At 65.3% G+C, this 447090-nt stretch carries 436 protein-coding genes, 4 tRNA genes, 2 other RNA genes, 8 pseudogenes and 3 riboswitches (2 of these 453 only partly in view); of the genes and pseudogenes, 244 read left to right on the forward strand and 206 right to left on the reverse strand.

The genetic code is table 11. From position 1 onward, the window contains the following. From ABUE31_RS02615 to ABUE31_RS02635, 5 genes and pseudogenes are all read right to left on the reverse strand, one after another. Positions 1-249 (reverse strand): annotated as a pseudogene (locus ABUE31_RS02615) (transposase); its annotated part reaches 60 nt to the left of the window's first position; the annotation flags it as partial. Between the two features lie 6 nt (positions 250-255). Beyond that, complete coding sequence (locus ABUE31_RS02620; RefSeq protein ID WP_367721937.1) at positions 256-666, reverse strand: hypothetical protein; 411 nt, start codon at positions 664-666, stop codon at positions 256-258. An 88-nt stretch (positions 667-754) separates the two neighbouring features. Next, on the reverse strand, positions 755-1501 hold the full coding sequence (locus tag ABUE31_RS02625; RefSeq protein WP_367721938.1) for an alpha/beta fold hydrolase: 747 nt from the start codon (positions 1499-1501) through the stop codon (positions 755-757). Between the two features lie 103 nt (positions 1502-1604). Further along, positions 1605-1865, reverse strand: a complete 261-nt coding sequence (locus ABUE31_RS02630) for an acyl carrier protein (RefSeq protein WP_367721939.1) — start codon at positions 1863-1865, stop codon at positions 1605-1607. Then, the gene (locus ABUE31_RS02635; RefSeq protein ID WP_367721940.1) at positions 1858-2889 is read right to left on the reverse strand and encodes a hypothetical protein; all 1032 of its coding nucleotides are present in this window, start codon (positions 2887-2889) and stop codon (positions 1858-1860) included. Before ABUE31_RS02635 ends, ABUE31_RS02630 begins: the two co-directional genes overlap by 8 nt. Before the next feature lie 147 nt (positions 2890-3036). On the opposite strand from ABUE31_RS02635, the gene ABUE31_RS02640 reads away from it, so the two are divergent. Continuing rightward, positions 3037-3651, forward strand: coding sequence for an MOSC domain-containing protein (locus ABUE31_RS02640; RefSeq protein WP_367721941.1), 615 nt, complete (start codon positions 3037-3039; stop codon positions 3649-3651). 10 nt (positions 3652-3661) lie between these two features. Here the strand turns inward: ABUE31_RS02640 and ABUE31_RS02645 are convergent, their stop codons facing one another. Both ABUE31_RS02645 and tsaA read right to left on the reverse strand, forming a co-directional pair. Then, positions 3662-3976, reverse strand: a complete 315-nt coding sequence (locus ABUE31_RS02645; RefSeq protein ID WP_367721942.1) for a DUF2293 domain-containing protein — start codon at positions 3974-3976, stop codon at positions 3662-3664. After that, entirely contained in the window at positions 3973-4482 is a 510-nt protein-coding gene (tsaA, locus tag ABUE31_RS02650; protein WP_367721943.1) for a tRNA (N6-threonylcarbamoyladenosine(37)-N6)-methyltransferase TrmO, read from the reverse strand. Before tsaA ends, ABUE31_RS02645 begins: the two co-directional genes overlap by 4 nt. Before the next feature lie 133 nt (positions 4483-4615). On the opposite strand from tsaA, the gene ABUE31_RS02655 reads away from it, so the two are divergent. Both ABUE31_RS02655 and metF read left to right on the forward strand, forming a co-directional pair. Next, positions 4616-5617 (forward strand): ArsR/SmtB family transcription factor, encoded by a 1002-nt coding sequence (locus ABUE31_RS02655; RefSeq protein ID WP_367721944.1) that lies wholly within the window; start codon positions 4616-4618, stop codon positions 5615-5617. Continuing rightward, the gene (metF, locus tag ABUE31_RS02660; protein ID WP_367721945.1) at positions 5617-6531 is read left to right on the forward strand and encodes a methylenetetrahydrofolate reductase [NAD(P)H]; all 915 of its coding nucleotides are present in this window, start codon (positions 5617-5619) and stop codon (positions 6529-6531) included. The genes ABUE31_RS02655 and metF overlap by 1 nt, the downstream gene beginning before the upstream one ends. Before the next feature lie 389 nt (positions 6532-6920). Here the strand turns inward: metF and ABUE31_RS02665 are convergent, their stop codons facing one another. Continuing rightward, positions 6921-7802: a DMT family transporter gene (locus ABUE31_RS02665; RefSeq protein ID WP_367722512.1), complete on the reverse strand. Its 882-nt coding sequence runs from the start codon at positions 7800-7802 to the stop codon at positions 6921-6923. A 222-nt stretch (positions 7803-8024) separates the two neighbouring features. On the opposite strand from ABUE31_RS02665, the gene ABUE31_RS02670 reads away from it, so the two are divergent. Beyond that, positions 8025-9245 (forward strand): alanine racemase, encoded by a 1221-nt coding sequence (locus tag ABUE31_RS02670; protein WP_367721946.1) that lies wholly within the window; start codon positions 8025-8027, stop codon positions 9243-9245. A gap of 931 nt (positions 9246-10176) precedes the next feature. Here ABUE31_RS02670 and ABUE31_RS02675 read toward each other — a convergent pair. The 3 genes from ABUE31_RS02675 to ABUE31_RS02685 form a co-directional block, all read right to left on the reverse strand. Next, positions 10177-11040, reverse strand: a complete 864-nt coding sequence (locus ABUE31_RS02675; RefSeq protein WP_437344060.1) for a glycoside hydrolase family 25 protein — start codon at positions 11038-11040, stop codon at positions 10177-10179. Positions 11041-11202: 162 nt separating this feature from the next. Continuing rightward, positions 11203-11853 (reverse strand): class I SAM-dependent methyltransferase, encoded by a 651-nt coding sequence (locus tag ABUE31_RS02680; protein ID WP_367721947.1) that lies wholly within the window; start codon positions 11851-11853, stop codon positions 11203-11205. Beyond that, entirely contained in the window at positions 11853-13097 is a 1245-nt protein-coding gene (locus tag ABUE31_RS02685) for a BtaA family protein (protein WP_367721948.1), read from the reverse strand. The genes ABUE31_RS02680 and ABUE31_RS02685 overlap by 1 nt, the downstream gene beginning before the upstream one ends. Before the next feature lie 183 nt (positions 13098-13280). On the opposite strand from ABUE31_RS02685, the gene ABUE31_RS02690 reads away from it, so the two are divergent. Beyond that, complete coding sequence (locus ABUE31_RS02690) at positions 13281-14846, forward strand: peroxidase family protein (RefSeq protein ID WP_367721949.1); 1566 nt, start codon at positions 13281-13283, stop codon at positions 14844-14846. 163 nt (positions 14847-15009) lie between these two features. Further along, a complete protein-coding gene (locus ABUE31_RS02695) occupies positions 15010-15399 on the forward strand; it encodes a cupin domain-containing protein (protein ID WP_367721950.1) in 390 nt (129 codons plus the stop codon). Between the two features lie 11 nt (positions 15400-15410). Here the strand turns inward: ABUE31_RS02695 and ABUE31_RS02700 are convergent, their stop codons facing one another. Further along, positions 15411-19163 (reverse strand): hydantoinase B/oxoprolinase family protein, encoded by a 3753-nt coding sequence (locus ABUE31_RS02700; RefSeq protein ID WP_367721951.1) that lies wholly within the window; start codon positions 19161-19163, stop codon positions 15411-15413. A 167-nt stretch (positions 19164-19330) separates the two neighbouring features. Between ABUE31_RS02700 and ABUE31_RS02705 the strand changes: the two genes are divergently transcribed. From ABUE31_RS02705 to ABUE31_RS02730, 6 genes are all read left to right on the forward strand, one after another. Continuing rightward, on the forward strand, positions 19331-19606 hold the full coding sequence (locus ABUE31_RS02705; protein WP_367721952.1) for a hypothetical protein: 276 nt from the start codon (positions 19331-19333) through the stop codon (positions 19604-19606). 98 nt (positions 19607-19704) lie between these two features. Continuing rightward, on the forward strand, positions 19705-20412 hold the full coding sequence (locus tag ABUE31_RS02710; protein ID WP_367721953.1) for a TerB family tellurite resistance protein: 708 nt from the start codon (positions 19705-19707) through the stop codon (positions 20410-20412). Then, positions 20409-21179, forward strand: coding sequence for an N-acetylmuramoyl-L-alanine amidase (locus ABUE31_RS02715; protein ID WP_367721954.1), 771 nt, complete (start codon positions 20409-20411; stop codon positions 21177-21179). The genes ABUE31_RS02710 and ABUE31_RS02715 overlap by 4 nt, the downstream gene beginning before the upstream one ends. 192 nt (positions 21180-21371) lie before the next feature. Then, complete coding sequence (locus ABUE31_RS02720; protein ID WP_367721955.1) at positions 21372-22109, forward strand: lytic transglycosylase domain-containing protein; 738 nt, start codon at positions 21372-21374, stop codon at positions 22107-22109. Positions 22110-22156: 47 nt separating this feature from the next. After that, positions 22157-22554: RNase P RNA component class A (gene rnpB, locus ABUE31_RS02725), an RNA gene on the forward strand. 122 nt (positions 22555-22676) lie between these two features. Beyond that, entirely contained in the window at positions 22677-22850 is a 174-nt protein-coding gene (locus ABUE31_RS02730; protein ID WP_367721956.1) for a hypothetical protein, read from the forward strand. Between the two features lie 9 nt (positions 22851-22859). On the opposite strand, the gene ABUE31_RS02735 is transcribed toward ABUE31_RS02730, so the two are convergent. Further along, positions 22860-23963: a cystathionine gamma-lyase gene (locus ABUE31_RS02735; protein ID WP_367721957.1), complete on the reverse strand. Its 1104-nt coding sequence runs from the start codon at positions 23961-23963 to the stop codon at positions 22860-22862. Positions 23964-24364: 401 nt separating this feature from the next. On the opposite strand from ABUE31_RS02735, the gene mraZ reads away from it, so the two are divergent. The 22 genes from mraZ (at position 24365) to ABUE31_RS02845 (ending at position 50932) form a co-directional block, all read left to right on the forward strand. After that, positions 24365-24823, forward strand: coding sequence for a division/cell wall cluster transcriptional repressor MraZ (gene mraZ, locus ABUE31_RS02740; RefSeq protein WP_367721958.1), 459 nt, complete (start codon positions 24365-24367; stop codon positions 24821-24823). Beyond that, positions 24820-25836: a 16S rRNA (cytosine(1402)-N(4))-methyltransferase RsmH gene (gene rsmH, locus ABUE31_RS02745; protein WP_367721959.1), complete on the forward strand. Its 1017-nt coding sequence runs from the start codon at positions 24820-24822 to the stop codon at positions 25834-25836. Before mraZ ends, rsmH begins: the two co-directional genes overlap by 4 nt. Positions 25837-25842: 6 nt before the next feature. Continuing rightward, complete coding sequence (ftsL, locus tag ABUE31_RS02750; protein WP_367721960.1) at positions 25843-26226, forward strand: cell division protein FtsL; 384 nt, start codon at positions 25843-25845, stop codon at positions 26224-26226. Next, positions 26223-27932 (forward strand): peptidoglycan D,D-transpeptidase FtsI family protein, encoded by a 1710-nt coding sequence (locus ABUE31_RS02755; protein WP_367721961.1) that lies wholly within the window; start codon positions 26223-26225, stop codon positions 27930-27932. Before ftsL ends, ABUE31_RS02755 begins: the two co-directional genes overlap by 4 nt. Before the next feature lie 50 nt (positions 27933-27982). Further along, complete coding sequence (locus ABUE31_RS02760; RefSeq protein WP_367721962.1) at positions 27983-29434, forward strand: UDP-N-acetylmuramoyl-L-alanyl-D-glutamate--2,6-diaminopimelate ligase; 1452 nt, start codon at positions 27983-27985, stop codon at positions 29432-29434. Next, entirely contained in the window at positions 29431-30864 is a 1434-nt protein-coding gene (locus ABUE31_RS02765; RefSeq protein WP_367721963.1) for a UDP-N-acetylmuramoylalanyl-D-glutamyl-2,6-diaminopimelate--D-alanyl-D-alanine ligase, read from the forward strand. The genes ABUE31_RS02760 and ABUE31_RS02765 overlap by 4 nt, the downstream gene beginning before the upstream one ends. Before the next feature lie 23 nt (positions 30865-30887). Continuing rightward, entirely contained in the window at positions 30888-31970 is a 1083-nt protein-coding gene (gene mraY / locus ABUE31_RS02770; RefSeq protein WP_367721964.1) for a phospho-N-acetylmuramoyl-pentapeptide-transferase, read from the forward strand. Between the two features lie 3 nt (positions 31971-31973). Further along, on the forward strand, positions 31974-33377 hold the full coding sequence (gene murD / locus ABUE31_RS02775; RefSeq protein ID WP_367721965.1) for a UDP-N-acetylmuramoyl-L-alanine--D-glutamate ligase: 1404 nt from the start codon (positions 31974-31976) through the stop codon (positions 33375-33377). 46 nt (positions 33378-33423) lie between these two features. Further along, on the forward strand, positions 33424-34578 hold the full coding sequence (ftsW, locus tag ABUE31_RS02780; protein ID WP_367721966.1) for a putative lipid II flippase FtsW: 1155 nt from the start codon (positions 33424-33426) through the stop codon (positions 34576-34578). A gap of 15 nt (positions 34579-34593) precedes the next feature. Further along, positions 34594-35721, forward strand: a complete 1128-nt coding sequence (murG, locus tag ABUE31_RS02785) for an undecaprenyldiphospho-muramoylpentapeptide beta-N-acetylglucosaminyltransferase (protein WP_367721967.1) — start codon at positions 34594-34596, stop codon at positions 35719-35721. Then, entirely contained in the window at positions 35718-37145 is a 1428-nt protein-coding gene (murC, locus tag ABUE31_RS02790) for a UDP-N-acetylmuramate--L-alanine ligase (protein ID WP_367721968.1), read from the forward strand. The genes murG and murC overlap by 4 nt, the downstream gene beginning before the upstream one ends. Beyond that, positions 37142-38107, forward strand: coding sequence for a UDP-N-acetylmuramate dehydrogenase (gene murB / locus ABUE31_RS02795; protein ID WP_367721969.1), 966 nt, complete (start codon positions 37142-37144; stop codon positions 38105-38107). Before murC ends, murB begins: the two co-directional genes overlap by 4 nt. A gap of 389 nt (positions 38108-38496) precedes the next feature. Further along, the gene (locus tag ABUE31_RS02800; RefSeq protein WP_367721970.1) at positions 38497-39423 is read left to right on the forward strand and encodes a D-alanine--D-alanine ligase; all 927 of its coding nucleotides are present in this window, start codon (positions 38497-38499) and stop codon (positions 39421-39423) included. Continuing rightward, positions 39411-40355: a cell division protein FtsQ/DivIB gene (locus tag ABUE31_RS02805; RefSeq protein WP_367721971.1), complete on the forward strand. Its 945-nt coding sequence runs from the start codon at positions 39411-39413 to the stop codon at positions 40353-40355. The genes ABUE31_RS02800 and ABUE31_RS02805 overlap by 13 nt, the downstream gene beginning before the upstream one ends. Next, a complete protein-coding gene (gene ftsA / locus ABUE31_RS02810) occupies positions 40352-41662 on the forward strand; it encodes a cell division protein FtsA (protein WP_367721972.1) in 1311 nt (436 codons plus the stop codon). Before ABUE31_RS02805 ends, ftsA begins: the two co-directional genes overlap by 4 nt. A 72-nt stretch (positions 41663-41734) precedes the next feature. Further along, on the forward strand, positions 41735-43417 hold the full coding sequence (ftsZ, locus tag ABUE31_RS02815; RefSeq protein WP_367721973.1) for a cell division protein FtsZ: 1683 nt from the start codon (positions 41735-41737) through the stop codon (positions 43415-43417). A gap of 291 nt (positions 43418-43708) precedes the next feature. Then, complete coding sequence (gene lpxC / locus ABUE31_RS02820) at positions 43709-44659, forward strand: UDP-3-O-acyl-N-acetylglucosamine deacetylase (protein ID WP_367721974.1); 951 nt, start codon at positions 43709-43711, stop codon at positions 44657-44659. 250 nt (positions 44660-44909) lie between these two features. Further along, complete coding sequence (locus ABUE31_RS02825; protein ID WP_367721975.1) at positions 44910-45779, forward strand: outer membrane protein assembly factor BamD; 870 nt, start codon at positions 44910-44912, stop codon at positions 45777-45779. Positions 45780-45850: 71 nt separating this feature from the next. Continuing rightward, complete coding sequence (gene recN / locus ABUE31_RS02830; protein WP_367721976.1) at positions 45851-47521, forward strand: DNA repair protein RecN; 1671 nt, start codon at positions 45851-45853, stop codon at positions 47519-47521. A gap of 105 nt (positions 47522-47626) precedes the next feature. Next, positions 47627-49810, forward strand: a complete 2184-nt coding sequence (ligA, locus tag ABUE31_RS02835; RefSeq protein ID WP_367721977.1) for an NAD-dependent DNA ligase LigA — start codon at positions 47627-47629, stop codon at positions 49808-49810. Between the two features lie 118 nt (positions 49811-49928). Continuing rightward, positions 49929-50642: an AzlC family ABC transporter permease gene (locus tag ABUE31_RS02840; protein ID WP_437344075.1), complete on the forward strand. Its 714-nt coding sequence runs from the start codon at positions 49929-49931 to the stop codon at positions 50640-50642. Then, positions 50639-50932, forward strand: coding sequence for an AzlD family protein (locus tag ABUE31_RS02845; protein WP_367721979.1), 294 nt, complete (start codon positions 50639-50641; stop codon positions 50930-50932). Before ABUE31_RS02840 ends, ABUE31_RS02845 begins: the two co-directional genes overlap by 4 nt. Positions 50933-50947: 15 nt before the next feature. Here ABUE31_RS02845 and ABUE31_RS02850 read toward each other — a convergent pair whose 3' ends face one another. Next, positions 50948-52792 carry an aminopeptidase P family protein gene (locus ABUE31_RS02850; RefSeq protein ID WP_367721980.1) on the reverse strand — a complete coding sequence of 615 codons (1845 nt, stop codon included), beginning with the start codon at positions 52790-52792 and terminating at the stop codon, positions 50948-50950. Between the two features lie 200 nt (positions 52793-52992). On the opposite strand from ABUE31_RS02850, the gene ABUE31_RS02855 reads away from it, so the two are divergent. Beyond that, positions 52993-53184, forward strand: a complete 192-nt coding sequence (locus ABUE31_RS02855; protein ID WP_367721981.1) for a hypothetical protein — start codon at positions 52993-52995, stop codon at positions 53182-53184. On the opposite strand, the gene ABUE31_RS02860 is transcribed toward ABUE31_RS02855, so the two are convergent. From ABUE31_RS02860 to ABUE31_RS02870, 3 genes are read right to left on the reverse strand one after another with little or no spacing between them, the layout of a single operon-like run. Then, positions 53185-54057, reverse strand: coding sequence for a 50S ribosomal protein L11 methyltransferase (locus tag ABUE31_RS02860; protein ID WP_367721982.1), 873 nt, complete (start codon positions 54055-54057; stop codon positions 53185-53187). Positions 54058-54062: 5 nt separating this feature from the next. Beyond that, positions 54063-54641, reverse strand: a complete 579-nt coding sequence (locus ABUE31_RS02865) for an SCO family protein (protein WP_367721983.1) — start codon at positions 54639-54641, stop codon at positions 54063-54065. A gap of 34 nt (positions 54642-54675) precedes the next feature. Continuing rightward, positions 54676-54879 (reverse strand): hypothetical protein, encoded by a 204-nt coding sequence (locus ABUE31_RS02870; RefSeq protein WP_367721984.1) that lies wholly within the window; start codon positions 54877-54879, stop codon positions 54676-54678. An 88-nt stretch (positions 54880-54967) separates the two neighbouring features. Here ABUE31_RS02870 and ABUE31_RS02875 point away from each other — a divergent pair, with 88 nt between their 5' ends. Further along, positions 54968-55453: a CreA family protein gene (locus ABUE31_RS02875; protein ID WP_367721985.1), complete on the forward strand. Its 486-nt coding sequence runs from the start codon at positions 54968-54970 to the stop codon at positions 55451-55453. A gap of 42 nt (positions 55454-55495) precedes the next feature. Next, entirely contained in the window at positions 55496-56137 is a 642-nt protein-coding gene (locus ABUE31_RS02880) for a DapH/DapD/GlmU-related protein (protein ID WP_367721986.1), read from the forward strand. Here ABUE31_RS02880 and ABUE31_RS02885 read toward each other — a convergent pair. Then, entirely contained in the window at positions 56134-56994 is an 861-nt protein-coding gene (locus ABUE31_RS02885; RefSeq protein WP_367721987.1) for an SDR family NAD(P)-dependent oxidoreductase, read from the reverse strand. The genes ABUE31_RS02880 and ABUE31_RS02885 overlap by 4 nt on opposite strands. 120 nt (positions 56995-57114) lie before the next feature. On the opposite strand from ABUE31_RS02885, the gene ABUE31_RS02890 reads away from it, so the two are divergent. Then, positions 57115-57396 (forward strand): hypothetical protein, encoded by a 282-nt coding sequence (locus ABUE31_RS02890; protein ID WP_367721988.1) that lies wholly within the window; start codon positions 57115-57117, stop codon positions 57394-57396. 10 nt (positions 57397-57406) lie between these two features. On the opposite strand, the gene ABUE31_RS02895 is transcribed toward ABUE31_RS02890, so the two are convergent. The 5 genes from ABUE31_RS02895 to ABUE31_RS02915 form a co-directional block, all read right to left on the reverse strand. Beyond that, positions 57407-58738 carry a tlde1 domain-containing protein gene (locus ABUE31_RS02895; protein WP_367721989.1) on the reverse strand — a complete coding sequence of 444 codons (1332 nt, stop codon included), beginning with the start codon at positions 58736-58738 and terminating at the stop codon, positions 57407-57409. 302 nt (positions 58739-59040) lie between these two features. Beyond that, positions 59041-61734 (reverse strand): ATP-dependent helicase, encoded by a 2694-nt coding sequence (locus ABUE31_RS02900; protein ID WP_367721990.1) that lies wholly within the window; start codon positions 61732-61734, stop codon positions 59041-59043. Positions 61735-61833: 99 nt separating this feature from the next. Continuing rightward, positions 61834-62898 carry a serine/threonine protein kinase gene (locus tag ABUE31_RS02905; protein ID WP_367721991.1) on the reverse strand — a complete coding sequence of 355 codons (1065 nt, stop codon included), beginning with the start codon at positions 62896-62898 and terminating at the stop codon, positions 61834-61836. A 165-nt stretch (positions 62899-63063) separates the two neighbouring features. Continuing rightward, complete coding sequence (locus tag ABUE31_RS02910; RefSeq protein ID WP_367721992.1) at positions 63064-63612, reverse strand: OmpA family protein; 549 nt, start codon at positions 63610-63612, stop codon at positions 63064-63066. Positions 63613-63622: 10 nt separating this feature from the next. Beyond that, the gene (locus ABUE31_RS02915; protein ID WP_367721993.1) at positions 63623-64282 is read right to left on the reverse strand and encodes a L,D-transpeptidase; all 660 of its coding nucleotides are present in this window, start codon (positions 64280-64282) and stop codon (positions 63623-63625) included. Between the two features lie 185 nt (positions 64283-64467). On the opposite strand from ABUE31_RS02915, the gene ABUE31_RS02920 reads away from it, so the two are divergent. After that, a complete protein-coding gene (locus ABUE31_RS02920; RefSeq protein ID WP_367721994.1) occupies positions 64468-65340 on the forward strand; it encodes a dienelactone hydrolase family protein in 873 nt (290 codons plus the stop codon). Positions 65341-65368: 28 nt separating this feature from the next. Here ABUE31_RS02920 and ABUE31_RS02925 read toward each other — a convergent pair whose 3' ends face one another. The 3 genes from ABUE31_RS02925 to ABUE31_RS02935 form a co-directional block, all read right to left on the reverse strand. Further along, positions 65369-65566 carry a hypothetical protein gene (locus ABUE31_RS02925; RefSeq protein WP_367721995.1) on the reverse strand — a complete coding sequence of 66 codons (198 nt, stop codon included), beginning with the start codon at positions 65564-65566 and terminating at the stop codon, positions 65369-65371. A 174-nt stretch (positions 65567-65740) separates the two neighbouring features. Beyond that, the gene (locus ABUE31_RS02930) at positions 65741-67108 is read right to left on the reverse strand and encodes a cytochrome P450 (RefSeq protein WP_367721996.1); all 1368 of its coding nucleotides are present in this window, start codon (positions 67106-67108) and stop codon (positions 65741-65743) included. A gap of 88 nt (positions 67109-67196) precedes the next feature. Continuing rightward, the gene (locus tag ABUE31_RS02935) at positions 67197-67679 is read right to left on the reverse strand and encodes a thioesterase family protein (RefSeq protein WP_367721997.1); all 483 of its coding nucleotides are present in this window, start codon (positions 67677-67679) and stop codon (positions 67197-67199) included. 109 nt (positions 67680-67788) lie between these two features. Here ABUE31_RS02935 and ABUE31_RS02940 point away from each other — a divergent pair, with 109 nt between their 5' ends. Next, complete coding sequence (locus ABUE31_RS02940; RefSeq protein WP_367721998.1) at positions 67789-69210, forward strand: FAD-binding oxidoreductase; 1422 nt, start codon at positions 67789-67791, stop codon at positions 69208-69210. Between the two features lie 85 nt (positions 69211-69295). Beyond that, on the forward strand, positions 69296-73360 hold the full coding sequence (locus tag ABUE31_RS02945) for an AsmA family protein (protein WP_367721999.1): 4065 nt from the start codon (positions 69296-69298) through the stop codon (positions 73358-73360). 35 nt (positions 73361-73395) lie between these two features. Here the strand turns inward: ABUE31_RS02945 and ABUE31_RS02950 are convergent, their stop codons facing one another. The 4 genes from ABUE31_RS02950 to ABUE31_RS22835 all read right to left on the reverse strand — a co-directional run bounded on the left by ABUE31_RS02950 (position 73396) and on the right by ABUE31_RS22835 (position 75157). Further along, positions 73396-73644: a ribbon-helix-helix domain-containing protein gene (locus ABUE31_RS02950; protein ID WP_367722000.1), complete on the reverse strand. Its 249-nt coding sequence runs from the start codon at positions 73642-73644 to the stop codon at positions 73396-73398. A gap of 16 nt (positions 73645-73660) precedes the next feature. After that, positions 73661-73858: a DUF4169 family protein gene (locus ABUE31_RS02955; RefSeq protein ID WP_367722001.1), complete on the reverse strand. Its 198-nt coding sequence runs from the start codon at positions 73856-73858 to the stop codon at positions 73661-73663. A 12-nt stretch (positions 73859-73870) separates the two neighbouring features. Next, on the reverse strand, positions 73871-74422 hold the full coding sequence (locus ABUE31_RS02960; RefSeq protein ID WP_367722002.1) for an SspB family protein: 552 nt from the start codon (positions 74420-74422) through the stop codon (positions 73871-73873). Positions 74423-74485: 63 nt separating this feature from the next. Next, positions 74486-75157 carry a DUF8692 domain-containing protein gene (locus ABUE31_RS22835; protein ID WP_496400972.1) on the reverse strand — a complete coding sequence of 224 codons (672 nt, stop codon included), beginning with the start codon at positions 75155-75157 and terminating at the stop codon, positions 74486-74488. Positions 75158-75961: 804 nt separating this feature from the next. On the opposite strand from ABUE31_RS22835, the gene ABUE31_RS02965 reads away from it, so the two are divergent. Then, a complete protein-coding gene (locus ABUE31_RS02965; protein ID WP_367722003.1) occupies positions 75962-77170 on the forward strand; it encodes a multidrug effflux MFS transporter in 1209 nt (402 codons plus the stop codon). Between the two features lie 40 nt (positions 77171-77210). Here the strand turns inward: ABUE31_RS02965 and ABUE31_RS02970 are convergent, their stop codons facing one another. Together ABUE31_RS02970 and ssrA are read right to left on the reverse strand one after the other, a co-directional pair. Further along, entirely contained in the window at positions 77211-77768 is a 558-nt protein-coding gene (locus ABUE31_RS02970) for an AAA family ATPase (protein WP_367722004.1), read from the reverse strand. Positions 77769-77886: 118 nt separating this feature from the next. After that, positions 77887-78247, reverse strand: a transfer-messenger RNA (tmRNA) gene (gene ssrA, locus ABUE31_RS02975). Between the two features lie 108 nt (positions 78248-78355). Between ssrA and ABUE31_RS02980 the strand changes: the two genes are divergently transcribed. From ABUE31_RS02980 to ABUE31_RS03005, 6 genes are all read left to right on the forward strand, one after another. Beyond that, a complete protein-coding gene (locus tag ABUE31_RS02980; RefSeq protein WP_367722005.1) occupies positions 78356-79153 on the forward strand; it encodes a thymidylate synthase in 798 nt (265 codons plus the stop codon). An 18-nt stretch (positions 79154-79171) separates the two neighbouring features. After that, positions 79172-79693, forward strand: a complete 522-nt coding sequence (locus ABUE31_RS02985; protein WP_367722006.1) for a dihydrofolate reductase — start codon at positions 79172-79174, stop codon at positions 79691-79693. Positions 79694-79808: 115 nt separating this feature from the next. After that, the gene (gene hflK / locus ABUE31_RS02990; RefSeq protein WP_367722007.1) at positions 79809-80903 is read left to right on the forward strand and encodes an FtsH protease activity modulator HflK; all 1095 of its coding nucleotides are present in this window, start codon (positions 79809-79811) and stop codon (positions 80901-80903) included. Beyond that, positions 80903-81880, forward strand: coding sequence for a protease modulator HflC (gene hflC / locus ABUE31_RS02995; RefSeq protein WP_367722008.1), 978 nt, complete (start codon positions 80903-80905; stop codon positions 81878-81880). Before hflK ends, hflC begins: the two co-directional genes overlap by 1 nt. A 12-nt stretch (positions 81881-81892) precedes the next feature. Then, positions 81893-82078 (forward strand): DUF2065 domain-containing protein, encoded by a 186-nt coding sequence (locus ABUE31_RS03000; protein WP_367722009.1) that lies wholly within the window; start codon positions 81893-81895, stop codon positions 82076-82078. A 116-nt stretch (positions 82079-82194) separates the two neighbouring features. Continuing rightward, positions 82195-83706 carry a DegQ family serine endoprotease gene (locus tag ABUE31_RS03005; RefSeq protein WP_437344076.1) on the forward strand — a complete coding sequence of 504 codons (1512 nt, stop codon included), beginning with the start codon at positions 82195-82197 and terminating at the stop codon, positions 83704-83706. 42 nt (positions 83707-83748) lie between these two features. On the opposite strand, the gene ABUE31_RS03010 is transcribed toward ABUE31_RS03005, so the two are convergent. Both ABUE31_RS03010 and serB read right to left on the reverse strand, forming a co-directional pair. Next, positions 83749-84312, reverse strand: a complete 564-nt coding sequence (locus tag ABUE31_RS03010) for a GNAT family N-acetyltransferase (protein WP_367722011.1) — start codon at positions 84310-84312, stop codon at positions 83749-83751. After that, positions 84309-85196 (reverse strand): phosphoserine phosphatase SerB, encoded by an 888-nt coding sequence (gene serB, locus ABUE31_RS03015; protein ID WP_367722012.1) that lies wholly within the window; start codon positions 85194-85196, stop codon positions 84309-84311. The genes ABUE31_RS03010 and serB overlap by 4 nt, the downstream gene beginning before the upstream one ends. A 4-nt stretch (positions 85197-85200) precedes the next feature. Here serB and miaA point away from each other — a divergent pair, with 4 nt between their 5' ends. Beyond that, positions 85201-86118 (forward strand): tRNA (adenosine(37)-N6)-dimethylallyltransferase MiaA, encoded by a 918-nt coding sequence (gene miaA, locus ABUE31_RS03020; protein WP_367722514.1) that lies wholly within the window; start codon positions 85201-85203, stop codon positions 86116-86118. 55 nt (positions 86119-86173) lie between these two features. Next, positions 86174-86965 carry a GGDEF domain-containing protein gene (locus ABUE31_RS03025; protein ID WP_367722013.1) on the forward strand — a complete coding sequence of 264 codons (792 nt, stop codon included), beginning with the start codon at positions 86174-86176 and terminating at the stop codon, positions 86963-86965. Between the two features lie 4 nt (positions 86966-86969). Here ABUE31_RS03025 and ABUE31_RS03030 read toward each other — a convergent pair whose 3' ends face one another. Further along, positions 86970-88796, reverse strand: a complete 1827-nt coding sequence (locus tag ABUE31_RS03030) for an ATP-binding protein (RefSeq protein ID WP_367722014.1) — start codon at positions 88794-88796, stop codon at positions 86970-86972. Between the two features lie 628 nt (positions 88797-89424). Between ABUE31_RS03030 and ABUE31_RS03035 the strand changes: the two genes are divergently transcribed. The 11 genes from ABUE31_RS03035 to ABUE31_RS03085 all read left to right on the forward strand — a co-directional run bounded on the left by ABUE31_RS03035 (position 89425) and on the right by ABUE31_RS03085 (position 95931). Further along, the gene (locus ABUE31_RS03035; RefSeq protein WP_367722015.1) at positions 89425-91206 is read left to right on the forward strand and encodes an acetolactate synthase 3 large subunit; all 1782 of its coding nucleotides are present in this window, start codon (positions 89425-89427) and stop codon (positions 91204-91206) included. Positions 91207-91265: 59 nt separating this feature from the next. Then, positions 91266-91541: an AbrB/MazE/SpoVT family DNA-binding domain-containing protein gene (locus ABUE31_RS03040; protein ID WP_367722016.1), complete on the forward strand. Its 276-nt coding sequence runs from the start codon at positions 91266-91268 to the stop codon at positions 91539-91541. After that, positions 91525-91920, forward strand: coding sequence for a type II toxin-antitoxin system VapC family toxin (locus ABUE31_RS03045; RefSeq protein WP_367722017.1), 396 nt, complete (start codon positions 91525-91527; stop codon positions 91918-91920). The genes ABUE31_RS03040 and ABUE31_RS03045 overlap by 17 nt, the downstream gene beginning before the upstream one ends. A gap of 34 nt (positions 91921-91954) precedes the next feature. Continuing rightward, complete coding sequence (gene ilvN, locus ABUE31_RS03050; protein WP_367722018.1) at positions 91955-92527, forward strand: acetolactate synthase small subunit; 573 nt, start codon at positions 91955-91957, stop codon at positions 92525-92527. Between the two features lie 109 nt (positions 92528-92636). Next, positions 92637-93233, forward strand: coding sequence for a LysE family translocator (locus tag ABUE31_RS03055; RefSeq protein WP_367722019.1), 597 nt, complete (start codon positions 92637-92639; stop codon positions 93231-93233). A gap of 88 nt (positions 93234-93321) precedes the next feature. Next, on the forward strand, positions 93322-93504 hold the full coding sequence (locus ABUE31_RS03060) for a hypothetical protein (protein WP_367722020.1): 183 nt from the start codon (positions 93322-93324) through the stop codon (positions 93502-93504). A gap of 103 nt (positions 93505-93607) precedes the next feature. Next, complete coding sequence (nthA, locus tag ABUE31_RS03065) at positions 93608-94225, forward strand: nitrile hydratase subunit alpha (RefSeq protein ID WP_367722022.1); 618 nt, start codon at positions 93608-93610, stop codon at positions 94223-94225. Then, positions 94222-94881: a nitrile hydratase subunit beta gene (gene nthB, locus ABUE31_RS03070; protein WP_367722023.1), complete on the forward strand. Its 660-nt coding sequence runs from the start codon at positions 94222-94224 to the stop codon at positions 94879-94881. The genes nthA and nthB overlap by 4 nt, the downstream gene beginning before the upstream one ends. Further along, a complete protein-coding gene (locus ABUE31_RS03075; RefSeq protein WP_367722024.1) occupies positions 94868-95209 on the forward strand; it encodes a nitrile hydratase accessory protein in 342 nt (113 codons plus the stop codon). The genes nthB and ABUE31_RS03075 overlap by 14 nt, the downstream gene beginning before the upstream one ends. Positions 95210-95289: 80 nt before the next feature. Beyond that, the gene (locus tag ABUE31_RS03080) at positions 95290-95535 is read left to right on the forward strand and encodes a type II toxin-antitoxin system VapB family antitoxin (protein ID WP_367722025.1); all 246 of its coding nucleotides are present in this window, start codon (positions 95290-95292) and stop codon (positions 95533-95535) included. Between the two features lie 3 nt (positions 95536-95538). After that, positions 95539-95931 carry a type II toxin-antitoxin system VapC family toxin gene (locus ABUE31_RS03085; RefSeq protein WP_367722026.1) on the forward strand — a complete coding sequence of 131 codons (393 nt, stop codon included), beginning with the start codon at positions 95539-95541 and terminating at the stop codon, positions 95929-95931. Between the two features lie 18 nt (positions 95932-95949). On the opposite strand, the gene ABUE31_RS03090 is transcribed toward ABUE31_RS03085, so the two are convergent. Further along, positions 95950-96663 carry a gamma-glutamylcyclotransferase gene (locus tag ABUE31_RS03090; RefSeq protein ID WP_367722027.1) on the reverse strand — a complete coding sequence of 238 codons (714 nt, stop codon included), beginning with the start codon at positions 96661-96663 and terminating at the stop codon, positions 95950-95952. 152 nt (positions 96664-96815) lie between these two features. On the opposite strand from ABUE31_RS03090, the gene ABUE31_RS03095 reads away from it, so the two are divergent. Next, on the forward strand, positions 96816-97943 hold the full coding sequence (locus tag ABUE31_RS03095; protein WP_367722028.1) for an ATP-dependent DNA helicase: 1128 nt from the start codon (positions 96816-96818) through the stop codon (positions 97941-97943). Here ABUE31_RS03095 and ABUE31_RS03100 read toward each other — a convergent pair. Together ABUE31_RS03100 and ABUE31_RS03105 are read right to left on the reverse strand one after the other, a co-directional pair. Next, positions 97906-98766 (reverse strand): glycosyltransferase family 25 protein, encoded by an 861-nt coding sequence (locus ABUE31_RS03100; RefSeq protein ID WP_367722029.1) that lies wholly within the window; start codon positions 98764-98766, stop codon positions 97906-97908. The genes ABUE31_RS03095 and ABUE31_RS03100 overlap by 38 nt on opposite strands. 40 nt (positions 98767-98806) lie before the next feature. After that, entirely contained in the window at positions 98807-99838 is a 1032-nt protein-coding gene (locus ABUE31_RS03105; protein WP_367722515.1) for a glycosyltransferase family 25 protein, read from the reverse strand. Between ABUE31_RS03105 and ABUE31_RS03110 the strand changes: the two genes are divergently transcribed. The 4 genes from ABUE31_RS03110 (at position 99798) to ilvC (ending at position 104374) form a co-directional block, all read left to right on the forward strand. Continuing rightward, on the forward strand, positions 99798-100541 hold the full coding sequence (locus ABUE31_RS03110) for a pyridoxine 5'-phosphate synthase (protein WP_367722030.1): 744 nt from the start codon (positions 99798-99800) through the stop codon (positions 100539-100541). The genes ABUE31_RS03105 and ABUE31_RS03110 overlap by 41 nt on opposite strands. Before the next feature lie 194 nt (positions 100542-100735). Then, positions 100736-102568 carry a potassium transporter Kup gene (locus ABUE31_RS03115; RefSeq protein ID WP_437344077.1) on the forward strand — a complete coding sequence of 611 codons (1833 nt, stop codon included), beginning with the start codon at positions 100736-100738 and terminating at the stop codon, positions 102566-102568. 110 nt (positions 102569-102678) lie between these two features. Beyond that, positions 102679-103329, forward strand: a complete 651-nt coding sequence (locus ABUE31_RS03120; RefSeq protein ID WP_437344078.1) for a TetR/AcrR family transcriptional regulator — start codon at positions 102679-102681, stop codon at positions 103327-103329. After that, the gene (gene ilvC, locus ABUE31_RS03125) at positions 103265-104374 is read left to right on the forward strand and encodes a ketol-acid reductoisomerase (protein WP_367722032.1); all 1110 of its coding nucleotides are present in this window, start codon (positions 103265-103267) and stop codon (positions 104372-104374) included. The genes ABUE31_RS03120 and ilvC overlap by 65 nt, the downstream gene beginning before the upstream one ends. Positions 104375-104462: 88 nt before the next feature. Here ilvC and ABUE31_RS03130 read toward each other — a convergent pair whose 3' ends face one another. Continuing rightward, positions 104463-104786: a PilZ domain-containing protein gene (locus ABUE31_RS03130; protein ID WP_367722033.1), complete on the reverse strand. Its 324-nt coding sequence runs from the start codon at positions 104784-104786 to the stop codon at positions 104463-104465. A gap of 106 nt (positions 104787-104892) precedes the next feature. Continuing rightward, positions 104893-105354, reverse strand: a complete 462-nt coding sequence (locus ABUE31_RS03135; protein ID WP_367722034.1) for a BA14K family protein — start codon at positions 105352-105354, stop codon at positions 104893-104895. Between the two features lie 140 nt (positions 105355-105494). On the opposite strand from ABUE31_RS03135, the gene ABUE31_RS03140 reads away from it, so the two are divergent. The 5 genes from ABUE31_RS03140 (at position 105495) to ABUE31_RS03160 (ending at position 109106) form a co-directional block, all read left to right on the forward strand. Continuing rightward, positions 105495-106607: an endonuclease/exonuclease/phosphatase family protein gene (locus tag ABUE31_RS03140; RefSeq protein ID WP_367722517.1), complete on the forward strand. Its 1113-nt coding sequence runs from the start codon at positions 105495-105497 to the stop codon at positions 106605-106607. Between the two features lie 10 nt (positions 106608-106617). Then, positions 106618-107337, forward strand: coding sequence for a hypothetical protein (locus ABUE31_RS03145; protein WP_367722035.1), 720 nt, complete (start codon positions 106618-106620; stop codon positions 107335-107337). A gap of 111 nt (positions 107338-107448) precedes the next feature. Beyond that, positions 107449-108360 (forward strand): PhzF family phenazine biosynthesis protein, encoded by a 912-nt coding sequence (locus ABUE31_RS03150; RefSeq protein ID WP_367722036.1) that lies wholly within the window; start codon positions 107449-107451, stop codon positions 108358-108360. 215 nt (positions 108361-108575) lie between these two features. Then, positions 108576-108875 (forward strand): hypothetical protein, encoded by a 300-nt coding sequence (locus ABUE31_RS03155; RefSeq protein ID WP_367722037.1) that lies wholly within the window; start codon positions 108576-108578, stop codon positions 108873-108875. A 155-nt stretch (positions 108876-109030) separates the two neighbouring features. Next, positions 109031-109106 (forward strand) — tRNA-Lys (locus ABUE31_RS03160). A 124-nt stretch (positions 109107-109230) separates the two neighbouring features. Here ABUE31_RS03160 and ABUE31_RS03165 read toward each other — a convergent pair. The 3 genes from ABUE31_RS03165 to ABUE31_RS03175 form a co-directional block, all read right to left on the reverse strand. Continuing rightward, positions 109231-110244 carry a site-specific integrase gene (locus ABUE31_RS03165; RefSeq protein WP_367722038.1) on the reverse strand — a complete coding sequence of 338 codons (1014 nt, stop codon included), beginning with the start codon at positions 110242-110244 and terminating at the stop codon, positions 109231-109233. A gap of 27 nt (positions 110245-110271) precedes the next feature. Then, a complete protein-coding gene (locus ABUE31_RS03170) occupies positions 110272-112017 on the reverse strand; it encodes a tyrosine-type recombinase/integrase (protein ID WP_367722039.1) in 1746 nt (581 codons plus the stop codon). A 216-nt stretch (positions 112018-112233) separates the two neighbouring features. Continuing rightward, positions 112234-112518 (reverse strand): helix-turn-helix transcriptional regulator, encoded by a 285-nt coding sequence (locus tag ABUE31_RS03175; RefSeq protein WP_367722040.1) that lies wholly within the window; start codon positions 112516-112518, stop codon positions 112234-112236. A gap of 303 nt (positions 112519-112821) precedes the next feature. On the opposite strand from ABUE31_RS03175, the pseudogene ABUE31_RS03180 reads away from it, so the two are divergent. After that, positions 112822-113238: pseudogene (locus tag ABUE31_RS03180) on the forward strand (integrase core domain-containing protein); the annotation flags it as partial. 175 nt (positions 113239-113413) lie between these two features. Here the strand turns inward: ABUE31_RS03180 and ABUE31_RS03185 are convergent. Continuing rightward, a complete protein-coding gene (locus ABUE31_RS03185) occupies positions 113414-113791 on the reverse strand; it encodes an MAPEG family protein (protein WP_367722041.1) in 378 nt (125 codons plus the stop codon). 281 nt (positions 113792-114072) lie between these two features. Next, on the reverse strand, positions 114073-114543 hold the full coding sequence (locus ABUE31_RS03190) for a fasciclin domain-containing protein (protein WP_367722042.1): 471 nt from the start codon (positions 114541-114543) through the stop codon (positions 114073-114075). Between the two features lie 792 nt (positions 114544-115335). On the opposite strand from ABUE31_RS03190, the gene ABUE31_RS03195 reads away from it, so the two are divergent. Both ABUE31_RS03195 and ABUE31_RS03200 read left to right on the forward strand, forming a co-directional pair. After that, the gene (locus tag ABUE31_RS03195; RefSeq protein ID WP_367722518.1) at positions 115336-116109 is read left to right on the forward strand and encodes a MipA/OmpV family protein; all 774 of its coding nucleotides are present in this window, start codon (positions 115336-115338) and stop codon (positions 116107-116109) included. Positions 116110-116205: 96 nt separating this feature from the next. Beyond that, complete coding sequence (locus ABUE31_RS03200; protein ID WP_367722043.1) at positions 116206-116793, forward strand: lipocalin family protein; 588 nt, start codon at positions 116206-116208, stop codon at positions 116791-116793. 933 nt (positions 116794-117726) lie between these two features. Here ABUE31_RS03200 and ABUE31_RS03205 read toward each other — a convergent pair. From ABUE31_RS03205 to ABUE31_RS03215, 3 genes and pseudogenes are all read right to left on the reverse strand, one after another. Next, positions 117727-118237: pseudogene (locus tag ABUE31_RS03205) on the reverse strand (Hsp20/alpha crystallin family protein). A 100-nt stretch (positions 118238-118337) separates the two neighbouring features. After that, a complete protein-coding gene (locus ABUE31_RS03210; RefSeq protein WP_367722044.1) occupies positions 118338-118808 on the reverse strand; it encodes an Hsp20 family protein in 471 nt (156 codons plus the stop codon). Positions 118809-119222: 414 nt separating this feature from the next. After that, complete coding sequence (locus tag ABUE31_RS03215) at positions 119223-119492, reverse strand: usg protein (RefSeq protein WP_367722045.1); 270 nt, start codon at positions 119490-119492, stop codon at positions 119223-119225. 460 nt (positions 119493-119952) lie between these two features. Between ABUE31_RS03215 and ABUE31_RS03220 the strand changes: the two genes are divergently transcribed. From ABUE31_RS03220 to ABUE31_RS03230, 3 genes are all read left to right on the forward strand, one after another. Continuing rightward, positions 119953-120267 carry a co-chaperone GroES gene (locus ABUE31_RS03220; RefSeq protein WP_367722046.1) on the forward strand — a complete coding sequence of 105 codons (315 nt, stop codon included), beginning with the start codon at positions 119953-119955 and terminating at the stop codon, positions 120265-120267. A gap of 59 nt (positions 120268-120326) precedes the next feature. Beyond that, entirely contained in the window at positions 120327-121955 is a 1629-nt protein-coding gene (gene groL, locus ABUE31_RS03225; RefSeq protein ID WP_367722047.1) for a chaperonin GroEL, read from the forward strand. Between the two features lie 340 nt (positions 121956-122295). Next, positions 122296-122577: a DUF982 domain-containing protein gene (locus tag ABUE31_RS03230; protein WP_367722048.1), complete on the forward strand. Its 282-nt coding sequence runs from the start codon at positions 122296-122298 to the stop codon at positions 122575-122577. 272 nt (positions 122578-122849) lie between these two features. Here the strand turns inward: ABUE31_RS03230 and ABUE31_RS22810 are convergent. Further along, positions 122850-123712 (reverse strand): annotated as a pseudogene (locus tag ABUE31_RS22810) (LacI family DNA-binding transcriptional regulator). A gap of 20 nt (positions 123713-123732) precedes the next feature. Between ABUE31_RS22810 and ABUE31_RS03245 the strand changes: the two are divergent. Further along, a pseudogene (locus tag ABUE31_RS03245) lies at positions 123733-124092 on the forward strand (3-methyl-2-oxobutanoate hydroxymethyltransferase); the annotation flags it as partial. Positions 124093-124426: 334 nt separating this feature from the next. Beyond that, a complete protein-coding gene (locus ABUE31_RS03250) occupies positions 124427-124705 on the forward strand; it encodes an SDR family oxidoreductase (protein WP_367722050.1) in 279 nt (92 codons plus the stop codon). Here ABUE31_RS03250 and ABUE31_RS03255 read toward each other — a convergent pair. The 4 genes from ABUE31_RS03255 to ABUE31_RS03270 all read right to left on the reverse strand — a co-directional run bounded on the left by ABUE31_RS03255 (position 124608) and on the right by ABUE31_RS03270 (position 128538). Next, positions 124608-125414: an ABC transporter permease gene (locus ABUE31_RS03255; RefSeq protein ID WP_367722051.1), complete on the reverse strand. Its 807-nt coding sequence runs from the start codon at positions 125412-125414 to the stop codon at positions 124608-124610. The two genes, ABUE31_RS03250 and ABUE31_RS03255, sit on opposite strands and share 98 nt — an antisense overlap. Before the next feature lie 2 nt (positions 125415-125416). Then, on the reverse strand, positions 125417-126280 hold the full coding sequence (locus tag ABUE31_RS03260) for an ABC transporter permease (protein ID WP_367722052.1): 864 nt from the start codon (positions 126278-126280) through the stop codon (positions 125417-125419). A 61-nt stretch (positions 126281-126341) separates the two neighbouring features. Beyond that, entirely contained in the window at positions 126342-127493 is a 1152-nt protein-coding gene (locus ABUE31_RS03265) for an ABC transporter substrate-binding protein (protein ID WP_367722053.1), read from the reverse strand. Positions 127494-127518: 25 nt separating this feature from the next. Next, positions 127519-128538 (reverse strand): ABC transporter ATP-binding protein, encoded by a 1020-nt coding sequence (locus ABUE31_RS03270; RefSeq protein WP_367722054.1) that lies wholly within the window; start codon positions 128536-128538, stop codon positions 127519-127521. A gap of 102 nt (positions 128539-128640) precedes the next feature. Between ABUE31_RS03270 and ABUE31_RS03275 the strand changes: the two genes are divergently transcribed. From ABUE31_RS03275 to ABUE31_RS03285, 3 genes are all read left to right on the forward strand, one after another. Next, positions 128641-128823, forward strand: a complete 183-nt coding sequence (locus ABUE31_RS03275; RefSeq protein WP_367722055.1) for a hypothetical protein — start codon at positions 128641-128643, stop codon at positions 128821-128823. A 510-nt stretch (positions 128824-129333) separates the two neighbouring features. Beyond that, a complete protein-coding gene (locus ABUE31_RS03280; RefSeq protein WP_367722056.1) occupies positions 129334-130686 on the forward strand; it encodes an FAD-binding oxidoreductase in 1353 nt (450 codons plus the stop codon). Positions 130687-130834: 148 nt separating this feature from the next. Continuing rightward, complete coding sequence (locus ABUE31_RS03285) at positions 130835-131908, forward strand: cytochrome P450 (RefSeq protein WP_367722057.1); 1074 nt, start codon at positions 130835-130837, stop codon at positions 131906-131908. Between the two features lie 407 nt (positions 131909-132315). Here the strand turns inward: ABUE31_RS03285 and ABUE31_RS03290 are convergent, their stop codons facing one another. The 5 genes from ABUE31_RS03290 to ABUE31_RS03310 all read right to left on the reverse strand — a co-directional run bounded on the left by ABUE31_RS03290 (position 132316) and on the right by ABUE31_RS03310 (position 138420). After that, positions 132316-133809, reverse strand: coding sequence for a flavin-containing monooxygenase (locus tag ABUE31_RS03290; RefSeq protein ID WP_367722058.1), 1494 nt, complete (start codon positions 133807-133809; stop codon positions 132316-132318). Positions 133810-134022: 213 nt separating this feature from the next. After that, positions 134023-134970 carry an ABC transporter permease gene (locus ABUE31_RS03295; protein ID WP_367722059.1) on the reverse strand — a complete coding sequence of 316 codons (948 nt, stop codon included), beginning with the start codon at positions 134968-134970 and terminating at the stop codon, positions 134023-134025. Continuing rightward, positions 134967-135908: an ABC transporter permease gene (locus ABUE31_RS03300; protein ID WP_367722060.1), complete on the reverse strand. Its 942-nt coding sequence runs from the start codon at positions 135906-135908 to the stop codon at positions 134967-134969. The genes ABUE31_RS03295 and ABUE31_RS03300 overlap by 4 nt, the downstream gene beginning before the upstream one ends. After that, entirely contained in the window at positions 135908-137374 is a 1467-nt protein-coding gene (locus ABUE31_RS03305) for a sugar ABC transporter ATP-binding protein (protein WP_367722061.1), read from the reverse strand. The genes ABUE31_RS03300 and ABUE31_RS03305 overlap by 1 nt, the downstream gene beginning before the upstream one ends. A gap of 41 nt (positions 137375-137415) precedes the next feature. Next, on the reverse strand, positions 137416-138420 hold the full coding sequence (locus tag ABUE31_RS03310; protein ID WP_367722519.1) for an ABC transporter substrate-binding protein: 1005 nt from the start codon (positions 138418-138420) through the stop codon (positions 137416-137418). A gap of 235 nt (positions 138421-138655) precedes the next feature. On the opposite strand from ABUE31_RS03310, the gene ABUE31_RS03315 reads away from it, so the two are divergent. Beyond that, complete coding sequence (locus ABUE31_RS03315) at positions 138656-139291, forward strand: GntR family transcriptional regulator (protein WP_367722062.1); 636 nt, start codon at positions 138656-138658, stop codon at positions 139289-139291. 84 nt (positions 139292-139375) lie between these two features. Here ABUE31_RS03315 and ABUE31_RS03320 read toward each other — a convergent pair whose 3' ends face one another. The 4 genes from ABUE31_RS03320 to ABUE31_RS03335 form a co-directional block, all read right to left on the reverse strand. Further along, positions 139376-140425, reverse strand: a complete 1050-nt coding sequence (locus tag ABUE31_RS03320) for an alcohol dehydrogenase family protein (RefSeq protein ID WP_367722063.1) — start codon at positions 140423-140425, stop codon at positions 139376-139378. Between the two features lie 183 nt (positions 140426-140608). Beyond that, positions 140609-141838, reverse strand: coding sequence for a class I SAM-dependent methyltransferase (locus tag ABUE31_RS03325; RefSeq protein ID WP_367722064.1), 1230 nt, complete (start codon positions 141836-141838; stop codon positions 140609-140611). Beyond that, complete coding sequence (locus ABUE31_RS03330) at positions 141835-142605, reverse strand: DUF1365 domain-containing protein (RefSeq protein WP_367722065.1); 771 nt, start codon at positions 142603-142605, stop codon at positions 141835-141837. The genes ABUE31_RS03325 and ABUE31_RS03330 overlap by 4 nt, the downstream gene beginning before the upstream one ends. Then, on the reverse strand, positions 142602-143960 hold the full coding sequence (locus ABUE31_RS03335; RefSeq protein WP_367722066.1) for an NAD(P)/FAD-dependent oxidoreductase: 1359 nt from the start codon (positions 143958-143960) through the stop codon (positions 142602-142604). Before ABUE31_RS03335 ends, ABUE31_RS03330 begins: the two co-directional genes overlap by 4 nt. 187 nt (positions 143961-144147) lie before the next feature. On the opposite strand from ABUE31_RS03335, the gene ABUE31_RS03340 reads away from it, so the two are divergent. Genes ABUE31_RS03340 through ABUE31_RS03355 form a run of 4 tightly spaced genes read left to right on the forward strand, consistent with a single transcriptional unit; the run spans position 144148 to position 147184 of the window. After that, positions 144148-144699: a sigma-70 family RNA polymerase sigma factor gene (locus ABUE31_RS03340; RefSeq protein WP_367783754.1), complete on the forward strand. Its 552-nt coding sequence runs from the start codon at positions 144148-144150 to the stop codon at positions 144697-144699. Continuing rightward, positions 144696-145319, forward strand: coding sequence for a ChrR family anti-sigma-E factor (locus ABUE31_RS03345; RefSeq protein ID WP_367722068.1), 624 nt, complete (start codon positions 144696-144698; stop codon positions 145317-145319). The genes ABUE31_RS03340 and ABUE31_RS03345 overlap by 4 nt, the downstream gene beginning before the upstream one ends. 10 nt (positions 145320-145329) lie before the next feature. After that, on the forward strand, positions 145330-146142 hold the full coding sequence (locus ABUE31_RS03350; RefSeq protein WP_367722069.1) for a DUF1295 domain-containing protein: 813 nt from the start codon (positions 145330-145332) through the stop codon (positions 146140-146142). Between the two features lie 4 nt (positions 146143-146146). Next, on the forward strand, positions 146147-147184 hold the full coding sequence (locus ABUE31_RS03355; protein WP_367722070.1) for an SAM-dependent methyltransferase: 1038 nt from the start codon (positions 146147-146149) through the stop codon (positions 147182-147184). A gap of 10 nt (positions 147185-147194) precedes the next feature. Here ABUE31_RS03355 and ABUE31_RS03360 read toward each other — a convergent pair whose 3' ends face one another. The 4 genes from ABUE31_RS03360 to ABUE31_RS03375 all read right to left on the reverse strand — a co-directional run bounded on the left by ABUE31_RS03360 (position 147195) and on the right by ABUE31_RS03375 (position 151272). Next, positions 147195-147596: a DUF2177 family protein gene (locus ABUE31_RS03360; RefSeq protein ID WP_367722071.1), complete on the reverse strand. Its 402-nt coding sequence runs from the start codon at positions 147594-147596 to the stop codon at positions 147195-147197. Positions 147597-147719: 123 nt separating this feature from the next. Then, on the reverse strand, positions 147720-148709 hold the full coding sequence (locus ABUE31_RS03365; protein WP_367722072.1) for an ABC transporter permease: 990 nt from the start codon (positions 148707-148709) through the stop codon (positions 147720-147722). Positions 148710-148720: 11 nt separating this feature from the next. Beyond that, a complete protein-coding gene (locus ABUE31_RS03370) occupies positions 148721-150226 on the reverse strand; it encodes a sugar ABC transporter ATP-binding protein (protein ID WP_367722073.1) in 1506 nt (501 codons plus the stop codon). Between the two features lie 98 nt (positions 150227-150324). Continuing rightward, entirely contained in the window at positions 150325-151272 is a 948-nt protein-coding gene (locus ABUE31_RS03375; protein WP_367722074.1) for a sugar-binding protein, read from the reverse strand. Between the two features lie 211 nt (positions 151273-151483). On the opposite strand from ABUE31_RS03375, the gene ABUE31_RS03380 reads away from it, so the two are divergent. From ABUE31_RS03380 to ABUE31_RS03390, 3 genes are all read left to right on the forward strand, one after another. Next, positions 151484-152542 carry a LacI family DNA-binding transcriptional regulator gene (locus ABUE31_RS03380; RefSeq protein WP_367722075.1) on the forward strand — a complete coding sequence of 353 codons (1059 nt, stop codon included), beginning with the start codon at positions 151484-151486 and terminating at the stop codon, positions 152540-152542. 57 nt (positions 152543-152599) lie between these two features. Continuing rightward, positions 152600-153580, forward strand: coding sequence for an NAD-dependent epimerase/dehydratase family protein (locus ABUE31_RS03385; protein WP_367722076.1), 981 nt, complete (start codon positions 152600-152602; stop codon positions 153578-153580). Positions 153581-153856: 276 nt separating this feature from the next. Next, positions 153857-155653, forward strand: a complete 1797-nt coding sequence (locus ABUE31_RS03390; RefSeq protein WP_367722077.1) for an adenylate/guanylate cyclase domain-containing protein — start codon at positions 153857-153859, stop codon at positions 155651-155653. Between the two features lie 105 nt (positions 155654-155758). Here ABUE31_RS03390 and ABUE31_RS03395 read toward each other — a convergent pair whose 3' ends face one another. From ABUE31_RS03395 to ABUE31_RS03420, 6 genes are all read right to left on the reverse strand, one after another. Next, positions 155759-156403, reverse strand: coding sequence for a hypothetical protein (locus ABUE31_RS03395; RefSeq protein ID WP_367722078.1), 645 nt, complete (start codon positions 156401-156403; stop codon positions 155759-155761). Positions 156404-156448: 45 nt separating this feature from the next. After that, a complete protein-coding gene (locus tag ABUE31_RS03400; RefSeq protein ID WP_367722079.1) occupies positions 156449-157666 on the reverse strand; it encodes a site-specific integrase in 1218 nt (405 codons plus the stop codon). Positions 157667-158004: 338 nt separating this feature from the next. Then, positions 158005-158451 (reverse strand): MaoC family dehydratase, encoded by a 447-nt coding sequence (locus tag ABUE31_RS03405; protein ID WP_367722080.1) that lies wholly within the window; start codon positions 158449-158451, stop codon positions 158005-158007. Then, positions 158448-159704: an NAD(P)/FAD-dependent oxidoreductase gene (locus ABUE31_RS03410; protein WP_367722081.1), complete on the reverse strand. Its 1257-nt coding sequence runs from the start codon at positions 159702-159704 to the stop codon at positions 158448-158450. The genes ABUE31_RS03405 and ABUE31_RS03410 overlap by 4 nt, the downstream gene beginning before the upstream one ends. Positions 159705-159716: 12 nt before the next feature. After that, positions 159717-160943, reverse strand: a complete 1227-nt coding sequence (locus tag ABUE31_RS03415) for an NAD(P)-binding domain-containing protein (protein ID WP_367722082.1) — start codon at positions 160941-160943, stop codon at positions 159717-159719. A gap of 28 nt (positions 160944-160971) precedes the next feature. Beyond that, a complete protein-coding gene (locus tag ABUE31_RS03420; RefSeq protein WP_367722083.1) occupies positions 160972-161538 on the reverse strand; it encodes an OsmC family protein in 567 nt (188 codons plus the stop codon). Positions 161539-161609: 71 nt separating this feature from the next. On the opposite strand from ABUE31_RS03420, the gene ABUE31_RS03425 reads away from it, so the two are divergent. Beyond that, positions 161610-161810: a hypothetical protein gene (locus ABUE31_RS03425; protein ID WP_367722084.1), complete on the forward strand. Its 201-nt coding sequence runs from the start codon at positions 161610-161612 to the stop codon at positions 161808-161810. A gap of 552 nt (positions 161811-162362) precedes the next feature. Here the strand turns inward: ABUE31_RS03425 and ABUE31_RS03430 are convergent. From ABUE31_RS03430 to ABUE31_RS03445, 4 genes are all read right to left on the reverse strand, one after another. Continuing rightward, positions 162363-163547, reverse strand: a complete 1185-nt coding sequence (locus ABUE31_RS03430; RefSeq protein ID WP_367722085.1) for a hypothetical protein — start codon at positions 163545-163547, stop codon at positions 162363-162365. Between the two features lie 128 nt (positions 163548-163675). Beyond that, a complete protein-coding gene (locus ABUE31_RS03435) occupies positions 163676-164029 on the reverse strand; it encodes an SH3 domain-containing protein (RefSeq protein WP_367722086.1) in 354 nt (117 codons plus the stop codon). A gap of 294 nt (positions 164030-164323) precedes the next feature. After that, positions 164324-164791 (reverse strand): SRPBCC family protein, encoded by a 468-nt coding sequence (locus ABUE31_RS03440; RefSeq protein WP_367722087.1) that lies wholly within the window; start codon positions 164789-164791, stop codon positions 164324-164326. Positions 164792-164863: 72 nt separating this feature from the next. Next, complete coding sequence (locus ABUE31_RS03445; protein ID WP_367722088.1) at positions 164864-166318, reverse strand: aldehyde dehydrogenase family protein; 1455 nt, start codon at positions 166316-166318, stop codon at positions 164864-164866. Between the two features lie 164 nt (positions 166319-166482). Between ABUE31_RS03445 and ABUE31_RS03450 the strand changes: the two genes are divergently transcribed. From ABUE31_RS03450 to ABUE31_RS03465, 4 genes are all read left to right on the forward strand, one after another. Beyond that, a complete protein-coding gene (locus ABUE31_RS03450; RefSeq protein WP_367722089.1) occupies positions 166483-167238 on the forward strand; it encodes an SDR family oxidoreductase in 756 nt (251 codons plus the stop codon). Further along, positions 167228-168883 carry a thiamine pyrophosphate-binding protein gene (locus ABUE31_RS03455; RefSeq protein ID WP_367722090.1) on the forward strand — a complete coding sequence of 552 codons (1656 nt, stop codon included), beginning with the start codon at positions 167228-167230 and terminating at the stop codon, positions 168881-168883. Before ABUE31_RS03450 ends, ABUE31_RS03455 begins: the two co-directional genes overlap by 11 nt. Before the next feature lie 20 nt (positions 168884-168903). Continuing rightward, positions 168904-169236, forward strand: coding sequence for a cupin domain-containing protein (locus ABUE31_RS03460; RefSeq protein WP_367722091.1), 333 nt, complete (start codon positions 168904-168906; stop codon positions 169234-169236). A gap of 84 nt (positions 169237-169320) precedes the next feature. Further along, positions 169321-170004, forward strand: coding sequence for a GntR family transcriptional regulator (locus ABUE31_RS03465; RefSeq protein ID WP_367722092.1), 684 nt, complete (start codon positions 169321-169323; stop codon positions 170002-170004). Positions 170005-170129: 125 nt separating this feature from the next. Here the strand turns inward: ABUE31_RS03465 and ABUE31_RS03470 are convergent, their stop codons facing one another. Genes ABUE31_RS03470 through ABUE31_RS03480 form a run of 3 tightly spaced genes read right to left on the reverse strand, consistent with a single transcriptional unit; the run spans position 170130 to position 173834 of the window. Then, complete coding sequence (locus tag ABUE31_RS03470) at positions 170130-172478, reverse strand: xanthine dehydrogenase family protein molybdopterin-binding subunit (RefSeq protein WP_367722093.1); 2349 nt, start codon at positions 172476-172478, stop codon at positions 170130-170132. A 1-nt stretch (position 172479) separates the two neighbouring features. Beyond that, positions 172480-172968 carry a (2Fe-2S)-binding protein gene (locus tag ABUE31_RS03475; RefSeq protein WP_367722094.1) on the reverse strand — a complete coding sequence of 163 codons (489 nt, stop codon included), beginning with the start codon at positions 172966-172968 and terminating at the stop codon, positions 172480-172482. Continuing rightward, positions 172965-173834 carry an FAD binding domain-containing protein gene (locus tag ABUE31_RS03480; RefSeq protein WP_367722095.1) on the reverse strand — a complete coding sequence of 290 codons (870 nt, stop codon included), beginning with the start codon at positions 173832-173834 and terminating at the stop codon, positions 172965-172967. The genes ABUE31_RS03475 and ABUE31_RS03480 overlap by 4 nt, the downstream gene beginning before the upstream one ends. A gap of 232 nt (positions 173835-174066) precedes the next feature. On the opposite strand from ABUE31_RS03480, the gene ABUE31_RS03485 reads away from it, so the two are divergent. The 4 genes from ABUE31_RS03485 to ABUE31_RS03500 all read left to right on the forward strand — a co-directional run bounded on the left by ABUE31_RS03485 (position 174067) and on the right by ABUE31_RS03500 (position 178392). Beyond that, positions 174067-175062, forward strand: a complete 996-nt coding sequence (locus ABUE31_RS03485; RefSeq protein ID WP_367722096.1) for a TRAP transporter substrate-binding protein — start codon at positions 174067-174069, stop codon at positions 175060-175062. Positions 175063-175158: 96 nt separating this feature from the next. After that, a complete protein-coding gene (locus ABUE31_RS03490) occupies positions 175159-175758 on the forward strand; it encodes a TRAP transporter small permease (RefSeq protein ID WP_367722097.1) in 600 nt (199 codons plus the stop codon). Between the two features lie 5 nt (positions 175759-175763). Then, positions 175764-177077, forward strand: a complete 1314-nt coding sequence (locus ABUE31_RS03495; protein WP_367722098.1) for a TRAP transporter large permease — start codon at positions 175764-175766, stop codon at positions 177075-177077. Positions 177078-177123: 46 nt separating this feature from the next. After that, complete coding sequence (locus tag ABUE31_RS03500) at positions 177124-178392, forward strand: ArgE/DapE family deacylase (protein ID WP_367722099.1); 1269 nt, start codon at positions 177124-177126, stop codon at positions 178390-178392. A 92-nt stretch (positions 178393-178484) separates the two neighbouring features. On the opposite strand, the gene ABUE31_RS03505 is transcribed toward ABUE31_RS03500, so the two are convergent. Then, a complete protein-coding gene (locus ABUE31_RS03505; RefSeq protein ID WP_367722100.1) occupies positions 178485-179453 on the reverse strand; it encodes a LysR family transcriptional regulator in 969 nt (322 codons plus the stop codon). Positions 179454-179731: 278 nt separating this feature from the next. Here ABUE31_RS03505 and ABUE31_RS03510 point away from each other — a divergent pair, with 278 nt between their 5' ends. From ABUE31_RS03510 to ABUE31_RS03530, 5 genes are all read left to right on the forward strand, one after another. Further along, the gene (locus ABUE31_RS03510; protein WP_367722101.1) at positions 179732-180709 is read left to right on the forward strand and encodes a TRAP transporter substrate-binding protein; all 978 of its coding nucleotides are present in this window, start codon (positions 179732-179734) and stop codon (positions 180707-180709) included. Between the two features lie 41 nt (positions 180710-180750). Further along, positions 180751-181524 carry a maleate cis-trans isomerase family protein gene (locus ABUE31_RS03515; protein WP_367722102.1) on the forward strand — a complete coding sequence of 258 codons (774 nt, stop codon included), beginning with the start codon at positions 180751-180753 and terminating at the stop codon, positions 181522-181524. Beyond that, entirely contained in the window at positions 181511-182008 is a 498-nt protein-coding gene (locus tag ABUE31_RS03520; RefSeq protein WP_367722103.1) for a TRAP transporter small permease, read from the forward strand. Before ABUE31_RS03515 ends, ABUE31_RS03520 begins: the two co-directional genes overlap by 14 nt. 10 nt (positions 182009-182018) lie before the next feature. Next, the gene (locus ABUE31_RS03525; protein ID WP_367722104.1) at positions 182019-183302 is read left to right on the forward strand and encodes a TRAP transporter large permease; all 1284 of its coding nucleotides are present in this window, start codon (positions 182019-182021) and stop codon (positions 183300-183302) included. 69 nt (positions 183303-183371) lie between these two features. Further along, positions 183372-184400 carry a 2-hydroxyacid dehydrogenase gene (locus tag ABUE31_RS03530; RefSeq protein ID WP_367722105.1) on the forward strand — a complete coding sequence of 343 codons (1029 nt, stop codon included), beginning with the start codon at positions 183372-183374 and terminating at the stop codon, positions 184398-184400. A gap of 83 nt (positions 184401-184483) precedes the next feature. Here ABUE31_RS03530 and ABUE31_RS03535 read toward each other — a convergent pair whose 3' ends face one another. Further along, positions 184484-184579: a putative RiPP precursor gene (locus ABUE31_RS03535; RefSeq protein ID WP_367722106.1), complete on the reverse strand. Its 96-nt coding sequence runs from the start codon at positions 184577-184579 to the stop codon at positions 184484-184486. Between the two features lie 238 nt (positions 184580-184817). On the opposite strand from ABUE31_RS03535, the gene ABUE31_RS03540 reads away from it, so the two are divergent. Next, positions 184818-185141, forward strand: a complete 324-nt coding sequence (locus tag ABUE31_RS03540; protein ID WP_437344061.1) for a YkvA family protein — start codon at positions 184818-184820, stop codon at positions 185139-185141. Positions 185142-185295: 154 nt separating this feature from the next. Further along, positions 185296-186132: an alpha/beta fold hydrolase gene (locus ABUE31_RS03545; RefSeq protein ID WP_367722107.1), complete on the forward strand. Its 837-nt coding sequence runs from the start codon at positions 185296-185298 to the stop codon at positions 186130-186132. A 60-nt stretch (positions 186133-186192) separates the two neighbouring features. On the opposite strand, the gene ABUE31_RS03550 is transcribed toward ABUE31_RS03545, so the two are convergent. Then, a complete protein-coding gene (locus ABUE31_RS03550) occupies positions 186193-187128 on the reverse strand; it encodes a dihydrodipicolinate synthase family protein (RefSeq protein WP_367722108.1) in 936 nt (311 codons plus the stop codon). A gap of 173 nt (positions 187129-187301) precedes the next feature. Here ABUE31_RS03550 and ABUE31_RS03555 point away from each other — a divergent pair, with 173 nt between their 5' ends. Further along, complete coding sequence (locus tag ABUE31_RS03555; protein WP_367722109.1) at positions 187302-188102, forward strand: FecR family protein; 801 nt, start codon at positions 187302-187304, stop codon at positions 188100-188102. Between the two features lie 102 nt (positions 188103-188204). Here the strand turns inward: ABUE31_RS03555 and cobT are convergent, their stop codons facing one another. From cobT to cobA, 4 genes are read right to left on the reverse strand one after another with little or no spacing between them, the layout of a single operon-like run. Continuing rightward, a complete protein-coding gene (gene cobT / locus ABUE31_RS03560) occupies positions 188205-189215 on the reverse strand; it encodes a nicotinate-nucleotide--dimethylbenzimidazole phosphoribosyltransferase (protein WP_367722110.1) in 1011 nt (336 codons plus the stop codon). Positions 189216-189260: 45 nt separating this feature from the next. Beyond that, positions 189261-190016: an adenosylcobinamide-GDP ribazoletransferase gene (gene cobS / locus ABUE31_RS03565; RefSeq protein WP_367722111.1), complete on the reverse strand. Its 756-nt coding sequence runs from the start codon at positions 190014-190016 to the stop codon at positions 189261-189263. Continuing rightward, the gene (locus ABUE31_RS03570; protein WP_367722112.1) at positions 190013-191347 is read right to left on the reverse strand and encodes a cobyrinic acid a,c-diamide synthase CobB; all 1335 of its coding nucleotides are present in this window, start codon (positions 191345-191347) and stop codon (positions 190013-190015) included. Before ABUE31_RS03570 ends, cobS begins: the two co-directional genes overlap by 4 nt. Next, positions 191344-192141: a uroporphyrinogen-III C-methyltransferase gene (gene cobA / locus ABUE31_RS03575; RefSeq protein ID WP_367722113.1), complete on the reverse strand. Its 798-nt coding sequence runs from the start codon at positions 192139-192141 to the stop codon at positions 191344-191346. Before cobA ends, ABUE31_RS03570 begins: the two co-directional genes overlap by 4 nt. Positions 192142-192188: 47 nt before the next feature. Between cobA and ABUE31_RS03580 the strand changes: the two genes are divergently transcribed. Beyond that, positions 192189-193286, forward strand: coding sequence for a cobalt-precorrin-5B (C(1))-methyltransferase (locus ABUE31_RS03580; RefSeq protein ID WP_367722114.1), 1098 nt, complete (start codon positions 192189-192191; stop codon positions 193284-193286). Positions 193287-193627: 341 nt separating this feature from the next. Here ABUE31_RS03580 and cobM read toward each other — a convergent pair whose 3' ends face one another. The 3 genes from cobM to cbiE are packed head-to-tail and all read right to left on the reverse strand — an operon-like array spanning position 193628 to position 196091. Further along, the gene (cobM, locus tag ABUE31_RS03585) at positions 193628-194392 is read right to left on the reverse strand and encodes a precorrin-4 C(11)-methyltransferase (protein WP_367722115.1); all 765 of its coding nucleotides are present in this window, start codon (positions 194390-194392) and stop codon (positions 193628-193630) included. After that, complete coding sequence (locus tag ABUE31_RS03590; protein ID WP_437344062.1) at positions 194389-194877, reverse strand: cobalamin biosynthesis protein; 489 nt, start codon at positions 194875-194877, stop codon at positions 194389-194391. The genes cobM and ABUE31_RS03590 overlap by 4 nt, the downstream gene beginning before the upstream one ends. After that, positions 194874-196091: a precorrin-6y C5,15-methyltransferase (decarboxylating) subunit CbiE gene (gene cbiE, locus ABUE31_RS03595; protein ID WP_367722116.1), complete on the reverse strand. Its 1218-nt coding sequence runs from the start codon at positions 196089-196091 to the stop codon at positions 194874-194876. The genes ABUE31_RS03590 and cbiE overlap by 4 nt, the downstream gene beginning before the upstream one ends. 263 nt (positions 196092-196354) lie before the next feature. Here cbiE and ABUE31_RS03600 point away from each other — a divergent pair, with 263 nt between their 5' ends. Further along, positions 196355-197110 carry a cobalt-precorrin-6A reductase gene (locus tag ABUE31_RS03600; RefSeq protein WP_367722117.1) on the forward strand — a complete coding sequence of 252 codons (756 nt, stop codon included), beginning with the start codon at positions 196355-196357 and terminating at the stop codon, positions 197108-197110. Here the strand turns inward: ABUE31_RS03600 and ABUE31_RS03605 are convergent. The 8 genes from ABUE31_RS03605 to ABUE31_RS03640 all read right to left on the reverse strand — a co-directional run bounded on the left by ABUE31_RS03605 (position 197077) and on the right by ABUE31_RS03640 (position 207365). Further along, positions 197077-197844 (reverse strand): precorrin-3B C(17)-methyltransferase, encoded by a 768-nt coding sequence (locus tag ABUE31_RS03605; protein ID WP_367722118.1) that lies wholly within the window; start codon positions 197842-197844, stop codon positions 197077-197079. The two genes, ABUE31_RS03600 and ABUE31_RS03605, sit on opposite strands and share 34 nt — an antisense overlap. Continuing rightward, entirely contained in the window at positions 197841-198575 is a 735-nt protein-coding gene (locus ABUE31_RS03610) for a precorrin-2 C(20)-methyltransferase (RefSeq protein WP_437344063.1), read from the reverse strand. The genes ABUE31_RS03605 and ABUE31_RS03610 overlap by 4 nt, the downstream gene beginning before the upstream one ends. 2 nt (positions 198576-198577) lie before the next feature. Beyond that, the gene (locus ABUE31_RS03615; protein ID WP_367722120.1) at positions 198578-199210 is read right to left on the reverse strand and encodes a precorrin-8X methylmutase; all 633 of its coding nucleotides are present in this window, start codon (positions 199208-199210) and stop codon (positions 198578-198580) included. Next, positions 199207-200730 carry a precorrin-3B synthase gene (gene cobG / locus ABUE31_RS03620; protein ID WP_367722121.1) on the reverse strand — a complete coding sequence of 508 codons (1524 nt, stop codon included), beginning with the start codon at positions 200728-200730 and terminating at the stop codon, positions 199207-199209. Before cobG ends, ABUE31_RS03615 begins: the two co-directional genes overlap by 4 nt. Continuing rightward, a complete protein-coding gene (locus tag ABUE31_RS03625) occupies positions 200727-204413 on the reverse strand; it encodes a cobaltochelatase subunit CobN (protein WP_367722122.1) in 3687 nt (1228 codons plus the stop codon). Before ABUE31_RS03625 ends, cobG begins: the two co-directional genes overlap by 4 nt. A 13-nt stretch (positions 204414-204426) precedes the next feature. Then, positions 204427-205458 carry a cobalamin biosynthesis protein CobW gene (gene cobW, locus ABUE31_RS03630; RefSeq protein ID WP_367722123.1) on the reverse strand — a complete coding sequence of 344 codons (1032 nt, stop codon included), beginning with the start codon at positions 205456-205458 and terminating at the stop codon, positions 204427-204429. Further along, on the reverse strand, positions 205455-205877 hold the full coding sequence (locus ABUE31_RS03635; protein ID WP_367722124.1) for a DUF1636 family protein: 423 nt from the start codon (positions 205875-205877) through the stop codon (positions 205455-205457). The genes cobW and ABUE31_RS03635 overlap by 4 nt, the downstream gene beginning before the upstream one ends. Positions 205878-205912: 35 nt before the next feature. Then, positions 205913-206113, reverse strand: a riboswitch (cobalamin riboswitch). Positions 206114-206141: 28 nt separating this feature from the next. Continuing rightward, entirely contained in the window at positions 206142-207365 is a 1224-nt protein-coding gene (locus ABUE31_RS03640; protein ID WP_367722125.1) for a winged helix-turn-helix domain-containing protein, read from the reverse strand. Positions 207366-207688: 323 nt separating this feature from the next. Here ABUE31_RS03640 and ABUE31_RS03645 point away from each other — a divergent pair, with 323 nt between their 5' ends. From ABUE31_RS03645 to ABUE31_RS03765, 25 genes are all read left to right on the forward strand, one after another. After that, the gene (locus ABUE31_RS03645; protein WP_367722126.1) at positions 207689-208054 is read left to right on the forward strand and encodes an NADH-quinone oxidoreductase subunit A; all 366 of its coding nucleotides are present in this window, start codon (positions 207689-207691) and stop codon (positions 208052-208054) included. After that, positions 208024-208632, forward strand: a complete 609-nt coding sequence (locus tag ABUE31_RS03650; RefSeq protein WP_437344064.1) for a NuoB/complex I 20 kDa subunit family protein — start codon at positions 208024-208026, stop codon at positions 208630-208632. The genes ABUE31_RS03645 and ABUE31_RS03650 overlap by 31 nt, the downstream gene beginning before the upstream one ends. 3 nt (positions 208633-208635) lie before the next feature. After that, positions 208636-209238, forward strand: a complete 603-nt coding sequence (locus ABUE31_RS03655) for an NADH-quinone oxidoreductase subunit C (protein WP_367722128.1) — start codon at positions 208636-208638, stop codon at positions 209236-209238. After that, entirely contained in the window at positions 209239-210429 is a 1191-nt protein-coding gene (locus tag ABUE31_RS03660) for an NADH-quinone oxidoreductase subunit D (RefSeq protein ID WP_367722129.1), read from the forward strand. Next, positions 210426-211391 carry an FkbM family methyltransferase gene (locus ABUE31_RS03665; RefSeq protein WP_367722130.1) on the forward strand — a complete coding sequence of 322 codons (966 nt, stop codon included), beginning with the start codon at positions 210426-210428 and terminating at the stop codon, positions 211389-211391. Before ABUE31_RS03660 ends, ABUE31_RS03665 begins: the two co-directional genes overlap by 4 nt. An 18-nt stretch (positions 211392-211409) precedes the next feature. Continuing rightward, positions 211410-212510 carry an NADH-quinone oxidoreductase subunit E gene (locus tag ABUE31_RS03670; protein ID WP_367722131.1) on the forward strand — a complete coding sequence of 367 codons (1101 nt, stop codon included), beginning with the start codon at positions 211410-211412 and terminating at the stop codon, positions 212508-212510. A gap of 11 nt (positions 212511-212521) precedes the next feature. Next, positions 212522-213826: an NADH-quinone oxidoreductase subunit NuoF gene (nuoF, locus tag ABUE31_RS03675; protein ID WP_367722132.1), complete on the forward strand. Its 1305-nt coding sequence runs from the start codon at positions 212522-212524 to the stop codon at positions 213824-213826. Between the two features lie 84 nt (positions 213827-213910). After that, positions 213911-214600: a helix-hairpin-helix domain-containing protein gene (locus ABUE31_RS03680; protein WP_367722133.1), complete on the forward strand. Its 690-nt coding sequence runs from the start codon at positions 213911-213913 to the stop codon at positions 214598-214600. Between the two features lie 57 nt (positions 214601-214657). Then, entirely contained in the window at positions 214658-216739 is a 2082-nt protein-coding gene (gene nuoG, locus ABUE31_RS03685) for an NADH-quinone oxidoreductase subunit NuoG (RefSeq protein WP_367722134.1), read from the forward strand. A gap of 3 nt (positions 216740-216742) precedes the next feature. Beyond that, the gene (gene nuoH / locus ABUE31_RS03690; protein ID WP_367722135.1) at positions 216743-217786 is read left to right on the forward strand and encodes an NADH-quinone oxidoreductase subunit NuoH; all 1044 of its coding nucleotides are present in this window, start codon (positions 216743-216745) and stop codon (positions 217784-217786) included. Next, positions 217786-217977: a hypothetical protein gene (locus ABUE31_RS03695; RefSeq protein ID WP_367722136.1), complete on the forward strand. Its 192-nt coding sequence runs from the start codon at positions 217786-217788 to the stop codon at positions 217975-217977. The genes nuoH and ABUE31_RS03695 overlap by 1 nt, the downstream gene beginning before the upstream one ends. A 2-nt stretch (positions 217978-217979) precedes the next feature. Then, positions 217980-218471, forward strand: a complete 492-nt coding sequence (gene nuoI / locus ABUE31_RS03700) for an NADH-quinone oxidoreductase subunit NuoI (protein ID WP_367722137.1) — start codon at positions 217980-217982, stop codon at positions 218469-218471. 180 nt (positions 218472-218651) lie between these two features. Next, positions 218652-219272: an NADH-quinone oxidoreductase subunit J gene (locus tag ABUE31_RS03705; protein WP_367722138.1), complete on the forward strand. Its 621-nt coding sequence runs from the start codon at positions 218652-218654 to the stop codon at positions 219270-219272. A 1-nt stretch (position 219273) separates the two neighbouring features. After that, positions 219274-219582, forward strand: coding sequence for an NADH-quinone oxidoreductase subunit NuoK (gene nuoK, locus ABUE31_RS03710; RefSeq protein WP_367722139.1), 309 nt, complete (start codon positions 219274-219276; stop codon positions 219580-219582). A gap of 10 nt (positions 219583-219592) precedes the next feature. Next, entirely contained in the window at positions 219593-221605 is a 2013-nt protein-coding gene (nuoL, locus tag ABUE31_RS03715) for an NADH-quinone oxidoreductase subunit L (protein ID WP_367722140.1), read from the forward strand. Then, on the forward strand, positions 221605-223110 hold the full coding sequence (locus ABUE31_RS03720; RefSeq protein ID WP_367722141.1) for an NADH-quinone oxidoreductase subunit M: 1506 nt from the start codon (positions 221605-221607) through the stop codon (positions 223108-223110). The genes nuoL and ABUE31_RS03720 overlap by 1 nt, the downstream gene beginning before the upstream one ends. 11 nt (positions 223111-223121) lie before the next feature. Beyond that, positions 223122-224558: an NADH-quinone oxidoreductase subunit NuoN gene (gene nuoN / locus ABUE31_RS03725; RefSeq protein ID WP_367722142.1), complete on the forward strand. Its 1437-nt coding sequence runs from the start codon at positions 223122-223124 to the stop codon at positions 224556-224558. Between the two features lie 3 nt (positions 224559-224561). Then, on the forward strand, positions 224562-225380 hold the full coding sequence (locus tag ABUE31_RS03730) for a biotin--[acetyl-CoA-carboxylase] ligase (RefSeq protein WP_367722143.1): 819 nt from the start codon (positions 224562-224564) through the stop codon (positions 225378-225380). An 18-nt stretch (positions 225381-225398) separates the two neighbouring features. Continuing rightward, a complete protein-coding gene (locus tag ABUE31_RS03735; protein WP_367722144.1) occupies positions 225399-227069 on the forward strand; it encodes a ribonuclease J in 1671 nt (556 codons plus the stop codon). Positions 227070-227078: 9 nt separating this feature from the next. Next, complete coding sequence (gene mce / locus ABUE31_RS03740; protein WP_367722145.1) at positions 227079-227483, forward strand: methylmalonyl-CoA epimerase; 405 nt, start codon at positions 227079-227081, stop codon at positions 227481-227483. Then, positions 227480-227776, forward strand: coding sequence for a DUF1467 family protein (locus ABUE31_RS03745; RefSeq protein ID WP_367722146.1), 297 nt, complete (start codon positions 227480-227482; stop codon positions 227774-227776). Before mce ends, ABUE31_RS03745 begins: the two co-directional genes overlap by 4 nt. Before the next feature lie 426 nt (positions 227777-228202). Continuing rightward, entirely contained in the window at positions 228203-229528 is a 1326-nt protein-coding gene (proS, locus tag ABUE31_RS03750; RefSeq protein ID WP_367722147.1) for a proline--tRNA ligase, read from the forward strand. Further along, on the forward strand, positions 229525-230811 hold the full coding sequence (locus ABUE31_RS03755; protein WP_367722148.1) for a lipoprotein-releasing ABC transporter permease subunit: 1287 nt from the start codon (positions 229525-229527) through the stop codon (positions 230809-230811). The genes proS and ABUE31_RS03755 overlap by 4 nt, the downstream gene beginning before the upstream one ends. Next, positions 230763-231488: an ABC transporter ATP-binding protein gene (locus tag ABUE31_RS03760; RefSeq protein ID WP_367722149.1), complete on the forward strand. Its 726-nt coding sequence runs from the start codon at positions 230763-230765 to the stop codon at positions 231486-231488. The genes ABUE31_RS03755 and ABUE31_RS03760 overlap by 49 nt, the downstream gene beginning before the upstream one ends. A gap of 416 nt (positions 231489-231904) precedes the next feature. Continuing rightward, complete coding sequence (locus ABUE31_RS03765) at positions 231905-233230, forward strand: site-2 protease family protein (protein ID WP_367722522.1); 1326 nt, start codon at positions 231905-231907, stop codon at positions 233228-233230. 4 nt (positions 233231-233234) lie between these two features. Here ABUE31_RS03765 and ggt read toward each other — a convergent pair whose 3' ends face one another. The 3 genes from ggt to ABUE31_RS03785 all read right to left on the reverse strand — a co-directional run bounded on the left by ggt (position 233235) and on the right by ABUE31_RS03785 (position 237250). Beyond that, positions 233235-234989: a gamma-glutamyltransferase gene (gene ggt, locus ABUE31_RS03770; protein ID WP_367722150.1), complete on the reverse strand. Its 1755-nt coding sequence runs from the start codon at positions 234987-234989 to the stop codon at positions 233235-233237. Then, positions 234989-235729 (reverse strand): lipoyl(octanoyl) transferase LipB, encoded by a 741-nt coding sequence (gene lipB, locus ABUE31_RS03775; RefSeq protein WP_367722151.1) that lies wholly within the window; start codon positions 235727-235729, stop codon positions 234989-234991. The genes ggt and lipB overlap by 1 nt, the downstream gene beginning before the upstream one ends. A gap of 723 nt (positions 235730-236452) precedes the next feature. Beyond that, entirely contained in the window at positions 236453-237250 is a 798-nt protein-coding gene (locus ABUE31_RS03785; RefSeq protein WP_367722153.1) for a bestrophin-like domain, read from the reverse strand. Here ABUE31_RS03785 and ABUE31_RS03790 point away from each other — a divergent pair. The 3 genes from ABUE31_RS03790 (at position 237249) to ABUE31_RS03800 (ending at position 239756) form a co-directional block, all read left to right on the forward strand. Then, complete coding sequence (locus ABUE31_RS03790; protein WP_367722154.1) at positions 237249-237512, forward strand: hypothetical protein; 264 nt, start codon at positions 237249-237251, stop codon at positions 237510-237512. The two genes, ABUE31_RS03785 and ABUE31_RS03790, sit on opposite strands and share 2 nt — an antisense overlap. A 207-nt stretch (positions 237513-237719) precedes the next feature. After that, positions 237720-238178 (forward strand): DUF2441 domain-containing protein, encoded by a 459-nt coding sequence (locus tag ABUE31_RS03795; RefSeq protein WP_367722155.1) that lies wholly within the window; start codon positions 237720-237722, stop codon positions 238176-238178. A 12-nt stretch (positions 238179-238190) separates the two neighbouring features. After that, positions 238191-239756: an AbiV family abortive infection protein gene (locus ABUE31_RS03800; RefSeq protein ID WP_367722156.1), complete on the forward strand. Its 1566-nt coding sequence runs from the start codon at positions 238191-238193 to the stop codon at positions 239754-239756. A gap of 72 nt (positions 239757-239828) precedes the next feature. Here ABUE31_RS03800 and ABUE31_RS03805 read toward each other — a convergent pair. After that, positions 239829-239913 (reverse strand) — tRNA-Leu (locus ABUE31_RS03805). A 212-nt stretch (positions 239914-240125) separates the two neighbouring features. Between ABUE31_RS03805 and mgtE the strand changes: the two genes are divergently transcribed. Together mgtE and ABUE31_RS03815 are read left to right on the forward strand one after the other, a co-directional pair. Further along, positions 240126-241541 (forward strand): magnesium transporter, encoded by a 1416-nt coding sequence (mgtE, locus tag ABUE31_RS03810; RefSeq protein ID WP_367722157.1) that lies wholly within the window; start codon positions 240126-240128, stop codon positions 241539-241541. A gap of 80 nt (positions 241542-241621) precedes the next feature. Further along, positions 241622-242008 carry a MerR family transcriptional regulator gene (locus ABUE31_RS03815; protein ID WP_367722158.1) on the forward strand — a complete coding sequence of 129 codons (387 nt, stop codon included), beginning with the start codon at positions 241622-241624 and terminating at the stop codon, positions 242006-242008. Positions 242009-242071: 63 nt separating this feature from the next. Here the strand turns inward: ABUE31_RS03815 and ABUE31_RS03820 are convergent, their stop codons facing one another. From ABUE31_RS03820 to ABUE31_RS03830, 3 genes are all read right to left on the reverse strand, one after another. Continuing rightward, positions 242072-242608 carry a methyltransferase family protein gene (locus tag ABUE31_RS03820; RefSeq protein ID WP_367722159.1) on the reverse strand — a complete coding sequence of 179 codons (537 nt, stop codon included), beginning with the start codon at positions 242606-242608 and terminating at the stop codon, positions 242072-242074. Then, positions 242601-243599: an acetyltransferase domain-containing protein gene (locus ABUE31_RS03825; RefSeq protein WP_367722160.1), complete on the reverse strand. Its 999-nt coding sequence runs from the start codon at positions 243597-243599 to the stop codon at positions 242601-242603. The genes ABUE31_RS03820 and ABUE31_RS03825 overlap by 8 nt, the downstream gene beginning before the upstream one ends. 93 nt (positions 243600-243692) lie before the next feature. Further along, entirely contained in the window at positions 243693-244880 is a 1188-nt protein-coding gene (locus ABUE31_RS03830; protein WP_367722161.1) for an aromatic ring-hydroxylating oxygenase subunit alpha, read from the reverse strand. A gap of 136 nt (positions 244881-245016) precedes the next feature. Beyond that, a riboswitch (cobalamin riboswitch) is annotated at positions 245017-245209 on the forward strand. A 35-nt stretch (positions 245210-245244) separates the two neighbouring features. Here ABUE31_RS03830 and ABUE31_RS03835 point away from each other — a divergent pair. From ABUE31_RS03835 to cobO, 4 genes are read left to right on the forward strand one after another with little or no spacing between them, the layout of a single operon-like run. Next, complete coding sequence (locus tag ABUE31_RS03835) at positions 245245-245421, forward strand: CbtB domain-containing protein (protein ID WP_367722163.1); 177 nt, start codon at positions 245245-245247, stop codon at positions 245419-245421. An 11-nt stretch (positions 245422-245432) separates the two neighbouring features. Continuing rightward, positions 245433-246164 carry a CbtA family protein gene (locus ABUE31_RS03840; RefSeq protein ID WP_367722164.1) on the forward strand — a complete coding sequence of 244 codons (732 nt, stop codon included), beginning with the start codon at positions 245433-245435 and terminating at the stop codon, positions 246162-246164. Next, positions 246157-246678 carry a bifunctional adenosylcobinamide kinase/adenosylcobinamide-phosphate guanylyltransferase gene (cobU, locus tag ABUE31_RS03845; RefSeq protein WP_367722165.1) on the forward strand — a complete coding sequence of 174 codons (522 nt, stop codon included), beginning with the start codon at positions 246157-246159 and terminating at the stop codon, positions 246676-246678. The genes ABUE31_RS03840 and cobU overlap by 8 nt, the downstream gene beginning before the upstream one ends. Beyond that, positions 246678-247295: a cob(I)yrinic acid a,c-diamide adenosyltransferase gene (gene cobO, locus ABUE31_RS03850; protein ID WP_367722166.1), complete on the forward strand. Its 618-nt coding sequence runs from the start codon at positions 246678-246680 to the stop codon at positions 247293-247295. The genes cobU and cobO overlap by 1 nt, the downstream gene beginning before the upstream one ends. Before the next feature lie 9 nt (positions 247296-247304). On the opposite strand, the gene cbiB is transcribed toward cobO, so the two are convergent. Next, positions 247305-248270 carry an adenosylcobinamide-phosphate synthase CbiB gene (cbiB, locus tag ABUE31_RS03855; protein ID WP_367722167.1) on the reverse strand — a complete coding sequence of 322 codons (966 nt, stop codon included), beginning with the start codon at positions 248268-248270 and terminating at the stop codon, positions 247305-247307. On the opposite strand from cbiB, the gene cobD reads away from it, so the two are divergent. Together cobD and ABUE31_RS03865 are read left to right on the forward strand one after the other, a co-directional pair. Beyond that, entirely contained in the window at positions 248269-249342 is a 1074-nt protein-coding gene (cobD, locus tag ABUE31_RS03860; protein WP_367722168.1) for a threonine-phosphate decarboxylase CobD, read from the forward strand. The genes cbiB and cobD overlap by 2 nt on opposite strands. After that, positions 249339-249845: a tyrosine phosphatase family protein gene (locus ABUE31_RS03865; RefSeq protein WP_367722169.1), complete on the forward strand. Its 507-nt coding sequence runs from the start codon at positions 249339-249341 to the stop codon at positions 249843-249845. The genes cobD and ABUE31_RS03865 overlap by 4 nt, the downstream gene beginning before the upstream one ends. Before the next feature lie 22 nt (positions 249846-249867). Here the strand turns inward: ABUE31_RS03865 and ABUE31_RS03870 are convergent, their stop codons facing one another. Together ABUE31_RS03870 and ABUE31_RS03875 are read right to left on the reverse strand one after the other, a co-directional pair. Then, a complete protein-coding gene (locus ABUE31_RS03870) occupies positions 249868-250665 on the reverse strand; it encodes a creatininase family protein (RefSeq protein ID WP_367722170.1) in 798 nt (265 codons plus the stop codon). Positions 250666-250721: 56 nt separating this feature from the next. Beyond that, positions 250722-251105: a RidA family protein gene (locus ABUE31_RS03875; RefSeq protein WP_367722171.1), complete on the reverse strand. Its 384-nt coding sequence runs from the start codon at positions 251103-251105 to the stop codon at positions 250722-250724. Between the two features lie 240 nt (positions 251106-251345). Between ABUE31_RS03875 and ABUE31_RS03880 the strand changes: the two genes are divergently transcribed. From ABUE31_RS03880 to ABUE31_RS03910, 7 genes are all read left to right on the forward strand, one after another. Beyond that, entirely contained in the window at positions 251346-252338 is a 993-nt protein-coding gene (locus ABUE31_RS03880; RefSeq protein WP_367722172.1) for an ABC transporter substrate-binding protein, read from the forward strand. A gap of 20 nt (positions 252339-252358) precedes the next feature. After that, complete coding sequence (locus ABUE31_RS03885; protein WP_367722523.1) at positions 252359-253183, forward strand: ABC transporter ATP-binding protein; 825 nt, start codon at positions 252359-252361, stop codon at positions 253181-253183. After that, positions 253170-254027 (forward strand): ABC transporter permease, encoded by an 858-nt coding sequence (locus ABUE31_RS03890; RefSeq protein WP_367722173.1) that lies wholly within the window; start codon positions 253170-253172, stop codon positions 254025-254027. Before ABUE31_RS03885 ends, ABUE31_RS03890 begins: the two co-directional genes overlap by 14 nt. Before the next feature lie 6 nt (positions 254028-254033). Next, positions 254034-255335 (forward strand): cytosine deaminase, encoded by a 1302-nt coding sequence (locus ABUE31_RS03895; protein WP_367722174.1) that lies wholly within the window; start codon positions 254034-254036, stop codon positions 255333-255335. After that, on the forward strand, positions 255335-256738 hold the full coding sequence (locus ABUE31_RS03900; protein WP_367722175.1) for an FAD-binding oxidoreductase: 1404 nt from the start codon (positions 255335-255337) through the stop codon (positions 256736-256738). The genes ABUE31_RS03895 and ABUE31_RS03900 overlap by 1 nt, the downstream gene beginning before the upstream one ends. A gap of 196 nt (positions 256739-256934) precedes the next feature. Next, positions 256935-257516, forward strand: coding sequence for an NAD(P)H-dependent oxidoreductase (locus ABUE31_RS03905; protein WP_367722176.1), 582 nt, complete (start codon positions 256935-256937; stop codon positions 257514-257516). Continuing rightward, entirely contained in the window at positions 257516-258103 is a 588-nt protein-coding gene (locus ABUE31_RS03910) for an NAD(P)H-dependent oxidoreductase (protein ID WP_367722177.1), read from the forward strand. The genes ABUE31_RS03905 and ABUE31_RS03910 overlap by 1 nt, the downstream gene beginning before the upstream one ends. 4 nt (positions 258104-258107) lie before the next feature. Here the strand turns inward: ABUE31_RS03910 and ABUE31_RS03915 are convergent, their stop codons facing one another. Genes ABUE31_RS03915 through ABUE31_RS03930 form a run of 4 tightly spaced genes read right to left on the reverse strand, consistent with a single transcriptional unit; the run spans position 258108 to position 264822 of the window. Beyond that, entirely contained in the window at positions 258108-260552 is a 2445-nt protein-coding gene (locus ABUE31_RS03915) for a GcvT family protein (RefSeq protein WP_367722178.1), read from the reverse strand. Positions 260553-260591: 39 nt separating this feature from the next. Next, on the reverse strand, positions 260592-261773 hold the full coding sequence (locus ABUE31_RS03920) for a pyridoxal phosphate-dependent aminotransferase (RefSeq protein ID WP_367722179.1): 1182 nt from the start codon (positions 261771-261773) through the stop codon (positions 260592-260594). A 1-nt stretch (position 261774) separates the two neighbouring features. Further along, on the reverse strand, positions 261775-264225 hold the full coding sequence (locus ABUE31_RS03925; protein ID WP_367722180.1) for a GcvT family protein: 2451 nt from the start codon (positions 264223-264225) through the stop codon (positions 261775-261777). Positions 264226-264264: 39 nt separating this feature from the next. After that, on the reverse strand, positions 264265-264822 hold the full coding sequence (locus ABUE31_RS03930) for a helix-turn-helix domain-containing protein (RefSeq protein WP_367722181.1): 558 nt from the start codon (positions 264820-264822) through the stop codon (positions 264265-264267). Between the two features lie 218 nt (positions 264823-265040). Between ABUE31_RS03930 and ABUE31_RS03935 the strand changes: the two genes are divergently transcribed. Then, positions 265041-265748, forward strand: a complete 708-nt coding sequence (locus tag ABUE31_RS03935) for a nitroreductase (RefSeq protein ID WP_367722182.1) — start codon at positions 265041-265043, stop codon at positions 265746-265748. A 25-nt stretch (positions 265749-265773) separates the two neighbouring features. On the opposite strand, the gene ABUE31_RS03940 is transcribed toward ABUE31_RS03935, so the two are convergent. Further along, positions 265774-266193: a MarR family winged helix-turn-helix transcriptional regulator gene (locus tag ABUE31_RS03940; protein WP_367722183.1), complete on the reverse strand. Its 420-nt coding sequence runs from the start codon at positions 266191-266193 to the stop codon at positions 265774-265776. Positions 266194-266310: 117 nt separating this feature from the next. On the opposite strand from ABUE31_RS03940, the gene ABUE31_RS03945 reads away from it, so the two are divergent. Together ABUE31_RS03945 and ABUE31_RS03950 are read left to right on the forward strand one after the other, a co-directional pair. Then, positions 266311-267390 (forward strand): WD40/YVTN/BNR-like repeat-containing protein, encoded by a 1080-nt coding sequence (locus tag ABUE31_RS03945; protein ID WP_367722184.1) that lies wholly within the window; start codon positions 266311-266313, stop codon positions 267388-267390. Continuing rightward, a complete protein-coding gene (locus ABUE31_RS03950; RefSeq protein ID WP_367722185.1) occupies positions 267390-267686 on the forward strand; it encodes a MoaD/ThiS family protein in 297 nt (98 codons plus the stop codon). Before ABUE31_RS03945 ends, ABUE31_RS03950 begins: the two co-directional genes overlap by 1 nt. A gap of 4 nt (positions 267687-267690) precedes the next feature. On the opposite strand, the gene soxG is transcribed toward ABUE31_RS03950, so the two are convergent. From soxG to ABUE31_RS03970, 4 genes are read right to left on the reverse strand one after another with little or no spacing between them, the layout of a single operon-like run. After that, complete coding sequence (gene soxG, locus ABUE31_RS03955; RefSeq protein ID WP_367722186.1) at positions 267691-268275, reverse strand: sarcosine oxidase subunit gamma family protein; 585 nt, start codon at positions 268273-268275, stop codon at positions 267691-267693. Beyond that, positions 268268-271243 carry a sarcosine oxidase subunit alpha family protein gene (locus tag ABUE31_RS03960; RefSeq protein ID WP_367722187.1) on the reverse strand — a complete coding sequence of 992 codons (2976 nt, stop codon included), beginning with the start codon at positions 271241-271243 and terminating at the stop codon, positions 268268-268270. Before ABUE31_RS03960 ends, soxG begins: the two co-directional genes overlap by 8 nt. Further along, positions 271240-271536, reverse strand: coding sequence for a sarcosine oxidase subunit delta (locus ABUE31_RS03965; protein ID WP_367722188.1), 297 nt, complete (start codon positions 271534-271536; stop codon positions 271240-271242). Before ABUE31_RS03965 ends, ABUE31_RS03960 begins: the two co-directional genes overlap by 4 nt. 11 nt (positions 271537-271547) lie before the next feature. Continuing rightward, the gene (locus tag ABUE31_RS03970) at positions 271548-272807 is read right to left on the reverse strand and encodes a sarcosine oxidase subunit beta family protein (protein ID WP_367722189.1); all 1260 of its coding nucleotides are present in this window, start codon (positions 272805-272807) and stop codon (positions 271548-271550) included. A 193-nt stretch (positions 272808-273000) separates the two neighbouring features. On the opposite strand from ABUE31_RS03970, the gene ABUE31_RS03975 reads away from it, so the two are divergent. The 4 genes from ABUE31_RS03975 (at position 273001) to ABUE31_RS03990 (ending at position 279466) form a co-directional block, all read left to right on the forward strand. Further along, positions 273001-275448, forward strand: coding sequence for a mechanosensitive ion channel family protein (locus ABUE31_RS03975; RefSeq protein ID WP_367722190.1), 2448 nt, complete (start codon positions 273001-273003; stop codon positions 275446-275448). 120 nt (positions 275449-275568) lie between these two features. Next, positions 275569-275832: a hypothetical protein gene (locus ABUE31_RS03980; RefSeq protein WP_367722191.1), complete on the forward strand. Its 264-nt coding sequence runs from the start codon at positions 275569-275571 to the stop codon at positions 275830-275832. 157 nt (positions 275833-275989) lie between these two features. Then, positions 275990-278551 (forward strand): GcvT family protein, encoded by a 2562-nt coding sequence (locus ABUE31_RS03985; RefSeq protein ID WP_367722192.1) that lies wholly within the window; start codon positions 275990-275992, stop codon positions 278549-278551. 84 nt (positions 278552-278635) lie between these two features. After that, positions 278636-279466, forward strand: coding sequence for a DUF1194 domain-containing protein (locus tag ABUE31_RS03990; RefSeq protein WP_367722193.1), 831 nt, complete (start codon positions 278636-278638; stop codon positions 279464-279466). A 10-nt stretch (positions 279467-279476) separates the two neighbouring features. Here the strand turns inward: ABUE31_RS03990 and ABUE31_RS03995 are convergent, their stop codons facing one another. From ABUE31_RS03995 to ABUE31_RS04005, 3 genes are all read right to left on the reverse strand, one after another. Continuing rightward, on the reverse strand, positions 279477-280415 hold the full coding sequence (locus ABUE31_RS03995) for a GlxA family transcriptional regulator (protein WP_367722524.1): 939 nt from the start codon (positions 280413-280415) through the stop codon (positions 279477-279479). Positions 280416-280733: 318 nt separating this feature from the next. Further along, positions 280734-280871: a hypothetical protein gene (locus ABUE31_RS04000; protein WP_367722194.1), complete on the reverse strand. Its 138-nt coding sequence runs from the start codon at positions 280869-280871 to the stop codon at positions 280734-280736. A 341-nt stretch (positions 280872-281212) separates the two neighbouring features. Next, positions 281213-281398, reverse strand: a complete 186-nt coding sequence (locus ABUE31_RS04005; RefSeq protein WP_367722195.1) for a hypothetical protein — start codon at positions 281396-281398, stop codon at positions 281213-281215. A gap of 224 nt (positions 281399-281622) precedes the next feature. On the opposite strand from ABUE31_RS04005, the gene ABUE31_RS04010 reads away from it, so the two are divergent. Further along, positions 281623-282522, forward strand: coding sequence for a LysR substrate-binding domain-containing protein (locus ABUE31_RS04010; RefSeq protein ID WP_367722196.1), 900 nt, complete (start codon positions 281623-281625; stop codon positions 282520-282522). Positions 282523-282525: 3 nt separating this feature from the next. Here ABUE31_RS04010 and ABUE31_RS04015 read toward each other — a convergent pair whose 3' ends face one another. The 8 genes from ABUE31_RS04015 to ABUE31_RS04050 form a co-directional block, all read right to left on the reverse strand. Beyond that, positions 282526-284556 (reverse strand): ASKHA domain-containing protein, encoded by a 2031-nt coding sequence (locus ABUE31_RS04015; RefSeq protein ID WP_367722525.1) that lies wholly within the window; start codon positions 284554-284556, stop codon positions 282526-282528. A 52-nt stretch (positions 284557-284608) separates the two neighbouring features. Beyond that, positions 284609-285580, reverse strand: a complete 972-nt coding sequence (locus ABUE31_RS04020; RefSeq protein WP_367722197.1) for a methyltetrahydrofolate cobalamin methyltransferase — start codon at positions 285578-285580, stop codon at positions 284609-284611. Between the two features lie 79 nt (positions 285581-285659). Continuing rightward, complete coding sequence (locus ABUE31_RS04025; RefSeq protein ID WP_367722198.1) at positions 285660-286760, reverse strand: methylenetetrahydrofolate reductase; 1101 nt, start codon at positions 286758-286760, stop codon at positions 285660-285662. Further along, positions 286757-287350, reverse strand: coding sequence for a methylenetetrahydrofolate reductase C-terminal domain-containing protein (locus tag ABUE31_RS04030; RefSeq protein WP_367722527.1), 594 nt, complete (start codon positions 287348-287350; stop codon positions 286757-286759). The genes ABUE31_RS04025 and ABUE31_RS04030 overlap by 4 nt, the downstream gene beginning before the upstream one ends. 52 nt (positions 287351-287402) lie before the next feature. Next, positions 287403-287705: a virulence factor gene (locus ABUE31_RS04035; protein WP_367722199.1), complete on the reverse strand. Its 303-nt coding sequence runs from the start codon at positions 287703-287705 to the stop codon at positions 287403-287405. A gap of 229 nt (positions 287706-287934) precedes the next feature. Beyond that, entirely contained in the window at positions 287935-288708 is a 774-nt protein-coding gene (locus ABUE31_RS04040; protein WP_367722200.1) for a formyl transferase, read from the reverse strand. Position 288709: 1 nt separating this feature from the next. Continuing rightward, on the reverse strand, positions 288710-289369 hold the full coding sequence (locus ABUE31_RS04045; protein ID WP_367722201.1) for an exopolysaccharide biosynthesis protein: 660 nt from the start codon (positions 289367-289369) through the stop codon (positions 288710-288712). A 125-nt stretch (positions 289370-289494) separates the two neighbouring features. Next, positions 289495-290127 carry a DUF1638 domain-containing protein gene (locus ABUE31_RS04050; protein WP_367722202.1) on the reverse strand — a complete coding sequence of 211 codons (633 nt, stop codon included), beginning with the start codon at positions 290125-290127 and terminating at the stop codon, positions 289495-289497. 72 nt (positions 290128-290199) lie between these two features. Here ABUE31_RS04050 and ABUE31_RS04055 point away from each other — a divergent pair, with 72 nt between their 5' ends. Further along, on the forward strand, positions 290200-290328 hold the full coding sequence (locus ABUE31_RS04055) for an EncA/B family entericidin (protein WP_121582210.1): 129 nt from the start codon (positions 290200-290202) through the stop codon (positions 290326-290328). Positions 290329-290414: 86 nt separating this feature from the next. Here ABUE31_RS04055 and ABUE31_RS04060 read toward each other — a convergent pair whose 3' ends face one another. Then, a complete protein-coding gene (locus ABUE31_RS04060) occupies positions 290415-291113 on the reverse strand; it encodes a corrinoid protein (protein ID WP_367722203.1) in 699 nt (232 codons plus the stop codon). A gap of 426 nt (positions 291114-291539) precedes the next feature. Here ABUE31_RS04060 and ABUE31_RS04065 point away from each other — a divergent pair, with 426 nt between their 5' ends. Continuing rightward, on the forward strand, positions 291540-293114 hold the full coding sequence (locus ABUE31_RS04065; RefSeq protein WP_367722204.1) for a trimethylamine methyltransferase family protein: 1575 nt from the start codon (positions 291540-291542) through the stop codon (positions 293112-293114). Positions 293115-293208: 94 nt separating this feature from the next. Here ABUE31_RS04065 and ABUE31_RS04070 read toward each other — a convergent pair whose 3' ends face one another. Next, a complete protein-coding gene (locus ABUE31_RS04070; protein WP_367722205.1) occupies positions 293209-293403 on the reverse strand; it encodes a hypothetical protein in 195 nt (64 codons plus the stop codon). 294 nt (positions 293404-293697) lie between these two features. Between ABUE31_RS04070 and ABUE31_RS04075 the strand changes: the two genes are divergently transcribed. The 3 genes from ABUE31_RS04075 to ABUE31_RS04085 all read left to right on the forward strand — a co-directional run bounded on the left by ABUE31_RS04075 (position 293698) and on the right by ABUE31_RS04085 (position 295697). Next, a complete protein-coding gene (locus ABUE31_RS04075) occupies positions 293698-294198 on the forward strand; it encodes a cytochrome b (RefSeq protein ID WP_367722206.1) in 501 nt (166 codons plus the stop codon). Between the two features lie 78 nt (positions 294199-294276). Then, positions 294277-295014 carry a dienelactone hydrolase family protein gene (locus tag ABUE31_RS04080; protein WP_367722207.1) on the forward strand — a complete coding sequence of 246 codons (738 nt, stop codon included), beginning with the start codon at positions 294277-294279 and terminating at the stop codon, positions 295012-295014. Between the two features lie 35 nt (positions 295015-295049). Continuing rightward, entirely contained in the window at positions 295050-295697 is a 648-nt protein-coding gene (locus tag ABUE31_RS04085; RefSeq protein ID WP_367722528.1) for a hypothetical protein, read from the forward strand. A 9-nt stretch (positions 295698-295706) separates the two neighbouring features. Here the strand turns inward: ABUE31_RS04085 and ABUE31_RS04090 are convergent, their stop codons facing one another. The 5 genes from ABUE31_RS04090 to aztA form a co-directional block, all read right to left on the reverse strand. Further along, on the reverse strand, positions 295707-296045 hold the full coding sequence (locus ABUE31_RS04090) for a protein tyrosine phosphatase family protein (protein ID WP_367722208.1): 339 nt from the start codon (positions 296043-296045) through the stop codon (positions 295707-295709). Positions 296046-296224: 179 nt separating this feature from the next. Then, positions 296225-297415 carry a zinc metallochaperone AztD gene (gene aztD, locus ABUE31_RS04095; RefSeq protein WP_367722209.1) on the reverse strand — a complete coding sequence of 397 codons (1191 nt, stop codon included), beginning with the start codon at positions 297413-297415 and terminating at the stop codon, positions 296225-296227. Between the two features lie 103 nt (positions 297416-297518). Then, a complete protein-coding gene (gene aztC / locus ABUE31_RS04100) occupies positions 297519-298448 on the reverse strand; it encodes a zinc ABC transporter substrate-binding protein AztC (RefSeq protein ID WP_367722210.1) in 930 nt (309 codons plus the stop codon). 23 nt (positions 298449-298471) lie between these two features. Beyond that, positions 298472-299344, reverse strand: a complete 873-nt coding sequence (gene aztB / locus ABUE31_RS04105) for a zinc ABC transporter permease AztB (protein ID WP_367722211.1) — start codon at positions 299342-299344, stop codon at positions 298472-298474. After that, entirely contained in the window at positions 299341-300198 is an 858-nt protein-coding gene (gene aztA / locus ABUE31_RS04110) for a zinc ABC transporter ATP-binding protein AztA (protein ID WP_367722212.1), read from the reverse strand. Before aztA ends, aztB begins: the two co-directional genes overlap by 4 nt. Before the next feature lie 398 nt (positions 300199-300596). Here aztA and ABUE31_RS04115 point away from each other — a divergent pair, with 398 nt between their 5' ends. Further along, positions 300597-301004: a hypothetical protein gene (locus ABUE31_RS04115; RefSeq protein ID WP_367722213.1), complete on the forward strand. Its 408-nt coding sequence runs from the start codon at positions 300597-300599 to the stop codon at positions 301002-301004. Here ABUE31_RS04115 and ABUE31_RS04120 read toward each other — a convergent pair. Then, the gene (locus tag ABUE31_RS04120) at positions 300999-301895 is read right to left on the reverse strand and encodes a hypothetical protein (protein ID WP_367722214.1); all 897 of its coding nucleotides are present in this window, start codon (positions 301893-301895) and stop codon (positions 300999-301001) included. The two genes, ABUE31_RS04115 and ABUE31_RS04120, sit on opposite strands and share 6 nt — an antisense overlap. Positions 301896-302110: 215 nt before the next feature. Between ABUE31_RS04120 and ABUE31_RS04125 the strand changes: the two genes are divergently transcribed. After that, complete coding sequence (locus ABUE31_RS04125; protein WP_367722215.1) at positions 302111-302455, forward strand: RidA family protein; 345 nt, start codon at positions 302111-302113, stop codon at positions 302453-302455. An 11-nt stretch (positions 302456-302466) separates the two neighbouring features. Here the strand turns inward: ABUE31_RS04125 and ABUE31_RS04130 are convergent, their stop codons facing one another. Then, positions 302467-303891, reverse strand: a complete 1425-nt coding sequence (locus tag ABUE31_RS04130) for a T6SS phospholipase effector Tle1-like catalytic domain-containing protein (protein ID WP_367722216.1) — start codon at positions 303889-303891, stop codon at positions 302467-302469. Between the two features lie 153 nt (positions 303892-304044). Between ABUE31_RS04130 and ABUE31_RS04135 the strand changes: the two genes are divergently transcribed. From ABUE31_RS04135 to ABUE31_RS04145, 3 genes are all read left to right on the forward strand, one after another. Further along, positions 304045-304608 (forward strand): RNA polymerase sigma factor, encoded by a 564-nt coding sequence (locus ABUE31_RS04135; protein WP_367722217.1) that lies wholly within the window; start codon positions 304045-304047, stop codon positions 304606-304608. Positions 304609-304610: 2 nt separating this feature from the next. Further along, positions 304611-306662: a vWA domain-containing protein gene (locus ABUE31_RS04140; RefSeq protein ID WP_367722218.1), complete on the forward strand. Its 2052-nt coding sequence runs from the start codon at positions 304611-304613 to the stop codon at positions 306660-306662. A gap of 183 nt (positions 306663-306845) precedes the next feature. After that, positions 306846-307298, forward strand: a complete 453-nt coding sequence (locus ABUE31_RS04145) for a hypothetical protein (RefSeq protein ID WP_367722219.1) — start codon at positions 306846-306848, stop codon at positions 307296-307298. Between the two features lie 16 nt (positions 307299-307314). Here ABUE31_RS04145 and bmt read toward each other — a convergent pair whose 3' ends face one another. Together bmt and ABUE31_RS04155 are read right to left on the reverse strand one after the other, a co-directional pair. After that, complete coding sequence (gene bmt / locus ABUE31_RS04150) at positions 307315-308337, reverse strand: betaine--homocysteine S-methyltransferase (protein WP_367722220.1); 1023 nt, start codon at positions 308335-308337, stop codon at positions 307315-307317. Between the two features lie 55 nt (positions 308338-308392). Further along, positions 308393-309265, reverse strand: a complete 873-nt coding sequence (locus ABUE31_RS04155) for a helix-turn-helix domain-containing protein (protein ID WP_367722221.1) — start codon at positions 309263-309265, stop codon at positions 308393-308395. A 237-nt stretch (positions 309266-309502) separates the two neighbouring features. On the opposite strand from ABUE31_RS04155, the gene ABUE31_RS04160 reads away from it, so the two are divergent. Together ABUE31_RS04160 and ABUE31_RS04165 are read left to right on the forward strand one after the other, a co-directional pair. Further along, the gene (locus ABUE31_RS04160) at positions 309503-310492 is read left to right on the forward strand and encodes a fatty acid desaturase (protein WP_367722222.1); all 990 of its coding nucleotides are present in this window, start codon (positions 309503-309505) and stop codon (positions 310490-310492) included. A gap of 49 nt (positions 310493-310541) precedes the next feature. Continuing rightward, on the forward strand, positions 310542-311327 hold the full coding sequence (locus tag ABUE31_RS04165) for a phosphate/phosphite/phosphonate ABC transporter substrate-binding protein (RefSeq protein ID WP_367722223.1): 786 nt from the start codon (positions 310542-310544) through the stop codon (positions 311325-311327). 232 nt (positions 311328-311559) lie between these two features. Here the strand turns inward: ABUE31_RS04165 and ABUE31_RS04170 are convergent, their stop codons facing one another. The 6 genes from ABUE31_RS04170 to ABUE31_RS04195 form a co-directional block, all read right to left on the reverse strand. After that, positions 311560-312918, reverse strand: a complete 1359-nt coding sequence (locus ABUE31_RS04170) for a M24 family metallopeptidase (protein ID WP_367722224.1) — start codon at positions 312916-312918, stop codon at positions 311560-311562. A gap of 22 nt (positions 312919-312940) precedes the next feature. Beyond that, positions 312941-313699, reverse strand: a complete 759-nt coding sequence (locus tag ABUE31_RS04175; RefSeq protein WP_367722225.1) for an NYN domain-containing protein — start codon at positions 313697-313699, stop codon at positions 312941-312943. 24 nt (positions 313700-313723) lie between these two features. Continuing rightward, complete coding sequence (locus ABUE31_RS04180; RefSeq protein ID WP_367722226.1) at positions 313724-314503, reverse strand: SDR family NAD(P)-dependent oxidoreductase; 780 nt, start codon at positions 314501-314503, stop codon at positions 313724-313726. Between the two features lie 55 nt (positions 314504-314558). Beyond that, complete coding sequence (locus tag ABUE31_RS04185) at positions 314559-317132, reverse strand: GcvT family protein (RefSeq protein ID WP_367722227.1); 2574 nt, start codon at positions 317130-317132, stop codon at positions 314559-314561. A gap of 145 nt (positions 317133-317277) precedes the next feature. Beyond that, the gene (locus tag ABUE31_RS04190) at positions 317278-318855 is read right to left on the reverse strand and encodes a trimethylamine methyltransferase family protein (protein WP_367722228.1); all 1578 of its coding nucleotides are present in this window, start codon (positions 318853-318855) and stop codon (positions 317278-317280) included. A gap of 134 nt (positions 318856-318989) precedes the next feature. Next, positions 318990-319202 carry a hypothetical protein gene (locus ABUE31_RS04195; protein WP_367722229.1) on the reverse strand — a complete coding sequence of 71 codons (213 nt, stop codon included), beginning with the start codon at positions 319200-319202 and terminating at the stop codon, positions 318990-318992. A gap of 418 nt (positions 319203-319620) precedes the next feature. Here ABUE31_RS04195 and ABUE31_RS04200 point away from each other — a divergent pair, with 418 nt between their 5' ends. Beyond that, the gene (locus tag ABUE31_RS04200) at positions 319621-321000 is read left to right on the forward strand and encodes an aspartate aminotransferase family protein (protein WP_367722230.1); all 1380 of its coding nucleotides are present in this window, start codon (positions 319621-319623) and stop codon (positions 320998-321000) included. A gap of 77 nt (positions 321001-321077) precedes the next feature. Here ABUE31_RS04200 and ABUE31_RS04205 read toward each other — a convergent pair whose 3' ends face one another. The 5 genes from ABUE31_RS04205 to ABUE31_RS04225 all read right to left on the reverse strand — a co-directional run bounded on the left by ABUE31_RS04205 (position 321078) and on the right by ABUE31_RS04225 (position 325802). Further along, the gene (locus ABUE31_RS04205; protein ID WP_367722231.1) at positions 321078-321803 is read right to left on the reverse strand and encodes an outer membrane protein; all 726 of its coding nucleotides are present in this window, start codon (positions 321801-321803) and stop codon (positions 321078-321080) included. A 69-nt stretch (positions 321804-321872) separates the two neighbouring features. Further along, on the reverse strand, positions 321873-322298 hold the full coding sequence (locus tag ABUE31_RS04210) for a hypothetical protein (RefSeq protein ID WP_367722232.1): 426 nt from the start codon (positions 322296-322298) through the stop codon (positions 321873-321875). Between the two features lie 114 nt (positions 322299-322412). Beyond that, on the reverse strand, positions 322413-323219 hold the full coding sequence (dapB, locus tag ABUE31_RS04215) for a 4-hydroxy-tetrahydrodipicolinate reductase (protein ID WP_367722233.1): 807 nt from the start codon (positions 323217-323219) through the stop codon (positions 322413-322415). Between the two features lie 394 nt (positions 323220-323613). Further along, positions 323614-324498, reverse strand: a complete 885-nt coding sequence (gene mmsB / locus ABUE31_RS04220) for a 3-hydroxyisobutyrate dehydrogenase (RefSeq protein ID WP_367722234.1) — start codon at positions 324496-324498, stop codon at positions 323614-323616. Positions 324499-324632: 134 nt separating this feature from the next. Next, positions 324633-325802 (reverse strand): acyl-CoA dehydrogenase family protein, encoded by a 1170-nt coding sequence (locus tag ABUE31_RS04225; protein WP_367722235.1) that lies wholly within the window; start codon positions 325800-325802, stop codon positions 324633-324635. 112 nt (positions 325803-325914) lie between these two features. Here ABUE31_RS04225 and ABUE31_RS04230 point away from each other — a divergent pair, with 112 nt between their 5' ends. The 4 genes from ABUE31_RS04230 (at position 325915) to ABUE31_RS04245 (ending at position 329302) form a co-directional block, all read left to right on the forward strand. Further along, on the forward strand, positions 325915-326529 hold the full coding sequence (locus ABUE31_RS04230) for a dimethylsulfonioproprionate lyase family protein (protein ID WP_367722236.1): 615 nt from the start codon (positions 325915-325917) through the stop codon (positions 326527-326529). Between the two features lie 2 nt (positions 326530-326531). Beyond that, a complete protein-coding gene (locus ABUE31_RS04235) occupies positions 326532-328001 on the forward strand; it encodes a cobyric acid synthase (protein WP_367722237.1) in 1470 nt (489 codons plus the stop codon). Between the two features lie 95 nt (positions 328002-328096). Continuing rightward, positions 328097-328570 carry a nuclear transport factor 2 family protein gene (locus ABUE31_RS04240; protein WP_367722238.1) on the forward strand — a complete coding sequence of 158 codons (474 nt, stop codon included), beginning with the start codon at positions 328097-328099 and terminating at the stop codon, positions 328568-328570. 63 nt (positions 328571-328633) lie between these two features. Continuing rightward, positions 328634-329302 (forward strand): DUF2161 domain-containing phosphodiesterase, encoded by a 669-nt coding sequence (locus tag ABUE31_RS04245; protein WP_367722239.1) that lies wholly within the window; start codon positions 328634-328636, stop codon positions 329300-329302. Here ABUE31_RS04245 and ABUE31_RS04250 read toward each other — a convergent pair. Both ABUE31_RS04250 and ABUE31_RS04255 read right to left on the reverse strand, forming a co-directional pair. After that, positions 329299-329739 (reverse strand): cupin domain-containing protein, encoded by a 441-nt coding sequence (locus tag ABUE31_RS04250; RefSeq protein ID WP_367722240.1) that lies wholly within the window; start codon positions 329737-329739, stop codon positions 329299-329301. The genes ABUE31_RS04245 and ABUE31_RS04250 overlap by 4 nt on opposite strands. A gap of 157 nt (positions 329740-329896) precedes the next feature. Next, entirely contained in the window at positions 329897-330682 is a 786-nt protein-coding gene (locus ABUE31_RS04255) for a TSUP family transporter (RefSeq protein ID WP_367722241.1), read from the reverse strand. A gap of 151 nt (positions 330683-330833) precedes the next feature. Between ABUE31_RS04255 and ABUE31_RS04260 the strand changes: the two genes are divergently transcribed. Then, positions 330834-331268, forward strand: a complete 435-nt coding sequence (locus ABUE31_RS04260) for a tellurite resistance TerB family protein (protein WP_367722242.1) — start codon at positions 330834-330836, stop codon at positions 331266-331268. 45 nt (positions 331269-331313) lie between these two features. Here the strand turns inward: ABUE31_RS04260 and xth are convergent, their stop codons facing one another. Beyond that, complete coding sequence (gene xth / locus ABUE31_RS04265; RefSeq protein WP_367722243.1) at positions 331314-332108, reverse strand: exodeoxyribonuclease III; 795 nt, start codon at positions 332106-332108, stop codon at positions 331314-331316. Positions 332109-332308: 200 nt separating this feature from the next. Between xth and serS the strand changes: the two genes are divergently transcribed. From serS to ABUE31_RS04285, 4 genes are all read left to right on the forward strand, one after another. Next, positions 332309-333616 carry a serine--tRNA ligase gene (gene serS / locus ABUE31_RS04270; RefSeq protein WP_367722244.1) on the forward strand — a complete coding sequence of 436 codons (1308 nt, stop codon included), beginning with the start codon at positions 332309-332311 and terminating at the stop codon, positions 333614-333616. Between the two features lie 2 nt (positions 333617-333618). Further along, complete coding sequence (gene surE, locus ABUE31_RS04275; RefSeq protein ID WP_367722245.1) at positions 333619-334377, forward strand: 5'/3'-nucleotidase SurE; 759 nt, start codon at positions 333619-333621, stop codon at positions 334375-334377. After that, positions 334374-335027, forward strand: a complete 654-nt coding sequence (locus ABUE31_RS04280; RefSeq protein WP_367722246.1) for a protein-L-isoaspartate(D-aspartate) O-methyltransferase — start codon at positions 334374-334376, stop codon at positions 335025-335027. The genes surE and ABUE31_RS04280 overlap by 4 nt, the downstream gene beginning before the upstream one ends. Before the next feature lie 109 nt (positions 335028-335136). Further along, positions 335137-336636 (forward strand): peptidoglycan DD-metalloendopeptidase family protein, encoded by a 1500-nt coding sequence (locus ABUE31_RS04285; RefSeq protein ID WP_367722247.1) that lies wholly within the window; start codon positions 335137-335139, stop codon positions 336634-336636. Positions 336637-336763: 127 nt separating this feature from the next. On the opposite strand, the gene ABUE31_RS04290 is transcribed toward ABUE31_RS04285, so the two are convergent. From ABUE31_RS04290 to ABUE31_RS04310, 5 genes are all read right to left on the reverse strand, one after another. Further along, positions 336764-338404, reverse strand: a complete 1641-nt coding sequence (locus ABUE31_RS04290) for an ABC transporter ATP-binding protein (protein ID WP_367722248.1) — start codon at positions 338402-338404, stop codon at positions 336764-336766. Beyond that, entirely contained in the window at positions 338401-339258 is an 858-nt protein-coding gene (locus ABUE31_RS04295) for an ABC transporter permease (protein ID WP_367722249.1), read from the reverse strand. Before ABUE31_RS04295 ends, ABUE31_RS04290 begins: the two co-directional genes overlap by 4 nt. After that, positions 339255-340202, reverse strand: a complete 948-nt coding sequence (locus ABUE31_RS04300) for an ABC transporter permease (protein WP_367722250.1) — start codon at positions 340200-340202, stop codon at positions 339255-339257. The genes ABUE31_RS04295 and ABUE31_RS04300 overlap by 4 nt, the downstream gene beginning before the upstream one ends. A 49-nt stretch (positions 340203-340251) precedes the next feature. After that, entirely contained in the window at positions 340252-341730 is a 1479-nt protein-coding gene (locus ABUE31_RS04305; RefSeq protein WP_367722251.1) for an ABC transporter substrate-binding protein, read from the reverse strand. A 116-nt stretch (positions 341731-341846) separates the two neighbouring features. Next, positions 341847-343121 carry an acetylornithine deacetylase/succinyl-diaminopimelate desuccinylase family protein gene (locus ABUE31_RS04310; RefSeq protein WP_367722252.1) on the reverse strand — a complete coding sequence of 425 codons (1275 nt, stop codon included), beginning with the start codon at positions 343119-343121 and terminating at the stop codon, positions 341847-341849. Positions 343122-343305: 184 nt separating this feature from the next. On the opposite strand from ABUE31_RS04310, the gene ABUE31_RS04315 reads away from it, so the two are divergent. Beyond that, positions 343306-343737 carry a L,D-transpeptidase gene (locus ABUE31_RS04315; RefSeq protein ID WP_367722253.1) on the forward strand — a complete coding sequence of 144 codons (432 nt, stop codon included), beginning with the start codon at positions 343306-343308 and terminating at the stop codon, positions 343735-343737. Between the two features lie 18 nt (positions 343738-343755). Here ABUE31_RS04315 and ABUE31_RS04320 read toward each other — a convergent pair whose 3' ends face one another. The 6 genes from ABUE31_RS04320 to ABUE31_RS04345 form a co-directional block, all read right to left on the reverse strand. Beyond that, positions 343756-344742 (reverse strand): lipid A biosynthesis lauroyl acyltransferase, encoded by a 987-nt coding sequence (locus ABUE31_RS04320; protein ID WP_367722529.1) that lies wholly within the window; start codon positions 344740-344742, stop codon positions 343756-343758. A gap of 25 nt (positions 344743-344767) precedes the next feature. Next, a complete protein-coding gene (locus ABUE31_RS04325) occupies positions 344768-345796 on the reverse strand; it encodes a zinc-binding dehydrogenase (RefSeq protein WP_367722254.1) in 1029 nt (342 codons plus the stop codon). Positions 345797-345841: 45 nt separating this feature from the next. Further along, positions 345842-347113, reverse strand: a complete 1272-nt coding sequence (locus tag ABUE31_RS04330; protein ID WP_367722255.1) for a beta-ketoacyl-ACP synthase — start codon at positions 347111-347113, stop codon at positions 345842-345844. A 17-nt stretch (positions 347114-347130) separates the two neighbouring features. After that, positions 347131-348324, reverse strand: a complete 1194-nt coding sequence (locus ABUE31_RS04335) for a beta-ketoacyl-ACP synthase (RefSeq protein ID WP_367722256.1) — start codon at positions 348322-348324, stop codon at positions 347131-347133. A gap of 34 nt (positions 348325-348358) precedes the next feature. Next, positions 348359-348640 carry an acyl carrier protein gene (locus ABUE31_RS04340; protein ID WP_367722257.1) on the reverse strand — a complete coding sequence of 94 codons (282 nt, stop codon included), beginning with the start codon at positions 348638-348640 and terminating at the stop codon, positions 348359-348361. 131 nt (positions 348641-348771) lie between these two features. After that, positions 348772-349320 (reverse strand): histidine phosphatase family protein, encoded by a 549-nt coding sequence (locus ABUE31_RS04345; protein ID WP_367722258.1) that lies wholly within the window; start codon positions 349318-349320, stop codon positions 348772-348774. Positions 349321-349469: 149 nt separating this feature from the next. Between ABUE31_RS04345 and ABUE31_RS04350 the strand changes: the two genes are divergently transcribed. The 3 genes from ABUE31_RS04350 to ABUE31_RS04360 all read left to right on the forward strand — a co-directional run bounded on the left by ABUE31_RS04350 (position 349470) and on the right by ABUE31_RS04360 (position 353107). Continuing rightward, on the forward strand, positions 349470-350417 hold the full coding sequence (locus ABUE31_RS04350; protein ID WP_367722259.1) for an AEC family transporter: 948 nt from the start codon (positions 349470-349472) through the stop codon (positions 350415-350417). Positions 350418-350565: 148 nt separating this feature from the next. Further along, positions 350566-352023, forward strand: a complete 1458-nt coding sequence (locus tag ABUE31_RS04355; protein ID WP_367722260.1) for an NAD-dependent succinate-semialdehyde dehydrogenase — start codon at positions 350566-350568, stop codon at positions 352021-352023. Between the two features lie 64 nt (positions 352024-352087). Next, positions 352088-353107, forward strand: coding sequence for an aldose epimerase family protein (locus ABUE31_RS04360; RefSeq protein WP_367722261.1), 1020 nt, complete (start codon positions 352088-352090; stop codon positions 353105-353107). Here the strand turns inward: ABUE31_RS04360 and ABUE31_RS04365 are convergent. Further along, positions 353100-354029, reverse strand: a complete 930-nt coding sequence (locus ABUE31_RS04365) for a sugar kinase (protein WP_367722262.1) — start codon at positions 354027-354029, stop codon at positions 353100-353102. The genes ABUE31_RS04360 and ABUE31_RS04365 overlap by 8 nt on opposite strands. Positions 354030-354145: 116 nt before the next feature. On the opposite strand from ABUE31_RS04365, the gene ABUE31_RS04370 reads away from it, so the two are divergent. Together ABUE31_RS04370 and ABUE31_RS04375 are read left to right on the forward strand one after the other, a co-directional pair. Next, on the forward strand, positions 354146-354592 hold the full coding sequence (locus ABUE31_RS04370; RefSeq protein ID WP_367722263.1) for a FixH family protein: 447 nt from the start codon (positions 354146-354148) through the stop codon (positions 354590-354592). A 3-nt stretch (positions 354593-354595) separates the two neighbouring features. Next, positions 354596-355807, forward strand: coding sequence for a cytochrome-c peroxidase (locus ABUE31_RS04375; protein WP_367722264.1), 1212 nt, complete (start codon positions 354596-354598; stop codon positions 355805-355807). A 13-nt stretch (positions 355808-355820) separates the two neighbouring features. Here ABUE31_RS04375 and ABUE31_RS04380 read toward each other — a convergent pair whose 3' ends face one another. Beyond that, positions 355821-356270 carry an Lrp/AsnC ligand binding domain-containing protein gene (locus ABUE31_RS04380; protein ID WP_367722265.1) on the reverse strand — a complete coding sequence of 150 codons (450 nt, stop codon included), beginning with the start codon at positions 356268-356270 and terminating at the stop codon, positions 355821-355823. Positions 356271-356411: 141 nt separating this feature from the next. On the opposite strand from ABUE31_RS04380, the gene putA reads away from it, so the two are divergent. Then, a complete protein-coding gene (putA, locus tag ABUE31_RS04385; RefSeq protein ID WP_367722266.1) occupies positions 356412-360026 on the forward strand; it encodes a bifunctional proline dehydrogenase/L-glutamate gamma-semialdehyde dehydrogenase PutA in 3615 nt (1204 codons plus the stop codon). 3 nt (positions 360027-360029) lie between these two features. Here putA and hmuQ read toward each other — a convergent pair whose 3' ends face one another. From hmuQ to ABUE31_RS04405, 4 genes are all read right to left on the reverse strand, one after another. Then, positions 360030-360344, reverse strand: a complete 315-nt coding sequence (gene hmuQ / locus ABUE31_RS04390; RefSeq protein ID WP_367722267.1) for a heme-degrading protein HmuQ — start codon at positions 360342-360344, stop codon at positions 360030-360032. Between the two features lie 68 nt (positions 360345-360412). Continuing rightward, a complete protein-coding gene (locus tag ABUE31_RS04395) occupies positions 360413-361774 on the reverse strand; it encodes a TonB family protein (protein ID WP_367722268.1) in 1362 nt (453 codons plus the stop codon). Between the two features lie 3 nt (positions 361775-361777). Continuing rightward, positions 361778-362215 (reverse strand): hypothetical protein, encoded by a 438-nt coding sequence (locus ABUE31_RS04400; RefSeq protein WP_367722269.1) that lies wholly within the window; start codon positions 362213-362215, stop codon positions 361778-361780. A 2-nt stretch (positions 362216-362217) separates the two neighbouring features. Then, positions 362218-364335, reverse strand: a complete 2118-nt coding sequence (locus ABUE31_RS04405; RefSeq protein ID WP_367722270.1) for a TonB-dependent hemoglobin/transferrin/lactoferrin family receptor — start codon at positions 364333-364335, stop codon at positions 362218-362220. A 250-nt stretch (positions 364336-364585) separates the two neighbouring features. On the opposite strand from ABUE31_RS04405, the gene hemP reads away from it, so the two are divergent. From hemP to ABUE31_RS04430, 5 genes are read left to right on the forward strand one after another with little or no spacing between them, the layout of a single operon-like run. Further along, the gene (hemP, locus tag ABUE31_RS04410) at positions 364586-364795 is read left to right on the forward strand and encodes a hemin uptake protein HemP (RefSeq protein ID WP_367722271.1); all 210 of its coding nucleotides are present in this window, start codon (positions 364586-364588) and stop codon (positions 364793-364795) included. Positions 364796-364818: 23 nt separating this feature from the next. Then, positions 364819-365874 carry a hemin-degrading factor gene (locus ABUE31_RS04415; RefSeq protein ID WP_367722272.1) on the forward strand — a complete coding sequence of 352 codons (1056 nt, stop codon included), beginning with the start codon at positions 364819-364821 and terminating at the stop codon, positions 365872-365874. A gap of 11 nt (positions 365875-365885) precedes the next feature. After that, the gene (locus tag ABUE31_RS04420) at positions 365886-366773 is read left to right on the forward strand and encodes a heme/hemin ABC transporter substrate-binding protein (RefSeq protein WP_367722273.1); all 888 of its coding nucleotides are present in this window, start codon (positions 365886-365888) and stop codon (positions 366771-366773) included. A 9-nt stretch (positions 366774-366782) separates the two neighbouring features. Beyond that, on the forward strand, positions 366783-367883 hold the full coding sequence (locus tag ABUE31_RS04425) for a FecCD family ABC transporter permease (RefSeq protein ID WP_367722530.1): 1101 nt from the start codon (positions 366783-366785) through the stop codon (positions 367881-367883). A 7-nt stretch (positions 367884-367890) separates the two neighbouring features. Further along, entirely contained in the window at positions 367891-368679 is a 789-nt protein-coding gene (locus ABUE31_RS04430) for a heme ABC transporter ATP-binding protein (protein ID WP_367722274.1), read from the forward strand. 20 nt (positions 368680-368699) lie between these two features. On the opposite strand, the gene rirA is transcribed toward ABUE31_RS04430, so the two are convergent. Then, positions 368700-369164: an iron-responsive transcriptional regulator RirA gene (rirA, locus tag ABUE31_RS04435; protein ID WP_367722275.1), complete on the reverse strand. Its 465-nt coding sequence runs from the start codon at positions 369162-369164 to the stop codon at positions 368700-368702. 198 nt (positions 369165-369362) lie between these two features. On the opposite strand from rirA, the gene ABUE31_RS04440 reads away from it, so the two are divergent. Next, entirely contained in the window at positions 369363-369845 is a 483-nt protein-coding gene (locus tag ABUE31_RS04440; RefSeq protein WP_367722277.1) for a MaoC family dehydratase, read from the forward strand. Here ABUE31_RS04440 and ABUE31_RS04445 read toward each other — a convergent pair. Then, positions 369842-370882: a zinc-dependent alcohol dehydrogenase family protein gene (locus ABUE31_RS04445; RefSeq protein WP_367722278.1), complete on the reverse strand. Its 1041-nt coding sequence runs from the start codon at positions 370880-370882 to the stop codon at positions 369842-369844. The genes ABUE31_RS04440 and ABUE31_RS04445 overlap by 4 nt on opposite strands. Before the next feature lie 191 nt (positions 370883-371073). Between ABUE31_RS04445 and ABUE31_RS04450 the strand changes: the two genes are divergently transcribed. The 4 genes from ABUE31_RS04450 to ABUE31_RS04465 all read left to right on the forward strand — a co-directional run bounded on the left by ABUE31_RS04450 (position 371074) and on the right by ABUE31_RS04465 (position 376587). Next, on the forward strand, positions 371074-372573 hold the full coding sequence (locus tag ABUE31_RS04450) for a helicase HerA domain-containing protein (protein ID WP_367722279.1): 1500 nt from the start codon (positions 371074-371076) through the stop codon (positions 372571-372573). 130 nt (positions 372574-372703) lie between these two features. Beyond that, the gene (locus ABUE31_RS04455) at positions 372704-373195 is read left to right on the forward strand and encodes a (2Fe-2S)-binding protein (RefSeq protein ID WP_367722280.1); all 492 of its coding nucleotides are present in this window, start codon (positions 372704-372706) and stop codon (positions 373193-373195) included. Positions 373196-373335: 140 nt separating this feature from the next. Continuing rightward, positions 373336-375678: a xanthine dehydrogenase family protein molybdopterin-binding subunit gene (locus tag ABUE31_RS04460; protein WP_367722281.1), complete on the forward strand. Its 2343-nt coding sequence runs from the start codon at positions 373336-373338 to the stop codon at positions 375676-375678. A gap of 114 nt (positions 375679-375792) precedes the next feature. Then, positions 375793-376587: an FAD binding domain-containing protein gene (locus ABUE31_RS04465; RefSeq protein ID WP_367722282.1), complete on the forward strand. Its 795-nt coding sequence runs from the start codon at positions 375793-375795 to the stop codon at positions 376585-376587. 134 nt (positions 376588-376721) lie between these two features. On the opposite strand, the gene ABUE31_RS04470 is transcribed toward ABUE31_RS04465, so the two are convergent. Both ABUE31_RS04470 and ABUE31_RS04475 read right to left on the reverse strand, forming a co-directional pair. Next, positions 376722-377039 carry a c-type cytochrome gene (locus ABUE31_RS04470; RefSeq protein ID WP_367722283.1) on the reverse strand — a complete coding sequence of 106 codons (318 nt, stop codon included), beginning with the start codon at positions 377037-377039 and terminating at the stop codon, positions 376722-376724. A 172-nt stretch (positions 377040-377211) separates the two neighbouring features. Beyond that, positions 377212-378195: an RgsD C-terminal domain-containing protein gene (locus ABUE31_RS04475; RefSeq protein WP_367722284.1), complete on the reverse strand. Its 984-nt coding sequence runs from the start codon at positions 378193-378195 to the stop codon at positions 377212-377214. 111 nt (positions 378196-378306) lie between these two features. On the opposite strand from ABUE31_RS04475, the gene ABUE31_RS04480 reads away from it, so the two are divergent. Next, entirely contained in the window at positions 378307-378897 is a 591-nt protein-coding gene (locus ABUE31_RS04480) for a nitroreductase family protein (protein WP_367722285.1), read from the forward strand. On the opposite strand, the gene ABUE31_RS04485 is transcribed toward ABUE31_RS04480, so the two are convergent. Continuing rightward, on the reverse strand, positions 378894-379760 hold the full coding sequence (locus ABUE31_RS04485) for an HpcH/HpaI aldolase/citrate lyase family protein (protein WP_367722286.1): 867 nt from the start codon (positions 379758-379760) through the stop codon (positions 378894-378896). The two genes, ABUE31_RS04480 and ABUE31_RS04485, sit on opposite strands and share 4 nt — an antisense overlap. Next, entirely contained in the window at positions 379760-380212 is a 453-nt protein-coding gene (locus ABUE31_RS04490) for a MaoC family dehydratase (protein WP_367722287.1), read from the reverse strand. The genes ABUE31_RS04485 and ABUE31_RS04490 overlap by 1 nt, the downstream gene beginning before the upstream one ends. Positions 380213-380391: 179 nt before the next feature. Here ABUE31_RS04490 and ABUE31_RS04495 point away from each other — a divergent pair, with 179 nt between their 5' ends. Next, positions 380392-381513, forward strand: coding sequence for a DUF2336 domain-containing protein (locus ABUE31_RS04495; protein ID WP_367722288.1), 1122 nt, complete (start codon positions 380392-380394; stop codon positions 381511-381513). 42 nt (positions 381514-381555) lie between these two features. On the opposite strand, the gene parE is transcribed toward ABUE31_RS04495, so the two are convergent. Continuing rightward, positions 381556-383616 (reverse strand): DNA topoisomerase IV subunit B, encoded by a 2061-nt coding sequence (gene parE / locus ABUE31_RS04500; protein ID WP_367722289.1) that lies wholly within the window; start codon positions 383614-383616, stop codon positions 381556-381558. Positions 383617-383839: 223 nt separating this feature from the next. Between parE and cpaB the strand changes: the two genes are divergently transcribed. From cpaB to ABUE31_RS04545, 9 genes are all read left to right on the forward strand, one after another. After that, positions 383840-384763, forward strand: a complete 924-nt coding sequence (gene cpaB / locus ABUE31_RS04505; protein ID WP_367722290.1) for a Flp pilus assembly protein CpaB — start codon at positions 383840-383842, stop codon at positions 384761-384763. 49 nt (positions 384764-384812) lie between these two features. Further along, positions 384813-386237 carry a type II and III secretion system protein family protein gene (locus ABUE31_RS04510; protein ID WP_437344065.1) on the forward strand — a complete coding sequence of 475 codons (1425 nt, stop codon included), beginning with the start codon at positions 384813-384815 and terminating at the stop codon, positions 386235-386237. Between the two features lie 4 nt (positions 386238-386241). Beyond that, entirely contained in the window at positions 386242-386511 is a 270-nt protein-coding gene (locus ABUE31_RS04515; protein ID WP_367722291.1) for a hypothetical protein, read from the forward strand. 16 nt (positions 386512-386527) lie between these two features. Continuing rightward, positions 386528-387733, forward strand: coding sequence for a CpaE/TadZ family protein (locus ABUE31_RS04520; protein ID WP_367722292.1), 1206 nt, complete (start codon positions 386528-386530; stop codon positions 387731-387733). After that, a complete protein-coding gene (locus ABUE31_RS04525; protein ID WP_367722293.1) occupies positions 387730-389145 on the forward strand; it encodes a TadA family conjugal transfer-associated ATPase in 1416 nt (471 codons plus the stop codon). Before ABUE31_RS04520 ends, ABUE31_RS04525 begins: the two co-directional genes overlap by 4 nt. Positions 389146-389147: 2 nt before the next feature. Continuing rightward, the gene (locus ABUE31_RS04530) at positions 389148-390101 is read left to right on the forward strand and encodes a type II secretion system F family protein (RefSeq protein WP_367722294.1); all 954 of its coding nucleotides are present in this window, start codon (positions 389148-389150) and stop codon (positions 390099-390101) included. Between the two features lies 1 nt (position 390102). Further along, positions 390103-391065, forward strand: coding sequence for a type II secretion system F family protein (locus ABUE31_RS04535; RefSeq protein ID WP_367722295.1), 963 nt, complete (start codon positions 390103-390105; stop codon positions 391063-391065). A 146-nt stretch (positions 391066-391211) separates the two neighbouring features. Beyond that, on the forward strand, positions 391212-391682 hold the full coding sequence (locus ABUE31_RS04540) for a tetratricopeptide repeat protein (RefSeq protein WP_367722296.1): 471 nt from the start codon (positions 391212-391214) through the stop codon (positions 391680-391682). 394 nt (positions 391683-392076) lie between these two features. Continuing rightward, positions 392077-393207 (forward strand): GGDEF domain-containing protein, encoded by a 1131-nt coding sequence (locus ABUE31_RS04545; protein WP_367722297.1) that lies wholly within the window; start codon positions 392077-392079, stop codon positions 393205-393207. Between the two features lie 71 nt (positions 393208-393278). On the opposite strand, the gene gcvP is transcribed toward ABUE31_RS04545, so the two are convergent. Genes gcvP through gcvT form a run of 3 tightly spaced genes read right to left on the reverse strand, consistent with a single transcriptional unit; the run spans position 393279 to position 397576 of the window. Then, positions 393279-396089, reverse strand: coding sequence for an aminomethyl-transferring glycine dehydrogenase (gene gcvP / locus ABUE31_RS04550; protein ID WP_367722298.1), 2811 nt, complete (start codon positions 396087-396089; stop codon positions 393279-393281). Between the two features lie 11 nt (positions 396090-396100). Then, positions 396101-396469, reverse strand: coding sequence for a glycine cleavage system protein GcvH (gcvH, locus tag ABUE31_RS04555; protein WP_367722299.1), 369 nt, complete (start codon positions 396467-396469; stop codon positions 396101-396103). A gap of 6 nt (positions 396470-396475) precedes the next feature. Continuing rightward, positions 396476-397576, reverse strand: coding sequence for a glycine cleavage system aminomethyltransferase GcvT (gcvT, locus tag ABUE31_RS04560; RefSeq protein WP_367722300.1), 1101 nt, complete (start codon positions 397574-397576; stop codon positions 396476-396478). Positions 397577-397722: 146 nt separating this feature from the next. Further along, positions 397723-397809, reverse strand: a riboswitch (glycine riboswitch). 178 nt (positions 397810-397987) lie between these two features. Between gcvT and ABUE31_RS04565 the strand changes: the two genes are divergently transcribed. Then, entirely contained in the window at positions 397988-398989 is a 1002-nt protein-coding gene (locus ABUE31_RS04565) for a hypothetical protein (protein ID WP_367722301.1), read from the forward strand. 76 nt (positions 398990-399065) lie between these two features. On the opposite strand, the gene ABUE31_RS04570 is transcribed toward ABUE31_RS04565, so the two are convergent. The 4 genes from ABUE31_RS04570 to ABUE31_RS04585 form a co-directional block, all read right to left on the reverse strand. Next, complete coding sequence (locus ABUE31_RS04570; RefSeq protein WP_367722302.1) at positions 399066-399512, reverse strand: helix-turn-helix domain-containing protein; 447 nt, start codon at positions 399510-399512, stop codon at positions 399066-399068. Between the two features lie 96 nt (positions 399513-399608). Further along, positions 399609-400082 carry a YaiI/YqxD family protein gene (locus ABUE31_RS04575; protein WP_367722303.1) on the reverse strand — a complete coding sequence of 158 codons (474 nt, stop codon included), beginning with the start codon at positions 400080-400082 and terminating at the stop codon, positions 399609-399611. Then, positions 400079-400882, reverse strand: a complete 804-nt coding sequence (locus ABUE31_RS04580; RefSeq protein ID WP_367722304.1) for a hypothetical protein — start codon at positions 400880-400882, stop codon at positions 400079-400081. The genes ABUE31_RS04575 and ABUE31_RS04580 overlap by 4 nt, the downstream gene beginning before the upstream one ends. An 84-nt stretch (positions 400883-400966) precedes the next feature. Continuing rightward, positions 400967-402094 (reverse strand): S-(hydroxymethyl)glutathione dehydrogenase/class III alcohol dehydrogenase, encoded by a 1128-nt coding sequence (locus ABUE31_RS04585; protein WP_367722305.1) that lies wholly within the window; start codon positions 402092-402094, stop codon positions 400967-400969. A gap of 123 nt (positions 402095-402217) precedes the next feature. Here ABUE31_RS04585 and ABUE31_RS04590 point away from each other — a divergent pair, with 123 nt between their 5' ends. After that, on the forward strand, positions 402218-403234 hold the full coding sequence (locus tag ABUE31_RS04590) for a LysR substrate-binding domain-containing protein (RefSeq protein ID WP_367722306.1): 1017 nt from the start codon (positions 402218-402220) through the stop codon (positions 403232-403234). Here the strand turns inward: ABUE31_RS04590 and ABUE31_RS04595 are convergent. The 3 genes from ABUE31_RS04595 to ABUE31_RS04605 form a co-directional block, all read right to left on the reverse strand. Further along, complete coding sequence (locus ABUE31_RS04595; RefSeq protein ID WP_437344066.1) at positions 403227-404390, reverse strand: ABC transporter substrate-binding protein; 1164 nt, start codon at positions 404388-404390, stop codon at positions 403227-403229. The two genes, ABUE31_RS04590 and ABUE31_RS04595, sit on opposite strands and share 8 nt — an antisense overlap. Before the next feature lie 50 nt (positions 404391-404440). After that, on the reverse strand, positions 404441-405421 hold the full coding sequence (locus ABUE31_RS04600; RefSeq protein ID WP_367722307.1) for a PDR/VanB family oxidoreductase: 981 nt from the start codon (positions 405419-405421) through the stop codon (positions 404441-404443). Between the two features lie 140 nt (positions 405422-405561). After that, positions 405562-406257 carry a hypothetical protein gene (locus ABUE31_RS04605; RefSeq protein WP_367722309.1) on the reverse strand — a complete coding sequence of 232 codons (696 nt, stop codon included), beginning with the start codon at positions 406255-406257 and terminating at the stop codon, positions 405562-405564. Positions 406258-406572: 315 nt separating this feature from the next. Between ABUE31_RS04605 and ABUE31_RS04610 the strand changes: the two are divergent. The 4 genes and pseudogenes from ABUE31_RS04610 to ABUE31_RS04625 form a co-directional block, all read left to right on the forward strand. Continuing rightward, positions 406573-407148, forward strand: a pseudogene (locus ABUE31_RS04610) (biotin carboxylase N-terminal domain-containing protein); the annotation flags it as partial. A gap of 129 nt (positions 407149-407277) precedes the next feature. After that, on the forward strand, positions 407278-407709 hold the full coding sequence (locus ABUE31_RS04615) for a potassium channel family protein (RefSeq protein ID WP_367722310.1): 432 nt from the start codon (positions 407278-407280) through the stop codon (positions 407707-407709). 73 nt (positions 407710-407782) lie between these two features. After that, positions 407783-409789: an acetyl-CoA carboxylase biotin carboxylase subunit gene (locus ABUE31_RS04620; protein ID WP_367722311.1), complete on the forward strand. Its 2007-nt coding sequence runs from the start codon at positions 407783-407785 to the stop codon at positions 409787-409789. Beyond that, entirely contained in the window at positions 409789-410454 is a 666-nt protein-coding gene (locus ABUE31_RS04625; RefSeq protein ID WP_367722312.1) for an HAD hydrolase-like protein, read from the forward strand. Before ABUE31_RS04620 ends, ABUE31_RS04625 begins: the two co-directional genes overlap by 1 nt. Here the strand turns inward: ABUE31_RS04625 and ABUE31_RS04630 are convergent. Then, on the reverse strand, positions 410444-411322 hold the full coding sequence (locus tag ABUE31_RS04630) for an ATP-binding protein (RefSeq protein WP_367722313.1): 879 nt from the start codon (positions 411320-411322) through the stop codon (positions 410444-410446). The genes ABUE31_RS04625 and ABUE31_RS04630 overlap by 11 nt on opposite strands. Before the next feature lie 173 nt (positions 411323-411495). Here ABUE31_RS04630 and yajC point away from each other — a divergent pair, with 173 nt between their 5' ends. The 4 genes from yajC to ABUE31_RS04650 all read left to right on the forward strand — a co-directional run bounded on the left by yajC (position 411496) and on the right by ABUE31_RS04650 (position 415697). Continuing rightward, entirely contained in the window at positions 411496-411831 is a 336-nt protein-coding gene (gene yajC, locus ABUE31_RS04635; protein ID WP_367722314.1) for a preprotein translocase subunit YajC, read from the forward strand. A gap of 86 nt (positions 411832-411917) precedes the next feature. Beyond that, positions 411918-414470, forward strand: a complete 2553-nt coding sequence (gene secDF / locus ABUE31_RS04640; protein ID WP_367722315.1) for a protein translocase subunit SecDF — start codon at positions 411918-411920, stop codon at positions 414468-414470. Between the two features lie 5 nt (positions 414471-414475). After that, entirely contained in the window at positions 414476-414865 is a 390-nt protein-coding gene (locus tag ABUE31_RS04645) for an Mth938-like domain-containing protein (protein WP_367722316.1), read from the forward strand. A gap of 16 nt (positions 414866-414881) precedes the next feature. Continuing rightward, a complete protein-coding gene (locus ABUE31_RS04650) occupies positions 414882-415697 on the forward strand; it encodes a phytoene/squalene synthase family protein (protein ID WP_367722317.1) in 816 nt (271 codons plus the stop codon). Between the two features lie 54 nt (positions 415698-415751). On the opposite strand, the gene trmFO is transcribed toward ABUE31_RS04650, so the two are convergent. Further along, positions 415752-417188: a methylenetetrahydrofolate--tRNA-(uracil(54)-C(5))-methyltransferase (FADH(2)-oxidizing) TrmFO gene (gene trmFO / locus ABUE31_RS04655; RefSeq protein WP_367722318.1), complete on the reverse strand. Its 1437-nt coding sequence runs from the start codon at positions 417186-417188 to the stop codon at positions 415752-415754. An 85-nt stretch (positions 417189-417273) separates the two neighbouring features. On the opposite strand from trmFO, the gene ABUE31_RS04660 reads away from it, so the two are divergent. Next, positions 417274-417885, forward strand: a complete 612-nt coding sequence (locus ABUE31_RS04660; RefSeq protein WP_367722319.1) for a hypothetical protein — start codon at positions 417274-417276, stop codon at positions 417883-417885. 338 nt (positions 417886-418223) lie between these two features. Here ABUE31_RS04660 and ABUE31_RS04665 read toward each other — a convergent pair whose 3' ends face one another. Next, on the reverse strand, positions 418224-418364 hold the full coding sequence (locus ABUE31_RS04665) for a DUF1127 domain-containing protein (RefSeq protein ID WP_367722320.1): 141 nt from the start codon (positions 418362-418364) through the stop codon (positions 418224-418226). Between the two features lie 229 nt (positions 418365-418593). Here ABUE31_RS04665 and ABUE31_RS04670 point away from each other — a divergent pair, with 229 nt between their 5' ends. Together ABUE31_RS04670 and ABUE31_RS04675 are read left to right on the forward strand one after the other, a co-directional pair. Continuing rightward, the gene (locus ABUE31_RS04670; RefSeq protein ID WP_367722321.1) at positions 418594-419709 is read left to right on the forward strand and encodes a DUF2157 domain-containing protein; all 1116 of its coding nucleotides are present in this window, start codon (positions 418594-418596) and stop codon (positions 419707-419709) included. After that, positions 419706-420284, forward strand: a complete 579-nt coding sequence (locus tag ABUE31_RS04675; protein ID WP_367722322.1) for a GDYXXLXY domain-containing protein — start codon at positions 419706-419708, stop codon at positions 420282-420284. Before ABUE31_RS04670 ends, ABUE31_RS04675 begins: the two co-directional genes overlap by 4 nt. Positions 420285-420593: 309 nt before the next feature. Here ABUE31_RS04675 and ABUE31_RS04680 read toward each other — a convergent pair whose 3' ends face one another. Both ABUE31_RS04680 and ABUE31_RS04685 read right to left on the reverse strand, forming a co-directional pair. Beyond that, the gene (locus ABUE31_RS04680; RefSeq protein ID WP_367722323.1) at positions 420594-421343 is read right to left on the reverse strand and encodes a class I SAM-dependent methyltransferase; all 750 of its coding nucleotides are present in this window, start codon (positions 421341-421343) and stop codon (positions 420594-420596) included. Then, positions 421340-421924, reverse strand: coding sequence for an NUDIX domain-containing protein (locus ABUE31_RS04685; RefSeq protein ID WP_367722324.1), 585 nt, complete (start codon positions 421922-421924; stop codon positions 421340-421342). Before ABUE31_RS04685 ends, ABUE31_RS04680 begins: the two co-directional genes overlap by 4 nt. Positions 421925-422013: 89 nt before the next feature. On the opposite strand from ABUE31_RS04685, the gene ABUE31_RS04690 reads away from it, so the two are divergent. The 4 genes and pseudogenes from ABUE31_RS04690 to ABUE31_RS04705 all read left to right on the forward strand — a co-directional run bounded on the left by ABUE31_RS04690 (position 422014) and on the right by ABUE31_RS04705 (position 424206). Next, a complete protein-coding gene (locus ABUE31_RS04690; RefSeq protein WP_437344067.1) occupies positions 422014-422274 on the forward strand; it encodes a DUF982 domain-containing protein in 261 nt (86 codons plus the stop codon). Between the two features lie 119 nt (positions 422275-422393). Continuing rightward, positions 422394-423221, forward strand: a complete 828-nt coding sequence (gene map, locus ABUE31_RS04695; protein WP_367722326.1) for a type I methionyl aminopeptidase — start codon at positions 422394-422396, stop codon at positions 423219-423221. Positions 423222-423271: 50 nt separating this feature from the next. Then, positions 423272-423733: pseudogene (locus ABUE31_RS04700) on the forward strand (JAB domain-containing protein); the annotation flags it as partial. Positions 423734-423801: 68 nt separating this feature from the next. Beyond that, complete coding sequence (locus ABUE31_RS04705) at positions 423802-424206, forward strand: hypothetical protein (protein ID WP_367722327.1); 405 nt, start codon at positions 423802-423804, stop codon at positions 424204-424206. A 27-nt stretch (positions 424207-424233) separates the two neighbouring features. Here the strand turns inward: ABUE31_RS04705 and ABUE31_RS04710 are convergent, their stop codons facing one another. From ABUE31_RS04710 to ABUE31_RS04720, 3 genes are all read right to left on the reverse strand, one after another. Then, positions 424234-424512, reverse strand: a complete 279-nt coding sequence (locus ABUE31_RS04710) for a hypothetical protein (protein ID WP_367722328.1) — start codon at positions 424510-424512, stop codon at positions 424234-424236. Next, positions 424512-424700 (reverse strand): hypothetical protein, encoded by a 189-nt coding sequence (locus ABUE31_RS04715; RefSeq protein ID WP_367722329.1) that lies wholly within the window; start codon positions 424698-424700, stop codon positions 424512-424514. The genes ABUE31_RS04710 and ABUE31_RS04715 overlap by 1 nt, the downstream gene beginning before the upstream one ends. A 302-nt stretch (positions 424701-425002) precedes the next feature. Then, positions 425003-425965: an IS1595 family transposase gene (locus tag ABUE31_RS04720; protein ID WP_367722330.1), complete on the reverse strand. Its 963-nt coding sequence runs from the start codon at positions 425963-425965 to the stop codon at positions 425003-425005. Between the two features lie 104 nt (positions 425966-426069). On the opposite strand from ABUE31_RS04720, the gene ABUE31_RS04725 reads away from it, so the two are divergent. Next, positions 426070-426294 carry a DUF6471 domain-containing protein gene (locus ABUE31_RS04725; protein ID WP_367722331.1) on the forward strand — a complete coding sequence of 75 codons (225 nt, stop codon included), beginning with the start codon at positions 426070-426072 and terminating at the stop codon, positions 426292-426294. Here ABUE31_RS04725 and ABUE31_RS04730 read toward each other — a convergent pair. Beyond that, positions 426291-427139: a hypothetical protein gene (locus ABUE31_RS04730; protein WP_367722332.1), complete on the reverse strand. Its 849-nt coding sequence runs from the start codon at positions 427137-427139 to the stop codon at positions 426291-426293. The genes ABUE31_RS04725 and ABUE31_RS04730 overlap by 4 nt on opposite strands. Before the next feature lie 64 nt (positions 427140-427203). Between ABUE31_RS04730 and ABUE31_RS04735 the strand changes: the two are divergent. After that, positions 427204-427515, forward strand: a pseudogene (locus ABUE31_RS04735) (JAB domain-containing protein); the annotation flags it as partial. A 111-nt stretch (positions 427516-427626) separates the two neighbouring features. On the opposite strand, the gene tig reads toward ABUE31_RS04735, so the two are convergent. Then, positions 427627-429102 (reverse strand): trigger factor, encoded by a 1476-nt coding sequence (tig, locus tag ABUE31_RS04740; RefSeq protein ID WP_367722333.1) that lies wholly within the window; start codon positions 429100-429102, stop codon positions 427627-427629. Between the two features lie 347 nt (positions 429103-429449). Between tig and ABUE31_RS04745 the strand changes: the two genes are divergently transcribed. Both ABUE31_RS04745 and ABUE31_RS04750 read left to right on the forward strand, forming a co-directional pair. Continuing rightward, positions 429450-429534 (forward strand) — tRNA-Leu (locus ABUE31_RS04745). A gap of 261 nt (positions 429535-429795) precedes the next feature. Continuing rightward, positions 429796-430047 (forward strand): hypothetical protein, encoded by a 252-nt coding sequence (locus ABUE31_RS04750; protein WP_367722334.1) that lies wholly within the window; start codon positions 429796-429798, stop codon positions 430045-430047. 81 nt (positions 430048-430128) lie between these two features. Here ABUE31_RS04750 and ABUE31_RS04755 read toward each other — a convergent pair. Next, positions 430129-430207 (reverse strand) — tRNA-Glu (locus ABUE31_RS04755). 132 nt (positions 430208-430339) lie between these two features. Between ABUE31_RS04755 and ABUE31_RS04760 the strand changes: the two genes are divergently transcribed. From ABUE31_RS04760 to ABUE31_RS04785, 6 genes are all read left to right on the forward strand, one after another. Then, a complete protein-coding gene (locus ABUE31_RS04760; protein ID WP_367722336.1) occupies positions 430340-431770 on the forward strand; it encodes a tyrosine-type recombinase/integrase in 1431 nt (476 codons plus the stop codon). Positions 431771-431866: 96 nt separating this feature from the next. Continuing rightward, positions 431867-432640 (forward strand): hypothetical protein, encoded by a 774-nt coding sequence (locus ABUE31_RS04765; RefSeq protein ID WP_367722337.1) that lies wholly within the window; start codon positions 431867-431869, stop codon positions 432638-432640. Positions 432641-432764: 124 nt separating this feature from the next. Next, a complete protein-coding gene (locus ABUE31_RS04770) occupies positions 432765-432941 on the forward strand; it encodes a helix-turn-helix transcriptional regulator (protein WP_367722338.1) in 177 nt (58 codons plus the stop codon). A gap of 11 nt (positions 432942-432952) precedes the next feature. Further along, the gene (locus ABUE31_RS04775; RefSeq protein WP_367722339.1) at positions 432953-433156 is read left to right on the forward strand and encodes a hypothetical protein; all 204 of its coding nucleotides are present in this window, start codon (positions 432953-432955) and stop codon (positions 433154-433156) included. Further along, positions 433153-433671 (forward strand): hypothetical protein, encoded by a 519-nt coding sequence (locus ABUE31_RS04780; RefSeq protein ID WP_367722340.1) that lies wholly within the window; start codon positions 433153-433155, stop codon positions 433669-433671. The genes ABUE31_RS04775 and ABUE31_RS04780 overlap by 4 nt, the downstream gene beginning before the upstream one ends. A 326-nt stretch (positions 433672-433997) precedes the next feature. After that, positions 433998-434408 (forward strand): GFA family protein, encoded by a 411-nt coding sequence (locus tag ABUE31_RS04785; RefSeq protein ID WP_367722341.1) that lies wholly within the window; start codon positions 433998-434000, stop codon positions 434406-434408. Position 434409: 1 nt separating this feature from the next. Here ABUE31_RS04785 and ABUE31_RS04790 read toward each other — a convergent pair whose 3' ends face one another. Next, positions 434410-434886 (reverse strand): hypothetical protein, encoded by a 477-nt coding sequence (locus ABUE31_RS04790; RefSeq protein ID WP_367722342.1) that lies wholly within the window; start codon positions 434884-434886, stop codon positions 434410-434412. A gap of 360 nt (positions 434887-435246) precedes the next feature. On the opposite strand from ABUE31_RS04790, the gene ABUE31_RS04795 reads away from it, so the two are divergent. The 5 genes from ABUE31_RS04795 to ABUE31_RS04815 all read left to right on the forward strand — a co-directional run bounded on the left by ABUE31_RS04795 (position 435247) and on the right by ABUE31_RS04815 (position 436882). Then, positions 435247-435402, forward strand: a complete 156-nt coding sequence (locus ABUE31_RS04795; RefSeq protein WP_367722343.1) for a hypothetical protein — start codon at positions 435247-435249, stop codon at positions 435400-435402. A gap of 137 nt (positions 435403-435539) precedes the next feature. Continuing rightward, the gene (locus ABUE31_RS04800; protein WP_367722344.1) at positions 435540-435989 is read left to right on the forward strand and encodes a DUF5681 domain-containing protein; all 450 of its coding nucleotides are present in this window, start codon (positions 435540-435542) and stop codon (positions 435987-435989) included. Beyond that, on the forward strand, positions 435986-436204 hold the full coding sequence (locus ABUE31_RS04805) for a hypothetical protein (protein WP_367722345.1): 219 nt from the start codon (positions 435986-435988) through the stop codon (positions 436202-436204). Before ABUE31_RS04800 ends, ABUE31_RS04805 begins: the two co-directional genes overlap by 4 nt. Further along, positions 436201-436440 carry a hypothetical protein gene (locus tag ABUE31_RS04810; protein WP_367722346.1) on the forward strand — a complete coding sequence of 80 codons (240 nt, stop codon included), beginning with the start codon at positions 436201-436203 and terminating at the stop codon, positions 436438-436440. Before ABUE31_RS04805 ends, ABUE31_RS04810 begins: the two co-directional genes overlap by 4 nt. A gap of 193 nt (positions 436441-436633) precedes the next feature. Further along, a complete protein-coding gene (locus ABUE31_RS04815; RefSeq protein WP_367722347.1) occupies positions 436634-436882 on the forward strand; it encodes a hypothetical protein in 249 nt (82 codons plus the stop codon). Positions 436883-436932: 50 nt separating this feature from the next. Here the strand turns inward: ABUE31_RS04815 and ABUE31_RS04820 are convergent, their stop codons facing one another. From ABUE31_RS04820 to ABUE31_RS04835, 4 genes are all read right to left on the reverse strand, one after another. After that, positions 436933-438831 carry a class I SAM-dependent methyltransferase gene (locus ABUE31_RS04820; protein ID WP_367722348.1) on the reverse strand — a complete coding sequence of 633 codons (1899 nt, stop codon included), beginning with the start codon at positions 438829-438831 and terminating at the stop codon, positions 436933-436935. A 29-nt stretch (positions 438832-438860) separates the two neighbouring features. Further along, complete coding sequence (locus ABUE31_RS04825; RefSeq protein ID WP_367722349.1) at positions 438861-439811, reverse strand: hypothetical protein; 951 nt, start codon at positions 439809-439811, stop codon at positions 438861-438863. A gap of 101 nt (positions 439812-439912) precedes the next feature. Next, positions 439913-440560, reverse strand: coding sequence for a class I SAM-dependent methyltransferase (locus tag ABUE31_RS04830; RefSeq protein ID WP_367722350.1), 648 nt, complete (start codon positions 440558-440560; stop codon positions 439913-439915). A gap of 224 nt (positions 440561-440784) precedes the next feature. Beyond that, positions 440785-441132: an excalibur calcium-binding domain-containing protein gene (locus ABUE31_RS04835; protein ID WP_367722351.1), complete on the reverse strand. Its 348-nt coding sequence runs from the start codon at positions 441130-441132 to the stop codon at positions 440785-440787. Between the two features lie 798 nt (positions 441133-441930). Between ABUE31_RS04835 and ABUE31_RS04840 the strand changes: the two genes are divergently transcribed. Further along, positions 441931-442143 carry a DUF982 domain-containing protein gene (locus ABUE31_RS04840; RefSeq protein ID WP_367722533.1) on the forward strand — a complete coding sequence of 71 codons (213 nt, stop codon included), beginning with the start codon at positions 441931-441933 and terminating at the stop codon, positions 442141-442143. Here ABUE31_RS04840 and ABUE31_RS04845 read toward each other — a convergent pair. Next, a complete protein-coding gene (locus ABUE31_RS04845) occupies positions 442097-443512 on the reverse strand; it encodes an MATE family efflux transporter (RefSeq protein ID WP_367722352.1) in 1416 nt (471 codons plus the stop codon). The genes ABUE31_RS04840 and ABUE31_RS04845 overlap by 47 nt on opposite strands. A 494-nt stretch (positions 443513-444006) precedes the next feature. Between ABUE31_RS04845 and ABUE31_RS04850 the strand changes: the two genes are divergently transcribed. Next, positions 444007-444855 (forward strand): FecR family protein, encoded by an 849-nt coding sequence (locus ABUE31_RS04850; protein WP_367722353.1) that lies wholly within the window; start codon positions 444007-444009, stop codon positions 444853-444855. Positions 444856-445088: 233 nt separating this feature from the next. Here the strand turns inward: ABUE31_RS04850 and ABUE31_RS04855 are convergent, their stop codons facing one another. The 3 genes from ABUE31_RS04855 to ABUE31_RS04865 form a co-directional block, all read right to left on the reverse strand. Then, positions 445089-445529, reverse strand: coding sequence for a Ros/MucR family transcriptional regulator (locus ABUE31_RS04855; RefSeq protein ID WP_367722354.1), 441 nt, complete (start codon positions 445527-445529; stop codon positions 445089-445091). A gap of 61 nt (positions 445530-445590) precedes the next feature. Continuing rightward, positions 445591-446481, reverse strand: a complete 891-nt coding sequence (locus ABUE31_RS04860) for a FecR family protein (RefSeq protein WP_367722355.1) — start codon at positions 446479-446481, stop codon at positions 445591-445593. A gap of 319 nt (positions 446482-446800) precedes the next feature. After that, a protein-coding gene (locus tag ABUE31_RS04865; protein ID WP_367722356.1) for a DUF1194 domain-containing protein crosses the window boundary here: on the reverse strand, positions 446801-447090 show its 3' end. 541 nt of this gene lie beyond the right edge of the window; 290 of the gene's 831 nt are visible here — the last part of the coding sequence; its start codon lies off the right edge, out of view; the stop codon is at positions 446801-446803.

Consider the following 447090-nt stretch of genomic DNA (forward strand, 5'->3'; position numbering starts at 1 on the left):
GAGAAGGTCATCGGCGCGCTCGGCGTCGGAAACCTTGAGCGCGGCGCGGCGATTGTAGCGGAAATCGAACTCGGCGAGGTAGCGATGCAGGTGGGCCTCGCCGCAATGCTGGTAGACGCCAACCATGCCGCGCTTGAACGCCGAGAACACGCCTTCGATGGTGTAGTGCACAACCACATCGCCCTCGCGGTGGGCGTATTCGCCAGCGGCATGATTGGTGGTCTTATGGGTGGCGGTTGTCGCCGAAACAGCCCTTCACGGCACCCGGCAACAGAACGGGAAGAACGGGCCTGACAAGCCCGGCGCTGATGTCGGGGTGAAGGTGAAGTCGCGCACGGCGTCGCTTTCGTCGGTGCAGCCGCCGGGGGTGGCGGCGATCGAGCCCTTGACCGGGTGGCTGGTCTCGAAGGTCCAGGGGTCGTGCGACGAGAAGGCGACCGTGCCCGGCGTCGTCTGGATGTCGGCGCCGGAGAAGGCGTCGATGAAGCTGGCGCTCATGCTTGCCCCGTCGCAGGTGAACTCGATCGCCCAGTTGGGCTCGAAGCCCGAGCAGATCAGCCGCTGGCCGGCCGGCACGAGGCCCTCGCAGGAATAGTCGGCGCCGAAGGCGGCCGGCGCGGCGGCGACCGTGGCGGCAAGCACTGTCAGTCTGAGGATGGCAGGCATGGCGATGCTCCTTCTCGCGACGCTCCCAGCCGCCGCCAGCCTACGCGCCCTGGCCTTTGGGGTAAAGCGGGGGCGGGCCGCGTGGACCCTACAATCCGATGTAGAAGGTGCGGCGCGGATCGAGCTTCGAACGCTTCGTGAGCGACCGCCTCAAGACCGCCGGATCGGGCTTGCGGCGCAGGTCGAAAATCTCGCGGTGATACTCGTCCAGCCGCCGCGCCTTCTGAATCTCGTAGACGAAGTTGTGGTCGAGGCAGGGCAGCGGAAGCAGTCGGCTGTCCGGTCGGATCGCTGCAAGCCGTTCCGCGCTCTCGACGTCGCCGTCGTGACCTTCGCTGAAGATTGCGTAGATCTCCGTCTTGCCGGGCTTGCGGCATCGGCAAAGGAGGTCAAAGGCGCCGACATGCTTTTCCCCGCGCAGCAACCTGCCGATGTTCCACGCAAAACGGCCACCGGCGGCGACCGCGCGGTCGGCTCCCATCAGCAGGCCGACCCGAAGGGCCGGCAGGCCGCCCATGCTGGTCCCATAGGTGACCACGCCGCTGTAGCCGCGTGCCGCAACGACATCGGAAAGCCGGCCGGCGAGTTCCACGAGGGAATTCGCGTAACCCTCGACGCCGCTGTCGAAATGAAGTTCCGCCGGATCGACGACGGTCATCAGGTCGAAGCGCGTGTGGTCCAGCGTCTGCAGGATCATTCCGACAGAAAGAAACAGGCGGTGGTCGCGGCCGCAGAAACCGACGACGAGCGACTTCGGGGAGCGGTCCGCCGAGTAGAGGGCGATGCCGTCAGCCAGGATCTCGCGCCGATACGGCCGCACCTGCCATGGCAGCACCAGCGGCCGGTGCCCGATAACACTGCGCCACAGGCCAGCGTCCCGGTACAATTCTACCGGGGTGAGGTGCCCGACCTCGACGGCCCGCGGCCCGCGGCGGAATTCAAACGCCACGGACGGCAGCAACCAGCGCCGCGAGTTCACCCAGGGTGCGGCAGCGGTTCACGGCTTCCTCGTTCAACTCGATGCTGAAACGGTCCTCGACGGCCATGATGAACTCCATCGTATCGAGACTGTCGATCTCGAAGGTATCGATCGGCGCCGCGAGCATGTCCTCGGCGGTCATCGACACGCGCGGAGTGTTGTCCAGGCCGGTCGTCCGGCGGAACAAGCGGACGCACTCCAGCGTCGTCTCGTCAGTCATGCAGGGTGATCCTGGCCGTTTCGGGATAGGTGAAGGCGTAGTCGCCGGTTCTCAGATGCAGTTCGCCCGGCATGAAGCGCAGGGGGAGCGCTGTGACCGCCTTGCCGAGGGCGCGCCAGATCGCCAGCGTCATCGGCTTGCCGATGCAGACGTGGCGGCCCTTGCCGAAGAACAGGTCGGCCTCCTCGCCGGTGACCTCGAAGGCGGTGGCGTCGATCATCAGGCGGACCTTCTGGTCCCTGGCGACCTTCATGCCCCTTATCTCCACGTCGCGGCTGGCGATGCGCTCGATGAAGGGAACGCCGGTCGCCGGCAGGTGCTGCGGAAACGCGATGTCGCAGAGCCGGGCGCCGGGATGAAGCTGCAGGACGTGCCAGAGCGACAGGACCAGCGAACCGGTCAGCGCGTCGTTGCCGAGAACGTTCATGGCGACCGCGACTTCCGGCGTCGTGGCGATGGCGTCGCGCCGTTCGGCAAGGGCGTCGGCGAGCTCCTGCAGGGCGCGGTTGACCTTCTTGCGGCGATTGAGGCTCATCGCGCCGTCGAAGACCTGAGAGATGTTCGATTCCTTCAGGAACGGCCGTTCGTCGATCTTCAGCCAGCGCGAGAAGAGTTCGAAGAAGATGGGCCGGCCGATGTCGTGCATCAGCTCGACCTCGCGGCCGGCGACGAACAGCGCGCCGACGAGGTCGCCGATGAAGCGCTCCATGCCGGCGGCATGGCCGCGCGCGTCGCCCGACACGACCGCCGACATGGCGGCGCGCAGGCAGCGGTGCTCCTCGCCCTCCTTGGAGAAGGGGACATGATCGAGCGCGTCGATGGAGGCCCGGAAGTCGATGCCGGTGCGCCCGGCGATGGTGCGGTAGTGTTCGGCGAAGGGGTTGGTGCGAAAATCCTCGGACCGGAAGATGGCCGCGATCAGGTCCGCGTCGTAGACGCAGAGCACGTTCAGCGCCTCGTTGAAGGCGAACGGCCGCAGCGCCGCGTAGCGCTCGCGCTTGTCCGGTTGATGATGCGTCTGCATTGCTACCGGACTACCAACATGCATGATTAGCCGCAACAGGTGCTCGGGCGACGCAGGGTCATCACCACGATTGATGAACCGATCGGCCCTTTTGGCTGGACGCGGGGGCGGAGCGCCGCCATTTTCGCGCGACGCGAAGGAGTGCCCATGACCGACACCGAACTGCCGCCCGGCGGCGGCGACATCGTCCCCGCCCGCAAACTCGCCGCCAGGGTGGAGGGCGCCTATGCGGCGCTGCGGGGACGCTTCCAGACCGAGCCGGTGGCCGGGCTGACGCTGGGCTTCGACGGCGTCGCGGGCGATTTCCATGCCGGCCCCACGCGCCGCTCGGGCGGGCGCGAGCCGTGGTATGCGCGCGGCACCGAAATGCGCAACGAGCGGCAGCTTTCGCTGGTCGCAGCCGACGAACTGGCCGCGGTCGCCAGCAGCATGGGCATCGCCGAACTCCGGCCGGAATGGATCGGCGCGAACCTGGTGATCGCGGGCCTGCCGGCCTTCTCGATGCTTCCGGCCGGCACGATGCTGTTTTTCGAGGGCGGCGCGACCGTCAAGATCGACGGCCAGAACAAGCCATGCCGCCATGCCGGGCGGTCGGTCGCGGAAAATGCCGGCATGGCCGACATCGAGGCCGGCGCGCTGCTGTTCCCGAAATCGGCCAAACGCCTGCGCGGGCTGGTCGGCTGGGTCGAGAAGCCGGGCCGGGTGGCGGTGGGAGAGGGCATTTCGGTGCGCGTTCCCGAGCAGTGGATCTACGCGGCATGAGCCGCGCGGGTCAGGCGTCGCCGTCGTCGGGGTCGAGCAGGCGCGTCGCGCGCCAGGACGTGAGCACCTCGTTGGTCCTGTCGATCACGAAGAAGCGCGCGGCGTCGCGGTCGTAGCCTTCGGCAAGCAGGCCGTCATAGTCGGTGTGGCCGTGGCGCACATGGGCGACGGTGGCCAGCCAGACGGCGATCGACGGCGGCAGGTCGCGCATGTGCCTGGATCCGGCGTCGGCGCGGATCGCCTCGATGTCGGAATAGGGCGCGCCGGGCAGGAGCAGCGTCAGCGCTTCGGCGATGGCCTTGCGGCGCCTTGTCGGCGTGGTCAAGGCGCGTCCCCGTGGCGCGGCGGCTGGGCGTCGGGAAAACTGTCGATCGAGGCGAAATAGGGTTTCAGGTCGATCACCGGCGTTCCGTCGAGCACGTCGATGGCGTCGAGCGTCAGCAGTCCGGCGGCCGCGTCGAGCGCGACCAGGCCGGCCACGTGCAGCCCGACCGGGTTGGGGCGGGCCGGCGACCGCAGGGCGAAGACGCCCTTCGGCTCAGCGGCATGGCGGGGCTTCTGGATGATCAGGTTGCGCGCTGCGCGGCCGAGCCAGGACAGGACGACGACGTGGCTGGTTCCCCCGAGGCCGCCGAGCCCGGCGCGGTAGGGTGGCGCGATCTCGATCGTCGCCTGGCGGCCGGCGGCGCGGGCCGCGGCCATGTTCCTAGGGCAGTCGGCCCGCGTGGTCCATGGCGAGCGGATGCGGCCGATGAACACGACGCCGGCGTCGGGCGCCATCGCGGCCGGGTCCTTGTCGAGGGCGATCTCGCCTTCACGCGCTTCGAACATCAAATCCCCTGGCCTTGGCCGTGCGCGGCATTTTCTTGTCCGCACGCGACATTGGCTGTTGCCATGTTCGCGCGATCGACATAAAGATATGTTTATATCTAGATTGATCGTATCGCAACCTGACGGCAGCGCCATGACGATAACACTCGACGATCTTGTCGACACGCTGAAAGCGTCGGCCGAAACCAGCCGGCTGCGCATCCTTGCGCTGCTGTCGCGCGGCGACCTGACCGTCTCCGACCTCACCGAAATCCTCAACCAGTCGCAGCCGCGCGTTTCGCGCCACCTGAAGCTGCTGCTCGAAGCCGGGCTGATCGATCGCTACCAGGAGGGGTCCTGGGCCTTCTTCCGCATCGCCGACGACGACAGGGCGCGTGACTTCGTGCACGGCATCGTCGGCCGCATCGACGCGGGGGACCCGCAGCTCGAGCGCGACCTGGAGCGCCTCGCGGCGGTCAAGCGTCGGCGGCAGGCGAGGGCGGCCGAGTATTTTTCGGCCAACGCCGCGAGCTGGGACGAAATCCGCTCGCTGCACGCCTCCGACCGCGCCGTCGAGTCGGCGCTGCTCAGGCTGGTCGGCCGGCGGCCGTTCCAGTCGATGCTCGACCTCGGCACCGGCACCGGCCGGCTGCTCGAAATCTTCGCGCCGCTCTACCGCCGCGGCGTCGGCATCGACATGTCGCGCGAGATGCTGGCGGTGGCCCGCGCCAATCTCGACGCGGCCGGGGTGGCGCATGCCCAGGTGCGTCAGGGCGACATCTACGCGCCGCCCTTCGAGCGCGACAGCTTCGACCTCGTGACTATCCACCAGGTGCTGCACTATCTCGACGATCCGGCGCTGGCGATCCGCGAGGCGGCGCGCCTGCTGCGCCCGTCGGGCCGGCTGATCATCGTCGATTTCGCGAGCCACGCGCTGGAGTTCCTGCGCGAGGACCATGCCCATCTCAGGCTCGGCTTCGCCGATCGCCAGATCACCGAATGGCTGGCCGATGCCGGGCTCGACCTCGAAGCCTCGGAAGAATTTCCGCCGCGCGGCAGCGGCGAGGCCCGCCTGACGGTCAAGCTCTGGCTTGCCCGCGACCGCCGCATGCTGATTGCCGATCCGGCCGGAGCCGGTGAAAGGGAGACCGCCTGATGAACAAGCCCCGTTTTTCGCGGCGTTCCGACATCGGCGACAAGGTCCGGGTTTCGTTCGAGTTCTTCCCGCCGAAGACCGACGAGATGGAAGCCCGGCTCTGGGACACGGTCGAGCGGCTGGAGCCGCTGGCGCCCGCCTTCGTGTCGGTCACCTACGGCGCGGGCGGCTCGACGCGCGAGCGCACGGCGCGCACGATCGGACGCATCCTGGCCGATTCGAAGCTGACGGCGGCCGCCCACCTGACCTGCGTCGACGCCACCCGCGACGAGATCGACCGGGTGATCGCCGAGTTCGCCGAAATGGGCGTCACGCGCTTCGTCGCGCTGCGCGGCGATCCGGCGACCGGCGTCGGCGAGCGCTACCACCCGCACCCTGGCGGCTACGCCAACGGTGCGGAACTCGTCGCGGCGCTGAAGAAGCACGGCGACTTCGACATCTCGGTCTCGGCCTATCCGGAAAAGCATCCGGAAAGCCCGGATTTCGCGACCGACATCGACATGCTGAAGCGCAAGGCCGACAACGGCGCCACGCGGGCGATCACCCAGTTCTTCTTCGACAACGATCTCTATGAGCGCTACGTCGAGCGGGTGCGTCGCGCCGGCATCTACATCCCGATCGTGCCGGGCATCCTGCCGATCCACAACTTCACGCAGGTCGCCAACTTTTCCAGCCGCTGCGGCGCGCATGTGCCGGCATGGCTTGCCGAGCGATTCGACGGGCTGCAGTCGGACCCGCAGACCCACGCGCTCGTCGCCGCGGCGGTCGCGGCCGAGCAGGTCATGGACCTCGTCGAACGCGGCGTTTCGGACTTCCATTTCTATACGATGAACCGCGCCGACCTGGTCTTCGCCATATGCCACATGATCGGCATCCGCGCGCCGCATGCCGCCGGATCGTCGGCGGCCGCCTGACAGCATCTCCAAAAGCAGAAAGGCCGGGCTTTCGCCCGGCCTTTCGAAACCATGTTCCCGCCTCTTGCGGCTGGACCCCGTAGCGTCTGCCTACGGGAGAACTCCCATAATGAGGGCGCCTATAAAAGCAAACGCAGCGCAAATCACGAGTGCATTGATCGGCCGTGTCAGTCCCATGCTCTAGCCTCCTCATCGAGAACTATGGCTAGAGTCTAGGGCTCGCGCGCAAACTGGCAAGCGCAAAATTTGCTGCATTGCGGCGGGATCGGGGAATAATTTCGCCAGCCGCTTGCTTAAGTCTACGAAATTTATAGGCAATCGAGCGCCGGCCCGTTGTGGAAAAAATGTGACCCCCGTGTGACGGTCGAAACCCGGCGCGCAAAGCTTCCCTAGCGTCGCCGCAGGATGCGGCCGTCGATGGTCAGGAGGCCGAGGCCGATGAGCAGCATGCCGGCGACCTCGAACGGTTCCAGCCGTTCGGCGAGGAAGACGAATCCCAGAAGGACCGCGCTGACCGGCACCACCAGCGTCACCAGCGATGCGTTGGTGGCGCCGGCCGATCCGATCAGCCCGAAATAGAGGATGTAGGCGAAGGCGGTGGAGATCAGCGCAAGCGCGACGATCGCCGCCCAGACGGGCGCGCTGGCCTCGAACAGGCCTGTGGGTCCGTTCCAGAAGAGCACCAGCGGAATCATGATGACGGTCGCCGCTGTCAGCTGGCCGGTGGCGACGACCGCCGGCGGTATCGCCTTGAAGCGGCGCGCGAAGACCAGCGCGACCGCGTAGGACAGCGACGCGCCGACCATGGCGAACTTCGCCCAGACCGGGCCGCCGAGGCTGGCGACGATGCCCGGCCCGACCATCACGGCTACCCCGGCGATGCCGAGGGCGACGCCGGCCACCTTGTTCCAGGTGACCTTTTCGTCAGCCGTGAAGGCGTTGGCGACGATGATCGTCCAGAACGGCGTCGTCGCGTTGAGGACGGAAGCCAGACCGGCGCCCATCTGCGTCTGGCCGGCGAAGATCAGCGAGAAGGGCAGCACGTTGTTGATGAGGCCGAGCAGGAGCAGGCTGCCGGCGACCGGCAGCGCCAGCCGGAAGGAGGGGCCGCGCACGGCAAGGTAAAGGTGCAGCGCCGCAGCCGCGATCGCCACCCTAAACAGCACCAGCGTCAGCGGGTGGACCTCGAAGACGGCGATCCTGGCGAAGAAGAACGATCCGCCCCAGATCGCGCCGAGCAGCAGCAGGCGCGCCCAGTCGAACGCCGACATCGGCCGTTGGGGGACTGCCTGCGGGGTGGCCTCGCTCACGATCTTCTCCATGGTTGCGTGCCGGACTAGCGACCGGATGAAAGGGCGGCCACCCGATTTCCGCAACGGCCGCTACGGTTTTCCGGCTGGTCCAGCCGGCTTGCGACATCGCCCTGTCATGGAAGGCGATTTCAAAGCACGGCAGCATCGACTAGATTCGAAGCGTCAGTCGAGGAGGCGCCATTGCAGCGATTCGAGAATGCCCGAGAGGCGGCCCGTACGCTTCGTCCCGACGAACCGGTCTATTGCTTCCGCCCCGAGGTGCTGAAGGCCGACGCCCGCCAGTTCATGGAGATGTTTCCGGGCAAGACGGCCTATGCGGTGAAGACCAACGGCGAGCAGATCGTGCTGAAGACCCTGGTCGAGGCCGGCGTTTCCGCCTTCGACGTCGCGTCGCCCGGCGAATTTGCAGCCGTGCGCGCCGTCTCCGAGACCGCCGAGATGCTCTACATGCACCCGGTCAAGGCGCAGTCCGACATCAGGCTCGCCCTGGAAACCTACGGCATCCGCGTCATCGCGATCGACCACGAGGACGAGATCGCCAAGCTGACGCGCGTGGTGCGCGCGCTCGACATCGATCCGGGCTCGCTGACCGTTTTCGTCCGGGTCCAGACGAAGGGCCACGCGGCGTACGAACTGTCGAAGAAGTTCGGGGCGGGACCGGCGAGCGCCGTGGAACTGGCCGAAAGGCTGAACCGCACCGGCTACAAGGTCGGGCTCTGCTTCCATGTCGGCAGCCAGATCGAGGATCCCGACACCTACGAGCGGGCGCTCGCGTCCGCCGACTGGGTGCGCAACCGGCTTTCCTTCGACCTTGCCGGGCTCGACGTCGGCGGCGGCTTTCCGGCCGAGTACGGCAGCGACCCGAACCGCAAGCGCGTCGAGATGCCTTCGCTCGGGCAGATCATGTCGCGCCTGTCGGGCGACATCGTCGAGTACGGCTTCGACCGCATGCCGCTCGTCGCCGAACCCGGCCGCGTCATCGTCGCGCGCTGCCTGTCGCTGATCGTGCGCGTGCTGCTCAGAAAGGGCAGGCGGCTCTACATCAACGACGGCATCTGGGCATCGCTGTCGGACTCATGGACCGGCAAGATCACCCTTCCGGCCCGCTTCATTCCCGATCCGGCGATCCGCTCGCGCAACGGCCAAGAGAAGAACATCGTGCCGTTCAAGGTATGCGGCGCGACATGCGATTCGGTCGACATCCTGTCGCGGCCCTTCTGGCTGCCGGAAACGGTCGATACCGGCGACTGGATCGAGATCGGCCATATCGGCGCCTACTCGCTGTCGCTCAGGACCCGATTTAACGGCTTCTATCCCGACACCTTCGTCGAGATCACCACGCCGTTCGACGAGGGCGACGCGCCGCAGGGGTTTGCGAGCCTGGAGACGATGGCGGATTAGGGGAATAGGGGAATAGGGGAATAGGGGAATAGGGGAATAGGGGAATAGGGGAATAGGGGAATAGGGGAATAGGGGAATAGGGGAATAGGGGAATAGGGGAATAGGGGAATAGGGGAATAGGGGAATAGGGGAATAGGGGAATAGGGGAATAGGGGAATAGGGGAATAGGGGAATAGGGGAATAGGGGAATAGGGGAATAGGGGAATAGGGGAATAGGGGAATAGGGGAATAGGGGAATAGGGGAATAGGGGAATAGGGGAATAGGGGAATAGGGGAATAGGGGAATAGGGGAATAGGGGAATAGGGGAATAGGGGAATAGGGGAATAGGGGAATAGGGGAATAGGGGAATAGGGGAATAGGGGAATAGGGGAATAGGGGAATAGGGGAATAGGGGAATAGGGGAATAGGGGAATAGGGGAATAGGGGAATAGGGGAATAGGGGAATAGGGGAATAGGGGAATAGGGGAATAGGGGAATAGGGGAATAGGGGAATAGGGGAATAGGGGAATAGGGGAATAGGGGAATAGGGGAATAGGGGAATAGGGGAATAGGGGAATAGGGGAATAGGGGAATAGGGGAATAGGGGAATAGGGGAATAGGGGAATAGGGGAATAGGGGAATAGGGGAATAGGGGAATAGGGGAATAGGGGAATAGGGGAATAGGGGAATAGGGGAATAGGGGAATAGGGGAATAGGGGAATAGGGGAATAGGGGAATAGGGGAATAGGGGAATAGGGGAATAGGGGAATAGGGGAATAGGGGAATAGGGGAATAGGGGAATAGGGGAATAGGGGAATAGGGGAATAGGGGAATAGGGGAATAGGGGAATAGGGGAATAGGGGAATAGGGGAATAGGGGAATAGGGGAATAGGGGAATAGGGGAATAGGATGGAGTTCCCTTACTCCCCTATCTCCCTTACTCCCCTACGATCACGTCGTGTTCTGCTTCAGCCACTTGCGCCACTTGGCCATATCGCCGTTGAAGACGTTGATGTCGGCGTTGCCCGTGATGCCGGGGACGACGCCGGTGCCGGTGTACTGCCAGAAGGTGAACGGGTGGTCGCCGTACTTGTCGGTCGGGTGCCCGGCGACGGAGCGCAGCCAGTAGGGATAGCCGCGGAAGGTCGAAAGGCCGTTGTCGTCGAAGAAGTCGATCGAGGTGTAGATGATCGGTTTCTTGCCGTAGTGCCTCTCGACGATCGACAGGAAGGTCTTCATCTCGCTGCGCACGGTCGCCGCGTCTGGACGCGTCTTGCAGGTCGGCGAATCCGGGTTCCACTCCATGTCGAGGACGGGCGGCAGCGACGCGCGCTCCTTCGGCACGTTCTCGATGAACCAGCGCGCCTGCTCGGAAGCCGGGCGGCAGAAATAGAAGAAGTGATAGGCGGCGCGCGGCACGCCGGCGGCCTTGGTGTTGCGCCAGTGCTCGTCGAAATAGTCGTCGATGCGGTCGCCGCCCTCGGTCGCCTTGATGAAGGCGAAGGAAACGCCGCTTGCCTTGGCCTTGTTCCAGTCGACCGAGCGCTGGTATTTCGAGACGTCGGTGCCGTGCACGGCATAGTGCCACGGCGCGCCGCCCTCCCACTCATGCGGGTCGGTGTCGGAGAAGCGCGGATGGCTGACCGAGACCTTGGTCGATGTCGTCGCCGGGGTGGTCGACGGCATGATGTCGTCCATCGACGAACAGCCGGCGACCGCAAGCACGAGGCCCGAGGCGAGGCAGCGCGGGCCGAGCAGCCGGATCGCCCGACTGCCTGCCGAAAGCAATGCGCCCCAGTGCGACCTCTCCAGCATTCGTCCCCGACCCCCGGCGGTGCGTCCTGCCCGCGCTCGACCGGCGAAGTCCTGAACCGTCATGGTTGATTTTCGGTTGACGGGACGACGACCGGTTGGGCGAATCCTGCCTGTTCAAACACGGCAAATCAATGGCGAGACGGTGTCGGGGAGGCTCGACCGCTAGCGTTTCGTCGCCACGGCATGCACGGCATAGCCGCGGAAAAGGGAATCGAAACAAAGCGTTGCATCGACGCGCCGGCATTCCGATTCAAGCACTTCACGCAGGGAATCACGCGGCGTGACGTGGAATTTCGCCAGCCATGCACGCAGCGCCGTCCTGAACCAGGCCGGCAGGCCTTCCTGCCGGCCGAAGTCGACGATATGCAGCGAGCCGCCCTCGTCGAGGGCAGCCAGCGCCGCGCGGATCGTCCGCTGCCAGTCGGGAATCATCGACAGGGAGTAGGAGACGAACACGCGGTCGAAGCCGGCGCGACCGAACAACGCCGCCGGGTCGAAGGCGGTGGCGTCGCCGCGCGCCAGGGCGACGCGCCCGGAAAGGCCGCGCCGGCCGACGGTCGCGGACGCCGTCGCCAGCATCTCGGCGGAAATATCGAGCCCGTGGAAGCCGGCCTGCGGGAAGGCGGCCGCCGCCTGCACGAGATTGCGGCCGGTGCCGCATCCGAGCTCGAGCGCCGCGCCGCCGTGCTGCAGGTCGAGGCCGGCGATGAGCCGGTCGCGGCCGAGCAGGTAGTATTTCCGGGTCAGGTCGTAGACATGGCGCTGGTGGCGGTAGACGCCGTCCATCAGGTCGGCATGCGGCAGCGCGCTCATCAGGCCGCGCGCCTGTAGAGGTGGAAGCCGCCGTAGATCGCCGAGCGGTCTCGCGACAGGTATTCCAGCGATTCCTTCTCGGCGTATTGCCACTGCGACAGAAGGGCGTCGGAGACGCGGCCGGGCAGGACGCTTTCGGCGGCGGCGGTGCGGAAGATCACGCGGGCGCCCGGCGCGGCGGTGCGGGTGATCTCGGCCCACAGCGCGTTGAGCTGCGCATCGCTCATCCAGTCCTGCGCGTCGAGCAGCACGAAGCGGTCGACCGACGCCGCCGGCTTCTTCGCCAGCAGTTCGGTGAAGTTGACGTGGTGCACGGCCACGCGGCCGGCGTTCTGCCTGACCGTGGCGTAGTTCGCCCGGTCGAGATAGGCGGGCAGCGCGCCCTCGCCGGGCGAGGGATAGCGCCGCGCGAACGCCTGCCACGCGAAGTAGTTGTCCCTGAGCGGGAAGTCGCAGGCGAGCTTTTCCAGCCGGGCCTTCAGCACGCCGGCCATCGAGCCGTCGCCGGTGCCGATCAGCGCGTCGTATTGCGCCGGCGGGATGCCGAGGCCGAACAGCGAGGACTTGCGGGAGAGCACGAGCCGCAGCAGCTTCTTGTCGAAGATCGGGGCGAGGCGCTCCTCGAAGAAGCGGCGCTGGCTGTCGATGTCCCCGGCGTCGAGCATGTCGCGCGGGTCGATGCCGAACATCCTCGCCGTGCGGTGGCCGGCGGCGATGAACAGGCCGAGCAGCCCGGTCGCGTAGAAATTGGCGTCGAAGGTGGCGATGCGGCGGCGACCGCGCCAGCTGCGCTTCTCCCAGTAGCGGCGTGTCGCGGCGTCGAGATGCGGCGCCAGGAAACGATCGTAGGCGGCCGAGTTCGTCGCGTTTCCGGCTTCGCCGAAGAAGCGGAAGAGGTCGGCCTGCGCCGGAAGGTGCATGACGGCCGCGAGCTTCAGGCGGTTCAGCGCGATGTGCGCGGTGTTCAGGTCCACAGCGTCGATGTGGGCGGGCGAACGCGTGAGGTAGGCGAGCACGTTGCAGCCGCCCGACGCGATGGTGACGATGCGATGGCCCTCGAGCAGGTCCATGGCCTGCATGTCGACCTCGGGATCCTCCCAGATCTGCGGGTAGACGAGGCCGCTGAAGAGCAGCGCGAACAGGCGCTCCGAAAAGCCTGCCCGCGATAGCGCCCGGTTCTGGTAGACGGCCTTGCCGAGCTGGCGGTTCCGGCGAAAGCCAAGCTCGCTGGAAAGGTCGGTCATGACGGGCGAATCTCCCATTTGCCTATCCGCAAGCGGGTATCGTGACGCCGTGACAGCTGCGTGACGGTCCGGAAATCGCGTACAGCCTTGGATTGTTGCTTTCGTTCTTTACAATCTATAGATGTATATCTACGTAAGGTTGCAGGGACTTGCAACCTGCGCCGTTCACGGTCGGAGGGTGTCGTGGCTACTTCCAAACATGGTTCCGCCGTGCGCGGAATGGACAACGTCCCGCATTCGAGCATCCGGGACCAGCGCTTCGGGCGCATGTTTCGCTATCTGCCGGCCGCCGACTATCCCGAGTCGGCGCTTGTGGAACTCGGCGAGACGGTTGCCCATGGCGAGTTCGCCGAGCGGATCGCGGCCGGCGTCGAAGTGGACACTGCGCTGAATGAAACGGACGAGAACGAGAACACGGCGATCCCCTCGGGCTACACCTATCTCGGCCAGTTCATCGACCACGACATCACCTTCGATCCGATGTCGTCGCTGGACCGCTTCAACGACCCCGACGCGCTCCAGGACTTCCGCACACCGCGCCTCGACCTCGATTCCGTCTACGGGTCCGGCCCAGACGACCAGCCGTTCCTCTACGACAGCGACGGCAAGCACCTGCTGCTCGGCGATGACAAGGATTTCGACAAGAGCAGGAACAGCGGTCCCGACCTGCCGCGCAACACGGCGAACCCGCGCCGCGCGCTGATCGGTGACAAGCGCAACGACGAGAACCTGATCGTCTCGCAACTGCACGCCACGTTCCTGCGCTTTCACAACAAGGTTTTCGGGACCGAGGCCGGCGGCGACTTCGACCTCGCCCAGCAGATCGTGCGCTGGCACTACCAGTGGATCGTGCTGCACGACTTCATTCCGCGCATCGTCGGCCCGCAGACCTATCAGGAGGTGATCGGCGGTCCCGGTGGCATGCCGGTGCACCGGTTCTATGACGCCAAGGGGCGCTACGCGTTCATCCCGGTCGAATTTTCCGTCGCCGCCTATCGCTTCGGTCATTCGCAGGTCCGGCCGAGCTACGCGCTGAACCGCATCGTCAGGGGCCCCAACCCGACCGAGCAGCCGTTCGGCGGCGCCAAGGCCAGGTTCCACCGGATTCCCATATTCTCGCTGATGGACGTCGCCAAGAACCCGCTCGCCAACCTGAACGGGTTCAGGGAACTGCCCGACTTCTGGGCGATGGACTGGGCCTTCTTCTTCGATGGCGTGGCGCCGCATGGCGGAGCGCCGGACGGCGCGATATTGCCCCAGCCGTCCTACCGGATCGACACCACGCTCGTTGACCCGCTGACCAGCCTACCCGACAGACAGAACGAGATGAACCGGGCGCGCCGCTCGCTGGCGACGCTGAACCTGCTGCGGGGCTGGCGCATGGGCCTGCCTTCCGGCCAGTCGGTGGCTCGCAAGATGGGGCTCGATCCGCTCGGCGACGACGTCCTGTTCGACCATCCCGATCCCGCTCGCGCCGCGGCGCGCAAGGCACTGCTCGACCATTCGAAGAACCGCATGGCGGGCAGTTGCCCGCTCTGGTTCTATCTCCTGCGGGAAGCGGAGGTGCTGGCGGGCGGGGCACATCTCGGGCCGGTGGGCGGCGTCATCGTGGCGGAAGTCCTTTCAGGCCTGATCCTCGAGGATCGCTTCTCCTTCCTCGCGCAATGGCCCAACTGGCGACCGACGCTACCCGGCGCCACGCCCGGCCAATTCACCATGGCAGACCTCATCAACTTCACCAACGCCTGAGGCCCGTTGACTGGCATGGCGGCAATCGTCGGCATGTCAGTTGGCATGCACGGTCGCCGCGCCTATCTTCCGCCCTCCGCATGGGCGAGGGCGCCCGCGCTTCCACCCCAGGATCGCGCCGCGCCTCCCTTGCCTGCCTCTTTGTCTGGCCCGGAGGTCAAAATTGTCCCGAAAAGACTTCGATCCCACGACGGTCGCTCCCGACGGTCGGGAGCCGTCAAAGGCGCGGCTCTTCGACGGCACGGCCGATGGTCCGCATCGCGGCTCCGTCGACGGCGAGGTCCTGGGCACGCGTGTCACGGTGCTGACCTACGGCAACGACGAGCCGGGAGTCGGCCCGCCGCTGCATGTGCATCCCTATGACGAGGTGTTCGTGGTTCAGCAGGGCCGCGCCCGCTTCTTCGTCGGCGACAAGGTGATCGACGCCGAGGCCGGCGACACCGTGCTGGGTCCCGCCGGGCTGCCGCACCGCTTCGTCAACCTCGGTCCGGGGCGCCTGCAGACCCTCGACATCCATCTGTCGCCACGCTGGATCCAGACCAATCTGGAGTAGCGGGCCGCGCCTCAGGAGGCTCCGAAACCGCCCGCCGTCGGCGTGGTGACGATGACAGCCTCGCCCGGGTGCAGCACGGTCTGGTCGCAGGCCTTCAGCGTCTCGACGCGGCCATCGAGGCGGCGCACCTCCGTCCGGCCGACCTCGCCGCTGCCGCCGCCTTCCAGCCCTTCCGGCGGCCGGCTGCGATGCGAGGACAGGATCGCGCACTCCATCTTCTCGAGGAAGCGGACGGTGCGCCTGGTTCCGTCGCCCGCATGCCATCTGCCCTTGCCGCCAGATCCTTCGCGGATGCGGAAGTCCTCGAGCAGGACCGGGAAGCGCAACTCCAGCACCTCCGGATCGGTCAGCCGCGAGTTGGTCATGTGGGTATGGACGCCGGAGGTGCCGTCGAAGCCGCGCCCGTCGTTCATGCGTCCGGCCGGCGACCCCGAGCATATCGTCTCGTAGTACTGGTATTGCGCGTTGCCGTAGGTGAGGTTGTTCATCGTGCCCTGCGCGTTCGCGAGCGCGCCCATCGCGCCGAAGATCGCATTGGTGACGTGCTGCGAGGTCTCGACGTTGCCGGCGACCACGGCTGCCGGGTAGGCGGGCCTGAGCATGCAGCCCTCGGGGATGACGATGTTGATCGGCCTGAGGCAGCCGGCGTTCATCGGGATGTTGTCCTCGACCATCACGCGGAATGCGTAGAGGACGGCCGCGCGCGCCACCGGCTCCGGCGCGTTGAAGTTGTTCTTCATCACCGGCGACGTGCCGGTGAAGTCGACGGTGGCCCCCCGGCTTTCGCGGTCGACGGTGATCCTCACCCTGATCGTCTGGCCGGTGTCGGTCGCGTATTCGTAGGCCGAGGCATCGGGCAGCCGCTCGATGACGCGCCGCACGCTCTCGGCGGCGTTGTCCTGCACATGGCCCATATAGGCCTCGACCACGTCGAGCCCGAAATGCCGGGTCATCTTGCGGAGTTCGGCGACGCCCTTCTCGTTGGCGGCGATCTGCGCCTTGAGGTCGGCGATGTTCTGCGCGGGGTTGCGGGCCGGGTAGGGATGTTCGGTCAGCAGGGCGTGCAGTTCCTTCTCCAGGAAGACGCCGCGATCGACGATGCGGAAATTGTCGATCAGCACGCCTTCTTCGTCGACCGTCGTCGCAAGCGGCGTCATCGATCCCGGCGCGGTGCCGCCGACATCGGCGTGATGACCGCGCGAGGCGGTGTAGAACAGGATCTCTGCGCCGGTCCCGTCGAAGACCGGCGTCACCACGGTGATGTCGGGCAGGTGGGTGCCGCCGTTGTAGGGCGCGTTGAGCGCGAAGACGTCGCCTGGACGGATGTCTCCCTGGTTCAGCCGGATGACCGTCTCGACCGAACGGTCCATCGAGCCGAGATGGACGGGCATGTGCGGGGCATTGGCGACCAGCGCGCCGTTGCGGTCGAACACCGCGCATGAGAAGTCGAGCCGCTCCTTGATGTTCACCGAGGACGCCGTGTTCTGCAGCGTCACGCCCATCTGCTCGGCGATCGACATGAACAGGTTGTTGAAGACTTCCAGCATCACCGGGTCGGCTTCCGTGCCGAGCGCTGCGCTGCGCACCTTCTTGGTCGTGCGCGTCAGGAGCACGTGGTCCTTGGCGGTGATCGCGGCGCTCCAGCCGGGTTCGACGACGATCGTCTGATGGCTCTCGATGATGAGGGCAGGCCCGCCGATGACATTGCCCGGCCGCAGCGCCTCGCGCCGAAACACCGGCGCATCGCGCCATTCGCCGCCGCAGAAGAGCTTTCGTGTCTCCCGGGCCTTCGCTTCCGTTTCGACAAGCGCCCGGTCGGTTTCGTCGCGGCCGGACCTGCGGCCGTCCTCGCCCTGCATCTCCACGGTTTCGACGACCAGCCCGCGGTCGGGGTAGGTGAAGCCGAACTGCGCCTTGTGTGCCGCCTCGAATGCGGCTCGCGCCGCTGCGATCGAGCCGTTTTCGTGGCTGACGGGCAGGGCTGTGTCGGTGCCGTCGTAGCGGACATGCAGGATGGGCCGCAGGGATATCGCGGCTTCCGGGACGCCCTGGGCGACGAGTTCGTCGAGGACGGGTCCGCGCAGGGCCGCGAGCGCCGCCAGAATGTCGGCGGCGTCTTCCTCGGCGAGCGGCCGCACCAGCCCCTGCTGGCGCGAGGCGAAGACGCTGGACATGCCGATGCCGTAGGCCGACAGCAGGCCGGAGAAGGGGTGGATCAGCACCGACTGCATGCCGAGCGCATCGGCGACCAGGCAGGCGTGCTGGCCGCCAGCGCCGCCGAAGCAGTTGAGCAGGTAGCCGGTAACGTCGTGGCCGCGCTGCACCGAGATTTTCTTGATGGCGTTGGCCATGTTCTCGACGGCGATGGTGACGAAGCCTTCGGCGACCGCCTCCGGCGTGCGGCCGTCGCCGATCTCCGCCGCGAGCGCCGCGAATTTTTCGCGGACCATATCGGTGTCCAGCGGCTGGTCCTGGCCGGGGCCGAAGATCGCCGGGAAGAAGTCGGGCTGCAGCTTGCCGAGCATGACGTTGGCGTCGGTGACGGCGAGCGGGCCGCCGCGCCGGTAGCAGGCGGGGCCGGGACTGGCGCCTGCGGAATCCGGGCCGACGCGAAAGCGCCCGGCCTCGAAATGCAGGATCGAACCGCCGCCGGCGGCAACGGTGTGGATGCGCATCATCGGCGCACGCACGCGCACGCCGGCGACCTCGGTGTCGAAGGCGCGCTCATACTCGCCGTCATAGTGCGCGACGTCGGTCGAGGTGCCGCCCATGTCGAAGCCGATGACCTTGTCGAAGCCGGCGAGCCGCGCCGTCTCCACCATGCCGACGACGCCACCCGCCGGCCCCGACAGCAGCGCGTCCTTGCCCTGGAACATGCTGGCTGCGGTGAGCCCGCCGGAGGACATCATGAACATCAGTCTTGGTGAGGTTGTGGATACACCCCCCTCTGGCCTGCCGGCCATCTCCCCCTCAAGGGGGGAGACTACGCCTTCATTTCCGTCGTCGCTCGATACCGCAGGATTGTCGCCGCCATCCGAGATCCCGATCTCCCCCGCAAGGGGGCCGGCGCCCAATTCCTGGCTTACCCGACTGACATACCGCCGCAGGATCGGCGACAGGTAGGCGTCGACGACGGTCGTGTCGCCGCGGCCGACGAGCTTCACCAGCGGCGAGACCTCGTGGCTGACGGAAACCTGCGAGAAGCCGGCCTTGCGGCAGACCTGCGCGACCGCCTGCTCGTGCTCAGGGAATTTCCAGGCGTGCATGAAGACGATGGCGACGGCATCGATGCCGTCCTTCCTCGCCTGCTCGATCGCCGGCTTCACCGCCTCGATGTCGAGCAGCCGCTCGACCGTTCCATCAGCGCGCACGCGCTCGTCGACCTCGACCACGCGCTCGTAGAGCTGTTCGGGAAGAACGATCTCCTTGGCGAAGATGTCGGGCCTCGCCTGGTAGGCAATGCGCAGGGCGTCGCGAAAACCCCGGGTGACGAGCAGGAGGACGCGGTCGCCCTTGCGCTCCAGAAGCGCGTTGGTGGCGACCGTCGTGCCCATCTTGATCTCGCCGATCCGACCGGGATCGATGGCTTCGCCCGTTGCGATGCCGAGCAGGTCGCGGATGCCCTGGATCGCGGCGTCGCGATAGGCCTCGGGGTTTTCCGAAAGCAGTTTCGCCGCATGCAGCCCGCCATCCGAGTCGCGGCCGATGATGTCGGTGAAGGTGCCGCCGCGGTCGATCCAGAAGTCCCAGCCGTCCGACGCCATCAGAGTCTCCGAGATTCGCGTTGCCCGGCCGCCGCCGGATCGGGCGGGCAGCGGCCGCCTGACGAATTGTTAAAGCCGGTCAGGTGATGTGACGCAACCACCGACCGCGACGCGCATTTTCCCAGCGACCGCCTGACCTGGTGCGGCGGAGTTTGAGGAGATATGCCATGAAGAAACTCGTTCTCGCTTCCGTTTCGGCCATTGCCCTCCTGGGCGCTGCGGCCTGCAGCGACCAGACCGATACGACGACCACGCAGGGCGTGCCGGAAACCACCACGACCGAGCCCGCGGCCCCGATGCCGGCCGACCCGGCCGCGCCTCCGGCCACCGACAACACGACGACGCAGGGCATCGCGCCGTCTCCCGACGCCGGCGGCGACATGCAGGACGACCAGCTGACACCCTCCGAGCCGGCTCCGATGGAGCCCGCGCCGGCGCAGTAGGTTCGCTGCGCTCCAGCAAGGAAGGCCGGTTCCAACCGGCCTTTTTTGCGTCAATTGGTTCCCTCGCCAAGCGAAGCGTTTCCCCTTAAGGAAGCGCTATGTCCATCTGGCAATTCGTCAAGCGCATCACCGAAACGGCGGCCTCAGGCGTCGGCGGCATGGTCGAGGCCGTGCGCACCCTGTTCGTCGGCGATCCGGAACTGCGCCGTCGCGTTGCGTTTTCCGTGGCCATGATCGCGCTGTCGGCGAAGATGGCGAAGGCCGACGGCGTCGTCACGCAGGACGAGGTTCGCGCCTTCCAGCAGATATTCGACATTCCGGCCGCCGAACGGCGCAACGTGGCGCGCCTCTACGACCTGGCCAAGCAGGACGTGGCCGGCTTCGAGGCCTATGCGCAGCGCATGGCGGGACTGTGCGGTTCCGGCCACGCCAACTGCGCGCTCCTGGAGGACATTCTCGACGGGCTGTTCCATATCGCGAAGGCAGACGGCCTGCTGCACGAGCGCGAGGGACATTTCCTGCACCGCGTGTCGCAGATCTTCCGCATCGAGGAGAGCCACTACCAGAGCATCCTCGCGCGGCACGCGCATCTCGGCGCCGGCGACCCCTGGCTGGTCCTCGGCATCGAGCGCGGCAGCCCCTTCGAGGAGGTCAAGAAGCGATACCGCAAGCTCGTCGCCGCCAACCATCCCGACAAGCTGCTGGCGCGCGGGCTGCCGGAAGAGTTCATCAAGATCGCGACGACCAGGATCGCGGCGATCAATGCAGCCTACGAGATGATCGAGCGTGGGCTGAAGGTGATATGAGCGGCTTTTCGCCCGACCACGATGGCGCCGAGGTCCGGGTCTCTCCCAATTTCGGCCCGCGCGCTGGCGCCTCCAGACCCGACATGGTCCTCCTGCACTACACGGGGATGCGGACGGGCGAGGGCGCCGAAGCCTGGCTCTGCACCGCGGAATCGCAGGTCTCGTCGCACTACATCGTCCACGAGGACGGCCGCGTCGTGCAGATGGTGCGCGAGAGCGACCGCGCCTGGCATGCCGGCAAGAGCGTCTGGCGCGGCGCGAGCGACATCAATTCGCTGTCGGTCGGCATCGAGATCGTCAATCCCGGGCACGAGTTCGGCTACCGCGCCTTTCCCTCGCGGCAGATCGCGGCGGTAATCGGGCTTTGCCGGGGCATCGTCGCGCGGCACGGCATCCGCGCCGAGCGCGTGCTCGGCCATTCCGACGTCGCGCCGGGGCGCAAGGTCGACCCCGGCGAGCGGTTTCCGTGGCGGAAGCTCGCGGAGGCCGGCGTCGGTCATTTTGTCGCGCCGGCGCGCGCCGGCGGAAAGCCGGCGCTCGGCCCCGGCGATCGCGGCGACGCCGTCGAGCAGTTGCAGTCGATGCTCTCGCTCTACGGCTACGGGATCGACATCACGGGCGCGTTCGACCCGCCGACCGGCGTGGTTGTCGCTGCTTTTCAACGACATTTCCGGCCGCGGCGCATCGACGGGATCGCCGATCGCTCGACCGTCGACACGCTGAGGCGGCTGCTCGAGGCGCTGCCGAACGACCGCATGCTGGACTGAACGGGCGGCGTTTGCCGCCGAAAGCGGTTGTTACAGCCTGTAATCCTTTGTGACTTGTCGCGCCTTGATTGGCCCCAAGTTGGACCGCACCTCCCGTCCCACGTGCTGCCGGCAACCGGATATCCGCGGTTCCGGCGTCTTCTAGGCTGCCTTGCGTGTCTCCCGCGCAGGGCCGGATAAAACAAGGGACTCATGAACAATACGACCGTTTTGGCGGCAGCTCTCGCTGCCGGGCTGATGACGTTTGCCGCAAATGCCCAGGAGGAGGGAGCGACGCGGGTAGCGATGATCCCGTCCAGGCTGGAGATCGGCAAGCTGGACCGCAAGGCGAAGGACGACCATGTCGACGCGGCCAAGGACACGAGTTCGGAGCCGCGCGAGCGGGGCCTGACCAGCGAAGAGGTGTTTCACGCGGTGAAGGCCGCGGAACGGGACGGCGCGGCCGTGGCCGCGAAGAAGGCCCCGGCGCAGAAGGACGACGTCGCGGCGGCTGCTCCGAAGCCCGAGGATCGCTACCGCCGGATCGTGCAGAAATACGCGCTGGAGAACGGCGTCGCCATCGAACTGGCGCATGCCGTCATCACCGTGGAGAGCAACTACAAGGTCTATTCGCTGGGCAATGCCGGCGAAGTCGGCCTGATGCAGATCAAGCCCGCCACCGCAAGGCAGATGGGCTATGACGGGACCAAGACCGGGCTCTTCGATCCCGAGACCAACATCAAGTACGGGATGAAGTATCTGGGCAAGGCGCAGAAGCTGGGCGACGGGACGACCTGCGGGACGATCCTGAAATACAACGCCGGCCATGGCGCCAAGCGCATGAACCCGGTGTCGCGCGCCTATTGCAAGAAGGTGAAGCGGCAGCTCGCTTCCAACAAGACCGCCTCGCTCGAGGTGAAGACGGCGCGCAGCTCCGATCCCGGCGCGTGACGCTTTTGCTGTTGCGTTTCGGCCGGCGAACGCCTTTATACGCGTTGCCAGCCGGCCGGGCGGCCGCACCAGCAGGAGCCGAAAGGCTGCGGGTGAGGAAAGTCCGGGCTCCATGGAGACACGGTGCCGGCTAACGGCCGGCGGGGGCGACCCCAGGGAAAGTGCCACAGAAAGCAAACCGCCACGGCTGCCGTGGCAAGGGTGAAAGGGTGGGGTAAGAGCCCACCGCGCGACCGGCAACGGAAGCGGCACGGCAAACCCCACCGGGAGCAAGACCGAATAGGGGCGGTTGAGGGGAAACCCTCAGGGCTGTTTCCGGCCCACCGCCCGGGTAGGTTGCATGAGGCCGTCGGCAACGCCGGCCCAAGACGAATGGCCGCCACGTTCTTCGCGCCGCAAGGGGCGAAGGGCCATACAGAACCCGGCTTACAGGCCGGCTGGCACTTTCTCCACGATGCGCGAAGCGCGTCTTGCCGCACCCGACGCGGCGTCACCCGGCACTGTCATGCAACTGAAACAACGGCCCGCTAGGGCGCGGCTTCAGGAATGGCAGTGAAGGATCGGGACATGGCAGCCGAGCGCCGCGCACCGCTGACAGCGCATCGCAACAGCGACGACAACAAATGGTACTACCGCATTAACCGGTCCGACGAAGCCGGGCCGGCGATCGGGCCGTTCCATTCGGTCGAGGAAGCCATCGAGGCCAGCCGGCGCTACCTGCCGGCCGACGAGATCGCCTGACCCGGGCGCCTATCCCAGCGCCTGCTCGATCGCCGACCAGAGTTCTTCCACCGGCTCGCAGCCGACCGACAGCCTGACGAAGCCCGGCGCGACAGCGTCGCCCCAGCGGGCGCGCCGCTCGGCCGAGGTGTGGACGCCGCCGAAGGATGTCGCCGGCTGGATGAGCGCGCAGCGGTCGATGAAGCCTTCCGCCGCCTCCTGCGAGGCGAGCGTGACGCCGATCAGGAAGCCGAAGCGGTCCATCTGGGCGAGGGCGAGGGCATGCGACGGGTCGTCCTCCAGCCCGGGAAAGCGGATCGCCTCAATCTTCGGGTGCTCGCGCAACCGGCGCGCGATGGTCTCGGCCGACGAGCACATGCGGTCGAACCGCACCTCCAGCGTCTCCAGCCCGCGATGCACCAGCCAGGCTTCGAACGGGCCGGGGATGGCGCCGGACAGCTTGCGCCAGTCCCTGGCCGCCGCGATGACGGCGTCGTCGCGGCTCGCGACATGGCCGAAAAGCACGTCCGAATGGCCGCCCGGCGCCTTGGTGTCGGCGGCGACGACGATGTCGGCGCCGAGATCGAGTGGCCGCTGGCCGTAGGCGGTCATCGTCGTGTTGTCGGCGACGACGGTCGCCCCGGCGGCATGGGCGGCGGCCGCCACCGCCGCGATGTCGCAGAGGTCGAGGCCGGGATTGGCGGGGGTCTCGACGAAGACGAGCCGATAGCCATCGAAGCCGCCGTCGAGATAGGCGGCGGTCGCCCTGAGGTCGAAGGTTACGCCGAGCGGTTTCAGGAACCGTTCGGCCAGCACGCGGGTCGTGTAGTAGCCGTCCGACGGGAGCAGGACGCGGTCGCCGCCCTTCAGGAGGCTGAAGAAGGTCGCCGAGATCGCCGCCATCCCGGATGGGAAGGCAACCGCCGGCGCGGCCTCGAGATGTCCGAGTATCTCCTCGACGGCGTCCCAGGTCGGGTTGTTGAAGCGGCCGTACTGCGCGAAGCCGGCCGGGTCGCCCGGCAGATTGTACATCGCCGCGAGCGTCAGCGGCAGCGGGACCGGGTCGCCCTTCTTCAAGCCGCGCCGGCGCAGGTGGACGAGATTGGCCGCGCGTGCGGAGGGCGAGTCGGTCATCGGGATTTTCCCTGAGAAGGTCCGGAAATCGGCCGGACGCTATGCCGCCCGGCGCGCCGCCGCAAGGGCTGACGCGGGGGCGGCCCAGAGGTCAATAACCCTTCGTTAGGCTTAATGGAGCATAAAGGCGTGGATGCCCCGCAGTCCGTCTTTGCAGGAGGAACCCGGGCGTGTGTAGAAGCCGTTCCCATTGACCCCCATAGTGCCCCATGTTATCCCATTCAGCCAATCAAGTCCTAGTTCCGGTTTCGGGTCAATCGAGCGCGAAGCGGGCGGCCGTCGGGCCGCGCGACGTGCTTTCGCATGGTCCGGAGCGGCACAGGCTTTGCGGCAGGGGCCGCGCTGCGGAGGCGCGGACGCGATGACAACAGGGGCTCCGGCGGAAACGGCTGTAGCGTGTGATGAACCGGTTTCTGTCCAGCGCGGTGAACAAGATCGATGCGAAGGGGCGGGTGTCCGTTCCGGCGCATTTTCGCGCGGTCGTGCAGAGCCGGGGCTATTCGGAACTCTACGCGATCCGGCAGCTGGACGTGCCCGCGCTGGATGTCGGCGGACTCGACCTGCTCGACCGCTACGAAGCCCGGATCGACCTGGAAGATCCGTTCATGCAGACGGCGGACGACATGTCCTTCTTCGTGCACGGGGATGGCGCCTTCCTGAAGCTGGACCAGGACGGTCGCATCACGATGACGGATTTCATCCGCGAGCATACGGGCATCACGACGGAGGCGGCCTTCGTCGGCCGTGGCAATTTCTTCCAGATCTGGGAGCCCGGAAAACTGGCGGCCCATGGCGCGCAGGTGCGGGCGAGACTTTTGCAGCTTCGGCAGGGGACGAAGCCAGGGGAGCAACCGGAATGATGGCGGGCCACGGCGGAGGGGACTTCGCGGTTGGCGGACCGGCTCGCCACATTCCGGTGCTTCTCGCCGAGGTGGTTTCCGCGCTCGAACCGCGCGAGGGCCGCACCATCATCGACGGCACCTTCGGGGCAGGCGGCTACACCAGGGCGATCCTGGACGCCGGCGCGACCGTGGTGGCGATCGACCGCGATCCCGACGCCATCGAGGCCGGCCGCGTCCTGGAACGCGAAGCCGGCGGTCGGCTCAGGCTCGTCCACAGCCCCTTTTCGCATCTCGACGAGGCGGTCGAAACCGCCGACGGCGTTGTGCTCGACATCGGCGTGTCGTCGATGCAGATCGACGAAGCGGCGCGCGGCTTCTCCTTCCGCGCAGACGGCCCCCTCGACATGCGCATGGCGCAGGCCGGTCCGAGCGCCGCCGACATCGTGAACCGCTTCAAGGCGGGCGACCTCGCCCGCATCTTCGGGCTGCTCGGCGAGGAACGCCACGCCGGCCGCATCGCCCGCATGATCGAGAAGCGGCGCGAGAAGCGGCCGTTCGAGCGGACGCTCGACCTTGCCGACGCCATCGAGACGCATGTCGGGCGCAAGCCCGGCGACAGGATCCACCCGGCCACCCGGGTGTTCCAGGCGCTGCGCATCTTCGTCAATGACGAACTGGGCGAGCTCGCCGCGGCGCTGTTTGCGGCCGAGCGCGTGCTGACGCCCGGAGGCCGCCTCGTCGTCGTCACCTTCCATTCGCTCGAGGACCGCGTCGTGAAGCGCTTCATCGCCGACCGCTCGGGCAGCCCGGCGGGTTCGCGCTACCTGCCCGAGACGCAGGCGAAGGCCCCGACCTTCGAGAAGCACGGCCGAGCGCTTTCGCCGACGGAGGCCGAGATCGAGGCCAATCCGCGGGCACGCTCGGCAAGGCTGCGGGCGGCGACACGCACGGCGGCGCCCGCGCGTGGCGAGGACATTTCGATCTTCGGCCTTCCGAAACTGCCCGATTTCCGGCTTGCGGCTGAGAGGTAGCGCAACGTGTTTCGTACCAGTGACATCGTGCTCATCGCCGCCATGGTTGCGGCCGCGGCCTTCACCTACAAGACCAAGCACGAGGCCGAGGACCGGCAGACGGCGCTGCGCAAGATCGAGCAGCAGATCCGCTTCGAGGAAGACACGATCGACCTGCTGAAGGCCGACTGGAGCCTGCTCACCCAGCCCTCCCGGCTGCAGAAGCTGTCGGAGACCTTCCAGGCCGAACTGAACCTGCAGCCGCTCGAGGCGCGGCAGATCGTTGGGCTCGACGAACTGCCGGCCCGGCCGCTGACAATCGAGGATCTGTCGAGCCAGCCCCTCGGCGGCATGGCCGACAGCGGCGGCGCCGAGACGGACAGCGTCGTCACCGGGGGCGTCGTGCAATGATCTCGCTGTGGCGGCGGCGCGGCAAACGCGCGGAGAGCGAAGGTTCGATCGTCGTCGAGGGCGCGCGCAAGGCGACCGGCGGCCGGCAGAAGAACCGCGTCGTCCTGACGATGGCCGTGTTCTTCGGCATCTATGGCGCGATCGCCGGGAGGCTGATCTATCTCGGCCTGCAGGACCCCGAGAGCGGCGGCGGACCGGAGAGCCGCGTGACCGCCTCGCGCCCGGATATCGTCGACCGCAACGGCGAGGTGCTCGCCACCGACATCAAGACGGCGTCGCTGTTCGCCGAGCCGCGCCGCATCGTCGATGCCGACGAGGTGATCGAGAAGCTGTCGACCGTGCTGCCCGACATCGACGTCGAGCAGACCTATCACAAGCTCAAGAGCGGCGCCGGCTTCGTATGGCTGAAACGGCAGCTGACGCCGAGGCAGCAGGCGGAGATCTTCCAACTCGGCCTGCCCGGCATCGGCTTCCGCACGGAAAAGCGGCGCTTCTATCCGGCCGGCGCGACCGCCGCGCACATCGTCGGCCTGACCAACATCGACAACAAGGGCATCGCCGGCCTCGAAAAGTATATCGACGACCAGGGCCTGGCCGACCTGCAGGCATCGGGCCTGGCGGTGGCCGAGGACCTCAAGCCGGTCAAGCTCTCGATCGACCTGCGGGTCCAGCACATCGTCCACGACGAACTCGCGCAGGGCATGGAGCGCTACCATGCGATCGCCGCCGGCGCGGTCGTGCTGAACGCCAAGACGGGCGAGGTCGTGGCGATGGCGTCGCTTCCCGACTACGACCCCAACAACCCCTACAACGCGCATGAAAAGGACCGGCTGAACCGCATGTCGGCCGGCGTCTACGAGATGGGCTCGACCATCAAGAGCTTCACGACGGCGATGGCGCTGGATTCCGGCCTGGCCAACCTGGAGAGCCGCTTCGACGCGTCCAGGCCGCTGCGCATCGGCCGCTTCACCATCAAGGACTTTCACGGCAAGGGACGCGTGCTGACGCTGCCGGAAGTGTTCATCTATTCCTCCAACATCGGCTCGGCCAAGGAAGCCGACATGGTCGGCATCGAGGGGCACCGCGAGTTCCTGAAGCGGCTCGGCCTGCTCGACCGGATGAAGACGGAACTGCCCGAGGTGGCGTCGCCGACGGAACCCAAGGAATGGAAGAAGGTGCACTCGATCACCATCTCCTTCGGCCACGGCATGTCGACGACGCCGCTGCAGACGGCGGTCGGCGCGGCGGCGCTGATGAACGGGGGCAAGCTGATCGAGCCGACCTTCCTGCCGCGCACGCAGGCCGAGGCCGACATGGTCGCCGAGCAGGTGCTGAAGCCGAGCACCGTCGACCAGATGCGCTATCTCTACAGGCTGAACGCCGAGAAGGGTTCCGGCCGGCGCGCCGAGGTGCCGGGCTTCCGCGTCGGCGGCAAGACCGGAACGGCCGAGAAAGTGGTCAACGGCCGCTATTCCAGCGACAAGCGCTTCAACGCCTTCCTGGCGGCGTTCCCGATGGACGACCCGCAATATGTGGTGCTGACGATCATCGACGAACCCAAGCCCGAGAAGCCCGGCGTCGGGGCGACAGCCGGTCTCAATGCGGCGCCGATGCTTGCAAACATCATTCGCAGGTCCGCGGTCCTGCTTGGCGTGAAGCCGGAATTCGGCCATGAAAGCGGAGCAACGGTCGTCTCCTACCAATGATTCCACGGGGCCGGCCGGGATGGCGGTTCCAAACCAGCGACTGGATGCAGATGAAGCTAAACGACCTTGCCGGCCTGCTCGGCGCCGACGGTGACGTCGCCGCCGCCGAGGTCACCGGCGTGACGTCCGATTCCCGCAAGATCACGCCGGGCGGCGTGTTCGTCGCCGTCGCCGGCAGCAAGGCGGACGGCGCATCCTATGCCGCCGATGCCGCGGCGAAGGGCGCCGTCGCGATCGTCGCCGCGAAGGGCGCGTCGGTCAGCGCCGCGAATGTTCCGGTGTTCCTGGTCGACGATCCGAGGCTCGCCCTGGCGAAGCTGGCGGCCAGCCTCTACCCGCGCCAGCCGGCGACGATGGTCGCGGTCACCGGCACTGCCGGCAAGACCTCGGTCGCCGCCTTCACGCGCCAGGTCTGGGAACAGGCGGGCCACGCCGCCGCCAGCATCGGCACCACCGGCGTCGTCGCGCCGGGCCGCAACGAATACGGCTCGCTGACCACGCCCGATCCGGTCGCGCTCCACCGGCTGCTGACCGAACTGGCCGACAGCGGCGTGACGCACGCGTCGATGGAGGCCTCGAGCCACGGGCTCGACCAGCGCCGGCTCGACGGCGTCAGGCTCGCCGCCGGCGGCTTCACCAATCTCGGTCGCGACCACCTCGACTACCATCCGACGATGGAGGACTACCTGCGCGCCAAGTTGCGGCTGTTCGACACGCTGCTGCCGAAGGGCGCGCCGGCCGTGATCTTCGCCGACGACCAGTGGTCGGAGCCGGTGATCGAGGCCGCCCGGGCCGCCAGGCTGGACGTCCGCACCGTCGGCCGGCGCGGCGACTTCCTGACGCTGAAGCGGGTCGAGCACGAGCGCCACAGGCAGCGCGCCGAGATCGTCGCCGGCGGCGAACTGCACGAGGTGGACCTGCCGCTTGCCGGCGATTTCCAGATATCCAACGCACTGGTGGCCGCCGGGCTGGCGGCCGCGACCGGCACGCCGCTGGCCGCCGCTCTGGCCGCGCTGGAGCATCTCAAGGGCGCCCCCGGCCGGCTCGACCTGGTCGGCGCCACCGCAGCCGGCGCGCCAGTCTATGTCGACTACGCGCACAAGCCCGACGCGCTGGAGAACGTGCTGGCGTCGGTGCGCCCGTTCACCACCGGGCGCGTCGTCGTGGTGTTCGGCTGCGGCGGCGACCGCGACCGGGGCAAGCGGCCGATCATGGGCGAGATCGCGACCCGCCTCGCCGACGTCGTCTACGTCACCGACGACAATCCGCGCTCGGAAATTCCGGCCGCGATCCGCAAGGAAATCATGGCCGCCGCGCCCGGTGCGCTGGAGATCGGCGACCGCCGCGAGGCGATCCGCGAGGCGGTGGCGGCCCTGCGTGCCGGCGACACGCTGGTCGTCGCGGGCAAGGGGCACGAGGAAGGCCAGACGGTCGGCGCCGAGACGCTGCACTTCTCCGACCACGAGGAAGTCCTGATCGCGCTCAGGGAGCGTGCCGCATGACGTCGCTCTGGCTCGCCGACGAACTCATCGAGGCGACGGGCGGCAGGCCGTTCGGCACGATGCCGGCGGCCGTGACCGGGATATCGATCGACACCCGCAGCCTGACGCCCGGCGATGCGTTCTTCGCCATCCGGGGCGACAGCATGGACGGGCACGACTTCGCGACGGCCGCCGTCAAGGCCGGCGCAAGCCTGCTCGTCGTCGCCGAGTCGAAGCTGCCGGCGCTCGGCCGGCTGACCGCGCCGATGATCGTCGTGCCCGACGTCCTGGCGGCGCTCGAGAAGGCAGGGGCCGCGGCGCGCGCGCGCTCGGCCGCCAAGATCGTCGCCGTCACCGGCTCGGCCGGCAAGACCAGCACCAAGGAAGCGCTGCGCCACGCGCTCTCGGCGGTCGGCAAGGTGCATGCCTCGGCGGCATCGTTCAACAACCACTGGGGCGTGCCGCTGACGCTCGCGCGCATGCCGGCCGACTGCGAATACGCCGTCTTCGAGATCGGCATGAACCACGAGGGCGAGATCCGCCCGCTGGTCGGCATGGTGAAGCCGCATGTCGCCATCGTGACCCTGGTCGGGGCCGCCCATCTCGGCCATTTCTCGTCGCTCGACGACATTGCGCGGGCCAAGGCGGAAATCTTCGAGGGGGTGGCGCCGGGCGGCGCCGCGCTGATCAATCGCGACGACGAACGCTGGCCGCTGCTTTCCGGCCTCGCCCGGGAGGCAGGCATCGGCAAGGTGTTCGGCTTCGGCGAGAACGAGAACGCGGTCTACCGGCTGACCAACGTGTCGCTCCATCCCGACCATTCGCTGATCTCGGCGACGATCGCCGGGCGCGAAGTCGTGGCGCGCGTCGGCGCGCCCGGCCGCCATGTCGTGCAGAACGCGCTGGCCGTGCTCGGCGCGGCCGACCTCATGGGGGCGGATGTCGGCAAGGTCGCCGAGGCGCTCGCCAGCCTTGCGGCGGAGCCGGGGCGCGGCAAGCGGCACGTGCTCGGGCACCCGGGGGGGCCGATCACGCTGATCGACGAGAGCTACAACGCCAACCCGACATCCATGAAGGCGGCGATCGACCTTTTGGCGGCGACGCCGGTAACCGGCGAGGGGCGGCGCATCGCCGTGCTGGGCGACATGCTGGAACTCGGCGCGCATTCGGCCAAGCTGCACGCCGCGCTTGCGGGCCTGCTCGGCAGCACCACGGTCGACGTGATCCTGCTGGCCGGCCCCGAGATGAAGGCGCTGGCCGACGCGCTTCCCGAAGGCGCCGACTTCGCGTATCGCAGCGGCGCCGGCGACCTGAAGCCCGTGCTGATCGAAACCGTTCGGCCGGGCGATGTGGTCATGGTCAAGTCATCGAAGAGCATCGGCTTCTCCAAGCTGGTCGATGCGCTCATCCTGCAGTTTCCGGCCGACGCCGGCAGCGCCAAGCCGTCCTGAATCCGTCCGGGGGGACCGAAAGCATGCTGACTCTTCTCGTTGAATTCGCCGATGAGGTCTCGGTGTTCAACGTATTCCGCTACATCACCTTCCGCACCGGCGGCGCGCTGATTACCTCGGCGCTGATCGTCTTCATCTTCGGGCCCGCCATCATCGCATCGCTGCGCGTGCGCCAGGGGCGCGGCCAGCCGATCCGCGCCGACGGCCCGCAGACGCATTTCAAGAAGGCGGGCACGCCGACGATGGGCGGCCTGATGATCCTCTCCGGCATCGTCGGCTCGAGCCTGCTGTGGGCCAACGTCCACAGCGTCTATGTCTGGGTGGTGCTGCTGGTGGCGCTCGGCTTCGGCGCGATCGGCTTCTACGACGACTATCTCAAGGTCACCAAGCAGTCGCATCTCGGCTTTTCCGGCAAGGCGCGCCTCGCGGTCGAGTTCCTGATCGCCGCCATCGCCGCCTACTTCATCATGCGCAACGGCCAGGAGCCGTTCTCCTCGTCGCTGACCTTCCCGTTCATCAAGGACCTGATCATCAACCTCGGCTGGTTCTTCATCCCGTTCGCCTGCTTCGTCATCGTCGGCGCGGGCAACGCGGTGAACCTGACCGACGGCCTGGACGGGCTCGCCATCGTGCCGATCATGATCGCGGCCGCATCGTTCGGCGTGATCGCCTATCTCAGCGGCAACGCGGTCTTCGCCGAATACCTGCAGATCCACTTCGTGCCGGGCACGGGCGAACTCGCCGTCATCCTCGGCGCGGTGATCGGCGCGGGCCTCGGCTTCCTCTGGTTCAACGCGCCGCCGGCGGCGATCTTCATGGGCGACACCGGCTCGCTGGCGATGGGCGGGCTGATCGGCGCGATCGCGGTCGCGACCAAGCACGAGATCGTGCTCGCGATCATCGGCGGCCTGTTCGTCATGGAGGCGCTGTCGGTGATCATCCAGGTCGGCTTCTTCAAGATGACCGGCCGCCGGGTGTTCCTGATGGCGCCCATCCACCACCATTTCGAAAAGCTCGGCTGGACGGAAAGCCAGGTGGTGATCCGCTTCTGGATCATCGCCGTCATCTTGGCGCTGATCGGCCTGTCGAGCCTGAAGCTGAGGTAGCGAATGATCGCGACGCATTCCTTCAAGGGCAGGCGGGTTGCGCTCTTCGGCCTCGGCGGGTCGGGAATTGCGACGGCGCTCGCGCTGAAGGAGGGCGGCGCCGACGTGCTGGCCTGGGACGACAATCCCGACAGCGTGGCGAAGGCGGACGGCGAGGGCATTCCGACCGGCGACCTGCGGGCGGCCGACTGGGACCGGTTCGCGTCGTTCGTGCTGTCGCCCGGCGTGCCGCTGACGCATCCGAAGCCGCACTGGACGGTTGAACTGGCGCGCGGCGCCGGCGTCGAGATCATCGGCGACGTGGAACTGTTCTGCCGAGAGCGGACGCTGCGGGCGCCGGACGCCCCGTTCATCGCCATCACCGGAACCAACGGCAAGTCGACCACGACGGCGCTGACCGCGCATATCCTGAAGTCGGCCGGCCGCGACGCGCAGATGGGCGGCAACATCGGCCGCGCCGTCATGACGCTCGATGAGCCGCGGCGCGACCGCTACTACGTGGTCGAGTGCTCGTCCTACCAGATCGACCTCGCGCCCTCGATCGATCCGACCGCCGGGGTGCTCCTCAACCTGACGCCCGACCACCTCGACCGGCACGGCACGATGCAGCACTACGCCTCGATCAAGGAGCGGCTGGTCGCCGGCAGCGACACCGCGATCATCGGCGTGGACGACAGCTACTGCCTGCAGATCGCCGACCGCCTCGAACGCGCCGGCCGCCACGTCATCCGCATCTCGAAGCGCCTGTCGCTCACCGACGGCTACTTCGCCGACGGCACCAACCTGATGGAAGCCGAGCACGGGCGCTACAGCCGGGTCGGATTCCTCGAGGGCATCGGCTCGCTGCGCGGCCAGCACAATGCGCAGAACGCGCTCGCCGCCGTCGCCGCCTGCCTGAAGGTGGGACTGGACCTCGGCGAGATCCAGGCGGGCCTCGAGAGCTTCCCGGGGCTGGTGCATCGCATGGAGCAGGTCGGCCGCAAGGACCATGTGCTGTTCGTCAACGATTCCAAGGCGACCAACGCGGATGCGGCGGCGCCCGCGCTGTCGTCGTTCCCGCGCATATACTGGATCGCCGGCGGGCTGCCCAAGGAAGGCGGCATCGAATCGCTGCGCGGAAACTTCTCGCGCATCGCCAGGGCCTACCTGATCGGCGAGGCGGCGCCGGCCTTCTCCGCGACGCTGGGCGAGGCCGTGCCCTACGAGATTTCCGGCACGCTGGCCGCGGCGGTGGAGCATGCAGCGCGCGACGCCGCGCTCGACACGGGCGGCGAGGCCGTCGTGCTGCTTTCGCCGGCCTGCGCGAGCTTCGACCAGTACAAGAACTTCGAGGTCAGGGGCGAAGCCTTCCGGCAAGCCGTGCATGCCATCGAAGGGGTGACGCCCATCGGAGGGAAGGGGCCATGACGGCGCTTCCCAAAATCACGTTTCAACGCGAATGGAGCATGGGACCATGCTGAGCCGCCTTGATCGCAGCCCCGTCGCCAACTGGTGGTGGACCGTCGACCGCTGGTTCCTCGCCGCATTCCTGTCGCTGATGGGTCTCGGCATCGTGCTGTCCTTCGCGGCCAGTCCGGCGGTCGCCGAACGCATCGGGCTCGACAGCTTCCACTTCGCGACGCGGCAGATCGTCTACATGATCCCGGCGCTGGTCGCGCTAATCGCCGTGTCGTTCCTCGACGCGCGCCAAATCCGGCGGTTCTCGCTGGTCGTGCTCGGCGTGATGCTCCTGATGATGGTCGCGGTGCTGTTCGTCGGCGTCCAGGTCAAGGGCGCGCATCGCTGGCTTTCGTTCTTCGGCGTCTCCGTGCAGCCGTCCGAGTTCCTGAAGCCCGCCTTCGTCATCATCTGCGCCTGGCTGTTCGCCGAGCACAAGCGCCAGCCCGACATCCCCGGCAACCTGTTCGCCGTCATCCTGCTCGGCGTTGTGGTGGCGCTTCTGGTGGCGCAGCCCGACCTTGGCCAGACCATCCTCATCCTCGGCACCTGGGGCGTGATGTTCTTCATGGCCGGCATGCCGTGGCTGTGGATCATCGCGATCGGCGGCCTTGGCGTGGCCGGCGCGATCGGCGCCTATACGGTGTTCCCGCACGTCGCCGGGCGTATCGACCGCTTCCTGACCGGCGAGGGCGACACGTTCCAGGTCGACATGGGCCGCGACGCGGTCATCCAGGGCGGCTGGTTCGGCGTCGGGCCGGGCGAGGGCACCATCAAGCGCATGATCCCGGACAGCCACGCCGACTTCGTCTTCTCGGTCGCCGGCGAGGAGTTCGGCATCGTGCTGTGCCTGCTCATCATGTCCATCTTCGCCTTCATCGTGCTGCGCGGGCTGCTGATCGCACTCAGGGAAGAGGACGACTTCACCCGCTTCGCGGTCGCCGGGCTGGTCGTGGTGTTCGGCTTCCAGTCGGTCATCAACATGGGCGTGAACCTGCAACTGATGCCGGCGAAGGGCATGACGCTGCCGTTCATCTCCTATGGCGGCTCCTCGCTGATCGCGATCGCCATCTCGATGGGCATGGTTCTGGCGCTGACGCGCAGGCGCCCGGAGAAGCGCAAGACCGTCGCCATGGAGCGCACCCAGGGCCACATGCTGGCGGCGGAATAGGCGGATCTCCTGACGATGCCGAAGGGCACCATTCTTCTTGCGGCCGGCGGTACCGGCGGCCACCTGTTCCCGGCCGAGGCGCTGGCGCATGAAATGCTCGAGCGCGGCTGGAAGGTCCACCTGGCGACCGACGACCGCGCCGAGCGCTTTGCCGGCCATTTTCCGGCCGCCGAGACCCATCCGATCGCCTCGGCGACGTTCGGCTCGAAGAACCCGATCGCGCTGGCGCGCTCCTTCTGGACGATCTGGCGCGGCGTTCGCCAGGCGTCGGCGGTGATCGCCCGCATCAAGCCGGACGTGGTGGTCGGCTTCGGCGGCTACCCGACGGTGCCGCCACTCTACGCTGCGAGCCGGCGCGGTGTGCCCTTTGTCGTGCACGAACAGAACGCCGTGATGGGGCGGGCCAATCGCGCGCTTGCAGCCAGGGCCGCGGCGATCGCCGGCGGCTTCCTGCCGGAAGGACAGGGCCAGTTCGGGGCGAAGACGGTGGTCACCGGCAACCCGGTCCGGCCCGCGGTGCTTCGCGCCGCCGAGACGCCCTATGCCGCCGCGAAGCCCGGCCAGCCGTTCCGCCTGCTGGTGTTCGGCGGCAGCCAGGGCGCGCAGTTCTTTTCCGACGCCGTGCCCGCCGCCATCGCGGCGCTGCCGCCCGAGCAGCGGGCGCAGCTGCTGGTCACGCAGCAGGCGCGCGCCGACGACGTCGGGCGGGTCAAGGCCGCCTATGCCGAGCTCGGCATGGTGCCGGAAGTTTTGCCCTTCTTCTCCGACATGGCCGCGCGCATGGCTGCGTCGCAGCTGGTCATCTCGCGTTCGGGCGCCTCGACGGTCTCCGAGATCGCCGTGATCGGCCGACCGGCCATTCTGGTTCCCTACCCGCATGCGCTCGACCACGACCAGGCGGCCAACGCCGCCGCGCTCGCGGCGGCCGGCGGCGCGGAGGTGCACCCGCAATCCTCCCTGTCCACCGAGCGGCTGGCTGCTCTGATCGGCGAGGCCATCGCCGGACCGGACCGCCTCGAAGCCATGGCTTCGGCGGCGCGGAGCGCTGGAAAACCGGACGCCGCGCGGTTGCTCGCCGATCTGGCAGAGGCTATTGCCTCCGGTGGATCAGTGCAGGAATTCAAAAAGGGAGCGCGGCCATGAAGATGCCGCAGAGCATCGGCCTGGTGCATTTCATCGGCATCGGCGGGATCGGAATGAGCGGCATCGCCGAGGTGCTGCACAATCTCGGCTATCGCGTGCAGGGCTCGGACCAGGCCGAAAGCGCCAACCTGCAGCGCCTGCGCGACAGGGGCATCGCTTGCTTCGTGGGCCACGGGCCTGAAAACCTGGGCGACGCGGAAGTGGTGGTCGTCTCGACCGCCATCAAGAAGTCGAATCCCGAACTCAAGGCGGCGCGCGAAAAGCTGCTGCCCATCGTGCGCCGCGCCGAGATGCTGGCCGAGCTGATGCGCTTCCGCCAGGCGGTGGCGATAGGCGGCACGCACGGCAAGACGACGACGACGTCGATGGTCGCCGCGCTGCTGGACGCCGGCGGGCTCGATCCGACCGTCATCAACGGCGGCATCATCAATGCCTACGGCACCAATGCGCGCATGGGCGCCGGCGAGTGGATGGTGGTCGAGGCCGACGAGAGCGACGGCACGTTCCTCAAGCTGCCGGCCGACGTGGCAGTCGTCACCAATATCGACCCGGAACACCTCGACCACTACGGCACCTTCGACAAGGTGCGCGAGGCGTTTCGCCAGTTCGTCGAGAACGTGCCGTTCTACGGCTTCGGCGTGATGTGCACCGACCATCCGGAGGTGCAGGCGATGGTCGCCCGCATCGAGGACCGCCGCGTCATCACCTACGGCGCCAACGCGCAGGCCGACGTGCGTTTCTCCAACCACCGCATGCAGGGCGCGAACTCACACTTCGACGTGTCGATCCGCAACCGCAAGACCGGCGCCGACACGCTGATCGCCGACATCGTCCTGCCGATGCCGGGCCGCCACAACGTCTCCAACGCGACAGCGGCGATCGCCGTGGCGCACGAACTCGGCATCTCCGCCGATGGCATCCGGCAGGGCCTGTCCTCCTTCGGCGGCGTCAAGCGGCGCTTCACCCACACGGGTTCGTGGAACGGCGTCGAGATCTTCGACGACTACGGGCACCATCCGGTCGAGATCAAGGCGGTGCTGAAGGCGGCGCGCGACGCCTCGTCCGGCCGCGTCGTGGCGATCGCCCAGCCGCACCGCTTCACCCGCCTGCGCGACCTGTTCGACGAGTTCTCCTCCTGCTTCAACGACGCCGACGTCGTCGCCGTCGCGCCGGTCTACGCGGCCGGCGAGGATCCGATCGACGGCGTCAGCTCGGAAAAGCTCGTCCACCGCATCCGCTCCGGCGGCCATCGCGACGCCCGCCACATCGCCGATCCCGCGGCGATTGCGCCGATGATCCGCGAGATCGCCAAGCCCGGCGACTTCGTGGTCTTCCTCGGCGCCGGCAACATCACGCAATGGGCCTATGCGCTGCCCAGGGAACTGGCGGCGGGCGACGGTCCCGCCGATGGGGCCGATGCATGATCAGGGGCGAAGCGCTTCTCGCCAGTCTCGGGGATCGGCTCAAGGACATCCGGGGCCGCATCACGCCGAACGCCGAGATGGACAAGATCACCTGGTTCCGCGCCGGCGGCCCCGCCGAGGCGCTCTACCAGCCGGCCGACGAGGAGGACCTCGCCGCGTTCCTGAGGGCGGTGCCGCAGGACATCCCGGTCACCACCGTCGGCATCGGCTCCAACCTCTTGGTGCGCGAGGGCGGCATACCGGGCTTCGTCGTGCGCCTGTCGGCGAAGGGGTTCGGCGAGGCCGAGCTGATTTCACCGACCCGCATCAGGGCCGGCGCCGCGACGCCGGACAAGCGCGTTGCGGCCGTCGCCTACGAGGCGGGGCTGGGCGGCTTCCATTTCTACCACGGCATTCCCGGCGGCATCGGCGGGGCGCTCAGGATGAACGCGGGCGCCAACGGCGTCGAGACGCGCGAGCGCGTCGTCGAGGTGCGCGCGCTGGACCGCAAGGGCGAGGCGCATGTGCTTGCCAACGCCGACATGGGCTACTCCTACCGCCACAGCACCGCGCCGTCCGACCTGATCTTCGTCTCGGCCGTGTTCGAGGGCTACCCCGAGGAGAAGGACGCCATCAAGGCGGCGATGGACGCGGTGCAGCTGCATCGCGAGACAGTGCAGCCGATCCGCGAGAAGACCGGCGGCTCGACCTTCAAGAATCCCGAGGGCACGTCGGCCTGGAAAGAGATCGACAATGCCGGCTGCCGCGGGCTGATGATCGGCGGCGCGCAGATGTCTCCGATGCACTGCAACTTCATGATCAACACCGGCAACGCCACCGGCTACGACCTCGAATATCTCGGCGAAACGGTGCGCGCGCGCGTGCTCGAGTCCTCGGGCATCCGGCTGCAGTGGGAGATCAAGCGCATCGGCCTGTTCAAGCCGGGACGCGAGGTCCAGGAGTTCCTTGGGCAGATGCTCTGACCTTCTGAATCATCGACTTCGCCAGTTGATTCATCTTCGCCCGCTAAGAATCTGGTTCTGAATCGAAATCCGGGCTGGGCGCTCCGGCGCGTCGCCTTTCGCGGCTCGGAACGGGCCGGGATTCATGATGCGGGCGACCCCTTAGGGGTCGCCCGCATCTATGGCGCTCACGGCCCGGCGCGCCATTTCTGAGTCAAAAATACCATAGCCGAATCGAGAAAACGGCGCCCTGGCAATTCGACCCTTGCCAGCGAGTCAACTCTCTGATTCTTTCGGTCAACAGCGTTTCCTGATTTGAGTCGGCCGCGTCGTTTCGTCCGGGCAGTTCCGCCGGAGGACTCGGACTCTGCCCGGAGCCGGGGCTGCGCTGCGAGGGGAATTGCAGTCGTATGAAAAACAAGCACGTAGCGGTGTTGATGGGAGGGTTTTCGTCGGAGCGGCCGGTGTCGCTGTCGTCGGGAAATTCCTGCGCCGACGCCCTCGAGGCGGAGGGCTATCGGGTCACCCGCATCGACGTGGATCGCAACGTCGCCTCCGTGCTTGCCGAACTGAAGCCGGACGTCGCCTTCAACGCGCTGCACGGCCCGTTCGGCGAAGACGGCACGATCCAGGGCGTGCTCGAATATCTCGCCATTCCCTACACCCATTCCGGCGTGCTCGCTTCCGCGCTGGCCATGCACAAGGGGCAGGCCAAGAAGGTCGCGAAGGCGGCCGGAATCCCGGTCGCCGAGTCGAGGATCGTCGACCGCTTTTCGATCGGCGACAAGCATCCGATGCCGGCGCCCTATGTCGTGAAGCCGGTGTGCGAGGGGTCGAGCTTCGGCGTCGTCATCGTCAAGGAAGATCGCTCGCATCCGCCGCAGGTTCTCGCTTCGTCCGAGTGGCGCTACGGCGATGAGGTCATGGTCGAGCGCTTCGTGCACGGGCGCGAACTGACCTGCGCGGTGATGGGCGACGTGGCGCTCGGCGTCTGCGAGATCATCCCGACCGGCCATGCCTTCTACGACTACGATTCGAAATATGTGCCGGGCGGCTCAAAGCACGAGGTGCCGGCTAAAATTTCACTAAATATTTACCAAAAAGTACAGACACTGGCGCTCAAGGCACATCAAGCAATCGGCTGCCGGGGCGTGTCCCGGTCAGACTTCCGTTACGACGATCGCCATTCGGAAAATGGCGAGCTCATCTGGCTCGAAGTCAACACCCAGCCTGGCATGACGCCGACGTCGCTTGTGCCCGAGATCGCCGCGCATGCGGGGCATTCGTTCGGCGAGCTGTTGAGTTGGATGGTGGAGGACGCTTCGTGTTTGCGTTGAGGTCCGGGCAAGTCTGGAAGACCGGCGCACTGCGGCCGGCCTTCCTGGATTCGTCTCTTTCCCTCTTGTCCGGTCGTTTCGTGCTGCCGCGCGTCCTGCGCCGGCCGGTGCGTTTCGTCGGCCGGCTGATGGATGGCGAGTATCAGCCGCCGCGCCATTTCGGCGCGGCTGCGACCGCGATCTTCCTGTCGGCGAGCGTGCTCTACGGAGCGTGGCTCGGCGGGCAGATTCCGGCGGCCGCGCAGTCGGTGACCGCGCGCCTCGGTTTCGCCGTCGACCAGATCCGCGTGTCCGGCAACAAGGAGACGTCGGAGATCGACGTGCTCGACCGCCTCGAACTCGACGGCTGGACCTCGCTGATCGGCTTCGACGCCGAGGATGCGCGCGAGCGCGTGGCGGCGCTTCCCTGGGTCAGGTCGGCTTCGGTCCGCAAAGTCTATCCGGCCGAACTGGAGGTGAGGATCGAGGAGCGGCAGCCGTTCGCCATCTGGCAGCACGGCAGCCAGCTGTCGATCATCGAGCGGAGCGGCAATGTGATCGCGCCCTTCGACGGCGGGCGCCACGCGGCGCTGCCGCTGGTCATCGGCTACGGCGCGGCGCAGGGTTTTGCGTTCGTCGAGAAGGTCGGCCGCTATCCGGGGCTCGCCGCGCGGGTCAAGGGGTACATCCGCGTCGCCGAGCGCCGCTGGGACCTGCGCCTCGAAAACGGCATCACCATCCGCCTGCCGGAAAACGGCGAGGATGCGGCCATCGCCGAAGTGCTCCGGCTCGACCGCGAGGAGGGGCTGCTGTCGCGCGATATCGCCGCAGTCGACCTTCGCCTGGAGGATCGCATGGTCATCCGGCTGACGCCGGAGGCGATGGAGCGCCGCACGACGCTGCTCGCCGAACAGGCCAAGGCCGCAAAGAAGAAGCCGGGGAAAAGCATATGAGCTGGCTCGGCGGTCAGAAGAATTCCGCGCAGCGCCGTTCCGGCATCGTCACGGTGCTCGACGTCGGCTCAAGCAAGGTCTGCTGCGTGATCGGGCGGCTCAGCCCGCGCGGCGAAAGCCCGGTGCTGCGCGGCCGCACGCACGAGATCAGGGTGATCGGCATCGGCCACCAGAAGTCGCACGGCGTGAAGTCGGGCGTCGTCGTCGATCTCAACCGTGCCGAGCATGCGATCCGCCTGGCGGTCGACGCGGCCGAGCGCATGGCCGGGCTGACCGTGGATTCGCTGATCGTCAACCTGACGGCGGGCCGGCTGAAGAGCGCGACCTATTCGGCGACCATCAATCTCGGCGGACACCAGGTCGAGGCGGCCGACATCAAGCGCGTCCTGGCGGCCGGCGCCAAGCAGGCGCTGAAGGCCGAGCGCGAGGTCGTCCATTCGCTTCCGGTCAGCTTCTCGCTCGACGGCGAGCGCGGCGTGCGCGATCCGCTGGGCATGGTGGGCGACGCGCTCGGCGTCGACATGCACGTGCTGGCCGGTGACGCGGCCCCGCTGCGCAACCTGGAACTCTGCATCAACCGCGCGCACCTGTCGGTCGAGCGCATGGTGGCCACGCCCTATGCGAGCGGCCTCGCCGCGCTCGTCGACGACGAACTGGAAATGGGCGCCGCCTGCATCGACATGGGCGGCGGCACCACGACGATCTCCGTCTTCGCCGACGGCAAGTTCGTCCATGGCGATGCGATCCCGGTCGGCGGCAACCACGTCACCATGGACATGGCCAAGGGCCTGTCGGCGCGCCTCGACCATGCCGAGCGGCTGAAGGTGATGCACGGCTCGGCGCTGCCCGGCAGCGCCGACGACCGCGAGACGATCACCATCCAGCCGATGGGCCACGACGACGGCGAGGTGCCGCTGCAGGTTCCACGCGCCGTCATGACGCGCATCATCCGCGCCCGCGTCGAGGAGACGCTGGAGATCATCCGCGACCGGCTGGGCAAGTCGGGATACGGCAGCGCGGTGGGCAAGCGCGTCGTGCTGACCGGCGGCGCGTCCCAGCTGCAGGGACTGCCGGAGGCGGCGCGCCGGATTCTCGGGCGCAACGTGCGCATCGGCAGGCCGCTCGGCGTCGCCGGATTGCCGGAGGCGGCCAAGGGGCCGGCCTTCGCCACGGCGGTGGGCCTGATGATCTATCCGCAGGTCGCGGGTTTCGAAAATCGCGAGGGTAAGGCCGCGTCGAGGTTCCGGGCGACCGGTACCGGGGGTCGGTTCGATCGCATGAGTCAGTGGATAAGAGACAGTTTTTAATCGACGGGGACAGCCCCATTGGCGGCCGTGGCGGCGACGCGGCAGGAAAGGCAAAGGACGAGGACCAGGACCATGACCATCAATCTCAAGAAGCCGGACATCACCGAATTGAAGCCCCGCATCACCGTCTTCGGCGTTGGCGGCGGCGGCGGCAACGCCGTCAGCAACATGATCACGGCCGGGCTTCGCGGCGTCGAGTTCGTGGTCGCCAACACCGACGCGCAGGCGCTCACCATGTCGAAGGCCGAGCGCCTGATCCAGCTCGGCGCGCACGTGACCGAGGGCCTGGGAGCGGGTTCGCAGCCGGAAGTCGGCCGCGCCGCCGCTGAGGAATGCATCGACGAGATCGTCGACCACCTGTCCAACACGCACATGTGCTTCGTCACCGCCGGCATGGGCGGCGGCACCGGCACGGGTGCTGCCCCGGTCGTTGCCCGCGCGGCGCGCGAAAAGGGCATCCTGACCGTCGGTGTCGTCACCAAGCCGTTCCACTTCGAGGGCCAGCGCCGCATGAGGACGGCGGACGCCGGCATCGAAGAGCTGCAGAAGTGCGTCGACACGCTGATCGTCATCCCGAACCAGAACCTGTTCCGCCTCGCCAACGACAAGACGACCTTTGCCGACGCCTTCGCCATGGCCGACCAGGTGCTCTACTCGGGCGTCGCCTGCATCACCGACCTGATGGTCAAGGAAGGCCTGATCAACCTCGACTTCGCCGACGTCCGCTCGGTGATGCGCGAGATGGGCAAGGCGATGATGGGCACCGGCGAGGCCAGCGGCGAGGGCAGGGCAATGGCCGCTGCCGAGGCGGCGATCGCCAACCCGCTGCTCGACGAATCGTCGATGAAGGGGGCCAAGGGCCTGCTGATCTCGATCACCGGCGGCCGCGACCTCACCCTGTTCGAGGTGGACGAGGCGGCAACCCGCATCCGCGAGGAAGTCGACCAGGACGCCAACATCATCCTGGGCGCGACGTTCGACGAGGAACTGGAAGGCGTCATCCGCGTCTCGGTGGTCGCCACCGGCATCGACAAGTCGGCGGCCGACATTGCATCGCCGCCAATCCAGATCCGCCAGCAGCCTGCGAAGCCGGCGGCCCAGCCGCAGCCACAGCCGCAGCCGCGCCCGGCTGCCGTCGCCGAAACCCGTCCGGCCGCCCCGATCGAGGCGCCGCGCGCCGCCGATCCGGTCGCCGACGCCATCCGTCAGGCCGAGATCAACGCGGCCGTCGTGGCTTCGCGTCCGGCGCCGCAGCCGATCGACGAGTTCCAGCCGGTGAGCAAGCTGTTCCAGCAGCCGCAGCCGGTCGCGCAGCAGCCGCGGCCGCAGCCGGCCGCCGTGGCGCCCGCGCCGCAGCCGATGCCGCTGCGCGAAGTGGCTCCCCAGGAGCCGGTCGCCGCGCCGCGCATGCCCAAGGTCGAGGACTTCCCGCCGGTCGTGCGGGCCGAGGTCGAGGCGCGCCGCAACGCGGCCGATCACGAGAACAACGGACCGATGGGCCTGCTGAAGCGCCTGACCACGGGCCTCAGCCGACGCGACGACGAGCCGGCGCGCCTGCAGCCCGCGCAGCCGCGCGAGCCGAAGCTCAGGCAGCCCGCTCCGGAGGCCCGCCGCGCGCCCAGCCAGGACGCTCAGCTCTATGCGCCGCGTCGCGGCCAGCTGGACGAGCACGGTCGCCTGTCGCCGCAGCCGCGCGGCGTCCAGGAGGACGAGCAGCTGGAGATTCCGGCGTTCCTTCGCCGGCAAGCGAACTGAGCCTGAAAGGGCGCTTCACGAATTGCCGGCAGGCGGAAACATTGCCCGCCTGCCGGCTTGAAAAATCCCGCAAATTCAGCTGGTTATGATTCGCAGAGCGTGCGTGTGCAGTAACACAGAGTAAAAAAGCGTGATTTGTTGTCTCTCCGCCGCCCGACTATCTTCCGGCCATGGAAAGGTCGGCGTGTGGGCGGATTCGGGGATGAGATCCTGCCCATCGCACACAGCAAGATCCATGCAGCGGGAGCCGGCCAGCCGGCAGCCGCGCAAACGGAGAGGCTGACGGGCGGTATGGGGATCAAGTTGCACGACTATCAGACGACTATCAAAGCGCGCGCGACGCTGGAAGGCTTTGGCGTCCACAGCGGCCGCCCGGTTTCGGTGAGCTTCCTCCCGGCCGATCCCGATACCGGCATCGTCTTCCACCACACCGATCGCGCCGGCACCGTGCGCGAAATCCGCGCGCTTGTCTCGGAGATCGGCAGCACCGACCTGTGCACCGCTCTCGGTGACGCGGCAGGCGCTCATGTCGGCACCGTCGAGCACGTCATGGCCGCGCTGTTCGGCCTCGGCATCGACAATCTGGCGATCGAGATCGACGGCGACGAGATGCCGATCCTCGACGGCAGCGCGAGCGCCTTTGTCGAGGCCATCGACCAGGCCGGCATCGAGACGCTCGACGTCAAGCGCCGCTACATCCGCGTGCTGAAGCCGGTGCGCATCGACAGCGGCGCCTCCTTCGCCGAATTCCGCCCCTATGACGGTACGCGCTTCGAGGTCGAGATCGACTTCGAGAGCCCGGCCATCGGTCGGCAGTCCTATGCGTCCGACATCGACGCCGCGTCCTTCCGCCGCGATATCGCGCGCGCCCGCACCTTCGGCTTCATGAAGGATGTCGAGCGGCTCTGGGCCGCCGGCTACGCGCTCGGCTCCTCGCTGGAGAATTCCGTGGTGATCGGCGACGACAGCCGCGTCATCAACATGGAAGGCCTGCGCTACAAGAACGAGTTCGTGCGCCACAAGCTGCTCGACGCGATGGGCGACCTCGCGCTCGCCGGCGCGCGCTTCATCGGCTGCTACCATTCCTATCGCGGCGGCCACAGGCTGAACGCTTCGGCGCTGCGCCATCTGCTGTCCGATCGCTCGGCTTTCGAGATCGTCGAGACGACGCGCCGCGAGCGCGGGCGTTCGGCCGAGATGACGGCCGTCAGCGCCGCTGTCTACGCTCCCTGGGTCCTCTGACGGGCCAATTCTTCGCAACCGGAACGGCTCGCATCCCGGCCGGTCGCCCGTTTCGGCGACGGCTTGCCGGGTGCAGTAAATCGTTAGCGAAAGCCGTGCCATAAAAATGCGCGAATGCCGCGCGATGGCGTTGCCGGTGAAAAGCGTTTATGATTAATCGCGGCAGGGGTGAAGAGCCGGCGCGGGTTCAGAGGAACCGGGATGCGCCGGGAGTGGGAACTGGCGCCGCCGAGAAGGGCTGACATCCGACATGCATTTCGTGAATATGGCTCACGCAGGGAGGGCGGCGCGCACGGCGTTTACCGTTGTCGTGATCGCTTCCGCGCCGGCGCTCGTCGCCGGCTGCATGAAGGAGCAGGACCTCAACCTCGCGACCTATGTCGAGCAGACCGACCCGGCCGACCAGCTCTACAACCAGGGCCTTGCCAACCTCAATGCCGGCCGCCTGAAGGAAGCCAGCCGCAAGTTCGACGCCGTCGACCGCCAGCACCCGTATTCGGAGTATGCGCGCAAGTCGATGGTGATGAGCGCCTTCACCAACTACCGGCAGGGCAACTACGAAGACGCCATCAACGCCGGCAAGCGCTACGTGGCGCTCTATCCGTCCTCCGAGGATGCGGCCTACGCGCAGTACATCGTCGGCCTCTCGTATTTCCGCCAGATCCGCGACGTCACGCAGGACCAGAAGGAATCGCGCCGCGCCATCGAGGCAATGGACGAGGTGGTCCAGCGCTGGCCCGAATCACCCTATGTCGAGGACGCCCGCAGCAAGGTGCGCTTCGCGCGCGACCAGCTCGCCGGCAAGGAGATGCAGATCGGGCGCTACTATCTCGAGCGCCGCGAGTTCATCGCCGCCGCCAAGCGCTTCCGCTACGTGGTGGAGAACTACGGCAACACCCGGCATGTCGAGGAAGCGCTGGCGCGCCTGGTCGAGACCTACTACGCGATGGGCCTGACCTCCGAAGCGCAGACCGCCGCCGCGGTGCTCGGCCACAACTATCCGGAAAGCCAATGGTACAAGGATTCCTACAAGCTGCTGCAGACCGGCGGCCTGCAGCCGCGCGAGAATGCCGGCTCGTGGATTTCCAGGGCCGGCAAGCTTTTCGGCAGCGACGCCTGAGGCACTGGAGCATTCCCGCGAAAGGTGGTAGCCGGTCTTCGGAGAAGATCATGCCCGAAACGCTCGCCTGAATGCTCGTCCGCCTGTCGATCCGCGATATCGTCCTGATCGAGCGGCTGGACATCGATTTCTCGGCCGGCCTGTCCGTCCTCACCGGGGAGACGGGCGCCGGCAAATCCATCATGCTCGACGCACTTTCGCTGGCGCTCGGCGGGCGCGGCGCGGCCTCGCTGGTCCGCAACGGGGCGACCCAGGGGCAGGTCTCGGCGGTATTCGACGTGCCCAAGAACCATCCGGCGCGCGCCATCCTGGCCGAGAACGCGCTCGAGGACGACGGCGACATCATCCTGCGCAGGGTGCAGACGGCCGACGGCCGCACGCGCGTCTTCGTCAACGACCAGCCGTCCTCGGTCACGCTGATGCGCGACATCGGCCGCGCGCTGGTCGAGATCCACGGCCAGCACGACGACCGCGCGCTGGTCGAGCCGTCGGCCCACCGCGACCTGCTCGACGCCTTCGGCGGCCATGTCGGCGAGGCCGACGCATGCGCGGCTGCCTGGCGGCTCTGGCGCGAGCGCGAGCAGCAGCTCGTGCAGCACCGGGCGCGGGTGCAGGCGGCGTCGCGCGAGGCGGACTATCTGCGCGCCTCGGTGGCCGAACTTTCGCAACTCGATCCGCAACCCGGCGAGGAGATCGAACTCGCCGATGTGCGCACCGCGATGATGCGCGCCGAGAAGGTCGCCGCCGAGGTCAAGGACGCGCAGGACGTGCTATCCGGCCAGAATTCGCCGCTGCCGCAGCTCGCCAGCCTGCTGCGCCGGCTGCAGCGCAAGAGCGCCGAGGCGCCCGGCCTGCTCGACGAGGTGACGCGGTCGCTCGACGAGGCGCTGATCCATCTCGACGCCGCCCAGTCCGGCGTCGAGGCGGCGATGCGCGCCACGGAATTCGACCCGCAGAAGCTGGAGCGCTCGGAGGAGCGCCTGTTCGCGCTGCGCGCCGCCGGGCGCAAGTTTTCGGTCCCTGTCGACGACCTTGCAAGGACGCGAGACAGCATGGCGGCCGACCTCGCCGATCTCGATGCAGGAGAGGAGAAACTCGCCGGGCTCGAGACGCAGGCGACGGCTGCCCGCGAGGCCTATGACCGGGCGGCGGCCCGGCTGAGCGAACTGCGGGCGGCGGCCGCCGCTGCCCTGAAGAAGGCGGTGATGGCCGAACTGCCGGCGCTGAAGCTCGATCGCGCCGAGTTCATCGTCGAGATCGCGACCGAGCCCGACAACCGCACGGAAGCCGGCATCGACCAGATCGAGTTCTGGGTGCGCACCAACCCCGGCACGCGGCCGGGGCCGATGATGAAGGTGGCATCAGGCGGCGAACTGTCGCGTTTCCTGCTGGCGCTGAAGGTGGCGTTGGCCGATCGCGGCTCTGCCCCGACGCTTGTCTTCGACGAGATCGACACCGGCGTCGGCGGCGCGGTGGCGGACGCCATCGGGCAGCGGCTGGCGCGGCTGTCGTCGCGCGTCCAGGTGCTTTCCGTTACCCACGCCCCGCAGGTCGCGGCGCGGGCGGCGACGCATTTCCTGATCTCCAAGTCCGGCGGGAAGGAAAGCGTTTCGACCGGCATCGCCGAGATGGATCGCGCGGCGCGGCAGGAGGAACTTGCCCGCATGCTCGCCGGCGCCACCATCACCGAGGAAGCGCGCGCGGCCGCCGGCCGGCTGCTTGCGGAAAACGCAGGCGCGTAGCCCGGGCGCAACAGCTGTCGTCACCGTCTGGCAGCAGTGCCACCAACCGACCCTTGAACCTTTCGCGCCGCTGCGCTTGATAGTCCGGCAAATACGGAACAGGACATGACCAAGCCGGCCACCCCAGTCGAATCCCTGACCCAGGACGAAGCCGCCGCCGAACTTGCGCGGCTCGCAGGCGAAATCGCCGTCCACGACCGCCGCTATCACGGCGAGGATGCGCCGACGATCTCGGACGCCGCGTACGACGCGCTGAAGCTGCGCAACGCGGCGATCGAGGCACGTTTTCCGGAACTGATCCGCGCCGACTCGCCATCGCACCGCGTCGGCGCCGCGCCCTCGACGGCGTTCGCGCAGGTGCGCCACTCGGTGCCGATGCTGTCGCTGGACAACGTCTTCTCCGACGAGGACGTGGCCGATTTCGTGGCCAGCGTACGGCGCTTCCTCAGCCTGTCTTCGGATGCCGGGCTGGTGTTCACCGCCGAGCCCAAGATCGACGGCCTGTCGATGTCGCTGCGCTACGAGAAGGGCAGGCTGGTGACGGCAGCCACGCGCGGCGACGGCGAGACCGGCGAGAACGTGACAGCCAACATCCTGACCATCGCGGAGATCCCGCAACGTCTGCCCGCGGACGCGCCCGACGTCGTCGAGGTGCGCGGCGAAGTCTACATGCGTCGCGACGACTTTCTCGACCTGCAGAAGCGCATGGCCGACACCGGCCAGACCTTTGCCAATCCGCGCAATTCCGCCGCCGGCAGCCTGCGGCAGAAGAACCCGGAGGTGACGAAGTCGCGCCCGCTGAAATTCTTCGCCTACGCCTGGGGCGAGACGTCCGAACCGCTCGGCACGTCGCAATACGACGTCGTCCAGCGTTTCGGGACATGGGGATTTCCGGTCAACGACCGGATGGTGCGCTGCGCCTCGCTGGAGGACATGCTCAGGCAATACTGCGCCATCGAGGCGGACCGCGCGGAGCTGCCCTACGACATCGACGGCGTCGTCTACAAGGTCGACCGGCTCGACCTGCAGGAACGGCTCGGCTTCCGCTCGCGCAGCCCGCGCTGGGCGACCGCGCACAAGTTTCCGGCGGAGAAGGCGACGACGGTCCTGACGGCGATCGACATCCAGGTCGGGCGCACCGGCGCGCTGACGCCGGTGGCGCGGCTGGAGCCGGTGACGGTGGGCGGCGTCGTCGTCGTCAACGCCACGCTGCACAACGAGGACTACATCCGGGGCATCGGCAACAGCGGCCAGCCGATCCGCGAGGGCCGCGACATAAGGGTCGGCGACACCGTCATCGTCCAGCGCGCAGGCGACGTCATTCCGCAGATCATCGACATCCTGCCGGAGAAGCGGCCGGCGGATTCGGTTGCCTACGTCTTCCCCGATCGTTGCCCCGCCTGCGGCAGCCACGCGGTGCGCGAGGAGGGCGAGGCGGTCAGGCGCTGCACCGGCGGGCTGGTCTGCCCGGCGCAGGCCGTCGAGCGCATCCGCCATTTCGTCTCGCGCAACGCCTTCGACATCGAGGGCCTCGGCGAGAAGCAGATCGAGTTCTTCTTCCAGACCGACAAGGCGGCGCTGAAGGTGTCTTCGCCCGCCGACATCTTCACCTTGAAGCGGCGGCAGGAGATGCTGCCGGCGACGCTGGAAGGCTCACTGGAGAAGCTGGAGAACATCGAGGGGTTCGGCGCTGTCTCCGTGAAGAAGCTGTTCGACGCCATCGACGCGCGCCGCGAGGTGGCCTTCTCGCGCTTCCTGTTCGCGCTCGGCATCCGCCATATCGGCGAAACCAACGCCAAGCGGCTGGCGCGGCATTTCCTGTCGTTCGAGGCGCTGCGCAGGACGGCCGAGGCTGCACGGATCCCCGAAGGCAAGGGCGATCCCGGCAATGCCGAATGGCAGGAGATCGTCGGCGTCAACGGCATCGGCGGCATCGTCGCGGAGGCGCTGGTCGACTTCTTCGCCGAAGAGCACAACCGAGAGGCGGTAGAAGCACTGCTCGACGCCGGCGTGACGCCCCTCGACGAGGCGCCGGTGGCCGCGGTTTCGTCGCCCGTCGCCGGCAGGACCGTGGTCTTCACCGGGTCGCTGGAGAAGATGTCGCGCGACGAGGCCAAGGCGATGGCCGAGCGGCTCGGCGCCAAGGTCGCCGGCTCGGTGTCGAAGAAGACCGACCTGGTGGTCGCCGGGCCGGGCGCCGGCTCGAAGCTCAAGCAGGCGACCGACCTCGGCATCGAGGTGATCGACGAGGACCAGTGGTTCGAGCGGGTGGGCCGGCAGAGCGACTGATCACAACCGTTGATCGATAGTCTCAAGGAAATTCACCTGACTTGTCGGCCGGGCCGCCCTATAGCTCGCTGCCTACCCGGAAACCGCGATGTCCGCCGACGCATTCCATGACCGCAGCATGACCATCTCGACGGCCCGATCCTTCGTTGAGGGCATGAAGTCGGCGATCCCCGTGGTCGTCGCCGCCGCGCCATTCGGCCTGCTGTTCGGCGCGCTGGCGGTCGAGAACGGCCTGAGCGTCGCAGACGCCACGCTGATGAGCGCCGCGATCTACGGCGGCGCCAGCCAGATGGTGGGCATCGAACTGTTCGGCCAGCACATCGCACCCTGGCTGGTCGTGCTGTCGATCGTCGCGGTGAATTTTCGCCACGTGCTGTATTCGGCGGCGATCGGCCCGAGAATCGACCATTGGCCGGCGTACCAGCAAGCGCTCGGTTTCTTCCTGCTGACCGATCCGCAATATGCCGAGACCGAGCGCCGCGCGGAGAGCGGGCGCCGCGTCAGCTTTGCCTGGTACATGGGCATGGGAATCGCGATCTACGTGCCGTGGCTCGCCGAAAGCGCCATCGGCGCCATGTTCGGCAAGCTGGTCCCCGACCCAAGGGCGCTCGGCATCGACTTCCTGCTGCCGATCTACTTCCTCGGCATGGTGATGGGATTCCGCAAGCGGCCCTACTGGCTGCCGATCGTGGCGACCAGCGCCGTCGCTTCGATAGCCGCACACTACACGATCGGCTCGCCCTGGCATGTCTCGGTCGGGGCAGTCGCCGGGATCGCGCTGGCCGCCATCCTGCCGGTCAAGGCGGCTGAGGACAGCGCGGACGCGCCATGACCTCGACGCTGTGGATCATCTTCTGGGGCGCGATCCTGACCTACCTCACGCGGGTCGGCGGCCACCTCGTGCTGTCGCGCTTCGATCGCGTGCATCCGGTCGAGGCCGGCCTGAACGCCGTGCCGGCGGCCGTCCTGACCACGCTGGTGGCGCCGGCCGCCGTGCAGGCGGGTCCGGCCGAACTGGTGGCGCTGGCGGTGGCCGCGATCGTCTCCCTGCGGGCCGGGTTGCTGACCATGTTCCTGGTCGGCGCCGTGGTGCTTGTCGTGGGACGTCAGTTCGTCGCCTGAGCGTCCTTCGCGGTTCTAGTCCTTGTCGTCGCGCGGCAGCGGCGCCGTCGCGGCTTCCAGCCAGGCCAGAACCTCGCCGCCGACCATCGGCCCGACCTCGCGGAGCACGCGGGCGTGGTACTCGTCCAGCCAGTGCAGCTCGTCGCGGGTGAGCAGGCTCGTCCGCAGCAGGCGCTTGTCGAACGGAGCCAGCGTCAGCGTCTCGAACGCATGCATGGCGATGTCGCCACCTGGCAGGTCTTCCGCGGGCGTGACCAGGATCAGGTTTTCCAGCCGGATGCCGTAGCTGCCCGGCTTGTAGTAGCCCGGCTCGTTGGAGAGGATCATGCCGGCGAGGAGCTTTTCGACACCGGTCTTGGCGATCCGTTGCGGACCCTCGTGGACCGACAGGTAGGACCCGACGCCGTGGCCGGTGCCGTGCGCATAGTCGAGCCCGGCCTTCCAGAGCGCGAGCCGCGCCACCGCGTCGATGTCCGCCCCGCGCACGCCTGCCGGAAAACGCAGCATCGAAATCTCGATCACGCCCTTCAGGACGAGGGTGTAGCGGGTGCGCATCTCGTCGGTCGGCGGGCCGATGGGAACGGTGCGCGTGATGTCGGTCGTGCCGTCCTGGTACTGGCCGCCCGAATCGAGCAGGAACAATTCGCCGTCGCCGAGCCTGCGGTTGGTCTCGCTGGAGACACGGTAGTGGATGATGGCGCCGTTCGGGCCGGCGCCGGCGATGGTCGCGAAGGATACCTCGCGAAGCGGCATCTGCGTCTCGTCGCCGGTGACGCGACGCATCTCCTCGAGCTGTCGCACGACCGCGATCTCGTCGAGCGAGCCAGGTTGCTTCCGGTCGAGCCAGCAGAGCAGCTTTGCGACCGCCGCGCCGTCGCGCCGGTGGGCGGCGCGCGCGCCGGCGATCTCGGCGCCGTTCTTGGTGGCGCGGGGGATGCGCGCCGGGTCGGCCGCCTTGACGACGTCGCCGCCATTCCCGGTGACCAGCATGCGCAGCCGTTCGGCGGCAAGGGAGGGGTCGAGCGCGATCTTTGCGCCGCTCCGGGCGAGCGACGCAACCTCGTCCTCGAGCGCCGACGGCGGACGCAACTCGGCAAGCTGCGTCAGGTAGGCCTTCGTCTTGATGGGGAGCTTGCGCTTGTCGATGAACAGTCGGTGCGATCCGTCGGCGGCGAGGATCGCGAAGCCGAGCGCCAGCGGCGTGTGCGGCACGTCGGCGCCGCGGATGTTGAAGGCCCAGGCGAGCGAGGACGGGTCGGTCAGCACCGCGTGGGTGGCGCCGTCGCCGCTGATCGCCTCCGCGAGCCTGGCCAGCTTGTCCCGCGCCAATTCGCCGGCGAATTCGATGGGATGGATCTCGACCGGCTCGAGAGGCGGGTTCGGCCGGCTGTCCCACAGCGCATCGATCGGATTGGCCTCGACCGGCGCAAGCACGGCGCCGACCTTGCCGGCCGCTTCGGTCAGCGCCTCGACCTCGGCGATGGTGTGCAGCCAGGGATCGAAAGCGAGCCGGGCGCCCTTGCCGAGATTGGCCTTGATCCATTTCGGCGGTGGGTTCTCGATCAGGCTCTCGAAGGTGAAGACGTCCGGGTCGGACTGGTCGCGGACCTGCAGGGTGTAGCGGCCGTCGACGAAGATGACGGCGCGGTTCGCCAGCACGATGGCGACGCCGGCGGACCCGGAGAACCCGGTCAGCCACTTCAACCGCTCCGAGCAAGCCGGCACGTATTCGCCCTGATGCTCGTCGGAACGCGGCACGACGAACCCGTCGAGCTGATTGCCGGCCAGCCATTCGCGCAGCCGCGCAACGCGTTCGCGACCCTTCGATGGGTCGTTAACCTCGTCGAAATCCTGGAACATGACGCCTGCTTTCCGCATCGATAGACGGTGGGAATCTAGCCGCCCGGCGGTGCCGTTGCAACGCAGGCGGTTGGGCCACGCGCCATCATGCGAATGCCGAATGGCAGCCATGCAATGTCGGCTCTGTTCGCGCGGGCGCGAAGCGCCTACATCGAAAGCCGTGGAGGAGTTGCAATCCCGTTCCATGAAGGAGAACGACGATGACTGCGACCGCCAACAAGCCAGGACTTTTCCGCAACGCCCTCAAGGCCCTGATGGAAGCGCGCCAGCTCGAAGCCGAGCGCTACGTCAACGGCGTGCTGCTGGCGCTCGACGACGATACGCTGAAGAGCCACGGCTACAGCCGCGCCGAACTGATGCGCCGCGGATCTTCCAACCGCTACTGGATGTAGTCAGCGCTTCAGGTGGAGCGTGACCCATTCGCCGCGCCACAGCGTGCGGATGTGCCTGAACCCCTGTCCGACATAGGCGGCGATGACCGCGTCGCGCTGGCGCTCCAGGATGCCTGACAGGATCAGGGAGCGTCCGCCGCCAAGAAAGCGCGCCATGTCCGGCGCCATCTTCATCAACGGCCGGGCCAGGATGTTGGCGACGATCAGGTCGAAGGGCGCGCGCTGCCCGAAGATGGCGGCCTGGAACCCCACCGCGGTGCGCGCATCGACATAGCGGCTCACGCCGTTCAGCCGCGCGTTGTCGGCGGCGACGCGGGTTGCGATCGGGTCGATGTCGGTCGCCAGCACCGGGATGTGCGCCAGCCTGGCCAGCGCGATGGCGAGCACGGCGCTTCCGGTACCGAGGTCGAGCGCATTGCGCGGCTTCTCGCGGCGCACGACCGTCTCGATCATTTCGAGGCAGCCGGCCGTCGTGCCGTGGTGGCCGGTGCCGAAGGCGAGGCCGGCCTCGATCTCGATCGCCAGGTCGCCCGGCCTGCGCCGGTGGCGGTCGTGCGAGCCATGCACCAGGAAGCGGCCGGCATGGACCGGCTGCAATCCCTCCAGCGACTTTGCGACCCAGTCGATGTCCGGCAGGACCTCGCGCTCCACGGCCGCGGTGAGGCCGATGCCCTGCATGACCGCGCGCATCCTGCGCTCGATGTCGTCGACGCCGTCGTCGGCGTAGAGCGAAACCTCCTTCACCCCGTTCGCCTCGTCGAGGTCGAAGACCGAAATCGGCAGCCCGTCGTCCTCGAACGCGGCTTCCAGAGCCATGAAGAGCCGATCCGACCCGGCGGCGTCGGTCGTGACGTGGAGGCGGGTCTGGCCCATGATGGTCAGCCCTTGGCCGCCAGCCGCTTCAGCTTGGCGAGCGCTGTCTCGGGGTTTTCCTCGTAGGCGATCGTGCCGGCGAAGGCGCCGTCCGAGTCGAGCAGGATGACCGATGCGGTATGGTCCATCGTGTAGTCGCCGTCGTCGAGATCGACCTTGCGCCAGTAGATGCCGAAGGCCTTGGCCATCGCGTGGACCTTGTCCGGCTCGCCGGTTATGCCGGTGATGCGGTCGGATACGTTGCTGACATAGGTGTTCAGGATCTCGGCCGTATCGCGCTCGGGGTCGACCGTCACGAAATAGGCGCGCAGGTTCTTGCCGTCGTCGCCGAGTTCCTTCAGCCAGCCGTCGAGCTCGAACAGCGTCGTCGGGCAGACTTCCGGGCAATGCGTGAAGCCGAAGAAGACCGCGCTCGGCTGGCCGCGGAACGCGACCTCGGTGATCGGCGCGCCGGCCTGGTCGGTCAGGGTGAAGGGCGCGCCGTAGGCTTCGCCGGCGCTCCTCTGGCTGTACCATTGAAAGGTCAGGAAACCGATGCCGGCCGCCATGAGCACGAGGATGCCGACGAGAATGCTGCGCATCATGATGGCTGGTTCCGCCCGTTGCCGCTTCGCGTGATCAGAAGCACCAGGCCAGGCCGGACTCGACCGTGGCCATGAAGATGGCCGCGCCCTTGTCGATCCAGGACGCAAACGCCACGCCCGTCGCCGCCGCGACCAGCGCAACACCGAGCGCGATCCTGGCGACCGTCGCCGAGGACGGGTGCGAAAGCTGCTTCATGCGCATGATATAGACCGCCATGCCCCGCCGAAAAAGGGCCATGATGCCGCGCCGGAGCAGGCGATGCTCCATTGAAACGCCGGAAAAGCCGCCCCACTTCATGGCGGGTTCTGGAGATCAGGAGAATGTGATGCGGCAGATCGGCTTGACGGGACTTCTCGGCGCACTGCTTCTGGCGACGCCGGCCGTCGCCCAGCAGGTGGGCGAGGTGGGCGTCGACTGGCTCGGCAACGACATCATCGTGGAGGCGATCAAGGATCCCGAGGTCGACGGCGTCACCTGCCACGTCTCCTATTTCGACCGCGGCGTGATCGACCGGCTGCAGAAGGGCAACTGGTTCGAGAACCCCTCGGACACCGCGATCTCCTGCCGGCAGACCGGGCCCATCCGGATCGGCGACATCGCGCTCGGGGAAGGCGGCGAGGAGATCTTCAGGCAGGGCATCAGCCTGATCTGGAAGGAGCAGGTGGTGAACCGCATCTACGACAAGGAAAACGACACGCTGATCTACCTCGCGCATTCGCGCCAGGTGCAGGACGGGTCGGCCAAGATGTCGATGACGACCGTTCCGCTGTTCGGCCAGGACGTCGTCTGGGAGCAGGGCAAGCCGAAATAGCCCTGCTTGCCGGGGAAGGCCTGGCAGCGTAAAGCCGCGAGCATGGAACGACCGGACGAACTGCGCTTCAAGGACCCCGAGCCGCGCATCCACCCGACGGCCGAGCTGAAGTCGTGCCGGCTCGGGCGCTACGCGGCGATCGGCGAACGCGTGGTCCTGCGCGAGGTGACGGTCGGCGACTTCACCTATTTCGAACGCAACGTCGAGGCGATCTACGCCAGGATCGGCAAGTTCTGCTCGATCGCCGCGAACACGCGCATCAACGCGCTGGAACATCCGATAGAACGCATCACCCAGCACAAGGTGAGCTACCGCCCGAACGAATATTTCCGGTGGCTGGGCGTCGACCGCGCCTTCAAGGAGCGTCGCCAGGCAAGAAGCGTGCGGATCGGCCACGACGTCTGGATCGGCCATGGCGCGGTCGTCCTGCCCGGCGTGTCGATCGGCAACGGGGCGGTGATCGGCGCCAATGCCGTGGTGACGCGGGACGTCGACGCCTATGAGATCGTCGCGGGATCGCCGGCGCGGCGACTGAGGCCCCGCTTCGCGCCGGAGATCGCGGCGCGCATCGAGGCGCTCGCCTGGTGGGACTGGCCGGTCGCCAGACTCGCCGACGCGATCCCCGACATGCAGACGCTGGCGATCGAAGAGTTTCTCGATCGCTGGTCGGGCGCTGACGGCTAGCCCTTCAGGAACTCCGCGAAGGCGCCGCCGTAGTCGGGGTGCCAGCGCGACAGCGCCGGGCGGTTCTCGATGATGTCGCCGACCGCCCAGGCCATGCGCCGCTCGTCGGTGCGGCGGTCGGTCTCGTTGTCCGGGCACAGGATATAGAAATCGCCCCGCGCCAGCGACTGCAGCATGAAGTCGACGACCTGCTCGCCGGTCCAGGCGCCCGGCGCCTTCGTCGTCGTGCCGCCGCTCATGCCGGTGAAGGTGAAGCCGGGGATGAGGAGATGCGCCGAGACGGCCGCGCCCGGCTCGTTGCGCAGCGCGTGCGCCAGCCCTTCCGTGTAGGTCTTCAACGCAGACTTCGAGACATTGTAGGCGAGGTTGCCGGGCGGCGTGGTGATGCCCTGCTTGGAACCGGTGTTGACGATTATCGCCGGCATTGCCTGTGCCAGCATGCGCTCGGCAAAGGCCTGCACGCCGTGCACCACGCCCCAGAGATTGACGTCGATGAGCGCCTTCCAGGCATCGAGATTCTGCCAGGGCTTGCCGGGATTGGCGCCGACACCGGCATTGTTCATCAGGAACGAGACGTCGCCGAACCTGGCATAGGCGGCGTCGGCCAGTGCGACGAGGTCGCCAGGCCTGGCGACGTCGCAGGCGACGGCGAGGACCCGGTCTGCGCCGCCGGCCGCCTGCGAGACGGCCGTCGCGGCCGCGTCAAGCGCCGTGCCCTCGAGATCCGCGATCACGACATTCATGCCCGCGGCGCAGAAGCGCCTGGCGGCGGCGAGCCCGATGCCGCTCGCGCCCCCGGTGATGACTGCGGTGCGTCCCGGGGCAAGGGCTGCGATCTCGGTGATTTCGGCGTTCATGTCGCTTTTCCTCGGTCTGCTCGGTTCCGGCCTGGCGGCCGCGGTTTTCGCACGCGCTTTGCCCAATCGGCGCTCCGGGGGTATGTGTCGGTCTGAACGGACGCGAATACGGAGAACTGCGTGGCGGACTGGCTGAAGATACTGGACGACGAAATCCGCGCCGGCAACAAGATGCTCAAGCTGGTGCCCAAGGTGCTTGGCAATCCGGAGATCTCGCTGGAGCAGGTCACTGCGCTGTTTTCCGAGCTCGAGAAGCAGGCCGAATTCGTCGAGAAGCTGAAGACCGTGCTCGAGGGCATGGGGCACGACTTCCCGGTGCTGGACAAGGCGCGCGCGCTGGAATCCCGCTACGCCGACCTCGCCGCGACCGCGGCGGAAAAGGTCAAGGAGATGCGGGGGTAGGGGCCGGCCCCTAGCCTCCCCGCCCGCTGGACGACGCCAACTGCACCTTTGCCTTTGAGAGACTGGGCACCACGACCAGATGGGTGACCTTGCCCTGTTTGAAGGCCTTCAGGAACTTCGGATAGTTTGCGAAGGCGACGCAGCCGTGCGATTCCTCGCGCCCGCCGCGAAGCAGGTAGGAATGCGCCAGCATGCCGTCGCGGCCGTGCATGGTCTGCTCGCCGATCGGCGTCATGCGGATCGCCTCGACGCCGTGGAAGAGCTTTTCCCGCATCGACAGCTTGTAGGTGTTGGGCGGCGTCGGTCCCCGCATCTTCACATGCACATAGCGCGGGTTGTCGGCCATCTTGCCGATGCCGGAATGGGCTTCCAGCCTGGTGCCGTCGGGCATGTGCACCACGGCGGCGGAGATATCATAGACGGCGACCTTGTCGCCGGCGTTCGGCGTCTTGAAGAGTTTGCCGAAAGCGCGGCCCCCGGGATTGTCCGGCCGGGCGTAGGCGAGCGCCTGGGGCTCGGCCCGTTCGTTCGAGGCAGGCTTGTTCGACCGCGCGTCCTGCGGCTTGCGCCCAGAGGCAGCCGGCCCACGATCGGGACGGGCAGTCGGCAGCGCCGCGAGTTCGGGCATAGCGCCGTCGGCGGCAATGCCGTCGTCGCCCTCAAAGATGTTGTCGGGGAATTCGTCGCCAAGCGACGCCAGCGCGAGCTCGACCGGATCGGCCGGGCTCTCATCGACGGCGGCATAGGCGAGTTCGACGCTCAGGCCGGTCGGGCCGACCAGCGGGTGGGCAAGCGCGCCGGCGTCCAGGTCCTGCACGCTTTCGGCTTCGCGATGAAAGCGCGCCGCGACGGGCGCGATCGACGCCACCTGGACCGCCTGAGGGGCTTCGTCCGGTTCGTCGGCTGTGACCGTCATGCCGGCGCTGGCGAAGGCGGCGACCAGCTTCTGGCGCGACAGCTTTGCCTCGGCGACGATCCTGGCGAAGGGATCGACCGGCGGCTGCATGGCGGGTTTTCCGGCAGCCTGCGGCTGCGCCGGAGCGGTGCGAAGCGGCTGGTCGAGCCGCGCGGCGACCGGCTGGCCGAGGGGACGCACGACGGGCGTCGTTGCCGGCCGCACCAGTTGCACCTGCGCCGGCAGGCCGGCTACGAGGAAGCTTTCGGCCTGGATACGGGCGGCCGCCGAATGCAGACCCGCCAGCGTCGCGACCGACCAGGAGGCGACGAAGACCACGGCGCAGGGAACAGCCGCCCAGCGAACCGCGCTCAGGATTTCCCGTGAAAGACTGCCGGAACCGGCCCTGGAATCGTTGTCCCCGATCCCCCTGTCATGAAACGCCATTCACACTCACTCTCAACCGATCCTGCGGGCGGCGGGAATGCGCCGCGCCGTTGCGACATGGTCTGGCGCGCCACGCCGGCGCCCCGGTTCCTGTTGCCGATTGATAAAAGGATGGACAAAGATGGTTAACCAACCTTTGCCCCGGTCCCCGAATTGCGGGCGATTGCCCGTCCCGTTGCTTTTTTCGCGATCGAAATCGCGCCCGAACCCGCCGGGAGCAGTCTCAACAAAACAAGGAAATATTGCGGCCAAGCGGCTGATATGGCCGGCGAAAAAGGATTACCTAACGTAAGGCATCCGGATCAGGCCGGCCGGACGAACCCGTCCAGAACCTTTTTCTGGCCGGCCTTGTCGAAGTCGATGGTGAGCTTGTTGCCTTCGACGGCGGCGACGTTGCCGTTGCCGAACTTCTGGTGGAAGACGCGGTCGCCGACCTGGAATGGGGAGGGCGTGTCGGAGACCGACTTGGCGACCAGTTCGCCCTCGATGGTGCGGCCCTTCACCGAAGTGCGGCCGGCGCCATAGCCGGAATCGGTCTCGCCATAGCCGATGCGCTCGACCTGGTGGCCGGAGCGCGTGCCCCAGTTGCGGTCGGTCGCCTCTGTCCGGTTTTGCTGGGCGCGCGCCCAGCCGGGCGTGGAGTAGGTGTTGGAGAAGGCGCCGCTGCCTTCGCCGACGTTGTCGAAGCGCGAGGCGCCGTATGGATTGCGCCGTCCCTGTCCGCCACGGCCCGAGGCGAAGGAGCCGCCGCCATAGGGGTTGCCGTAGCCGCCGTAGGAATTGTTGGATTCAGGGGTTTCAATATGCGCGTCCGGCAGTTCTTCGAGGAAGCGCGAAGGGAGCGTTCCTTGCCAAAGCCCATGGATGCGTCTGTTGGACACGAACCAAACATGCAGATGTTTTTTCGCGCGTGTCAGTCCGACGTAGGCCAGTCGGCGCTCCTCCTCCAGACCGGAGCGGCCGCCCTCGTCGAGCGCGCGCTGGTGGGGAAAGAGACCTTCCTCCCAGCCGGGCAGGAACACGGTGTCGAACTCCAGCCCCTTGGCCGAGTGCAGTGTCATGATGGTGACTGCGTCTTGGCCGGCGTTCTGTTCTGCTTCCATGACGAGCGCGACATGCTCCAGGAAGGAGCGCATCGACTCGTATTCCTCCATGGAGCGGATGAGCTCCTTGAGGTTTTCCAGCCGGCCGGGGGCTTCGGCCGAGCGGTCCTTCTTCCACATGTCGGTGTAGCCGGACTCCTCTAAAATGGTCTCGGCGAGCTCGGTGTGCGGCGTGTTTTCAAGAGCCGCCTGCCATCTAGCAAAATTGGCGACCACCTCGCGAAGCGATGATCGCGTCGTTTTGGACCTCAACTCGTCACTTTCAGCGAGAATTCCAGCTGCCTCCAACTTGGGCTTGCCAAGTCTGCGCGCCGCTTCGCTGATCTCGCGAGTTGCACTATCACCCAGCCCGCGCTTTGGAACATTGACGATGCGGTCGAAAGCAAGGTCGTCCGCACCCTGCGCCACGACGCGAAAATACGCCAATGCATCGCGGATTTCCTGGCGTTCGTAGAAGCGCGGGCCGCCGATGACGCGGTAGTTCAGGCCGATCTCGATGAAGCGGTCCTCGAAGGAGCGCATTTGGAACGAAGCGCGCACGAGGATCGCGATGTCGTTCAGGCTGTGGCCGCGGCGCTGCGCCTGCTCGATCTCCTCGCCGACGGCGCGGGCCTCCTCGTCGGAATCCCACGAGTTGTGCACCAATACCTTGCCGTCCTCGGGATCGTTGCGTTCGGTGAACAGCGTCTTGCCGAAGCGGCCCTCGTTGTGCGCGATCAGGTGCGAGGCGGCGCCGAGGATGTGCGCCGTCGAGCGGTAGTTGCGCTCCAGCCGGATGATGGTGGCGCCCGGAAAATCCTTGTCGAAGCGCAGGATGTTGTCGACCTCCGCCCCGCGCCAGCCATAGATCGACTGGTCGTCGTCGCCGACGCAGCAAATGTTAATTTGCTGCTGATTGTTTTCGCTCACGGGCCGCACCGCCGCCTCCGGCGGCTGGCCCTCCGCGGGGGCGGCCTGGCCGGCCGGCGTCCGGTCGGACTTGCGGCCTTCGGCCGGAACGTTGTCGGCTTTCGACATGGGTCGTTGCGCGAGCAGCCGCAGCCAGAGGTACTGCGCCGTGTTGGTGTCCTGGTATTCGTCGACCAGGATGTAGCGGAACTTCCGGTGGTACTCCTTCAGGATGTCGGGGTTTTCGCGGAAGATGCTGATCGGGTGGCACAGGAGGTCGCCGAAGTCGCAGGCGTTCAGCGTCCTCAGCCGTTCCTGGTAGGCGCGGAAGAGCTCGCGGCCCTTGCCGTTGGCGAAGCTGCGCGCGTCGCCTTCCGGGATCCTGTCGGGACCGAGGCCCTTGTTCTTCCAGCCGTCGATCATCATGGCGAACTGGCGCGGCGGCCAGCGCTTGTCGTCGAGGCCTTCCGCCTGGATCAGCTGCTTGAGCAGGCGGATGACGTCGTCGGTGTCGAGGATGGTGAAGTCGGAGCGCAGGCCAGCCAGCTCGGCATGGCGGCGCAGGAGCTTGACGCCGATCGAGTGGAAGGTGCCGAGCCACGGCATGCCCTCGACATTCTCGTCGCCGATCAGCATGCCGATGCGCTGCTTCATCTCGCGCGCGGCCTTGTTGGTGAAGGTGACGGCGAGGATCTGCGAGGGGTAGGCGCGGCCGGTGGCCAGGATGTGGGCGATGCGGGTGGTGAGCACGCGGGTCTTGCCGGTGCCGGCGCCGGCTAGAACCAGAACGGGGCCCTCGGTGGTCTCCACGGCCAGGCGCTGCTCCGGATTGAGACCCTTCAGATAGTCGGGCGGCTGGTTGTGGCCGGCGCGCGCGGCCATGGCGCGGGCGGCGATGCCGCCTGCAGGGCGGGGCGCGGGTGCTGCTTCGTCGCGCCGCGGAACGCCTGCGCGGGGCATCGGCTCCTCGTCGAAGAAGGGCATGTCGTCGGGAAAGTCCACCATTTGTTCCGAATGTAGTGATTCGCCGCCGAAAGGCCAGCATGACGCAGGGTCCGCGGCGAGCGCGACCGGTCTGCAATTGCGTCCGTAATGGTCGGAAGCCTAGCGCGGCGGAGCCGGCCTCTTCGGCTTGAAGCGTCGGTCGGAGAAGTTGAGGCGACCCTCGACGATCGGCTGCACCGTCGCGGCAAGGCCGGCGTCGTCGCCGACAAGCGCCTTCAGCGCCGTGACCTGATTGAGGCCGATCAGGTTCAGAATGTCGAGCCTCGGCTCGCCGTCCCTGGCGCGGGGCAGGGCGGCAACCGGCTGGATGAGATCGGCGCATGCCGAGCCGAGCTTCTTCTGCGCCGCCTGCAGGGCGGCGGGCGCGTCGGCGCGGTCGGTCTCGACGAAGGCGTAGATGCCGACACCCTTGGTCTTCTTGGGTAGCGGATAGGTGGTCAGCGCCACGTCGCGCGTGCCCGGCACGGCGAGCAGGGCCTTGCGGATGGCCGATCCCTGGTGATGCAGCCTGTCGCCGGTGCCTTCGCCGTCGGACCAGCGGAAGACGCCGCGCGTGACCAGATTGTAGATCGGCTTGACGGTGGCCATCCAGATGCGGCTCGGCAGCGAGCGCCGCTTCAGCAGGCGCTTCGCGGTCGGCGTCATCAGGTGCGGCGCGAAGGACCGCATCTGCTTCAAGAGGTGGCGGAAATCCTCGTAGGCCATCAGCCGGTAGACGAGGCCCCGCCGCCGGTGGCGCGACGCCAGCTGGAAGTCGATCACGGCCGCGCGCCCGTCCGGGGTCATCAGCCAGTTCTGCGGCTTGGCGAGGTCGTTGTGGGTGATGCCGGCGCGGCGCAGGGCGCGCAGCAGGCGGAACGCATCGGCGAACCAGCGCGGGTCGTCCGGCCTCGCCAGGTGCAGCGGCGCGCCGTCCGTCCATGTCCGCAACAGTCCGTCGTCGTCGACGGAGATGAGATGGGGGGTGCCCTCGATGTCGGCGACGGCACGCAGCGCCCTGATCTCGCGGTTGGCCAGCAGCCATGCCAGCGGCCGCGACCACAGCGGCGCGGCAGTGACCACGCGGCGCGCGGCCGCCTGGTCCGGCGCCCCGGCCAGATGCCCCTTGTGCGTCTCCGAAAAGAGATCGCGCTTGAGCACGGTCTGTGAAACGAAGTCTGTCATGCCTTGCCCGAACGTTGCCGGCGTTCCTAGAGAAGCATGGCGCGGCAGGCAAGCCCCCGCGCCGCCGCGGCAGGCGGCCGGACTGCCTGATCCGCCGCAAGTTGGAGTTGTCGCAAAAAAAACGCGCCGCAAGGGCGCGTTTCCTGGCGTGACTGCCTGGTCGCGCTAGTCGGTTTCGCGCTGCAGGCGAAGGTTGGTGATGACGCGGCGGTTCTGCACCTTGCAGGCCCGGTCGGTGCATTCGCGCACGACGCGCTCCTTGCCGTAGCCCTTGGCCCAGAGGCGGCCGGGTTCGATGCCGCCCGATATCATGTAGTTCATCACCGCGTCGGCGCGCTGCTGCGAAAGCTGGACCATCTTGGCGTTGCCGCCCGGATCGTCGGCAAAGCCCTGCAGCTTGGCGAACCACTTCGGGTATTTGCGCAGGAACGCGATCTGGTTGTCGATGGTCGCCTTCGCAGTCTCGTCGAGGGCGGCCGATCCCTGGGTGAAGTAGATGCGGCGGCCCGCCGACAGGATGAAATCCTGCTCGGAGCCAGGCTGCACGTTCTCGAAGCCCGCCGCGACGTCGTCGGTGCTGCCGCCGGCCTGCGAGGGCAGCGTGTCGGCGGGGTTGGTGGGGGTGAGCGTGCCGCTGGTGGTGCTGCACGAGGCCGCGAACGCCAAAAGGCCGGCGAACACGCCGGCCCGCGCCATCTTCAATGCCGTTTTCATCGCGATGGGCTCATCCGTTCTGGGTGTCGTCAGCCGGGGGAGCCCGGTCCGCGATGTGAGGCAGGACCTGCGTCGCCGTTCCGATCGGGCAGCGCTGGTAGAGGTCGATCACATGTTCCGGGAACATGCGGATGCAGCCGGAGGACACGTCCTTGCCGATGCTGCCCGGCTCGAGCGTGCCGTGCAGACGGTAGCCGGTGTCGCCATTGCCGCTGAAGAGGTAGAGCGCGCGCGGGCCGAGCGGATTGGTCGGCGCGCCGCCCTCGACGGAGACCGGGAGGTTGGGCTGGCGCGCGCGCATCTCGGGCGGCGGCGTCCATTTCGGCCACAGCGCCTTGCGGTCGATGTTGGCGCGCCCGAACCACTGGAAGCCCTCGCGGCCGACGCCGACGCCGTAGCGGATCGCCGTGCCGTTCTCCATGATCAGGTAGAGGTAGTGGTGGCGCGTATCGACGACGACGGTCCCGGCCGGTTCGGCCGACTTGTACTTGACCATCTGCTTGTGCCAGCGCTTGTCGATGGCGTTGAAGTTGGTCAGCTTGAAGGTGACGCCGTTGTCGACGGCGGTTCCGGCGTACCAGGACGCCTTCGCGGCGGCGGGAACCGATGCAGTGCCGGCGGCAGCCGCAGCCAGTGCCCCCAGCACAAGCTCGCGACGGTTGAATTCCATGGTACCCCTCCACGGCATGGCCTGTCAGCGGCCAGTTGTTGTGACCGCAGCATACAATAACGATACATTTCCGGCAACTTACCGGTGGGCCGATGCAGGTTCGGGCGCCGCGACCTCACCCATCTGTGATTGGACCTCGGGCGGCTGCTGATCTGGTGTGCGGATCGGATTTTGAGGAGATCGGCATGAAACCGACCATCACGCAGGCGATGATCGACGCCTACGACGAGTACACGCACCTGACGCTCGACCGCCGCGGCTTCATGGAAAAGCTGACCAGGCTGGCCGGCTCGGGCGCGGCGGCGGCGGCGATCGCGTCGCTGCTTGCGGCCAATCCCGCGGCTGCCGAGATCGTGGCGGCCGACGACGCAAGGCTGATCGGCGAGGACATCACATGGCCGGGCTCGGCCGGCGACATGACTGGCTACCTGGTGCGCCCCGCCGGGCAGACCGGCAAGCTGCCGGCCGTCATCGTCATCCATGAGAACCGAGGCCTCAACGCGCATATCCGCGACGTGGCGCGGCGCGTTGCGCTGGAAGGATTTTTGGCGCTGGCGCCCGACTTTCTGTCGCCGCTCGGCGGCACGCCGTCCGACGAGGACAAGGCGCGCGAGATGATCGGCCAGCTCGACGCCGCGCAGACCGTGGCCAACGGCGTCGCGACCGTGGAATTCCTGAAGTCGCACGACCTGAGCAGCGGCAAGGTCGGCGCGGTCGGCTTCTGCTGGGGCGGCGGCGCGGTGAACAACCTTGCGGTGGCGTCGCCCGACCTTGGGGCCGGCGTCGCCTACTACGGCCGCCAGGCGGACGCCGCCTCGGCGCCGCGGATCAAGGCCGCGCTGCTGCTGCACTATGCCGGACAGGACGAGCGCATCAATGCCGGCATCGACGCCTACAAGGCGGCGCTGGAGGCGGTCGGCAAGGATTTCACGATCTACGTCTACGACGGCGTCCAGCACGCCTTCAACAACGACACGTCGGCCGCGCGCTACGACAAGGCGGCGGCCGACCTTGCCTGGGGGCGGACGATCGCCTTCTTCAGGGAGAAGCTCGGCTGAGGCGCCGCTCGGATCGGGGGGGCCGGCGTCAGCCGCGGCCGCGCCGGTGGCGCGCCTGCTTGATGATGGCGCGCCAGCGGATCATCTCGAGCGGGATCGGCTGGCGGTCGTCGGAGATCCGGTAGATCTCGTTGTCGAGGTTCTTGAGGGCGCGCCAGAAATCGTAGTCGGTCAGGCGGTAGTCCTCCGCCAGACGGTGCGCCACCGTTCCGATGTCCTGCTTCATGTGTTCCAACGTCGAGACCACCCGTATCGATGAGGGAAGGATTCCGGGCGGGAGGTTCCGCCGAGTCGTCGGCGGGGATCAATGGCGCTGCCGAGGCTTTTCACCGTTTACCGGTCGTTAACCCCGATTTCGGCAGGGCATGTTGCATCGGCGCAATAGTCGGATCGGAGCCCGTCAGCCGGGCAGGGCGACGAGCCGGGCCAGACCGCCCGAGGCGCGGGGGTAGGTCAGCTTCGCCGTGCGGTCGCGCAGGACCACGTCGACCTTGCCCACCGGCTGCATGGTCACGGCCGTGCGATAGTCGACCGGCATGGCCCTGGCGAGTTCGATACGGCCGGACGACAGGATGGTCGAGAGCGCGATCTTGACCATCTGAAGACCGAACGTGACGCCCGGGCACATGTGGCCGCCGGCCCCGAACACCGGATACTGGAAGGGGGACGGCCTGACGGCGCGCCAGCGGTCGGGCTTGAAGCTGTCCGGTTCGTCGTAGACGCCGGGATCGCGGCAGATCAGGTGACTGCTGATCAGCGTCCGCTCGCCATGTTCGACGGCCTCGCCGCCCAGCGTCGTCGTCCAGCCGGCCCGGCGCATCTGCAGAGGCACCGGTGGCATCAGGCGCATGCCCTCGCGAATGACGCGATCAAGCAGCAGCAACTGGCCGACCCGGTCCATGGTCGGCAGTTCGCCGTCCAGCGCCCCCTCGATCTCCGCCGTCAGCGCCCGCATGATCTCCGGATGCTGCGTCAGCAGCAGCAGCGTCCATGTGATGCCGTTCAGGCAGGTGTCGTACGCGGCCGCATAGAGAAAGCAGATGATGCCGCAGATGATCTCCGTCGATGGCGGCAGGCCGTCGAGGTCGGGATTGTTGACGAGCACCGAAAGCAGGTCGTGCGCATCGCGGTTGCCGCGCTTTTCCGCCGCCCATTCCATGATCGCGCGTTCCTGCCTCGGCGCGTTCCACACCCAGCGCAGGTAGTGCCGCCCCGGCAGGATCCGGAATGCCTTGAACTGGCGGGTGATGAGGTCGGTGATCGGCAGGGCGCGCTCGAAATCGCTGCCGAACAGCAGCGCCACCGCGAGCTTGGTGGTCATGACCGTGATCGCATGCTGCAGGTCGACCGGCACGCCGCGCGGCCATTTCGCCATTTCGGCGGCCGCGACCCGCGCCATTTCGGGGCTCATGGCGGCGACCACCGGGCGCTTCAGCGGTGCGACGAACATCTTGCGGTAGTGTTCGTGCCGTTCGCCCCTCAGCCGGGTCATGCCGAGCGACAGGCGGTTCGACGCATGGTTGGGGATGCCGCCCCAGGTGATCTGCACGTTGACCCACAGGTTGCCGTCCGACATCACGGTCCGGTAGAGATCCGAGTCGGCGATCAGGCTGACCTGCCGCGAGCCGCTCTTGGTCGGAAACGGCACCCTGATCCGGACGAAGGGGCCGTGCGCCGCGTGCAGCGCGCGGGTCGCGGAGATCGGGTCGCGGGCGATGCGCGCCAGGAGCGGCAGCGTGCGCCATGCATCGACGTGGTAGACCCCCATCCGCATCCCCGGTGACGGACTTTCATTCCCGACGGCTCGCCGGCAAGGTTAGACGCGGCCCGGAGCGGAAGTCCAGCGGGCAGGACTCTCACCTGCGCCTGATGCCGATGGCGCGTCCCGCGCGCTCGGGGCGCGGCAGCGCGGCTTGCGCGGCGCGCATCGCCTCGATCTTCGCCACCACGTCCGGTGGGAACGGGGCCACCTTCGGCCCGGCCATGTCGACGTGGAGCGCGAGCGTTTCAGACGTCGCGGCCAGCCATCCGTCCGCGTGGCGCATCTCCTGGTAGGCGTGCAGCCGCTTCTCGTCGTGGTCGAGAAGCTGGAAGCTGACGGTGACCTTGTCGCCGAGGTGCAGTTCGCGCACGTAACAGACGTGGACTTCGGCGGTGTAGGTGGTGAAGCGGCGCTCGCGCGCATAGGTGGGGCCTAGGCCGAGTTCCTCCGCCGCCTCGTCGCCGCCGCGGTCGAAGATCACGTTGTAGTAGGCCATGTTCAGATGGCCGTTGTAGTCTATCCAGCCTTTCTCGATCTCGATCGCGCTGGAGACGAATGGCGCACTTGCTGCTGTCATGGACCTCGACCTGTTTCCTGCGGCGCTGTACAAGTCGCGCCGGCAGGTGACACTACCCGTCCCAGAATTCATAACAAGGTCGGCGAAGCGCCGAGCAGCGCGGTAAATCATGGCACTGAAAGACCTGAACGCAGTCGAACGCAACGAAGCGGGCATCGCCACCGTGCTCGGCATCCTCAAGCAGCGTTTCGGCGAGCGCTTCCAGACCGGGCGGGCGATCCGCGAGCAGCACGCGCACACGACCACCTACATTCCGGTCCAGGCGCCGGACGGCGTGGCCTTTGCCGAGACGGCGGAGGAGGTGCAGGAGATCGTTCGGGCCTGCGCCGAGCATCGGGTCCCGGTCATCGCCTTCGGCGCCGGCACCTCGCTGGAAGGCGCGGTCAACGCGCCGGGCGGCGGCATCTCCATCGACATGTCGCGCATGAACCGCGTCATCGCGGTCAACCCGCAGGACCTGGACTGCACCGTGGAGCCCGGCATCACGCGGCACGAACTCAACGACTATCTGCGCGACACCGGCCTGTTCTTCCCGATCGATCCGGGCGCGAACGCCAGCCTCGGCGGCATGGCGGCGACGCGGGCGTCGGGCACCAATGCGGTGCGCTACGGCACGATGCGCGACAACGTGCTGTCGCTGACGGCGGTTCTCGCCGACGGCCGCACGATCACGACGGGAAAACGGGCCAAGAAGAGCTCGGCCGGCTACGACCTGACGCGGCTGATGGTCGGCTCGGAAGGCACGCTCGGCGTCATCACCTCGCTGACGCTCAAGCTCGCCGGCATTCCGCAGGCGATTTCGGGCGGGGTCTGCCCGTTCCCGACCGTCGACCAGGCCTGCGAGGCGGTCATCGCGACCATCCAGATGGGCATTCCGGTCGCCCGCATCGAACTGGTCAACGCGCTGCAGATGCGCGCGATGATCGCCTATTCCAAGCTCGACTATCCGGAGAGCCCGTGCCTGTTCCTGGAGTTCCACGGCAGCGACGCGGGCGTTGCCGAGCAGGCCGAATCCTTCGGCGAGATCGCAGCCGAGTTCGGCGGCGGGCCTTTCATCTGGACGAGCGTCGCCGAGGAACGCAACAAGCTGTGGAAGGCAAGGCACGACGCCTACTGGGCGTCGCTCGGACTGCGGCCCGGCTCGCGCGGCCTTTCCACCGACGTCTGCGTGCCGATCTCGCGGCTGGCCGAATGCATCGTCGAGACCGAGGCCGACATCGCCGAACTCGGCCTCATCGCGCCGATCGTCGGCCATGTCGGCGACGGCAACTTCCACACTTTGGTGCTGATGGATCCCGCCGACCCCAGGGACATCGAACTGGCCGAGGAATTCGTCGCCAGGCTGAATGCGCGGGCGCTGCGCATGGACGGCACATGCACCGGCGAGCACGGCATCGGGCAGGGCAAGATCGGCTTCATCGAGGAAGAGATCGGCACGAACGGCGTCGACGTCATGCGCTCGATCAAGGCGGCGCTCGATCCCGACAACATCCTCAATCCCGGGAAGATCTGGCCGGCGCGTGGCGGCTAGGGCAAAAGTGCGTTGAAAACCGCCACTTTATCGACATGCCGATGCTGATAGACTAGCGTTTTGCCCTAGGCATACCGCGGGACCGATGCTGGCACGACTGTTCGTGATCTTTGGTGGGCTGATCGTGCTGGCGCTGACGGCGGCGCTGGTGGGGCCGTATTTCGTCGACTGGTCGAGCTACCGCGCCGACTTCGAGCGCGAGGCGAGCGCCATCCTCGGGCGCAAGGTGACCGTGCAGGGCGAGGCGACGGCGACCATCCTGCCGTTTCCGTCGGTGACGTTCTCCGACGTCGCGGTCGGCGGCGGGGCGAAGGGCGAGCCGGCGATGACCGCCGAGACCTTCTCCATGGACGCCGAGCTGGCGCCGCTGCTGAGCGGCGAGTTCCGCATCTTCGACATGCGGCTGGTGCGGCCGAAGGCGACCATCGAGGTCGCGGCGGACGGCGCGATCGACTGGGCCGTGCGTCCCTCGACGCCGATCGACGCCAGCCAGATCTCGATCGAGAAGCTGACCATCACGGAAGGCCAGGTGGTGATCCACCACGCCTCCAGCGGACGCACGCACCGCCTGACCGAGATCAACACCGAGGTTTCCGCGCGCTCGCTCGCCGGGCCCTGGCGCATGGTCGGCTCGATGCGGGTCGACGGCCTGCGTTCGGACATGACGGTCAACACGGGCCGCGCCGCCGGCGACGGCATCCGGCTGAGGATCCAGGCCGAGCCCGAGGTACGCAAGGTCGCGATCGAGACGGACGGCGACCTGCGGTTCGACGACGGGGCGACTGCGACCTATGCCGGGGACTTCAAGATCGCCGCGCGGCGCGACCGGGCGTCCGAAGCCGAGCCGGCGCCTGCCGAGGGACCGGGCTTCCGCGTCAAGGGCAAGTTCGAACTCGACGACCAGCGGCTGGCGCTCGACGAGTTCCGCTTCGAGACGGGTCCGCTCGACAATCCCTATGCGGCGGACGGCAACGGGTTCATCGACTTCGGCGCCGCGCCGCGGTTCGCGCTTTCGGTGGACGGCGCGCAGGTGCGCTTCGACGAAGCGATCGGGGCGGGCGACGCCGGCAGCCTGACCATCGCCGAGCGGTTCGCCGCCCTGCAGGAGGCCCTGCTCGACCTGCCGAAGCCGTCGATCCCGGGAACGATGGACGTGAACCTGCCGGCCGTGGTCGCCGGCGACACGACCATCCGCGAAGTCAGCCTGTCGGCCGAGCCGCAAGACGGCGGCTGGGCGGTCAAGTCGCTGGCCGCCACGCTGCCCGGCCGCACGACACTGGAGGCAAAGGGATCGCTCAGGACCGAAGGCGAGCTTGGATTCAAGGGGTCGCTCCTGCTCGCGGTGGCGCAACCGTCGGGTTTCGCGGCATGGGTGGCGCAGGACGTTGACGACGCCATCCGGCGACTGCCGGCTGCCGGATTTCGCGCCGATGTCGACCTGACCCGCAACCACCAGGCCTTCGACAACCTGGAACTCGGGCTTGGCGGCGCGACGTTCCGCGGCCGCGCCGAGCGGCTGCAGCCGTCCGACGCGCGGCCGGCGACGGTCCTCAAGCTGGACGGCGGCGCGCTCGACCTCGACGGGCTTGCGGCCTTCGCCTCGCTGTTCGTCAGCGACGTCGGCGTCAACCGCTTCGCGGAAGGCGACCTCGACCTGGACGTCAGGGCCGGGCCGGTCGGCGCGTCCGGCCTGACGGCGCAATCGGTCGATGCGGCCCTGCGCCTGCGCGATGGCCTCCTGGAAATCGACCGCCTGTCGATCGGCGACATCGCGGGCGCGACCGTCAGCGCGACGGGGACGATCCGCGACTTCCCGGCGAGCCCGTCGGGCAACCTGGACGTGTCCGTCGTGGCGGTCGACCTGGCGCCGCTGGTCGCGGCGCTGGCCGACCGCTATCCGGCGAGCAGGCTGCTCAACGGGCTCGACGCGCGCGCGGCGGCCTATCGCGGCCTTCTCGACGACGCGCGGCTCGACGTGGTGGCGACGGCCGCCGCCAACGGCGACGGAACGACCGGCTTCGCGGCCAGCGCGCAAGGCAGCGCCGGCGGCACGGACCTTTCGGCGACGCTGTCGGGCAGCAGCCGGACCGGGCAGGTCGACGACGCCGACGTTTCGGTTGCGCTGTCTGCGCGAAACGACGACGCAACCGAACTCCTGGCGCTCTATGGCCTTCCGGTGCTGCCGCTTGGCCTGACGGGCGGCGGCGAGACCGAGTTTTCGCTGAAAGGGAAGCTGTCTGGCGACCTCGCCACGTCGCTGGACCTTCGCGCGGAGGATTTTCTGGCGGGCTTCGCCGGCGTCGCCAAGCTGGGGGACGGGCTCGCCGTGCGGGGCCATGCGCGCCTCGACGCGCCCGATATCGAGCCATGGCTGATGACCGCCGGCGTCAGGCTGCCGGCCATGGGCGCGGGCCTGCCGGTGGAGCTCGAAGCCAATGCCGACTATGCCGACGGACTCTTGGTCCTCGATGCGCTGAGCGGAACGCTGAACCAGGGTGCGGTCTCCGGCGACGTCAACGCCACCTTGGCGGACGGCCGGCCGCAGCTGACCGGGCAGCTGACGCTGGACGAACTCAACCTCGAACCGCTGGCGGCGATGGTGGTCGGCGAAGCGTCGCTCGAAAACGGGACGGGCGGGTGGTCCTCGGTGCCGTTCGCCCCGTCGGTCTCGACGCCGCTCACCGCCGAACTCGGCATCACCGCGGCGACCGTGACGGCCGGCCCGGCGGTGACCGCGTACGACGCCAGCGTCGCGCTCAAGCTCGACGGGGAGGGCCTGCGGCTGTCGGACCTGTCGGCCAGGTTCCACGGCGGCGAGCTCACCGGGCTGTTCGAGCTCAAGAACAGCGGGGGGACCGCGTATTTCTCCAGCCAGACGAGGCTCGCCGGCGCGGACATCCGTTCGCTGCTCGGCGATGCCGGGCTGGCGGGAACCGGCGACATCTCCACCGCGCTGTCGGCGAGCGGCAAGTCGGTCGGCGGCCTTGTCGCCACGCTGTCGGGCTCGGGCACCGCCGGATTCCGCTCGCTGGTGGTCGACGGCGTCAACCCCGAGGCGCTGCCCGAACTGATCGCCAGGGCGAACCGCGACGGCCGGGACATCGATGCGGCAAGGACGGCGGGCTTCGCGCCGGCCATCGTGTCGTCCGGCCGCTTCGCGGCTGAACCTGGCGAAGCCGCCTTCACGGTTGCAGCCGGGGTGCTGCGCGCGCCGCCGCTGAAGCTGACGAACCACGCCGCCGACATCGAGGCGAACGTGCAGTCGGACTTCAACCGGGGCGAGGTGTCGGTCAGCGGCACGATCACCTACGAGCCCGGACAGGAGGCGCTGGTCGGGTCGGAGCCGGCGTTGCGCTTCTCGCTGCAAGGGCCGCTTGCCGAGGCCACGCGCAGCCTGGACAGCGAGCCGCTCGCCCAGTTCCTCACGCAGCGCGCGCTGGAGGCCGAGCAGCGGCGGGTCGAGGGCATGCAGGCGGCGCTGCTCGAGAAGCAGCGTCTGCGGCGCGAAGTTCGCTACTACGCCGCGCTACAGCTCGATCACGATCGGGCCACGGAGGCGTGGCGCAAGGAGCAGGAAGAAGCGCGCAAGGCCGCCGAGGCCGAAGCCGAGGCGCGGCGCAAGGCCGAGGAGGAAGCCCGGCTGAAGGCCGAAGCGGAAGAACGCGCGCGCCAGGCAGAGGCCGATCGGGCGCGGCTTGCCGCGGAGGAAGAGGCGCGCAAAGCCGCGGAAGAACGCGCCCGACTCGCAGCCGAGGAAGCCGAACGGCAGGCGGCGGAGGCGACGCGCCTCGAAGCGGAGGCTGCCGCAAGGGCGGAGGCCGAGGAAAGGGCGCGGCTTGAAGCCGAGGCCGCTGAAAGCCGCGCGGCCCAGGAGCGCGCGCAGGCGGAGGCCGATGCGGCGAAGCGCGAGGCTGAAGCAGCGGCGAAGGCGGAAGCCGATGCCCGGGCCAGGTTGGAGGCGCAGGAGCGCGTGAAACGGCAAGCCGATGAGGCGGCGCGCGCCCGCGAGCAGCAGATTGCGCCGTCGCCGGATGCCAACGCTGAAACGCCTCCACGTCCAAGAACCGATGTTATCCGTCCAACGGGACAGCCGCCAGAGTTGCAGCCGGGCGCCATCGACGGCTTCATGAGGATGCTGCAGGGCAACTGAACCGCGGGCAGCGTGGCCTGAGTTCGGTCGGCTTGTCAGCCGGACGAGGCTGCGTCGGCCTGCCTTGCAGCGCTGCCCTGTGCTTCCCGCAGCACGAAGACCCTGAGCGCCGAAGACAGGTTCGCCTCGCGGGTGCGCAGGGCGTCGACTTCGGCGATCAAGGCGGCGAGCGACAGTCCGCGCTCCGCGGCGATGTCGCGCAGCGCATCCATGAAGGGCTGTTCGAGCGAAAAGCTGGTGCGGTGGCCGCGGATCGTGATGGAGTGTTTCCTGACGAGGCTCATGGCGGATGCCGGCGCTTCATCGGGGCTGTTGCGGATCGGTCCGGTCGCGGCGGTGGCCGTCGATGAAGTCGGCGGCCCGTTCCGCCTCGATCCGGTCGCGCTGCCGTTCGGCCTTTGGCCTGCCGTGCAGGGCGCGGTTCTCGCTCGCCGCCTGCTCCTTCAGCGCCCGATCCCTGCGCTTTCGGGCCATGCGGAGATTGACGACGTTGGTCATGGCAGGGCGGGGCTATTTCTTGCGGAACGCGTCCAGCGAGACGACGTCGGCGCTCTTGCCGCCGGCTGCGGCTTCCTCGTCGCTTGCGCCGTCGTCGCCGGCGGCGTCCGCAGCCTTCTTTTTGGCATCGGATTTCTTGCCTGAGGTCGGCGCCCGGGTGATTTCGGCTGCCGGCTTCGCGGGCTTCTCGGCCTCGACGGCAGGCTCGGCCTTGACGTCGAACTCCAGCTCGAAGTTGACCGACGGGTCATAGAAGCCGCGCACGGCTGCGAAGGGAACCTCCAGCCGCTCCGGCACGTCGGTGAAGGAAAGCCCTATCTCGAAGCCGTTGTCGTTGACCTTCAGATCCCAGTACTGGAACTGGATCACGATGGTCATCTGCTCCGGATACTTTTCGCGCAGGCGCGGCGAGATGCGCACGCCAGGCGCGTTGGTCAGGAAGGTGATGAAGAAATGATGGTTGCCGGGCAGACCGGTCCGCGCGACCTCGGCAAGGACCTTGCGCATGACGCCGCGCAACGCCTCCTGGGCGAGAATGTCGTAGCGGATATGGTCTTCGGCCATGCGGTCTGGCGCCCGTTGAATCGTCTGATAGCTGTAATCCGGCTTCGGGCCGGCGTAAACCGGTTATAGGCCCGCCGGGTCGCGGGCGAACTCGAAAGCCAGGCCGCCGACGAGGAGGCTGACGCACAGCATCTCGCCGCCGTCCTCGATCATCGCCACGAGTTCGATGGCCGGCGGATAGATCTCCCAGGCCATTACATGCAGCATGTCGAAGCCGACCGCGAAGACGGCAAACAGAACGAGCCAGCCGACGAGCCATTTCGTGACGGTCCTCTCGCGCTTTGCTTGCCTGCCGGGCCAGGCCACGAGCAGCGCGCCGACGACAATCGTTGCGAGCAACAGCCCGTAGACCAGTTCGCCGAAATCCTGCGCATAGAGCATGAAATATTCGAAATGCCGCTGGTAGATAGCCTCGAAAGCCTTGAGGTCGAGTGTCTTGGCCAGCCAGCGTCCGGCTCTTTCATGGAACGACTCGGCATCGTCGAGCAGAAGGAAAAAAAACAGGGCGGCCCAGGCGACGTATATTGCGGCGCGCCTTTTCCACGCCAGGGCGAGGAGGAGGAGCGAGGCGATGCCCCACTGCACATACTGGAAGACCTCGGGATAGGCCGTATCCGCGCCGAGGTCCCAGTACCAGTCGTCTGCCGCCCATCGCAGATGCGCCCNCGTATATTGCGGCGCGCCTTTTCCACGCCAGGGCGAGGAGGAGGAGCGAGGCGATGCCCCACTGCGCATACTGGAAGACCTCGGGATAAGCCGTATCCGCGCCGAGGTCCCAGTACCAGTCGTCTGCCGCCCATCGCAGATGCGCCCAGACAAAGCCGATGTCCGCCACCAGGAGAAGCGCGAGCAGCGCCAGCGCCGCCTTGCCCGGCGCCGCGATCCGCTCCGCCGCCGCAACCGTTGAACCCGAGACCCTGGTGTGCACTCTCGCCAGCCCGTTCCATTGAACCCGGCCGATGGCTAGCCGATGGCGATTGCGGGTTCAAGCTTGCGACGCCGGCAGNACATACTGGAAGACCTCGGGATAGGCCGTATCCGCGCCGAGGTCCCAGTACCAGTCGTCTGCCGCCCATCGCAGATGCGCCCAGACAAAGCCGATGTCCGCCACCAGGAGAAGTGCCAGCAGCGCCAGCGCCGCCTTGCCCGGCGCCGCGATCCGCTCCGCCGCCACAACCGTTGAACCCGAGACCCTGGTGTGCACTCTCGCCAGCCCGTTCCATTGAACCCGGCCGATGGCTAGCCGATGGCGATTGCGGGTTCAAGCTTGCGACGCCGGCAGGAGACGCCAGCGCCAGTTGCATGCGCAGGAGCATGCGCGTGGCGATGACGGCTACGCGGCGCACTGTTGTCAGGAGACATCGCCAATGTCGTCTTGATCGTGGTCGCATCGATTGACGTTTGGACAGGCGTGTCTCAAAAGGCGGCGAGATCGTATGCCCGCCGTCCCGCCGACATGGGCCGGGAGAACGGGATTCGCGGCGGCCCGCGCGACATGCGCCGTCGCCGACGCGGTCGTCCATATTGAAGGTTGGCATCATGACATCCGGGTTTCTCCGCGTCGCAATCGTGCTTGGTCTGATTTCGGCGATCGGTCCCTTCGCCATCGACATGTACCTGCCGGCCCTGCCGACTATCGGGGCGGACCTCGGCGCGAGCCCGCTGGCCGTGCAGATGAGCCTGGTGGTGGTTTTCCTGTCCTTCGCAGTCGGCCCGCTGTTCGTGGGGCCGCTGGCCGACATCTACGGCCGCAAGCCGGTCCTCTACGGGGGGCTGGTGGTGTTCGCGCTGGCCAGCGTCGGCGCGGCGCTGGCGCCGGATGTCGAGTGGCTGATCTTCTTCCGGCTGCTGCAGGGGCTCGGTTCGTCGACCGGAATGGTGGTGCCGCGCGCTGTGGTGCGCGATCTCCACACCGGCGCCGAGGCGACCAAGCTGATGTCGCTTCTGATGCTCGTCTTCAGCGTGTCGCCGATCCTGGCGCCGCTGACCGGCAGCTTCATCATCGAGGCGTTCGGGTGGCGGGCGGTGTTCTGGGCGGTGACGATCGCGGCCGTGCTCGCCTTCTTCCTCCTGATGTTCGGGCTGAAGGAGACGCGGCCGGCGGCGCGGCGCGGCGGCAGTTCGTTCGCCGTCGCCTGGGCAGGCTACAAGCTTCTGTCGGTGCACCGGACCTTCGTCGGATTGTCTCTGATCGGCGGCCTCGGCGTCGCCAGCTTCTTCGTCTACCTGGCCAATTCGTCCTTCATCATCATCAACCACTACGGCATGTCGCCGTCCGCCTACAGCCTGCTTTTCTCGGTCAATGCGGTGTCGTTCTTTGCCGTGTCGCAGATCAGCGGCTGGCTGACCGAACGCTACGGGCTGAGCAGGGTGGTCCGGTTCGCGGTCGTCGGCTTCGCTGCCGCCATGCTGGCGGGCTGGGCGGTCATGGCCGCCGGCTTCGCGTCGCTCGCCGTGATGTGCGTTACGCTGTTCGTCGGCTACGGTTTCCTCGGCCTGGTGATCCCGACGACCTCGGTGCTCGCCATGGAGGAACATGGCGAGATTGCCGGCACGGCCGCGGCGCTGATGGGCACGTTGCACATGGTGACGGGCGTCGTCGCGATGATCGTCGCGGGCGTCTTCGCCAACGACCGGCCGCTGCCGATGATGACGGGCATCGCGGTCTGCGCCGGGCTGGCGCTGCTCCTGACGCTTCTCACGCTGAAGCGCGAGCCCGGCAGGCAGGCGGTCGCGGCGGCCGAGTAGTTTTCGGGATCGCGCCGAAGGACGCTCGTCCGGCCGGGCCTTACCGGCGCCCGGCTGCGGCCGCGGCGGTCAGGAACTCCACGCGGGCGCACACGCTGTCCCGCGGCAGCTCGACCAGATCGTAGCCGAAGTCGGCATAGGTTTCGGCCATGACCGCGTGGGTCCTGACCGCAACGTCCCAGCTCAGGCGCCGCTCTTCGTCGACGCCGTAAATCTCGCGCCAGGGCGGGGCGATGAACACCCTCGCGTGGTAGCGCAGGCGCCACGCCTCCTCCTCCATCCAAGAGGGAACATCGAGGCTTTCCAGCCTGAGATAGCCGATCGTATCGGGCAGGCCGCGGTCAAAGAAGACCGGGCCTTCCGTCCTTTCGGCCTGGCGGTAGGAGCGAAGCTCCCATTCGAACATGCGCTCGGCGAAGGCCTGGCGGTCGATCCAGGGCAGGGCGCCGCCGCCATGTTCCGCTTCGTCGCGGATGACGCCTCGGCCGGCCTCCCGGGTGGTGGGGTAGCCGAGCGCCCCGAGCGCCTCGATCACGGTCGTCTTGCCGGCTCCGGGCCCGCCGGTCAGCACGAAAAAGCGGTTGTCGTCCGGGGTCATGCAATCTCCTGGGGTTGCGGCAAGGGGACGCCAGCGTACCGGCAAGCCGGCGCGTGGCGCGGTACGGCGCACTGCGTGCGACCGGCGGGCGCAAATTCATGTCATGGTTGCAAGGGAAGGTGGAGGTTTCTGTTGCCAGGTACCTCCGAACCCCGCCTAGAGGGGCTAACCCCTAGGACTTGATTCGAGACTGTCGCACCGCATTAAGCAGCGAGACGTGCCTCAGCATAGTTGTCGTTTGCAACTATAAGGTTAGCCCGATAACGGTGGTACAATGCCGGGCAAAAGTACGATCTTTACACCTTCGTCGATCCTATTTCGCCCCCATCAGAAGCCGCCCGAACGCGTCGAGCGGCTTGTGGTGGAGGCGCCGGGTACCGCCCCCGGGTCCGAACGGCTTATTCCATCGCCTGTTTATCGCCATAGTCAGGCAAGCTGACCTCGCCAATATAGGGAGGCCGGCGGCGAATTGGAAGGAGGATTGCGTGCGGTGAGAGCCGGAAAAATCCGGCTCGGGCCGAGGGGCGCGTGTTCGCAGCGGGCGGATTGCTGTATGCTCCGGCGAATTCCCGAATCGGCGAAACAAGATGCGGCAATATCTCGACCTCCTGCAGCACGTCCTCGACCACGGCACGGACCGCAGCGACCGCACCGGCACCGGCACGCGCTCGGTGTTCGGCTACCAGATGCGCTTCGACCTGGCTGAGGGCTTCCCGGTCACCACGACCAAGAAGCTGCACCTGAAGTCGATCATCCACGAGTTGCTTTGGTTCCTGAAGGGCGACACCAATATCGGCTACCTGCGCGACAACGGCGTCACCATCTGGGACGAGTGGGCCGACGAGAACGGCGACCTCGGTCCGGTTTACGGCAAGCAGTGGCGCTCCTGGCCCGGCGGCGAGGACGGACGGCCGATCGACCAGATCCGGAACCTGCTCGACCAGCTCGAGAAGAACCCCTGTTCGCGCCGCCTGATCGTCTCGGCCTGGAACCCGGCCGAGGTTGACGCGATGGCGCTGCCGCCATGCCACTGCCTGTTCCAGTTCTACGTGTCTGACGGCAAGCTCTCCTGCCAGCTCTACCAGCGTTCCGCCGACATCTTCCTCGGCGTGCCCTTCAACATCGCCTCCTACGCGCTCCTGACCATGATGATCGCGCAGGTGCGCGGGCTGGCGCTCGGCGACTTCGTGCATACGCTCGGCGACGCGCATCTTTACGCCAACCATTTCGAGCAGGCGCGCGAGCAGCTGAAGCGCACGCCGAGGGCGCTGCCGACGATGTGGATCAATCCCAAGGTCAAGGACCTGTTCGCATTCCAGTTCGACGACTTCCGGCTGGAAAACTACGTCGCCGACGCGTCGATCAAGGCGCCGATCGCGGTCTAGCCTCGCGGAGTGCGGCAGATGCGGATCGCGATCTATGTGGCGATTGCCGACAACGGCGTGATCGGGCGCGAGGGCGGGCTGCCCTGGCGGCTGTCGACCGACCTCAAGCGCTTCAAGGCGCAGACCATGGGCAAGCCGATCGTCATGGGCCGCAAGACCTGGGAAAGCTTTCCCAGGCGCCCGTTGCCGGGGCGTCTCAACATCGTCGTCACGCGCGACCGGACCTACCAGGCGGAGGGCGCGGAGGCGGCCGGTTCGCTGCAGGACGCGATCACGCTGGCCACCGTTCGCAGCCGCTGCGTGCCTGGCGTCGATGAAATCTGCGTGATCGGCGGAGGCCAGATCTACGCCCAGGCGTTGCCCCTGGCGGACCGGCTCTGCATCACCCACGTGCATGCAAACATAGACGGCGACACCGTTTTTCCGCCTGTCGACCCGGAAATCTGGCGTCGCGTGAGCACCGAAGACTATCCGGCGGGCGAGAAAGATTCGCATGCGACAAGCTATGCGGTTTACGAGCGCCGGGCTTCAGTGCATTGAAATCCAAGAAAAAGCGGTGCGTTGAAAGCGACGCCGCTCATCCCTATAGAGGGGTGAAAGGGAGGCGCGGCGGCTTTCAGCCGATCCGCCCGGGTCACAACGCGGAAGGACATTTATGCCCTGGAACGACAAGAGCGGCGGCGGCGGCCCGTGGGGCGGCGGCGGCAATGGCGGCGGCCCCTGGGGCCAGGGTCCGCGCGGACCAAGCGGGCCGCAGGGCAACCCGCCCGATCTCGAGGACATCATTCGCCGCGGCCAGGACCGGCTGAAGCAGGCACTGCCCGGCGGCGGCGGTGCGAGCCCGGCGCTGTTCGGCCTGATCGCGCTTGGCCTGGCGGCGTTCTGGCTGTTCCAGGCGATCTATACGGTGCAGCCGGATGAACTGGCCGTCGAACTGCGCTTCGGCAAGCCGAAGGACGAGGTTTCCGAACCCGGCCTGCACTTCCACTGGTGGCCGATCGAAACGGTCGAGTACGCCAACACCGCCGAAAAGCTGATCCAGGTCGGCGAGGCGCGCGGCAACACCTCCTCGGGCCTGATGCTGTCGGGCGACCAGAACATCGTCGACGTGAAGTTCTCGATCGCCTACCAGGTCGACAATCCCGAGGCCTACCTGTTCAACGTTGCCGATCCCGACGAGATGGTGCGGCAGATCGGCGAAAGCGCGATGCGCGAGGCCGTCGGGCGCCGTCCGGCGCAGGACATCTTCCGCGACGATCGCCAGGGCATTGCCGACGCGGTGCGCGGCATCATCCAGTCGACGCTCCAGGACTACGGCGCGGGCATCGCGATCAACGCGATCTCGATCGAGGACGCCGCGCCTCCGCGCGAGGTGGCCGACGCCTTCGACGAGGTGCAGAGGGCCGAGCAGGACGAGGACCGCTTCGTCGAGGAATCCAACCAGTACTCCAACCAGAAGCTCGGCCAGGCCCGCGGCGAGGCGGCGCAGGTCCGCGAAGACGCGGCCGCCTACAAGAACCGCGTCGTGCAGGAGGCGGAAGGTGAGGCGCAGCGCTTCATCTCCGTCTACGACGAATACGCCAAGGCGCCCGAAATCACCCGCGAGCGCCTGTTCATCGAGACGATGGAAAAGGTGCTCAAGGATTCCAACAAGGTGATCATCGGGCAGGAAGGCCAGGGCGTGGTGCCGTATCTGCCGCTCCCCGAACTGCAGAAGCGCGGGCAGAACCCGGCCGAGGGAGCAAACTGATGGTCAACCGTCTTCCCCTGATCGCGATCGTCGCGGCGGTCGTCCTGTTCCTGCTCTACTCGTCCATCTTCGTGGTCAACGAACGCCAGCAGGCGATCGTGCTGCGCTTCGGCGAGATCGTGAAGGTCGAGACCGAGCCGGGCATCTACTTCAAGGCTCCGTTCCCGTTCTTCGAGGCCGACAACGTGCAGATGGTCGACGACCGCATCCTGCGCTTCGACCTCGACGACATCCGCGTGCAGGTGTCGGGCGGCAAGTTCTACGAGGTCGACGCCTTCGTCGCCTACCGCATCGCCAATGCCCGGACCTTCAGGCAGGCGGTGTCGGGCAGCCTGATGCAGGCCGAGGCGAGGCTGCGTACGCGCCTCGACGCGGCGCTGCGCCGGGTCTACGGCGTGCGCGGCTTCGAATCGGCGCTGTCGGAAGAGCGCGCCGCCATGATGCGCGAGGTGCGCGACCAGCTGCGGCCGGATGCAACCTCGCTCGGCCTCGAGATCGAGGACGTCCGCATTCGCCGCACCGACCTGACGGCGGAGGTCTCGCAGCAGACCTATGACCGCATGAAGGCCGAGCGTCTGGCCGAGGCGGAGCGCCTGCGCGCCCGCGGCCGCGAAGCGGCGCAGCGCATCCGCGCCCGCGCCGACCGCGAGGTTGTCGAGATCATCGCCGAGGCGCGCAAGGAATCGGAAATCCTGCGCGGTGAGGGCGAAGCGCGCCGCAACGCGGTGTTCGCGGACGCCTTCCAGCGCGATCCCGGCTTCTTCGAGTTCTACCGCTCGATGATTGCCTACTCGAACGCGCTTCTGGGCACCGGGACGACCATGGTCCTGTCGCCCGATTCGGACTTCTTCCGCTACTTCCGCAGCCCGAACGGGACGGACGGCGCCGCGCCGGCACGGCCGGCGGGCGCTTCCGGTGCCACCACCGGCGCCATTCCCGAGGCGGCGCCGTCCGAAGCGACCACGGCCAACCCGTAAAGGGTTGGCCCGATGACCGACTTTCTCGCCGCGATCTGCCTCGTCCTCGTGGTCGAGGGTCTCGTCTATGGCGGCTTTCCGGGCCTGGCCAAGAAGCTTGCCACCGAAGTGATCGGCATGCCGGAACAGGCGCTGCGCATCGCCGGGCTGGCGTCGATCGCCGCCGGCGTCGGCATCGTCTGGCTGGTGCGCGGATAACGGAGGATTTATTCGGCGCTCGATGGTCAAAGCCGCAAACAGGCCTTATTTCATAAGAACATGAACGCGCCGCCTCGGCGAAGGCGGGCCGTCCTTGACCGGGGAGCAGCCGCATGATCAGTCACCGCCCGACGCCACTGCTGCGCAGGGCCATCCTGCCGCTCGCCATGGCGATGGTTTTCGCGTCGCCGGTGCTGGCGCAGACGGAAGCGCCGGCGGCTGCCGCCGCGCCGCACGTGACGCAGGCGGGGCCGGCCTCGGTCGCCGACCTCGCCGAAGGGCTGCTCGGGGCGGTCGTCAACATCTCGACATCGCAGCGCATCAAGGGCGGCGAAGGGCAGGGCACGGTGCCGCTGCCGGAGGTGCCCGAGGGTTCGCCCTTCCAGGACTTCTTCGACGAATTCTTCAAGGACCGCCAGGGCGGCGGCGGACAGCGCCAGGTGCAGTCGCTGGGCTCCGGCTTCGTCATCGACGCGGCCGAGGGCATCCTGGTGACGAACAACCACGTCATCGCCGACGCCGACGAGATCGAGGTCAACTTTTCCGACGGCTCGAAGCTGAAGGCCGAACTGGTCGGCACCGATTCCAAGACCGACATCGCCGTGCTCAAGGTCGACCCGACGCTGAAGAAGCTGAAGGAGGTCCACTTCGGTGATTCCGACCGCATGCGCATCGGCGACTGGGTGATGGCCATCGGCAATCCGTTCGGCCTCGGCGGGACGGTCACGGTCGGCATCATCTCGGCGCGCAATCGCGACATCGACGCCGGCCCCTACGACGACTTCATCCAGACCGACGCCGCAATCAACCGCGGCAACTCCGGCGGACCGCTGTTCAACATGTACGGCGAGGTGGTCGGCATCAACACGGCCATCATCTCGCCCTCCGGCGGCTCGATCGGCATCGGCTTCTCCATACCCGCCGAACTGGCGGTCAGCGTGGTCTCTCAGCTGCGCGAGTTCGGCGAGACCCGGCGCGGCTGGCTCGGCGTGCGCATCCAGCCGGTCACCGACGAGATCGCCGAAAGCCTCGGCATCAAGGAGGCGCACGGCGCGCTGGTGTCGGGCATCATCAAGGACGGGCCGGTCGACAACGGGCTGATCGAGGTCGGCGACGTGATCATTCGCTTCGACGGCCGCGACATCAAGGAGAGCCGGGAACTGCCGCTCGCGGTTGCCGAAAGCCCGGTCGGCAAGGCCGTCGATGTCGTGGTGATCAGGAAGGGCGTGGAGACGACGGTCAAGGTCACGCTCGGCCGCCTGGAGGAAGGCGAGAAGCTTGCCGAGGCCGAAGGCGCGCAGGCCGGGGAAGAGGGCGGTCCGGTGGCGACGGCGTCGCTGCTCGGCATGACGTTCGGCGAACTGACCGACGAGATGCGCGACAAGTTCGGCATCGATCCCGATGTCTCGGGCGTGGTGGTCACCGAGGTCGCCGACGGGTCGCCCGCGGCCGAACGCGGCGTGACCGCCGGCGACGTCATCACCGAGATCGCGCAGGAATCCGTCTCGACCCCGGAGGACGTGCTCGACCGCATCGCCGCGCTCAAGGAGCAGGGCCGCAAGAATGCGCTGCTGATGCTTGCCTCGAAGACCGGCGAACTGCGCTTCGTGACGATCCGGATGGATTGAGGCAAGGCGGGTGCGCAGCACCCGGCACCCGGCAGCTTCCTTCTAGGAACGCCGGCTTAGCCAATCGCTCCTGGCGATGCGATAAAGCGCGTGCCGCTTGAGGTCGGGGCGGCTGTCCGGCACGAGCGGATGGTCGAAGTCGCCCGACGGGTCGCGGCGCATGCCGAGACGTTCCATGACGGCGAGCGATCGGACATTGTCGTGGACGGCGAAGGATATCACCTCGTCGAGGCCTAGTGTCTCGAAGCCGAACGAGAGCAGCGCCTCGGCAGCCTCGGTGACATAGCCCTTGCCCCAGAATTCCGGGGCGAGCCGCCAGCCGATCTCGATCGAGCCCGGCGGCGCCACGCCGGCGACCTCGGCTCCGTGCAGTCCGGTGAAACCGATGCATTCGCCGCTCGCCGCGATCTCCACGGCCGTCCAGCCATAGCCGTCGCGGTCGATTTCGCGGCGCATCGCGTCCATGACGGCGTCCGCCGCCTGGCGGTCGCGCCGGAACGGGAAGAACGCCATCACCTGCTCGTCGGAATTGATGCGATGGAACAGGTCGCGGTCGCGATCTTCCCAGTTGCGCAGGACCAGCCGTTCGGTCCGGATCGGCTTCATTCGACGAATTCGCCTTCGCGATAGCCCTGCAGGTAGAGGAGCGCGGTGAGGTCGCCATGGTCGATGCGGACATCGGCCTCGGCCGCCACCGCGGGCTTGGCGTGCAGGGCGACGCCCATGCCGGCCAGCCGTATCATGTCGAGGTCGTTGGCGCCGTCGCCGACCGCCAGCACGTTGGAGGGGTCGGCATGGTGGCTGATGGCGATCTCGGAAAGCGCCACCGCCTTCGCGGCGCGACCGAGGATCGGCTCGGCCACCTCGCCGGTCAGCCGTCCGTTCGCGGTGATCAGACGGTTGGCGCGGTTTTCCTGGAAGCCGAGCTTTTCGGCGATCTTCGAGGTGAACACGTCGAAGCCGCCGGAAACGAGCGCGGTCCAGGCGCCGTTGCGTCGCATCGTCCGGACAAGCGCGCGTCCTCCGGAGGCCAGCGTCAGCCGGTCGCGGATGATGCGGTCGACGACGGACAGTTCGAGATCCTTCATCAGCGCGACGCGTTCCCTGAGCGCCGGCTCGAAGGCGATCTCGCCATTCATCGAGCGGGCGGTGATCGCGGCGACCCGCTCCTTCAGCCCGATCTCGTCGGCGAGTTCGTCGATGCACTCCTGGTCGATCATGGTGGAATCCATGTCGGCGAGCAGGATCTTCTTGCGCCTGCGGGCCGGGTCGTGGACGACGATGTCGATCGGCTGGCCGGCCAGCGCATCGCGCAGCCTGGCGGAGGCCTCGTCCCGGCCAATGCCTTCAGGCAGCAGCAGATCGCAGGCGACATTCTCGCCGAGCGGGGAGATCGCGCTTGCACCGACCGACGAGGACGCCATATTCGCGAGCGTCGGCGCCAGGAGGCGCTTGGCGGGATGGGAAATCAGCGTGGCGACAAGCGGCATCGAAATGTCCGGGGGAGAGGGGCGCATCAGGAACGCGATCCTGATAGCCGGGCCGACTGCGAGCGGCAAGTCGCGGCTGGCGCTCGACATCGCCGCGAAGCTCGGGGGAACGGTCGTCAACGCCGATTCCATGCAGGTCTACGGCATCCTCGACGTGCTGACGGCGAGGCCCGGCGCCGGGGAACTGAAGGCCGCGCCGCATCTCCTCTACGGGCATGTCCATCCCGGCACGGCCTATTCCACCGGCGCCTGGTTGCGGGACGTCGCCGAACTCGCCGATGCCGGCAGGCTGGCCGGGACGCGCCCGATCTTCGTCGGCGGGACCGGCCTCTACTTTCGGGCGCTGGAGGAGGGCATTTCCCGGATGCCCGACATTCCGGCCGACATCCGCGAACGCTGGCGCGGCGAACTCGCCGACAAGGGGCCGGAGGAACTGCACCGGGTCCTGGCGCGGGAGGATGCGGCCGCCGCCGCCACGCTCAAGCCCGGGGACAGCCAGCGGATCGTGCGCGCGCTGGAAGTGCTGGAGGCCTCCGGCCGCTCCATCCTGTCATGGCAGGGGGAGACCGGGCGTCCGCTGATCGACCGGCCAAGCGCGCGGTTTCTCGTCATCGAGCCCGACCGGGCCGAGCTGATTGCCCGCATCGACCGCCGCTTCGACGGCATGATCGGGGCCGGCGCGCTGGACGAGGTGCGCGAACTTGCGGCGCTCGGCCTCGATCCGGCGCTTCCGGCGATGAAGGCGATCGGCGTCCGCGAGCTCGAGGCCGCGCTTTCCGGCCGGATGCCGATGGCCGAGGCGATCGAGCGCGCCAAGATCGCCACCCGCCAATACGCCAAGCGTCAATCCACCTGGTTCCGCAACCAGCTCGGGCCGCACTGGCGCCGCCTGACAGGGGCGGACGACTGGCGCGACGATTAACGCTCCGTAAGGCTGGCTTTGCGATAACCGGGACGGTGCCGTCGTCGGGGTTTTCATGCGCCTCCACAAGTCCGAAGCCGCCTTCTTCGTGTTCATAGCGGTCATCCTCGCGGCCGGCGTGATCATCTTTCACGCCTATGACCTGCTGTTTGCAATCGCTGGCGGGCTGGACCAGGCCGACCACTATGCCCACATCGCCCGCCTGTCGAAGCTGCTGTTCGGCGCTGGCGCGCTGCTCGCGGCTGGACTGTTCCTGGGCCTGTTTCTCATCTTCCCGCTGATCCGCAGGCAGGTGCGCGAGGAAAACAAGCTGCGCGCCATGACCGAGAGCCTTTCGGCGCGCTCGCAGAATTTCGAGCGGGCGGCGCTGACCGACGCGCTGACGGGGACGCAGAACCGGCGCTATTTCGACGACGCGCTCAAGGAATATCTCGACGAGTTCAGCCGGGTCGAGAAGCCGGTCGGGCTGATGATCGTCGATCTCGACCATTTCAAGCAGATCAACGACGCGCATGGCCATGACGTCGGCGACGAGGTGCTGCGGGCCGTTGGCACCTGCCTCAGGGACATGACGCGCTATCATGACGTGGTGGCAAGGCTGGGCGGCGAGGAGTTCGCCGTGGTCGCCCCCAACATGGACATGGAAAAGATGGTGCGTTTCGCCGAGCGCATCCGCAAGGCGATCGGCGGCATGGCGATCGAATCCGGCAACGTCCGGCTGAAGGTGACGGCCTCGGTCGGGCTGGCCGTCTGGGATCGCAAGGAAGGCGCGGACGCGCTGTTCCGCCGCGCCGACCAGCAGCTCTACCAGGCGAAGAACACCGGGCGGAACCGGGTCTGCGCCTGACTGGCTAGGCGCGCGAGCCGAAGCGGCCGGGCTTCAGGCCGTAGCCGTAGTCGATCTCGTCCTGTTCAGGCACCGACCGCGGCGCCTGGGGCTCGGGCCTGCGATAGCCGGGGTCGCCCGGCTGGAGCTGCGCGCTGACGGGTTCGGCGAACGCGATGTTGGACGGGGCCTTCGGCACGTTCCTCAGGCGCTCGACGATGCCGATCAGATCGACCTCGCCGCTGGCGGCGGCCGCCAGTTCTTCCTCGTGGCGCTTGGCTGCGCCCGGGATGAGGCTGGGATCGAGTTTCTCGAACTTCAGCCGCATCGTGGTGGCGACGCCTTCACCGAACGCAATCGCCTCGCGCTGGCCCATCGACGACAGGAAGGCGAGGCTCGACGCCGACGAGTCGGCGATCGCCGAGCGAATGATCGACTGGTCGTGCTCGTTGGCCAGCCGCATGGCGAAGAAGGTCGAGCACTGCGACAGGATGGTCGGGTCGAGTTCGCCCGGGCGCTGGGTGACGACGCCGAGATAGCAGCCGTATTTACGGCCTTCCTTGGCGATGCGGGACAGCGCATGGCGGGTCGGCGCGAAACCCAGCCGCGCGTCGGCGGGCATGTAGCGGTGCGCCTCCTCGCAGAGCACGAGCAGGCGCAGCCGGCCTTCGCTCCAGAGCGCGAGGTCGAAGGCCAGCCGCGCGAGAACCGAACAAACCGCGTTGACGATCTCGGACGGCATGCCGGCCATCTCGAAGCAGGTGACCGGGCGCCCGTCGTGCGGGATGCGGAAGATCTTGCCGATCGTCTCGTGGATGGTGTCCTCGATCAGCCGGGAATTGAACATGAACTTGTAGCGCGGATCGGCGACCGCCGATTCGATGCGGGTCCTGAGCGACTTCAGAGTCGGCCGATCATCCTTGCTTTCGAGGAGGCCCATGCGCTCGTCGATCTGCTTGATGAGATCGGCCATGCGGTAGGGCACCGGCGTGTCCGCCGTCAGCGCATCGACGCCCCTGCGCAGGAAGGCGCCCGCGGCCGGGTTCCGGTAGAGGTTTTTCGCCATCGGGATGAGGTCGCGCAGGATGTCGACCTCCTCGGGCACCGTCTCGCGGCCGCGGAACAGGACCTCGGTGAACTCCTCCAGGCGGAACATCCAGAACGGCAGGTCGAGCGAGCTGGCATCGACGCGCATGCAGTATTCCGGCAGCGATGCCGCGAACTCGTTGTGCGGATCGAGGATCAGCACGCGCAGGTCCGGCCGGGCCTCAAGCGCCTTGCGAAGAAGCAGCGAGACGGCCGTCGACTTGCCGACGCCGGTCGTGCCGACGATCGCGAAGTGGCGCGCCAGGGTGTCGTCGATGGCGATGCGCGCCTCGATCGTCTCCTCTTGCGACAGCTGGCCGACGGTGATCGCGTGTCGGCCGGCGAGATCGTAGACCGCCTGCAGGTCGCGCGATCGAATGCGATGCGCAATCGCGCCGACATGTGGATAGACGGTGATACCGCGGTCGAAGACGGGCGGCTGCGGCGCCTCGCGGTCGCGCACCTCGCCGACGAGTTCGACGCTTACATCGATGGCGTTGCGCGCATCCTCGTTCCAGCTCAGGTCCGTCCGGGCAATGGCGTAGACGAGGCCGACGGTGCGCGTGTTGCCGAGGTTGATCGAGATCATGCGGCCGACCGTCCACTGGGCGGTGACGGTGCCGTCCTCATCGTCGGCGTAGGCGGCGATCGTCGCCCGGGCGCCGTCGCATTGCACGACATGGCCGAGGATGCGCCGGTCGTTCTGCGCCGCATCCCGCCTCTCCTGCGGAACGGCTTCCCCGCGGGAGTTCTCGTGAGCATACATCCGGCCTGTCCCTGTCCGCCTGCTTGTTGCCACGAAGGCTAGGCCCGATGCGGTTAAAGGCGCGTGTGGCGGCATGGTTTAGCGCCGGTTTCGCGGTTCGCTCAAATTGCGCCGACGCGCCGCCTGAGGGGCGCTGCGTGCGATTGGATGGGGAATTGCGACGCCGGCCGGCCGACGTGATTGACCGGGCTGCCCGTCCGTGAGACATCGGACCGGTAAAAGGGGGCATTCGATGAAGAAGACCTATGCAAAGCCGCTGTTGCTGCGGCGGGAGAGCCTTGCCGACGTCTCGGGCAACGGCGCCGAGATCATCATCGTCTCGTCTGGCGTCAACCCGGGCTGACCTGCCTGGTCGATGTTCCAGCGTTGCGACGCGTATCGGCCTCGACCCGGCGACGGTCCGCCAAATCAATGATTGACAGGCGACGATATCGGCCCCTATTGTCCGCGCCCATGAAAACGGCACTCATTCTCGTAGTAGGAAGGCGCATGGGCAAGGCGGTGTAACCGCCGGGCGAAATCCACCCATGCGCAGACACCAAGGCTCCCTCGGGGGCCTTTTTTGTTGCCCGAAACAAGACTAAACGACCGAAAAGCGCCCCAGGCGAGCAGAAACGGAACCAGGCCGATGACGAACGGACAGAACGAGCAGCGTGAAATGACGGGCGCGGAGATGGTTGTGCAGGCGCTGAAGGACAACGGCGTCCTCCACCTGTTCGGCTATCCCGGCGGCGCGGTCCTGCCGATCTATGACGAACTGTTCCAGCAGGACGACATCCAGCACATCCTGGTTCGCCACGAGCAGGGCGCCGGCCACGCGGCCGAGGGCTATGCGCGATCGACGGGCAAGCCCGGCGTCATGCTGGTGACTTCGGGACCGGGCGCCACCAACGCGGTGACACCGCTGCAGGACGCGCTGATGGACTCCATTCCGCTGGTCTGCCTGACCGGCCAGGTGCCGACGGCGCTGATCGGCTCCGACGCCTTCCAGGAGTGCGACACGGTCGGCATCACGCGGCCCTGCACCAAGCACAACTGGCTGGTGAAGGACGTCAACGAACTGGCCGCGACGATCCACGAAGCCTTCCATGTCGCCACCACCGGCCGCCCCGGCCCGGTCGTCGTCGACATCCCGAAGGACGTGCAGTTCGCCAAGGGCATCTACACGCCGCCGCAGACGGCGCCGCGCACCTCCTACCATCCGAAGCTGCAGGGCGACCTCGACAAGGTCAAGGCCGCCGTCGAACTGATGGCGACGGCGAGGAAGCCGATCATCTATTCGGGCGGCGGCGTCATCAACTCCGGTCCGGAGGCAAGCCAACTGCTGCGCGAACTGGTCGAGCTCACCGGCTTCCCGATCACCTCGACGCTGATGGGGCTCGGCGCCTATCCCGCTAGCGGCAAGAACTGGCTCGGCATGCTCGGCATGCACGGCACCTACGAGTCCAACATGGCCATGCACGACTGCGACGTGATGGTCTGTGTCGGCGCGCGCTTCGACGACCGCATCACCGGCCGCATCAACGCCTTCTCGCCGAACTCCAAGAAGATCCACATCGACATCGACCCGTCGTCGATCAACAAGAACGTGCGCGCCGACATCGGCATCCTGGGCGATGTCGGCCGCGTGCTCGAGGACATGGTTCGGCTGTGGCGGGCCACCGCGAAGGCGGACAAGAAGGCGCTGCACCCCTGGTGGGAACAGATCGAGCGCTGGCGCGCGCGCGACTCGCTCGCCTACCGGATGAACGACGACGTCATCATGCCGCAATACGCCATCCAGCGCCTCTTCGAGGCGACCAAGGGCAAGGACACCTACATCACCACCGAGGTCGGCCAGCACCAGATGTGGGCCGCCCAGCATTTCCACTTCGACCATCCGAACCGCTGGATGACCTCAGGTGGACTGGGCACGATGGGCTACGGCCTGCCGGCCGCGCTCGGCGTGCAGATCGCGCATCCCGATGCGCTGGTCATCGACATCGCCGGCGACGCCTCGGTGCAGATGACGATCCAGGAAATGAGCTGCGCGGTGCAGTATGACGCGCCGATCAAGATCTTCATCCTGAACAACCAGTACATGGGCATGGTGCGCCAGTGGCAGCAACTGCTGCACGGCAACCGCCTCTCGCATTCCTACACGGAGGCGATGCCGGATTTCGTGAAGCTGGCCGAGGCCTACGGCGCGCACGGCATACGCTGCGAGAAGCCGGGCGACCTCGACGCCGCGATCAAGGAGATGATCGACGTCAAGAAGCCGGTGATCTTCGACTGCCGCGTCGCCGCGCTCGCCAACTGCTTCCCGATGATCCCGTCGGGCAAGGCGCACAACGAGATGCTGCTGCCCGACGAGGCGACCGACGAGGCGGTGGCCAACGCCATCGACGCCAAGGGCAGGGAACTGGTGTAGGCTTGAAGTAAGACGAGGTAAGGCGCATATGTCTTACCTTGTCTTACGGAGGAGTTGCCATGAATGTCCGGGCGAAGATTTCGAGCAAGGGGCAATTGGTCCTGCCGAAGGCCGTGAGGGATGCGCATGGACTGGTTCCGGGCTCCGAGGTCGAGGTGGAGAGCGTGGGCGACACAATCGTGCTGACGCCGCGGACAAGGGCAGCCCGAAAGAAGTACACGCTCGATGAGGTTGCCGGTTTCCTCAAATATGACGGGCCTCCGGTGACGATCGAGGACATGAAACGCGGCATCGAGGAAGAGGCGAGGCGGGTTTGGAATGCCCAGCGCCGTTGATACCAACTTCCTGCTGCGCTTCCTCGTCGATGATGGGAGCGAGCATGTCGCTGCCGCGCGGCGGATATTCGCAAGAGAACGGGTGTTCGTGCCCGTGAGCGTGATGCTTGAAAGCGAATGGGTTCTGCGCAGCAATTTCGGTTTTGAAAGATCGAAGATATGCGACGCCTTCGACCGTCTCCTCGGGCTGGACACGGTGACGATCCAGGAGGTCGGCACTGTCGAAGACGCCCTGTCGTCAATGCGTGACGGAATGGATTTCGCCGACGCGCTTCATTTGTATTCGTCGGCGAATTGCGATGTCTTCTACACATTCGACAAAGAACTGATCCGCAAGGCCAAAGGCCGGGAACCCGCGCCAGCCGCCCACTACCCATGATCCGAGCTCAAACGAGACATATCGAGAAAAACCCATGAACGCCCAGCTTCAGCCCACCGGCTCCGCCTATTTCATCGCCAAGGAAACGGAACTGCCCGAGACGCATACGCTGTCGGTGCTGGTCGACAACGAACCGGGCGTGCTGGCCCGCGTGATCGGCCTGTTCTCGGGGCGCGGCTACAACATCGAGAGCCTGACGGTTTCCGAGACCGAGCACGAGAAGCACTTGTCGCGCATCACCATCGTGACGCGCGGCACGCCGCACGTGCTGGAGCAGATCAAGCACCAACTCGAGCGCATCGTGCCGGTGCACGGCGTGGTGGACCTGACCGTGCGCGCCAAGGAACTGGGCCAGGAACGCCCGCTCGAGCGCGAACTCGCGCTGGTGAAGGTCGCGGGCGTCGGGGACAACCGCGTCGAGGCGCTCCGGCTGGCCGACGCCTTCCGCGCCAGCGTGATCGACGCAAACACCGAGCACTTCATCTTCGAGATCACCGGCAAGGGATCGAAGGTCGACCAGTTCATCGCCATCATGAAGCCGCTCGGCCTCGTGGAAATATGCCGCACCGGCGTCGCCGCCATGAACCGCGGCCCGCAGGGGATGTAGCGCTCCGCTAGACCTTCCCGGCATTTCATTGTCGCGGTGACAAGACGAATGTTGGCGTCTTGCCCGAGTTGGGTCAAGGTCACTGACCTAATCGACGCGAGAACCTGCCATGTCGACCGACGCCCTGCTGGCGCTGATCGCCTACGCCTTCGTGACTTCGGTCACGCCGGGACCGAACAACCTGATGCTGCTGGCCTCCGGCGTGAATTTCGGCTTCCGCCGGACGGTGCCGCACATGCTCGGCATCGGCGGCGGGTTTCTCTCCCTGCTGCTGGCCGTGGGTCTCGGCCTCGGAACGCTGCTCGCCGCCTTTCCGGCGCTGCATCTCGGGCTGAAGGTCGCCGGCGGCGCATATCTTCTCTATCTGGCGTGGCGCATCGCCGCCTCGCGGTCGATGGGGCAGGGCGCCGAAGCCGGTGAGCGGCCTATGACCTTCCTGGAGGCCGCCGCCTTCCAGTGGGTCAACCCCAAGGCCTGGGTGATGGCGGTCAGCGCCATGGCCGTTTACGCCAGCCCGGCCGATCCGTTCCTGTCGGTGCTGATCGTCGCGGCCGCCTTCGCCGCGGTCAACGTTCCGAGCGTTTCCGTCTGGGCCGGCTTCGGCACGGCGCTGCGCGGCTTCCTGGCGGATTCCGCCCGGCTCAAATGGTTCAACATCGGCATGGGCCTGCTGCTCGTCGCCAGCCTGTGGCCGATGCTCAGGTGACCCCGGATTTGGCTTTTTTTTAGTTTGTGCTAAAGTTCTCGGGTGGGGGTTCGCGATGCCGACTGCCATGCCTGTCAAAGACATGCGCTTGACGGAGCCACCGACGGTCCCGCTGCCTCCGTTGTGCCTTGGCCCTCCCACCCACCTGTGGCTCGACACGTTCCGAAGCGACGAAGACCTGCGCCGCTTCTGGCGTGGATACGTCATCGGCGGCGCCTGCTGCGCCGCACTGCTCGCGGCCGAGATATCGGTCGTCGTCGTGTTCCTTTAGTTCCTTGCGTCCGGAAGGCGCGTACCATCACGGTGCTCGACCCGAAGGGCCGCGAGCGTCGTCGCGCCTTGTCCGGGAGGCGGCAAGGTCGTAGCCTGCCGTCATGTCCCACGATCACGACCACCACCACGACAACGAACTCGACCCGATGGCCGCGCGCGTCAAGGCGCTGGAGACGATCCTGACCGAGAAGGGGTTGATCGACCCCGCCGCGATCGACGCCATCGTCGACACCTACGAGACGAAGGTCGGACCGCGCAACGGCGCGAAAGTGGTCGCGCGAGCCTGGAGCGATCCGGCCTTCGCCGACTGGCTGCGGCAGGACGCGACGGCCGCGATCGCCTCGCTCGGCTTCACCGGCCGGCAGGGCGAGCACATGCAGGCCGTCTTCAACACCGGCGACACGCACAACCTCGTCGTCTGCACGCTCTGCTCCTGCTATCCGTGGAGCGTGCTTGGCCTGCCGCCGGTCTGGTACAAGGCGCCGCCCTACCGCAGCCGCGCCGTCATCGACCCGCGCGGCGTGCTTGCCGAATTCGGCGTGGACCTGCCCGCCGACAAGAAGATCCGGGTCTGGGATTCGACGGCCGAACTGCGCTACCTCGTCGTGCCCGAGCGACCCGCCGGCGCCGAGGGCTGGAGCGAGGATCGACTGGCCGGGCTGGTGACACGCGACGCGATGATCGGCACCGGGCTGGCGCTGGAGCCCGAAGCGGCATGAACGGTCCGCACGATCTCGGCGGCCAGATGGGGCTTGGCCCGGTAGCCCCGGAAACGGACGAGCCCGTCTTCCACGCCGACTGGGAAAAGCGCGCGCTCGGGCTGACGCTCTGCTCCGGCGCGATGGGCGCCTGGAACATCGACGAGAGCCGGCACGCGCGGGAGAACCGCCACCCGGTCGACTACCTGTCGTCGACTTACTACGAAATCTGGATCAAGGGGCTGGAGCGGCTCCTGAAACGCCACGGCTTCGTCAGCGAGCGCGATCTCGCCGCGGGCAGGGCGGTCGACGGCGCGCCGGAGCCGAAACGGGTGCTGAGGGCCGCCGACGTGCCGGCGGTGCTTGCGCGCGGCGGGCCCTGCGACCGGCCGGTCGGAACGCCGGCGCGCTTCAAGGCGGGCGACCGCATCCTGACCCGCAATTTCAGTCCGACGGGGCATACGCGCCTGCCACGCTACGCGCGGGGCAAGCGCGGCGTGGTCGAGGCGGTGCGCGAGGGGTTCGTGTTCCCCGACAGCAATGCGCAAGGCAATGGCGAAGACCCGCAATGGGTCTATACGGTGGTCTTCGACGGACGTGAGGTCTGGGGCGACGACGCCGACCCGACGCTCACCGTCTCGATCGACGCCTGGGAGAGCTATCTTGAGCCGGCATGAGACTCCGCCCGGCGCGGACGCCCCTGTCTTCTCGGAGCCCTGGCAGGCGCAGGCCTTCGCGCTGACGGTGGCGCTGCACGACAGGGGCCTGTTCTCATGGTCCGAATGGGCCGAGGCGCTTTCGTCCGAGGTGAAGAAGCCGGACGCCGCGGCTGACGGGCACGACTACTACGAGCACTGGCTGGCGGCGCTGGAAAAGCTGCTGGCGTCCAAGGGTGCGGCCGCAGGGCCGGAGGTGGACGCGATGGCGGCTGCCTGGGAGCGCGCCGCGCACGCCACGCCGCACGGCCAGCCGATCCGGCTGGAGAACGACCCGCAGCGTCGCTGATTGCCGCCTAAATGTTCTTATTGTGTTCTATTGTGCAATACCATATACTAGTTGTGTTGACAATTTAAGATTGTGTTGATATGATACTGCACGTTAGAGATGTAGAAACTGACGAACTCGTACGCCAGCTCGCGCGAACACGCGGTATCTCCATCACCGAGGCGATTCGCGAAGCCGTCGCGCAGGCACTCGCTTCCGACGAGAGGTCGAGAATCTCCTTGTGGGACAGAATGGGTGATTTGCGCATGAAAATGGAATCCTACCCTTTGACGGGGTTCAAGGCCGACAAGGACTTTTACGACGGACTCTCAGGGCGTGAGGATTGAAGAATGTTCGTCGACAGTTCCGCGCTGGTTGCGATGATCCTTCCGGAACCCGACGGGCAAGCGTTCGCGTCCCGACTACAGGAGTCAGGTGAGTCCTTTACATCTCCGGTGGCCATCTTCGAGACAACCCTGGCTCTGCGGCGAATGCGCGGAGCGCCGCTGGCGGAAGTGGTGTTGGTGATCGAGGAGTTTCTTCGCCGCGCGGGAAGTCACATTGTCCAGGTCGATGCCGACGATCATATCGGGGCCCTCCAGGCGTTCGAAATGTACGGCAAGGGCACCGGTAGTCCGGCCCAGCTCAATCTCGGCGACTGTTTCGCTTATGCCGTGGCCAAGCGGCTCGGCGTGCCGTTGCTGTACAAGGGCTACGATTTCGCGCACACGGATCTGGCCTAGGCAGCTTGCCGCGCCGCGTCAGCGCCTTCCGAGCGGGCCGGCGTCGGCAAGCTGCCGGATTTCCGCGGCCACCAGTTCCTGCAGGCGCCACAGGTTGCGGTCGCGGATGCCGTGTTCGTCGAGCTTGGCGACCGTGTTGTAGAGATAGGCTGCGTTGGAGCCGAGATGGCCGCAGGCGCGCGCGATCCGGCTTGCGGTCTCTTCCGGCGTCAGCTTCAGGAACGGAAAGCTCGCGGTCGGCGCCGCCCAGAAGGCGAGCGCGCGGATGCGGCCCGTCGATGTGTCCGCGTTCAGCCAGCGCGGATTGTCGAGATCGCCCTCGTATTCGGATTCGCGATAGAGCATGCGGTAGATGTGCCCGGCGCGATCTTCGTCCGGCAGGCGAAAGGCCACGCCGTGGCAGGTGCCGCCGCGCTCCAGCACCATCATCTGGCCGGGCTGTTCGGGCGAGCCGCGCCAGCGCGGCAGTTCCATGCTGAAGGAGCGGTGCCAGCCGCGCGCGGTGGCGCGGCGCGCCTCGATCGTCTCGACCTCCGGCTTCCAGATCAGCGAACCGTAGGCAAACAGCCAGAGCGGCCCGTCGCCGCATTCGCGGTGGAGTTCATCCGCCTTCGCCAGAACGTCGGCATCCGAGAGCTGGACATAGCGCGGGTCCGGCCCGGGATCTTCGACATCGCGCTCGCAAAGCGCGACCAGCTCCGGCGTCAGCGAGAGGGGCTGCTTCTTCGACATGTGGACCCGTGCCCGATGGTTCGATGCTAGCGCAGGGCTATGCCCTGTAAAGCGCTTGACTTGCATGGGTGCCATGTGTTCACTTTATGTTCCGCAGTTGGGCGAGGCGCTCGCGCCTTGCTCCCGAAACCCGAATCCTGCCAGTCAGGCGCATGGACTTTTCTCCGCAGCAGGACGACGCGCTGAAGGCCGTGGCGCGATGGCTGAAGGCCGGCCGGCCGCAGGTCTTCCGCCTGTTCGGCTATGCCGGCACCGGCAAGACGACGCTGGCCCGCTATTTCGCCGAGCATGTCGACGGGCAGGTGCAGTTCGCCGCCTTCACAGGCAAGGCCGCGCAGGTGCTGCGCTCGAAGGGGGCCACCAACGCCCGGACCATCCACTCGCTGATCTACCGGCCGCGCGGCGAGGAGGCGGTCGAGGACGAGACGACGGGCAAGACCTCGATGTCGCCGACCTTCGCGCTCAACCGGCAGAGCCCGGTCGCGCGGGCAAAACTCATCATCGTCGACGAATGCTCGATGGTCGACGAGCAACTCGGGCGCGACCTGCTTTCCTTCGGCACGCCGATCCTGGTGCTCGGCGACCCGGCGCAGCTGCCGCCGATCTCGGGCGGCGGCTTCTTCACCGAACACGAGCCCGATGTCCTGCTGACCGAAATCCACCGGCAGGCGCGCGACAACCCGATCATCCGGCTGGCGCTGGACGTGCGCGAGGGGCGCGAGTTCATGCGCGGGGACTACGGCACGGCTAGGGTGATCGGCCGCGAGGACGTCAACCAGGAACTGGTGCTGCAGGCAGACCAGGTACTGGTCGGCACCAACCGCACGCGCCGCCGCTACAATGCGCGCCTGCGCGAGCTGAAGGGCTTTTCCGCGAGCTATCCGCAGGCCGGCGACAAGCTGGTGTGCCTGCGCAACGATCCGGCCAAGGGCCTGCTCAACGGCTCGCTGTGGAAGGTGATGACGTCGTCGCGCGAGACGGTGAAGCCCGGCATCAACCTGCTGGTCTCGCCGGAGGAGGACGATCCCGACCGCGGCGTCGCCAAAATCAAGCTTCTCAAGGCCGCCTTCGACGACCCGGACGAGGACATCCCCTGGCAGCAGAAGAAGCGCTACGACGATTTCGACTACGGCTATGCGCTGACCGTGCACAAGGCGCAGGGCTCGCAGTGGAACGAGATCGTGCTGTTCGACGAGAGTTTTGCGTTCAAGGACACGCGCCAGCGCTGGCTCTACACCGCGATCACGCGCGCGGCCGAACGGTTGACGGTGGTTCGCTGAGGCCGTCCCCGGCGAACGGCACCACCACGGTACGGGCGACCAGCCGGATCCAGAGCGCCGGCAAGAGGTTGGCGGCCTGCCTGCGCAGCCGGGCAACCTCGCGCGAAACCCTGCGCAGGCCGGTCGGCTTGTTGCGGCCCTTCCACTCGCTGAGCCTGACCCGCTCCGCGTGGGCATCGCTGATCAGGATGCTCTCGGGAACGTTGAATTCCGCCGTCACTTCGAAACGGAAAAGCGCGAGCGCCGGAACGGCGGTGCGGATCGTGTTGCGTCGGCGGAACGGGCTGGCAAGCGAGAACAGGAGATCGTCGAGCGGCATCGAGAACCGATGAGGCGACGACAGGATGCGGGCGGCGCAGGTCGCAGAGATGACATAGGCGCCGCAACCCGACTCGAAGCTGAGCGGCTGGTGGAACGCGAAGCCGGTGGGGGCAGGCTCGGCGCGCGGATGGATGCGGACTTCGGTCTGATGGGTTTCGAGCCGCAAGATGTCAATGGCGAATGCCTCTCTCTCGAGTTCCGACAGAAATCCAGGCAGCCTGCCGGAAAGAAGAAGATCGTCCTCCAGCACGAGGACGTTGCCGCACCCCTGGTCGAGCATGGCGCGCCAGGCCCGGAAATGGCTGATCGATATCGCGATTTCGGGCGCTGACAACTGGGTGAGGAGCCGTTCGAGGGAGGGCAGCGCGGGGTCATCCGCCTCGATCGTTGAGGGTGTCGTCGCCGGCAGCCGCTCCACCTCGAGCCTGAGCACGGCGAACTGCCTTTCCATGAAGGCGCGCCGATCCGGCCGGCTGTCGAGATTGATGTAGTAGGCGAGCAATTCACTTCCCCCCAAGCGCCCGCGTGATGCTACCCCGCGATCATGGCCGTGGCCGAACGGTTGACCGCGGGTCGCCAAAGCGGCGATCGGCAAGCGGGATGATCGTCGTGCGGCTTGCGATACTTGATTGGATTGCCCGGTAGATGCGGTTGGGCTGATGGGCAAGCCTGCGGAACTCGCGCCAGACCTTCTTCACCCCGACGGGCATCTTGGCCATCTTCGGATGAGGGGGCGAAATGTGCGCCAACCGCGCGGCCTCTGCATCGCTTGCAAGGATGCTTTCTGGAACGTCGAAGTCGGACGAGATTTCCGGCCGGTTCACCGCCAGGGCCGGTACGGCGACGCGCAGGCTGGACGGATCGCGCAACGGACTGATGGGCGAGAAAAGTACAAGGTCGACAGGCAGCGACAGGCGTTGCGGCGAAGAGAGAATTCTTGCAGCGCATGCGGCGGTGATGATGTAGGCGGCCGAACCGGGTTCGAAGCTGAGCGGCAAATGGTAGTCGAAGCCGGGAGCGCCGGGTTCCGCGCGCCGGTGGATCTGGACTTCGGTCATCCGCGTTTCGATCTTCAGGATTCCCTCGTCGGCATCGGCTCTTTCGACCGCCGCCAGGAATTCCGGCAGCCTGGCCGACAGAAGCACGTCGTCCTCGAGCACGAGGGCGCACGGCTGCCCCTTGTCCAGCATGCGCTTCCAGATTCTGAAATGGCTGACCGAGATGGCGATCTCGGCGGGCGAAAGCCCCGCAGCCAGGTCGGTCATGGAGTGCGGCGCGATATCCTCGTCGCGAATCGATTCGGGCGTCGTTGCCGGCAGTCGCTCCACCTCGAGCCCGAGCGCGGCGAACTGCTTTTCCATGAAGGCTCGCCGATCCGGCCGGCTGTCGAGATTGATGTAGTAGGCGAGCACTTTTCCCCCAAGGCAGCCCCGAATGAAGCCGCGTTCGCTCGCGGACCATCCCCCCCCTGTTGTCTCGCATCCTGTCGACCGACCCTGTATAGAAGCGGTTTCGACTGGTGCGGGACGGCAAATGCCTACACGACTTTCCGTAAATCTCAATGCAATCGCCATGTTGCGCAACCGGCGCGACCTGCCGTGGCCGAGCGTCATCGGGCTTGGCCGCATCGCGCTTGCCGCCGGCGCGCACGGATTGACCGTGCATCCCCGTCCCGACCAGCGCCACACACGCTTTTCAGATCTGCCGGAGATCAGGGCGCTGATCGACGACGAGTTTCCGGACGCCGAGTTCAACATCGAAGGCTATCCGAACGAGGAGTTCCTGCGCCTGGTCGAGCAGAACGAGCCGAATCAGGTGACCCTGGTGCCCGACGATCCGGCGCAGCCGACCTCCGACCATGGCTGGGATTTCGCCGCCGACGCGTCATTCCTGACGCCGGTCGTCAGGAGACTGAAGAAGGGCGGATTCCGAGTTTCGCTCTTCGCCGACGCCGACCCGGCGGGCATGGCCGCGGCGCGCGACACCGGAGCCGACCGGATCGAACTCTACACGGGCCCATACGGCGCGACGCATTCCGATCCTGCGGCTGCCGCCGCCGAACTGGACAAGCTGCAAAGGACCGCGGATGCCGCGTTCGCCACCGGGCTGGCGGTCAATGCCGGCCACGACCTGACGGTCGCCAATCTGCCGCCGCTGATCCGAAAGATTCCAGGGCTCGCCGAGGTTTCCATCGGCCATGGCCTCACCGCCGACGCGCTGGAATACGGGATGGCCGGCACTGTCGTCCGCTTCCTCGGCGCATGCGGCGCCCGCTAGGTGACGCAGCGTGAATTGCGCATGCAGCCAATCGCCGCTATTGCAATGCAGCATTTGCCAAAGACTGGCCGCTCGTGTAGAGCCGCGCGCGCTTTGTCGGAGTAGCGTTGATGGTCCATAACCAAGCCGATGGCGACCAGCAGGCAATCGGCCATACGGGTCAGAAACCCGCCCCGACCCGGACCGGGCTTCTCATGCTCGGCGCGCTCGGGGTCGTCTACGGCGACATCGGAACCAGCCCGATCTACGCCTTTCGCGAGGCGCTGCACGCCGCATCCGGCGACGGCGCGGCCCTGCGCATGGAGGTGCTGGGTGTCCTGTCGCTGATCGTCTGGGCGCTGACGCTGATCGTCACGATCAAGTACGTCGTGTTCGTCCTGCGCGCCGACAATGAAGGGGAGGGCGGCACACTGTCGCTGATGGCTCTCGCGCGCAGCGCCTATCCTCGGGCCAGCAAGCTGATCCTCGTCATCGGTATATGCGGCGCCTCGCTGTTCTTCGGCGACGCGATCATCACGCCGGCGATCTCCGTGCTGTCGGCGGTCGAGGGCCTGAAGGTGGCGACGCCTGCTTTCGACCCCTATGTCGTGCCGATCACGCTCGTCATCCTGGCCGTGCTGTTCGCCGTCCAGCGTTTCGGCACCGGCAAGGTCGCCAACGTCTTCGGCCCGATCACCCTGGTCTGGTTCCTGGCGCTCGGCGTCGCCGGTCTCTCGCACATCGCCGACGACCCGACGGTCTTCTTCGCCGTCAATCCCTACTACGCCATCGCCTTCCTGGCCGGCGAACCCAATGTCGCCTTCGTCACCATCGGCGCGGTGTTCCTGGCGGTGACCGGCGCCGAGGCGCTCTACGTCGACCTCGGCCATTTCGGGCGCCGGCCGATCGTGCTGGCCTGGATCGCGATCGTGTTTCCCTGCCTGCTGCTCAACTATTTCGGCCAGGGCGCCTTCGTGCTGGCGCACCAGGGGACGCCGCAAAACCCGTTCTTCGAGATGCTGCCCGAGTGGGGCGTCCTGCCGATGGTCGGACTGGCGACGGCGGCGACGGTCATCGCCAGCCAGGCGGTCATCTCCGGCGCCTACTCGCTGACCCGCCAGGCGGTGCAGCTCGGCCTGCTGCCGCGCTTCGAGATCCAGCATACGTCCGAAATGCAGTCGGGGCAGGTCTACATGCCGCGCGTCAATTTCCTGCTGGCGATCGGCGTGATGCTGCTCGTGGTCGGCTTCGGCGCGTCCAGCGACCTCGCCTCGGCCTACGGCATCTCGGTCACCGGCGAGATGCTGGTCACGACCATCCTGCTGTTCATCGTCATGCGCCATCGCTGGAAGTGGAAGCTGGCCGGCGCGATCGCGCTGATCACGGTGTTCGCGGTGATCGACACCGGCTTCTTCCTCGCCAACGCGGCCAAGATCGCCGACGGCGGCTGGGTGTCGATCGGCGTGGCGTTCATGATGTGCCTGATCATGTGGACCTGGATCCGTGGCTCGCGCCATCTCTTCGAGAAGACCCGCAAGAACGAGATCCCGCTCGACTTCCTGGCCGGCAACCTGGCCAAGAAGCCGCCGGACCTTGTTCCCGGGACCGCGGTGTTCCTGACCGGCGATCCGCAGAGCGCGCCGACTGCCCTGATGCACAGCCTCAAGCACTACAAGGTGCTGCACGAGCAGAATGTCATCCTGAGCGTCGTCACCGCGCAGCAGCCGACCGTGCCGGAAAGCGACCGCGCCACGCTCGTGCCGATCAACGACCTGTTCATGCGGGTGACGCTGACGTTCGGCTACATGGAGCAGCCGAACGTGCCCAAGGCGATGGCGCTCTGCCGCAAGCAGGGCTGGAAGTTCGACATCATGACGACGTCGTTCTTCCTGTCGCGGCGCTCGCTGAAGGCCGCGGCCAATTCCGGCATGCCGCTCTGGCAGGACAGGCTGTTCATCGGGCTGGCGAGCACAGCGTCGGACGCCACCGAGTATTTCCAGATCCCGACGGGGCGCGTGGTGGAGATCGGCACGCAGGTGGCGATCTGACGGGGATGCCGGTGCGCCTCCCGCGTCATGCGGGAGGGTCGAGATGGGCGGTTGACGCGGAAATCCAATCGGGATAGTCAACCGAACCGTAACGTACGGTACGGTTCGGAATAGTGCCAGAAGCAGCCGCAAGACATACGCCGACAGAGCGCCAGCAGGCGGTGCTCGACGCCGTGCTCGACCTGCTGGTCGAGGGCGGCGACCAGCTCACCATGACCGCGGTGGCGCGGCGCGCGAGCTGCTCCAAGGAAACGCTCTACAAGTGGTTCGGCGACCGCGACGGCCTGCTGGCGGCTGCGGTGCGCTGGCAGGCGTCGAAGGTGCGGACGGGCAACTACGACCGCCAGAAGCTCGACGCCGACGCGCTGCGCGACAGCCTCGAGGCGTTCGCGGCCAACTGGCTGAAGGTCATTTCCAGCCGAACCTCGATGGCGCTCAACCGGGTTGCGGTGAGCCATGCCGGCAGCGGCAAGAGCAACCTCGGCTCGATCGTGCTGGCCAATGGCCGCTTTGCGATCGGCGAGCGGCTGAAGCCGCTGCTGGAAGCCGGCAGGGCTGCCGGGCTGCTTGCCTTCGACGACGCCGAGGAGGCGTTCCGCACCTTCTACGGGCTGGTCGGCCGCGACGTGCAGATCCGCCTGCTGCTCGGCGACCCGCTGAAACTCTCCACCGCCACGATCGAACGCGACGCCTCGTATGCCGTCGATCGCTTCTTCACCCTGTTCGGGACGGCTGGCCGTCCGAAAATCCGTTCACTCTGACAATCAAAAGGAAGGAAACGTATCCATGCGTGTCTATTACGATCGCGACGCCGATCTCAATCTCATCAAGGGCAAGAAGGTTGCCATCGTCGGCTACGGCTCGCAGGGCAGGGCGCATGCGCTCAACCTGAAGGACTCGGGCGCCAAGGAGATCGCCATCGGCCTCAAGGCCGGCTCGCCGACCGCCAAGAAGGTCGAGGCTGACGGCCTCAAGGTCATGACGGTGGCCGAAGTCGCCAAGTGGGCCGACCTGATCATGATGGCGGCGCCTGACGAACTCCAGGCCGACATCTACAAGAACGACATCGCCGACAACATCCGCGACGGCGCGGCGATCGCCTTCGCGCACGGCCTCAACGTGCATTTCGGCCTGATCGAGCCGAAGAAGACGGTCGACGTGCTGATGGTCGCGCCGAAGGGCCCGGGCCACACGGTTCGCGGCGAGTACCAGAAGGGTGGCGGCGTGCCGTGCCTGGTCGCTGTCCACCAGGACGCTTCCGGCAACGCGCTCGACCTCGGCCTTTCCTACGCCTGCGGCGTCGGCGGCGGCCGTTCTGGCATCATCGAGACCAACTTCAAGGAAGAGTGCGAGACCGACCTGTTCGGCGAGCAGGTCGTGCTGTGCGGCGGCCTGGTCGAGCTCATCCGCGCCGGCTTCGAGACGCTGGTGGAAGCCGGCTACGCGCCGGAGATGGCCTATTTCGAGTGCCTGCACGAGGTGAAGCTGATCGTCGACCTGATCTACGAGGGCGGCATCGCCAACATGAACTACTCGATCTCCAACACCGCGGAGTGGGGCGAGTACGTGTCGGGCCCGCGCATCATCACCGCCGAGACCAAGGCCGAGATGAAGCGCGTGCTGCACGACATCCAGACCGGCAAGTTCACCTCGGAGTGGATGCAGGAATACCGTTCGGGCGCGGCGCGCTTCAAGGGCATCCGCCGCATGAACGACAGCCACCAGATCGAGGAAGTCGGCGAGAAGCTGCGCGGCATGATGCCGTGGATCGCCAAGAACAAGCTCGTCGACAAGGCGAAGAACTGAGGCCATTGCCGCCGCCTGCCATCAGGCGGCGGTCCCGGCTCCAATGAAAAAGGCCTCGGCGCGCTGCGCCGGGGCCTTTTTGATTGGTTCAGCCGTAGTACCAGTGCGGCTTGGGTTCGGTGCCGGAAAAGCTCACGCCGCAGCGATCGAGCCTGCGCCAGCGCAGCGTCGCGCGGTAGCCGACGCTGTCGGCCGGCACGTAGAGCAGGAACTCCTTGGGGACGCGCGCCTCCGCCGCCACGGTCAGTTCCGCGCCGTTTTCGTGCATGTTGCGGATGGTGCACTGGACCACGGACGTGTTGATGCCCGACAGGATGGCGGCGCCTTTGAGAACGCGCCGCCTGTGCTCTCTCTGAGGTTTGGGATCGGCCGGTCCGGACATGCCGCGGTCTTGCTTCATTGCACCAAGCATGGCGCCGTCTCGTCGGCGCCACGCATGGCCTTAATGCCGCAGCGTGCGATCGGTTGCAATTGCCGACGGCAATTGCGGAAGCGGTCGCACCGCTTTTCGCGCGTCGTCAGCTATAGGGCGACCAGCATTGCCGGCGCGGCCCGTGATAGGGCTGGTAGGTATTGTCCCAGGCCCGGTACGAGCGGTAGCGGTTGTAGCACCAGCGCACATGCGCGGAGCCGCCGCCGCGGTAGTAGCGCCTCGGCTCGACGTAGCGGTACGCAGGCGGGCCGTAGTACAGCCAGGGCTGCACGTAGAGATTTCGGTAGGGCCGCCGGTAGTAGCGGCGATAGCGCCAGTCGTCGTTGCGGTAGCGGTTGTAGCCACGGCAGTTGCCGTAGCGGTAGCAGTAGTTGCGGTTGTAGCCGCGATAATGAACCGGGACAGCGGTCGTGGACGCGTTGGCGGGGGCGACCGCGGTGCGGCTCGCGCCCGCAAGGGGCGTCGCGGCCGCCGTCGCGCAGAAGCCGGCAAACACGCCAAGCGCGACCAGCGCCATGCGCAGGCGCGCGTGTATCCGAATGCCCATGTCATCCTCCAAGAAGCACAAGCCCCACGCCCAAGCCCCGAGGAAACGCCGAGTATCCGGCCCGCCTCATGAACGCAGGATGAACGGAGCCGACGTGCTTGCCCTTGTCATGGCAGGCGCTTGCGGGCAATGGTCGCGCCATGTCGCTGCGCATCGCCACCTTCAACGTCGAGAACCTGATGAACAGGTTCGACTATTCCGGCTTCCGCAACCAGCTCCGCCAGGACCGGACGCTGGCGCTGTTCGAGATCCGCAACGAGGCGGAATACCGGCTGCTGGAGCAGGCCCGCACCATCGCGCATGCGGACGATACCCGCCAGCTCACCGCGCTCGCCATCGCCGCGGCCCGGGCCGACATCTTCTGCCTCCAGGAGGTCGACAACCTGGAAGCGCTGAACGCGTTCGAATACGGCTATCTCTTCAAGATGATCGGGCAGGGTTACCGGCAGAAGTACACGACGTCGGGCAACGATTCGCGGGGCATCGACGTCGCGGTCATGCTGCGCGCCGAAACCGCGCACGGCCAGCCGATCGAATTCGTGCGCATGACCAGCCACGCGCACATCACCTATGCCGATTTCGACCTCCACACGCCGGAGCTCGAGGCGCTCGGCGAAGCGTCGCACGAACGCATCTTCCGCCGCGACTGCCTGGAGATCGACCTGACAGTCGCCGGCAAGCCGCTGACCATCTATTCGGTCCATTTCAAGTCGATGGGCAGTCCGCGCAACGGGATGGACGGGCGCGAGGCGACCATGCCGATCCGCATGGCCGAGGCGCAGGCGGTACGGCGTATCATCGAGGACCGTTTCGGCAAGGACCACGCCGGCGACAAGCGCTGGGTGATCTGCGGCGACCTCAACGACTATCGCGAACGCGTGCTGGTGTCCGGCGACACCGAGGGCGGCTTCCGCTTCGACCCGGCACAGGAGGCGCAATCCTGCGTCAACGTGCTGCTGGCCGGGGGGTTCAGCGAGAACATCGTAGAGCGCCGCCCCGAGCTCGACCGCTGGACGCTTTACCACACGCGCGGGCCGGACGAGCGCCACCTGTGCCAGCTCGACTACATCCTGCTGTCGCCGGCGCTGGCCCGGCGCAATGCGCTCGCCATTCCCGACATCGTCAGGGGCGGCCAGCCCTGGCGCACGCCGTTCCCGCCCGGGCAGGAGGTCGACCGCTATCCGCGCACCGGCTGGGACCGGCCGAAGGCGTCCGACCACTGCCCGGTGGCCGTGACGCTCGACATCGCCTGAGGGGCCTCCCGTGATTTCCGGCCTGCCCCTCGGCGTGATCCTGCCGGTCGACGAGATCGACGTCCGGCTCGATCCGACGCCGCACCCCTTCGAGACGCAAAACATCGCCGCGATCAAGCGCAACTGGCGGCGCGAAGTGACCGAGCGGCCGGCTGTTTTCGACGGTTCGGTCGTGCTGCTTTCCGAATTCGGCTACGACCGAGCTCGCCTGTTCGGCCGCTGCCACGCAGTGCGCTATTCGACCTTCCTCTACTGGCGCCGCGACCGCGTCGGCACGGTGGCGCACGCTTTCGCGCATCCGATGCTGGTGACGCGCGACAACGCGCTGGTGGCGATCCGCATGGCCGCGCACACCGTCAATGCCGGCCGGGTCTACTTCGCGGCGGGGTCGTTCGAGCCCGAGGACTTTCCCGGCGGCGTGGTGGACGCTCACGGCAACATGGCGCGCGAAGTGCTGGAGGAGACCGGGATCGACATTTCCGGCGCACGCCGGGACGAACGCCACCATGCGCTGGCCACAGAGCGTGGAACGGTGATCTTCCGCCGCTACTTCCTGGACGAGGACGCCGACAGCCTCGCCGCGCGCATCCGAGACTTCGTCGCCGGCGAGGCCGAGCCGGAGATCGAGGAACCCGTGATCATCCGCAGCGCGCAAGACCTGCCGGAGGGGGTGATGGCGCACATGCCCCCGCTGATCGACTGGCACTTTCTGCAGGATGGCCCCAGGTAGCAGTCGGCGAAGAGCCAAGGCGTCGCCCACGCTTGGTGCATTGCAGAGCCCCGGCGTTCGCATTATCCCTGATCGAGGCCGGATTGGCGGCGGCGGGACAGTTTGATGCCGATGAAATCGCGCAGGTATCTGATCTACGACGTGTTCACAGACCGGCCCCTGGCCGGCAATCCGCTCGCCGTGGTCGTCGAATGCGAAGGCCTCGAAACGGCTGCGATGCAGGCCATCGCGCGCGAGTTCAACCTGTCCGAAACCGTGTTCATCCTGCCGGCGGACAATCCGCGCCATCGCGCCCGCGTGCGCATCTTCACGCCGGAATACGAGATGCCGTTCGCGGGCCATCCGACGGTGGGCGCCGCCGTCGCACTCGCCGAGGGGGCGGGCGACGACGGCATGGCCGGCATGTTCGTGCTCGAGGAGCAGATCGGGCCGGTGCGCTGCGCGGTGACCAAGGGGCGGGGCGCGTCGTTTGCCGAATTCGACCTGGCGAAGCTTCCCGAGCGGCTTCCGCTCACCGTCGATCCGGCCGCCATCGGCGCAGCGCTTGGCCTCGCGCCGCACGAGATCGGCTTCGAGAACCACCGGCCGAGCCTTTGGGCGGCAGGCGTTCCGTACCTGACGGTGCCGGTCGCCGGGCAAGAGGTCGCGGCCCGTATCCGTTTCGACAACACTGCCTGGACGGAGCTGGCGCCGCCGAAGGGCGAGGGGATCGTCGCTTCGGCCTACATCTATTGCCGCGATACGGTGCTGCACGACAGCGCCTTCCATGCGCGCATGTTCTCGCCCGGCAACCCGGCCATCGAAGACCCGGCCACGGGGTCGGCGGCGGCCGCCTTCGCCGGCGCGATCGTGCATTTCGACGAACCTGTCGCGGGGTCTCACGCCTTCTGGATCGAGCAGGGAATCGAGATGGGCCGCCCGTCCCGCATCAGGCTGGAGATCGATGTCGAGGGCGGCCGCATCGACGGCGCCCGGATCGGCGGCCACGCGGTGAAGGTCGCGGAAGGTCTGCTCTTCGCCTGACCGTCGGCTGCCCACCGTATTCGCGGTCCGGTCGCCTGCACCCTGAAACAAATGAAACAATGCTGGAGCACCGGCGAAGTGTTCCCGCAGCTTCTGCCGCCGATCCTGACGCCAGTCGTCGGCGCGGCCCGTGGTGGACAGACCATCCTCCAACGCTTCCGGCGATCACGACAAAAAAGAGCGCTCCGCCATGCCGGAGCCTTCCGGAAACAAGGATGAGACACATGAAAGGCCTGCTTCTTCTCGCCGCGACCGCCGCGCTCGGATTTGTCGCGGTGTCGGCCTCGACCGCTCCAGCATCGGCCGCCGGATGCTACTACATGCTTTACCAGGACGGCCACGGCGTGGTGACCGGCAACCTCGCCATCCAGGGCTACGCGTCGGCGGTCAAGCGCGAAACCGCCTGCGACCGCGCGCGGCGCGAATGCAACCGCCGCTTCGAGCGGGCGCGCAAGAAGGGCAACGTGCCGCGAGCCAACCCGCGCGAACTGCGCTGCGTCCGCATGGGCAGCTGACGCTGTTCTGCCCCGGTCACTCGAATGCGGCGGGACCGGCGGTTGGCGACATGCCGGCCGCCGGTTTCACACCTTTTTGCGGAATGTCGGTTTTGGGCTGGACAGGGCCGGACACTGTGGCTATATCCGCCGCGACTTCCGGTTCGCCGGTGCGCGGGTGATTAGCTCAGTTGGTAGAGCAGCTGACTCTTAATCAGCGGGTCGCAGGTTCGATCCCTGCATCACCCACCAAATAAATCAAATACTTAAAGTGCGATTGATTATATTGCCACGGGAATGGCGTCCATATGGCGTCCGGCCTGTTGGCCAGTCTTGGCTATTTGCGTCCAACATGGGACAATAATCGGCTGACGCCTCAGGCGATTTCCTCGATCGCCATGAGGATTTGATGGAAGCTTTTGACCGCCTCCATCTTGCCGCCGCGATTGTAGTGCGCTTCGGTCACGCGACGGTCGGTGTGCTGTAGAAGCCCTGTAGCTACGCCCATTTCGCGACCGGAATTGTTTGCGATTGTAAAGACTGCACAGGCCCGGAAGAGATGCGGATTGACAGCGACACCCAACTCCCGTCTCGTCGTCTCAGTGATGATCGCCCCGACATAGGTGTAGGCCAAGGCACCGCCGGCAGTAGAGGTCCACATTGCATCGCCTGGTCGAAGGAAGGCCGGTCGATACGTGTCGATCCATTGGTCGATGATCGGGGTCAGGATTGCGGGAAGCGGGCGTTCATCGGCTCGACCCGTCTTGGTTTCTTCGCCCGCAAGCGTGATCCACCACTGGTCATCGATCTTGCGAAGCTGCTTGCCGATTCGGAGGCTGGCGAAGTTCTTCAGGCGGATGGGGCAAAGCGCGAGCAATGCGATCATGAGGCCATCTCGATGCAGGAGAGCCCTTTGCCGCTCCGTATTGCGCGTGGACGTCCTCGCGCGTTCCACGAGGTCCAGTCCGAGCTTCAGAAGCCGCGAGGAAGGGATGATGCGTGCCGCCTTGCTGCGTGGCGTGGCGTGGTCTTTCAGTTCGGCCACCACTTCCTTCAGCCAGAGAGTGTCGGTACCGGGCGCGAGAAGCCGAGCCATGCGTTCGATCCGGCTGAGATAGTTGTGGCGCGCGATCGAGCCGACACGGGTCTGGAGTTCAGCAAGAAAGGCATCTGTGATCAGTGGCGTGATGTGGCCCGCGGCACCTGCCTGGGGATCCAACCGGTTCGTGCGCAGGCAAAAGTCGAGCAGATAGCCGTAGGCCCGCGCATAGGCCGTTCGCGAGACCGGTTTGATGCAGCGGGCGCTACCTCCCCTGCGAAGACGCTCCGAGGGCCTGCAGGCGTCCTGCCAGGCCGTGCGATCGGCAACAGGCCATTCGTCGACTGGCAAGGATCGATATGCAGGCCGCATGATATCTCAGCCTCGTAGACGCTTTGGTTTGCTTGGCCGAGCCTGTTCAGGCGGCAGCATCGCGGTGACGATCTCGCCAAAACGCTCTGCCGCGGAGAGTGACTCAAGGCCAATATAAAAACGTGTCGTGGTCGCAAGCGACCTGTGACCGAGAACGCGGCGAACGAATTCGTAGTTGCCGGGATCGGTGCGCAGGATCAGCGCGGCAGCAGCATGGCGGAACTGATGCGGTGTTATTGTCAGGCCGACTTCGTGTTCGATCCGCTTGGTGATCTGCCCACCGAGCGTCTTGATGTCCTTGTGGCCGCCAGCCTCACCTGGGAACAGGTAGTCGTGGTTGTGGCCGCGCATCAGCTTCGGGCGATGATCGTGGACAAACGTCTCGATTATCGCCGTGACCTGTGCGCTCAGCGGGAATTCCAGGGGCTCCTCGTTCTTGACCTCACCGGCAGCAAAGATCAGGTGAAACGGTCCTGTCTGACCTTTGGGGCGGACAAGATTTTGGCCGATCCGGATCGTCGCAAGGTTACGTATCCGCACCGGCGCCATGGCCAACAGCGTGATTGCGACGGCGAGTTGGGCCGACACGGCCGATTTTATCGGTTGCGTTTTGCGAAAGGCATCGGCCTCCGCCAGCATACGTCGAGGCAATCCGACAACCTTGGCCCACGTATCGGTCGCCAGGACCTGGCGGATCAGTCTCATGTTCTTGTCGGTCATTCCGGAACGACGATGCTCTTCCAGAAGAGCACACATGTCCTCCAGCCGCGCCAGGGCATCGCCGTCCAGTTCCGTCTCGCTGCGGGCGAGATCGAGAAACAGGGTTGCGAGTTCGATCGTGTAGGTGCCTGGCTGCTCGCCATGAGCCCGCCAGTATGCATCAATGATCGCCTCTGAGCGATCCGGGTGCAGCAAGGCCGCAAGCGAAGAAAGCTCTTCGAGCGGGATGTCTGTTCTGACCGCCATTCGCACGGCAGCCTTCAGCTTGCGCTCGATGAGATCCAAGGTTGATTGCTTGCAGCCGCGCAGTCGCCGCCCAGAGGCGGATTTGCGCGGCCGGGAGCGCCTCTTCAACACGGCCTCGATATCGCTGCGCAGCAAAGCGGGAACCTGTTCCCACGGCAGACCATCGTTTGTGCTCAAAATTGCCGGGACGCTCAGCGCAACGTGGGGCCATTCCTCGTTCGTCTCGGCGTAGTGGTTCAATTGACGCGCCAGGGATCGGATCGTGGAGTTTCGCAAAGGCCTGAACTTGGTCGCCTCGCAATAGGCGACATAGGCCGAGAGATGTTCATCACGGATGCAGGTCTGCTCGACACCTTGCATGCTCAGGAACCGAAAGAACGGAGAGATCAGGTCGCGGTGATGGCGGTTTCCAATCCGGACCAGCAATTCCCGATACGCCGCCGACATGGCCGCTGCGCGACCCAGTCCGCCCCTGCAATCCTTGAACCAGTTCAATGCCGCTTTGGCGTTGGCCCGGTGATTAGCGAATGTCTTGTCGTTGACGCCGAGCTGGGCCGGATGAAGGGACGATACCTGTTGACCGATACCCGATATGCGCGCCGGGATCATGGGCATGGGGCGGTCGAGATACTCGGCCATTTTACGCAGCGACGTCGACCAATGGCGCTTTCGGTCATCGCTGAGGCCATCGTCGCTCGCGATCGCCTGTAGCACTTCCGCAAACGACGGTTCGCCGATTGCCGAGGTTTTGGCGAAGGGGCGTTCGGGATCGACGTGCTTGGTCATTGGGACGGGCTTTTTGCGATCACAGTTGGAGTAGGATGGACGCGGTAATCTGTACTTGCAGAGTAGGAATACCACATCAGAATAAAATCCATCTTTATGCTGACCAGCGATCCCAAAACTAAAATGGATGTGTAGTATATGACATAATGACACAGATAATACAGTCCATAGCTGGACAGGGCTTCACTACCAATAGGAGCAGTACGGGCGCCTACGCTAGTGCCCGTACTGCGATGTCGAACCGAAGATCCGCTCGTTGATCCACTGATCCAGGTCTGCCTTGCGATAGAGCACCTTGCGGCGACCGAGGCGGACAAAGGACGGGCCCGTCCCGGAAACCCTGAGCTTGTCGAGATAGTTCTTCGACACGCGCAGGTAGGCGGCGGCCTGTGGCACGGTCAGGTACGGTGAGGCTGAATACCCCTGCTCGTCACCTTCGATCGGCAATTTGGAATGTCCGCTGTCTAACGGGACCAGCGGTTCTTCGGCCTTCGCGTTCATTTGGCAACTCCAGATTTGACCAAGTTGCCTTTGGATGGCGCAGAAAGGAGTCACTTCAAATGGGTAGGAAAGTGGCTGTGATCGGCCTTATGTGGTCAACGCTTCATCGCTAACTGGCTGCTTCGGGGCCGACTCCGGACCGGCAGCTTTTGGCTCCGGTCATGCAAGTGCGGACATCCACATCCGCATGGTTATCGTAACGACCTGCCTGACCAAGGTTTGATATCGACGTGTGATGGCCTGAAGGCGCTTCTGGTGCTTTTCTAATTGCCGCTGGATGAATGTGCAGCGGCAGCAGGTCACCTGGCGATCAGGATCGGCCGCAAGCTGAAAGCCTTCGACGTGATCGACACGCTCTCGGACCTGTTCATCCTGCGCGGTGTGCCCGGCCATATTCGTTCCGACAACGGTCCGGAGTTCTTTGCAAGGGCGGTGCGTGAATGGATTGCAGCCGTCGGCTCCCGCACGGCCTACATCATTCCGGGCAGCCCCTGGGAGAACGGCTATTGCGAGAGCTTCAACGCGAAGCTTCGCGATGAGCTGCTCAATGGCGAGATCCTCTACACACTCGAGGAGGCCAGGGTCGTCATTGAAGGCTGGCGCCAGCACTACAACACGGTCCGGCCGCACTCGTCCTTGGGCTACAGACCACCCGCGCCGGAAGCCATCTCGTGGCCGGCTTCTCAACCCGGACCAGCTTCGCCGGCCACGCCGACCGTGGCGCCACCAACAGCCTTCCCACTAACATTCAAACCGGATCACCCAATGGGGGCCGGCCAAGCGACAACTACGAGCTGCTCAGCGCCGCCGCATGTCGCCATTTTCTGCCATTTCAGTCAGCTTTCGGCACCGAAGGTTAGGCCTTGCTACGTCGATACCCGTCCATACCCTTCGGCTACGGTACGACAAGATTGAACAGTGAGGCCATTCCGATCGATGTGAGCGTAAGCGCCATGCCTGCGGTTCGGTAGAACGGGCTGCGCCGCTCGAACGAAAGCGCCCACGCATGCATGAGGCGCCCAAGAAGCAACAGCGAACCGAGAGAATGGAGCGTGATCGCGTGCCCGCCGTTAACCTCGAGCATTGCCAATAGTAGCAGTCCTATAGGTGCATACTCGGCGAGATTACCCTGCGCCCGCATGCGCCTTTCGAGCTCAAGATTTGCACCTGTCCCGAGGCTTATGCCGAATGTGCGGCGACCTGCAATTACTCGCACAGACAGAATGGTCAGGAGGAGACCTAACAGACCCGCGTAAATTGGTGTGACATTCATTTTAGCGAACTCCGGCGATTGAAGCACAAGCCAAGCTTTCAATGTCTGCCGGGTCGACAGCACCGACTTACATTTGTGCAATCTCGCCAGCAGTCCGGCCCTCCGAGGGGGGCTTGGGATAACTCGAAGGGCCGGACCTCTGCCAAAGCGCCACAACACCAGCAACATGGCCCTGCAACCGCACTTCGGTCAAAGGATGATGTGTGGCGCTTTCAGCATCTGTGCGACGCGGACCGCTGTCGGTCAGGAGCCGCGCATTTTTTCCACGCAGAAAGTTGGTGTCACATCGGGGGCATGAGCACCTTGTCGATCACGTGGATGACGCCATTGTCGGTGGCGACATCTGCCATGACGACCTTTGCCTCGTTGACCATCGGGCCGCTGTCGAGGTCGATCGTGACTTCCGCGCCCTCGACGGTAGCGGCTTTCATGCCGTCCTTCAGATCGCCCGACATGACCTTGCCGGAGACAACATGGTAGGTCAGAATTTTTGTCAGCTTGTCCTTGTTTTCCGGCTTGAGGAGATCGTCAATGGTCCCAGCCGGCAACGCGGCGAACGCATCGTCCGTCGGCGCAAAGACCGTGAAAGGCCCGGCGCCCTTAAGCGTGTCGACCAAGCCTGCGGCCTGCACCGCTGCAACCAAGGTCTTGAAACTTCCATTCGAAGAGGCCGTATCGACTATATCGGCCGCGTAGGCGCCTGATGCAAAAAGAGACGTACCGAGGGCCGATATCAGCAAGAGTTTTCTCATGGGTGGCTTCCTTCCTGTGTTGTTCAGGTCACAAGTGCGTCCGGTTGCGCGCACATACAGACTACGTCCGTCGAGCGGCTTTGGATCAGCAAGGAAGCGAGATTGATAGCCTCTCAGAGACGCAGGCATTGTCGACCAAAAGCATGCCGGTTGGCGGGGTCGACCGGCCCAGACTATTGAGTTGTGGCCTTGGGAGCGGCAAAGCCTTGAGGGCACGCGAACTTCGCCGCGATCACAGAAACGTTATGCATTGAGTGATCTGGTCCACGCTGCGCGACGTAGTGAGTCCGCTAGAACCAAGCGGAGGTAGCAAATGAAAATCTCTTTTCTCGCAGTGGGTATGGCAGCTCTTTTTGCTACGAGCGTTAACGCGGGCGGCGGAAACTCCGGCGCGGCAAAGGGAATGGCCGCTGACGTTTCGAGTGATCGCGGAGTAACGGCCTCCGCTGCACCTTCGGTCAGCGGGCAGAACGCAACTGGCCCAGGAGCATCGGGCTGGGGCAATACGGGGTCTGCAGCTATCTCTGGCGATCAGGTTTCCGACTACGGCAAAAAGCCGAACTGAATTTATGCCGACGGCGGTCGGGATTCTGGTGAAGCCTGTTCCGACCGCCTAGGTTGTTGGTGCTAGTGACATCTAGGACCGGGATGCCGTCACCCTCTAGTGATATCCGTTCCTGAGAACCCTGATAAGATGGTCGTTTAAGGCGATTGCGGCCCTCCTCACAACCGCTACGGGACAAACACCAAGGAGTAACTCCTGATATTAAATTAGCGGCAGCTGTTTTGCTTGTGGGTTTGCCGATTGCGAGTGCGATCGTCCCGGCGAGGGCTCAGGAAGTCACGCTCGCCGAAAGCCCCTATCAATATGTTGTCGATGTCGGCGCAGGTGTTCAATACAAGCCGAAATATCCAGGATCCGACGACTACATAATCGTCCCGCTTCCACTGGTTGCCGTCCAGCGGCTCTTCATCCCTGGTTGGGGGCAGGTCGTCGACGGCGAAGAGGAGTTGCGGGCGTTTTACATGTTCCCTTCGTTCGACTTCAACGGCAAGCGCGAGGCATCTGACGCTCGTGAACTCACCGGCACCGAAACGGTGGATTGGGCGTTGGAAGTGGGCTTGGGTGTCGGATATCGCTACGACTGGCTACGGGGCACCGTCGAGGTTCGACAGGGTATCAACGGCCATGAAGGCCAGGTCGTAGAATTGGGCATCGACGTCATAGCTGCTCCAGTCGAGACCTTGCAGCTCAATTTTGGACCCCGGCTGACCTGGGCATCCGGCGAATACATGGATACGTATTTCGGGGTCACGGAAAGCGAGGCCTCGGCTCCCGGCTCACGCCTCAGCGCCTACGATCCGGGGTCATCTTTCAAGACGGCAGGCTTCGAAGCCAGAGCTACCTATGCCGTATCTCAAAATACACGTTTGCATATGCGTGCAGGCTGGGACCGATTCATTGGCGACGCAGCAGAAAGTCCGATCGTCGAAGCCGGCAGCAAGGACCAGTTTTCGATTGGCGGCGGCCTGACCTACCGCTTTTCATTCGATCTCTTCAGGTAGGACGGTATGCCAGTTCGAATAGGCCGCCGAGCCTAGGAACAGCGGCGCCTGTCGTTGCACTAGGCTCCGACAAGTTGGCACGCCTGTCCGCGCTAGATGCAGCAAGCCTGGGAACAACAGGACGTGATGCATAGACAAACGAACCTGGCGATAATTGCGATCATGGCCGTATTGGCGGGATGCGCAGGCATTCAGGTCGTAGGCGGTGGAGCTCCGGAACCGCGCAAAATAATTGAAATGGACCGCTTCTATTCCGGCACATGGCTCGAAGTCGCTCGAAGACCAATGTTGATCACGGCTAATTGTCCTGCCGGCTCGACAACCTACCGGCGTACCGGTCCCACAACAGTCTACGTTTTTGACGCCTGCGAGGTTGGGGTTCCCGGCGGGCGACAGCGCTCAATTGACGGCGAAGGGACGATCCTGGACCCCGGCACAAATGCCAAGCTGATCGTCCGGTACGCGCCGCTCGTCTCGCGCGAATACTGGATCATCGACCGCGCAGACGATTACAGTTGGTTCATCGAGGCGAGCCCCGATTTCCGCGACCTGTACATTTTTACGCGCAAAGTTCCGTCGCGGTCACAGCTATCGCGGCTGGTAGCACGAGCCGAAGCCTTGGGGTACGACGTGTCGCGGCTCGAATTCCCAGCGCAGCCACCAAGAAAAGTTCCCAAACTTTAGCAGATGAGGCACTTGGACAGGCCACATTTGCCTCTGATGAACGACATGCGTTCTGAGCGGCTTTTCCTGGTCGGAGTTATGTGCCCCTGCCCATGCTGCAATCGCGGTCCTAGGCAATGCCGATACAACGTCCGCTTCTGGGAAGCGTCAGTGCCCTTCCATTATGGCCCATCTGAGGCGCTTTCCAGACTGACAGGTTCGGGGCCGCTTGTGGACGGGAAGCTTTAGGATCCCAGAACGCCTTACCGGACGTTCAGGATGCTGGAGGCCAGCCGTCGCTCAAGACAACCGCGGCCACTCATGACTCAGCACCAAATTGCCGTTGCGCATAACCCATGCCCTCAAGACAAGGTCCGCGCTGTTGAGCTCTTGACGCGGCTCGCGTCCACTCCCAAATCGATCATTGCGCCGGTAGCAATCCTCTTGGTGCATCCCGCGTTGCGATTCGGCGACAGCGACAATGCACGAGCATGAAGAGGAAACGATCCTGCAAGCAACGCAGCCCATGGGCCGCCGGCTATCAGAATGCCTTGGCAGCTAGACAGCTGATGTCGGACGGAAGGAGGCAAGGCGACGGGAAGCAGCCCTCGATGTCTCCGTGGGCTTTCCCTCCGTATTTGCTAGCAAGCGGCCTGATGAGAACACCCGCAAATCGACCCGGCGCGCCCCTCATAGGCGTTCCCGCAAGTCCATGGCACCGTCCACTAAAGGCGCACGAGCGTACCCGTTGTGAAGACTAGATCTCTCGCTTCATCGCCTTCTTAAGGTCCGCATGCTCAAAACTACGTCCAATGCTGAAGCTCGCAGGTGAACAGGCAAACGTCCGCGGGCCGGTGATAGCTCTCGGCACCCAAGGGCTTGGCAGCATCAGGCTTGCTCGTGACAGGGCCGGGCGCGCTGAGGGCGCACCCGGCGAACTGGCAGCAAGCGCGGTCACTTGCCGCTGTTGATCGCGATCCGCTTGGCGTTCACCTGCGCCTTCGCGGTCTTCGGCAGGGTCACCGTCAGGACGCCGTTCTTGAAGGTCGCGGCGACCTTGTCCTCCTCGACCTCGCGACCGAGCGCGAGGCGCCGTTCGAAGCGGCCATAGTGACGCTCGCTGAACTGGCGGCCGGTGTCCTCGGTTTCGGACTTCTTTTCACCCCGAAGCGTCAGCACGCCGTCTTCCAGCAGAACCTCTATATCGTTCTCCTCGAGACCGGGAACTTCGGCTGCCACGCGGATTTCCCTGTCCGTTTCCGATACCTCCACGCTTGGCCAGCCGCCGTTGCCGGTCCGCATCCGCCCAAAGAGCGATGGAGTATCGAAGTCGCGGAAGAGATCGTCGAAGAGCCGATTGACATCACGGTGCAGAGACATGAATGGGTCAATCTCACCACCGTGATAGACCGTCGGAGCCTGATTTTTGCCCCCGGCTCCAGGGGACCAGGTCACGGACACTCATGGTCGTTTTCCTTCTTACCTTCTCGTTGTTCTCCTCTTCGCGATCAACGCACGGCTTTGCCTGTTGCGCGCAACGGGCAAGGCCAGGCGCTGGTATGTGGTCAGGCCGCTATGTCGCCTTCGATGCGCTTCGACGCAGGCTTCTTGCCCGCATCCGCATTGATTGCGATCCGCCGCGGCTTCATCTCCTCGGGGATCTCTCTGTTGAAATCGATGACAAGCAGGCCGTTCTCGAGCTTAGCACCCGTTACCCTGACATGATCGGCGAGTTCGAAGCGCCGCGCGAAGGGCCGCAAAGCAAGCCCGTGATGGAGATACTGAAGCTCATCGCTGTCGGCCTTCGTACCCTCGATCACCAGCAGGTTTCGCTCATGGGTGATCGAAAGCTCGTTCTCGGCGAAGCCGGCAACCGCTAAGACGATGCGATACGCTTCTTCGCCGGTTTTGACGATGTCGTAGGGTGGCCAGTTGTCACCGTTTTGCGGACGGGCGGCATTTTCGAGCTGGTCGAAAATGCGGTCGAAGCCGATGCTCGACCGGTAGAAGGGAGAGAAGTCTATCTGCGTTCTCATAGCTACATCCTCCTGTGAGCAACATAGATACAAGGGCGCGCCAAGAAGCCTGGCGCTCCCTGACATGCCGGTCCCGTTCGGCGACCGACATGATGATTTGGGTGTTGCTTTTAGGGGCGTCAAGGGCTGCCGGGAGGCGGAGCAACATCCCGGCAACAACGTGCATTCAACCCGTTCAAGCGGAGGACCGATCATGCCTTTGACGAGGGATGAGATTGTCTCGCTGCTCGGACGGGTAGACGATACGCAGGATCGCCGAGGTTGCCGAAACCGACGCCACGCTGGAGGATCTGCGCGAGGCCTTGGTCTGGCTTAGCGGCGATGAGGCGTTTGCCGGGGACCCAGTCGCGTCCCTGATCGATATCGTCGCATCGGAGGATGGGAAGTAGTGGGAGCGGAGGCGGCTCCCGACTTTCAGTGGATAGCGATGATGCCGTTGACGGCGCGCCACTCAGCCGGACGGATCAATCGATTGTGGGCAACGCGGACGGAATGCAGTGCGCCTTCGAGCTCGCGCTCCCAGAAGCCCAGGAATTCCCTCAGACTTGGAAACTCCGGAGCCAGATCGTATTCCTGCCAGACATAAAGTTGCAGCAAGCTCGGGTGATCCGGCCGCTGATAATGGATCTCGGCGGTGGTGAGGCCGTAGCCTTCCATCTGCAGCCGGAATTCCCTGCTGACCATCGTTATCTCCTCTCAAATGCACTCAGGCATCGAGCTTGCTGACAGCCTCTCCGCCGGCCGGCGATTCACGGCGAGAAAATCATCGCGCCGAGGATCATCCAGCTTGCGCAAGGCCTCCATGACGGCGTCAAAGCTCACGGGCATAGCCGCACCCGGAGGTTTTCGCAGTGCAGCCTCAGTTGGCTAGCCCGGTGCGACTAGATTTTGGCAAAAGCGCGATGACTTTCAAGAGCCTTCGTCACGAGAACTGAAGGAAATAGCTTCATGAATTCAGACCGGTAGCGCGCTCCCTCGCGAGTGCCAAAATTTTTGCGCGAACCTCTTGAAACCGAAAAATCGGCAAACTAGCTCGAAATGTGCGCGATGCCTGACGAAGGGTCGCAGCGCCCCGCACCGGCCCGATATTGCCGGTCCGGTGTGGAGGAACCTCAAAATCTGTTTGTCCTTGAAGGAGAACGACATGGCGTTCCGTCCATTGCATGACCGTATTCTGGTTCGCCGCATCGAGGCCGATGAGAAAACGGCCGGCGGAATCATTATCCCCGACACCGCCAAGGAGAAGCCGCAGGAAGGCGAAGTGATTGCTGTCGGCCCTGGCGCCCGCGACGAAAGCGGCAAGCTGGTCGAGCTCGACGTGAAGGTCGGCGACCGCATCCTGTTCGGTAAATGGTCCGGCACAGAGATCAAGCTCGGCGGCGAGGATCTGCTCATCATGAAGGAAAGCGACGTGATGGGCGTGATAGATGTCAGCGCCGCGCTGAAGAAGGCCGCCTAAGCGGGACCACGGAAACCAGTTCAACAGTCAAGAAAACTGCCTAATGAAGGAGTGTTCCAATGGCTGCAAAGGAAGTCAAATTCCACTCCGACGCGCGCGAGAAGATGCTGCGCGGCGTCGATATCCTTGCCAACGCGGTGAAGGTCACGCTCGGCCCCAAGGGCCGCAACGTCGTGATCGACAAGTCGTTCGGCGCCCCGCGCATCACCAAGGACGGCGTTACCGTCGCCAAGGAGATCGAGCTTGAGGACAAGTTCGAGAACATGGGTGCACAGATGGTCCGCGAGGTCGCCTCGAAAACCAGCGACATCGCCGGCGACGGCACCACGACGGCGACCGTGCTGGCCCAGGCGATCGTCAAGGAGGGCGCCAAGGCCGTTGCATCGGGCATGAACCCGATGGATCTCAAGCGCGGTATCGACAAAGCGGTCGAAGCGGTCGTTGAGGAACTCAAGAAGAACGCCCGCAACGTCACCAGGAATGACGAGATTGCCCAAGTCGGCACCATCTCGGCCAATGGCGATACCGAGATCGGCCGCTTCCTCGCAGAAGCCATGGAGAAGGTCGGCAACGAGGGTGTCATCACGGTCGAGGAAGCCAAAACCGCGGTGACCGAGCTCGAAGTCGTTGAGGGCATGCAGTTCGATCGCGGCTACCTCTCGCCGTACTTCATCACCAACCAGGACAAGATGCGCGTCGAGCTGGAAGAGCCTTATGTGCTGATCCACGAGAAGAAGTTGTCGAACCTGCAGGCCATGCTGCCGGTCCTTGAGGCCGTCGTGCAGTCGTCCAAGCCGCTGCTCATCATCGCAGAGGACGTCGAGGGCGAGGCGCTCGCCACGCTGGTTGTCAACAAGCTGCGCGGCGGCCTGAAAGTCGCGGCGGTCAAGGCGCCGGGCTTCGGCGATCGACGCAAGGCCATGCTGGAAGACATTGCCATTCTGACTGGCGGTACGGCGATCAGCGAGGACCTCGGCATCAAGCTGGAGAACGTAACGCTGAACATGCTTGGCCGCGCCAAGAAGGTGGTGATCGAGAAGGAGAACACTACCATCGTCGATGGCGCCGGCAGCAAAGCCGAGATCCAGGGCCGGGTCGGCCAGATCAAGGCGCAGATCGAGGAAACGACCTCCGACTATGACCGCGAGAAGCTGCAGGAGCGGCTGGCCAAGCTGGCGGGCGGCGTCGCGGTAATCCGTGTTGGTGGCTCGACCGAGGTCGAAGTCAAGGAGCGCAAGGACCGCGTCGACGACGCCCTGCATGCGACCCGGGCGGCGGTCGAGGAAGGCATCCTGCCAGGCGGCGGCGTGGCTCTGCTGAGGGCCGCCAAGGCGCTGGAGATCGTTCAGGTCGACAATGCCGACCAGAAGGCCGGCGTCGAGATCGTGCGGCGCGCCGTCGAGGTTCCGGCCCGGCAGATCGCCGAGAATGCCGGCGCCGAGGGCTCGATCATCGTCGGCAAGCTGCGCGAAAAGTCGGAGTTCGCCCATGGCTGGAACGCCCAGACCAACGAGTATGGCGACCTCTACAAGCAGGGTGTCATCGACCCCGCCAAGGTCGTTCGAACGGCGCTGCAGGATGCAGCCTCCGTCGCCGGCCTGCTGGTTACGACCGAGGCAATGGTCGCTGAAAAGCCGAAGAAGGAAGCAAGTGTTCCGGCAATGCCGGCCGGCGGCATGGACTTCTGATTTCTACAACAACGGGCCCGCTCCGAATTGGAGCGGGCCTCTGATCGGTAAGGTGGAGACATTGTCGATGAACATGCTAGCAAACGTCGGAACGATTTCCTCGCCAAAGCACGAGGCCAGCGAGTTCTTTGCTTATGAGGCTGAGTGCAGGGACGTGTTGAGGCCGTTGCTCGATCACATGATCGAGACCGCCGTGACAGCTGGCTGGCGGCGTAGAACCGTGGCGTCTGCTCTCATGTTTCTTGCAGCCCAGCACGTAACTGCATCGCCAAGCTAACGCGTCTGTAACGCGGAACGACAACCGGCACCGTTTTTCGGCCCAAGAGCCAAGGAGGTATCTATGCTTGCACAGCCATTCGAAAAGCCAGTACACGTATGGGTCGGACTTGGCTTTCCCCGGCAACTCAACACCGTGGTCGACGCATACCAATTCGCATCGGAATGGGGCGGCAACAGTCCGGAGCAACGGGCAGCAACCCGTGCATGCAAAGCCGCGCTTGCCGGTGATGTAGATCCTGAAACCGCACGGGGTGTTTTTGTCGCGTTTGCGCGTAGCAAGGACATCTTGGTCGAAGATGCGACCATCCCCTGGTGGAGACCAAAGCAGCCAAGCTACGTCTGAGCAGCAGGCGCGCTGGGCAAGGCCTAATCGCAACATCCGGCGGCAACGCCCCAATGTCGCCCGCCGGATCGTGAGGCGGGGCATGCGTAGTCCACATTGACGTCTGCTATCGGCGAATTGCAAAGCTACGCGCTACGACCGATATGGGAGCGCATTGCGGTCAGGCAGCTTCGGGGTCGACTGCGGACCGGCTGCTCTTGTCGTGCAGGTTTCGGAAGCAGATATACGCACGCGGTCCCGCTTTGGCATGCGAACAAGCTACGTCGCCCACGTTAGACCTCTGGGATGTTCTCTTTGAGAACCAAATGCAGGCGTGGCGGATGACCTTCATAATGAAGGCCTCTGATTGCGTGAGTAAGCAGGCTCAACGCCTCGCGCGCCTCCACCCTAGGGTTCTGATCGATTACCGCGTTCATGGTACCGTCGAGAAGCAGACGCTTTGCTCCGTCGGTCAGCTCATGGCCGACAAAAAGCGTCGAGTGTTCGCGGCCGCGCTGTCGCAGCGCCCCAGCGATGCCCTGGTTTCCGGCGCCGATGTTATAGATTCCCGCTAGGTCGGGATGCTGGTCCAGAATGGATGACGCCTCGGTATATGCCCGTTCCCGGTCATCAAGCATTTCGCGCAATTCGACGATTGACAGGTTCGGGAATTCCTCGCCGAGAACGTGGCGGAAACCCATCTCGCGTTCTTGATGCCCACGATAGGACAGGGAGCCCGCGAACAGCGCAACTTTTCTGGGTACGTCCGTTCCAAGCAGACGGCCCAGGTTCGATTGGCCAACTGATCCAGCCATTCCCGGCCGGCGCCCCGGCCGCGCGTCTTGTCACCAAGATCTCCCAAGGTGGCAGCCAACGTATCAGGGTTGAAACCCTCTATCGCATGGACGTGGACATCGAGCCCGGGACGGGCCGCCCCTTGCGTCCTCAACTGGTCTAGAAGCATGCGTATGAAGGAGTTCGTCCCGATAGGCAGGACAAAGTCCAAGCGTATCCGTTCGCCGGAAAGTGTTTCGCCATTGGCTTGGTCGGCAGGCAGGTAACCGATCCTGCGCGCGACTTCGAAGACGATCTCGCGCGTGCGCGCCTTCACGCCAGGACGGTTGTTTGGTACGCGATCGACGGTTGCGGCCGACACGCCGGCCTGTTTCGCAACCTGCGGTTCGCCAGCTGGAGCAGGCGGGCGCGTTCGGAGCGGAGATCGAGGTCGTTCCGGTGGAGGTGGCCGCAGCGATATCGGAGCGCACCAGCCTGTTCATGATCTCCATGGGCGCTGGCACCGGATGCGACGCCCAATACCTGTTTGCGGAAGATGTGCTCGGTCAGAACCGGGGCCATATGCCCCGTCATTCCAAGGTCTATCGCAATTTCGCCGCCGAATAAGATCGCCTGCAGACGGAGCGTGTCGCCGCCTTCTCCGAGTTCGTCGCCGATTGCAACGGCCGCGCCTATCCTGAAGAGCGCCACATAGTCCGCATGGATCCGGCGGAGTTGAAGGCCTTTCTGGCCCAAGCTTAGCTCAATATTCATTCGAATGATGACCAGGACGCCAAGTCCCATCTTGCTCTGGGTGTCGCCAAGCTATTATGGCACAGCCACGACCGTGCGATCTATCATTTCGAACCAACCGTCTCGCTAGATCCGAAGGGCGACGTCGCGGCAGTGAACGGTCGCTACTGATGTATCTCGACCGACCCGTCGTGGGGCTGGCGCGAGTGCGGGAGGCTCTGCGACTCAACCCCTTCAACCCGAACTGGCACTAGAACCTCGAGGCGAGATGCCTGCACCCCCAAGGACGCTACGAGGGGCGGGCGTGCTGCCCTTGAGCGCTATGTCAGTAATACGATTTCCGATGGGCCGCTTCGTCACAGCCGAGGAGATTGCAGAATCTGTCTTGTTCCTGGCATCCGAACGTTCGGCCTTCATGACAGGTCAGACTTCGGTCGTCGATGGCGGAGAAAGTCTGGACTCACGGTCTACAAATTCAGAAAGGCAGAGCCAGCCACACAAGCACCGGACTCATGGCATCAATTCTATCTGGCAGCGGTTCTGCTTGCGCGCTGCAGGATCAATTGCGCTGCGACGAGCAGAACAAACGAGGTCAGCAGCACGACCGTACCGACCGCGTTGATTTCCGGGGTAACGCCACGGCGAATTGAGGAAAACACGTATATCGGTAGCGTTACGTCGGGGCCTGCTACGAAGTAAGCGATGATGAAATCCTCGAAGGAAAAGGTGAACGCCAGCAGGAAGCCGGCTAGAATTGACGGCGCCAGCAGAGGCAGCACGACTTGGCGGAAGGTGCGGAGCGGCGTGGCGTAGAGATCGTCCGACGCTTCTACGAGGCTGCGGTCCATGCCCTGCAACCTCGCCCTGACCAACAGCGCCACCACCGCGATATTGAACAGCACGTGGGCGGCGACCACCATCCAAGCGCCCATTTCGATGCGGATGTTCCAGGCGCTTGTCAAATATGGATTGACCATGTCGAAGAAGGAGACAAAGGCAATCAGGGTCGAGATGCCGATGACGATGCCAGGCACCAGAATGGCGATGTAGATCAAGGCGTCAAAGGCATGTCGGATCCAGCCGCTCATGCGTTCGAGGCCGAGTGCTGTGAGCGTGCCTATAATGGCCGAAAGCAGAGCGGTGGTAAGCGCGATCATCAGGCTTGTGATCAGCGCCTCGGTGATCAGCGGATTGGAGAATGCCTTGCCGTACCATTCCAGCGAAAAGCCCTGCCAGATCATGGCCTGCTTTCCTGCGTTGAATGACCCCCCCACGATGAAGGCAATAGGGGCGTAGAGGAAGATGTAGATCAGGACGGCGTAGATACGCATGGCTAGACCAGTGCCGCGCGCCGTGTGCCGGTCTTGCCTAGCACGAAGCGCATGTAGAAAAAGATTGTGACGAACATGATGGCGACCAGAGCCACCGAGACCGCCGCCCCGAATGGCCAGTTCCGCGATTGAAGAAAAAGGTCTACCAGCGCGTTGCCGATGAAGAAGACTTTGCCGCCGCCGAGATACTGCGGGAGGATGTAGTCGCCCATCAGCAGAATGAAGACCAGCATCGAACCGGTTGCGATCCCCGGCAAAGCCAGCGGCAGCGTTACCTGGAAGAAGGTTCGGATCGGCGTGGCGCCGAGATCAGCCGAGGCCTCGAGCAGGCGCTTGTCGAGTTTCTCAAGGCTCACATAGATCGGCGGCACCATGAGTGGCAGAAAGCCGTATACCGCGCCGATAAGGACAGCCCAAGGCGTATTGATGATCCGCACGTTGTCCATTCCGATCCAGGCAAGCCAGGCGGGAATGCCCTTGCCGCCCAGCAGCATGATCCATGCGTAATACCGCAGAAGCTGGCTGGTCCAGAATGGCGCCACAACGAGCACGAGGAGCGACACGCGCCATTTTGGATCGACTCTCACGGCTAGGAAATAGGCCATGGGAAAAGCGATGACGGCTGTGAGCAGGGTGGCCAGCGGCGCCAGGGTTAACGTGTTTACGAAGGCTTTACCGCGCGCGGCGAGGTTCAGGTAGTTGTCGAAAGTGAAAGCGAACGAATAGCCGCCAGCCGGGCCCCGCTCGCCGAAGGAAAACACAACCACCACCATCAGCGGCACGATCAGCAGGAACAGGAAGAAGACACCCGCAGGTGCTACAAGCAGCGCGGTCACGGCGCGGGAACGGGCAGGCGCTGCGGTCAATGGAGGCTCAATTTCGAAGGCGGATCTCCCTCCCGCGCAGTGCGAGGAAGGGAGACGTGACTCAGGCTGACTTGAAGCGCGCCATGATTTCGGCACGGAGCGGATTGGTCAATGTCGCGGCCGCTCCGAATTCTAGCGGCGAAAGCGCTTCGGCTGCCGGATAGAGGATTGGATTGTCAAGCATGTCCTTTGGCACCAGCTTGTTGGTGCGCGAGTCGGTCGAGGGGTAGCCGTGCGCCACGACTTCCTTGGCGTTGATCTCGGGGGTCAACAGGAAGTCGATCAGCGCATAGGCTGCCTCAATGTTCGGCGCACCCTTGGGGATGGCGTAGAAGTCGCTCCAGATCTCGCCGCCTTCCTTGGCCAGCACGTATAGCATTTCGGGCATGTCGCGCTGCAACTGGGTTGCGTCGCCCGTCCAGCACACGCTCATCCAGGCGTCGCCTGAAATAAGCGACGGCTTGTAGTCGGAGTTGATACCGAAGAGATGCGGCTTGGCGGCTATCAGCAGCTTCTCAGCGTCAGCCAGTTCCTTCTCGTCGTTGGAGTTGAAGGAGTAGCCGTAATACTTCAGCGCGTTGCCGATGGTTGTGAGCTGATAATCGTGGACCATCGAACGACCAGTCGCCTCGCTCATGGAAAGGTCCCAGAACTCCTTCCAACTCGCCGGCTTCTGCGGCATAGACTTCGAATTGTAGACGAAGCCAGTGGTGCCCCAGTCCTTCGGCACGGCATACGTCTTGCCGTCGATCACGCCTTCCGCGGTGAAGCGCTGTTCCTGCGTGGAGGGATCGTAGTTCGGCAGCTTGGTGAGATCGAGTTCCTCGACGAGGTCGAGGTCCTTGTATGTCGAGATCGCGTAGTTTGTGGGCACGAAGACGTCCCAGCCAGTGGAGCCGGCTTGCAGCTTGGCCAGCATTTCTTCGTTCGAGCCGAACACCGCGATGTTGATCTTGACGCCGGTGTCCTTGGCGAACTGGTCGATGTTTTCCTGGGCAAAATAGCTTGGCCAAGTCGTGAAGTTCACCGTGCCGGCGAGTGCGGCATAGGCCTTGCGCGGCCTGAGGCCGGGCACGGCAGTGCCCAATACGGCGGTAGCTAGTCCTAGCCCTGTGACGCCGAGAAAATGGCGGCGCGAGACCGAGCCTTTCTGATAGCGGCGCAGTTCATCGATAAATTGCTGCGGTGTTATAAGGTTTTTGTCTTTGGTCATGATTATCTTCCCCTTTTTTACGTGATCAGTTTGCGGCCAACACAAGAGCGGCTTCCGGCCGCCAGCCGGTTGCGGCGGTATCGCCGATCTCAAACGTGCCGCTGCCGCGTTCGGACTTACGGGGTGTGAGGACCATGAATTCACCCAGTCGGTCGTGCACGACGCGGTATTCCGTGTTCTCGCCGAGGAAAATCCGGTTAAGTACCTTTACCGAATAATGCGCGCTCAGGCCTTCGGGTAGGGCGGCTTCGCTGGCGGCAATCTCGACAAGCTCGGGCCGCACGCTGATGATAGTGTCCGTGGTGGGACCGGCAAAGAAATTCGACTTGCCGACGAAGTCGGCGACGTAGCGGTTTACAGGCCTATCGTAGAGTTCTCGCGGTGAGCCCGACTGGACGATGCGCCCCTCGCGCATGACGCAAACGCGGTCGGACATGGATAGCGCCTCCTCCTGGTCGTGCGTGACGAGAAGGAAAGTAATGCCGACGTCGCGCTGCAGGTTCTGCAATTCAATCTGCATCTCGCGGCGCAGCTTGCGATCGAGGGCGGCAAGCGGTTCGTCCAGCAGCAGGACCGCCGGGCGGTTGATCAGCGCACGGGCGAGCGCAACACGCTGCTGCTGGCCGCCCGACAGTTCGTGACTTCGCCGATCCTCGTACCCCTCAAGTCTCACCATTGCGACCGCTTTGGCCACTTCCTGTGCAAGTTCGTTGCGTGACGGTTTGGGACTACGCTGGCGTAGGCCATAGGACACATTTTCGCTGACCGACAGGTGCGGAAACAGAGCGTAGTGCTGGAACACCATATTGACGGGGCGCCTATAGGCTGGAACGCCGGTCATGTCCTGGCCGGAAATGAAAACGTTGCCTTTGCTAGGCTGCTCGAAACCAGCCATCATGCGCAGGCTGGTCGTCTTGCCGCAGCCGGAAGGCCCTAGAATGGAGAGGAACTCGCCGGTTTTTACCGCAAGGTTGTTTTCGACAACCGCTGCTACGTCACCGAACCGCTTGGTGACGTTCTTGAACTCAATAACCGCATCTTCCAAACCAACCCTCCCCGGGGGACGCAAACTCGAATAACGGCATGAAAGAAATATTCCCATGATGTTGGTACTAACAATGGGCGTTGGCAAGAGACCGGATAGTCCATGCTGGGCGTATGGAATGTGGTGAATGGTAAAATCGGCGCCGGAAATCCCGACCCGCTCACTAGTCGTGCAACAGAAACCGGCCTGCCGGTGCTGTTCGATCTGACAAGTGACGCACGCGGCGCGCCGGAACCGTTGACTACTATAAATTTCCCAACAGGATCGACCGTGCAGTTCACCTGAGCACGAAGTAGTATGCCCGTCTCGGCGACGAGTGGGTCGAGGCAATCGGGCTTCGACCGCAGGAATACCGCATGTCCCCTGCGAGGCACCAAGGCGTCCATAGTCTACAAGGCGACCGGAAACCTGCGAGTCATCCAGGCCCTTTTTAACACATCAAGATCGAGAACACGGTGCGTTATCTCGGTGTAATGCAATTACGCTTACGCGGAGATGCTGTCGATGAAGGCACCTAGTTTGGCCGTACGCATTGCGTCGTCGATCGGCCGAGACATCCGTGACGGGCGCGTCCCGATGGGAGCCCATCTCACCGCGCAAGCGATAGCGGTCCATCACGGCGTCTCGCGCTTTTTAGCCAGCGAGCCTCTGACGTTGCTGGTCGAACAGGGCTTTGCCCCCAAAGAAGCCAACCGCGGCGAAATCCCGCTACAGTCCGTACTTGCGTAACCGGATAGCCCACTGCGTTGGCAGGGCCAATAGGTTTGGATCGGTGTCGAGCGAAAGCAGGCGACGATGGCGGGCAAATCTGTGACGCGCGACCTTCTGCGAGCGGGCCTTGAGGGTCCTGTCTATCGCTCAGGTCATCCTCGCTATCACGCGCTCCGAAGCGTGTACAACGCGGTCATCGATCGAAAGCCCTACGCGATTGTGAAAGCGGCGTCGCATACGGATGTCCGCAAGGTGGTTGGCGTTGCAGCAAATCACCAAGTGCCTTTGGCGGTACGCTGTGGCGGTCACAGCTTTGCTGGACTTGGCACCTGCGACGGTGGAATCGTCTGCGATTTGTCCCGGATGAACGCTGTCGCCGTCGATCCGAGAGCGCGGACCGTTGATGTCGAGGGAGGCGCATTGCTTGGCGATATCGATGTCGCTGGTGAACGATTTGGCTTGGCGACGCCAGCCGGAATTGTATCCCACACCGGTGTCGGTGGCCTCGCTCTCGGTGGGGGCATGGGTTACCTCAGCAGGCGATTTGGCCTCACCATAGACAGTTTGCTCGGTGCCGACGTTGTCACGGCGGACGGCAGGTTCCTATCTGTCGGACCCGACCAAGAACCGGACTTGTTCTGGGCCATCAGGGGCGGCGGCGGCAATTTTGGCGTGGTCACGAAGTTTAGGTTCCGGATGCACCTCCTGGGATCGGTATTGATCAGACGTTGGCGGTATCCCGCCGCCTCTGCTACGGAAATCCTAAAGCACTACCAGGAAGCCATCGACAATGCTCCACGGGCGCTGACTACAGCGTTTGTCCTGACTGCGGAGGAGTTGCAGTTGAGGGCGATTTGGTCCGGCTCAACATCAGGCGCCGACGCATTGATCGAGCGCTTCGCCCGATTGCCAGGCGCTGTCCAAGATCCTGACGTGGATTTGAGCTTCGTTGAGCTTCAGCGCGCAAGCGACGAACTCTTGCCTTGGGGTCGGCGATATTACTCCAAAGGGGGATTTCTCGCGTCCATGGATGACCGCGTGATTGATGCGATGACCGAACCATTCTCAACCACTCCCGTGCCGGGGGTCGAGGTCTATTGCCTGCAGTTGGGAGGAGCCGTCAGCGATGTCGACGAAGATGCAACGGCATATTCTGGACGAGACGCCGGGCACTACTGGATCGCACAGGGCGTTTGGGACAGCGCCGAAGACGATGAGGGAGCCATGAGGTGGTGCCGCCGTACTGCTGATCGATTGACGACCCTCTCACTAAGGACGAACTACGTCAATGAACAGGCTGACACCGGTGTTGCGCGCGGTGCATACGGCGAAGCTAAATATCGTCGCCTTGCGGACGTGAAATGGCGCTACGATCCCACGAACCTTTTCCACCTGAATCAGAATATCGAACCGCTAGAAAGAGGCATCCTGTCTTGATGCGCGGTCGCATCGAGACTGGATGGGGCCTAGCTCCTCAATAGGTGTATACTTGACAAGTCGTCGGCGTGTGCTGATTGCGAAAGCAAAAAGCTGGTGGACGGGGCATAGGCTTCCGCCGGGCAATTTCTTCAGCTTGGAGGCGCTGTTGGCGTCCGATCCGAGGGCGCTAGCGCTGAAGGCAGCGGAAGAAGGTCCAATTCTGACCTGCGTCTGGGGAGAGAAGGTCGCAATCTGCGTAACCAGCCTGCCCGTTGCCCGAAGGCTTTTGCAGGAGCGCGGGGAGGATCTCAAATCTCTATCGATTGACATTGCTTCAGTCGTGCCGAAGGGCATGCTCCGGACGATGGAGGGCTTGGATCACAAGACCTACCGAACGCGTTTTGCAAAGGCGATCTCCGCATCAGGCTCCTCCGATCAAACGAACGATGTCCAGGCGATAATCGCCGAAGCGTTGGCCAGTTCGCGATTGGACGACGAACCGACAGGAGGTGCATACGATGAATTGGCTATCCGTCTATTGCTTCGGACTTTTCTTGGCGTGCCCCTTCACTCCGACCACCACCGCCACCTTGAAACTCATTTCAAGGCGATGGCGCCGAACGGCTTTGCGTGGACTGTAGGTCCGATCCAAAAAAGTGCTTTCGAAGCCATTCGCGGACGTCTGGTTGGACTAGTTTCGAACAAAGCAGGCGAAGTGCTTTCAGACAGTGTCTTGGGGTGCTTTATTCATGACGCCTCAATCGACCCTGTAACGATTGGCAATCTGATCTACATGGTGGAGATGGGGAGGCATTACTTGGCTCTCTTCTTTTACCGCATCGCCAAATTCATGAGCACCAATTGGACGATGTTGAGACGAATCGACGAGTCTCGAAAGTCCGATATCGGCGTTACGGTTGCAGAGGCGGTCGTCCTCGAAACGCTCCGATTTGAACAAAGCGAGAGGCTGATGAGAGCGGCCAAACGCGACTTTATCTTTGATGGTTTCCTCTTTCCGAGGGGCGCCGTGGTTCGCATCTGCCTTTGGGAGGCGCACAGAGACGGCGTCAATTTCGAGGGTCCATTCAGCTTTGAACCCGACAGGTTTCTGGAGGCGACCTACACACCGGATCAGTTTTCTCCCTTCGGTCTCGGACATCACCGATGCCCCGCCGCCGTCCCGGTTCTTCAATATGGTTCCTTGTTTGTTGAAGCCTACGTCAGGCGGCGTCTCTCCTAGCGCGGTATCGATTGACCGTCCGTCGGTTCCATGAGACGCTGGTAAATAACGAAGGGGTATTGGGGCATGAAGAAAAAGGCCTATTCGAAGCCGGCGCTGCTACGCCATGAGAGGCTTTCGAAAGTTACAGCCGTACCCGCGCCGATTATCGTTTCGGGTCAAACCTCAGCCATGTAGCGGCAAAGCCGGCGATTTTGCGGATTCGCTAAACAAGGGTTGAGGCCTCCGGGACGTGGGCGCCTAAGAAGCCACGGAGGGAAAGCGGAATGAAGAAGGTTTACAGCAAGCCGCTGCTCTCAAGGCGCGAGATGCTATCTGTGGCGACGGCCAACGTGCCGTCGAACTTGGTCGTGTGTGTGTAGACACTTTGCACGGCCTTCGTCCGAACGGACATTCGTCGTCCCTACTCAATCCATCGTCATTGCCGAGCCGCGACAGATTTTAGCAAGCCACCAGAAACGCGTCGCCGAGAATGGCCACTGCGTGACGATCCTTCCCGACGGGGCAGCATAATAGTTGCGCGTGGTCTTGTAGACCGACCTTTCCAGCCTTTTCTGCAGCCAGCGGTTGAAGCGATCGTATGCTGATTGCTTTACCTCGATGGTTGATTTTCTGCGCCGAGTCAAAGCAGACAGGCATTCGGCAGCAAAATTCGCCTGGCATTCGAGGATGAAGATCAGCGTCCCACAGTTGCTGTTCGGGCCATAGAGCATGAAGAAATTAGGGAAGCCGGGCACACAGGTGCCGAGGAAGGCGGCCGGCTCACCGTTCCACGTCGCATGAAGGTCGGCGCCGCTGCGGCCAACCACCTTGAGACGCACCAAATAGTCGGCGGCGCGGAAGCCAGTTGCCAGCACGACGATGTCAAGGTCGTGGCGGCGGCCTGTCTCGTCGAGCAGGCCGCCACCGTCAATTTTGCTGACTGCGGGGACGATCGAAACGTTCGGCTGGCAGACCGCGTTGTAAAACCCGTCGCTTGTTACGATGCGCTTGGCCCCGATGGGATAGTCTGGAAGCAGCTGTTCGACGAGTTCCGGTCGCACGGCCAAGGATTGGCGCAGATGCCGTTCGGCGATGGCGCGGATACGTAGATTGGACTTCGAACCAACGCGCTCGGGGTTGCCGAATTTCAGCCTTTCGACGCGGAAAAATTCCTTCAGGGCCTTGAAGCGATATTGCCAGGCCGTGCGGTAGCGAGCGCGCTGCCTCCTCGTGAACGGCCGGTTCTTCTTGGGCACGATCCAGTTCGGGGAGCGCTGAAAGATAGTGACCGATCGCGCAACCTTCGCAGCTTCCACAACGATTTGTGCGGCCGACGAGCCTGTTCCAATGACGCCGATACGCTTATCGGCGAGGTCTATATCGTCTCGCCAGCACGCAGTGTGGCAGGCTACCCCGGGAAAGGCCGCAAGGTCAAAGTGTGGCGGGATAGCCGGCACGTTCAGCAAGCCTACGCAGGAGATGACAGCCTCGAACTCGGCGGTACGGCCATCGGCGAATCTGACCACGTAGAGCTTTCTAGTGTCGGACCACGTGGTCGACACTACGGTCGTGTTGAAGTGAAACCGAGGGCGCAGACCCGCTGCTTCGATCGTGCAGGTGAGGTATTGCTTCAGTTCGTCCCGACTTCCAAAGCGCTGCGTCCAGTCATGCCGGTTGAAGCTGAAGCTATAGAGATGCGAGACCACATCGACCTCGGCGCCGGGATAGCGATTGTCGTGCCACGTCCCGCCGGGCCCATCGGAACTCTCGTAGACAACGAAATTGTGGAGTTTCGCGCGCTTCAGATAGTAGGCGGCCGCGATGCCGCTGATGCCACCGCCAACAATTGCGATGCGGATACCTTGCGATCTGTCCAGCGAGATGTCCGACGGCTCGAAGTGAATAGGTTCTGCATGCATGCGTTGGGACGCTACACCATGGTGCAACGCTCGCCAATTCGCCAGCTTGAGTTCATCTCGAATCGTTGGCCTTTGGCGAAGCGGAGTTCGCCACATAACGACGAAACCTTCCGGGCGAAAGATTTGATGCCTGCCGAAATACGCCGACCGGTTTCCGGCTTCCAGCCAAGCCACCGCAGGAACTGGAATCAGAGCAGCGACATCCAGCGGTTCTCAAGCAATCTTGTTGCGGCCGCTGGCGGCGATAATGACCGCAATGATGATGACGCCCGTCAGAACAAGCCGCATCCCGGCTCCGAAGCCGTATGTATTGAGCATGGTAACCAAAAGAAACATCAGCATGGCGGCGCCCCAGAGGCCCGGCAGATTGGCAAAGCCACCAGCCACCGAAGTCCCCCCGATCACGACAACGGCAATCGAAGCGAGCAGATATTCCGCGCCCATGTTGAGCGCGGCCCCGCCGGAGAAGCCGGATACAAGGTAGCCGGTCAGCCCTGCGAACATGCCGCACATGACATATGTTGCAAAGCGGACGCGATCGACAGGCAGGCCCGCCAGTCGGGCGGCGCGCGGATTTTGGCCGATTGCCGTGACGGTTCGACCAAACAATGTGCGGTGCAGGACCACGCTCATAGCCACCGTAATCACGATACCGACGACAGCCAGCACTGGAACTCCCCAAACGATCCAGGTCGTGAAATCGGCCAGCATCGACGGCGGTTTGATGCGCAGTCCGCGGCTGTAGGAGATGGCGGCGGACAGAAAGAGGAAACTGGACGAGAGCGTCGCGATGATCGGCGGGATGCGAAGCAGGCGGATCAAACCATAGTTGAAGACTCCGACGCCCGCTCCACATGCGAGTGCGATCGCCAGCCCAGGCAGGATCATTCCGTTGAAGCCGTCCATGATCTTCATGGAGACCGCGCCGCTGAGCGTCATCGCTGCCGGGATCGATAGATCCACGTTGCCGGGGCCGAGCGTGATCACATACATCTGCCCGATGGCGACCAATACCGAGAATGTCGCGAAGGACAGAGCAGCCGTCAGGACACCGCCGCCGCCCAGTCCTTCGGTGAAGGCGATGGTGGCGAGCCAGGTCGCCAGGGCCCCCAGATAAGCCCCGAGCCAAGGTTTGGTCAGGAGCCGAAGCAGCACCGTCATATGCCCCGTGCCTCCGCCCGGTTGATGAGCGCACGCAGCGCCAGGACCAGAATGAGAATCGCACCCTGCGCGCCGATCTGCCAATCTGGATTCAGGCGCAGGAACGAAAGGAAAGAGCCAGCAAGGGTCAGCGTCATTGCCCCGATGACTGCTCCAATCGGAGAGATGCGGCCTCCTGTGAATTCGCCTCCGCCAAGGATAACCCCAGCGATCGAGAGCAGGGTATAGCGCAAGGCGATGTTGGCGTCGCCCGAGGTGGTCAGCCCAACCAGCGACAGGCCGGAAAACATGCCGAACAGCCCAGCCAGGGCGAACATTGTGACCTTGGCCTTGAGCAGCGACCAGCCAGCGCGTTCTACCGAGCGCGGATTGCCGCCGACGCCGCGCAGCACCGCGCCTCGTGCCGAGCGCATTAGCCCAAGATGGACGATCACCGCTAGCGCCAGCAGGGCGTATATCGTGAACGGCACCAGCGGCGTCTTCCATGTCATCAACGCGCGCAGCCAGTCCGGTGCCTTGCCGCCGGGCGTCGGCAAAACGAGAATGGCCAGGCCGAGCCAGACGAAGGACATGCCGAGCGTCACCACGATGGACGGCAGGTTTCTGAGGTGGATAAGCGCGCCAACCGCGGCATAGGCCAGGATGCCGCCCGCCAGGGCAAACACGCCGAGAACTGGCTGTTCATGGAGCCAGGTAGCGCCAATGCACGCGACTAAACCAACATAGGCGCCCAGCGACAGGTCCAGATCGTTCACCGTGATGACGAACATTTGCGCAATGGTCGCAAAGGCGATTGGGAGCGCGAGATTGAGCAGAAGGTTGAGACCGACATAGCTCATCGCGCGAGGCTGTAGCCAGAACACCGCCAGCAGAATGGCGACGAAGGAGAGCATGGGCAGAAGTATGCGCGCATTGCGGGCAACGAAAGAAGCGCGCATCAGGCGACCGCCTCAAACGATGAATGCAGCACTCGCTCTTCGGTGATCGCATCGCCGACCAGCTCGGCGACTATATGGCCGTTGCGGAACACATAGACGCGGTCGCAATGCTTCAATTCATCCATCTCGGTCGTGTACCAGAGGAAGGTGCGGCCCGCGGCGGCTTCCTGTCTCAGCATGCCGTAGACTTCCTGCTTGGTGCCGATGTCGACGCCGCGCATCGGGTCGTCCATCAAGATGATATCCGCGTCCGAGCCGAGGGCGCGGGCAAACAGCACTTTCTGCTGGTTGCCACCCGACAACGAGTGGATAGGATTGTCCATGTTCGGCGTACGTATGCCGATCCTCTGCCTCCACTCTTCTCCCATTTGTTTCTCAGCGTCTTGATCAATCAGCCATCCCTTGGTCAGCCGCGCCAACGAACTTACGGTGGCGTTGTGGCAGATCGACCAGAGTGGAAAGATGCCGTCAGTCTGGCGATCACCAGCGACCATAGCTGTATTACCGGAGACGGTGACGCCAGCGTGCCGACTGCGTTGGCCATGGAAGATGCGCACCAGCATGTCGGTCTGGCCATGCCCCCCGAGACCGGCAAGGCCAATAACCTCGCCGCGATCGGCCACCAGCATCGTTCCACCCTCCCGGTCCGTGGAGGCAGCAGAGACTTTTCTTTCGGCGGTCCGGCTTGTCGCTCGTTCGGAGCGCTGGACATGCTCGCGGGCGACGCTTCCCATGCTTTCGACTAGCGTGAAGCGGGTGAAGTCGCCGGCCTGCCGGTGTGCGACGACCCCGCCGTCGCGCATGACCACGATCCGATCGGCGGTGGTCAAGATTTCGTTGAGCAGGTGCGAAATCAGGATGACAGCGCCACCATCGGCGACGAATTTGCGCACGAATGCGAGCAACTGCCCGGCCAACACGCCATCCAGCGAGGATGTCGGTTCGTCCAGGATGACAAGTCGCACCGGCGTATCGGTCGAGGAAAAGGCGCGGGCGATTTCGACCATCTGGCGACGCGCGATCGACAGGTCGCCAATGAGTTGTCCCGGATCGATGTCGTGGCCGGGAAAGATGACGTCCAGCATGCTCCCGATCATTTCGCCGGCCCTACCCCGCCAGCCGAAGCCGCGCAGAACCGGGTGCATGATCCGCGCGTTTTCGGCGACCGACAGGTTGGGGCAGAGCGACAGTTCCTGAAACACGCAACGAATCCCGAGCCGGTTCGCGACGGTGACATTGTAATGCGAGGAGACGTCATTGCCCGATACGACGATGCTGCCGGCGGAAGGTGAGAGCGTTCCGGCCAGTATGTTCATCATTGTCGACTTGCCGGCGCCGTTGTGCCCGACAAGCCCAAGGCATGCACCGACGTGAACCTCAAAACTGACATCTGCAAGCGCTCGAACGGCGCCGAAACTTTTTCCGACGCCGTCGAGACGGATTAGCACCTCTTCTTGACCTTGCATCTGGAGTAACTGAACTCGGCCCAATGAGCCCATTCAGTCAGTCACATGCCGCCGATCACCTTTTGAGCATCCTCAAGCGAATATTCGGTATTGGCGACTCCGCCTTGTTCGGTGTTGGCGAGATTTTCTTCCAGTTTTTCCTGATCGATGCGAAGGAAAGGCACCGTCAGATCTTTCGGCACATCCTTGCCGTCCAGGATTTGCTGGGCGACCCAAAACGCAAGCGTCGAAACGCCGGGAGCTATCGACACCGACATGGTTTCGTAGCCACCGGCGTCCTTTTGCTCCTTCCACCAAGCAAGTTCGTCCTGGCGGTTACCCATGATGATGAGAGGGGTTGGTCGGTCTGCAGCCTTGAAAGCCTGTGCCGCACCATAGCCATCCCCGCCTTGTGTCACGACCGCCTTGATTTCCGGCAACGACGGAAGGATGCCCGCAACCGCCTTCTGCGCAACGTCCTGCGCCCAGTCGCCGTGCACCGAACCAACGATCTTGAACTGCGGGTTTTCTGCGACGCCCTCGTGGATGCCTTTCGAGATTTCGTCGTCGACGAACACGCCTGCAAGGCCCCGGATTTCTAGCAGATTTCCACCTTCAGGCATCTTGTCCTTGAGGTAGAGTACCTCGTCTTTTCCCATTTGCTTGAAATCGACGGCGATACGCCAGGCACAGGGCTCGGTCACAATGCCGTCGAAGGACACGACCGTTATGCCGGCGTCGCATGCCTCCTTCACCGCGCCGTTGAGTGCATCCGGCGATGCCGCATTGATGACGATCGCGTCGTAGCCCTGCAGGATCATGTTCTGGATCTGCGCCGCCTGTTCCGTCACCTGGTTTTCAGCGGTGGTGAACGGATCAGCCGCAGCGACAATTCCGTCGGAAACGGCCTGCTTGGTCACCTTGTCCCAGCTCTTCAGCATCGCCTGGCGCCACGAATTTCCAGCATAGTTGTTGGAAAGAGCGATCTTCTTGTCAGAAGTATCCGCCTGAGCCGCGGTTGCCGCGAGGATGAGCCCCGTTGCAATGAATGTAATGCGCATCACCATGTTCAATTTCTCCTCCCTCGTGCGTTGTCGCACTTCAAATGATCAATTGCCTGTTGGCGAAACCCGTTGCGTACCTGTCTAAGCGATCCGAACCTTCCTCCACGATCCACCAGGTTGTCATTGGCGGGCACCAATTAACCTACTAACATGCCAGTATCGGCGCAACTGGAGAACATGTTTGACGAATGGCGTGTCTGCCGCCCGCCTGCCACGAACCACAGGAGCCACGTCCCGTGTGGTCGAAGCCCTGCGGCTTGCCATCGTCAACCTGGAATTCGAGCCGGGCTCCAAGCTCGACAAAGGGGAACTTACGCGGCGTTTCGGCGTATCGCGGTTTCCCGTCGCCGAGGCCTTGAACCGCCTAAAGGCAGAAGGGCTGGTCGACATTCGTCCACAAAGCGGGTCAATCGTTTCACGCATACGTCTTGCAGATGCGCGCGAAAACATTTTCCTCCGCCGGGCTTTGGAAGGCGAAGCCGTAGCGTACCACGCCCGACACCAGTCCAAGACGCTTATCGCCGGACTGCGCTTCAACATCCGGCAGCAGAGGGGCGCGCTCAAGGCCGGAGACCGTGCACTTTTCCATCAGCTTGATCTGGAATTCCACGACATGCTCGCCTCGACAATTGGATATCCGCGCGTGCGCGCACTGATCGAAGGCGCGCGCCTGTCGCTTGATCGCGCCCGGCGACTGCTGATCACCCCGCGGCGGATCGCAACGACCTTCAAGGAACACGCCAAGATTGTTGCCGCAATCGCCGCCAGCGACCCGATTGCCGCTCGCACCGCCCTGTCGGCTCATCTCGATGCGGTGATGCAGGAACTGGAAGACTGCGCCAGAGCCAACCCTGCCCTGTTTGAGGGCGGCTGATCGAATGCCTCCGGAACGGTCGATCGGACCGGAACGATATCCGCATCAAAGCGGACGATTTCCTGATCCAAGGGCTGCGAAGCATCAGGGTGGCGGGATGAGGACGATCTTGCCGATGTGGCGTTTTTCCTGAAATGCCCGCTGCGCGTCGGCGATCCGGTCGAGGGGGTAAACAGCGGCAACCAGAGGTCGGAACTCCCCCTTCTCGATGTACGATATGAGATCTGGGAAAACCGGAGCGTCCCAAGCGGTGCAGCCGATGAGCGTGATGTCCTTGAGATAGAGGTCGCGCATGTCCAATGCGACGAGCGGGCCTGCGATTGCCCCCGAAGAAACATAGCGGCCGCCACGCCGCAGCGCCTTTAGAATCTTGCCTAAGGCGCCTCCACCAACATTGTCGATAACCACGTCCACGCTTTCCTCTCCGAGGATGGCGGCCGGATCGTCGTTTCGGTCGAGAATGCGGCTCACGCCGAGAAGCTCGATCGTCCGGCGTTTCGAGGCGCTGGTGATGGCGATCACCTCAGATCCCCTGCGCTTCAGGAGTTGGACCAGTGCGGTTCCCACGCCACCCGAAGATCCGGGCACCAAGACGCGGTCGCCACTGGAGACGCCGGCGCGGTGCAGCATGTTCTCTGCTGTACCATAGGCACAGGGGACAGAGGCGAGTTCGGCATCGCTCCAGTCACACGCCACCGGGAAGACCTCGCCGACTGGAACCTTCACGAATTGCGCGAACGCACCGTCGAAATCGGTCCCGAGCCACACCGTGTCTGTCAATCCGAAACCCGAACTGCGCATGCACGACCGGACAATGGTCCGTGATCCGATCAGGTTTTTGTCGACGCCCGTTCCCACTGATACGACACGCCCGCAACAGTCGGCGCCCTGAATGAGGGGAAACGGCGTCGTTCCGTTCCACCCGCCATCTTCGCGACCGGTTTCAATGGCGAGGGAATCCGTACCCACCTTGACCGACCCGGCATACCAACCGACGCGCGTGTTGATGTCGGTATTGTTTACCCCGGCGGCGAGCACCGAAAGCAGGACCTCGCCGGGGCCTGGCGAGGGGATCGGAACCTGCCTGTAGTGGAGTTGGTCAAAGCCGCCAGTGCCCGCCGTTACGACGGCCATCATTGACCCTCGGGCACTCGCCGTTCGGCTCACGTCAGGTTCGTGCGGCATCGAGTTGTTCCCCAGTCTCTGACGGACAGAACCTTAGACGCATTGCGGTCGTTCGGCATTCGCCGTCTGTCACCCACCCTTGGCCATGGAACGCAGAAGAGAGAACGTGCATCAATCCGAGCATGCATTCATCTATTGCTCTAAAGCCCTGAGCTTGATCAGCACGACGTCCGTTGCGCCGGCCCGAAACCCGGCCTCGCAGTATGACAGGTAGTAGTCCCACATGCGGCGAAAGCGATCGTCGAACCCAAGCTGCAGGAGTCTGGGCCACGCGTTCTTGAATCGGCTGCGCCACTCTGCCAACGTACGCGCATACCCAATCCCGAACGATAGTTCAGTCATGATTTCAAGACCTGCGCCGGCTGCCAGGTCGCGCAGGTGTGTCTTGGTGGGAAGCATGCCGCCGTGGAAAATGTAGCGCTGAATGAATTCGGGCGTGCGGCGGTACTTCTCGAAACGATCCTCTGCAATCGTGATCACTTGAAGCACCGCGATGCCGTTCTGCGCGAGCCGCTTCTTCACGACGTCAAAATAGGTGCGCCAATAGGCTTCGCCGACGGCTTCGAACATCTCGATCGACACGATTCGGTCGAAGCGACCACCCAGATCGCGATAGTCCTGCAGTCGTAGCTCGGCCTGGTTGCGGGCGATTTCGGGCCGCAGTCTGTCCGAAGCGTAGGCAAACTGCTGCTCCGAAAGGGTGATGCCGGTGAAGTGGCTTCCTTCCTGTCTCACAAGCCCTTCGGCCAGCGCGCCCCAGCCACAGCCTATCTCGAGCACGCGTTCGCCGCCCCTTAGCTCAAGCAGCCGGGAGACATGCCTGATCTTGTTCTGCTGCGCTTCCTCCAGCGTCTCGTCGTCTGCAAAAAGGGCTGCCGAATAGGTCATGCTCCGGTCGAGCCACTGCTGGTAGAAGTCGTTCCCCAGGTCGTAGTGTGCGGCGATGTTGCGTTTGCTGCCGGACCTGGTGTTGCGGTGCAGCCCGTGATGAATCTTGTCCAGCAGCCGCGCGATCCCCGAGAAACGTCGGGCAGGCAGCCGCATTGTCTCATTCAGCATCACGAGTTCGAACAGGCGCAAGGGATCGGGAGTCGACCAATCGCCGTCGAGATAGGAAGCGGCGAAACTGACTTCACCGCCAAGCATAAGTTTGGCGAGTGCCCGCCATCGATGCACCGAGATCAGGACGTCAGGACCCAGCAGCTTTCCGACACGCTCGACCCTGCCACCCCATGGGAGGTCCACGATTAGCCTGCCGGCGGCAATACCGGGGACAATTCTGGACGCCTGCCTCGCTGCGAAGCTTCCAAATGTATGCCGCCTGACAACGCCGGCTTCGCGTTCTGTGGATTCAACGGTCATGAGGATGCTCGAACGGGAGTTGTCGATTGGCCAGGCGGCGGTGGCCTACGATGCACCCGAATGCCCTTGAACCAGAGCTGCAGCGCATGCCAGTGGATCGCAGCCGTCACCTTGAACGGCAGCAGCGGATAGAACATCAGCCCGCGCAGCAGATTGGCGGTCGTGAACGGCCTGGCCGAACCGGACATCGAAGCGTGTATCACGGTAGCATCGGGGTCGAAGCCTCGGATGGAGAGCGCAAAGCGCTCTCCAGGCAGAGACGCCTTGAATTCGTAGCGCATGCTCATGCCCATGAAGGGCGACACGTGAAAACGCTTGGAGCATCGGTGGGAGCGTGGCGAGGTCGTATCACCGGCATCGAAGACATAGCTGTGCCGCTCTCCGAAGGTGTTGTGCACCTCGTAGACAATCGCGGACAGCCGTCCGTCCATCATATGGCAGAAATAGATGCTGATCGGATTGAAGACGTAGCCAATCAGGCGAGGCATGCAAAGCAGCCGAATTGCGCCACCGTCAAACGCGATATCGTGTTCTGACAGCGTCCTTTCGATCTGCTGGCGGAGTGGGCGTCCGCTGCCGTCGCCATGGTCGCTGTCGTTTAGGCTCAGAACGTTGAAACGATTGTGCGAGAAAAGGGGGCTGCGCTCGATGGCTTGCAGTTCGTCGAGATCGAACAGCACCCAGAACACACGATAGCGCAGCCGGTGCATGCGCGGACGGAGCCGGCGATGCAGGACATTTCCGAAATAGAGGCGAGTCGCGCTCATGCTGCGATCCCGGCTGGAGTGTTGCCGAAAGCGAGCGGCCATTTTTCAGGCAGCGCGATGCGCGATGATTCACCCGAAACGTCCCACGGGCGCCGGGTTCCTCCGAGTGCTTCGGCGACTGCCAGCCCGGATTGCAGGCCGTCTTCGTGAAATCCGGCACCGAAATAGGCGCCGCAGTACCAGGTCCGGCGGTGTCCCTGCAGCGTCCACAAACGCGGCTGGGCCTCGATGGCGGCGCGATCAAAGAGCGGATGGTGATAAGTCTCCCGGTGCAGGGTCATGTCTTCCCGAATTGCCCTCCGCGGGTTGAGGGTTACCAACATCGGCCGCCGTGTTTGCAGGCCCTGCAGGCGGTTCATCCAATAGGTCACACCAACCGTTTCGTCGCGCGGGCTGCCATCCACATGGTTCCAACTTGACCACACCGATCGGCGGCGCGGCATCACATCGATGTCCGTGTGGAGCACCGCCTCGTTGCGGCTATAGCGGAACGCCCCGAGCAGTTCGCGCTCGGTGGGCGATGGGTCGGAAACCAGTTCCAGCGCTTGATCGGCATGCGTGGCGATGACGACGTCGTCAAAGTGTCCTGTCCCGTGCACGCGGTCTCGCACGATCACACCGTCGCGATGCCTTTCGACCGACCCGATATCGGTGCCCAAGTATACGTGCCCGGCGAAATCTTCCACAAGCCGTCGCACGTAGGCGATGCTGCCGCCGTCGACTGTACGCCACTGCGGACGCCCGCTGAGCAGGAGAAGGCCGTGGTTGTGGAAGAAGCGGATGAATGCGCTCGCCGGATAGCCAAGCATGGCCGCACAGGGCGCCGACCAGATTGCGCCGGCCATTGGAAGCAGATGATCGTCGCGAAACGCGACCCCGTAGCGGTGCCTGTCCAGATAGTCGCCGAGCGTTTGCGATGCCGGCAGCGAAGCCAGATCGTCCCCAGCCGATCTGTAGAAGCGCATGAGATCCCGCAGCATCGACCAGAAGCGCGGATTTGCAATGTTTCGTTTTTGCGCGAACAGGCCAGCGATGCCTGCACCGCAATATTCCAGCCGTCCACGATCTCGCGAGACGGCAAAGGACATCTCTGATGCCTTGGTGTGCACGCCGAGATGATCGAACAGCGCCGTCAGGTTGGGATAGGTCAGTTCGTTGTAGACGATGAAGCCGGTGTCGACAGGTACCGATCGGCCCTCGTGGTCGATATCCACGGTGTTCGAATGCCCTCCAAGCCGCTTGTTGCGTTCGTAGAGCACGATCTCATGGCGCTTTGCGAGCAGCCAAGCGGCCGATAGTCCGGAAATGCCCGCGCCAACGACCGCGATGCGCTTTCTTTCGTGCTTCGAATGCATTTCTCGCCCCGCTGCTTTGGTGCGGTTAGTGCGACCAACTGGATAGATACGGTTGAGAAGAGAATTCGGATCACGCCCGGATGATCCAAATCGTGCCGTCGTTCGTAACAGACGTGGAAAATTTGGAACCGACCTTGGGATGGCGGTATTGCCAGCCGGTGCTTGATTGAACGTATATTGCGCAGCAATGGTGGAATTCGATCCAGTCCGGCTCATCACGCGCGTTGCATCCAGACAGGACCGCGGGGCGTTCGCGGAGCTTTTTCAGCACTACGCGCCACGCGTGAAGTCAATGATGATGCGGCGGGGCGCGAGTGCTGACCGTGCCGACGATCTCGCCCAGGAAACCCTGCTGCGGCTTTGGCGGAAGGCAGGGCAGTTCGATCCACGTCGCGCCAATGCGTCGGCTTGGGTGTTCGCCATCGCGAGGAACGTCAGCGTCGATCTTGCACGGCGCGATGGCCGCGCGGCGGCATGGCTTCTGGAGCAGGACGATACAGAGGAATATGACCAGGATCAGCCGGATCAGCACCTGATCCTGGCCGAGCGCGAGGAAATCGTCCGCTCGACGATGGCGAAGCTGACCGACGAGCAGTTGCACGTGATCCGGTTGTCCTTCTTCGACGGCCTGGCGCATTCGGAGATTTCGGAAGTGCTCGGTATACCGCTTGGAACTGTGAAGTCGCGGATCAGACTCGCCCTGCAGCGCCTGCGCGACGGACTTGGTGACCTCAGATGACCAACGCAATCACCCATCATCCCTCCGACGAGACGCTTGCGGACTACACCGCGGGTGCGTTGGACGAAGCGCGACGCCTAGTCGTTTCCATGCATGTGTCCCGCTGCCCCGCCTGCGCGGACGAAGTTGCCCGCCTTGAAGCTGTCGGGGGCGCATTTCTGGAGGCGTCCCCGGGCGTTCCACTTCGTCCGGGCTCCCTGGAAGCAACATTGCGGCGGATCGATCAGAGCGGATCTTCACCAGAAGAAGGGTCCGGCGACAATCCATTGAGCCGATATGTCCTTGGACCGTGGCGCTGGGTAGGGCCGGGTGTGCGTCAGCGGTCGGTATCCGTGCCTGACGTAGACGGCATAAAGGTCTTCATGTTGAGGGCCGAGCCTGGAACCAGGCTTCCTCATCACAGGCACAGGGGGTACGAGTGGACCTGCGTTCTCGAAGGGGCATTCGAGCATCAGTTCGGCCGCTACGGCGCAGGCGATTTCGACGAAGCCGACGAGACGATGGAGCACAAGCCGACCGTTTGCGAAGGCGAGCCGTGCATCTGCATCGTCGCGCTACAGGGCGGCATCGAGCTGCAGAGCCTACTTGGTCGTCTGCTGCAACCGCTGATCCGGCTTTGACGATCCGCCGGTGACGGTCTCCGCCTTCCTCACGACGCTTCTTTGCGTGACAGTCGCGTTGGCTGCGGGGATGACGCTCGCCTGGTTGATCTGGCGACGGACCCGCAATTCGGGCTGGGTCGATGCCATATGGACCCTTGGTCTCGGACTGGTGGGCGTGATGGCGGCAATCCTGCCGGCAACCGGCGGCGCTGCGCTCGTCGAAAGACGGTTCCTCGTCGCCGCAATGGCTGGAATCTGGGCGCTGCGGCTGGGAGCGCACATAGCTCGGCGCACCCGAGGCATTTCCGACGACCCCCGCTATGCGCGACTCCTCGACGGCTGGGGCGCCGACGCGCCGCGGCAGATGTTCTTCCTGTTGCAGATGCAGGCGCTGGTCAGTATCCCGCTCGGGCTTGCGATGGTCCTCGCAGCGGCGAATCCCGATCCGATGGTGCGCTTGCAGGACTGGCTCGCATTGATCGTCATGACGGGAGCGATCGCCGGCGAGGCGACGGCGGATCGCCAGTTGCGCAGCTTCGCGACGAACCCGGCCAACCTCCGCGAGGTTTGTGACGCTGGCCTCTGGCGCTGGTCTCGCCATCCGAACTACTTCTTCGAATGGCTGGGATGGGTGGCCTATCCGCTGCTGGCGATAGGCACATGGCCATGGGGCTGGCTTGCCCTGGCGGCGCCGGCCTGCATGTACTGGCTGCTCGCGCATGTTTCCGGAATTCCGCCGCTTGAAGACCACATGATCGCCACCCGCGGCGCGGCCTACCGTGCGTATCAGTCACGAACCAGCGCTTTCTTTCCGCGACCGCCGCTACCGGAAAAGGGATGACCGGATGGGATTGATCGACAGCGCCGCGCGCCTTGGCGAAGCCTTTCCGTGGCCGGATGCCATCGTGCGAAAAGCGATCGACCTGCTGGTGGCCCGAACCGATCGTCGGTTGGGCGTGTCACTCCCGCTCGAGACCGCGCGCTTTGCCGGGACGATGAGCGGTTTCCCTGTGGCAGTGCATACCGCTGATGCCAACAATCAGCATTACGAACTTCCGGAGCGCTTCTTCTCGCTCATCCTTGGACCGCGGAGAAAGTACTCCTGCTGTCTCTTTGCGTCCGACCAAGTATCGCTCGGAGAGGCTGAGGAACAGGCGCTCGCAGAAACGGCAACGCATGCGGACCTCCATGACGGCCATCGGATTCTCGAGCTCGGATGCGGCTGGGGATCTTTGTCGCTGTGGATGGCGGAGCGTTTCCCGAACGCCAGCATCATGGTGGTGTCCAACTCGCATTCGCAACGCAGCTACATCGTCGGCGAGGCAGCGAAACGTGGACTGTCCAACCTAACGGTGGTCACGGCCGACATGAACCATTTTTCGACCGATCAGACTTTCGACCGTGTCGTCTCGGTCGAGATGTTCGAGCATATGGCGAATTGGCAGGTTCTGCTGTTGCGCATGAATAGCTGGCTTGCCGCGAATGGCCGCGCGTTCATCCACGTCTTCAGCCACACATCAACGCCGTATCGCTTCGACCACAACAACCCGGCCGACTGGATCGCTAAACACTTCTTCACCGGCGGCCTGATGCCCAGCCATGGCCTCATGCGAGAATTTCCAGACAGTTTCATAGTCGAGCATGACTGGCGATGGAACGGCAACCACTACCGGCGCACTGCGGACGCCTGGCTGATGAATTACGACGGGAATGCAGACGAGATCTCGGCAATCCTCCGCGATGTCTATGGCAAGCACGCCGCGTTGTGGGCACGACGCTGGCGTCTCTTCTTCCTCGCGACATCCGCCCTGTTTGGCCATGCGGACGGCGAGGCCTGGGGCGTCAGCCACTACCGGCTCGTACCGTCTCCGAGGCCCGGTTGATCGAGACCCCTCAGCCAGCGAACCATCGTACCGCATAGTAGGCGGCAACGGAGGTCAGCCCGGCGACGATCGCACCATAAGCGATATCGATGAGCGTGACCTGCAGGGTCCAGCTGCGGAGCGTAGCGTAGTTGGTGAGATCGTAGGTTGCGTAGGCAAGAAAACCGAACAGCGCTCCGTAGCCAAGGGCTATGCCTGGCGACCCGCTCCGCAGGCCGGGCATCGCAGCGAAAACGACAAGACCGATCGGATACAGGAAGTAGAATGCGAGCGCCGGAGCGAACCTGAGATTGTCGAGCAGGATTTCGCCAAGAACCGGCCGGTAGAGCCTGCTCGCCATGGTGGTCAGCCAGATGGCGTCGAGGACACCGAATACGAACAGCGCGGCGAGATAGGATACGATGTAGTGCATCGGTAGGGGTGTCCTCGGTCCTCTGCACTACGTTCGAAAAGACATCTTGGATCACCCGATCCAAGCGAAGTTGACGAAGCCTGTGAATGCTGAAATGGCTGCGGTCGAATACGTGCAACAACCTCAGGGGGCTTGTGGCTGCCTGGGAGTTGCCCCTTTCGTAGCCAGTTTCCTTTCGCGATAGGACGAGAACTGGGTATCGGCGAGGACGCCGATGAGAATGACTGACCCGGTTACTGCAAAGTTCAGCGAACTCGGAATACCAAGCAGGTTGACGAGGTTTTGCAGCACCTGCAGCAGAACGGCGCCCAGAACGACCCCGATGATCGAGCCTTCGCCGCCACGCAGCGAGCACCCTCCCAGAACGGCAGCCGCAATCGCATAAAGTTCGTAGAAGTTGCCATGCGAGGAGGGCGAAATCGATCGCGTGTACATTGCGAAGAAGATGGCAGAGATCGCCGTCAACACACCGCAGATCACATACGCGGAGACAATCACCTTCCCCGTCGCAATGCCGGAGTAACGTGCAGCCTCCTCGTTCTTGCCTACCGCGAACAGATGCCGCCCAAACACCGACCGGTGCAGCACAACCCACATGCAAGCGGCGATAACGGTCATCGCGATGAAGGAGTGCGGCACACCGAAGAACCTGTTCGTGGTCAACCATTCCAGTGTCGGAAAGCTAAGGCCGAAACCGAAGCCGGCTGTGGCGTCTTCCGTATAGAACCGGGCGGCGCCACGGTAGATCAGAAGGCCGCACAGCGTGACGATGAATGGCTGCAGATGCAGCCTGGTGATTAGGAGCCCATGCGCCAGGCCGATGACGACGCCGAGGACGATCATCAGCACGAGCGCCAATGGCCACGCCATCTCGAAATTGACCATAAGGTCGACGAACAGCACGCCGATAAGAGCAATCACCGAGCCCACCGACAGTTCGATGCCGCCGGTGATGATCACGAAGGCCTGACCTATGGCGAAGATGCCGAACAGGCCGACTAGATTGGCAGTATTTGCCAAGTTGATGGGTGACAGGAACAACGGGTTGATAATCGCCACTACTGTTCCGACGACCAGGATCAGGATCAGGAGTCCAATATCTTTCTTCGACATCAGCAACGATCTCAGTGCAGGGTTCCGCCTACCGCAAGCAGAAGAACGTTGTGCTCGCTAAATTCGTCCCGATCAAGCAGCCCGCTGATCTGACCCTCATGCATCACAGCGATGCGGTCGCTGATGCCAATGACCTCTTCCATGTCGCTGGAGATCATGATGATGGCCACGCCGGAATCAGCAAGCCGGCGTAGCATGGCGTATATTTCCTGCTTGGCGCCGACATCGATGCCACGAGTTGGTTCGTCGCAGATCAGCACCCTCGGGTCACGTGAAAGCCATTTTCCCAGTACGACTTTCTGCTGGTTCCCGCCCGAAAGGGTCCCGACCTCCGTCGCAATGCTGCTGGCCTTGATATCCAGCCTTGCCCTTTGGCGCTCTGCCAAGGCGAAAATCTCGGTGACTTTGACTAGCCCGTATGCCGCGTAGTCTACAAGGCTGGGCAGGGCGATGTTTTCCGCTATTGAGAGATCGAGCAAGAGGCCGAATCTCTTGCGATCCTCAGGAACGAGGAAAATCCCCTGGTCGATGGCGTCGCTCGGTGTCTCAAGCCTGAGTGGCTGTCCGTTGACGCGCACGGAACCGCCGATCAGCGGGTCGATACAACATGCGGTGCGGGCTATTTCAGTCCGCCCCGAACCTATCAGACCGGCCAGGCCAAGAATTTCGCCGCGCCGAACCGACAGCGAAACGGGGCGCCCCGGGTAGGCGGTGGTCTCGACCTTGTCGATCTCGAAGACGATATCGCCGAACGGCTGCGCCGGCGGTGTGTAAAGCGACTTGAGCTCGCGTCCAATCATAAGCTTGATCATGGAGGCGTGGCTGATCTCCTGCTTCTGCAGTTCACCCACCATGCGGCCGTCGCGCAAGACGACGACGCGGTCTGCGCATTGGGCGAGTTCGCTGAGGCGATGGGAAATGAAGATTACCGCGACCCCATCCCGTTTTAGACCGGCGATCACCTCCATGAGCCGGTCCGTCTCCGCGAGGGTCAGGCTTGATGTCGGCTCGTCCATGATAACCAGGCGCGCCCTCTGCGACAGAGCCTTTGCTATCTCAAGCATTTGCCGCTGCGCGATCGACATTGACGAAACCAGCGTTTCCGGCTTGAAGTCCGCTCCGATCAGACTGAGCAATGGCTCGACAAGTGCTCGCGACTTGCGCCTGTCGACGAGGTGCAACAGACCGCCGCACAGCGGCTCACGCCCAATGAGAATGTTGGCCGTTACATCGAGATTTTCGAAAAGATTGAGTTCCTGATGGACAAATGAGATGCCCGCCTCGATGGCGCTTGCGACGTCAAGCCGTTGCAGTTCTTGGCCGTCGAGGATGATCGTGCCAGCGCTGGGTTGGATCACTCCGCCCAGGACCTTCATCAGTGTGGACTTACCGGCGCCGTTCTCCCCGACCAGTCCGATGACTTCGCCGCCCGACACGGCGAGCGAGATGCCGTCAAGCGCCACGACGCCGGGGTAGGACTTGGCTATGCCGTTTAGGGACAGGAAAGGTTCGGCCATCATTGGCTGCCCGCTTTGTATACCGTTGGATTTCGCTGGGAATCATGGGGATGGCAAAAGAGCCGGCACGGTTTCCCGTGCCGGCAATAGCCCTGCTCTTACTTGCCTATCGCCGCTTTCAGATCCGCCTCGAACTGGTCGACATTTCCCTTGTCGATGACCTTGGTCGGCACGATTATAAGTTTGTTTTCTGGAATCATCGTCTTGTCGCCTTCGAGGTAGGCCGCCATCAGCTTCATGCCTTGGTAGCCCCATTCGAATGGCTGCTGTACGACAGTGCCGGCAAAGTCTCCGGCGCGGACAGCGCCAAGCGTGATCGGATCCTCGTCGAAGGCGATGACCGTGATCTGGCCAAGCTTGCCGGCCGCCTGAAGAGCTTCGTAGATCTTCGGCGGGTTGTAGGAATAGAACCCTACCATGCAGGTAATCTCGGGGTTTGCGGCAAGCACGTCATCGACGTTGCTGCGGGCGCGGGCGAAATCGACGTCATCACCGCGTGTATCGACCAGTTCAATACGGCTGCCTTCGACCGCTTTCTTGAAACCGTCTATGCGCTCTCTGGCATTGTCGGCATTCAGGAAGCCCACGAAGCCCATGCACTTGCCGCCATCGGGTAGAGCTTTGACCGCGATCTCTCCCGCCTGGACGCCGGCGTCCGTGTTCGACGAGCCAAGATAGGCGATGCGGTTGCTGGCGGGCGCGTCACTGTCGGTTGTGAACAGCGGCACTTGCGCGGCAATTCGATTGAAAGCGTCGATTGAGGTTTTCGGATCGACCGACGAGATCATAATGGCGTCAGTGCCGGCGGCTACCAGATCGTCCATCAAGGCATTCTGAAGCGCGGCTGTGCCCTGTGCGGGATACTTGAACTGGAGGTCGTAGTTCGGCAGCTCGGCCTGCGCTTTCTTAACGCCCGCCTCGGCCAATTTCCAGAAATCCGATGCGGCGTTAACAATGAAAGCCAGCTGCTTCTTCTCCTGTGCAACCGCTTGGGATGCAGTAACGGCAAGCGCTGCGGTCAGCGCTGCTCCGATCAATTTCTTCATGAGTTCCTCCCGTCGATATGGATTTTGTCCACTATGAGGACCGCGGCCGTACCGCCGCTTTTTCAAAGTCTTCCACTGCTGATAATATTAGTCAACGGAAATCCAAAATTCAATAATAGGCTATTGATATCATGTAGATAGATAAGGTAATTATTAGCATGCCGTTGTCACGAGCGGCCCCGTACAAAGGCAACTCAGAACGCACCAACTCATGGCGACTGAACGCAAAGCAAGAAGCCTCAAGCCGACGATGGTCGACGTTGCCGAACAGGCGGGCGTATCTCAGACGACCGTTTCATTGGTCCTGAACGGCACCCACAATGTGCGCATCTCGGAACAGACTCGAAAGCGGGTCTCGAGCGTGGCCCGGGCGCTTGGATATCGCCTGGTCAAGCGCGGGGCATCCGCTACCGGTCCCTCTGCGGACAAGACCGTCATCGGCATGGTGGTCGACGAAATAGCGACAGACCCATGGATGGCACAGGCGCTTGACGGTGTTCGCGAAAAAGCCTGGGATCATGGCCTTACGGTCATTCTAGCGGCGACGCGCAGCGACCCCGAGATGGCGGATGCGGTCTTCGCCCATATGGCCGGTCAGCCCTTGCTCGGCATGATCTACGGAACGATCCAGACACGCCAGGTCGAACTCACTCCCACCCTCATGCGCATCCCGACCGTCCTCCTCAATTGCCATGCGCCGGGCCGCTCGATCACCTCGATTGTACCGGGAGAGGTGCTCGGCGGAAGGACCGCCACCGAACGCCTCATCGCCGCAGGCCACCGGCGCATCGCCCTGATACAGGGCGAGGTATGGATGGAGGCGTCGCGGGACCGTTTGAAGGGGTACAGGCAGGCCTTGTCCAACCATGAAATTCCATTCGACCCCGGTCTCGTCAGGCCCGGCAACTGGGAGCCCTCCGCCGGTTTCGAACAGACGATGGATCTGATGGTGATGAAGAACCCGCCAACCGCAATCTTCTGCGCCAACGACATGATGGCCGCTGGTTGTTACGAAGCGCTCAAGGAACTCGGCAAACGGATTCCAGATGACGTTTCAGTCATCGGCTACGATGACCGCGAGATCGCTCGGTTTGCACGCCCACCGCTAACCACTATGCTACTTCCGCATTTTGAGATGGGCACGCTGGCGGCGGAATATCTGATCGACCGCGCCGGAGGTCTCAATCGTAGGCCGGTCCAGGTCAAGGTGGAATGTCCGATCATAGAACGGGAATCCGTTTCGCCGTTGTCGATTCTTGAGCCTCTGTAAGGCAACCAGACACTCTGGACGCTGCGCGCAAAAGATCACTGTGAAAGGAATGCCCTCATGCTGGTGCTTGTAACGGGCGCAACCGGCAAAGTTGGCTCTAATCTAATCGCCACCTTCCTTGCCGATGGTCGTTGGTCGGGCTCCCGCGTTCGCGCGCTATGCCACAATCGGCTGCTGACCGAGACCGATCGTCTGGAAATGGTTTGGGGAACGATCTCCGAACGAACCGACGTCGAGAAGTCGATGGACGGAGTCACTCATGTCGTACATTTGGCGACCTGCAAGGAGACTCCCGAAGACGTCATGGACGTCACGGTGAAAGGGCTTTTCTGGCTGCTTGAGACCTTTCGGGGCAGCCCCACCGCGCAACAGTTCATCTTGATCGGCGGTGATGCCGCGGTCGGGCATTTTTTCTACGATCACCCAGGACCGGTCACTGAGTCTACGCCACACATGGCCTACAAGGGCTGCTATGCCCTCTCGAAAGTGCTGGAAGAGGTGACACTGCAACAGTTCTGCATCCAGTACGGCCTAAATGCCTGCTGCCTCAGGGCGCCCTGGATCATGGAAAAGGATGATTTTCGTTACACGCTTTCTTTCGGTGACGACATATTCGGCGGACCTGACTGGAAAACCATGGTAGCTCCGGATGTGGCGGCGAAGTGCCGTGCGGCCGGCACCGTCCCGTTGCTGAGAGAAGCCGGAGGCGCGCCGCTGAAGCGCAACTTCGTTCATGTGGACGATCTGGTGTCGGCGATCCTTTCTGCCCTCGGCAACCCGACGACACGATCCCAACTTTACAATGTGTGCATGGACGAACCGATCGACTACGGCGAGGTGGCTGCCTATTTGGCACGAACACGCAAGCTCGACAGTATCGACATCGCCAGCAGCTATCACTCGAACTGGATGGACAACAGCAAGGCGAAGTTCGAACTTGGCTGGCGTCCCCGCTACGACCTGCCGCGACTCATAGACGACGCCTGGGACTATCAGCGACGTCCGGACGATCCCCGCAAGATCTGGTATCCTGGCTAGACATTCGTTCAACGCTTCCGCTGGTCGGCGATTGCACTCTAGATGTCATCATTGGCGTGGCTGTTGCTGCCGCCTGAAAGCACGCAATAGAGGCGACTATTCTGGAACTCCCATTTGCTCCCAATCAGGACCTTTGCCAGCGTCGATGCGGATGTCCTAGTCTCTAACTAGCCCTGAACGCCCGTCCAACGATGCCGGTCAATTTCGTTTGGCGTGTACCAGATGTGGAGAAGAATGGATTTTGTCGATCTAATGTAGTTGGATCGGAGAGAGGCCATGAGCGCGCACCGAAAGCTTGCTGCGATCCTTGTTGCCGACGTGGTTGGCTACAGCCGGCTCGCCGGTGCCGATGAGGATCGCACCTTGGCGCGGCTGAGGGCACTGCGCAGTGATCTGATCGACCCCACCATCGCCGTGCATAATGGTCGAGTGGTCAAGAGCACCGGGGACGGCGCCCTTGTCGAGTTCCGCAGTGCGGTCGATGCGGTACGCTGCGCCATCGAGGTGCAGAACGCCATGCTCGAACGAAATGCCGGCGTGCCGCCTGACCGCCGCATCGAATTCCGCATCGGAATCCATATTGGCGACGTGGTCGAAGAGAGCGACGGCGACCTCATGGGCGACGGCGTCAACATCGCGGCGCGACTCGAGGGCGTTGCCGCCCCTGGTAATATTTGTCTTTCGGAGGATGCTTACCGGCAGGTGAGAGCGAGGCTCGACCTGTCGGTCAGCGACCTTGGCAACACCCAACTCAAAAACATCGCTGAACCGATACGGGTCTATTCGGTTGAGGTCGGCGTCCCAGCCAAGTCGGGCATCGTCGCGCCGCAGGTTGCGCGCACGCAATCTGCAGCCGACGGCCCGATCGCTCCGAAAGAGCTTCCGGACACGCCTTCAATCGCAGTCCTGCCCTTCACCAACCTCAGCTGCGATCCCGAGCAAGAGTATTTCTCTGACGGCATCACCGAAGATATCATCACCGACCTATCCAAGATCGCGGGACTTATGGTGGTCGCGCGCAACTCAAGCTTTGCGTACAAGAACAGGAGTTCCGACATCCGGGTCGTAGGGCTTGAACTCGGTGTTGCATCAGTGCTCGAAGGGTCCATCCGACGGGCTGGCAACCGCGTCCGCATAACCGCCCAACTCATCGACGCAGCTACCGGCGGTCATCTGTGGGCGGAACGCTATGATCGCGACCTCGCTGACATTTTCGAGTTTCAGGACGAGGTGACCCTACAGATCGTCGAAGCACTCAAGGTCAAGCTCCGGCCCACCGAAAAGGCGATTCTGGCGAGTAGCCGTACAAGCAATATCGAAGCGCATGACTGTTTCCTACGCGGGCGCGAACTGTTGCTGGGGGTCAATAAGAATCGGGAGATTTTCGATCGGATCGTCACGATCCTCCGGCGCGCGATCGAGCTCGATCCAGACTTCGCGCAGCCTTATGCCGGCCTTGCCATGGCCCACTGTCTCGACTTCCAAAACCATTGGACTGAGTCTTCTGATGCACTCGATCTTGCGGGACACTTCGCGAACCAGGCGGTCGACAAGGGTCCCACCGAGCCATACGCGCACTATGCGGCTGCGGTCGTCGAAACTTGGAAAAGGAACCTGGTCAAGGCAAAATCCGAGGCAGAAACAGCGTTGGCGCTCAACCCGAACTACGCTCTTGCTTATGGTACCCGCGGCCTCATCGAAGTCTATCTTGGGCATCCGCTGGCGGCGATACCGTTCATCGAACGAGCCATACGTCTCGATCCGGTCTTTGCGCAGCAATACACGCACTTCCTGGGCTCGGCCTATCTGGGGGCTGATCAGTACGATGCGGCAGCCGCAGCGTTTCGCGAGCGGATCCGTCTTGTGCCACGGACCGATCTGTCTCGCGCCCTGCTCGCCAGCGCGCTTGGCCATCTTGGCGAAACAGATGAAGCGCGCCGTGTCTGGCGCGAACTCATGGAGATAAATCCCAGATATACCCTCGCCGGGCATCTCGGCAGGTTGCCATTCCAGAACCAGGCTGACCTCGAGAAGATCAGAGAGGGGCTAGCAAAGGCGGAGCTTCCAGACTGAATCAGATCTGCTTCGGCGCAGGTTTTATGTCATCGCGTCCGAAGCAGACGTAACCAACTGTTGCCCCTGGGAGGACGGCACGCCGCGACCTGCCGAAATGCTGCTTCAGAAACCCCCGGTATGAGGTGGCCCCTTCTTAAGGACCTCCTTGAGGTGCTGATGACCAACGTTGTCGCGTGTGAACTGGTCTACGAGTAGCACGAACTTAGGATCTTTCGCTTTGACGAGTTTGTCACGCCACCCTTTTATCGTTCTCGCAGTTTCATGCTTTTGATCGAATGTCCGCCATTTTGTCATTGCCCTGGCTACGAGTTTGTCGGCCTCGATCCTGTTGCATTTTGGAAAGTCAGGAGGGTCTAGACGCCCGAGCTGGTATGTTGCCTCTGAGCAGGCCGATGCGAAAACTCTGATGTCCTCCTTGTCTGGTCCAGTGTAGCGATTGCTGGAAATGTCGGCCCTCGTTTCGATGCCTGGCTGGAGAATGGGCGAACGCTTACCCTCGAAGATGGAGTCGAGTTCTCGGCGAAGCAGCCCAAACGGCCACATTTGTTGGCCGGAAACGCCGCGATCCTGCAAGAAGCAGATCACTGCTTCGATGCCCTCCATTATCCCTTCTCGGCTCTTGAGACCGCCTTGGCTGATCAACTTCATAGCCTCGCCCAGATGGGCGAGAAGCTGCCGCTCGGCAGCTACTAGGTCCACCGTAGGTTTCGGATCCGGAAATTCTGGTGTTTTTCGCGAGCCGATCACGGGTATCGCTCCTTCCGATGTTGGCTACAAAGCCCACTTGGTCGCTCACGCGTCCTGCTTGAGCGTCCGGTTGAGTTCGTCGCCGATGCGTTCAGCGGCGCGTCGAAGCGGATCATCGGCAAGGTGAGCATAACGCTGGGTGGTCTGTGTCGATTTATGGCCCAGCAGACCGCCCACGATAGGCAAGCCCAGCCCGGCGCCAGCGCCGATACTTGCATGTGTATGGCGAAGATCATGGAGACGAACATCCTCCAGATTGGCAAGGCGACGAATGTGGGACCAGGGCTTATTCAGGTCGTGTCGCGGCGTGTCCGCGTTGGCGCCCGGGATGACGTAGATCCCAGAGCGGGGAATCGTCCTCAGCACTTCGACGGCAGGGGAACTGAGCAGCACAGGTCGCTTGCCGGTCTTGGAGTCCGGCAGCCACAGAAAGCCGCGATCGAGGTCGACGTCCTGCCAGCGCAAATTCAGGATTTCGCGCAACCGACACCCTGTCAGCAACAGGAGCCGCACGGCGCCAGTCAAATGCGGTGGGTAGATTTCCGCCCGGTTGGATTTGGCAACGTGTTTGGCTGTCGATCCAACGGCCTTGATCTCCCACGGCAAGCCGGCTGTCTCGGCCTGGCGCAAGATCTCACCGAGCCGCTTGATTTCCTCTGAAGTCAGGTAGCGCTCGCGACTTGGCTCCTTGAACCGCTGTACGTCAGCAGCAGGGTTGAAGCCCTTGTCGACCAGACCATTGCGTTGCGCCCACGAGAAGACGCTTCCGACGTAGGAGAGAACGCGATTGGCCCGATACGGTCGATCGGCGAGCTTCAGATGGAGCCGGTTAAGGTCTGCCAGTGCAATCGCATTGACGGCAAGGTTGCCAAGAGCCGGAACAGCGTGGCCGACAAGGGCGCTCTCATAATCTTTGCGGCTACCGGGCTTCAGCTTGGGGCCGTGCCCTTCGAGGAAAGCAGCGACCAGATCGCGAAACAGCAGAACCGAACGCTGAGCTTGCTTTGCAGCGCTCGGGTCTTGCCCCAAGGAGACTGACCCAAGAACACGGCGTGCCTCGCCTCGCGCCTGATCAACGGTGATGGTTCCAAAGCGACCCACCGTATATTGCCTGCGGATCCCTCCGGATCGATAGCGGCAGACGAACGTCTTTCGACCAGAGGCTTCGACGCGCATGCCGAAGCCGATCAACTCTTCATCCCAAAGAAAGTAGCGGGAACCCGTCGTTCCGGCCTGTTCGACAGATCTCTTCGATAGCTTCATGGGGTCTCAGAGTCCGCGCCTTGCCATTGGCGTCCACATGGCGTCCAACCGATGTCAATTCACAGATTGCCATGAGCTAGGCAAAAAATCAAAATATATAACGATAACAGGGACAATCCAAACCAAAACCACCTGCAGCCAATCAGGGAAAGTCTGTGAAAATCTGACTCTTAATCAGCGGGTCGTAGGTTCGATCCCTACATCACCCACCATTATCTCAATATGTTGACCGAACTGGACCTGTGACTGCCGGCCTGTCGCCTTAATGGCGCCGTGTGGCAGCCAGACTTGGCGGTCTTCGTCCGGCACTTGGCGACATGGGGGAATTGCTTAGGGCACTACCGCATCAGGGGCATCGTGTAGGTCACGGCCGTCCCGTCGACGCACACATCTCCCGCGCTGTCCCTCACCGACACATTCAGCCGACAGATCGGCTTGTCCTGCCGCACGTCTTCAACCTCGACCCGGCCGGTGATTGTTTCACCCACGCCGACGGGCTTGCGGAAGTTCAGGTTGAGATTGAGGAAGACCGTTCCGGGTCCGGGTAGGTCCTCGGCGACGCAGGCGTTGAGTATGCCGGTGGTGACGCCGCCCTGCACGATGACCTTGCCGAACGGCGTCTTCTTCGCCAGCGCTTCGTCATAGTGCACCGGATTTCGGTCTCCGGTCATGGCGGTGAACGCCTCGATGTCCTGATGCCCGGTGGTTCGGCTGCGTTCGGCGCTTGAGCCGACATCGGGACGTCCGTTGACCGTTCCGAACCAGCCGTCCTCGCTCCTGCTCATCCGATGTCGCTCCCCTGCTGCCTTGCGAACGTCGCTCCGCCATGTCCGACCTCGCGGCGGATCGGAAATGCCGCGCCAGGCTCGGTCCGCCAATCGCGCGCGCCGCGCGAAACCAGCATCCCGTCGACACCGGCAAGTTCCGAACGCATCTCGTTGTTGAGATCGACATGCAGCGACACCAGTTCGTCAAGATCCCAGTCGAAGGACGCGATGCGCTGCGTGATAGCGAACATGGCCATTGTGTGCGCGTCGCGCCGGTCGCGATAGGCGCCGAGCGATCCCTGATCTTCAATCCAGCTCGACGCCAGGCGGCCGGCGTCGAGCAGCGCCTCGGTGATTCCGTGCGCGGTCGCTGGATCCATGTAGCAACCGGCGTCGCCGACGAGCGCCCAGCCCGGCCCGGCGCATTCGCGGATATGGCCCGGCGCGCCGGCGAAACGGCGCAGAGGCTCGCCGCCCCCATCTTGCGCGAGATGTGACGAAATCCCCGGTTCCCATTGCGAGAGCGACCCGACGATGCCCGAAAGCGGGGCATGGCCAAAGCGTTCGTCGAATTCCGAGGGCCGGCATGCCCCGAACACGCAATGCTTGCCGTCGGTCGTCGGTATCAGGCCGACCTGAAGCCCCGCGTCGAAGTGCCAGCGGTACCCTTCGTTGGGGATGCCGTCGAAATAGCCGAAGGCGATGCTTGCGTGGCGGGGATCCTGGCAGATCGTGCGCGCGCCGACGGCCTGGGCTACGGTGGAATTGCGTCCGTCCGCGCCGACGACGAGGTTCGCCCTCAGCGTCTTGCGAGTGCCGTCGCGCAGGCGCAATTCCGCCCCCACGACACGGCCCGAGGCGTCGCGAACGACCGCATCGAACTTTGTGCCAAGCGACAAGACCGCTCCGGCCGAAACCGCCGCATCGCAAAGGATGCGGTCAAGCACATAGCGGCGCGGCGCGTAGAGGCCGGCCGCGCCTCCCATCGGCCTGATCGCGATGTCCAACTGATCGACCTGGCCATAGGCAAACCGTGTCCGGGTGACGGCCGGCGTGTCGGCCTGGATGATGCGCGGCAGGACGCCAAGCCGGTCCAGCATCGCGACGCCCGGACGCATGAGCGCGTGCGTCGACAGCGCGTCGCCGATCTCGCGGGCGTGATCGATGAGGCGCACGTCGTAGCCTGCGCGAGCCAGGAGGATCGCGGTTGCCGCGCCGGCACAACGGGCGCCGACAATCAGGACGTCGCAGGAATCCGATATCTCAAGCACGGCAGGTTCTCCTCAGGCGGCGTGCCGATTGGCGAGCCGTTCGGCCAGGTGTCCGGAAAGCGCCTCGGCATCGGCCGTCGCTCCGGCAATGTGAGTGGAATGGCGATTGCGCAGGTAGGGCAGGCCCATGACGTAGAGGCCGTCGCCGACCACTCCGCCTTCATGGCGGATGCGCCCCTTGCGGTCGAACACCGGAAGCTGCAGCCAGCCATGGTCGGGCCTGTAGCCGGTTGCCCATATGACCGTGCCGATGCCGTTCAGATCCAGAGACAGGCGGGGATCGTCCGGGAGCCTGGTCGGGCCAAGCCTTTCGGCATCCGGCACCTGCAGACCGCGCTGGTCTATCCAGAGGTCAATGGCATCGAGCAGGCGATTCATCTTGAGGTCCGCCAGGGCGCAGAGATTGGACAGCGAACCCGAAAACAGCGCCTTGCCCTCGGACACCGCGGCGAGCCGCCCGACGATCTCGACGCCAAGATCCTGCAGGACATTCAGGTCCAGCGTCTCGCGCTTTTCCGAGCCCATCAGGGGCAGCGATGGCGTCCGGCGGACGCGCTCGATGTCGTCGACCTCGTCGTAGGGCGTGTCGAAGACCCCGGCGTTGCACATCCATGCCAGGATGTCGGCGCCGCGGTAGGCGCGCGGCAGCCGCAGGTGATTGCTCACCGCGAGAATCACGTTGCGGCCAGCCATCGCCAGTTCCCGAGCAATCTGCAGGCCAGAAGCCGAGGCGCCGACCACGAGGACAGCGCCCGGCCCAATGCCGGCGGGCCGGCGATAGTTGATCGGCGTGACCTGCTCGATGTGCGCGGGCAGTTGGTCGGCGAAACCGGGAACGTTTGGCAGGGAACACGCCCCGGTCGCGACGAAAAGGCTGTCGCAGGTCAAAAGTCCCTGGTCGGTCTGGACCCTGTATCCGGCGCCCGCGGTGACCGCAAGCACCCGGGTTTCGGTTCGCAGCGGGGTGCGGTTGGCGGCGACGCAGGTTTCGAAATTGCCGACGAGTTCGGGGACCGACATGTAAGCGTCCCGCTCGCCTCCGGCGTAGGGCAGCCCGGGCAGGCCGTTCATCCAGTTCGGAGTGAGAAGCCGCAGGCTGTCCCAGCGCTCTGTCCTCCAACTGTTTCCGGCCTGCCCGCGCTCGAGCACGAGGTGGTCGATGCCGCGGCCTGCGAGCGCGCGGCTCATCGCGAGCCCGGAATGTCCGGCGCCGATGATGACGGCTGCAAGCCTGGGCATATCGTACCTCCCTTGTTTGCTGGTCGCCTCAGGCGACCGAGACCTTCACGTTGCCGGGATTGGTGATGATGTCGAAAACGGCGGAACGCTTCTGCGACTGGGCCACAATTGCCGCGATTTCTTCCTTCGGGGCGTCGGCGTCGATGTCGAAGCTGACGCGGATCGCCGAGAAGCCGTTGCGCACATCAGCATCGATGCCGAGTATGCCGGCGATATCCATGTCGCCCTCGACCTTTGCCTTGACGCTGCGCAGCTGGACGCCGCGATGCTGGGCAACCGCCGCAACGCCCGCAGTGAGGCAACTGGCCAGGGCCGACAGCACGAACTCGACCGGCGTCGCGCCATTGTCGGCAGCGGCGAACTGCGGCGGATGGTCGGCTTCCATCGTGAAGGCCTTCGTATGGCTCTGCTCGGCGCCGAGCCCGAAAAAGCCCTGGACGGTCGAGCGGCTATGGGTGCCGTTGATCCAGTCGCATTCGGCGCGCCAGGTGAACTGACCAGCTGCCGGTGTTTCCGTCAGCGCGGCGCGCGCGCCCATCAACGCTTCGGTGTTGACGCCATTCTGGACCGCCTGAATCTTGGTCTGCATGTTCATCGTCTTCTCCTCTGGTTCGGTTGAGAGCATGGACTGCTGGGTCGATTGCCGATGAGGCATCTTCGGCGTGCGTGCCAAGCCGCGGCGCTACCGCCTCCTCGCTTGGTCTCCTCAATGGCGGCGATATTGGTTTTCGTTTGTTTCTGACCGATATCGCCGCTTTTGTGGTTTGTTTCATCGAGGAAACAAAGAAAAACGACACATTCGGTCGCGTGCCGCGCTTGAACCACGCAGCGCCGCTGAGCGGTCGCGTCGGCTTGTGCGCGGCCTGAAGGCAAGGCGGGTGCGTGCGGCAGCGCGGAGGAGGGCGGCTTCCTCGTCGCTACCGACCGGACGCAAAGCCGCGCGAGACCGGTCTTGCCATCCAGCCGGAAAGGGCAACAATGACCCGAAGAACGAGGAGATCGGGCAATGAAGAAGGACTATCAGAAGCCAACGCTGCTGCGCCGTGACAACATTCGCCGGATTACCGCGCAGGAGAACGGCGCAAACGTCTCCGGTCCGGTGGTCAACGACTAGGCTGGCCAAAGCAGGCCATCGGCCCGGCATCGGCGCGAAGTTTCTTGCAATTTTGCTAAAATAGATGAAGCTTGTTTAGCCGGGGCTGGATCGTTCCCGGTGTGGCTCGGGCTGCCCCCCACATCCCGCCCGACGTGGGGACAATACCCGCTCAGCGGCGGCTCGAGCCCCCAGCGATCAGCTGCCGCGCCGTGCCTGATCGCCATGATCTCCATCGCATGCCGCAACAGCGCCAGCCACGCGGGGACGAACGGGCTGAGACAGGCCGCGTTGCAGCGGCAAGTGACGGCATATGGGCTGGAACGTCAGGCCAGAAGCGGAGCGATGGCGTCGACGCCCGGCGAACCGGTCAGCTTGTGAACGATGGCGCCGACCAGCGCACCGAGGAACTTGCCGGATCGCTTGAGAATGCCCCGTTTGCCGGGCGGGCTCGGATCGCTGTTGCGCACTCGCCTCTCGAGGTTGTCGAGTTCCGGGATCAGGTTTGCGGTTCCTCGCTGCCTGGCCATTGCGATCAGGTCGACGGCAAACGCGACCTCCGATCTCCTGGCAAGGTTGATCGAGTCGAAGATTCCGCAGCCCATCGTCCGGTCGATGAAGATGTCCGGTATGTCTCCGAGCGCCGCCAGGAACATGGCCTTGGTGCGGACGCATTTCGTGCAGCGTCCGCAATTGTGGGGCCGGGCAGCGCGGTCGGTGCAGAAGGAAAGCGACCGCAGGGCAATCTCGTCCCCGGATATCAGTTCCAGCTTTTCAGCCCTCGTGACATCGAGATCGCGGGTCTCCATGCGGAAGTCCGTGCTCTCGAAGAACGCGTTGGTGACGCTGTTCGTCCCCCAGGGGAATACCAGGAATTCCTGCGTCCGGCTGTAGTCCGCCGAGATGGAACCGGAGCAGTAGTTCGAACGCATCAGGAAGAGCGTGGCCGCGAGCGCGAAACCATGCGTTACGTCGGACGTCATTCCGAGGTCCCTGTAGACTCGCCGAATGTCGGTTCGTACGGTCATGCGTTTGGTTGCATAGGCTTCCGCGAAGCCGGCTGTCTTGGCGACCAGCGTCTTGAACGCCTCGTCCTCGAAGCCGGATCCATGCATGGTGACAATCGCCTGGCGTTTGCCGGCTCGGTGCCTGCGCATGATGTGGTAGCAGCTGTCGACGCCTCCGGAGTAAAGCACCAAGTCGACGTCGCTCGTAGAGCGCGGCGCGGCCTGATGCTTGAATTCTAGGTCGACCGGCGAGAATCGGGCAGGCAGCCAGGTCGACCAGGTTCGGGAGAGGCTTGTGGCGTTGGCGGCAGCCACGTCATCGCCGAACCCGTCGATGATCAGTCGCCGGTTCAGGCGCATTCCGATGGGAAGAACGGCCCATGCGGCAAATATCGCGTCGTTCTCGATAGACGAGCACGCGTCGGACATCTCGAAGACTATTTCGTGCCCGCCGCCGACGATGCTGATCGCGTCGCCCTTCTTCTCAAGTCTGAAATCAATCATCTTTCTGTTTGGCGCGATCAACTGCATGTACTTAGCCGCTAGGGACCATCCATGCAATCCGGCGTAGGCGCGGATGGCGGGTCAGGCCAATCTGCCGCATGCCAGCGGCGTGGATCGTGCCGAAACGACTACGGGCAATCGCTGTCGCGAACGTAACGCGCCTTGACCCAGCCGCTGGTGACGCTGTCGCCATTGTAGTGCGTCACGGGGCACCATCGGCTGCCCCACGCGACGGAGAGCGGCTTGCAGACGCCGTCGAGGTGGATGATGCCGTGATGACCGGGAACGAGCACGTCGACGATCCGCGACGAGGCCGATGCGTGCCTGCGCATGTTGAGCGCGTCGTTGGAGGCGACGTTGACGACGACGAGGCAGCCGGGGCCGGACGTAGCCATGGCGGGGGCGGACGCCATGACGGAGAGCCCGATGGCAGAGGTTGCCAGAGCCGCACCTGAAACGAGCCTTGCCAGAACGGACTTCATCCTGCTCCTCCCTCGCGAAGGGTTGGTTGCGCCTGTAGCGGGTGTAGCCACCATAGCATGTCGATACGCGGTTTGCCGACTGGGTACGGCGGCGCGGCCCGGCTTTTCTCCTTGGCGGTGTCCGCCGCCGGCGTCGGGCGATGAGGGGATGCCGCGCAGGGCACGCTCAGGCGGACGCGATCGGAAGCGTCCGCCGAGCTTGCTCCGGCGTCTCGTGCGGGCGGGGCCGAAGGCTTGCGGCGTGCTGGAGGCGTGTCGAGGATCGCCCCGCGTCGCGCAACCCTTAGGCTGCGTTCACCGGTCGCCGGCCGAGAGGCCGGATACGCGTTCGTTGAATGTCGAGAAGAACTGGCCTGCCAGCTTCTTGGAGGTCGACACGATCAGCCGGCTGCCGAGTTGCGCGATCTTGCCCCCGACATCGGCGCTGGCCTTGTAGCGCAGGATCGTGGCGTCCGCTCCTTCCTCTTCCAGCATGACGTCCGCCCCGCCCTTGGCAAAGCCGGCGATGCCGCCCTTGCCTTCGCCGGAGATCGTGTAGGAGGTCGGCGGGTTGATGTTGGACAGGGCGACCTCGCCGGCGAAACTCGCCTTGATCGGCCCGATCTTCAGCACGACGGTCGCCTTCATGCGATCGTCCGCTGTCTTCTCGAGCATCTCGCAGCCCGGGATCGACGCCTTCAGCATCTCGGGGTCGTTCAGGCTCGCCCACACGGCGGCGATGGGCGCCGCGATGCGCTCCTCGCCCTCGATGACCAGGGACATTCTAGCTCCTCTCAGTGGATTGGTGGATCGGACGTTCGGTGCCGCCTGCCGGGCGGCCGGCGGCGACCGACGTCAAGCCAGCGGGTGGTGGATGCAGATGTTCTTCGTCTGCTGGTAGGCGGCCAGCGCCTCAAGGCCCTTCTCTCGGCCGTAGCCCGAGAGTTTGTAGCCGCCGAACGGGAACTCGACGTCCAGGCCCACGCCGAAGGCGTTAATCCACACCTGGCCGACGCGCAGCCTGGAACCGATGCCCAGCGCCTTGTCGATGTTGCTGGTGTGGATGCCGGCTACGAGGCCGAACGGCGAGTCGTTGGCGCCGTCGACAGCCTCGTGGACGTCGTCGAACGGGATCACGGTGAGGATCGGGCCGAAGATCTCCTCGCGGGCGATCCTCGCCTGGTTGGTGGCGCCGACCACAAGGCCGGGGCGCACGAAGGCGCCCCTCGCGAGCCCGGGATCGGACGGCAGGTCGGCGCCGAGGAGCAACTCGCCCTCGGACTTGGCCAGTTCGTAGTAGCGCTCGACGTCACCCCTATGCGCGGCGCTGATGAGCGGACCCATGTCGGGGTCGTCGATGCCGGCGCCGAGCTTCATCGCGCTGATGCGCGCGTGCAGCCGCTCGACCACGGTGTCGTGGATGGACCGCTCGACGAACAGGCGGGTGCCAGCGTTGCAGACCTGGCCGCAATGGGTCAGGAAGCCGCCCGCGACGATCGGGAGAGCGCGGTCGAGATCGGCGTCGGCGAGCAGGATCTGCGGCGACTTTCCACCGAGTTCCATGTTGCAGGGCACTGCATGCGACGCCGCCGCCACAAGCACGCGCTCGCCGGTCGGGACCGAGCCGGTGAACGTGATCTGGTCGACGCCGGGGTGACGGGCAAGCAGGTCGCCGGCGAACGAGCCGCGGCCGTTGACCAGGTTGACCAGCCCGTCGGGCAGGCCGGCCTCGCGGCAGATCTTGACGAACTCGTAGGCGGTGACCGGCGTGTCGGCCGCCGGCTTGATGATGACCGCGCAGCCCGCGGCGAGCGCCGGCGCGACGCCGCGCGCTATGAGCTGGAAGGGGTAGTTCCACGGAATGATGTGGAGGCTCACGCCGATCGGTTCCTTGACGGTCCAGTCGGACCAGTCGGGGCCGAGCGGGATCGAGGCGCCGTGCAACTTGTCGGCGGCACCGCCGTAGAACTCGAAGAAGCGGGCAGAGCAGTCCACCTCCCAATAGGAATCGCGCAGGGGCTTGCCGCTGTCCTGGCTCTCCTTGGCCGCGATTTCCTCGCGGCGCTCGAGCATCAGTTCGCCGATGCGGTGCAGGACGCGACCGCGCTCGAAAGGACGCATGCGTCGCCAGGGGCCGTTGTCGAAGGCGTCGCGGGCTGCGGCCACGGCCATATCCACCTCGGCGGCGCCTGCGCGCGCGAACGTAGCGACCAGTGCGCCCGTTGCCGGATCGTGGGTTTCCCCTACGCCGTCGGAGCCTTCGTTCAGGATTTTGTCGCCGGCGACGATCGGAATGTGGGGCGTGGTCATCTGCATCTCCAGAGGATTGAGCGATAATGCAGATGTTGTATGCAAAACAAAAAAGATTGTCTACATGAATTGACAGAATGTTTACACGCTGGTAGCCAGATCGCAGTGAATGCAACGCGAGGCGAAGGCACATGCAGCTTGGTTTGGAACGGAAACGGGCGCTTGTGACCGCAGCGTCCCGCGGGTTGGGGCGCGCCTCCGCGCTTGCTCTGGCCGCGGAGGGCGCGGCCGTGGCCGTTGGTGGCCGCAATCCCGCCGTGATGGCCGATCTGGTGCGCGAACTGCAGGACGCCGGTGCCGCCTCGGCGGTCGCTGTGCGCATGGATCTGACCGAACGCGCGACGCTCAACCCCGCCGTGGAGGAAGCCGTGGCGGCGCTCGGCGGGCTCGATATCTTCGTCGGCAACACCGGCGGCCCGGAGGCGGGGCCTTTCCTCAGCGTTCCGCGGGAAAGCTGGGAGCAGGCCCTGAACGAGAGCCTGCTGCCGCTGGTCGACCTGTCCCACGCCGTGCTGCCGCACATGCAGGCCAACAAGTGGGGCCGCATCATCTTCGTAACCACCGTCGGCGTGAAGATGGTGCAGCCCAACATGGTGCTGTCGGATTCACTGCGGCTGGCTGTCGTAGGCCTCGCCAAGTCGCTGTCGATCGAGTTCGCGCAGGAGGGCATCATGGTCAACTGCCTGTGCCCCGGCCCTTTCGCCACCGACCGAATGGAGTACCTGGTCCAGTCGAGCATGGAGCGCGACGGGCTCGGCCGGACCGAGGCGGAGTCGGTCTGGCTTCAGGAGGTGCCGGTCGGCAAGTTCGGCGATCCGGCAGATTTCGGCGCGATGGTCGCCATGCTGGCGTCGGAGCGCGCCGGCTTCATTACCGGCGCTGCCATTGCGCATGATGGAGGAAAATCCCGTGCTTACTAAGTCCCAGTCCGGCGACGTCGAGACCATGGATGGAGGCGCCGCTATCGTCGCGTGGCTGAAGTCGGTCGGCGTAACGAACGTCTTCTCCGTCTCAGGCGGTCCGATCAACGCCATCTACCGCGCCTGCACCCGGCAGGGGTTGCCGCTGATCCACACGCGCCACGAGGCCGCGGCCTGCTTCATGGCCGAGGCGCAGTCGCGCGTCACCGGCCGGGCGGGCGCGGCTGTGGTCACGCTGGGGCCGGGCGTCACCAACGCCGTCACCCCCGGCCTCGTCGCCATGCTCGCCGGGACGCCGATGATCATCGTCGGCGCGCAGGCGTCGACGAAGTCGGCCGAGCGCGGCGCCGGCATGGCCTACGACGTGCTGCCGATCATGAAGGGCGTCACCAAATGGGCGGCGCGCTGCACCGATCCAGACCGGCTGCAGGAATATCTCGACATGGCCTGGCGCAAAATGTGGGCGGGACGGCCAGGGCCGGTGTTCCTGGAGGTGCCGACCGACATCCTGTCGGCGCCGCTTCGCGCCGCGCCGGCAGGTGTGGCTCCGCCGATGCCGGGCCAGCCCGGCATCCTCGCGGCCGACGCCGAGGCGGCGCGCACGCTGCTCTCCGGCGCCAAGAAGCCGTTGCTGATCCTCGGCGACGAGTTGTTCTGGCATCGCTCCCCCCGCATCCTCGAGGCGGTTGAGAAGCACGGGCTGGCGTTTTCCACCCTGCGGCTTGCGCGTGGCATCGTCGACGAGCGGCACCCGCTGTGGACGGGGCCGGCCTACGCGCCCTGCAACGAGACCCTGCGCGGCGCGCTCAAGGACGCCGACTGCATCGTCCTGCTCGGCCACCATTTCGAGTTCGATCTCGAATTCGGCGATAGCGTGGGTCCGCAGGCCAGGATCATCCAGGTGTGTTCCGACCAGGAACTGCTGCATCGCAACAGGCGCGCCGACATCGACATCGCGGCGTCGCCCTGCGCGTTCATCGACCTGCTGACCGACATGCCGGCGCTCGGCGTCGCGGCGGGTTGGAGCGCTGGCCTGGCCGAGGCGTGGCGGAACGAACACGCGGCCCAGCTTGGCGACGGCGACGCAGCCGGAATGCATCCGATTGCCGCGGTCGACGCGGTCACGGCGGCAGCGCCGGAGAATACGATCTACGTGACTTCGCACGGCAATGTCGATTTCTGGGCGGACGCCAGGCTGCGCATTCCGGCGCCTGGTCGCTACCTGCGCGCCGGCCAGTCGGGCGCGCTGGGAGCCGAGGTCCCATATGGCGCCGGCGCCAGTTTTGCGGATCCGGAGGCGCCTGTGATCGTGTTCGTCGGCGATGGCGGCATCGGCTTCCACGTGTCCGAACTGGATACTGCGGAACGCTACGGCCGCGCCTTCATCGTGGTGGTGCTGGACGACGAGTGCTGGGGCGCGATCGCGCTGCCGCAGCAGATGAGCTTCGGCGAAACCTACGAGATGGGCCTGCCGCGTCGTGACTGGGGCAAAGTCGCCGAGGGGCTGGGCGGACGCGGCTACTTCGCGCGCGACGCGCAGGCGCTGGAGGAGGCCGTAGACGACGCCATCGCCAGCGGCAAGCCGGCCATCATCCAGGTGCCGGTGCGCAGTGTCATTAGCCCCTACATGACCTACATTTCCTGAAGAAGCAGAGGCTCCGCGACATGAATATCTGGAAGAACGGGGCGGCGACCGGCGTGACGCCTCCGAACCACTTCGGCGGCCTGACCGTCCTCGACGTAGTGCCCTTCAAGGGCAGGAACTTCGCAATCCAGGTCTCCAAGGCGCCGAAGGGCGGCGGTGGAGAACTGCACCACCACGACGACTGGTCGCAAACCTTCTATCTGGTGCGCGGCGAACTGACCTTCGATACGGGCAAGGAGCGTTTCACGCTGAAGGCCGGCGAGGCGGTCCTGTTCGAGCCGGGCGATCCCCACTACACGATCAACGAGGGCGACGCGGAAAGCGAGTACCTAGTGATCACGGTGCAGCACTAGGAATGTCCGCCGGCGCTCATAGGCGCTTGCATCACGCAGGGTGAGAATGCATCTAACGGCATGAGGAGAATCCAGGAGAAGACGGTGAGCCAGGTCATCGAAGAAGGCAAGGAAGCCAAGCCGTCCGCCGACAATCTTATCCAGCTTCTCGAGGACGACATCCTCAATGCCGTCCTCCGCCCGGGCGAGCGCCTCGACGAGCAGTCGCTGGCGCGCCGCTTCGAGGTCTCGCGCACCCCGATCCGGGAGGCGCTGCGCCATCTCGCCTCGAGCGGTCTCGTCGAGATCAAGAAGAACCAGGGCGCGACGGTCCGGCGGCTTACCACCGGCGAACTGATCGAGATGTTCCAGGTGATGGCCGAGTATGAAGGCCTGTCGGCCAGGCTTTCGGCGCGCCGCATGAACAAGGACGACGTGGCCGAGATGCGCAAGCGTCACGAGGAGTGCGCGTTGATGGCCGAGGGCGAGGACTACGGCGGCTTCTACCAGGCCAACAACGTCTTCCACGACACCATCTTCCGCGGTTCGCGCAACGTCTATCTGCAGGTGGAGAGCCGCAAGCTGCGCAACCGGCTGAATGTATACCGACGCCACATAACGACGCCGCGCAGCATGGCGAAGTCGACCTACGAGCACGGCCGCATCGTCGAGGCGATCGCGGGCGGCGATGCAGTGCTGGCGCATGATCTCATGCGCGAGCATGTCGACCTGCTGGCCGGCGCCGCCGCCGACGTCCTGCTGGCGCTGGAAGTCGAAGGCATCGAATAGCGGCACCTTTCGGGCGTGCCACCGTGTCGTGCGTGCGTCATGCTGGCCAGGACGTGCGCAGTTCTTCCAGGATGGTCCGGACGTTGGTGAAGGCAGGCGGTTTCCCGCCTGCTCTTTTGTCGGGGTCAGGCCTCGGCGCGCTCGCGAATGTGGCGCGACAGCGCCCATAGAGCATTGGCGTTGAGCGGCGTGCTTTCGACGCCGACCTGCAGGGCGCTGGCGACTGCGTTTGCGATCGCGGCTGCGGGGCCGATCGCCCCGCCTTCGCCCAGTCCCTTTGCGCCGAGCGGCGTCAGCGGGGTAGGCGTCTCGATGTGGTGCACCTCGATGTCCGGTATCTCCGGCGCGAGCGGCATCAGATAGTCGGCGAAGTTGGTCGTGAGGGGCTGGCATTCCGCATCGTAGATGAAGTGCTCGAACATCGCCGAGCCGATGCCCTGCACGACGCCGCCGCGCACCTGCCCGTCGACGACGAGCGGGTTGAGGATGGTGCCGCAGTCCTCGACCACCACGAAACGCAGCAGCTTCATCTTGCCGGTCTGGACGTCGATCTCGACGACGGCCGCATGCACGGCGTTGGAGTAGGTGCCGTCGCGCGGCCCGTCGACGCTCGCATGCGCCTCCAGCCCGGGGGTCATGCCGTCCGGAAGCCTATCGACGTTGCGCAGTGCGGCGCGCGCCAGCTTTCGGATCTCGATCCGGTTGCCGGGGTTGCCGCGCACGGAGGCCACGCCGTCCGCGAGCTCGATCTGGTCGGGCTTCGCCTGCAACAGGTGGGCGGCGATGGCGCGCAGCTTGTCGGCCAGCCTTGTCGCCGCGACATGCACCGCGCCGCCGCCCAGCGGACCGCCGCGGCTGCCCCAGGTGCCGACCGAATAGGGGGTTGTCAGCGTGTCGCCGTGGCGCACGTATACGTTCTCCGGTCGGATGCCGAGCGCGTCGGCGGCCACTTGCGCCATCGTCGTTTCCAGCCCCTGGCCGTGGTTCTGCAGGCCGAGATCGACTGTGGCTTCGCCGTCCGGCGACATGTCCACCCTCGCGGCGATGTAGCCGGTCTCGATCGGCACCCGGCGGCGGGTGAAGTCCGGCGTTCCGTGCGCAGTCTGCTCGATGAAGCAGGCCAGGCCGACGCCGATGCGCGTCGTGTCCGATCCGCGCGACGCCTCAGCCGCGGCGATATCCTTTGCCAACAGCGTCTGCATCTGCTCGAGCGACTGCGCGTAGGAGCCTTCGTCGTAGGTGAAGCCGAGCACGTTCTTGTAGGGGAACTGCCGGACGACGTTCTTCAGCCGCAGTTCGATCGGGTCCATGCCGAGTTCGACGGCGATGTCGTCCATCAGCCGCTCCTGCGAGAACACGGCGGACGGCCGGGCGACACCGCGATAGGTGCCGATCGGGCACTTGTTGGTCGCAACCGCCCTGAAAGTCGCCTCGTAGGCTTTGAGGTCGTAGGGCCCGGGCAGAACCTTGCCGACCATGCCGGGTTCGCCGGCGGAAGTGAACGGATAGGTCGAGTAGGCGCCGTTGTCGACCGTGATGTCCGCCTTCAGGCCGAGAACCCGGCCGTCGGCTGCGACGTAGGCTTCGAGCGTGTGCTCGTGGTCGCGGGCGTGGATCGAGGCGATCAAATGCTCTCGCCGGTCCTCGATCCACTTGACCGGCCGTCCGGTTTTCATGGCGAGCCAGGCGACCAGGACCTCGTCGCCATAGACCTGACCCTTGACGCCGAAGCCGCCACCGACATCGGGCGCCACGACCCTGATGCGCGATTCCGGGAGGTTCAGTTCCTCGGAGATGTAGGTGCGCACGAGATGCGGCATCTGGGTGGACGACCACACGGTCAGCACGCGGTCGCCCGGATTGTAGTGCGCGACGACGCCGCGGCATTCCATGGGCACGCCGGCCTGGCGCTGGGTGCGATAGGTACGTTTGACGACATGCGCGGCCTGCGCCCTTGCGGCCTCGAGGTCGCCTCCCTTCATCTGGCGCTGCACGATGACGTTGCCGGTCCACCCGTCGAACAGCGGAGGCAGCGCCGGATCGCGTGCCTGCTGCATCGTGCCGACCACCGGCAGCGGATCGTATTCCACAAGGACGTGCTCGGCCGCGTCCTCCGCCCGGTAGGCGTCTTCGGCCAGCACGACGGCGACCGGTTCGCCGACGAAGCGCACCCGGCCCTCGGCCAGCAATGGCTGCTCGGAGTACTGCATCTCCGGGTAGTCCTGGTGCGCCTTCATGGAGAGGCCGGCGGTATCCTCGCCGGTGAACATCCAGGTCGCGTAGCCCAGGTCGCCGAGCGCGGACGAATCGACGCCGACGATGCGCGCATGCGCGATGTCGGCGCGCACGAAGGTGGCGTGCAGCATGTCGGGCAGGCGGATGTCGTCGATGTAGCGCGCCAGGCCCGAAAGCAGGCGGATGTCCTCGAACCGCTGTATGCGCGCGCCGATGTGCCTTGGCTGTTCGGCTTTCATGTCATGCGTCCTTTCCAAGTCCGGCGCCGATCGCCTTGCGCACCGCGGCCACGATGCCGTGATAGCCGGTGCAGCGGCAGATGTTGCCGCTCATCGCTTCCCTGATCTCGCCGTCGTCGGGCATGCGCCGCTGCGCCACCATATCGTCGACGAACGGCGCCAGCGTCATGATGAAGCCCGGCGTGCAGTAGCCGCATTGCAGGCCGTGCTCGCTTCTGAAGGCCAGTTGCAGCGGGTGCTCCGCCAAGGCGCCACCCATGGCCTCCACAGTCGTGATCGTGGCGCCGTCGCACTGCACGGCGAAGGTGAGGCAGGAGAGGCGCGGCGTGCCGTCCAGATGAACCGTGCAGCAGCCGCACGCGCCGTGGGCGCAGCCGATATGCACGCCGGAAAGACCGAACTCCTGCCGGAGCATATCGGCCAACAGGCGGCGCGGCTCGGCATCGACGGTCTTGTCGATGCCGTTCACGGTGAGGGTGATTTCGGTCATGACTTCTCCAGCGCTCTGGTACAGGCGGCGACGATGGCGCGCTGCGTGAGTTGCGCGATCAGGGCGCGGCGGTATTCCGCCGATGCGATGTGATCGTTGGCGGGGTCGATGGAGGCGGCGAAGCTGCTGCCTGCCTCGGCGGCCGGCGGTGCGGCGAGCGGCTGACCGGCCAGCAAGGCCTCGACCTCCGGAGCGCGGATGGGCACGAGATCGGCGCCGCTGCACACCATTGCTGCGCGCACGACGGATACGCCGTCATGCTCAATGGAAATGCCGACGGAGGCGGTGGCGAAGTCGCCGCTGCGCTCGCCGAGCTCGATGAAGCTGCCGGCCGAGTTCTGAGGGGGCAGGGGAAATTCGAGCGCGACCACCATTTCGCCGGGTTCAAGCGCCGTCACATAGGCGCTGAGGAAGAACTCCGCGGCCGGAATGCGGCGCTCTTCGGAGGCGGAGCGCGCGACGATCTCGGCGTCGTAGAGAACGGCGACGGCCGGGAGCTCCGCAGTCGGATCGGCATGCGAGATGCTACCGCCGGTCGAGCCGTTGCGGCGGATCGTGGGATGGCCGATGTAGTGCACGGCGTCGAGGATGGCGGGAAAGTGCTCGGCGATCAGCGGATGGCCGAAATAGTCCTCGTGCCGCGTCAGGGCGCCGATACGCAGCGTCGGACCATCAGCCTCGATGCCCGCCAGCGGCAGCTTGTCGATGTCGACGAGGTGCGCCGGCCGCGCCAGCCGGAAATTCATCATCGGCACCAGGCTCTGTCCGCCGGCGATCGGCCTGCCGTCATCGCCGAACTCGGCGAGGAGTTCCAGGGCATGCTCGAGCGACCTGGCCCGATGATACTCAAAAGATGCTGGCCTCATGGTCTCCTCTTAACAACCAACGAGAATCCTGACCGGTATGGGTCGGTCTCGTCACTACGGGGGCCGTGCCACGACAGCAAGCTAGTAGACCGACGCTTTGTATGCAATGGAAAAAAAATTGTAGACAAAGATGAACGTGTCGCATTAAGTTCCAAAATGTCGGCGGACGACCGCTGGCATTGAGGAGTGTTAGCGCAGCCGCACCACGCGGCTGTGATGGGAGGATGGTTGAATGCGAGCTTTTGCAAGAAGCTGGGGTCTGGCCCTTGGAATTGTCCTGGCTGGCGGTGTCGCCCAGGCGCAGGATGCAGTGACCCTGAAGATGGTCGGCGCATGGGCGCCCGGCTTTTCGCCAACGGCTGAAGTCGGCAAGAACTTCATGGAGAACGTGAACCGCCTAGGCGAGGGCAAGGTCACGATCAATTTCATCGGCGCGGACGACGTGCTGCCGCCCTTCGACCAGCCGGAGGCATTGGTCAATGGCGTGTTCGACGTCTGGTATGGCGCTCCCAACTACTGGGCGGGCGTGGTGCCCGGCGGCGACATAACCGAGCTTTCGCCGCTGACCGTCCCGGACGGCGGTCCCGGCACCGCGCTCTATGACTACATGACGAAGATCTACGCGGCCAAGGGCGTTCGCTATATCGGCCACGCGGCCGGCGACCCCGGCGAGGGCGCGCACTACATCTCGACCAACTTCCCGGTCAAGTCGATCGACGACCTGAAGGGCAAGAAGCTGCGCGTCGCGCCGCTGACCCGCCACTTCGTCCAGGCGGTCGGCGCCGAGTCGGTCACGCTTCCGCCGTCCGAGATATTCCTGGCGATGGACCGCGGCACCGTTGAGGGTTTCAGCTGGCCCGTGGCGGACGCCTTCACGCGCTACAACTGGCAGACCGTCACCAAGTACATGGTCAATCAGCCGATGTACCGCAGCGGCGGCAGCGTCGCCATGAACCTCGACAAGTGGGACAGCCTGTCGCCCGAGGTACAGGATATCCTGCTCAAGGCGATCGCCGAAACGCAGACCTTCGCGCTCGAATGGTTCGATAAGAACCAGAAGGAGCAGGAAGCCATCATGGTCAAGGACGGCATGGAAATCCTGCCGATCGCGCCCGAGGAATCGAAGCGCTGGACCGAAGTCGCGAACGACGCGCTTTGGGCCTACTACGAGGGAATTCTCGGAGCCGAGGGCGTCGCCGAGGTGAAGGCGCTGTTCGCGGCCAAATAGGCTGGCGGCCTGGTGCGTCATGCTGGCGCCTCTTTCGAAGCGAAAGGGGGGCGGCGCTGCCTAATACTCGCGCGCCGCCGCCAGAGCCATCCGCCGGTGGCGCGCCAGAACCGGGCAAGGCGCAACCGTCGCCACCCGCGGCCTCGGCAGACGCAGCAACAAGACAACTGGGGCATCCTCATGGGCCGACTCGAGCGCGCATTCGATTTCGTACTCAACCTTTTCGCCGCGATCGCCGCCACGCTGCTGGTCGCCATGATGCTTGCGACCGTGATCAAGGTCGCGATGCGGGCGCTGTTCAATCACGGCATACTCGGCATCGACCAAATCAGCGGCACCATGATGGTCTACGTCACGTTCCTCGGGGCGGCGTGGGTGCTTCGCCGCGATGGCCACGTCACCGTGGACATCGTGGTCGCCAGCCTGCGTCCGAAGGCGCAGCGGATCGTCATGGTCCTGAGTTCACTCGTCGGGGCTGCCGTCTGCCTGACCCTCGCCTGGTTCGGCACCAAGGCGGTCATGCTGTCTTTGCAGCGCGGCATCGTCGTCGCCGCCGAGATCGAGATCCCCCGCGCCGTCAACCTCGCCGTCATTCCGCTCGGCTGCCTGCTGCTGGGCATTGAGTTCGTGCGCCGGGCCGTGCGTTTCCATCGCGGCCAGATGTCGCTTTCCGAAACACCCCGCTCGGAGGCCTGAGACCCATGGACTGGTGGCTTTTCCTTCTTCTTTTCTTCCTCGGCCTGGGCGTACTGATGATGATCGGCGTGCCGGTCGCCATCGCCTTCCTGCTCGTCAACCTCGCGGGGGTTTACTATCTCTGGGGCGGCGTCTCCGGCTTCAACCAGCTGATCCTGAGCATCGACAGCTCGATCTCGACGTTCGTGCTGGTGCCCGTGCCTATGTTCATCCTGATGGGCTCGATCATGTTCCATTCGGGCATCGCGCAGCGGATGATCGAGGTGCTCGACCAGTGGCTCGGCTTCGTCGCCGGACGCCTTGCAGTGCTGGCGATCGGCGCCGGTGCGCTGCTCGGCACGCTGACGGGCATGGCGATGGGCTCCGTCGCGATGCTCGGGTCGACGCTGACGCCCGAGATGGAGCGGCGCGGCTATGCCAAGTCCATGTCGATCGGACCGATCCTCGCGAGCGGCGGCCTGGCCATCCTGATCCCGCCCTCCACGCTTGCCATCATACTGGCGAGCCTCGGGGGATTCTCGGTCGCGAAGATCCTGATCGGCATCATCGTGCCGGGCATCCTGCTGGCGATCATGTGCATAGGCTACATCGTCGTCCGCGCCATGCTGCGGCCCGAGGAGGCTCCGGCCTACGAGGCGCCACGCATTCCGCTGGCCCAGCGGCTGAGCGACGCGGCGATCTACCTCGTTCCGCCGATCTGCGTGGTGGTGATGATCATCGGCCTGATTTTCTTCGGGACGGCGACGCCGACCGAGGCGGCCGCGCTCGGCACGTTCCTGACGTTCGTGCTGGCGATCCTCTACCGCAAGCTCAACTGGCAGGTGCTGGTCAAAGGTGTCGGCTCAGCCACCCAGCTGTCGGTCATGATCCTGATCATCCTCACAGGGTCGGCCGCCTTCAGCCAACTGCTGTCCTTCTCGGGCGCCACCGCTGCGATCACGGGCCTCGCCAGCGAACTGCCGGTGCCGCCTCTCCTGTTGCTCGTGCTGATGCAGGTCATCATCGTCTTTCTCGGCATGTTCATCGAGCAGACCTCCATCGTGCTGGTGACGATCCCGATCTTCCTGCCGATCGTTCACCAGATGGGCTGGGACCCGATCTGGTTCGGCATCATCATGATGGTGAACCTGGAAATGGCGACCATCACCCCGCCGTTCGGTCTCTCGCTGTTCGTCATGAAGGGCATCGCGACGCGCGGGACGGCCATGATCGACATCTACCGGGCGGCCATTCCGTTCATACTCATCAACATCCTGCTGATGGCAATCATGATCGCCGTGCCAGACCTGGTGCTGTGGCTGCCGAGCAAAATGAACTGACGCCGCCGCCGCGCGCCGTCCTCGCGAAACCACAGGAGTTCGAACAATGACTGACAGACGGCAGGCCGTCCTCGACACGATCGACCGCAACCGGGACAAGGCGGTAGAGTTTCTCCGGAAGATGGTGTCGATCCCGAGCGTCACCGGCGACGAGGCCGCGATCCAGGCCTTTGTTGCGGGCTACATGGCGACGATCGGCCTCGACGTCGATATGTGGGAGACGGATTGGGAGGAGCTGAAGAAGCATCCGGGCTACCGGCCGGTTGACCGAGGCTATGAAGGCCGCCCGAACATCGTCGCCACCCGCAAGGGAACGGGCGGCGGCCGTTCGCTGCTGCTCAACGGCCATACCGACGTGATCCCCGTCGGCAACTGCGAGGGCTGGAGCGACAACCCGTGGTCCGCGGCGATCAAGGACGGCCGCATCTACGGGCGAGGCTCCTGCGACATGAAAAGTGGCGTGGCCGCCCATATCCTGGCGGTCGAGTTCCTGAAGGAGGCGGGCATCGAGCTCAAGGGCGACGTCTACATCAACGTCGTCATCGACGAGGAGGTCAGCGGGCACGGCACGCTGGACACGGTCATCCGGGGCTACAAGGCCGACGCCGGCATTTCGGGCGAGACCAGCGACCTCGCGGTGCAGCCCGCCTGCATCGGCCGGATCTGGTTCCAGATCGACGTCCAGGGCAAGCCGGCAGGCATCCAGCAGCGCTATCTTGGCATCAGCGCCATCGACCTTGGCAACAAGATCGTCCAGGCCGTTCAGGAACTGGAGGACCACCGCGTCGCCACTGTCTGGCATCCGCTCTACCCGAATGCGCTGGATTCGCTTCCCTGCATCATCGGCAGCTTCCAGGCCGGCAACTACCCGAGCGCCTTCCCGGCCAGCGCCGTCCTCAAGGGCAGCATCGGAACCGTACCGGGCGAGGACCACGAGGGCGTCAAGCAGAGCCTGGTCGACAAGATCGCGGAGGTGGCGGCCGAGGACGAATGGATGCGAGACCATCCGCCGGTGGTGCGCTTCGTCGGCTACGATGCCGAGGCGTCGGAAATCCCGCGCGACCACGCGATCGTCGAACTGCTGGCCGACACCTACCGTTCGGTGACAGGCAAGGAGCCCGTCATCAGCGGGCGCCAGGGCGCCGCCGACACGCGCTTCCTGAACCAATACGGCGAGACGCCGACCGTGATCTTCGGGCCCGGTTCGACCGCGGTCATGCACGCCAACGACGAGTATGTCTCGATCGACGACTACATGACGGCGATCAAGGTCATGGCGCTATGCATCCTGGAGTGGTGCGGCTCCGACGACTGAGTCCGGTTCGTTTCGGGCGCAGCGCGGGGCCGGCACGGCCCCGCGTCGGGCTTCGGGGCGGCCCGGCAGCGTCGCAGGCGCACCGTGCGCGACTAACGGGCGCGTCCTGGGCGGCCCGCCTTTGCCGGGCTGTTCCTGGCCGTGCTCGGCTGATGCAGGAGGCCGCCGGGCAGGAATGCCTCCCGCATGTAGTCCGCGAAGGTCTTCACCGCCGGACGCATGGTCTGGCGCCGAAGCCGCAAACTCATGACATGGACAGGCGGCAACGCCTCTCGGATCGGCAGCACGGCGATCTTGGAGCCGTCGTAGCCGACCGTGGTGCCGGGCACCGCGTTGTGGATCGTGAAGCCGTGGCCATGCCCAACAAGCCCGCGGATCAGTTCGTAGGAGCGCGAGCGATAGACGACGCGCGGCTCGATCTTGCAGGTCAGGAAAAGGTTGAAGAAGTATTCGCGCGAATGCGGCAGGTCGAGCAGGATGAACGGCTCGTTCGCCAGCTCGCGCAGGCTGACGCTGTCGCGGCCAGCGAGCGGGTGGTCGCCCGCCACCAGCACATAGGGCGGCAGTTCGGTCAGGCGCTCTCCCATCACCTCGTCGGGGAGCGCGTAGGCATACGACAGCGCCAGTTCGAGCCGGCCCGAAAGCAGGCCTTCGACGATGTCCTGCTGATTGCCTTCCTCAAGATTTACCGTGATGCCCGGCACGCTCTGCGAGAAGCCGCTGAGAAGGGCCGGCATGAAGCGGGTCGCGAGGGTCATGAAACTGCCGACGGCGATCTCACCGGTTGCGCCCTCGCCGAGCGACTGCATCGAGCGCTGGAAGTCGCGCGCGTGGCTGAGCAAGAGCCGCGCCTCGTTGACGACGCGTCGTCCGGCGACGGTCAGCGTCATGCCGCGGGCATGATGCCGGACAAACATCTGTGCGCCGAGGTCGGCCTCGGCATGCGCGATCGCGGCGGAGATCGTCGGCTGCGACACGTTGAGTGTACGGGCCGCGTCGGTGACGCTGCCGAGTTCCGCCGTGGCCACGATGTAGCCGAGATTGCGCAGGGACAGGTGCATAGCGAAAACCTATCTTGTTGGCCTATTAAATGTATTATCTTTGGTCGTTCATGCGTGTTCAAGTCGTCGTCGAAACGTCGCGACAAGCCCAACTGCCCGCAGAGGCAGACACAACAGACGGCTGAGCGACGGCTTAGTTCGCACCGCACCAAGGGAACGGGGCGGCGAATTGGAGGCCAGAACGTCCATCGAGGTTTTTCGCCGGGATCGTCGCGATCCGGTTCGCATTCGTGCGGGCCTGCCGCGGCTGCCCAATCCATAATGGGAGCAAGACACACATGTTCAGGAAATTCAGCCTTGTTGCGGCCGCGGCAATCGCCGTAGCCATCGGTTCGGGCGATGCGATGGCGCAGACCAAGCTGCGCCTCGCGGTCGAGACGACCGGTCGCGATCCGACCAACGTCATGCTTGGGACATTCCGCGACGAACTGAAGGCGTTGGCGGGCGACGAGGTGGCGATCGAGTATTTCGAAGGCGGCGCGCTGGGCGACGAGGGCGCGCTTGCCGAGCTGATCAGGGCCGGACAGGTCGAGGTCGTCTCGATGGGCTCGGACATCGTCTCGCTCGACAGCCGGTTCGCGGTCTTCGACATGCCGTTCCTGTTCGGCGACAAGGCATCGGCGCGCGCCGCGATGGACGGCGAACTCGGCGAGATGCTGGCGAAGTCTCTGCGCGAGACTGTCGATCTGCAGGTTGTCGGATACGGCGAACTTGGCTTTCGCGTGATCAGCAACAACGTACGCCCGATCACCAAGCCGGAAGACCTGAAGGGGCTGAAGCTGCGCACGCCCAGCAACCAGGGGCGCATCGTCGCCTTCGAGACGCTGGGCGCCGCGCCGACGCCAATGCCGCTCGGCGAAGCCTACGTGGCCCTCAGGCAGGGCGCGCTGGACGGACAGGAGAACCCGATGTCGGTCATCAAGGAGTTTTCGCTGTTCGAGGTGCAGAAATACATCTCCATCACCAACCACGTCTACACGCCGATCACGCTGACGATGAACGGCAGGGCCTGGGATGCGCTGACGCCGGAGATGCAGGACAAGCTGAAGCAGGCGGCGGCAAAAGCCGGCGAGGCGACCCGCGTCCTCTCCGACGAGAGCGACGCCAAGCTGGTCGACGAGTTCAAGGCCGCCGGCGTCCAGGTCAACACCATCGACGCCGACGCGTTCCGCGAAGCGGCGGCTCCCGTCGCCGAGAAGCTCAGCGCGGTCGTGTCGCCGGAATTCATGAACAAGGTAATGGAGAACGTGAAGTGATTTCAGCGACGATGCGGGAAACCCGACAGGCGCCGGCGCCCGTGTTCCGATACGATGGCGACGGCTACCGCGCGCGCATCGGCCTGATCTTCATGGCCTCGAGCGTGGTCATGGAATCCGAGATGTGGGCGATGGCCGCAGAGGGCGTATCGGTTCACACCGCCCGCATCAAGCTGCCCAAGGTGACCGTCGAGGGAATCGAGGAAATGATGAATGCGCCACAGCTCGAGGAGGCCGCGCGCCTCCTCGGCTCCGCGCCCATCGACGTGCTGTGCTTCGGCGGCACGAGCGCCTCCTTTCTGCACGGCACCGCCTACGACGTCGCGCTTACGAAGAAGCTCACAGGCTGGGCGGCGGGCCCGAAGATCACCACTGCCTCGACGGCCACTCTGGCTGCCCTGGCGGCGGTCGAAGCGGGTCCGGTGGCGCTGGCCACACCCTATGTCGATGGCGTGCACCAGCGCGCCATCCGCTTCCTGGAAGAGAACGGGCACAAGGTGGTCAGCCATCGCAACCTGGGCATCGACAAGGACCAGGCCCTGGCCGAGGTGCCGCTGGAGAAGATCTACGACATGGTGCGCGAGATCGATCATCCCGACGCCACCGCCGTCTTCATCAGCTGCACCAATTTCCGCTCCGTCGGCGCGATCGAGGCTCTCGAGACCGCCATCGGCAAGCCGGTGGTTTCGGCGGTGCAGGCGTCGTTCTGGCATTGCCTGAAGGTCGCCGGCGTCAAGGGCGCCAAGCCAGGATACGGCCGCCTGTTCAAGGGGCTAGAAGCGGTATCCGGGGAGGGCACCGATGATCGGCGCTGAGTTGCTCGACGCCGAGCTCACCGAGGAACGTGTGCCGCCACGGCCCGGCATCGTCACGCGGCTGGTCGAATGGCTGGCGGTGCTGCTGCTCGGGGTCACGACCGCGCTCGTCCTCGGCAACGCGCTCAGCCGCTACATCCTGAACAAGCCGCTGCCCTGGGCCGAGGAACTGGTGATCAACATCATGGTGTGGCTGGGGGCGGCCGGCATGGTCATCGCGACGATGCGGGGCGTGCTCATCACCTGCGACATCGTCACCGCGAGGCTGAGGCCGACCATCGCGCGGCGGCTGTCGATCGCCTGCACACTGTTCAGCGCGGCCGTCATGGGCATCTTCACCTGGTTGACCGTACAGTATCTGTTGGTCTTCGGCGGCGACCTGACGCCGGTCCTGCGCATCCCCAAGGCCTGGGTGATCTGCGGCCTGCTTTTCACAACGGCGGGCGTCACGCTGGCGCTGTTGGCGCAACTGCGCCGCAAATAGGGAACAAGACATGCTCGTCCTCGCCCTCGCCACCATCGTGACGCTCTGTGCGCTGGCGCTTGTCGGCGTCCCGATCGTCATCGCTCTCGCCGCGTCGGTGCTGGTCTTTCTCGGCATCAGCGGCGGATGGCCGCTGTCCTTCCCGCAGCAGACCATCGCCGGCATCAGCGACTACATCCTGATAACCCTGCCGCTCTTCATCCTGGCTGGCGGCCTGATGAACGCCGGCGGCATCGCGGACAGGCTGTTCGCCTTCGCCGGAGCCATGTTCGGCTGGCTGCGCGGCGGGCTTGCCCACGTCAACGTCGCCGTCAGCCTCATGTTCGGCGGCATGATCGGAACCTCGGTGGCGGATCTGGCGGGCGTCGGTTCGGTCGTCATTCCGAAGATGAAGAAGGAAGGCTACCCCGGGCCGTTCTCGGCAGCTCTCACGGCGACCGCGTCCGGCATCGGCATCCTGGTGCCGCCGAGTTCCCCGATGATCCTCTATTCCGCGGTCACCGGGACGTCGCTCGGGGCGCTCTTCCTGGCCGGCTTCGTGCCTGGCCTGCTGTTTGCGCTGGTGCTGATGCTGACCATCGCCATCCTCGCGCGCTACCACGGCTGGAAGCCTATGCAAGGTTTTGCATGGCAGGAACTGGTGCGGACCTTTCGCGGGGCGATCCTGCCGCTCGGCATGCCCACGCTGGTGTTCGGCGGGCTGGTGTTCGGCATCTTCACGCCGTCCGAGGCCGGTGCCTTCGCCGTGGCCTACGCGCTGGTGCTGTCGATGCTCGTCTACCGCACGCTGAGCCTCGCCAGACTGAAGGAGGTGATGGTCGACGCGGCCATCCTGACGGGCGAAGTGCTGATCGTGGTCGGCTTCTCAACGGCGCTCGGCTGGGCGCTGTCGCAGGCCCGCGTGCCGATCGCGCTGGCGGAGGGGCTGCAATACCTGTTCCCGTTCGAGAGCGCGATCCCGCAGATCCTGATGTTGCTCTGCCTCGCCCTTATCGCCGGCATGGTGCTCGACCCGCTGATCCCGATGATCATGCCGATCCTGCTGCCGACGCTGGTGGCGCTCAATGTCGACCTGCTGCACTTCGGCGTCCTGATCGTAGTCACCGTCATCATCGGCCAGTTGACGCCTCCGGTGGCGCTGGCGCTGCTGGTGGCGGCGCGAATAGGCAAGGAAGACGTGCTGCAGGTGGTGAAGGCCAACACGCCGTTCCTGCTGGCGCTGGTGGCGTTCCTGCTGCTGCTCGTGTTCTTCCCGGCGCTCTCAACCGCGCTTCCGAACCTGATGATGAAGTAGCGGCATCGCGCCGACGGCGTGCCTGTGACCGACGGCCGAACGGCCGGCGGCGGGCGGACTGCACCTAGAATGGAGACTATCGAGGACATGTCGATGCATGACGAAACCGCAGTCGAACCGACTGCGCCGTGCGAAGGCGGCACCGGCCCTGCCGGCGGTCGGAGCGGAAAACCCGGAGCGGTTCTGTTTTACTCCAAGTTCGACGATCCGGTAGAATGGGGCGCGGTGCTGAAGTCGGAACTGCCGGACCTGGACTTCAGGGTCTATCCCGACGTCGGCGATGCCGACGAAATCCGGACCGTTCTGGCCTGGCAACCGCCGCCCGGCTTCTTCGAGCCGTACCGAAACCTCACGCTGGTTGTCAATCTGGGCGCCGGCATCGATTCGCTCGCCGGACGCGCCGACCTGCCGGACGTGCCGATCTCGCGGCTGTCGGATTCCGGCATGATCGCCCTGATGCGCAGCTATGTGCTGTTTTCGGTCATCCGCTATGCCCGCAACATCCCGGACTTCGAGGCCGCCATGCGCGTGAAGGAATGGCGCTACATCCATCCGACGCCGCTGCACCGCATCAAGGTGGGGGTAATGGGGCTCGGTCATCTCGGCGCGGCGGTCGCCTCATCCCTGGCGCAAGCCGGATTCGACGTGCGTGGATGGGACCAGGCGAAGAAGGCGATCCCCGGCGTGAACTGCCATTCGGGCGCAGAACTCGCATCGTTCCTGTCCGACGTCGAAATCCTGGTCAACATGCTGCCCCTGACGCCCTCGACGCGCGGCATGATTGGCAGGGAGGTCTTCGAGGCGGTGCCGCGGGGCGCAAAGTTCGTCAATGCGTCACGCGGGCTGATCGTCGACGAACCGGCGCTGGTCGAGGCGCTGCGCACCGGTCAGATCGGCGCGGCTACCCTCGATGTCTTCTGGACGGAGCCGCTGCCCGCGGAGCATCCGTTCTGGGCAATGGAAAACGTACTGATCACGCCGCATCTGGCGAGCATTACAGTGCCGGAAGCCGCCGCGCGCGACGTGGCAGAGAGCATCCGCCGCGTTGCCGCGGGACAAGGGCCGCTGCACCTGACTGAGCCGCAGCGAGGATACTGAGCCAAGCTTGAGCGGTTAGCGCTCCGAAAACAAGTCCACTGCCAGCGACCGCCGGCATCCGCGCCGCTGCAGGCAGACGCAGTTCAGGCGATGTTTCTCGAACCGCTTCCGTTGACCGCGGTGACCTTGCTCATGACCTCCCGGCGAACCAGGGTCGGTTTTTCATAGGTCTTCTTCATGACTGCCCCTTTCCCTCGAAGGCTGAAGGCTCTCATACCTTGGCAACGGGGTCAAACGGGGCAGGCGGAGGGCGCGTTGGGCGCGCGGACTTGGACCATCGCAACGCAGCCGCCATATTGGGGGCGTTGCGCCGATCGAGGCCAAGAGCCGAGAAGCCAACGGTCGCAGACCTCGGAAGAAGCGAGTAGCCGGCTGTTCGACAGAGCGAAACAATGGGCGCGAACGATCAAGCGCGACGTGCTCGCCTTGTGGCTGGCGGCGCGCGATCCCCGCGTTCCCTGGCATGCGAAAGCCGTTGCCGGCGCCGTTGCAGCGTACGCGCTCAGCCCCATCGACCTTATACCCGACTTCATTCCTGTCCTCGGCTACCTGGACGATCTGGTCATTGTTCCGCTCGGCATCCTGCTGGCGGTCAGGCTCGTCCCGTCCGGCCTGATGGCGGAATTCCGCGAGGAAGCGGCCGGGCGCGTCAAGCCGGTCAGCCTCGCCGGCTTGGGGTTCATCGTCGTCATCTGGGCCGCCGGGGTGCTTTTCATCGCCTGGCTGCTCTGGCCGAAGTGACGCCGGGCAACCCGCAAACCGTCATCCGAAAGACCTGTTGTCGGCGACAGCTGCTTTGCCCATAGTCCCGTCGCGGCAGGCAGCATACCGCCGCGCTCCAAGACCGATGTTCCGTATCTCAACCTGCACCTGCATCTATCGAGAGGATGTACCGATGGGTTTCGTGACCACAAGGGACGGCACCGAGATCTTCTACAAGGACTGGGGTGACAGGAATGCCCAGCCAATCGTCTTCCACCACGGCTGGCCGCTCAGCGCCGACGACTGGGACACCCAGATGCTGTTCTTCCTGCACAAGGGCTTTCGCGTCGTCGCCCATGACCGACGCGGCCACGGTCGATCCTCGCAGGGCGATACCGGCCACGACATGGATCATTATGCAGCGGACGCGGCGGCGGTCGCCGAGCACCTCGACCTCAGGAACGCCGTCCATGTGGGTCATTCGACCGGTGGCGGCCAGGTGGCCCGCTATGTCGCGAAATTCGGCGAGCCGCAGGGTCGGGTCGCCAAGGCGGTCCTGGTAAGCGCGGTGCCGCCGCTCATGGTGCAGACCGAAGCCAATCCGGGCGGCCTGCCGATCGAGGTTTTCGACGGGTTTCGCGCGGCGCTCGCCGCCAACCGTGCCCAGTTCTACCTGGATGTGCCGTCGGGGCCGTTTTACGGGTACAACCGGCCCGGCGCCAAGGCCGACCAGGGGGTGATCTACAACTGGTGGCGGCAGGGGATGATGGGCGGCGCCAAGGCGCACTACGACGGCATCAAGGCCTTTTCGGAAACCGACCAGACCGAAGACCTGAAGGCGATCAGCGTGCCGACGCTTGTCATGCACGGAGACGACGACCAGATCGTGCCCTATGCGGATTCCGCGCCACTGTCGGCAAAGCTGCTCAGGAACGGCATCCTGAAGACATATGCCGGCTTTCCGCACGGGATGCCGACCACCCATGCGGATGTCATCAACGCGGACCTGCTTGCTTTCATAACCAACTGAGCCTGCGCTGCGAACCGTCCGCCGGGGCCGGCGGGCGGGACGTGCTTCCGGCCCGCTTGCCTAGGACATCGCGGCCAGCCGCCGCTCCAGCCGCGCCATCAGTCCATCGAGTTCGACATGGTCGACCTTGCCGAGCCTGGGTGCGGGATGGCGCATCGCCGCCGAACGAAGCGCGCCGCGACGGTGCAGCACTTCCTTGCGGATGGCCAGACCGAAACCCATCTGCTGCTCGTGCCGCAGGATCGGCAGGTAGGCATCGTACAGATCTTCGGCGCCTTCCACTTCGCCGGCATGGAACAGCCGGCAGACCTCGACCAGCATCTCAGGATAGGCGAAGCCGGTCATGGCGCCGTCGGCGCCGCGCCGCAGTTCCTGCGGCAGGTGCAGGCCGCCATTCCCGACCAGGATCGAGACGCGCCGGCGGCTGCCATCCGCCGCAGCCGCGCGCAGCGCGGTGATCTTCGACAGGCCCGGCGATTCCTCGTGCTTCAGCATGACAAGGTTGGGAAAGTCGTCGATCAGCCGGTTGAGCACGGCGACGGAGGTGTGGACGCCGGTCGTCTGCGGGTAGTCCTGGTAGCAGACCGGAACGCCGGGTCCGAGCCTGGCGAGGACCTCGGCCCAGTATCCGTAGACCTGGTCGTCATGTTTCAGCCCCTGGATGGGCGCCACCATCAGTCCGGCGGCGCCGGCATCCATGGCCGCCTTCGCAAAACGCGTCAGGTTGTCGGTGCCCGGGTTGCTCGCGCCGACCACGACCGACCGGCGGCCACCGACCCGCTTCAGCACCTTCAGCATGAACGCATTCGATTCGTCGGGCGTGAGCTTCGACGCCTCGCCGAGCACGCCCAGGATGGTGATGCCGTCGACACCCTTGTCGAGGAAGAAGTCGACAAGGGCGTCGGTTCCCTCGAGGTCGAGTGCGCCGGTGTCGGTGAAGGGGGTCGGCGAGATGATGTAGACGCCGCGCGTGGCCTCGCTGATGGTGTTCTTCAATTGCTTCGCTCCCTGTCATTCGGCCGATGGCGCGCCGGGGAGCGACCGGCTGCAAGACGATGTCCGTCCATGGTTTCAGCTCCGTAACGCGGCTCCATCGCCTAGACATAAAGGCGTTACAGCCCCGTCACTAGTGTCCGCGCCTCTTCCCAAAGGCCCAGAGGAGGCTCCCAATGAAGTCACTGCTCAAAATCGCGGCGGCAGCGACACCGATCTTCGCCACAACCGCTTTTCCGGCGCTCGCCCAGGGGCAAGTCGGCCAGGCGACGCTCATCCGCACCTCGGTGACCGGCCATGGCGGGCCGCTCGCCGTCCGGTCGCCTGTCTATCGCGACGAAAGAATTCGCACGTCGCAGAGCGGGCTAGGCGAGTTCCGCTTTGCCGACGGCACCAAGTTCGCGGTCGGCGGCAACTCGTCGGTCGTCATCGACCGGTTTGTCTACGACAGCTCCAAGACCTTCGACAAACTGTCGCTCAACGCGGCGCGCGGCTCGTTCCGCTGGATCAGCGGAAAGTCGAAGTCGGAAGCCTACGAGATCCGGACGCCCGCCGGCACGATCGGCATCCGGGGCACCCGGCTTGAGATCTTCATTGGCACGGGCGGCCAGACGGCGGTCGTCCTGCTGTCGGGCGCGGCGCGGTTCTGCGGCGCCAATGGCTGCGAGGATCTGAGGCGACGCTGCGATGTCGTGGTGGCGCGCCCCGGCTCGGGCGTCAGCCCGGCAGCCCGGGTCAACCGCGACATCTTCCAGGAACTGGGGACCGATGCCGCGTTTCCGTTCCTGACCGGGCGCCAGCGTCTCTCCAGCGGTTTCCAGGGTTTCGGCAGCACCAGTTGCGGCCTGTCGGCCAGGGCCGGCCTGCGCGGCGAGCGCGGCGGTGGAACGCCGGAGCCGAAAGGCGGCTTCCCGTCGAATGGAGGCAACGACGGTGGTGGCGGATGCGACGGCGGTTGCGGCTGCGGTCCCGACTAAGAGTCGGCCGTTTGATACAAGTCTCGACGCGCCCTCGGGCGCGTCGATCGTTTTCCAGAAAGCGTCGCAGAGGCGCCGGTTTCGGGCGCCTCTGCTTGACCCTCAGCGCTCCGAGACACCGGCCTCGGCAAAGCTCGCCATGCCGGAATGGCAGGCCAGCGCCGCACGCACGATGCTGATTGCCACTGCGGCGCCCGACCCTTCGCCGAGTCGCATGCCGAGATCGAGGAGGGGAGGCAGCCCCATTGCGTCCAGCAGCCGGCGATGGCCGGCTTCGGCCGAGACGTGCCCGGCCAGCGCGTGCGCCAACCCCGTCGGGTCGAGCTTCTGCAGGGGGGCCGCGGCGGCCGTGCAGACGAAACCGTCGAGCAGGACCGGTATGTTCTTGTGGCGGGCGGCCAGGGTGGCGCCCATGATGGCCGCGAGTTCCCTGCCGCCCAGCGCTGCTGCTGCGCGCAGCGGGTCGTCAAGCGCGCCGGCATGCAGCGCAAGCCCGCGCGCGATTGCGTCTGCCTTGCGCTTCAGGCCGGCGTCGTCGACGCCGGTGCCGCGGCCGACCCATTGCGCCGCCTCGCCGCCGAACAGGGCGGCGGCGAGCGCAGCGGCCGTCGTGGTGTTGCCGATGCCCATTTCGCCGAAGCATGCGAGGTCGGCGTCCTCGTCGACCGAGGCGTAGCCTGCCGAGACGGCTGCCAGGAAATCCGCCTCGTCCATGGCGGCTTGCTGCGTGAAGTCGCCGGTGGGCCGCTCGACCTGCAGCGGCACTACGGAAAGTTCGGCGCCGGCCGCGCGCGAGAGCTGATTGATCGCCGCGCCGCCCGCCGAAAAATTCGCCACCATCTGGTGAGTCACTTCGGCGGGGAACGCCGAGACGCCCTGCGCGGTCACGCCGTGCGATCCGGCGAAGACCACGACCTGCACCTTGTCCAGCCTGGGCATGGCGCGGCCCTGCCAGCGGGCCAGCCATGCCGCTATGTCTTCCAGGCGGCCGAGGCTGCCCGCCGGCTTGGTCAGCGTGTCCTGGCGGGCCAGCGCGGCGGCGGCGGCGCTGTCGTCCCCGGGTTGGAGCCCGCTGCCGGCGGAACGCAATTCATCGAGAGATTTGAAAGACATGCGCGAGACGGCTCCGTGTTCGAGTCAATACGTTGAGAATTCGATTCAGGTCAGCATCGCCGATGCGACCACCAGCACTGTGATTTCCCCGGCCTGCTGCAGCGCCCCCAGCGTGTCGCCGGTGTGGCCGCCGATCTGGCGCAGGCATGCCGCCCTGAGGCCGAAGAAGACCAGCGCCAGGCAGAGCGCCGCGACCGCCAGCCCGGAGGCACCGATCGCCAGCAGGGCGAGCGCACCGATCGCCAGGGAGACATAGGCGCCGTCGGCCTGAGCCCTGCCGGCCGAGGCGGCCAGCCCGTCGGTCCGCGCCGGAGGCAGCAGGACCATGAAAGCGGCCAGAAGCGCGCGCGAGGCCGCGTGGGCTGCAATGAGCGCCGAGCAGACGTAGAGCGGATTGGCGAGCGCAGCGATGGCGCTCCAGCGGATCAGCGCCGACATCAGGAGCGCCGACGCGCCATAGGCGCCGATGCGGCTGTCGCGCATGATCTCGAGCTTGCGCTCGCGCGTGGCGCCGCCGCCGAAGCCGTCCGCCACATCGGAAAGCCCGTCCTCGTGCAGGCAGCCGGTGACCAGCATGCCCGCGGCCAGCGTCAGCGCGGCCGCCACCGGCACCGGCACGTCGAGCATCAGCGCGGCAAGGTAGACGAGACAGCCGACCATGCCGACGACGGCACCGGCGACGGGCGCTGCCCATATCGCCTGCGCCAGCGGGCGGCCGCCGAAGTCGAAGGCGGGCAGCGGCAGCCGGGTGAAGAACACGACGCAGAACACGACGTCTTCGGCGGCGCGGCGCGGAGTCATGCGTCGGCCCTCGCAATGGCGTGAAAGAACGTCCCGCTGACCGGCCCGCGCCGGCCGCCCGAGGGTCCGAGCGGCTTGCCCTGGCCGTCGGCGATGTCGGCCAGCGGCTCGTCCGTGCCTGGCTCGATCACCTGCGCGTAGTGGAACTCGTGCCCGCGCACCGTCGCGCCGGCGGGCCCGAGTGCCGAGCCGGCCCTGAGCGTCGCCTGGCGGTAACCGAGATTCATCTTGCGCTTCGCAAAGCTGGTGGAGTGGGACAGCAGCCCGAGCATTTCATGTCGCGTGCCTTCCGCATCCACCAGCCCCTGGCCGAGCGTCATGAAGCCCCCGCACTCGCCATGCACCGGCTTTTTTGCCGCGAAGCGCGCCATGCCGGCCCGGAAGTTCGCGGCAGCGCTCAGGCGTCCCGCATGCAGTTCGGGGTAGCCGCCCGGCAGCCAGCAGACGTCGCAGTCTTCGCCGGGCGTTTCGTCGGCCAGCGGCGAGAACGGCACGATTTCCGCGCCGGCCTTGCGCCAATGGCTGGCGACATGCGGATAAAGGAAGCTGAAGGCCTGATCCTGCGCCAGCGCGATGCGCTGTCCGGGCGGCGGCAGCGCGGCCGAAAGGTCGCCGCCGGACGGCGCCAGCGGCGTCATCAGCTCGAGCACGCGGGCGATGTCGATCGAGCGCTCCATGGCGTCGGCCAGCCGTTCGATGTGGGTCTCGATATCGGCGTGTTCGCCGGCCTGCACGAGGCCCAGGTGCCGCTCCGGCAGGGTCAGCGCGGGATCGCGCATCACCGCGCCCACGACCGGGATGCCGAGCGCCTCGATGGCGTCGCCGGCGAGCGTCCGGTGCCTTTCGCTGCCAAGCCGGTTGAGCACGACGCCGGCGATTTTCACCCCGGGATCGTAGGTTGCGAATCCCTTGGCTATGGCCGCCGCCGTCTGCGACTGTCCCGACGCGTCGAGCACAAGCAGCACCGGTACGCCGAACAGCCGCGCCATGTCGGCGGCCGCGCCGGAGCGTCCCGGCTCGGCCGGGATGCCATCGAACAGGCCCATTGCGCTTTCGATCACCACGGCCTCGGCATCGCCGGCGGTTTCCGCCGCCAGCGCGGCGAGCAGGCCCGGCGCCATGGCCCAGCTGTCGAGGTTGACGCCGTCCTTGCCCGTCGCCGCCTTGTGAAAACCCGGATCGATGTAGTCCGGTCCGGATTTCGCCCCGCGCACGGCGACGCCGCGCCTGGCCAGCGCGCGCAGCAGCCCGATCGTGACGGACGTCTTGCCCGAACCGGAGCGGGGGGCGCCGACGATGATCGCCCTGGCTGGTGCGGCCCTGGCCGTCATCTTTCGCCCCTCATCCTGTCACGCAGCGGCACGATGTGGCCGACCACGATCAGGGCGGGGGAGACCACGTTTTCGCGCGCCGCCGTCTCACCCAGTGTGCCGAGCGTGGCGACCACCACGCGCTCTTCGGGCAGCGTCGCGTTCTCCACGAAGGCGGCCGGGGTATCCTCAGCCAGTCCGCCCTGCATCAGCGCGGCGACGGTATCGGCCATGTGCGTCAGGCCCATGTAGATAATGATCGGCTGGCCGGTACGGGCGAGAGCGGCCCAGTCCGGCCGGTCGTCGCTCTGCGCGGCAAAACCTGTCGCCAGGATCACCGCGCCGTTGACGCCGCGCATCGTCACCGGGATCATCGCCGAGGCCAGCCCGCCGAAGGCCGAGGTGACGCCCGGCAGCAGGCGGAACGGGATGTTCTCCGCCGCCAGCGCCAGCGCTTCCTCGCCGCCGCGCGCAAAGACCAGCGGGTGGCCGCCCTTCAGCCTGACCACCTTGCGGCCATCCTTCGCCAGCCGCACAAGCAGTGCGTTGATTTCATGCTGCGGGATCGAAAGCCGGCCGCCGCGCTTGCCGACGAAGAACTTTTCCGCCTGGCTGGCGACCGCGACGATCCTGTCCGGCACCAGCGCGTCGTGGACCAGCGCGTCGGCTTGCGCCAGCGCAGAGAGCGCGTCGAGCGTCAGCAGGCCGGGATCGCCGGGTCCGGCGCCGACCAGCCACACCTCTCCGGGCTGCAGCGCCGGACCGTCATGCGCAAGCCGCGCGGCCGCAATCTCGAGAAAAGCTTTCGCGCTCATGCGTTTCCCTCATGACGGGCAATCCCGCCGGCCCTATAGATCGTGGCATGACCGTGGAGAACCCTCCGAAAGGTCCTCCGCTCAGGCGCGGCTGGACTACCGGCGCGTGCGCCGCCGCTGCCGCCAAGGCCGCGACCGCCGCGTTGCTGTCGGGCGAATTTCCCGATCCGGTCGAGATCGCGCTGCCGTCGGGGCGCCGCGTGGCCTTCGCGCTCGCCCGCCACGACATTGCCGGCGATCATGCCACGGCCGCGATCGTCAAGGACGCCGGCGACGACCCCGACGTGACCCACGGCGCGCTGGTCACCGCCACCGTGCGGCGCGGGCCGCCCGGCTCGGGCGTCACCTACAGGCGCGGCGAGGGCGTCGGCCTTGTCACCCGGCCCGGCCTGCCGATCCCGGCCGGCGAGCCCGCCATCAACCCGGTGCCGCGCAAGATGATCGCGGCGTCGGTGGGCGAGGTTGCCGGCGAGGCTGCCGACATCGAGGTCGAGATCTCCGTGCCGGGCGGCGAAAAGATCGCCGAGCGCACGCTCAACCCGCGCCTCGGCATCCTGGGCGGCATTTCCATCCTCGGCACGACGGGCATCGTCATTCCCTATTCCTGCTCGTCCTGGATCCACTCCATCCATCGGGGCATCGACGTCGCCCGCGCCATGGGGTTTGCGCATGTCTCCGGCGCCACCGGCAACGCGTCGGAGGTCGCCGCGCAAAAACTGCATTCCCTGCACGAGGTCCAGCTCATCGACATGGGCGATTTCGCCGGCGGCATGCTCAAATATCTTCGCGACCACCCGGTCGCGCGGGTAACCGTCGCCGGGGGCGTCGCCAAGATGACAAAACTCGCGCAAGGCATGCTCGACCTGCATTCGTCGCGCGGCGCGGCCGACCTCGAGGCGCTTGCGGCGGTTGCCGAAAAGTCCGGGGCCTCGCCAGTTCTCGTCGACCGCATCCGCGCCGCCAACACGGTAGCCGAAGCCTTTTCGCTGGCCGCCGCGGACGGCGTTCCACTGGGCGACGCAATCGCCGCCGCTGCCTGGACCACCGCCGCCGCCGTGCTCAAGGGCACCGGCATCGAGCTCGAGCTGCTGGTCTTCAACCGCGAGGGCGATCTGATGGGCAAGAAGGACTTTTTGCGCGCCTGAGGGCCGGCCTTCAGCGTCAGCGCCGCCCATCACCCTTATCCTCTCCCCGTAGGTACGGGGAGAGGGGGACGCCAACGTTGCCGCTTGTCTCCTCTCGCCGCTCTTGCGGGGAGAGGATGCGGGCAGGCGGGTGAGGGGCAGCGCCGACGCTTCAGAACCGTCATCCTCGGGCTTGTCCCGAGGATCTACGCACTTCCGAAGTTTGGCTTGGTCCAAATTCTTGCCAACGAGGCGGATCCTCGGGACAAGCCCGAGGACGACGGATGGGGAGGGCGACCCGGCTCCCATCCTGAGGTGCGACCCCGAGCTTGTCGAAAGTGAGCCTCGAAGGACGCATCGCATCACAGCCCCTCCCGCCCGCGAAACCGGCGCTGGTAATACGCGTCGTAGAGCGAGCTCTCGCGAAAACCCTCCGCCGCCAGTCCGCGCCCGACGAAGACGATCGCGCTGCGCTCGATCGGGTTTTCCTGGAGCTTGCCTTCGATATCCGCCAGCGTCCCGCGCACCACGCGCTCTTCCGGCCAGGAGGCGCGGAACACCACCGCCACCGGGCAGTCCGCCCCGTAGAGCGGCGAAAGCTCGGCCACGATCTCGTCGATCGCATGGATCGCCAGGTGGATCGCCAGCGTCGCGCCCGTTCGTCCGAACCCGGCCAGCGTTTCGCCCGGCGGCATCTTCGATGCCCGTCCCGAAACACGCGTCAGCACCAGCGACTGCGCCACCTCGGGGATCGTCAGTTCGCGCCCGAGCGCCGCGGCCGCCGCCGCGAAGGAGGGCACGCCCGGCGTCAGCGTGTAGGGAATGCCGAGCTTTTCCAGCCGCCTTATCTGCTCGGCCACCGCGCTCCACACCGACAGGTCGCCCGAATGCAGCCGCGCCACGTCCTTGCCGGCTGCGTGCGCCGCCGCATATTCCGCCTCGATCTCGTCCAGCGACATCGGCGCGGTGTCGACGATGCGCGCATCCGGCGGGCAATATTGCAGCAGCTCTGCAGACATGATCGAGCCGGCATAGAGGCAGACCGGGCACGCCGCGATCAGGTCGCGTCCGCGCACCGTGATGAGGTCCGCTGCGCCGGGTCCGGCGCCGATGAAATGCACCGTCATGCTTCTGCTCCGAAAGCGATCGCGCAGGTCACGTTGCCGAGTGCGGTACGCGGCCCCGCCAGCCGTGCGCCTTCGCCCGCCGCCGCCAGCGCCGCGGCCTCCGAGACCGAAGCAACGCCTGCGAGCTTGAAGGACAGGCTCTTTTCCTCGCCGCTATCTGGGTCGTCATCCTCGGGCTTGTCCCGAGGATCTGCCGAGTTTGGCGAGTTTGCGCGCTTTAAGTCTCCGCTGATAGCTGGCCCTGGGACCGCAGATCCTCGGGACAAGCCCGAGGAAGACGGCGTCGGATCAACCACGACCACCACCTCCAGCCCCAGCATCGCTCCAGCCTCGAAAATCCCGCGCTCCTCCCGCTTGAACGCAACAGTCGCCAGCCGCGCCAGCGAGCCCCGCTCCAGCCCATGCTCCCTCAGCGCCGCCTCCACCGCCGCGACCACTTCCGTCGCGCTGACGCCCTTGCGGCTGCCGATGCCCGCCACGATCATGCTTTGACCCAGCTCCATTGCGTTACCGGCATGGCCGGCCGCCAGCCGCGCATCGAGCCGATCGCCGTTTCCCTGGCGATCGCTATGCGCGTCAGTTCGCCGCCCAGCGCGGCGTGCCTGGCCAGCAGCAGCGCCTCCATTTCCAGTGTCACGGCGTTCGCCACCAGCCTGCCGCCGGAGGGCAGAGCGGCGACCGCGGCATCCATCACGCCGGCGTCCGTGCCGCCGCCGCCGATGAAGATGGCGTCCGGCGTCGGCAGGCCGGCCAGCGCGGCTGGCGCGGTCCCCTCGATCACTTTGAGACCCGGCACGCCGAGCGCCGCCGCGTTGCGCCCGATCCGCGCCGCGCGCTCGGCATCGCCCTCTATGGCGATTGCCCGCATCGCGGGATCGGCCAGCATCCATTCGATGGCGATCGAACCCGAGCCCGCGCCGATGTCCCACAAGAGTTCGCCGCGGCGTGGCGCGAGCGCCGCCAGCGTCACCGCGCGCACCGCGCGCTTGGTGATCTGTCCGTCATGCTCGAACAGCGCGTCGGCGCGACCCGCCGTCAGCGGCAGCACGCGCGCCTCAGGGCCTGTTTCAATTTCCAGCGCCAGCACGTTCAGCGCATTGATCTTTTCGAGATCGAAGCCGCGCGCCGTCGTCGTTCTTATCCGCTCGTCCTCTCCGCCCAGCGCTTCGAGGACCGTCAGCTTCGACGCGCCGAAACCGTGCCCGGCCAGCAGCGACGCGACCGCTGCCGGCCCCTCGCCATCCGACGTCAGCGCCAGCACGCGCCGATTCGGCTGCAGCAGCGGGCGGATCAGGTCGATCGAATGGCCGTGCAGGGAAACCGTCTCGACGTCCTGCAGCGCCCAGCCGAGCCGCGAGGCCGCCAGCGAAAACGCCGACGGGGCAGGGATCGCGATCATCTCGCCTGATGGCACGTGCCGCGCCAACGTCACGCCGACGCCGTGCAGGAACGGGTCGCCCGAGGCGAGCACGCAGACTTTCTGGCCGCGCAGCGCCAAGACCTCGCGCATCGCGGTGTCGAACGGGATCGGCCAGGCACGCGACTCACCCTTGATCAGTTCGTTGGCCAGCGCCAGGTGCCGCTTGCCGCCGAACACGATTTCGGCCTCGCCGATCAGCCTTTTCGCCGCGTCGCCCAGCCCGCCAACGCCATCCTCGCCGATGCCGACGACGGAGAGCCATTTTGAGGAGGCGCTCATGCGGACAGCCCTGCCACAGCGCCGTCATCCTCGGGCTTGTCCCGACGATCTACACGCGTCCGCGTGTTCCTGAATTCGCCAATCGCCAACTTATGGCGGATCCTCGGGACAAGCCCGAGGATGACGGCGCTGGATCCTCGACTGACTCTTCTCTCCCCGTCAGAACGGTGGGGGGAAAGCCCGCCACAACCTTGGCGAACCCCTCTCCCTGTTCTTACGGGGAGAGGGTAAGGGTGAGGGGGAATGCTCAAACGCCGCGCCCCATGAAAAACATCCTGATCCTCGGCGGCACCGCCGACGCCAGAAACCTCGCCGGGAAATTCGCGGCCCGCCACGCCGTCACCCTGTCGCTTGCCGGCCGCACGGAAAATCCGGTGGCGCAGGGCGTGCCGGTCCGCGTCGGCGGTTTCGGCGGCGCGCAGGGCCTCGCGACCTACCTCGCCGAAAACCGCATCGATCTCCTGATCGACGCCACGCATCCCTATGCCGCCCGCATTTCCGCCAATGCGGCGGCCGCCGCCCGCCTGGCCGGTGTTCCGGCCATTGCGCTGCGCCGCCCCGCCTGGGAACGCCAGCCCGGCGACCGCTGGACGCCGGTCGACAGCGCGGCCGAGGCTGTCCGCCTGCTTGGAGCCCGTGCGCGAAAAGTCTTCCTCGCGCTCGGCCGGCAGGAACTTCTGCCTTTCGAGGCCGCGCCGCAGCATTCCTATCTCATCCGCAGCGTCGATCCGGTCGAACCGCCGCTTTCCGTGCCGCATGCCGTCTATGTCCTGGCGCGGGGGCCGTTTTCCGAGGCGGACGACCGCGCCCTGCTCGAAACGCAGGGCATCGACGCCATCGTGTCGAAGAACAGCGGCGGGCAGGCGACCTACGGCAAGATCGCCGCCGCGCGGGCGCTCGGCATCGAGGTGTTTCTCATCGGCCGGCCGCATCTGCCCGACATGCCGTCCGGCGCCGGCGTCGACGAGGTTCTGGCGCTCGCCGATCATGCGCCCGGCTTCAGGAAGCGCGGCGAATAGACCAGCGCCGGCTGCTGGCCGCGTTCGATGACCCGCGTCTCGGCCGAGCCGATGATCACGCAGGTCGCCATGTCGGCCTGGTTCGCGTCGGCCTCGCCGAGCGGCGTCGCCACGATCTTCTCGTCGGGGCGACCGGCAGCGCGTCCAAAGATAACCGGCGTCGTCACAGGCAGGATTTTCGCCAGAAGCTCGAACGCCTTGCCGAGCTGCCAGGGCCGCGCCTTGCTGATCGGGTTGTAGAGCGCGATGACGAAGCCGGCACTCGCCGCGGCGTTCAGCCGCTTCTCGATCGTCTCCCAGGGCTTCAGATTGTCCGACAGGGAGATGGCGCAGAAGTCGTGCCCCAGCGGCGCGCCGGCCCGTGCGGCCACCGCCAGCATCGCCGTCACGCCGGGCACGATCGTCACCTCGATGTCGCGCCATTCCGCCGGGCCCGCCTCGATCGCCTCGCACACCGCCGCCGCCATGGCGAACACGCCGGGATCGCCGCCCGACACCACCGCGACGCGCTCGCCTTCGGCCGCCTTCTCGAGCGCCGCCTGCGCGCGCGAGATTTCCTCGCGGTTGTCCGACGCGACCTTGGTCTGGTCGGGCCTCAGCTCCAGCCGGTCGACATAGGGTCCATAGCCATAAAACCAAGTTGCCGCGGCGACTGCGGCGCTTGCCTCCGGCGTCACCTGGTGCGCGCCGCCCGGCCCGAGGCCGATGACCGCGATGTGTCCCGTCCTGCTCATCGCTTTTCGGCCCAGCCCGGCACCAGCACGATCGAGAAATAGGGCGCCTCGTCGTCCGCCTTCTCGGCCAGCCGCACCGAACTCGTGTTCGCCATCGTGCCGCGCTCGACATAGACCGCCCGGTCGAGCATGCCGGTCGTCTGAAGTGCCTTGCGGATTTTCGGCAGGTTGCGCCCGACCTTCATGATCACCGCGGCGTCGGTGTCGGCCAGCCGCCGCGTCAGCTCGAATTCCGACAGCGTGCCCGGCAGAACGGTCAGGATGTCGTCGCCCTGCACGATCGGGGTGCCGGTCTGCGACCAGCATCCCGACATCGCCGTCACGCCTGGAATGACCTCGGTCGGCCAGCGGTCGGCGAGCCTCACATGCAGGTGCATGTAGGAACCGTAGAAAAGCGGGTCGCCTTCCGACAGGATCGCGACGGTCTTGCCGTTTTCGAGGTGCTTTTCGACCTTGTGAACGGAGTCCTCGTAAAACTCGCGGATCACCTCCCGGTAGTCCTTGGAATCCTTGTGGATTTCCGTCGTGACAGGATAGATCAGCGGCAATTCCGTCCACGTTTCGCGCGCGTGCGGCCCGACGATGCCGCGCGCATTGCCGTTGCTGCCGCGCTTGGCGAAGAAGGCCACGACATCGGCCTCTTCCAGCGCGCGCACCGCCTTCAGCGTCATCAGCTCCGGGTCGCCGGGGCCCGTGCCGACGCCGATCAGCCTGCCGGTTTTTGCTTGCATGTTCAAAGGCCTGGCCTCGCGAGCGCGTTGACGGCGGCGGCGGTCATGGCGCTGCCGCCCATGCGTCCCCGCACGATCGCCCAGGGGATGCCGAGCCGGCTTTCCGCCAGCGCGTCCTTGGATTCGGCGGCGCCCACGAAGCCCACCGGCATGCCGATGATGGCCGCCGGTTTCGGCGCGCCCTTCTCGATCATTTCAAGCAGATAGAAAAGAGCGGTCGGGGCGTTGCCGATCGCCACCAGCGCTCCGCCCATGCGCTCGCGCCAGAGTTCCAGCGCGGCGGCCGAGCGCGTGTTGCCGATCTTTTTCGCGATCTCGGCCGTTTGCGGGTCGCGCAGCGTGCACACCACCTCGTTGTTGGCCGGCAGCCGCGCCACCGTCACACCGCGTGAGACCATTTCCGCGTCGCACAGCACCGGCGCGCCGGCGAGCAGCGCGCCGCGCGCGGCGGAAACGAAATCTTTCGAGAAAACAAAATGTTGCGCCGCCTCGACCACACCGCAGGCATGGATCATGCGCACTGCGACATCGGCTTCTTCTTCCGAGAATCGCGACAGGTCCGCCTCGGCGCGGATGATCGCGAACGACTTTTCGTAGATCGCGTTGCCGTCGTGGATGTAGTCGTATGCCGTCATGTTGCGCGTCTTCCGAAAGCTTCCGCCAGCGCGGAAAGTCCAAGTCTTTTAATGGCTTGCGCCGTCGTTTCGCCCGGCAGCCCTTGTGCCGCGACGCTCGCGGCGACGGTTGCGAATGCGCGCCCTGCGGCGTCGTTATCGGCAAAAGCGACCGCTTCATCGCGCGCCGTCCCGCCCACGACAAGCCCGGTTCCGGCCGGCAGCCCGACAATCGTGAGGTCCGAGCTTGCCGGACGTGCGCATCCCTTGGCGCAGCCCGACACGTGCAGATGCACAGAGCCGTCCAGAAAGTTGCTGTTTTTGCCGACGATTTCCGCTGCGATCCGACGCGCCGGGATATGACCCGAAGCGCAGTCCGGGGAGCCCGGGCATGCCGAGATCGCCTGCCGGGGATCGTCCGGCGCGGTCGCGAAACCCAGCGCTTGCGCGGTCGCGCGCAGCCTTTCCGCCTGGTCAACCGTCCCGCAAACAGCCACCAGCGTGCGTTTCGGCGCGGGGCGAATGTCCTCGACGCCGATCCCCTGCGCCATTTCCGCAAATGTTTTCAGCAACCCGGCGCTGGTGTGGCCGAACGGCAGGGCGACGCCAAGGGCGAATTTTTTGTTGCGGAGTTCAATGCTTCCGATCAACGATCCTGCGAAGTTGCGTTCTTTCGCGCCCCCCTCTGTCCTGCCGGACATCTCCCCCACAAGGGGGGAGATCAAGCCGTCATCGGCGGCTCCGCAAATCTCAGGCGCTACAGATGAGGGCGCGACATCGCCGCGACTAGTCTCCCCCCTTGTGGGGGAGATGGCCGGCAGGCCAGAGGGGGGCAACGTAGGACGACCACCCTCCAAGCCACTGGCTAAGCTCGATAAAATTGTTCCGTCCACATCCCGGGCGCGTGCAGCACGGCCCACGGCCGCAACCTCGGACAGAAGCGCGAGCGTTGCAGCACAAGCAGCCTGTGCATTTTCCGCAAAACCAACAGGCCTTGCCGTCGTCGCATCCCCCGCGATCGCCACCAGCCAGGCGCCGCCGTCGACGGCCGTCAGCCTGACATCCGCGGAAACCTCGTCCAGCGCGGTCCGGCCGCCGCCGTCGACGACCACCGACACTTTCGGTCCGAGCCGGTTTTCCAGCCCCGCGTCGGCGATTGCCGCGCGAATGGCTTGCGCCACTCCGGTCGGATCGGCGGTCTCGCCGGGATCGAGCCCGGCCAGCACGCTCGTCTGCACCGGCACGCCGGTGCGCACCGCAATGCCAAGCGCATCGACGGTTTTGGCAAAGGGGCCGGCCGAGCTTTCCGTCAGGCCGCGCACCTGAACGCTGCCGCGCGCGGTCACCTCGATCACGCCGTTGCCATGCGCCCCGGCGGCGTCGCAAAGCCCGGCGAGTTGGGCAGGCGACAGGCCGCCGGCCACCGGGTTCAGCCGGGCCAAAAGCCCGTCGCCGGTCTTCATGGGCGCCGACAGGGCAGGGCAGGCGCCGCGCCGCGTGAAGCCGCCGGCCAGGAGATTTTCCGTCGCGGGCGCGATCATGCCGCCGCGACTCCCTGGCCGCGCGCCTCGGCGACCAGCGCGGCGAGATCGTTGTCGACCGAGTTGCGCAGCGGGTTCCACAGGCCGCGCCGCCTGGCCGCGGCGAAACGTTCGGCAATGAAGGCTGCCGCCTTCGGGTTTTCGCGCAGGATGAAGGCGCGCACAGCCTCGTCGCCGAGATAGGCGTCGTGCACGGCCCCGATCAGCGCGCCCGGAATGGCGTTGGTGGTCTCGGCGAAGCCGATCAGGCGGTCCACCGTCTCGGCGAATTCCGATGCGCCGCGCGGCCCGTGCCGCATCTGGCCCACGATGAAGCGCGGATTGGTCGCCCGCGCTCGCACCACGCGCGTCACCGCCTCGGTCACCGAGCGCGGCTTTGGCTTTTTCGGGTCGGTGGTGTCGAGCACGATGACGTCGGCCTTGCCGCCGAGCAGCGCCACCGCCGCCGAAAAACCGCCGACGAAGGCGACGTCCGCCGAACCCTCGAGAATGTCGCGGCCGGGGTCGTCGCCGGAATGCACCAGGAGATCGGCTTCGGCGACCCGCCTGGCGAAGGCGTCGGGCAGGTGCTCGCCATCGCCCTCCGCGCCGCCATAGGCATGCGATGCCGCGTCGAGATAGGCGCGGCCGAGTTCGTCGCGCGCTTCCCAGTTTTGGCCGGACAAAAGCTCTTCCGGCCCCGCGCCATAGGTGCCGGGGGAGGAGCCGAAGATGCGCGCCGGGGCTGCGCCGTCGCGTCGTGCCGCCTCGGCAAGCGGGTTTTCGGAAAAATCCTCGTCGCGCGCGGCGACCGCCCTGGTGGCGGCGTCGATCAGCGCGATCTGGGTCGGGAACATGTCGCGGAACAGGCCGGAAATGCGCCATGTCACGTCGACACGCGGCCGCCCGAGCGCTGCTGGCGGCAGTACTTCGATGCCGGTGACGCGGCCGGTCGCCGAATCCCATTGCGGCCGGCAGCCCATCAGCGCCAGCCCCTGCGCGATCTCCTCGCCGCCGGTGCGCAGCGAAGCCGACCCCCAGAGGTCGACGACCAGCGAGCGCGGCCAGTCGCCATGGTCCTGCATGAAGCGGCGCACCACCTCGGTCGCGGCCGCCTCGCCGATGTCCTGCGCGGTCGGCGTCGGCATGGTGCGCGGGTCGGCGGTGAACAGGTTGCGGCCGGTCGGAAGGACGTCGATGCGCCCCCGCGCCGGCGCGCCGGAAGGCCCGGCCGGCACGTGGCGGCCGTCGAGCGCGGCGATGAGCGCGGCGCGTTCGGCCGTGGCGCTTGTCAGCCGGCCTTCGTCGTCGTCCGGCTCCGCCCGGCCATAGACATGCAGCCCGTCCTTGATTGAAAAATCCTTGAGGTCGCAGAGCCAGGCGTCGATGCGGCGCAGCGCCTCGTCGGGCTGGTCGGTGTCGGCGACGCCCGCCTCGGCGGCTAGCCCCGTTTTCGCGGCGGTCGCGACGATAAGCTCCGCCAGCCGGTCGCGGCGGCGGCGGTCGAGCCCGTCGGCCTGCGCATATTCGTCGACCAGCCGCTCGAGCTTCTGCTTGTCGTCGTCCAGTTCGGCGGCGACCAGCGGCGGCGGCAGGTGGCCGAGCGTGACGGCGGCGATGCGGCGCTTGGCCTGCGCCGCCTCACCGGGATTGGAGACGATGAAGGGATAGACGACGGGCAGCGGGCCGGCGACGATTTCGGGAAAACAGCCCTTGCCGAGCGCCACCGCCTTGCCGGGCAGCCATTCCAGCGTGCCGTGCGCGCCGACATGCACGATGGCGTCGACGCCGAGTTTGTGGCGCAGCCAGAGCCCGAAGGCGACGAGTTCGTGGCGCGGCGGCAGCGTCGGATCGTGGTAGTCGGCGCGGCGATCTTCCGAGCGCCCGCGTTCGGGCGCCAGCGCCACCGTGACGTTGCCGAAGGTGGCGGCGCGGAAGGGGAAGGCGTGCGGTGAGGAGCGGCGGCGCTCTATGTCACCCCCCTCTGGCCTGCCGGCCATCTCCCCCTCAAGGGGGGAGATTGGTCTCTCCACCGTTTCGCCATCCTCTGCAACGTTCGAGATTGGAGAAGCCGTAGATGACGGCGTGATCTCCCCCCTTGAGGGGGAGATGGCCGGCAGGCCAGAGGGGGGCGCGAAGGAACTTGACTTTCCCGGACTTCCCCATGCCGCTTCGACAACTTGCCTAGCCTCAGCGGGCAATTCCACAGCAAGCGCAAGATAGTCCTCCAGGCTCAACCCCGCGCCTTCGCGCTCCACCAGGTCGAGCAGTTCGCGCGGCGTTTCAGGAATCCCGTCAATGGCATAGCCGGCGTCCTTCAGGTCGTGCAGCATGGCGAGCACGGAGGTCGGCACGTCCAGCCCGACGGCATAGCCGGTGCGGCCGGCCGCGCCCGGATAGTCGGGCATCAGGATCGCCACGCAGCGGCTTTCGCGCGGCGTCGCCTGCAACCGGGCCATCGCCGCGATGCGCGCCGCGACCTGCTCCACGCGGTCGGCCTCCGGGCGGTTGGCGAAGGCGCGAAAGCCGAGTTCGGCGTCGACCTCGCTCTCGCCCTTGAAGGACAGCGCGCCGGCCAGGATGCGGCCGTCGAGCTCGGGCATCACGACATGCATGGCAAGGTCGGCCGGGGCCAGCCCGCGCGGGCTCTTTGCCCACGCTTCCCGCCGCGTGGTGGCGACGATCGCCTGCATCACCGGCACGCCGGCGCGGTCGAACAGCGTCTCCGCGCCAGGCTCGGCGCCCGCCGCGAAGGCGGTGGCGGTGACGATGAGGGCGGGCTTGAGGTCACGCAGCGCGGTTTCGACAAAGGCCGCGGACGCGGCGTCCTTCAGGCTGGCGACGAAGATCGGGACGGGGTTCAAGCCCCTTGCCCGCAAGGCGTCGGCGAGCGCGTCGATCGGCGCGACGTCGGAGGCGAGCAGCATCGAGCGATAGAAGAGGATGGGGACGGTGGGGGCGGTAATGGCGGTGGGTGGAATACCCCCCTCTGCCCTGCCGGGCATCTCCCCCTCAAGGGGGGAGATTATTCGCTCTGTCGTCCCACCATTTTCTGCAAAGTCGAAAATTGGTGATGTCGCCGGAACCGCGAATCTCCCCCCTTGAGGGGGAGATGCCCGGCAGGCCAGAGGGGGGCGAGTGGCGATGCCCTTCGTCAGATAATCGTAGAACCCGGCCTTCGGCACCTCGACCGCGTCCGGCGCCTCCACCGCGCGTCCGGCGAGCCCTGCCAGCCGGCGTACCAGCGCCGCCATGTTCTGAGGGCCGCCCTCGCGGAAATAGGACAGCAGCGCATCCAGCTCGCCGCGCGGCAGCGTCGAGCATTCGACCAGCCGCTCGTCCTGCTCGCGGCATTCGCCGGGCAGCAGCGCCAGCTTGACGCCGTTCGTCCGCGCCGCGGCCGCAAGCTGGTCGCAGCCATAGCGCCACCAGTCGTAGCCGCCGAGGATGCGGACGAGGATCACCTTCGCCTTGGTCGCGACGCTGTCGACCCAGAGGTCGACCGACATCGGATGCCTGAGGTCGCGCAGCGCGGCGAGCCGCATCGAGGGCAGGGCGCCGGCGTGTGCCTTCCACGCCGCCGCCATGCCCGCCAGGTCGCTGTCGGTGAACGACAGCGCCACGATGTCCGCCGGCGCCTGACGCAGGTCGACCGGCTCGACGAGGTCGTCGAGCGAGGCGGAGCTGGTGGTCAGGATGTGCACGGCGGCTCTGCTCCTAGCCGACCAGGATCTTCTCGATCGCCTGCTGGTCCAACCCCTTGAGTCCGATCACCACCAGCCGCGAGCGGCGGTCGTCGCCGGCGGTCCATGCGCGGTCGTAATAGTGATTGACGCGCGGGCCGACCGCCTGGACGAGCAGGCGCATCGGCTTGGCCGACACCTCGACAAAACCCTTCACGCGCAACACCTGTTCCTTTTCGGCGGCGTCGGCGACGCGTTTGGCCAGGTCGTCGGGATTGGCGACGGCCGGAATCTCGACGACAAAGGAGTCGAAATCGTCGTGCTCGTGGTCGAGCTCGTCGTCGTGATGCGTCTTGCGGTTCTCGATGTCGTCCTCGACGGCGAGGCCGAGGCCGAGCAGCAGCGCGGGGTCGACCTTGCCGTTCGCCGACGGCACCACCCTGACGCCCGCCCTTGCATGGTCGAGCGCGGCGTTGGCGCGGGCGGCGCCGTCAGCGTCGATCAGGTCGCTCTTGGACAGGATGATCAGGTCGGCACAGGCGACCTGATCGTCAAACACCTCTTCCACCGGATCGTCGTGGTCGAGCGTTTCGTCGGCGGCGCGCTGCTCGGCGAGGGCGTCCATGTCGGAGGCAACCTTGCCGTCGGCAAGTGCCGCGCCATCGACCACGGCGACCACGCCGTCCACCGTCACGCGCCCCTTCACCGTCGGCCACTGGAAGGCCTGCACGAGCGGCTTTGGCAACGCCAGTCCCGACGTCTCGATGATGATGTGATCGACCTTCGGGGTGCGCGACAGGATCTGGTCGAGCGCGGGGACAAAATCGTCGGCCACCGTGCAGCAGATGCAGCCGTTGGCCAGTTCAACGATGTTTTCCTCCGGGCAGGACTCGATGCCGCAGCTGCGCAGGATCTCACCATCGACGCCGACGTCGCCGAACTCGTTGACGATGAGCGCCAGCCGCTTGCCGCTGGCGTTTTCGAGCAGGTTGCGGATCAGCGTCGTCTTGCCGGCGCCGAGGAAGCCGGTGACGACGGTGCAGGGAACGCGGGAAAGCGAGGTCATGCGATGTCCTTGAGGGTCGAGAGGGGCGGGATGCGCGCGACGAGGCCGCGCTTGAGCGAATCGGGGCGGCCCCGCCAGGGGATGAGGCCGTCGGCGGAACCGGCGAAGAGTTTTGCCCCGGCGACGAGGTCCGGGCCGCTGTCGGCGTCGAGATCGCCGAAGACGTAGCTCCAGCAGCCGTCGCGCAGGATCGCGGCGGAGAGGCGGCGCTTGCAGTTGCCGAGGCATTCGACGGTGCGGACTCGCACCGCCCCGTCCGCGGCCAGCTTTGCATTCCGGGCGAGGATAGCGCCGGCGCGGGGATGGGAGTCGGAGCCTGAGGCGTCGCGGCAGGTCGCGCAGACGACGACGGTCACCGCCGAAAGGTCGGCGGGCGCAATGGCAGATGCCCCTTCAGGGGAGATGTCGTCGGCCTTCAACACGCGCTCCTTGCCCGGGACACCCGCCGGGCGGTCGGATCAATCTTTCGACGGCAGGTCTCCTGGCTTGCGGGTCGCCGCCCTTGCCGCCTTCCCGGATATCCAGTGGCTTTCGGCGCGGGCTCGTCGCTTACAGTTGCGGGGACAGCCGCGGCGTTGGGCGAAAAAAAGCCCGCACCGCATTCCCTCTTAGCTCCCCCCGTTGCGGGAGGGAGACCGTCTACTTGGATTTAGGCTTGGCGGCGTGCCCGAGTCAACGTGCGGCTACGACGCCGACGGTTTCGCCTGCGCCAGTCTCGCCAGTTCGGGGCCGAGATCGCCTTTCGGCGTCACCTCCATGCGCTCCAGCCCGAGCCAGGCCTGCATCAGCCGGAATTCCTCAAGCAATTCCGCAGCGGTTTCAGGCGGCGCGCCGGCTTGGGCGTAGGTCGCCAGCACCCTGAGCACGCCGGCGGGCCGGTCGGCCTTCACATCGGCGCGCGCCACGATGGTGTCGCCGAGCAGGAAGGGCAGCACGTAGTAGCCGTACTGGCGTTTTTCAGCCGGCGTGTAGATCTCGATGCGGTAGAAGAAGTCGAACAGCCGCTCGGCGCGCGAGCGCTCGAAGACCAAAGGGTCGAAAGGCGCCAGCAGCGCGCGGGCCTGCACCTTGCGCGGCATGCGCGCGTCCTTGTGGAGATAGGCCGGCTGCTTCCATCCTTCGACCTTCACCGGCAGCAATTCGCCTTCCTCGACGAGTTCCTCCAGGCGGCCTTTCACGTCGCCGGGGTTGAGGCGGAAATAGTCGCGCAAATCGCCATAGGTGGCGACGCCGAGCGCGCGGGCCGAATGGCGAAGCAACGCGCGGTGTGCGTCCTCGCAGGTCGGGGCAGGGGCGTTGAAGACCTCGGGCGGAATGACCCGCTCGGGCAGGTCGTAGAGCCGTTCGAAGCCGCGCCGCGAATGGGTGGTTATGCGGCCGGCCCAGAACAGCCATTCGAAGGCGTGCTTTTCGTCCGACCAGCCCCACCAGCCGCCCTTGCCCTTGGCGCCGTCTATGTCGGACGCTGCCACCGGCCCGCGCGACGCCACCTCCGCATAGATCGCTTCGATCAGTGTGCCGTTGCGCCGTGCCCACTGAGCGAGGCCCTTGTAGATCTCGCTTTCGTCGTTGGCGGCGGCGCGCTCCATGCGCCATCGCATCAGCGGCCAGGTCTCGAGCGGCAGGAAGGACGCCTCGTGCGCCCAGTATTCGAAAAGCCGCCGCTTGGAGCCCGGCGCCGCCGCACCGTCGAGCAGCGCCATCGGGTAGGGGCCGAGCCGCGAGAAGAGCGGCATGTAGTGCGCCCTGACGACGGCGCTGACCGAATCGATCTGCAGCAGGCCGAGCCGGGCGAGCAGGCGGTTGAGGTGCCGCCGGTCGATCGGACCGGCCGGGCGCGGGTCGGCAAAGCCCTGGGCCGCCAGTGCGATCCGCCGGGCCTGGGCGTTCGATAGCTTCTCCCTCATCGGGCGGGGTGTCCTGGCGGCAGGGGGAGGGGCGGGGTCTTTGGCAATCGATTTCGCATGCGAGGGGACAGTCTAACAGGCTTTCTGCCAAAACGCTGTCAGGAGTAATAAGTGGAGTAATTCGGTAAGGATTTCACCGGCCTGCAAAGGGTGAAAGCCCGCGGAATCGGTCAAGGTTGGACTTGCTTCACCGGAACTGCTGCGCTAACCCTCGCCGCGTTGCAGCATGAACCCCGAAACGGTTCAGCGTACTGTCTGTCGCGCTTCCTGAAGAGGGTCCCGTGCTGTAAACCAAACTGGATCGTATCCGCGGACCTGAGGCAATGAGCGAACTCCTGGGCTCCTACCTGCCCGTCGTCATATTCATCGGCGTCGCCATGCTGGTCGGCGTGGCGCTCGTGGTGGCCCCCTTCCTGGTCGCCTATCGCAATCCCGATCCGGAAAAGCTGTCGGCCTACGAGTGCGGCTTCAATTCCTTCGACGACGCCCGCATGAAGTTCGACGTCCGGTTCTACCTGGTGTCGATCCTGTTCATCATCTTCGACCTGGAAGTGGCGTTCCTGTTCCCGTGGGCGGTGTCGTTCGGCGAAATCGGCATGTTCGGCTTCTGGTCGATGATGGTTTTCCTGGCCGTGCTGACCGTCGGCTTCATCTACGAATGGAAGAAGGGAGCGCTGGAATGGGACTGAGCCCCGACATGGCGGCCGGCACGCTCGTCGCCCCGAAGCCGAAAGGCATCATCGATCCTTCGACCGGCAAGCCGGTCGGCCACGACGACCCCTACTTCGGCTCGATCAACGAGGAACTGTCCGACAAGGGCTTCCTGGTCACCTCCTCGGAGGCGCTGGTCAACTGGGCGCGCTCGGGTTCGCTGATGTGGATGACCTTCGGCCTCGCCTGCTGCGCCGTGGAGATGATGCACACGTCCATGCCGCGCTACGACGCCGAAAGGTTCGGCGCCGCGCCTCGCGCATCGCCGCGCCAGTCGGACGTGATGATCGTCGCCGGCACCCTGACCAACAAGATGGCGCCCGCGCTCCGCAAGGTCTACGACCAGATGCCGGAGCCCCGCTACGTCATTTCGATGGGCTCGTGCGCCAATGGCGGCGGCTACTATCATTATTCCTATGCGGTGGTGCGCGGCTGCGACCGCGTCGTGCCGGTCGACATCTACGTGCCCGGCTGCCCGCCGACGGCCGAGGCGTTGCTCTACGGCATCCTTCTTCTGCAGAAGAAGATCCGCCGCACCGGCACGATCGAGCGGTGATCCATGAGTGATGCGCTTCAGCGGCTTTACGACCACATCGCCGGCACGTTCGGCGACAGGATCGTCGCCTCCGAAATCGCCTATGGCGAACTGAACGTCACGGTCGGCGGCGACGACCTCGTCGCCGTGATGACTTTCCTGCGCGACGATTCGGCCTGCCAGTTCGTTTCGTTCATCGACACGTCGGGGGCCGACTATCCGTCGCGGGCGAAGCGTTTCGACGTGGTCTATCACCTGCTTTCGCCGAAGAAGAACCTGCGCATCCGCGTCAGGGTGATGACCGACGAGGACACGCCGGTCCCCTCGATCACCGGCGTTTTCCCGGGCGCGGACTGGTTCGAGCGCGAGACCTACGATCTCTACGGCATCCTGTTCTCCGGCCATCCGGACCTGCGGCGCCTGCTCACCGACTACGGCTTCGACGGGCATCCGCTGCGCAAGGACTTCCCGCTCACCGGTTTCGTCGAGGTGCGCTACGACGACGAGGTGAAGCGCGTCGTCTACGAGCCGGTCGAGCTCAAGCAGGAGTTCCGCAATTTCGATTTCCTCTCGCCCTGGGAAGGCACGGACTACGTGCTGCCGGGCGACGAAAAGGCGAAGCAGTAAATGGCTGAGACCGCCGTCCGCAACTTCAACATCAACTTCGGGCCGCAGCATCCGGCCGCGCACGGCGTGCTGCGCCTCGTGCTGGAGCTCGACGGCGAGGTGGTCGACCGCGTCGATCCGCATATCGGTCTCCTGCATCGCGGCACCGAGAAGCTGATCGAGGCCAAGACCTACCTGCAGGCGCTGCCCTACCTGGACCGGCTCGACTACTGCTCGCCGATGAACCAGGAGCACGCCTTCGCGCTGGCGACCGAGCGGCTGCTCGGCATCGAAATCCCGAAGCGTGGCCAGCTCATTCGCGTGCTCTGCTGCGAAATCGGCCGCATCATGAGCCACATCCTCAACGTGACGACCCAGGCCATGGACGTCGGCGCGCTTACGCCGCCGCTCTGGGGCTTCGTCGACCGCGAGAAGCTGATGGTGTTCTACGAGCGCATCAGCGGCTCGCGCATGCACGCGGCCTATATCCGGCCGGGCGGTGTCCACCAGGACATCCCCGATCAGGTGCTCGAGGACATCGGCCGCTGGATCGACCCGTTCCTGAAGACGCTGGACGATCTGGACAACCTGCTCACGCCCAACCGCATCTTCAAGCAGCGCAACGTCGACATCGGCGTCGTCAGCCTGGACGACGCCTGGGCCTGGGGTTTCTCGGGCGTCATGGTGCGCGGCTCCGGCGCCGCCTGGGACCTGAGGAAGTCGCAGCCCTACGAATGCTATCCGGAAATGGAATTCGACATTCCGATAGGCAAGAACGGCGACTGCTTCGACCGCTACCTCATCCGCATGGAGGAGATGCGCCAGTCGGCCAAGATCATGCGCCAGTGCCTCGACAGGCTGCTCGGCAAGGATCGCGGCGGCCCGGTCTCGAACCTCGACGGCAAGGTCGTGCCGCCGAAGCGCGGCGAGATGAAGCGTTCGATGGAAGCGCTCATCCATCACTTCAAGCTCTACACCGAAGGCTACCACGTGCCGGCGGGCGAGGTGTATGCGGCGGTCGAGGCGCCGAAGGGCGAGTTCGGCGTCTACCTCGTGTCGGACGGCGCCAACAAGCCGTACCGCTGCAAGCTCAGGGCGCCCGGCTTCGCGCATCTGCAGGCGATGGATTTCCTGTGCCGCGGCCACATGCTGGCCGACGTTGCCGCAGTGCTGGGATCGCTCGACATCGTGTTCGGCGAGGTGGACAGATGACCATCGCCGTGGCGGCCGACATCGTGATCGATGCTCGCAGCGGACGCGTCGAGGGCGCATCCGCTGGCGAACGCGTCGCCATCACGGTGTTGCGCTCGGCCATGTTCTTCCTGAAGCCGTTCGCCAATGTCGGCATTTCCTATGTGGCGCGCGCCATGCGCGCACTGCTGCCCAGCGACAGGCCGATGCTTTTCGTGCTGACGCCGGACAGTTCCATGCGGGTCGCCTACTGCGACACCTACTGGTCCGTGCTGGTATCGCCGAACTACGCCTATGAGCGCTCGGTCAAAGCGCTGCTGAAGGCGTCGCGCGACGTCGACTACGGCTTCATCGACGGCGGCGCCAACCACGGCTACTGGTCGATCCTGGTTTCGGGCGGCGAGTTCGGTGCGAAGAAGGCGGTCGCCATCGAGGCGGCGTCGGACACGTTCTGCAGGCTGGACGACAACCGCAGCCTGAACGAAGGGCGCTTTTCCGTGCTGAACCGCGCGATCGGCGCGACCAGCGGCCAGCGCGTGCGCGTCTACGGCGCGAAGCACGAGGCCCGCTCCACCGTGGCACCGTCCGTGGACGCCGTGCCGATCCTGGATTGCGAGACGATCTCCGTCGACGATCTCGCCGACCTGCCGGAGTTCGCCGGCCTCGACAAGTTCGTCGTCAAGCTCGACGTCGAAGGCGTCGAGATCGCTGCCTTTTCGGGCGCGCAGCGCCTGCTGTCGGGCGACACGGTGTTCGTCTACGAGGAGCATGGCTCCGACACGCGGCACGAAACCACGCGCCATGTGATGGACGTCATGAAGCTCAGGGTATTCTGGCTCGGAGACGGACGCGCCCGCGAACTGTCGACGGCCGATGAACTCGACCGGATCAAGAAATCCCGCAGGGCCGGCTACGACATGGTTGCGAGCAGCAGCCCGTTTTGGCTGGACAGGCTCGATGCCTCGGCATCGACCGTTCACTGAGGGAATCGGGGAAGCAAGATGAGTGTTCGCCGTTTAGCCGATGCCAGCGTCCAGCCCGCCGCGTTCGCCTTCAACGAGGCCAACGCCGCCGCGGCGCGGACATGGATCGCGAAGTATCCCAAGGGCCGCGAGCAGTCGGCCATCATCCCGCTCCTGATGATCGCCCAGGAGCAGGAAGGCTGGGTCACCAAGGCCGCAATCGAAACGATCTGCGACATGCTGGACATGCCGCGCATCCGCGGGCTCGAAGTTGCCACCTTCTACACCCAGTTCCAGCTCAAGCCGGTCGGCACCCGGGCGCATGTCCAAGTCTGCGGCACCACGCCCTGCATGCTGCGCGGCTCGGAGAAGCTGATGGACGTGTGCCGGTCGAAGATCCATCACGACCAGTTCCACACCAATGAGGCCGGCACGCTGTCGTGGGAGGAGGTCGAATGCCTCGGCGCCTGCGTCAACGCGCCGATGGTGATGATCTTCAAGGACACCTACGAGGATCTGACGCCGGAGCGGCTGGAAGAGATCATCGACCAGTTCGAAAGCGGCCGTGGCGCCGAGGTGCCGGCCGGGCCACAGAACGGCCGCACGGTTTCGGCGCCGCAGGCGGGGCTGACCTCGCTGGCGACCGAGGATGCGGTGCTGATGGCGAAGCACGCTGCCGGCACGCAGGACGCCGGCAAGGCGGGCGGCGGCGAGGTGCCGCCGTCGAATGCGGCGAAGCCGAAGACCGATGCGCCGGAAACCAGCGCAGCGCTCGCAACGCCGTCGCCGCAGAAGGCGACGTCCGGTGCGGAGGCAGCGGCAGCCAAGAAGACCGCTAAGGTCGAAAAGCCCTCGCTCGACGACCCGACCCGTCCGGCCGGGATCGACAAGCCGGCGACCGTCGACGATCTCAAGATGATCTCCGGCGTCGGACCGAAGATCGAAGGCACGCTGCACTCGCTCGGCATCTACACGTTCGCGCAGATTGCATTGTGGAACGACGAGCACCGCGCCTGGGTCGACGGCTACCTCAATTTCAAGGGTCGCATCGACCGCGACGAGTGGGTGAAGCAGGCCGAGACGCTGCACAAGGGCGGCGTCGAAGAATATGTTCGCGTTTTCGGCAAGAAGCCGGTCTGAGGGCGAGAAGAATGCTTCAGGACAAGGACCGCATCTTCAACAACATCTACGGGATGTACGACCGCTCGCTCAGGGGCGCCATGTCGCGCGGCCACTGGGACGGCACCAAGGGCCTGATCGACAAGGGCCGCGATTGGATCGTCAACGAGATGAAGGCGTCGGGCCTGCGCGGCCGCGGCGGCGCCGGCTTCCCGACCGGCCTGAAGTGGTCGTTCATGCCCAAGCAGAGTGACGGACGCCCGTCCTATCTGGTCGTCAACGCCGACGAGTCCGAGCCCGGCACCTGCAAGGACCGCGATATCCTGCGCCACGACCCGCACACGCTGGTCGAGGGTTGCCTGATCGCCGGTTTCGCGATGGGGGCGGTCGCCGCCTACATCTACGTGCGTGGCGAGTTCATCCGCGAGCGCGAGGCGCTGCAGCGGGCGATCGACGAGGCCTATGAGGCGAAGCTGATCGGCAAGGGCAACAAGAACGGCTACGATTTCGACGTCTACGTCCACCACGGCGCCGGCGCCTATATCTGCGGCGAGGAAACTGCGCTGCTGGAAAGCCTGGAGGGCAAGAAGGGCCAGCCGCGGCTGAAGCCGCCGTTCCCGGCCAATGTCGGCCTCTACGGCTGCCCGACCACCGTCAACAACGTCGAGTCGATCGCCGTTGCGCCGACGATCCTGCGGCGCGGCGCGGCCTGGTTCTCCTCCTTCGGGCGGCAGAACAACGCCGGCACCAAGCTGTTCTGCATCTCCGGCCACGTGAACAACCCGTGCACCGTCGAGGAGGCGATGTCGATCCCGTTCCGCGAACTGATCGACACGCATTGCGGCGGCATCCGCGGCGGCTGGGACAACCTGCTCGCGGTGATCCCCGGCGGGGCGTCGGTGCCGCTGGTGCCGGCCGAGCAGATCATCGACGCGCCGATGGATTTCGATGCGTTGCGCGACCTCAAGTCGGGTCTCGGCACCGCGGCCGTCATCGTCATGGACAAGTCCACCGACGTGGTGAAGGCGATCGCCAGGCTCTCCTATTTCTACAAGCACGAGAGTTGTGGCCAGTGCACGCCGTGCCGCGAGGGCACCGGCTGGATGTGGCGGGTCATGGAGCGGCTGGTGCGCGGCGAGGCGCAGAAGCGCGAGATCGACATGCTGCTCGACGTGACCAAGCAGGTCGAAGGCCATACGATCTGCGCGCTGGGCGACGCTGCGGCGTGGCCGATCCAGGGCCTGATGCGGCACTTCCGCGGCGAGGTTGAGCGCCGGATCGACGAGTTTTCGCGCAACGCGCACCGGGCCGAGCCGGTGCTGGTTGCCGCGGAATAACGGCATAGCAGAAACGAAAGTGCGGGCCGAAGGCCCGAAAGGAAACGGCGAAGGCGGGCAGACGAAAACCAAAGGAGACAGATGATGTCCATGTTTTCCCTGCCTGAGGAACTGATGCCAGACGTGAAGAAGTTAGAGACGATGACGGATGAGATGACGGTCGTGCTGCCGCGCGAGATGGCGGCCGCCTTCAATCTCTTCGTGCATCCGTTTGCCGGCGCAGCCGCGGCTTCGGCCGTTGGGATTGGGCTCGCAAGCCAGGGCTTCGGCGCCTGGATGGGCGCCATGACGGCGTTCGCCGAGGCCTCGCAGCGCGCTTTCTCCACCGGACTGCCTGAGGCCGGACAGGCGCAGCGCCCCGCGACGCGCACGCGTTCGCCGGCCACCAAGGCGAGGACGACCGCCAGGACCCTGATCGAGGAAGCGCATTCGACGGCGCTCGAGATCGCAGGAGCGGCCGATGCAGTCGCGCCATCGGCGGCCGAACCGGAAGCATCGCCGGGCAGCGCCGCCGATTTGCTGCCGGAGGATTTCCGCCAGCCCAAGGCGATCGCCAAGCCGAGGAAGGCCGACGACCTCAAGGCGATCTCCGGCATCGGCCCGAAGCTGGAGCAGGTGCTGAACGGCCTCGGTGTCTGGACCTATGCGCAGATCGCCGCCTGGTCGGCGGAAGAGATCGCCTGGGTCGACGACTATCTGTCGTTCAAGGGGCGCATCGGCCGCGACGACTGGATCGGCCAGGCGGCAAAGCTGGCGGGCAGGAAGAAGCGTTAGGTTTCGGGCATCGCCCGGTTTGGAATTGCGGCTGACGCCGCTGGGGTTTGAGGCAATATGGCTAAGCTCAAGGTCGACGGGAAAGAGATCGAGGTACCCGACCACTACACGCTGCTGCAGGCGGCGGAAGAGGCGGGCGCGGAGGTTCCGCGCTTCTGCTTCCACGAGCGGCTGTCGATTGCCGGCAACTGCCGCATGTGCCTGGTCGAGGTGAAGGGCGGCCCGCCGAAGCCTGCGGCTTCCTGCGCCATGGGCGTGCGCGACCTGCGTCCCGGTCCGAACGGTGAAGCGCCGGAAATCTTCACCAACACGCCGATGGTCAAGAAGGCCCGCGAAGGCGTGATGGAGTTCCTGCTCATCAACCATCCGCTCGACTGCCCCATCTGCGACCAGGGCGGCGAGTGCGACCTGCAGGACCAGGCGATGGCCTTCGGCGTCGACTCTTCGCGCTACAAGGAGAACAAGCGCGCCGTCGAGGACAAGTACATCGGCCCGCTGGTCAAGACGATCATGAACCGCTGCATCCACTGCACGCGGTGCGTCCGCTTCACCACCGAAGTCGCCGGCATCTCCGAACTCGGCCTGATCGGCCGCGGCGAGGACGCCGAGATCACGACCTACCTCGAACAGGCGATGACGTCTGAACTGCAGGGCAACGTCATCGACCTCTGCCCGGTCGGCGCTCTGACTTCCAAGCCGTTCGCCTTCACCGCGCGCCCGTGGGAGCTGACCAAGACCGAATCGATCGACGTCATGGATGCCGTCGGCTCGGCGATCCGCGTCGACAGCCGCGGCCGCGAGGTGATGCGCATCATGCCGCGCGTCAACGAGGCTGTGAACGAGGAGTGGATTTCCGACAAGACCCGCTTCATCTGGGACGGCCTGCGCTCGCAGCGGCTGGACCGACCCTATGTCCGCAAGGGCGGAAAGCTAGTGCAGGCGACCTGGCCCGAGGCTTTCGAGGCCATCCGCGCAGCGGTGGCCGCCGCGGCGCCCGAGCGCATCGGCGCGATCGCGGGCGACGTCGCCTCGGTCGAGGAGATGTACGCGCTGAAGAAGCTGGCGCAGGCGCTCGGTTCCGAAAACATCGACTGCCGGCAGGACGGCGCCGCGCTCGACCCGGCGCTCGGCCGCGCGAGCTACCTGTTCAACGCCACCATCGAAGGCATCGAGCAGGCCGATGCGGTTCTCATCATCGGTTCGAATCCCCGTTTCGAGGCTTCGGTGCTCAATGCCCGCATCCGCAAACGCTGGCGTCAGGGCAAGCTGCCGGTCGGCGTGATCGGCGAGATCGGCGACCTCCGCTACGACTACGAGCAGCTCGGAGCCGGCGCCGACACGCTGAAGGCGCTGGCTGACGGTTCGGGCTCGTTCTTCGAGGCGCTTAAGGCGGCGACGCATCCGCTGATCATCGTCGGGCAGGGCGCCTTGTCGCGCTCCGACGGCGCGGCCGTGCTCGGTCAGGCCGCCAAGCTCGCCCTAGCGGTCGACGCCGTGCGCGACGACTGGAACGGCTTTTCGGTGCTGCACACGGCGGCGGCGCGCGTCGGCGGGCTCGATGTCGGCTTCGTGCCGGGCAAGGGCGGCAAGGACGTCGCCGGCATGCTCGGCCAGACCGACGTGCTGTTCCTGCTCGGCGCCGATGAAATCGACATGGCGGCAACCGGCGATGCGTTCGTGGTCTATGTCGGCACGCACGGCGATGCCGGCGCGCACCGCGCCGACGTCATCCTGCCGGGCGCGACCTACACCGAAAAGTCGGGCACCTATGTCAACACCGAGGGGCGCGTCCAGATGGCCAGCCGCGCGGGCTTCGCGCCGGGCGGAGCCAAGGAGGACTGGGCCATCCTGCGCGCCCTGTCGGACGTGCTCGGGCGCAAGCTGCCGTTCGATTCGCTTGCCCAACTGCGCGCCGCGCTTTACGGCGAGCATCCCCATCTTTCGCGCATCGACGAGATCGAGGCAGGCGGCACGGCGGATATCGACCGCGTCGCCCGGCTTGGCGGACGGCTCAACAAGGGCGCCTTCACCTCGCCGGTGAAGGACTTCTATCTAACCAACCCGATCGCGCGCGCCTCGGCCGTCATGGCCGAATGTTCGGCGCTGGCGAAGAACGGTTTCAAGCAGGCGGCGGAATAGACGATGGGAGACTTCTTCTTCACTTACGTCTGGCCGACGCTGATCATGCTGCTGCAGTCGGTCATGCTGATCGTCGTGCTGCTGGTCGGGATCGCATTCCTGCTCTACGCCGACCGCAAGGTTTGGGCGGCCGTGCAGTTGCGCCGCGGCCCGAACGTGGTCGGACCCTGGGGGCTGCTGCAATCCTTCGCGGACCTGTTCAAGTTCGTGTTCAAGGAACCGGTCATTCCGTCGGGCGCCAACAAGGTGATCTTCCTGCTCGCGCCGCTGGTGACGACGGTGCTAGCGCTGGCCACCTACGCCGTGGTGCCGTTCGCCGACGGCTGGGTGATCGCCAACATCAATGTCGGCATCCTCTACATCTTCGCGATTTCGTCGCTCGAGGTGTACGGCGTCATCATGGCCGGCTGGGCGTCGAACTCGAAATATCCCTTCCTCGGCGCGCTGCGCTCGGCGGCCCAGATGGTGTCCTACGAGGTTTCCATCGGCTTCGTCATCGTGTGCGTGCTGTTGACGGTCGGCTCGCTCAACCTGTCCGAGATCGTACTGTCGCAGCAGGACGGCCTCGGCACCCGGCTCGGCCTGCCAAACTCGCTGCTCGACTGGAACTGGCTGGCGCTGTTCCCGATGTTCGTCGTGTTCTTCATCTCGGCCCTGGCCGAGACGAACCGCCCGCCCTTCGACTTGGTCGAGGCGGAGTCCGAACTGGTCGCCGGTCACATGATCGAATATTCGTCGACGCCCTATCTGCTGTTCATGCTCAGCGAATATGTCGCGATCGTGCTGATGTGCGCGCTGACCACCATCCTGTTCCTCGGTGGTTGGCTTCCGCCATTCGACTTCGCGCCCTTCACCTGGGTGCCCGGCGTCGTCTGGTTCCTGCTGAAGCTCTGCTTCGTCTTCTTCATGTTCGCCATGGTGAAGGCGTTCGTGCCGCGCTACCGCTACGACCAGCTCATGCGCCTCGGCTGGAAGGTGTTCCTGCCGCTTTCGCTGTTCATGGTCGTCGCGACCGCGGCCGTCCTCAAGCTGACCGGGTCGGCGTGATGGGTGCGGGCGGGATCGGCGCACTGGCGGGCGTGGGACTGGCGGCGGTGGACTTCGCGCTGCTCAGGCTGCTCGCGTCGCGCGTCGAACTCGACGACACCAAACGGGTGCTCAACATAGTCGGCCTCAGCCAGTTCGCGCTGCTGCCGGTCGTGGGCTGGTTCGCCGGCCCGCTCATTGCTGGAGAATGACGATGTCAGCGCTAGCCCAAGCCGCCAAGTCGCTGCTGCTCAAGGATTTCGTGAGCGCCTTCTTCCTGTCGATGCGCCAGTTCTTCGCGCCGAAGGAGACGGTGAACTATCCGCACGAGAAGGGCCCGCTCAGCCCGCGCTTCCGCGGCGAGCATGCGCTCAGGCGCTATCCCAACGGCGAGGAGCGCTGCATCGCCTGCAAGCTGTGCGAGGCGATCTGCCCGGCGCAGGCGATCACCATCGAGGCCGGCCCGCGCCGCAACGACGGCACGCGGCGCACCGTGCGCTACGACATCGACATGGTGAAGTGCATCTACTGCGGCTTCTGCCAGGAGGCCTGCCCGGTCGACGCAATCGTCGAGGGACCGAATTTCGAGTTCGCGACGGAAACGCGCGAGGAACTCTACTACGACAAGGAAAAGCTGCTCGCCAACGGCGATCGCTGGGAGCGGGAGATCGCCCGCAACCTGGCGCTCGACGCGCCGTACCGCTGACATGCGGGCCGCCGACGCGCATTGAGGAGCGCTGCTTCTCGCCCGGTCGCTGACCGGCTTCTCCCCAGGAAGGGAGGAGAAAAAACGACAGAGATGGACGCGCCGGTCAGGCTCGTCTAAGGCACAGGCGGCATCGCGCCGGAGGCGGACGCGAAGCCGGGACTTAACCGGGGACTACCCATGCTCAACGGAATTGAAGCGGTATTCTTCTACCTCTTCGCCTTCATCGCGGTCGGATCGGCCTTCATGGTCATTTCCGCGCGCAATCCCGTGCATTCGGTGCTGTTCCTGATCCTGACGTTCGTCAACGCGGCGGGACTGTTCCTGCTGACCGGCGCCGAGTTCCTGGCGATGATCCTGCTCGTCGTCTATGTCGGCGCCGTGGCGGTCCTCTTCCTGTTCGTCGTGATGATGCTCGACGTGGACTTCGCCGAGCTGAAGAGCGGAGCGCTGCGCTATGCGCCCATCGGGGCGATCGTCGGGCTGATCCTGGCCGCCGAACTGATCATCGTGCTGGGCGGCTATGCGTTCGCGCCGCAACTCGCGGATACGGTCGCCAAGCCGACGCCCGACATCGCGACGCGCCACAACACGGCGGCGCTCGGCGACATCCTCTACACGGACTATGTCCACTTCTTCCAGATTGCCGGTCTCGTTCTGCTCGTCGCCATGATCGGCGCGATCGTGCTCACGCTGCGCCACAAGGCCGGCGTGAAGCGCCAGTCGATATCGGCGCAGGTCGCCCGCACGCCGGAGACCGCAATCGAGATCAAGAAAGTCGAGACGGGCAAGGGCATCTGAGATGGCGGTCGGTATCGGACATTTCCTCACGGTCTCGGCGATCCTGTTCACGCTCGGCGTGTTCGGCATCTTCCTCAACCGCAAGAACGTCATCGTCATCCTGATGTCGGTCGAGCTGATCCTGCTGGCGGTGAACATCAACTTCGTCGCCTTTTCGGCGGCGCTCGGCGACCTGGTCGGCCAGGTGTTCGCCCTGTTCGTGCTGACCGTCGCGGCTGCCGAAGCCGCGATCGGTCTCGCCATCCTCGTCGTCTTCTTCCGCAACCGCGGCTCGATCGCGGTCGAAGACGTGAACATGATGAAGGGCTGACGGTCTAGCCATGTATCAAGCCATCGTCTTTCTACCCCTCATCGGCTTCCTGATCGTCGGCCTGCTCGGCGGGTCGCTCGGCGCGAAGGCGTCGGAATACATCACGTCCGGCCTGATGGTGGTCGCCGCCGCATTGTCGTGGGTGGCGTTCGTCAGCGTCGGCATGGGCGACGGCGAGGCGTTTACCGTGCCGGTGCTGCGGTTTATCGAATCGGGCAGCCTGCAGGCCGCATGGGCGCTGAGGATCGACACGCTGACGGCGGTGATGCTGGTCGTCGTGAACACCGTGTCTTGCCTGGTGCACATCTACTCGATCGGCTACATGCACCACGATCCGCACCGGCCGCGCTTCTTCGCGTATCTCAGCCTGTTCACATTCGCCATGCTGATGCTGGTGACGTCGGACAACCTGGTGCAGATGTTCTTCGGCTGGGAGGGCGTCGGTCTGGCCTCCTACCTGCTGATCGGGTTCTGGTACAAGAAGCCGTCGGCCAACGCCGCCGCCATCAAGGCCTTCGTCGTCAACCGGGTCGGCGACTTCGGCTTCCTGCTCGGCCTGTTCGGCGTCTTCGTCCTGTTCGGCTCGGTGAACTTCAGCACCATCTTCGCCAACGCCGCGACCTATCTGCCGGCTGGCGGCCACGGCGAGGCTGCCGCGGGCGGCGAGGCGGCCGCGCATGGCGAGGCCGTGTTCACCTTCCTAGGCTACCATCTCGACAAGGCCGGCGCGCTGACGGTCGTCTGCCTGCTCCTGTTCATGGGCGCCATGGGCAAGTCGGCGCAGGTTCCGCTGCACACCTGGCTGCCGGACGCCATGGAAGGCCCGACGCCGGTGTCGGCCCTGATCCACGCCGCGACGATGGTGACGGCCGGCGTCTTCATGCTGGCGCGCCTGTCGCCGCTGTTCGAGCTCAGCCACACCGCGCTCATCGTCGTCACCTGCGTCGGCGCGTTCACCGCCTTCTTCGCGGCGACGGTCGGCCTGGTGCAGAACGACATCAAGCGCGTCATTGCCTATTCGACCTGTTCGCAGCTCGGCTACATGTTCGTCGCGCTCGGCCTCGGCTTCTATTCGGCTGCGATCTTCCACCTGTTCACGCACGCATTCTTCAAGGCGCTGCTGTTCCTCGGCTCGGGCTCGGTGATCCACGCCGTCTCGGACGAGCAGGACATGCGCAACATGGGCGGCCTGCGCCGGCTGATCCCGAAGACCTACTGGATGATGATCATCGGCACGCTCGCGCTGACCGGCGTCGGCATTCCGCTGACCGTCATCGGGACGGCGGGCTTCTTCTCCAAGGACGCCATCATCGAAGGCGCGTTCGCCGCGCACAGCCCCGTCGCCTACTGGGCGTTCTGGCTGCTGGTCGTCGCCGCCGTGTTCACCAGCTTCTATTCGTGGCGGCTGATCTTCATGACGTTCCACGGCGAGCCGCGGGCCAGCCACGAGGTCATGCACCACGTCCACGAATCGCCCCCGGTGATGCTCGTGCCGCTGTTCATCCTGGCGGTCGGCGCGCTGTTCGCGGGCCTGCTGTTCAAGGGCTTCTTCATCGGCGATCTCTATGACGCCTTCTGGAAGGGATCGCTGTTCACGCTGCCCGACAACCACATCCTGCACGCGTTCCACGACGTGCCGCTGTGGGTGAAGCTCGCGCCCTTCGTGGCCATGATCGTCGGCTTCCTGGTCGCCTACCAGTTCTACATCCGCTCGCCGGAGACGCCGAAGTACCTCGCTGCGCAGCACCGCTTCCTCTACCGGTTCCTGCTCAACAAGTGGTACTTCGACGAGCTCTACGACATCCTGTTCGTCAGGCCGGCCAAGCGGCTGGGCACCTTCCTCTGGAAGACCGGCGACGGCGCCATCATCGACGGGTTGGGTCCCGACGGGATCTCGGCGCGCGTCATCGACGTGACCAACCGGGTCGTGAAGCTGCAGACCGGGTACCTCTATCACTACGCATTCGCCATGCTGATCGGCGTCGCCGCCCTGGTCACCTGGATGATGTTCGGGAGCCATTGATGACCGACTGGCCAATCCTCTCCACGGTCACCTTCCTGCCGCTGGTCGGCGTCCTGCTCATCCTGTTCATCCGGGATGACAGCGCCAGCGCGCGCCGCAACATCCGCGCGATCACGCTGTGGACGACGATCGTCACCTTCGTCATCTCGCTGTTCATCTGGACCGGCTTCGACAATGCCGTCCCCGGTTTCCAGATGGTCGAGAAGGTCGGCTGGCTGGGCTCCGGCATCTCCTACCACATGGGCGTCGACGGCATCTCCATGCTGTTCGTCATCCTGACGACGTTCCTGATGCCGTTGGCGATCCTGGCCAGCTGGGAGTCGGTCGAGAAGCGCGTGAAGGCGTACATGATCGCCTTCCTGATCCTCGAGACGCTGATGATCGGCGTGTTCTGCGCGCTCGACATCGTGATGTTCTACGTCTTCTTCGAGGCCGGCCTGATCCCGATGTTCATCATCATCGGCGTGTGGGGCGGCAAGCGGCGCGTCTACGCGTCGTTCAAGTTCTTCCTCTACACGCTCGCAGGCTCCGTGCTGATGCTGCTCGCCATCATGGCGATGATCTTCCAGGCCGGCACGAGCGACATCCCGACGCTGCTGACTTACGACTTCCCTGAAAACATGCAGACCTGGCTGTGGCTGGCGTTCTTCGCGTCCTTCGCGGTGAAGATGCCGATGTGGCCGGTGCACACCTGGCTGCCGGACGCCCACGTCGAGGCGCCCACGGCCGGTTCGGTGATCCTGGCCGCGATCCTGTTGAAGATGGGCGGATACGGTTTCCTTCGCTTCTCCCTGCCGATGTTCCCGCTGGCGTCGGCCGATTTCGCGCCGTTCGTCTTCGCCCTTTCGGTCATCGCGATCATCTACACCTCGCTGGTCGCACTGATGCAGGAGGACATGAAGAAGCTGATCGCCTACTCGTCGGTCGCCCACATGGGCTACGTGACGATGGGCATCTTCGCGATGAACGAGACGGGCATCCAAGGCGCCATCTTCCAGATGCTGTCGCACGGCCTGGTTTCGGGCGCGCTGTTCCTGTGCGTCGGCGTCATCTACGACCGCATGCACACCCGCGAGATCGCCGCCTATGGCGGCCTCGTCAACAACATGCCGAAATACGCCGTGGCGTTCCTGATCTTCACCATGGCCAATGTCGGCCTGCCGGGAACGAGCGGCTTCGTCGGCGAGTTCCTGACGCTGCTCGGCGTCTTCGAGGTCAACACCTGGGTGGCGCTGTTCGCCGCGACGGGCGTGATCCTGTCGGCCGCCTATGCGCTGTGGCTCTACCGCAAGGTCATCTTCGGCGCGCTCACCAAGGAAAGCCTGGAGGGGCTGCTCGACCTGTCGCCGCGCGAGAAGGTCACCCTCTACCCGCTGATCGTGCTCGTCATCTTCTTCGGCGTCTACCCGGCGCCGGTGTTCGACGCGACCGCGGCCTCGGTTGAGGCGCTCGTCAACACAATCACCATTTCGCTCGACGCCGCGCATGTCGCGGTGGCGAACTGAGGGGCGGGACAATGACGCCGGAACTTATCACTAGCCTGACGCTGCTGGCGCCCGAACTCCTCCTTGCGGTCGGAGCGATGGTGCTGCTCATGATCGGCGTCTATGCCGGCGAGCGGTCCTACGGCGTGGTCAACGGCCTGGCAGTGCTTCTGCTGGTGGCCGCGGGCGGCTGGATGCTGCTTGCGCCGGTCGATGGCCAGGCCTTCGGCGGCGCTTTCATCGTCGATCCCTTCGCGCGCTTCATGAAGATGCTGACGCTGGTCGGCGCCGCGGTCACGCTCGTGATGTCGGCCGGCTTCGCGCGCGAGCAGAAGTTCGACAAGTTCGAGTATCCGGTGCTCATCGTGCTCGCGACCGTCGGCATGCTGCTGATGGTTTCGGCCAACGACATGATCGCCCTCTATCTCGGGCTAGAACTGCAGTCGCTGTCGCTCTACGTCGTCGCCGCGATCAATCGCGACAACCTCCGCTCCACCGAGGCGGGGCTGAAGTACTTCGTGCTGGGCGCGCTGTCGTCGGGCATGCTGCTCTACGGCATCAGCCTCGTCTACGGCTACACCGGCAATACCGGCTTCGACGCGATCGCGGCAGCCTTGGGCGAGGGAGAGCGCCAGCTCGGCCTGGTCTTCGGCCTGGTCTTCGTGCTTGCCGGCCTGTCCTTCAAGATTTCCGCCGTGCCGTTCCATATGTGGACGCCCGACGTCTACGAGGGTGCGCCGACGCCGGTGACCGCGTTCTTCGCGGCGGCGCCGAAGATGGCGGCCATGGCGCTGACCGTGCGCGCCGTGATGGGTGCCTTCGAACCTCTCGCGACGGACTGGCAGCAGATCGTGACGTTCGTCGCCATCGCGTCAATGGCGCTCGGCTCGTTCGCGGCGATCGGCCAGAAGAACATCAAGCGCCTGATGGCCTATTCCTCGATCGGCCATGTCGGCTTCGCGCTGGTCGGGCTCGCCGCCAACAGCCAGGAAGGCGTGCGCGGCGTCGCCATCTACATGCTGATCTACCTGGCGATGACGCTCGGCACCTTCGCATTCATCCTCGCCATGCGGCGCAAGGAAGGCAATGTCGAGCAGATCGGCGACCTGGCCGGCCTGGCCAGCAGCAATCCGGTGATGGCGACCATCCTGACGATCCTGATGTTCTCGCTCGCCGGCATTCCGCCGCTCGCCGGTTTCTGGGCGAAGTGGTACGTCTTCCTGGCGGCCATCAATGCCGGGCTCTATCCGCTCGCGGTGATCGGCGTTCTGACGTCGGTGATCGGCGCGTACTACTATCTGCGCATCATCAAGATCATGTGGTTCGACGAGTCGGTCGGCGGCTTCCTGCCGATGGCCGGGACGCTGCGCGTCGTGCTCGGTGTCTCAGGCGCGTTCGTGCTGCTCTACATGCTGGTCGCGCCGCCGGTCGAGGGCTATGCCGAAGCCGCTGCCCGGAGCTTCTTCTGATCGATGACGTTCTCACTCGCTCCGACGGCAATCGCGGCAGGTTACCGGCTCGAAGCGCATGACAGTGTCGGCTCGACCAACGCGATCGCGCTGGAACGGGCCGCCAACGAGGATCGCGGCAGGCTCTGGGTCGTCTCGAAGCGCCAGGAAAGCGGTCGCGGCAGGCGGGGACGCGCCTGGGCGACGCCCGAAGGTAATCTCGCCGCGACGCTGCTGCTGGTCGAAGACTACAACCTGAAGCTCGCGGCGACGCTGGGCTTCGTGGCCGGTCTTGCCCTTGCGGATGCGCTCGCCGCAGTCGTCCCCAACCGCATCGCGGTTGCGGTCGATGGCGGCGGCGGTCGCGGCGACCGGTTCGAACTGAAGTGGCCGAACGACGTGCTCGCCAATGGCGCTAAGCTCGCGGGCATCCTGCTCGAAAGCTCGCTGCGGCCAGGCAACCGCGTGGCTCTGGCGATCGGCATCGGCGTCAACGTCGTGGCTCACCCCGAGGATGTTCCGTACCCGGCGACGTCGCTGCGGGCGCTCGGCTTCCCCGGCGATGCCGAGACGTTGTTTCTCGCCCTTTCCGACGCCTGGGCGGAAAACGTCCGCATCTGGAACGGTGGCGCGGGCATGGCCGACATCCGGCAACGCTGGCTGGATCGTGCCGCCGGGCTAGGCTCGGAAGTGGCGGTGCGTGTCGATGGCAACGTCGTGCGCGGCGTCTTCGAGACCATCGACGAGGACTGCCGTTTCGTGATCCGGGCGAACGGCGACATCATCAAGATCGCCGCGGGCGATGTGCATTTCGGAGCGGTCGCGTCCGCAGGCGCCGCGTAGGCAGGCAGGAGAGGCGACATGGTGAAATACTCCGGACCTGAATTCGTCTTCGTGCCGCTGGGGGGCGTCGGCGAAATCGGCATGAATTTCGCGCTCTACGGGTTCGGCCCGCCGAACAAGCGGGAGTGGATCGTCGTCGATTGCGGCGTCACTTTCCCCGATGCGACGCTGCCGGGCGTCGACCTCGTCCTGCCCGACATCCGCTTCATCGAAGAGAATGTGCAGAACCTGCGCGGCATCGTCATCACCCATGCCCACGAGGACCACTACGGCGCCCTGCACGAACTTTGGCCGCGCCTCAAGGCGCCGGTCTGGATGACGCCCTTTGCGGCCGGCCTTCTCGAGGCAAAGCGGCAGGGCGAGGCCGATGCGCCAAAGATCCCGGTTACCGTCTATCGAGCCGGCGACACTTTCGAGGTCGGCCCGTTCAAGATCGAGGCGATCGCCGTCACCCATTCCATCCCCGAGCCGCTGTCGCTGGCGATCACGACGCCGCTCGGCACCGTGATCCATACCGGCGACTGGAAGCTCGACCCGGCGCCGGAGATCGGTCCGCTGACCGACGAGGCGCGTTTCCGCGCACTCGGGGACGCCGGCGTCCTGGCGCTGATCTGCGATTCCACCAATGCCATGCGCGAGGGCGAATCCCCGTCCGAGCAGGAGGTCGGCGTCGGACTGCGCGGCGTCATCGAAAAGGCGCCCGGCCGCGTCGCCGTCACCACCTTCTCGTCCAATGTCGGACGCGTCCGCTCGATCGCCGAGGCGGCGCGCGACGCCGGCCGCGAGGTGCTGGTTCTGGGCCGCTCGCTGAAGCGTATGATCAGCGTCGCGGGCGAACTCGGCTACATGGAGGGCATTCCTCCCTTCATCGCCGAGGAGGACTACGAATCGATCCCGCGCGCCAACCTGGTCATCATCTGCACGGGCAGCCAGGGCGAATCGCGGGCCGCGCTCGCCAAGCTTGCGCGCGACGAGATGAAGACCGTGGCGCTGACGCCGGGCGATACCGTGGTGTTTTCGTCCCGCACCATTCCCGGTAACGAGAAGGCCATCCTCGAGATCAAGAACCAGCTCATCGACCAGGGCGTGAAGATCATCGAGGACGGCGACGCGCTGGTGCACGTCTCCGGCCATCCGCGCCGCAGCGAACTGCGCAAGATGTACGAGTGGACGCGCCCGCGGATCGGCATCCCGGTCCACGGCGAAGCCGCGCATCTGGTCGCGCAGGGCGCCCTGATGTCGCAGTCGGGCATTTCCGAGGTCGCGCAGGTACGCAACGGCGACATGATCCGGCTCGCCCCGGGGGCGGCGGAGATCGTCGACAACGTGCCGTACGGGCGCATCTACAAGGACGGCAGGCTCGTCGGCGACGACGAAGCGATGGGCATCCGGGAGCGTCGCAAGCTTTCCTTCGCCGGCCACGTCGCGGTGAACGTCGTGCTCGACGAGCGCTACGAGATGGCGGGCGATCCTGACATAGTCGCAATCGGCGTCGCCAAGGTGAACGGTCAGGGCGAGGACATGGAAGGCCTGATGCTGCAGGCGGCGGTCGGGGCGTTCGACAGCATCCCGCGCCAGCGCCGCAAGGATCTCGACCTGGTGCAGGAGGCGGTGCGCCGCGCCGTGCGCGGTGCGGCAAATGAGGTCTGGGGCAAGAAGCCGCTGGTGACGGTGTTCGTTACACGCTAGGTGGTGCCGATGCTCGGACGCCTGAACCATGTCGCCATCGCTGTTCCGGATCTCGCGGCGGCGAGCGCGGTCTACCGCGACACGCTCGGCGCAACGGTGAGTGCGCCGCAGGCGTTGCCCGAACACGGCGTGACCGTCGTCTTCATCGACACCGGCAACAGCAAGATCGAGCTGCTCGAACCTTTGGGGCAGGGGTCGCCGATCGCGTCCTTCCTAGAGAAGAACCCGTCGGGCGGCATGCACCATGTCTGCTACGAGGTCGATGACATCCTTGCCGCGCGAGACCGGCTCAAGGCGTCGGGCGCATGCGTGCTCGGCGATGGCGAACCCAGGATCGGCGCGCATGGCAAGCCGGTGCTGTTCCTGCACCCCAAGGATTTCGCCGGCACACTCGTGGAGCTCGAACAGGCATGACCTGGATATCCGTCGCGGCGCTGTATTTCATCCTCTGGTGGGTCGTGCTCTTCGTCACGCTGCCGTTCGGCCTGAAGACACAGGACGACGACGACCATGTGACGCTCGGAACCGTCTCCAGCGCGCCGAAGGGGCCACACATGGTGCGCGCCTTCCTGCGCACGACCGTGATCTCGGCGGTGCTCCTGGCTGGCTTCTATCTCGTCACGAGAGGGCTTGGGCTGAGCTTCGACGACTTGCCGCGCATCGTACCCGAATTCAGAAGTGACCTCACTCAGTCCACTTCTGAATAGGTGATGCCAAGTTTCTGATTGCACAAAAAAAATGCAAGGCACGAGGCCTTGCAATTAAACGCGTCCGATCTGTTTCCGGTTTCCGGCGGCAGCGAGTTACCGCGCCTAGATCGCATCCTCCCAAGACTTTGACCGCGTAGGGAAGGCGGATTTTGCTCCGCCCTCTCGGTTATGCGGGGCACACTAGACCAAGCCCGGACAAATTGTCACGCGGAATTTTGGCTCTGGAACGTTGCAGATGTGCTGCAGTGCACAATCGCAAGGCACGGCGTGCCTCGCAAACGGACAGGGGTCCCGCGGCGGTCCTCGGGACGCTCCCGCGTTCGGGTTTCCATTCCGCCATGAAATGGCTATGAAGCGCATGCATGCGTCTCGCATGGCCGCCGATTCCGGCGCAGTCTTCATCGCCCATTTCACGGACACACAATGCGGCTGTCGCGCTACTTCCTGCCCATCCTCAAAGAGAATCCGCGCGAAGCCGAAATCGTCTCGCACCGCCTGATGCTGAGAGCCGGCATGATCCGCCAGCAGGGGCAGGGCTCGTTCACGATGCTGCCCCTCGGCAAGCGCGTGCTCGACAAGGTCTGCCAGATCATCCGCGAGGAGCAGAACCGCGCCGGCGCGCTCGAGATCCTGATGCCGACCATCCAGTCGGCGGAGCTCTGGCGCGAGAGCGGCCGCTACGACGACTACGGCAAGGAGATGCTGCGCATCAAGGACCGCCAGGAGCGCGACATGCTCTACGGCCCGACCAACGAGGAGATGGTGACGGACGTCTTCCGCACCTACGTGAAGTCCTACAAGGACCTGCCGCTCAACCTCTACCACATCCAGTGGAAGTTCCGCGACGAGGTGCGCCCGCGCTTCGGCGTCATGCGCGGCCGCGAGTTCCTGATGAAGGACGCCTATTCGTTCGACCTCGACTACGAGGGCGCAAAGGCGGCCTACAACCGCATGTTCGTGTCCTATCTCCGCACGTTTGCGCGCATGGGCCTGCAGGCGATCCCGATGCGCGCCGACACCGGGCCGATCGGCGGCGATCTCAGCCACGAATTCATCATCCTTGCCGAAACCGGTGAAAGCCAGGTGTTCTGCCACAAGGACTTTCTCGGCCTGCCGGTGCCCGGCGAAAGCACCGACTTCGACAACGATGCAGAGATCGGCGACATCGTGCAGGAGTGGACCACGCCCTACGCGGCGACCGACGAGATGCACGACGAGGCCGCCTGGGCGAACATCCCGGACGCCGACCGCCTGTCGGCGCGCGGCATCGAGGTCGGCCACATCTTCCACTTCGGCGAAAAGTACTCGAAGCCGATGAACGCCAAGGTGCAGGGGCCGGACGGCAAGGAGCACTTCGTGTCGATGGGCTCATACGGTATCGGCCCGACCCGGTTGATCGCCGCGATCATCGAGGCGAGCCACGACGAAAATGGCATCATCTGGCCGGAATCGGTCGCGCCCTTCGACGTCGCGCTGATCAACATGAAGCCGGGCGACGCCGAGTGCGACCGCATCTGCGACCAGCTCTATTCGACGCTTTCGGCCGCGGGCAAGGACGTACTTTACGACGACACGGACCAGCGTCCCGGCGGCAAGTTCGCCACCGCCGACCTGATCGGACTGCCCTGGCAGGTGATCGTCGGGCCGCGCGGCGCCGCCGCCGGCGAAGCCGAGGTCAAGAATCGCAGGACCGGCGAGCGCGAGACGCTGCCGGTCGGCGCCGTGCTTTCGCGGTTCGCCGCGCCATGAACGAAACGGCCGCAGCAAGGCCGGCCGGGGCCGGGCCGTTCTCGGTCTTCGAGCGCATGGTCGCCTGGCGCTACCTGCGCTCGCGGCGCAAGGAGACGGTGATCTCTGTGATCGCCTCCATCTCCTTCCTCGGGATCATGCTGGGCGTTGCGACACTCATCGTCGTCATGGCGGTGATGAACGGCTTCCGAGCCGAGCTTTTGAGCCGGATCCTCGGCATCAACGGCCATCTCGTCGTGCAACCGATCGACACGCCGCTGGAGGACTACGACGCGGTAGCGCAGCGCATCAACGGCGTGGCCGGCGTGAAGTTCGCGATCCCGCTGATCGACGGGCAGGTTCTCGCGTCGGGCAATGTGGGCGCCGGAACGGGCGCGCTGGTGCGCGGCGTCACCGGCGAGAACCTCGGCAAGCTCACGGTCGTCTCCACCAACATCAAGCACGGCTCGCTTGTCGGCTTCGATCAGTCGGAAGGCGTGGCGATCGGCCAGCGCATGGCCAACAATCTCGGCCTCGTTCTCGGCGATTCCATAACGCTCGTCTCGCCCGACGGCGACATCACGCCGATGGGCACGACGCCGCGCGTCAAGGCCTATCCGATCGTCGCGATTTTCGACGTCGGCATGTCGGAGTTCGATTCTTCCGTCATCTTCATGCCGTTCGAGGAAGCGCAGCTCTACTTCAACCTCGAGGGACGCGCGCAGACGATCGAGGTGTTCGTCGAGAATCCCGACGATGTCGACTCGCTGCGCCAGCTGGTGCAGATCGCCGCGGCCCGGCAGGTCTTCATCTCCGACTGGCGCGAGCGCAACGAGACCTTCTTCTCGGCGCTTCAGGTCGAGCGCAACGTGATGTTCATGATCCTGACGCTGATCGTGCTTGTCGCCGCGCTGAACATCATCTCGGGCCTCATCATGCTGGTGAAGGACAAGGGTCGCGACATCGCCATCCTGCGCACAATGGGCGCCACGCGCGGCGCGGTGATGCGCATCTTCCTGATGACCGGCGCGGCGATCGGCGTCACCGGCACGGTCGCGGGCGTCGTGCTCGGCGTCCTGCTCTGCCTGAACGTCGAGCGCATCCGCCAGTTCTTCTCGTGGATTTCCGGTACCGTCCTGTTCAATCCCGAGCTCTATTTCCTGAGCCAGCTGCCAGCGAAGATGGATGTCGGCGAAACGATCTCCGTCGTCCTGATGGCGCTCATCCTGTCTTTCCTCGCCACGCTCTTCCCGGCATGGCGGGCGGCGAAGCTCGACCCGGTCGAGGCCCTGAGGTACGAGTGAAAGCGGCCGTCATCGAACTGAAGAGCGTCGAACGCCACTACGTGCAGGGGCAGCGCAAGCTGACCATCCTGAGTGGGGCGGACTTTTCCCTCGTGCCCGGCGAGATGGTGGCGCTGGTGGCCCCGTCGGGCGCCGGCAAGTCGACGCTTCTGCACACGGCCGGCCTTCTCGAGCGACCGGACGGGGGCGACGTGATCCTCGGCGGTCGCGCCTGCGGGCGGCTATCGGACGACGAGCGTACGGCCATCCGCCGCAACGACATCGGCTTTGTCTACCAGTTCCATCACCTGCTGCCCGAGTTCTCCGCCCTGGAGAACATCATGATGCCGCAGATCATCAAGGGACTGCCCCAGGCCGAGGCCGCCAAGCGCGCCGAGCAGCTGCTCGACTACATGCAGATCGGCAAGCGTGCGCATCATCGCCCGGCCGAGCTGTCCGGCGGCGAGCAGCAGCGCGTCGCCATCGCCCGCGCCGTCGCCAACGCACCGCTGGTGCTGCTGGCCGACGAGCCTACCGGCAATCTCGACCCGCACACGGCCTCCTATGTGTTCGATGCCCTGGCGGCGCTGGTGAAGCAGTCCGGGCTCGCTGCCCTGATCGCCACGCACAATCACGAGCTCGCCCGCCGCATGGACCGCAGGGTCACGCTCTCCGAGGGCAAGGTCGTTTCGCTGTAAGCGAGACGACCGGCCCGGCTGGTCTTCGATAACACTCCCTTAACCCTTACGGCCGGGATGTCAGGAGCGTCTTCTCCGGTCGTTGACATATCGAACAAAAATGGAACAAACTGGAAACAGATAAAAAACAGGAGAGAGCCATGGCCGATCTGTTCCAGGACGTCGTTTCTCTGGTCTGCATGAGCATGTTCCTCGTTGCGACCGCAATGTGGATCGGCGCAATCTAGGCGCCTGCGAGCGGGTGCGGCCCCTGCCGGCTTCCGCCTGTCTACCGCTTCCGTCATTCGATCTTCGGCAAGGCCGACCGTTAAGCCTTTCTTCCGGCCGCAGGGCTAGGCTGGCCGAAATCGAATGTGAGCGCCTGTCCCGTCTCGTCCCGGGCCAGGCGCTCCTGCGGAGGTGAACCCGTGACGCCGATGCTGGCGGTCGTTCTCGTCGTGCTCAATCTCGGCCTGGTCTTCGTGCTGCTGGCGCTGCCGTTCGGGACGCGCACCGTCAGGCAGAGCAGGGTGATCGCGGCCGGCAGGCGCCGGCTTTGGGAGGCGCTGTGGCCTTTCGGGAAGCACGCGGACTGGTCGGGTGCCCGCATCGCTGCCGAGCCCTTCGGCGATGACGGGCTGACCCGCATCCGCCTAGGCTGGGAAGGTCGCGACGGCAAGCCGATCGAGCATGTCGTCAGGCTGGAGAACGTCGTCGAAGGCGAGCGCTTCTCGATGCGGGTCGTCGATGACAGTTCGCTGGAGACGGCGTTCTGGTCGCATTTTCGTGACGACGTCGAACTGGCCGGCGAGGACGGCGCTGTCCGGGTGACGCTGTCGCGCACCGACCGCTATCGCGGCGCCGCATTCCTGATCTTCCGCTACTTCGCGCTGCGCCGCGAACTAGGCAAGCTCCAGGTCTGGGCGCAGACCGGCCGCTACAGGGCCGGCGGCCTGTTCGAGCATCCGCTCAGCCAGTTCGGGCTTGCCTGCGTCTCGGTGCTCATCATGTGGCCGATCTTCGGTCTCACCGTAGGCGGCTTCGTGCTGGCTGCCGTGCTGACACTGGTCGTGGCGCTGCACGAACTCGGCCACATGGCAGCATTTCGCGTCGCCGGGCACCGGACGGCGCGGATGATCTTCGTTCCGCTGCTCGGCGGCATCGCCATCGGCGGCCGGCCCTACGACAGCCGCTTTGAGGTCGCCTTCGTCGCGCTGATGGGCGCCGGCTTTTCCGCGTTCATCGTGCCGCTGGCGATTGCGGCTTGCGATTTTTCGGCCTCCGAGGGCTGGCGCTTCGCGGCCAGCGTCTTCGCGACGCTTGCCGGCATAGCCGCGCTGTTCAACCTGGCCAATCTCGTGCCGGTCTGGAAATTCGACGGCGGCCAGGTGCTGCGCCAGATCTGTCCGGGACCGGTGTCGCTGGCGGTCGCGTCGTTTGTGCTGCTCTCGGCGGTGCTGGCACTCGGCTACATGGCCGGCTTCCCGGCGCACCTGCTGGTCGTTGCCGGAGCGATCTTCGCCGTGCTGAGCCTGATCACGGCCGGCAGCGGCGTCAGGCCGCGCCATGAACTGAAGGCGATGAGCGTTCCGGAGCGCGCCGCGCTTGCCGCCGCGCTCGTCGCGGTGATCACCGTGCATGCCGGCGGCATGCTCTGGGCCTCCGCCCGGCTCGACGACTGGCAAAGCTATGAAAGGCAGCGCCATGCAACGACGATCAGCGCGTCGTTGCTGCCCGAGCGCGGGATGACGGACAGCGAATAGGCGATCAGTCGCCGATCGCGACACCCTCCCGGCGCGGGTCGGCGCCGCCGACCAATCCGCCCGCGGAAATCGCGATGCCGTGCAGCCCCGAATTCAGGTCGCCGACCTTGGTCTTGTAGCCGAGCGCCTCGAGGTCGGGGGCGAACTGCTCGGCCTTCGTCCCGGCTTCCAGTTCGTAGGTGCCGAAGCGGTTGACCATGTGCGGCATCGAGACCGCCGCCTGCATGTCGAGCTTCCAGTCGACGAGGCCTATCAGCGTCGTCGCGACATAGGGGATGATGCTCGAGCCGCCGGGCGAGCCGAGCGCGTACACCGGCTTGCCGCCGCCCAGCACGATTGTCGGCGCCATGGACGAGCGCGGGCGCTTCTTCGGCTCGACGCGGTTGGCCACCGCCATGCCGGCCTTTTCCGGCGCAAACGAGAAATCGGTGAGCTGGTTGTTGAGGATGAAGCCGCCCGCCATCTGCCGCGAGCCGAACGCATTCTCGACGGAACTCGTCATCGAGGCGACGTTGCCCTGCGCATCGACGATCGTGAAGTGGGTCGTCGCCGGCATGTCGAAGACGAGGCCGTCCAGCCGCAGTTCCGCCTTGTCCCAGGGCGGCTCACCGGCCGTCACCAGATCGTCCGGCATGGCCGTCGGGCGGCGGATCAGGGCGGCGCGCGCCTCCAGGTAGTCCGGGTCAAGCATGCCCTTGGGCATCGACACGAAATCGCTGTCGGCGATGTAGCGTTCGCGGTCGGCGAAGGCGAGCCGGCTGGCGTCGCCGATGATGCGCCAGCTCTCGGGATCGTCGGGACCAAGCGTTGCGAGGTCGAACGGCTCGACCATGCCGAGGATCTGGCCGATCGTCAGCGCGCCGGAGGAGGGCGGTCCCATGCCGCAGACCGACAGACCGCGATAGGGCGCGCAGACCGCCGGCCTCTCCTTGACGTCGTAGTCGGCGAGGTCGGCGAGGCTGAGCCGACCGGGGTTGGTCGGGTGGCTGTTCACGGCGGCGACGATCTGCTCGGCGATCGCACCCTTGTAGAATGCGTCTGCGCCGCCCGCTGCGATGGCGCGCAGGCTCTCTGCGTATTCTGCGTTGCGCAGAACCGTGCCGGCCGCCAGTGGCGCCCCTGCCGTGTCATAAAAATACGCTCTGGTCGCAGGCTGCGTGTCGAGCCGGCCGGCATCGTCCTCGATCATCGCATGCAGGCGTGGCGAGACTGCGAAGCCCTTTTCGGCGAGATCGATCGCCGGCTGCAGGAGCGACGCCCAGGGCTGCTTGCCGTATCGGGCATGGACCGTTTCGAGCAAGCGCGGCACGCCGGGCACGCCGACAGAACGACCGCCGACGACCGCTTCGAAGAAGCCGAGAGGCTTGCCGTCGGCGCCGAGGAAAAGCTCGGGCGTCGCCGCTTCGGGCGCCGTCTCCCTGCCGTCGAACGTCGTCACCTGACCGGTCTGGGCGTCATACCATGTCAGGAACGCGCCGCCGCCCAGGCCGGAGGATTGCGGCTCCACCAGTCCGAGCACGACCTGCACGGCGACAACGGCGTCGGCTGCGCTGCCGCCGGCGCGCAGCACGTCGAGCCCGGCCTCGGCCGCGAGCGGGTTGGCCGCGGCGACCATCTGCGTCCTGGCGTGGACCGCCGGCTTTTCGGCGATTGCCGACGGCGCTTCGGGCGCAACGGCGTCCGTCGCCTGCTGCGCGAGCGCCGGCGTTGCGAGCGTTGCTGCCAGAAGCAGAGAACCGAATGCGCGTCGATAGCTCATCAGCCTGTCCTCCTTGCGTCTCCACCGGTTTCGGCCGCGTCGCCGAACACGTCGACAAATGCGCCTTTCAGCGCGAGGTCGAGATCGGCCATCGTAACCGGCAGGCCGAGATCGACAAGGCTCGTCACGCCATGGTCGGTGACGCCGCAGGGGACGATGCCCGAAAAATGCTGGAGGTCCGGCTCGACATTGATCGATACGCCGTGGAAGCTGACCCAGCGCCTTAGCCGTATGCCGATCGCGGCGATCTTGTCCTCCGCCGGCGAGCCGTCGGCCGCGGGGGGGCGATCGGGCCTGACGACCCACACGCCGACGCGGTCCTCGCGGCGCTCGCCCTTGACGTTGAAGCGGTCGAGCGTGCCGATGATCCACTGCTCGAGGGCCGCCACGAAGGCGCGCACGTCCTCGCGCCGGCGCTTGAGGTCAAGCATCACGTAGGCGACGCGCTGGCCGGGACCATGATAGGTGTATTCGCCGCCGCGTCCTGCCGCAAACACCGGGAAGCGGTCGGGCTCGACCAGGTCCTCGGGCCGCGCGCTGGTGCCGGCGGTATAGAGGGGCGGGTGTTCGACCAGCCACACCATCTCCGCCGCGCCGCCGGTCCGGATCGCGTCGGCCCGGGCGTCCATGAAGGCCAGCGCCTCGTCATAAGGCGTCAGCCCGGGCTCGATGCGCCATTCAACCGGGGCGGCGCCGGCCACAGGCTTGAAGGATACCGAAATCTGGCTGCGTTCGGGCATGCGGCCTCCGTTGCTGACGCATCATATGGCGACAAGCGGTGCCGAGGTCCAGACGGCCGGGCGTGCGCCCTGGGCCGCATTGGTTCGCGCCGCGCCAAGACCGGGCGATGAAAGCGGCTAGGGTGCGGCTCGCAACCGAAGGAGAATGAGTTGACCAAGACCACCGAGAAGAAGGCATACAAGAAACCGACGCTGATCGCCCGTGACAGGCTGAGCAAGGTGACCGCGACCGCGCAGTCCGCACCGGTCGTGGAAAGCTGACCTGCCGCATGGCGCAGGCTGGTCTGCCGCCCCGCGCGGCGGGCCTTTTCGCATTGCGATCGCCGTGGCGTCGGACGCGATGCCGCAAGCCCAACCCCGCACGAACCCATGGGCGTCTTCAACAGGCGCAGGGCCGGATCGTCGCCGCTCCGCCAGCAGACCGCGATCACTGCGGCGAAGGTGTTCGCCTGGGGCCACATTGGTTCGCGCCGCGCCAAGACCGCCCGGTGAAAGCGGCTAGGGTGCGGCTCGCAACCGAAGGAGAATGAGTTGACCAAGACCAGCGAGAAGAAGGCATACGAGAAACCGACGCTGATCGCCCGCGACAGGCTGAGCAAGGTGACCGCGACCGCGCAGTCCGGCGGCATTGTGACGGTACCTTGATTCGCAGCGCCTGGCGCTGCGTCGGGCTGGCCTGCCGCCTCGCCGCGGCAGGCCTTCTTCGTCCGGACCCCAACTGCGTCAGGGAAGGGGCGCGCCGCTCCTGAAACCTTCCAGCGTCTGCTCGTAGACGGGCGCCGCCACGCGGAAGTTGCCGAGCCGCGCCGATGCAAGGTCGAGGATGACCACGATAACCGAGGTCAGCATGACCACGAAAAGGGCGACAAGGAGCTTGGGCGTCTTGTCCTTCAGTCCGAACTGATAGCCGAGCGATGCGACGCCCACCAGCGACATGCCGATGAGCAGCCAGAAGAGCTGGGTGGGGAGCGCAAGTTCGAAGGCGAAGCGCTCGGCCGCACTCATGTCGAATGTTTCATTGAGGGCGGCCATCAGCGAGGCCGAGACAGGGTCGGGCCGTTCGCGGACAATGTCCGACAGGTTGCCCCAGATTTCCGACTGGAGTTCCGCGGTGCGCAGGTTCAGCGCATCGATGGCCGCCTTGTCGCGGCCCGCATGTGTGAAGTCGGCGCGAACCTGCGTGTACTCCACAAGCAGGTCGGCGATCGTCTCGGCGCGTTCATCGCCGATCGCCTTGGCGCGGAGCCACGCGGTGCTGATCGCGTTGGTCTCCGCGAGGCTGCCCCGCCGAAGCTCGCCGAAGCGCGTATTGGAAAACGACAGCGTCAGCGCCAGGACGAAGGCCAAGAGCGCAAGCATGCCGCCGACGACGACACCAACCGTCTCGGGGTTGCCGCCGGAGCGCTTGTTGTCGCGACGGCCCAGCCGGTAGCCGACCTCGTGCGCCAGCATCTGGAACAGGAACAGCAGAAGACCGAACGCCACGACGCTGCGCTCTGCGATGGCTGCGACGAGTGACATGCCGGTGATCCGCGACGTTGTTCAGGCGTTGAAGTCGATCGTAGTGAAGTTCTGTCGGGAGAGCCATACCGTCCAGGTTTTGCCCAAGCGCGAAAGCCGCGGCGAAGGATCCTTCACTTGGCGCCTGCAAGAACGGCTGGCATTTGAAGATTTTGGTGCGGTCGAGAAGGGTCCAAGAAACGCCTCAAACGGCGGAATTCCGGGGCTGTTGTGTCCCACGCGTCTGCAATATGTGGCGTTAAAGTTCAATAGGTTACATTAAAGGTGTCCCACGGATTTATCGTGACTTCATCCACAGAAAATCGCTCCTGTGGACGACGAGGTACTCCCGCAGGCATTTCTGCATGGACCTCTTCCCGTGGAGAAATGCGAGCTGAGATTGTTGCGAAGATCACGAAGACAGCCTTGAGCAATCTGTAGCCGGTGGTGCAAGAATATAGCCCCACTCTCGGTTTGAAGGGATGCGGTGATGTTCCACGCTGCACCAATTCCGCTTGAAAACGGCAGCATCATTCTTCCCGGCAATTGGGGGAGGATTGTTCGCGCGATCGGCGAGGAACACCCAAAATGGAAGATGGAACAAGTTTTCGAGGCGGTGCGGGCAGAGAAGTTCTCTGACAAGCCAGCGCGCCTTGAGTCCGCATTTTGCATTCCGACCGAGGAGGGATTGCGCTTCTACCTAGAGCACGCGTCGAAGTCGAAATTCCCCGCCGTGCTCTTCGAAGTCGAACTGGTCGACCCAAATGCGTCCCAGCACCTTACCGACTACAATCTGATCGACACGCTGAAGGAGGGCCAAACTCACGAAGCGAATGCAGTAAGATACTGGGAGGGCAAGTTTCGGTATACATTCAAAGACAAGCCGGGGTTCGTCTGCGAAGAAATCCTTACACTGTCGCCTCTCAGGATCGTACGTCGTCTGATCTGACTAGGAATCTGGATGGCCATTCCTGACGAAGCACTCATTGAGAGACTTAATGCCTGTGCCCAGCATGCGCGTGAGCTGGTGACGGCCGCGCAGGTTGTCAGCAATTCTGGTCAGCACAACATCGCCTATCATTTAGCAGTGCTCGCCCTGGAGGAAATCGGCAAGCGAGAACTGATCGGAGTTGAGAGCGTCACCAGCAAGTCCGACACTGCTCCGGCTTGGCCGACGAAACACCAGCTCGACCATCAGCAGAAGCTATTCTGGTGCTTCTTCGGCGGCCAGATGTTTCGACATTCCATAACGAAAGAAGAGTTTGAAGGAGCACGCAATCTCTCGCGTACTATGCACATGAAGCGTTTGTCCGCGCTCTATGTCGACGTGAACGCAGATAGCATGACAATGCCAAGCCTGGCAGTTACTCGTGACGAAACCGAAATGGTCCTTCGCCTTGCCGATGTTCGGGTGTCGATGGCCGAAAGTGAAAAGCGTCGTGACGAAATTCCTGAAGACGAGGAGGAGTTGCAGCGATGGTTTCTGCGCAGCACAGAAGACCAAGAAAATCGAAAGCTGATCTTCTCGCAGCGATCAATGGAAAAGCTCGTCGACCTTGATGACACTCCCTCCTGGGTAAGATGGCTCAAGGATCAATTTAGTGAACGGGAACGCGCTGGCGAACTTGCCATTGCCGCTGAGCTAGAGCGAGGGAAGAGCGCTCCACCGATAGGGACAAAGCTCAAGTGGAAGGTCAGGTTTCGCGTTAGCTCAGCCGCGCTCTCGGTCCGTCCGAATGTGCTTACAGATTGGAATCAAAGCGTCGGCATCATCAAGCTGTCGCCGGTCTCTGGTGGCGGCGAAGATAGGAAGCGAGAGCTAATCGTTGAACTGCAGCTTCGTGACAATGTGCCTATCCAAGCCATTTACTACCATGCTTGGGGTGTAGCTAGACACTTCGTTGTTGCGCTCAATATCGCCACGCTAGGCTTCTGGTGGTGGGGCTCAGCAAAATCACAACAGAACTGGTTTGAGCACATCGAAGATGTTGAGCAGCATGACTTTCGCCTGCGGGTCGATGATACCGCGCGGACAATTGACTGGGGCGAACGGCGAGCATTGAACGCTGACGACATAAGCCGCCTCAAGCTGACCTTTTCAGCGCTGACTCTGTGGTCGCCAGACCAACCCTACGGTCCTTTTGATGCGTACATTGCTGCGTTGACCTACCTCGGTGCAGCGGACATTCACCTGCCGCTCGAAAGAGAGGCGTTCGGGCACTTTATCAGATCTCTCCAGCTTATGATGATCGAGACCGGGGAGATAACTCCGAGCGGGCCAATCGAGCCGGCTTTAAAGGCCTTCGTGGAGGAACGGAACGCCACGAATCTACCCGAACTCGCAGATATGCTTTCGATCGTGAGGGCGTTTGATGAATCGGCTCGTGGCGGACGAGGATCTGGGCCGCGTCTCAAGGCAGATTATGTGGCAATACTCAAGGCTTTTGTGGATTGGTATTTCTTGGAGAAGCTCCAGCCAGTTGCGTTGGCACGACTAGCTCAAAAGCATTCTGCAAACGAAGTTTGAATCGGAATGTGTCCCAGGGTAAAATATATCCCCTTCTAAGTATTTGAAAAATATACCATTTTTAGGTCGATCTGGTGCGGTCGAGAAGACTCGAACTTCCACGGGTTGCCCCACAGCGACCTCAACGCTGCGCGTCTACCAATTCCGCCACGACCGCACGTGGTAGGAGCCGGATCGAACCGGCTCGCGGCCTGTAGCAAATCGCCTTCGGCGAAACAAGTGCAAAGGCCGGCTTTATTGCTTGCCGTGAGGTGAATGGGAAAGCGACGGCCCGCCGCCGCTTTTCGTTTGATGTTTTCGCGCGTTACGGTCTAGACCTGAGCCGCATCGTCCACCCGGCCGCCGGGCCTATCTGAGCGGGAGGCGCCGTTGGAGAATCAGCACGAAACGACGCAGGGCGCCGGCTCGGCCGATGCCAAGGCGGACATCTATGACGATGACGGCGTCATCCGCGCGTCATTCCTCGCCCATATCGGCGCGGCGATTGCCGACCGCGACACGATAACGCTGAAGCGCGAGGTCGGCGGGCTGCACCAGTCCGAGCTCGGCGACCTGCTCGAGGCGCTGATACCCGAGCAGCGGCACGCGCTTGTCGGCCTGCTCGGCAAGGACTTCGACTTCTCGGCGCTGACCGAGGTCGACGAGGCGATCCGCCTCGACATCGTCGACAACCTGCCCAACGACCAGATCGCCGAGGCGGTGCAGGAACTCGATTCGGACGACGCGGTCTACATCCTGGAAGACCTCGACCAGGAGGACCAGGACGAGATCCTGGCGAAGCTTCCGTTCACCGAGCGTGTCAGGCTGCGCCGTTCGCTCGACTATCCCGAGGAAAGCGCCGGCCGGCGCATGCAGACCGAGTTCGTGGCCGTCCCGCCTTTCTGGACGGTCGGCCAGACGATCGACTACATGCGCGAGGACCAGGATCTTCCCGATAGCTTCACCCAGATCTTCGTCATCGATCCGACCTTCAAGCTGCTCGGCGCCGTCGACCTGGACCAGATCCTGCGCACCAAGCGCGCCGTGAAGATCGGCGACATCATGCACGAGACGCGCCACGCGATCCCGGCGACGATGGACCAGGAAGAGGCCGCGCGCGAGTTCGAGCAGTACGACCTGCTGTCGGCCGCCGTCGTCGACGAGAACGAGCGCCTCGTCGGCGTGCTCACCATCGACGACGTCGTCGATGTCATCCAGCAGGAGGCCGAGGAAGACCTGTTGCGCATGGGCGGCGTCGGCGACGAGGAATTGTCCGACACCGTTTTCGCCACCTCGCGCTCGCGCGCGCCCTGGCTGCTCGTCAATCTCGCCACCGCCTTCGTTTCGGCCACCGTCATCAGCCAGTTCGGCGCGACCATCGAGCAGATGGTGGCGCTTGCCGCGCTGATGCCCATCGTGGCCTCGCTCGGCGGCAATGCCGGCACCCAGACCATGACGGTGACGGTGCGCGCGCTCGCCACCAAGGACCTCGACATCTACAACGCCGGCCGTGTCATCCGGCGCGAGGTGATGGTGGGGTTTCTCAACGGGATACTGATCGCCGCTGTCATCGGCGCGATCGCCGCCGCCTGGTTCCAGAATGTCGACCTCGGCTACGTCATCGCCGCCGCCATGGTCGTCAACATGCTGGCGGCGGCGCTGGCCGGCATCCTGATCCCGCTGCTGCTCGACCGCGCCGGCGCCGACCCGGCCATCGCCTCGTCCGTGTTTACCACCATGATCACCGACGTGATCGGCTTCCTGGCCTTCCTCAGCCTGGCAAGCTGGTGGCTGCATCTGGGGTGAGGGCGGCCATCCTCGAAAATTGACTTTTACGTAAATGCCATGCGACTGTTCCCGGGCAGACTTGGCAACCCGGAGCGCAGATGCGCGAATATTACACGATCACCGAGCTTACCCGTGAGTTCGATGTCTCGACGCGCACGCTGCGCTTCTACGAGGACGAGGGCCTGATCCAGCCGATCAGGCGCGGCCGCACCCGGCTGTTCCGGCCGTCCGACCGCCATCTGATCCGGCAGATCCTGCGCGGCAAACGGCTCGGCTTCTCGATCAACGAGATCCGGGAGATCATCCAGATGTACCGGGAGCCGCCCGGCGAGGTCGGCCAGCTCAAGCTGATGATCAAGCGCATCGAGGAGAAGCGCGAGGACCTGCGCCAGAAACGGCGCGACCTCGAGGAGACGCTGACCGAACTCGACCATGCCGAGGAAACCTGCGTCGAGCGGCTGGCCGAGCTCGGCGTCAACACCTGATCTGATTGAAAGAAGCCTTGCGGGCCGTCTGGTCAGGCCAAGGCTAACTGGAGCGTTTCGCGTTCAGATCCAGCGCCGGACGCGCTTGGCGTAGTCGCGGTAGCGCTTGCCGAACTTTTCCGCCAGCCAGTGCTCCTCGCGTTCGATCGCCATCTTCTGCGTTGCGAAAGCGGCGGCGAGCGCCAGGGGCACGAACCACGCGATGCCGGTGGCGAGGCCGACGCCGAGCATAAGGAGCGTGTTGGCGAGATAGATCGGATTGCGCGTGACGCCGAACGGTCCGCCCGTCACCAGATGCTCGGGTCGGGCGTTGGGGTTGATCGGCGTGCCGGCGCGCTTCAGCGCCCGGAAGGCGCTGAAGTACAGGGCGACCATCGCAAGCAGGGCCAGCCAGCCGACGGCGACGAGAATGTCCGACATCGGCGAGCCGAACCAGGGCAGGGGGTAGAGGCCGTGCAGGACGACGCTTGCCGCGATGGCGATCACGTAGATGAGCGGCGGCCAGGGAACCACGCCCGCCTTTTCCGCGGCGGGAGCGCCCGCCGTCGCGGCCGGGTGGGCGTGCGCGGATTTCGCCGGCTTCCTGTTTGCGTCACTCATCGGCTCCCCCTTCCGGCACCAAGGCGTCGGTCTCGATCGTGCAGCGCCCTGCCACCTCCTCGACGCGGCCGCGCAGCATGTCGCTCTGGTCGCCCGCATAGACGCCTTCTATCGCGCCTTCGCGCTCCAGCGTGTCGAGCATGCACACACAATAGCGCGTGCAGAACTCTGTGTCGCGGACCTCGCCGCAGGACGCCTCGCAGGACTGCAGGAAATACACCTCGCGGCTCTCCTGGCTGGCCGGATGAATCTGCGAGAACGCCCAGACGCAGGCGATCAGCACCGGCTGGTGGATCAGGTAGACGGCGAGGCTGTGTCGCCCGGCAAAGGCGAGGGGACGGGTCCATGACGGCGTGGCCAGGCCGGCGAGTTTCGCGAGCGTGCCGGTCTGCGTGGCGATCTTCGTCACGGCGATCCCGGCGAGCACCGCGGCGAACCACGGGAACACCGGAACGTAGTCGTTCGAGCGGGGGCGTGTCTCGGAGAGACCGGTCCACCACCACCATGGGGAATCGAAGGATGCCGAGCGCAGATAGTGGGGAGCGACCAGGACGGCTGCGGCGACAAGCAGCGTGACGAGCGCCGGCAGCCGCAGGAAGGCGAGGCCCAGCAGGCTGGCCAGCGCGATGTGGTGCAGGATGCCGAAGAAGATGAAGCCGCTGGGAACCGCGAAATAGGTGACGGCGCTGATCGCCAGCGCGGCGCCGGCGACCATCGCCATCCGTCGCCAGAAACCGTCCCAGCGGATGCCCCGGGCGTGGCCGAGGAACAGGCTGACGCCGACAAGGAACAGGAAGCTCGAGGCGATCGAGCGCGCGAACAGCTTCCAGCCGCCGACGGCGGTCATCCCGGCCGGCGCGTAGCCGAAGAACTCGAGGTCCCAGGCGAAATGATAGACCGCCATCGCGACCAGCGCGACGCCGCGGGCGATGTCGATGGCGTCGATGCGGCGTGTCGTCGGCTCGGCGGCCGGTTGCGGTTGCTTGGTCACGCCTGCTGGTCCATCTGCTCGCTGCGGCCCTGAATAGCACGACGGCTCAAGCCGCGGCAAAGCCCAACAGGCCGCATCGGCTGTTCCGGCGGGTCAGCCTGCTCCTTCGACCGAAGGCGCCAGCGCCGCGTGCTGCCCGCGAACCCAGCGGTGGAAGCGCGCGAGATCGTATTCCTCGGGCATCAGCACGCCGGCCTTGTGGCGGCGCGTATGCAAGCCGCGCTGGTTGAGCTCGCAGACCGCCGCGTCCTCCTCCAGCACCTGCCGCCCGAAGCCGACGATGTTGTCGAGCCCCTTCGGCGGCATCTCCTGCGGCGGGAACAGCCATTCGGCCGTCAGCTTCGTCCGGTCCGGACCGAGCGGCGTCAGCGCGACCGTGCGGACGTAGTCGACATGGCCGACGATGAACATGGACGGAAGATGCATGGCGTAGGTCTGGCCGGCCGCGCGCTCGGCGTCGGTCAGGCCCTGGAACTGCGGCCCGTGCGAGCGTCCGTCCTCCGACCACGTCTCCGCCCCCTTGCGCAGTCCGCCGGAAAACTCCGGCGCGTCGTTGTCGGCATGCCTTGCCCAATCGGGGTCGTCGTGGCGCGCCATCAGTCCGCGCCCGTAGATCGGCACCAACTGCGACAGGTGCTTGTGCACGCCCGGGCAATGCAGGCACTCGTTGAAGTTCTCCCAGAAAATCTTCCAGTTGCAGTTCATCACCTTGGTGAAGACGTGGCCGCTCACCAGGTCCTCCAGCGGCCAGTTGGCGAGGCTGACGGACGCTTCGTCGAATGTCTGCTCGACAGTGTCCGTCCCGCTCTCGTCGAGGTTGACGAAGACAAAGCCGCGCCATTCGGACAGCCTCACCGAATAAAGCGGATAGTCCGATTTCAGGAAGCCGTCCGGAAGCGTCTTGGAAGGCACGCGCACGAGGTCGCCGCGCAGCGAGTACGACCATGCGTGGTACGGGCAGGTGAGGAGCCGCGCCTTCAGCCGTCCGCTTTCCGCAGTGCACAGTTGCGAGCCGCGGTGCCGGCAGGTGTTGTGGAAGGCGCGCAGGCTGCCGGTTTCGTCACGCACCACCAACACCTCCTGGGTGCCGATGGTGAACACGCGGTAGGCCAGCGGCTCGGCGACATCGGCCGCCCTGCAGACCATGACCCAGCGGCGATACCAGATGGCGTCGAGGTCGCGCTGGTATTCCGCGGGATCGAGATAGGCGGCGCTGGGAAGCGTGGCCTCGGCGTGGCGCAGGCCATGGTAAAGGTCGTTCTCGGCGGCGTCTGGCGTCATGGTCCGATCTCCCTTTTCGGCAAGCGGACACATCGTGGCGCGGTTTGTCAATTCCTTGACCGCGGAGGGGCCTCGATGACGTGGATGCGACAGCTGCCGCCGGTTAAACGGTTTGCCGGGCTTCGGCTTCTGATCTATAGTCGTTCACGTCGATGGTTCCGAAAGGACCGAGAGGGAATGCGGTGAGGGCTTTTCGCCCGAAGCCGCGGCTGCCCCCGCAACTGTAGGCGGAAGCTCTTTCCTGAATGCCACTGGGCGAAAGGCCCGGGAAGGCGGGAAGGGGCGCAAGAACCGCGAGCCAGGAGACCTGCCGTCGACAGGCTGTTTCTCGATGCCCTCGGGTGGAGGGTGAAAGGATTTGAGAATGAACACTGCTACCTCGTCGCTCGCCGCCGTCTCGTCCGGTTCGCGCGCCGCCCAGCTCGGCTTCGTCGCCCTGCTCGGCCTGTTCATCGTCGGCTTCCTCGGCTTCTCGCACCTGGAAGTCGTTCACAATGCCGGACACGACTACCGGCATTCCATGGCGTTTCCCTGCCACTAAGGGGATAGATCATGACCGTTTTTCGTAACGCCGTGTTCGCCGCGGCGGCCGCCGGCCTGTTGGCCGGCCTGATCCTCGCTGCGCTTCAGACCTACGCAACCGTTCCGCTGATCCTGCAGGCAGAGACCTTCGAGAGCGCGGGCGCGCCGGCGCACGACCACGGCGCTGCCGAGGCGGCGCTCGCCGAATCGGGTCATCATGGCGGGGATGCCTGGGCGCCCGAGGACGGCTTCGAGCGTTTCGCCTATACGGCCGGGATCAACATCGTCAGCGGCATCGGGTTCGCCCTGCTGCTGGTCGCCGTCTCCGAGTTCGCCGGCGGCATCGCCAACTGGCGCCAGGGCATGATCTGGGGCTTTGCCGGCTTCGCCGTCTTCACGCTGGCGCCGGGGCTGGGCCTGCCTCCGGAACTGCCGGCCATGCCCGCCGCGGACCTGTTCGCCCGCCAGGCCTGGTGGATCGGAACGGTCGCGGCGACCGCAGCGGGTCTTGCGCTGATCGCCTTTTCCGGGCGCGCGCCGCTCGCCATCCTCGGCGTCGCCCTGATCGTGCTGCCGCACGTGATCGGTGCGCCGCAGCCGGAGACGCACGATTCGCCGGTGCCCGACAGCCTGCACCACCAGTTCATCGTCGCCGCCACGGTGACGAACCTGATCTTCTGGGTGGCGCTTGGCGGCATCGTCGGCCTGGTTCGGCAGCGCTTCCTCGGCCCGCCGGACAATCTCGGCAAGAGCTTTGCCTGACGTTGCCGGGCGCAGCCTGACCTTCCTTCTCGGCGGCGCGCGCTCCGGCAAGAGCAGCTACGCCGAGAAGCTCGCCACGGCGTTTCCCGCGCCGTGGACCTACATTGCCACTGCCCAGGTCCACGACGACGAGATGGCGGAGCGCATCGCGCTCCACCGCGCCAGGCGCGGCGAAGGTTGGTTGACCGTCGAAGCGCCGCTCGAGCTCGCGGGGGCGCTGCGCGCCGCGCCGGAGGGAGGGACGGTTCTGGTCGATTGCCTGACGCTCTGGCTCTCCAACCAGATGCTGGCCGGCAACGACGTCGACGCGCATTCGTCCGAACTGGAAGCCGTGCTGTCGGCTCCGCGTGGGCCGTGGTTCGTCGTCTCCAATGAGGTCGGGCTCGGCATCGTGCCGGACAATGCGCTCGGCCGCCGCTTCCGCGATGCGCAGGGGCGGCTCAACCAGCGGGTGGCCGCCGCGGCGAACCATGTCCTTTTCATGGTCGCCGGTCTCCCCATGCAGGTGAAATGATGAAGCAGATCGACGAAAGCGAAGAACAGCGCCACCGCGCCAAGATGGCGAAGCGCAAGGCCGTGCAGGACGCCGAGGTGGCCGGCAAGACGATCGAGGAAAAGGGCCTCCTGATCGTCAACACCGGACCCGGCAAGGGCAAGACGACCGCCGCCTTCGGACTGGCGCTGCGCATGCTCGGCTACGGGCGGCGAGTCGGCGTCGTGCAGTTCATCAAGGGCGCCTGGCACAGCGGCGAGAAGGATGCGTTTGCAGCCTTCGGCGACCGGGTCGTCTGGCACACGATGGGCGAGGGGTTCACCTGGGAGACGCAGGACCTCAAGCGCGACATCGCGGCGGCGCAGGCGGCGTGGGCGAAGGCGCTGGAACTGATGGCCGATCCGACCATCAGCCTCGTCGTGCTCGACGAACTCAACATCGCGCTGCGCTACGACTATCTCGATCTCGATGCCGTGGTGGCGGCGCTCACGGCCCGCCGCCCGGCCCTGCACGTCGTCGTCACCGGCCGCAACGCCAAGCCGGCGTTGCTGGAAGCGGCAGACCTCGTCACCGAAATGGGCGCGGTGAAGCACCATTTCGCGGCCGGCGTGAAGGCGCAGAAGGGTATCGAGTTCTAGCGCTGGAGCCTACGCCAGCAGCGCCAGCGCCGCCACCGCCAGCAAGGCGATCAGCAGCAGGTCCGCTGTCCAGAAAAGCCGGAGCGCGCGCCGGATGTCGGCCGCCGTCACGTCGCGACGCCCGCCTTCGCCCATGAAGGCGTAGTCGCCCATCACACCGCCATAGCTGCGGGGACCGGCGAGCGCGATGCCGAGCGCGCCGGCCATCGCTGCCTCCGGCCAGCCTGCGTTGGGCGAGCGGTGCTTGCCGGCGTCGCGCCAGACGGAGCGCCAGGCGGCGCGGGCGTCCATGCCGGGCAGGATCGCCGCCGCCACCACGATCAGAACCGCCGTCAGCCGCGACGCCGGAAGGTTGATCAGGTCGTCGAAGCGCGCCGCCGCCCAGCCGAAGGCCTCGTGCTGCGGTGTCCGGTGCCCGATCATGGAATCGGCTGTGTTGGACGCCTTGTAGGCGACGCCGCCCGCCAGCCCCCCGACGGCGATCCAGAAGGCCGGTGCGACCACGCCGTCGGAAAAATTCTCCGCAAGGCTCTCGATCGCCGCGCGCGAGACCGCGGCGCCGTCGAGCGTTTCGGGGTCGCGGCCGACGATCCGCGACACCGCTTCTCGTCCTGCCGCCAGTCCTCCATTGTCCAGAGCGCTTGCCACCGCTTCGACGTGGTCGGCCAGGCTTTTTTGCGCGAGCAGCGTCGTCGCAAGCGCAATCACGGCGACAACGCCGAGCGCATGCGCGAGCAGCATCCGTTCCAGGCCGTAGGCGACAAGCGTCGGCACCCCGACGATGGCCGTCAGCGCCACAATTCCGCAAAGGCGACGCGTGCGGTCGCTGTCGGTCGCGCGGTTGAGCGCCGTGTCGAGACAGGATATCAGGCGGCCGATCCACGTGACCGGGTGGCCGATCCAGGCGAACAGGCGGTCCGGATAACCGAGCTTCGCCTCCAGGGCGAGCGACAGGAAGGCGATCAGGGCGGACATGGACGTTCCGGCGAATGCGATTGCGGCGGTTGCCGATCACGGCGGCAGCCTTGGCCGCGCGCGCGCTCTGTTTCCTGACGCGCCCGAGCCCTGGGTCGATCTCTCCACCGGGATCAACCCGCACTCCTATCCGCTTTTCGACCTGCCCGCCACCGCGCTGACGCGCCTGCCGGAGCCTGAGCGCGCGCGCGAACTCGCAGCAGTCGCAGCGAACGCCTATGGCGCGCGCTCGCCGCGGCATGTTGCGCTCGGACCGGGCACGCAGATCCTGCTGCCGCGCGTCTTCTCGCTGGTGAAGCCGGGCCGGGCGGCTGTGCTCGGCCCGACCTATGCCGAACATGCCCGCGCCGCCGCGCTCGCCGGCCACTCGGCCATCGAGACGCGCGATCTTTCAGCGCTCGCACAGGCCGACATCGCGGTGGTGGTGAACCCGAACAATCCGGACGGACGTATTGTTTCCCGTACCGACCTGCTCGGGCTCGCCGTGGCGCTCCGCCGGCGCGGGGGGCTGCTGGTCGTGGACGAGGCCTTCATGGATGTCGGCCCTGAGGACGAATCGCTGTGCGACGACGTCGGGCAGGGCGGCATCGTCGTGCTGCGCTCCCTGGGCAAGTTCTACGGCCTGGCGGGCGTCCGCCTCGGCTTCGCCATTGCGTCGGAGGACATCGCTGGACGCCTGGACGCCGAGTTCGGCCCCTGGTCGGTTTCGGGTCCGGCGCTTGAATACGGCATCCGCGCGCTCGCCGACCTTGCCTGGCAAGAGCAGATGCGCCGGAGCCTCGCCGCCGACGCCGCGCGGCTGGACGCGCTGCTGGCGGCGCACGGCGTGGCGGTCGACGGCGGCACCAGCCTGTTTCGCCATGTGACGAACGCGGACGCCGCCCGCCTTTTCGATTGCCTCGGCGGACGTGGTATCCTCATCCGCAACTTTTCGGCCCGCCCGCGCGCGCTGCGCTTCGGCCTGCCAGGCGGCGAGAGCGAATGGCAGCGCCTCGGCGAGGCGCTACGTGCGTGGCGGGAGGCTGGTGGAGCGGGCCACGCTGCGCCGCCGCAGACGGAGGACGTGCGATGATCTGGGTCTGTCCGCTTTCTCAGGTGGAGAAGACAGTGTCCGCGACGCGGGCCGAGCGGCTGCTGTCGCTGCTCGCGCCGGGAACGGCGATGACGCGGCCGCCCGCGATCGCCGAAGCGAACCACCTCTTCCTGTCTCTGCACGACATAGCCGAGCCGCAGGAGGGCATGACGCTGCCCGGCGAAGCGCATATGCGCACCCTCCTCGACTTCGCCGATAGCTGGAACCGAGCCAGGCCACTGGTGATCAACTGCTATGCCGGAATCAGCCGATCGACGGCCTCTGCCTACATCATCGCCGCCGCGCTGCAGCCGTCGCGCGACGAGGGGGAACTGGCGCAGACGCTTCGGCTCGCGTCGCCGAGCGCCACGCCCAATCCGCGCCTCGTCGCGCTTGCCGATGCGATGCTCGGTCGGCAGGGACGCATGGTCGCGGCAGTGCGCTCGATCGGGCGCGGGGCGGACGCCTTCGAGGGCGTCCCGTTCTCGCTCGAAATCGGCTGACCGGGGGCAGCCGGCGAAGGCGCTACTTCAGCCAGTCGTCCAGCTTGGCCTTCCTGACGTCCTTCAGCAGCGTGATGAAGCCGTTCGCCTGGTGGTCGGCGGTGATCCTGCCCTTTTCCGCGGTCGCCTTCGACGCCTCGCCGACGACGCCGTTCGGGTTGAGGTCCGAGGCGATCCAGGCGTAGGCATGCGGGCTCGTCGGCTTCATGAGGTCGAATTCCTGCTCGGCCCGCTGAACGCTGGACGGAAAATCCTCGGCCTTGCTCATGTCGACCAGGTCCGGCCGGAAATGCAGCATGACCGACGTCTCGAAGTCGCCGCCATGGATGCCGTAGCGGGCCTCGATGTCGCTGTAGACGCCGGTGGGCAGACCGAATCGCGACCAGCTCGTCTTCACCGCCAGCATCCTGAACGCCACGCGCAGTTCGCGCGCGACGATGCCCATGATCTCCTCGTTGCCGCCGTGCGAATTGACGAAAACGATCTTCCTGACGCCTGCCCGGGCCACCGATGCGCCGAGGTCGGTCCAGGACTGGATGGCGGCGAGCGGCGTCAGCGTCAGCGTGCCCGGCGCATGCACATGCTCGTTCGACTTGCCGACCGACTGCACCGGCAGGATGCGGATGTCGAGGTCGTCGGGCAGCCGCGCGATGACCGTCTCCAGCATACCGTTCATGATCGTCGTGTCGGTGGAGACGGGCAAATGAGGCCCGTGCTGCTCGATTGCTGCGACCGGCAGAACGGCGATCGTCTGTTCCGGATCGATCGCCGCATAGGCGGTTGTCGGGTAATCTCCCCACCAGACTTTTCTCGGCGCCACGCTGTTCTCCCTGATACGCTAGCAGGCTTGTAGAGCGCAGCTTCCGGAGCCGCAACTCACCCCGCCGCGATCACCTCGATCTCGACCTTGAACTCGGGCCGCGAGAAGCCCGATACGATCATCAGCGTGGAGGCGGGCGGCGGGTCGGCGACCAGCCGGTCGCGCACGGCCATGTAGGGCTTCATGTGCGCGCGGTCGGTGACGAAGGCGTTGATGCGCACGATATCGCCCAGTCCGAGCCCTGCTTCGGCGAGCACCGCCCCGATGTTGGAGAAGCAGAGTTCGGCCTGCGCGCCGGCGTCCTCCGGAATCGAATCGTCGGGCCCGACGCCGAGCTGGCCGGAGCACACGATCAGCCGGCTGCCTGCCGGCACCTCGACGGCGTGGCTGTATCGGGCGAAGGGCAGCCGGATCGTTTTCGGCGACAGGAACTTGAACATCTCTTGGCATCTCCTCTGGCGGTATGTACGGCTTCGGCGTCGTCGCCATCAAGTGGCTGTGACTTGTTGTAGGGCAGCGTGGACTCGCGACCAAAAAATGGGCACGATATCCGGTGGACGGCACGGCGTGGCCAGTTCCCGCAGCCCAGCCGGGCTGTGGCCGAAGGCGCGCCTTTCGCTTCACAAACCGGGCTTGCAGATTCCGCGCGCCGCGGCGCGCGGGCAAACAGAGGGGACGTCATGAACAGGTTTCTCGCGATTTCGACCGCCGTACTGGCGATCAGCACCACCGGCGCGCTCGCCGAACCGGTGACGTTCGGCACCAACTGGCTGCCCCAGGCGGAACATGGCGGCTACTACCAGGCCGTGGTCGATGGCACCTATGCCGCCTGCGGGCTGGAAGTCACGATCCAGCCGGGTGGCCCGCAGGTCGCCGGCCGGCCGCTGCTGCTCGCCGGCAAGCTCGACTTCTACATGGGCGGCAACATGCAGCAGGCCTTCGACGCCGTTGCCCAGAACATCCCGCTCGTCGTGGTCGCCGCCTCCTTCCAGAAGGAGCCGCAGGTCGTGATGTCGCACCCGGGCGAGGGTCTCGACAAATGGGAGGACCTGCCCAAGGCCGAGCAGTACATCATCGGCGACGAGGGCGCGCAGAGCTTCCTTCTCTGGATGGCGACGGACTACGGCTTCGACGTCTCGAAGCGGGTGCCCTACACCTTCAACGCGGCGCCGTTCATAGCCAACAAGAAGTCGATCCAGCAGGGCTACGTGACGTCCGAGCCCTATGCGGTGGAGAAGGAAGGCGGCTTCGTGCCGAACCAGTTCCTGCTCGCCGACTACGGCTACGACACCTACGCCACCACGATCGAGACCATGCAGGATACGATCGACAAGCGGCCGCAGGTCGTCCAGTGCTTCGTCGATGGCTCGGCCAAGGGCTGGTACAACTACCTCTACGGCGACAACAAGGCCGCCAACGAGGCGATCAAGAAGGACAACCCCGACATCACCGACGAGCAGATCGCCTTCTCGATCTCGCAGATGAAGAAGTTCGGCATCGTCGATTCCGGCGACTCCGAAACGCTTGGCATCGGGGCGATGACCGACGAGCGCATGCATAGCTTCTACGACAAGATGGTGAAGGCCAAGGTCATGCCCGCGGGCATCGACATCAAGAAGTCGTACACGCTCGACTTCGTGAACAAGGGCGTCGGCCTCGACCTCAAGAAGTAGCAGGACGCATGCTCCAGGAAATGCGCGACCATTCGGAACGGTCGTCTGGCGGTTCGGCGGGCGGGGGCGAAGCGCCCCTGCTTGCGCTCCGCGACGTCGGCAAGATCTTCTCCAACGGCGTCACGGCGCTGCGCAATGTCGACCTGACGATCCGCGAGGGCGATTTCCTGAGCCTGCTCGGGCCATCCGGCTGCGGCAAGTCGACGGCGCTGCGCATCGTCGCCGGCCTTTCCACGCCCACCACCGGCGTGCTCGACTGGCGCGGCGGTGGAGAAGGCCGCTCCGACATCGGTTTCGTGTTCCAGGAGCCGACACTGCTGCCCTGGGCCAGCGTCTTCGACAACATCTGGCTGCCGCTGCGCCTGCGCGGCGTGTCCCGCGAAAAGGCGGCGCCGGCCATCCGCGAGATGGTCGAGCGCGTCCATCTTTCAGGCTTCGAGGACGCCATGCCGCGCGAACTCTCGGGTGGCATGAAGATGCGCGTCTCGATCGCCCGCGGGCTGGTTACGAAGCCGAGGCTGCTGCTGATGGACGAGCCCTTCGCGGCGCTCGACGAGATCACGCGCTTCAGGCTCAACAACGACCTGCTGGAACTCTGGCAGGACGAGCGCTTCACTGTCGTTTTCGTCACCCACAGCGTGTTCGAGAGCGTTTTCCTGTCCAACCGCATCGTCGTCATGGCGGCGCGACCGGGCCGCGTGTTCCGCGAGATCGCGGTCGATGCGCCTTACCCGCGCGACGAGGCCTTCCGGACCTCGCCGGACTATGCCGCCCTCTGCCGCGAGGCTTCGGGCGTGCTCGGCGAGGCAATCACGCTCGGCGGAGGCTCCAATGACGACCATTGAGCGCGACGCCGCGGCGCTGCCGCTGGACAGCGAAGAGGCCAGGCGCGTTCGCGCCGCAAGGCTGGAGCGCATCGGCAAATGGGTGCTGCCGCTCGCCATCATGGTGCTCGCCATCTGGCTTTGGGACCGCATCTGCGTCTGGAACGAGATTCCGCGCTACATCCTGCCGAGGCCGGGCGAAGTGCTCGCCACGCTTCACACGGATGCCGGGCTGCTGTTCGGCTCGCTGCTGGTGACGCTGCGCATTACATTCCTCAGCCTGCTACTGGCGGTGGCCGGGGGCGTCGGGCTGGCAGTCCTGTTCGCCCAGTCGAAATGGGTGGAGATGTCGCTCTTCCCCTTCGCCGTCATCCTTCAGGTCACGCCGATCGTGGCGGTGTTTCCGCTCATCAACATCTATGTCGACAACCAGACCGCAAAACTTTTGCTGTGCGCCTGGATCGTCGCCTTCTTTCCGATCCTCTCCAACACGACGCTCGGTCTCAACTCGGTAGACCGCAACCTGCTCGACCTGTTCAAGCTGAACGGCGCAACCAAATGGCAGCAACTCTGGCATCTGCGGCTGCCGGCGGCGATGCCGTATTTCCTGGGCGGCCTGAAGATCGCCGGCGGCCTGTCTCTCATCGGTGCGGTGGTCGCCGAGTTCGTCGCGGGCTCGGCCGGGCAGTCTTCCGGCCTTGCCTCGCGCATCATCGAGGCCGGCTACCGTCTCAACGCGCCGCGGCTGTTTGCTGCGCTGATCCTGATATCGTTCACGGGTATCGTGATCTTCCTGGTGCTGTCGCTCGTCTCGCACCTGATTCTGCGCCGCTGGCACGAAAGCGCGCTCAAGCAGGAACGGTAGCTTTCCGTGGTTCAACTTCCCGCGTCCGGCCCCTACACACTGTCGCGCGTGCGCCTGCACGGCTCGCTGACGTCTGGGCTTCCCGCGACCGCCGACGCCGACGGGCTCATCCTGGCCGATCTCGGCGTCGCCGACGGCAAGATCGCGTCGGTCGCGCCTCACGACGCATCGGCGCCGGTTGCCTTCGACCTTGCCGGCCGGATCGTCCTGCCGTGCTTCGTCGACTGCCACACGCACCTCGACAAGGGGCACATCTGGCCGCGCACGCCAAATCCGGACGGCACGTTCATGGGCGCGCTCGTCTCCGCCGGGGAGGACCGCGCGGCGCGGTGGAGCGCCGAGGACGTTTCCCGCCGCATGGATTTCGCCCTGCGCTCGGCCTACTCCCACGGCACCAAGGCAATCCGCACCCATATCGACAGCGTGGCCCCGCAGGAGGAAATCTCCTGGCCCGTGTTCGAGGAGATGCGCGAACGCTGGGCAGGTCGCATTGCGCTCCAGGCGTCGTGCCTGACCGGCATCGAGGCTGCGCGCGACAAGGCCTGGTTTGCGGCCCTTGCAAGACGCGTGGCCGCCGCCGGCGGCGTGCTCGGCACGGTCACCTACATGCTGCCGGATCTAGAGGAACTGCTCGATTTCGTCTTCTCGCTGGCGATCGAGCATGGTCTCGACCTCGACTTCCACGCTGACGAGACCGACGACGTCGCTGCCGTATCGCTGAGAAAGATCGCCGAGGCTGCTCTCTGGAACAACTTCCAGGGCAAGATTCTGGTCGGCCATTGCTGTGCGCTGGCGCGCCAGCCTGACCGCGAGGTGCTCGACACCCTGGACAAGGTGGCCAAGGCCGGGCTCTCGGTCGTCTCGCTGCCGATGTGCAATCTCTATCTCCAGGACCGCCGTCAGGACGCCACCACGCCGCGCTGGCGCGGCGTCACGCTGCTGCACGAGATGAAGGCGCGGGAGATCGCGGTCGCCGTGGCCTCCGACAACACGCGCGACCCCTTCTACGCCTACGGCGACCTCGACATGCTCGAGGTCTACCGCATGGCGACCCGTATCCTGCATCTCGACCATCCCGTGGCCGACTGGCCTAGGGCGGTCGCCGCGACGCCTGCCGAAATCATGCGCCTCGACGGCGCAGGAACGCTTGCCGTCGGCCAGCCCGCCGATTTCGTGGTGTTCAGGGGGCGCAGCTTCACCGAATTGCTCTCGCGCCCGGAATCGGATCGCGTCGTCGTGCGCGACGGCACGGCGATCAGGCGCGAGATTCCAGACTATTCCGAACTAGACGATCTGATGGGTGCGTGATGGACATTGCCGGGCTGAGAACCGACCTCGAAGGCCTGAAAATCGAGGACAACCCGAAGATCGTTCAGCAGAAGAGCCGCGACTTCTACTGGTACAGCCCGGTGCTGAAGCGTCAGCTCGAGCAGGTTACGGCGGACATCGTCGTTTCGCCCAGGGACGAGGCGGAGGTGATCCGCGTGCTGGCCGCCTGCCACCGCCGCGGTATTCCGGTGACGCCTCGCGGCACTGGCACCGGCAACTACGGCCAGGCCATGCCGCTCTCCGGCGGCGTCATCCTCAGCCTCGCCGAGATGAACACGGTAAGCGCGATCTCGCCGGGCCGTGTCGTCGTCGGTCCCGGCGCCATCATTGCCGACATCGACCGCGCCACGCGCGCCCATTCCGGACAGGAGCTGCGCCTCCACCCGTCCACCTACGCAACCGCGTCGATCGGCGGCTTCATCGCCGGTGGCTCCGGCGGGGTCGGTTCGATCAATTTCGGGGGCTTGCGCGATTTCGGCAATGTGCTGCGGCTTCGCGTCGTGACGATGGAGGCCGAGCCGCGTGCGCTGGAACTCACAGGCGAGGACCTGCACAAGGTCACCCACGCCTACGGCACCAACGGCATCATCACCGAGGTGGAAATGCCGCTGACCGCGGCCTACGACTGGGTCGACGTCATCGTCGGCTTCGACAGCTTCATGGGCGCGGCGCGCTTCGGCAACGCGCTCGGCTGCCAGGACGGGCTGCTGACGAAGCTCATCACGCCGATCGCCGCACCGGTGCCGCAGCTCTACTTCAAGCGCCACCAGAAGTTCTTCCGCGAGGGACAGAGCGTCTGCCTCGTCATGGTCGCGCCGCACTCGCTCGATGCCTTCCTTGCCTTCACGCGCCGGGCCGGCGGCGAGGTGGTCTACAATGCCGCCAGTGCCTCGGAGGAAGAGAAGAAGGGCCTGCCGCCGAACTACGAGCTTGCCTGGAACCATACGACGCTGCGCGCGCTGCGCGTCGATCCCTCAATCACCTATCTGCAGTCGCTCTACCCGTTCCCCGACCATCTGGCGCTGATCGAGAAGATCGACGGGCTTTTCCCGGGCGAGGTTTTTTCGCATCTCGAATTCGTGCGTTTCGACGGGAATATCACCTGCTTCGGCCTCAACCTCGTGCGCTTCACGACGGAGGAGCGGCTCGACGAGATCATCCGCACCTTCGAGGCGAACGGCTGCCCGATCTTCAATCCCCACCGCTACACGCTGGAGGAGGGCGGCATGAAGCAGACCGACGAGGTCCAACTCGCCTTCAAGCGCGAGGCCGATCCGCAAGGGCTGCTCAATCCCGGCAAGATGATCGCCTGGGAGAACCCCGACTACGACTACCGCTCCGGCAAGACGTTCCTGTTCAAGGGGCTGGAAAGGGCTTCCTGATAACGATGGTCGCCCCAACACCCCCCTCTGGCCTGCCGGCAATCTCATCCTCAAGGTGGGAGATCAGCAGCTCCGGCTTTTGCACTCAAACTGCCACCTTGCCGGTTGGTGAAGGCGCGTGTGAATGCCAATTGCCCCCCTTGAGGGGGCCGGCAGGCCAGAGGGGTGTGCCTGATGCAGTGCGCCGGGCCACTTCATGAAAATCCTCGTCCTCTACGCCCATCCTGTCGAGACCAGTTTCAACGCCGCGCTCCACCGGCTTATCGTGGAACGCTTGACCGCTGCCGGGCACGAAGTCGACGACTGCGACCTCTACGCCGAGGACTTCGACCCGCGCCTCAGCCGGACCGAACGGCTCGCGTATCACGATGACCGCTGCGCGAACGACCCGGTCGACCCCTATGTCACGCGTCTTCTGGCGGCGGAGGGTCTGGTCCTTTCCTTTCCGGTCTGGAACTACGGGTTTCCGGCCATCCTGAAGGGGTTCTTCGACCGCGTCTTCCTGCCCGGCGTGTCGTTCACGATGGTCAACGGCAAGGCGACGCCGAACCTTCACAGCATCCGCAAGGTGGCGGCCGTCACCACCTATGGCGGCAGCTGGTTCCGCGCCGCGCTCATGGGCAATCCGCCGAAGCGCATCGTCAACCGCGTCCTGCGCCTGACGGTGAAGCCGGGCGCGCCGGTCTCCTACCTCGCGCACTATTCGATGAACCTTTCGACGCCCCGCTCGCGCGATGATTTCATGGCGAAGGTCGCCGGGAAGATGGACGCATTCTGATGAAGTGGCTGGTCGTCTACTGCCATCCCGTCCCGGAAAGTTTCGGGGCGGCGGTGCGCGATGCGGCAGTCGAGGCGCTTTCGGGCCGGGGCGATGACGTCAGGCTGCTCGACCTCTACGCCGAGGGTTTCGATCCGGTTCTGGGCGCCGAGGAGCGCCGCAGCTACAACGACCGGGCTCCGAGCGACCCGAAACTCGCGACGCATATCGAACATCTCGGATGGGCCGAGGGCGTCCTGTTCGTCTACCCCACTTGGTGGTACGGCCTGCCGGCCATGCTGAAGGGCTGGTTCGATCGCGTCTGGGCGACCGACGTCGCCTTCAAGCTCCCCACGGATGGCGGGCGCATTCTGTCGCTCGTCCCGCACATCAGGAAGATCGGCGTCGTCACAACCTGCGGCGCGACGTGGTGGATTTCGCTCCTGATGGGCCAGCCCGGCCGCAAGACAATCCTGCGCGGCATGCGGGCGCTCTGCGCGCCGACGGCCCGCACGCTCTATCTCGCGCACTACGATATGGACCGCTCGACGTCGCAGAGCCGAGCTGCGTTCCTGGCGAAGGTCAGGCGGAAGGTAACGGCGTTCTAGATCGCTACATCCGCACCCGCTCGGCCTTCGGATCGTACATCGGCCTCAGGCTCGCCTCCGCGGCGAAACGCCGGCCGGCGATCTCGATCTCGTATGACGAGGCCAGCACGTCAGCCTCGCTTTCGCCGGCGCAGGGCGCGTATCCCATGCCGATCGCGCCGCCAAGCGCATGGCCGTAGTTGCCCGATGTCACCGTGCCCACGATCTTGCCGTCACGCACCAGCGCCTCGTTGTGGAAGAGCAGCGGCTCGGCGTCCTTCAGCCGGAACTGCAGCATGCGGCGCGACAGGCCGGCATCCCGCTTCCTCAGCACCGCGTCGCGGCCGAGGAAGTCGCCCTTGACCGTCTTTACCGCGAAGCCGAGGCCTGCTTCCAGCACATGGTCCTCGTCGGTGATGTCGTGGCCGAAATGGCGGAATGCCTTCTCGATGCGGCACGAGTCCAGCGTGTGCAACCCACAGAGTTTCAGGCCGAACTCCGAGCCGGCAGCCTCGATCGCCTCGAAGACGTGCGCCGCCTGTTCCGTCGAGACATAGAGCTCCCAGCCGAGTTCGCCGACATAGGTGACGCGGTGGGCGCGGGCCAGCCCCATCCCGATTTCGATCTCCTGATATGTCCCGAACGGATTGTTTTCGTTGGAAAAATCGTTCGGGCTCACCTTTTGAATCAAGTCCCGTGATTTCGGTCCCATAAGGCAGAGCACGCTTTCGGCGGACGTGACATCGGTTATCACGACGAAAGCCTCGCCCAGGTGCTTGCGCAGCCAGGCGAGGTCGCGCTGCAACGTCGCGCCGGGCACGACAAGGAAGAAGGCCGTTTCCGAAAGGCGGGTCACGGTCAGGTCGCTTTCGATGCCGCCCTTCGCGTTCAGCATCTGCGTGTAGACGATGCGGCCGGCCGGCACGTCCAGGTCGTTGGCGCAGAGCCGCTGCAGGAAGGCCAGTGCGTCGCGGCCTTCGACCCTGATCTTGCCGAAGGAGGTCATGTCGAACAGGCCGACATTGCCGCGCACCGCCAGGTGCTCCTCGCGCTGGTTCTCGAACCAGTTCTGCCGCCACCAGGAATAGTCGTATTCAGGCTCCTGGCCGGGTTTTGCGAACCAGTTCGCGCGCTCCCAACCGGCGACTTCGCCGAACACCGCGCCGCGCGCCTTCAGGTGCTCGTGGAGAGGGGAGCGGCGGATGCCGCGGGCCGACGCCATCTGGCGGTAGGGAAAGTGGTCGGCGTAGAGCAGGCCGAGCGTCTCGGTGACGCGCGCCTTGAGGTAGCTGCGGTTCTTCTGGAACGGCTGCGTGCGGCGGATATCGACTTCCCAGAGGTCGAACGGGGCCTCGCCGTCGTTGATCCACTGCGCCAGCGCCATGCCGGCGCCGCCCGACGAGACGATGCCGATCGAGTTGTAGCCGGTCGCCATCCAGTAGCCTGAGAGTTCCGGCGCTTCGCCGAGATAGTAGCGGTCATCAGGGGTGAAACTCTCGGGACCATTGAAGAAGGTGTGGATGCCGGCCGTCTCCAGCATCGGTATCCGGTTGACGCCCATCTCCAGGATCGGCGCGAAATGGTCCATGTCCTCGGGCAACTGGTCGAAGCAGAAATCCTCGCGGATGCCATCCATGCCCCATGGCTTCGCGACCGGTTCGAAGGCGCCAAGCATCATCTTGCCGGCGTCTTCCTTGTAGTAGGCGCATTCGTCGGGAACGCGCAGCACCGGCAGCCGCGTCAGGCCGGGAATCGGCTCGGTGATCAGGTAAAAGTGCTCGCAGGCGTGCAGCGGCACGTTGACGCCAGACATCGCGCCGAGTTCGCGCGCCCACATGCCAGCACAGTTGATGACGATGTCGGCCTCGATCGTTCCTTGCTCCTCGCCCTGCGCCCAGGACACGCCGGTGACGCGGCCGTCCTTCTGGTGAACGGCGGTAACCTTCACCCCCTCTACGATTTTTGCGCCGCGCTGGCGGGCGCCCTTGGCCAGCGCCATCGCGATGTTGGCGGGATCGCACTGGCCGTCGAGCGGCAGGTGCACCGCGCCCACCACGCCGTCGGTGTTGAGATGCGGATACATCTCCTTCACTTCCGTCGGCGATATTTCCCTGACGTCGACATCGAAGGCGCGCGCCACCGTCGCCTGTCGGTAAATCTCGTGCTTTCGCTCCTCGGTCAGCGCCACAGTGATCGAGCCGACCTGCCGCATGCCGGTTGCGACGCCCGTTTCGGCCTCCAGCTTGACGTAGAGGTCTGCCGAATATTTCGCGAGCCGGGTCATGTTCTGCGAGCCGCGCAACTGGCCGATCAGGCCAGCCGCATGCCAGGTGGTGCCTGAGGTGAGCTGCTTACGCTCCAGCAGCACGACATCGGTCCAGCCGAGCTTGGTCAGGTGGTAGGCGACCGAGCAGCCGGACACGCCGCCGCCGATGATGACGGCGCGGGCCTTTGCGGGAAGTTCAGCCATGGGGCGATGCTCCGGGAGAGGGCGGCGTGCGGTGCCGGTTCAGGCAGCCTTGCTGCGATAGGAGGATGCGAAGCGGCGCAGGCGGTTCGCCGCGTCCAGCAGCACGTCGTCAGGCTGGCAGAGGCTGATGCGGATGTGTCCGGCCGCTGCGTCGCCGAAGCTCGATCCCGGCATGGCGCCGATCTTCTCGGCATCAAGCAGCGCCCAGGCGAACTTCTCGTCGTCCGGCTCGATGGCACGAACGTCGAGCATGACGTACATGCCGCCTTCCGAGCCGCGCACGGTGATGTCGTTCAGGCCGTGGATCGCATCAAGGAACACCTTGCGCCGGCCGTTGTAGGTGTCGGCGATCTCGCTGACGCCATAGTCGTTCTCGAGCGCCTCGACGGCGGCGCGCGACACGAAGTCGGTCAGGCCGTAGGTGGTGACGAGGTTGAGGCTTACCAGCAGGCCGATCATGGCTTCGGGGCCAGTCAGCCAGCCGATGCGCCACCCGGTCATGCCGTGGCTCTTCGACATCGAGTTGATCACCAGCGTCCGCTCGGCCATGCCCGGCAGTGCCCGCGGCGAGACGTGGTGTTCGCCGGCCAGTGTCCAGTACACCTCGTCCGAGAGGAGCCAGAGGTCGTGTCGGATGCAGAGGTCGGCGATGCCTTCCAGGCTTTGCCGCGAATAGACGGCGCCGGTCGGGTTGTTGGGGGTGTTGATCAGGACCGCCTTGGTGTTCGGCTTCAACGCAGCCGCGATGGCTTCGGCGCGCGGTTGGAAGCCGTCGTCGGCGCTGGCTTCGACCACCGTGAAATCCGCTTCGGCCGCGCGGAAGGTGCCGGGATAGGTCGCGTAGTAGGGCGCCACGACGATGGCGTGGTCGCCCTTGTCGAGCGTGCCCTGCACGGCGGCATAGAGAGCGAGCTGCCCGCCCGGCGTGGCGATGACCTGGTCCGCATTCGTCTCGACGCCGGTGCAGCGCGTGGAGATGGCGGCCATGGCCGCGCGCAGGCGCGGAATGCCGGGCAGTTGGGTGTAGTGATGGTAGCCCGAGCGGACGGCCTTGACGCACGCCTCGATGGTTTCCGTGGGCGTGTCGAAATCGTGATCGCCGACCGACAGCATGATGATCGGCTCGCCCGCCTGCTTGCGGGTCATGGCGGCGAAATGCACCTCCCAGCCGTCCTTGCCGGAGGGCAGGATGCCGGACATGCGAGATGAAGGTTTTGGCATTCTACGCCCTCAGTCTTTCGTTCCTGGGATCCCAAAGCGGCTCGTCCTTCTGGACAGCCGCCGGGAAGCGCTCGCCGAAGATCTCGACTTCGATCTCCGTGCCGGGCTCGGCGAGGTCGGAGCGCAGCATGCCGAGCGCGATCGACTTGTCCACCCTGTGGCCAAAGCCTCCTGACGTCGTCTCCCCGACGATCTTGCCGTCGTGCCAGAGCGTGGACATGTACGGCGCGTCGTAGTCGGGGCTGTCCACGACGAGCGTCACGAAGCTCTTCTTCACGCCCTGCTGCTTCTCGCCCTGCAACGCCGCCTTGCCCCGGAAGTCGGGCTTGTCCCATTTGACGAACCGCTCGAGCCCGCCCTGCAGCACGGTGTAGTCGGTCGACAGGTCCTGCTTCCAGGCACGATAGCCCTTTTCGAGCCTGAGCGAATCCAGCGCGAACATGCCGAACGGTCTTAGCCCGTGCTTCTGGCCGGCTTCCCACACCGCGTCGAAGATCGCCGCCGTGTCCTCGACCTTGGTGTGGATCTCCCAGCCGAGTTCGCCCGCGAAGGACACGCGCACAAGCTGGCACCATCGGTCGGCGATCTGCACGGACTGGTGCGACAGCCACGGCAGCGAAAGGTCGGCGTCGGTTGCGTCGGCAAGAATCTGCCTCGCCTTTGGTCCCGTCAGGATCTGGCAGGCGAAGGCGTCGGTCGCGTTTTCCAGAGTCATTTGAGTCGGTTGGGGCAGGTGCTTCTGCAGCCACTCAAAGTCGTGCAGCTCCGCGACCGACGCCGTGATCAGGAAGAAGAAGTTCTCGCCGAGCGCCATGATCGACATCTCGGTGACGATGCGGCCCTTGTCGTCGGCGAAATAGCCGAGGCCGATCCTGCCGGGTTTAGGCACGATGCCGGTAATCATCGTGGAGAGCCATTCGCGGGCGCCTTCGCCCTCGAGGCGGAAGCGCGAGAAGCCGGGCAGGTCGAGGATGCCGGCTGCGTCGCGCACGGCAAGGCACTCCTCGCGGATACGCTGCAGCCACGGACCCTCGCGGCGGAAGGTCTGCGTGGATTGCTCGGAGGTATCGTCGCCGGGCTGCGCGTACCAGGTCGCGCGCTCCCAGCCGTTGTATGCGTTGAACCGCGCACCGAGCTCGGCGATACGGTCGTGGATCGGCGAGAGCTTGCGGTTGCGCGCCGCCGGCCATGCATGGCGCGGGAAGTGGATGGCGTATTCGTGGCCGTAGACCTCCATGCCCTTGGCAACCGCGTAGTCCGGCTCGGCCGCGAAGCCGGTGAAGCGGCGCGGGTCGCAGGACCACATGTCCCATTCGGTGCTGCCCTCGGTCACCCATTCGGCGAGCACCTTGCCTGCGCCGCCGGCCTGGGCGATGCCGAAGGTGAAGACGCAGGCCTCGAAGGCGTTGGGAACGCCGGGCATCGGCCCGATCAGCGGGTTGCCGTCCGGCGCATAGGGGATCGGCCCATTGATGACCTTTGACAAGCCGGCGGTGCCGAGGATCGGAACGCGCGCGATGGCGTCGTTGAGGTACCATTCCAGCCGCTCGAGATCGTCCGGGAAGAGCTGGAACGAAAAGTCCTCCGGCATGGGGTCGTTGTGGGTCGCCCAGTGCGCCCGGCAGTTTCGCTCGTACGGGCCGAGGTTCATGCCGGCCTTTTCCTGCCTAAGATAGTAGGAGGTATCGACGTCGCGCAGCAGCGGCAGCTTGTGGCCGACTTCCTTGCTCCAGGCAGCAAGTTCGGGGATTTCCTCGAACAGGATGTACTGATGGCTCATCACCATCATCGGAACCTTGCGGCCGAACAGCGCCCCGACCTCCTGGGCCCGGTAGCCGCCGGCGTTGACGACATACTCGCACCGGATCTCGCCCTTCGGCGTCGACAGCACCCATTCGCCGTTCTCGCGCCGGGCGCCCGAGACCGGGCAGAACCGGACGATCCTCGCGCCCATGTCGCGCGCGCCCTTGGCGAGCGCCTGCGTCAGCTGCGCGGGGTCGATGTCACCGTCGTTGGGATCGTGCAGCGCCCCCTTGAGCTCATGCGTCTCCAGGAACGGATAGCGCTTCCGGATCTCGTCCAGTCCGACGACGTCGATGTCCATGCCCTGGTAGCGGCCCATGCCCTTGGCGCGCTCGAATTCGCGCATCCGCTCGTCGGTATGGGCAAGCCGCAGCGAGCCGGTGACATGATAGTTCATCGGGTAGTCGACGGCCTTCGCCAGCCCTCGGTATAGCTCGGTCGAATAGCGCTGCATGTTCATCAGCGACCAGGACGACGAGAAGGTCGGCACGTTGCCCGCCGCGTGCCAGGTCGAGCCGGATGTCAGCTCGTTCTTTTCCAGCAGCACGCAGTCGGTCCAGCCCGCCCTGGCCAGATGATAGAGCGCGGAGACGCCGACCGCACCGCCACCGATGATCACGACACGCGCGGTCGAGGGTATGTCCGACACTTCCATCCTCCCTGATCGTTTTCCGTTTTGCCGCAGCCGTCAGTAGACCGGCGGCGAGACGACCCAGATCACCACCGCGGGTTCGTCGCCTGGGTTCTTCCAGCGAAAAGGCTTTGCCGCGAACCGAAAGCTGTCGCCCTTGCCGAGTTCGTGCCAGACGCCGTCGATCTCGATGTCAAAGCGTCCCGAGACCACGTAGCCGGCTTCCTCGGTCTTGCGCAGCGCGATCGCGGCGAGTTCCGCGCCCGGCGCGAAGACCGAACGCAGCATTTCGAAGCTACCGCCAAGATCCGGCGACAGAAGCTCCTCCACCAGGCCGGATTCGCTTGTGCCAAGCGACCGGCGGCGGCCGGAGCGGACTACCACGCCGCGTTCGCTGTCGCTTTCGGCTTCGTGGCCGAAGAACAGGCCAAGCGGAACACCGAACAGGTCGGCGAAGGCTCTCAGGTCCGCCAGCGATGGCACGGAAAGGCCACGCTCCACCTGGCTCAGCCAGCCAATCGAGCGCTTCAGGCGCGCGCCGATCTCGGCCAGCGTCATTCCGCGCGCCTTTCTCAGCGCCCGGATATCCCGAGCCAGCAGTTGCGCGGCTGGCATCGGTTCCTGGGAAAGCACGGCATTTTCAGACGACATGACGACGGCGGCGGTCCGTTGTGAAAATTCATCGCGGAATTTCACGAAATTCCAGCGCGATGAAAAAATCAAGTCTCCTTTCACGGCGAAGGCGAAATTTACTTGCCGGCCGGCGGATGGCGGTGCCATCCCTGACGACAGCCGGACCAGGGGCGATTTGGCGCGACACCGGGCGGGACGACATGCTGGCAAGGGACGGACATACGCCGCGGCATGACGAGGTTGCGACCGTCGATGAGGCGATCGTCTCGAGGCGATCGGTTCGCGCGTTCCTGCCCGATCCGGTCGACGAGGGGATGATCCGCGACATTCTCGAGGTGGCATCCCGGGCGCCATCGGGAACGAACATGCAGCCCTGGCGCGTCTACGTCGTGCTGGGCGCCGCCAAGGAGCGCATCTCCCGGGCGATTCTCGAATCCGGTCTTCGCGCCGAGAAGGCGCGCGGCGAATACAAATATTATCCCGACAAGTTCTTCGAGCCGTACCACGGCCGCCGCCGGGCCGTCGGCTATGCACTCTATGGACACCTCGGCATCGGCAAGCGCGACGTTCACCAGATGCGGGTGCAGCACGACCGCAACTTCGTCTTCTTCGACGCACCGGTCGGCATGATCTTCACCATCGACCGGCGGCTCAACCAGGGGTCCTGGGTCGATTACGGCATGTTCTTGCAGAACATCATGGTGGCGGCCCGCGCGCGAGGGTTGCATACGTGCCCGCAGGCAGCGTTTGCGCCCTACCACCGGCAGATTCGGCCGGTTCTCGGCATTCCCGACGAAGAGATCGTCGTCTGCGGCATGGCGCTTGGCTACGAGGACGCGTCAAAGCCGGAAAACAGCCTGCGCACCGAGCGGGCGTCGCCGGACGAGTTCGCCACTTTCGTTCGCTGAGACCGCCGGGGCAGGCGGGCTGTTCCTATTTCACGCCGGCCAGTCGGGTCAGGTCGCGGCGAATGCGATCGGCGTCCTCGAGTTCCGCTTCCACGGCGCGCTGCGTCATGGTCCATGCGGGCATCGCCTCGGCAAGGCGCCGGCGCCCGCTGTCGGTCAGGGCGAGCAGGCGGCCGCGTCGATCATCCGGATCGGAGGACGTGGCGACGAGGCCGCCGACGTTGAGCGGCTTCAGCGCCGCCGTGAGCGTTGTGCGGTCCATGCCGAGCAGGTCGGCCACGTCGCGCATGCGCACCCGGCCGGGCCGGTTGAGCGACATCAGCAGCGAAAACTGCCCGTTAGTAAGGCCGACCGGGCGCAGCGCCCGGTCGAACCGGCGGGCGAGGACACGCGCAGCACGCTGCGCATGCAGGCACAGGCAGGTGTCGCGCACATGCAGTGTCATGAGCCTGTCAGGAGGCGTGGGCGGTTCTTCCGGCATAGCCTCAATTACGTTGATATCAACGCGCATGTCCATAGAATGGTGCGGCCGGGCGCCGGTCGCCCCGATCCGGGAGGAGGGATGATGGCCAGGGTGCTCGTTCTCATCGGAACCAAGAAGGGCGCGTTCATCGCCGAAAGCGACGAGCGCCGGCAAACGTGGTCGCTGCGCGGCCCGTTCTGCAATCATTGGCCGATCCATCATCTTGTTGCCGATTCGACGACCGGGGCGATCCACGGCGCAGGCGGCAATGCCTGGTTCGGTCCTGCGATATGGACCTCGCATGATCTTGGCGAGACGTGGAGCCATTCCAGCCAGGGCCTCGCCTATCCCGAGGGGCAGGAGCCGGTGGCGGCAGCCTGGAGCGTCGAGGCGCGGGACGGCGAACTGCTGGTCGGCGTGCAGCCCGCCGGCCTGTTCCGCAGCGGTGACGGCGGCGAGACATTCGAACATCTGTCTGGCCTGCGCGACCATCCCAGCCGTCCGCACTGGAATGCCGGCGGCGCCGGATTGATCCTGCACTCGATCGTGCGCGATCCGGCTGCGCCGGATCGCATCTGGGTCGGCATTTCGTCGGCCGGCGTCTTCTATACGGGGGACGGGGGCAAGACCTGGGAGCCGCGCAACCGCGGCACCCGCGCGGACTTTTTCCCCGAAGGGCAGAACTACCCCGAGTTCGGCCAGTGCGTTCACAACATAGTCAAGGCTGCGGGCGCGGGCGACCGTCTCTACCAGCAGAACCATTGCGGGATGTATCGCTCGGACGATGGCGGAGCCAACTGGCAGAGCGTCGAAAAGGGACTGCCGTCGAGCTTCGGCTTTCCCGTCGCGTCGCATCCGCGCGACGCGGACACCGCCTGGATGATCCCGCTCAATGGCGCGGAGCAGGGGCGCTACGTTCCGGACGCCAGGGCGGCCGTGTGGCGCACGCGCGACGCCGGGGCCACCTGGCAGGACCTGCGCGACGGGCTGCCCCAGGAGAACGCCTATTTCGGCGTGCTGCGGCAGGCGATGGCGACCGACCGGCTGGAACCGGCGGGCGTCTATTTCGGCACCGGTTCGGGAACGCTTTTCGTAAGCGCCGACGAAGGCGAGAGCTGGACGGCGGTGGCCGAACACCTGCCGACCATTTCCTCCGTCGAGACGCTCGCGGTCGATTGATGCCGGCGCAAAGCCCACCCGGCGCAGGCAACCCGGTGGTCGTGCGGCTGCCGGGTATCCTCATCGACCTTTTCCCTGGCGCCCTGCGACGCGTCGAGATGTCGGCCGGCACAGTCGGCGAGGCGATCGACGAACTTGACCGCCGCTGGCCTGGCATGGGCGACCGCATCCGCGACACGCGCCCGGCCATACGCAAGCACATGAACGTCTTTCTCGACGGCGAGCGGGCGACGCTGGAGACGGCGCTGCCTAAGGGCGCGGAAGTCTTCATCATCACCGCGATCAGCGGTGGGTAGCGGCCTACAGGACCTCGTATCCGACCTCTTCCGAGGCGTGGCAGAGCGATTTCCAGAACGACCGGGCGAATGACCGGAAGACGTAGAGGTCAAACTGCTCCGCGCCAGTGCGCTGGATCTGCGCGAAGACGTCGTGGTGAACGGTCGACAGGCCCGACCCCTCCGGGAAGGCCAGCAGCGAAAAGTCGACCGCGAAGAACTGCGAGAGCACCCATTCCGCTTTCGGTCCGGCGACCCTGATCGCCGTGCGGCCATGCGAGAGGTCGGTCACGGTTCCGGTCTCGGCCGTCACCGAACCTGCAAAGGCCGCCGCAAGGCCTTCGTCCTGATCGACGACGAGGAACTTGCCTGGCGCGAAACCGAAGGCTGCCTTCGCCTCGGTCGCGATGCCGCCGCCGGCGCCGTCGGGCAACACCAGGCCGGTCACCTCCCTGATCGATGAAATGAGGCTGCCCTCCTGGCCGCGCCAGGCGGCCACCTGCACGATGGAGCCCGGCTGGACCTCCGCCAGGGTGACGCCGATGCGGTCGGACTGAGGATGCCTGCCCGGGCGCAGCACCGGCGCGAGTGGGGAAAGCTGGTCAACCATGCATGCGCTTCCCTTCGGGGTCGTAGAAATGGTGACTGACGATCTCGACCGGACCGAAACGCTTGCGCAGCGGGTCGGAGATGAAGGCGCGCGTCCCGCGCCGGTCCTTGCCGCCCTTGACCAGCGCCAGACCGATATGGCGTCCGAATACCGGCGAATAGCAGGCTGCGGTCATGTGGCCGATCGAACCGTGCGGGTTGTCGCGATCGAGTTCTTCCACGATATGTGCGCCGCCGTTGAGCGGCCGGTTGTCGAGCGAGACGATGCCGACGAGTTGCAGCCGGTCGGGTGCGACGAGCCCCTCGCGGTCCATCATCATCGAACCGACGAACGGCTTCTTCTTCGACAGCATCCAGTCGAGATGCAGGTCACGCGCGGTGACGCGGCCGTCGATCTCCGCGCCGGTCACATGGCCTTTCTCGATGCGCATCGTTCCGAGCGCCTCGAGACCATAGGGGACGAGCCCGTAAGGTTTGCCGCCGGCAATCAAGGCCTCCCAGACATGTGTGCCGTGCCCGGCGCCGGAATAGACCTCGTATGCCAGTTCGCCGGAGAAGGAGAGGCGGCAGATCATCACCGGCGCCCCGGCGATGTCGCCATAAACGATGCCCATGAAGGGCAGAGTCTCGTTGTCGACCTCCGTACCGGTCACGCAGGCGGCCAGGATGTCGCGCGCGCGCGGCCCGGCTATGGAAGCGCCTGCCCACTGGTCGGTGACGGAGGTGAGTTGCACCTTCAGGTCCGGCCAGACCACGTCGAGCATGTATTCCAGGTGCTGCATGACCTTGCCGGCGTTGGCCGTCGTCGTGGTCATCAGGAAATCCTGTTCGCCGAGCCGCCAGGTCGTGCCGTCGTCGAGCACCAGCCCGTCCTCGCGCAGCATCAGCCCGTAGCGGGCCTTGCCCACCGGCAGCGTCGAAAACATGTTGGTATAGACGCGGTCGAGGAAATTTGCGGCGTCGGACCCTTGGACCATGATCTTGCCGAGTGTCGAGACATCGGCGATGCCGGCGGTCTCGCGGGTCGTCTTCGCCTCGCGTACATACGCCTGCTCGACGGTCTCGCCCGGCAGGCCGTAGATCATCGTACGGTGCCAGAGCCCCGCCGAATACATCGTCGCGCCGCGGGCGAGATGCCAGTCGTGCATCGGCGTCACCCGTTCCGGCCTGATCTCGCCGTACCGTTCCGCGGCCAGAGCCCCGATCGTCACCGGCGCGAAAGGCGGCCGGAACCGCGTCGTCCCAACCTCCGGAATCTGCCTGCCCAGCGCATTGGCCATGATGGCGAGGCCCGACACGTTCGACGTCTTGCCCTGGTCGGTCGCCATGCCGAGCGTGGTGTAGCGCTTGAGGTGCTCGACCGACTGAAATCCCTCGCGGTGCGCGAGCCTGACATCGTCGGCGGTCACGTCGTGCTGGAAGTCGACGAAGGCTTTTCCAGCCGCCTCGATTTCGAGGACATGCGCCGGCGCGACCTCGAGTTCGTCGCCAGCCACGTCGGGCGTTTCGCTGCCGGACTTGCCACCGGCCGCAAGGCCCTCGGCGAGGGCCTCCGCAAGGGTGAAGGCGCCATTGAAGGCGCCCGCGCCGACCCAGCCGCTGGCGTCCTTCGGCGGCAGGAAGGCCTGCAGGCGCTCGCTCCACTCGGCCTTGGCGCCGGCCTGGCTGGCCAGGTTGATCACCGGCGACCAGCCACCGGACATCAGCAGGCAGTCGGCCTCGATGGTGCGGGGGTCGCCGCTGACCGCGCCTGATGCCGCGTCGAAGACCTGCATCCTGACACCGGAGATCGTCTTGCCGCCCTCGGTGCCGGTGACGGCGCGACCCGTCAGGATTTCCGCCCCGGTGCGGACCGCAAGGGCGCGCGCCTGCTCCGAGATCGTCTCGCGCGGGTCAATGATCGCCACCACCCGACATCCGGCCTCGCGAAGCGCCAGCGCCGACCGATAGGCGGCGTCGTTGTTGGTGAAGACGGCGACCTTGTCGCCGGGCAACACGCCATATTCACCGGCGTAGCGTTCGGCGGCGCTGGCCAGCATCACGCCCGGACGGTCGTTGCCGGGGAAGACCAGCGGACGCTCGAGCGCGCCGGTCGCCAACACGACCCGGCCGGCACGGATCGTCCAGTGGCGCTGGCGCGGTTCGCCCGGGCGGGCCTTTGCCTTGTGGTCGGCGACGCGTTCGAGCGCGGCCATCGTGTTGCCGTCGTAGTAGCCCCAGACGGTCGTGCGTGGAAGCAGCGTGACGTTCGGCATCGCGGAAAGCTCGCGCACCATGCCCGCCGCCCACTCTGTTGACGGCTGGGCGTCGATGGAGGCTCCGGACCAGTTGGCGGAACCGCCGAGACGCGCATCCTGCTCGGCGAGGATGACGCGCGCACCATTCTGCGACGCGGCCCTGGCAGCGATCAGGCCGGCCGGCCCGGAGCCGACCACCAGCACGTCGCAGAAGGCGTTCATGCGCTCGTATCGCGAAGGGTCCGGCGCGACGCCGGCCTTGCCCAGGCCTGCGGCGCGGCGGATGAAGTGTTCGCAGAACATCCAGAAGCGGGTGCCTTTCAAAGGCCCGAAAACCGGACCCATGAAGGTCTTGTAGTAGAAGCCGGCGCCGAGCAGCTTTCCGCCGAGCTGGTTCAGGGCGCCGACGTCGAAGCCGAGCGAGGGGAAGCGGTTCTGGCTGACGACTTTGAGTCCGTCGTGAATCTCCAGCATCGTCGCCTGGACATTCGGCTCGCGCGCCTCGCCGCGCAGGACGGTCACCAGCGCGTTCGGCTCGTCGACGCCGGCCCCGAGCACGCCGCGCGGGCGGTGATACTTGAACGAGCGTCCGAACAGCGAGACGCCGTTGGCGAGCAGGGCCGAAGCGAGCGTGTCGCCGGGGTGTCCGGCGAAGTCCTGGCCGTCGAAGCTGAAGCGGACCGAGCGCGAGCGGTCGATCAGGCCGCCGCTGGTGGCGCGCCGCGGGCTCATGCCTGCGTCTCCCGGCTGCGTCGCTCATGCGGCCTGCCGTGGTCGCGCGCGAGGGCGACGCTCGAAATGCCGTGCGTCAGCGTGTTGCGCATGATCCTGAGATGCGACCTGCAGCCACCGGCATGCTGCCAGATCTCGTCGTGGTCGCCGGCCGGATTGAGGCGGTCGTAGACATAGGCGTTCCACTCGGCCTGGTCGGTGGAGGCGGGATCGGGACGCGTGCGGCCGCCTTCCTCGCGATAGACGAACTCGGAGGAATCGCGCGGGCCGCAATAGGGGCAGGTGATGATCATCTTCGTCGTCCCTAGTGCAGGTTGGGCGTCGCGCCCTGGCCCTTGTCGTCGATGATGAGGCCGCGCTGGAAGCGGTCGAGCGTGAAGGCCGCGTTGAGGGGATGCGGCTCGTCCCTGGCGATCGTCCAGGCGAAGCACCAGCCGGAAGCCGGCGTCGCCTTGAAGCCGCCGTAGCACCAGCCGCAGTTCAGGTACATGCCGGGCAGGGGGCCCGTGGTGATGATCGGCGAACCGTCCATCGACATGTCGCAAAGGCCGCCCCACGAACGCAGCATGCGCACGCTGGCCAGCCCCGGGAAAAGCGCCAGCATCTCCGAATGCACTTCCTCGACCAACGGCAGGCTGCCGCGCTGTGCGTAGCTGTTGTAGCCGTCGAGCGCCCCGCCGTAGATCAGGCCGCCCTTGTCGGACTGCGCGGCGTAGAAATGTCCCATGCCGAAGGTCAGGACGGTGTCGAGAACCGGTTTCAGCGATTCCGACACGAATGCCTGCAGCACCTGGCTCTCGATCGGCAGTTGCTCTATGCCCGCAAGTTTCATGACCCGCCCCGTGCTGCCGGCGGCGGCGACAGCAACCTTCCTGGCCCTGATCTCGCCGCGCGTGGTCATCACCCCGGTCACGCGGTCGCCGTCGCGCAGGAAACCGGTCACCTCGCAGTTCTCGATGACGTCGACTCCGCGCCGGTCGGCGCCGCGCGCGTAGCCCCAGGCGACCGCGTCGTGGCGGGCGGTTCCGGCGCTCCACTGCATGACGCCGCCGATGACGGGAAACCGCGCCGATCCCGAGACGTCGAGCACGGGCACGAGGCGCTTGATCTGCCGGACGGTCATCAGTTCGGAATCGATACCCGAATGGCGCAGCGCATTGCCGCGGCGCACATATTCGTCGAGCTGGCCGGGCGTGTGGGCGAGGTTAAGGCAGCCGCGCTGCGAAAACATGACGTTGTAGTTCAGGTCGTGTGAGAGATTTTCCCAGAGGTCCATCGAATGCTCGTAGAAGCGATGGTTCTCAGGCAGCAGGTAGTTCGAGCGCACCGCCGTGGTATTGCGGCCGACATTGCCGGAGCCGAGATAGCCCTTTTCCAGCACCGCGACGTTGGTGATGCCGTGCTCCTTGGCAAGGTAGTACGCGGTGGAAAGCCCGTGACCGCCGCCGCCCACGATGATGACGTCGTAGCCCGGCTTCGGATCCGGCTTGCGCCAGGCCGGCTTCCAGTCCCGGTTCCCGGTCAGTGCATTCCGGAGCAAGGTATAGGCCGAATATTCACGCATGGATGCCGCTTCCGCAAATTTCGCAGAAAGGCAGACTATAAAGCGGCAGCGCGCGTCAAGGCGAGAATTACGCCACCCCCAATCGCCAGGCCGACCCTCGGGACGAGGCGGCTTGCTCCGGCGGGGAGGGGACCTTATCAAGGGCCGCGCGGGAAACGAGCCCGTCTGGGTTCGCGCGAGATTCAGGAAGGCAATGTCGTTGGCCAGCCCTTGGCGCACACTGTTCTTGTCGGTCGTCGCCGTTGTGATCGCGGCGGCCGCTGCCCTTGCACAGCAGGGCGGCGGCGCGCTGATCGAAGAACAGCGCAGCGCCATCCAGAAATATTCGACCCGGACGGACGATCTCGAGAGGCAGATTTCCGTCAATGATTCGAATGACGGCAAGCTGGTCGAGATCAGGCTCGAGCTGTCGGAAGTCGCGCGCCAGCTCATCGCCAGTTCGGTCGCCTTCAGGCCGCGTCTGGCGGAGATCAATGCGAGGCTGGAGCAACTCGGGCCCGCGCCGCCGGACGGCCAGTCCGAGCCGGACATCGTCACCGCCGAACGCCAGGACATGACCGCCGCCAAGGCCGAGATCAATGCCGTCCTGGGGCTCGCAGAATCGCTTTCCATCCGGGTCAACGGACTGATCGAGAAGATCGGCGACATGCGCAGCGCGCTCTTCCGCAACGTGCTGACCAAGCGCTATTCGCTGTCCGAGGCCTTTGCCGGCGAACTCCTCGATGACGTCTACAAGGAGTACTCCAACTTCTACCGGTCGGTATCGTCCTGGCTGAAGTTCGTCTTCCAGTACAAGTTCGAGTCGGTGTTGGCCGCCGCGCTGTTCGCGCTTGGCGCGGCTGCCGTCCTCGTCGTGGGCGGCCGGCGCATTTTCGGGAGGATCTTCGAGCCCGATCCCGCCGAGGAGGCCCCCTCCTACCTTGAACGGTTCTCGGTCGCCTTCTGGTCGACGCTCCTGCCGACGATGGCGCTTGGGGTGTTCCTGCTGTCGACGCTGTTCTTCCTCAACTATTTCAACGTCCTGCGCGGCGACATCGGGGTTTATCTGAGTTCGCTGTTCATGGTCGTTGGCATCGTCTTCGGCGTCAACAGGCTGGCCAACGCGGCGCTGACGCCACGATTGCCGAACTGGCGGCTGGTGTCGATCGAATCCCGGACCGCCCTTGTGCTGGTCGGTGTCTTCACGGCGATGGCGGTCGTCATCGGCTTCAACTATTTCCTCGCGGTCGTCACCGACACGATGGGCTCGCCGCTTTCGCTGACGATCGCCAGGAGTTTCGCAGCGTCCACGGTCGTCGGCGCGCTGTTGATCCTGATCGGCCTGCTGCGCGACGGCGGCGGCGCGTGGCGCGCCTGGCTGCGCTATACGGCCGTCGGTCTTGGCGGGTTCATCATCGCCGCGGCCTTGTTCGGCTATATCGGCCTCGCCACCTTCACCTCGACCCAGGTGGTCGTCACCGGAACCATCCTGATCACCGCCTATATCGGCTTCCTGACTTCGCGCGCCATCGGCGCGGAAGGCGGCTTCGCGGAGACCTCGGTCGGCCGGTGGCTTGCCAGGAAGTCCGGCACGGAAGCGACGACGCTCGACCAGATGGGCCTGGCCGTCAGTTTGGCGATCAACCTGATGATCCTGCTGATCTTCCTGCCGCTGCTGCTGCTGATGTGGGGGTTTCAGCTCGGCGACATCGAGGCCTGGGCCTACAGCCTGAGCGCCGGCTTCAGCATCGGCGCGTTCCGATTCTCTCCGGGCGGAATCCTGACCGGCGTCGTCGTCTTCACGATCGGCTATTTCGTCACGCGCTGGTTCCAGGGCTGGCTCGACGGCGTGGTGATGGCGCGCGGCCGGCTCGACATGGGCGTGCGCAACTCGATCCGCACCGTCGTCGGTTATGCCGGCCTCGCGCTGGCGACGCTCATCGCCATCTCCTCGGCGGGCATCGACCTGTCGAGTTTTGCGCTGGTGGCCGGCGGTCTCTCGCTCGGCATCGGCTTCGGCCTGCAGAACGTCGTGTCGAACTTCGTGTCCGGGCTCATCCTGCTGGCCGAACGGCCATTCAAGGCGGGTGACTGGATCGTTGCCGGCAACGTTTCGGGCACGGTGAAGAAGATCAGCGTGCGCGCCACCGAGATCGAGACGTTCCAGCGGCAGAGCGTCATCCTGCCCAATTCCGAGCTGATCAACTCGGCGGTCGGCAACTGGACCCACCGCAACAAGCTCGGCCGCATCGAGATCCCCGTCGGCGTCGCCTATGGAAGCGACGTCAAGAAGGTCCATGCAATGCTGCTGGAACTCGCGCGCAGCCATCCGCTCGTACTCAAGAACCCCGAACCCTTCGTGCTCTTCGCGGCGTTCGGCGCCTCGTCGCTCGACTTCGAAGTCAGGGTGTTCCTCGGCGACGTCACCAACAGCGTCATCGTGCAGAACGACCTGCGTTTTGCCATCATCGAGAAGTTCGAGGCCGAGGGGATCGAGATTCCGTTCCCGCAGAGCGTCATAAGCGTGAAGTCGGACAAGCCGTTGCCGCCATGGCCGCTGGACGACGACGCCGCCGAGGCCGAACTGATGGAGCGGCCTTCCGCCGAAGCCAAGCCGGCAGGAAAGGCCAGACGCAGGCCGAGGAAGCCGGCGCCTGGCTGAGCCGGGGCGGGCGGGCCTGAACGGCCCGTTCAGTTGCTGTTCAGGCACCATCTCCTATAAGCTCGCCGAAAAGGGTTGGAGCCCTTGCAAACAGAGGCGGTGGGAACCACCGGGATCGCCATGACGAAGACCCTAGTAGCTGCATTCGTGCTGCTTGCAGCCGGCGCGTCGGCCCATGCCGCCAGCGCCGTAAACCTGGACAGCGAGCCGCGCACGCTGGTCGTCACCGAAGGCGGCAGCAAGACCGAACTGGCGCTCGGCGGCAACGAGTCGGTGGACTTCTGCCAGAACGGCTGCTTCGTCACCATGCCCAACGGCGACATCGAAGCGCTGACCGGCAGCGAAACGATCGAGATTTCGGGCGGCGTAGCCCGTATCAAGTAGTCCTCGCGCAGCCCCGTCGGCCGACTGCCGCCGCCGCTGCGCGCATGTTTGGCGCGCCGTGGTCGCGCGCCTCTCCGGCGATGTCGCAAACAGGATTCAACCTTGCCGCCGCGCCGCCCTATAGTCTGCCCGCAACATCGCGTCGGAGTCGTGGGCAATGGCTGAATTTCCGTCACGGGCGAAAGTCGTCATCATCGGGCTGGGCGGCATCGTGGGCGCGTCCGTCGCGCATCACCTCGTCGAGCGCGGATGGGACGACATCGTCGGCATCGACAAGTCCGGCATCCCCACCGACATCGGCTCGACGGCGCACGCCTCCGACTTCTGCTACACGACCAGCCACGATTTCCTGTCGTGCTGGACGACGCTCTATTCGATCGACTTCTACGAGAAGCTCGGCCACTACGAGCGCATCGGCGGCCTTGAGGTCGCGCGCACCGGCGACGATGCGCGCATGGACGAGATCCGCCGCAAGGTGGCTTCCGCCAAGGCCTTCGGCACGCCGGCGCGCCTGATCGATCCCGCCGGCATCAAGCAGAAGTTCCCGCTGATCGAGGAAGACCAGGTGCAGGGCGGCCTTTGGGACCCGGATGCGGGTCTCGTCATCCCGCGCTCGCAGACGGTCGCCGGCAAGCTCGTCGACATGGCGGAGAAGTCCGGAAAGCTGAAGGCGTTCGCCAATACCCCGGCCAGGTCGCTGGTCATCGAAAACGGGCGCATCAAGGGCGTCGTCACCGATCGCGGCACGATCCTCGCCGACCACGTCGTCGTTTGCGCTGGACTGTGGGGACGGCTGATCGCCGAGATGGCGGGCGAAGACCTGCCGGTCATGCCGGTAGACCATCCGCTCACCTTCTTCGGGCCCTACACGGAGTTTGCCGGAACCGGCAAGGAGATCGGCTGGCCGCTGCTGCGCGACCAGGGCAATTCCGCCTACATGCGCGACACCGGCGACCCGACCACGTCGGAAGGCGGCATGATCGAGTGGGGCTATTACGAGGAAACCAATCCGCGGCTCTGCCACCCGCGCGATCTGCTCGAGAAGCAGCAGGCCAGGCTTTCGCCGTCGCAGCGCGACCTCGAGATGGAACAGATCATCGAGCCGCTGGAGCGCGCCATCGAACTGACGCCGATCCTCGCCGAGCTCGGCTATGACGAGCGCCGTTCCTTCAACGGCCTGCTACAGGTTTCGGCCGCCGGCGGGGCATCGGTCGGCGAGAGCCAGAAGGTGCGCGGCCTGTGGTACGCGGTCGGCATCTGGGTCAAGGACGGCCCGGGCTACGGCAAGCTGGTCGCCGACTGGATGACGGACGGACGCACCGAGATCGACCACGCTTCGATCGACTTCGCGCGCTTCTATCCGCACCAGCTTCAGGAAGCCTTCATCGAGGGGCGCTGCGGCGAGGCCGCGCAGAAGGTCTATACGCCTGCCGTCCATCCGCGCGAGCCCTACGCGACCGGCCGCAATGTGAAGCGTTCGCCCTTCTACGAGCGCGAGAGGGAGCTTGGCGGCCATTTCATGGAACTTGGCGGCTGGGAACGCGCGCACGGCTACGCTGCCAACGAGCACCTGTTGGAGAAGTACGGCAACCGCGTGCCGGTTCGCGAGAACGAATGGGACAACCGCCACTTCTGGCGCGTTTCAAACGCCGAGCACCTGGCCATGAGCGAGGATTGCGGCATCGTCAATCTCAGCCACTTCTACATGTTCGATGTCGAGGGGCCGGACCATGTCGCGCTGATGGAATGGCTTTGCGCGGCCAGGATCGGCGGCGACGCCAACATCGGCAAGGGCATCTACACCCATTTCCTCGACGACGAGGGCATGGTGCGCGCCGACCTGACGGTCATCCGCATGGCCGACCGCTGCCGCGTCATCGATGGCGCCGACGCGGGTCCCCGCGATTTCCACTATGTCAGGCGCGTGGCCGAGGACCGGGGGCTGGACGTCACCGTGACCGACGTCACCGAGAAATTCGTCACCATCGGCATCTGGGGGCCGAATGCGCGCGACACCCTGCGCAAGGTGGTCGCCGATCCAGAGGCGCTGTCGCCGGAAAACTTCCCCTTTGCCGCCATCCGGCAGATCGAGATCGCCGGCAAGCCGGTCACCGCGTTCCGCATATCCTATGTCGGCGAGCAGGGCTGGGAACTGCACATGCGCTACGAGGACGGGCTCGCCGTCTGGGACGCGCTACGCTCGACCGGGGTGATGGCCTTCGGCGTCGAGACCTACGCCAACTCCAGGCGCATGGAGAAGAGCCTGCGCCTGCAGAACGCCGACCTGCTGACCGAATACAACCTGCTGGAATCCGATCTCCAGCGTCCTAAGGTCAAGGACGTCGACTTCCGCGGCAAGGCGAAACACCTCGAGCACCGCGCGCGCGAGCACCAGCCTGCGATGCTGTGCACGCTGGTGATGACGGACAATGTCGATTACGCCGGCGTCGCGCGCTATCCGGTCGGCGCCATGCCCGTGATTGACCCGTCGACCGGCGACACGCTTGTCGATGAACTCGGACGCCGTTCCTTCACCACCTCGGTGGCCTTCGGTCCAACGCTGGGCAAGAACATCGCGCTGGCCTACCTGCCGTGGGACTATTGCCAGGAAGGGCGCAAACTCTCCGTGGAGTATTTCGGCGAGACCTATCCCGTCGAGGTCGCGAGTGTCGGCTACAAGCCGCTCTACGATCCCGAGAACCTGAAGCCGAGGAGTTGAGCCCCGGCCGGCCTCGACCGAAGCGCCTGGGGATTCACGCAATTGTGAGCGGCGCGGCGCGCGCCGCGGGCGCACTATCGGACGATGCTACGCCTTGCCCGCGCTCTGATTGCGGCAGCCGCTGCAACGCTCTCCGCGCCCGCCTCGGCCGTTGAACCGGTCGATGTCGAGCTTGTGCTGGCGGTCGACGTGTCCCTTTCGATGTCGCCGATGGAACTGGATATCCAGCGTCATGGCTACGCGGCGGCGCTTACGCACGATCGCGTGCTGCAGGCCATCGCCGACGGCGCCTACGGCAGGATCGCGATCACATATTTCGAATGGGCGGGCGTCACCTCGCACCGAATCGTCGTGCCGTGGACGATCATTGCCAACCGCGCCGACGCCGAGCGGGTGGCGGCCATGCTGTCAGCGCAGCCCGCCAACAGCGCGCGCCGCACCTCGATCGCAGCCGCGCTCGGCTTCGGCGCGGATCTCTTCGCCGAAAGCCAGTACCAGGGCCTCAAGCGGGTGATCGACATTTCCGGCGATGGCCCCAACAACCAGGGCGAGCCGGTGGAAGACGCACGCGACGCCGTCGTCGGGCAGGGGATCACGGTCAACGGCCTGCCGTTGATGACAAGGGCCGGCTTCTCCAGCGTCTACGACGTCAGCAATCTCGACCGCTACTATACCGATTGCGTCATCGGCGGTCCCGGCGCCTTCATGATCCCGGTCAACGACTGGTCGCTGTTTCCCGAGGCGGTGCGCCGGAAGCTCGTTCTCGAACTGGCGGACGAGCGGTCGCCGGCGTTCCGGGCAGAGCTGGCCAATGACAGGCTGCCGGTGGTCAAGGTGCAGGCCGCGCCGTCGGCCGACTGCCTGGTCGGCGAGAAGATGTGGCGCGATCGCAGCTGGATGTGGGATCAGCGATAGCGGGCGGCTATCAGGCCGCCAGCAACTGCTTCCGGTCCAGGCGCTCCTGCTGAGGCGAGCGCGAATAGAGCTCGCGGTAGCATTTCGAAAAATGCGAGGCCGAGACGAAACCGCAGGCGACTGCAACGTCGACCACTGGCATTGACGACTGGATCAGCAGGTGGCGCGCGCGGTCGAGCCGGATCTCAAGATAGTAGCGCGCCGGCGAGCGGCCCATTTCGGTCCTGAACAGGCGCTCGATCTGGCGGCGCGAAAGGCCGACATGATCGGCGACCTCGACAAGGGACAGGGGCTCCGAAAGGTTGCCTTCCATCAGTTCGATGATCGAGAGGACCTTGGCGTTCTGGACGCCGAGGCGGGCCCGCAGCGGCAGGCGCTGGCGGTCGGTCGGGCTCCTGACGCGGTCAGTCAGGACCTGTTCGCAGACCCGGTTGACGAGGTTCTCGTCAAAATCCTCGCCGATCAGCTTGAGCATCATGTCGAGTGCCGCCGTGCCGCCGGCGCAGGTATAGACGTTCTGGTCGACCTCGAAGAGGTCGGCGAACACGTTGGCCTTGGGGAAGGCCTCGGCGAACCCCGGCAGGTTTTCCCAATGGATCGCGCAGCGCTTGTTGGACAGGAGGCCGGCCGCCGCCAGCACATGCGCGCCGGTGCAAAGCCCGCCGACGGCCACGCCGCGGTTGTACTCCTCCCGCAGCCAGGCGAAAGCGGTCTTGTTGCTGTAGCGCTCGACGTTGAGGCCGCTGCAGACGATCACCATGTCGGGCCGGTCATGGCCTGTCATCTTGCGCCGCTCGTCTTCGAGCGAGGTGTTGACGGCGCATTCGACGCCGTTCGACGCCTTCACCGGACGGCCGTCCATGCTTGCGAGCCGCCACTGGTAGGCGTCGTAGCCGAGCATGCGGTTTGCCGAGCGCAGCGGGTCCAGCGCCGTCGCAAAGGCAATCATCGTGAAGTCGGGAACAAGGAAGAAGACGAACGACCTCTTGGTCGGAAGCTTCGCGGCGCTCACGTGGGCCACCCTTTGCTGGCAAATGACGCGAACAGAATGTCGCGATCAGCAAAGCGCCGTCAAAACCCCTTGTTTGTCAAGGGCTCTGGCGCGGGGCCGACGACTAAATTTGCGACATGGTCGCAAATCGACATGCCGTCGCTCCGGTATCCCGGCAAAGAAAAACCGCCGCTTGCTCCGGGAAGGAGCCAACGGCGGTTCAGGTGCGGGCGAACGTCCTGGAGGTGGCGCTCAAGCCCGCGCTAGCGAATGGGATCAGACCAGCGCGCCGAGACGGGCGCCAGCCATCGCACCGGTCTGGCCGGGCATGGTGCGGCCGAGCCGCTGCCGCTCCAGGGCGGTGGTGAGGTTCATCTGACGGTTGCGACCGAACAGGCGGGACAGAAGCTTCATGACACGTCTCCATGCATCGAGGTTACACGGGTGCCTTCGCTTGATCTTCTAAGGAGTGGGGCATCTCGTTGGTGGCGCGGATATAGGCGCGCCCAGCGGCGTTGTAAGTGGCAAAAACGAAGCAGTACGACGCAAAAACGACATGGCCTCTGACGGCCGTTTCGCAGACGGTTCAACTCTGCGAATATTCCCAGAGACTTAGGCTGTCCCGGTCCGAGTCATGCGATTTGTTCGCATGCGTCATGCTGCCCGCGCATGGCTTGTCCGGGCGCGGTTGCGCGCGGGGGACCTGCCGGATGCCGGGCGGAATTCCGGCAGGTCCTTTGCTTTGCGCACCATGGCTACTTCGAGCCCGACCAGGAGCCGACGCCGCTGTGGTGGGCGGTGCCGGTCTCGTAGGCATCGGGCCAGCCGATGTCCTTCTGCAGTTCGATCGGCAGGGAGCGGATGGTCCGCTCGGTCTGGTGGCGGGCACGCGCCGCGCTGAACTCGGCCGCGATGCGTCCGATGGATGAGATGATGGACATGACACTTCCTCTCTTGTTGGCCGGACCTTCCCCGATCCGGGCGGTCTTCACTAAGGACCGCTGGTTTCCACTTCACTCCGCGACGCCAGGGTCCTGTTACCGTGCTGTTGCTTGGGGCTGTCGTCGCGGAGGCCTTCTACGAGATTGACTATGGGTTCGATCTGATGTTCAATCAAACGAAATGAACTGATGACTTCGATCAGATATTTTGAAGGACTGGCTTCATGAACGCCCCGCTCAACCATCCCCTTCCGCTGCTCGACCTCGACGTCATGCGGACCTTCGTGGCCATCGCCGAAACCGGCAGCTTCACCACGGCGGCGACGGCCGTGTTCCGCACGCCTTCGGCGGTCTCCATGCAGATCAAGAAGCTGGAGGACATCCTGGGGCGCTCGGTCTTTTCGCGCGACGCGCGCTCGGTGACGCTGACGGCGGACGGCGAAATGCTGCTCGGCTATGCCAGGCGCATGCTCGCCATCAACCGCGAGGCGGTGTCCAAGTTCATCGTACCCGACATTTCGGGTGTCGTGCGCATCGGTTCGCCGGACGACTACGGCGAGCGCGTGCTGCCGCATGTGCTCAAGCGTTTCGCTCAGTCGCACCCCTCGATCGCGGTTGACGTCATCATCGACCAGAGCGGCAATCTGCGCCGGCGAATGGACGACCGGGAACTCGATCTCACCCTCGTCACCAAGTCGCCCAAGAACCCGATGATCGGGGCTGAGGTGCTGCTGACCGAGCCGATCGTCTGGGCCGGCGCGAGGGGCGGCTGCGCCTACATGAAGGAGCCGCTTCCGGTGTCGATCTGGGAGGAAGGGTGCGCATGGCGGGCTGGCGCGCTCGAAGCGCTCGGCCGCGAAGGCCGCAACTACCGCGTCGCCTACATGAGCGCGCACACCGCCGGCCAGCGCGCGGCGATCATGGCCGATCTCGCGGTCGCGCCGCTGCCCAAGTCCTTCCTCAACAGCGAGATGGTCGAACTGACGGCGAAGGACGGACTGCCGGACATGGGCACGTACAGCCTCGCCATGTTCGTCACGCAGGACGCCAGCGCGCCGGTCAAGGCGGCCGCCGACCACATCCGCGCGACCTTCGAGGTCTACGCCGAAACCGGCCGCTGGTGAGGATCAGCTACGAGCGCGCCGCGCGGCGCGTTCGTCTCGGGAGCGGCGGCGCGGCACCGCGTCTCCGCCGGTATCGGTCACGGCCTTGCGCGCCGGCAGCTTGACCTGCTCGGCGAGCTTGGGGAAGGGATCGACCTTGTTGGGCAGCGCCATCGCGTCGATGAACAACTGCTGGAAGTTCGGCTCAAGCGCCGTCTCGATCTTCTCGATGCGGCCGACTTCCTTCTCGATCTCGCGGCGATGGTCGCGGTTCAAGAGCGCCATCAGCGCGCCGGTTCCCGCAGCGTTGCCGACTGCCTTCACCTCGGCGAGGTCGCAATCGGGAATGAGGCCCAGCACCATCGCGTATTTCGGATCGATGAACGAACCGAAGGCGCCCGCGAAACGGATCGTGTCGACGGCCTCGACGCCCTGCTTTTCCATCAGCAGCTTCACGCCCGCGTAGAGCGCCGCCTTGGCGAGCTGGATCGCGCGGATGTCGTTTTGCGTCACGGTGATGCGCGGCTCTCCCGCCTGGCCCTCGCGCAGCAGGTAGGAGAAGGTGCGGCCATTCTCCACAATGCGCGGGCTTGTGGCCGCAAGCGCGCCGTCGATGACGCCGTCTTCGGAGATGATCCCCGACAGGTACATTTCGGCGACAACCTCGATGATCGCCGAACCGCAGATGCCGGTGACGCCGGTCGTCCTCGATGCCTCCTCGAAGCCGTCTTCGTCCGACCATTTGTCGACGCCGATGATGCGGTACTTCGGCTCGAGCGTCTGAGGATCGATGCGCACGCGTTCGATCGCGCCGGGAGCGGCGCGCTGGCCAGACGAGATTTCCGCGCCCTCGAAGGCCGGGCCGGTGGGCGAGGAGGCCGCGACGACGCGGCTGCGGTTGCCGAGGACGATTTCGGCATTGGTGCCGACGTCGACCAGCAGCATCATCCGGTCCTGCCGGTAGGGGCCTTCCGAGAGGGTGGCGCCGGCGGCGTCCGCGCCGACATGGCCGGCGATGCAGGGCAGGGTGTAGAGCCTGGCGCCGCGGCTGACCTCGATCTCGATGTCGCTCGCCCAGAACTGCAACGCGCCCGACACCGCAAGCGCGAAGGGCGCCTGGCCGAGTTCGGTCGGATCGATCCCTAGGAACAGGTGGTGCATGATCGGATTGGCGACGAACACGCAGTCGAAGATGTCGTGGCGGTCGACGCCGCCTTCCGCGCATACCTTGCCGATCAGGTCGTTGACCGCCTGGCGGACGGCCTTGGTCATCGCCTCGCGCCCATCCGGATTCATCATCACATAGGAGACGCGGCTCATCAGATCCTCGCCGAAGCGGATCTGCGGGTTCGACGTGCCCGACGATGCAACGACGCGCCCCGACAGCAGCGAAACGAGATGCATGGCGATCGTCGTCGAGCCGATGTCGCAGGCGATGCCGTAGGCTTCGTTCTTCAGGCCGGGATAGAGGCCGATGATGAACGGCCGCGAGGAGTCCATGTCGCGGTGGATCGCCGCGGTGACGCCCCAGTTGCCCTTGCGCAGAATGGACTGGACCTCGGGGATGAAGTGCGGCGCGACCAGAAGGTCCTTCCAGCCCCAGTCCTTCTCGAGCATCGCCTTGAGGCGGTCGAGGTCGCCGAGCGGCTTGTGCATGTCGGGCTCGTCCACCTCGACATAGCACATCTGCACCGCGGCGTTGCGCTCGATGACGCGGTCGCTGGCGGCCTTGCGAATGGTCTGCGCGTTGATGACGGTGTCCTGCGGCACGTCGATGACGAGATCGCCGAGGATCATCGCCGAGCAGGACAGTCGGCGATGCTCGGGCAGTCCGCGCACCCGCTCGTAGCGCTCCTCCTTGGCGCCCTTGGGCGAGATGTGGTCGTTGGAGGAGACGATCTTGTGCTTGGCGAAATTGCCTTCCTGCACCTCGATCTGGCAGCGACCGCAGGTCGCCCGCCCGCCGCAGACGCTCTCGACATAGACGCCGAGCGACCGCGCGGCATCGAGCACCGGCGTTCCCACGGGAAACCGCCCGCGCTTGCCGGACGGCATGAAAAGCACGAGCGGGTCGGTGATGTTGGCGGGCGAGTTCACGGGCCTGGGCTCAGCCTTGCGCGCGGCGCGCCTCGCGGCCGCCGCGGCGCCGGCCGCCGGTCGCCGCGCCTTCCGCGTTGGGCGACACTACCGGCACCGGGGCAGGGGTGGCGTGCTCGCCCGGCTTGTAGTCCTTGTAGGTCTTGATCCAGGTCATGCAGTCGCGGTCGGTGCCGGCGAGCACATTGGCCGCGCGCACCGCCTCCATTTCCTGCGGCCGGACCGGGTTCATGATGGCCGAGGTCATGCCGGCCCCGATGACCATCGGGATGAAGCCGGCGTTGATGCCGTGGCGGTGCGGCAGGCCGAAGGAGATGTTGGAGAGGCCGCAGGTGGTGTTGACCTTGAGTTCCTCGCGCAGGCGGCGCAGCAACGCGAACACCTGCCGGCCGGCGTCGCCCAGCGCGCCGATGGGCATGACCAGCGGGTCGACCACCACGTCCTCGGCCTTGATGCCGTGATCCATGGCGCGCTCGACGATCTTCTTCGCCACGGCGAAGCGCACGTCGGGGTCCATCGAGATGCCGGTCTCGTCGTTGGAGATCGCCACCACCGGCACGTCGTATTTCTTGACCAGCGGCAGGATGGCTTCCAGCTTCTCCTCCTCGCCGGTCACCGAGTTGACCAGCGGGCGGCCCTTGGCGACCTTCAGGGCGGCCTCGATCGCGGCCGTCACCGAACTGTCGATCGACAGCGGCAGGTCGACGAGGTTCTGGACGATCTCCATCGTCTGCACCAACAGCGCCGGCTCCGTCGCGTTGGGATCGACGGCGGTCACGCCGGCGTTGACGTCAAGCATGGTCGCGCCGCAGGCCGCCTGTTCGAGCGCGTCCTTGATGACCGTCTCGAAGTTGCCGGCAACCATCTCCGCCGCCAGCTTTTTCCGGCCGGTCGGGTTGATGCGCTCGCCGATCACGCAGAACGGCTGGTCGAAACCGATGATGATTTCGCGGGTCGCCGAGGCGACGATCGTGCGGGTCATGAATCACTCCGTATGATATAAAGACTTCTTTATATCGTTATCTGAATTCGATCAAGCGACGGGGCGCTTCCGGCTGCCTTCAGTGCGCGGACTTCACCATATCGACCTGGGTTTCGGTCACTTCATTGTGCAGCAGATGGTCGAGGCGCGCCGCGACCATCGCGTCGTCGGGGCGAACCTCGCGTTTCCATGGCCGCCGGCCTTTCAGCACGCCCGATTCATCGACGATCTCGGCGACATATTCCTCCTGGCGGTAGGCCATCACATGGATGCCCGAGACGCCGGGGATCTCCTTCACCTCGTTGATGATGTCGATGCAGAGCTTCTTGCCTTCCTTCTTCTGGTCCGCCGCCCCCTCGAGCCGCTTGATGACGGCGTCGGGAATGTGGATGCCGGGCACGTTCGAGCGGATCCATTTCGCCGTCTTCGCCGAGGCAAGCGGGCCGACGCCGCAGAGCAGGAAGACCTTCTCGGCGTGGCCGAGGTCGCGCGCGCGCTGCATGAAAGTTCTGAACATCGGCACGTCGAAGCAGTACTGGGTCTGCACGAACTGCGCGCCCGCGGCGATCTTCTTGCCGAGGTGGACCGGGCGGAAGTCGTAGGGCGGGGCAAACGGGTTGACCGCTGCGCCCAGGAAAAGCTGCGGCGGCGTCGTCAGCTTGCGGCCCGACAGGAACTTCCCGTTGTCGCGCATGATGCGGACGGTTTCGAGCAGAGAGATTGAATCAAGGTCGAACACCGGCTTGGCACCGGGCTGGTCGCCCGCCTGCACACCGTCGCCGGTGAGGCAAAGCATGTTGGCGACGCCCATCGCCGCGCCGCCGAGCACGTCGCCCTGGATGGCGATGCGGTTCTTGTCGCGGCAGGCAATCTGCATGATCGGCGCATAGCCCATGCGGGTCAGGAGCGCACAGATGCCGACCGATGACATGTGGCAGTTGGCGCCCGAGGCATCGACGGCGTTGATGGCGTCGACCCAGCCGTCGAACACCTTGGCGCGGTCGTAGACGTCTTCAGGGTCGGCGCTGTCAGGCGGATTGAGTTCGGTCGTGACCGCGAACTCGCCGCGTCTCAGCACCCGCTCCAGGCGCCCACGCGAGGTATGACCGGGCAGCGGCTCCAGCGGCAGGTCGATGCCGGCCGGGTTCTCGTCGGTCTGGGGCGGGCGCGGGTGTCTCATGCGGAGGCTCCCGCCTTTTCGGTTTCGCGGTTCGCTGCGGCCTGTGCGGTGACGCGCAGCCAGGCCGAAGTTTCGCGCAGCGACTGGTCGACCGGCTTCTGCAGGGAAAGGATGGCGTCGCCCTTTTCCATGTTGCGCGAGCCCTCCCACGCCTTGACCCAGACGCAGGGCATGTCGGGCTCGACCTCGCAGTTGCCGTTGGCGCGCACGCCGCCGCACGGGCCGTTGCGCAACTGCTTTGGGCAGTTCATCGGGCAGGACATGCCGGTCGACGACAGGACGCACTGGCCGCACATGCGGCAATCGAACATGAAGCCCTTCACGTGCCGTTCGACGAACTTCACCGGCGCCTCGACCCGGCCGTAGCCGACGAGCTTCCAAAGCGGATGCAGCATCAGGAACATGTCGGCGAACCGGGCATAGAACCATTCGAGGCCACGGCTGTGGCGGATCGACCAGAGCCGCACGGAATAGGAGCGCTGCACGCGCCGCTGCGGCGACACGTCGGCCGGCTTGTAGTCGGTCTTCGGCGCCGTCTTTTTCACGACGGTCGCCTGGGTGACCCCGCCGGCTGCATCCGGCGGGATCATTTCGGGCGCGGCGCTCGCCGGGCCCTTGGCAGTCGTCGAGACCGGCCGGTTGTTATCCATTTTCCCTTCCGCCAGCCTTGGCCAGTGCAACCAGCCGTTCCCGGTTGTACAGCCTGTCGAACTCGTCGGCCGCCTTAGCCGCCTCGGCCTCGAGGTCGTCGCCGACGCCGACCGGATCCGACTTGCGCCACTCGGCGAGATAGGCGTCGGTCTCGGCGGCGCCCGAGCGCATCGCCGCCATGTCGATCGCCTCGGCGAAGCGAACCGGCAGTTCGCGCTTGGCGTTCTGCCGTCCCTTCTTGACGATGACCTGCGCTGGGATGTCGCGCCAGTAGACGATGATCAGGTCGGCCATTCTATTCTCGCTATTCCGTGGGTTTCAGCATTGCAGGAAGCAAAAATGCCCCGCTTCTCATCCGACGACGCGCAGCCATTCAAAAGCGACGCGGAATCGTGCCGCAAATCGGCGATCGGATCGCCGGCTCGGCGACCGGCAACCTAGTGCGTCCGGTGTCGCGATAGAAGCCTTCGGCCCGGCGGGGGCGCAGTCGCGGCAACGGCGGTCATCCCGGGCGGGCTTCGCCCTACCAGACGCCCCTGGTCAGGCCGGTCCAGACGTAGAACCAGACCGTCGGATGGTACCATTGCTTCGATGGCAGGTTCGACATAGTCGGCTTGGCGCGCCCTTCGAGAACGTCCTCGACCGCCTGGGTGCAGATGTCGCGCGACATCGCGGCGAGCCGCATCGCGTAGTTGGTGAGGTTGTCGCCCGGCTCCGGGGCGCCGCGTACCTGGTGCAGGATGTCGCCGGTGTCCACGCCCGCATCGACGAGATGCACCGTCGCGCCGAAGTTTCCGGCGTCGCCGGTGGCGAGCGCCCAGTAGGCTCCGTTCATGCCTCGGTATGCCGGGTTGATGCCGGCATGATAGTTGAGGACTGGGCAGGGCATCTGGTCGAGGGTGCGCTGCGACAGCATGCGGCAGCCGGCCAGCAGTACAACCTCGGCGCCCAATTTCTTCACCGCATCGGCGAGATCAGGCGAATCGGCGGAGGCGATGTTGACGATAGGCTGGTCGTCGCGCGGTTCGGTGTTCATGCCGCGGCTGGTCAGGGCGGCCCGGTCGCGACCGGACAGCACGAGCTTGCGAAGCCGGGTGAAGACCATCGTGCCCAACTGGCCGGCAACCTCGATCCAGCCCAGCTTGCGGGCGCGGCGCAGCAGCAGCCGCTTCTTCGATTCCGGCTCTTCGAGGATGACGGTCACGTCGCCCAGTCGGTCGCGCAGGGCGTTGACGATGACCCAGACATGCGGGCCGCCCGCGGTGACGACGGCAATGCGCGACTGCTTCGCGGACATGCTACATCAGCCAGCCGAGCACGGCGTTGGTCGCAAGGCCGGCCGCGCCGATGACGGCGGCGATGATCACCATCGAGGCGACGCCGACCGCGCCGCCGATGGCGAGCAGGATGCCGTCGCGTTCCGAGAGGGCCAGTCCGAGCAGCGCGGTCGCGAAGGCGGGCAGCCAGTTTCCAAGCGGGATCGGCAGGGTCACCACGATCGCCAGGACCAGCGCCGCGATGCCGATGATGCGCTCGCCGCGGCGGCGCCAGAACGGCCAGTAGCGGGGCCGGATCACCTTTTCGAGGCGCACCAACCGGGGGACGATCCATTCCATCGCCGAGCGAAACGTCTCGGCGCTGAGCGAGCGGCTGGACAACGCGCTGGGCAGCCAGGCCTGCTTGGTCCCGTAGACCATCTGCGCCGCCACGATGACAAGCGGCAGGCCGAGGATGACGGAAGCGCCCGGAGGCAGAGGCAGCAGGTTGAAGGCGGCGAACAGAACCAGCAGCGGTGCGAAGCTCCGGTTGCCAAGAGCATCGCGGATGTGGCCGATGGAAACCGGTCCTTCGGCTTCGCGCGCCAGTTGGGCGAACAACTCGGACAGCCGGCGGGGCCGCCGGCGAAGTGGCCGGTCGCTGGACGCACCATCCTGAAAACCGGCCGTTTGCGCCGTCATGCCCACCTGCAAGAACTCGGTCGCGCAGCATCGCGGCGCGTGGCTTCATTCTGCCTTTGCATTGTTAACTCAAGGTGACGCATGCGCACAGGCTGATCTGTGGCCCCCACGGGCCGGCGACACTGTCATGCCGGGCGTTTCGCCGCTTCGCCAAGCGCGGCGGGCAGGTCGCCATAGCCGGTGAAGCGGCGCTCGTAGGCAAGCCCCAGGCGCTCGGCAGCGCCCTCGGCGACACGGTCCAGGTCGGGATCGTCCGTCTGTGCGAGGTAGACGACCTTCTCGTAGTTGCCGAAATAGTCCGCCGCCAGTTCCGGATGCCGGTCCAGCCCGAGCGGTTTGATGAAGAAGGCCTCGAACTGCCGGCACAGGAAGTCGGTCATGTAGAAGGCCGTCATGTCTGCGTCGGCGACGGCTTCGAAGGCGGCACCGCCCTGGTAGAACGCAAAGCAGTGGGGGCCGGCGATCCGTTCGACGCCGTGCCGCTCGAGCACCACGTCCAACATCCCGCCCGTTCCGCAGTCGGCGTAGCCGGCGAAAATGTGACGGTAGCCGTCCGCCTTGGCCTCGGCGATCGCCCTGTCCATCGCCGGCGGAATCCTTTCGGGGTAATAATGAAACTCGGCCGGCAGGCATGTCAGGTCGATGTGGGCGAGGTCCAAGCGCTCCTTGACCGCCAGCACCTCGCGGGCAATCATGCCGCAGGCGATGACCAGAACCTTGTCTGCGGAAACCTGTCCGATTGTGTCTGCGGCGGTCATGGAACAAAATCTGCCTGTTCTCGTTCCTTTACGTATTCTTGCGATATCTAGTCATTGAGGGAGACATCGTCCATGAAACTGTCGCGTCTGGCTTCGATCGCCACGATTCTCGTCTGCGCGCTTGCCGTTGCATCCTGCGCGAACACCGTCCGCGGCGTGAAGCGCGACGTTCAGTCCACGGCCAACGCCATCGAGAACTGACGCGCCGCTCGAGTCTGTCGTCGAGTGCATCGGGCCGCGAAGTCGCGGCCCGCTTTGCGTTAAGGTGACCCGTTGGACGCGGAGCATCAGGCCGAAGCGCGCAGATTGTGCTTGCGCTTCATGAAGTCCTTGGCGGTCTCGACGGCCACAGCGGCGTCACGGCAGTAGGCGTCGGCGCCGACCGCCTTGCCGAACTCCTCGTTGAGCGGCGCGCCGCCGACCAGCACGACATAGTCGTCGCGGATGCCCTTTTCCTTCATCGTGTCGATGACGACCTTCATGTAGGGCATGGTGGTGGTGAGCAGCGCCGACATGCCGATGATGTCGGGCTGGTGCTCCTCGATCGCCGCCAGGTACTTTTCGACCGGATTGTTGATGCCGAGGTCGATGACGTCGAAGCCGGCGCCCTCCATCATCATGCCGACGAGGTTTTTGCCGATGTCGTGGATGTCGCCCTTCACTGTGCCGATAACCAGCTTGCCCTGCTTGGGCGCGCCGGTGGCGGCGAGCAGCGGGCGCAGGATGGCCATGCCGGCCTTCATCGCGTTGGCCGAGAGCAGCACCTCGGGCACGAACAGGATGCCGTCGCGAAAATCCTCGCCGACGATGCGCATGCCCTCGACGAGCGCCTCGGTCAGCACCGCATAGGGCTGCCAGCCGCGCTCGAGCAGGATGTTGGTGCCTTCCTCGATCTCTTCCTTCAATCCGTCATAGAGGTCGTCATGCATCTGCTGCACGAGCTCTTCGTCGGAAAGCTCGGAAAGGATGATTTCGTCGTCGGACATAATGGGCTCCTGATGGCCGCACCCGGCATTTTGCGCGATCCGGGACGTAGCGGCAAATCGTAGCTTGCAAGGCTTTCGCAGCCATAGCTGATTTGCGACGCGCTGCAAAACGAAAGCGACCGTGCCGATTCGTTCGAACAAGGCCGTCTGGCGCGGCTTTCAATGCCCGCAGGACCGTCGCTGAGCCGTATCCCGAGGCCGGGTTCGCCCAAGGCGACGGTTCCCCAGCGTTTGACAGCGCAGCTGCCTGGCGCTTTCCTCGGCGAAGCGCCTTGACGGAACGCGGCGGAGGCGGTTGGAAAAACTCCGTTCCGCCTGTCGATTTCTGAACAGCGCTTGGCGTTGGCTGGCCGTCTCGGAAGGTGCGCGGGACTACGATCCTGCCAACTAGGAAATCCGCGGCGACGCGAAGCTCAGGACACGATGATGAACGAGAACCTGGCAACCGAACAGGATGCACCGACGGGACGGCGCGGCCGTGGATCCGGAAGCGGCGCCGCCGCCCGCCGCGCTGCGCGCACCGGCGGCGGCCCGGGCGCGCAGCTCACCTACATCAAGCGCGAAATCCCGCTCTACGAGGTGTTGAGCGAGGAGGGACTGGCCCTCATCGAGAAGAATGCCGACACCGTGCTCGAGGAAGTCGGCATCATCTTCCGCGACGACCCCGAGGCGCTCGAAATCTGGAAGAATGCCGGCGCCGACGTGAAGGGCGACCGCGTGCATTTCCCGAAGGGCCTGCCGCGCTCGCTACTCAAGACCGCGCCCTCGCAGTACATCCAGCATGCGCGCAACCCGGAGCGATCCGTGCAGATCGGCGGCAACGCCACCGTCTTCGCGCCCGTCTACGGCCCGCCTTTCGTGCGAGACCTCGATGGCAAGCGCCGCTACGCCACGATCGAGGACTTCCGCAATTTCGTGAAGCTCGCCTACATGGCGCCGTCGATCCATCATTCCGGCGGAACCGTGTGCGAGCCGGTCGACGTGCCGGTCAACAAGCGCCACCTCGACATGATCTACAGCCACATCCGGTACTCAGACAAACCCTTCATGGGTTCGGTCACGGCGCCCGAGCGCGCGGAGGACACGGTGGCGATGGCCAAGATCGTGTTCGGCGACGACTTCGTCGAGAACAACACTGTCACGACCTCGCTCATCAACGCCAACTCGCCGATGGTGTTCGACGACACCATGCTCGGCGCGCTGAAGGTCTATGCGCGCCACAACCAGGCCTGCATCGTCACGCCGTTCATCCTGGCCGGCGCGATGAGCCCGGTCACGGTCGCCGGCACGCTGACGCAGGTGCTGGCCGAGGTGCTCGCCGGCGCATCGCTGACGCAGCTCGTGCGCCCGGGCGCACCGGTGCTGTTCGGCACCTTCGCCTCCTCGATCTCGATGCAGTCGGGCGCGCCGACCTTCGGTACGCCGGAGCCGTCGCTGGTTTCCTACGGCGCCGCGCAGCTCGCCCGCCGTCTGAACCTGCCGTTCCGTACCGGCGGCTCGCTCTGCGCGTCCAAGATACCTGACGCGCAGGCAGCCTACGAAAGCGCCAACACGCTGAACTCGACCATTCTGGCTGGCACCAACTTCGTGCTGCATTCGGCGGGCTGGCTCGAAGGCGGTCTCGCCTCCTGCTACGAAAAATTCATGATGGACATCGACCAGCTCGGCATGCAGCAGAAGTTCGCGCAGGGCGTCGATCTCTCGGAGAACGGCCAGGCCATGGACGCCATCCGCCAGGTCGGTCCCGGCAGCCACTTCCTCGGCTGCGACCACACGCAGGCGAACTTCCAGACTGCGTTCTATCGCTCGAGCATCGCCGACAACAATTCCTTCGAGCAGTGGCAGGCGGAAGGCGAGAAGACCGCGCCGCAGCGCGCCAACGAACTCGCCCGCCGCTGGCTGGAGAGCTACGAGGCGCCGGCCATCGATCCCGGCGTAGACGAGGCCCTGCTGGCGTTCATCCGCCAGAAGAAGGAATCGATGCCCGACGCGTTCACGTGAAGGGAGCCCGATTCAGGCCGGGCTAAAGTGGCCGAAATCATCCACAAGGAAGTCTGGCGCAGCGCGTTCAAGGGCTGAGCCGGGCGCAGCGCTCTCAGTTCGTGTGTAGCGTCTCGTCGGCGGTCGGGTCGACGGGCGCGTCGCACAAGGTGACATTGTCGACGGTGTGGCAACCCGGCTGCAGGGCAGGCGGCATGAGGCCGACTGGCGCCTGGGTCGCCTGTTCGTAGGACGCCGGCGCCGGCAAGGTATCGACCTGAGATGTCGCGGGCGTCGGTGCGCTGTGCAAGGCAGCCGCTCCCTCGGGAATGGGAGGAAAGGAGGCGCTCTCGGGTTCGGAGGACGCGCAGCCGGCCAGAAGCAGGACGCACAGGGCCGACAATGGGCGAAGGGGCATTCTCAGTCTCGCGTTGCGCCGCGATGTTCCAGAATTATGATTGCCTGGCAAGGCAAAAGCCACGACAGGCCCCGGTTCCGGACAGGAGATTGTCCGCCAATGCTGGAGGAACTTGCGCTGGATCAAAGCGGCCGGCCGCGGTTTGGTCGAAGCTTGCGATCGATCCAGCCACGGAGACATTGGCCGATGCACTCCCGCCCCGCCGGCTATACCCGCGCCCAGATCGTGCTGCACTGGGTCATCGCCGCGCTCGTCATATTCCAGATCATCTTCGGCGAGGACATCGGACCGGCCTTCAGGGCATTCCGAAAGGGGACGGAGCCGGCGGCCGATGCACTGTTGTCGGCCAATATCCACGTCTATGTCGGCCTGACGGTTCTGGTGCTGGCGGTGCTGCGCATGGCCTTGCGCCTCCGCTACGGTGCGCCTGACCTGCCGCCGGACGAGAAGATGGTGATGCGCTATGTCGCAGGGCTCGCGCACCTGGTCCTCTACGCGGCGATTTTCCTGATGCCCCTGACCGGTGCGCTCGCCTGGTATCTCGGCATGGGCGAGATCGGCGAAATCCACGAGATCGGCAAGCCGATCATCATCGTCGTGGTGGCCGTTCACGCCGCCGGGGCGCTCTGGCAGCATTTTGTGGCCCGAACCGACGTGCTTCGACGGATGCTGAAGCCAGCGGCATAGAGCGACGCGTCGACCGGCGCGGTTCAAACCAAGCGGATCTTGTCCTACCATGCGCGCCGTTCAACCGGTGGGTGCGCGATGCCGACGCAGCAGATCAGGATCACGATGCAGGAGGGCGTCGCCGAGGCCGTCTTGGCAGCGCCGGCGGGCGCCATGCCGAAGGCCGGCGTCATCCTGTACATGGACGCCTACGGGCTGAGGCCGGCGATGGAGGCGATTGCCGAGCGCATCGCAGCCGAGGGCGTTGCGGTACTCGTGCCCGACACGCTGTATCGGGGAGGGCGCTTCGGCCCATTCGACGCCAGAACGGGCCTCAAGGAAGAGGCGACCGCCAAAATCATCCGTGCCGCGATGGCCGCCACCACGCAGGCGATGACGCAGGCCGATACGGCCAGCTTTATCGAGGCGCTCACCGCCCATGGCGTGACCGGGCCGATCGCAACGACCGGCTATTGCATGGGCGGCGCCCGGGCCCTCAATGCGGCGGCGGCACACTCCGGCCGGATCGTCGCGGCCGCCAGCTTCCACGGCGGCAATCTGGCCAACGATGCGCCTGACAGCCCGCAGAGGAACGCGGCCAGGATCAAGGCGCGGGTGTATGTCGGCTCGGCTGGTATCGATGGTAGCTTCCCGCCCGAGCAGTCGGCCAAGCTTGCAGAAGCCCTTCGCGTGGCCGAGGTCGATCATGCCATCGAAAACTATGTCGGCATGGCGCATGGCTGGTGCGTGCCCGATCACAGCGTCTACGACCGGGAGGGTGCCGAGCGCCACTATGCGCGCCTCAAGACGCTGTTCGCCGAGACGCTTGGGAACTGACGATCGTCGTGAGCCTGATCGAAGCCATCGACAACATGCTTGGCCGAAATGGCCTGGTCCTGCGCGGCGGCTTTCGCTTCGGGCCGGACGAAGCCGCGCCGCCGGGTCCGGCCGGCTTGCCGGCGCGATCGATCCTGCTGGTCGGGCAGGCGGGCGGCGCACCGTGGCCGCATTTCCTGCGCTGGCGGCGGGAGCAGCCGCCTGATCTCGCCGATCCGCTCGACGACTGGGCCAGGCAGGTGATTGGCGCGGTTGCCGCCGAATTCGGAGCGCGCTCCGTCTCTCCGTCCGACAGGCCCTATCTGCCGTTCCAGCAATGGGCGATGCGCGCCGAGGGGCTGAGGCCGTCGCCGCTCGGCATCCTGATGCATCCACGCTACGGGCTCTGGCACGCCTATCGCGGCGCCCTGCTGTTCGATGTTGAGATTCCGGTTCAGGCGCCTCGCGAGGTGATTCACCTCTGCGACCTATGTGTCGGAAAACCTTGCCTGAAATCCTGCCCGGCGGATGCCCATTCGGGAGGCGGCTTCGCCTACCAGGCCTGCCTCGACCATGTCCGAGGGACCGCGGGCGAGGCCTGCCGAACGACCGGCTGCCTCGACCGCAACGCCTGCCCCCATGGCGCGGCGTATCGTTACCCCGCCGACGAACAGGCCTTTCACATGGCGGCGTTCATGCGGTGAGCGGCGAGCCTATTCGCCCATTTCCTGGATCAGCCCATAAAGGTTGGTGCTGCGAGCGCCGGAACGGCAGTAGGCGAAGACCGGGCCCTGTAACTGCTGGAGTGCGGCCGCCTGGTCGGCGACATTCTGTTCCGTCACCTGGCCGCTGATCACCGGGATGTGGCGGAACGCCAGGCCGGCCGCTTCGGCGGCCTGCTTCAGGGTGGCGGCCGAGGGCTGTCCAGGCTGCTCGTCGTCCGGTCGGTTGCAGATGACGCTCTTGAAACCGGCGGCCTTCACCGCCGCGATGTCTTCCGGCAGGATCTGTCCGCTGACGGCGTAGTTGTCGCTGATCTCGCGATATTCCATGACGCACCTCTATGTTCTGCCGTCGCCGGTCGAGCGCACACTTGCCACCCGGCGAAGGCTCGGCGACCACTAGGATTCGACGGGGCGGCCCGCCCCGTCTTCATCGCCATACATAAGCCTTGGGACGCCCCTGCTTCAAGCGTTCGCGGCCGCCGCCTGCGGACATGAACCCGGCGGCGTCAGTGCCGCTCGCCAGTACCGCCAACGGCCACGAGGTTGAACGGCCTGCCTTCGATCGCCATCGCCTCGACGGTTTCGAAGCTCGCGGCGTCGACAGCGTGCAGCACACCCTTCAGCGGGTCGGAGACGAAGATGCGGTCACCGGCGACCGCGATGCGCGGGCGCGGGTCGCTCCAGTGTCCGTCCATGCTGTAGGGATCCGTCAGCCGAAGCTCCGCGTCGAGCCTTCCTGCAAGCACGTCGATCCGGCGAAGCAGGCCGTCCTCGGTGAAGACATAGGCGAACTTCGCCCGGATGGGATCGACCGCGAAGTGAACGCGCCGCGTCGGCAGTTCGACCAGGCGAAATGCGTCTTCGGCGGCGGGATCGATCAGGACAACCGCACTCGGCCCGTAATTGCCGAGGAAGTATTGCAGCCCGCGACCGCCGATGAGGGTGGTCGACTTGCCCCTAGGCAGGTCCGCGTCATAGCGCAGCGTCGCGACGTCGGGTGCGTCGCCTTTGTCGGTTACGATGAGCAGGCGGTCGGCGCAGGCGATCGCCAGGAGATTGCCGGACGTGGCTTCGCCGTGGAGGTCGGGGCAGGCGTGGACGTCGCCGACCATGGCGCCGTCGCGGCCGACCACCCGGATGCCGACCGGCAGTTCGTCGGGCGCTTCCCTGTTGGGCTCCGTAACGAGGACGTGATCGCCGAATGCGACGGCCAGGCCGTGGTGGGGTGCGGCGGTCGCCACCTCGCGCACGTCGGGCTTGCCCGAAAGGACATCCGTCTCATTGAAGATGCGCGTCTTGCCCTCGCCGTCGAAGAACAGGGCGATGTCGCCGCCATGGTCGACAAAGTGCGACGGCTTCTTGCCGTCGAAGCGGATGTCGAGCAGCCGCGGAGCCTCGACGTCGATGTCGCCGTGATCGCCGTGGTCGCCGAAGGAGATGCCCGAGGAGATTGCCGCGACTGTGTCGCCCTTGCCCTGCACCGCAAAGACGGTGCGCCCGGCTTCGCTGCGGTAGAGCCTGGCCGGAGCCGTCACGTCGAAGGTGGCGATCCGCGTGCCGACCACGGCGTCGATCGCATGGACGACGGGCTTCTCGTGATCCGAGACGAACAGGCGCCAGGCGGTCACTTCTTCGGAAAGCGCCGGCGTGGCGGACAGCAGGGCAAGCGCGGACGCGGCGGCGGTCAGGTGCTTCATGGTGTGGTCCTTAATGTTATTACGTAACAATCGAACGACTGGCAAAGACTCCCGAGGCGCCGCGCTGGGGCGCGGCGACATCAGTTGCCCAAGTTCCAGGGGGTCAGCTGCCGAGGATGGCGCCGCTGATCGTCTTGGTGTTGAACTTCATCATGTCGATGTAGGTCGGCGCGGGACCGTCGGCGCCTGACAGCGCGTCGGAATAGAGGGTGCCGCCGATCTTCAGCCCGGTCTCGCTGGAAATCTGCTCGATCAGCCGCTGGTTGGTGATGTTCTCGACGAAAATCGCCGATGCCCTGTCGCCCTTGATCTGCTTGATGAGGGCGGCGACATCCGCCGCCGATGCCTCGGCCTCCGTGGAAACGCCCTCCGGCGCCAGGAACGTCAGCCCGTATTCGTGCTGGAAGTAGCCGAAGGCGTCGTGCGAGGTGATGATGGTGCGCTTTTCCTCCGGGATACCGGCGATGGCCGCCTTGATCTCGGCATCCAGCGCCTTGAGCTTCGCGCCATAGGCTTCGGCGTTTGCCCTGTAGGAAGCGCATCCGGCCGTATCCGCAGCGCAGAATGCGTCGGCGATGTTCTTCACGTAGACCTCGGCGTTGTGGACCGACTGCCAGGCGTGCGGATCGAATTCGCCGTGGTGATGGTGCCCCTCATGGGCGTGATTGTCGCCTTCGTGGCCTTCCTCGGCATTCTTCAGCATTTCGCCCCCCTTGGTCAGTTCGACGACCGGGGCCGTTGTCCCGCTGGCTTCCACCAGCCGCTTGAGAAACCCCTCGAAATGCAGGCCGTTCACCAGCACGACGTCGGCCTTGCCCATGGCGACGGCGTCCGCCGGCCTCGGCTCGTAGACATGGGCGTCGCCGTCCGGCCCGACGAGCGTAGTGAGGGCGATGCGGTCGCCGCCGACGTTTCGCGCGAGGTCGCCGATGATCGAGAAGCTTGCCACGACCTTCAGCGGTTCGGCTGCGGCGGGCAACGCGCTTAATGTTATAACGCTCATCGCCAGGGCGAGGCGGGGCAATACGGTCATCTTGGTCTCCGTTCTTCTGGGGATCAGGCGGTTCGGTGGCGGTGGTGGCGCACCCGGGCGCGCAGCGCGCCGCGTGGGCCGGACAGGATGGAAAACAGGTAGACGACGCCGGCCGACAGGATGATGGCCGGGCCAGACGGCAGCGAGGCGTGATAGGACAGGAGCAGTCCGGCGACGCAGGAGGCCGCGCCGATGGCAAGCGCCAGAACGCACATCGGTCCGACGCGGCTCGCCCAGAAGCGCGCCGCCGCGGCCGGCAGCATCATCAGGCCGACCGAAAGCAGCGTGCCAAGCGCCTGGAACCCGCCGACCAGGTTGAGCACGACAAGGCCGAGGAACACGAAATGCACCGGCGTGCCGAGCCGGCTGACCGAACGCAGGAACAGCGGGTCGAGGCACTCGGCGATCAGCGCGCGCCAGAACACCGCCAGCGTGAGCAGCGTGATCCCGGCGATCGATGCGATCAGGCGAAGCGCCTCGTCGTTGAGCGCCAGCACCGTGCCGAACAGCACATGCATGAGATCGACGCTCGATCCTCGCAACGAGACGATCAGAACGCCGAGCGCCAGCGAGATCAGGTAGAAGGCCGCCATCGACGCATCCTCCTTCTGCACCGTGAAGCGCGACACCGCGCCGGCGCCCATCGCCACGACAACGCCGGCGACGAGGCCGCCGACGGTCATCGGCACGATCTCCAGCCCGTAGAGCAGGAATCCGACTGCGGCGCCCGGCAGGATGGCGTGCGCCATGGCGTCGCCGGTCAGGCTCATGCGCCTGAGCATCAGGAATACGCCGACCGGGCAGGAGGACAGCGAGAGCAGCAGCGAGCCGGCGAGGGCCCTTTGCATGAAACCGAACTCGACGAAGGGGGCGATCAGATAGTCGTAGATGATCATGCCGCCCGCGGCCCCGTTTCGTGGTCGGGACCGGCATGGATCTCGCCATGGTCATGATGACGATGATCGTCATGTGCGTGAGCGTGTTCGTGTTCGTGGCCGTGGCCGGCGTGCCCGTGCGGTTCCGTCTCGCACCAGGGCGCGTCGTCGTGCCAGGCTTCGTCGAAGCGGCGCGCCCTGAGCAGGTTTTCGGGCTTCAGCACGTCTTGGGTCGGTCCCCAGGCCACCGGCCGGCGCGCCAGCAGCAGCGTTTCGGGAAAATGCTCGCGCACGAGGTCGAGGTCGTGGACCACGACCAGCACCGTCCGCTTCTCGCCGCGCCAGCGCTTGATCAGCGCAACGAGGTCGGCGACGGTGCGCGCGTCGATGGCGTTGAACGGTTCGTCGAGCAGGATGATGTCGGCGTCCTGCACCAGAACGCGTGCGAACAGCGCGCGCTGCAACTGGCCGCCCGACAGCGTGTCGATCGGTCGCGCCTCGAAGCCTTCCAGGCCGACCGCTGCCAGCGCACGCCCGACGGATGCCTTGTCATCCGCCGTATGGCGGCCCAGAAGGCCGCGTCTTGGCCAGAGCCCCATCGAGACGAGGTCGACGACCCGCGCCGGGAAGCTGCGGTCGAGTTCTGACTGCTGCGGCAGGTAGGCGATGCGCGCGCCCGGCGCGGCCACGCTCTCTCCGTCCATCGGCTTCAGCACGCCGACGATGCCCTTCATGAGCGTCGACTTGCCCGAGCCGTTGGCGCCGACCACCGCGGTCAGCGAGCCGCGCTTCACCGTGCCCGTCAGGTGATGCACGGCAGGATGGTCGCTGTATCCGAGCGTCAGGTCGCGAAAGGTCAGGCAAGCTTCGGCCATGGCGGCAGGCAAATCCGTTGGTGGCTCCTCGCTATGTGATATTATAACATTAGTCAATGTCGCGTCGCACAGTTCGAACGATCGAACGATGCCGATTGACCCACATGCGACGGCAAACTGCGTGTCGAGGCTTGTACTCAACTCAACCGAGGAAACCGTCGGCCCGCTCGGAGCAGTGGGCATGAAGCGCCGATCCGCCGGCATCGGCGGCGCGCCCGCGCGACGCGGGGAGTGGTTCTATATCGCTTGCTCAACCTTGCCGACAAAGACGCGCCGAGCACCCGGATACCAATTTCAGGCACGCCGAAACCTGGCAAACCGGGGTCGGCGAAGGCGATACCACGCATCCTGACGCGACCAGCGTTTGTGCTCGCGTTCTTAGCCCTGATTGAACATCAATGCTCGATCGCGCCCTCGGCATCGGTGTCGTCCAGCGAGATGGTGGTCAGGCGCAGCCGGACGCTGTCCTTTCTCCTTTCGCCGTGCATCTCGCGAAAGGCATGCCTCTCCATTCCAGAAAGCATAGCATCTACGGCGATCACCATGGTGACCTCCTCGCCCGATCTGCCGGCGACAGGCTGCGTGCAGAGCGGCGCGGATCTGGTCCGGATGATGCGATCGCTCGCTGCGGGGTTGGGTTCTGCAAGAATGCCTTGCCAGCCAAGTTTCTCAAGCAGGCGAGTGTTGGAGAATTGCTTGCCATCAACGAGGATGTGGTTGATCAGCTTACGAGCAACACCCAGCTCGCGTTCAAGGCGAAAGGTTCGGGCGGGACGGTCGGCACCGGAACCATACCTTTGTCATAGCAATTGAGCGTAGGCGGCAAAGTCGACCGCATACACCTTTTCCAATGCCTTTCTGCCAGATGTCGCCAGCATGTCGGAATAGCTGGGCCAAATGGCCGGCTTGGCTCCCCGACTGAACCTGATTTCATCCCCGTTGGCGACTGGCCCTCGGGTCGAATGGTGGATGTCGGAAATCCGCTGGGCCTCTGCCTGCAACATGGCCGCGTTTGCCGTCGACATGGGTTCGATGTCGTTGATTTCTTCGAACTCCCTCAAGGCCTGCCAGAGATCGCCCTTTTCGAGGACAACAACGTGCGGCTGCACCCAATCCTCCAGCGCATGACGTTGCGGACGCTCGTGCGGGTTCAGGATCGCCGGGTTGGCCTGTTCGAGCCAGGAGACGTATTCGCGGAAACTGTACCCGGAAGCCGCATCGACCGGCCGCCCGAGAAACGCAGACATGCTGGCATCGTGGTAGCCATTCAACAACGCCTGCTGGTAGCTCGACACAGCACGCTTGAACGGATCGCGAATGACGCGCAGCCATTTCGTTCTGGACAGGTCGGCTGAGCGTATCGACTGGTAGTATTCGGGCGAAGCGCAAATGACATCTGTCCTGTAGAGATGCGGCCAAGGATCGAAAGCCTTCTGTTCTTTCAGAAAGTCCCGGTGCCCGAAGTACCATAGCAGCGTTTGCGTGCAGCCAGATTTCGCCGACCAGATAGCGACGAAGTTCTTTTCTGGACAGAATAGCGGGATGGGGTCGCCGGCGGTCGGGTAGAGCAGCTCACGAATTTTTTCTTTCATTGCCGTCGTATAGCCGCCTCCCACCCTTCTGACAAACAGGGAGTCTAAATGTTCGACGAAGCAACGCTTCGCCCGATCGAGACGCATGCGCGCGAGAAGTGGCATAGACAGTTCACGTGCAAGCCGGCTACGCCTGAGGGTGGGGCGGAGGCCTCCGAATACGAACCTTGAATAGCATCTTAACGGGTCAAAATTGGGTGCCGTCCGTTCTTGCGCTTAGTGCATCCGTTTCGAGCGCTACACCAAGGCGATATCGAGCGGACTTGCCTTCTGCCTCTCGCGGACACTATGGAGGGCCGGCCAACAGGAAGGAAATGCCCATGACCATTCGCCGCATCGATGTCGGACCGCGCATGAGCGACATCGTCATCCACAACAACACCGTCTATCTCGCTGGCCAGGTCGGCGAGGGCGCCACCGTGGCCGACCAGACCAGGGACGCGCTTGCCAGCGTCGATGCCCTGCTCGCCAAGGCGGGAACCAGCAAGTCGAAGCTGCTGCAGACCATCATCTGGCTCGACGACATGGCCAACTTCGCCGAGATGAACGCGGTGTGGGACGCCTGGATCGATCCGGCAAACCCGCCGGCCCGCGCGACGGGCGAGGCGAAGCTCGCCGCGCCGAAGTACAACGTCGAAGTCATCGTCGTCGCCGCGATCGACTGATCCGCAGCCGGTCAGCCGGTCCCGCTCTGCCGGGGCCGGCTGGACGCGCCGGCATTTTTGTCACGCTCGCCGAACGGATCGTAGCGGATCGCCTTTCCCATCTTCAGAATCGTCTGCGCCTTCATGCGGTCGTCGACCGACGAATGGCGGGCATAGCCGCGGTCGAAGCTCCGCAGCGTCCTTCGCCACGTCCATCGCGGCTTCTCGGGCCACCATCCGGGATAGCTGTCCAGAACGGCCTCGATCTCGCAGTGCTGCATGCCGAGCGGATCGGGATAGAGCTTGAGCTTCTCGCGGTCGACAATCAGTGGGTGTTCTGCACCGGTCGCCTCATTCACCATCCACTGCAGCGCGATGTCGGACAGCCGCGATTCTTCTTCTGGGTAGCTCCCGCCGATGTCGGAGTGGTTTCCCGCGAACCACATCTGGATCAGCCATTCCGGCTCCGAAAGCTGACGTCCCGGATCGTCCTTCGCTCCCGCCCAGCCGACCCTGTCGAACGTCTCGCGATGCTCATCGATCGCGAGCGCATGGCGCGCATACCGCACGCGCGGGTCTAGGAACTTGTCGTAGTGCGCGAATTTCCATGAGCTCCAGTGCCAGCGGAGATCGCCGGATTTGGGAAAATCCCTGATAGTCTTGACCCTGTGCCGGTAGGAATGAATGGCGAGCGGGATGGCGGTTGCGGCGAGGGCAAGGACGAGGGCGGCGGTCCAGTTCAACCCGAGCCAATGGGCGGCCCATGCCAGCATGACCGGCGCTGCGGCGCATCCGCCAAGCAGCAGCGTCAGGTAGGCGTTTCGCTTGAAGCCCGCCAGTCCGAGCGCGGCCACGGTGTCGAAGACCCCGATGAAATAGGGCGCAACGTTGCCGCGCCTCGCATGATCGCTCGCCGTTCCGTATTTTTCGCGGAATCGCCTGGCCTTCTCCTCGCGCTCGTCCTCATATTGGCTGCGTGCCTTGCCGGCGCCGTGCTCGTAGACGTCGTACACCGCCTCTTGCGCGATTTTCCGGCATGCGGTGCCGAAGCGCGGCACCGGCGAACCGTCCGGCAATTGGATCGGTACGCCGCACAAGTTCATGACGCCGCCGACGCTGCGCGCCGTGTAGGCGCCGCGGCTGAATCCGAACAGGAAGACCCGGTCGTCAGGCTGGTAGTGCCGCAGGATGAACTCGTAGCAATCCGCCACGTTGCGGGTGAAGCCGGTCCCGGTCGCCGAACTCCATGTCTTTCGCGCCCATTGCCACCAGGAGTCCGTCTCGCCGGAGCCGAGGCCGGGATCGTAGAACGCGATCTGCTTCGCCGGATCGATTGGGCTGTCCGGTCCCGATCGCGACGCCCGATAGAGCTTGTAGATGTTGCTCAGCCGCTGGTCGGGGCGCAGCCCGCCGGCCTGTCCCGTCCCGTCCGAGAAGATCACGATGTTTTTCGCCATGCTGCCTCCAGCCATTGCATCGCCGGTGCCGTATAGTTGTAGTTGTAAATGCTATTAATACAATCAAAGATTGAAAATCGGCTGTGTGCAGGCAATCGAAAAAATGCTCCGCCAGCCCCAAGGAATGCCCCAAAGCTGTCGTCCAAGAAGCAAATGGCGGCGATGATGCTGGATCAGACAGAGCCCTCCGATCTCGACCTGGTCGTCAGGGCCAAGGGGGGCGACAGCGCGGCTTTCGGCATGCTTGTCGAGAGGCATTACGATTTCATTTATCGCGTCGCCTGGCGCTGGACTGGCCGCAGGGCGGATGCCGAGGACATCGCCCAGGAGGTCTGCGTTCGCATCGGCCGTTCGATCGGTGCCTATCGCGGCGGCGGCGCCTTCACGACATGGCTCTACGCCGTGACGCTCAACGCCACCCGCGACCTGATGCGCAAGGATGCTCGCGAGGCGACGAAGGCCGCGGCGTTCGGCGTCGATGCGCTGATCGAGGGGCAGGGTGGGTCGTCCGAAGACGACCGCGCGGAGCGCCTGTGGGCCGCCGTGCGCCGGTTGCCCGACAAGCAGCGCGACGCGGTGCTGCTCGTCTATGGCGAGGGGCTTTCGCATGCCGCAGCGGGTGACGCGCTGGCCTGTGCCGAGGCGACCGTCTCCTGGCACATCCATGAAGCGAAGAAGCGGCTGAAGGCGCTGATGCTTTCGGCCGGGGAAGATTGACCATGGTCGACGACACAGAACTCGAGAGGCTCCGCGATCTCAACGCACCGGCTCCTCGCGCCGCGGCGAAGGCCCGCGCGCTCGCCGCCGCCCGGCAGGCGTTCGACGCCGAAAATTCGTTCGCCTCTGCCCAAGGATCGAAGCGCCGGCCGCGTCTCATGGGTCGTTTCCACACGATCTGGAGAGAGACGATGCAGAAAAGACTGATCCCTGCGCCGGCGTTGACGGCGCTCATCGCCCTGCCGGTTGCCGGCTACACCGCCTTCCATCTGATGCAGGAAGGCGCGATCCGGCTCGGCGGCGATTTGACGGATGGGCCTGTCGTTCGCCTGGACAAACAGGTTGCCTCTCCCAAGGAGAAGGAAGCGGCCGAGCGCGCCGACGACGAACAGCTGATCCAGGCGCCCGAACCTGCCTATGCGCCGCTGGCCGAAGCTCCGGCCGCCGCTCCTCAGTTCGCTCCTTCGCTCGACGCCAGCGGCCTCATCGCGCCGGCCCCGTCTGCCGGCAGCCAGCGCATGCTGCTGAAGTCCGATCGGGGCAATCGCGCTGCCGCGCCGGCGATGGCCGACAGGTCGGCAGGCGTGCCCGCGCCCATCGACGTCCTGCCGCAGGCGGAGCAAGAGCGAGACCGCCTCGAGGAATTCAGGACGAATCCGGTGCACTCCGCTGCCACCGATCCCGTCTCGACCTTCTCGATCGACGTCGATACCGCGTCCTATGCCTTCGTGCGCCGCTCGCTGAAGGAGGGCATCCTGCCCCGGCCCGACACGGTGCGGGTCGAGGAGATGGTCAACTATTTCCCGTACGACTGGGAAGGGCCGGCAACTTCGGCGACGCCGTTCAATTCGGACGTGACCGTCATGCCGACCCCATGGGACGAACACACCAAGCTCATGCATGTCGCGATCAAGGGCTATGACGTGCAGCCGTCGGAGCAGCCAAGGGCCAACCTCGTCTTCCTGATCGACGTTTCGGGCTCGATGAACGAGCCGGACAAGCTGCCGCTCCTCAAGTCGGCGTTCCGGCTGCTGGTATCGAAGCTCGGCCCGGACGACACGGTTTCGATCGTCACCTATGCCGGCGAGGCCGGCACGGTGCTGGAGCCGACCAGGGCGTCCGAGCGCGCGAAGATCCTGTCAGCGATCGACCAGCTTGCGCCGGGTGGTTCGACGGCGGGCGAGGCCGGCATCCGCGAGGCCTATCGGCTGGCGGAGGGTTCCTTCGTCAAGGGCGGCGTCAACCGCGTGATGCTCGCCACCGACGGCGACTTCAACGTCGGCCAGACCGACGACGACGATCTCCGGCGCCTCGTCGAGGAGAAGCGCAGGTCCGGCGTCTTCCTCTCGGTTCTCGGCTTTGGCCGCGGCAACCTCAACGACCGCATGATGCAGGCCATCGCGCAGAACGGTAACGGCGCGGCCGCCTATGTCGACACGCTGGCGGAGGCGGAGAAGGTGCTGGTGCAGGAGGCGTCCTCGACGCTCTTCCCGATCGCCAAGGACGTGAAGATCCAGGTCGAGTTCAACCCGGCGGCGGTCTCGGAATATCGCCTGATCGGCTATGAGACCCGTGCGCTCGCACGGGAGGATTTCAACAACGACCGTGTCGATGCGGGCGAGATCGGCTCCGGCCACTCCGTGACGGCAATCTACGAGGTCACGCCGAAGGGCAGCCCCGCCGAGACGATGGATCCGCTGCGTTACGGCGAGGCGTCCACGCAGAACGGCGGCGTCGCCAATGCCGACGAATACGCCTTCGTGAAGATCCGCTACAAGTTGCCTGCCAAGGACGTCTCGACGCTGATCGAGGCGCCGGTGACGAAAGCAAACGAGGTCGCCTCGTTCGACGCGGCGGGCGCCGACCAGCGCTTTTCGGTGGCGGTTGCGGCCTTCGGGCAGAAACTGCGCGGCGCGGACCAGACCGCCTCATTCGGCTACGACCGGATCGCCGGGATCGCCTCGGCGGCGCGCGGCGCAGATCCCTACGGCTACCGCGCGGAATTCCTGTCGCTGGTGCGCCTGGCCTCGGCGCTGGACGCAGGCAACCGTTGAGGCGAAAGCCGGCCGGCGGCCGGTTGAAGCCTGTCGGCGAGGCCGGCGGAAACGATATCGCCGCCGGTTCTTTCGCGGCCCTGCCTGCCGGTCACCTGTCAGGAGGTGGCTCGCGATCGCGTGTGCTTGCGCCTGCAATTCTGTATCTAGGTTGCGAACGCCTAGAGGACAAAAGGCCCGCGCATGCCCGACCGCGACCTCGACGAATGGGATATCTCGCACAGGGGCCTGCGCTCGCTTTCGGCGCCCGAGATCAAGCGTTTCTGGGACGGGTACGTCGCTCGCCGCCGGAACAGCCCGATCGTGCATGGCAGCCTGTGGTCGCGCTGGCGGCACGTCGCCGACGATCTGGTGCTGTCGCTCTATCTGACCAACCGCAGCGTCGGCATGTTCGTCAGGGGCGGGCGAGGGGAACGCTACCCGACCACGCTGGCAAGGCTGTCGGCATACGAACCGGAACTCGGCGTCGCGCTCGGTGCGAGCCTGCGCGGCTATGTGGGTTGCTGCTACCTCAACAACGTCCCTCTGCCGGTCGGCGATCCGTCAAGCTGGCAGCGCGCCTATGTGTGGCTGGAGGCCGAGGAAGAACGCTATTGCCGCGTGCTGGACGAAATCGTCGTCCAGCACGCGCGATAGAGCAGCGTTCCAGGTTTCAGGCGCGAGCGCGACGCCGTTCGCGGCGGCCTTCGCCTTCGCCCGCGCCGCTCTGGTCGGCCGTCTTGTTGCGCAGCGGACCGATACGCTCGACGATGGCCTCGACGGTCGGACGCTGCGCCTTCACATGGCCGTCCAGCGCCTTGCGCATCGCCGCGAGGTGCGCAAACGACGTGCCGCAGCAGCCGCCGACGATCGTGGCGCCGCCGTCGACCGCCAGCCGCACGTAGTCCGACATCAGTTCGGGCGTGCCCGAGTAGACGATGTCGGTGCCCTGGAATTCGGGGATGCCGCAATTGCCCTTGACGATGATCGTGGCTTCGGGTTTCGCGGCGCTCATGTCGAGCAGCGACGCCAGGATGTCGGACGCGCCGACGCCGCAATTGGCACCCACCGCCACCGCGCTTTCGGGGAGGCCGCCGACGACATTGTGCACGTCCTTCGGCGCCAGGCCCATCATCGAGCGGCCGGCGGTGTCGAAGGAGAAGGTGTAGGTGTAGGGCAAGCCGACCCGGATCGCCGCTTCCGCCGCGGCCTTCGCCTCGTCGGGAGCCGACATGGTCTCGATCCAGGCGACTTCCGCGCCGCCGGCCTTCAGGCCTTCGATCTGTTCGGCGAAGGCGTCCACCGCCTCGTCGTAGGTCATGGCGCCGAGCGGCACCAGCAGTTCGCCGGTGGGGCCGACCGAACCGGCGACGATCACCTTGCGGCCTGCCTTGTCGGCGACCCCGCGTGCGATCTCGGCGGCGCGCTTGTTGAGTTCGTGAACGCGGTCCTGCGCATTGTGCAGCTTCAGCCTGTGGCGCGTTCCGCCGAAGGAATTGGTGAGGATGATGTCGGCGCCCGCATCGACGAAATTCTGGTGCAGCGCGACGATCTTGTCGGGCGCGCTCTCGTTCCAAAGCTCCGGCGCTTCGCCGGACGCGAGGCCCATGTTGAACAGGTTGGTGCCGGTGGCGCCGTCAGCCAGCAGCACGCCTTTTTCGGCAATCAGGGCGTCGATCGGATTGGAGGCCGTCATCGAAAGGCTTTCTTGTTGAGATTGGATAAAGATATAAAGAAGTCTTTATGTCTCGTCAATCGCCGGGATCGTGATCCGAGCCGTCCCGCGGCATCTCAGCCGCGAGCCGCCGCGCGAAGGCCGCCGTCTCGTGCGCGTTGACGTCTGCGGCCCGGATCAGGTTGTCGAAATGCCGGGTCAGGGTGCGGATCGGTTCGGTCGCATAGAGCACGAGATACATGTCGCCGACATAGATCGCCGCACGGTACGGGCCGAAGATCGTGTAGGGCACGGAATAGCGCAGCCGGCCGTCGTAGAGGAACAGGCGGAAGGTCGGGTAGAGGTCGTCCAGCAAGGCGGCCATGTGGTTCAGCTGGTGGCGGCGCAGATCGACCGGAAAACCGCTCCACACCCCAAGGCCCCGCGCGAAAATCTCGAGCGTGTGGCGCGGCATGCAGACTTCCATGTCCGTTTCGGGACGGCGGTTGTAGTCGATGCGGTATTGCGTCTCGTCGGCCTGGGTTTCGCGGCTGCGGTTGGAGATGTCGGACTCGTAGTCGATCAGAGCCTGGCTGCGCAGCAGGTCAGGGATGCCGGCCGGCACGTAGCGGATTTTCGTCCCGACCGCCTCGGCATGCCACTTTGCGATCAGGGTGCGCTCGAAGCCGCCGGAAGCCTCCTCGATTTCGAGGCTCTCGCGAATTTCCCCAGTCACGCCTTCGTCCTGGCTGGTGCCCAGCAGCCAGTCGAGCGAGACCTTGTTCTCGGCGGCGATCCTGAGCAGCGTCTCGGCGCGGGGCAGGCGCGTCGATGCGCCGGACAGGAGCTGCGACAGCGCCGATCGGTCGATGCCGACGGCGGCGGCGAACTCCGACTGGTTGCGGTCGGACCGCTGCAGCAAGAGCTTCAGGCGCTCGCGGAACACGTCCGAAAGGTGGCGCTTGTCCATCGAAACCCTCCGGATTCGATTTCCCTGCAGCCATCGCAAGTCGACGGATTGGGGAACATGAATCCTCTCGCGTGTTCACAATGTATATCACATGCGGATTATGGTGCGCAAAATCTACAGGTTGTGCGCGTTGTCTCGTTGAGACGGCTTAATACTCCTGACACAATGCTGTCAGGAATCGAGAGGTTCCGGCGACTGGGGGCAGTAGTCGAGGGCATGCCAAGAAACTGGGGCAATATGAAAAATCTTTCGGTCGAATGGCCGACTGTCATTCTGATACTCGCTTGCTACGCTGCCTGGGTGGGGGCAGCGACCTTTCTCTGGCCCTCCTATCCATTCCTTGCGCTGATCGTGTTAGGCGTGCTGCTGGCCATGCAGTCGTCGCTGATGCATGAGGCCGCGCATGGCCACCCCACCCGCAGGGGCTGGCTGAACGAACTTCTGGTCGGCCTTCCGATCGGCCTCGTCTATCCCTACCGCCGCTTCAAGTCGCTGCATCTTCGCCACCATGCAGACGAGCGTCTGACGGACCCGTTCGACGACCCCGAGAGCTACTACCGTGCGCTCTGGCATCACGAGGAACTCCCCGCGCCGCTGAAGGCGATCCTGAATTTCAACAACACGATGGTCGGGCGCTTCCTGATCGGTCCGCCGCTCGCCACTGCCGGCTTCCTGATGACGGAGGCGAAGCTTGTCGCCGACGGCGACCAGGCGGTTCGCAGGGCCTGGGTGCTGCATACCGCAGGCCTTGCCGTGGTCCTGCCGGTTGTGCAGTTCAGCTTCGGCATCCCGCTCTGGCTCTACATTCTCGTGCCCGTCTGGCTCGGCCAGTCGATCATTTCGGTGCGGACCTTCGCCGAGCACCAGTGGTCCGAGCGACCGGACGGCCGCACGATCATCATCGAGCGCTCGCCGCTCGCCTTCCTGTTCCTCAACAACAATCTCCACCTGGTCCACCACAAGAGCCCGAACGTCGCCTGGTACAGGCTGCCGAAGCTGTTCAGGGATCGCCGCGCCGAGTGGGTGGCGATGAACAACGGCTACGTGTTCCCTGGATATCTCGCCCTGTTCAGGGAGTTCGCCTTCAAGGCCAAGGAGCCTGTCGTTCATCCTGTGCTGCGCCGCGCGCCGGAACCCGGCCGCGCCTTCCGGCCGCGGGTGAGGGCGACACGCGCGGTGAACGGCCTCGGTGCTGCGCCGGTTCCCGCGGAGCCGCCGAAAGAATAGCCGCGGCTGCGGCCTTGCCATTTCTCGTGTCCTGCCCGCAGATGCGACGATGCCTGTAGTCGCCCTTCCCATGTATGATTGGCCCGAGGCCCGCGCCGCCACCGACGCGGAGTGGGCTTCGCTGCATGCGCGCCTGCGCGACGCCGGCATCGACGCGCCTGAGCGCCTGGTGCGCCGCAATGCCGACTTGCCGGCCGTTCCAGGCGGCATCCGGAACGGCGAGGGCAGGACGGTCGCGCCCGATCCGGCCGCGCTCCCGCCCGACGATCTCGACTTCCCGGTGCTCTGGCGGCATCCCGATCTCCTGCTGGCGCAAACCTGCTGGGGACCGATGGAGCAGGGACTGGAACGGGATGTCGTCGTCGTCGGCCAGCCGAGCTACGAGGGTATCGAAGGGGGCGAGGGCGCGCTCTACTCCAGCGCCATCCTGATGCGTCGTGGCACAGCCTTCGCGGCTCCTGCGCCTGCCGATGGCCGCGCGCTCCTGCCCCTCGACCTGCTGCGTGGAAAGCGCCTCGCTTATAACAGCAGCGATTCCATGTCGGGCATGATCGCGCTTGCCCGCGACCTCGAGGCTGCCGGCGAAAGCCTCGCCCTCTTTTCCGAACGCATCGAGACTTCGGCGCACCGGGCCTCGATCGCCGCGGTTGCCGAAGACAGGGCCGATGTCTGCGCCGTCGACTGTCGCAGTTGGCAACTCGCCAGGCGCTACGAACTGCGTGCCGCCGATGTCGAGCCGGTGGGCTGGACGGCGCGCCGCAGGGGGCTGCCCTACATCACATCGCGCCACACCCCACAGGACCTGGTGGCCCGGCTGCGGGCCGCTCTCGCCTGAACACGGCCGATCACGTCGTCGCGATCGATGCAACCGGGGCCGGCGCCGTCGCGTTGTTCGTTGCGGAGAGGGGCATGGAGTTTGTCATGCCCGAAGAGATCTTGCTGTCGATCCTTGGCGTCTTTGGTGCTCTGGCCGTCGCCACCATCGTCGCCTATGTGCTGCTCAACAACGAGAACCTGCACATGCGAAACCGGCACTGAGCGGATCGCTCCGAGCCGGCGCCTCAGCCTCAAAGCAGCCGCGTATCGAGCGGATAGCGCGATAGCTGTTCGTTGCCGGCTTCGGTGATCAGGACCTGCTCCTCAATCTTGACGCCCTCGCGGCCGCCGAGGCGGCCGATATAGCTTTCGACGCAGAGCACCATGCCGGGCTCCAGCACGCCGTCCGGCGTGTCGGCGGTCCAGTCATGTGCGTGCGGCAGGGTCGGGTATTCGTCGGCGAGGCCAACGCCATGATAGAGGACGCCGTAGCGGGCGGGGAAGCAGTCCGGCGGCGGCACGGCCGAACGTTCGACCAGGTCGCGAAACCCGATTCCCGGCCGCAGCAGTTCGGTGTTCCGGGCGATCTGGTCCGCGGCGATGCGGAAGAGGTCGCGCTGTTCGTTGGACGCCTGGCCATCGCCGCAGAGCCAGGTTCGCGACAGGTCGGCGCAAAAACCATAGGGGCCGATCAGGTCGGTGTCGAAGGCGACGAGATCGCCCGCCTCGATTTTTCGTGACGAGCATTCCTGGAACCAGGGATTGGTGCGCGGCCCGGATGACAAGAGCCGCGTCTCGATCCACTCGCCGCCGCGCGCGATGTTGCCGCGGTGCAGTTCCGCCCAGAGCTCGTTCTCGCTGATGCCCGGCCTCAGCGCCGCTTCCATCTCGCCCATGGCGGCCTCGCAGGCGACGATGGCGCGGCGCATCGCCAGCATTTCGTCGGGCGACTTGATCAGCCGCGCGCTTTCCATCACAGCCTCGCCATTGCCGACGGAGATACCCAGCCGCGCGAGTGCGGCCACGCCCTCCGGATCGAGGTGGTCGACGGCGATGCGGCCGTTGCCGCCGCCGTGCTCGCGCACCAGGTCGGCGATGCCGGCCGCCCAGCGCCGCGCCTTCATCTCCGTCAGCTCGCCGCCATACATGTACATGAAGGAAACCGCCGGCCTGACCTCGTCCACCACGCCGGAATGGTCCGACAGGTGTTCGCAGGAGAAATAGTCGAACAGCACCACCGGCCCCTCGGTCGCCACGAAGCAGTGCCGCGTCGGGTTGTGGGCGACCCAGAGCTGCATGTTGGTCGAGTCGGTCGCGTAGCGGATGTTGACCGGATCGTAGAGCAGGGCGCCGGCATAGTCGCGGCGCTTCAGTTCGGCGCGGATGCGCTCCAGCCGGTATTTTCGCATTGCCGGCAGGTCGGGCGCTTCTATGCCGGCCGCCGTCCATTCGCGCTCCGCCGTCTCGCCATAGCCCAGCGCATGCTGGTTGAGCGCGGCGGCCTTTGCGCGCGCCTCTGCCCTCAGCGCCTCGACATCCATGGCCTGGCCCGGCTCGAACGGCATGATCTTGCGGTGGCGGCCGAAGGAGCCCGGAACCCTGCTTTCCATGTCGGTCTCTTGCTGTGCCGGGTCAGGACTTTTTCCGCGCCCGTCCGGGCTTTGCCGCGGCCGGCTTCAGGCGCACGCGCAGCGAGCCGCCGCTCGGATGATCGATCTCGAAGGCTTCCGTCCTGCGCACCAGGTCGCTCAGCTTGCGGAAGCCGAAGGTGCGGGGGTCGAAGTCCGACACCAGGTTCGCCAGGCGGGTGCCGACGCCGCCGAGCGAGACCCAGCCATCCTCGCTGTCCATCTCGTCGATCACCTTGCTGATGATCGGCACCGCCGCGCTGGGCGGCTGCAGCGACCTGGCGGTTGCCTGCGATCCCGGCGCCGTTCGCGGTTCTTCGGGTCGAAGGTTCTCGGTATAGATGAAGCGGCTGCAGGCCTGGCGGAAGCTCTCCGGCGTCTTCTGCGCGCCGAACCCGTAGACGTCCATTCCCTCCTCGCGGATGCGCGAGGCGAGCCGGGTGAAGTCGCTGTCCGACGAAACCAGGCAGAAGCCGTCGAACCGGCCGCTGTGCAGCAGGTCCATCGCGTCGATCACCATGGTGATGTCGGAGGCGTTCTTGCCCTTGGTGTAGGCGAACTGCTGGTGCGGAATGATGGCGTGTTTCGCCAGCACCTTTTCCCAGGCCTTCAACTGGGTGGTGGAGAAGTCGCCATAGATCCGGCGCACGCTGGCCGTGCCGTATTTGGCGATATCCTCGAAAAGTCCCTCGACGATTGCGGCCGGCACATTGTCGGCGTCGATCAGGACGGCGAGGCGGTCCGGCCGCGCTTCGTTTGGCATGGTACCTCCGTTCGGGCTTCGCCCTCAGGGCATCAGTTGTCCGCCGTTCACCTCAATCACCTGGCCGATCACGTATCCCGACAGCGCGCCCGAGGCGAGGAACAGATACGCGCCCACGCAATCCTCGGCGACGCCGAGCCGCCCCTGCGGCACCGTCTTCAGCATCGCATCCAGCAGTTCGGGCGTCGAGTAGCGTTCGTGGAAAGGCGTGGTGATGACGCCGGGCGCCACTGCATTTACGCGGATGCCGAAAGGAATGAGTTCCTTGGCCATGCCGCGCGTGACATTGGAGACGAACGCCTTGGAGGACCCGTAGAGGCCGGCTCCTCCGCCCGCGCCGTTGCGGGCGGCGATCGAACTGGTGTTGACGATGAATCCGCCCTTCTTCTTCAGATGCGGGATCGCCGCCTTCGAGGCGACCACGACCGAGCGCGCGTTGAGGTCCATCACCGCGTCATAGTCGTCGTCGGTGGCCTCGGAGTAGGGGATCCGCTTCACCATGCCGCCGGCGTTGTTGATCAGGCCGTCGAGGCCGCCAAGCGCGGCTGCGGCGTCCTCGACCGCACGCCGGACGTCATCCGACCTTGAAAAATCGGCCTGCACGAGATGCACCGAGCCGCCGGCCCCCTTGATCTCCTCGGCCAGGGCCTCGGCTGCGGCCTTGCTGGCGTTGTAGTGCGCGGCGACCTTGGCGCCCTGGGCGGCGAAGGCGCGCGCAAGCGCTGCGCCGATACCGGTCGATGCTCCGGTAATGTACACCGCTTTGCCGGCCAGGTCGGGGATATTCAACGTCGCCTCTGCCATCTGCCTTCCTTCCGCTTGAATTCGGCCGCCAGCCTCGGTGCGAACGCCGGCCGGGTCAAGCGCGCATCTTGCCTCCGCTGGCATCGAAGGGCGGCTCGACATTGATGCGGGCGGGGCGGCGGTGACCGAGGATTTCGATCTCGAACAGGCCCTCGCTCTCGTTCTCGGCGAGTGCGGCCGGCACGTAGCCCTGCGCCATCGACGTCTCCACATGGTGCGCATAGCCGCCGGACGTCACCCAGCCGACGACGCGCCAGTCGCCGTCGACGATGCCGCGTACCGCCGATGCGCCGCTCGCCGCCGTCGATCCGCGTGCTTCCTTGCCGCTGGCGTCGAAGCGCGGGGCGCCGTAGCCATGCGGCTTCTCCACAGTGCCGTAGTCCTTGTCGCCGACCTTTGCCCAGATCGGCTCGTCGCCCATGACGTCGGCGTCGAGCGCGTCGACGACCAGCGAGACGCGGCGCAGTTTCGGCCCCTGTTCCATCTCTCTTGCCGCCGCTTCGCGACCGACAAAATCGTTCTTCTCGAGCTTGATGAAGCGGTCCATCGCGCCTTCGAATGGGCCGTAGATCGGCCGCAACTCGCGGAACCAGGTGGGGAAGTTCTTCTCGAGGCGCATGGAGAGCAGGGCGCGCATGCCGAAATCCACGATGCCGAATTCCTCGCCGGCCTCCTTGATCGCGGCATAGACCAGCCGTTGGTAGGCCGGCGCCATCCAGATCTCGTAGCCGAGGTCTCCGGTGTAGGTGATGCGGTTCACCATGCAGGGCGCGCCACCGACCGCCATCTCGCGGAAATCCATGAAGCGGAACGCCTTGGACGAGACGTCCTCGTCAACCAGTTTCTGCAGCAGCGCCTGGCTTTTCGGTCCGGCGATGGAGAGGCCGACCAGCGTCTGGTCGAAGCGGTGGATGCGCACGCCGCCATCGCGGGGCAGGTGCTTCTCGAACCAGCGCATGTGGTACTTCTGCGCCGCCGACGAGCCCCAGATCATGAAACGGTCTTCGGCCGTCTTGGCGATGGTAAAGTCGCCGATGAGCTTGCCGAATTCGTTGAGCATCGGCGTCAGCACGATGCGGCCGGTCTTCGGCATTCGGTTGGTCATCAGTCGATTCAGGAAGTCTTCGCAACCTGCTCCGCTGACTTCATATTTCGCGAAATTAGCGATTTCGGTGACGCCGACCCGCTCGCGCGTCGCGCGCACTTCGTTGCCGACATGCTCGAAATCGTTGGAGCGGTGGAACGACACCTTGTCCTTCGGTTCGGTGCCCTTGGGCGCGAACCACAGCGGCGTCTCCAGCCCCCATGAATCGCCCATGACGGCATTCTGCGCCACCATCGTGTCGTAGAGCGGAGTCGTCTGGGCGGGGCGGGCCGCCGGCAGTTCCTCGTTCGGGAAGCGGATCGAAAAGCGCCGCGAGTAGTTTTCGCGCACTTTTGCGTTGGTGTAGCGCAGGCTCGCCCATTCGCCGAAGCGCGCCACGTCCATGCCCCAGACGTCGAAGCCGGGATCGCCGTTGACCATCCAGTTCGACAGCGCCAGCCCGACGCCGCCGCCCTGGCTGAAACCGGCCATCACGGCGCAGGCGCACCAGAAGTTGGTCAGGCCCTGCACAGGGCCGACCAGCGGGTTGCCGTCGGGCGCGAAGGTGAAGGGCCCGTTGATGATCTGCTTGATGCCGGCCTTTTCGATGCCGGGGAAATGCTTGAAGCCGATCTCCAGCGACGGCGCGATTCGATCAATGTCGGGCGCCAGCAGTTCGTGGCCGAAATCCCATGGCGTATCGACCGGCGACCACGGCTTGCACGCCTTCTCATAGGTGCCGAGGAGCACGCCGTTGCGCTCCTGGCGCGTGTAGATCTCGCCCTTGAAGTCAAGCACGCCGACCATCTCGCGCCCGGTCTCCTTGTTGAAGGCTTCGACCTCGGGCATCGGCTCGGTCAGCAGGTACATGTGCTCCATGGCGAGGAGCGGCAGCTCGACGCCAACCATGCGGCCGACCTCGCGCGCCCACAGGCCGCCACAGTTGACGACATGCTCGGCCTTCACCGTGCCCTGCTCGGTGACGACGTTCCAGGTGCCGTCGGCCTCCTGCGTCAGTTCCACCACGCGGTTCCTCAGCACGATCTCCGCGCCCAGTTTTCGCGCCGCCTTCGCGTAGGCATGGGTGGTGCCCGATGGATCGAGATGGCCTTCGACCGGGTCCCACATGGCGCCGACGAAATTCGTCTCGTCCATCAGCGGGAACATCGCCTTTGCCTCGGACGGCGTGATCAGTTCGGTGTCCATGCCAAGATAGCGACCCTTGGCGTGCGCCAGCCGCAGGAAGTCCATGCGCTCGGGCGTGTCGGCCATCATCACGCCGCCGGTCAGGTGCAGCGAACAGGACTGGCCCGAAAGCTCCTCAAGTTCCTTGTAGAGCTGCACCGTGTAGGCCTGCAGCTTGGCGACGTTGGGGTCGCCGTTCAGCGTGTGGAAGCCGCCCGCAGCATGCCAGGAGGAGCCGGACGTCAGTTCCGAGCGCTCGATCAGCATGACGTCCGTCCAGCCGGCACGGGCCAGGTGGTAGAGGACGGAACAGCCGACGACGCCGCCGCCGATGACAACCGCTTTGACGTGGGATTTCATGGAGTTGGGTCCGTCCGTAAGGAAAATGAATCGGCTTTGATTTCCTCTCTCCAGCACCTTGGAGGAGGGGTGTCACGCGACGCGCGAGCGAGCGGGGGGCGACCTTGTGTCATGGGGAAACGATGCGCATCACCGACGGAATCGCTCAAAAATCGGTCGGCGCGCCGCCCTCGGCCTTGCGCTTTTCGACGAAGGCGTTCAGCTCCTCGCGGATCGCTGGGTCCATGGCTGGCTGCTCGTAGCTGGCCAGCCGTTCCTTCCACACCCGGTTGGCGCGCTCGAGCGCCGTCGGCTTGCCGGCCTCCGCCCAGGTCTCGAAGTTTCGCCAGTCGGAAATGATCGGGGCATAGAACGCGGTCTTGTAGCGCGACTGCGTGTGCGGCGTGCCGAAAAAGTGCCCGCCGGGGCCGACGTCTCGGATGGCGTCGACGGCCAGCGCGTCCTCGCTCAGGTCGAGAGGGGCTAGGAATTCCGCGACCATCTGCAGCATGTCGATGTCGACGATCATCTTCTCGTAGGAGGCGCGCAGACCGCCTTCCAGCCAGCCAGCCGCATGCATCAGCAGATTGCCGCCGCCCTGGATGGCGCCCCACAGCGAGAACACGCTTTCGTAGGCAGCCTGCGCGTCGACCGTGTTGGCCGCGCAGGTGTTGGAGGTGCGGTAGGGAATGGCGTAGCGGCGCGCAAGCTGCCCGCCGACGATCTGCGCCTTCATGTACTCAGGCGTCCCGAAGGCCGGCGCACCCGACTTCATGTCGACATTGGAGGTGAACCCGCCATAGGCGACGGGCGCGCCCTTCCTGACCATTTGTGCGAATGCGAGCCCGGCCAGCGCCTCGGCGTTCTGCTGAACCAAAGCGCCCCCGACCGTCACCGGGGCCATCGCGCCCGCCAGCGTGAACGGCGTCACCACCACCACCTGGCCGGCCGAGGCCATCTGGATGATGCCTTCCATCATCGGGACGTCGAGCTTCAGCGGCGAATTGGTGTTGATGATCGTGAAGACCGAGGGCTCCCGTTCGAGCTGCTCGCGGCTGACACCGCGCGCGATGCGCGCGATCTCGATGCCGTCGACGTTGCGCTCGCGGCCGAGCGAATAGATGTGGAACACCTTGTCGGTCAGCGATGCCAGGTCGCGAATACACTCCAGGTGCCGGATCGAGGGATGGATGTCGATCGGCTCGACCGGATAGCCGCCGGTGCAGTGGATGACGTTGTGCATCTGCGCCAGCTTGAGGAAGTTGCGATAGTCGACCTGGTTGCCGGGCCGCCGCCCCTGATCGAGATCCGAGCAGTTCGGCGCCGACGCCACGGAGGCGATCACGACGGTATCGCCACCGAAATGGACGTCGTGCGCGGGGTTGCGGGCGTGAATGGTGAAGCTCGACGGTGCGTGCGCGACCATGTCGAGGATCATGTCGCCATCGAAGCGCACCCGCTCGGAACCCTCGCGCACGTCGGCGCCGTGCTCCTTCATGATGCGGCGCGCGTCGTCGTGCAGCACGTCGACGCCGATCTCCTTCAGCACGCGCAGCGATGCCAGGTGGATCGATTCCAACTCGTCGTCGGAAACCAGCCGGGTCGGCGCGAAGGGGTTTTTCAACTGCCGGAACGGCGGCTGCTCGAAAGCGGCCGCGCCGCCCGCGCGCTTGCCGGCGCGGCCGCCACGGCGGCCCCTGTCGGCGGCAAGCGTCGGTTCTGCCGGGTGTAGCGCGGCGGTCATGGCAATCCTCATGGTGGTGCTATTTCGCCACGCATGATGGACTGCGCCTCTGCGCCCTGTTGCGGAGGCTGCGACCAGCAACGCCAGGGAAGCGACATGCCCGACGGGCACACCGGAGGCGCGCCCGTCGATGCTCAGGTGAGCGCGAACACCACGGCCGCCGCAACGGCCACGGCAAGGCTTACGCGCATCATGATCTGCCTGCGCCGGCAGCCCGGTACGTAGCGGCAATCGTTCTGATTTGCCGCTGCCGGAATTTTGCCGAGGCGCAACGCCCAGAACTCGAGGTCGCCCGACGGCACGTCGTATCTATCAACCGTCCAACGCTGTTCCATTTCAATCCCCATGGCGAACCCGTCGCCGAGGGCTGGTGAACTAAAGCCTGTTTGTAACTGACCGATGCTGCCTTATTTGTTCGCTTGTTACCGAATTGTAATGTCAATTCGGGCAAAAACGGTCAATGGCGACCGTTCTTGGGGATATGCCCCGCGTCCGACGCTGCCATACCGGCGTCCGGACCGCAGGCGGCCGCCAGGCCTGTCCGCGCGGTCAAACGCAGCGGAGCTTGAAGCCGCGCGACGATCTCGACTATGACTGAGGCATGGCTAGTCATGACAGCCTTCGCTTTCCCGCCGTCAGCCCTTCGCGGCGGACGCTGCACGCGGAGCTTCTGCGGCTCTGCGCGCGCATCGGCTATTCGCCCCACGGCTGCCTCTGAATCCGCCGCCGGCTTGCCGGCTTGATTCACGCGAGAGGCATCAATCCATGACCTACCAGAACTATTCCCTGAAGCAGCTGCAGGCGATCGACGCTCGTCACCATCTGCATCCCTTCACCGACCACAAGGAGCTGCGCGACGCCGGATCGCGCATGATCGTGCGCGCCGATGGCCCCTATGTCTACGACAGCGAGGGCAACCAGTTGCTCGACGGCATGGCCGGCCTTTGGTGCGTCGCCGTCGGCTACGGCCGCAAGGAGCTGGCTGAGGTCGCCTACGACCAGATGCTGGAGCTGCCCTACTACAACTCCTTCTTCAAGTGCTCGACGCCGACGCCCGTGCTGCTCGCGCAGAAACTCGCGGAGCTGGCGCCGAAATCGGTCAACCAGGTCTTCTTCGGGTCGTCCGGCTCGGAATCGAACGATACGGCGCTACGCCTGGTTCGCCACTTTTGGGCGCTCGAGGGCAAGCCCGAGAAGAACATCGTCATCTCCCGCCGCGACGCCTATCACGGCTCGACTGTGGCCGGCGTCTCGCTCGGCGGCATGAAGCACATGCACGGGCAACTCGGGGGAGCGATCCCCAACATCGTCCATGTCATGCCGCCCTACGCGTTCGAACTGGCCGAGCCGGGCGAGAGCGACGAGGCGTTCGGCCTGCGCGCGGCGAAGGCCGTCGAGGACGCCATCATCGAGGCCGGTCCCGAAAATGTCGCGGCCTTCATCGGCGAGCCGGTGATGGGGGCGGGGGGCGTGAAGATCCCTCCAAAAATCTACTGGACGGAGATCCAGCGCATCTGCCGCAAGCACGATGTGCTGCTGATGCTCGACGAGGTCATCACGGGCTACGGCCGCACCGGCGAATGGTTCGCCGCCCAGACCTACGGCATCGAGCCCGACACGATCACCACCGCCAAGGCGCTGACGTCGGGCTACCTGCCATTGTCGGCCCTGCTGGTCGGCGACCGGATCGCGGCGACGCTGGTCGACAAGGGCGGCGAGTTCTACCACGGCTACACCTATTCGGGGCATCCGGTGGCCTGCGCGGTCGGCCTGAAGAACCTCGAGATCATCGAGCGCGAGGGCCTCGTCGGTCGGGTGCGCGACGACACCGGCCCGTATTTCGAGCAGCAGCTGAAAGAGCGCATCTCCGGCCATCCGCTGGTCGGCGAGACGCGCGCGATCGGACTGATGGGCGCCATCGAGATCGTCAGGGACAAGGCGACCCGCGAGCGGTTCAAGCCGGCCGGCAGCGCCGCCGTCGTGATCCGCGACCATGCCATCGCCAACGGCCTGATGCTGCGGGCCACCGGCGACACCATGATCCTGTCGCCGCCGCTGATCTGGACGCGCGAGACGATCGATTTGGCCTGCGACCGGATTCTCAAGGCGCTCGACCTGGCGCTGGTCGATCTCCAGGGCAGGTGATCGGCCTCAGACAAAAAAGGCCCGGCGCAATTGCCGGGCCTTTCCATTCTTACGCCGTAAGAGGCCAGTGGCCGTGCTCAGAACTTGCGGCTGATCCCGATGCGGATCATGTGCAGGTTGTCGGAGATATCGTAGTCGTCGCCGTCGAGATCGGTTTCCGTGTGCGATCCGAAATCTGAGTAGGAATAATCGAGGCGCCCGATCCAATCCCCGGCGAAAGCGTGTTCTATGCTTGCACCCAGGGTATAGCCGGCGCGGGTGTCGCTGCCGAAGATGGAGGCGCTTGGGTCGGGCAAGTCGCCGTCGGTATCCCCGTAGCCGTAGTCGATTTCGCTGACGATGACGCCGCCGCGCAGCGCGAACAGCGTGCGGTCGAATGCGATGCCGACCCGGCCCGTCAGGCTGCCGTAGAGCCCGTAGTCGGTATTTGCGAAGAAGTCGTCGCCATCCGGCTCGAAGACATCGTCCTCGGCGCCGAGATAGCCGATCTCGCCTTCGATGCCGAACACCCACTGGTTCCGCTGCCAGTTGTAGCCAGCAACAGCACCGCCGACGAAGCCGTCAGGATCGAGATTGGCCGTATCGTTGGGAGCGGAACCGTCAAAGCCGGGATTGCCCCTGGCGGTAGTGTCGCCAGCGCCATATCCCAAAAGCACGCCCGCATAGAGCCCCGACCAGTCATGGGCGTTCTCAACCACCACGACATCGCCGAGCACCGCGTCGGCTGCCAGGACATGGCTGGACGAGCCGATTAGCATCGCGACAGCAAAAACCTTCAATTTCATAGAATAAATCCCCTTCAATGAGTAGTTCAGGGAGTAACAGAAAGTGTTTCGGACTGCTGTTGCGCTGGGGCAACACAGGCGGAATTTTCAACCGCCGTCAGTCTCGGACGGCGTCGCCGGGCGGCCCTTGCTGGTCAGGTACTGCGACTGCGTCGGAAGTCGCGCATATTCGGGCCAGATGCCGTCGCGCACATAGATGTCGGCCGGCATGGGCGCGGTGGCGCCCTCATGGCTGACTTCGACCCAGCCTCCCGGGCGGCGAAAGACGCCGAACGGACGATCGGGCCTTGGCGGCGGCGGCAGTTCTATGAAGGGCGCCGTCTCGGGCGGGTCGGCGAGCCTCAGCCCGGTGCGCGCGGCGATCTCTTCGATCGAACGGAAGACGACAGGCCGCTGCGGCTCGATCGCGGCGGTACGCGTTACGGCGAAAGCCAAACCCTTCTCGTCTTCGGTGGTCCAGATATGAAAATTGACGCCGTCCTGATTGACGGCGCCTCGGTATTTCCAGGTCATGAAACTTCAATGCGCATGCGAACTTACGCGCCCGCCGTAGCGGTGCGAGGGTTAAGATTTGGCTAGCAAGGAAGCCGCCGGCGGCGGCCTCATCCGTTTCGCTCCGGCCGGGAATCAGGCCTTCGAACGAAGCAGGTCCGCCATCGTGTAGAAGCCCGGCGCCTGGCGTGCAATCCAGGCGGCTGCGTCGAGGGTGGTTGCTGCAAAAGCCGTGTAGTCGGTCACACGGCTTGTGATCTCGAGGCGCTGGCCGGAACCGGCAAAGAAGACTGTGTTTTCGCAGACCACGTCGCCGCCGCGCGCCGAGGAGAAGCCGATGCTGCCGCGGTTGGCTGGCGGCGCTTCGCCATGTCGGGCGGTGACCATCAAGTCGGAAAGGGAAGAGCCGCGCGCCTCCGCCGCGTACTCGCCGAGTTCCAGTGCGGTCCCGGATGGCGCGTCGATTTTGTTGCGGGGATGAAAGTCGAAGATTTCGATGTCGAACTCGTCGCCCAGCAGGCGGGCGGCGGTACGGACCAGTTCGTACATTGCGATGACCGATATGCTCATGTTCGCCGCCAGCATGACCGGAATGGACTTACCGGCTTCGGCCAGTTCGGCTCGCTGCGCTTCGTCGAAGCCCGTCGTGCCAACCAGGATCGGGGTTCCGTTTGCAACTGCGACCGGCAACAAGCCCATGGTGGCGGATGCCGCGCTGTAGTCCACAATGACGTCGGCTGCGCGGCAGAGCGTTTTGGGATCGTCGGTGAGTCGGATTCCGAGCGGTGCCAAACCGGCCAGCGAACCCAGGTCCTGGCCGATCTTCGGAGAGCCGGACCTGTCGCATCCGGCAGCAATCGAAAAGGCGCTGCTGCTGGCTATCACGCGAACAAGCATGACGCCCATCTGTCCGGCGGCGCCGTGCAACCCGATCCTGGTCATGTCGCCATCTCCCGAAGAGACCGCGCGAACTTTAGCGGGTGCTGTTGAACACGTCGAGAAGGCAGGCCGGCAGATCGGCAGACGGCGAGGGCGAGATCAGTTGCCTTGTCGAGCTACACGCGTGCGCTGAGGATACGGCCGGGGATCAAATGGCAAAAACCGCGCCTGACGGGCGCGGTTTTGCCATTCCAACGCATGGCCCTTCGCCTACGTTACGCTGCGAAGGTAACGGCTCCGGTACGCGAGACCTGATCCGGAGCGTCGGGCGGCTGCGATGTCCGCCTTGTCATCCGTTCTATCGGGACAATGTTACCGCGTGGTTATCGAGAGCTTAATCAAACCTAAATTTGCGACTTTTCTCGATTAATTTGACGAAAAATCTCGCGGCTCAGGTTTACGTAGCGTGATCCCGCAGATAGCGCACGATCGCCGAAAAATCCTCGGCGCCATGACCGGCGTCGTTGAAGCGTTCGTACAGGTCCGCGGCGGCGCTGCCGAGCGGCGCAAAGCCGCCGGATGTCGCCGTCGCCTCGCGCGCCAGCATCAGGTCCTTGAGCATCAGCGCCGCGGCGAAGCCCGGTCGGTAGTCGTTGTTGGCGGGTGAGGTCGGCACCGGCCCCGGCACCGGGCAATAGCTGGTCAGGGACCAGCACTGGCCGGAAGAGATCGACGCCACGTCGAACAGCGCCTGGTGCGAAAGTCCGAGCTTTTCGGCCAGCACGAACGCTTCTCCGACCGCGATCATCGACACGCCGAGGATCATGTTGTTGCAGATCTTCGCCGCCTGGCCGGCGCCGGCGTCGCCGCAATGGACGACCTTGCCGGCCATCGGTCGCAGCAACGGTTCGGCCAGCGCGAAGGCATCCGGCGAACCACCGGCCATGAAGGTCAGCGTTCCCGCCGCAGCGCCCGCCGTGCCGCCCGAAACGGGCGCATCCACGGACAGCAGGCCGTTGTCCGCGGCGATCGCGTGTGCCCGCCTTGCCGATTCAACGTCGATGGTCGAGCAGTCGATGAACAGTGTGCCCGCAGCCGCGAGCGGGGCGATCTCTCGGTAGACGTCCAGCACGTGCCGGCCGGCCGGCAGCATGGTGATCACGGCTTCGGCGCCTTCGGCGGCGCTTGCCGCGTCGGCCGCCGGCTCGACCCCATGGTCGCGCGCGATCGACAGGGTTTCGGGCATCAGGTCGAAGCCGCGTACGGTGTGTCCGGCCTTGACCAGGTTCGCGGCCATCGGGTTGCCCATGTTGCCGAGGCCGATGAAAGCGATTTTGGTCATGTGTTCCTCCGGAAGAAGAGACTAGGGGAGTAAGTGAACAGGGGAGTAGGGAAGTACGGGAGTGAATGTTTGGAGATCTGGTGATCTAGCCAGGACTCGGCGCGTCGAGGACGAGTCACCACTCTCCTAGTCCCTTACTCCCCTAATAGATGCCTTGCCACGATCACCCGCATGATCTCGTTGGTGCCCTCCAGAATCTGGTGGACGCGCAGGTCGCGCACAAGCTTTTCAATTCCGTAGTCGTGCAGGTAGCCGTAGCCGCCGAACAGCTGAAGCGCGTCGTTGGCGACCTTGAAGCCCGTGTCGGTGACGAACCGCTTGGCCATCGCCGACCACTTGCCGGCGTCGGCGGCCGCGCCGTCGAGTTTCGCCGCCGCGGCGTAGAGGAAGGTGCGGGCGGCCTGGAGTTCGGTCTCCATGTCGGCCAGTTTGAACTGCGTCGCCTGGAACGCGTTGACCTTCTGCCCGAACGCCTTGCGTTCCGCGGTGTAGGCCAGCGCCTTGTCGAGTGCGGCCTGGGCGCCGCCGAGCGAGCATGCCGCGATGTTCAGCCTTCCGCCGTCGAGCCCGGCCATCGCGATGCGGAACCCTTCGCCTTCCGCCGCCAGCAGGTTTTCAGCCGGCACGCGGCAGTCGGTGAGCAGCACCTGCCGCGTCGATTGCATGTGCCAGCCCATCTTGTGCTCGAGGGCGCCGAAGGAGAGGCCGGGCGCGTCCCTGGGAACGATGAAGGCCGAAATTCCCTTCGGCCCCTCGCCGCCGGTGCGCGCCATGACGATGTAGAGATCGTTGTCGCCGGCGCCGGAAATGAACTGCTTGGCGCCGTTCAGCACGTAGGTGTCGCCGTCCCGCAAGGCCCTTGTCTTCAGGCCGGCCGCGTCCGAGCCCGACCCCGGTTCGGTCAGGCAGTAGGACCCCAGCCACTCCATCGCCGTCAGCTTCGTCGCGAAGCGGGCGCGTTGGTCCTCGCTGCCGAAGCGGTCGATCATCCACGCCGTCATGTTGTGGATCGAGATGAAGGCCGAGAAGGCGGGGCAGGCGCGGGCCAGCGCCTCGAAGATCAGGACCGCATCGAGGCGGCCGAGGCCCGAGCCGCCGACATCATCGCGTACATAGATGCCGCCGAAGCCGAGCGGGCCCGTCTCGCGGATCGTCGCGCCCGGGAAATGCCGGTCCCGATCCCAGGCAAGCGCCATGGGCGCGATCCGCTCCGCAGCAAAGGCGTCCGCCATCGCCTGGATCGCGCGCTGGTCCTCGTTGAGCCCGAACTGCGCCGGGGCCGCTTCTGCTGCCTTGGCGTCCATCACGTCCTCCCGTGACGTTTTTGGCTATGCGTCGAAGACAATCTAGACCAATGATGCCCCCGCGCAATCGGAGCCGGCTCCGGCGGCGCCGGACAGCATCGCGTGAGGACGAGTGAGCACGGTTTGCGAGCATCTTCTTTCGGAGGTCAGGGGCTTCCTTGGCCGGTTTCGCGAGAAGGCGGCAAGGAGCTTCGCAGGCGACATTGATTGGTCGATGCCGCCGCGAAGCCTTGCGCCGCGCGGGCTTGCCTGCCTCGTACACCTCGCACGCGCCCAGATGATCGCAGGGGAAGCCGCGCGGCCGCTGGCAACGCTGCTGCGCGACCACGTGTCGAGCTTTCGCTGGGGCCAGACCTATGTTGCCGCCGATTTCGGCCAGCATTTCATCGACAACTACGGCTGGCTCGAGGTTTTCGGGACACGGGGGCATTTCGTGAATGCCGACGTCGCCGGCGGCTTTCTGCTGCTCGGCCCCGATCTCGAATATCCGGACCATCACCATGAAGCCGAAGAACTCTATATCCCCCTGACACCGGGCACGGAATGGCGCATGGGCGGTGGCGCATGGCGCGTCCGAGCGGCCGGCGAAGTCATTCACCACGCCTCCGATATCAGCCATGCCATGCGCACCGGACCGGAGCCGCTGCTCGCCTTCTATCTCTGGCGCGGCGGACCGCTTGCCGCCCGCTCGACCGTGACCGGCGTCGCCGGCGAGGCCAGGGGCTGACGATGGCACGCGCGATCATGCTGCAGGGCACGGGCTCGGACGTCGGCAAGACCGTGCTGGTGGCGGGCCTCTGTCGCGCCGCGCGCAACCGCGGCTTGAGCGTGCGTCCGTTCAAGCCGCAGAACATGTCGAACAACGCTGCCGTCGCCGACCTGCCCGACCGGCCCGGCGGCGGCGAGATCGGTCGGGCGCAGTGGCTGCAGGCGATGGCCTGCGGCGTGCCCCCCTCGATCCACATGAACCCGGTTCTGCTCAAGCCGCAGAGCGACGTCGGCAGCCAGGTCGTCGTGCAGGGCAAGGTGTTCGGACAGGCGAAGGCGCGCGACTACCAGCAGCTGAAGCCGCGACTGATGGAGGCCGTGCTCGATTCCTGGACCCGCGTGGGCGAGGAGGCCGACCTCGTCATCGTCGAAGGCGCGGGCTCGCCGGCCGAGATCAACCTCAGGCCGCGCGACATCGCCAATATGGGCTTTGCCACCCGTGCCGGCGTGCCGGTCATCCTCGTCGGCGACATCGACCGCGGCGGCGTCATCGCCTCCATTGCCGGCACGCATCTCATCTTGCCGGACGAGGACCGGAAGATGATCGTCGGATACCTCATCAACAAGTTCCGCGGCGATGTCTCGCTGTTCGACGACGGCCTTCTCGCGATCGAACGCTTCACCGGCTGGCGCTCGTTCGGCGTCGTGCCGTGGCTGCAGGCCGCCGTGCTGCTGCCGTCGGAGGATTCCGTCGTGCTCGAGCGCATGGCCTCGGGCCGGGCGCGCGCCTTGAAGGTGGCGGTGCCGATGCTGTCGCGCATCGCAAACTTCGATGATCTCGACCCGCTGAAGGTCGAGCCGGAGGTCGAGGTCGTCTTCGTGCCGCCCGGGCGGCCGCTGCCGGAGGACGCCGGCCTCGTCGTCATTCCCGGCTCGAAGTCCACCGTTGCCGACCTGATCGACGTCCGCGCGAATGGCTGGGACCGCGATCTTGCCGCGCATCGCCGGCGCGGCGGCCGCGTGCTCGGGATCTGCGGCGGCTACCAGATGCTCGGCCGCGTGGTGCGCGATCCCCTTGGCATCGAGGGCAGGGTGACTGAAGTGCAGGGGCTTGGCCTGCTCGACGTGGAAACAGAGATGGAGCCGGAGAAGACGGTGCGCAACGTCGCCGCGCGTTCCGTCGCCTTCGATGTTCCGCTCGAGGGCTACGAGATACATCTCGGCCGCACGACCGGACCCGATTGCCTGCGTCCGGTGGCTGTCATCGACGGCGTCGAGGACGGCGCCACATCGGCCGACGGCAAGGTGTTCGGCACCTATATGCACGGCCTTTTCGGCGCCGACGCGTTCCGCCGGAAATTCCTCGAAAGCCTGGGTGTCAGGAGCAGCGGCATCGACTACCGTGCCGAGGTCGAACGCGCCCTCGACGAAATCGCAGCCCATCTCGAGACGCATCTGGATTGCGACGCCATCTTCGCCGCGGCGCGATAGGCGGCTCGCGGCGGCACATTCCCTCGGCCTGCTTGCCCGGCGATCGAATCGGACGCAGGATGACGTAGCGTAAACCGCGAATGGGAGGGATTCCGATGCCTGCCACGGCAACAAGATCGAGGGCGAAGATGCCGGTCGCCGCAAGTGCCAGCAAGAAGCCTGCCAATCTTAGAAATCTGAAAGCTGCCTACCGCGCCTGGGGCAAGAGCAGGGACAAGGCCAACATCGAGCCGCTCCAGAAGCTGATGGCTGACAGCTTCCGGATCGCCAGCATGGACGAGACGTCGCCGGGGCTGGCCTTCGCCGCCGACCGGCCGTCAAAACCCCAGTCGATCGCCTATCTCACCGGCATCTTCGATGATTGGGAGATGGTTCACTACACGCCTCAGACCTTCGTTGAGCAAGGCAACAAGATCGCCATGTTCGGCAAGTGCGCTTACAAGAACAAGAAGACCCGCAAAACCGTCGAATGCTGGATCGCCAACCTGTGGGAGTTCAGGAACGGCAAGCTGGTCTCGATGGTCGACGTCTTCGACTCCGCCAAGGCGGCCGCGGCGGCGACGCCATAGCCACGGGATTCCCGGAGCCGACGCGCTGAAGCTTGCCGGCGCCGAATCGGCTATGCCGTGTGCATGGCCGAAGCGTCCCTCTATGCGCCCGTAAAGCAGTTCCTCGAGAGCCTGGATTTCGTCGTCAAGGGCGAGATCGGCAACTGCGATGTGGTTGGCCTGCGCGAGGGCGAGCCTCCGGTGCTGGTGATCTGCGAACTGAAGATGCAGTTCAACCTGGAGCTCGTGCTTCAGGCGGTCGACCGGGCCGGGGCCTGCGACGAGGTTTGGCTGGCCGCCGCGCTGTCGTCCAGCGGCCGGGGCCGCGAGCGCGACAGCCGGTTCCGTGCGCTCTGCCGGCGTCTTGGCTTCGGGCTGCTTGGCGTGACGTCGCGCGGCAGCGTGGAACTCCTGCTCAGCCCGGTCGCGCCGGCGCCGCGCCGCGACCCCGGGACGCGGTCCAGGCTGGTCGACGAGCACCGCCGCCGGCGCGGCGATCCGGCCGTCGGAGGGAGCACGCGTTCGCCGGTCATGACGGCCTATCGCCAGGATGCGCTGGCCTGCGCCGCGGCCCTCGCCGGCGGGCCCATGCGGCCGCGCGACCTCAAGGACTGCACGCCGCGCGCCGGCAAGATCCTGCTCGACAATGTCTATGGCTGGTTCGACCGCGCCGAACGCGGTGTGTATGTGCTGACCGACGCCGGCCGCGCGGCGCTGCTGCGCTGGCCGCAGGACAGTGCTTCGCCGGGCTAGGCGTTCTCCTCGTACCACTTCACGATCGCGGGCATGTTCCGCTCGAATCCGCCGGGCAAGAAGACGTTGAACAGCGCCGCCGGCGCGTCCGTGCGGTTGGCGAAGTCGTGCGTGGTGCCCGCCGGGACGATGATGACGCTGCCGGCCGGCGCGTCGGTCCAGCTGTCGCCGACCAGCACCGACATGGTGCCTTCGACGATGCGGAAGATTTCGTCATTGTCCTCGTGCGCATGCGCGCCGGGGCCTTCGCTGCGCGGCTCCAGCCGCCATTCGGACACGCTGTAGGCATCGCCAGTCTCGGCTCCGTCGGCGTGGAAGACGGCGTGCATGGCCGGCATCCGGTAGGCGCGGCCTTCGCCCGGCAGCCTGACGACAGGTTGCCGCTGCGAGTCGCCTTCGCCGTGCGCTTCCTTGTCGCCTTGATTCCGCTCTGCCATGCCTGTTCGCTCCCTACGCGAGGATATCAGGCACGGACAGCGGCCGCAAAAAGAGAAGCGCCCGGCCGAGGGACCGGGCGCTTCCGTTGCCTGAGCTACCCTGAACCACAGGGGGCTCAGCTCATGATTCGTTAGGTCGATCTTATTAAGCCCGAGCTCAAACGCCAAGCATGATGCGAAGCGGATTGGCGGGATCGACCAGCAACCGCGCGGCCAGAGCCACGCAGGTCAGCACCAGAAGCGGCTTGATCAGCCTGGCGCCGTTCTTCATCGCGAGGCCCGAACCGATGCGCGCCCCGAGGAACTGCGCCGCGCCCATCGCCAGCCCGACCTTCCAGGACACCGCGCCGACCGCCGCGAAGACGGCAAATCCACCTATGTTTGTGGCGAAGTTGAGGAATTTGGTGTGCGCGGTCGCCTTCAGCACGCCGTATCCGGCGAGCGAGACGAAGGCGAGCATCAGGAACGAGCCCGTGCCGGGGCCGAACGCCCCGTCATAGAACCCGACCAGCGGCACGACCGAGATGCCGAACGCAGCCGGACCGATCCGTTGCGCGCGGTCAACATCGTTCATGTTGGGCTTCAGCGCAAAGTAGGCCGCGATGGCGATCAGCACGAAGGGAAGCGCGAGCCGAAGCGCGTCGCCGGGGATCCGGGTCGCAACCAGAGCCCCGCCGGCCGACATCAGCAGGGCCAGCGCCGCCCAGGGCAACTGCCTTGTCACGTCGACCTGGCCGTTGCGGGCATAGTGGAGCGCGGCCGAGCCCGAGCCGAACAGGCCCTGCAACTTGTTGGTGCCCAGCGCGTCGACCGGCGGGAAGCCGGCGAGCAGCAGCGCCGGGATGGCGATCAGTCCGCCACCGCCTGCGATCGAATCGATGAAGCCCGCCACGAAGGCGGCGAGGACGAGCAGCAGGACGAGGTGCAGGGCGATGTCGGACATGGCGAGTGGGGCAGGGCGCCCGTGAGGGATCAGCGGCTTCGACCACAGGCAGGCCACTTGCGCAAGCCGCAATTCACGCTAGGGTCGATCGGAACACAAGCATGACTGGCACGGGTCTATGTCGAACGACGGGCCGGATACGGGGGTGTCGATGGCAAGGGGTCTGCTCGCCCAGATCAGGGATCTCTTCGAAGGCGATCCGGGGGTCCGCAAGGTCGCCGACGATCCGGTTCTGTCAGCCGAACTCCTGCTGCTGTTCCGCATGATCCTTGCCGATGGCCAGGTGTCGGACAGCGAGATGGCGGTGTTCCGGCGCATCTGCCGCGACTCGTTCGGCATCGGCGAGGGGAGCATCCAGGGGGTCGTCGACTACCTCAACGACTTCGGCTACGAGACCAACGGCGCGCAGGCGCTGGCGATGTTCCGCGATCTCGACGAGGATCGCCGCCGGCAACTGGCCAGCCACATGGCCGAGATCGCCAAGGCCGACAGGGAACTCGCCGAGAACGAGGTCAGGCTGCTTCGCCGCACGCTCGACGTGCTCGGCATCAGCCCGGTCGATCTGGTCAAGCCGACGCGCGAATAGGGTTGGCGCGAGGCCGGGCCTGCCCGGTCGGAGAAGCGATCGGCCTTACGCCGCGTCGAGCGCCAGTTCCACGGCCACCGGCACGTGGTCGGACGGCTTTTCCCAGGCCCTGACATGCTTGTCGATTGAGGTGGCGGCCAGCCGGTCGGCCGCCTCAGGCGACAGCAGCAGGTGGTCGATGCGGATGCCATTGTCCTTCTGCCAGGCGCCGGCCTGGTAGTCCCAGAAAGTGTAGACGCCGGCGGCTTCGGTGGTCGCGCGCACCGCTTCCGTGAAGCCGATGTTCTCGAGGCGCCGAAAAGCCTGGCGCGTGGCTGGTTGGAACAGCGCGTCGTTCACCCAGTTTTCCGGGAAGCGCGCGTCGATGGGCTCCGGGATCACATTGTAGTCGCCGGCAAGCACCAGCGGTTCCTCAAGGTCCAGCCGCCCGCGCGCCCAGCGCTCGAGCCGCTCCATCCAGGCCAGCTTGTACGGAAACTTCACGGGATCATCGGCCGGATTGCCGTTGGGCAGGTAGAGCGACACCACCCTGAGCGCACCCTGCCTGGTCGAGAACACGCCCTCGATGAAGCGCGCGTGGTCGTCGGAGTCGTCGCCCGGCAGGCCGCGGTTCACCTCGTCGAAGCGCAGTTTCGAGAGGATGGCGACGCCGTTGAAGCCCTTCTGGCCGTGCGTCTCGACGTGATAGCCGAGCGCCTCGACTTCCAGGCGCGGAAAACCCTCGTCCTGCGTCTTGATTTCTTGCAGGCAGACGATGTCCGGGTTTGCCTCCTGCAGCCAGTGCAGCAGGTTGCCGATGCGGGCGCGAACGCCGTTTATGTTCCATGTCACGATTTTCATGGGGCGATGGTTAGCATGGTGGCCTGACCGTATCATCCGAAAAGCTCCGACGTGCGACGCATGCTGACAGAAGTCCCGCCCGCCTCGCGCAGGTCCGGTCCGCCGCTCCTGCAAAGGCAAGGCGGGAACGTTGGTCCAGCTTGCATCCGGACCCCACTCGGTTTAGGCCCAATCCCGCCTGTTCAGGAACGGTTCCAGCCATGCACGACATCAAATCGATTCGCGAAAACCCCGAGGCGCTTGTCGAAGCGCTGAAGAGGCGCCAGTGGTCGTCCGAGAAGGCGCAGGCGGCGGTGGCCGACCTCGTCGCCAGGGACGAGGCGCGTCGCGCCCATCTCGGCCAGTTGCAGGAGCGCCAGGAGCGCCGCAACGCCGCCTCGAAGGAGATCGGCAATGCCATGCGCTCCGGCGACGCCGCCAAGGCCGAGGAACTGAAGGGCGAGGTCACCGCGATCAAGGAATGGCTGTCGACCGCAGAAGCAAAGGAGCGGGAACTCGACCGCGCGCTCGAGGACGCCCTGGCCGTACTTCCGAACGTGCCGCTCGACGAGGTGCCAGTCGGTGCGGACGAGCACGACAATGTCGAGGTTCGCAAGGTCGGCGAGGTCAAGCCGCGGTCCATCTGGACACGCGAGCACTACGAGATCGGCGAAACCCTCGGCATGATGGATTTCGAAGGCGCCGCGAAGCTGTCGGGCAGCCGGTTCACCGTTCTGAAGGGGCAACTCGCCAGGCTGGAACGGGCGCTTGGCCAGTTCATGCTCGACCTGCACACGACCGAGCATGGCTATACCGAAGTGCAGCCGCCACTTCTGGTGCGGGACGAAGCCCTGTTCGGTACGGGCAATCTGCCGAAGTTCGAGGAAGATCTGTTCTTCACGCCGCATGGCGAGGCCCGGCTCGGTCTCGTGCCGACGGCCGAGGTTCCGCTGACCAATTTGGTGCGCGAGGAGATCATGGCGCACGACAGGCTGCCGCTGCGCTTCACGGCGCTCACGCCCTGCTTCCGCTCCGAAGCGGGCTCGGCCGGGCGCGATACGCGCGGCATGCTGCGCCAGCACCAGTTCTACAAGGTCGAACTCGTCTCGATCACCGACCAGGAGAGCTCGCGCGACGAGCACGAGCGCATGACCCAGTGCGCCGAGACGGTGCTGAAGAAGCTCGAACTGCCGTTCCGCACGGTGACGCTTTGCACCGGCGACATGGGTTTCGGCGCGCAGAAGACCTACGACATCGAGGTCTGGCTGCCCGGCCAGGACGCCTATCGCGAGATCTCCTCCTGTTCGGTCTGCGGCGACTTCCAGGCGCGACGCATGAACGCCCGCTACCGTCCGCAGGAAGGCAAGGGAACCGCCTTCGTCCACACGCTCAACGGTTCGGGCGTCGCCATCGGCCGTGCGCTGATCGCCGTCATGGAGAACTACCAGGAGCCGGACGGCAGCGTAACCATTCCTGAAGTGCTGCGGCCCTACATGGGCGGACAGACGAAGATCGAGGCAAGGACCTGAGCATGCGCATTCTGCTCACCAACGACGACGGCATCAATGCGGAAGGGCTGGCGGCCCTGGAGCGCATCGCTCGCACCATGTCCGACGACGTCTGGGTCGTCGCGCCCGAGACGGACCAGTCCGGCTACGCGCATTCGCTGTCGCTCTCCGAGCCGCTGCGCCTGCGCAAGCTCGGCGAACAGCATTTCGCGGTGCGCGGCACGCCGACCGACTGCGTGATCATGGGCGTGCGCCGCCTGCTGCCCGGCATGCCCGACCTTGTGCTCTCGGGCATCAATTCGGGGTCCAACATCGCCGACGACATCACCTATTCGGGCACCGTGGCCGGGGCGATGGAGGGCGCGCTTCTTGGCATTCCGTCGGTGGCGCTGAGCCAGGCCTACAGCGTGGACAACGGCGAGCGCTTCGTCCCATACGAAACCACCGAAGCGCTGGCGCCGGACCTGCTGAAGAAGCTGCTCGCCGTCGACCTGCCGGCCGGCGCCTTCCTCAACCTCAACTTCCCGAGCTGCAAGCCCGCCGAAGTCGAGGGCGTGCGCGTCACCAACCAGGGCAAGGTCTCCTACAACATCGACATCGAGGAGCGGGCGGACGGGCGCGGCTTCCCGTACTACTGGCTGCGTTTCGGTCGCGATATGACGGAACTGCGCGACGGCACCGACATCCATGCGGTGAAGAACAATTTCGTCTCTGTGACGCCGCTCAAGTTCGACCTGACCGCGCATGAACTGCGTGAACAGCTGGCAAGGACGCTTGGATGAACGATACCCTCGACGAGCGCGAGGCTTTTGCCTCCTTCCTGCTGCGGCTTCGCGGCAAGGGCATCGTCGCCAGGGAACTGATCGGGGCCTTCGAGGCGACGCCGCGCCATGCATTCGTGCCGGACCGCTGGCGCAGCGCCGCATGGAGCGAAGGCATGATCCCTATCGAGTGCGGCGAGGCGCTCGAGGGGCCCGACCTGCAGGCCGAGATCATCGGCGCGCTCGCCATCGAGCCGGGTCACAGGGTTCTCGAGGTCGGCTCCGGTTCGGGCTTCACGGCGGCGGTCATGTCCCGGCTTGCGGCCCGCGTCGTCACCGTCGAGCGCTACAAGACGCTGACGGAACTTGCCCGCCAGCGCTTCGAGGCGCTGGGGATCGTCAATGCGTTCGTACGCCAGGCCGACGGCTCGCAGGGGCTCGCCGCGGAAGGGCCGTTCGACCGCATCGTGGTGTGGGCGTCGTTCGACAGCCTGCCGCGCAACTTTACCGACCAGCTCGCATCCGGCGGCGTCATGATTGCGCCGATCGGTCCGGACGAGGACGTCCAGACGCTGGCGAAGCTCACCAAGATCGGCAGCCGTTTCGAGCGCGAGGATGTCGGATCGGTACGCTTCCAGCCGATCGTGCGCAGCGTCGCCGCCGCCATCTGAACCAAAAGATTGACGAAAATCCGTTTCAAACTGGAGGGGCTTAACTGACCGGTAACATTAACGCGCTTTAATCGAGACAGTTGTTTTCGAGTACGTGCGGGTCGGTGTCATGCAGGTCAGTATTTTGAGGCGCAGCGGACTGAAGCTCTCACAGGGCGCGGCAGTCCTCCTCCTGGCGGGAATGGCCGCGGGATGCAGTTCACAGGTCGCGCGCTTCGGCAGCGTCGATGACTTCATGACCGCATCGACCCCAAATCAGCGCGATATCATCCGGCCGAGCGCCCAGACCTCTGGCGCTCAGCCCTATCCCGGAAGCGGGCAGGTTGCTGCGGCGCCCGTCGATGGCGCCTATTCGGGTTCGGTGAGCCGCGGCGCGCTTGCGCCGGTCTCGACCGCGGCGGGCCAGCCGGCTCCCCTGCAAGAGCCGGTCAGGATGGCTTCCGCCCCGGCCGCGCAGCCGGTCGACGACTTCGCGACCGGCACCACGCGGCCGCAGCCGGTCATCGCCGAGGAAACCGACATCAAGGGCTGGTCGCGCGCCGGCGGCACCCGTGTCACCGTCAAGGAAGGGGAGACGGTCTACAACCTGTCGCGCCGCTTCGGGGTGCCCGCCGACGTCATCATGAAGTCGAACGGGCTGACGGAGTCGGACGGGTTGAAGGCGGGCGCAAAGATCGTCATCCCCACCTACGTCTATTCCGACCGCGCCGGTGTCTCCGCTCCCGACAACAACCCGAAGACCGCCAAGGCCAAGTCTTCGCGCGGCGATCAGCAGCCGTCCGATCCCAAGCAGTCGCAGCAGAACCTCGCGGTGCTGCCGCAGACGCCAAAGGCCAAGGACGGCGCTTCCACGGCATCGACCACGTCGGCCAGCAACAGCGACGCCAAGCCGTCCAGTGCGCCTGGCACCTACAAGGTCCAGCAGGGCGACACGCTGTCGCGCATCGCCCGCAACACCGGCGCCAGCGTGACGGCGATCAAGGAGGCGAACGGCCTTTCCGACGGCCTGATCCGCGTCGGCCAGACGCTGAAGATTCCCGGCGCCTCCGGCGGCGCGAAGGTGGCTTCCGCCGCCCCGGCGGCTACCGACAAGGTGGTGACGAACGCCACCAAGCCGGTTGAAACCGCGGCGGCGCCCAAGCAGACGAAGACCGAGCAGGTCGCCGCCTATACGCCGCCGAGGAAGACCGAGAAGGTCATCGAGCAGGCCGACGAGACCGCGCCGGACGCCACCGGCATCGGCCGCATGCGCTGGCCGGTGCGCGGCCGGGTCATCTCGCAGTACGGCAAGGGCGGCGGCAAGTCGAACGACGGCATCGACATCTCGGTGCCGGAAGGCACCTCGGTCAAGGCCGCGGAAAACGGCGTCGTCATCTATGCCGGCGACGGCCTCAAGGAATTCGGCAACACGGTCCTGGTGCGCCACGAAGACGGTCTGGTCACCGTCTACGGCCACGCCAGCGCGCTCAAGGTCAACCGTGGCGACAAGGTCAAGCGCGGCCAGGAGATCGCCGTGTCGGGCATGAGCGGCCAGACCGATGCGCCGAAGCTGCACTTCGAGGTGCGCAAGAACTCGACGCCGGTCGATCCGTCCAGCTATCTGGAATAAACCAAAAAAGCCCGCGAACCGCCTGACCTCCAGTCTGGTTCGCCCGCTTTGCCCGCCCGCAAGGGCGGGCACTTTCGTTTTGAGGCGCCGCATCCCTTTCCCAGGCGCGCCGTGCCGGCGATTTCGCCTAGCCCTGTTCCCGCATCCGATGCGCGATTGCGCGGTGGAGGTCGGGTGCGGCCTCGACAAGCGCCCGCGCGGCCGCAGTCTGCGGATCCGACAGGACGTCCGCCGTGCTGCCGGTCTCGACGATGCGGCCCTCGTCCATCACCATGACCTCGTCGGTGATGGCCCGCGCCACGGTCAAATCATGCGTGATGAACAGGTAGGCGACGCCGAGCCGCTGGTTCAGATCGGCGAACAGGTCGAGGATCTGTGCGCGGATCGAGACGTCGAGAGCCGAAACCGGTTCGTCCGCCACGACGAGTTTCGGCCGCGTGATGATCGCCCGGGCGATCGACAGGCGCTGGCGCTGTCCGCCGGAAAATTCGTGCGGATATCGCTGCATGTCGGCGGGCTTCAGGCCCACTTCGTGTAGCGCCTGCGCCACCAGTTCCCGGCGCTCCGCGCTGGCCGGCCTTTTCTCGAGCAGGTGCAGCGGCTCGCCAACCAGCCATTCGACCGTGCGGCGGGGGTTGAAGGAACCGTAGGGGTCCTGGAACACGACCTGCAGGTCGCGGCGCGCCGTCCGCAACGCCGCCTGGTCGCGTCCGGTGATCGTCTCGCCGCGAAAGGCGATCGTTCCCGATGTCGGTTCGTCGAGCGCCAGGATGATCCTTGCAAGCGTCGACTTTCCGCAGCCCGAACGTCCCACCAGGGCAATGGAGCGCCCCGCGTCCAGCGTGAAGCTGACGTCGTCGACCGCGCGGACCGGCGCCGGCTTGCGGAACAGGCCGCTGCGGCGGCCCGGATAGTCTCGGCTGACATTTTCGACCGCGAGCAGGGCGCCTGCGCGACCATCGGCGTCCGCGGCCTGCCTGGCGAGCGCCGGCTGCCGTGCCGGGACATGCATCGACGCAAGCGCCAGCTGCCGCGTATAGGGATGCCTCTGCGCCGACAGGGTTTCGGCCGTTTCGCCTGCATCAACCACCTCGCCGCCGCGCAGGATGGTGATCCGGTCCGCCATCTCCGTGACGACAGCCAGATCGTGCGAGATAAGCATAAGACCCATGCGGTTTTCGTCCACGAGGTCGCGAAGCAGTTGCAGGATCTGCGCCTGCAGGACCACGTCGAGCGCCGTCGTCGGTTCGTCGGCGATCAGGAGCTTCGGTTTGAGCGCGCAGGCGATGGCGATCACGACGCGCTGGCGTTGCCCGCCCGACAGCTCGTGCGGATAGCGCTCGGGTGGGAATTTCGTCGCCGGCAGGCCGACGCGGTCGAGCATCCGGCGTGCCGCCGCCCCTGCGTCGGCCCGGTTCGCGCCGGTGTGCCAGCGAATGCCCTCCGCGACCTGCTCGCCGATCGTCTTCAGGGGATTGAGGGCGGTCATCGGTTCCTGGAACACCATGCCGATGTCGTCGCCGCGCAGTGCGCACATGCGCTCTTCGGTGGCCCCCAGGATGTCGATGCCGCCGAAGGAGATGCGCCCGGAAACGCTGGCGTCGTCGGGAAGCAGCTTCATCACCGAAAGAGCCGTGATCGATTTGCCCGAACCGGACTCGCCAACCAGCCCCAGCACCTCGCCTGCCGCGACCGAGAGGTCTACGCCCTTCAGGATCGGCGTGCCGCCGATATCGAGCGAGAGATCCTCGATTTCGAGAACGTTCATCGCCTGCGCCTGAGCTTCGGGTCGAGCGTGTCGGCGATGCCGTCGCCGATCAGGTTGAGGCCGAGCACCGTGACGGCGATCGCCATTCCGGGGACGATGGCGAGATAGGGCGCGACGATCATCCGGGTCTGGGCGTCGAACAGCATGCGGCCCCAACTCGGCATTGGCGGCTGCGCGCCGAGCCCGATGTAGGAGAGCCCGGCTTCGGCGAGGATGCCGAGCGCGAACTGTATGGTTCCTTGAACCAGGAGCAGGCTCGCGATGTTGGGCAGGATGTGCTCGACGGTAATCTGGGCCTTGCCCTTGCCGGCGGCGCGGGCGGCGAGGACGAACTCGCGCGGCCAGAGCGAGAGGGCCCCGGCGCGCGCGACGCGCGCAAACACCGGGATGTTGAAGATGCCGATGGCGATGATGGCGTTGACCGCGCCGGGGCCGAAGACGGCGGTGATCATGATTGCCGACAGGAGCGCCGGAAAGGCGAAAACGACGTCGTTGAGGCGCATCAGCGCATCGTCCACATAGCCGCCCCGCGCCGCAGCCCAGCAGCCGAGCGGCACGCCGATGCCCATGCCGATGCCGACCGCGACGAGCGCCACGGCAATCGAATTGCGCGCGCCGACCATGATCATCGAGAGCACGTCGCGGCCGAACTGGTCGGTGCCGAAAAGATGGGCGGCCGATGGCGGCAACATGCGGTCGGCCACCACCAGCCGCGTCACGTCGTAGGGCGTCCAGGCGAAGGACAGAAGCGCCATGGCGGCGACCAGCGCCGTGATGGCGAAGCCGGCGAGGAACGACCGGTTCGAGAAGGCCCGTGCCAGGAAGTGCCGATCGGCGGCTATTCCGTCGCTCATGACCGCACCCGGAGCCTGGGGTCGACGATGGCGTAGGAGAGGTCGACCACCAGGTTGATCACGATGATGGTCGCGACCAGCAGCATGACGACGCTCTCGACGACGATCAGGTCACGCTGGTTGATGGCCTGCAGGACGAGGCGGCCGAGGCCGGGCAGGTAGAACACGTTCTCGATGATGATCGTGCCGGCCAGCAGGAAGGCGAACTGCAGCCCGAGGATGGTAAGGACGGGCAGCATGGCGTTGCGCAGGGCATGGCGACGCAGCACAGTCGCCCTCGGCAGGCCCTTGGCGCGTGCCGTGCGTATGAAGTCCTCGCCGAGCACCTCGACGAGCGCCGAGCGGGTGACACGCGCGAGGATCGCGGCCTGGGGCAGGGCGAGGGCAAGGGCAGGCAGGACGAGCGCCTTCAAGGCGGGCCAGATGCCGGCGCCCCAGCCCGGGAAGCCGCCTGCCGGCACAAGCCGCAACCACACCGCGAAGACATAGACCAGGAGAAGCGCGAACCAGAAGTTGGGGACGGCCACACCTAGTTGCGAGAGGGTCATGGCGACGGTGTCGCCGACGCGGCCGCGACGCGCGGCGGCGAACAGGCCGACCGGGATTGCGATCGCCGCCGACAGGCCGAGCGAGATCAGGGCCAGCGGAAGGGAAACGGCCGCGCGTTCGGCGACCAGGTCGATCACCGGGACCGAATAGGTATAGGAGCGGCCGAAATCGAGGCTGAGGAGACCGCCCGCCCACTGGAGGTAGCGCACGACAAAACCCTGATCGAGGCCCATCTGCGTCCGCAGGGCCTGCACGGCGTCGTCGGTGGCGTTCATCCCGAGCATCAGCCGGGCGGCATCGCCCGGCAGGACTTCGAGGACGGAAAAGACCACGACCGACGCCACGACCAGCGTCAGCAGGCCGGACAAGACGCGCTTAAGGAGGTACCCGGTCATGTCGCCACACGGTTTCCAGCGTCCCGCAACGACGGGGAGGCCGGTGCGGCTATTCCATCCACTTCACCTTCGTCAGGTCGTTCGCCTGGATCGGCGAATTCTCCCAGAGCCCTTCGACCTTGGCATCCCAGATGCCGATCTTCGGCAGTTCGAACAGGAACCCGTTGACGGCGTCGTCGGCGAGGATCTTCTGTGCCTGGCCGTAGAGCGCGTTGCGCTTGGCCACGTCCGAGGTGAGGTTGAGTTCCTCGATCACCTTGTCGAAGGCGGGGTTGTCGTAGTTGAAGTAGTACTCCTTGCGCGCATAGATGCCGATGTCGTTGGGCTCGGTGTGCGACACGATCGAAAGGTCGTAGTCCTTCTCGGTGAAGACCTGCTTCAGCCAGTCCGCCCATTCCACCGGAATGATCTCGGCCTCGATGCCGATCTCGCGCAGTTGCGAGGCGATGATCTGGCCGCCGTCGCGGGCATAGCCGACCGGCGGGAGTTTCAGGGTCGTCTTGAAGCCGCTCTCGAGTCCGGCCTCCTTGAGCAATTCCTTCGCCTTCGCGGGATCGTAGGGATAGGTGCCGGTGAGGTCGACATAGGCCTCGTTGGCGGGCGAAAAGTGCGAGCCGATGGGAACGCCGAACCCGCCCGAGGCACCGTCGATGATGGCCTTGCGGTCGATGGCGTGAGCGATTGCCTGGCGAACCTTCAGATTGTCGAACGGCGGCTTCTTGTTGTTGGTGGCGAGGATGGTTTCGCCTTCGGTCGAGCCGATCACGACCTTGAAGCGCGGGTCGGACTGGACCTGGGGCAGCGCGTCGCCCAGCTGGAAGTTGGGCAGCGCCTGCACGTCGCCCGAAAGCAGCGCCGGAACGGCTGCGGCCGCGTCGGGAATGATGCGGAATTCGGCCTTTTCCAGCGCCGCCGGCTCGCCCCAGTACCCATCGGCCCGGACGAGCGTGATCGACGAGCCTTTGGCCCAGTTGTCGAACTTGAACGGGCCGGTGCCGACCGGCTTCTCCTTGTTCGTGTCGGCAGACTCGGGGGCAACGATCACCGCATCGCCCCATCCCATGTTGTACGGGAACGAGCCCTGAGGGGTGCCGAGCGTCACCGTGACCGTGGCCGGGTCGACGACGTCGACCGATTCGATCGCCGCGAACAGCGCCTTTTGCGCATTGGTCGAATCGTCGGCGCGCGCGCGGTCGAGCGTAAACTTCACGTCGGCGGCGTCGAAGTCCGTGCCGTCGTGGAATTTCACGCCGGTCCTCAGCTTGAAGGTATAGAGCTTGCCGTCGTCGGACACCGTCCAGCTTTCGGCGAGCGCCGGCAGTACCTCGCCGCGCGAGCCGATGCGGGTCAGGCCTTCGAACACGTTGGCGTAGAGCACTTCGTCGATGGCGGCGGCGGCGCCTGCCGTCGGGTCGAGATGCGGCGGCTCCAGCGGCATGCCGAGCACGAGGTCGGCACGCGCGGCCAAGGCCGGTCCAGAGGCAAGCGCCACGACGGCTGCTGCGGCAACTGACTTCCAGATGTTCATGGCGGCTCTCCCGTTGCTTTGGCCGCGCGGATAGAAGCGCGATTTCGAAGATCAGTAAATCGGGTTTCTGCCAAAGCCGTCGCAGAGACCCGGTGCGGTTCGAATATCAGAGGCCTTCAACGGCCGCTTGCGCCGAGCAACCGGCCCAGGCCGACGGCCATCACCTTGGCGGATTCCACCATGTCGGCGACGCCGACCCACTCGTCCGGCCGGTGCGCCAGGTCGAGAATGCCGGGCCCGTAGGCGATGCAGTCGTGGAGATGGCCGATTCGCGTCACATGCTTCTGGTCATAGGTTCCCGGCGAGATGACATATTCGGGCTCGCGGCCAAAGACTTCACGAATGCCCTGGGCGACCGCCTCGGCGACCGGCGCATCGCGTTCGGTCATCAGGGGAAGGACCTCCATGATGTCGCGGATGGAGTAGTCGAACTTGCTGCGGCTGCCTTTCAGGCGGTCGAGGAGCGTGACGATCTCGTCCTTGACCTCGGCCAGGGTCTCCTCGAGCAGGAAGCGCCGATCGATCACCATTCTGCAGGAGTCCGGCACATTGGGCGAGGGCAGGCCGCTGTAGTCGTCGGTCTGGCCGCCATGGATCGCGTTGATGTTCATTGTCGAGCGCCGCGCGCCTTCCGGCACCACCGGCATCCGGGTCCGCTTCTGGTCGAGCGCCGGATAGAGTTCGTCCTCGAAAGCCCGGATGACCGCGCCCATGTGGCGGACCGCGCAGTCGCCCAGGAACGGCATCGATCCATGCGCCATCTCGCCCCGCGTCTCGATCTCGGCCCACCAGACTCCGCGGTGGCCCAGGCAGATCCGATCCTTGTTGAGCGGTTCGGGGATGATGACGTGGTCGACTTTCGGCCTGGAGAAATAACCCTGCTTGGCGAGATGGGCGACGCCGCCGAACCCGCCCGATTCCTCGTCGACCGTCCCCGAGATCTCGATGGCGCCCGGGAAATCCGGATAGACGTCCATGAAGGATTCGACCGCGATGATGGACGCCGCCAGCCCTCCCTTCATGTCGCAGGCGCCGCGACCATAGACGCGCCCATCCCTGATCAGACCCGCGAAGGGGTCCATAGTCCAGCCTTCTCCGGCCTCGACCACGTCGATGTGCGAGTTGAAATGCACGGCCGACCCGCGCGAGCGTCCGTCGAAGCGGGCCACGACGTTCACCCGCGGATAGCGGTCGCTGTCGCCGGGCGCCCCTTCTGCCCGGATGTACTCGACCCCGAAGCCCCGCTTGCGCAGGCGTTCGCCGATGAATTCCGCGCAGGGGCGGTAGGCGTCTCCGGGCGGGTTGACGGTCGGAAAACGGATCAGGTCGGCGGCAAGCGCCGCCAGTTCTTCGGTTCTGTCTTCGATGGTCTTGGAAAGCCGCTCATCCATGGCGCGAATTGAGCAGGCTCGCCGGCCTGTTGGCAAGGCTGACGTTGCGGCATTGCAACTGTCACGCGAATTTGTGCCGCGTTTGCCCGATCCGGTTGGAGATTTGCTTGGAGCATCGGCCGCGATCGTAGTTTAATGGGGGCAGCGGTCGAATTCCGTCAAAACCGGGCAGGGGGACTGTCATATGAAAAAATCCATCCTGATGGCTATGGCGGTGGCAGCAACGCTGGCTGCCACGACCCTGCAGGGCTGGAGCGCCAGCCTCGTCGCCCGCATCGATGTTTCCAGCCAGACGATGACGGTCAGCAAGAACGGCCGCGTCATTCATCGCTGGAAGGTCTCGACCGCGCGTCCCGGTTACTGGACGCCACGCGGAACCTGGAGCCCGAAGCGCCTGCACCGGATGTGGTACTCGCGCAAATACGACATGTCGCCGATGCCGTATTCGGTGTTCTACAACGGCGGCTACGCCATTCACGGTACGAACTACGTGAAGAGCCTCGGACGGCCGGCATCGCATGGCTGCATCCGGCTGCAGACGGGGAATGCGGCGACTTTCTATTCGCTCGTCCAGCAGGTCGGCCGCTCGAATACGCGGATCACCGTCGTCAACTGAAGTCCGCCCGGCACGAGCCTAGCTCCGGGCGCTCTGCGTGCCCCGGCCGTTCTTCCGGCTTCGCTTCTGCCGCCGGCTGATGGCCCATCGCTTGTGGAACCACATCCACTGGCCCGGGTGCTCGCGCACCCAGCCCTCGACGAGGTCGTTGAGGCGCTGCGTCGCTGCTTCGATGTCGATGACGCCGTCGGCGTTGCGCGGCAGTTCCAGCGCCTCGTGGATCTCCAGCCGATACCGGTTGCCGGGCAGCCGAATGCACCGGGCCGGATGCACGGGGCACTCGAAACGGCGTGCGAGCATCGGCACGACCGGATTTGTCTGGCACTCGCGACCGAAGAACTGTCCGGGGACGCCGTCGATGAACTTCTGGTCGACCAGTGCGCCGACGTTGCCGCCCCTTTCCAGGATGGAGGCGAGCGCGAACGCGGCGCCTGCGCGCGTCTCGAGAAGTTCGCCCATGGTCGAGCGTCGCGTGGAGAGGACGTAGTCGGCGATGTAGGGGTTGTTCGGTGGCCGAAACAGCGCCGTCACCTTGAGGCCATGCACCGCGGCGGCGATCGGCAGCAGTTCGAAGTTTCCGAGATGACCCGTGACAAGGATGTGCGGCTTGTTTTCCGCCGCCAGCCGCACGAAGAGATCCTCGCCTACGATCTCGATGCGGCCTGACTGCCGGTTGGCGGGGTCGAAGTCGAACAACTGGTCGAGGAAGATGTATTCCGCCGCCAGACGGGCCATGTTGTCCCACATGTCCAGTGCGATCGCCTCGATCTCCTCGGCGGACTTTTCGGGGTAGGCGTTGCGCAGGTTGTCGACGGCGGTGCGATGGCGGCCGAACCAGGGGCCGATCCGGCGTGCCGCCGCAGCGGCGAAATCGAGAGCCCTGTCCGGCGGCAGCTTGCGCAGCGACCAGAGCGCCCCCATCGCGACGCGCGCGATCAGCCAGTGGTTGGCACGGCGCGCGAAAAGCGTGGCGCGGCGCAGGAAGCCATAGCGCAGGCTTGCGATCGTGCTGCGCGCCAAGCGTCGCCCCTCAGCCGACGCGCAGGATGATCTTGCCGAAGACGTCCCGGCTTTCCATCCGCTTCAGCGCATCGCCGATGCTGGTGAAATCCACTTCGGTGTCGATCACGGGCGTCACGAGCCCGGCCGCCATCTTCTGCATGGCGTTCGCCATGTTCTCCATGCGGCAGCCGAATGACCCTAAGATCTTGAGCTGCTGCTGGAACAGCTGCATCAGGTTCATGCTCGTCGATACGCCCGAGGTGGAACCGCAGATCACCAGCCTGCCGCCGCGCTTCAGCGACAGCATCGAGCCGGCCCAGGTGTCCGCGCCGACATGTTCGAACACCACATCGACGCCCTTCTTGCGGGTCAGCTTGCGCACGACGCCCTCGAAGCGATCCTCGCGATAGTTGATCACGTGGTCGGCGCCGAGCGCCGCCGCCTTGGCCATCTTGTCGGCCGAGCCGACCGTGGTGATGACGGTGCAGCCCATCTTGCGGGCGAGTTGGATAGCCGCCGTACCGATGCCGGAGCCGCCGGCATGGACGAGGATGGTTTCGCCCGGCTGGAGCCTGGCGTTGTCGAACAGCATGTGCTCGACCGTGCCGAAGGTGACAGGAGCAACGGCCGCGCCGACCGCGTCTACGCCGGGCGGTGCGGGCACCAGCAGGCGCGCAGGCAGGTTGATCTTCTCCTGCGCGAAGCCGTCAAGATGGAAACCGTGCACGCCAGACACGTGCTCGCAGAGATTGTCGCGGCCTTCGCTGCACGGACGGCAGAGCCCGCATGTCCGCGCGCCGTATATCGAGACCAGCTGGCCGGGCGCCAGCCCCGAAACGCCGGGGCCGACCGCCTCCACTTCGCCGGAAGCCTCGGCGCCGATCGTCAGCGGCAGCTTGCGCTTGGCGAAGGCCATGCCGCGCCATCCCCAGACGTCGATATGGTTCAGCGCGACAGCCTTCACGGACAGCGTCACCTCGCCAAGCCCGGGCGGGGGCGGGGGGGCGACGTCGACCGTTTCGAGCCTGCGGTCCTCGATCAGCTGCAATGCGCGCATTTGGCCGGTCAAACTTCCCTGTGTCTCGGAGGTCAGGGCGTCCGCTTAGACGGGTTCCCGCGCCAACACAAGGCAGGTGTTCTGGCCACCGAAGCCGAAGGAATTGGAAAGCACGGTCTTCACGTCGGCCGAACGCTTCACGTTCGGCACCACGTCGAGGTCGATCGCAGGGTCCGGATTGTCGTAGTTGATGGTCGGGGGGATGACGCCTTCGCGCATCGTCATCAGCGAAAACGCCGCCTCGACCGCGCCTGCCGCCGACAGGGTATGGCCGATCATCGACTTGTTGGAGGAGATGGGAAGGCTGCGGATACGCTCGCCGAAGACCGTGGAGAGCGACAGGTGCTCCATCTTGTCGTTTTCGGGCGTCGAGGTTCCGTGGGCGTTGACATAGCCGATCTCGTCTTCGGAGAGGCCCGCGTCGGAAAGTGCCGCGCGCACCGCTGCGATGGCGGGCGAGCCGTCGGGCTTGGAGCGGGTGCGATGGAAATCGTCGGCCCGTTCGCCGCATCCGCGCAGGATGCCCAACACGGTTGCGCCGCGCGCAAGCGCGCTGTCGAGCGACTCCAGGACGAGTGCCGCGGCGCCTTCCGCGATCACGAACCCGTCGCGGTCGCGGGAAAACGGCTTCGATGCCTTTTCCGGGACGTCGTTCTGGGTCGACAGGGCCGAGAGCAGCGAGAAGCGGATCAGCGCCTCGGCGGTCACCGAACCGTCGGCGCCGATCGACAGCGCCCGGTCGCATTCGCCCCTGCGGATTGCCTCGACGCCGAGCTGGATGGCCGTGGCGCCCGACGCGCAGGCGGTCGACAGCGTGATGGGCAGGCCGCGCGTGCCAAAGGTGTCGGCCAGGCGATCGGCGATCGATCCGAACTGCGAAGTCTCGAAGATATCAAGCGAATTCAGCCCGCGGGCGATCTCGAGGACCCGGTCCGGCGCGGGGCCTTCATGGCCGGCGGCGTAGAGGTCGAAGCGGTCCTTCCAGTCGAGCTCGACCGGGGGCGACGCCAGGAAAAGCTGGCCTCCGAAATCGTTGGTCGACAGGCCGGATTCACCGATCGCCTCGCGCGCCGCGGTCTCGGCGAGTTCGTAGGTCAGCGGGCTTGCCCCCTTCGAGCTCGATTCGAGGAAGTCCACGGTGCCGCAGATCCGCGTGTTGAGGTGGTCTGTCGGAAACCGCGTGATGGGGTGGATGCCCGACCGGCCCGAGGTGAGGGCGGACCAGTTGTCCTCCTTGCCGACGCCGAGCGAGGTGACGATGCCGACGCCGGTTACGGCGACGACCGGCCTTCCAAGGTGATCCGTCAGCTTAGCCATGCCTGGTTCCTCGATGGTCAGTCGGCCGCCAGAACGCGCACGACACCCTCAAACTGGTGATAGCCAACCGACGTTGCAAGGACAGAATCCAAGTCGCCGGCGAACCCCTTCTCGACGTCGGCGTCGAACGGCGGGTAGCCGGCGCGATTGTGCACCGCCAGCGCCGCGAGCGCGACCGCGAAGGGAAACTGCGCTTCCTTCAGGTGGCCGACGACGCCCGAGAGCCCGCGCAGGGCGACATTCGGAGCGGCGTCGAAGGCCGATTTCTCGGCGGCGGTGGCGGCGTGCGCGCCGGAGGCGCCGGATATCGCCAGTTCCTGCCTGTCTTGCGGCAGTCCCGACCGTGCGACGAGCCCGGCGATCACGTCGACCAGGCTTTCCTTGCGCCGCCGCGCCCGCTCCGAGAACACCGGGCCAAGCTGCGCATAGGGCTTTCGGCCACGCTTCTCGGCATGCGCGCGCGATTCGAGGACGAGGAAGGCGGCGCCGGAGCCGGTGATCACCCCGCCGCCCTCGCTGCCCTGTCGCTGCCAGACCGGCTTCCAGGGTCCGCGGTGAAGGTAGCCGGCCAGTTCGTAGCCGAGCAGCATGTCGTGATGCTCGGTCTGGAAGGCGGCGCCGACCAGCATGTGCGACGACTGGCCGGAACGGACCCTCGCGGCCGCGGTTTCGACCGCCGAGACGCCTGCGCCTTCCTCGCCCATGAAGGTGCGCGAAGAGCCGGTGACCTTGTGGACGATCGAGATGTTGCCGGCGAGCAGGTTGGAAAGCTGGGCCAGGAACAGGGTCGGGCGCAGGTCGGTGGTCAGCTTCTCGTTGAGCAGGACGTCGCGGTCATTGCGGGCCGTCGACGCCTCGAGGATCAGCGAGTCCACCGCCTCGTCGCGTTCGCCGCCGCCGGCGGCCACCACCATGTCCATCGTCGCGCAGAGCGTCTCGTCGGACTTGATCGCCGCGTCGTCCAGGGCGAGCCCGGCCGCATAGGTGCCGAGACGCTGCCAGGTTTCCATCTGCCGCTGGTCGCCGCGCTTGGGGATCTGAAGCCCCCAGTCGATGGTGGGCAGCGGGTGGATGACGTAGGGGGCGAAACGCTGATCGTCGGTCACCGCCTCGGGCCGGTCGGCCGTCAGCGCGCGCCAATGCGCATCGACGCCTTCGCCGAGCGAGGAAACCAGCCCGATGCCGGTGATGAGGACGTCGTTGGGGTTCATGGCGCGCCGTTTCCGGCCAAACGGCCAGACGGCATCATGCCGCCTTGGCGGCAACCAGCCCGTCGATCTTGGCGCACAGGTTCTTCATCAGGAAATACTCGTCGGTCGAGACCTTGCCGTCGTTGACTTCCTGCGTCCACTTCTCCAGCGGCACCTTGATGCCGAACTCCTTGTCGATCGCGAACACGATGTCGAGGAAATCCAGGCTGTCGATGCCGAGATCGTCGATCGTGTGGCTTTCCGGAGTGATCGTTGCGATGTCGATCTCGCTGGTATCCGCGATGATCTTGGCGACTTTGTCGAAAGTGGTCGTCACAGTTCTTCCTTCAAATCCCTGCGGAACGAAGCTCCGGCGCGGTTTGTCGACCGGCTGTCTATTCGCTTTTTCCTGCCATGAAAAGGGCTGCGGGCCTTTCTGCACGGCGTACTACGAAAGGGCGCGGCCGTTCAATTGAAAATAATCCGGCCCAGAACCTTCAGCCCGTCGCCTTCCGGCGCGACAATAACGGCTTCGCCCTCCCGCGCCGTCTGGCCGGTCAGGGCCTGGATCGTCTCCAGGTGCGTTACCAGGATGAAATTGCCCGATCCCGAATAGCCGCGAATCTCCTGCATGACCGCTTCGATCTGCTGCTTCCTGGCCGTTTCGTCCGCGGCCGGCGGGTCGAGAGCCGCAAACTCCTCGGCGCCGCCGAAGGCCAGCCGGGCGGTTTCGAGCGTACGGCAGTAGCGACTGCTCAGGACGCGCTCGGTCGGCGCCGCGCGCGCCGCGAAAAGCGCGCCCATCTTGCGGGCCTGCAGCTTGCCGCGCTCGGAAAGCCTGCGCTGCGTGGAGCATTTCTCGATGTCGAAGTTCGCGGGTTCGCTCGCCCCGGGTGCCATTGCATTGCGCAACAGGACCACATGCTCGCCCTCGCGCAGCAGCGCCCAGCCGGCCTCGGTCGCGCCGGCGCTTGCCGTCAGGGCGATGAGGATTGCTGTGGTGACGATGCGAAGCATGATGCGCCTTTCTCGCGAAACACGTCAGGACATAGGGATCGGAAACAGAAAAGAAAGGCAAGCGCCGGGCCGGCGTGGCGAGGGAGCGCAGTTCCGGACATGCGCCGTCGCTGTTGCGCGCCGCCCCCGGCTGGCCTAATCGGCATGTCGTGTCACCGGTCATCGAAACCGTCCTCTTCGTCTTCGGGCTTGTCGCGCTCGGCTATCTCGCCGGCGCCACCGGCTTCCTGAAGGCCGAGGTCGGCGACGCGCTGTCCCAGTTTGCGGTCGGAGTGGCGCTGCCGCTGCTCCTGTTCAGGACCATGGTCGGCGCGGATTTCCACGGTTCCGCCCCCTGGTCGCTGTGGGCGGCCTACTTTTCCGCCGTCGTCGTGGCATGGACGGCGGGGCACCTGACCACGACGCGCATTTTCGGCCGGGATTCGCGGGCAGGGGTCGTCGGCGGGGTCGCCACCGCGTTTTCCAACCTGTTGCTCCTCGGCGTTCCCTTCATGCAGGGCGTCTTCGGCCGCGAAGGCTTCGAGATACTGTCGCTCATCATCGCCGTGCACCTGCCGGTCATGATGATGGCTTCGATCATCCTGTTCAGCATCTTCGGGCCAGCCGGCGGCGCGAAGGACCCGCTCGAGGTCGTCCGCCGCTTCGCCAGCGGCATCGCCAGGAACCCGCTGGTGATCGGCATTCTGATCGGGCTGGCCTGGCGCATGACCGGCCTGCCGCTGCCGTCGCTCGCGGCGCGGCTCGTCGACGCGCTCGCCGGCATCGCGGGGCCGCTCGCCCTGTTCGCCATGGGGCTCGGCCTCAGGAAGTTCGGCATCTCGGCGAACGTCGCGCCCGCGCTGGCGCTGTCGGCGCTGAAGCTGTTCCTGATGCCTGCGGTCGCGCTGGCGGCCGTGCTTCTGCTCGGGCTGCCGCCGCTTGCGGCGAAGGTCGTCGTCGCGGCCGCGTCGCTTCCCTCCGGCGTCAATTCCTACCTGATCGCGACGCAATTCGGCACCGGCCAGGCGCTGGCTTCCAACCAGATGACGATCAGCACCGCCTGCGCCGTGGCGACCACGGCCTTCTGGCTGACTGCCGCCCAGGCGGTCCTCGGCTGAGGCTCGGCCTTGGACCACGACCTTTCGGCCACTAGAGATTGCTGGTCCAATGCCGGCTGCTGTAGAGCATGGCGCGGACGAATGCCGCCTACGCTCCAGGCGTGAACCACTCGCAAACAGGCGCAGCGTCGCCGAAAGGGAGGCCCAGATGCTCCAGAAAACCAGCCATTTCATGCGCCAGGCCAACCTCGTCGGGGGCGAATGGGTACAGGCCGACAGCGGCGCCACGCTCGACGTGACGAACCCGGCGACCGGCCTCAAGATCGGCACGGTTCCGAAGTCCGGCAAGGCGGAGACGCGACGCGCCATCGAGGCGGCCGAGGAAGCGTTCAACTCGTGGAGGAAGACCTCCGTGCTCGAGCGCCACAAGCTTTTGCGCAAGCTGCATGACGCGATCATGGACAACCAGCAGCCGCTCGCCGAACTGCTGACGACGGAGCAGGGCAAGTCGCTTGCCGAGGCCAGGGGCGAGATTGCGATCTCGGCTGCCTACATCCTGTGGTTTGCCGAAGAGGGCCGGCGCACCTATGGCGACGTCGTCCCGTCTCCGTGGGCCGATCGCCGCATCATCACCACCAAGCAGCCCGTGGGCGTGATCGCGGCCATCACGCCGTGGAATTTCCCCTCGTCGATGCTAGCGCGCAAGCTGGGGCCGGCGTTCGCGGCCGGCTGCACCACGGTGGTAAAACCGGCATCGCAGACGCCTTATTCGGCGCTCGCCTGGGGTGTGCTTGCCGAGGAAGTCGGCTTTCCGAAGGGCGTGATCAACATCGTGACCGGATCGGCCAGCGAGATCGGCGACGAGATCTGCACCAACCCGCTCGTCAAGAAGCTGACCTTCACCGGCTCGACGGACGTCGGCAAGCTGCTGATCCAGAAATGCGCGTCGACCGTCAAGAAGGTGTCGATGGAGCTCGGCGGCAACGCGCCGTTCCTGGTCTTCGACGACGCCGACATCGACCGCGCCGTTGAAGGCGCCATCGTCGCCAAGTACCGCAATTCGGGCCAGACCTGCGTCTGCACCAACCGCTTCCTCGTCCAGGCCGGCGTCTACGACGCGTTCGTGGAAAAGCTGGCGGCGGCGACTGCCGGGCTCAAGGTCGGCTCGGGTTTCGAGGAGGGCACGCAGCAGGGTCCGCTGATCGACGAAAAAGCGGTCGAGAAGGTCGAAGAGTTCGTCGACGACGCCAAGGCGAAGGGCGCGCGCGTCGTGGCCGGCGGCAAGCGCCATGCACTCGGCGGCTCGTTCTTCGAGCCGACAGTGATCGCCGACGCCACGCCGTCGATGAAGTTCATGAAGGAAGAAATCTTCGGGCCGGTGGCGCCGGTCTTCAAGTTCGAGACCGAGGAAGAGGCGGTTCGGCTCGCCAACGACACCGAGTTCGGTCTCGCCGCATATTTCTACACCGGCGACCTCGGGCGCGCGTTCCGCGTCATGGAAGGCCTGAAGTACGGCATGGTCGGCGTCAACGAGGGGCTGATCACTACGGTCGAGGCGCCTTTCGGCGGCGTGAAGGAATCCGGGCTCGGCCGCGAAGGCGGACATCAGGGCATCGAGGACTATCTCGACACCAAATATGTCTGCCTGGGCGGCCTGGGCCTCTGATTCCTCTTGCGATCCGGGGCAACCCGGCGTCTCCTTGGCATGCAGGTCCTGAGCGGAGACTGATATGGCAGAGGGCGGGATATTCGGGCGGACCGAGGCCGGCGACCCCGTTCATCGCTTCCGCATTGCCGGAGGAGGGCTGACCGCGCATGTCCTCGATTGGGGCGCGGTCGTCCAGGATCTACGTCTCGATGGCCATGAGCCGCCGCTGGTCCTGGGCTTCGACCGCTTCGACGACTACCCCGCGCATTCGCCCTACATGGGCGCGATAGCGGGCCGTTTCGCAAATCGCATCGCCAACGGGCGCTTTTCCATCGGCGGCACCCAGTACCAGGCTGACCGGAACTTCCTGGGCAAGCATACGCTGCATGGCGGCAGCCAGAGCTTCGGCAACCGGATGTGGGAGGTGCTGCTGCGCGGCCAGGATTTTGTCACCCTGGCCCTGCACGATCCCGCGGGAAGCATGGGTTTCCCGGGCGCTCTCGACGTCACCTGCACCTACCGTATGAAGATTCCCGGCACGCTTTCGGTCGAACTGTCGGCGACATGCGATCAGCCGACGCTCTGCAACCTTGCGCATCATTCCTATTTCAACCTGGACGACGGCGGCAGCGGCGACATTCTCGATCATCAAATGATGCTGGCGGCCGACGCTTACCTGCCGGTCGACGCGGAACTGATCCCGACCGGCGTTGTCGAACCGGTCGACGGAACGGTTTTCGACTTCCGCCGGTCGCGCCCGATCCGCCTGGAACAGGAAGGCGAACAGGTCCCCTACGACCATAATTTCTGCCTCGCCGCGGCGCGCGGGCCGTTGAGACGGATCGCCTCCGTGCGGGGCGCGTCGTCCTGCGTCGGGATGGAGGTCTGGTCGACCGAACCAGGCGTGCAGTTCTATGCCGGTGCGCATGTCGGCCGGACGGTGCCCGGCCACGGCGGCCGGATATACAGGGACTATGCAGGGTTCTGCCTCGAGCCGCAGACATGGCCGGACGGCCCGAACCGTCCCTACTTCCCGCAGGCGGTCCTGTGGCCGAACGAAATCTACCGGCAGGTCACCGAGTACCGCTTCGGCGTCAGCTAGGTCGAAAGGCGGCGCGCAGGGTTTCGAACGGTGCGAGTGCGCCGCGTACCTGTACGACGGCGGCGGCTACGGCGTGCGCCGTGCGAGCGGCCTCGACCGGCGGCGAACCCGCCAGCCGCGCCGCCAGATAGCTGCCGTTGAAGGAATCGCCCGCGCCGGTCGTGTCCACCGGCTCCGCCACATGGACGGCGGGCACGCTCTCGACTGCGCCATCGTTGCAGACCAAGGCCGGCAGTTCGCCGTTCTTGACGACGATTTCCTTCACCCCCACCGCGGCAAGGCGGCTTGCCGTATCCTCGGGGGTAGCGTCGCCGTAGAGGCTTTGTTCGTCGGGGAAAGTCGGCAATGCGATGTCGACGATCGACGCGGCTTCGTCGATCGCTGCGCGGGCGGCATCCGTCGATGCCCACAGGCGTGGCCTATAGTTGGGGTCGAAGGCGACGAGGCTGCCGGCCTTGCGGGCGCGATCGACGGCGTCGATCAGGGTTTTGCGCGCGGCGGGCTCCAGGATTGCCAATGTGATTCCGGAAAAGTAGACAAGCGACTGATTTTCGAGGCTTTTTGACAGTCGACCGGGATCGGAGGCGAGCTGGCGCGCTGCGGAATCTCCGCGCCAATAGGTGAAGGAGCGTTCGGCGCCGGTCAGCGTGATGGCATAGAGGCCGGGTCGGGCGCCCGCGATGATCGGGCTTTCGCCGATCCCGATTCCGTTGGCTTGGAAGAAGGCGATCTGCTCCTTCGAGAAAGGATCGTCGCCGAAAGCGGAGACGTAGCTGGCCTCGCGTTCCGGCCCGCTCAGGGCGCGCAGCGCCCAGAGCGTGTTCAGCGTGTCTCCCGCAAACCCCATTCGCCAGTCTGCGCCAGTCCTGCCGGACAGTTCCAGCATGCATTCGCCGATCGACGCGATTCCGTCCCTTGCCATCTGTTCCCTCCGGATTCGCAGACGCTATAGCTTTTCGGAGGGCGCGAAGCCATGCTTCGGCCGCGTCAAGGACGGGATGACGGGCGCACCGGCGGTCGTTATCCAAACTCATGGAGATGGCATTGAAATCAGTCTGGCTTTACGCGCTGGCGGTCGTCGGGCTCATGCTTGCGGCGTTCGGTGCGTTCGTGGCGTCGCCGGGCGCCAGTCCGCCGCAAGCCGCGCTCGATCAGTCGCGGACCCGAACTTCCGCCGCAGGCCTCTATGTCGCTTCCGTCGAGCCGCAGGTTGCGGAGATACGGCAGGGTGAATTGCACGCCTGGATCCTGACCGTGAAAACCGCCGGTGGCAGTCCGCTCGACGACGCGGTGATCACGGTAGAAGGGGGCATGCCCGACCACAATCACGGTCTGCCGACTGCGCCCGAGATGACGCAATCCCTGGGCGGGGGACGCTATCTCGTCGAGGGAATCAAATTCTCGATGACCGGGTGGTGGGAGTTGAAGTTCGGGATTTCCGCGCCGGCCGGAACAGACACGGTTACCTTCAACCTTGTGCTTTGAGCGATGACCCGGCGCTGGCGAGGATCGATCTGCGCGGCCTTGCTGGCATCGGCCGGGATTCTGGGCGGATGCGGAGCCGACGACCTCACCGACGCCGAAAAGGCCATCGTCGTCTCCCTTTCCCTGTCTTCGCTGCCGGCGCTGCCTGCCGACCCCACCAACAGGTACGCAGACGATCCGGCGGCCGCGGCTCTTGGCGCGACGCTCTTCTTCGACCAGCGCATGAGCCGCGACGGCGCCGTTTCCTGCGCGACCTGCCACAAGATCGACCGCCAGTTCCAGGACGACCTGCCGCTCGGCAAGGGGGCAGGCACGACCAACCGGCGCACGATGCCGCTTGCAGGTGTCGCCTGGGGTCCATGGTTCTTCTGGGACGGACGCCGCGACAGTCTCTGGGCGCAGGCGCTGGCGCCGCTGGAGGATCCGCGCGAACACGCCGGCACGCGCACCTTCTATGCGCATTTCATGAAGGAGGCGTTCGGCGAGCGCTATGAGCGGATCTTCGGCCCGCTGCCGGATCTTTCCGCCGTGCCGGCCGACGCCGGTCCGCTTGGCACTGAAGCGCAGCGGTCCGCCTGGGCGGCGATGACGCCTATGCAGCAGGAGGCGGTGGACCGCGTCTTCTCCAATATCGGCAAGGCGATCGCGGCATTCGAACGCTCGCTCGCGCCGGAGGAAACACGCTTCGACCGGTTTGCCAGGGCGTTGGCAACCGGCAAGGTACCCGGGGCCGGTGAGACCCTCTCAGCCGAGGAGATAGCGGGGCTCAGGCTTTTCATAGGCAAGGCCGCTTGCTCGACCTGCCATACCGGTCCGCGCCTGACCGACGATTCCTTTCACAACACCGGCGTTCCGGCGGTGACAGGGCTTCCGGAGGATATCGGGCGCGCGAAGGGGGCCATGGATGTCGCAGCTGATCCGTTCAATTGCCTCGGCAGGTTCAGCGACGCCGGACCGGACGCCTGCGGCGAGTTGCGCTTCACGGTGAGGGACGCGTCGCAACTCGAAAGGGCCTACAAGCCGCCATCATTGCGCGGCGCGGCGACGCGCCCGCCCTACATGCACGCCGGTCAGTTCGCGACGCTGAGGGAGGTCGTCGACCACTATGCGGCCGCCCCTGCAGCGCCCTCCGGCCTGTCGGAACTCCATCCCATCGAGCTTTCTGAGCGGGAGCGCCAGCAGTTGATCGCGTTCCTCGAAACGCTGGCCAACTAGTCGGGCCGCCGCCTCAGCGGTCCTTGACGGTTTCCATCGCGACGAAGGTCGAGGTCTGCGCCACATGGGGCAGGGCGGAGATGCGCTCGCCGAGTACCCGCCGGTACGCCGCAATGTCCTTGGTGCGCACCTTGAGCAGATAGTCGAAACTGGCCGCGATCATGTGGCACTGCTCGATCTCGGCGACCTCGGCGACGGCGCGGTTGAAGGCATCGAGTGCGATGGAACGCGTGTCCGAGAGCTTTACCTGGACAAAGGCGACGTGGCCTTCGCCCATGCGTTCGCGGTCGATGACGGCTGCGTAGCCGCGGATGTAGCCGTCCTTCTCCAGCCGTTTGACGCGCGCCTGCACGGGGGTCTTGGAGAGGCCGACCCGCGTCGCGAGTTCCGGCATCGACATCCGTCCTTCGCGCGAAAGCGCGGCGAGGATGTTCCGGTCTATGCGGTCCAATCGGTCTGTCATTTTCCAGATCGTGGGCAAATTGTTGAAATGCGTGGCCCTGAAATAGGCCGATGTACGCGCAATGTCGAGTTGTTCAGATCGCGCGGGAATGCGGATCGTGCTAGATATGGCGTCAGGAACCCATCACCTCCGGGATAGGCCATGACGACCCTCGCTGCCCTGCGCCGCAAGATCAGAGACAACTACCTGCCCGACGAAGCGGCTGCGCTGAAGCGCCTGGTCGGCGAGGCCGGACTTGGCGAGGCCGAGCGGGCCGCGATCTCCGGGCGCGCCGCCGACCTGGTGCGGTCGGTGCGCAGTTCGTCGGACCCGCGGCTGATGGAGGTTTTCCTGTCCGCCTATGGCCTGTCGACCAAGGAGGGCGTGGCGCTGATGTGCCTTGCCGAGGCGCTGCTGCGGGTCCCGGACACCGAAACGATGGACGAACTGATCCGCGACAAGATCGCCCCGCAGGACTGGTCCGCGCAGTCCGGGAGTTCCGCATCCATGTTCGTCAACGCCTCGACCTGGGCGCTAATGCTGACGGGGCGCGTGCTGGAGGAGGGCGAGGGCACGATCGAGCGGACGCTGCGCTCGATGGTGCGGCGGCTCGGTGAGCCGGTCATCCGGACGGCCGTCGCCGCGGCGATGCGGGAGATGGGCGAGCAGTTCGTGCTGGGCCGCACCATCGCGGAAGCCGTCAAGCGCGGCCGCCCGCTGACCGCGAAAGGCTATCTCTACTCCTACGACATGCTGGGCGAAGCCGCGCGAACCGAAGCCGACGCGCTGCGCTATTTCGAGGCCTACCGCAATGCGATCGGGGCGCTCGCAAGACACGCGCGAGGCGATGACATCCGCTTCAACCCGGGCATCTCGGTGAAGCTCTCGGCGCTTCATCCCCGCTATGAGCAGGCGCAGAGGGAGGCCATGCTGCCGGTCATGGCGGAGCGGCTTCTGGCCCTGGCGGTGGCGGCGCGTGACGCCCGCATGGGCCTCAACATCGACGCGGAGGAGGCCGACCGCCTTGACCTTTCCCTCGATGTCATCGAGCGCGTGCTGGCGGATCCGCAGCTTGCCGGGTGGAACGGTTTCGGCGTCGTGGTGCAGGCCTACGGGCCGCGCTGCGCCTTCGTCATCGACTGGCTCCATGCGCTCGCCGAAAAACACGAACGCAAGATCATGGTCCGGCTGGTCAAGGGCGCCTATTGGGACACCGAGATCAAGCGCGCCCAGGTGCTGGGGCTGAGCGGCTTTCCTGTGTTCACCCGCAAGGCGAACACCGACGTCTCCTACATCGCCTGCGCGCGCCGCCTGCTGTCGATGACCGATCGCATCTACCCGCAGTTCGCCACCCATAACGCGCACAGCGTCGCGGCCATCCTGGCGATGGCGCCTGACACCGACTGTTTCGAGTTCCAGCGGCTGCACGGCATGGGCGAAGAGCTGCACGAGGCCGTCCGCAAGTCCGAGGGCACCCGATGCCGCATCTACGCGCCGGTCGGCGCCCATTCCGACCTGCTCGCCTATCTGGTGCGCCGGCTGCTGGAGAACGGCGCGAACTCGTCCTTCGTGCATCAACTGACCGACACGGACGTGGCGCCGGAAACGATCGCACGCGATCCGTTCGACGTGGTGGCCGAGCAGGGGCCGGCCACCAATCCCTTCATCCCTGCGCCCGCCGACATCTTCCCGCAGCGGCGAAACTCGACCGGTTTCGACATCACCGACCCGACCATGCTTTCCCGCATCGAGAAGGAAAAGTCCGATTTCCTGGATATGGGGCGCTGGTCCGCCGGCACGGTCACGCGCGCGGCTGGATCCGGTTCCAAGCGGGCCATCCTAAATCCTGCCCGGGTCAAGGACGTAGTAGGCGAGGTGACCGAAGCGTCGTCGAAGCAGGTGTCGTCCGCCGTACGCCTTGCCGTCGCGGCCCAGCCCGCCTGGGCGGCGCTTCCGGTCGCCCAGCGTGCGACAATCCTGCGCCGCGCGGCCGATCTCTATGAGAGCAATGCCGTTGAGTTCTTCGCGCTCGCCACGCGCGAGGCCGGCAAGACGCTGGCGGACGCCATCGCCGAGGTGCGCGAGGCCGTCGATTTCCTGCGCTACTACGCGGCGGAGGCGCCGACCGTCGAGGCGGGCACCGCGGCGCGCGGCGCCATTGCCTGCATCTCGCCCTGGAACTTTCCGCTGGCCATCTTCACCGGTCAGATCGCCGCAGCGCTGGTCACCGGCAACTCGGTGATCGCCAAGCCGGCAGAGCAGACGCCCCTGATCGCCGCGCGCGCCGTTTCGCTGCTGCACGAGGCCGGCGTGCCGGAGGATGTGATCCAGTTGCTCCCGGGCGATGGCCCGTCTGTCGGCGCGCCGCTGACCGCCGACCCCCGGATTGCCGGCGTCTGCTTCACGGGCTCGACAGAGGTCGCCAAGGCGATCGAGCGCCAGCTCGCCAGGACCGCCGAGCCGGACGCGATGCTGATTGCGGAGACCGGCGGCTTGAACGCCATGATCGTGGATTCAACCGCGCTGCCGGAACAGGCGGTGCGCGACATTCTCGCCTCGGCATTCCAGAGCGCCGGCCAGCGCTGCTCCGCATTGCGCATCCTCTACGTCCAGAAAGACGTCGAGAAGAAGGTGGTGGAAATGCTGAAGGGCGCGCTCGAGGCCCTCGTCGTCGGCGATCCCTGGCAGATATCGAGCGATGTCGGGCCGCTGATCGATGACGATGCAATGAAGACAATCGGCGGCTATTGCGCCGAGATGGAAAAGCAGGGTCGGCTGATCGCCAGGCTCGACGCGCCGTCCGGAGGCCGTTTCGTGCCGCCCCATATCTTCCGCGTTTCGGGCATCGAGGAGATGGACCGGGAGATCTTCGGACCGGTACTGCATGTCGCGACGTTCGACGCCGACGAGATCGACGACGTGGTCATGTCGATCAATCGCAAGGGCTTCGGCCTTACCTTCGGTCTGCACACGCGCATCGAGGCGCGGGTCCAGCACATCGTCGACGGCATCCATGCCGGCAATATCTACGTCAACCGCAACCAGATCGGCGCTGCCGTCGGCTCGCAGCCGTTCGGCGGGGAGGGGCTTTCCGGAACCGGACCAAAAGCGGGCGGCCCGCACTATCTCAGGCGTTTCAGGAAGGCGGTATCGGGCAACCAGATTGAGCCGGCGCCCGGCGCAACAACGAGCCTGGCAGAGCTTCAAGACAACCTGCCCGACCCCTCGCTCAAGGGATGGTCGACGCGCGCGGACCGCGTGGCCGTCCTGCGCAAGCATCTGCGCGGCAAGGGCGCGGCCGCGATTGCCGCCGCGGCGAGCGTCGATTTTGGGCCGGTCGACCTGCCGGGACCGACCGGCGAGGCCAATTCACTGACGCTGGCTCCGCGCGGGCGCGTGCTGTGCCTCGGCCCGGACGCGGACACTCTCCTGACCCAGGCGATCCAGGCGCTGGCGGCTGGCAACGCGGTGCTTGCCGTCGCGCCGGGCGCGCCGGCGTCGCTCCAGGCGCTGACCGGCAAGGGACTTCCGCTCGCGGCAATCAACGGTGTCGTCGATACCGCCGACCTCGGCGCGCTCCCCATCGATGTCGTCGCCTTTTCAGGTTCCGCAGACGCCGCGCGCGCCATCCGCGCGGCGCTGGCGCAGAAATCCGGACCGATCGTGCCGCTTGTCACCGAGGTGCTTTATCCGGCGATCTACGCACACGAACGCTCGGTGTGCGTCGACACGACGGCCGCGGGCGGCAATGCGAGCCTGCTCGCCGGCGCCGGCTGAGGGTCAGGCCCCTTCGACGACCGAGAACCCCTCGAACTGGGGGTGGCCGAGATAGTGGACGTCGTTGGCGCCGGCGTTGCGGTGCGCAGCGCGGAAGTTCTCGGACTTCGTCCAGGCCGTGAAGTCGTCCTTGCTGGCCCAGACGGTATGCGAGGCGAACAGCGTATAGCCTTCGGCCTGGTTTTCCGGGCCGCGCAGCAGGTGGAACTGCTTGAAGCCGGCCATCTCGTGGAGCTTCGAGTCACGGCTCTTCCAGATGTTTTCGAAGGCCTCCTCCGAGCCCTTCTTCACCTTGAAGCGGTTCATTGCAATAAACATCAGTTCGCTTGTCCTTGCTCTCTGGGCCGTCACTTTGACCGCCATTCTGGTCTACGGATCGGGCTTGCTCAACGGATGAACGCCAGGGGAATCGAGAATTCCCAGGTCGAACGCCCGGCCGTGGCCGGTATCGGCGGGAATGGCGCCGCCTTGCGGACAGCCTGGAGCGCCGCCTGATCGACGCTGCCTACCCCCGAGCTGCGCGCGATCCTGGCCGCGTGCACGCTGCCGTTCGAACTGACGGCGAAAGTGACGACGACCTCGCCCCGACCCTTGGCACGGACCGCACGCGCCACCCGCGCCAACTTGGAGCGGACCTTGCCCGGATAGTTGGAGACGGCCGCGTTGCCGGCCTCGCCGTTCCTGGAGCCGCCGCGGCTCGCCTGGCGGTTGTCGCCGCGCGCCTGGCCGTCCGCTGCGCCTCTCTTGGCGCTGGCCTGGTTGCGGCCGCCATCGCCAGATCTCCTGGGCTTTGCGGTCGGCTTTTCGGCAACGTTCTTGCTGTCTTCGACCTTCTTCGGCCGGGCGGGAGGCTTCTTCTCAGCGTCCGGCGGCGGTTCGACGACGGGCGTCACGGTTTCCGCCGGCAAGGTGGCAGCCTCGGTCGGCGGTGGTCGCTCCGCGTGGACGGCTTCGGCGATCTCGACGGCCTTCTCTGCCTGTGCCGGGGCAGGTTGCTGGACGAAGGTGTCGTCACCCACCGGCTTGGCCCTGTCCGTCGCCAGCACTTCCGGAATGGTTTCGGATGCGGCGGGAGCAGGGGCGACCTCGGCGCCGACAGGCGTCGCGCGCGGAGCCGGCCGCTCCTCGATCCGCTCCGCCGGTTCCTCCGCCTCGGCACTTGTCGGCTCGATGGCTTCAGGCAGCCGCTCCCTGACCGGCTGCAACGTTTCGCGCTCGACAGGCATGGCTTCTGAGACATCGACGTCAGCAACGACTTCCTCGGTCGGTACCGTCTCGGCTTCAACCTTTACCGGAACGGCGTCCAGGACCGTAATCATCGTCACGTCGACGGCGTTTTCAGCATTGAAGTCCCCGGCCTGCGCCTGGTCGAAAGCGGCGTTGCCCATCGACGCTTCGCCAGACGACGTCATGCCCTCCATCAGCACCGGCTCCTCCGGCGCAAAGATGAAGAATGCCGCGACTGCCACGTGAAGGACGCAGGATGCGGCCAGCGCCAGGGTCCACTTGCGGCGAACGCCGACCCGCCGGCACGGCGCCGGCCCGAGCGGCTCGGTCGCCGTGTGGGTGAATCGGCCATCGATGTCGGGTCGAAGGTGCCGCTCGGGCGCGTCGCGGCTTCCGCTCTGAACCGCGCCGCGCGGGATGGCGAGATCGGGATCGTCCCGTTCGAGCCCAGCCAGGACAATCCCGGCGAGCGGCCAGACCGGCCGACCGGGAGTGAAGGCTGGTTCGGGAGCGGGCGCCATCACCTACAGGCCGAAGGCGATGTTCGACCTGGTCTGCGGCTTGAGCCGGGCGAGGCAGGCTTTCGGGTCAATGCCTGCGCCGGCGCAATCGGTGGCGCTATTGATGAGGACGCGGCTGATCTGCGCGCAGTCGGCGCCGGCAAGGTCGAACCGGGTGACCTTCGTCTTGCCGGCCGGCAGTTCGTTGAAGTCGAGCACGGTGATCCGGTCGACGACGCCCGCCTCGTTGAAGAGCGCGATCTCGAAGGCCGCCTTGCCGAGTTCGCCGCCCAGATTGTTGGTGACCACGAAAGTCAGGCGGCAGCCCTTGTCCGAGGGCTGGACGCCGTTCAGTTCGAGCACGAGGCCTGGGTCGGGCGCAGGGGCGTCCTGCGCGGCAACGGGGGAGGCCGCGGCGAAAAACGCCGCGGCCAGGATGTGAAACGTTCGGGCATGGTTCATCGTCAGCCACCGAACCGCATGGTCGCCGCGAGCTTCAATGAGATGCCGGGTTCGTAGACGACGTCTGTGGTCGAAGCATTGAGCGGGTTCGTGTAGGTCTGGTCGAGCAGGTTGTCGACGCGCGCGTTGAACTTGAGATCGTCGGTCGCCTGATAGCTGGCGAACAGATTGACCAGAGTATAGTCCCTGGCGATCGCGTTGCCGGCCGGCGCGCCGTTGAACTGCACCTCGCCGCCGACGACCAGCCGGTCCTCGAGGAACCGGAAGCCCAGTTGCCCGGTGACCTGCGACGAGGGAATGGTCGTGAGGTCCTCGTGCTCTCCGTCGTAGCTGACCGTGTAGCCATCGATGATGGACACGGCGAGCCCGGCAAAGCCCCAATGCGCGTCATAGACGCTTTCAAGTTCGAAGCCGCGGATCTTTGCGTTCGCGAAGTTCTGGTACTGGTAGCAGAAGGGCGCCGCGCCGGGGCCGGGCGTGAAGGTGCAGTTGTCGAACGGGTCGCTGAATGCCGAGATGGTGGCGCCGCCGATGTAGTCATCGATGTCGTTGGCGAAATACGCGGCCTTGAGGCGCAGACTGTCGTCTGCCTGGAAAATGCCGTCCTGGCTGTGGTTGACGCCGAACTCGATCGTATGCGCCGTCTCCGGCACAAGGTCGGGGTTCGGCAGGAACGGGAAGACGACGCCGTTTGGATGCAGTCCGCTGATCAGCGTTTCCGACAGCGAGGGGGAACGATAGCCCTCAGCGTAGGTGCCGTAGACCTGCAGCCCGGGCAATCCGATCGATTCGAATGGCGAGACGCCGACCGTGATGCGTGGAGAGACCCGGTCGCCGCTGGCTTCGCCGACATCGCTGGTCAGTTCGTAGCTGTCGTAGCGCAGTGCGCCCACGACTTCGAGCCACTCCCAGGTGAACTTCTCCTGTATGTAGGCTCCCGAAACGCGCCGCGTGCCCGACGGCGTGTAGATGTCGCTTCCGCCCTCCGGACTGGTCGTGACGACATCGTCCCGTACCCAGTCGCCGCCGTATGTCAGTTCGTGGCTGATGGCGCCGGTGTCGAAACGCGAGGTGTTCGAGAGGTCGACGCTCGGCGTCTCCACGTCATAGGTGGTAAGCGATCCGGCGGGGATGACGATCGGCAACCCCGTCACCGAACTGTAGCGCGCCACGTCGGTGAGATAGGTCTGCGTCATGTCCGTCCTGTTGAAGGCGGCGTTGAGGTGCAGGTCGAGCCAGCTCTCGTTCTCGTCCCTGATGTTGTAGCGGCCGGTAAAGGTGTTCTGCCTGGTTTCCATGTCATAGGCGTCGCCGCCTTCGGTCCAGCTGTCGTCCGCGCCGACCCAGCCAAGCTTGAGTTCGCTGTTCTCGGTCGGCCGGATGGTCGACTTCAGCATGCCGCTCAGGACGTCGAAGGCGCTGCCCGGGACCTCGTCGCCGTTGCCGTCGGTATATTCGCCGTAGTCGCGCCAGACGACGTTGCCGAGCACGTCGAAATTGTCGGTGAAGCGGTATGCGCCGGTCGCGCTGGTCGTCCAGCCCTGGCCGTTCGTGTCATAGCGGCCGGTGACCGACCCGCCCCAGTTTTCCCCGTCGCGCAGGAAGTCGTCGGCATCCTTTGTGTCCATCACCACGACGCCGCCGATCGCGCCTGATCCGTAGGTGTTGGCGACGGGCCCGCGGACGACGTCGACCTGCTTCAGCAGTTCCGGGTCGAGCCAGAACATCGATTGGGTGCCGTGCCCCGAGCGCTGAAAATTCTGGCGGGCGCCGTCGACGATGACGGCGACGCGGCCGAAGTCCTGGAGGCCGCGGATGTTTACGCTCGACGCCGTGCGGTTGGCGTCGGTCTGCATCGTGATTCCCGGTACGCCGAAGAAGATGTCCTGCGGCGTGCTCGCCATCCGCCTTTCCAGCTGCTCCTGATCGACCTGGCTGACCGAAGCCATCTGCTCGATCGCGCTTTCGCCGGTGCGGCTGACGATCGTGATCTTGTCGAGCGCGGTCGCGCCGCCCGCAACCGGCGCCGCCTGTTCATCCGACTGCGGCGCGTCCCCGCCGACGACGATCGGTTCTTCCGCTTCCTGCGCCCAGCCCGCCTGCGCGACCAACAACGTCATCGCGGCTCCGCCCAGCAGAATCGCCATATTCCGGCCAACCAGCCCCATGTCCCAACTCCAAATGCCTGATCTCGATGCTGGCTGGCACGGCGCTCGCTCGCATTTTCATAGTCCCCGGAACGCTTTAAATGTTGACTCATTTAGTCCGGTATTGCACTGACTAGTAAACATGATTATTCGAGTCAAGAAAACAAATCGCCTTGCAACCCGGTCAGTTTCCGAGCCGGCGGATTGAGGAAAGGAGCGGACGATGAACAGCCACAACCCGCATGAATTCAGGTTCCGGTCGCGGCGTCCGGTCCACGACCAACGGGTCGAGTACAGCGCGCTTCCGCTGCCGCCGCGCACCGTCTCCAGCGAGGCGCTTTTCAACGGCCTCTACGAGATCGGCATCGATCACGCAGGCTCGCTCTACCGCCTCAAGATCACCCGTCAGGGCAAGCTCATCCTCAACAAGTAGCCGCAAGCAGACAGGCAATCGACATGGATCAGAACGTCAAGCCGGCGCCCCACCAGATCAGGGCGGCGCGAGCCGAATACCCGAGGGTGCGAGAGCGCGACCTTGCTGCGCAGTTCGGCATTTCCGAGGCCGATCTCGTGGCCGCCTTTTGCGGGGAAGGCGTCCGGCGTCTCGAGCCGCGCGTGAACGACGTGCTGCTGGGGCTCGAGGCGGTCGGCGAGGTGATGGCGCTGACGCGCAACGACAGCGCGGTCCACGAGAAGATCGGCGTCTACGACAAGATCGAACTCGGCGAGCATGCCTCGCTGGCGCTGGGCGAGCAGATCGATCTGCGCATCTTCCCGAAGGTCTGGACGCACGGCTTTGCGGTCGAGAAGCGCGACGGCGAGGAGATTCGCCGTTCGCTGCAGTTTTTCGACGATGCCGGGGATGCTGTGCACAAGGTACATCTGCGCCCGTCGTCCAACCTCGACGCCTACGAGGCGCTGGTGCGGGGGCTTCTGGCGAGCGACCAGTCGCCGTCTATCGCGCTGAAAGGCGTCGCATTGAAAACCGCCGGTGACGGCGAGGCCGGAAGCGTCGAGGATCTGCGCGACCGCTGGACCCGCATGACCGACGTCCATCAGTTCTTCGGCATGCTGAAGGCGCTGAAGCTGTCGCGCCTGCAGGCCGTGCGCATGATCGGCGACGACTATGCCTGGAAACTCGCCGATGAAAGCCTGGCTGCGCTGTTCAACCTTGCCTCGGCTGATGGGCTGCCGATCATGTGCTTCGTCGGCAATCGCGGATGCGTGCAGATCCATTCCGGCCCGATCGCCAACATCAAGACGATGGGTCCCTGGATCAACGTCATGGACGAAACCTTCCACCTGCACCTGCGCGCGGACCATGTGCGCGACCTGTGGGCCGTGCGCAAGCCGACCAAGGACGGCCACGTCACGTCGATCGAGGCCTATGACGCGAACAAGGAACTCGTCATCCAGTTCTTCGGCCAGCGCCACGAGGGCGAAGCGGAACGCGACGACTGGCGTTTCCTCGTGGAGAACCTGCCCAGGGTTCCGGTGCAGACGGCGGCCTGAGGAGAGATCAGATGGGTCGCATCCATGCCGTTTCGCGCGCCTCCTGGGCGTGCGCGTTCATCGTCGCGCTCGGTGCGGTCGCCGCGTCGGCGGACGACGGCGTTTTCGCCGATCCCTCGCGGATCGCGGCGGTGGGTGGTTCCGTCACCGAGATCGTCTACGCGCTCGGGCAGGAGGACAAGCTTGTCGCGCGCGATTCGACCAGCCTCTATCCCGCCGCCGCGCTGAGCCTGCCCGATGTCGGCTACATGCGCCAGCTGTCGCCGGAGGGCGTGCTGTCGGTCAATCCGACCGGCATTCTGGCGGCCGAAGGCAGCGGCCCCAGGGAAGCGATCGACGTCCTGGCGAAGGCAAGCATACCGCTCATCACGGTGCCCGACAGCTTCGATCATGCCGGCATCCTCGAAAAGATACGCGTCGTGGGCAAGGCGCTTGGCGTCGAAAAAGAGGCGACCCGGCTTGCGGCCTCGGTCGATGCCGAACTTGTTGCCGCCGAAGCGCTGACAAAGGGGATTCTCGAGAAGAAGCGCGTGCTCTTCATCCTTTCCCTCCAGGGCGGAAAGATCCTGGCGGCGGGATCGGACACGGCGGCGAGCGGCATCATCGACCTCGCCGGCGCTGCGAACGCGGTCGAGGGCTATTCCGGCTACAAACAGCTGTCTGACGAGGCCGCGATCCTCGCCCGGCCGGACATCGTGCTGATGATGGACCGCGGCGACGGAGAGGGCGTCTCGGAGGAGGAGGTGTTTGCGCATCCCGCCATCGCGCCGACCCCTGCGGGCCAGGCCCGGAAGCTGATCCGCATGGACGGCGGCTATCTGCTGGGCTTCGGCCCGCGCACCGCCGCCGCCATCCGCGACCTGGCGACCGCCCTCTACGGCGACCAGGTCAGGGGCTGAACCGTGGCTATGGTTTCCGCAGCCGGCACGGTCGGCGCCAGACGACGGCAGGCGCCCGACGGCGACAGGTCGGTCCGCGCCAGGCTGGCGATCCTGCTGCTTGCGATGCTCCTGGCGGCGACGGTCCTTTTCAGCCTCGTCTCCGGCGCGTCCGACGCGTCGGTCCTGGCGGTGATCCGCGACGGGTTGGTTCCGTCGCTTTCGCCCGACGATGCGCTGTCGGCGCGGGATCGCGTCATCGTCTATGACATCCGCCTGCCGCGGGTCGTGATGGGCATGCTGATCGGCGCGGCGCTCGCCGTATCCGGGGCGGTCATGCAGGGGCTGTTTCGAAATCCGCTCGCCGACCCCGGTCTCGTCGGGGTCTCGGCCGGGTCGAGCCTGGGCGCTGTCGCGGTCATCGTTCTGGGCGCCGGGGTTCTGGCCCCGCTCACGGCCTTGCTGGGAGACTATGCCTTGCCGCTTGCCGCCTTCATCGGCGGGCTGGTCACCACGCTCGTGCTCTACGGCATCTCGACGCGTCAGGGACGCACCTCCGTCGCCACAATGCTGCTTGCCGGCATTGCGCTCGCCGCGCTGGCCATGGCCTTCACCGGCGTGCTGATCTTCGTCGCCGACGACCGGCAGCTGCGCGACCTGACCTTCTGGTCTCTCGGCTCCCTTGCCGGCGCGACCTGGCAGAAGATCGGTGCGGTCGCGCCGATCATCGTCCTGGCGCTGGCGGCAACGCCCTTCCTGGCCAGGGGACTCAACGCGCTGGCCCTGGGCGAGCCGACCGCCGGCCATCTCGGGATTCCGGTCCAGCGGCTGAAATACACCGCTATCGTGTCGGTTTCCGCCGCTGTCGGCGCCGCAGTTGCGGTCAGCGGCGGCATCGGCTTCGTCGGCATCGTCGTGCCGCATCTGCTGCGGCTCCTGATCGGCCCCGACAATCGCTACCTGCTGCCCGCTTCGGCGCTGCTGGGCGCCAGCATGCTCCTGCTCGCGGACGCCATCAGCCGCACCATCGTCGCGCCGGCCGAACTGCCGATCGGCATCGTCACGGCGAGCGTCGGCGCGCCGTTCTTCCTCTGGATACTGCTGCGCCGCCGCGGCATTCTCGACCTCTGAGGCCGCCATGATCGAGGCAACAGACCTGTCCGTTACGATCGCCGGCCGCGAAATCGTCTCGGCGATCGATTTCCAGGCGAAGGCCGGCGAACTGACGGCGATCGTCGGACCAAACGGCTCAGGCAAGACGACCTTCCTGAAGGCGCTTTCGGGAGAACTGGCCTATGCCGGCCGGGTGACGGTCAACGGCCGCGACCTCGCTGCCATGAAGGCCTGGGAAGCGGCGTCGGTCCGGGCCGTGCTTCCGCAGGCGACGGCGCTGTCGTTCCCCTTCACCGTGCGCGAGATCGTCAGGCTCGGCCTGGCGGGCGGCCGCTCGGGCGCGGCCGACAGCGAGTCGGAGACGCTTCCCGAACGCGCGCTGGAGCGGGTCGACCTCGGCGGTTTCGCCGGACGTTTCTACCAGGAACTCTCAGGCGGCGAGCAGCAGCGCGTCCAGCTCGCCCGGGTGCTCTGCCAGGTCTGGGCACCGGTGGTCGGCGACGCGGCGCGCTATCTTCTCCTCGACGAGCCGATTTCCAGCCTCGACATCAGGCACCAGCTGATCATCATGAACCTGGCGCGCGACTTCGTCGCACGCGGGGGCGGGGTGGTCGCGATCCTGCACGACCTCAACCTCACGGCGATGTTCGCCGACCGTATCGTCATGATGCACAGTGGCCGCCTGGCGGCAGCGGGGGCGCCGCGGGAGGTGTTGCGCGACGACCTGATCTCAAGCGTCTTCGAGTGCAGGCTGAAGGTCGGCGTCCTGCCGGCGGGCGACGTGCCTTTCGTGCTGCCGCAGTCCGCAGCTTGACAGGGCCTGCCCTGAGGCGGCTATCCGGCCTGCGGTAGCGCCTCGAGCGGCATCGGTATTCCGAGCAGGCCGCGCATGTCGGCCTTCCTGGCGACCAGGTCGGCGATGGAATGGCGCATCAGCACTTCGAAGAACGCGTTGAGCGCCTCGCGCAGCGCTGAGTTCAGCGCGCAGGAATCGACCAGCGGGCATTCTGCGGCGTCGTTCTCGAAGCATTCCGCCATGGCGAAGTTCTCTTCGGTTACGCGCACCACGTCGAACAGGGTGATCTGGTCGGCCGGACGACCGAGCCGAACGCCGCCGTTGCGGCCGCGCACCGTCTCGACCAGCTTGGCTTCCACCAGCGGCTGCAGGATCTTGAAGAGGAAAAGCTCGGACACGGAGTAGGCGCTCGCGATCTCGGGGATGCGGCTCAGGCGGCCGTCGTTGGCCGCGCAATACATTAGGATGCGCATCGCGTAGTTGGTCTGTCGCGTCAGCCGCATGTTGCGAGAATCCCTGCAGGATTTGAGGTTCGGCCAATATGGCCCATTCCTTAGAACAATTCCAGAAAATAAGATGATGCTTTGCATCAACTTAACGGCTGCGCCAACCCGGCGCACGCCTGCAGGTTGACATGCGGTTCGGCTTCGTGGTCTCGACACCGATCGGATGGATGACCGACGACAGCAAGGCGAGGTGAGGTGGCCAGGGCCGGACTCTCTTTCGAAACACTGGGCGACCTTGTCGGCAAGGAACTTGGCGTATCCGGCTGGGTCACGGTCGACCAGGACATGATCGACCGGTTCGCCGAGTGCACCGGTGACCGGCAGTGGATCCACGTCGATCCCGAGCGGACGAGGAAGGAAAGCCCGTTTCGCAAGCCGATCGCCCACGGCTACCTGACGCTTTCGCTGGTCTCGGCGATGGCGCTGGAGATCGACGCCGTTCCCGAGAATACGCAGGCGGCCTTCATGCACGGGCTCGATGCTGTGCGCTTCGTTGCCCCTGTCATCGTCGGCTCCAGGGTGCGTCTGCGCTCGACTCTGGTGTCGATGGAGCATGCAGGACCCGGCCAGTACCTGCTCAGGACCGGCAACGTCGTCGAGATCGAGGGTGATTCCCGACCGGCGCTGACGGCGGACGTCCTCGTGATGCTCTACGAGCGGCGGCGAAAGCGCACCTAGAACCGGTCGATCACGCCGATGCCGACGGCCTCGAAGTCGTCCATGGCCATCAGGGCGGCGGGCGCTTCGTCGAGCGAAATGCGCCTGCCGAGGAGGCGCTCGGGCCTCAGCTTTCCGGCGCGGATCATCTCCATCATCGCCTGGTAGCGGAAGGCCTGCATGCCGTGGCTGCCGCGGATTTCCAGTTCATGGGCGATCACCTTGGCCATCGGAATCTGCGGCTTGGAATGTTCGCCCAGCATCAGCCCGACCTGGACATGGCGACCGCGACGGCGAAGGTTCGAGATCGAGTTGTAGCAGGTGGTCGGGTGGCCGAGCGCGTCGATCGACACATGTGCGCCGCCATCGGTGATCTCCTTGACCGCCGCGACGACCCGGGGCGTCCTGGTTGCGTTGACCGTCGCGACCGCGCCGAGCTTCGTCGCGAGGTCGAGCTTGTCGTCCGTGAGATCGACAGCGACCACGTTCGCGCCCATCGCGCTGGCGATCATGATGGCGGAAAGTCCGACGCCGCCGCAGCCATGAATGGCGACCCATTCCCCAGGCCCCGTCCGCGCCTGGTCGACCACGGCGCGGAAGGACGTGACGAATCGGCAGCCCAGGCTGGCGGCGGTCGCGAACTCCATGTCAGCCGGCAGGGCGACGAGGTTGGTGTCGGCGAAGTCGAGCGCGACGTATTCGGCATAGGAGCCCCATGCCGTGAAGCCCGGCTGATACTGGTGCTCGCAGACCTGGTGGTTGCCCGAAGTGCATTCGAAACAGCGTCCGCATCCCGCAACGAACGGCACGGTAACGCGGTCGCCTTCCTTCCAGCGGGTGACACCGGCGCCGACCGCCGCCACCGTGCCGGCCAGTTCATGCCCGGGAACGTGGGGCAGGCGGATGTCGGGATCGTGGCCCATCCAGCCGTGCCAGTCGCTTCGGCATAGGCCGGTCGCCTCCACCTTCACGACTACCCCCTCCGGCGGGGGCGCTGGATCCGGCACCGTCCGTACGCTCGGCGCTTCGCCGAATGCCTCATAGAGCACTGCCTTCATGGTCGCCTGCTTTCTGATCGGTCGGGCGGCTGCTGCGGCCCGAGGTTCCGTGGCGAGACTATTGCGGGAGGCGGAATTTGCAACGGCCCTGCCGGGACCTGTGGGTTTCGCAGAATCCGGCGGGCATTTCCGCCGCCAAGATGCTAGATGGCCGGTCGCGCTGCATCCGCCTTGCAGGAACGGAGGCTTGAATGAAGGTCGATATCGAGATGGGAACCGCCGGCAGGGCGGCGGCCATGCTCGATCTTGAGGAACTGCTGGCGACGCGTCTTCTCGTGCAGGGCAATTCGGGCTCCGGCAAGTCGCATCTCTTGCGCCGCCTTCTTGAACAGAGCGCGCCCTGGGTTCAGCAGATCGTGATCGATCCGGAAGGCGATTTCGTCACGCTGGCCGACAAGTTCGGCCACGTGGTCGTCGATGCGCGACGCACGGAGGCGGAACTCGCCGGCATCGCGGCGCGCATACGCCAGCATCGCGTCTCCGCAATTCTGAACCTGGAGGGCCTCGACGTCGATCAGCAGATGCGCGGCGCCGCAACCTTCCTGAACGCCCTGTTCGATGCCGATCGCGAGTTCTGGTACCCCGTTCTCGTCGTCGTCGACGAGGCGCAGCTGTTTGCGCCGGCGGTCGGCGGCGAAGTGGCCGACGATGCCCGCAAGGCGTCGCTCGGCGCGATGACCAACCTGATGTGCCGTGGCCGCAAGCGCGGCCTGGCCGGGGTCATTGCCACCCAGCGCCTTGCCAAGCTGGCCAAGAACGTTGCCGCGGAAGCCTCGAACTTCCTCATGGGGCGGACTTTTCTCGACATAGACATGGCGCGCGCGGCCGATCTCCTCGGCATGGACCGGCGGCAGGCGGAGATGTTCCGGGACCTGGCGCGCGGGAACTTCGTCGCGCTCGGACCGGCGCTGTCGCGGCGTCCGCTGCCGATCGCCATCGGCGCGGTGGAGACGTCGGCGCGCTCCGTCAGCCCGAAGCTTACGCCGCTGCCGGATACGGTGGACGATGTCGAGAACCTGATCCTGACGCCTTCGCCCGAGGAGATGCGCCAGCCGGTGCGGCGTCACAGGCCGCCGGCGCCGGCGGCAACGGCCGACATCATGGCGCAACTTGCACGCTCGACACCAGAGCAGGAGCCAACTCCCGAAACCGTGCTGCAGGAGGTCGACGAAGCCGAGCGCGAGGCGACGATCACGTCGATCGTGCGCGAGATGATCGACGAACGGGACGTCGCGTTTCAGACGGATTCCGTGCTGTTCCAGGATTTTCTCGTGCGTTGCCGCATTCGCCGCCTCCAGGGCGGCGCCGTGGGACTGCCGGAGTTCCGGCGCAGGCTTGCGATCGCCAAGGCGCGCGTCGACGACGACCTTGCCGCCGGCGAGCCGTGGCAGCGCGCGCTTGGCCTCTCGGCAAGCCTGCCGGATGACCTCCAGTCGGTGTTCCTGATCGTCGCCAAGGCAGCGATAGCCGGCGAGAACTGCCCGTCGGACATGGCGCTCGCACGCGCCTACGGCACGCACTCGTCGCGACGCGCCCGCCGGCTGCTCGCCTATTTCGAGGAGCAGGACGTGGCGGTTGTGCGGTCCGATTTCCAGGGGCGGCGTATCGTCGCGCTTCCCGACCTGGGCTGCGAGACGGCGCCCGGCGACCCGGACGCGCAGGACGGCCCGCACACCGAAGCGGCCGAGTGAGGCACCGCAGCGCCGGGCATCGAGCCCGGCTAGAAAACCCCTTTCCGTCCGGTCGGTTATGGATGTAGGCTGATCCCAGGCCCGAACGACTTCGGGCGAGGTACCTAGGCTGAGGACCAAGGGAGGAAGCATGTCCGAAGTGTCGTTGGTGGTGAACGGTCGCAAGGTAAGCGCGACGGTGGAGGATCGGACGCTTCTGGTCCATTTCCTGAGAGAACATCTTGGACTGACGGGAACCCATGTGGGCTGCGACACGTCGCAGTGCGGCGCCTGTGTGGTGCATGTGGACGGCAAGGCCATGAAGTCGTGCTCGATGCTGGCGGCGCAGGCTTCGGGCTCCGAAATCGTCACCATCGAAGGGCTCGGCGCCGGCGCGGAACTGCATCCCGTGCAGGCGGCGTTCCGGGAACACCACGGTCTCCAGTGCGGCTTCTGCACGCCCGGCATGATCATGGCGGCGACCGACATGATCCGGCGGCATCCCGAAGGGCTGGACGAGAAGACGGTGCGCGCCGAACTCGAAGGCAACATCTGCCGTTGCACCGGCTATCACAACATCGTCAAGGCGATCCTGGCGGCTTCCGAGGCGATGGCCAAGGGCGGCGCGGTGAAGGCAGCCTGAGACTTTCCCGGCGTGGGCAAGGTCCGCTCCGGGGCGGTGGCGAGACACGATAAAGCCGAACAATTGCAACGATTTGCGCGGCTCCACTGCTCAAGGCATCCGGGCGTTTGTTCCTGCCAAGGTTCTGGAGGAGAATTCTGATGGGTATGGAAGGCATCGGCGCGCGCGTGGCGCGCAAAGAGGACAAGCGGTTCATCACCGGCGCCGGGCGCTATGTCGACGACATGGTGGTGCCCGGCATGAAGCACGCGGCATTCGTCAGAAGCCCGCACGCGCATGCCGAGATCGTTTCGATCGACGTCTCGAAGGCGCAGGCGATGCCCGGCGTCATCGGGGTGCTGACCGGCAAGGAACTCAAGGCCGACGGCATCGGCAATCTCATCTGCGGCTGGATGATCCATTCCAAGGACGGCTCGCCGATGAAGATGGGCGCATGGTCGCCGCTGGCGGTCGACCGGGTGCGCTATGTCGGCGACGCCGTTGTGATCGTCGTTGCCGACAGCAAGGGGCAGGCGCGCGACGCGGCTGAAGCCGTCGAGATATCCTACAAGGAACTGCCGGCGGTCATCAGCGCGGTGGATGCGCTGAAGGCGGGTGCGCCGCAGCTCCACCCCGAGGCTGACAACAACCTCATCTTCGACTGGGAGATCGGCGACCAGAAGGCGGCCGACGCGGCAATCCAGTCGGCCGCCCATGTGACCAAGATCAGGATCGTCAACAACCGGCTGGTGCCCAACGCGATGGAACCGCGCGCGGCGCTCGGCCACTATGACAGGGCCGAGGACCACTACACCTGCTGGACGACGTCACAGAACCCGCACGTCGCGCGGCTGGTGATGAGCGCCTTCTACAACATCGCGCCGGAGAACAAGCTGAGGGTGATCGCCCCCGATGTCGGCGGCGGTTTCGGCTCGAAGATCTACATCTATCCGGAAGAAATCGTCTGCCTCTGGGCGTCGAAAAAGACCGGCGTTCCGGTCAAGTGGGTCGCCGACCGTTCCGAGAGCTTCCTGTCCGACGCGCATGGCCGGGACCACGTCTCGGAAGTCGAGATGGCGTTCGACAAGGACAACCGGATTGTCGGCCTGAAGGTCGACACCATCGCCAATCTCGGCGCCTACATGTCGCTGTTCTCGTCCTGCGTGCCGACCTATCTCTACGCCACGCTGCTGTCCGGCCAATACAACATCCCGGCGATCCACGCGAACGTGCGCACCGTCTACACCAACACGGCGCCCGTCGACGCGTATCGCGGGGCAGGGCGGCCGGAAGCGACCTATCTGCTGGAGCGGACGGTCGAGGTGGCGGCGCGCGAACTCGGGGTCTCGCCGGGAGAACTCAGGCGCAAGAACTTCATCACTGAGTTCCCGCACCAGACGCCGGTCATCATGAACTATGACGCCGGCGACTACGCCACGTCGCTCGACGCCGCGATGAAGGAGGCGGACTATTCCGGATTTGCTGCGCGTCGCGATGCGGCGAAGGCGAAAGGCAAGCTGCGCGGCATCGGCATGAGCTGCTACATCGAGGCCTGCGGCATCGCTCCGTCGGCCGCGGTCGGTTCGCTCGGCGCCGGCGTAGGTCTCTGGGAATCGGCCGAAGTGCGCGTCAACGCGGTCGGCACCATCGAGGTGCTGACCGGCTCGCACAGCCACGGGCAGGGACACGAGACCACCTTCGCGCAGCTCGTCAACCAGCGCTTCGGGGTGCCGATCGACAGCGTGTCGATCGTGCACGGCGACACCGACAAGGTGCAGATGGGCATGGGCACCTACGGCTCGCGGTCGGGCGCGGTGGGCATGAGCGCCGTCACCAAGGCGCTCGACAAGGTCGAGGCCAAGGCCAAGCGGATCGCGGCCCACCTGATGGAGGCCGACGAGGGCGACATCGTCATCGAGAACGGCGAACTGAAGGTGGCCGGTACCGACAAGACGGTGCCCTGGTTCCAGATGGCGCTGGCCGCCTACACGGCGCACAACCTGCCGGCCGGCATGGAGCCCGGCCTGAAGGAGACGTCTTTCTACGATCCCTCCAACTTCACCTTCCCGGCGGGCTGCTACATCTGCGAGGTCGAGGTCGATCCCGACACCGGCGTGACCGAGATCGTGCAGTTCGTGGCCGCCGACGACTTCGGCAACATCATCAATCCGATGATCGTGGAGGGCCAGGTGCATGGCGGCATCGCACAGGGCGTCGGCCAGGCGCTGCTGGAAGGAGCCGTCTACGACGACAGCGGCCAGCTGCTGACCGCCAGCTACATGGACTACACCATGCCGCGCGCCGACGACCTGCCGTCGTTCAAGGTGTCGACCTCCAACACGCCTTGCCCGGGCAATCCGCTCGGCATGAAAGGGTGTGGCGAAGCGGGCGCCATCGGCTCGCCGCCGGCCGTCATCAACGCGATCACCGATGCGCTCGGCATACGCGACATCGCCATGCCGGCGTCGCCGCAGACCGTGTGGAACGCGTTGCATTCGAACTGAGAAACAGTCGCGGGAGAGCAGGGACCAAGGAAACCAGGACAGGCGCAAGGTTGCCCTGAGGTTTCCAAAAAACCCTTCTCCCCGCCAAACCTCACCGGGAGGGAGACGAACAAGATGTATGCAGTCAACTATCACCGCGCATCCTCGGTCGCCGAGGCAGCCAGCCTACTCGGCAAGGGCGAGGCCAAGCTGCTGTCCGGCGGCATGACGCTTATTCCGGCGATGAAGACGCGGCTCGCCGCGCCGTCCGACGTGGTCGACATTTCGCGTATCGGCGAACTGAAGGGCATCACCGTTTCGGGCAACACCGTCACCATCGGCGCGGCGACGACCCATGCCGAGGTGGCCACCAGCGCAGATCTCAAGAAGGCGGCCCCTGCCGTCGCCGACCTTGCGGCGCATATCGGCGACCCGCATGTTCGCCACCGCGGCACGATCGGCGGTTCGGTCGCCAACAACGATCCGGCAGCCGACTATCCGGCGGCGTTGCTCGCCCTCAACGCAACGGTCGTCACCAGTTCCCGGGAAATTTCCGCGGGCGACTTCTTCACGGGGCTGTTCGAGACGGCGCTCCGCGACGGTGAGATCGTCACGGCGATCCGCTTCGAGAAGCCAGAGAAGTCGGCTTACCAGAAGTTCCCCAACCCGGCCTCTCGCTACGCCATGACAGGCGTCTTCGTGGCCAAGGGTAGCGACGGCGTAAGGGTCGCGGTCACCGGTGCCGGCGACAACGGCGTGTTTCGCCAGGAAGACATGGAGAAGGCGCTGGCGCAGAACTTCGGACCGTCCGCGCTCGACGGCGTGTCCGTGTCGCCTGACGGGCTGATGACCGACATCCATGCTTCGGCCGAGTACCGGGCCAACCTTGTGAAGGTGATGGCCAAGCGGGCGGTCGCGAAGGCGGGCTGAACCGGCATCCGGCAGGCGCGACCTGCCGCTACTTGAACAAAAAGGCTCCGGTTCGACCGGAGCCTTTTTCATTTGTGCCGGCGCTTACGCGCAGAAAGGGCGACTGTTGCTGTCCCGCTGGATTGGACGACCGGTCACTCAAGCGACTTCAGGAAGGCTATCAGATCGCCGATCTGGTCTGGGTCGAGCTTGAACTCGGGCATGCTGGGATGGCCCGTGCGGATTCCCTCCGCGAGCGATTCCTGGAGGTCCTCCACGGGATAGCGCTCGTGCAACTCGCGAAACGGCGGGGCGACCGACAGAGGGCTCGGACCGACAGGGTCTATCGAATGGCACTGCGAGCAATTGGTCTTGGCGAATACCATTCCACGTTGCTCGGACGGGGTGAGGGCATGCGCGGCATTGAGCGCCGTCGCCGAAACAAGAAGCGCCAGGCCGACACGTGCTTTCATCTCAAGTCCTCTCCTCGATGCCGCAGCGTGACAGGGTTATCCCAACCTGCATGATTCTACCATGACCGCGAAACCCACGACTGTCGTTGATCCGGGTCAAAGCAGGACGATTGTCAGCGGAAACCTTTGGCCAAGCGGCGCGATTGCGCGGCCGGAGAACCGGTGCGCTAGTCTAGTCCGCGCCTTCCATGTCGATCACCGCGTTGGCCTCGGTCGCGAGGACCTCGACGTCCTGGTTGCGGCCGCCGACCACGGTGAAATCGCGCTGGTAGATGCGGTCCTTGTTCTTGGCGATGATGGTGTAGTCGCCCTCGGCCAGAACCAGGGAGGCGAAGGCGCCCACGACCTCGCGCACCGGGTCGCCGGACGACGACAGGACCGACCATGACGTGTCGGCGATCGCCTCGCCGCCGGCCTCACGCACCAGCTTGAGGGTCAGTTCGGCCGCATGATGCTCGACGGTCGCCTCCGTCAGCTTTCCGGCCTCGATGCGGATGTCGGATCGGATCACGGCGTTCACGGAGCCGTAGGTCGAGACGATGTGGTAGGTGCCGGAATTCAGCCGCACCACGGAATTCGGGCTGACGTCGGGAATGATCAGCGCGCGCTCGCTGCCGGCATCCGGCTCGGCTTCGTAGATGGAGAACTTCAGCTTGGCGGGCGGGATGCGCACGCCGCCGGCGAGGGTGGCGTCTAGCTTCAGGCCGCCAGCGTCGAGAACCAGGCTCTCGCTCTTGTTCTCGCGGCCGACGGAGATGCGCTTGGTGGCTCCGGCGCGACCATAGGAGGCGTGCACCAGGTAGCCGCCGGGCGCGAGGTTGAAGACGGCGGTGCCGCCCTGCGCCGAGGCGATCAGCGGCAGCTTGCCGTCGGGGCCCGCGGCCTGGCCGAAGACGCGCCAGACCAGCCCGCGCGAGATATCGGCACCCTCTTCGGTCAGCTTGGCCGACAGCGTGATCTCGCCGCCGGTGGTCAGCGCGAGCGGCGCCCCGGGGTCGACTGCGGGCGCGAAGCTGGAGAAGGAGGGCAGGTCGAGACCGACGGCGGGCGCGCCGCCGGACGGCGCGAATTCCTGTGCAATGGCGAGCACCGGCGCGGCTGCGAGGAAAGCCGTCGCGGCAAGGCCAAGAAAAAGACGGATCACCCCTCCGGTCATGCTTGCTTTTGACCCCAACGGGATGGCAATTTCAAGGCCAATTCGCCACAAGCCGCCGCAAGCCCCAGAGCATGCCGCCGCGCTTCAGCCAGCAAATCCGGAGACATGTGAATGGCGTCGCCCATCATCGACCATCTTTTGACCCGCAGTTCCGCGCCGATCGCCGAGCTGAAGGATCCCGGCCCGTCCGATTCCGAGGTCGCCACGATGGTGGCGGCGGCGGTTCGCGTGCCCGACCACGGCCGGCTCGCTCCGTGGCGCTTCGTGCTCTACCGGGGCGATGCCCGCGTTCGGATAGGCGAGGCGCTTGCCGCGCTCGCCGAGAAGCGGGAAGGGCCGCTGCCGGAAGGCCGACGCAACCAGGAACTGGCGCGTTTTTCACGCGCGCCCCTGGTGGTCGGCGTCATCTCCAGCCCGAAGGAGAACCCGAAGATCCCGGAATGGGAGATGTTCCTGTCCGGCGGCATGGCGGCAATGAACCTGATTCACGCCGCGACGGCGCTCGGCTACGGCGCCAACATGATCACCAACTGGTACTCGGACACCGAGGAGGGGCGGGCCCTGCTCGGCCTCGCGCCGCACGAACGGGTGGTGGGCTTCGTGCATATCGGCACCCATGAGGGCACTGTGCCCGAGCGCCCGCGGCCGGACCCCGCGACCCTCGTCGCCGACTATTCGGGACCCTGGACGACCGGCAGCTAGGCCGTCACGTTGGCGCGCGCCAGCAATCGCTCGGCGCGCTTCAGATGGGGGATGTCATACATCTTGCCGTCGATCGCGACGACGCCGGGATTGCCGGCCGCCGCGAAGGCGGAGATGACGTCGCGGGCATGCCCGACGGCTTCCGCCGACGGCGTGAAGACCTCGTTGATGACAGCGACTTGCGCCGGGTGAATGGCGAGCTTGCCCGTGAAGCCGTCACGCTCGGCTTCGAGGCACTCCGCGCGCAGGCCGTCAAGGTCGCGGAAGTCGACATAGACGGTGTCGATCGCCGCGACGTCGCAGGCCGAAGCGGCGAGCAGCGTGACCGTGCGGGCGAAACGGAAGACGTCGGTGTAGCGGCCTTGGTCGTCGCGCGTCGATCGCGCGCCGACCGCCGCGGAAAGATCCTCCGCGCCCCAGGTCAGCCCCTTCAGCCGGGGGCTGGAGTTCGCGTAGCTCGCGGTGGAAAGGGTTGCCAGGCCCGTTTCGGTGACGATCGGGATCACGCCGATGCCGCCGTCCGGCAGGCCGGCCTCGATCTCGGCGACGCGCAGCTTGCTCGCGAGGTGCTGGACGTCGGCGCCGCCCTGCGCCTTAGGCAGGATGATGCCGTCCGGGCGGGCGGGAACGACCGCCGCCAGATCCTCGTCCGTATGGCCGGTCCCGAGGTCGTTCACGCGCACGAAGACGCGACAGCTGCCGCCGGCCGTGCGGATCGCGTCCGGCGCAAGTTGTCGCGCAAGCGGCTTGTTGGCGGGCGCGACGGAGTCCTCGAGGTCGACGATGACGACGTCGGCGCCGGCCGCAAAACCCTTTTCGAGCTTCCTTTCGGAATCGCCGGGGACGAACAGCAGGGAACGCATCAGGCCGCCTTCTTCATGATCATGGCCTGGCGGGCGCAGCGGGCGACGAGCACGCCGTCCTGGTTGTAGGCGCGGTGTTCGAAATCGACGATCCCGCGGTCGGGCTTCGACTTCGACTCGCGCACGGCGAGCACCTCCGTCTCGACGCGGATCGTGTCGCCGTGGAAGACCGGGGCGGGGAAGACCGTCTCCGTCATGCCGAGATTGGCGAGCGTGGTGCCGAGCGTCGTGTCGTGCACGGAAATGCCGATCATCAGGCCGAGGGTGAGCAGCGAATTCACCAGCGGGCGGCCCCATTCGGACTTGGCGGCGAAGTCGAAGTCGATATGCAGCGGCTGGGGGTTCATGGTCATCGTCGAGAAGAGAACATTGTCGCTCTCGGTCAAGGTCCGGGTCAGGGCATGACGAAAGACCTGCCCGACCTGGAATTCCTCAAGATACAAACCCGCCATCGCAGTTCCTCCCTCGATCCGCATGGAATAGGCGGCGCTGCCGGGACCGGCAAGCGGATTGACGACGCCGCATGCCGCAGCCGGTTAAAGAACATGGTGAACCAAACGTAAACCTTTTCTGCCTACGGTCAGGCTTACGCCAATTGGGGTTGGCGACGTCGGGCGCGCAGGCAGGGTTTATGGTCGTCTCGCATTTCCTGAAATGGGTGAACACGGCAAAGGCGCATGAGCGCGCGGCGGCAGCCAGTGCTCTGGCGCGGGCCTATGCGAACCACGACCTTCCGTTCGAGGATCGTTGTGCGGCGGAAGCGGCGCTGACGCTTCTGCTCGACGATCCCTCGGCCAGGGTTCGCAAGGCGATGGCGGAGGCGCTGGCGCTGTCACGCCACGCGCCGCGGCAGGTGATCGCCGCGCTCGCCGCCGACCAGCCGGAAGTTGCCGCCGTCGTCCTGGCACGCTCGCCGCTCCTGTCCGACGCCGACCTGGTCGATCGCGTGACCGAAGGGTCGAAGGCTGCGCAACTGCTCATCGCCGACCGTCCCTCGGTGTCGAAGGAACTGGCGGCCGCCATCGCCGAAATCGGCGATGCCGACGTCTGCGGGATGCTGGTCGCCAATGCAGGTGCCGACATCGCGCCGCTGTCGTTCCGACGCCTGGCCGAGCGTCACGGCCATGTCGCCTCCCTTCGCGAAGCGCTGATCGCCGATGACCGGCTGCCCGCCGACTGCCGGCACATTCTGCTGGTCAAGCTCGGGGACGCGCTCAAGGGCTCGCCGCTTGTCGTTGCGCTGATGGGTGCACCGCGCGCCGAGCGCCTGCTGAAGGACGCCTGCGTGAAGGCGTCGCTGACGCTGATCGACGCCACCGACCCCGACGACTATGCCGCGCTGATCGCGCATCTCAGGGTCGCCGGGAACCTCACGGCGAGCTTCATCGTGCGGGCGATCGCGCATGGCAAGGTCGACTTCTTCGGTTCGATGCTCGTTGCCTTGGCCGGCCAATCGGAACGGCGCGTGCGGTCGCTGCTCGCGACAGGCAGCGACGTGGCGCTGGCCGCGGTGTTCCGCCGGGCGGGCCTTTCCGAAGCCGTTCACGGCATCCTGGTTCGCGCGCTGAAGGTCTGGCGCGAGGTCGCCAACGGCCGGCGCGTTGCCGGCGCCCAGGAAGTATCCCGCCTGATGCTCGAGGAACTCGGCGGCGAAACCGCCGACGGCGATCTCGCCGCGCTCCTCAAATCGATCCATCTCGATGCCTTGCGCGAAAACGCCAGGGAACACGCGCTGGCGATCGCAGCGGCATAGGCCGGAACCCGGTTCGTACCCTTCGGTACGGCAGCGCCGGCTTCAGATATCCAGCGTTTCCGCCTCGGCGAACTCGGCGCGTTCCTGGATGAAGCGGAAGCGCAGTTCCGGCTTGGTGCCCATCAGCGCGTCGACCGAGGCCTTGGTGCCTTCCGGATCGGTCTCGTCCACCTCGACGCGAAGCAGGGTGCGCTTGCCCGGGTCCATGGTGGTTTCCTTGAGCTGGGCGGCCATCATCTCGCCGAGGCCCTTGAAGCGCCCGATCTCGATCTTTCCGCGTCCGGTGAATTCGGACTTCAGCAGTTCGTCCTTGTGGGCGTCGTCGCGCGCATAGAGGACCTTGCCGCCCTGGCTGATCCGGTAGAGCGGGGGGACGGCCATGTAGAGGTGGCCACCGCGGATGAGGTTCGGCATCTCCTGGTAGAAGAAGGTGATGAGCAGCGAGGCGATGTGGGCGCCGTCGACGTCGGCGTCGGTCATGATGATCACGCGGTCGTAGCGCAGATCCTCGTCGCGGTACTTGCCTTGCGTGCCGCAGCCCAGCGCCTGGACCAGATCGGAAATCTGCTGGTTGGATGCGAGCTTGTCGGACCCTGCGCTGGCGACGTTCAGGATTTTGCCGCGCAGTGGCAGCACGGCCTGGCTCGCGCGGTCGCGCGCCTGCTTGGCCGAGCCGCCGGCGGAATCGCCCTCGACGATGAATATCTCGGCGCCTGCGGCGGCGTTCTGGGTGCAGTCGGCAAGCTTTCCGGGCAGGCGCAGCTTGCGCACGGCCGACTTGCGGCTGATTTCCTTTTCCTGGCGCCGGCGAACGCGCTCGTCGGCGCGCTGGATCACCCAGTCGAGCAGCTTCGAGGCTTCCTGCGGATTGTCGGCAAGCCAGTGGTCGAACGGATCGCGCACCGCGGCGTCGACGATGCGGATTGCCTCCATGGTCGCCAGCCTGTCCTTCGTCTGGCCGACGAATTCGGGTTCGCGGATGAACACCGACAGCATGCCGGCGGCAGAGATCATCACGTCGTCGGCGGTGACGATCGAGGCGCGCTTGTTGCCGATCAGGTCGGCATAGGCGCGCAGGCCGCGCAGAAGCACGTTGCGCAGGCCGGCCTCGTGGGTGCCGCCTTCATGGGTCGGGATGGTGTTGCAGTAGGAGTTGAGGAAGCCGTCGCCGCCATACCAGGTGACGGCCCATTCGACCGAACCGTGGCCGCCCTGCTTGTCGCTCTTCCCCGCGAAGACCTCGCGCGTGACCTGGAACTCGCTGCCGAGCGAGGCCTTCAGGTAGTCCTTGAGGCCGCCCGGGAAATGGAACACCGCCTTTTCCGGCGTGTCGTCCTTGCCGCCCAAAAGTTCGGGCGCGCAATTCCAGCGAATTTCGACGCCGCCGAAGAGATAGGCCTTGGAGCGCGCCATCCGGTAGAGGCGCGCCGGTTCGAAACGGGCGGCCTTGCCGAAGATTTCGGGATCGGGATGGAACCGCACCCGGGTGCCGCGCCGGTTGTGCACCTCGCCGAGCGCCTCGAGCTTGCCCTGCGGGATGCCGCGCGCAAAACGCATGCGGTAGAGCTGGCGCCCCCGCGCGACTTCGACCTCGAGGTGGTCGGACAGCGCGTTGACGACGGAGACGCCGACGCCGTGCAGGCCGCCGGAGGTCTCGTAGACCTTCGAATCGAACTTGCCGCCCGCGTGGAGCGTGCACATGATCACTTCAAGCGCCGACTTCTTCGGGAACTTCGGATGCGGGTCGACCGGTATGCCGCGTCCGTTGTCGGTCACGGTCAGCACGCCGTCCGCCGACAGTTCGACATCGATGAAGGTGGCGTGGCCGGCCACCGCCTCGTCCATGGAGTTGTCGATCACCTCGGCGAACAGGTGGTGCAGCGCCTTCTCGTCGGTGCCGCCGATGTACATGCCGGGACGCCGCCGCACCGGCTCGAGGCCTTCGAGGACCTCGATGTCGGCCGCGGAATAGCCTTCGCTGCCGTCCTTCTGCTGCGCGCTGCGCTTGGCTGCGGCCTGCAGGATCGGGTCGAGCGGCCGCGAGCCGCCGCGCGGCGCGGGCTTCTCGGAGCGGGAGAAGAGGTCGTCGTCTCGGTCGTCCATAGGCACCAGTTCAGCTCAGCGAATCAGTAAAGATACTGCCACGGCGGGCCTGCATCCGAACAGGGTTCCCGTTCCGTTCGATCGAAAGGCTCGTTGGCCGAAAACCGTTCGATAACCAACATCCCAAGTGATCCCGCCGGATCGGCCCAACCATTGCCGATTGTTTAGGAATGCTCCCTAGCCTGACCCCAACAAGAAGAACGGCAGGGACAGGGGTTTTGCGGTGCGGGGTAAGGCAGTCACGATGATCGGCATCGCCGCCGTTTTCGGCGCGATCTCGATATTCGCCGCGGACCTGTGGGTCAAGAGCGCGGCCAGCCAGCGCATTGACCCTATCGAGGTCAGCGTGCCGGTTCCGGACGTTCCGAAGTTCAACACGATCGTGATCGCCTCCGCGCCGCTGCGCTTCGGCATGGAACTCGACCGGGCGCAGCTGACTGAGATCCCGTGGCCGCAGGACAACCTGCCGGAAGGCGCGTTCGGGTCCATCGACGAGGTGCTGGCGGATGGCTCGCGCGTGGTGCTGTCGCCGATCGAGACGAGCGAGCCGGTGCTGCTTGCCAAGCTGTCGGGCGCCAACGGCCGGGCGACGCTTTCCAACCTGCTTTCGCCGGGCATGCGGGCCGTCACCATCAAGACCGACGAGATCGCCGGCGTCGGCGGCTTCATCACGCCGGGCGACCGCGTCGATATCATGCTGACCCGGGACGCAGGCGCGATCCAGGAGGTCTCGCAGAACGCCTCGGGGGCGTCGGGTTCGACGATCACGACGGAAGTGGTCGTCGAAAACGCCAAGGTGCTGACGGTCGGGCAGGGCGCGGACGAGCGCCAGACCAGCCCGCAGGTCGTCGGCTCGGTAACCGTCGAAGTGTCGGTCGACGGCGCCAACAAGATCGCGCTGGCGCGCAACGTGGGTTCGCTTTCGCTGTCGTTGCGCTCTTCCAACGACGCGAGCGCGGCTGGCGACGGCATCACGACGATTTCTTCCTTCGGCGGTTCGGTGGCGGCAGGCGCCAGCGCGCTGATCGAGTCGATGACGGCGGAGCCGGAGGGACCGAAATTCAAGACGGTGATCGTCACGCGCGGCATGCAGCCACAGGCCTATCAGGTGGTGCAGCCTCAAGGGCCGAGACCGTCGACGAACTGAACAGGCGCCGGGGGGACACCGGCCCAGGACTGGATTGGTGCGAGGGGACATGCTCATCTGCATACGCAAACGGGCGGCACGCCTGCTGGGAACGTCATTGATCGCCGCCATGCTGGGCGTCGCCGGCCTTGTCGGCGCCGCCTCGGGCGCTGCGGCGGGCGACGTGATCCGCATCTCGGCCAACAAGACGACCGTCATCAAGATCGCCAAGGGCAAGCCGCGGACGATCAAGACCAACGTGCCGTTCTACGAGATCGTGCTCGGCGATCCTGACGTGGCCAACGTCAATCCGCTGACCGACGACTCCTTCTACGTGCTCGGCAACAATCTCGGCACCACCGGCATCGCGCTGTTCGACGAAAACAAGCAACTGGTCGGCACGGTCGACATCGAGGTCACGCTCGACACCGACCGGCTGGCATCGACGATCCGCAGCAGCGTTCCCGGCGGCGAGGACATCAAGGTCAGCTCGGCCAACGGGCGCGTCGTGCTGTCTGGATCGGCCAACGACCAGGTCGCCGCCGACAAGGCCTCGAAGATCGCCAGCAACTTCTCCGGCCAGGAGGAGGTGATCAACTCGGTCAACATCTCGTCGTCGCAGCAGGTCCAGCTCAACGTGCGCTTCGTCGAGATCAACCGCGAGGTCGGGCAGGAACTCGGCACCAAGATCGGCGTGCGCTACCTCGGCCACGATGGCGGCATCTCGTTCAATTCGAACCCGTCGTCGTCCTCCAACGTGCCCGCCGGCCAGATCATCGGCGCGCTCCTGACCAACGGCTGGACGATCGACGTCGCCATCAAGGCGCTGGAGGATCGCGGCGTGGCCCGGCGGCTGGCCGAACCCAACCTGATCGCGCGTTCCGGCCAGAAGGCGAGCTTCCTCGCCGGCGGCGAGGTGCCGATCCCGGTCGCCGAGGACGACGGCGTCATCACCGTCGACTACAAGAAGTTCGGCGTCGGGCTCGAATTCACCCCGACGGTGCTGGCCGACGGCCTCATCAGCCTCGACATCCAGCCGGAGGTCTCCTCCGTCGACCGGTCGCAGTCCTACAGCGTCGGCAACATCTCGCTGCCTGGCTTCGTGGTCCGGCGCGCGCAGACGTCGGTCGACCTGAAGAGCGGCCAGAGCTTCATGATGGCCGGCCTGCTGCAGACCGAGAACGACATGATCCAGCAGCGGGTGCCCGGTCTGGGCAAGCTGCCGGTGCTCGGCCCGCTGTTCTCGTCGAAGGCCTACCAGCGCCGCGAGACGGACCTTGTGATCATCGTCACGCCCTATCTGGTGAAGCCCATCGATCCCTCGAAGAAGCCCGAAGTGCCGACCGACAGGACGCTTCCGGGCAGCAACGTCGACTACTTCCTCGGCAACACCGAGGAGGTGAAGGTCTCGGATGCTGGCACTCCCCTGGCGCGGTCGGGCGCGGTGGCGGCGCAGGTGGGAGCAGGTCACTTCCTCGACCTGCCGACGGAGTAGGGCGATGCGGTCGACGCTGAAAATGACGATGGTGCTGGGGCTTGCGGCGGCCGGTTCCGGCTGCATGAGCGACGAGCTCCGCCGCGCCGACGGCCTGACCGACGGGGCAGGCGAGTCCATTGCGGCCAACACCGTCATGCAGATGGTCGATCCATGGCCGAACGGCGTTCAGGACACGCGCCTCCTGGTGCCGGCGGCTCGCGCCACGTCGTCCGGCGGCGGCGAGGCGTCGACAGACGCCAAGCAATCGCAGACGACGACCGGCAGCAACTGAACAGGCAGGCGACAACATGGCCACTGCAACCAAGCGCATCGTACTGGTCTCGACCGACAAGGCTTTCGTGCAGGACTGCAGGACCGCCTTCGCGGCGTCGGACCTGATCCAGCTTTCGACGGTCGAAAAGAGCGTGGTCGAACTGCGCGGAGAGATCCAGGAAGCCGATAGCGACGCGATCATCATCGACATGGATGCCGCGAAGCTCGAGGACGTCGAGGCGCTGCAGCGCATCACCCGGCGGCTGGAGGGCAAGGCGCCGATCCTGGTTGTCACGCAGGAGTTCAATGCGGCCGCGGTGCGCATCCTTGTCCAGTTGCAGGTGGCCGACTTCCTGGTGAAGCCGCTGACGACCGCCGACCTCGTGCGCTCCTGCATTCGCGTGCTCCAGGGCCCGGGCCGCGAGCAGAACACGGAATCGCAGATCTACACCTTCATGCCGGCGGCCGGCGGCGTCGGCTGTACGACGCTGACGCTGCAGACGGCGTTCCAGCTGCACCATTCGGTGACGCGCGGGGCGTCGACCTGCGTGGTCGATCTCAACTTCCAGCAGGGCGGCTGCGCCGAATATCTCGACCTCGAGCCGCGCTTCGACATCACCGAGATCGAAAACCAGCCCGAGCGCCTCGACCGCCAGTTGCTCGATGTGATGCTGTCCAAGCATTCGAGCGGGCTGTGCGTCCTTGCCGCGCCGACGAAGCCGTCCGAAATGCGCTCGTTCAACGCCGATGTCGTGGTGCGCATGCTCGACCTCGTATCGGCCTATTTCGACAACGTCGTCATCGACATGCCGCGCACCTGGTTCCCCTGGACCGAGACGGTTCTGCTCGGTTCCAACAAGCTCTACCTGGTCACCGAAATGACGGTGCCCTGCCTGCGCCACACGCAAAGGCTGATCCAGGCGATCTACGAGACGGTCGGCAGGGAAGTGAAGCCGAACGTCATCGTCAACCGGTTCGAGCAGCGGATGTTCGAGAACGGCGTGAAGCAGGCCGATGTCGAGGAGATTCTGGGCGACCATTTCGTCGGAGGCATCTCGAACAATTACCGGCTGGTCCGCGAGGCGGTCGACCGCGGCGTGCCGCTGCAGGAAGTTGATGCCAACGCCAACGTCATCAACGACCTGAAGCGCATCATCCTGCCCGAGGAAGCGGTCGCGACGCCGAAGAAGCAGCGGTCGATCCTCGATATGGGCCGCACCCTCTGGAGAAAGTCGGCATGACCAGCCGCTTCTCCACCCTGCAGAACCGCGACGCCAGGCCGACGCCCTCGGCCGAGCCGGCGCCCGCCCAGCATCGTGCTGTGGTGATACCGACGACCCGCAAGGCGCAGCCGAAGGTCGAAGTCGCGCCCAAGACGACCAACAAGGTCATCGACGCGCGCGCCAGGCTGCACCGCATGCTGATCGAGGAGATCAATCTGGTCGCGTTGGAACGGCTGCCGCGCGACGAGATGCGGCGCCAGGTGCACGACTTCGTCTCCGAGAAGACGCGTCAGGAGCGCATGGCGATCAACGTCGCCGAGCTGGAGGCGCTCGTCGCCGAAATCGTCGACGAGATGGTGGGCCTCGGTCCGCTGGAACCGCTGCTCAAGGACCCCGAGATCAACGACATCCTGATCAACGGGCACCAGAACTGCTTCGTCGAGCGCAGGGGCAAGCTGCAGCAGGTGCACATCCCCTTCAAGGACGAGGCGCACCTGCTGCGCATCATCAACAAGATCGTCGCCGCCGTCGGCCGGCGCGTCGACGAAAGCCAGCCGATGGTCGATGCCCGCATGCTGGACGGGTCGCGCTTCAATGCGGCGATACGGCCGGTCGGCGTCGATGGCCCGCTTGTCTCGATCCGCAAGTTCTCCAAGAACAAGCTCGGCCTTCACAAGCTGGTCGAGTTCGGCGCGATCACGCAGAACATGGCCGAGGTGCTGGCGGCTGCGGTGCATGCGAGGAAGACGACGATCATCTCGGGCGGCACCGGTACCGGCAAGACGACGATGCTCAACGCACTGTCGGCCTTCATTCCGGAAGATGAGCGCCTGATCACCATCGAGGACGCGGCCGAGCTTCAGCTGCAGCAGCCGCATGTCGCGCGCATGGAGACGCGGCCTGCCAACATCGAGGGGCATGGCGAACTGAAACAGCGCGACCTCGTGAAGAACGCGCTGCGCATGCGACCCGACCGCGTCATCCTCGGCGAGTGCCGCGGCGAAGAAGCGTTCGACATGCTGCAGGCGATGAACACCGGCCATGAGGGTTCGATGGCGACCATTCACGCCAACACGCCGCGCGACGCGATCAGCCGCCTGGAGCAGATGCTGGGCATGACCGGCATGCCGATGACGGTGCAGTCCATCCGCAGCCAGATCTCCAGCGCCATCGACATCATCGTGCAACTCACCCGCCTCTCGGACGGGCGGCGCAAGGTGACGAGCGTCGCCGAGGTGACCGGCATGGAAGGCGACGTCATCCAGATGCAGGAGGTGTTCCGCTTCGTGCGCACCGGCATGGAGGCCGACGGCAAGATCCTGGGTCATTTCGAGGCGACCGGCATACGCCCGCGCTTCCTCGAGGACATGCGGGCAATGGGCATCGAGTTCCCGGGCAAGTATTTCGAGCCCGGTCGGCCGCTGGAGTAGCCATGAGCGGGGCGCTCTACGTCGTCTATGCCGGTGCGGCGCTGTTCGGCATCATCATCGCCGAGGCGGTCTACATGCTCTACGCCGGCAAGAAGGATCGCCGCGCGGCGATCAACCGGCGCGTGAAGCTGCAGGAAAAGAAGATCAGCCAGGAGCAGGTGCTGATCCAGCTGCGCAAGGAGCGCGGACTGGACGGCCGCAGCTTCCTGTCGATGGACTCGTTGAAGAAGCTCCGCGTGCAGTCTGGCGTCACCATGCCGATGACGACGTTCCTTACCTACACGTCGGGCGTGGCGCTGGCGATCGTCGGCGCCGGTATCGTCTATGGCCTGCCGCTGCTCTTGGGGCTCGGACTATGGCCGGTCATCGCGATCATCCTGCCGCTGCAGGTGCTGAAATTCCGCCGCAACCGCCGGCACAAGATTTTTGGCGTGCAATTGCCGGAGGCGCTGGAACTGATCACGCGAAGCCTGAAGGCGGGGCACCCCGTGCCCGTGGCGATCGGCATGGTGGCGCGCGAGATGCCGGACCCGATCGGCACCGAATTCGGCGTCGTCGCCGACGAGGTGACCTACGGCTCCGACCTCGTGTCCGCCCTGCACAATCTCTACGAGAGGGTAGGCCAGGAAGACCTGCCGCTGTTCGTGACGGCGGTGTCGATCCAGAGCTCATCGGGCGGCAACCTGCGCGAGATCCTGGACGGGCTGTCGGCGACGATCCGCGAACGCGGCAAGCTGAAGCGCAAGGTACGCGCGATCTCCACCGAGGGGCGCATGTCGGCCTATATCCTGACCGCCGTGCCGTGCCTGCTCGGCGCCGCGATCATGGTGCTGATGCCGCATTTCTACACCAGCGTCGCCGACGAGCCGATGACCTGGTACATGCTCGGCGGCTCCTTCATCTGGCTGATGCTCGGCAACGCGATGATGTTCAAAATGTCGAATTTCAAGTTCTGACATGGAAGAATTGATCGTCTTCCTCGCCTCGCTGCGCCCGACCTCGATGATGCCGGTCGCCCTGCTTCTGCTCGTCGGCGGCGGCCTGGTGGTCGCCTGGTCCACGCTGACCGCCCGCGGCGAGATCAACGACGTCAAGCGGCGCCTGAAGGTCGAGACGCATGCGCCGGTGGCACAGGCCGAACCGGAAAAGAAGAAGAACGTCGACGCCGTGCGCGAGAAGGCGGCGAAGACCGCGCACGAATTCTATGCCAAGAGCGACCCGGAAAACGTTGCGCGCCTGCGCCTCAAGCTGATCCAGGCCGGCTTCATGGACCCCGGCGCAGTCGGCACCTTCTTCCTGATCCGCTTCGGGTGCTTCTTTGCGGGCGCGGTCGGAGCCTTCTTCATCAACAACTGGATGGCAAGCGCTGAAGCCACGACCTTCAGCCGGTGGTCCTTCGTCATCATGGCCGGCGCGCTCGGCTACTTCCTGCCCGGGATGGTGCTCGGGCGTCTGATCTCGACGAAGATGCGCGAGTACCGCAACGGCTTCCCCGATTTCATGGACCTGATGATCGTCTGCTCCGACGCCGGCATGGCCATGGAAGCCGGCATCGAACGAGTGTCGAAGGAACTCGCCACCACCTATCCCGCGCTCAGCCAGAACCTGACGCTGGTGTCGCTGGAATTGCGTGCAGGGCGTAGTCTCGACGACGCGCTGAAGTCGCTCGCCGATCGCCTGAGCCTGGACGAGGTTCGATCCTTCGCGACGCTGCTCCAGCAGTCCAAGGAACTCGGAACGAGCCTTTCGGGAGCCCTGCGGGTCTTCTCGGACGAGATGAGGCACAAGCGCATGTCGCTCGCCGAGGAAAAGGCACACGCGCTGCCGGCGAAGATGTCGGTGCCGGTCACCGTCTGCATCCTGCCGGTGGTGCTGATGGTGGCGATCATCCCGGTCATCGTGAAGATGACCGCCGAATGACCGGCCACGCTGCCGCGCCGATGCGCGGTAAACGAAGCGTAATGCCGTAAGCCATTCTTAAGCGCGCTTGGGCACCGAAGTTTAAATGCCTGCGCGCTAGTGTCCTGACAACGACCCGGGAAAACCGGGCGGGCGGGACAGGGACAATGAGCGGATTTTACGGCAAGGCGACGGTCGCTATTGTTGCGGCATTGATGCTTGGCGGATGCACGACCAGTGGCGTCGACAAGACAGCCACGACGTCGATCGCGGCTGCGCCGACGGACATTAGCCAGGCCGATCTTACGGCCGGCAAGTCGCAGTTCCGCGCGGCCAACTACGGGCTCGCGGAGAAGCACTTCCGCAAGGCTGTCGAGCTGCGCGCGGACAATTCCGAAGCCTGGATGGGGCTTGCCGCCTCCTATGACCAACTCGGCCGGTTCGACTTCGCCGATCGCGCCTACGACCAGCTTCTGAAGGTCGCCGGGCGCCGTCCGGAGATCGTCAACAACATGGGCTATTCGCAACTTTTGCGCGGCAACAAGAAGCAAGCGCGCAAGCTGCTGGTCGAGGCAAGAAACGCCATGGCTGATCCGCGGGTGGTCGACGCCAACCTCGCGCTGCTGAACAGAATCTGAAGAAGTCGAAGCCTCGCTTCTCCGGGCAGCGCTGCCGGGCGTATCCGCCTGCGCAGCATGGCTATTGGCCGCTCTGCCGCCCTATCGAGGGCAGGAGTGGCAAGGCTGTCCGCCGTTCCAGGTCGGCAACTTCACATCCTTGCCGCGCATCCGGTGCGGGATCCGCGCCGACCCCTGGGCCAAAATGACGCAGCGAGATCAAGCAGTTGTTCCGCTATCGCGTAATTGACGATTTCGAAACAAAGATCGCGGAAAGACTAATAGGTGCACGCAGGAGGTGTATCTGCCTGCAGACCGCACATAGGGCTTCCAAGCCGAGAGCGCAGGGCGCATCCAAAGCCCGGACAGCCACTGGGGGCCGAAAGCAAGTTTCCCAATGTTCGACATGACTTCAATGCTGCTGGGCGCGGCGGTGGCGGGGATCGGCCTCTGCCTGACCATGCTGTCCATGTGGTCCACCGACCGCGGTGCATACAAGATTGGCTGGGCCGTCGGTGTCGGCTTCCTCATCCTGCATGTCTTTGCGTACTGGTTCTACGCGCGCGGAGGCTACCTCGCTGCCGGAGTGATGGCCTGTGCGCTGCAGCCGATCGGCGTGGCATACATCTACGCCTCGGTGCGAAAGTTCTTCGATGCCGGCTTCAAAGTGACAAAGCTGGTCCTCAGCGTCGCTGTTCCGTATCTGCTGATCGCGCCACCCTTGTTCGCGGCAGGCTATGACGGTGTTGCGCTCGTCCTGCAGAACGCGCTGACGGCCACTCTGCTGGTACTCGGCGGGATCTGCTACTTCCGGCGGTGGAAGGACTCTCCGTTCGCGCTCGGCAGTCTCACCGGCCTCTACCTGTTGTCAGGGGCAAGCTTCGCCCTGTGCGGTTTGGTGATCCTGGCGGCCGGACAGTGGAGCATCGGCTACCCCCCGCAGAACTGGGCCGAGAAGCTGAACGTCTTCATCGCGATCCTGTCGCTTGCCGGGGGTGGCGCCATGACGCTCTCCGTCGACCAGACCAGGCTCGCCAAGCGCAGCCAGCTTTCCGCAATGAGCGACCCGCTGAGCGGACTCCTGAACCGCCGGGGCCTCGCTTCGGCGCGCTCCGATAGATTGTTCGAGAACGAAGCGGTGGTTCTGTTCGACCTTGACCATTTCAAGCAGGTCAACGACCGCTTCGGTCATGCCGTCGGCGATCAGGTCATTCGCGACTTTGCCGATGCGATGCGCGGGCACGGGCGCTTGACGGACCCCAAGGCGCGCCTTGGCGGCGAGGAGTTTGCGATCGTCATGACCGATGTCTCGCCTCAGGAAGCCAGAAGTATCGCAGAACGCGTCTTGTCGGCCTTCGCCGCCCGCGAGATGATCTCGTCGACCGGCGAACGCTTCCGCTGCACGGCCAGCGCGGGAATTGCGTTTGGCGCGGCGACGGGCGCGCCGATCGATCACGTTATGGCGCGTGCCGACAACGCCCTCTATGCGGCCAAGCGCGCCGGCCGCAATCGCGTGATGAGCGGCGAACTGCGCCTCGTCGGCTGACCGGCAAACTCGCTGTCCGGGCAAGGTAACCTTCGGAAGAGTTGGGGGAGGCAGGAGCCTCCCCCATTTTGTCACTCGGCGGCGTTCACGTAGTCGCTGAGCGGCGGGCAGGAGCAGACGAGGTTGCGGTCGCCCGCCACATTGTCGATGCGCGAGACCGGCGGCCAGTACTTCACGATGGTATCGGAATTGGCGGCCGGATAGGCTGCTTCCATGCGCGAGTAGGGGTGGTTCCAGTCGCCGGCCAGCGTTTCCGTTGCCGTGTGGGGGGCGTTGACCAGCGGGTTGTCGCCGGCCGGCCATTCGCCCTTTTCGACCTTGCCCGCCTCGTCGGCGATGGCAATCAGCGCCTCGCAGAGACGGTCCACCTCGGCCTTCGGCTCGGATTCGGTCGGCTCCACCATCAGCGTGCCGGCCACCGGGAACGACATGGTCGGCGCGTGGAAACCGTAGTCGATCAGCCGCTTGGCGATGTCGTCCACCGTGATGCCGGAGCGGTCCTTGAGCACGCGGGTGTCGAGGATGCACTCATGCGCCACGCGGCCGCCGCGGCCGCGGTAGAGCACCGAATAGTGGTTGCCCAGCCGCGCGACCAGGTAGTTGGCCGACAGGATGGCGATCTCGGTCGCCTTCTTCAGGCCCGCCGGACCCATCATGCGGATGTACATCCAGGTGATGGGCAGGATCGACGCGCTGCCGAACGGCGCCGCCGACACGGCGTGCTCCGAGCCTTCCGCGACGTGGCCCGGCAGGTGCGGCGCCAGATGCGCCTTGACGCCGATCGGGCCGACGCCCGGGCCGCCGCCGCCGTGCGGGATGCAGAAGGTCTTGTGCAGGTTCATGTGGCAGACGTCGGCGCCGATGTCGCCTGGACGGGCGAGGCCCACCAGCGCATTGAGGTTGGCGCCGTCGAAATAGACCTGGCCGCCGTGCCTGTGCACGATGTCGCAGATGTCCTTCGCGCCTTCCTCGAACACGCCATGCGTCGACGGATAGGTGAACATCAGCGCGGCGAGGTTGGCGCCGTGTTCGGTCGCCTTGGCCTCGAGGTCTTCGATGTCGATGTTGCCGTCGTCGGTGCAGCGCACCACCACCACGCTCATGCCCGCCATCGCCGCGCTGGCCGGATTGGTGCCATGCGCGGAGGAGGGGATGAGGCAGATGTTGCGGTGTCCTTCGCCGCGCGACTTGTGGTAGCCGCGGATGGCGAGCAGTCCGGCATATTCGCCCTGGCTGCCTGCGTTGGGTTGCAAAGTAACGGCGTCGAAGCCGGTGATCTCGGCCAGCCATCCCTCGAGTTCGTCGATCATGGCGCGGAAGCCGACCGAATGCGCCTTGGGCGCGAACGGATGCAGGTTGGCGACGGTCGGCCAACTGACCGGCATCATCTCGGCCGCCGCGTTGAGCTTCATGGTGCAGGAGCCGAGCGGGATCATCGCGCGGTCGAGCGCCAGATCCTTGTCGGCCAGCCTGCGCAGGAAGCGCATCATGTCGGTTTCCGAGCGGTTTTCGTGGAACACCGGCTGCGTGAGGAACTCATGCCCGCGCGGCTTGCCGGGCAGGGTGCTCGCTGCGGATGCCTTGGCCTTGGCGCCGAACAGGGCTGCGATCGCCTCCAGGTCGGCCTCGGTCGAGGTCTCGTCGAAGGTGACGCCGACATGGTCGGCGTCGATGACGCGCAGCAGGCGGCCGCCCTTTTCGGCCTCGGCGGCGATTGCCTGTGCCCTGCCTTTCGCTTCGACGGTCACTGTGTCGAAGCGGCTGGAGCCGAGCACCTTCACGCCTGCCGCGGCGAGGCCTTCGGCCAGCCCGTTCGCCAGCGCATGGATGCGGCCGGCAATGCCCTGCAGGCCGGACGGACCGTGCCAGATCGCGTAGGCGGCCGCCATGTTGGCGAGCAGCGCCTGCGCGGTGCAGATGTTGGAGGTCGCCTTGTCGCGCCGGATGTGCTGCTCGCGCGTCTGCAGCGCGAGGCGGTAGCCGGGGCGGCCATGCGCGTCGACCGACTGGCCGACGAGGCGGCCGGGCATCAGGCGGGTCAGCTTGTCCGAGACCGCGCAATAGGCGGCATGCGGGCCGCCGAAGCCCATCGGCACGCCGAAGCGCTGCATGGAGCCGACGGCGATGTCGGCGCCGAGGCTGGCCGGCGCGCTGGTGACGGTGAGCGACAACGGGTCGGAAACGAAGATGACGACCGCGCCGCCGGCCCTGGCTTTCTCGATCGCCGCCTTGTGGTCACCGTAGACGCCGTTGGCGTCGGGCCAGGAGACGATGAGCGCGGCCGTGCTCTCGTCGATCGTTTCGCCGTCGATCTCGATGCCGAGCGGCTCCGCGCGCGTGTGCAGCACGTCGAGCGTCTGCGGCAGCGGCACGCCGGCAAGCGCGATCTTGTTGCGCTTGTCGCGGTGGTGTCGGACGGCGATGCCGACCGCTTCGGCGACGGCGGTCGCTTCGTCGAGCAGCGAGGCCGAGGCGACCGGCAGGCCGGTCAGTTCGGCCACCAGCGTCTGGAAGTTGAACAGCATTTCCAGGCGGCCCTGGCTGATCTCCGCCTGGTAGGGCGTGTAGGCCGTGTACCAGGCAGGATTCTCGAACAGGTTGCGCTGGATGACCGGCGGCACCTGCACGCCGTGATAGCCGGCGCCGATGAAGCTCTTCATGACGATGTTGCGCGACATGGTGGCCGAAAGTTCGGCAAGCGCCTCGGCCTCGCTGGCCGGAGCCGGCAGGTCGAGCGGGCGGGCGAGCCGGATCGACTTCGGAACCGCCTGGTCGATCAGCGTCTCGACCGACGGAACGCCGATGCGGGCGAGCATGGCGCGGACGTCGTCGTCGCCGGGGCCGATGTGGCGGTCGGTGAAAGCGTAGGGTGCACTGGTCATCTTGTTGTCCGTCAGCCGATGTGGGCCTTGTAGCCGGCCTCGTCGAGCAGGCCGGAAAGCTGGCTCTCGTCGGCGAGCTTCATCTTCCACAGCCAGCCGTCGCCGGTGGCGGCGGTGTTGACCAGCGCGGGGTCGCCGGAGAGCGCCGCGTTGGACTCGACGATCTCGCCGTCCGCCGGAGCGTAGACGTCAGACGCGGCCTTGACCGATTCGACGACCACGGCGACGTCACCCTTCTTCAGCGCCTTGCCGGCTTCGGGCAGTTCGACGAAGACGAGATCGCCGAGCTGCTCCTGCGCGTAGTCGGTGATGCCGACGGTTGCGATGCCGCCCTCGACGCGGATCCATTCGTGGTCTTCGGTGAAATAGGTCGTTGCCATGAGAAATTATCCTTTGCGGTAGCGATGCGCTGTGAAGGGCAGGGGATGGATGTCGACGGGCACCTTGGTCCCGCGGACATCGGCAAATACGCGTGAGCCGGGCTTGGCGAGGGCGGCGGGAACGTAGCCCATGGCGACCGGGAAGCCGGTCGAGGGGCCGAAGCCGCCCGAGGTGACGCGGCCGGCGGGGTTGCCGTCGGCGTCGGAAAGTTCGGTTCCCGCGCGCACCGGCTGGCGCCCCTCGGGCTTCAGGCCGACGCGCTTTTGCCGGGGACCGTCGGCAAGGATGGCGCGCAGCGCTTCCGCGCCGACGAAACCGCCGCCCGTTCGGATTTCCTTGGGGATCGCCCACATCAGGCCGGCCGAGGCCGGGTCGGTGTCGGGGGTGATGTCCTGGCCGTGCAGGCAGAGCCCGGCTTCGAGGCGAAGGCTGTCGCGCGCGGCAAGGCCGATCCACATGACGCGCGGATCGGCGGTAAGTTCCTCGACCAGCGTGCGTGCGTCGGCTTCCGGCAGGCCGATCTCGAAGCCGTCCTCGCCGGTGTAGCCCGAGCGGCTGAGGAACCAGTCCCGCCGCAAGTCTAGCCCGTGCATGAAGGTGAGCGCGTCGGTCTCGATGCCGACCTTGAGAAGCGCGTCGGCCGCTTCGGGCCCCTGGATGGCCAGGAAGACGCGGTCGAGCGGGGTGATCGTGACGTCGAAACCTTCGGCCAGCCGCCTCAGGTGCTTTTCGTCGGCTTCCGCGTTGCCGGCGTTCGCGACCACCATGAAGCGCTGCGGTTCGAGCCGCGTGACGATCAGGTCGTCGATGATGCCCGCCTGTTCGGTCAGCAGGAACGTGTACTTTGACTGTGAAAGCTCGAGCGCGCCAGCCCGCAGCGGGCATGCCCGGTCGAGAAGCGCCGCTGCGCCCGGGCCGGATACCTCGAACAGCTTCATGTGCGAAATGTCGAACAGGCCGACATGGTCGCGCGTGTGCAGGTGCTCCTTCATCACGCCCGGCGGATAGGTGAGCGGCATGGACCAGCCGGCAAATCCGCCAAAGCGCGCGCCGGCGGCCTTGTGGACATCTTCAAGTGGCAGAGACTTCAGGTTTTCGCCCGTCATGACTTCTCCAGAAACGCACGCGCCGGCCGCGACTGCGACCGCTCCGTGCCCCTCTGTCTGAAGCCTGAGAGACTCGCACAGCCGGAACTCTGTCGGCTGCGCTTACACCTTCGGCGCGGGGTTTCCCCCGACTTTCCAGAGTGTCATTCCCGTCTACGGTTCTTTTGCCTGAGAGATTTCGGGCGATTTCCCCTTCGGCGGCAGCTTGCGCTGCTCTCTCCCGCAAACAGGTAGAGCCCCACAAGAGGCCCTGGACGAATCGACGCTAACCCATAAGCTGCCTGTTGTCACCTGCCCGCGACGCAGAGGCAGGGCTTCGGTAACCAAGCCGCTTTGCGGTTCGTCAAAACTGTCCTGCTAGCGTTCCCGTCAAGCGCCGGCCAACCGGCGAAACCAAAGGGGGCTTTGGGAATGCACGGACAGAACGCAGCCGCGCGGATCGCGGATATCGAAGCCAGCGAACGCATCACGCCGCTGGACGTCCTGGAACTGCGACGGCTGGTCTTTCGCGACGGCGTGGTGACCGGCTCGGAAGCGCAGGCGCTGTTTCGTCTGAACGACGCCTGTCCCGACCAGTGCGCGGAATGGCCGGTCTTCTTCGTCGAGGCGATCACCGACCACATCGTGCACCAGGCCAGGCCGGCGGGCTACATCTCGGCCCAGAACGCCGACTGGCTGATCGGCGCGGTGTCGCGCAGCGGCGTCGTCGAGACCAGGACCGAGCTCGAGCTTCTCGTCCGGGTCCTCGAGGTTGCCAAGTTCTCGACCGAACGGCTCGCAGCGTTCGCCCTGGCGCAGGTGAAGGAAGCGGTCGTCGAAGGGAAGGGCGCTCTGATGCAAGGTGGCGAGCTCGTCCCTGGCGTCATCGAGAAAGCCGAGGTCGACCTCCTGCGTCGCATCCTCTATGCCTTCGGCGGCGACGGCAACATCGCCATCACGCGCGCCGAGGCCGAGGTGCTGTTCGAGATCAACGACGCGGTCGCGTCGGCCCGCAACGATCCGTCGTGGAACGACCTTTTCGTCAAGGCCATCGCGAACTTCGTGATGTGCGCCTCCGGATATCAGGCGCCGACCCGCGAGGTGGCGCTGCGGCAGGAGAGCTTCCTCGATCGCGCGGACGCCAATATCGGCGGGTTCCTGGCGCGGATGGCATCGACCGGCGGCCGCGAGTTGCTGGCGGCCTACCGGCAGTCCGTCGACATCGACGCAGACTGGGAAGCCCGCAACCAGTGGCACGACGCCTGCGCGCGCCGCGCCGAGCGTTGCGACAATGTCGAGGCGCGGTGGCTCGCCGAACGGATCGGCAAGGATGGCCGGCTGCAGGAGAACGAACTGGCGCTGGTGAGGTTCATCAAGGAAACCTCGCCGTCGATCCATCCCGAACTGCAGCCGCTGCTTGAAAAGGTTGCCTGAACCGGCCAGCGCCGGTCGATCGGGGGGCGCCTGTGCGGAGACGCGGCTGACTGTGGCCCCAATCCCGCCGTGCAGCCTAGCGCGCCGAGGCTATGCGATCGAATTCGCCCTTAAGCTTTTCGATGAGCAGGCCAGTCTCGACATGCAGCAGCCGCAACTGGGCGAGCTGCGCGGTCATTTCCCGGTTCGTCTCGTCGGCGAAATCGTCGGAGGGCCCGATGCCGACGCCGTGCACGATCCAGGACAGGCTGACCTGAAGGAGGCCCGCCAGGTTGGCGAGGCGATGCGAGCTCGGATGGGAGCGGTCGCTCTCCCAGGCGTTGACGGTGGCCATCTTGACGCCGAGCCGCCAGGCCAGTTCCTTCACGGTAAGGTTGCTCGCCTCGCGGGCGCGCGAAATTCGGCCTCCAACGGTATCCATGTCGGGGCTTTCCTCAAAGATATTCGTGGTGTCGGACACCAGCGATGCCTCCTGATTTTTGTTGAGTGATGTGCCGGGCATGGAACGCTCCGGCGCGCCCATCATACCCCCTGAAACCCTCGGCACAAGGAAAGCCGAAAAGACACTTGCAAACAGTGCCTTACAGGGAGATTTTCAGCAGAGACGGGGAATCGGCGGCTAGCTTGCCGCACTCCGCACGGCGCGGCGCACGGCCTGGTCGAGCGCGCTGAGAAAAGCCGAGCGGTCGCGCGGCGTGAAGCTCGAATTGTAGCCCTTGCTCTCGCCGGTTTCGCGCAGGTGCTGCTTCAGGTCGCGCATCGCCACCGCCATGCCGATGGTCTCCGGCGTGAACGGCTTGCCGCTCATGCCGAGCACGTGCGCGCCGAGCGCGACCGCACGCGCGGCGAGCGGGATGTCGCCGGTGACGACGATGTCGTTGGCCCTGGCATTCTCGACGATCCAGTCGTCGGCGGCGTCGGCGCCCTTCGACACCACGATATTGCGGATCATCGGATCGCGGGAAGGGCGCAGGCCGCCGTTCGACACGAAGGTGACGACCAGGCCATGTCGTTCGGCCACCCTGACCACCTCGTCCTTGACCGGGCAGGCGTCGGCGTCGACGTAGATCAGTGGAGCCGAACCTTCGGTCACGGCAGGTGGCAGCGGACGAACTGGACCGTGATCGACACCGGTGCGGTCTGGATCGACAGGCTGTCCTCGGACGGCATCGAGAACGTGATCTGCCGTTCCTCCTGCTCGCCCTCGGCAATGCAGTTGGCCGTGACGGTCGCGCTGCCTTCCGTCATCTCGGTCGCGGCGAAGTTGCAGGCCGCCTCGGCCCTGCGGATCGTCGTCGGGGTGATGACGGCGAAGTTCTCGACCGCGTCACGGTCGATGCGGCCGCATTCTCCAGGATTGAGCGCCCAGACCCCGACATAGGCCGGTCCGATGCCGGCGGAGTGGGCCTGGGCGGCGGCGCGGGTGTCGGCCCTGAGCTGGTCGGGCGGCGACAGCCGCGCGGCGGGATCGCCCTGGTCAGGACGGGTCACGACGCCGGCTTCGTTCAACCGCTTCTCGAGGTCGGCGATCGCCGTGTCGAAATCGCGTCCGGCGCGCTCGGCAATCTCCTGCATGGACTGTCCGATCTGGCTGGCGATTTCGTTCGCCCGGTCGAGCGCCGGTCCGGCATCCTTCAGGGCCTCTCGACCTTGCTGCAGAAGCGCGTCCGCACCTTCGCGCGCGGCTTCGCCAGCCTGCCGGGCGGCGTCGCGCAGCTGCTTGGCGGCTTCGTCCATCCGCTCCTGAGGCGACGGCTCGGCCGGCTGCGGCGCCGGTTCGGCGGGAGCCTCTTGCGCCGGGGGCTCGTTTGCGGCCGATTTTTCCTCGTCGCTACAGCCGGCCAGCGCAAGCGCCAGGAGAGCGACGGAGGTGGTCAGATATGGTCGAAGCATGGTGTATCCCGCTGATGTGACGCGTCGGTCCGCACCCAACGCGCCAGCAATCGGACTTTTCCGCGGCGCGTCCGCTTTTCGGCCTCAGAAAACAACCACGCTGCGGATGCTCTCGCCCGCATGCATCAGGTCGAAGCCCTTGTTGATCTCGTCGAGCGTCAGCCTGTGGGTGATCATCGGGTCGATCTGAATCTTCCCGTCCATGTACCAGTCGACGATCCTCGGCACGTCCGTGCGTCCGCGCGCGCCGCCGAAGGCAGTGCCCTTCCAGGTGCGCCCGGTCACCAGCTGGAACGGCCGCGTCGAGATTTCCTGGCCGGCGCCGGCGACGCCGATGATGATCGACTGGCCCCAGCCGCGGTGCGAGGCCTCGAGCGCCTGGCGCATGACTTTCGTGTTGCCGGTGCAGTCGAATGTGTAGTCGGCGCCGCCGATCTGGTCGGCGCCGCGCTTGGTCATGTTGACGAGGTGGGCGACGATGTCGCCGTCGACTTCCTTCGGATTGACGAAGTGAGTCATTCCAAAGCGTTCGCCCCATTCCTTCTTGTCGTTGTTCAGGTCGACGCCGATGATCATGTCGGCGCCGGCGAGTTTTAGGCCCTGGATGACGTTGAGGCCGATGCCGCCGAGCCCGAAGACAATCGCCGTCGCGCCCTGCTCGACCTTGGCCGTGTTGAACACCGCGCCGACGCCCGTGGTGACGCCGCAGCCGATGTAGCAGATCGTGTCGAAGGGCGCGTCGGGGTTGACCTTGGCCACCGCGATCTCGGGCAGCACGGTGAAGTTGGAGAAGGTCGAGCAGCCCATGTAGTGGAAGATCTTGTCCTTGCCGATCGAGAAGCGGCTGGTGCCGTCCGGCATCAGGCCCTGGCCCTGGGTGGCGCGGATTGCGGTGCACAGATTGGTCTTGCGCGACAGGCAGGACGGGCAGGACCGGCATTCCGGAGTGTAGAGCGGGATGACGTGGTCGCCCTTCTTCACTGACGTGACGCCGGGACCGACATCGACGACGATGCCTGCGCCCTCATGGCCGAGGATGGCAGGGAAGATGCCTTCCGGATCGGCGCCCGACAGCGTGAACTCGTCGGTGTGGCAGATGCCGGTCGCCTTGATCTCGACGAGCACCTCGCCTGCCTTCGGTCCCTCGAGGTCGACCTCCATGATTTCCAGGGGCTTTCCGGCGGCGACGGCGACTGCGGCGCGGGTCTTCATGATCGCGATTCTCCTGCTTCTTGCGATTTGCGTGTTAATGGGGATTTGGGCAAGCACGCTTGCCCCGGAATTCGGGAGCATCAAGCCGGGCGCTTCTTGTAGGGCGGCTGTATATCAGCAACCATGCCGGCTCGGCGCCTTCACATTTGGTCACATGTGACGAACAATAGGACGCTGCCCGTTCGTGCGCGTTTTGAGGAATCCATGGCCGATCTCCCTCCCTTGAGAGCATTGCAGGTGTTCGAAGCAGTCGGCCGTTTGGGAAGCGTGACGAGGGCAGCACGGGAGCTCCATGTGTCGCCGGGGGCGATCAGCCAGCAGATCAAGAGCCTTGAGAATACACTTGAAACGCGTCTCGTCGAACGAAAGGGAAGCGGCATCGTCCTGACGAAGGTCGGGGCCGCCTTTCACAAGGCCGTCGAGAAGACGTTTGCCGATCTCGTGAAGGCGCGGGTCGAGTTCATCGATAAGCACAGGACGGGCGCGCTCATCATCAGCGCGCTGCCGCTGTTCGCCAGCCGCTGGCTGTCTTCCAGGATGTTTGCCTGGCAGACCTCCCATCCGCATATCAACCTCCATCTGGAAGGTTCGGTCACCGAGCCGGCGGCGGCCGAGCGACCCTTCGACTTCCGCATCACCTATGCCGACAAGGCGCGTCTGTTCGACAGTTTCGTCCCGCTGTTCACCGATGGCCTGTGCCCGGTGTGCAGCCCCGCCCTGATCGCCAGCGGACCGCCGCTGAACACGCCGGCGGACCTGTTGTCGTACCGGCTCCTGACCATTGACTGGAGTGCGTTCCTGTCGCCGCCGCCCAGCTGGGAGGACTGGTTCCATCTGGTGAAGGTGGACGGCACGCATATTCCTCACTTCTTCGTCATGTCGCTCTCGAGCCTGGCGATCGAGGCGGCGATCGAGGGGCGCGGCATCGTGCTGGCGCAAAGGGCCATGGTCGAGGACGAACTGAAAAGCGGCCGCCTCGTCGCGCCGTTTCCCGACGTGCTGAAGCTGCCGTCGCCCTATATTCTCGGCTGGAAGAAGTCGGTTTTCAGCAAGGCTGGCGCCGGTGAGTTTCATCGTTGGCTCGTCGGGCTCGCCCGCAAGGAGGATGTCGCTGCACCGGCGCCGAACGCGGCTATTTGAGGACTTCGATCTTTCCGCCCGATATCTTGGCGAAATAGACGTTCGGCCGGCTCTGCGCGCTTTCGGCGCCTTCTGGGCCGGACTTGTCGAACGAGACCGCGCCGTTCAGGACATCGACCCTGGTGTTCCAGAGCGCCTCGCGGATCGCGTCGGGCTCGGTCGAACTGGCCCTCTCGATGGCCGAGGCGATGACCTGCACGCCGTCATAGCCGCGGAAGCTCTCGGTCAGCCCTGCAAAGTCGAAGCCTTTCGCCTTCCATGCCTCGATGAAGCCGCGCGTCTTTTCTGGAAAGGCCGTGCTGTCGGGATCCCACGGGGCGAAGAACACCAGATGCACGGTGTTTTCCGCCGCGCTCCCTGCCTGGGCGACGAGCTGGTCGGGATTCTGCGAACCGCCCGTGGTGATGATCTGCTTGTCGATGCCCAGCGCCGCCGCCTGTTTCAGCACCAGGGTGAGTTGCTCTACGGCGGTGGTGACGATCAGCGTGTCGGCGTCAGACGATTTCAGTCTGGAGAGCTGCGCGCTGACATCCTGAGACGCCTGGTCCATCAGTTCGACGAGGCCGACCTCAATGCCGTGGTCCTTCATCGTCTTGCCAAACTGGTTGACCGTGTTCAGCCCCCAGTCATTGTTGATGGCGAGGAAGTCGACCTTCCTGATGTTGAACTGGTCGAGCTTCTCCTCGAAGCCGGCGGCCTCGATCACCTGCGTCGCGGCGATGCGGAAGATGAACGGGTTCCCGCTTTCGGTGATCTTGTTGGCGCCCGACGTCTCCACCACCATCGGCACCTGGTACTGCATGAGCTTCGGCATCGCGGCCAGCGTCAGGCTTGATCCCCATGCGCCAAGGATGACCGGCACCTTGTCGCGGACAATGAGCTTTTCCGTGACGGTCGCTGCTTCCGTCGGGTTGCTCTTGTTGTCCTCGAGAATCAACTTCAGGGTCTTGCCGCCAAGAACCCCGCCGTTTGCGTTGATCTCGTCGATGGCGATCCGCGCGCCATCGGCGACATAGGTGCCGGAGGCTGCGAAGGCACCGGTCAGCGGCATGTTCATGCCGATGGCGATGTCCTCCGCTTGCGCCTGCGCCATAGCCGCGCCGACCAGCCCGCAGGCCGCGAGCACTGCGCGGTAAAGGGTGTTTCTTCGTTTCATGATGTTCTCCTCCTTGTTGTTTAGGGGCTATCGTCGTGGGTATTACTCTCTCAAAGATCGAGCACCAGCGTTGCCGTCCTGGACCTCGATACGCAGGGCAGGACCACGTCGCCCGCTTCGCGCTGCTGATCGTTGAGAATGTCGTCATTGTGCTCGGGGATGCCGGCGAGCACGCGCACGAGGCAGGTGCCGCAGATGCCGGCGCGGCAGGAATTGGTGATGGCGCAGCCCGCATCCTCCAGGACGTTGAGCATGGAGCGGTCTGCCGGCACGACGACACGCCGGCCGGACCGGGCGAGCTCGACCTCGAATGCGCCGGGATCGAGCGGCGTCTGGCGCTCGGACGGCGCGAAACGCTCCTTGCGCAGGGCTCCCGACGGCCATGACGCGCACCGGTTCTCGACCGCTTTGATCAGGGGTTCCGGCCCGCAGCAATAGACGACGCGTCCCGGCTCGTGGGCGGTCAGGCAGGCATCGAGATCGAGAAGCCCGCATTCGTCCTCCGGGCGGAGTTCCAGCGTGCCTCCGGCGAGTTCCGCGATCTCTTCCTTGAAAGCCATCGAACGGGCGGTGCGGCCGCCATATAGCAGGTGCCATTCGGCGCCGCGCGCCGACAGTTCTGCGAGCATGGGCAGGATCGGCGTGATGCCGATGCCCCCGGCGATGAAAAGATAGCGCTCTGCCGTATCGAGCGGAAAATTGTTGCGCGGATGGCTCGCCACAAGCCGGTTTCCGGCCCGCAGTTCTGAATGGATATAGCTGGAGCCGCCGCGGCTTGCCGGCGCGAGCAGCACGCCGATCCGCCAGCGGCTGTTGTCGGCGGGGTTGCCGCAAAGCGAGTATTGCCGCGTCACGCCGTTGGGCAGGATGAGATCGATATGCGCTCCGGGAGACCAGCCCGGCAGCGGGCCGCTATCGGCTTTCGCAAGCGTGAGCGCCACAACGCCGTCCGCCACGGAGACGCACTTCTCGATCCGCAGCGAGAGCTGTTCGTCCGCATTCTGCGCGGGAATGATGGCTGCTTGGTTCATGGCAGACGGCCTTTCGGGTTCGTTCGAGCACACATCGGCTTCCCGCGCGCCACAGGCGGGGCGTCGGGACCGATGACGGGTCTTCTTGTCATTGCGTTCCGGCCGAAACGCTCGGGCGCGTCGCGGCCGGAATTCCCGTCTCAGGCCGCGCGCATCGTCGCCGCGACCACCTCGGGCGTGAAGGATTTCCAGGCGATGTCACGCATGCCGCGCATGGCGCGGAGGATTTCCTCGCGGTCCTCGTCGGTCTCGGCATAGGTCGAGAGCACCTGGCGGCCGAGGCCGGTGTGGAACTTTTCGTCGATCTCGATCTGCTTGTAGATCTTCACCACATCGGTGTGGCCGTGGCGCTCGGCGCCGACGAATGTCGGCTCGAAACTGCCCGAAGCGGAGGTTTCCGAGACGTACCAGGCGGCGATGGCGGCCAGATGATGACGGTCCATGCACTCCCAGAGGAAATTGCTCCACGGCACAGCGGCGACCGGAACGGAAGTAGGCACGATACCGCCTAGGGATTCCACGGCCTTGCCGAGGGCCTCGTAGTGCTCTGCCTCCTGAAAAGACTGCTTGGCGAGCAGCGTGATGTGGTTGCGCTGGAAGCGCATCCCGTAGCGCCGGATCTGCTCGTTCAGCAGGAACACATAGTCGATCTCGCGCCAGCAGCGCGTTTCCAGCCACGATGCCAGGACCGCATTGTTCGGATTCTCGGAGTATTTGTCGAAGAACGACTTGGTGGCGTCGCGTGTGATTTCTTCTACGCTCTCTAGAATTTCGTCGACCTCGGCGTCGATCGCTGCGAGACCATTTCCGCCCCTGACCTGTTTCGTATCAAGCATAGAATTTTCTCCTCTGTCTATGCCGTCATCAGAGTAGCTAACCCATTCAACGTCAATGATAATTCCTTTTAGAAAACCTGCGTCCATTTTTAGTTTGCCTAAATTACTGGCTTGGTCGGAAGGTGCCGAACCGGTCGATCTTGCAATGCCGGGCGCGGCATAGGCGTCGGGTCGTGCCGTCGGAAGGCGCCGCAGCGGCGAAGGTGATCCCCTGGGGGACAAACCGGGTTCGCGCCGATGCAGCCTGCGGTGTGCTTGAGCTGCGGCGAGAAACCCATACAGCAGGGAAAAACCGTCCCGGGGGAAACGCCGTTCATTTTCAAGAAGATCCTCACGGCCAATCGCGGTGAAATCGCCTGCCGCGTGATGAAGACGGCACGGAAGATGGGTATCGCGACGGTTGCCGTCTATTCCGACGCCGATGCCGACGCCGTGGATGTGGACATGGCCGGCGAGGCCGTTCGGATCGGGCCGGCGCCGGTCAGCCAGAGCCGCCTGATCGCAGACGCGATCATCGCGGCTAGCAAGCAGACGGGCGCCGAAGCGGTGTATCCCGGCTACGGATTTCTGTCCGAGAACGCCGATTTATGCGCGCGGCTCGAGGCGGAGGGCATCACCTTCATGGGACCGAAGGTGAAGGCCATCCAGGCGATGGGCGACAAGATCACCTCGGAGAAGATCGCGGCGGAAGCCGGGGTTTCGACGGTGCCCGGCTTCATGGGCCTGATTGAGGATGCCGAGCATGCCGCGAAAATCGCGGGCGAGATCGGTTATCCGGTGATGATCAAGGCGTCGGCCGGCGGCGGCGAGGGCATGCGCGTCGCCTGGAACGAGGCCGAGGCGCGGGAAGGATTCGAGCGGTCCAGATCGGAAGCCGCGTCGTCCTTCGGAGGGCGGTGCTTCTCCAATGCGATGTCCGCCCAAGGGTTTCAGGAAACGGATGAAGGTTCAAGTGCCGCACGGTCGCCCGCTTGATCTTCGCGCACCGCCGCGCGATGCATGGGGTCGAGAGGCGAGGACATGCTGGCAAATCTCCTGGCAGGAACCGCGGTGATCTCCGCGACCGTGATCATCCACCTGATCGGCCTCATCGCCGTGACGGACGTCACGGCGAGCGTCACGGGCCGGCTGAATCTCCACAGGCGGTGGATCGGCGTGATAAGCATGATCCTGAGCGTGCTCGGCATCTTCCTCGTGATGTCGGTCGAGATCTGGCTGTGGGCGGTCTTCCACTTCTTTTTTGGCGTGGTGCCCGATTTTGCGACCGCCCTGTATTTCTCGACGACGACATTCGCGACGGTCGGCTACGGCGACGTGATCCCGGCTGAGGAGTGGCGGCTTTTCGCCGCTCTTGAAGGGGTCAATGGCTTCCTGCTGATCGGCTGGTCCACCGCCTATCTGGTCGCCGCCGGTATCCGCATCGGGCCGTTTCGCGCGGGCGAGCATTTTTAGGCCGGCCACGCCGGCGGCGACGATGAAACACGGGCGCGCGCCGCCGCGGGCGCTGTGAAGACCGAGGGGACGCATGTTCGCAAAGATACTGGTTGCAAACAGGGGCGAGATTGCCTGCCGGGTCATGAAGACGGCAAGGCGGATGGGCATCGCCACCGTCGCGGTCTTTTCGGACGCTGACCGCGACGCGGTGCATGTCGAGATGGCCGACGAGGCCGTGCATATCGGCCCCGCGCCCGCGGCGCAGAGCTACCTGCAGGTAGAAAAGATCATCGCCGCCTGCAAGCAGACCGGGGCGGAAGCGGTGCATCCCGGCTACGGCTTTCTGTCGGAGCGGGCTTCCTTCTGCGAAGCGCTTGGCAAGGCGGGAATCGTCTTCATCGGTCCGAGGCCCAGGGCCATCGAGGCGATGGGCGACAAGATCGAATCGAAAAAATTCGCCAGCGCGGCGAACGTATCGACGGTGCCCGGCTTTCTCGGCGTCATCGAGGACGCCGGGCACGCGGAAAAGATCGCCGCCGATATCGGCTATCCGGTGATGATCAAGGCCTCGGCCGGCGGCGGCGGCAAGGGCATGCGCATCGCCTGGGATGCTGCGGAGGTCCGCGACGGTTTCGAGCGAGCGCGCTCGGAAGCGAAGAGCTCGTTCGGCGACGACCGTGTGTTCATCGAGAAGTTCATCGTCGATCCCCGCCACATCGAGATCCAGGTACTGGGCGACGCGTTCGGCAACGTCATCCACCTTGGCGAGCGCGAATGTTCGATCCAGCGGCGCAACCAGAAGGTGGTTGAGGAGGCGCCGTCGCCGTTCCTCGACGAGGCGTCCCGCCGCGCCATGGGCGAGCAGGCGGTGGCGCTGGCCAGGGCGGTCGACTACCAGAGCGCCGGCACGGTCGAGTTCATCGTCGACAAGGACCGCAACTTCTACTTCCTGGAGATGAACACGCGCCTGCAGGTCGAGCACCCGGTGACTGAACTCGTCACCGGCATCGACCTCGTCGAGCAGATGATCCGGGTAGCCGCCGGCGAGAAGCTCTCCATTGCCCAGGAAGACGTCAGGCTGAACGGATGGGCGGTCGAGAGCAGGCTTTACGCGGAAGACCCCTATCGCAACTTTCTGCCGTCGATCGGGCGCCTGACGCGCTACAGGCCGCCACAGGAAGGATCGTTCGGCGCCGCGATCGTCCGCAACGACACCGGCGTGACGGAAGGATCGGAAATCTCGATGTTCTACGATCCGATGATCGCCAAGCTTTGCACCTGGGCGCCGACCCGCGCGCAAGCGGTCGATGCGATGTCGGACGCGCTCGACGCATTCGTGGTCGACGGCATCCAGCACAACGTGCCGTTCCTGTCGGCGCTGATGCGCCACCCGCGCTGGCGCGAGGCGCGGCTGTCGACCGGGTTCATCGCCGAGGAATACCCCGACGGGTTTCACCCGATCGCGCCCGACAAGGAGGAGCAGGCGCTGCTTGCGGCGATTGCCGTGGCGACCGAGTTCGTCCGCCAGGAGCGCCTGGAGGGGCTCTCTGGACGCTTGAGGCCGTGTACGGGTCGGAAGCAAAACGACTGGGTGGTTCGAATAGGAGGCGACTACCTGACAGCCCAGGTCACCAGCGAGTCCCCGCCGACGGCCCTGGGCGTTTCGATCGACGGGGGCAGGGCTGTCGCGGTTGCGTCGGCCTGGAGGCCTGGAGATTCGCTGTGGCGCGGAACGATCGGCGACCGCGCGCTTACCGCCCAGCTCCGCCCACGCCTCAATGGCGTTCAGATGGCGTGGCGCGGCCTGTCGGTCGAAGCCTTCGTCATGGAGCCGCACGTCGCCCGCCTAGAGCGCCTGATGCCCAGGAAGGCGGCGGCGGACACGTCGAAGCTTCTGCTCTGTCCGATGCCCGGCCTGGTGGTCTCGATCGACGTCGCGGCCGGCCAGGAGGTCAAGGCCGGCGAGACGCTCGCCGTGGTCGAGGCGATGAAGATGGAGAACGTGCTGAGGGCGGAACGCGACCTCACCGTTGCCAGCATCAACGCCAGTCCCGGCGACAGCCTGGCGGTCGATGCCGTCATCATGGAGTTCGAATGATGCCGGCGCTCTCCCTGCTGTTCGATCTCGACGGCACGCTGACCGACCCCTTCGCGGGGATCGCGGGTTCGATGCGGCATGCGCTCAGCGCGATGGGGCGGAAACCGCCGCCACCCCAGGAAATGCGCCGCTTCATCGGACCGCCGCTGCAGTCTACGTTCCTGGAGTTGTTCGGCGAGGACGATCTGGCCGCGCAGGCGCTCGGGCACTACCGCCAGCGCTATGGCGAGGTAGGCAAGTTCGAGAACGAGCTTATTCCCGGCATCATCGACATGCTGCAGGCGGTGACCGATGCCGGACACCGGCTCTTCGTCGCGACGTCGAAGCTGGAGACCTATTCGGTCGACATCATCGACCATTTCGGGCTCGCCCGCTTCTTCCGGAGCGTCAACGGCTCGATGCTCGACGGGACGCGGGCCGACAAGGGCGACCTGATCCGGCATATCCTCGACACCGAGAATCTCGATCCCCGCCGCACCGTCATGATCGGCGACCGCCTGCATGACGTTCGCGGGGCCGCTCGGAACAAGGTACCGGCGGTTGGCGTCCTCTGGGGGTTCGGCGACCGCGAGGAACTGGAGAAGGCAGGTGCCGCGCGGATCGCGAGCAGCCCGGACGAACTGCCGGCCCTGGTAGCCGATGCGGCGGGCGACGTCAGTCCCTGAGCGGCCTGCCCAGCCGGCCGGCGAGATCCTGGGTGAACTGCCACGCCACGCGACCCGAGCGTCCACCGCGCGTGGTCGCCCATTCCAGGGCCTCGGCACGCAGCTGTTCGGGATCGACGTCGAGGCCGTGATAGCCTGCATAGGCGTTGATCATCTCGAGGTAGTCGTCCTGCGAGCACTTGTGGAACCCGAGCCACAGGCCGAAGCGGTCTGAGAGCGACACCTTTTCCTCGACGGCCTCGCCGGGATTGATGGCGGTCGAGCGTTCGTTGTCGATCATGTCGCGCGGCAGCAGATGCCTGCGGTTCGACGTCGCGTAGAAGATGACGTTGGCCGGCCGACCCTCGACGCCGCCCTCCAGCGCCGCCTTCAGAGACTTGTAGGAGGTGTCGTCGTGGTCGAACGAAAGGTCGTCGCAGAACAGGATGAAGCGATAGGGCGCGGATTTCAGCTGCGCCATCAGCCTGGGCAGCGTGTCGATGTCCTCGCGATGGATCTCGACGAGCTTGAGCGGCGCGGCGTCGTCTGGCCGCGTGGCGTTGATCGAGGCATGGACGGCCTTGACCAGCGACGATTTGCCCATCCCGCGCGCGCCCCAGAGAAGCACGTTGTTGGCCGGAAGGCCTTTCGCGAACCGTTCTGTGTTGTCGATCAGGATGTCGCGCACGCGCTCGACGCCGCGGATCAGCCCGATATCGACCCGGTTGACCCGCTCGACCGGCTCGAGCGCGGCCTGCTCCGCGGACCAGACGAAGCAGTCCGCCGCGGCAAGGTCGGCGGGCTTCGGCTGCGGCGGGGCGAGGCGGCTGACGACATCAATCAGCCGGTCGAGCTTTTCCGTCAGCATTTCCAGGGTCTTGTCGGTCATTTGGCAGTCTTTCGTCGCGGTGCGGATAGGGGTCGGGCAGGGGGCGCTGTACCATAGGGCAACCGGCCGGAAAAGCGCTGGGAGCGCCCCGATATGCGGTTGCAAACATAGCTTTAGGCTCTATATTCCGGCCACTTTCCGGGCCGGCTTGGGCCTTTTACCAGGAGCATTCTATGTTTGTGACACCCGCATACGCGCAGGGTACGGCCGCCGGTCCCGACATGCTGATCAGCATTTTGCCGTTTGTCCTGATTTTCGTGATCATGTATTTTCTGATCATCCGGCCGCAGCGCGCGCAGGTGAAGAAGCGCGGCGAGATGCTGGCGGCGATCCGGCGCGGCGATACCGTGGTCACCGGCGGCGGGCTGGTCGGCAAGGTCACCAAGGCATCGGACAACGAGCTGGAAGTCGACCTCGGTGGCGGCACCAAGGTGACGGCGCTGCGCTCCACGATCATGGACGTTCGGGTCAAGGGCGAGCCTGTCGCCAACCAGAACGCCCAGAAATAACCGCGATCGCAGCGGAAACGGCGTAGAGAAACAGGGCGATGCGGGAGTTGCCGGTCGCCTGCTTCGCCTGACACGGAAGACCGAAGATGCTCTATTTCTCGCGCTGGAAGACCATCTCGATCTGGGCGATCGTCGCGCTCGGCTTGTTGTTCGCACTGCCGAACGCGTTGCCGCAATCGTGGCTGTCGGCGATGCCGGACTGGATGCCGAAGCGGCAGATGACGCTCGGTCTCGACCTGCAGGGCGGCTCGCATATCCTGCTGCAGATCGAGCGGCAGGACCTTGCCGACGAACGGCTTGAAGCGACGCGCGACGATATCCGCAGCCTGCTTCGCGACGCGAGGATCGGCTATACCGGCCTGACCGGCGCGGGATCGTCGGTGCAGGTGCGCATCCGTGACGCGGGCCAGCTTGAAGCCGCGAAGACGGCGCTCGCGCCGCTGCTCCAGCCGATCGCATCCAGCCTGTTCGGCGGCGGCTCGGTCACCGAACTCGATCTCGACGAGCCGGAGCCTGGCGTCCTGCGCTACACGCTGACCGACGAGGGCATCAACTACCGGCTCGGCGCCGCGCTCACGCAGTCGATCGAGGTCGTCGGACGCCGCGTCAACGAACTGGGCACCACCGAGCCGATCATCCAGCGTCAGGGCAATGACCGCATCCTCGTGCAGGTGCCTGGCCTGCAGGATCCGCAGCGCCTCAAGGACATTCTCGGCCAGACCGCCAAGCTGACCTTCCAGATGGTCGACCAGACCATGCCGGTGCAGGAGGCGATCGAGGGCCGTCCTCCGGCCGGTTCGTCCGTTCTCTATTCGACCGACGACCCGCCGGTTCCCTATCTCATCGAGAACCGTGTCATCGTGTCGGGCGAAAACCTCGTCGACGCGCAGGCGTCGTTCGACCAGCGCACCAGCGAGCCGGTTGTTTCGTTCCGCTTCGACACCAAGGGCGCACAGCGCTTCGGCCAGGCGACGCAGCAGAACGTCGGCAAGCTGTTCGCCATCATCCTCGACAATCAGGTCATCTCGGCCCCGCAGATCCGCGAGCCGATCCTCGGCGGCACCGGCCAGATCTCGGGCAGCTTCAGCGTCGAGGGCGCCAACGACCTCGCGGTCCTGCTGAGGGCCGGCGCGCTGCCGGCGAACCTGACCATCGTCGAGGAACGCACAGTCGGGCCGGGCCTCGGCCAGGACTCCATCGACGCTGGCAAGGTCGCCAGCATCATCGGCGCGATCCTCGTGGTCGTGTTCATGGTGGCCGCCTACGGGCTGCTCGGCGTGATCGCCAACATCGCGCTCGTGGCCAACATCGCGATGATCATCGCGATCCTCTCCGTGCTCGGCGCCACGCTCACGCTGCCCGGCATCGCCGGTATCGTGCTCACCATCGGCATGGCCGTCGATTCCAACGTGCTGATCTACGAGCGAATACGCGAGGAGCGACGGAACGGCCGTTCGATCATCCAGGCCATCGATACCGGTTTCTCCAAGGCGCTGGCGACCATCGTCGACGCCAACGTGACGACGCTGATCGCGGCGGCGGTGCTGTTCTATCTGGGAACCGGCCCAGTCAAGGGCTTTGCCGTCACGCTGGCGATCGGCATCGTGACCACGGTCTTCACCGCCTTCACCTTCACCAGGTGGCTGGTCGCCGAGTGGGTCCGGCGCCGCAAGCCGAAGGAGCTGCCTCAGGGACTTATTACGCTGGTGCCGCCCGGCACGACGATTCCGTTCATGGGAATGCGGCGCTACACGTTCCTCCTGTCGTCGGTGCTGTCGGTCGTGTCGATCGTGCTGTTCATGAGCTTCGGCATGAACTACGGCGTCGATTTCAAGGGCGGCTCGCTGATCGAGGTGCAGTCGCGGGACGGGGCCGCCGACCTTGCGGATATCCGCGCGCGGCTGTCGCAGCTCAACATCGGCGACGTGCAGGTCCAGCAGTTCGGCGAGCCGAACGACGTGCTGATCCGCGTCGGCGCGCAGGAAGGCGGCGACAACGCCGAGCAGACGGTCGTCACCAAGGTGCGCGACGAACTGCAGGAAGCCTATGACTTCCGGCGCGTTGAAACCGTCGGGCCGACGGTGTCCAGCGAGCTTGCCACGCAGGGCACGATCGGCGTCATCGTCGCACTCGGCCTGGTGCTGATCTATGTCTGGTTCCGCTTCGAGTGGCAGTTCGCGGTCGGCGCCATCCTGGCGACGATCCACGATATCGTGATTACCATCGGCTTCTTCGTCATCAGCGGGATCGAGTTCAACCAGTCCTCGATCGCCGCGATCCTCACCATCGTCGGCTATTCGCTGAACGATACGGTGGTCGTGTATGACCGCATCCGGGAAGAGTTGCGGAAATACAAGAAGATGCCTCTGCCGCAGCTTCTCAACGCGGCCATCAACGAGACGCTGGCGCGCACCACGACGACGTCGCTGACCACGATTCTCGCCCTGCTGGCGCTGTTCCTGTTCGGCGGCGAGGTCATCCGCTCGTTCACGGCGGCCATGCTGTTCGGCATCGTGTTCGGCACCTACTCGTCGATCTTCATCGCCGCGCCGCTGCTGATCCTGTTCAAGTTGCGTCCTGATGCGCTCGACAAGGAAGACAAGGACACGCCGGTCGAGGGGAAGGCGGTAGCGACCTGACGCGCATGGCCGAGGGCATCGTCATCCGCAAGGCGCATTTCCCCGGCCGTGCCCCCCTGGACGCCTACGGTAACGGTGGCTTTCGCTTTGCCGACATGTCGCACCGCGGCTCGATCCTGTGCCTGCCTTCCGGCATCCATGGCTGGGAACCCGCCGATCCCGATGCACTGACGCTTGAGGATTTCGCGCGCGTGCTCGAACAGGCCGGCGATATCGAAATCCTGCTGGTCGGCACGGGAAGCGATCTGAAGCCGCTCCCGCCCGGCCTGGGGCAGGCCTGCCGCGCGGCCGGCATATCGGCGGATCCGATGTCGACAGGGGCGGCGGTCCGCACCTACAACGTCCTGCTCGCAGAGGACCGCGCCGTCGCGGCCGCCCTTGTCGCCGTCGAGTGAAAGCCGGCTGCGGCAGTTGTCGGAGCTCGTGCGGGCGTCCGACCGCGACCGCTACGTCGCGGCGCTCTATGCGCCTGAGGACCGGCGCGCGGATCTGCTCGCGCTGTTTGCCTTCAATGCCGAGACCGCCGGGATACGCGACCGGGTGAGCCAGGCGCTGCCCGGCGAGATCAGGCTGCAATGGTGGCGCGACGTCATCGAGAAGCAGGATGCGGCGGGCCATCCCGTCGCCGAGGCCCTGCTGCATGCGATCGAGCGCCACAACCTTCCGCGCCAGGCCTTCCAGAACCTGCTGGATGCCCGCATCTTCGACCTCTACGACGATCCGATGCCGACACGCGGCGACCTTGAGGGCTATTGCGGCGAGACGGCGAGCGCGCTCATCCAGCTTTCGTCGCTTGTGCTTGACGCCGACGCCGCGGCGGGTGCCGCCGAACTGGCGGGCCACGCCGGTTGCGCGCAGGCTATTGCCGGCTTGCTGCGCCAACTGCCGTTGCACCGCCGGAGAGGGCAGTGCTACGTGCCGAAGGATGTCCTTTCCGCGGCCGGAACTTCACCTGAGGAGTTTCTTGCCGGCGACGGCGGACCAGGCGGTCCGCGCGCCATCGCCGCCATGATCGCCCTGGCGCGGGAGCATCTTTCAGCTTTCGAGCGCGCCGCCGGATCGCTGCCCGAGAGCCTGCGCCCGGCCTACCTGCCGCTTGCGCCGGCGGGTGCGCAACTGGCGAAGATGCAGGGCAGGGAGGCGGACATGCTGAACGCCGCCGTCGATCTGTCGGCGTGGCGAAAGCACTGGCTGCTCTTTCGCCGGGCGACGGGGGGTTGGGGTTAGGAACCACCACGTGGGCGGGGCACGGTCTGCCGGATGACGGCTGGAACCGTTGTGCTATTCCGCGGCCACCGCCGCTTTCGACTTCTGCGCTGGAAGACCCAGCCACGAGCGGCAGTCGGCAAGCGCGCGCGCGGTGACGGCGCGGCGTTTCGCTGCGGCCTTGTCCTTGCCGCGGAAGCGCCCTTCGAAACCGTCCGGCTTCAGGGGCGCGCCAGGCTCCAGAGGTGGGAACAGGCCGAAATTGACGTTCATCGGCTGGAACGAGCGTTTCCCGGGCTCGTCGTCGGAGACGATATGCCCGCCGGTGATGTGGTTGAGCAGCGCGCCGAATGCGGTGGTCGCCGGCGGCAGCGGAACCGGCCGGCCGAGCCTCTCGGCGGCGGCGAAACGACCTGCAAGCAGTCCGATCGCGGCGCTTTCGACATAGCCCTCGCAGCCGGTGATCTGGCCGGCGAAGCGAAGGCCCGGACGGCTCTTCAGCTGCAGCGAACCGTCGAGCAGTGTCGGCGAGTTGATGTAGGTGTTGCGGTGCAGGCCGCCGAGCCTTGCAAATTCGGCATTCTCCAGGCCGGGGATGGTGCGGAAGATGCGCACCTGCTCGCCGTGCTTCAGCTTGGTCTGGAAGCCGACCATGTTGTAGAGCGTGCCAAGCGCGTTGTCCTGGCGCAGCTGCACCACGGCATAGGCCTTCACCGACGGATTGTGCGCATTGGTCAGGCCCATCGGCTTCATCGGGCCGTGACGCAGCGTTTCGGGGCCGCGTTCGGACATGACCTCGATCGGCAGGCAGCCGTCGAAGTAGGGCGTTCCTTCCCATTCCTTGAACTCGGTCTTCTGGCCATCGACCAGCGCCTGGACGAAGGCCTCGTACTGCGCCTTGTCCATCGGGCAGTTGATGTAGTCCTTCCCTGTGCCGCCCGGGCCGACCTTGTCGTAGCGCGACTGGAACCAGCAGACGTTCATGTCGATCGTGTCGAAATGGACGATCGGCGCAATCGCGTCGAAGAAGGCTAGCGCGTCCGCGCCGGTCTCCTTCGCGATCGCCCCGGCAAGCGACGGCGCGGTGAGCGGGCCGGTTGCGACGATCGCCAGATCCCAGTCCGCCGGTGGCAGTCCGGAGACTTCCTCGCGGACGATCTCGATCAGCGGATGCGCCTCGATCCTGGCCGTGACGGCGTCCGAAAAGCCGTCGCGGTCGACGGCCAGCGCTCCGCCGGCCGGCACCTGGTTGGCGTCGCCGGACGCCATGATCAGCGAGTTGGCGAGCCGCATCTCTGCATGCAGTAGGCCGACGGCATTGTTCTCGGCGTCGTCGGAGCGGAACGAGTTGGAACAGACGAGTTCGGCCAATCCCTCGGTCTTGTGGGCCTCGGTGCCGCGCACTGGCCGCATTTCATGCAGGACGACCGGCACGCCGGCCTCTGCGGCCTGCCATGCGGCTTCCGAGCCGGCGAGGCCGCCGCCGACGATATGGATGGGTTTCATGGTCATGCGCGTCGCAATAATGCCTTGACCGGGGCAATGCAATTGCGGACCCTTGCCGAGGGGCTCGATCCGACAATGCCGGAGGGCGCAGATGCGACGCAGCTTGAAGGGCTTTGGTGATTTGTGCGCGGCGGCGCTCGTCCTTGCCGTCTGCGGGTGGTCGCCCGATGCGCAGGCCGCGTCCGGGCCGGCGTCGAAGGCGATTTCAGTCTGCCACGGCTACGGATGCAGCTTCCGCTCGAAGCTTGTGCTCGGGCCGGGCGATTATTCGCGTATCCAGGCGATCATGCGCGCGGGTGCGCGTTCGCCCGCCGCGGAGCGCGCCGCGCTCAAGAGAGCCGTGCAGTATTTCGAGGAACGTTCGGCGCAGGTCATCGGCGTGCGCGACAACCCGAAGGCGGCATTCGGCGCGGCCCGGATCAAGGGTCAGATGGATTGCATCGACGAGTCGAGCAACACGACCGCCTTTCTCCACTACCTTGCCGGACGCGGATTTCTCAAATTCCACAAGGTCGGGAGCAAGGTGAGCAGGGGATTCTTCCTCGATGGCCGCTATCCGCACTGGACGGCGATCGTCATCGACCCTCGCGGCGTGCGCTGGGTGGTCGATTCCTGGTATGCGCCGACAGGCGGGGCGCCGGACATCTTTCCCTACGAGGAATGGAAGGTGCGTGGGGTCCTCCAGAGCGGTGCGCTGGACTGATCGTCGGCGCGCAGGCGATTGCGCGGGGCTCCGGCACGCAGAAGGCGCCTCCGGAAAAGACAACACCCGCCGGGGGAGGAGATCCGGCGGGTGTCGTTTTTGTGGACGGTTCCCCGGGAGGAGGTGAGGAACCGGCCTATCCGTCATCGCCGGGGAGGAGGTCGGCTTTGACGAAATTCCTTTCGCCGATTTTCAAAGGGGCGAAGCCTTCTGGGGTAACAACGCCCGCCGGGGGAGGAGATCCGGCGGGCGCCGTTTTGGCGGCCAGCGATCGGGAGGAGGTGAACGCTGGCCTCGTCCGTCAGGGTCGGGGAGGAGGTCGACCCTGCCGAAATTCGTCAGATCGCCTTGCGGGCGACTTCGCGGATGTTGCCGCGGGAAATGCCGAGGTCGTTCAGTTCGCGGTTCGAAAGGCGGCTCAGCTCGGTCACGGTTTCCCGGTAGCGGCGCCAGTTGCGATAGTTGCGGATCAGGTTCATGGTCGTCTCGTTTCGTCTTCGGTTCGTTCGTTCTCTTGGGTACGAAACATAGATAGGCGCGGTCGGCATTTTTGAAAATGGCTTTTGCTGCATGGCAGCAATGCAAATTGTGCAATGCAATATCCGAGCGCGTCACAGTTCGGGCGTAATCTGCCAAAGAATCACCGATTCAATGGTTTATGAGCTGTTCTTGAAATACCCCAAGTGGCCGCAGGCGTGAGGGAATAGCATGGCGAGTTACGCGACGCGGGTGCGGACGGACGCGGCCAGATGGGCAGCCGAGGGCATCATCGATGCGAAGGCTGCTGCGGCGATCGTTGCCGACGTCGAAGCTCACGACCGGAGATCGCTGAGTTTCGGATCCATACTGGCGGTCATGGCTGCGCTGCTCTTCGGGGCGGCGATCCTGATCTTTGTCGCGGCCAACTGGGAGGCCATACCCAGGCTCGCCCGGGTCGGGGCGCTGTTTGCCGTCATCGCATTCGGCTATGTCGGCGGGGCAGTGCTGAAGCTCAGGGACCACGCGGCGATCGCGGAAGCCGTGTGGCTGGTCGCGGCGGCGGCTTTCGGCGGGTCGATCGCGCTGATCGGCCAGATGTACCACCTGTCGGGCGACGAGACCGACGCCATACTGACCTGGTGCGCCGGGACGGCGGTTGCCGCGGCGGCCCTGCGGTCGGGGCCGCTGACGATCGCGGCGGTGACGCTCGCGGCAGCCTGGATGTTCCTGCGGGAAGTGGACTTCTGGCGCGACACCACCTTTCCGTACCACTTCCTCGCCATCGCCGCGGTTCTCTGGCTGATCTCCCGCTGGACCGGGAGCGCGCGGGCCCGGCACCTGCTGCTCCTGTCGCTCGTCCTCTATGGTGTCCTGCTGGCGGCGGAGACGGACATCCTCAGCGTGGCGCCGGTTCTCGCGGCTATATCGGCCGCCGTTTTCGGCGTTGCGATCGCGTTGCCCGGTGATGTCGAAAAGGTCGCCCGCATTGACGGCATGCTGCCGGTGCATGCGCTCCTCGGCTTCCTGACAGGCATGGCGTTGACACAGTTCGAGATCGGCGACACCGCAGGTCCGGGTTTTGCCATCGCTGCCGCGGCAACGCTGGCCGGAATCGTCGCGGCCGTCGTGCTTGCCGGTCGCGAGAGCCGGGGGCTGCGGTGGATCGCATATGTCGGCTTCGCCTTCGAACTCTGCCTGATCTATGTGGTGATGATCGAAGGCATGCTCGGCACCGCGGGCTTCTTCCTCGTCGCGGGACTGATCCTCGGCCTGTTTGCGCTGGTGGTCATCCGCATCGAGAAGCGTATGGCTGCGCCGCACGGCCTTCAGGGAGCTTCGTCATGAGTGGAAAGAAACTCATCGTCGCGGCCACGCTGCTGGCGATCGCCCAGATCGGCATCCTGTCCTGGATCATCGCCGGGCGCGCCGCGGTGCTGCGCAATGGAGCCGAAGTGCTCCTGAAGGTCGAGCCGATCGACCCCCGCGACCTGCTGCGCGGCGACTACGTCCGGCTGAACTACGAGATCAGGAACGTGCCCGTGAAGATCCTGACCAACGCGCCGGCCGGCGAGTTCGTCACGGAGGAGGGGCCGGTACTGCTGAGACTGGGCAAGGACGCCGACGGTTATTGGCGGGCGCGCTCGGCGACGCTTGGCGCGCCATCCGGTCCGCCGCCGGCGGGCGAAGTCGATATCCGCGGCTCGATTCGCGGCGGATGGACGCTGGGGCCAGACGCGATGCTCAGCGTCGAGTTCGGCATCGACCGCTACTACGTGCCGGAAGGAGACGGAGTGGCCATCGAGACGGACATGCGCGAAAGGCCCTTCGGCATCCTCGCCGCGATCGCCGCGGACGGAAAGCCGCAGATCAAGGCTCTGATGGACGGGCAGACGAGGCTCTACGAGGAACCGCTCTATTGAAGCCGGAGCGCCTGGATCGAAGACCGAAATCCCGAAGCCGGGACTCCATAGGCGGAAAAGCTTGTGCTATTGCATGGAAGGATACCGGAGGGAGGTGCGCCACATGCGACGAGTGCCTGGTTGGACGATGCTGCTGCCGTTGATCCTGCTCGCAGCGTGCCAGAGCAGCACCCCGCAAACCGGTTCGTCGCGCGCCGCAGGTACCCCGTGTCCGCCGCGCGTACAGGATGCAGGACAGTGCGGGACCGCCGGAATCTACTCGTTCCCCGAACTTGCCAGCGTCCGCTAGCGGCAGCGTCGGCACAGCACTCACGGTTGGCCGGACGCTAGCCGTCCGATAGGAATGATCTCGCGGGCTCCTGGCGTCCAGTCGGCGCCGGACCAGTCCCCCATCCAGCGATCCGCGACGAGACCGGCTGACTCGATCATGGCGGCCAGCGCTTGCCTTGGAGGGAAGGCGATCTCGGAGCGGGCGTGGAAGCGTCCGCCGGCGCCTTCATAGAAGGTGTCGTAGGCAACCACTCCTGTCGCCTCGTCCAGCCGGACATCGTTCCAGGCGGCAACCTCTCCCAGCACTCTATGCACGATCGTTCGTCGGGACAGTTCGGGCGTCCACTCCTGCCATTCCCGAGCCGCTGGTTCCCGGCTGTCGAAGATGAAGCGCCCGCCTGGAGAAAGGTGGGCGGCGACCGTCTCGATGACCGCCATCTGGTCTGCCGGCGTCAGGAACACCTGGAACGCATGGCCGGTGAGCAGGACGAGGTCGTAAGTCCGGTCGAGCCTGACTGTCCGCGCATCGGCCTCGACCCACGTGACGCGGTCGCCGCCGGCCCGCATCCGCGCAATGTCCAGCATGGCGCCGGCGGGATCGACGCCCGTGACGTCGCGCCCATTGGCAAGGGCCGCCGCAAGCTGGCCGGTGCCGCAGCCGAGATCGAGGACGCTTTGCGCGTCTCCCGCAAAGCGCACGCAGTAGTCGAAGTCGGCGCCGCCCTCGTTCTCGATGTCGTAGAACTGGACCAGCGCCGGGTCGCAATACAGCCGGTCTTCGGTCGTCATCGTCCCGACTCCAGCAATTCGAGCTTGAGTTGCTGCAGCAGCATGATCGTCTTGGCGTCGATGATCGCGCCGTCGCGCACCTGGCGCAGCGCCTCGTCGAGCGTCATTTCCAGCACCTCGATGTCTTCGCCTTCTTCGGCTGCGCCGCCGCCTTCGGAGATGCGGTCCGCCGGCGTGTAGTCCGCAAGGAAGAATGTAAGGCGCTCGGTGACGCTGCCGGGGCTCATGTACGGCGCGTAGAGGCGCCGCAGGCCGCGCAGTCGGTAGCCCAGTTCCTCCTCGGCTTCCTTGCGGATCGCCGTTTCCGGGTCGTTTTCGTCGAGCAGGCCGGCGCAGGCCTCGATCAGCTGCTCGGCATGGCCGGAGACGAAGGCCGGATAGCGGAACTGCCGGACCAGCAGCACGGTGCTTCGGCCGCTGTCGAACGGCAGGATGACGGCGCCGTCACCGCGGTCGTAGGTTTGCCGCACCTGCGTTTCCCAGCGGCCGTCGTTGCGCCGATAGTCGAATGTGGTCTTCGTCAGCCTCGCCCAGTCGTCCGACAGGAGCTCCACCGATTTCACGCGAATCCTGTCCTGCACCGGCTTTCTCCGTCCCTTGGGGCATGCCGACGTAGACGCGTTCGACCCTGTTCGCAACCAAATCGCGATGCGCGCGTTTGCCGCCGATGATGGATGAAAAGCCCTTCGACAAGCCGGTTACGCTCGAACTCGGCCGAATCGGCGATTTCAGGCGCATCGGCAGCACGCGCGAGGCGGTCGAGTGCCTCGTGACGGTCTGGCCGCTGAACCGCGGCGCGCGCCACCGCGACGCCGTCGAAACCTGCCTGAAGGCGCTTGACGGACATCGCTCGAGCGAAGACGCGCGCCGCGCGCTGATCGAAGCGGCGATGGAGTCCGACGTGCTGGCGCCGCAACGGACGCGTCATTGACGCCGAGTTGCCGTCGCGCTTCGCCTGCGGAGGAAGTCCGGGGTTGAACCCGGCGCGTTCCGGTGCCAAATCAGGGCGGTCCAAGAAATTCTCAAGTCTTAGCGCCCGGGGCGTTCACTATGGTCACCTATCTCGACGCCGATACGGCGCCGCTTCGCAACACCGGCCAGATCCGCCTCTACGGGCCGGAGGCCTTCGAGGGCATGCGCAAGGCCTGCGCCGTTACCGCGCGGTGCCTGGACGAGCTCGCCGGCATGGTGGTGCCCGGCCTGACGACCGAAGCCATCGACCGCTTCGTCTTCGAGTTCGGCATGGACCACGGCGCGATGCCGGCGACGCTGAACTATCGCGGCTACACCAAGTCCTCGTGCACCTCGATCAACCACGTGGTGTGCCACGGCATCCCGGACAGCAAGCCGCTGAGGGAAGGCGACATCGTCAACATCGACGTGACCTACATCGTCGATGGCTGGCATGGCGATTCGAGCCGGATGTATCCCGTCGGCCAGATCAAGCGCGCCGCCGAACGCCTGCTCGAGGTGACGCATGAATGCCTGATGCGCGGCGTGGCGGCCGTCCGCCACGGCGCGCGCACCGGCGCAATCGGCGCGGCGATCCAGTCTTATGCGGAAGCCGAGCGGTGCTCGGTCGTTCGGGATTTTTGCGGCCACGGCGTCGGGCAGCTGTTCCACGATGCGCCCAACATCCTGCACTACGGCAACCCCAATGAGGGGGTGGAGATGCGCGAAGGCATGATCTTCACCATCGAGCCGATGATCAATCTCGGCAGGCCGCATGTGAAGGTGCTCGCCGACGGCTGGACGGCGGTTACCCGCGACCGCTCGCTGTCCGCCCAGTACGAGCATACGGTCGGCGTCACCGCCACCGGCTGCGAAATCTTCACGCTGTCGCCGAATGGGCTCGGCCGGCCGGGTCTGCCTTCGTAGTATTTCGAAGGCGACGGCCCTCGGCCGTCAGGGCTTCGGGCGGGTCGGCGATGGCGGGTCATGACGAGGACGAACGGGGCTTCTTTGCCGAACGTCCGTCGCCGCGCGTCGACAAGGGCGGTCAGCCGGACGACAGACCCCACTATCTCGGCCACCGCGAGCGGCTGCGCGAACGTTTTGCCGCATCGCAGGCGGGCGAGGGCCTGGCCGACTACGAACTGCTCGAACTGCTGCTGTTCCGGCTGATTCCGCGCAGCGACACCAAACCGATCGCCAAGGCGCTGCTTGCGCGCTTCGGTTCCCTGTCCGAGGTGCTTGGCGCGCCGGCGGCGCGGCTGCGGGAAGTGAAGGGCGTGGGCGCCGCCGTGGCGCTCGACCTGAAGGTGATCGCCGCTTCGGCCAGCCGCATGGCGCGCGGCGAGATCAAGGGACGCGAGCTGCTGTCCTCCTGGGAACAGGTGCTCGACTACTGCAGGGCCGCCATGGCCTTCGAGGAGAGGGAACAGTTCCGCGGCCTTATGTATCAAGAGCACCAAACGCGCGCACGATCTAAAGCCCCGATTCCCCTAGAATATGGGGTATGCCGAGGAAAGCGCCAATCGTTCGTTCCGTCCGATACGAACACGCCATCAACACGCTGGTAGCGAAGCGCGCCGAGATATCGGGCCTTGTCCAGTTCAAGGGTGCGGACCTGGCCGACCAGCTAGAGCACATTGACGCGGTGCTGGTCATTCTCGGCTACAAGGGCGACCCGTCGCAGATCGTGCCGCGACGACGCAAGGCGAACCGCTTCCGCAAGGGTGAGCTTCATCGGCTTATCCTGAAGCACGAAGCCGAAGGCAGCCAATCCAATCGCGAGACGGCCACGCGCATTGTGCTGGCGAAGGGCTGGGACGCCGCGCATATCAAGCCGATCATGGATTGCATCAAGACGGCGAAGGGATGGCGGCGGCGGTCAGCCAGAACGGCAACGGCGGGCAACTAAACGTCACCCGCCGCCATTATCGGCTTGTTAGGCCGCCTTGCGCCACGCTTCGACAAGCGCGCCGCCATCGACAAGGAGCTTGGTCCATGCCGCACTCTTGGCTTCGATCACCAATAGAAGGTCCTCTTTGCCGAGAATGGTTTTCACCTGATCACGAAGCTGCGCAGCCGTACCCGAATACTCGACCCACCATACTGTTTCGAGGATTCGGCCCCGGTTTGCCACCAGCGCCTTTAGATGATCGTCCATCTCTTTGTGAGACGGGCGAGGTCCATTCAGGTCATAGGTGATAACGAAGTTTGCCATCACGCAGCCCTCCGGGCGTCGTCCTGGCTGCCGGGGTGTTTCCGGCCTTTCAGCACGTCGTTCACGCGGCCTGGGTTGACCCCGTATGATGCCGCGATGTTGTGCTGGTATTCGCCAGCCCAATGACGCTGCCAGATATCGACCGCGTCATTGTAGGTAAGCTGGTAGGGTGGTTCGTTCGCCTTCATCGTATAAGACTTTCTTTATGTCCTATACGGTGGAGATGTAGAAACCCCTTGACATGCGGGCATATGGTGCCCACTTATGCCGCGTGATCACATCCCCACCGCAAGGTGGCTTCAAAAAGGCCCGGTTGGTGTTTGCGCACCGCCGGGCCGCTCGTTGTTTGCCCTTAACGAAGGGTAAACATGGAGAAATATAAGCGCCCGAAAGGCCGATTCAAGCATTCGGCGCAATATTCTTCCTTAAAACCGACGTTAATCAGAATATTCGACTCAAAGATCATTTGTATGCAAATGATCTTGCGCCGTTACTGCGCGCGCTGCCAATAGCCAGCCCACACCCGCGACACCGGATGATTGAGCGCGCCGCCGAGGATAGCGAAGGCGTTCGCCCCGTTTGACCGGCGACGGTGATCCTCCAGCCATGCCGCGTGATTGGCGTACTGGTACAGGTACTTGTGCGACACGAAATGGTGCTGGCCGGCGACCATGCGGCGAAGCCGGGAGAAGTAGCTTTCGACCATGTTGGTGTGCTTGCCGTGGCCGTCGCTGTAGGACTGCGAATGGTTGATGCGGCCCGTATCGAACTGCGCTTCCAACACATCCCAATGCGAGGCTTCGTCAGCGAACAGCTTGGCGTCGGCAACCATGCGGGCGCGGGCGATCTCGACGCCCTCTGCCTCAGCGCGGCGCACGAAAGGCAGGGTGCGACCGGCGCGCTCGCGAAGGGCGATGACAACGCGGCGGCGGTCGGAACGGTTCTCGGCAAGGCGGCGGTCCTTACGGTCCTCGACGCGGTTTTCCTTGCGGACATGGCCGCCGAAATAGGCACCGTCGATCTCTACTTCGCCGTCCAGAACTTCGTTGGCAGTCTCGGCTGCCAGCGCCTCACGCAGCTTGTGCGCCAACACGAAAGCCGTCTTATACTGACAATCCAGATCACGGGAGAACTGGACCGCCGACATGCCCTTGGAGCCGTTCACAAAGAGGCAGATCGCGGCGAGCAGATCGACAAACGCCATCTTGCGCGAAGCGAAGATCGTGCCGGACGTAACGCTAAACTGATGCTGGCAACCGGCGCACTTGAACTTGCGGCGCGTCGGAATGTTGTAGTGATCCAGGCACCCGCACTTCGGGCAAACCGGCTCACCATTCGTCTGCGACCAGCGAAGGCGCTTGAACGTCTCGTAAGCCTTTTCCTCGCCGCCCTTGTAAATCTCCTTGAGGGAGAGGGTGCGGCTTTCGGCGGAGAGAAGGAAGTGCTGTGCCATTTGTCATCGTTTCCGATACATGTGTATCGGATATAGTGCGTTGACGTACGGCAGTCAATGGCATATGTCATCGTTTACGATACTTTTTACATCGGAGACGATACATGCCAGATCGGACGGACTATGAAGCCTTCGCGGCCAACCTCCTAAAGGCCGAGTTGAAGCGAAGGGGCGTCACCTATGCGCAACTCGTGGACAAGCTGGCTGAAATCGGCGTTTTCGAGAAGGAAGTGAACGTGCGGAATAAGCTCTCTAGGGGCAAATTCACGGCTGCCTTTCTCCTACAATGTCTGCGAGCAATTGGCGCTGAAACGCTACGATTGGACTAGTCCAGATCGATCACGCTATGGAAGGCAGTCACGGCGTAGTGCGTCATTTTCTCGCCGGATGCTTGGACCATGACATCTACAACGAAGCCGCGCTTGTAGGCGTTCTCGTCAGCCTCGCGGATGATCTCGCGGATTTCCTGTTCCGCGAGTTCGGACGCATACATCACCGGCATTTCTTTCTCTGATATCTCCGCGATCAACACGCGCTCGCCAGATCGCTTGTTGACCGTGGCATCATGCACGTCCGTCCGGGTGTAGCGCATGAGAACACGCCTATGCGGGACAGAGTCCGGCTTGGTGAGAAGCTTTTTCCGGTCATCGATGTTCTGCTGCGCCGTTCTGGCCTCTACAGCCGAAAATTGGAAGGCAACGCGGATTTGCGGGCCATCCTTTTCGAAGGCAGTTGCAGTCAAACGATGGCTAGCCAGAGGGTCGGCTGCTATGGATTCCGTCGCGCGGTAGTAGTCATTCAATTGCGCGGTAGTATCAAGTTCACCGTCCGGGACCTTGTTCGTGATTAGGGCCGTCATTCGCCGGCCCCAACGCCTAACGAATTCCTCCAGGATCAAGATTTGATCCATGTTGTTGATGACGACTCCGGCAGCTATCGTAAGCCCGGTTATCATGTCGGCCTCGACGCATCCGCTTCGGACTTCTCGGAGGTAGATGCGCGGATCGGCTTTAGCGCCCGGATAGGTATCCGCGACATAGCGCTCAAACTCATTCGCAATCGACGTGAACGCGCCGACAAAATCGCCAAGCTCTATCGGCTCGGCGGTGTCTAGCTTCAAAGTCAAAATGCCTGACTGCTCCCCCATTACTTGAGAGTAGCTTTTCTCATTCATTTGTCCATCTCCAATGAGATGGCCCTATGCGGCAGAGCGAAAGGCTTGGTGCCTTTGCTACATAAGGCCGCAGTTCCGCATCCTCTTCCTCGACAAGAAGAACGCGCTGATCGCCGACGAGGTGCAACAGACCGGCACCGTCGACCACACGCCGGTCTATCCGCGCGAGGTCATCCGGCGCGCGCTCGAACTCTCCTCGACCGCGATCATCCTGGTCCACAACCATCCGTCGGGCGATCCGACGCCGTCGCGCGCCGACATCGAGATGACCAGGACCATCGTCGAGACCGGGAAGCAGCTGGGCATCGCCGTGCACGACCATATCGTCATCGGCAAGAAGGGCTTCGCCAGCATGAAGGGGCTGCGGCTGATCTAGCAGGCTCGGACCGGCTCCAACCGGGCCAGGTGCATCAACGCCGCCATGAATGAAAAAGGCCGCCCGGATTGCGCCGGGCGGCCTTTATTTGAAGTCTGTTCCTGGCAGCGACTATTCGCTGTCGGCGGCCTTCTTCTTCGGAGCGGCCTTCTTCTTCGGCGCTTCCGCCTTGGCCTCGTCGCCAGCCGCGTCGTCGGCCTTCTTGGCCTTCTTCGGCGCAGCCTTCTTGGCCGGCTTGGCCTCCGCCTCTTCGTCGTCGGCCATCAGTTCTTCCTTGCTCACCTTGGTGTCGGTGACGGAGATCTGGCCGAGCAGGTGGTCGATCACCTTCTCCTCGAAGAGCGGCGCGCGGATCGACGTGATGGCGTCCGGATTGCTGCGGTAGAACTCGAACGCCTGCTGCTGCTGGTCGGCCGGGAAGCGGCGGACGGTGTCGAACAGGGCGCGCTGGACCTCGTCGTCGGCGACCGTGACGGCAGCCTTCTCACCGATCTCGGCCAGCACCAGCCCGAGGCGCACGCGGCGCTCGGCGAGCTTGGTGTATTCCTCGCGCGCCTCGTCCTCGGTCGTGTCCTCGTCCGCGAAGGTGCGGCCGGCGGCCTGGAGGTCGCGGTTGACCTGGTTCCAGATGTTGGTGAACTCGGCTTCCACCAGCTTGGAGGGCGCCTCGAAGCGATAGGCGGCGTCGAGCTGGTCGAGCAGCTGGCGCTTCACCTTCTGGCGGGTCATCTGGCCGAACTGGCTCTCGATCTGGCCGCGCACGATCTCGCGCAGGCGCTCGAGCGATTCCAGGCCAAGCGCCTTGGCCGTATCGTCGTTGATCTCCAGCGGGCCGGGCTTCTCGACCTCCTTGACGGTGACGTCGAAGGTGGCTTCCTTGCCGGCCAGGTTGGGCGCGCCGTAGTTCTCGGGGAAGGTGACCGTGACCTGCTTCTCCTCGCCGGCCTTCACGCCGATGAGCTGGTCTTCGAAGCCGGGGATGAACTCCTTGGAGCCGAGCACCAGCGGCTGGCCTTCGCCCGCACCGCCCGCGAAGGCTTCGCCGCCGATCTTGCCGACATAGTCGATGGTGACGCGGTCGCCTTCGGCGGCCTTGCCGTCCTTGGCCTCGTAGGTGCGCGCGGATTCGGCGACGCGCTTGACCTGCTCGTCGATCTCGCTGTCCGGCACGTCGAAGACCTGGCGGGTGACCGCGATGTCGGAGAACGCCTTCAGTTCGATCGTCGGGATCACCTCGTAGGCGAGCTGGAACTCGAGGTCGGCGTCGCCGGCCAGGATCTTCTCGGCTTCCTTCTCGTCCTCGGTCATCGTGACTTCGGGCTGCATCGCGGCCTTCTCGCCGCGGTCGGCGATGATGTGGCGGGTCTGGTTCGACAGGATGTCGTTGACCACCTCGGCCATGAAGGACTTGCCGTACAGCTTGCGCAGGTGCTGCAGAGGCACCTTGCCCGGACGGAATCCGTTGATGCGCGCCTTGTCCTTGATGTCGTTCAGCCGCGCAATCAGCTTGGCTTCCATGTCCCCGGCCGGAACCGTGACCTTGATCTCACGCTTGAGGCCGGAATTCAGCGTCTCGGTTACCTGCATCGTCAAAACCTTCGTTTTCTATAATCCAGGCATCCTGTACGGCCTTGCCGTTCAGCCTGCCGGTGTATTCTTGCCGGGATGGCTAGTGGGTGTGCGGGTTGGGCGACCGTCATGCCGGCCGTTGCCGGCTCGGATTCCTTGCGCTCGACACGCGCGGCGGCGAGTAAGTCCTTGAATTTGAAGTGCCTTACCACGCCCGCCAGCGGCGGATCTTGTTCTCCCGTCACAATTGCCACGCCTTTTGTCATACGCGACGCCGATTTTCAACACTTCTTCGCACTGCGGCCGCCTAGCTGTCCGCCGCGAGATTGACAGAATGATGGCTGACATGGGATTGGCGGCCCGTTGCGGATGTGGCGGAATTGGTAGACGCCCTGGATTTAGGTTCCAGTGCCGAAAGGCGTGGGGGTTCGAGTCCCTTCATCCGCACCACTTTTCTCCTGTTTCTGGCTTGGTTTTCCCGAAACGGCACGGTTGATGCGGCATGGAAGTTGCTGCGCCATCTTTGCCGGCCGTTCGCCGGTAATCGTCCGCGTGATGGGCGTCGCTCGCCGGGATTGGGGCTACTGGGTTGTCCCGGCGGGCTTGCCCGCCGGTCATGCGGCCCGCTTCGCCGCTCGCACGGAGCGCCTTGCGCCGCGGATGGAACTCGCAGCCAGGTGCGGCGTTTCATGAAGGCCTAGCCATCGGAAGGTGAGTGCCGCCATGGGATGCCATCATCATCACCGGGACGACCTGGTCGAGGCCGTCAGGTGCAGCGTGCTGGGGAGCGGCCCGGGGTTGCTCCTGCCGACGTCGAAAGCCGTCGAGGAACTCCGGATACTCACCGGCGACTTCGTGACACCCGACCGGGATATGGCCGACGAACTATCGACGGTCGCCGTCAAGCTGGGGTGTGCGGTGGTCTTCGACGAGCAGGCTGGTGCTGAAATGACTCTGTTCTAGTGCCCGGGCGCGAATCGAGGAAACTAGGCCTCGAGTCTTTCGACCGCGATTTCCGTCTGGGTAATCATCAGGGGAGAAAAGTGGTACGCCCAAGGGGAATCGAACCCCTGTTACCGCCGTGAAAGGGCGTTGGGTAAGCAGGCCCTGTTTCCCACTTCGCCCCTCGATGTTCCTCACTGTTTCGTGATTGTTCCATGCCTGTTCCTGATGGGGAGAGCTGGCGTCCCTCATTGTCGTAGGGCGTGCAGGACTGTATATTTGACGGATATTTGACGAGTTGGTGGCCGCATCTATGTCGAAGACCCTCCATGAAGCCGCTCTATCTACGCCGAATGCCCGAAAGGGACTGCCTGAAGGCAACCACTGGCGCGGCATCAACGCCGACGTTCACCTTGGGTACCGGAAGCAGAAGCGGGGCGGGCGCTGGATGGTCCGCTGGTATCGCGGCGACCAGAAGTACAAGCAAGCCACGATTGGTTCGGCCGACGACGGCAAGATGGAGGCCAACGGTGTTGACTGTCTGAGCTTCGAGCAGGCCAGGACAAAAGCAGCGAAGGTAGCCAGCCAGGCGCGCGCTGAGGAAATTGCTGCCGCGGATGGGCCGACACCGACTGTGGCAATGGCCGTCGAAGCTTACTGCGAGGCCCAGGAGGCGAAGGAACGGGCTGCTGGGGAGGGTAGGGGCGATGCTCGCCTGCGGCTCACGAAGCACGTGCTGTCCACCAAGCTGCCTAATGTTGCGCTGCATTCGCTGACTGAAACAGACCTAGGTAGATGGCGCTCGGGGTTGTCCAAGGAACTCGCTCCGGCGACGGTCCGACGGATCGTCAACGATCTGCGGGCTGCTCTCAACGCGGCAGCGATGAAACACCGCGCTCGCCTGCCGGCCGAAATCTCGATGATTATCAAGGCGGGGCTGGCAACCGTTGATGCCGAGACAGCCCAAGCCCGCGACAAGCAGGCTCTACCTGACGCCGATATCCGCCGGATTGTAGAGGCGGCAGCGACCGTCGATGCTGAGGATAGATGGGAAGGCGACCTGCTGCGCTTGGTGCTCGTGCTGTCGGCAACGGGTGCACGCTTTTCGCAAGTCAAGCGCAACGCTGTTGGCGACGTCCAAATCGCCCAGGGACGTCTTATGGTTCCGACGAGCCGGAAGGGCAGGGGCAAGAAAAAGGCATCTCACATCGGCGTCCGGATCGGTTCCGATGTCATCGAATCGCTGCGCCCCGCCATCGCAGGACGCCGAGCGAAAGAGCCACTCCTGGAACGCTGGCGCCACAAACAGCAAAAGGCGGGTGACGATTGTCCGGCTCGTTGGGAACGCAAAGGGCGGAGCCCATGGCGTTCGGCGTCGGAATTGCAGCGTCCGTGGCAGCGCATCGTGAAAGAAGCGGGCCTGCCGGCCGATACCGTTCCGTATGCGCTCAGGCACTCGTCGATCGTCCGCCAGCTTCGCGCCGGGCTTCCCGTGCGCCTTGTCGCGGCTCTGCACGACACGTCCGCGCGTATGATCGAGCTTCACTACTCCGCCGCCATAGTTGACGCTCTGGACGAACTGTCAGCCGGTGCAGTGATTCCTCTTGTCCCGACCTCTGGCAAAGGCGGTGCCGCTCAGAGTCGGATAGTCACGGCCACCCGACAAGCCGGCGAAACGCCTGCCGGTTTCCCTGCGGCCCTACAAGCGGACGCGGATGGCGCGCGGACAAATGGCAGACCATAGGCTTTGGCGTCGACAGACTCAACGGGCGCATGACGCGCTAGGGCAGATCTACAGGACGTGTCGGGATGTTCCGCATAGACTCGGACTTTACCACTGATGGTCACAGCCAAGCGCCTCAACCTCTCGTCGTTTGTCGGTCCTGACATCGATTTTGTTATCTCGGATGAAAATTTTCGCGATCTCGAAACGGCATATCGCCGTACGTTGACCGTCGCCCAACGCGAGCGTCTTCACTGGCTGTGTACCCAATACATTCACTTGAAGAGGGTGGAAGACACCGCAGAAACGTATGCAGACTTGGAACGCCTGTTCTCGAAGTTGGAGGACGTCGTAGATCATTTTAACCGGCTGGCCTGGGGGCCACTGATTCCGATGTCCGACGCCGGAGCCGAGTTGTCTGGACTGCTGGATACGCACTTGGAGCGGCAATCAATTCCCGCTCCACGCAACTGCCTGAAGATATATGATGAAAACGCTTTAGAATTTATTGACGTGGAAATCGAAGGGCCGCCCCTGCGCCTGCTACTAACTGCGAGCGCCTTGGAGCACGTCGCCTATGGGTTGAATACGGCAATTCGAGGAATCGCCAGCGAGATAGCAGAACTGAAGGCCGATAGGTCCAATCCTGGCTTTACTCCGGGCGAAGCGTTTGGCGGCTGGCTACGAACTATGCATTTCTGGGCGAAGGAGAATGGGTTTACCGCTGGCCCGTACGTCAACAATGCCTACACGCGCAAACGCGGCCCCACTTCTTTCGCGATGATGCTTTACGACTTGAACGAGCTTTTCCCAGAGGGCTATCGGGAAGCCGTCTCCTCGCCAATGGCTATGGCTGATAGATTGAAGGTTGCACTCAAATCGCGTGCTTAGGGGGGCAGTTTCCACACATGCACTTGGGGACTTGTCACCCCCATTATTAATGATCGGCTCAACCACCTACTTCCTTCTCCAAGCACACCGGGTTGCGTTCGGGTGTGTTCACAGGAGAAAATCAATGACCCGACTTTCAGTCACCATCCCCGAGGCGGTCGCAATGACTGGCATCTCGCGGACCTCCCTCTACAAGCTGTTCGCCGAAGGCAAGCTTCCCCGCAAGAAAAACGGGAAGCGCAGCCTCATCCTCGTTGAAGACCTTGAGCGCGTCGTCAAGTCGCTGCCGGAAGCGGCGTAAGGCGGTGCGAGATGATCCCACATAACAAAACCGCCGCCACGACTGGCATCGTGGACGGCGGCGTAGTGAAGAACGTTGTAAGAACCTCTTCCATCGGTGGCCGAACGATCCACCTTGGCGGTTACGTTGAGAAGGGGGACGCCATCGCAGCGCGCGAAGCCGCCGAGCAAGAGCACTTTGGCGAGTTCGCTCCCAGAAAGGCGGTGGCGCGATGAGCCGCGACTTCACTCCGGTGTCGCCGTCGATCTGGTCCAGCCCCGCATTTCTGAGGCTGGACGGGGACGGTAGGCAGCTCCACCTATATCTCATCACAGGGCCGCACCAGAACAGCGCTGGGTGCTGCCGGTTGAGGGAAGGCTATGTGCTGGCCGACCTCGGCTGGCAGTCCAAGCAATATCGAACGGCGCTCGCCAACGTGATCGCCGCCGACCTGGTGATGCACGACCCGGCCACCCACGAAACCTACGTCAAAAAGTGGTTCAAGCATCGGGGCAACATCCCGACGAACAAGGATCACGCCAAGGGCACCATGAAGCTGATTTCCAGCATCGCCAGTGATGACATTCGTGAGGTCGTGGAGCAGGACTTCATGCAGACGGAATGGGGCGCCCGAACGTTCCCGGTCACGCCGGCAAATGACGGGGAGCATCCATTTGCTCCGTCACCGAACTCTGGTGTTTCAGACGCCCTTGTCAGGTCAAAATTGGTGTCTGGAGGGTGTCGGATATGACAGCCTCTCGGCAGCCTGTTGCCAGGGTCCCGACACACAGAGACAGAGACCGAGACAGATACAGAGACCGAACAGGAACAGACACCAGACAGAAAAAGAGACAAAACAGAGACTTTGCGCTTCGCGCTGGTTTTCTTTTTTGGGCTCTCAGCCTCGAAACGTCGTGTTGGCGGAAACATCCCTGGGCTTCGGAGGAAAGGGCGCAAGGCATCGGCCTCAGCTCCAACTGGAGAACGTTGGACGCGACGGAGGCCATTTCGTCAGACCATGCTGCATCTGGTATGCTGGAAGGCGTAGAGGCGATTTGCGTGAGGTTGGAGGTTGTGATGATCTCTGGTGGATGCCTATGCGGCAAGGTTCGATACCAAAGTGACGCGGAGCCGATCACCGCGCGGCTCTGCTGGTGTCGTTTCTGCCAGTATATTGCTGCCGGGAACGCAGCAGTGAGCGTCTGCTTCCCGGCCTACAGCATGACGATCACCGGTGATATGCGCGATTACGAGAGCGTCGCCGAAAGCGGCCACAGGATGCACCGGCGCTTCTGCCCGAACTGCGGGGTGCATTTGTTCAGCGAGGCCGAATCACGCCGGCACTTGATCTTCGTCAGAGCAGGTACTCTCGTCGACCCAGGAATAGTCCGGCCGGCGGCTACGATCTGGACAGCGAAAGCGCCGGCTTGGGCCTGCATAGATGCATCGTTGCCCAGTTTCGAGAGACAGCCGCCGCCGGTCGCCTGAGTTAAAGGAACCGGCTTAAGGTCCCGGCAACCGGCGATAGCCAACGCCACCATACCCACGGGTTGCAGGCAATCTGTTGATAGCTCAGCGTAACGCTGTGCACGCCGTCGGCATAATCGACTACGGCACCGATTCCGACGACGGGAAAGCCGGACGGCAGCAAAACGAAGCGGGCGCGGACTTCTGAAATTGTCTCCGTAAATTGGCCTTGGCCGACGATCGTCGTGGGACCTTGATAGCTGCCGTCTGGGCTATTGAAGTTGGCACCGATACTTACTGTCCCGGCGATACCCGGATGCTGGGATATGACGATCACATCTACAACCGGAGTCATGGTAGCGCGGGGAGGTAGCGCAACAACGCACTCCTGCACCGCGTTGATCGTGATTTCAAATCCAGCAGATTGAACGAGGACGCCGGGCTGAGGAACTTCGGCTGGATTGGTGCGCAGGGTGCGCCACACGCTTGCTACATCCATGCTTTCATCTCCCGTACTCCAATCGTCACTTTGTAGGCGTTTGCCCTCATGCTTGTCGGGAAGGTGGCTGAAATAAAGGTTGCTCCCGCAATCGGCGAGCCGTCAATAACCAGAGCCAGGGCCGATGGCTGGCCCGTCACGACCGGAAGAGCAGGCAAAAGCGAAAACATCGCTTTCCAAAGCACGAACCGGTCGAATTAATTTCTTAGATGGCAAATGCTGGAAGTGTGTCACACCGTCCCCAAGTGTCCCCCTCCGTATCCGGTCGTTTCCCTGTAAGCCATTGATTTAACGTCAATTTGCCTTTCGCGCAACAACAGAAATTGATACACTCGGCTGGCGATTTGCAGGAGCCAGGCCATGCAATTTTCAAAGCCGATGAATGGTCACATACTTGTCCCCGTTTCACGCGAGGAAAAGGCCGCCCTGCATGCGCTGGCTCGTGCGCGGAGCGTGGCCCAGGGCCAGTTGATCCGCGACGGCGGGATTGTTCGTCTGGAGATGGTTGCAGCGTGATCCGGCCGGCCGAACCCGACTTGACGCCGACGGGATTGTGGAGCCGCCACAAGCACGACCGCCGGTCAATCGGCGGCATCATTTTGATATGCGTGCGGTTTCATTGAGCCTGCCAAAGCAAGGGAACAAACACGCGAATGACGCAACTGAACGAACCGCCAAAGGACACCAGGTGGAAGCCCGGTCAGTCCGGCAATCCAAATGGTCGACCGGCCGGCTCACGTTCCAAGGTCTGTGTTGCCCTCGATGCTCTGGCCGAAGGCGAGGCGGAGGAAATCGTTCTTTCGATGATCGAGAAGGCGAAGCAGGGCGACAGCCAGGCAGGCCGTACCCTTCTCGAACGCATCTGGCCGGCAAGGAAGGGCGCTCGCATCGCATTCAGGCTTCCCGAGGTGTCGAAGGCCGCAGAGCTTCCTGGCGCAATTGCCGACGTCAACAGGCAGGTTGCCGAGGGTGACCTTTCTCCCGAGGAGGGCGCAGTGATTGTCGGCCTGCTCGATGCGCAGCGAAGAGCCATCGAGACAAACGACCTCGCGGAGCGGATCGCGGCGATTGAAGAAAAGATGGCGGCGGGGAAACGTCGATGAGCCTGCGCTCCCGTATTTCCAGGATCGAATCCGCATCCGGTCCAGTCCGCGTGCTGGAAGTCGCCGCTGCCGACCTCGACGACCTTGCCGAAAAGCTTTTCTTCTCAGCATCCGGACCTGTCACCGTTCGCGTAACAGGCTCTGTTGCAGGAGAACCATTCGACGAGATGCACGAGCTGCTGAGCCACGAAGATTATCTGGAGCTGCTGGATTGAACCTCTCTGCGCGCGTCTCTCGACTGGAGCAACGGCACGGCGGCGGCAACCCGCTCGACGACCTGACCGACGAGGAATTGGAAGAAGCCATTGAAGCGCTGAACCAGCGTATGGCCGATGCTCTCGGCTCAACTTCGGCAGACGTGGCAGCCGCTTTCGTTGATGTCCCTTGCGACCTGTCCGACGAACAGCTTCGCGCACTCGCGGCGCGCATCAAGGGAGGAAGCCTTGTCTAGTTCTCTCTCCTTGAAACTCGACAGGCTTGAGGCGGAGATGTCGCCGCCATCTGATCTTAAAATCATTGTTTCGTTTATGAGCGAAGAGGAATTTAAGGCGCTTCACCCTGACGCTCGGAGCCCCGTTTCTGTCACCATCACGGATGACGACGAGTGTGGCTTCGTCCACTCTCCACACGTGGGAGCCTGACGAATGGCAAGTACGCTCGCCGCGAGGTTGGAGAAGCTGGAAGCGAAATTGGCCCCACCTGAAGCTGCTTTGCGCTGCTGGACTGTCGTCTGCAATGAAGGCGATGAGGCCGCCGCCGGTGTTCTGGCGCAAGCGCACGGCTATGATCCTGACGACGACGGCCATTTGTTGATCACGCGCTCAATCGTAACGCCTGCGGGCCGTTTACCTAACAGACGGGAGCCGTACCTTCTCGACCGGTTTCCAGGCTAGGACTTCGACACCTGCCGCTTGTGTACCGGAGGCCAGTATGCGTAACCGAGCTACCGCCGCAGTTTGGAAACAACCGCTCGAAGGGGGGCGGTCAGCTTCCAGGATGTCGAGTTCAGCAGCGCGTCGCGCTCCATTTCGACCTGGACAAGTCTCGCTCTGAGACCTGCCATATCGCCGGACCCGACCCCCTGAAGCGCGGCGGCCTTCGGCGGGCGGGCCTGTTCCCAGGCCAGCTTTCCGATGCCTCCAAAGATCACCTGCAGAAAATCGTTCGCCAGTCCGTCGGGGAACGGTACTTGTGACCCGTCGATAGGTTTTCGGAGCGGGCAAGCCTCGCCGACCAAGAGCACGCCGAGCCCGTGCCCATGGCCGAACTCGAAATGAGGGTAGCGGGTACGCACCGATCTCCAAAAGCGCCACACGCCGAAGTCTGCGTGAAATTCGTTGATGTCGTGGAAAATGATTATGCCGCGGTCAGACATTTTCGGCAGCCAGGAATCGAAGTCGTTCTGGACTGCTTCAATGGTGTGAAACCCGTCAATGTGAAGGAGGTCGATGGAGCCGTCCTCGAAACGGGGAAGCGCCTCGTTGAAATCACCGCGAATGTACCCGGCATAATCATCGTACTTGCGCAGCTTGGAGACAAAGGAGTCGAAGACGTCCGACGCATAGGAGCCGGTGTGTGGGTCGCCGGCCCAAGTGTCGATCCCCACGCAGGATGCCTGTGTCCCGGTCGCCCGCACCGCCTGGCATGCCGCCAGGAAGCTCGCGCCACCAAAAACGCCGAGTTCGACGTAGCGCCTGGGCCGGAACAGCGTCATTAGGCTGAACAAGAAGGGAATATGCTCTCCCCAGGTGCTGGCCGCCGGATCGCCTATCTTCCAGAAGGCGGATTGAAGTGCCGTAACCAGATCGGGCAGAGTGATGCTGTCATCTTCGAGATGCTCGAGTTTGCTGAACGTCCGGTCGGCAAGGTTCAACTTGGGAACGATGACACCGCCCGCGATCCTGTACAGGCTGTCGGGCAGTTTGATGAGTGATGGTGCGCTCAATTCAATCACCTGCTTCAGTAAGGGGAGGGTTTTCGGGCACGTCAGAATGTCGTGCAGATCTGCTGGCTCGGTCTCTTGCGCGCGGGCTTCGGCCTTCACTCCGACAAATGTTGCCGTGAACGGTTCGAACTCGCTGCTGTCGACACGGGCCGGCCGATTGAGGACACGTTCGCCGTAGTCCCACACCAGGGCAGGGACATTCTGCCAATCGGGTGAGGTGGCGAGTGTTCCCAACAGCGCCGGATAGTGCCCGTGGACCCCGCTTCCCGGGTTCGCCATCCTTGCTCGTAAAAAGTTGCGGGTTCCGCCCAGCACCTTTCGCCACAACTGTTCAGGAGACCTTATCGGGAAGTGGTAGAGTTCGCCGACGACATCGGGAGGAACGGCGCCATGTATGCTGTTCCACACGCTATGGGCGCCGAGCGTGACCTCGTAGCTGGGATCCGCCGCAATTCTGCGAATAATCGCGACCTTGCCGATGGCGGAAGTACGAACCTGCCGGAAACCGGCGCTGTTGCCGAAAGTCGATGTGGGCGTCGAGAGGTAGCAGTTGCGCCAGTTGAACAGCGCAATGCCTGTCTCTTCGGCCCGCTGCAGTCTTGCGGCGAGTTCGTCGCGCGACGCATAGGGGAAGAACTCGTCGGGGTCCAAGTAGAAGAACCAGTCGGCGTCGGTGTTGACGAGAGCTTCGTCGCAGGCCAGACGCAGGACATCCCTTTTTGCGAAGGCGGCGTCGAGGTACCGGAGCACTACCATTCCAGGCCAGTCGCGCGCGCGCTTGACCAAGCGTTCGTAGGTGCCGTCGGTCGAGCCGTGATCAACGAAATAGGCAAAATCAAAGATCGCCTGGGCGTGGTCGATCCAAGCGTCGACTATCCCGATTTCGTCGCGGACCATGGTCAGGACCACGGTCTTTAGGGTCGGCCCTACAGACGAGCAATCCGATCGATCAGCCGCGTTAGTTCTACCATGATGTGGGAAGTGCTGCTCCGTTGGCGCACTTCCTCCATCATTTCCAACCCGCGATTCCACTCTGTTCCTCCAAAGGTCTCCACAGCCTTGGAAATGATCGAATTGACCGAATGCAAGGCGTTGTCCTTAAGCAAATACGGATAATCGGAGCCGAGATAGAACAAGGCATCTGACTCGTCTGCCGGGACAATTATGTTGCTCAAGCAATGAGCAGCGGTGAACCCTTTTGTAAAGGGCTTAAAAGAATCGGGGGGAGGGTTTCTCCGGGGAAGAGAATGTTCCCTGACAGCATAGTGACAATTGTATCTGTTGAGCTTCCTGAGCCACGACCTGTCGGTGACTTCCGAATTGTTGGTCTGGACGAAATCGATAGCTGCGCCAAGGTTTTCCCTGTGCAGCGCGTTTCGATATTCACCGAAGTAGCCGATCCGGCAAGCATCGGATGGCGGTCGTATGACGCCAATTTCGGGGTCCACGTGGTGGGTTACGCGGTGAACCATCTTGCCCGGGTAGCGATCGAGTAGATGGCGCTCCTGGCGTATCGACGAGGCGATGTAGACGTCGACGAACTCATGAATGTCATCGCGCGGGGGATAGTCCAGGAAATCCGCGCAGACGACGCTGGCGTTGCGCCGAAGCGTAGCGACTTCCTCGGGTGTGATCGAATTGATGATGCTCGTCGTCAAAATCAGTACGGCATTCGATAGAGAGGCCGCTTCGGAAAGCTCGACGAAGTTGACGTCGATCGTGCCGGAGAACCGAACCCGAGCCATCTCGGAGAGCTGGACACCGCGCATCAGCGTGCCGCTTCTAAGATTGTCGCGCCTATAGACCCAGGTAAGGGATGACGGCAGCCGCCTTGCCGCGCTCGTTCTCGAAATTGGATGGTCCATCAGTTGCGGCATTTCGCGGTTGCCCTAGCCTGAGCTCAAGTGAAGTTGAATTACGTTAGGACGTAATTGCCATCCGGCGAAGTCGGCGCGCGCCCCGCAGTCCAGGCAACAGGCTAGCGTTGGTAGTAGGCGATCAATCGGCTGATCGGGTGCTGAATCTCGGTAGACACCAGCATGAAGTCCGGCTTGCGCCCGAACCATGCTTCGACCTTCGCCTCATCCACGGGATCATGAACGTGCCCCGTGCGAACGTCCGGCTTCCACTTGTAGGGCACAGACACAAGAACGCGAGGGGATAGTCGAAGCAACCTTTGTGCGAAGGCCTTGGCATCGGGGATGTGCTCCAAGACCTGTAGGCAAATCGCAACATCGAACCGCTCATTCGGGTCGAAGTCGAAGAAGTCGCCTTGCAGCCCTTCGATGCCTGGGCCGGCATAGGGGCGGTTCAGATCAATCGAAACGCGACGGTCGAACCATGGGAACCAATCGAGACAAGGGCAGGCGTTGGAGCCGACGTCGATGATCGTTTTCTGGTCGCGGCCAATGAAGCTGACCAGAGCTTTGACGTGCTGGAGATAGACCGAGTTCTTGCGCTGCTCCCAGTAGGCTTTCGATTCTTCCGGCATCGGGGATTCGGGAGCGCGGACAATCCGATTTGATGGCTGAACGACGCGGAACGGCCTCTTGCCTTGGGCAAAGTCGACGGCGGCCTTCAAGTGCCCCTTGTTCAACGGTGCGCGCAAGCCCGGCAGTCTGATCATCTTATATCCCCGTGGTCCCGCGAACCTAACTGCTCCCATTCCTCCCCGCAAACAGGAGAAGCTAATGTTCGACGAAGCAACGCTTCGCGCGATCGACGTCATTGCTGCGCGCGGGGGGAACGATGCTGCGGGCTGCCACGCTGGCGCCGATCAGAACCATGGAGGGCTCGAAACGACAGAGCCCACAGGGGGGCTGCGCATCACCGCAAGCTCACGATCGCAGTCTATCCGCGCTTCTTCTTTTTCTTTGGCTCACAGGCAATGCCGTCGCCATCCCTGTCCAGGCCGTAGATGTCAGTTCCGATGACGCGGATTGGGCCGGTCACATATTCAGGGCCATCGCCTTTGCCGCCCTCGCAGTCGACGTCACTGGCAACTGGCACACACGGGTCATAGTTGGGATCGCATTGCTGCGCTATGGCCTGGCCGGACAACAACGTCGCCATGATCGCGATGCCCGCGGCTCTCATGTGGCGGGCAATTGCAGTCGGAATCTCATAACAGGCAGAGGATATTCTGGTGGCGGTCGGCCACCAAATGAAAACGCCGCCCGAAGGCGGCGCCATGGGCATGGCAGTCGCTGCCTATGCCGGCTTGAGCGGCCCTGAAACCAGAGCCAACCCATTGGTGGCGACGACTTTACTCAGCAATTCCCGGCGCTCGAGAACAGGCTTTTCGTATGACTGTTTCATGCTACCCCTCGTCTAGGCTTGTTGGGATCGGGCCGCCGAGGAGCTGTCATACTCTGGCGACCCTGACCACGAGCGAATTTGGGCAACTCATCGCGGCTGCCAAAACCATACCATCGAGGGTTGCGTCGTCATAGACGGTGCCGGCTATGGCAGTGAAGCGTTGGCCTTATATGCGATGCCAAAGCGGTCTCTATCCCCTGACGCAGAGCGTCGCAACTGATCGCGCCAGATCGAACAGCGAACAAACGAGTTCAGCAATGCGAAGCCGCTCGTCGCTTTGTCTGATCCCGGAGTCTAGGCAGTATCGGTTGACTACCTGCCTGAGGACGGCCAACTGATGTGGGGTAGCCGTGAAAGCCATAACGCTTACTCCTGTGGCGGGCCGAAAGCGTGATCGACTCTTCCAAGCGCCCGTGTGCCGATTGATCGTCGGGCGACAAGGACAGCATGCGCATCAATGATGAAGATAGCGAGGCATTCAGGAACGGTTTTCCCCAACCAGTCGGCGATCGAATACTTGCGTTTCAAGCAATGAGAGGATGGTAACAGTGCTGGGGCGGGCGGAACCCGGCGAGGCCCGAGCTACCAAACCGCCCCCCCCTGAAAAGCGGTGACTTCTCCAGTCATGCTGGCTCGGGCCTCTCATAGCAGAGTGCGGGGCAAATCAGCGTGGAAGACATGCAGTTCGACGAACCGGTGCACGTCCAGTTGAAACCCGGCAAGATCCGCGCTGTGACGTGGACCAGCCAGGCAGCCAAGGCACTGCTCTACGAATGGCTCGACAAGCGGGGCAGACGGCACCGTACAGCGCGACAGGCATGCCTCGACGTGATGAGCGGTGTTGTCAGGTCGAAAGCGTGTTCGGCACTTCCAGGCGCCCGCCTGCCTTGAACAGTCCCCATCTGAGTTCTTCGCTCTTCGCCGTCTGACGGAGCACAACAATGGTCAGGGTGGCGAGCAGGATCTCGGCGATCGGACCGGCCATCCATATGCCCGTTTCACCGAGGGCCAATGGAAGCAGGAACGTCAGCGGAATGGCGAACAGGTAGGGCTTCGACAAGCCGAGGATCGCCGCTCGACCCGCATCGCCGATCGCCTGGAAATAGGTGGCGATCATGATCAGCGGGCCAGCGACAAAGAACAGCGCCACCATGAAAGGCATGATCCGGGCAACCTCCGCTACAACTTCTGCGTCTTCAACGAAGAGAAAGCCGATCGGACGAGCAAGGCAAATCAGCGCGATCTCGGCAGCGAGGCAATAAACAAGAGCGATCGTCACGCCCAACCGCAGGCTGCCGTCGGAACGGTGCCACAGGTTTGCCCCGTAGTTGTTGCCCGTGATTGATTGCAGGGCGTGTGAGAGCCCGAGCAACGGAAGGAACGTGAAGGTCATGACTCGGGTAATGATGCCATAGGCCGAGACCGTGGTCGCGTAGGTGCCCGTGTCCACGAGTTGTAAGGCGGCGATGATTGCCGCCGAGCCTAGCGCGAGGCCGATGAAATTAAGGCTTTGTGGTGCCCCTAGCGCCAGAATGCGCTTCCACGCGGACAGGTAGCCGTGTTGCAGCAGAGCGCCCGGTCTAAGTTCTGTTCGCCCGTGCAAGCGGAAAGTCAGAATGATCGCGAAGGCGAGGGCCTGCGCCAGCACGGTTCCATAGGCCGAGCCGGCGACGCCGAGACCCAGTAGCGCGATCAGCACAAAGTTGAAGCAGATATTGGCCAGCGAGACGAGCAGGCTCATCGCGGCCATGAAGCCGACGCGACCTTCATTGCGAAGGGCGTCCGAGTTCACTGCGAGAACAAAAAGTACCGGCGAGAACAATACGGTGATACCCAGATAGACGTGCCCCATCTCGGCCATTGGCGCCGAGCCTCCGGCGGCAAGCAGCGTCACCTGACGGCCAAAAATCAGGAAAAGAAGGACGAGACACAAGCTGAGGCTGAGCGCCAAGCCGTGTGCGCCTGCAAACACGGCACGCGCTTCATCGTGACGGCCGCCGCCCAGATGCCTGGCGAGCAGGCTGGACATGCCGCTGGCTACCAGCGTGGCAAGCGCCACGATCAGCATGTAGAGCGGAAACATCAGTGTAACTGCGCCGAGCGCATCGGGCCCGACGAATATGCCTAGGTACACCGCGTCGACAACCGCGAGCAGCCCGTTCATGCTCATCACGAAGATGATGGGCAGTGCAGTTTTCGCAAAGATGGCGCCAAGAGGGCCATTGGTGAACGCGTTGGGGGCGGCGGCTTCAGACGACATCCCAGTCTCCCGTCTCAGGCACTCGCGGCTGATGATGGGGGCTCGCATTGCCATCCGCGCAAATGCGTGGAGGGTGTTGGGTGGTCATCAAAGCCAGAACTTGACCGAGACGAGAAGTCTGCGAGCGGCAGGTGTCTGGAACCTTGACGTTCGAATAGTGAAGGGAAAGCACGGCGTCAACTGTCGAGGCCGATGGTCACAGTTCGAATGCTTGTCGGGCGAGCAGATCGACCCCGTCATCATGGTTTCGATCAGGAGCTGAGGCACTCCGAATGCCGGGTGGCGGTAAACATGTTCAGGCGAGTCCGACCCGCCCGTGCGGGCGCGTTGGTGTTTTCCAGCTACCCATTTGCCGTTGGCCAATGGAAACGGTCAGGGCATTCGGGCGAAGTATCACGTGACCGTGAGCTAGGTTGACACCAGGTAGTGTGAGGTAAACACTGCTCCGAGCAGCATTGGGACACGCCAACTCTGGTCTTCATAGGAGGCGAACAATGCGTGGTGGGCTTTGCCGGCTCGTGGGCGCCGGCCAAATACTTCTATTAGCTACCGTCGGCGCTGCTGCTCAGCAGGTTGGCGAAGCTGTATTCATCAAGACGTCGGTCACGGGCAATGGCCGTACCCTCGCGATCCGGTCGCCTGTGCATCGCGATGAGCGGATTCGGACATCCGCTGGCGGTCTCGGCGAGTTCGTATTTCGGGACGGGACAAGGTTCGCTGTAGGCGGCAACTCCTCGGTGGTCATCGACAAGTTTGTGTACGACAGTAGCAACTCGGCCAAGAGCATCAGCGTCAAGGCGGCGAAGGGCAGCTTCCGCTGGATTAGCGGCGGCGCGAACTCCTCGGCCTACAAGATCGCGACGCCAGCCGGGACGATCGGCATTCGCGGCACCGCGTTCGACATCTTCATCGGATCCGGCGGCCAGACGGCGGTGGTTCTGCTGAAGGGGTCGGTCCGGTTCTGCGGCTCCAACGGATGCCGCGACCTGCGCCGCAGATGCGATTACATCGCAGCGACGCCGCGAGGCGGCGTCAGCAATCCCAAGCGGGTCAGCCGAAACGCTTTGCGGGAGATGAGGGATAGCCGGGCTCTCCCCTTCATGACCGGTAGGCAGCGGCTTTCACGCAGGTTCCAGGTCGGCGTCGACTGTATGTCTACGGCGACACTAAACCCCAACCGCACTTCGGCGCCTTCACGCTCGATGGGCACGCCGGACTCGGGTCCTGGGCCTTCACCATCTCCGTCGCCATCCCCATCCCCGTCCCCCGGCAGGGGAAACAACGGCAAGGGCAATGGCGGAGGCGACGGTTCGCCGAACGGCCGTGGCGACGCGGACCGGTAGGCTTTGGCTGCACTGCCACTTGCCGTGTCAGGCAGATTTTGGGGCAGCGCAGACTCTGGCGGAGCCGTGCTTCCCTGGGCTTGCCAATGTGAATTTAGAATACCGGAAATGAAAACGCCGCGCGAAGGCGGCGCTTCAGGCGTTGAACCGACCGGCGCGCCCGTTCCAGAGCGGGCGCGTCGAGCACCGGTTCCTAAGCTTTTCCGGTGTGACCCGGCCTGGGGCGGTGTAGGCTACTTGCCCCGTCGGTGTGCCGGTTTGGCCTTCGCAGCAGGCTTCCTTCCCAGTCCAATCTTCTTTGCCAACGCAGACCGCGCCGCGGCGTAGTTGGGCGCCACCATCGGATAGTCGTGCGGCAGGTTCCACTTCGCACGGTATTCTTCTGGCGATAGCCCGTAGTGGCTCGAGAGGTGACGCCTGAGCGACTTGAACCGCTTTCCGTCCTCGAGGCAGATAATGTAATCGTCGTGAACCGACCGCTTCGGGTTGACAGCCGGCTTTGGCGGTTCAATCTCCTCGGCCACTGGCGTGGACAACCCCGAGACTGCGGAATGCACGGTCGCGATCAACTCAGCCAAATTGGACGAGGGAACGGAGTTGTTCGCGACATAGGCAGATACGATCTCTGCCGTGAGTTCGGCGAGCAGCCCGTCGCTATTCGATGTTTCGGCCATCTTGGTTCCTCCAGTGTCGGACGCAACAGCTAGCTGGCGTTGAGGACCTTAGGCAGACGCATCAGCGAAAGATGTCGCTAAAACGACCGTTTGGCGACCCATCTCCGCCTCCATTGCCTATGCCGTTGTCGCCTCTCCGGCCCCTCCCGCCTGTGTCTCCCCTGCCTGGCGACGAGGACGAGGGGCCAGACGAGGGACCAGACGAGGGCGACCCCGTTTGGGAGTTTGAGGAACCGGGCGTGTTCGACCCGGGTTGGCCTGTTTTAGGATCGACAAGCGAAGCAGCCGTCAGGCAATCGTTCCCAACGCGAAAGCGCTGCGAGAGCCTTTGTCCACCAGTGACGAAAGGCAATGCCCTGGCGTTCCGCAGCTTGCGAATTGCGTCCTGGCCAATTCGTGCCGGGTCGCTCACCCCGCCTTTGGGCGTGGCCACGATGAAATCGCACCGGCGACGAAGGTCGCGGCAGCCATTTGCCCCGCAGAATTGAACTCTTCCTTTCAGAAGCACGACCGCCGTAACCCCGCCGGGACCAACGTAGACGTCGAACGCGGTGCCGCGGACACCGATGGTGCCAGCAGGCGTGGCGATCTTGTAGGCTGGCGACTTCGATCTACCACTGATCCAGCGAAAGCTCCCCTTTGCGGCCTGCACGCTGAGGTCTTTTGCGGATCGGTCGTCATCAAAGACGAACTTGTCGATCACGACGGAGGAATTCCATCCGACGGCGAACTTGGTGCCGTCTCGGAAAACGAATTCGCCCAACCCGGTGCTGGACGTTCGGATTCGTTCATTGCGGTGAACAGGCGAACTCGTCGCCAGCGTGCGGCCGTTGCCGGTCACGGAGGTATTGATCAGCACCGCTTTGCCCACCTCCTGAGCGAAAGCAACCTGAAAGCCAGCCCCTAAAAAAACCGAGCCGGCAACAAAAAATCGGAAAATCCAGGCACGCATTTGTTTGTCCTTCCGCCCAAGTGACAATATTATGCCGTAGCGTCGTATCATGCGCTCGGGTTCAGACAACTGCGTTTGTCGAGATTACCCCGCTATTTCGGTGTAATCCTATCGCAATGCTATTGGCCTCTACGCAGGCGGACCAGCACACAGTTCGCCTAGCCGAGAGGCCCGACTGCCGGTTCTCCGGGCGGGGAGAGTCGCCAGCCGGGCCCTGCCGGGAAAAGTTCCCAAGCCCCGGCACTTCGACGAAATAGTCCAGTTTCGGGCGTATTTATGACCTCGGCTATCGCAGCCGCACCAGCCGCCCATTGCTTAATTAGCAAGGACGTATAAAGCGAACAGCGATGTCGTGTCGTCGTTGGCTAATGCGCCCGTCGAGAGCACATGCGATTGTCTTCACGGGTTCGACTGAAAACTCGATCCCGTTGCCATATGGCCCCATTCGCCTCATTTCGCTGATTTCCTGAACCAGCTTTCGCCGAAGTGCGCCTGCGTAGTGTTGCTGTGATTTGGGTGCAATCGTGAACGCATTGGGCCCGCCGATCACGCGGTCTGCAAAGTAGTCGGTAAGATCGTAAGGCAGACCCCGCGTGTATGCCGGGAGGG

It is taken from the genome of Mesorhizobium marinum, assembly GCF_040813675.1.
GTDB lineage: Bacteria > Pseudomonadota > Alphaproteobacteria > Rhizobiales > Rhizobiaceae > Mesorhizobium_K > Mesorhizobium_K marinum.

Bases quoted from the DNA above. Each gene is read 5' to 3' on its own strand.
- mmsB (WP_367722234.1), bottom strand. From the start codon at position 324,498: ATGACCAAAATCGCTTTCATCGGCCTCGGCAACATGGGCAACCCGATG.
- ABUE31_RS04705 (WP_367722327.1), top strand. From the start codon at position 423,802: ATGCCGAGGAAAGCGCCAATCGTTCGTTCCGTCCGATACGAACACGCC.
- tsaA (WP_367721943.1), bottom strand. From the start codon at position 4,482: ATGTTCGAAGCGCGTGAAGGCGAGATCGCCCTCGACAAGGACCCGGCC.
- ABUE31_RS04460 (WP_367722281.1), top strand. From the start codon at position 373,336: ATGGGTATGGAAGGCATCGGCGCGCGCGTGGCGCGCAAAGAGGACAAG.
- ABUE31_RS02630 (WP_367721939.1), bottom strand. From the start codon at position 1,865: ATGACTGACGAGACGACGCTGGAGTGCGTCCGCTTGTTCCGCCGGACG.
- ABUE31_RS04780 (WP_367722340.1), top strand. From the start codon at position 433,153: ATGAGCCGCGACTTCACTCCGGTGTCGCCGTCGATCTGGTCCAGCCCC.
- ABUE31_RS04790 (WP_367722342.1), bottom strand. From the start codon at position 434,886: ATGGATGTAGCAAGCGTGTGGCGCACCCTGCGCACCAATCCAGCCGAA.
- ABUE31_RS03375 (WP_367722074.1), bottom strand. From the start codon at position 151,272: ATGAAGAAATTGATCGGAGCAGCGCTGACCGCAGCGCTTGCCGTTACT.
- cobS (WP_367722111.1), bottom strand. From the start codon at position 190,016: ATGACTCCGCGCCGCGCCGCCGAAGACGTCGTGTTCTGCGTCGTGTTC.
- ABUE31_RS04430 (WP_367722274.1), top strand. From the start codon at position 367,891: ATGATCGAGGCAACAGACCTGTCCGTTACGATCGCCGGCCGCGAAATC.
- murC (WP_367721968.1), top strand. From the start codon at position 35,718: ATGAAGATGCCGCAGAGCATCGGCCTGGTGCATTTCATCGGCATCGGC.
- ABUE31_RS04065 (WP_367722204.1), top strand. From the start codon at position 291,540: ATGAACGAGAACCTGGCAACCGAACAGGATGCACCGACGGGACGGCGC.
- ABUE31_RS03155 (WP_367722037.1), top strand. From the start codon at position 108,576: ATGAGACACATGAAAGGCCTGCTTCTTCTCGCCGCGACCGCCGCGCTC.
- ABUE31_RS04850 (WP_367722353.1), top strand. From the start codon at position 444,007: ATGCGTGGTGGGCTTTGCCGGCTCGTGGGCGCCGGCCAAATACTTCTA.
- ABUE31_RS04135 (WP_367722217.1), top strand. From the start codon at position 304,045: ATGGCGGCGATGATGCTGGATCAGACAGAGCCCTCCGATCTCGACCTG.
- ABUE31_RS03670 (WP_367722131.1), top strand. From the start codon at position 211,410: ATGAGTGTTCGCCGTTTAGCCGATGCCAGCGTCCAGCCCGCCGCGTTC.
- ABUE31_RS02620 (WP_367721937.1), bottom strand. From the start codon at position 666: ATGCCTGCCATCCTCAGACTGACAGTGCTTGCCGCCACGGTCGCCGCC.
- ligA (WP_367721977.1), top strand. From the start codon at position 47,627: ATGACCAAGCCGGCCACCCCAGTCGAATCCCTGACCCAGGACGAAGCC.
- ABUE31_RS04670 (WP_367722321.1), top strand. From the start codon at position 418,594: ATGGCGAGTTACGCGACGCGGGTGCGGACGGACGCGGCCAGATGGGCA.
- ABUE31_RS02910 (WP_367721992.1), bottom strand. From the start codon at position 63,612: ATGAAAACGGCATTGAAGATGGCGCGGGCCGGCGTGTTCGCCGGCCTT.
- ABUE31_RS02765 (WP_367721963.1), top strand. From the start codon at position 29,431: ATGACGTCGCTCTGGCTCGCCGACGAACTCATCGAGGCGACGGGCGGC.
- groL (WP_367722047.1), top strand. From the start codon at position 120,327: ATGGCTGCAAAGGAAGTCAAATTCCACTCCGACGCGCGCGAGAAGATG.
- ABUE31_RS03580 (WP_367722114.1), top strand. From the start codon at position 192,189: ATGACCGTGGAGAACCCTCCGAAAGGTCCTCCGCTCAGGCGCGGCTGG.
- ABUE31_RS03985 (WP_367722192.1), top strand. From the start codon at position 275,990: ATGGCTGAATTTCCGTCACGGGCGAAAGTCGTCATCATCGGGCTGGGC.
- ABUE31_RS04030 (WP_367722527.1), bottom strand. From the start codon at position 287,350: ATGATCCCGCCGGATGCAGCCGGCGGGGTCACCCAGGCGACCGTCGTG.
- ABUE31_RS03785 (WP_367722153.1), bottom strand. From the start codon at position 237,250: ATGTCACTCGTCGCAGCCATCGCAGAGCGCAGCGTCGTGGCGTTCGGT.
- nthB (WP_367722023.1), top strand. From the start codon at position 94,222: ATGAACGGTCCGCACGATCTCGGCGGCCAGATGGGGCTTGGCCCGGTA.
- ABUE31_RS02640 (WP_367721941.1), top strand. From the start codon at position 3,037: ATGACCGACACCGAACTGCCGCCCGGCGGCGGCGACATCGTCCCCGCC.
- ABUE31_RS02935 (WP_367721997.1), bottom strand. From the start codon at position 67,679: ATGACAGCAGCAAGTGCGCCATTCGTCTCCAGCGCGATCGAGATCGAG.
- ABUE31_RS03970 (WP_367722189.1), bottom strand. From the start codon at position 272,807: ATGCGTGAATATTCGGCCTATACCTTGCTCCGGAATGCACTGACCGGG.
- ABUE31_RS04310 (WP_367722252.1), bottom strand. From the start codon at position 343,121: ATGGATGAGCGGCTTTCCAAGACCATCGAAGACAGAACCGAAGAACTG.
- ABUE31_RS04645 (WP_367722316.1), top strand. From the start codon at position 414,476: ATGGCCGAGGGCATCGTCATCCGCAAGGCGCATTTCCCCGGCCGTGCC.
- ABUE31_RS03695 (WP_367722136.1), top strand. From the start codon at position 217,786: ATGGGTGCGGGCGGGATCGGCGCACTGGCGGGCGTGGGACTGGCGGCG.
- ABUE31_RS03080 (WP_367722025.1), top strand. From the start codon at position 95,290: ATGATACTGCACGTTAGAGATGTAGAAACTGACGAACTCGTACGCCAG.
- ABUE31_RS03135 (WP_367722034.1), bottom strand. From the start codon at position 105,354: ATGGGCATTCGGATACACGCGCGCCTGCGCATGGCGCTGGTCGCGCTT.
- gcvP (WP_367722298.1), bottom strand. From the start codon at position 396,089: ATGACCAGTGCACCCTACGCTTTCACCGACCGCCACATCGGCCCCGGC.
- ABUE31_RS02700 (WP_367721951.1), bottom strand. From the start codon at position 19,163: ATGGCGTCGGACGGCTGGGACTTCTGGATCGACCGCGGCGGCACCTTC.
- ABUE31_RS03650 (WP_437344064.1), top strand. From the start codon at position 208,024: ATGGAAGAAGGGAGCGCTGGAATGGGACTGAGCCCCGACATGGCGGCC.
- ABUE31_RS04625 (WP_367722312.1), top strand. From the start codon at position 409,789: ATGCCGGCGCTCTCCCTGCTGTTCGATCTCGACGGCACGCTGACCGAC.
- ABUE31_RS03415 (WP_367722082.1), bottom strand. From the start codon at position 160,943: ATGCCCAGGCTTGCAGCCGTCATCATCGGCGCCGGACATTCCGGGCTC.
- ABUE31_RS02665 (WP_367722512.1), bottom strand. From the start codon at position 7,802: ATGTCGGCGTTCGACTGGGCGCGCCTGCTGCTGCTCGGCGCGATCTGG.
- ABUE31_RS04395 (WP_367722268.1), bottom strand. From the start codon at position 361,774: ATGGCGCCCGCTCCCGAACCAGCCTTCACTCCCGGTCGGCCGGTCTGG.
- ftsA (WP_367721972.1), top strand. From the start codon at position 40,352: ATGAGCTGGCTCGGCGGTCAGAAGAATTCCGCGCAGCGCCGTTCCGGC.
- ABUE31_RS04120 (WP_367722214.1), bottom strand. From the start codon at position 301,895: ATGCCACTTCTCGCGCGCATGCGTCTCGATCGGGCGAAGCGTTGCTTC.
- ABUE31_RS04860 (WP_367722355.1), bottom strand. From the start codon at position 446,481: ATGCGTGCCTGGATTTTCCGATTTTTTGTTGCCGGCTCGGTTTTTTTA.
- ABUE31_RS04525 (WP_367722293.1), top strand. From the start codon at position 387,730: ATGACCAGCCGCTTCTCCACCCTGCAGAACCGCGACGCCAGGCCGACG.
- ABUE31_RS03915 (WP_367722178.1), bottom strand. From the start codon at position 260,552: ATGGCTGAACTTCCCGCAAAGGCCCGCGCCGTCATCATCGGCGGCGGC.
- ABUE31_RS04820 (WP_367722348.1), bottom strand. From the start codon at position 438,831: ATGGTCCGCGACGAAATCGGGATAGTCGACGCTTGGATCGACCACGCC.
- ABUE31_RS04035 (WP_367722199.1), bottom strand. From the start codon at position 287,705: ATGGCCGACCTGATCATCGTCTACTGGCGCGACATCCCAGCGCAGGTC.
- ABUE31_RS03865 (WP_367722169.1), top strand. From the start codon at position 249,339: ATGATCTGGGTCTGTCCGCTTTCTCAGGTGGAGAAGACAGTGTCCGCG.
- ABUE31_RS03115 (WP_437344077.1), top strand. From the start codon at position 100,736: ATGCTCGGCGCGCTCGGGGTCGTCTACGGCGACATCGGAACCAGCCCG.
- ABUE31_RS04250 (WP_367722240.1), bottom strand. From the start codon at position 329,739: ATGGCAGAGCGGAATCAAGGCGACAAGGAAGCGCACGGCGAAGGCGAC.
- cobG (WP_367722121.1), bottom strand. From the start codon at position 200,730: ATGATCGCGCCCGCGACGGAAAATCTCCTGGCCGGCGGCTTCACGCGG.
- ftsW (WP_367721966.1), top strand. From the start codon at position 33,424: ATGCTGAGCCGCCTTGATCGCAGCCCCGTCGCCAACTGGTGGTGGACC.
- ABUE31_RS04195 (WP_367722229.1), bottom strand. From the start codon at position 319,202: ATGGGGATTGAAATGGAACAGCGTTGGACGGTTGATAGATACGACGTG.
- ABUE31_RS04530 (WP_367722294.1), top strand. From the start codon at position 389,148: ATGAGCGGGGCGCTCTACGTCGTCTATGCCGGTGCGGCGCTGTTCGGC.
- ABUE31_RS04840 (WP_367722533.1), top strand. From the start codon at position 441,931: ATGCAGTTCGACGAACCGGTGCACGTCCAGTTGAAACCCGGCAAGATC.
- ABUE31_RS04240 (WP_367722238.1), top strand. From the start codon at position 328,097: ATGCCTGCCACGGCAACAAGATCGAGGGCGAAGATGCCGGTCGCCGCA.
- ABUE31_RS04825 (WP_367722349.1), bottom strand. From the start codon at position 439,811: ATGCCGCAACTGATGGACCATCCAATTTCGAGAACGAGCGCGGCAAGG.
- ABUE31_RS02715 (WP_367721954.1), top strand. From the start codon at position 20,409: ATGAGCGGCTTTTCGCCCGACCACGATGGCGCCGAGGTCCGGGTCTCT.
- ABUE31_RS04085 (WP_367722528.1), top strand. From the start codon at position 295,050: ATGCTTGGCCGAAATGGCCTGGTCCTGCGCGGCGGCTTTCGCTTCGGG.
- ABUE31_RS03545 (WP_367722107.1), top strand. From the start codon at position 185,296: ATGGGTTTCGTGACCACAAGGGACGGCACCGAGATCTTCTACAAGGAC.
- ABUE31_RS03265 (WP_367722053.1), bottom strand. From the start codon at position 127,493: ATGACCAAAGACAAAAACCTTATAACACCGCAGCAATTTATCGATGAA.
- ABUE31_RS02860 (WP_367721982.1), bottom strand. From the start codon at position 54,057: ATGGGCCAGACCCGCCTCCACGTCACGACCGACGCCGCCGGGTCGGAT.
- ABUE31_RS02850 (WP_367721980.1), bottom strand. From the start codon at position 52,792: ATGTTCCAGGATTTCGACGAGGTTAACGACCCATCGAAGGGTCGCGAA.
- ABUE31_RS03000 (WP_367722009.1), top strand. From the start codon at position 81,893: ATGACCGACTTTCTCGCCGCGATCTGCCTCGTCCTCGTGGTCGAGGGT.
- ABUE31_RS03300 (WP_367722060.1), bottom strand. From the start codon at position 135,908: ATGCGCGCTTCTTTCGTTGCCCGCAATGCGCGCATACTTCTGCCCATG.
- aztB (WP_367722211.1), bottom strand. From the start codon at position 299,344: ATGATCATCTACGACTATCTGATCGCCCCCTTCGTCGAGTTCGGTTTC.
- ABUE31_RS04785 (WP_367722341.1), top strand. From the start codon at position 433,998: ATGATCTCTGGTGGATGCCTATGCGGCAAGGTTCGATACCAAAGTGAC.
- cobO (WP_367722166.1), top strand. From the start codon at position 246,678: ATGAAGCAGATCGACGAAAGCGAAGAACAGCGCCACCGCGCCAAGATG.
- ABUE31_RS03380 (WP_367722075.1), top strand. From the start codon at position 151,484: ATGGCGACTGAACGCAAAGCAAGAAGCCTCAAGCCGACGATGGTCGAC.
- ABUE31_RS02705 (WP_367721952.1), top strand. From the start codon at position 19,331: ATGAAGAAACTCGTTCTCGCTTCCGTTTCGGCCATTGCCCTCCTGGGC.
- ABUE31_RS03090 (WP_367722027.1), bottom strand. From the start codon at position 96,663: ATGTCGAAGAAGCAGCCCCTCTCGCTGACGCCGGAGCTGGTCGCGCTT.
- ABUE31_RS04125 (WP_367722215.1), top strand. From the start codon at position 302,111: ATGACCATTCGCCGCATCGATGTCGGACCGCGCATGAGCGACATCGTC.
- ABUE31_RS04050 (WP_367722202.1), bottom strand. From the start codon at position 290,127: ATGACCGCCGCAGACACAATCGGACAGGTTTCCGCAGACAAGGTTCTG.
- gcvT (WP_367722300.1), bottom strand. From the start codon at position 397,576: ATGACGGGCGAAAACCTGAAGTCTCTGCCACTTGAAGATGTCCACAAG.
- ABUE31_RS04000 (WP_367722194.1), bottom strand. From the start codon at position 280,871: ATGAAGCTTCTGTCCCGCCTGTTCGGTCGCAACCGTCAGATGAACCTC.
- ABUE31_RS04725 (WP_367722331.1), top strand. From the start codon at position 426,070: ATGCCAGATCGGACGGACTATGAAGCCTTCGCGGCCAACCTCCTAAAG.
- soxG (WP_367722186.1), bottom strand. From the start codon at position 268,275: ATGGTTGACCAGCTTTCCCCACTCGCGCCGGTGCTGCGCCCGGGCAGG.
- ABUE31_RS02905 (WP_367721991.1), bottom strand. From the start codon at position 62,898: ATGACAGACTTCGTTTCACAGACCGTGCTCAAGCGCGATCTCTTTTCG.
- ABUE31_RS04175 (WP_367722225.1), bottom strand. From the start codon at position 313,699: ATGCCAAACGAAGCGCGGCCGGACCGCCTCGCCGTCCTGATCGACGCC.
- aztA (WP_367722212.1), bottom strand. From the start codon at position 300,198: ATGGCCGAAGCTTGCCTGACCTTTCGCGACCTGACGCTCGGATACAGC.
- ABUE31_RS03040 (WP_367722016.1), top strand. From the start codon at position 91,266: ATGAATGTCCGGGCGAAGATTTCGAGCAAGGGGCAATTGGTCCTGCCG.
- ABUE31_RS03250 (WP_367722050.1), top strand. From the start codon at position 124,427: ATGGGCCGCTTCGTCACAGCCGAGGAGATTGCAGAATCTGTCTTGTTC.
- ABUE31_RS03735 (WP_367722144.1), top strand. From the start codon at position 225,399: ATGGTGAAATACTCCGGACCTGAATTCGTCTTCGTGCCGCTGGGGGGC.
- ABUE31_RS02755 (WP_367721961.1), top strand. From the start codon at position 26,223: ATGATCTCGCTGTGGCGGCGGCGCGGCAAACGCGCGGAGAGCGAAGGT.
- ABUE31_RS04375 (WP_367722264.1), top strand. From the start codon at position 354,596: ATGACCCGGCGCTGGCGAGGATCGATCTGCGCGGCCTTGCTGGCATCG.
- murB (WP_367721969.1), top strand. From the start codon at position 37,142: ATGATCAGGGGCGAAGCGCTTCTCGCCAGTCTCGGGGATCGGCTCAAG.
- ABUE31_RS04185 (WP_367722227.1), bottom strand. From the start codon at position 317,132: ATGAAATCCCACGTCAAAGCGGTTGTCATCGGCGGCGGCGTCGTCGGC.
- ABUE31_RS02845 (WP_367721979.1), top strand. From the start codon at position 50,639: ATGACCTCGACGCTGTGGATCATCTTCTGGGGCGCGATCCTGACCTAC.
- ABUE31_RS03220 (WP_367722046.1), top strand. From the start codon at position 119,953: ATGGCGTTCCGTCCATTGCATGACCGTATTCTGGTTCGCCGCATCGAG.
- ABUE31_RS04765 (WP_367722337.1), top strand. From the start codon at position 431,867: ATGGTCACAGCCAAGCGCCTCAACCTCTCGTCGTTTGTCGGTCCTGAC.
- ABUE31_RS02825 (WP_367721975.1), top strand. From the start codon at position 44,910: ATGCATTTCGTGAATATGGCTCACGCAGGGAGGGCGGCGCGCACGGCG.
- hflK (WP_367722007.1), top strand. From the start codon at position 79,809: ATGCCCTGGAACGACAAGAGCGGCGGCGGCGGCCCGTGGGGCGGCGGC.
- cobT (WP_367722110.1), bottom strand. From the start codon at position 189,215: ATGTCTTTCAAATCTCTCGATGAATTGCGTTCCGCCGGCAGCGGGCTC.
- ABUE31_RS04565 (WP_367722301.1), top strand. From the start codon at position 397,988: ATGCACGGACAGAACGCAGCCGCGCGGATCGCGGATATCGAAGCCAGC.
- ABUE31_RS03290 (WP_367722058.1), bottom strand. From the start codon at position 133,809: ATGCATGCAGAACCTATTCACTTCGAGCCGTCGGACATCTCGCTGGAC.
- ABUE31_RS04290 (WP_367722248.1), bottom strand. From the start codon at position 338,404: ATGAACGTTCTCGAAATCGAGGATCTCTCGCTCGATATCGGCGGCACG.
- ABUE31_RS03525 (WP_367722104.1), top strand. From the start codon at position 182,019: ATGCTCGTCCTCGCCCTCGCCACCATCGTGACGCTCTGTGCGCTGGCG.
- ABUE31_RS03185 (WP_367722041.1), bottom strand. From the start codon at position 113,791: ATGAATGTCACACCAATTTACGCGGGTCTGTTAGGTCTCCTCCTGACC.
- ABUE31_RS03655 (WP_367722128.1), top strand. From the start codon at position 208,636: ATGAGTGATGCGCTTCAGCGGCTTTACGACCACATCGCCGGCACGTTC.
- ABUE31_RS03480 (WP_367722095.1), bottom strand. From the start codon at position 173,834: ATGAGGCCAGCATCTTTTGAGTATCATCGGGCCAGGTCGCTCGAGCAT.
- ABUE31_RS03105 (WP_367722515.1), bottom strand. From the start codon at position 99,838: ATGGCGATTGCATTGAGATTTACGGAAAGTCGTGTAGGCATTTGCCGT.
- ABUE31_RS03445 (WP_367722088.1), bottom strand. From the start codon at position 166,318: ATGACCACGCCCCACATTCCGATCGTCGCCGGCGACAAAATCCTGAAC.
- ABUE31_RS03570 (WP_367722112.1), bottom strand. From the start codon at position 191,347: ATGACGGCCAGGGCCGCACCAGCCAGGGCGATCATCGTCGGCGCCCCC.
- ABUE31_RS04330 (WP_367722255.1), bottom strand. From the start codon at position 347,113: ATGGCTAAGCTGACGGATCACCTTGGAAGGCCGGTCGTCGCCGTAACC.
- ABUE31_RS04335 (WP_367722256.1), bottom strand. From the start codon at position 348,324: ATGAACCCCAACGACGTCCTCATCACCGGCATCGGGCTGGTTTCCTCG.
- ABUE31_RS03045 (WP_367722017.1), top strand. From the start codon at position 91,525: ATGCCCAGCGCCGTTGATACCAACTTCCTGCTGCGCTTCCTCGTCGAT.
- rsmH (WP_367721959.1), top strand. From the start codon at position 24,820: ATGATGGCGGGCCACGGCGGAGGGGACTTCGCGGTTGGCGGACCGGCT.
- ABUE31_RS03840 (WP_367722164.1), top strand. From the start codon at position 245,433: ATGACCGTTTTTCGTAACGCCGTGTTCGCCGCGGCGGCCGCCGGCCTG.
- ABUE31_RS03940 (WP_367722183.1), bottom strand. From the start codon at position 266,193: ATGACACTGCATGTGCGCGACACCTGCCTGTGCCTGCATGCGCAGCGT.
- ggt (WP_367722150.1), bottom strand. From the start codon at position 234,989: ATGAGCTATCGACGCGCATTCGGTTCTCTGCTTCTGGCAGCAACGCTC.
- ABUE31_RS04140 (WP_367722218.1), top strand. From the start codon at position 304,611: ATGGTCGACGACACAGAACTCGAGAGGCTCCGCGATCTCAACGCACCG.
- ABUE31_RS03835 (WP_367722163.1), top strand. From the start codon at position 245,245: ATGAACACTGCTACCTCGTCGCTCGCCGCCGTCTCGTCCGGTTCGCGC.
- parE (WP_367722289.1), bottom strand. From the start codon at position 383,616: ATGGACGACCGAGACGACGACCTCTTCTCCCGCTCCGAGAAGCCCGCG.
- ABUE31_RS03910 (WP_367722177.1), top strand. From the start codon at position 257,516: ATGAAGTGGCTGGTCGTCTACTGCCATCCCGTCCCGGAAAGTTTCGGG.
- ABUE31_RS03055 (WP_367722019.1), top strand. From the start codon at position 92,637: ATGTCGACCGACGCCCTGCTGGCGCTGATCGCCTACGCCTTCGTGACT.
- ABUE31_RS04465 (WP_367722282.1), top strand. From the start codon at position 375,793: ATGTATGCAGTCAACTATCACCGCGCATCCTCGGTCGCCGAGGCAGCC.
- ABUE31_RS03505 (WP_367722100.1), bottom strand. From the start codon at position 179,453: ATGCACCTGTCCCTGCGCAATCTCGGCTACATCGTGGCCACGGCGGAA.
- ABUE31_RS02840 (WP_437344075.1), top strand. From the start codon at position 49,929: ATGACCATCTCGACGGCCCGATCCTTCGTTGAGGGCATGAAGTCGGCG.
- ABUE31_RS03275 (WP_367722055.1), top strand. From the start codon at position 128,641: ATGCTGGGCGTATGGAATGTGGTGAATGGTAAAATCGGCGCCGGAAAT.
- ilvC (WP_367722032.1), top strand. From the start codon at position 103,265: ATGCCGTCGATCGCTTCTTCACCCTGTTCGGGACGGCTGGCCGTCCGA.
- ABUE31_RS03345 (WP_367722068.1), top strand. From the start codon at position 144,696: ATGACCAACGCAATCACCCATCATCCCTCCGACGAGACGCTTGCGGAC.
- mraZ (WP_367721958.1), top strand. From the start codon at position 24,365: ATGAACCGGTTTCTGTCCAGCGCGGTGAACAAGATCGATGCGAAGGGG.
- secDF (WP_367722315.1), top strand. From the start codon at position 411,918: ATGCTCTATTTCTCGCGCTGGAAGACCATCTCGATCTGGGCGATCGTC.
- ABUE31_RS03360 (WP_367722071.1), bottom strand. From the start codon at position 147,596: ATGCACTACATCGTATCCTATCTCGCCGCGCTGTTCGTATTCGGTGTC.
- ABUE31_RS04080 (WP_367722207.1), top strand. From the start codon at position 294,277: ATGCCGACGCAGCAGATCAGGATCACGATGCAGGAGGGCGTCGCCGAG.
- ABUE31_RS04545 (WP_367722297.1), top strand. From the start codon at position 392,077: ATGCTGCTGGGCGCGGCGGTGGCGGGGATCGGCCTCTGCCTGACCATG.
- ABUE31_RS03130 (WP_367722033.1), bottom strand. From the start codon at position 104,786: ATGCTTGGTGCAATGAAGCAAGACCGCGGCATGTCCGGACCGGCCGAT.
- ABUE31_RS04355 (WP_367722260.1), top strand. From the start codon at position 350,566: ATGCTCCAGAAAACCAGCCATTTCATGCGCCAGGCCAACCTCGTCGGG.
- ABUE31_RS03510 (WP_367722101.1), top strand. From the start codon at position 179,732: ATGTTCAGGAAATTCAGCCTTGTTGCGGCCGCGGCAATCGCCGTAGCC.
- ABUE31_RS03975 (WP_367722190.1), top strand. From the start codon at position 273,001: ATGTCGTTGGCCAGCCCTTGGCGCACACTGTTCTTGTCGGTCGTCGCC.
- ABUE31_RS04815 (WP_367722347.1), top strand. From the start codon at position 436,634: ATGGCAAGTACGCTCGCCGCGAGGTTGGAGAAGCTGGAAGCGAAATTG.
- ABUE31_RS04260 (WP_367722242.1), top strand. From the start codon at position 330,834: ATGGCAAGGGGTCTGCTCGCCCAGATCAGGGATCTCTTCGAAGGCGAT.
- ABUE31_RS04130 (WP_367722216.1), bottom strand. From the start codon at position 303,891: ATGGCGAAAAACATCGTGATCTTCTCGGACGGGACGGGACAGGCCGGC.
- ABUE31_RS03495 (WP_367722098.1), top strand. From the start codon at position 175,764: ATGGACTGGTGGCTTTTCCTTCTTCTTTTCTTCCTCGGCCTGGGCGTA.
- putA (WP_367722266.1), top strand. From the start codon at position 356,412: ATGACGACCCTCGCTGCCCTGCGCCGCAAGATCAGAGACAACTACCTG.
- ABUE31_RS03605 (WP_367722118.1), bottom strand. From the start codon at position 197,844: ATGAGCAGGACGGGACACATCGCGGTCATCGGCCTCGGGCCGGGCGGC.
- ABUE31_RS03440 (WP_367722087.1), bottom strand. From the start codon at position 164,791: ATGTCCCTGGTCATCGAGGGCGAGGAGCGCATCGCGGCGCCCATCGCC.
- ABUE31_RS04295 (WP_367722249.1), bottom strand. From the start codon at position 339,258: ATGAGCGACGGAATAGCCGCCGATCGGCACTTCCTGGCACGGGCCTTC.
- ABUE31_RS04025 (WP_367722198.1), bottom strand. From the start codon at position 286,760: ATGAGACACCCGCGCCCGCCCCAGACCGACGAGAACCCGGCCGGCATC.
- ABUE31_RS03390 (WP_367722077.1), top strand. From the start codon at position 153,857: ATGAGCGCGCACCGAAAGCTTGCTGCGATCCTTGTTGCCGACGTGGTT.
- ABUE31_RS03340 (WP_367783754.1), top strand. From the start codon at position 144,148: ATGGTGGAATTCGATCCAGTCCGGCTCATCACGCGCGTTGCATCCAGA.
- ABUE31_RS03405 (WP_367722080.1), bottom strand. From the start codon at position 158,451: ATGAGCAGGAGCGAGGACGGCTGGTTCGGAACGGTCAACGGACGTCCC.
- ABUE31_RS04805 (WP_367722345.1), top strand. From the start codon at position 435,986: ATGAGCCTGCGCTCCCGTATTTCCAGGATCGAATCCGCATCCGGTCCA.
- ABUE31_RS03980 (WP_367722191.1), top strand. From the start codon at position 275,569: ATGACGAAGACCCTAGTAGCTGCATTCGTGCTGCTTGCAGCCGGCGCG.
- ABUE31_RS04325 (WP_367722254.1), bottom strand. From the start codon at position 345,796: ATGCGCGCATTGCAGCTGATCGAGGACCGCAGGCTCGAAACGGTCGAC.
- ABUE31_RS04855 (WP_367722354.1), bottom strand. From the start codon at position 445,529: ATGGCCGAAACATCGAATAGCGACGGGCTGCTCGCCGAACTCACGGCA.
- ABUE31_RS04520 (WP_367722292.1), top strand. From the start codon at position 386,528: ATGGCCACTGCAACCAAGCGCATCGTACTGGTCTCGACCGACAAGGCT.
- ABUE31_RS04580 (WP_367722304.1), bottom strand. From the start codon at position 400,882: ATGCTTCGACCATATCTGACCACCTCCGTCGCTCTCCTGGCGCTTGCG.
- ABUE31_RS03760 (WP_367722149.1), top strand. From the start codon at position 230,763: ATGGCGGGCGGCGAAGCTCGACCCGGTCGAGGCCCTGAGGTACGAGTG.
- ABUE31_RS04535 (WP_367722295.1), top strand. From the start codon at position 390,103: ATGGAAGAATTGATCGTCTTCCTCGCCTCGCTGCGCCCGACCTCGATG.
- ABUE31_RS04415 (WP_367722272.1), top strand. From the start codon at position 364,819: ATGGATCAGAACGTCAAGCCGGCGCCCCACCAGATCAGGGCGGCGCGA.
- ABUE31_RS04450 (WP_367722279.1), top strand. From the start codon at position 371,074: ATGAAGGTCGATATCGAGATGGGAACCGCCGGCAGGGCGGCGGCCATG.
- ABUE31_RS02680 (WP_367721947.1), bottom strand. From the start codon at position 11,853: ATGAGCGCGCTGCCGCATGCCGACCTGATGGACGGCGTCTACCGCCAC.
- serB (WP_367722012.1), bottom strand. From the start codon at position 85,196: ATGCCGCTTGTCGCCACGCTGATTTCCCATCCCGCCAAGCGCCTCCTG.
- dapB (WP_367722233.1), bottom strand. From the start codon at position 323,219: ATGACCAGGATCGGGTTGCACGGCGCCGCCGGACAGATGGGCGTCATG.
- ABUE31_RS03255 (WP_367722051.1), bottom strand. From the start codon at position 125,414: ATGCGTATCTACGCCGTCCTGATCTACATCTTCCTCTACGCCCCTATT.
- ABUE31_RS03680 (WP_367722133.1), top strand. From the start codon at position 213,911: ATGTCCATGTTTTCCCTGCCTGAGGAACTGATGCCAGACGTGAAGAAG.
- ABUE31_RS03640 (WP_367722125.1), bottom strand. From the start codon at position 207,365: ATGAGGGAGAAGCTATCGAACGCCCAGGCCCGGCGGATCGCACTGGCG.
- hmuQ (WP_367722267.1), bottom strand. From the start codon at position 360,344: ATGTTTATTGCAATGAACCGCTTCAAGGTGAAGAAGGGCTCGGAGGAG.
- nthA (WP_367722022.1), top strand. From the start codon at position 93,608: ATGTCCCACGATCACGACCACCACCACGACAACGAACTCGACCCGATG.
- ABUE31_RS02965 (WP_367722003.1), top strand. From the start codon at position 75,962: ATGACATCCGGGTTTCTCCGCGTCGCAATCGTGCTTGGTCTGATTTCG.
- ABUE31_RS02655 (WP_367721944.1), top strand. From the start codon at position 4,616: ATGACGATAACACTCGACGATCTTGTCGACACGCTGAAAGCGTCGGCC.
- nuoK (WP_367722139.1), top strand. From the start codon at position 219,274: ATGGCGGTCGGTATCGGACATTTCCTCACGGTCTCGGCGATCCTGTTC.
- ABUE31_RS02880 (WP_367721986.1), top strand. From the start codon at position 55,496: ATGGAACGACCGGACGAACTGCGCTTCAAGGACCCCGAGCCGCGCATC.
- ABUE31_RS03900 (WP_367722175.1), top strand. From the start codon at position 255,335: ATGGACATTGCCGGGCTGAGAACCGACCTCGAAGGCCTGAAAATCGAG.
- ABUE31_RS03660 (WP_367722129.1), top strand. From the start codon at position 209,239: ATGGCTGAGACCGCCGTCCGCAACTTCAACATCAACTTCGGGCCGCAG.
- ABUE31_RS04710 (WP_367722328.1), bottom strand. From the start codon at position 424,512: ATGGCAAACTTCGTTATCACCTATGACCTGAATGGACCTCGCCCGTCT.
- ABUE31_RS04445 (WP_367722278.1), bottom strand. From the start codon at position 370,882: ATGAAGGCAGTGCTCTATGAGGCATTCGGCGAAGCGCCGAGCGTACGG.
- ABUE31_RS03210 (WP_367722044.1), bottom strand. From the start codon at position 118,808: ATGAGAACGCAGATAGACTTCTCTCCCTTCTACCGGTCGAGCATCGGC.
- ABUE31_RS02710 (WP_367721953.1), top strand. From the start codon at position 19,705: ATGTCCATCTGGCAATTCGTCAAGCGCATCACCGAAACGGCGGCCTCA.
- ABUE31_RS03460 (WP_367722091.1), top strand. From the start codon at position 168,904: ATGAATATCTGGAAGAACGGGGCGGCGACCGGCGTGACGCCTCCGAAC.
- tig (WP_367722333.1), bottom strand. From the start codon at position 429,102: ATGCAGGTAACCGAGACGCTGAATTCCGGCCTCAAGCGTGAGATCAAG.
- ABUE31_RS04345 (WP_367722258.1), bottom strand. From the start codon at position 349,320: ATGCTTCGCATCGTCACCACAGCAATCCTCATCGCCCTGACGGCAAGC.
- ABUE31_RS02900 (WP_367721990.1), bottom strand. From the start codon at position 61,734: ATGGTGGACTTTCCCGACGACATGCCCTTCTTCGACGAGGAGCCGATG.
- ABUE31_RS04305 (WP_367722251.1), bottom strand. From the start codon at position 341,730: ATGAACATCTGGAAGTCAGTTGCCGCAGCAGCCGTCGTGGCGCTTGCC.
- ABUE31_RS03305 (WP_367722061.1), bottom strand. From the start codon at position 137,374: ATGCAAGGTCAAGAAGAGGTGCTAATCCGTCTCGACGGCGTCGGAAAA.
- ABUE31_RS04690 (WP_437344067.1), top strand. From the start codon at position 422,014: ATGGATGAAAAGCCCTTCGACAAGCCGGTTACGCTCGAACTCGGCCGA.
- ABUE31_RS04470 (WP_367722283.1), bottom strand. From the start codon at position 377,039: ATGAAAGCACGTGTCGGCCTGGCGCTTCTTGTTTCGGCGACGGCGCTC.
- ABUE31_RS03720 (WP_367722141.1), top strand. From the start codon at position 221,605: ATGACCGACTGGCCAATCCTCTCCACGGTCACCTTCCTGCCGCTGGTC.
- ABUE31_RS04495 (WP_367722288.1), top strand. From the start codon at position 380,392: ATGGTCGTCTCGCATTTCCTGAAATGGGTGAACACGGCAAAGGCGCAT.
- gcvH (WP_367722299.1), bottom strand. From the start codon at position 396,469: ATGGCAACGACCTATTTCACCGAAGACCACGAATGGATCCGCGTCGAG.
- ABUE31_RS03420 (WP_367722083.1), bottom strand. From the start codon at position 161,538: ATGAACATGCAGACCAAGATTCAGGCGGTCCAGAATGGCGTCAACACC.
- ABUE31_RS04540 (WP_367722296.1), top strand. From the start codon at position 391,212: ATGAGCGGATTTTACGGCAAGGCGACGGTCGCTATTGTTGCGGCATTG.
- ABUE31_RS04585 (WP_367722305.1), bottom strand. From the start codon at position 402,094: ATGAAGACCCGCGCCGCAGTCGCCGTCGCCGCCGGAAAGCCCCTGGAA.
- cobW (WP_367722123.1), bottom strand. From the start codon at position 205,458: ATGACCTCGCTTTCCCGCGTTCCCTGCACCGTCGTCACCGGCTTCCTC.
- ABUE31_RS04300 (WP_367722250.1), bottom strand. From the start codon at position 340,202: ATGACCGGGTACCTCCTTAAGCGCGTCTTGTCCGGCCTGCTGACGCTG.
- ABUE31_RS04605 (WP_367722309.1), bottom strand. From the start codon at position 406,257: ATGCTTGATACGAAACAGGTCAGGGGCGGAAATGGTCTCGCAGCGATC.
- ABUE31_RS04170 (WP_367722224.1), bottom strand. From the start codon at position 312,918: ATGGAAAGCAGGGTTCCGGGCTCCTTCGGCCGCCACCGCAAGATCATG.
- nuoI (WP_367722137.1), top strand. From the start codon at position 217,980: ATGTCAGCGCTAGCCCAAGCCGCCAAGTCGCTGCTGCTCAAGGATTTC.
- cobA (WP_367722113.1), bottom strand. From the start codon at position 192,141: ATGAGCGCGAAAGCTTTTCTCGAGATTGCGGCCGCGCGGCTTGCGCAT.
- ABUE31_RS02960 (WP_367722002.1), bottom strand. From the start codon at position 74,422: ATGGCCGAAGACCATATCCGCTACGACATTCTCGCCCAGGAGGCGTTG.
- ABUE31_RS02870 (WP_367721984.1), bottom strand. From the start codon at position 54,879: ATGGCCCTTTTTCGGCGGGGCATGGCGGTCTATATCATGCGCATGAAG.
- nuoN (WP_367722142.1), top strand. From the start codon at position 223,122: ATGACGCCGGAACTTATCACTAGCCTGACGCTGCTGGCGCCCGAACTC.
- ABUE31_RS04225 (WP_367722235.1), bottom strand. From the start codon at position 325,802: ATGGACGCCAAGGCAGCAGAAGCGGCCCCGGCGCAGTTCGGGCTCAAC.
- ABUE31_RS02895 (WP_367721989.1), bottom strand. From the start codon at position 58,738: ATGGCGTTTCATGACAGGGGGATCGGGGACAACGATTCCAGGGCCGGT.
- ABUE31_RS04285 (WP_367722247.1), top strand. From the start codon at position 335,137: ATGCAGGTCAGTATTTTGAGGCGCAGCGGACTGAAGCTCTCACAGGGC.
- ABUE31_RS03500 (WP_367722099.1), top strand. From the start codon at position 177,124: ATGACTGACAGACGGCAGGCCGTCCTCGACACGATCGACCGCAACCGG.
- ABUE31_RS03535 (WP_367722106.1), bottom strand. From the start codon at position 184,579: ATGAAGAAGACCTATGAAAAACCGACCCTGGTTCGCCGGGAGGTCATG.
- ABUE31_RS04830 (WP_367722350.1), bottom strand. From the start codon at position 440,560: ATGATCAGACTGCCGGGCTTGCGCGCACCGTTGAACAAGGGGCACTTG.
- ABUE31_RS03230 (WP_367722048.1), top strand. From the start codon at position 122,296: ATGCTTGCACAGCCATTCGAAAAGCCAGTACACGTATGGGTCGGACTT.
- ABUE31_RS03945 (WP_367722184.1), top strand. From the start codon at position 266,311: ATGATGGCCAGGGTGCTCGTTCTCATCGGAACCAAGAAGGGCGCGTTC.
- ABUE31_RS03370 (WP_367722073.1), bottom strand. From the start codon at position 150,226: ATGGCCGAACCTTTCCTGTCCCTAAACGGCATAGCCAAGTCCTACCCC.
- ABUE31_RS02945 (WP_367721999.1), top strand. From the start codon at position 69,296: ATGCTGGCACGACTGTTCGTGATCTTTGGTGGGCTGATCGTGCTGGCG.
- ABUE31_RS04730 (WP_367722332.1), bottom strand. From the start codon at position 427,139: ATGAATGAGAAAAGCTACTCTCAAGTAATGGGGGAGCAGTCAGGCATT.
- ABUE31_RS03920 (WP_367722179.1), bottom strand. From the start codon at position 261,773: ATGCCAAAACCTTCATCTCGCATGTCCGGCATCCTGCCCTCCGGCAAG.
- ABUE31_RS03435 (WP_367722086.1), bottom strand. From the start codon at position 164,029: ATGAAGTCCGTTCTGGCAAGGCTCGTTTCAGGTGCGGCTCTGGCAACC.
- ABUE31_RS03965 (WP_367722188.1), bottom strand. From the start codon at position 271,536: ATGATCATCACCTGCCCCTATTGCGGCCCGCGCGATTCCTCCGAGTTC.
- ABUE31_RS04200 (WP_367722230.1), top strand. From the start codon at position 319,621: ATGACCTACCAGAACTATTCCCTGAAGCAGCTGCAGGCGATCGACGCT.
- ABUE31_RS03215 (WP_367722045.1), bottom strand. From the start codon at position 119,492: ATGGTCAGCAGGGAATTCCGGCTGCAGATGGAAGGCTACGGCCTCACC.
- ABUE31_RS04485 (WP_367722286.1), bottom strand. From the start codon at position 379,760: ATGCGTTCCCTGCTGTTCGTCCCCGGCGATTCCGAAAGGAAGCTCGAA.
- ABUE31_RS03665 (WP_367722130.1), top strand. From the start codon at position 210,426: ATGACCATCGCCGTGGCGGCCGACATCGTGATCGATGCTCGCAGCGGA.
- surE (WP_367722245.1), top strand. From the start codon at position 333,619: ATGCGCATTCTGCTCACCAACGACGACGGCATCAATGCGGAAGGGCTG.
- ABUE31_RS04045 (WP_367722201.1), bottom strand. From the start codon at position 289,369: ATGACGGCGCAAACGGCCGGTTTTCAGGATGGTGCGTCCAGCGACCGG.
- cbiB (WP_367722167.1), bottom strand. From the start codon at position 248,270: ATGTCCGCCCTGATCGCCTTCCTGTCGCTCGCCCTGGAGGCGAAGCTC.
- ABUE31_RS02685 (WP_367721948.1), bottom strand. From the start codon at position 13,097: ATGACCGACCTTTCCAGCGAGCTTGGCTTTCGCCGGAACCGCCAGCTC.
- ABUE31_RS03990 (WP_367722193.1), top strand. From the start codon at position 278,636: ATGCTACGCCTTGCCCGCGCTCTGATTGCGGCAGCCGCTGCAACGCTC.
- cobM (WP_367722115.1), bottom strand. From the start codon at position 194,392: ATGACGGTGCATTTCATCGGCGCCGGACCCGGCGCAGCGGACCTCATC.
- map (WP_367722326.1), top strand. From the start codon at position 422,394: ATGGTCACCTATCTCGACGCCGATACGGCGCCGCTTCGCAACACCGGC.
- ABUE31_RS03485 (WP_367722096.1), top strand. From the start codon at position 174,067: ATGCGAGCTTTTGCAAGAAGCTGGGGTCTGGCCCTTGGAATTGTCCTG.
- ABUE31_RS02735 (WP_367721957.1), bottom strand. From the start codon at position 23,963: ATGACCGACTCGCCCTCCGCACGCGCGGCCAATCTCGTCCACCTGCGC.
- ABUE31_RS02925 (WP_367721995.1), bottom strand. From the start codon at position 65,566: ATGAAGCAGGACATCGGAACGGTGGCGCACCGTCTGGCGGAGGACTAC.
- ABUE31_RS03765 (WP_367722522.1), top strand. From the start codon at position 231,905: ATGCTGGCGGTCGTTCTCGTCGTGCTCAATCTCGGCCTGGTCTTCGTG.
- ABUE31_RS04615 (WP_367722310.1), top strand. From the start codon at position 407,278: ATGCTGGCAAATCTCCTGGCAGGAACCGCGGTGATCTCCGCGACCGTG.
- ABUE31_RS03830 (WP_367722161.1), bottom strand. From the start codon at position 244,880: ATGACGCCAGACGCCGCCGAGAACGACCTTTACCATGGCCTGCGCCAC.
- ABUE31_RS03875 (WP_367722171.1), bottom strand. From the start codon at position 251,105: ATGTTCAAGTTCCTGTCGCCGAAAACGATCCGGCTGCCCTTCGCCCGA.
- ABUE31_RS03795 (WP_367722155.1), top strand. From the start codon at position 237,720: ATGTTCCACGCTGCACCAATTCCGCTTGAAAACGGCAGCATCATTCTT.
- ABUE31_RS03880 (WP_367722172.1), top strand. From the start codon at position 251,346: ATGAACAGGTTTCTCGCGATTTCGACCGCCGTACTGGCGATCAGCACC.
- ABUE31_RS03170 (WP_367722039.1), bottom strand. From the start codon at position 112,017: ATGACCAAGCACGTCGATCCCGAACGCCCCTTCGCCAAAACCTCGGCA.
- ABUE31_RS04245 (WP_367722239.1), top strand. From the start codon at position 328,634: ATGGCCGAAGCGTCCCTCTATGCGCCCGTAAAGCAGTTCCTCGAGAGC.
- ABUE31_RS02970 (WP_367722004.1), bottom strand. From the start codon at position 77,768: ATGACCCCGGACGACAACCGCTTTTTCGTGCTGACCGGCGGGCCCGGA.
- ABUE31_RS04315 (WP_367722253.1), top strand. From the start codon at position 343,306: ATGAAAAAATCCATCCTGATGGCTATGGCGGTGGCAGCAACGCTGGCT.
- ABUE31_RS03590 (WP_437344062.1), bottom strand. From the start codon at position 194,877: ATGATCGTGGCGGGCATCGGCAGCCGCAAGGGCGTCAGCGCGACGGAA.
- lipB (WP_367722151.1), bottom strand. From the start codon at position 235,729: ATGCCCGAACGCAGCCAGATTTCGGTATCCTTCAAGCCTGTGGCCGGC.
- ABUE31_RS04210 (WP_367722232.1), bottom strand. From the start codon at position 322,298: ATGACCTGGAAATACCGAGGCGCCGTCAATCAGGACGGCGTCAATTTT.
- hflC (WP_367722008.1), top strand. From the start codon at position 80,903: ATGGTCAACCGTCTTCCCCTGATCGCGATCGTCGCGGCGGTCGTCCTG.
- aztC (WP_367722210.1), bottom strand. From the start codon at position 298,448: ATGACCGTATTGCCCCGCCTCGCCCTGGCGATGAGCGTTATAACATTA.
- serS (WP_367722244.1), top strand. From the start codon at position 332,309: ATGCACGACATCAAATCGATTCGCGAAAACCCCGAGGCGCTTGTCGAA.
- ABUE31_RS03890 (WP_367722173.1), top strand. From the start codon at position 253,170: ATGACGACCATTGAGCGCGACGCCGCGGCGCTGCCGCTGGACAGCGAA.
- ABUE31_RS03960 (WP_367722187.1), bottom strand. From the start codon at position 271,243: ATGAGCCCGCGGCGCGCCACCAGCGGCGGCCTGATCGACCGCTCGCGC.
- ABUE31_RS03140 (WP_367722517.1), top strand. From the start codon at position 105,495: ATGTCGCTGCGCATCGCCACCTTCAACGTCGAGAACCTGATGAACAGG.
- ABUE31_RS04420 (WP_367722273.1), top strand. From the start codon at position 365,886: ATGGGTCGCATCCATGCCGTTTCGCGCGCCTCCTGGGCGTGCGCGTTC.
- ABUE31_RS04590 (WP_367722306.1), top strand. From the start codon at position 402,218: ATGCCGGCTCGGCGCCTTCACATTTGGTCACATGTGACGAACAATAGG.
- ABUE31_RS04800 (WP_367722344.1), top strand. From the start codon at position 435,540: ATGACGCAACTGAACGAACCGCCAAAGGACACCAGGTGGAAGCCCGGT.
- ABUE31_RS03600 (WP_367722117.1), top strand. From the start codon at position 196,355: ATGAAAAACATCCTGATCCTCGGCGGCACCGCCGACGCCAGAAACCTC.
- ABUE31_RS02675 (WP_437344060.1), bottom strand. From the start codon at position 11,040: ATGCTGGAGAGGTCGCACTGGGGCGCATTGCTTTCGGCAGGCAGTCGG.
- ABUE31_RS04190 (WP_367722228.1), bottom strand. From the start codon at position 318,855: ATGACCGCCGCGCTACACCCGGCAGAACCGACGCTTGCCGCCGACAGG.
- ABUE31_RS04660 (WP_367722319.1), top strand. From the start codon at position 417,274: ATGCGACGCAGCTTGAAGGGCTTTGGTGATTTGTGCGCGGCGGCGCTC.
- ABUE31_RS03730 (WP_367722143.1), top strand. From the start codon at position 224,562: ATGACGTTCTCACTCGCTCCGACGGCAATCGCGGCAGGTTACCGGCTC.
- ABUE31_RS04630 (WP_367722313.1), bottom strand. From the start codon at position 411,322: ATGACCGACAAGACCCTGGAAATGCTGACGGAAAAGCTCGACCGGCTG.
- ABUE31_RS03150 (WP_367722036.1), top strand. From the start codon at position 107,449: ATGAAATCGCGCAGGTATCTGATCTACGACGTGTTCACAGACCGGCCC.
- ABUE31_RS02950 (WP_367722000.1), bottom strand. From the start codon at position 73,644: ATGAGCCTCGTCAGGAAACACTCCATCACGATCCGCGGCCACCGCACC.
- ABUE31_RS02865 (WP_367721983.1), bottom strand. From the start codon at position 54,641: ATGATGCGCAGCATTCTCGTCGGCATCCTCGTGCTCATGGCGGCCGGC.
- ABUE31_RS03800 (WP_367722156.1), top strand. From the start codon at position 238,191: ATGGCCATTCCTGACGAAGCACTCATTGAGAGACTTAATGCCTGTGCC.
- ftsZ (WP_367721973.1), top strand. From the start codon at position 41,735: ATGACCATCAATCTCAAGAAGCCGGACATCACCGAATTGAAGCCCCGC.
- ABUE31_RS04480 (WP_367722285.1), top strand. From the start codon at position 378,307: ATGGCGTCGCCCATCATCGACCATCTTTTGACCCGCAGTTCCGCGCCG.
- ABUE31_RS03790 (WP_367722154.1), top strand. From the start codon at position 237,249: ATGCCGGTGATCCGCGACGTTGTTCAGGCGTTGAAGTCGATCGTAGTG.
- ABUE31_RS03530 (WP_367722105.1), top strand. From the start codon at position 183,372: ATGGAGACTATCGAGGACATGTCGATGCATGACGAAACCGCAGTCGAA.
- ABUE31_RS03190 (WP_367722042.1), bottom strand. From the start codon at position 114,543: ATGAGAAAACTCTTGCTGATATCGGCCCTCGGTACGTCTCTTTTTGCA.
- ABUE31_RS03645 (WP_367722126.1), top strand. From the start codon at position 207,689: ATGAGCGAACTCCTGGGCTCCTACCTGCCCGTCGTCATATTCATCGGC.
- ABUE31_RS03475 (WP_367722094.1), bottom strand. From the start codon at position 172,968: ATGACCGAAATCACCCTCACCGTGAACGGCATCGACAAGACCGTCGAT.
- ABUE31_RS03610 (WP_437344063.1), bottom strand. From the start codon at position 198,575: ATGCAAGCAAAAACCGGCAGGCTGATCGGCGTCGGCACGGGCCCCGGC.
- ABUE31_RS03555 (WP_367722109.1), top strand. From the start codon at position 187,302: ATGAAGTCACTGCTCAAAATCGCGGCGGCAGCGACACCGATCTTCGCC.
- mraY (WP_367721964.1), top strand. From the start codon at position 30,888: ATGCTGACTCTTCTCGTTGAATTCGCCGATGAGGTCTCGGTGTTCAAC.
- rirA (WP_367722275.1), bottom strand. From the start codon at position 369,164: ATGCGGCTGACGCGACAGACCAACTACGCGATGCGCATCCTAATGTAT.
- ABUE31_RS03280 (WP_367722056.1), top strand. From the start codon at position 129,334: ATGGCGGGCAAATCTGTGACGCGCGACCTTCTGCGAGCGGGCCTTGAG.
- ABUE31_RS04595 (WP_437344066.1), bottom strand. From the start codon at position 404,390: ATGAAACGAAGAAACACCCTTTACCGCGCAGTGCTCGCGGCCTGCGGG.
- ABUE31_RS03705 (WP_367722138.1), top strand. From the start codon at position 218,652: ATGCTCAACGGAATTGAAGCGGTATTCTTCTACCTCTTCGCCTTCATC.
- ABUE31_RS04455 (WP_367722280.1), top strand. From the start codon at position 372,704: ATGTCCGAAGTGTCGTTGGTGGTGAACGGTCGCAAGGTAAGCGCGACG.
- miaA (WP_367722514.1), top strand. From the start codon at position 85,201: ATGTCCGGGGGAGAGGGGCGCATCAGGAACGCGATCCTGATAGCCGGG.
- ABUE31_RS04620 (WP_367722311.1), top strand. From the start codon at position 407,783: ATGTTCGCAAAGATACTGGTTGCAAACAGGGGCGAGATTGCCTGCCGG.
- ABUE31_RS04835 (WP_367722351.1), bottom strand. From the start codon at position 441,132: ATGCCCATGGCGCCGCCTTCGGGCGGCGTTTTCATTTGGTGGCCGACC.
- ABUE31_RS03400 (WP_367722079.1), bottom strand. From the start codon at position 157,666: ATGAAGCTATCGAAGAGATCTGTCGAACAGGCCGGAACGACGGGTTCC.
- ABUE31_RS04090 (WP_367722208.1), bottom strand. From the start codon at position 296,045: ATGGAATATCGCGAGATCAGCGACAACTACGCCGTCAGCGGACAGATC.
- nuoH (WP_367722135.1), top strand. From the start codon at position 216,743: ATGGGAGACTTCTTCTTCACTTACGTCTGGCCGACGCTGATCATGCTG.
- trmFO (WP_367722318.1), bottom strand. From the start codon at position 417,188: ATGACCATGAAACCCATCCATATCGTCGGCGGCGGCCTCGCCGGCTCG.
- ABUE31_RS04040 (WP_367722200.1), bottom strand. From the start codon at position 288,708: ATGTCCGCGAAGCAGTCGCGCATTGCCGTCGTCACCGCGGGCGGCCCG.
- lpxC (WP_367721974.1), top strand. From the start codon at position 43,709: ATGGGGATCAAGTTGCACGACTATCAGACGACTATCAAAGCGCGCGCG.
- ABUE31_RS04715 (WP_367722329.1), bottom strand. From the start codon at position 424,700: ATGAAGGCGAACGAACCACCCTACCAGCTTACCTACAATGACGCGGTC.
- ABUE31_RS02730 (WP_367721956.1), top strand. From the start codon at position 22,677: ATGGCAGCCGAGCGCCGCGCACCGCTGACAGCGCATCGCAACAGCGAC.
- ABUE31_RS03200 (WP_367722043.1), top strand. From the start codon at position 116,206: ATGCAGCAAGCCTGGGAACAACAGGACGTGATGCATAGACAAACGAAC.
- ABUE31_RS04005 (WP_367722195.1), bottom strand. From the start codon at position 281,398: ATGTCCATCATCTCATCCATCGGACGCATCGCGGCCGAGTTCAGCGCG.
- ABUE31_RS04165 (WP_367722223.1), top strand. From the start codon at position 310,542: ATGCCTGTAGTCGCCCTTCCCATGTATGATTGGCCCGAGGCCCGCGCC.
- ABUE31_RS03745 (WP_367722146.1), top strand. From the start codon at position 227,480: ATGACCTGGATATCCGTCGCGGCGCTGTATTTCATCCTCTGGTGGGTC.
- ABUE31_RS03355 (WP_367722070.1), top strand. From the start codon at position 146,147: ATGGGATTGATCGACAGCGCCGCGCGCCTTGGCGAAGCCTTTCCGTGG.
- ABUE31_RS03950 (WP_367722185.1), top strand. From the start codon at position 267,390: ATGCCGGCGCAAAGCCCACCCGGCGCAGGCAACCCGGTGGTCGTGCGG.
- ABUE31_RS04760 (WP_367722336.1), top strand. From the start codon at position 430,340: ATGTCGAAGACCCTCCATGAAGCCGCTCTATCTACGCCGAATGCCCGA.
- ABUE31_RS03330 (WP_367722065.1), bottom strand. From the start codon at position 142,605: ATGAGCGCGACTCGCCTCTATTTCGGAAATGTCCTGCATCGCCGGCTC.
- ABUE31_RS03755 (WP_367722148.1), top strand. From the start codon at position 229,525: ATGAACGAAACGGCCGCAGCAAGGCCGGCCGGGGCCGGGCCGTTCTCG.
- ABUE31_RS02955 (WP_367722001.1), bottom strand. From the start codon at position 73,858: ATGACCAACGTCGTCAATCTCCGCATGGCCCGAAAGCGCAGGGATCGG.
- ABUE31_RS03995 (WP_367722524.1), bottom strand. From the start codon at position 280,415: ATGATTGCCTTTGCGACGGCGCTGGACCCGCTGCGCTCGGCAAACCGC.
- nuoG (WP_367722134.1), top strand. From the start codon at position 214,658: ATGGCTAAGCTCAAGGTCGACGGGAAAGAGATCGAGGTACCCGACCAC.
- ABUE31_RS04600 (WP_367722307.1), bottom strand. From the start codon at position 405,421: ATGAACCAAGCAGCCATCATTCCCGCGCAGAATGCGGACGAACAGCTC.
- ABUE31_RS03035 (WP_367722015.1), top strand. From the start codon at position 89,425: ATGACGAACGGACAGAACGAGCAGCGTGAAATGACGGGCGCGGAGATG.
- nuoF (WP_367722132.1), top strand. From the start codon at position 212,522: ATGCTTCAGGACAAGGACCGCATCTTCAACAACATCTACGGGATGTAC.
- aztD (WP_367722209.1), bottom strand. From the start codon at position 297,415: ATGAAGCACCTGACCGCCGCCGCGTCCGCGCTTGCCCTGCTGTCCGCC.
- ABUE31_RS04075 (WP_367722206.1), top strand. From the start codon at position 293,698: ATGCACTCCCGCCCCGCCGGCTATACCCGCGCCCAGATCGTGCTGCAC.
- ABUE31_RS03110 (WP_367722030.1), top strand. From the start codon at position 99,798: ATGCCTACACGACTTTCCGTAAATCTCAATGCAATCGCCATGTTGCGC.
- ABUE31_RS04180 (WP_367722226.1), bottom strand. From the start codon at position 314,503: ATGGCAGAGGCGACGTTGAATATCCCCGACCTGGCCGGCAAAGCGGTG.
- murG (WP_367721967.1), top strand. From the start codon at position 34,594: ATGCCGAAGGGCACCATTCTTCTTGCGGCCGGCGGTACCGGCGGCCAC.
- ABUE31_RS02720 (WP_367721955.1), top strand. From the start codon at position 21,372: ATGAACAATACGACCGTTTTGGCGGCAGCTCTCGCTGCCGGGCTGATG.
- ABUE31_RS04380 (WP_367722265.1), bottom strand. From the start codon at position 356,270: ATGACAGACCGATTGGACCGCATAGACCGGAACATCCTCGCCGCGCTT.
- ABUE31_RS04775 (WP_367722339.1), top strand. From the start codon at position 432,953: ATGATCCCACATAACAAAACCGCCGCCACGACTGGCATCGTGGACGGC.
- ABUE31_RS02800 (WP_367721970.1), top strand. From the start codon at position 38,497: ATGAAAAACAAGCACGTAGCGGTGTTGATGGGAGGGTTTTCGTCGGAG.
- ABUE31_RS02985 (WP_367722006.1), top strand. From the start codon at position 79,172: ATGCGGATCGCGATCTATGTGGCGATTGCCGACAACGGCGTGATCGGG.
- ABUE31_RS04365 (WP_367722262.1), bottom strand. From the start codon at position 354,029: ATGGCAAGGGACGGAATCGCGTCGATCGGCGAATGCATGCTGGAACTG.
- recN (WP_367721976.1), top strand. From the start codon at position 45,851: ATGCTCGTCCGCCTGTCGATCCGCGATATCGTCCTGATCGAGCGGCTG.
- ABUE31_RS04115 (WP_367722213.1), top strand. From the start codon at position 300,597: ATGCTCGATCGCGCCCTCGGCATCGGTGTCGTCCAGCGAGATGGTGGT.
- metF (WP_367721945.1), top strand. From the start codon at position 5,617: ATGAACAAGCCCCGTTTTTCGCGGCGTTCCGACATCGGCGACAAGGTC.
- proS (WP_367722147.1), top strand. From the start codon at position 228,203: ATGCGGCTGTCGCGCTACTTCCTGCCCATCCTCAAAGAGAATCCGCGC.
- ABUE31_RS03520 (WP_367722103.1), top strand. From the start codon at position 181,511: ATGATCGGCGCTGAGTTGCTCGACGCCGAGCTCACCGAGGAACGTGTG.
- ABUE31_RS04475 (WP_367722284.1), bottom strand. From the start codon at position 378,195: ATGACCGGAGGGGTGATCCGTCTTTTTCTTGGCCTTGCCGCGACGGCT.
- ABUE31_RS04015 (WP_367722525.1), bottom strand. From the start codon at position 284,556: ATGCCGTCCGGCAAGCGCGGGCGGTTTCCCGTGGGAACGCCGGTGCTC.
- ABUE31_RS04720 (WP_367722330.1), bottom strand. From the start codon at position 425,965: ATGGCACAGCACTTCCTTCTCTCCGCCGAAAGCCGCACCCTCTCCCTC.
- ABUE31_RS03470 (WP_367722093.1), bottom strand. From the start codon at position 172,478: ATGAAAGCCGAACAGCCAAGGCACATCGGCGCGCGCATACAGCGGTTC.
- ABUE31_RS04360 (WP_367722261.1), top strand. From the start codon at position 352,088: ATGGCAGAGGGCGGGATATTCGGGCGGACCGAGGCCGGCGACCCCGTT.
- ABUE31_RS04155 (WP_367722221.1), bottom strand. From the start codon at position 309,265: ATGGACAAGCGCCACCTTTCGGACGTGTTCCGCGAGCGCCTGAAGCTC.
- ABUE31_RS04400 (WP_367722269.1), bottom strand. From the start codon at position 362,215: ATGAACCATGCCCGAACGTTTCACATCCTGGCCGCGGCGTTTTTCGCC.
- ABUE31_RS02980 (WP_367722005.1), top strand. From the start codon at position 78,356: ATGCGGCAATATCTCGACCTCCTGCAGCACGTCCTCGACCACGGCACG.
- ABUE31_RS04680 (WP_367722323.1), bottom strand. From the start codon at position 421,343: ATGACGACCGAAGACCGGCTGTATTGCGACCCGGCGCTGGTCCAGTTC.
- ABUE31_RS04425 (WP_367722530.1), top strand. From the start codon at position 366,783: ATGGTTTCCGCAGCCGGCACGGTCGGCGCCAGACGACGGCAGGCGCCC.
- ABUE31_RS03085 (WP_367722026.1), top strand. From the start codon at position 95,539: ATGTTCGTCGACAGTTCCGCGCTGGTTGCGATGATCCTTCCGGAACCC.
- ilvN (WP_367722018.1), top strand. From the start codon at position 91,955: ATGAACGCCCAGCTTCAGCCCACCGGCTCCGCCTATTTCATCGCCAAG.
- ABUE31_RS04280 (WP_367722246.1), top strand. From the start codon at position 334,374: ATGAACGATACCCTCGACGAGCGCGAGGCTTTTGCCTCCTTCCTGCTG.
- ABUE31_RS03335 (WP_367722066.1), bottom strand. From the start codon at position 143,960: ATGCATTCGAAGCACGAAAGAAAGCGCATCGCGGTCGTTGGCGCGGGC.
- cbiE (WP_367722116.1), bottom strand. From the start codon at position 196,091: ATGAGCGCCTCCTCAAAATGGCTCTCCGTCGTCGGCATCGGCGAGGAT.
- nuoL (WP_367722140.1), top strand. From the start codon at position 219,593: ATGTATCAAGCCATCGTCTTTCTACCCCTCATCGGCTTCCTGATCGTC.
- ABUE31_RS04770 (WP_367722338.1), top strand. From the start codon at position 432,765: ATGACCCGACTTTCAGTCACCATCCCCGAGGCGGTCGCAATGACTGGC.
- ABUE31_RS03430 (WP_367722085.1), bottom strand. From the start codon at position 163,547: ATGATTGATTTCAGACTTGAGAAGAAGGGCGACGCGATCAGCATCGTC.
- ABUE31_RS03320 (WP_367722063.1), bottom strand. From the start codon at position 140,425: ATGGCCGTCGTAACGGCGGGCACTGGCGGCTTTGACCAACTCCACTAC.
- ABUE31_RS04370 (WP_367722263.1), top strand. From the start codon at position 354,146: ATGGCATTGAAATCAGTCTGGCTTTACGCGCTGGCGGTCGTCGGGCTC.
- ABUE31_RS04160 (WP_367722222.1), top strand. From the start codon at position 309,503: ATGAAAAATCTTTCGGTCGAATGGCCGACTGTCATTCTGATACTCGCT.
- ABUE31_RS04235 (WP_367722237.1), top strand. From the start codon at position 326,532: ATGGCACGCGCGATCATGCTGCAGGGCACGGGCTCGGACGTCGGCAAG.
- ABUE31_RS02940 (WP_367721998.1), top strand. From the start codon at position 67,789: ATGGCACTGAAAGACCTGAACGCAGTCGAACGCAACGAAGCGGGCATC.
- ABUE31_RS04020 (WP_367722197.1), bottom strand. From the start codon at position 285,580: ATGACCCGCACGATCGTCGCCTCGGCGACCCGCGAAATCATCATCGGT.
- ABUE31_RS03295 (WP_367722059.1), bottom strand. From the start codon at position 134,970: ATGACGGTGCTGCTTCGGCTCCTGACCAAACCTTGGCTCGGGGCTTAT.
- ABUE31_RS04405 (WP_367722270.1), bottom strand. From the start codon at position 364,335: ATGACGTTGTTGGTCGCGCAGGCGGGCTGGGCGCAGGAAGCGGAAGAA.
- ABUE31_RS03815 (WP_367722158.1), top strand. From the start codon at position 241,622: ATGCGCGAATATTACACGATCACCGAGCTTACCCGTGAGTTCGATGTC.
- ABUE31_RS02930 (WP_367721996.1), bottom strand. From the start codon at position 67,108: ATGGGGGTCTACCACGTCGATGCATGGCGCACGCTGCCGCTCCTGGCG.
- hemP (WP_367722271.1), top strand. From the start codon at position 364,586: ATGAACAGCCACAACCCGCATGAATTCAGGTTCCGGTCGCGGCGTCCG.
- ABUE31_RS03935 (WP_367722182.1), top strand. From the start codon at position 265,041: ATGCTGGCAAGGGACGGACATACGCCGCGGCATGACGAGGTTGCGACC.
- ABUE31_RS02875 (WP_367721985.1), top strand. From the start codon at position 54,968: ATGCGGCAGATCGGCTTGACGGGACTTCTCGGCGCACTGCTTCTGGCG.
- ABUE31_RS02915 (WP_367721993.1), bottom strand. From the start codon at position 64,282: ATGGAATTCAACCGTCGCGAGCTTGTGCTGGGGGCACTGGCTGCGGCT.
- ABUE31_RS04490 (WP_367722287.1), bottom strand. From the start codon at position 380,212: ATGGCGGGTTTGTATCTTGAGGAATTCCAGGTCGGGCAGGTCTTTCGT.
- ABUE31_RS03175 (WP_367722040.1), bottom strand. From the start codon at position 112,518: ATGAACGCGAAGGCCGAAGAACCGCTGGTCCCGTTAGACAGCGGACAT.
- ABUE31_RS04795 (WP_367722343.1), top strand. From the start codon at position 435,247: ATGCAATTTTCAAAGCCGATGAATGGTCACATACTTGTCCCCGTTTCA.
- bmt (WP_367722220.1), bottom strand. From the start codon at position 308,337: ATGACGGCCTCCAATCCGATCGACGCCCTGATTGCCGAAAAAGGCGTG.
- ABUE31_RS04665 (WP_367722320.1), bottom strand. From the start codon at position 418,364: ATGAACCTGATCCGCAACTATCGCAACTGGCGCCGCTACCGGGAAACC.
- ABUE31_RS03030 (WP_367722014.1), bottom strand. From the start codon at position 88,796: ATGTATGCTCACGAGAACTCCCGCGGGGAAGCCGTTCCGCAGGAGAGG.
- ABUE31_RS04675 (WP_367722322.1), top strand. From the start codon at position 419,706: ATGAGTGGAAAGAAACTCATCGTCGCGGCCACGCTGCTGGCGATCGCC.
- ABUE31_RS03905 (WP_367722176.1), top strand. From the start codon at position 256,935: ATGAAAATCCTCGTCCTCTACGCCCATCCTGTCGAGACCAGTTTCAAC.
- ABUE31_RS02885 (WP_367721987.1), bottom strand. From the start codon at position 56,994: ATGAACGCCGAAATCACCGAGATCGCAGCCCTTGCCCCGGGACGCACC.
- ABUE31_RS03885 (WP_367722523.1), top strand. From the start codon at position 252,359: ATGCGCGACCATTCGGAACGGTCGTCTGGCGGTTCGGCGGGCGGGGGC.
- ABUE31_RS04570 (WP_367722302.1), bottom strand. From the start codon at position 399,512: ATGGGCGCGCCGGAGCGTTCCATGCCCGGCACATCACTCAACAAAAAT.
- ABUE31_RS04055 (WP_121582210.1), top strand. From the start codon at position 290,200: ATGAAACTGTCGCGTCTGGCTTCGATCGCCACGATTCTCGTCTGCGCG.
- ABUE31_RS03615 (WP_367722120.1), bottom strand. From the start codon at position 199,210: ATGACGGCATACGACTACATCCACGACGGCAACGCGATCTACGAAAAG.
- ABUE31_RS03365 (WP_367722072.1), bottom strand. From the start codon at position 148,709: ATGTCGAAGAAAGATATTGGACTCCTGATCCTGATCCTGGTCGTCGGA.
- ABUE31_RS04060 (WP_367722203.1), bottom strand. From the start codon at position 291,113: ATGTCCGACGACGAAATCATCCTTTCCGAGCTTTCCGACGAAGAGCTC.
- ABUE31_RS03010 (WP_367722011.1), bottom strand. From the start codon at position 84,312: ATGAAGCCGATCCGGACCGAACGGCTGGTCCTGCGCAACTGGGAAGAT.
- murD (WP_367721965.1), top strand. From the start codon at position 31,974: ATGATCGCGACGCATTCCTTCAAGGGCAGGCGGGTTGCGCTCTTCGGC.
- ABUE31_RS03325 (WP_367722064.1), bottom strand. From the start codon at position 141,838: ATGACCGTTGAATCCACAGAACGCGAAGCCGGCGTTGTCAGGCGGCAT.
- cobD (WP_367722168.1), top strand. From the start codon at position 248,269: ATGGACGTTCCGGCGAATGCGATTGCGGCGGTTGCCGATCACGGCGGC.
- ABUE31_RS02920 (WP_367721994.1), top strand. From the start codon at position 64,468: ATGAAACCGACCATCACGCAGGCGATGATCGACGCCTACGACGAGTAC.
- ABUE31_RS03385 (WP_367722076.1), top strand. From the start codon at position 152,600: ATGCTGGTGCTTGTAACGGGCGCAACCGGCAAAGTTGGCTCTAATCTA.
- ABUE31_RS03025 (WP_367722013.1), top strand. From the start codon at position 86,174: ATGCGCCTCCACAAGTCCGAAGCCGCCTTCTTCGTGTTCATAGCGGTC.
- ABUE31_RS04255 (WP_367722241.1), bottom strand. From the start codon at position 330,682: ATGTCCGACATCGCCCTGCACCTCGTCCTGCTGCTCGTCCTCGCCGCC.
- ABUE31_RS03820 (WP_367722159.1), bottom strand. From the start codon at position 242,608: ATGAGTGACGCAAACAGGAAGCCGGCGAAATCCGCGCACGCCCACCCG.
- ABUE31_RS03095 (WP_367722028.1), top strand. From the start codon at position 96,816: ATGGACTTTTCTCCGCAGCAGGACGACGCGCTGAAGGCCGTGGCGCGA.
- ABUE31_RS02635 (WP_367721940.1), bottom strand. From the start codon at position 2,889: ATGCAGACGCATCATCAACCGGACAAGCGCGAGCGCTACGCGGCGCTG.
- ABUE31_RS04145 (WP_367722219.1), top strand. From the start codon at position 306,846: ATGCCCGACCGCGACCTCGACGAATGGGATATCTCGCACAGGGGCCTG.
- ABUE31_RS04510 (WP_437344065.1), top strand. From the start codon at position 384,813: ATGCTCATCTGCATACGCAAACGGGCGGCACGCCTGCTGGGAACGTCA.
- ABUE31_RS02855 (WP_367721981.1), top strand. From the start codon at position 52,993: ATGACTGCGACCGCCAACAAGCCAGGACTTTTCCGCAACGCCCTCAAG.
- xth (WP_367722243.1), bottom strand. From the start codon at position 332,108: ATGAAAATCGTGACATGGAACATAAACGGCGTTCGCGCCCGCATCGGC.
- ABUE31_RS03310 (WP_367722519.1), bottom strand. From the start codon at position 138,420: ATGGTGATGCGCATTACATTCATTGCAACGGGGCTCATCCTCGCGGCA.
- ABUE31_RS04845 (WP_367722352.1), bottom strand. From the start codon at position 443,512: ATGTCGTCTGAAGCCGCCGCCCCCAACGCGTTCACCAATGGCCCTCTT.
- ABUE31_RS03930 (WP_367722181.1), bottom strand. From the start codon at position 264,822: ATGCCAGCCGCGCAACTGCTGGCTCGGGATATCCGGGCGCTGAGAAAG.
- yajC (WP_367722314.1), top strand. From the start codon at position 411,496: ATGTTTGTGACACCCGCATACGCGCAGGGTACGGCCGCCGGTCCCGAC.
- mce (WP_367722145.1), top strand. From the start codon at position 227,079: ATGCTCGGACGCCTGAACCATGTCGCCATCGCTGTTCCGGATCTCGCG.
- ABUE31_RS04010 (WP_367722196.1), top strand. From the start codon at position 281,623: ATGAACGCCCCGCTCAACCATCCCCTTCCGCTGCTCGACCTCGACGTC.
- ABUE31_RS04515 (WP_367722291.1), top strand. From the start codon at position 386,242: ATGCGGTCGACGCTGAAAATGACGATGGTGCTGGGGCTTGCGGCGGCC.
- ABUE31_RS02760 (WP_367721962.1), top strand. From the start codon at position 27,983: ATGAAGCTAAACGACCTTGCCGGCCTGCTCGGCGCCGACGGTGACGTC.